The following is a 452,743-nucleotide window of genomic DNA, read 5'->3' as shown; positions in this document are numbered from 1 at the left end:
CCGTCCTGCAGGTCGACGCGGATCAGATCGGCCTTCAGCCCGGTTTCGATCGCGCCGCGATCGGGGAGGTTGCCGGCGAGCGCCGGGCTGCGCGTCACCATGGCAACGGCGCTCGGCAGGTCGTAGTCGAGGCCGGGATCAGCCGAAATCATGAAGGCGGCGTCGAGCATCGAGCGCGGCACATAATCCGAGGCGAGGATGTCGACAAGCCGCGCCGCGAGCAGGTCGCGGACCGCTACATTGCCCGACTGCGAGCCGCCGCGCACGAGGTTCGGAGCGCCAGCTACGATCATCATGCCGGCGGACCGTGCCGCTTCGGCCGCTTCCATCGAGCAGGGGAATTCGGAGATCGACACGCCCTCGGCGATGCCCTCCTCGATATGCGCCACATCGGTGTCGTCATGGCTCATCAGCGGCATGGCGCGCGACCGGGCTAGCGCGACAACCTCTGGACGGGTGCTCGCGGCAAACTGGCTTTTCTCGGCAACGAGCACCTTGATCTTCTCGCGCACCAGTTCCGGGCTCTCGCCTGTTGATTTGCAGGCTCGGTGGACATAGGCCTCGATGTCACGGCTCTGGCGAATTCCGGGCAGGTGTTCCATCACCGAGATGACGCGCACGATCTCGCGGTCGATATGCTCGGCCGTCAGTTGCGGGGTGACCAGGTCTGTCAGTTCGCAGCGCAGGTGCACCAGGTGTTCGGCCCTGAACATGCCTGAGTTTTGCGCCTGCTCCAGCGCCTCGATCATCGGCTTCAGGATTTCGGCCCGCTCCGGATTGTCGGTGGTCGCCCCGACGCAAAGGCTGTCGAAGACGGTCGTCACGCCGCCGCCGATAATCTGGGCGTCGTGGGCGAGCGCTGCGCGCATGAAATCCCAGCGCACATGGGCGCGGGGATAGAGGTGCTTCTCGAAATGGTCGGTGTGGATGTCGACAAGGCCGGGCAGGAGATAGTCGCCGGCGAAGTCGAGCGCATCGGTATGGCGCGACGGTCCCTCATGGATTTCGACAATCAGGCCGTTTTCGATGACCACCGAACCATGCAGCACATGGCTTGGGGTCACAACGCGGGCATTGGAGAGGATCAGGGCCTCGCCGCGGGCCGCTTCATGGGCTTCACCCGTCGCATCCGTCTGTCGCAGCATGAGCGTCATCTCCATCCGCTTTCAATCGAAGCGTCTCTAGGCGCGTTTCATGACGCTTTGGTGTCAGCGGCGGCGGATCGTCCTATCCGATGAGCCTGAGGCAGTCGTCGGCAATCACCTGTTCCTCGTCGGTCGCGATGACCCGGATCGTTACCCGGCTTTCCTCGCGCGAGATGACGGCCTCGTTGCGGTCGTTCGCCTCACTGTCCAGGAGCAGGCCGAGGAAGCGCAGGCGCTCGACCACCGAACGGCGGATCGTCGGCTGGTTCTCGCCGATGCCGGCGGTGAAGACCAGCGTATCCAGGCCACCGAGCGAAGCAGCGAGCCTTGCCACCTCCCCTGCGATGCGGAAGGTGAAGACATCGAGTGCCTCGCAGGCTTCCTTCGAAGGGGTCTCCAGCAACACCCGGCTGTCGGCGCTGATGCCGGAGAGACCGAGCAGGCCCGACTGCTTGTAGATCATCTCCTCGACCTGTTTGACGCTCAGCCCATGGGCGTCCATCAGATGGAAGAGCACGCCCGGATCGATCGCGCCGGAGCGGGTCGCCATGGGCACGCCGTCAATGGTGGAAAAGCCCATGGAGGTGTCGCGGCTGATCCCGTGGTCCAGCGCGCAAAGGCTCGCACCGGAGCCGAGATGGGCGACGACGGCGCGGCCGCCTGCCGTTTCCAGTTCGAGCCTCTTCAGGGCACCCGCGACATAGGCATAGGAGAGGCCGTGAAAGCCGTAGCGCTTGACGCCCTTGTCGAACCATTCGCGCGGGATGGCGAAGCGCCTGACGGTGTCGGACTGCGTGCGGTGGAACGCGGTGTCGAAGGAGGCGGTCTGGGGGAGGCCGGGCTTCAGTTCAGCGATGGCGCGGATAAGGCGCAGGTTCTGCGGCTGGTGGAGAGGTGCCAGCGTCACCAGGCTCTCGATTGCGGTGAGGCCCTCCTCGTCGACGATTGCAGCATCTGCGAAGCGATCGCCACCATGGACAACGCGGTGACCGACGGCCGAGACGGCGTCGAGATCGTAGTGTTCTCCGAGCCAGTCAAAGACCTCTTCCAACACGTCGTGCAGCAGGTCATCGGTCTTTGCCACGAGCGGTACGTCGAAGACTTGTGGCCCCTCGACAAGATGGAAGGTCAGCGGCTCTGCGCGGAAGTCGATCACGCCCTTGCCGATGCGTCTGGCGCCTTGGGCCTCGCGGGCGAATATGCCGATCTTCACCGTCGAAGAGCCGGCATTGAAGGTCAGCAACAGTTTCTGCCTCATGCCTTGTCACCGAGCGCTGCCGCACGCTTGGCAGCGACGAGTTTTGCCAGAGCTGCCGACGCAATGCGGACTCTGAGGCTGTCCGAGCGGCTGGTCAGAATGATCGGAACGCGGGCGCCGAGCACCAGACCGGCGGCATCGGCATTGGCGAAATAGAGGAGCTGCTTGGCGAGCATGTTGCCGGCTTCGAGGTCGGGCACCAGCAGGATATCGGCGTCGCCGGCGACGGGCGAGATGATGCCCTTGGTGCGGGCGGCTTCCATGCTGATCGCATTGTCGAAGGCAAGCGGCCCGTCGACCTTGGCCCCCCGGATCTGGCCGCGCGCTGCCATCACGGTCAAGGCTGCGGCCTCCAGTGTCGCCGGCATCTTGTCGTTGACCGTCTCGACGGCAGCGAGCACGGCGACCTTGGGCTCCGCCACGCCCAGCATATGCATGAGATCGACTGCGTTCTGGCAGATGTCGCGCTTGTGTTCGAGGGTGGGGGCGATGTTGATCGCGGCGTCCGTGACGATCAGCAGCTTGGAATAGGCCGGCACATCCATGACATAGACATGGCTGACGCGGCGCTCGGTCCTGAGGCCCGAACCGCCACCGACGACGGCGGCCAGAAGCTCGTCGGAATGCAGGCTGCCTTTCATCACGGAGCCGACCTTGCCGGCAACGGCGAGTTCGACGGCAAGGGCCGCTGCCGCATGGCTGTGTTCGGTCGACATGATCTCGAAACCGTCGATCGAGATGCCGGCCTTTGCGGCGGCCGCGCGGATTTTCGCCTCCGGGCCGATCAGGATCGGGTCGAGCAGACCTTCGTCGCGGATTTCGACGGCACCCTCGATGGCTTCCGGCGAGCAGGGATGCACAAGGGCGGTTCGCACCATCGGCAGGCTGCGGGCCTCGGCCACAATCGCATCGAAGCGGTCGTGGCGCTGCAGCGAGACATCCGGCGGAAGGTTCTCCGACCAACTGATGCGCTCGAACGGCGCCCGCACACGGGCCTTGCCGGCCAAAACGGGCTCGCCGTTCTGGTTGACGCAGCGGGTGTCGAAGATCAGGGTCCGGCCATCGCTCTCCTTGGTCATCAGGGTCACCGTCGCGGTGATGCGGTCGCCGGTCGCGATGTCCCTCCAGAACTCCAGATCCTGGCCGAGATACACTGTTCCGGGGCCGGGTAGGCGGGTGTCGAGGACAGCCGAGATCATGCCAGCCGGGATCAGTGACTGGCCGAGCGGCACTGGGTTGTTGTCGCCGGAGAGTGCGGCAAAGAGTTCGATATCATCGGGGCCAATCACGCGTGTGATGCTGGCGGCATCGCCGAGCTTCAGCTCGTCGAACATGCGGTTGGTGAGGACTGGTCTTTCCATGTCGCTTTCATCTTCCATTGTCGAACCGTCCTCCCCCGATCCGTTTATCTTGCGGATGATCTGCGTCATGCGCGTGACCAACCTTGGCGGGCAATCTCTGCGGCGAAGGGTGCACTGTCCTTGACTTGGGTCAAGGGCGGGTTCGACGAAGGTGGTGGGAGGGAGATCAGGTCACCTTGTGCCGCGCGGTACCTCTTCTGTCGGCTCTGTCGACATCTCCCCCACACGGGGGGAGAGTGGCCGCTGACCGCTCTGCCAGCCACACTGCTGTCCGCAGGGAGCCGAGATCACCCCCATTTGTCCCGCCAGGCCGGCTGCGCATCCGCGTAAGGCAGGGCGACGGCCTCGAACACGCCGCGCGCGATCGCCCGGGCCGTCACCAGCGTTGCCAGATGGCAGAGCTCCATGAGGTCGGCCTGACTGCTGCGTGCGCGTCTTCCCGTCGAGGCAGTAAACATCGTGTCGCCGTCGGAGGGCAGATGGGCCGGCAGTACGGCCCGGGCGAGGCCATCATGGGCGGCGATCGACAGGCGATGAAGCTCGGGCTTCGAGAGCGTGCAATCGGTCACGACGGCGCCGATGGTGGTTGCCGTCAGTCGCAGCCCCTTGATGCGCATGGCCCGATCTTCAACGGTCACATGAGCGGGCTGGCCACGACCACCGAATTCCTCCCCCTCCTCGAAAGGGGCAGCCCAGAAATGCGGACCGTCACCAACCATGACTGAACCCATGGCATTGACGGCCACCAGCGCGGCGATTGTGTGGCCCGACGACGAAATGGCGCTGGCCGAGCCCAGGCCACCCTTGAAATTGGCCGTCGTCGCACCCGTTCCGGCGCCAACCGTGCCGAGCGGGAAGGCCCCTTTCGCCGCGTTCTCAAAGGCCTGATAACCGAGATCGCGATAGGGAGCATGCAGGCCCCAGTCCTTAGCTCCGCCATTCAGCAGATCCATCAGGATTGCCTGCGGCACGATCGGCACCCGCACGGAGCCAACGGCAAAGCCGCGGCCCGCAGCGCGCAGGCCCGATTGCACGCCGCCCGCCGCATCCAGCCCGAAGGCCGAGCCCCCCGAGAGCACGAAGGCATCGACCTGTTGCACTGTCATGGAGGGATCGAGCAGCGTCACGTCGCGTCCACCGGGCGCGCCGCCGAGCACGGTTCCAGACGCTGTTGCCGGTTCGTCGAAGACAATCACGGTGACGCCGGAGCCGAGGGTGAGGTCTGTCGCATGGCCGACGGCCAGACCGTCGATGTCGGTCAGAAGGTTGAGCGGGCCTTGGGGCATGGGGCATGTCTCCGGATGTGCGGGCGGAGAGTGGCGGGGGTGGGCGACAAGATCAAGGCGGTTTTGGTGAGTAAGCTGATCGGCTCAAAGCCTGTGCCGTGCGGCTATGGCCTCTCATCCGCCTCCTGAACCTGTCGAAGGGCGGCACCTTCTCCCCGCAGGCGGGGGAGAAGACCGAGACGGTAACCGCGCCTGCCTCCCTCTCCCCGCCTGCGGGAAGAAGGTAGGGTGAGGGGCGGTGCCAGGCCCTCGGCGCGAGCGAACCGCCGCTGTCCGGAAAGGGAAGTATGGAACAACTCCGACCCGTCCACATTTGCTCCCCGCGTCCCGGTTGACCCACGCGCCTTGCAACGCGATGTAGCCTCAACACCACCGATCAGGATCTTGCCCATGCAACGTATCAAGCACCATCTCACCCGCGTCGTCTCGGTCGCCGAAGCCCGCGTCTGGCTGACGGCATTGGTGGCGGCGCTGGTCGCCTATCTGCTGTTCGAGCTGACCGGCGAGGTGCTGGAGGGCGAGACGCGTGCCTTCGACGAGAGTGTGCTCTTGATGTTGCGTGATACATCTGATCTCAGCATGCCGGTTGGTCCCGCCTGGCTCACCAAGGTGATGGTCGACATCACGGCGCTTGGCGGCGTGACCGTGCTGACATTGCTCGTGACCCTGGTCGTCACCTATCTGGCTCTGCGTCGCAAATTCCGCACGGCCGCTTTCGTCACCGTTTCGATCCTCGGCGGGTGGGCCTTGAGCAGCGCGATGAAGCTTGGCATCGCAAGACCACGGCCGGAGGTGGTGCAGCATCTGGTCGAGGTGTCGGACATGAGCTTTCCGAGCGGCCACGCCATGCTTTCTGCGATCACTTATCTCACCCTCGGCGCCATGCTGTCGCGCATCGAAGAGCAGCCGTCGCTGCGCTACTTCTTCCCGCTCGTTGCGGTGTTCCTCACCCTGATCATCGGCCTCAGCCGCATCTATCTCGGGGTGCATTACCCCACTGACGTGCTCGGTGGCTGGGCGGCGGGAACGGTCTGGGCATGTGCCAGCTGGTTTGCTGCGAGAAGGGTGTTGGGAAGGCCAAGTGGGCGCTAATGCGCCCACTTGGGGTTGCCCTCAATGCTTCAGCGCCTTCGGATCGAGCGCATCGCGGATCGCGTCGCCGATATAGTTGACGCTCAGCACCGTCAGCGAGATCGCAAGGCCCGGCCACAAGACGCGGGACGGGTTGATCTGCAGGAAGTTGGCGCCGTCGAACAGTAGACGGCCCCAGGTGGGGAAGTCCGGCGGGAAGCCGAGCCCCAGGAATGAGAGCGCGGACTCGGTGATGATGGCGGTGGCGATGCCGAGCGTCGCCGAGACCATGATCGAAGACATCACATTGGGCAGGATGTGCTTGATGATGATGCGGTGCTCGCGCATGCCGCTCGATTTCGCCGCCAGGATGAATTCCTGGCTCTTGATCGCCAATACGTCGCCGCGCACGATGCGGGCCGTGTGCATCCAGCTGGTGATGCCGATGACGAAGACGATCAGGATGAAGATGCCGGTTTCCGGGCCGAAGGCGGTGCGCAACGTGTCGCGGAACAACATGATGATCACCAGCAGCAGCGGCAGGAGCGGCAGCGCCAGGAAGAGGTCGGTCAGACGCATCAGAGGGCCGTCGAGCTTGCGGGAGTAGCCTGACAAGACCCCGACCAGCGTGCCGACGACCAGGGCCAGCAGCATGGCCGCCATGCCGACGGCAAGCGAGATCTGGCCACCGGCGAGAACCTGGGCCAGCATGTCGCGGCCAAGGTTGTCTGTGCCGAAGGGATGCTCCCAGGACGGCCCCTGGTTCTTGGCACGGATGTCGAGTTTCGCCGGATCGATCGTGTGGATGTAGGGGCCGATGAAGACGGCGGCGACGATGAAGACGAAGACGATCAGGCCGGCAACGCCACCCTTGTGGGCGCGGAACTGGCGCCAGAGCATGGGCCAGAAGCTGCCGCTCTGAGGTCTTGTCTGTGGAGCCGGTGCACCGGTCGTCGCGATTGCGGCATCACTCATAGCGGATCCTCGGATCGAGTATGCCGTAGAGAACGTCGGCAATCAGGTTGAAGAGCACGATCAGGATCGCGAAGATGAAGGTCAGGGTCTGCACGAGCGGGATGTCGGCGCCCTGGATCGCAGTGATCAGCAACTGCCCCAGACCATTCACGCGGAAGACCTGCTCGGTGATGATGGCCCCGGAGAAGATCGTGGGAACGCCGAGCGCGATCACAGTCACGACTGGGATCAGGCTGTTGCGCAGGACATGCACGAGCAGCACGATCTTTTCCTTGACGCCCTTGGCACGGGCGGTGCGGACATAATCCATGTTCAGGTTGTCGAGCATGGAGGCGCGCACGAAGCGGCTGATCTGCGAGACGTTGAAAAGCGTCAGCACCAGGACGGGCAAGAACATCTGCTTCACCTGGAGCACGAAGCTGTCCCAGCTGTTGACCACCAGTGTGGTATCATAGATCGACGGGAACCACTGGAGCCAGGAGGAGAAGACGACGATCAGCAGGACGCCGGTGAAGAAGGTCGGCACGGAGTAGCCGACCATCGAGACGAAGGTGCCGATCTGGTCGAACCAGGAATACTGGCGATAGGCGGAGATGACGCCGATCGGGATCGCGATCAAAACGCCGAAGAGGTAGGAGAGACCGACGACCCAGAGCGTCTGTGGCAGACGCTGGACGATCAGGTCAACCACGGGGCTGCGGGTCGCCCAGGAAAGCACGCGCATGCGCTCGCCGGAGCCGACGGTGATGCCGGTGATCTGTTCGAAGATGTTCAACGGTTCATTGATGAAGAACTGCTGCAGCCATTTGAAATAGCGAATGATGAAGGGCTGATCGAGGCCCATGGCCAGCCGGATCTGCTCGCGCACTTCGGGCGGAATGGTGAGCGGCAGGTCGCCCAACGGGTCGCTCGGTGCAAGGTCGAGCAGGGCAAAAATTATGAAACTGATGGCCAGTAGCGTCGGGACTGCGAACAGCAGTCGCCGTACGGTGAAGGTAAACATCGGCTGGGCTCCAGACTGTCGGCAAAAATGCGAGCGCCGGGCCCGCCCGTGAAGGCAGGCCCGGCGCGAAGGGCATTACTTAGCGCGCGACCAGTCGGCGACGTTCCAGAGTTCCGAATCCCAGGCGTTCATCTTCACGCCAAGCAGCGTGTTGTTGACAGCCGACGGCTGACCGCGATGGATAAGCGGGATCTGGGCGACATCGTTGGAGAGCATGTCGTTCAGCTTTTTGGCGATTTCGGCACGCTTTTCGAGCTCGCCGGTCTGGCCGAGTTCCTTCACAAGCGCATCGTATTCCGGGTTGCAGTAGCGGACGATGTTTTCACCCTGCCAGCCATTGGCCGGGTTCGGGATTTTGTCGCACATCCAGCCCGCCATGTACTTCTCCGGGTCGGTGCCATCGAAGTTGTTGGTGTACATCTGGATGTCGGCCATGAACTTCTGGAAGGTGTCCGGAGAGGCCGGGTCGCCACCGAAGAAGACGGATGCCGAGATGTTGCGCAGTTCGACGGAGACGCCGATCTGGCTCCACATGTCCTTGACCAGTGCCTGGGTGCCCTGGCGAACGGAGTTGGTCGAGGTCTGGTAGAGGAAGGACAGCTTCACACCATCCTTTTCGCGGATGCCATCGGAGCCCATCTTCCAGCCGGCGTCCTCGAGCAGCTTGTTGGCGCCTTCGATGTCCTGCTTCAGGCACCAGTCAACCGCGGTGGATACATAGATATCCGGCGCCGGCAGGATGTTGCAGGTGGGCTGGCCGTTCGGGCCGTAGCCGGCTTCGTCGATGATTTCGCGGTCAATCGCGATCGAGAGCGCGCGGCGAACGGCCGGGTCGGACAGTGCCGGGTGCGGGCCGGCTTCCTTGGTCGAGCGCTTGTCGCCGAGCGAGGGATCGACGCCGTAAGGGTTGATGTCGATGCGTTCAACCTGGGTGCCGAAGGCGACTTCGATCTTGCCCTTGCCGGCCGCCATCATCTGGTCGAGGATTTCGGGCTCGACCTGCATGTTCCAGGCATAGTCGAATTCGCCGGTCTCGAGAACCGAGCGCGCTGCGGAAGCGGCGTCACCGCCACCCTTCAGGGTGACCGAGGCGAAAGCCGGCTTGGCGGCGTCGCGGTAGTTCGGGTTGGCGGTGAAGGTCACGACGTCATTCGGCTTGAATTCGTTGACGACAAAGGGGCCGGTTCCAACAGGGCCAAAGTTGGCGGCCGTGCATTCCGGCGCCTTGGCGCCAAGGCAATCCTTGAACTGGGCTGCCTGGATGAGCGGAGCCTGTGCGCCGACAAAGGCGCTGTAGGGATAGGGCTTGGCATCGGCGAAGGAGACCTTGATGGTGGAGGCGTCAACGGCTTCCACATTGGTCACGCCTTCGAAATAGGCGCCCTGGGCGCAGCCGCCGTCCGGTGCCGTGCAGTATTTCCAGGTGAAGATTGCGTCTTCGGCCGTGACGGCCGAGCCGTCGGACCATTTCAGGTCAGGCTTCAGCTTCCAGGTGATGCTCTTGAAATCGGCTGCTACGCCGCCGTTTTCAACAGTCGGGATTTCCGTGGCCAACATCGGCACCAGTGCGCCGGTCTCGTCGTAGCGGGCGAGCGGCTCGATGACCATCGAGGCTGCGTAAACTTCCTTGGTTCCCCCCGACAGATACGGGTTCATCGTCGAGACGGCCTGCCAGAAGATGATCTTCAGGTCGCCGTCCGTGCCGCGTTCGGCCATTGCCGGCGCTGCCGTCAGCGCGAAAGCGGCAGCCGACGCCGCCAGCATCATTTTGCGAGTGTTCATGTGCTCATTCCCCATTATTTTTGTTTGCAGGCATGATGGAAGACCGATCTGCCGGCCAGCGATGTGGCCAGCCCATTCGCGAAATGTCAACCACCTATCTTCTTGGTATTGCAGGAAAGTTTTCCAATCTGAGGCGCTCCGCGGAGTCGCGCAATGCGTTCCCGAACAGCCCAGTATCTGTCGGGTTGGCTAAAATTTAGGCCATGTAATCACAAGCCTATTTTCCATGCAAGACGGAATTTTGCGGCTTGCCAAAGCTGCGCATCGCGGCACAGTATGCGCGAAATCCTGCGGGGAACAACGACAAAAAGAGGTTACTTCATGCCAGTGCTCAACCGCGCCAGCGAACTCCAGCCCGAAGTCGCTGAGTGGCGCCGCCATCTGCACCAGAATCCCGAACTCCTGTTCGACGTGCATGGCACAGCGGCCTTCGTGGCCGAGAAGCTCGAGGAATTCGGCTGCGACGTAATCGAAACGGGGATCGGTCGGACCGGCGTGGTCGCGATCATCAAGGGCAATCGCGGCGATGGGCCGGTCGTCGGCTTCCGTGCCGACATGGATGCCCTGCCGATCCACGAAATGTCCGGCAAGGCCTGGGCTTCCAAGACGCCCGGCAAGATGCATGCCTGTGGCCATGACGGCCACACGGCCATGCTGCTCGGTGCGGCCAAATATCTCGCCGAGACCCGCAATTTCCGCGGATCGATCGCCGTGATCTTCCAGCCGGCCGAAGAGGGCGGCGGTGGCGCGCGCGAGATGGTCGCCGATGGCATGATGGAGAAATTCGGCATCCGCCAGGTCTATGGCATGCATAACCATCCCGGCATGGCGGTCGGCACATTTGCCACCAAGAAGGGACCGGTCATGGCCGCTGCCGACCAGTTTGACATCGTGGTGGAAGGCCGAAGCGGTCATGCCGCCCAGCCGCACAAGAGCATTGATCCGGTGTTGGCAGCTTCACAGGTGGTTGTGGCACTGCAGTCGATTGCCGCCCGCGAGACAGATCCGCTTGGCTCAGTGGTTGTCACCGTGACGAAGATCCACGGGGGCGATGCCTATAACGTCATTCCCGATGCCGTAACATTGTCCGGTACCGTTCGCACGCTGATGCCGGACATGCGCGACATGGCCGAGGCCCGAATCGGCGAGATTGCGTCCGGCGTCGCGATGGCCATGGGGGGCAAGGCGACGTTGCGCTATCACCGCGGTTATCCAGTCACCGTCAACCATGAACCGGAGACCGAGTTCGCGCTCGATATCATGCGCAAGGTGGCCGGGGACCATGCCGTCAGCGATGCCTTCCCGCCGGCGATGGGTGCTGAGGATTTTTCCTACATGCTCGAAGCGCGGCCCGGCTCGTTCGTCTTTATCGGCAATGGCAATACGGCCAACCTGCACAACTCCGCCTATGACTTTAACGACGAGGTGATTCCCTATGGCATCAGCTACTGGGTGACGCTTGCCGAAACGGCACTCGCCGCCTGATTGCACGACCACATCTCGACACAGATAAAAACAGGGGAACGGGATATGGCTGTGGTGGAACAGGCAACAGAAGCAAGCAGGGCGCCGGTACTGTCGGTGCGGGGTCTGACGACCTCGTTCAGGGTCGGCACCGAGTGGCGGTCTGTGGTGCGAAACATGGATCTCGACGTCGCCTCGGGAGAGACCGTGGCGATCGTCGGCGAATCGGGGTCGGGCAAGAGCGTGACCTCGCTGTCGATCATGCGGCTTCTGCCGGAATTGACGAGCCGCATCGCTGGGAGCGTCAAACTGGAGGGGCGAGAGCTTCTGACGCTCGATGCCGAGCAGATGCGCCAGGTGCGCGGCAACCAGATCTCGATGATCTTTCAGGAGCCGATGACCTCGCTCAATCCGATCTTTCCGATCGGCAAGCAGATAGCCGAGGCCATCACGTGCCATCGCGACATCTCCAATGCAGAGGCAAAGACCGAGGTCTTGCGGCTGCTCGACCGCGTCCGTATCCCGAACGCCAAGAACCGCTTCGATGAATATCCGCACCAGTTCTCAGGCGGCATGCGTCAGCGCGTGATGATCGCCATGGCGCTCGCATCCCGGCCGAAGCTGCTGATCGCCGACGAGCCGACCACCGCGCTTGACGTCACCATCCAGGGCCAGATCCTCGACCTGATCAAGACGCTTCAGGACGAGGAGGGCATGGCGGTGCTCTTCATCACCCATGACATGGGTGTGGTGGCCGAAGTGTCGGACCGGACCATCGTCATGTTCCGCGGCGAGGCCGTGGAAACGGGGACGACGGACGACATCTTCAATCGTGGCCAACATCCCTATACGCGCGCATTGCTGTCCGCCGTTCCGAAGCTCGGATCCATGGGCGGGCGGGAGCGGCCGATGCGTTTCCCGGTCATCGATATCAAGACCGGGGCCACGCTGGTGCCGGAGGCGGAAGCCGGAGTTCCGGAAAAAGCGAGCCAACCACTGCTGGAGGTGAAAAACCTCACCACCCGCTTCGACATCCGGTCCGGCCTGTTCGGGCGCAAGAGCGGCGCTGTGCATGCGGTCGAAAACGTCTCCTTCACCCTCAAGCCGGGTGAAACCTTGTCCCTGGTCGGCGAATCGGGTTGCGGCAAGTCCACAACCGGCCGCTCGATCACCCGGCTGGTTGAGCCGACTTCGGGTCAGATCACGGTCGACGGTTACAATGTTGGAAGCCTCGACGAGGCTTCGCTCCGGCGCATGCGTCGCAGCATCCAGATGGTCTTCCAGGATCCCTTCGCCAGTCTCGATCCGCGCATGAGCGTAGGGCAGGCGGTGATGGAGCCTTTCGTCGAACACAAGCTCGGTTCGAAAGCCGAAGCGCGCGACAAGGCCGCAGACCTCCTGGAGCGGGTGGGGCTCTCGGCCGACATGATGCCGCGTTATCCACATGAGTTCTCGGGCGGTCAGCGCCAGCGCATCGCGATTGCCCGCTCGCTGATGCTCGATCCGAAGATCATCGTCGCCGACGAAGCGGTCTCGGCGCTGGACGTGTCGATCAAGGCGCAGGTCTGCAATTTGCTGCTCGATCTGCAGCAGAGCTTCAACCTCGCCTATCTCTTCATCAGCCACGACATGGCAGTCGTGGAGCGGGTCAGCCACCGGGTCGCCGTGATGTATCTCGGCGAGATCGTCGAGATCGGTCCGCGTCAGGCCGTCTTCGACAATCCGCAGCATCCCTACACGAAAAAGCTGATGGCGGCGGTGCCGGTGCCGGATCCGGCGCGACGCAAGCTCAAGCGCAATCTGTCGACCGACGAGATCAAGAGCCCCATTCGGCCCGCGGGCTACCAGCCGCCTGCGCGCCAGTACCGGGAAGTGAGCGAGGGGCATCTCGTCCAGGTGTGAGAGACTGTTCCTGCCGGCCTTTTTCCCGTGTTCTGAGGTGGGTGCTTATGGGGAGGGCGCGTCGCCGAAGCCGACAAGGGTCACGTGTGCCGTCCAGTCATATTTCGTCGCATCGACGATCTGTGGACGCGGGTGGGCGAAGCCGTGGTAGAGCAGGGGGAAACACCGCGTGATGCTTTCGCCCGGCGCCAGAGCCTGATTATGACGGAGAGTACCGCGATAGGCGGTGCCGGCTCTTTCCGCCTGCTGTCCGATCAGGTCAAAGGCAATGCGGTTGACCATGTCGCCGGAAGAATTGGTGAGTGTTGCAGCCAGCGGCAGGGCCGGATCAAGGCAAGTCTCGCCGTCGGCTCCGACATCCACTGTGACGGCCGAGACAGCGCCTCTCTGGCTTCTCGACTGATTATCGCTGAAGATCCAGATCACGGTGCCGACGACAGCGATCACGCCGGTCAGCGCGATCGCCCAAGGGCGGCGCCTGAGATAAAGCTCTATCAGCAGCAAGGCTACGGCGGCCGTAACGACAAAAGCCATCAGGACAAGCCTGCTTCGATCACATGTTCCATTTCCTAAAGATAAGGTCCGAGACAAGAAAGGCAACCTGGCGCGGCTTGCCTTGGAGTTGCCGCTTGCCTCCGCTAGGCATGCAGCACTAACGTTCCAACCCAGACTCTGACGCAGACAGGTGCATCATGCTGATTTCGCTCTATCAAATGCAGCCGCTTTCCGGCGATGTTCCGGGCAATATCGGCAAGATTGCCCAAGCTGCCATGGCGGCGGCAGAAATGGGCGCGGAGCTTCTTGTCACGCCCGAACTCGGCACCAGTGGATACGCACTCGGTTCGCAGTTCAAGGAAGTGGCGGAAGGGCGCGATGGTTTGATCATTGGCGCCTTGATGGAAATTTCGGCCGATTGCGGGCTTTCGATCTGCGCAGGTTTTCCCGAGCACGACGGCAATCAGGTGTTCAATTCCTCTGTGCTTGTCCGGCCGGACGGCAGCACGGAATTCTACCGCAAGAGCCATCTCTATGGCGACGGCGAACGGGCGGCTTTCGTGCCAGGCTCGGAGGCTCCGCATGTCTTCGATCTCAACGGTATCAAGACCGGAATGCTGATCTGCTACGACGTCGAGTTCCCGGAGAATGTAAGAACGCTGGCGCTGGCCGGTGCCGAATTGATCCTCGTGCCGACCGCGTTGCCGGAAGGCATCATAAGCCGACGCGTTGCCGATACGGTTGTACCGACACGTGCCTTCGAAAACGGCGTCTTCGTCATCTATGCCGATCTCTGCGGCGAGGAGAATGGGCTCACCTATGGCGGTCGGTCGGTGATCCTCGGGCCAGATGGCGACGAGCTGGCGCGGGCCGGTATGCGGGAGACGCTGCTTGTCGCCGAGATCGATCCCGCCGCCTATGACGACGCCCGGGCGCAAAACCCCTATCTCACCGACCGTCGGCCGGGCCTTTATCGCCTCAGCTGAGATTGCGCATTGCAGCGGCAGCTTCGGCCTCCTACATCACGGCTGTTGATGAAGGAGGCCACCGATGATCTTTGACGCTGCCGTGCTGTCGCTGCGCAATCTTTTTGCCCCGGAGACCCGCACGGTCTTCTGGAAGACGCTCGGCCTGACGATCCTCGTTTTGATCGGCCTGTGGTTCGGTCTGCGCGAGACTTTCATCGCCTTCATCATGCCTCTGGTCCAGGGCGTCGTCCCGGAACTGCCGGACTGGGCGGGCTGGCTCACCTTCATCTTCGGCATTCTGGCCAGCATCGGGCTGGCACTCGGGTTGGCACTCTTGCTGTCGCCGGTCACCGCGATCATTGCCGGTCTGTTTCTCGATGATGTCGCCGAAGTCGTGGAGAAGCGGGATTATCCCACCGACCCGCCGGGCAAGGCCATGCCGATGGGACAGGCGATCGTTGCCTCGATCAAGTTCTTCGGCGTGGTCGTCGTCGGCAACCTGATTGCGCTGATGCTGCTCTTCATCCCGGGCATCAACATTCTCGCCTTTTTCCTTGTGAACGGTTACCTGCTCGGCCGGGAATTCTTCGAGTTCGCCGCCATGCGGTTCCGCAGTGTCGAAGAGGCGAAACTTCTGCGTTCCCGCCATTCGGGCACCGTATTCATGGCGGGTCTCGTCATCGCGCTGTTTCTGGCCGTGCCGATCGTCAATCTGCTCACGCCGCTGTTCGCTGCCGGTTTAATGGTGCATCTGCACAAGGCGCTCGCCGCGCGGGACGTGGCTCTCGCCCGTTGAGCCTTATTCGACGGCGCTGATCGCCTGCGGCGGCAGCTCGACCAACGGTGCTGGCACGTCGCAAGTCTTTTCCGGCGACTTGCAGATATCGGCGATCACGCATTTCTCGCATTCGGGGCGCCGCGCCTTGCAACAGTAGCGCCCGTGCAGGATCAGCCAGTGATGGGCGTGGAAGAGGTATTCTTCTGGGATGATCCGCATCAGGATCTCCTCGATCTCATCCGGCGTCTTGCCGGGCGCGAGCTTGATGCGGTTGCCAATTCTCAGGATATGCGTGTCGACGGCCATTGTGGGTATGCCGAAGGCCATGGACATCACGACGTTTGCGGTCTTGCGGCCCACACCCGGCAGCGTCACCAGCTCCTCGCGAGTGCGCGGCACGACGCTGCCGAAGTCGTCGACCAGCTTCTGGCTGAGCGCGATGACGTTCTTCGCCTTGTTGCGATAGAGCCCAATCGTCTTGATGTAATCGCGGACCTTTTCCTCGCCGAGAGCAAGCATCTTCTCCGGCGTGTCGGCCACCTTGAACAGCGCCCGCGTCGCCTTATTTACTCCGGCGTCTGTTGCCTGGGCGGAGAGAGCCACGGCAACGACAAGCGTGAACGGGTTGACGTGTTCCAGCTCGCCCTTCGGCTCCGGCCTCTGGATCGAGAAGCGGCGGAAGATCTCTTCCAATTCGGCCTTTGAATAAGCCGTGCGACGGCGTGCCGCTGGCTTGCGACGGGTCGCAGGATTTGACTTTTTCAAAGTTTGAGTGCTGGATTTCGGCTTCGCTTCAGTCATGGAAAACCTATAGTCGGGCGTGGTGATGGAAGGCAATCTCGAGCAGGCGGCGGACCAGCCGATTTTCGCAGCGGAACTGACACCCTACCGGTCGCTCGGTCGCAAGGGGTATCGCATCCTGTTTGCCATCACCGGGACCGTGTGTCTCGTCCATGCGATCTTTTTCATGGCGACCGGTGCCTGGCCGATCGGTATCTTCTTCGGCATCGACTTCCTGCTGCTGTATGGCGCGTTCTGGCTGAACTATCGCTCTGCGCGGGCACGTGAAGAGGTGACGGTGTCTCGGACCAGTCTCTCAATCCGCAAGTTCACACCCGCCGGCCGGATGACCGAGCACAGCTTCAAGACGCTCTGGGCGCGGTTTTTCGTGCATCGCCACGATGAGTTTGGCATCACATCGATGGTGGTGAGCGGCGAGGGCCGCGGGACCGATGTCGGCTCCTTCCTCAACCCCGATGATCGCGAGAGTTTCGCCAAGGCCCTCACCGGGGCACTTGCTTCGGCCAAGCAGCGGATCTGAGTGCCAGACATTACTGCAAGAAACGGGTGGCGTCGAAGGATTGCCCGTGGTGAAGTCCTGTTCAGATTGAGGATTTCGCCATGACGCTTGCGCAACAAATAAACCTTTCCGGCTCCACCGACATCACGCCGTCAGGTTCGGACTATGAGACCGTGCGGCAGGTAGTCGAGATGCTGACGCTCGACTACCAGAGCCAACCATCGCTGGAGGTGATCGCCGAGCGGCTGGGCCAGTCGCCGACGCAATTGCAGAAGACGTTCACCCGCTGGGCGGGCCTTTCCCCCAAGGCCTTCCTCCAGGCCGTGACGCTCGACCATGCCAAGCGGCTGCTGGGGCGCGAGGAATTGCCGCTGCTTGAGACGTCGCTTGAACTGGGTCTTTCCGGCCCCGGTCGCCTCCATGATCTCTTCGTCACTCATGAGGCAATGAGCCCCGGGGAGTGGAAGGCGCGCGGCGCAGGGCTGACCATCCGCTACGGCTACCATCCTTCGCCCTTCGGGCTGGCGCTTGTCATGATCACCGAGCGCGGGTTGGCGGGGCTCGCCTTTGCCGATGTCGGCGGCGAAGTCGCCTGTTTCGACGACATGGCGCAGCGCTGGCCGAATGCGCATTACGTCGAGGATATCGAGGCGACGGCGCCTTATGCGGCACGCGTCTTCCATCCGGAGCGCTGGTCTGCGGAAGAGCCCTTGCGCGTCGTGCTGATCGGCTCGGACTTCCAGATCAGAGTCTGGGAAAGCCTTCTCCAGATCCCGCTCGGCAAGGCCGTCACCTATTCCGACATCGCCCAAAAGATCGGTCAGCCGACGGCCAGCCGTGCCGTGGGTGCTGCCGTCGGCCGCAACCCGATCTCGTTTGTCGTGCCCTGCCACCGGGCACTTGGCAAGAGCGGCGCGCTGACCGGCTATCACTGGGGGCTGACCCGCAAGCGGGCCATGCTCGGCTGGGAGGCGGGGAAGGGGGGACTGTGACGCTTTTCGAAATTGCGCTTCTGTGAGAGGATGGATCATGCGCAATACAGTTCAACTCCCTGAAGACATCAGCCGCCGGATCGACAGCCTGGTGGAGTCCGGTTGCTTCGATCATGCGGATGATGTGCTTCGCGAAGGACTTCGGCTTGTCGAGGAGAAGGCTGCCGGCGAAGCGGCCAAAGTAGAGGCTTTGAGACAAGCCGCCGACCTGGGCTTCGCAGATTTGGACCAGGGGCGTTTCACCGACGTGCCGGTCGAAAAGCTGGCGGACCATATCGCGAGGATCGGTCGCGACGCTATCCGCCAGGCGGACAAGCGGGTGAGGGGCGATGGTTGAGGTCCGGCTTTCGACAGAAGCCGATGCCGACATCCTCGATATCCTAACCAGAACCTATGCTGACTTTGGCGGCGGCGCTCTGCTCCGCTATGAGTTTCTGATTGTCACTGCTCTCTCGGATCTCGCCGTCTCGAACTGGCGAAATGGCGTCGTGTCACGGCCTGAGCTTGGGCCTGGGATTCACAGCTACCATCTACGCCACAGCCGCGATCGGGCGCGCCATCCAAGTGGAATTGTTCGCCGGCCGCGACACTTCATACTCTATCGACATGTCATGGCAGAATTGATCGGTGTTGGACGCATCCTGCATGATGCGATGGAGGTGGAACGACACCTGCCACTGATCTATGGCGACGAATAGGCGACTTACGCAGTCGCCAGCCCCAACAACTCCCGCGCCGCCGCCTCATCGGTGATCAGCGTATTACACCCAATCCGCCGGATCGTCGCCCTGATGGCCTTGGCGCGATGCGCGCCGCCTGAGGACAGCACGATGTGCTTTGACTTTTTCAGCGTGTCCAAATCGACCGACATCACCCGCTCGTTGATCGGATGGGCAACCGAGTTCCCGTCCGCATCGAGGAAGTTGAACATGGTGTCGCAGACGCAGCCTGCGTCGACCAGCTCCATCAGGGTCTGCTGGCTGATGAAGCCCTCGGAGAGCGAGGTGGAGTGCGGGCCGATGTCGCCGCAGGAGACGATGGCGAGGTCGAGGTTTTCGGCAAGGTCGTAGATCGCCTTTAATCCGCATTCCTCGATCAGTGCCCGCTTCGTCGTAACCGAATCGACGAGAAGTGGTGCGAGGAACATGTAACATTCGGCGCCGAGCTGGCTTGCCAGCCGCCAGGTATAGTCGATCGGGTTGGTCTGGCGCACTGCCACGATCCCGCCAAGCAGCGAGACCACCTTGCAGTTTTCCCGGCCGGGCGACCGGAAACCGGCAAGCGACGCCGTCATGGTTCGGCCCCAACCGACGCCGATGGTCATGTCGTTGGTGATGGCTTCGGTCAGGAACTGGCCAAGGGCGAGACCGACTGACTTGGCGATCGAGGCTGCATCCTGACTGTCGGGCGAGGGGACGACGACGGCCTCGTCGAGACCATAGGCCTTTTCCAGCCGCACGGCGAGGTCGACGCAATCGGCGACGCCATCGCTGATCCAGATCTGCACTTCGGCGCGTTTGCGCGCCTCCTCCAGCATGCGGATGACCGTCGAGCGGCTGATGCCGAGACGGTCGGCCACGTCCTTTTGTGTCAGGCCCTCGTTGTAATAGAGCCAGGCGGCGCGGATGCGCAGCGCGGCTGCGTCCGAAAGGGTGGTGTGGGTCTCGCGTCGGAGCTTGGCCAAGATCTCTCTCGAATGGGGAACTTCCAGCGGGTACTATCCGTTCTCATGGTACTTATGTCAAATTCAAAGGACATATGTCTTGACTTTGCCGTCTGCGGATGGCGATAGTCCGGGCAACGAGACCGGCGTTCCGATGTCGGTCGCCAACCCTTTTCGCGCAGCCGAAGGATGACCCGATGACCTCGAAACTCGAACAGCTTCGTTCCATGACGACCGTCGTCGCCGATACCGGTGACATCGAGGCCGTCCGCCGTCTGAAGCCTGTCGATTGCACAACCAACCCGTCGATCGTTCTGAAGGCGCTCGGCACCGACGCGTTCCAGGATGCGTTTCAGGAAGCCATCACCTGGGGCAAGGCCAAGGGTGGCCAGGATGATGCCGTTATCGGCGCGATTGCCGACCGCATGGCAATCTCCGTCGGTGCTGCCTTGGCCGAACTGGTTCCGGGCCGCGTATCGACCGAAGTCGACGCCGACCTCTCCTTCGACACCAAGGCATCGATCGACAAGGCCCACCAGATCATCGCCGGCTATAAGGAGCGCGGCATCGAGAAGGATCGCATCCTGATCAAGCTGGCTTCCACCTGGGAAGGCATTCGGGCTGCCGAAGTGTTGCAGAAGGAAGGCATCGACTGCAATCTGACGTTGCTCTTCTCCAAGGCCCAGGCGATTGCCTGCGCCGAAGCCAAGGTCTTCCTCATCTCGCCCTTCGTCGGCCGTATCCTCGACTGGTACAAAAAGTCGACCGGTGAGGACTACACGTCCGAAACCGATCCGGGCGTCGTCTCCGTCCGTTCGATCTACAATTACTACAAGGCGAACGGCATCGGCACGATCGTCATGGGCGCCTCGTTCCGCAATGCGGGCGAAATCGAAGCGCTTGCCGGTTGCGACCGCCTGACCATCAGCCCGCAGCTGCTCGACGAGCTGAACGCGGACCAGGGCGCGCTTGCCCGTGCGCTGTCGCCGGATACGGTCAAGGCCGAGCCGCATGTCTCGCTCGACGAGAAGGCCTTCCGCTGGGCGATGAACCAGGATGCGATGGCGACTGAGAAGCTCGCCGAAGGCATTCGCGGGTTTGCCAAGGATATGGATACGCTGCGTGGCCAGATCGCCAAGGCACTGGCTGCCTGATCAGGGAGCCGATCCGATACTCCGGAGTTGGGGAAATGGCCGTGGCGCAAGCTGCGGCCATTTTTCATGTGTTCCAGACTGCTGGTACGCATCCAGGGAGGAAGACCATGGCGATCATGACGGGCGGTTGCGCCTGCGGCAAAGTGCGGTTCGAAGCGGAGGGCGAGCCGGGTCGCGTCGGCATCTGCCACTGTCTCGACTGCCGCAAATACCATGGAGCCCCGTTCCACGCTTCAGCTATCTATCGCGATCATCAGGTGACGATCACCCGTGAGGCGCAGCTGTATGACGGCCGCTATTTCTCCGACCTGCGGCTCGCGGGTCTTCAATCAGAGCGGCGAGAAGGTGGAAGTGAATCTCGGATCGTTCGACGACATCAATGAGTTTCAGCCGAGCTACGAGCTTTGGACGATCCGGCATGAGGACTGGCTGCCGGCATTTCCGGTGGCGCACCGATACGAGCGGGACCGGCCGGAAGAGGGGCGCGGGGAAGAGTGAAACACGGGTCTCCTCGCGATCAAGATGAGGGAAAGTTGTGCGGTTCGCCTGCTGCGGCAGCATCGCATCAATCGCGGGTAAAGCATGTTTGATCCGACTCTGGGCTGCAGAAAATTCTGCCTTAATGATTGACGAAGGGTTAATTTCTGCGCCATATCACACGAATGACGCGCCTCAGAATCCGCATCGGATTCGCCGGGGCGAGGGGCGGGATTTTCCGGCTTGGGTCATTTTGATGGCGAGGGAAGCAGAGATCAGCTCTGCTGCATGATGCCCAATCCAACGCCAGGCTCTGCAGAGCCATGTTTTCACTGAGATTGCGTCCGCAACAGTACTGCCAGATGTCGCCCGTTCTTCTACGCGCGCCTCGCAGGAACCGCGGGGCCATCGAGTCGCCCTAAGGGGAGGCACGAGCCCTTTGTTTGGCCGCATTGCGTTTTTTTGAACAACAAGTCATTAGGGCGGGCGTTGATGGCTACGATTATTCCTTCGGTGAGTATCAGTCAGATCAGGACGCTGGCGACCTCGGCCATAGCGGCATTTACCAGCGAAGACGTCAATGCGCTCAGCTCCGCGCAGATCGCCGCATTGTCGTCGAAGCAGATTTCTGCCTTCCAGACAGACGATTTTGACGGGCTTTCATCCAGTCAGCTGCGTGCGGTCTCGGTCGCTGCGGTGCGCGGCTTGACCATCGATCAGCTCGCTGTCATCGACAGTGCCAAGATCATCGGGCTCCAGAGCCGTCAGCTGGGTGCGCTTTCTTCCGCCCAGATTAGAGCGCTTTCGCCCGAACAGTTCGATGCCCTGTCGACGTCCCAGCTGGCAGCGCTGAGCAGCGTGGCGCTTGCCAGTCTCGAAACGGAGGATATCGCGACCCTTACCTCCACAGAGCTTTCCGCTCTGTCCACGCGCGCTCTATCCGGTCTGTCCTCAGCCAATTTCGCCGTGCTCACAAGCAGTCAGCTCTCCGGGCTGACCACAGCTCAGATCGCGTCTCTGTCCACCACTGTGATTGCTGGCCTGACCAGTGGCCAGATCGACGGTCTCTCCGCGCTGCAGGTCTCGGGTCTGACCTCGCGCCAGATTCCGGTGCTGACCACGGATGTAATCGCCTCCTTCGATACTGACCAGATTGCCGCCCTGAAGAGCAGTGCGGTGGCGGCCCTGTCGTCGGGACAGGTGGCAGCACTTTCGACGCAGCAGGTCGAGGTGTTGACGACCGGCCAGCTTGCCGCGCTCACGTCCGCCGGGATCAAAGGCCTCGGTTCTGATGATATGGATGTGCTGTCTGCGGATGATGTCGCCGCCATCGCGACGCGAAGCCTGGCTGGCCTTTCGGTCGACGTCTTTGCGTCACTCGGTTCCGAACAACTTACAAGCCTGGCCTCAGGCAAAATCGCTGCCTTGACCACGGCGCAGATCGCATCCCTGACTTCGGACCAGGTCAATGGTCTGACCCCCGCCCAGCTTTCCGGTCTGTCGAGCGCTCAAGTGAACGCGCTCAACTCCGGTAGACTGCTTTCGCTCAGCACACTGCAGATCAGCGGCCTGTCCACTCGCGTGATCGCCATGCTGGGTTCAGCCAAGATCGCTGCGCTCGACAGCGCGCAGGTCGCTGCTCTCTCGACCTTGCAGATTGCCGCCTTGTCCTCGGCGGGCGTGGCCGGGCTCGGTATCGATGATCTCGCGACCTTTTCCTCGACCGAATTTGCAGCCCTGAATTCCCGTGCGCTGCAGGGGCTGTCCGCAGTCCAGATCGCAAGCCTGCTATCGGCTCAGCTGAGTGCTCTTTCCACCGGTCAGATCGCGAGCCTGAAGACCGCTCAAGTGGCTGCGCTCGACAGCAATCAGATCGGCGCTTTGAGTACTGGCCAGATCGCGGCGCTTAACTCCGCTCAGGTTGTTGCGCTCGGCAGCGCCAATATCACCACGCTTTCGACAGAGCAGGTGGCAGCACTGAACAGCCGCGCCGTCGGTGCGCTTACCAGCGCACAACTCGATGCGATGACGAGCGACCAGATCGAGGCGCTGACGTCCGCACAGATTGCAGCCCTGTCGTCGAGTGACGTCGCGGCTCTGTCGTCCGGCGACCTGGAAACGTTCTCCACCATCGAGTTTGCCGCACTCAGTTCCACCGCCATCACTGGCATCTCCACGGCTGTCATTGGTAACCTCTCGACCACGCTGATTGCCGCGATGAACACGCGCGCCGTTGCAGCACTCAGTTCAGCGCAGATTGCCGCCATGACCTCGGCGCAGATCGCCGTCCTGTCGAGCGCCCAGATTGCAGCATTGTCCTCGACTTCGGTCGCCGCGCTCGGGGCCGATGACCTCTCGACCTTCGAGTCTGTCGACATTGCCGCCCTGCAGCCCCGTTCGCTCGCGGGACTGACGACCAGCGCGTTCGCCGCATTGACCTCAAGCCAGCTCATTGCACTTACCTCGGCCCAGATTGCAGCCCTTTCGGCCGCCATTGTCGGTTCGCTGAGCACCAGTCAGCTGGATTCCTTCACCACGGACCAGATCGCGATCATGTCTTCTGGCCAGATCGCGGCGCTTTCGAATGATGCCCTTGCGTCGCTCGACACGGCGCAGATCAGGTCGATTAGTACCCGTGGCATCGCAGCTCTGACGTCACAACAGGTGGCTGCCCTGAGCACGGCGACGTTCGATGCCCTGACATCCGCGCAATTGGGTGCGCTGAGTTCCTCGGCTATCCGCGCCCTGACGGTCGGCGCTGTCGGGACCCTGACGTCTTCCGAGATCGCCGACCTGCCCTCCCGTGTTATCGGGGCGCTTTCGACCAGCGGCATAGCGGCTCTCACATCTGACCAGATTTCCAGCCTGACCGGCGTCCAGGTTGCTGCCCTGACAACGGCGCAAATCGATGTCCTGACCAGCGATCAGATCGACGCCCTTTCCACGGAAGCCGTCGCCGGCCTCACCAGCACCCAGCTTCGGTCGCTGACGCCCGAGCAGTTCGGTTCTCTGTCCACCGACCAGATGCAATCCTTAAGCACGCGTGCACTCGCTGACCTTGGCAGCACTCTCTGGGCTGCGGTCGCCACCGCGGAATTTGCGGCCCTTTCGACCTCGCAGCTGGCAGCGCTCGGCAGCGCGGCGCTGGGTAGTGCCCAGCTCGATACGCTAACCTCTTCGGAACTCGCTGTACTGAGCACCCGGACCATTGCCTCCATCACACCAACATCTTTCACGACACTTGATACCGCCCAGCTCGCGGGGCTCACATCCGCGCAGGCCGCAGCGCTGACCACGGCGCAGATCGCCGGCCTGACCAGCGCGCATTTTGACGGTATGACGGCTGCCGCAATCGGTGCTCTGACCAGCACGCAACTGCGGGCACTCACGACGGATACATTCGGCTCGCTCTCCACAAGCCAGGTGGCCGCGATCAACACCCGCGCCTTTGCTGGCCTCGAGTCCGCGCAGATAACGGCGTTGTCCTCCGAGCAGATCGGTTCTCTGACCACAGCCCTGTTGGCATCGCTCTCCAGTGGGGCGATCGCCGGCCTCACGACAGAAGACCTTGATGTGCTCGAATCGACCGATATCGCCGCCATCAGTTCGCGAGCGATTGCGGGACTGTCGACGGCGAACGTCGCAGCCCTCGACAGCGCTCAGCTTGGCGGATTGACCACGGCGCAGGTGAGTTCGCTGACGACAGCTCAGGTCCGGGCCCTCACGTCGGACCAAATCGTCAGCTTCTCGAGCGGCCAGTTCTCAGCTCTGACGTCTGCGCAAATCCGCAACCTGTCGACTAACAGCATCGTCGCATTGGGCACTGATAAAGTCGCCGCGCTGAACTCGCGGATTATCGGTGCGCTGTCCACCGAGCAACTTGTTGCCATGACCACGGCACAGATCGAGGCTCTGACCCCTGCTCAGGTTGGCGCCCTCGGTTCGGCCGCGATCCGTGCCCTCGAAGGTGCAGACCTGCAGCTCTTCTCCACGGAAGACATAGCCGCCATTGGCACGTCGGCAATTTCCGGCCTGTCGACCGATGATATCGATGATCTCAGCACCGCCCAACTCCTTGCTTTGACGGCTCCGCAGGTTCAGGCAATGAACGACTCCCAGCTGGCGGCGGTGATCGCTGCTTATCAGGAGATCTGAGGCAGTAGATCAGGAATTGTCGCTCAGGGCCTTCTCGGCCTCGGGAAGGGATCGATGATGATCTCCGGTTCGAAGGACGGATTTCGCACGTCGTCCTGCGGCGCGAAGCCGCTTTCCTCGAGCAAAAACCGTCCATCGACCCAGCCTGAAATGCGGGGACGGTCGACGGTGGCTATGCGGCACCAGTAGCCGCCACGACTGTCCTTGCAAGAGAGGCGTTCGATCGGCTGGCCCTCGTCGAGCGCGTGGATGACCCGGAAATTCGGTCCGGCGCCGGAATAGACGGCAAGGCGCTGGCCAGGGGGCAGGCCACGGACATGCCAGAGATAGGTGTCCATCAGCGCTCCGCCGCCATCGAGGTTTGGAGCGGGGATGACTTGCGGTTCCTGAGCATGCGCGACCAAGTTGGCACCTACCATCCAGGCGAAAGCAGTCAGGATCATCATCGTGGCGCGGTGGTGCATGCGGGGCTCCCTGAAGTGCTCAGCACCATACCGGCGGCGGCGTGATGCCGCTACCGCTTTGCTGTGTCAGGGTAAATGCCAACAGCCAAAAGGGAAGGGGCCACCGAGATGACCCCTTCCCCTTATCGCCCGCAGGCCCCTGCAAAGCTCAATGCGCAATCATCACATGGCGGACGGTCGTGTAGTCTTCCAGCGCATAGACCGACATGTCCTTGCCATAACCCGACTGCTTCATGCCGCCATGGGGCATTTCGTTGCAGAGCATGAAGTGGGTGTTGATCCAGGTGCAGCCGTAACGCAGCTTGGCGGCAGTCTGCATGGCGCGAGAGATGTCCTTGGTCCAGACGGAGGAGGCAAGGCCGTAGTCGCTGTCGTTTGCCCAGGCGACGGCCTGTTCGGCTTCGGTGAAGCGGGTGACGGAGACGACCGGACCGAAGACTTCGCGGCGGACGATTTCGTCGTCTTGCGTCGCGCCGGCAATGACTGTTGGCGTGTAGAAGAAGCCCTTGTCCGAGCCCAGCTTGCCGCCTGTCACGACTTCCATGTGCTTGTGTTCGGCGGCGCGGGTGACGAAGCTTTCGACGCGGTCGCGCTGGCGCTTTGAGATCAGCGGGCCGATCTCGTTTTCAGCATCGTCGGCCTGGTTGAACTTGATCGTGGAGACGGCGCTCGCGAGATCGGCAACGAAGCGGTCGTAGATCTTGTCGGCGGCATAGATGCGGCAGGCGGCGGTGCAGTCCTGGCCGGCATTGTAGTAGCCGAAGGTGCGGATGGCGGAGACGGCGGCCTCGATATCGGCATCGTCATGGACGATGACCGGGGCCTTGCCGCCGAGTTCCAAATGCGTGCGCTTTACCGTCTTGGCGGCTGCCGTCATGATCTTCTTGCCGGTGGCGATATCGCCGGTGATCGACAGCATCTGGATTTTTGGATTGTTGATCAGAGCGTTGCCGACGCTCTCGCCGCGGCCGAGAATGACATTGACCACGCCTTCGGGCAGGATGTCGGCCATGACCTTGGCGAGCTTGAGCGCCGTCAGCGGCGTCTGCTCGGAGGGCTTGAAGACGATGGTGTTGCCGCCGGCCAGCGCCGGTGCGAGCTTCCAGGCCATCATCATCAGCGGGTAATTCCAGGGCGCAATCGAGCCGATGACGCCCACGGCATCGCGGCGGATCATCGAGGTGAAGCCTGGCAGGTATTCGCCGGAGACCGGGGCCTGCAGCGTGCGGATTGCACCGGCAAAGAAGCGGTAGCAATCGACGATCGCCGGGATTTCATCGTTGAGCACGGCGTTGATCGGCTTGCCGCAGTTGAGGCTTTCCAGCGCTGCGAAGGCGGCTGCGTCTTTTTCGATCGCGTCGGCAATGGCGAGCAGGTAGCCGGCGCGCTGGCCGGGCGTCGTCTGCGACCAGGAAACTAAGGCGCCTTCGGCAGCGTCGACGGCCGCCTCGACTTGGGCGAGCGAGGCTTCCGGGAGATCGACGATCAGGTCGCCGGTCTTGGGGTTCAGGATCTTCTCGTCCGTCTCCGTGCCGGCTTCGAACTTGGTGCCGATCAGCATCTGGGTGTCCATGTCGTTCTCCCTTTTATCAGACTTCATTTGCGAGACCGCGCGGCCGTTGCTGCACGGGTTCGATGGTTCATTTGCCGCTGCCTGCGATCTGGTCGGTATCGCGGGTCAGATAATAGGCTGCCAGGATCGGCAGGAAAGTGACGATTACGACGATCATCGCGACCACATTGGTGACCGGACGCTGGCGTGGGCGGATCAGTTCTTCCAGCATCCAGATCGGCAGGGTCGACTGCTGGCCGGCGGTAAAGGTGGTGACGATGACCTCGTCGAAGGAGAGCGCAAAGGCAAGCATGCCGCCGGCCAGAAGCGCCGTTGCGATGTTCGGCAGGATCACATGGCGGAAGGTCTGGAAACCATCGGCGCCAAGATCCATCGAGGCCTCGATCAGCGAGCCGGAGGTGCGGCGGAAGCGGGCGACGGCGTTGTTGTAGACAACGACGACGCAGAAGGTGGCGTGGCCGAGAATGATCGTCCAGAAGGTGAAAGGGATGTCCGCCAGCGAGAAGGCCGAGCGGAGCGCAATGCCGGTGATGATGCCGGGTAGTGCGATCGGCAGGATGACGAGCAGCGAGATCACTTCGCGGCCGAAGAATTTGGTGCGCGCGACGGCTGCGGCAGCGAGCGTGCCGAGCACCATGGCAATGACGGTTGCGATGCTCGCGACCTTGACCGAGAGCGTAAGCGCTTCCCAGATGTCCGGGCGGTTCCAGGCGACGGCAAACCATTTCGTGGTGAAGCCCGGCGGTGGCCACTGGAAGCTCTTTTCCTCCGTCGTGAAGGCATAGACGAAGATCAAGAGGATCGGCAGATGCAGGAAGGCAAGGCCGAGGCCCGCGGCGATCTTGAGCGACAGGCCCGATGATTGGGAGCGGTCAGAGCGCATCGAAGGCCCCCATGCGTTTGGCGATGGTCAAGTAAATGCCCATGATGACGATCGGCACCACCGAGAAGGCGGCGGCAAGCGGAATGTTGCCGGCGGTGCCCTGCTGGGCATAGACGGCCTGGCCAATGAAGAGGCGCGAGGTGCCGACGATCTGCGGGATGATGTAATCGCCCATGGTCAGCGAGAAGGTGAAGATCGAGCCGGCGACAATGCCGGGCAGCGCCAGCGGAAAGAGCACATGGCGGAAGGTCTGGCGGCTATCGGCGCCGAGATCGCCCGAGGCTTCGATCAGGTTGCCGGGCACTCGTTCAAGGGCCGCCTGGGTCGGCAGGATCATGAAGGGCAGCCAGACATAGACGAAGACGATGAAGGTGCCGAGATAGCTGATCGACAGGGAATTGCCGCCGATGACGGGGATGGCGAGCAGTCCATCGAGTAGCCAGGTCAGATGCAGCTTGGCGAAGATCCAGGTGAGGATGCCTTCCTTGGCGAGGATCAGCTTCCAGGCATAGACCTTGACGAGATAGCTCGACCAGAGCGGCAGCATGATGCCGAGATAGAAGACGGCCTTCCAGCGGCCTTTGGCATAACGTGCGGCGTAATAGGCGATCGGGAAGGCGATGACGGCGGAAGCGAGCGTAACAGCGGCCGACATCAGCAGCGTGCGCAGGATGATGTCGAAATTGGCCGGGCGCAGCAGCTCGCCATAGGTCGCCAGCGTGAATTCGTAGTTGATCAGGCCGGAGAATTCATCGATCGAGAAGAAGCTCTGCAGGAGCAGTGCGAAGAGCGAGCCGACATAGATGATGCCGAGCCAGAGCAGGGGCGGCACCAGCATCAGAACCAGCAGCAGGTTGGGCCTCCGCCAGAACAGATCCGAGAGCCGCCCCATCAGGCCCTGACGGCCAGGGGTGATGGCAGATGTGGAGATCGCCGTCATGCGCCGGCCTCCATGTAATGTGGGTCGGCAGGCGACCAGACGATGCGAATGCTTTCGCCTGTTTGAGGCGCGGCTTGGCCGGCGGGTAGCGAGATGGTGAGTGCGGCCACTGCCGTTTCGACGAAGAGCTTGGTCGAGGCGCCGAGGAAGCTGGTCGAGCGCACGGTCGCCTCGATGCCACCTTCCGAGACGATGCGGATGGCTTCGGGGCGTAGGCTTGTCCAGCAGGCCTCGCCGCCCAGCGCCTTCATCGCTTCGGGCGCAATCACATTCGAAGAGCCGACGAAATCGGCAACGAAGCGGGTGCGGGGGCGGTTGTAGATCTCGTACGGGGTGCCGGCCTGGACGATCTTGCCGTCATTGAAGACGGCGACGCGGTCGGCCATGGAAAGCGCTTCACCCTGGTCATGGGTGACGAAGACGAAGGTGATGCCGAGCGAGCGCTGCAGGCTTTTCAGCTCCTCCTGCATCTGTTCGCGCAGCTTCAGGTCCAGCGCGCCGAGTGGCTCATCGAGCAGCAGAACCTTGGGCTTGTTGACGAGAGCGCGGGCCAGCGCCACGCGCTGCCGCTGGCCGCCGGAAAGCTGGCCGGGCTTGCGGGCGCCGTAGCCGGGGAGCTTTACCATCTCCAAGGCTTTCTCTGCCTCGCGGTGGCGCTCGGCTTTGGCGACGCCCTTGACCATCAGGCCATAGGCGACGTTGTCGAGGATGTTGAGGTGGGGGAAGAGGGCATAGTCCTGGAAGACCGTGTTGACGTTGCGCCGATAGGGCGGCACGCCCTCGGCGGTTTCGCCGAAGATCTCGATATGGCCTGCGGTCGGCTGTTCGAAGCCGGCAATCAGGCGCAGGCAGGTCGTCTTGCCGGAGCCGGACGGGCCCAGCATGGCGAAGAACTCGCCTGGCTCGACGGTCAGGTCGACGGCATCGACGGCTTTCACGCTGCCGAAATGGCGCGAGACCTTCGAGAAGGAGACGGCTGCGGACATGGGGACTCCAGAGGTATGTGAGGTGTGCCGCCGACAGGCGGCCTCTTCTCCCCAGCGGGGAGAAGTGCCGAGCATAGCGAGGCGATGAGGGGGGCGAAGGCCATGAAGCCCCAAGAGAGGCTAGAGGCTTCGCCTCCCCCTCATCCGGTCCTGCGGACCACCTTCTCCCCGCTGGGGAGAAGGGGAAACGATCACCGTCCGCCGATGACACCGATGTAGTCGGAGACCCAGCGGTGGTAGGGCACGCATTCGCCCTGGCTTTCGCACTTGGAGACCGGGGTCTTCCAGAACTTGATCTTCTCGAAGTTGTCGAAGCCGTTGCGGGTGCAGCCTTCGTCGGTCAGCAGCGCATTGCCCTTGCAAGCGGCGGGAACGGACGGAACCGTGCCGAACCAGGCGGAGACATCACCCTGGACCTTGGGCGAGAGCGAATGCTCCATCCACATATAGGCGCAGTTCGGGTGTTCGCTCTCGGCATGCAACATGGTCGTGTCGGCCCAGCCGGTGACGCCTTCCTTCGGGAAGACCGAGGCGATCGGCTGGTCGGCCTTCAGGAGGTTGACCTGGAAGGGCCAGGATCCGGAGGCAACCACGCCTTCGTTCTTGAAATCGTCGATCTGGATGAAGGCGTCGTGCCAGTAGCGGCTGACCAGCGTGCGCTGGACGCGCAGGAGGTCAAGGGCTGCCTTGTACTGGTCTTCGTTCAGCTCGAAGGGGTCCTTGATGCCAAGTTCCGGCTTGTGGAACATCAGGTAGTTGGCAGCATCAGCGACATGGATCGGGCCGTCATAGGCCTGGACGCGGCCCTTGTTGGACTTGCCGTCAGCAAGCGTCATCTCTTCGAAGACGACGTTCCAGCTGTCGGGGGCTTTGTCGCCAAAGGCCTGGGTGTTGTACATCAAGACGTTCGGGCCCCAGACGTAAGGCGTGCCGTAATGGACGCCATCCTTGGTGTGCCAGGGGGCGTTCTGAAGGCGCTCGTCGATGGTGCTCCAGGAGGGGATGAGCGCGGTGTTGATCGGCTGGACGCGCTTGCCGGCAACGAGGCGAAGCGACGCGTCGCCCGAGGCGGTGACGAGGTCGAAGCCCCCTTCGTTCATCAGGGCGACCATTTCATCCGAGGTGGCGGCGGTCTTCACCGAGACCATGCAGCCGGTCTTCTTCTCGAATTCGGTGACCCAGTCGAAGTTCTTGTCGGTTTCGCCGCGCTCGATATAGCCGGCCCAGGCGACGATGGAGAGTGCGCCTTCGCCGGCTCCGAGTGCCTGCAAAGGCTCCTGGGCGACAGCAGCGGTGGTCATACTCAAGATGGAGGCGAGGACAGTGCAAGACTTCAAAAGAGATTTCATCGCGAGGTCTCCCGGTTGTGAGGGCCGCGTTTTGCGGCTTTATGTTCCCGAAAAGAAAGTTGCCGCGAATTAACCGCATTCGCAAATTCATTCGTCAGAATGTCGGTATCGGTTTTTCCGATGGCGGCGGATTTTCTCCTGGTTCGTGGGGATGCCCCTCATCCCCCTGCCGGGACCTTCTCCCCGCAGGCGGGAAGAAGGGAGCACGACGCTGCCGCATCGGCCTTCTCCCCGTTCACGGGGAGAAGGCCGATGCGGCAGCCGGATGAGGGGCAATCACTACAGGTTACCTGACCCGCCCACTGCGGCTCGCCTCGGCGATCCCCACGAAATCCCGCGCGGATTGCGGCAGGCTCGAGCCCTTGCGCCAGACCATGCCGACCTGCACCACCGGAAGCGCGCCGGAGACGTCGCGGCTTTCGATGCGGTCGCCTTCCAGCGACCAGGGGCGGTAGACGAGGTCGGGGAGGAGCGCCACGCCGGCGCCGGTTGCGACCAGGCTGCGGACCGCTTCCACAGAGCGGGTGCGGAAGGCAACATGGGGGCGGGCGCCGAGCGCCGACAGGAGCTTGCCGGTGTTCTCCTCGATTTCGTCCACTGTCAGCATAATCAGCGGTTCTCGTGTGATATCGGCGATCGAGATGATATCGGCGGAGACGAGCGGGTGGCCGATGGGCAGCCACAGACGGTAGGGCGAGGTTTCCAGGATCTCGGCCTGCAGCGCCATGCGGTCGCGCAGGTTGGAGATCACCATGACGGCGACATCGAGTTCGCCGCCGATCAGCAGGTGTTCGAGATAGGAGCCGTTGTCCTCGATCGCGGAGACTTCGACGCCCGGGCAGGCGCGGCGGTAGCGGGCCAGCAGATCTGACAGCACGTAGCCGGCGACGAGCGAGGTGACGCCGATGTTGAGCGTGCCGCCGGTGCTGTTCTGGGTCTCGGTGAAAACGTTGCGGGCATCGGAGACATCGGCCAGAATCTTCGTTGCGTGGCGCAGAAACTGGTGGCCGTTATAGGTGATCGTCAGGCCGCGTGGGTGGCGCTCGAAGAGTTCGACGCCGAGATCGCCCTCGAGTTCCTTGATCGCCTCGGTGACGGAAGACTGGGAGATCAACAGGTTCTGGGCAGCGCGCGTCACCGACCCCTGTTCGGCAACGGCGACGAAATACTGCAACTGACGGAGGGTGAAGGCCATGAGCTTATGAAGCACGGCGCCCGTCTGGAGGCAAGCTGATCGAAAGGCGCCAGGCGAAGGGTTGTCAGGTTATACGGCAGCTTTGCAAAACTGCACTAGGCAACAAGCGGCCAAGGTGTAGGATTGCATGGCCCGCGCCGTTGGTTCGCCCACGGATCCTTCCTCGTGCAAAGCATTTTCGTCCCATGAAATCGACGCCGCTCGGCTATCTCTTCACCTTTCTCGCATTTTCCGTCTTTGCCATTCAGGACGGCCTTTCCAAGCATCTCGGCGAGACCCACTCGCCGGTTCAGGTGGCCATGGTGCGCTACTGGGCCTTTGTCGCCTTCGCGCTGTTCCTGGCGATGCGGTCGTCCGGTGGCCTGAGCGTCGCGGTCAACACGAAGCGGCCGTTTCTGCAGGTCCTCAGGGGCCTCATTCTCTTCTTGCAGATCCTGATCTCGATCGTCGCCTTTACCCAGGTGGGGCTGGCGCAGAGCCAGGCGATCTTCGCGGCCGGGCCGATTTTCGTGGCACTCCTCTCCATGCCCATCCTCGGCGAAAAGGTCGGCTGGCGGCGCTGGACCGCGATCCTTTTCGGCCTTGTCGGCGTCGTCATCATGCTTGCGCCCAGCGGTGACGGCTTCAATAGCTATATCTGGCTGCCGTTGATCTGTGCGGTGCTGGGTGCGATCTACGGGATTGCCACCCGTCTCGTCAGTCGCGACGACCAGCCGTCGACGAGTTTCTTCTATCTGGCGATCGTCGGGTTCATCGGCTCGAATCTGCTCGGTCCTTTCTTCTGGACGCCGTTCACGCCGGTGGGATGGGGGCTGATGCTCGCCCTCTGCTGTACCGGCATCATCGGCCATTTGGCACTGATCAAGGCTTATGAGAACCTCGATGCCGTGATCGTCCAGCCGATCTCCTATTGGCAGCTGGTGCTCGGCGCGATGATTGCGGTCACCGTGTTTGGCGAAGTGCTGCGCTGGAACACGGTGGTCGGCGCCGTGATCGTTGTCGGCGCCGGCCTCTTCACGGTCTGGCGGGAATGGGTGGTGTCGCGCCGTGCCAAGCGCGCCGAGGAAGAGGCACGGGTATGATGTGCTGGGGAGGTTTTATTCCTCCTCAGCGATCTCTTTCAGTTCTTCCAACCCCACCGGTGCGATCGGGCGGAAGTCCAGGCCATAGACACGGCTTGCGCAATCGCGCTTCACCCTTTCGATCTGCGCCTTCTCGCCCCGGATGCGGGCGCGCAGGAGCGGGTCGCGGGTGCCTGTGATTGCCATCGACTTGTTGACCACCCAGCCATAGGGCGCGATGCCTGCGCGACGCAGGTCGTCCTGCAGGGCTGATGCTTCCGAGACCGGTGTCGTCTCCGGCAGCGTGACGAGCAGGACGCGCGTAAAGGCGGGGTCCTGCAGGCGCATCAGCGGGGTCACCATGCGCCCGGGAGCATTGTCGTCCATGTGGCGTGTCATCTGGCGGTGATAGGCGCCTGTTGCATCGAGCAGCAGCAGCGTGTGGCCTGTCGGGGCCGTGTCGATGACCACGAAGTTAGAGCGCGCTTCGCCGACGACGCGGGAGAAGGCGTGGAAGACGGCGACTTCCTCCGTGCAGGGCGAGGCGAGATCCTCGCGCAGCAGGGCCTGGCCGGCGTCATCGAGATCCCGGCCCTTGGTCGACATGATCTTGTCGATGTAACGGGCCGTCTCTGCCTCTGGGTCGATGCGATCTACCGTCAGGCCGGGCATGGCGTTGGCGCCGACGACGAAGGACAGGTGTGCTGCCGGGTCTGTCGTGGTGAGATGGACCGTATGGCCGCGGGCGGCGAGCCCGACGGCGACGGCTGCGGCAACGGTGGTCTTGCCCACACCGCCCTTGCCCATGACCATCACGAGGCCCTTGCCGCTTGCCGCGATTTCGTCGACCAGCGTCGAGAGACGCGGGAGGTCTGGCCTTTCGAAGGTGTCGTCTGCGGTATCGGCAGGAGGTGTGAGGGGCGTATGGGACAGCAATCCGCGCAGGGCGTCGAGCCCCACCATGTCGAAGGATTTAAGCCCCACTTCGTCGCGGGGGAGCGATGCCAGTGCGGGCGGCAGGTCGGTCAGCGCCTTTGTCTGTTCTGCCGCGAAGGCTGTGGCCACAGGGTCTTTCGGATCTGATGGTGTGAAGCGGCCGTTGACAGCAAGCATCTGGTTGGAGAGGCCGAGTTCGGAGAGTTCTCCGGCGGTCCGGGCGGCTTCGCGGATGGCACCGCGATCGGCGCGTGTCACCAGCACGATCGTGGTGCGGGCGGGATCGCCGAGGCACTCCAGTGCCGTGCGGAAGCGGTCCTCCTGCATTTTTAAGCCTGAATGGGGCCCAAGGCAGGAGGCGCCGCGTTCGTTGGCCTCCAGGAAACCGGTCCAGGCCTTGGGCAGGCTGAGGAGCCGCAGCGTGTGGCCGGTTGGGGCCGTGTCAAAGATAATGTGGTCGAAGCGTGGGTCGTCATCGGCGAGCAGGCCGACGAATTCGTCGAAGGCGGCAATCTCGGTGGTGCAGGCGCCGGAGAGCTGTTCGCGCACGGTGGCGCGATCCTTGTCGGTGGCTTCAGGTCCCATCTGGCTGAGTACGCGCAAACGGTAGTCTTCGGCCGCGGCTTCAGGATCAATGTTCATCGCGGACAGGCCTGACACTCCCGGCACCGGTGTCGGATCGCTGCCAAGGGTCACGCCCAGCATCTCGTCGAGATTGGAGGCGGGGTCGGTGCTCACAAGCAGGATCTTCAGTCCCTGATCGGCGAGCGCAATGGCGGTCGCGCAACTGAGCGAGGTCTTGCCGACGCCACCCTTGCCGGTGAAGAACAGGTGGCGGCTGGGTTTGTGAAGCAGTTTCATCGTCGACATGGCGTCCATCCTCGCGTTGATGGTGTGACCCTAGCCCGCCCTTGCCCTTGCGGACTTGATCCATGCCAAGTGGGAGGGCGATCAGATGTCTTCTGCTGCGGCGATACGGTTGACGCTGCGGGCCTGCCAGAGCGTGCGGAAGAAGGCGAGGATGAAGATGCCGCTCATGATCAAGACGATCGTCGGGGCGGGTGCGCTGTCGATGAAGAAGCTCAGATAGATGCCCGCCAGCGAGGACGAGACCGCGACGATCACAGCCGTCACCAGCATCGTTGCATAACGCTTCGTGAGCAGGAAGGCGATGGCGCCTGGAGCGACGAGCATGGCGACCGACAGGATGATGCCAACAGCCTTCAAGGCGCCGACGACGACCAGCGAGAGCACGGCGAGCTGGCCGTAATGCAGCAGGCGGACCGAGAGGCCGATGGCGCGTGCGTGCTGCGGATCGAAGGCATGGGCCAGAAGATCCTTGCGCAAGACGACGAGGAACGCCGTGGCGAAGAGGGCGATCAGGCCGGTTTCTATGAGGTCGGAGGTCAGCAGGCCCAGCATGTCGCCGAAGAGGATGTGGTCGAGGTGCACGGAGCTCTGGACCTTTACATAGAGCACGAGGCCGAGGCCGAACATGCCGGAAAAGACGATGCCGAGCACCGTGTCTTCCTTGATGCGGCTGTTCTCCTTGATGAAGCCGGTCAGGAGCGCGCAGACGAGACCGGCGACAAAGGCGCCGATCGCCAGCGGAATACCGGCGATATAGGCGATGACAACACCCGGCAGCACGGCATGGGAGACGGCGTCGCCCATCAGTGACCAGCCCTTGAGCACCAGCAGGCAGGAGAGAAGCGCCATCGGAATGGCAATCATCAGCGTGACCAAGAAAGCCGTCTGCATGAAGGGCAGCTGGAAAGGGAGGATGGCGAGTTCGAGGATTTCGCTCATGCGGTCCGCTCCTCGGCTAAACGGTGAGGCTCTGCCGTCGATGCGGAAGGCATGGGCTCCAGCGCTTCGCGCGCGCGGCTGCGGGCAGCGAGCAAGCCGTGCTTCGGGGCGAAGAGGAAGGCTGCCAGGAAGATGATGGTCTGCAGGACGACGATGATGCCGCCGGTCGCGCCATCGAGAAAATAGCTCGCATAGGCGCCAATAAAGCTCGTGCCGGCACCGATGCCGAGCGCCATGAGTATCAGCCGCTGGAAGCGGTCTGTGAGCAGATAGGCGGTGGCACCTGGCGTGACGACCATGGCGATGACGAGGAAGGCGCCGACGGTCTGCATGGCGGCGACCGTGGAGGCGGCCAGCAAAGTGAAGAACATCACCTTGAGGCGTTCGGGTTTGAGACCGATGGAGCGGGCGTGGTTCTCGTCGAAGAAGGTGACCATCAGGTCCTTCCACTTCAGCGTCAGCACGATGAGGCTGACGCCGCCGATCAGCACGAGCTGCAGCGTGTCGGCCGGCGTGATCGCGAGGATGTTGCCGAGCACGATGGTCTTGATGTCGATCGAGACGGGCGAGATCGAGACCATGAACAGGCCAAGGCCAAAGAAGGAAGTGAAGATCAGGCCGATGATCGCATCTTCCTTCAGCTTGGTTCGCTGGTTGAGGAAGAGGATGGCCATCGCCGCCAGTCCGCCGGACATGAACGCGCCGAAGGCAAAAGGCAGACCCAGCATATAGGCGCCGGCAACGCCCGGCACGATGGCATGGGAGAGCGCGTCGCCGATCAGCGACCAACCTTTGAGCATCAGATAGGCGGAGAGAAAGCCGCAGACGCCACCGACCAGTGCGCTCACCAGGATGGCGTTGCGCATGTAATCATAGGTGAAGGGCTCAACCAGGGTCGCGAGCATCGGCGGCTCCTGGTTTCGGCTGGCCGTAGATGACGAAGGGGCGTTCGTCGTCGGTGATGACGGTGACCTCGCGGCCGTCATCATCGTCATGCAGATCGCGGCCGGCCAATACGAAGTGGCGCAGCGCGCCGCCAAAGGCGGTCTTCAGGTTGTCTTCGGTAAAGGTGTCTTCGGTCTTGCCGGACGCGATAACCGTTCCTTTCACGAAGATGGTGCGGTCGCAAAAGTCGGGCACGCTGCCGAGATTGTGGGTCGAGACCAGCATCACCCGGCCTTCGTCGCGCAGGTCCTTCATCAGGCCGATGATCTGTTCTTCGGTGGTGACGTCGACGCCGGTGAAGGGTTCGTCGAGCAGGATCACCTGGCCTTCCTGGGCGAGCGCACGGGCAAGGAAGACGCGTTTGCGCTGGCCGCCGGAGAGCTCGCCGATCTGGCGCTTGCGGTAATCGCCCATGCCGACGCGGGCGAGCGCCTCGTCGACCAGTTGGTGATCGCGTTTCGAGGGGATGCGCAGGAAGTTCATGTGGCCGTAGCGGCCCATCATCACGACGTCTTCGACGAGGACGGGGAAGTTCCAGTCGACTTCTTCCGCCTGGGGGACGTAGGCGACGAGATTTTGTTTGAGCGCCTGTTTGACGCTCATGCCGAGCACGCGGATTTCGCCTGAGGCAACCGGCACGAAGCCCATGATGGCCTTGAAAAGCGTTGACTTGCCGGCGCCGTTGACGCCGACAAGTGCGGTGATCGTTCCGGGCGGGATGGCGAAGCTCGCATGACGCAAGGCTGTGTGGCCGTTGCGATAGGTCACCGTCACATCATCTGCGGCGATGCCTTCGCGGCTGCGTCTTGCGCCCGATCCCATGATCATCCGGCAAATCCCTTCACGATGGTCGAAACCGTCACCTTCAGGAGATCCAGATAGGTCGGGACCGGGCCGTCGGGCTCACTCAGGGAATCCACATAAAGGATGCCGCCATAGCGTGCCCCGGTTTCGGCTGCGACTTGGCTGGCCGGCTTGTCGGAGACGGTGCTCTCGGAGAATACGACGGGGATCTTGTTTTCGATCACCTGGTCAACGACGGCCTTGACCTGTTGGGGTGTGCCCTGGCTGTCTGCATTGATCGGCCAGAGATAGAGTTCTTTCATGCCGAGGTCGCGGGCGAGGTAGGAGAAGGCGCCTTCGCTGGTGACAAGGAAGCGCTCGTTTTCCGGTATCTTGGCAATTTCCGCCTTCATCGGCTCGATTTCGGCGCGGATCTTGTCCGAATAGGTCCGGGCATTGGCCTCGTAGATCGCAGCATTGGCCGGGTCGATCTCTGTCAGGGCCTTGCGGATGTTCTCGACATAGATCAGCGCATTTTCCGGCGACATCCAGGCATGCGGGTTGGGTTTGCCGTCATAGGCGCCGCCGGCAATGCCGATCGGCTCGATGCCGTCGCTGACGGTGACCGTTGGCACATCCCCGAGATTGGCGAGGAACTTCTCGAACCAGGCTTCGAGGTTCAGGCCGTTGCGCAGCACGAGATCGGCATCCCGGGCCTTCAGGATATCGCGCGGGGTCGGCTGGTAGCCGTGGATTTCCGCACCCGGCTTGGTGATGCTTTCAACCGTTGCGGCATCGCCGGCAACGTTCTGGGCGATATCGGCAATGACGGTGAAGGTCGTGACGACCTTGGGCTTGTCGTTGGCAAGGGCCACCCCCGGCAGCATCAGCGCGAGGGCAAAAAGACGGCAGGCAAGCTTTGAGACCATGGTCCATTCCTGTTCTTGCAAGTCATTCTCATTAAAACCTATCGCGCTTCGCGCTGATGTCAACGCTTTTGCAAATCATTTGCAAAAAGCTTTCCGTGATCTGTCTCGGAACTGGAAAGCCGGGGTTAAAGGTTCCGCAAGGAGAGGGGCGTATGCTCACATCCAGTATTGCGTAAACAGTCGGGACGGTGTCATGGCGGAGTTCCAAGCGTGAAGGTGCCAAAAATCCACCTTTCACGAAAGCTCATGCTGATTTTGGGCGGGGTTCTCGTGACCCTCGGCGGAACAGGTGCCGCTGCCGTCTATATCGGCGCGGACAAGCTGCTCGGCCCCTCCTATGCCGAGCTGAACGGCCTCGAATGCACCGAGGTGAAGACCGTCGAGATCCACAAAAAAGATCGCTTCTGGGTGCGCAAATTCATCACCACAGATGAACCCGGCGACGGGCTTGCCCGCGTCAAGACCGCGCTTCGCGTCGCGAAGACCCTGCAGGAAACGAAGAAGGCCGACCTGGTTCAGGTGGTCGTGCTTGACACCAGCGGCCCCAAGGATCGCTCGGGCATGCGCGGTCGTGCGGTCGGGGCTGATATCATCTATGTGCCGGATCCGAGCCACGTGCCTGAGGAAATGTCAGCGCGTGTTCTGACGGCGCGTTATGCCGACGGTCTTGCCGCGCCGAATGGCGAGTTCTTCGGCGAGCGTGTCGACATGCTCGAAGCGGATATTCAGGCGCTCGTTGCCAAGCTCAACGACCAGACGGATTGCGTCAAGCCGGAAGGTCTGGTGACGGAGGCCGAGGGCCATGGCGAGAAGGCCGCCGATGGTCACGGTAAGGCGCCGGCGCATGGCGCCGAGGATGCCCATGGCGAAAAGTCGGCCGACGGGCATGGCGAGGCGGATGCCAAGGGTGAGGCCGAAGGTCATGGCGATGCGCCTGATGGTGAGCATGGCGAGGAAACGCCGGTTGCCGAACATGGCGCCGAAGAGAGCAAGGGCTGGATGGCCTCGCTGATGGGCATGGTCGGTCTCGGCGGCGATGAAGCGCCAGCCGAAGGGCATGCCGCACCGGCGGATGGCCATGCCGCGCCCGCCGACGGTCATGGTGCCGTGGCCGAAGGACACGAGGCGGTTGCCGAGGATCATGCGGAGCCGGCTGCTGTCGCGCATGGAGACGCGGCGACCGATCATGCTGCATCGGATCCTGCTGCGCATGCTGAAGAACCGGCAGCCGATGCAGCGCATGCGGCTGCGCCCGAGCATGGTGCTGAACAGATCGCGCATACAGAAGAGAATCCCGCTGTTGTCGATGAGGCTGCGGCCCACAGCGCAGATGAAAGCAGCCACGACGGTGCAATCGAACAATCCGCAGGCCGTGACACTGCTGCCAGTGACACGTCTGTTGCCGAAGACGCGCCCGCCGAAGGCGACGGCTGGTTCTCATCGCTGAAGAGCATGGTTGGGCTTGGCGGTTCCGAGGAGGAGGCGCCCGTCGCAGATGTCGCCGCTGAAGCCAAGCCCGCCGAGGCTTCGGATGGTGCCAAGAGTGACGACCACGGGGCTGCCTGGCTCGAGAAGATGCGGGCGCAGCCGATTGCACCAGAGGGTGCGGCTGCTGCCGCGCCGGCAACGAAGCCGGAAGAGCATGGTGCTGCGACTGATGCGCATCCACCCGCGGAAGACGAAGCAATCCTGCCGCCCAAGGCCAAGGCCGAAGGTGACGAGCATGCGAAAGCCGATCACTGAGATTTGCTGGCCGGCTTTGCGATCCTGAATTTCTGCGCTGACGGGTCGTCATGGCCCTCGAATCCTGTAGTCTCGCGTCGGGAGGTCCCACGCAACACGACCGGGAACCGATGGAACGCACGACCCTTATTCAGCACGCATCCGATTATGCTTCGGGTGGCGGTCTCGCCGCTGATCTCGCAACGCTTGTCGCGCGCCCTTCGGTCAGCCAATCGGAGGGGCTGCCGGAGGATCTCATCACCTATCTTACGGAGGATGTCAGGCCGATGCTCGAAGGCATCGGATGCGACTGCCGGATTTTCGACAATCCCCTGGCCGGTGGTGCGCCCCTTCTCGTCGGCGTGCGGATCGAGGATGCAGGCTTGCCGACCATCCTGATCTACGGTCATGGGGATGTCTGCAACGGCGAGGCGTCCCGCTGGCGCGAGGGCTTGCACCCCTTCCAGCTGACACAGGAAGGCGACCGGCTTTACGGCCGGGGCACCGCCGACAACAAGATCCAGCACCTGATCAACATCAAGGCCCTGGAGACGGTGATCAAGGCGCAGGGGCGCCTCGGCTTCAACGTCAAGCTCGTGCTGGAAATGGCCGAAGAAACAGGGTCCTACGGGTTGCGGGAGTTCTTCGAGCAGGAGCGGGCTTTGCTTCAGGCCGATGTGCTGATTGCCTCCGATGGGCCAAGGCTGCAGGTCGAGACACCTACGATGTTCATGGGCTCGCGCGGTGGCTTGAGCTTCGATCTCGTCGTGGATTTGAGGCCGGGGGATCATCATTCCGGCAATTTTGGTGGCCTGCTGGCAGATCCGGTGATCCTGCTCACCCATGCCATCGCCGCCATTGTCGATCGGCGCGGCCAGCTCCTGGTGCCGGAATGGCGGCCGACGAGCCTGACGCCGGATATTCGCGCAGCCTTGAAGGATTTGCCGCCGCGTCGGTATGATGCCGATTGGGGGGAGGCGGATCTGACGCCCTCCGAACGAGTCTTCGGCTGGAACTCGCTGGCAGTTCTCGCGATTTCGGCAGGGAACATCGCGGCCCCGCAGAATGCCATTTCCGGATCGGCGCGGGCGACCTGTCAGCTGCGATTTGTCGTCGGCACCGATATGGACGAGATCCTGCCGGCGCTCAGGCGTCATCTCGATGCCGCAGGCTTTCCGATGGTGGAGGTCCGCCCCAAGGGGCCAGCCTTCAAGGCGACGCGCTTCCCGCCGGATCACCCCTGGGTTCGCTTCGTCGAACAGTCGATCACGGCAACGACCGGCAAGGCGCCGCATCTCCTGCCCAATCTTGCAGGTTCTCTGCCGAACGATGTCTTCACCGACGTGCTGGGCCTGCCGACGATCTGGATCCCGCATGCGCATGCCGACTGCGGCCAGCATGGACCGAACGAGCATGCGCTCTTGTCGATTGCCGAAGAGGGCATGCGGATCATGACGGGGCTTTTTCTCGACATCGCCGAAAAGGGCGCGCCGTGAGCCGTGTGAGATTTTGGCTGTGGCACGTAGGCGAAGATAAGTGCATGTGCCGGGTCGAATTAGGCCAGGCTGCGCACAAACGCGATGTCTGGCAGATGCCTCACCCGATATGCCGTGTCCTTCAGCGCATCGGTGGCGGAAACTCGGCAATGGCTCCGGTCAGCCATTCAACGAAGTGTTGGGTCTTGCGCCGACCCCTGCGTGTAACTTTGATGAAATAGCTATATTCGCTTTGGTGGAAGCCAAATGGTGCCAACAGTCGGCCCGCGATTACGTCCGTGGCGACAAGATGCCAGGGAGCGATGGCCGCACCAAGACCATTCAGGGCAGCCTCGATGGTCAGATGATAGTGGTCGAAAGTTCTTGACGCCCTTGCGCTGTCTGCACACTTTTCATCGATCAAACGTGCCCATTCCTGCCAGACATTTATGCGTGTCCGCGTTTCCAATCGAGGCAACTCGCTCACCCAGGCGATGGCGTCAGGTATGGGCCCGGTCGCAATCGACGGCGCGAAGATCAGACCCCAGTTGTTCCTGGAATAGCAGCGCATAGTCAGATTGGACCACCGAGCCCGGTGCCATGATCAGGATCTCAACATCTACCGGATTGCGCGGTGCTCGGTCATCGGTCGCCAGCCGCACATCGTAGCCGGGATGCCTGGCGGTGAAGTCATGCAGGCGTGGCACCAACTAGCGGATGGCGAAGGTGCTCAGACAGGCGACGTCCAGTATGCTGTCTTCGCCCCTGGAGATGAGGCGCAATGCATCTTCAATCTGGTCGAAGGCCGCCGTTAGCGCAAAACCGAAAACCCGGCCTTCGGGCGTCAGCCGAGGACGATTCCGTGGGCCTTCAAACAGTTGTGTTCCGATTGCCGCTTCCAGATGGCTGACATGCCGACTTATTGCGCTATGGGTCACGGATAGCTCCTCGGCAGCCTCCGTAAGGGTACCATGGCGCGAAGCTGCCTCAAAGGCACGGAGTGCTGCCACTGGCAGGTTCTTTCGGTTCTTCATGTGAGCGAAAGTCACAAACAACGGATCTAAATGTCAATATGTGCGGCATGGTCAGCGTGATAATTCGCAGTAATCTTCAATAAATCAGAGAGGTTGCATTATGCCCTTCATCAGAACCGCCTTGCCCCTTGGAACCGATGTCCTGCGCAGAAGGCACATTGTGGAGGGCATTCACGATGCGCTGGTCGGGGCTATAGGCATGCCCCAGGACGAACTGTTCAATCTCGTCAGCGAGTATCGCGACGGCGAGTTTTTCTGTGACCGCGGCTTTAACGGTATTGCTCGTTCGGATGCTGTCATCGTGGTCGAAATCACCATGCGGCGCGGCAGAAGCGACGCCATGAAGCGCGCGCTCTATGCGGCCATCGCACAGAATTTGGAAACGCGGGCCGAGATTTCTCCGAAAGACATCTTCATCTTCATGCACGAAAATGACTATTCGGACTGGAGCGTCGGCAATGGTGTGTTTGCCATGGAAATCGCCCAGCAACGCGGCACCGATATCTGACACGAGACTAAAGGTGTTTAGGCTCGCCCATGCGCGCTCGCAGTCTTCCGGCTGCGAGCGTTCTCTGTCTTAGGAAAGATCATGGAATCCCGTCTTGCCCTGATCAGTCAGCCTTGTTGCGGCGGGCCGGGAAGAGGATGACGTCGCGGATCGACGGGGCGTTGGTCAAAAGCATGATCAGGCGGTCCACGCCGATGCCGAGACCACCGGCGGGCGGCATGCCCTGGTCGATGGCGTCGAGGAACTCGTCGTCCAGCTGCTTGTCCTTTTCGCCGCGCGAATGGGCCTGTTCGAGCTGCTCGACCATGCGCTTGCGCTGCTCTTCCGGGTCATTCAACTCGGAGAAGGCGTTGCCGACTTCCCAGGCATTGCAATAGGTCTCGAAACGTTCGACGAGACGCGGTTCGCCCGGCACTTCCTTGGCGAAGGGCGAGATGTCCTTGGGGAAATGCGTGACGTGGCTCGGCTGGATCAGCGTGCCCTCGACCTTCTCTTCGAAGATGAAGGCGAGGCATTCGCCCCAGGTCCAGTCTTTCTCGACGGCAAAGCCGGCAGCCTTGGCAGCGGTGCGAGCCTCTTCGTCAGTCTTCATGGCCAGGAAGTCGATGCCGGTCGCTTCCTTCACGGCATCAGGCATGGGCACGCGCTTGAACGGGCCCTTGAAGGAGAGCTGCTTGTCACCGAAGGTGACGTCGGTCGTGCCGTGGATGCCGACAGCGAGCGTCTCAAACATGCGCTCGACAAGGCCCATCATGTCCTCGTAGTCGGCATAGGCCCAGTAGCATTCCATCATGGTGAATTCGGGATTGTGGCGGGTCGACACACCTTCGTTGCGGAAGTTGCGGTTGACCTCGAACACCTTGTCGGCAAGGCCCGACACCAGCGTGCGCTTGAGGAACAGTTCCGGCGCGATGCGCAGATACATGTCCATCTTCAGCGTGTTGTGGAAGGTCTTGAACGGGTCTGCGTTCGCCCCGCCATAGACCGTCTGCAGCATCGGCGTCTCGACTTCGAGGAAACCTTCGCCTTCGAGGAAGCGGCGGATGCCCGACACGATCTTCGAGCGCTGCTGGAAGCGGAGCTTCGACTCTTCGTTGGTGAGGATGTCGAGGTGGCGCTTGCGATAGCGCAGCTCGATGTCGGCAAGACCGTGATACTTCTCCGGCATGGGGAGAAGGGTCTTGGTCAGCATGGTAATTTCATGGGCGTTGATCGTCAGCTCGCCGCGCTTGGTGCGACGGACCTGGCCCTTGACGCCGATGATGTCGCCGAGGTCGATCATCGGCAGCAGCGCGCGGGCTTCTTCCGGCGTCGTGTCCTTGTGGGAGAAGATCTGGATCTTGCCGGAGGCATCATGGATGTCCATGAACATGCCGGAATTGCGCGAGGAATAGACACGACCGGCGACCGTGATGATGTCGTCAGACGTTTCGTCCAGCTCCAGGCCCGCATATTTCTCGGCGAATTCCGCATTGGTCATCGTGCGGTGGAAATGCGCCGGATAGACGTCGCCGACCTGTTCGCGCAGCAGCGCGAGTTTCTGGCGGCGGACTTCCGTCGGGTCGGAGGAGAGGGCGGTTTCGGTGGTCTGTTCGGTCATCGGGTATCGCCTCGGATCGGCCTGGAGTGTGTTTCACCCCCCTCTGTCACTAGGTGACATCTCCCCCACAAGGGGGAGACTGGTCTCCGCCGGTTCGGGCTTGCCCGCTCTCCCCCTTGTGGGGGAGATGCCCGGCAGGGCAGAGGGTGGTAATGAATGCGCCCCCGGCAACGGAGGCGCGGCATTTTAGTTGGTGGCACCCGCCATCGCGGTGAGCACCTGGATCGCGACCTTCAACCGCTGGCGCACGACCGAGCGGCCGAGCAACGCCATGCTATCAAACAGCGGCAGCGAACGCTGGCTTCCCGACACGGCGACAAAGAGGGGCGGGGTGACGACGCGGAGCTTCTTGCCCATCCGTTCGGAGATCGCGCGCAGCTCTTCCTCGATGGTCGCGACGTTCCATTCGAGGATCTTTTCGAGATCCGCCTGAACGGTGGTGACGATTTCGAGCGTTTCGGCCGGGCTGGTCTTCAAGCCGCCGAAGGAGGCGGGCGAAAGGCCAACGTCGTTGGCGAGCAGGAAGCCGGCGAGCGGCGGGACTTCGCCGAGCTTGGTTACGCGGCTCTGGGCAAGCTTCAGGCCTTCGACCAGACGGTCATTCTCCATCGACCAGTCGAGCACGCGGGCAACAAACTCTTCCGGTGTCAGCTTCTCGCGCAGCCAGCGGCCGTTCAGCCAGTCGAGCTTCTGGATGTCGAAGATGGCGCCGGCCTTCGAGAGGTTGTCGGGGTCGAACTTCGCGATCAGCTCTTCCATCGACAGCAGTTCCTCGCCTTCGGCGATCTGGATGAAGAACAGGCCGAGGAAGTTCATCAGGGCTTCCGGCAGGTAGCCGAGGGCCGAGTAATAGGAGATCGAGGTCGGGTTCTTGCGCTTAGACAGCTTCGACTTGTCGTGATTGCGCATCAGCGACAGGTGCATGAACACAGGCGGCTCAAGGCCGAGATGCTTGTAGATCAGGATGTGCTTGGGCACCGATGCCAGCCACTCTTCGCCGCGCGCGACGTGGGTGATCTTCATCATGTGGTCGTCGACGACGTTTGCCATGTGATAGGTCGGCATGCCGTCGGCCTTCAGAAGCACCTGCATGTCGACGCTTTCCCACGGGATCGAGACGTCGCCATAGACGCCGTCGTGGAAATCGCAGGAGCCTTCGGTCGGCACCTTCAGGCGCACGACATGCGGCTCGCCGGCAGCAACGCGGGTGGTGACTTCCTCGGCCTTCAGATGCAGGCAGTGGCCGTCATAGCCTGGCGGCTTTCCGGCGGCACGTTGGGCTTCGCGCATGCTCTCCAGCCGTTCCGGTGTGCAGAAGCAATGGAAGGCGCCGCCATTGTCGAGCATCTTGTCGACGTAAGGGCGATAGAGATCCTTGCGCTCGGACTGGCGATAGGGGCCGTAGGGGCCGCCGACGTCAGGACCTTCCGACCAGGTCAGCCCGGTCCATTTCAGCGCGTCCAGCACCTTCTGTTCGAATTCGGCTGTCGAACGCGTCGCATCGGTGTCCTCGATGCGCAGGATGAACTCACCGCCGAATTTCTTGGCGAAGAGATAGTTGAACAGCGCGATATACGCGGTGCCGACATGGGGTTCGCCGGTGGGGGAGGGTGCGATGCGGACGCGGACGCCTGATGTGGTCATGAAATTCAGCTCGTGGTGCGTGCGGGGGACCTGGCGCCTTGGCGCTGGATCGAAAAATTGTGAGACTGCCGATGATGGCCTGCGATGGACAGGGTGGGGCCCAGAGGACCGCCTGTTCCACCGCGAGGCCTTAAGGCCATATTCATGGCCGTGCGTCAAGAAAAACCACGGAAACAGGCGCGTCAGAGGCCATTGCCGAAATTTCGAAATTTTTCTGCAAGCCCGGAACCGGACGGCGTAAGCCGCGTTCTTATGACAGAGCGCAGGTCGTGCCAACCGGACGCGACGGGATATGGGGAACACGGGAGTTTTTCCGGTTTCTTTCCGTGGCCAACGAAATGGCAGACGAGCCCCTTAACCGTCCGGCCTGCGCTCTCCCCAAGTCCCCGCCCCCAAGGAAAACCTGCGTCCCGCCGACGCAGGTTTTTCTTTGTGTTAATTTTCCGCGCCCTGGCCGGATCAGCTGACCGGCCAGACCATCAGCAGGGTTGGCACCGAGACCAGTACGATGAGGATGGAGAGGGGTAGCCCAAGCCTCGGATAGTCCGAGAAGCGATAGCCGCCCGGACCCATGACCAGCGTGTTGCACTGGTGGCCGATCGGAGTGAGGAAATCGCAGCCGGCACCAATGGCAACTGCCATCAGGAACGCCTCCGGCTTGTAGCCGAGGCCAGTGGCAAAGCTTGCGGCAATCGGCGCCATCACGAGAACTGTCGCGGCATTGTTGAGGAAAGGCGTAACGGCCATCGCCGTCAGCAGGATCATCGCCACCGCACCCCAGACGGGCATGCCGCCGGCTGCGGCGTTCAGCCAGCCGGCGATCACGTCGCTGCCACCTGACGTGCGCAAGGTATCGGCCACGGGTATGAGCGCCGCGAGCATCACGAGGATCGGTCCGTCGACGGCGCGATAGACCTCGCTGACCGGAATGACACCGAAGGCGACCATGGCAAGGGCTGCGGCGAAGAAGGCGATCGCGACAGGGGCAAGGCCAAGCGCGGTGGCACCCATTGCGACCACCAGGATCGCGAGGGGGATGAAGATGTTACGGCTCGTTCCGAGCAGGATTTCCCGTTCGGCGAGCGGCAGGCAGCCGAGTTCGGTCAGGATGGAGGGCATCTGCTGGCGTAGGCCCTGAAGCAGTACCACGTCGCCGGAGCGTAGCGTCAGCTGGCCGAGACGTTCCCGGATGCGCTTGCCCTGGCGGCTGACCGCCAGAAGATTGACGCCATAGGTATGGACCAAAGACAGCTCGCTGGTTGTCTGGCCGATCAGCGGTGAGCCTCGACCGATCACGGCCTCGACCGACGAGATATCGCCACGCTTCTTGCGATCGCGCTCGGTGCTGCCGGAAAGGCTCAGATTGCCCTGGGACACAATGCGGTCAAGCGCCTCCGATGGTCCTTCGAGGAGAAGCGTGTCCTCTTCATGCAAAAGCACGTCAGGGAATGGCGAGAGGCGCGTGTGTCCGCGCAGGATCGCGCTGGCGGTCACCTCGCCATGCGCGGTCTGCAAAAGGTGATGCAGGGTCTTGCCGGCAAAGGGCGATTGCCGGGTGATCATCGCTTCCGTGGCAAAGCTCGAACTTTCCAGTGCTTCCTGCAGTGACGGGTTCTGGTTCTCACGACGGGGGACCAGCCAGTAGAAGAAGATCAGGAAGACGATGCCGGCGGCTGCAAGCGTCGCGCCGACCGGGGTGAAGTCGAACATGGTGAAAGACTGGCCGGTCAGCTCCTCGCGTAGCCGCGAGACCGCGATGTTCGGCGAGGTGCCGATCTGTGTCATGAGCCCGCCAAGCAAGGCCGAAAAGGCCATCGGCATCAGAAAGACCGATGGCGGGACATTGGACCGGCGGGCGAACTGGAAGGCGACGGGCATCATGATCGCCAGTGCGCCGATGTTCTTGATGAAGGCGGACAGGACCGTTACCGTCACCAGCAGGAGCAGCATCTGGCCGTGCAGGGAGGTCAGGGCAGGAAAGAAGCGCTTGATGGCGAGGTCCACGACGCCCGACCGCGCGACGCCGGCGCTGACCACGAGAGCGCTGCCGACGATGATGACGAGATCATCCGAAAAGCCGGAGAAAGCCTCGCCTGCCGGCACCAGCCCGACGGCGACGGCGGCCACGAGGGCGCAGCAGGCGATCACGTCGTAGCGGAATTTTTCCCACAGGAAGGCCGCCATCATGATGGCGATGATGCCAAAGGCGAGGATCTGCTCGTAGGTCATGGCGCTCCGGCACGATGCTGGCGTGATCTGGAAGGCGTAGGAGCTTGCTTGAAGTCTGGCAAGGGCCGACCGGTTCCCGCGCTTAACGTTCGACAGCAAAATGGCCCATCGTCAGGACGGGCCATTTCTGTTCGAGCGTTCGGTTGCCGCTGCCAGTCAGTGCACGACGGCTTTCTGCAGGCGATCCCGCTCGCGCTTGCGTCGGGCAAACATGTTGAGCACCTCGACGAGTGCCGAGAAAGCCATGGCAGCATAGACATAACCCTTGGGCACATGGAAGCCCATGCCCTCGGCGATCAAGGTCATGCCGATCATCATCAGGAATGCCAGTGCCAGCATGACGATGGTCGGGTTCTTCTCGATGAAGTTGGCAAGCGGGGTCGCGGCAACCAGCATGACGGTCACGGCCGCAACCACGGCGACGACCATGATCGGGACATGCGGTGTCATGCCGACGGCTGTAATAATGCTGTCGATCGAGAAGACGAGGTCGAGCAGCAAGATCTGGCCAATGGCGCTCGCGAAGGTCGTGGATGCGGTGGAGGCGATGAAGTCCTCTTCCTTGTCGACGGGGTCGACGGCGTGGTGGATTTCTTTCGTCGCCTTCCAGACAAGAAAGAGGCCTCCGGCGATCAGGATCATGTCCTTCCAAGAGAAGCCTTGGCCAAAGAGCTCGAAGACGGGCGTGGTCAACTGGACGATCCAGGCGACCGTGCCGAGCAGGGCGAGACGCATGACAAGAGCAAGCCCAATGCCGATACGGCGCGCCTTTTCGCGCATCTCGGCGGGCAGCTTGTTGGTCAGGATCGAGATGAAGATGAGGTTGTCGATGCCGAGCACGATCTCCATGACGACGAGCGTCACGAGTGCGACCCAGGCGGCGGGGTCCTGGAGGAGAGCGCTGATATTGTCCATGAGTGGCTTCCGTGCTGATCAAGCGGACGAGGGAGCCCAGGACATGAGCCATATCCCGAGCAGTGGCAAGCAGCGAATTAAAGTCCGTGCGCGGAGAAAAGTTCCCCCGCAGATCAGCCCTGGGACCCGGGGCTTTTCGGGCCGTAGAAGTTCATGAACATACGAAGGCCGGATTCCACCACGCGTGCGATCTCCTTGTCGTCGGGTCGCACGGGGATGTCGTTGAACAGGCGCTTCTTGAAATAGCCTGCCGTTGACATGTCGATGAATTGGCGTGCTGCCAGATCGCTGTCTTCGACCGAGAGTTCGCCCTTTTCGTTGGCCGCAGCAATATAGTCCTGCAGCAGCACCTTGATGTTGGTGGGCGACGAAGCAAAGAAGCGCTGACAGAGCGTCGGCATCCGGTCGAGCACACCCATCAGGATCCGCATCGTCGGGATCATCTCCGTGTCGAGAATGAAATGCGCGTGGGCGAGCGCGTAGCGCCGCAGGCCTTCCTCGACATGGGTGCTTTCTTCAAGGATCTGTCGGATAGCGGCATCAAAGGCGCTCTTCTCACGCTCGACCAGAGCGCCGAACAGATCCTCCTTGCTCTGGAAATAGACGTAGATGGTGCCTTTCGAGACGCCTGCCTCGCGGGTTACGTCATTCATGCTTGCGGCATCGTAGCCGAGCTTCATAAAGACCCGCTTGGCCCCATCCAGGATCTGTCCCCGCTTGACCGGATCAGCGCCCGCAGCGAAGCGACCCACCCCGGCGACGGGGTAGGAGGGCGGCGTCATGGCGATTTCCTGCTCTTGTTTCGACATTTCCTGACCGATGAAAAAATTAACTGCGTTGTGTGGCCTCGGTTGGGAGGCGCGTGTCTGCACCTTGCTATGCACCAAAAAAGGCGCTATGTCAATCGAACCGAACGGTTCAGTTCGAGAGAGTTCAACCCATTCCCGGTCCGTATCATGTCGACGACGCAAAGATCCACCGCCCTTCGTTCCACTTCCACTCCAGTCGATCGGAATGAGGAAGCGCCCGCCATTGACACGGATGCAGGGCAGCCCCACCCGGCGCCAGAAGATACTGGTTCCAAGTCCAAGCGCCGCAGCTTCGTGCTGCCAGTCATCCTTGCCACGCTCCTCGCGGGCGGCGTTTGGTACGGCTACGACTGGTGGACCAACGGTCGCTTTATGGTGTCGACCGAAGACGCCTATATCGAAGGCGACATCGCGATCATCTCGCCGAAAGTTTCTGGTTATGTCGGCAAGGTGAATATCGCGAACAACCAGTTCGTGCATGCCGGTGATCCGCTGGTGACCCTCGATGGTGGCGATTATCAGATCGCCTATGATCAGGCCATTGCCGGCAAGCAGAGCTCAGAGCTCGCGATCGCCCGGATCGATGCACAGATTGTTGGTGGACAGGCGAGTGTGGCGCAGGCTCAGGCGCAGCTTGGCTCGCTCGAGGCTGCTGTGCGCGGCGCCGTAATTACGGAAAAGCGCGCGAGCGAACTTGCTGCCAAGAGTGTCGGCACGGCTGCGGATCTCGACAATGCCAAGGTGGCACTCGATCAGGCCCGCGCCAATCTGGTGGCCGGCCAGGCCGCAGTCGCTTCGGCCGAAGCCAATCTCTCGATCCTCAAGGCGCAACGCGACGAGGCGGTGAACGCCGTGAAGGTGCAGGATCAGGTGGTGGCGAAAGCCAAGCGTGATCTCGATTTTACCGTGCTGAAAGCGCCCTATGACGGGGTGATCGGCAATCTCTCGGTTCAATCAGGGGATCTCGTCTCGGCGGGCAAGCGTCTTGCGGCCCTGGTGCCGACCAGCGAGCTCTATATCGAGGCCAACTTCAAGGAAACGCAGATCGCACATCTGGTGCCGGGTTCCAAGGTCTCAATCCATGTCGATGCCTATGGCGACGATGCGCTCGAAGGTACGGTGACCTCGATCGCTCCGGCCTCCGGCGCCATCTTCTCCATGCTGCCGGCGGAAAACGCCACCGGCAACTTCACCAAGGTTGTCCAGCGCGTGCCTGTCCGCATTGCGCTGCCCAAGGAAGCGCTTGCCGGCGGCCATCTGCGTGCCGGCCTCAGCGTTATCGTCGACGTCGACACCCGCACGGCCCCCGAGGGCCAGGCGCTTGCCGCGAAGTAACACCACCGGCTGACGTTATCGAAAGGGCCGTGTCATGGCCGCAATCACCTCAACAGCCATCGCGCCCTCGGCACCTGCCGAGGAGCGGATGGATCCGAAACGCGTCTTCGCCTTCCTGGCGATGGTGTTCGGCATGTTCATGTCGATCCTCGACATCCAGATCGTTTCGGCCTCGCTTGCGGAAATCCAGGCCGGTCTCGGCGCTGGATCCGACGAGGTTGCCTGGGTGCAGACCTCCTATCTGATCGCCGAAGTGATCATGATCCCGCTGTCCGGCGTGCTGGCCCGGATCGTTTCGACCCGTGTGCTCTTCACCTTTTGTGCGGCGGGCTTCACGCTCGCCAGTGCTCTCTGCGCCACGGCCACCAATATCGAGCAGATGATCGTCTACCGCGCGATCCAGGGCTTCATCGGCGGTGGCATGATCCCGTCCGTCTTCGCGGCTGCGTTCACCATCTTCCCGCCGTCCAAGCGCAACATCGTCTCGCCGATGGTCGGTCTTGTCGCCACACTCGCGCCGACGATCGGCCCGACGATCGGCGGTTACATCAGCCATGCCATGTCGTGGCACTGGCTGTTCCTGATCAATGTGATCCCGGGGATCCTGGTCGCTGCTGCAGCCTGGAGCCTGATCGATTTCGACAAGCCTGATCTCAAGCTTCTGAAGAAGTTCGACTGGTGGGGACTGGCCTCGATGGCGGTTTTCCTCGGCACGATGGAATTCGTGCTGGAGGAGGGCAACAACAAGGACTGGTTCAACGACCACCATATCGTGCTCGGCACCGTCGCTATGGTGATCGGCGGGGCGATCTTCTTCTGGCGCGTCTTCAAGGTCGAGTTGCCGGTCGTGGACCTGCGCGCATTCTCCAATGCCAACTTCGCCTTCGGCTCGCTGTTTTCCTTCGTCATGGGTGTCGGCCTCTATGGTCTTACCTATCTCTACCCCCTCTATCTCGGGCGTATCAGAGGTTACGACTCGCTGATGATCGGCGAGACCATGTTCGTCTCGGGTGCCGCGATGTTCCTCACCGCGCCGGTGGCGGGCGCACTGTCGAACAAACTCGATCCGCGCGTGATGATGATGATCGGTTTTTCCGGCTTCGCGCTTGGTACCTACATGATGACCGGGATTACGGCAGACTGGGACTTCTACGAACTCCTGGTGCCTCAGATCCTGCGTGGTTGCTCGCTGATGATCTGCATGGTGCCGATCAACAACCTGGCGCTCGGCACGCTGCCGCCGGACCGCATCAAGAACGCTTCCGGCCTCTTCAATCTGACTCGAAACCTCGGCGGTGCGGTCGGGCTTGCGATCATCAACACCATGCTGACGCAGAGATCCGACGACCATTATGCGCGGCTTTCCGAGCAGCTTTCCTGGGGCAATCAGGCGGCTCTAGACTGGCTCGCCAGTGTCGGCGCCAACTATGACAGTTATGGCCTTGATGGCACGGCGGTGGCGATCAAGAAGCTGTCGGGTGTGGTGACGCAGCAGGCCTGGCTCCTCTCCTTCATGGATGTGTTCATGGGGCTGACGGTGCTCTTTATTGCGCTGGTCTTCATGGTGCTGCTTCTCAAGAAGCCGAAGGGTGCTGCACCCGCTGGCGCTGGCCATTGACACCACCATGCCCGGGTAAGCTTGCGGGTTCAGGCTCTCCCTTGATCTCCAAGGCTCAGACCGCCTCACATGTTGAGGCGGTCTCTTTTTTTCGAGCGAAAGAGGTACGTACGTCAAATTCTGATTTACGTACCTCATTCGTCGGTGTAGGACAGGCGCCGGAGGAGAGAATGAAGCCGACTGTCCATGACATTGCGAGCCGTGCGGGCGTCAGCCTTGCCACCGTCGATCGGGTTTTGAACCGTCGGCCGGGGGTGAGCGCGCGGACCCGGGAGAAGGTGGATCAGGCTGTCAGCGAGCTCGGCTTCGTCCGCGACGTGGCGGCGGCGAACCTTGCCAAGGGGCGTGTCTATCCGCTGACATTCATCATTCCCTCGAACGACAATTCCTTCATGCGGGGCTTGAGGCTTGCACTCGAAGAGGCAAGCGCACGTGCCGGCGTCGAGCGCATCTCGATCCGGTTGGTCGATGTGCCGGCTTTCGATGCCGCAGCGCTTGCTGCCGCTCTCAGGCAGGCGGCAATGGAGGAGCCGGCGGGCATTGCCTTCGTCGCTGTCGATGCTCCAGAGGTTGCCGCGGCTGCGGCCGAGATTTCAGAGAGTGGCATTCCGCTTGTCACCCTGGTCTCGGATCTCTCGGGCGCAGAGCGAGATCATTATGCCGGGATCGACAATACGGCTGCCGGGCGGACGGCTGCGAGCCTGCTTGGACGGTTTGCCGGTGGTCGCAGTGGTACGGTCGCGGTGCTCGCGGGCTCCATGCTGGTGCGCGACCATCGTGAGCGCTGCGATGCCTTCGCCGCCGTGATGGCTGCGGACTTTCCCACGCTTGCCTTGCAGCCGGTGCTCGAAGGTCGGGACGATCCCGATGTCGTCGAGCAGTTGGTCGCCGACCTTTTTGCAAGCCGCAGCGACATCGTTGCACTCTACAGCCTGGGGGCCGGCAATCGCGGTCTCGTCCGGGCGTTGGACCGTCTGTCGCCTGAGCGCCGTCCGGTCGTGATTGCCCATGAGCTGACGGAGACGACGCGCGGGGCGCTCCAAGCGGGCCTCATCGATGCCGTGCTCAATCAGGATGCCGGCCACGAGGTGCGCAGTGCCATTCGTGTCTTGAAGGCCAAGGCCGACGGGTTGCCTGTCGTCGCCGCCCAGGAGCGCATTCGTATCGACATATTCTTGAAGGACAATCTGCCCTGAAGGCAGAGGATTGGAGGACACCCATGTATCTCGGATTGGATCTCGGCACATCCAGCGTTAAGGCGATGCTGATCGACGGCGACCAGAAGGTGGTCGGTGTCGGTCATGCCGGTCTCACCGTGCAGCGGCCGCATCCGGGCTGGTCGGAACAGGCGCCCGGCGACTGGCTCAAGGCCACGGAGGAGGCGGTCGCGGCGTTAAAGGCGTCGCATCTCAAGGAGCTTGAGGCGGTCAAGGGCATCGGACTCTCCGGGCATATGCATGGCGCGACGCTCATCGACGCCAAGGACCAGGTGCTCCGGCCCTGCATTCTCTGGAACGACACGCGCAGCCATGCGGAAGCAGCGAGCCTTGATGCTGATCCGCGCTTCCGCGCGCTGACCGGCAATATCGTTTTCCCGGGCTTCACGGCCCCGAAGCTTGCCTGGGTGAAGAACAATGAACCCGACATCTTTGCCCGGGTGGCGAAGGTATTGTTGCCGAAGGATTACCTGCGGCTCTGGCTAACGGGCGAGTATCTCTCCGACATGTCGGATTCGGCCGGCACGAGCTGGCTCGATACGGGCAAGCGGGCCTGGTCGAGCGAGTTGCTCGAAGCGACGGGTCTGGCCGTCGAGCAGATGCCCGGCCTCGTCGAGGGCACGGATCGCGCCGGCACACTGCGCGCCGAACTCGCCGAGAAATGGGGCCTTGGCTCCGACGTCGTCGTGGCCGGCGGGGCAGGGGACAATGCCGCCTCTGCCTGCGGCATGGGCACGGTTGCCGAAGGCCAGGCCTTCGTCTCGCTCGGCACGTCGGGCGTGCTCTTCGCGGCCAACGCCTCCTATCTGCCGAAGCCGGAAAGTGCCGTGCATGCGTTTTGCCACGCGCTGCCCAGGACCTGGCACCAGATGGGTGTCATCCTGTCGGCCACCGACGCGCTCAACTGGCATTCCGGCGTGACCGGCAAGTCGGCTGGCGAGCTGACCGCCGAACTGGGTGATACCTTGAAGGCGCCCACCGGGGTTACTTTCCTTCCCTATCTCTCGGGCGAACGCACGCCGCACAACGACGCCAAGATCCGCGGCGCCTTCATCGGTCTCGGTCATGAGAGTGATCGGGTCGTGCTGACCCAGGCGGTGCTGGAAGGCGTGACCTTCGCCATCCGCGACAGCCTCGAGGCGCTGAAGTCTGCTGGGACCTCGATCAGCCGGGTCACCGCCATCGGCGGCGGTTCGCGCTCGCGCTACTGGCTGTCATCGATCGCCACCGCGCTCGACATGCCGGTCGACATTCCCGCCGACGGCGATTTCGGGGCTGCCTTCGGTGCGGCACGGCTTGGGTTGATTGCAGCTACGGGGGCGGATCCGCTTTCGGTCTGCACGGCGCCGCAGACGGCGGAGACTGTTGAGCCGGTCAAGGCGCTGAGCTCGGTTTACGAGACGGCTTACGGCCGCTACCGGGCGCTTTATCCGGCGATCCGCGGACTTTGAACTTCCACCTCCCCCTTGAGGGGGGAGGTCGCTGCGCAAGCAGCGGGTGGGGGCGATCCCCACCATCACCCCACCCCGGACCTTGCGGTCCGACCCTCGCCCTCAAGGCGAGGGTGGAAATACAAACACACCAAGGAGGACTACCCATGAGCACAGGTTTCTTCGGCAATATCCAGAAGATCAAATATGAAGGCGAAGGCAGCACAAACCCGCTGGCCTTCCGCCACTACAATCCGGACGAAGTCGTCCTTGGCAAGCGCATGGAAGACCATCTGCGCTTTGCAGTCGCCTATTGGCACACCTTCGTGTGGCCCGGCACCGACCCGTTTGGCGGAAATACATTCGAGCGTCCCTGGTTTCAGGACACGATGGCCGCGGCGAAGATGAAGGCCGATGTTGCCTTCGAATTCTTCCAGCTGCTCGGCACGCCCTACTACTGCTTCCACGACGCCGACGTTCGCCCTGAGGGCGCGAGCTTCGTCGAGAACACCAAGAACCTGAACGAGATCGTCGACTACTTCGCTCAGAAGCAGGAAGAGACGGGCGTCAAGCTTCTCTGGGGCACGGCGAACATGTTCTCGCATCGTCGCTATATGTCGGGCGCTGCGACCAATCCGGATCCTGACGTTTTCGCCTTTGCCGCTGCGACCGTGAAGACTTGCATGGATGCGACGCTGAAGCTCGGCGGCGAGAACTACGTACTCTGGGGCGGCCGCGAGGGTTATGAGACCCTGCTGAACACAGACCTTGGCCGTGAACTCGACCAGATGGGCCGTTTCCTCAACCTTGTCGTCGAATACAAGCACAAGATCGGCTTCAAGGGCGCGATCCTGATCGAGCCGAAGCCGCAGGAGCCGTCGAAGCACCAGTACGACTACGATGTCGCGACCGTCTATGGCTTCCTGAAGCGTTACGGCCTCGAAAACGAAGTGAAGGTCAACATCGAGCAGGGCCACGCGATCCTCGCCGGCCACTCGTTCGAGCACGAACTGGCACTTGCCAATGCGCTCGGCATCTTCGGCTCGATCGACATGAACCGCAACGACTACCAGTCCGGCTGGGATACCGACCAGTTCCCGAACAATGTTCCGGAAATGGCGCTGGCTTACTACCAGGTCCTGCAGGCCGGCGGCTTCACCACGGGTGGCACGAACTTCGACGCCAAGCTGCGTCGTCAGTCGCTCGACGCCGAAGACCTGTTGATCGGTCACATCGGCGGTATGGACTGCTGCGCCCGTGGCCTGAAGGCAGCGGCGAAGATGGTCGAGGACAAGGCGCTGTCCGGCCCGCTCGGCTCGCGTTATGCCGGTTGGGACAAGGCCGAGAACCAGAAGATGCTGCGCGGCGAAGAAAGCCTCGATGCGATCGCTGCCCGCGTCGAAGCCCAGAACGTCAACCCGCAACCGGTGTCCGGCAAGCAGGAGCTGCTGGAAAACGTGGTCAATCGCTACGTTTGATCTCGGGTATTTTCAATGAGAAAGGGGCCGGGGCGCGCAAGCGTCCTGGCCCTGTTCATTGAATGCGACGGACTGTTCCAGCACCCCGCAGTCACACTGGTCGCGCCAACAAAGGAGCTTGTCATCGACAAGCCTGCGCTCAAGGATCACGCGAAAGAAAAATCCAGGAGAGCGTACAGGCCGTAGACTGGGACTGGATGTGTGCGTTCCTTGGATTGGCCTGGTGAAGTGATATGGACGGTTTGTCTGATCTCATAAGAGAATACGGGACATGGATCTACATCCTGCTTTTTGCATACTGCATGTTGAAAAGCGGTAGTCTCCCCTTGTTCGCCGGCTATGCGGCCCAAACACAAGCTTTGGATTTGCCCCTTGTTTTGGTCGTGACTTTCGCGGGAGGTTACCTGGGTGACGAAGCACGGTTCTTCATCGCCAGACGATACGGGGACGCTTGGCTGAAGAGGTGGCGCTTTGCTGAAAAGGCCCATGCGGGCGCCACAGCCTTAATTGCAAAATACGGCTGGGCTTACATCTTCATTTACAGATATCCCAAGGGCATGCGCACCATCGGTGCGCTTCCGATTGGTCTCGGCTCAATGTCCTGGGCCAGATTTACCGTTCTCAACGCAGGATCAGCGATAGTTTGGACGATCTGCCTGGTTATGGCGGGCTTCGTTTTTGGCGCACAGGTGGAGGAAGCGGTCAAAACAGGCTGGGGCTTTGCAAGTGTTGTTTTGCTTGCGGTTTTGGTCCTCCTGACGTGTTTCGCATGGTGGCGGATCAATCAGATAGCTCGCTCGACGACCGCCCTTTAAGCTATCGCGGTGATCTCCAGTTCCTGGTCGCCGACCGTCACCACATCGCCGACACCCTTTCCCATCAGCTGGCTTGCGACCGGCGACACAAAGGAGATCGAGCCCGTTTTGGGGTCCGCCTCGTCCTCACCGACGATCCGGTATGTCTGCACGCGGCCGTCATCGCGTTCGAAGGTAACCTTGCTACCAAAGGCAACGACCGTGTTGTCGTCCGGGTCAGGGATTATCTGGGCGTTGTGCAGCCGTTCCGTCAGGTATTTTAGGTCACGATAGGGCACGGCCGACTGGCGTCGACGCTCGTTGATGTCCTCTATTGCTTGTGCTGCGAGATAGGCGGCGCGCGCCTCTTCTGCGTCGGTCTCGAGGAGCCTGAAGCCTGACGCCGTCACAAAGTTGGGATGGGGCGAGATTGGTCGATCCGGCAGATGGGTTTCTGCTGCGGTTTCCGAACTTTCTTCCTTGGTGAAGGCGACACTCATCTGTGACTTCCGATTGCTGGCTGGGGCGGGCTATTGAGCCGCCAATTTAGGTGTATGTCGGTCAACGGCCCAGACCGAATATGGGTCCATCGGCAAAGGATGGCGGTGCGGCAAGGCTAACGCCTGGCCGGTCCGGCCACAGAGCCCCGTACGATCAGGTCCGGCATCAGCAGGATTTCCTGGCGCTCGGTCGGGCGATCGGCGAGTGACTTGATCAGCAGCGACATGGCCTGACGGCCGATTGCCGTTCTGGGCTGGCGGATGGTGGTCAGTGCCGGGGTCACATAGGTCGCCTGTGGCACGTCGTCGAAGCCGATGACGGAGAAGTCGTAGGGCAGGTCGTAGCCGCGGGCGGTCAGGCCGTTGATCACGCCGACGGCGGTCGCATCATTGACGCACATGAATGCGGTCGGCAGCTGATCGCGCATGAAGAGTTGTTCCACCGCAAGGCGCCCGCTTTCGATAGTGCCTTCACCTTCGAGGATGAAACGTTGTTGGGGCGGTATGCGGGCTGCATCGAGCGCAATGTCGAAGCCCTGGCGGCGGCGCTGGTGGCCAAGCCGCGTCTTGCTGTCGCCGATGAAGGCGATCGAGCGGTGCCCGGCCGACAGCAGATGTTCGGCCGCCTTGCGCGCACCGGCTATGTCATCGACGCCGACATAGGAGATCTTCGAGCCGAAGACGGGTTCGAAGACGGCGACTGAGGGCGGCAGCCGTTGGCCGATGACCTGGTGCCCGAAGGGTTCATGGCCGGTGAAGAGCACGAGGCCAGTCGCCTGGCCGGAACTCAGGAACTTCAGATATTCGAGCCCGCGCTCGGGATCGTTCTGGGTATGGCCGATAAGAACGCCGAAGCCATGCGCACGCGCTTCGTTCTCGAGACCGATCAGGGTCGAAGAGAAGTTGGGGTCGCCGATATCGGGGGCGAGGATCAGGATCATGTTCGACCGGCCCATGCGCAGCGAGCGCGCCATGGCATTGGTCGTGTAGCCGGTGATGGCGATCGCCTGGTTCACGCGCTGGCGCGTCGATTTGGCCACCTTGTCGGGGGTGTGGATCGCACGACTGACCGTCGCGATCGACACTTCCGCGATGCGTGCCACGTCCTCGATCGTCGCTGGTGCTTGGTCCGGCACGCGGCTTTATCCCCTATCCGTCTGGAATCGTTGGAGACCTTACATTCACTGCTGCGGTTGCGAAAGCTGAGAGGGAACAAATTGTCCCTATGAGTGGATGATGTAAACCTTTACATCGACCATGTAAAGGTTTACAGAGAGGGCATAGCGGTTGAGGAGCCGCCGGGAGGATTACATGACATTGGCTGGGGACGAGGCGCGGACACCCGTGCTCGTGGCGGAGCGTATCTCCAAATCATTTGGCGACGTGCAGGTGCTGTTCAGCGTCGATTTCGACGTGTTGCCGGGCGAGGTTCACGCGCTCATGGGCGAGAATGGTGCCGGCAAATCGACGCTGGTGAAGATCCTCTCAGGCTTCGAGCAGGCGACGGCCGGTCGCATCCTTCTGGATGGAGAGCCGGTCACGCTGCCGGCCAATGGCTCGGCCGAGGCGCTCGGTATCGTGCTCATCCACCAGGAATTCAATCTTGCCGACCATCTCACCGTCACCGAGAGCCTTTTTCTCGGTCGTGAAGTCACGCGTTTCGGTTTGCTCGATCGCAAGACGATGCGAGCGGAGGCGCGGCGTGTGCTCGATCAACTCGGCTCCAGGATCGATGAGAATGCGCTGATCAGTTCGCTGGCCGTCGCCGACAAGCAGATGGTCGAGATCGCCAAGGCGATCAGCCGCAAGGCGCGGATCGTTTTCATGGACGAGCCGACGGCCGTTCTCTCACGCGACGAGACCGAGGTTCTCTTCGATCAGGTGCGCAAGCTGCGTGCGCGGGGAACGAGTTTCGTCTTCGTCTCCCACAAGCTCGACGAGGTCATGGAGCTGACCGACCGGGTCACGGTTCTGCGCGACGGCCAGTGGGTCAAGACCGCGCCGACCTCGGCGCTCGACAGCGAAGCGATCGCCCAACTGATGGTCGGGCGTGAATTGTCGAGCCTCTATCCAACGAAACATGAACCCAATGTCGACGAAGAGATCGTTCTTTCCGTGCGGGATCTCACGACTGGTTTCGTCCGGAATGCCAGCTTCGAACTGAAGCGCGGCGAAGTGCTCGGGTTTTCCGGCCTGATCGGGTCGGGGCGTACGGAGCTGATGGAGGCGGTGGCGGGCCTGCGTCCGCGTCTGTCGGGCGAGGTCAGGCTTAAGGGTGCTGTGCTGGAGGCTGGAGATTTTCGCGAAGCGAACCGGCGTGGGCTCGCCTATATGACCAAGGATCGCAAGGGCAAGGGCTTGTTGCTCGGCGAGGGCATGACGGCGAACCTGACGCTGCAGTCGATGGATAACCATGTGCGTCACGGCTATCTCGATCCCGGCAGCGAGGCGAAGGCGATGGCGCGGGCCAAGCGACGCTTCGATATCCGGGTGCGCGACGAGAAGGTCCGCGTCGGGCGCATGTCCGGTGGCAATCAGCAGAAGCTGCTGCTTGCCAAGATCATGGAGGTCGAGCCTCAGATCATCATCATCGATGAGCCGACGCGCGGCATCGATGTCGGGACCAAGCAGCAGATCTATCATTTCATCGCAGCCCTTGCCCGCGAGGGCCGCTCGATCATCGTCATCTCCTCTGAGATGCCGGAGGTGATCGGTCTGTGCACGCGGGTTGCCGTGATGCGCGAGGGCCGCATGGTCGGTTTGCTCGAGGGCGAAGACATCAACGAACAGACCATCATGCGCTACGCCGCCGGCCTGAAACGGCAGATGGCGAGCTGAGTGATTGCATCAGCCCGGCGGCAAGGCCGGGCTTGAACACGAAGACTTCAGGGTGCGCGACCTCGAAACGAGGCGTGCGGGAGGAGACGGGAAGACCATGACTGCCGAGACTGAAACGACCACACCTGGCCGCTCACGCCGCACCTTTCGCGATGTGGACCTGCGTGCCGTTGCCCCCTTCGCCGCGCTTCTGATCCTCCTGATCGTCGGCGCGCTGGTGAACCCGAATTTCATCGGCCTCACAAACCTTGCCAATGTCGCGACGCGCTCGGCCTTCATCGCCATCATCGCCGTTGGCGCCACTTTCGTCATCTCCTCGGGGGACCTTGATCTCTCCGTCGGATCAATGGTGGCTTTCGTTGCCAGTCTGATGATCCTGTTCATGAATTCCGGCGCGATTGCGGATCCCGGCCTGATGATCGCGGCGGCCATGGCGCTTGCCATCGTCATCGGCTCGCTCTGCGGTCTGGCCAACGGGTTGATCACCACCGTCGGCAAGATCGAACCCTTCATCGCCACGCTCGGCACGATGGGCATCTATCGCGGCCTGACCACCTGGCTCTCCCAGGGCGGGGCGATCACGTTGCGCGATCCGGCCCAGCAGGAAATCTACCGGCCGGTCTATTTTGGCTCGATCCTTGGCCTGCCGGTGCCGATCGTCATCATCCTCGTCGTGACCGCGATTGCCGCCCTCGTGCTCTATCGCACGCGTTACGGTCGTCATGTCGTTGCTGTCGGCTCGAACCGTGACGTCGCGCGCTATTCCGGCATTGCCGTCGACCGGGTGCGCACCATCGCCTTCGTCATCCAGGGGCTTTGCGTGGCGATTGCCGTGCTGCTTTACGTGCCGCGCCTCGGCTCGACGTCCGCCACCACGGGCATCCTCTGGGAACTGCAGGCGATCACCGCCGTCGTTGTCGGCGGTACGGCGCTCAAGGGCGGGGCTGGCCGTGTCTGGGGCACGATCTGCGGCGCCTTCATCCTCGAGCTTGTCGGCAACATCATGCTGCTCTCGAACTTCATCTCCGAATATCTGATCGGGGCCATACAGGGCACGATCATCATCATCGCGATGCTCGTCCAGCGGTCGCTGGCGCGCAAGGCGTAAGGAAACGGCCGGGCAGGAGGGTCGCCCGGTCCGTTCAAACTCGACCCTCGTCACTTTGGGAGGAAACCAATGCACAAGAAACTTTTGGGTATGGCTGTCGCCATGACCGCGCTGGTGTCGATCTTCGGCGCGGCGCAGGCCCAGGACACCAAGACGATCGGTGTCTCGATCCCGGCCGCAACACATGGCTGGACATCGGGCGTCATCTATCATGCCGAACGTATCGCCAAGCAGCTGATGGAGCGTCATCCCGGCCTCAACGTGGTCGTCAAGACCTCTGCCGATCCGTCCAGTCAGGCGAATGCCGTGCAGGATCTGGCGACGCAGGGCATCGACGCGCTCGTCATCCTGCCGACCGATCCCGATCCGCTTGTCAACGCCATCCGCCAGATCAAGGACAGCGGCAAGTTCGTCGCACTCGTCGACCGTGCGCCGTCGGTCAATGACAATTCGGTCCGCGATCTCTACGTGGCCGGGAACAACCCCGCTCTCGGCGAAGTCGCCGGCAAATACATTGCCGAAAACAATCCGGATGCAGAAGTCGTCATCATCCGCGGCATGCCGATCCCGATCGACCAGCAGCGCCAGGATGGCTTCGACAAGGGCATCGAAGGCTCCAACGTCAAGGTCCTCGACCGCCAGTTCGGCAACTGGAACCGCGACGACGCCTTCAAGGTCATGCAGGACTACCTCACCAAGTACCCGAAGATCGATGTGGTCTGGTGCCAGGATGACGACATGGCTGTCGGCGTGCTGCAGGCCATCGAGCAGGCCGGCCGTACTGACATCCAGTACATCATCGGCGGTGCCGGTTCGAAGGACATGATCAAGAAGGTCATGGACGGCGACAAGATGGTGCCGGTCAACGTTCTCTATCCGCCGTCGATGGTCGGCACTGCGATGGAACTGACGGCTGCTGCCCTCTACGACAGCGTTCCGGTGCATGGCACCTACACGCTCGACGCGACGCTGATCACGCCTGAGAACGCGGAAGGCTACTACTTCCCGGATTCGCCGTTCTGATCTCCAGGACTGCGACGCCATTGTCTGCCCGGGTTTTTCCCGGGCAGATTTCCGCTGTAAACATCATTGCGGTTGTGTCGAAATTCCATCTCCTGTAATCGTTCACGGAAACGTTGCAGGAATACTCAGGGAGGAGAATTCATGAAGACGATCAAGGGACCGGCGATCTTTCTCGGCCAGTTTGCGGGTGATGCCGCACCTTTCAACACCTGGGATGGGATTACCAAATGGGCGGCCGAAAAGGGTTATGAGGGCGTCCAGGTTCCGACCTGGGCCGGCCAGCTGATGGACCTGAAGAAGGCCGCTGAATCCAAGGATTATTGCGACGAACTCGCCGGCGTGGCGCGCCAGAACGGCGTCGAGATCACTGAACTCTCCACCCACCTTCAGGGCCAGCTGGTCGCGGTTCATCCGGCCTATGACGAAGCCTTTGACGGCTTTGCGGCACCCGAAGTGCGCGGCAATCCGAAGGCGCGGCAGGAATGGGCCGTGAGCCAAGTGAAATACGCGCTGAAGGCCTCGCGCAATCTCGGCATCAAGGCGCATGCGACCTTCTCGGGCGCGCTCGCCTGGCCCTATATCTATCCCTGGCCGCAGCGCCCGGCCGGTCTCGTCGAGACCGCCTTCGACGAGTTGGTGCGCCGCTGGACGCCGATCCTCGATTATGCCGAGGAGCAGGGCGTCGATGTTTGTTACGAGATCCATCCGGGCGAGGACCTGCATGACGGCGTCACCTTCGAGATGTTTCTGGAGCGGGTGAAAAACCATTCCCGCGCCAACATGCTCTACGACCCGTCGCATTATGTGCTGCAGTGCCTCGACTATCTCGACAACATCGACATCTACAAGGACCGGATCAAGATGTTCCACGTCAAGGACGCGGAGTTCAATCCGACCGGCCGGCAGGGCGTCTATGGCGGTTACCAGGGCTGGGTGAACAGGGCAGGGCGTTTTCGCTCGCTCGGCGACGGCCAGGTCGATTTCGGCGCGATCTTCTCGAAGATGGCGGCGAACGATTTCGACGGCTGGGCCGTTGTCGAGTGGGAATGCGCGCTGAAGCACCCGGAAGACGGCGCCCGCGAAGGAGCCGATTTCGTCCGGGCGCATATCATCCGCGTGACCGAAAAGGCCTTCGACGACTTCGCTTCCGGCGGGACCGACGATGCGGCCAACCGGCGGATGCTGGGTCTCTGAGGCTAGACTTGGCTGAGGGCGGCGATGTCGCCGCTCTCGAGGTAGGGCAGGGCGCGTTCGATCTTGTCGAGCGGCCAGTCCCACCAGGCGAGTGCCAGCAGGTCGGCGATCTCCTCGTCGGTGAAGCGCATACGGATCACGGTTGCCGGGTTGCCGCCGACGATGGCGTAAGGCGGCACGTCACGGGTGACGACGGCGCGGGCTGCAATGATGGCTCCGGAGCCGATCGTGACCCCCGACATGATCGTTGCACCATGGCCGATCCAGACGTCGTGGCCGACAACGGTGTCCTGGAAAGGCAGATCCTGGTAGCCGTCGATGGTCTCGGGGCTGAAGACGCGGAAGGGATAGGTCGTCACGCCCGACATGGCATGGTTGGCCGAGCTTGTTATGATGATTGCCTCCCGGGCGATCTGGACGAAGCGGCCGATCACCAGACGTTCCTGGCTGAAGGGGTAGAGATAGGGCGCGAGGATCGCTGCCGTTTCGTCCACTTTGCCGGAATGGGTGAAATAGCTGAAGTCGCCGATCTCCATGCGCGGATGGTCGATGACGGCAGCAAGCTGGACGGTCTCGCGGTAGGGTGTGCCATCGGCAAGCGTGATGGGATAGGCTTGTCTCGGGTCGAGAAAAGGCATGGTCGAGATCCTTGCAAAGGCGGAGTTATGGCGTCGCGTCGATTGCTGACACCGGCTCGGTTGCTTTGCCTCTGAGGAGGCGGATCTCAGTTGTTCACTGTCAGGGCATCCTTCTTCTCGGGTGCCAGTCTAACGGATCTGGAGCGTGAACTCCAGACGCAGCTCATGAAGGAGGACGCATCATGGCGATCGAAGCAAGCAAGTCGGGCGAACGGACACCAAAGATCCGGTTGGGGATGGTCGGCGGCGGCGCCGGCGCCTTCATTGGCGCCGTGCATCGGATGGCAGCCCGTCTCGACGACCAGTATAACCTCGTTGCCGGTGCTCTGTCCTCGACGCCGGAGAAGTCGGTGGCCTCCGGCCGCGAACTCGGGCTCGATCCGGAGCGTTGTTATGGCTCCTATGAGGAGATGGCGGAGAAGGAAGCGGCCCGTCCCGATGGCATCGAGGCGGTGTCGATCGTGACGCCCAACCATTTGCATTTCCCGGCGGCCAAGGCTTTTCTGGAGCGCGGCATCCACGTCATATGCGACAAGCCGCTGACCTCGAACCTCGAAGATGCCAAGGCGCTGAAAGCTGTTGCCGACAAGGCGAAGGCACTGTTCATCCTCACCCACAATTACACCGGCTATCCCATGGTGCGGCATGCGCGCGAACTGGTGCGCTCCGGCGAACTCGGCGATCTCCGCCTGGTGCAGATGGAGTATCCGCAGGATTGGCTGGCCGAGCCGATCGAGCAGACCGGACAGAAGCAGGCTGCCTGGCGTACCGATCCGAAGCAGTCGGGCGCTGGCGGTTCGACCGGCGACATCGGCACGCATGCCTATAATCTCGGCTCGTTCATCTCCGGCCTCGAACTCGACGAGCTGGCGGCCGACGTGCACACCTTCGTCGAAGGTCGGCGTCTCGATGACAACGCCCATGTGATGCTGCGCTTCAAGGCCAAGGGTACAGAAACGCCCGCCAAGGGTCTGCTGTGGTGCAGCCAGGTGGCGACCGGCAACGAGAATGGGCTGAAGGTTCGCATCTACGGCACCAAGGCTGGCATCGAATGGACGCAGGCCGATCCGAACTATCTGTGGTTCACGCGTCTCGGCGAGCCGAAGCAGCTGATCACACGTGGCGGGGCAGGGGCGAATGCTGCGGCTGGCCGTGTGACCCGTATTCCGTCGGGTCATCCCGAGGGTTATCTGGAAGCCTTCGCGACGATCTACACGGAAGCCGCTGCCGCCATCAATGCGGCGAAGTCGGGTGCTGCTGTCGATCCGGCGGTGGTCTATCCGACTGTCGATGACGGCGTGAAGGGTGTGGCGTTTGTTGAGGCTTGCATTGCATCGTCTAAGCAGAATGGTGGCTGGGTGAAGGTGTAACTCCACCTCCCGCTTGAGGGGGGGAGATCGCCGGGTGTCTCCCTCTTCTCCCCAGCGGGGAGAAGGTGCCCGAAGGGCGGATGAGGGGGAGCGAAGCTCAGGCTGTCTGTTCAACGCTTCGCCGATCCGCCCCCTCACCCCGCCTCCGCTTCGCTCAGCGACCCTCTCCCCGAGGGGAGAGGAGGTCACGCAGGCGCTCTGGCAGCCCCGGAGTTACCCACCCCGGAGCTTTGCTCCGACCCTCCCCCTCAAGGGGAGGGTGTGAAAACTGCAACGTTGCAGTTTTTTGTTTCTGCCGTCTTCACCGCGTCGTTCGATTGCTCTAAACCGCTCATCGAAAGACCAGCGGCGGACCTTTCGCCCTGATATGACGAAGGACATGTTTGATGATCGATCCCAAGGCTCTTGCCTCGCGTTTTCCCGGTGACTTCCTGTTCGGGGTCGCGACCGCCTCCTTCCAGATCGAAGGAGCGTCGAAGGCTGACGGGCGCAAGCCCTCGATCTGGGATGCGTTCTCCAACATGCCGGGCCGGGTCTTCGGGCGGCACAATGGAGACATGGCCTGCGATCACTACAACAGGTGGGAAAGCGATCTTGATCTGATCAAGGACATGGGCGTCACCGGCTATCGGTTCTCGATCGCCTGGCCGCGTGTCCTGCCCGAAGGGACCGGACCGATCAATGAGAAGGGCCTCGATTTCTACGACAACCTCGTGGACGGATTGAAGGCGCGGGGCATCAAGGCCTATGCAACGCTCTATCACTGGGATCTGCCGCTCTCCCTTATGGGCGAGGGTGGATGGACGGCGCGGTCGACGGCACAGGCCTTCCAGCGCTACACCAAGGTGGTCATGGAGCGTCTCGGCGATCGGCTGGATGCGGTTGCAACCTTCAACGAGCCCTGGTGCTCTGTCTGGCTCAGTCATCTCTACGGGGTTCATGCGCCGGGTGAGCGCAGCATGGATGCGGCCCTTCATGCGCTGCATTACACCAATCTCGCGCACGGGCTTTCCGTTCAGGCGATCCGCGACGTCAGCCCGAAGGTGCCGGTCGGGCTGGTGCTAAATGCCCACGAGACGCTGCCGGGCTCCGACAGCGCTGAAGATCTCGCTGCCGCCGAACGCGCGCATCAGTTCCACAATGGCGTCTTCTTCGATCCAGTCTTCAAGGGCGAATATCCGGCCGAGTTCCTCTCGGCGCTCGGCCATCGCATGCCCAAGATCGAGGACGGCGATCTCGGCATCATCAACCAGAAACTCGACTGGTGGGGGCTGAACTACTACACGCCGATGCGCGTTGCCGACGATCCAACACCGGGTGCGGAATTCCCGGCGACTGTCAATGCGGCTCCGGTTTCGGATGTGAAAACCGATATCGGCTGGGAGGTCTATGCGCCGGCGCTGAAGTCGCTCGTCGAGCGTCTCTATGCCCGCTACGACCTGCCGGTCTGCTACATCACCGAGAACGGCGCCTGCTACAATATGGAAGTCGAGTCTGGCGAGGTCGAGGACCAGCCGCGGCTCGACTATTACGCCGAACATCTCGACAAGGTCGCCGACCTGATCGCTGACGGATATCCGATGCAGGGCTATTTCGCCTGGTCGCTGATGGACAATTTCGAATGGGCCGAGGGCTACCGAATGCGCTTCGGCCTCGTGCATGTCGATTACGACACCCAGGTCCGCACCATCAAGAAGAGCGGCAAGTGGTATCGTGATCTTGCCTCAGAGTTTCCGAAGGGGAACTTCAAGGCGGATTGACCGGGCAGGGGGCTCTGGCCCCCGTAATCCTGGTCAGCCGAGCTTGATCAGCTTGTTGCCGGCATCCACTTCGTTGCGCCGGTCGAAGTCTGCACGGGCCGACTGGATGCGGTCGTGATGGGTGAAGACCCAGCCACCTAGCGCCCGGATCGGCTCGCCGAAAGAACGGCCGAGATCGGTCAGAGCATATTCCACCTTGGGCGGCACGGTCGGGTGCACCGTGCGCTCTACGATGCCGTCGCGTTCCAGTGCGCGCAGTGTCAATGTCAGCATGCGCTGGGATATGCCGACGACGGAGCGCTTGAGATCGGAAAAGCGCTGCGGCCCGTCTCCCAGCATCATGATGACCAGAACCGTCCATTTGTCGCCCAGTCTCGCCAGCATTTCGCTGACGGTCTGGCACTTGGTCGGGTCATAGTTGTCGCACATCGTGGTTCCAATCGTTCCATCGGTGTAACCTGGTATCAAAAATGTGCCTTCTTGCACAAATTTTCCGGTTCCATATCTAGGCCTGGTTACGAATTTATACCAGACCCGACCGGCCGTGCCAACTCCCGTGGCGCCTTGAGGGTTCAAACAGGAGCGACACGATGTCCGCATTGATTGAAAAGCTGAACTGGCGTTACGCCACCAAGAAGATGGACCCTTCAAAGCCCGTGTCCGAGGACAAGGTCGAGCGCATTGTCGAGGCCGCGCGTCTCGCACCGACCTCCAGCGGCCTGCAGCCCTTTGAAGTGATCGTCGTTACCAACAAGGACGTCCGTGCAAAGATCCAGGAAATCGCCTGGAACCAGGCGCAGGTGACCGAAGGTTCGCATCTTCTCGTCTTCGCCGCCTGGGACAACTACACGGTCGAGCGCATCAACCACATGTTCGACCTGACCAACGAGGAGCGTGGCTTCAAGAACGAAGGCTGGGAGAATTATCGCCAGATGCTGCTCGGCATGTATCCGGGTCGCGATGCCGACGTGAACTTCGAGCATGCCGCCCGCCAGGCCTATATCGGCTTTGGCATGTCCGTTGCTGCTGCCGCCTTCGAAGGCGTCGATGCCACCCCGATGGAAGGCTTCGATGCGGCCAAGCTCGACGAGATCCTGGGCTTGCGTGAAAAGGGCCTGCGCTCGGTGACGATCCTGCCGCTCGGCTATCGCGCCGCCGAAGGCGACTGGCTTGCCGGACTGAAGAAGGTGCGTCGTCCGAAGGATGAGTTCGTCTCCGTCGTCGACTGACCATCCGTCTATCCGTGTCGGTTCCTCCAGGCCGACCTGCAAAGGGCTCCGGGAAACCGGGGTCCTTTTTCGTTGCATATCAGGATATTCGGGTGGTTGGTTATTCTGCATGCTCTTCAGTGTGTTAAGTCAAATTGAACACATTTCGACGCAAGGTGTGGCTTCAGCCTTGGGTAGATCGTATGCGGCTTCACCATTTCGACAGACGGCTACGGCCACTTGCCACCCGACGGGTGGCGGTCGCAGTCTTGCTCGTCGTTTTCGCGACCATGGCGATGATGGTTGCCTCGATCGTGATGACCGCGCTCGATCGTGTCGCAAGCTATGCCAACCATCTGGACGAGGAACGCTCGCGCGAAACGCTCGTCGGCGCCGTTCAGACCTTCGAACATCAGCTGGGCGCGACACTGATCGACTACACCGCCTGGGATGATGCCGCGACTAATGCCTATGTCCACAAGGACATGGCCTGGATGATCAGCAATTTCGGCGACATGACCTTCGATAGCGACCTCTTCGACGTGGCGATCGTGCTCGATGCCGAGGGTCGTCCGATGATGGCCTATTCTGACGGGGAGCCGGTCGAGGGCGATGCCCGCGGTTATCTGACACCGGCGTTGATGGAGCTCTTCGACAAGGTGCGCTCGGGCCAGAGCGGCCTCGTTCCACAGTCGCTCGGCTTCATCCGCACGCAGAGGGGGATCGGCTCTGCCGGCGTTGCCCTGATCCGTCCGAAATCAGGAGACGTCGGCGTTCCTCCGGGAGAGCAGGTCTATCTCGCTTTCATCCGGCATCTTTCGCCGCTTACGGTGGAGCGACTGTCCGACGCCTATGTGCTGCCCGGCCTCGTCCTCACGCCGCCATCCACGAACAATGCATCCGTCACGATTTCTGCCCCTTCCGGTCAGGCCATCGCCTCCCTGGCCTGGACCCCGCGTGCCCCGGGGGACCAGAGCCGCGAACAGGTCGCGCCCCTGATCAAGGCGGCGCTGGTGATCGTCACCATCTATGCCCTCCTGCTCGTCATCATCGGTAATGCCGAGTTGCGCCGGGTGCGGGCGGATGAAGCCAATGCCGTCAAACTCGCCCAGTCCGACCGCCTCAGCGGACTTCTCAATCGAGCCGGCCTGACCCAGTTGCTTGAGGATCAGGTGCGACGCGGGCGCGACATTAACGAAGATGTCGTGCTGCTCTATCTCGATCTGGATGGCTTCAAGGAGGTCAATGACGCCTATGGTCATGCGACGGGTGACCGGCTCATCCGCGCGGTCGCGGCCGGCCTTTCTGTTCTTGTCGGGGATGCTTCGTCACTCGCCCGGATCGGCGGCGACGAATTCGGCATCGTGCTCACGGGCAAGGATGCGCAGGAGCGGGCCCTTTCACTTGCAACTTCGATCATCGCCTTCTTCGACGAGCCGGTACTTCTGGGCGAACGGACCGTGGTTGTCGGATGCAGCATCGGCATCTGCGTTTCCGAGGGCGGTCTTGTCGATGGCGGCGAGCTGACGCGCCGCGCCGACATGGCCATGTATTCGTCCAAGGATGGCGGCCGGGGCCGCTGGACGGTCTATGACCCCCGCATGGATGAAGAGCGGCAAAACCGCAATCAGATGGAAATCGATCTGCGCGAGGCCATTGCACACGGTGAGATCGAGGTCGTTTACCAGCCGGTCGTCGATGCCAAGACCTTCACGCTCGTCAGTGTCGAGGCGCTGGCGCGCTGGACGCGCCGGGGCCATGGGCCGGTGTCGCCTGACGTGTTCATTCCGATCGCCGAGACCAGCGGGCTGATCGATCAGCTCGGGCTCTGCGTTCTCAGCCAGGCTCTTCGCCAGCTTGGCGATTGGCCCGAGCTGAAGCTTTCTGTCAACGTTTCTCCCGGTCAGTTCCGGGATCCGGCCTTTGTCGATCATGTCGCGGCGACCTTCGCGGAGGCGCGCATCGAGCCTGGTCGGGTCGTCATGGAGATGACCGAAACCTACTTCATCCAGAGCCCCGAGCGGGCAAGGCTCGCCATGGACCGGCTGCGGTCGCTTGGCCTCAGGATCGCGCTTGATGATTTCGGCGCGGGTTTTTCCAGTGTTGGCTATCTCCGGCAATTCGGCTTCGATCGGATGAAGATCGACCGGTCGCTCGTGCAATCACTCGATCGGGGTCATCGGGCCGTGGAAATGCTGCAGGCAACTGTGGCTCTCGCCCGCTCGCTCGGCATCCCCGTCACTGCCGAGGGGGTCGAGACCGAGCAGCAGGCCGTCATCCTTCGGATTGCTGGCTGCGACCAGTTGCAAGGCTATCTCTTCGGCCGTCCGCAGTCCCCAGAACAGATTGCCGCGCTGATGCTGAGACCGATGGAACTGCGGGCCAAGGCTGCCGAACTTGCCTTTGCCGGCGGCCGCGATGGTGGCCTGCCGGCCTGAGCATAGGAACGGATGATCGGGAACGATTGCCGGTCTTGCGCCTTCTCCTTTCAGAAAGGAGACATTCCATGTTCACCACAGATACCTGGCTTAAAATCGTCTGCAGCATGATGATCAATGCCGTGATCTTCGGAGTCGGCGCCATTCTCGTGCTGTCGATCCCGGCTTTGGCTGCTCACGCCAAGGTCCTGCTGCCGCTGGTCGTCATCGCCGCCTTTGCCGCTGCACCCTTCTTCGCGTTGGTGGTCGCACCGCGCATGCGGCTCAGAAACTGGGGCCGCAAAGGCTGGAAGCGCGGAGATACGATCTCCGGCTGATCAGGCCAAGCATTCCATCGGCGGCTTTCAGCCGCCGATGTGCTTTTCGCCACGCTTCCGTGCGAGCGCGATCTGCAATTGGCGCTGGCGATAGCGGTCGCGGTCGGCCTCGCTGCGTTCGGGATAGCAATGGCTGCAGGAGACACCTTCCTCGTAATGCGGATGGGTCAGTTCCTCTGCCGTGATGGGGTTGCGGCAGGCATGGCAGAGCCTGTGATCGCCTTCTTTAAGGCCATGGGTCACGGAGACCCGCTCGTCAAAGACGAAGCAGGCGCCGTCCCAGAGGCTCTGTTCTTCCGGCACTTCCTCCAGATATTTCAGGATGCCGCCCTTGAGGTGGTAGACCTCGTCGAAGCCCTGTTGCTTCATGAAAGCCGTCGCCTTTTCGCAACGGATGCCGCCGGTGCAATACATGGCAATTTTCGGCTTGTTGTGCAGACCGGGATTGTTCTTCACCCAGTCGGGAAACTCGCGAAAAGTCTTGGTGTTCGGGTCGACGGCGCCGCGGAAGATGCCGATGGCCGTCTCGTAGTCGTTGCGGGTGTCGATGACGATGGTCTCGGGATCTGAGATCAGATCGTTCCAGTCCTTCGGATCGACATAGGTGCCGCCGATCTCGTTGGGGTCGATGTCCTCGACGCCCATGGTGACGATTTCCTTTTTCAGCCGAACCTTCATGCGCAGGAAGGGCATCTTGGAGGCCCGGCTTTCCTTGTGCTCCAGGTTCGAGAATTCCTGCTGACTACGAATGTAGGCAAGCACCTTGGCGATCGCGACGTCTGTGCCGGCGATGGTGCCGTTGATGCCTTCATGGGCAATCAGCAGAGTACCCTTGACGCCTTCTGTTTTGCAAAGGGTCTCGAGTGGCTCCTGGAAGCTTTCGAAGCGCGGGAACTTGGCAAAGTGATAGAGGGCGGCGACGCAAAAGGCGCCGGTTGTCTCAGGGCGGGGAGCTGAAGTGTGTTCGGTCATGGTCTGCGAAATACCCCCTCGGCCCCTGCTGCGCAACGGATTTCCGTTCGCCCGGGCAAGTTTGAAAATCGTCAAGTCGATCGCCGATTGTGCGTTGGTGCGTTGCAGCACTGGACAGCGCGAAAAGCTTTGAGTAGAGGATTGTAACTTTATAACATTATAGGTGATCCTAATGTTCAGGAATATCTTCGCAGCCTCACTCGCGCTTCTGCTCGCCGGTGCGGCGCCCACCATCGCGAACGACGGTGTCGTCGACATCGTCGCGCCCTTTGAAATCGGCGGTCTCGATCCGTCCAAGTCAGGCGATATCTTCCTGCGCATGGGGATCGTCGAGACCCTGGTCGAGGCGGACAAGGATGGCAATCCGGTGCCAGCATTGGCGAAGAGCTGGACGGTCAGCGACGACGGCCTGAGCTGGCGCTTCGAGCTGCAGTCGGGCGTCAGGTTCCAGGACGGCACCGCACTGACGGCGGAGGCAGTCGCCTCTGCGCTCCGGACTGCCAAGGACAAGGCCGGACTTCTGAGCAAGGCGCCGATTGCCGACATCAAGGCCGAAGGGGAGGGCACGGTCGTCGTCTCGCTGACGAAGCCTTTTGTGCCGCTGCTTGCCTTCCTTGCCGAGAGCCGTGCCCAGATCCTGGCACCGGCCTCTTATGAAGGCGCTGACGTCAAGGCGATTATCGGAACGGGACCGTTCAAGCTGACGAAGATCGAGCCGCCGCAGAGCCTCGCCGTCGAGCGCTTTGCCGACTACTGGGGCAATAGGCCCGAAATCGAGAAGGCGACCTATCTTTCGGTCAGCCGCGCCGAGACCCGCGCGCTGATGGCCGAGAGCGGTGACGCCGACTATGTCTTCAACCTCGATCCTGCCAGCCGCACACGGCTTTCGAAGAGCGACAAGGTCGTGCTGCAGTCTGTCTCGATCCCGCGCAGCGTTCTGCTTAAGGTCAATGCCGGTCATCCTTTCCTCGCCGACGTCAAGGCGCGCGAGGCGTTGAGCTTGGCCATCGACCGGGAAGGCCTTGCAGTCGCCATCCTGCGCTATCCGGCGGCTGCGACCCAGCTTTTCCCGCCGAGCTTGAAGATCTGGCACGACGCCGATCTGGCACCGCTCGGCTATGATGTCGACAAGGCCAAGGCGCTGCTCGCAGAACTCGGCTGGACGGCGGGTGACGACGGCATTCTGGTCAAGGACGGCAAGCCGTTTGCTCTGACGCTGACCACCTATCCGGACCGCCCGGAACTGCCGTTGATCGCCGCCGTCCTGCAGGACCAGTTGAAGGAAATCGGCGTTGCTCTCACCATCAACTCGACCAATTCCTCCGAGATTCCGGCCAAACATCAGGACGGCTCGCTGGAACTGGCGCTGATGGCGCGTAACTTCGCGCTGGTTCCCGATCCGATCGGCACCATGCTTTCGGACTACGGCCCTGGTGGTGGTGACTGGGGTGCGATGAACTGGACGAATGCCGGCTTCGAAAAGGCGCTGGATGATCTGACCCGCGTTGCGGATCCCGCTGAAGGCGAAACGCTGCGCCACCAGGCCGTGGCCGCTATCCAGGCTGATCTGCCGGTCATTCCAATCGCCTGGTATCAGCAAACGGTGGCCTTCTCGCCGAAACTTGAGGGCGCCACGATCGACCCCTTCGAGCGGACGTTTGGTCTTGAAACCATGCGGTGGGCGAAATGATCAGGGCGATCCTGAACCGCCTGATCCAGGCGGCTCTGGTGGCCTTCATGGTGGGTATCATCTGCTTTGTGATGACACGGTCGCTTCCGGGCGACCTCGCCTACCGGATTGCTGCGGGCCGCTATGGCTATGATGTCGTCGACAGTGCGGCCGCTGCCAAGGTTGCGGCCGAGCTCGATCTCGCCAAACCGGCCATCCTGGCACTCTTCGACTGGATGGCCGACCTCATGCGCCTTGATCTCGGCACATCGCTCATCAGCGGCAAACCGGTCATCGAGGAAATCGGCATTCAGCTCGGCCACACGGTCCAACTGGCGCTGGCCGCGATCGTCCTGTCGTTGTTCATCGGGCCGCCGCTTGGCATTCTCGCGGGTCTCAGGCCCGGCGGGGTGCTCGACCGCACACTGATGCTGGTGTCGACGGGGCTGCGTGCCCTGCCGCAGTTCGTTGTCGGCCTGGTCCTGATCATCATCTTCGGGATCACCTTCAATCTGCTGCCCGTGGCAGGCCACACCCATGGTGCGCACCTCGTGCTCCCGGCACTGACGCTGGCGCTCGGTCTTGCGGCCGTCTCCAACCGGGTGGCGCGGGATGCCATGGTCGCGGTTTCGCGCTCGCCTTACTACAGCTTCGGCCGCACGAAGGGGCTCTCCGAGTGGCAGGTGTTTTCGCGGCATGGATTGCGCAATGTTGCCGTCCCCATCGTCACCTATCTCGGCGTGCAGTTCGTCTATCTCGTCGAAGGCGTCGTGGTGGTCGAGACGCTGTTTGCCTGGCCGGGCATCGGCCATGCGCTGGTGCATGCGATCTTCGGGCGGGATGTGCCGATGATCCAGGGCACGGCGCTTGTCATGGGGCTGATGTTCGTCGCGCTCAACGCGCTGGTCGATCTCTTCTGCCATGGTATCGATCCGAGGAGGCGCAGCGCATGACCACGTTTGATTATGTGGCGCCGCGCCCGGCGCGCTGGCCGCTGCGCCGGCTCGCCGGTGTGGCGATCCTTGGCGGATTGCTGGCTTTCGCCTTTCTGCCGCTTCTGATCGGTGGCGCCGATCCGCTGAAACAGACGCTGCGCTACAGCCTGCAAGGGCCGAGCACTGTTGACTGGTTCGGCTACGACCATCTCGGCCGCTCCATGCAGGCGCGGCTTGCGGGTGCCTTGCGCCTGTCGCTCGGACTGGCGCTTCTGTCGGTGTTCACCGCGATGATCCCCGGCGTGTTGCTCGGCGTGCTCGCCGCCTGGCGCGGCGGTTTTGCCGATAGCGCCGTGGGAGCGGTGTCGGAGGCGTTCCTCGCACTTCCGGGGCTGCTTCTGGTGCTGATGCTGACGGCGATCGTGCCTGATAATCCGGCGATGCTTTATGTCGGCATCTCGCTGGTCCTGTGGGTCGAATACTTCCGCCTGACGCGGGCCATGGCGCGACCGCTCTTGCTGTCACCAGCGGTGGAGGCCTCGCGTCTGCTCGGCTTCGGTCCCGCCTATATCCTGCGCCGGCATCTCTGGCCGGAGCTTGCGCCGATGATTTTGACGGTGGCCGCCTATGGTGCTGCCTCTGCGATCATGGCGATCGCGGCGCTCGGCTTCGTCAGCGTCGGCGTCCGTCCGCCGACCCCGGAGCTCGGATCGATGATGATCGAACTGCTTCCCTACTATCAGGAAGTGCCACATGCGCTGTTGCAGCCGATTGCCGTGATCTTCCTGATGGTGCTCGCCCTGCAGCTGATCGGCGGAAAGGACAAGCCATGACCATTCTTCTGTCGGTCGAAGCCGCGGCCGTCTCTGCCGTGACCGGCGAGATCGTTGCCCCGGTCTCATTTTCCCTCAAGGCCGGACGGCCCTTCACCATCCTCGGCGAAACCGGCTCGGGCAAGAGCCTGCTCGCCCAGGCGATCATCGGGATTTTGCCGGAGGGGCTGGTAGCCACTGGTTCTGTGACCATCGACGGGCAGGTCCTGTCGCTGGCCGAGCCGAAACGGTTCCGGCCGCTCTGGGGCCGCAAGGTCGGCGTGCTGCCGCAGGAGCCCTGGCTGGCGCTTGATCCGACCATGTTGGCGCTCGACCAGGTGGCCGAGGGGCATCGCTATCTCGGTCGTCTCGGGGAAGACGAGTCCATCTCCGCTGCTCGCACCGATCTCGAAGCGCTGGGCGTGCTCGATGCCGAGGCGAAGCTTCCCGGACAGCTTTCAGGCGGCATGGCGCAGCGCGTCGCCTTTGCCGCCGCGCGCGCCGGTGGCGCCCGGATCATCATCGCTGACGAGCCGACCAAGGGGCTCGATGTTGCCCGCCGGGACGAGGTGATCGCGCTTCTGATGCAGGAGGTGCAAGCGGGGGGCACGGTGCTCACCATCACCCATGACCTCGCGCTCGCCCGGCAGATGGGCGGCGATCTCGCCGTCATGCTGGAGGGCAAGATCATCGAAGTGGGCGAGGCGGCAGACGTGCTGACATCGCCCTCGCACTGCTATACGCAGCGGCTGATCGCCGCCGAACCGGAGAACTGGGCGCAACGTGCTTCGGCAGTTCGTGACGATGCGGACCCGATCCTGATCGCCTCCGGCCTGAAGAAGGCGCGTGGCGGCAAGCTGCTGTTTGACGGACAGGAAATCGCGCTTCGTCCCGGCGAGATCGTCGGGATCACTGGGTCGAGCGGATCGGGCAAGAGCTCCCTCGGAGACGTTCTGCTTGGGCTGTTGACACCCGATGCCGGCGAGGTCACCCGCCTGCCGCAGGCGTCTGCCGTTCGCTACCAGAAGCTCTATCAGGATCCGCCCTCTGCCTTTCCGCAGAAGACCACGCTCGGCGAGGCGATCGCCGATCTGGTGCGGCTGCATCGGCTCGATGGCGCGCGCGTCCAGCCTCTGATGGAACGGCTGCGCCTCTCCCAGGTGCTTCTGACGCGCCTCCCGACGGAGGTGTCCGGTGGCGAACTGCAACGCTTTGCTCTTCTGCGCGTGCTGCTGCTCGATCCTGTCTTCCTGTTTGCCGATGAGCCGACTTCGCGTCTCGATCTGATCACCCAGCAGGAGACCATCGATCTCTTGACGGAACTGGCGCGAGAGCGGAACTGCGCGGTTCTGCTTGTCAGCCACGACGCAGCCCTGATCGAGAAGACCTGCGATCGTCAGGTGCGCATCGGCAGCGCCTAGGCCGTTGCCCGGAGCCAGAGGGTCTCGATGACACCGGCCTCGACTTTGGCGGGGTCGGCGAAGACCTGACCGGCAAGTGCCACAGCTTCGCGGCGCAGGTCCTGCTGGCGGCGGATGATGATCGCCAGCAGGAAGGACTGACCTTCACCATTACCGAAGATCTCGGGCTCATGGTCGAGCAGGGCCGTCAACACCGTCAAATCGTGTTCATGGCCAAGCAGGTCGACAAGTCTCTTGCCGTCCCGGCGTTTGGCGGCAAAGGCACTCGGCCAGAGTTCCCGCATCAGCGAGAGGTTCATCCAATAGGCCTGGGCCGCCTTGCGCAGGTCGTGATAGGCCTCGCCATGGCCTTGTCCTTCGCAAAACTCCAGTGCCTCCGCCGCACGCTGCAAACCCTTGCGCCAGCCTCTGGCCAGAAGGCGCGCCGCGTGTCCCGGTCTCGAGGGAAGTTCGAGTGCATCGAGCGCTGCATGAGCTGCGTGGCACTGATCGATCGCGTGCCGAACCTTGTCCTCGAGATCCGTCTCGGAAGAGGCAATGTCGTCGCGCCTCAGGACGAGGACGGTGCGAGCCGCATCCAGAGTCTCGGCTTCGTCATCGGTCAGGGTGTGCTCGGAAAGGTGGTCGACGGTTTCGATCAGGGCTGTCGCGTCACGCACAAGAGAGAGGCCGCGGGCGGTGTCGCTAATGCGGGCATTCTCCTGGCGCCGGAATGTCCTGTCGGCGGAGGCGACGAGACGGTAGAGGTTTCGGACCCTTTTGAACTTCTTGCGGGCCTCATGGATCGCCACGTGCAAACCGTCGGGTCTGGTCTCCAGAGCCGCGATGGCGCGCTCCAGCTGTTCGCGGGCGATCCGCCTGACTTCTGTCTCCAGTCCGGCGTCCGGGCTGATCCTATAGGGCATGCACCAGCCCCGGGCGGCTTCGCTGGGTCGCGAGGGACTGGTTGGAATACCGCTTGTCTCCCGTCACCTCACGGCCAAGCCATGCGGGCAGCTTGGGATCATCGGTCTCCGACTGCATCTCGACTTCGGCAATGACGAGGCCGCGGTGATTGCCGGCGAAGACGTCGACTTCCCAGGTGAAGCCGGCAAAATCGACCGTGTAGCGTGTCTTGTCGATCACATGGCCATCGGCAATGCCGATCATTTCGCGGGCGTCGTCTATGGGGATGGGGTATTCGAATTCGTCGCGGACCCGGAGGTTGCTGCCGAATTTGATCGTGACCTGGGCGGTCGCATCGTTCTTGGTGCGGATGCGGACCGAGCGGTCGCTTTCGGCGCAGATATAGGCCTGCCTGATCTGGGTCTCGGACGTTACGCCGCCCTTCCAGGCATCGTCCCGCACAAGAAACTTGCGTTCGATTTCCTTCGCCATACGCTCACGCTCCGAAAACAATTACGCCGGTGGACCATAGCGGAGGCGGCCGTGTTAGGAAACTGGAAAGATTCCGTGCTAGCTGTCGGTCTCGACAATCCGGTCGGCGCGGGTTAGTGAAAACCCGATCTAATCGTTTTAAAAAGAGGGTTCTGCCATGGGCGACAAAACCGAAAAGCTCCTCTCCACCTTGAAGCTTCAGCCGGTCGTGCCGGTTTTGATCGTTGAGGATGCCAAGACGGCGGTGCCGTTGGCGCGTGCTCTTGTCGCAGGCGGGTTGAAGGCGATCGAAATCACGCTCCGGACCGATGCTGCACTTGAAGCCGTCCGGCTCGTGGCTCAGGAAGTCGAAGGCGCCGTCGTTGGTGCCGGTACCATCCTCAACGCCGCCCATTATGCCGCAGCCGTCGATGCTGGCTCGCAGTTCATCGTCAGCCCCGGCACGACGCAGGAACTGCTCGACGTGGCACGGAGCTCCGACATTCCGCTTCTGCCGGGCGCGGCCACCGCTTCGGAAGTGATGGCGCTGCGCGAAGAGGGCTACAAGGTCCTGAAGTTCTTCCCCGCCGAGCAGGCTGGCGGTGCCGCCTATCTCAAGGCCCTGTCCTCGCCGCTCGCCGGAACGCTGTTCTGCCCGACCGGCGGTATCTCGCTGAAGAACGCCATGGACTACCTTTCGCTGCCGAACGTCGTCTGTGTCGGCGGCTCCTGGGTTGCGCCGAAGGAACTGGTTTCGGCCGGCGACTGGGCTGGCATCACCAAGCTTGCCAGCGAAGCGTCCGCGCTTAAGGGTTGATTTCTTCATCAGCGTGTCCAGCAGGCTCTTTGTAATGTCACGGTCGCTTCCTATCTAGGGGGCGACCGTTTTAACAAGGAGACCGCGATGTTTGACGCCAAGAAGCTGCTGGATCAATTCCTCGGATCGCAGATGCCGGGAGCATCCGGCTCGATCGGCCAGAAGGGGAACGATATCCTCGGTATGGCGAAGGCCAACCCCTGGAAGAGCGGCGCGCTTGCTGCCGTGCTGCTCGGCACGAAGACCGGTCGATCGCTCGGCGGCAACGCGCTTAAGCTCGGCGGCCTCGCCGTGATTGCCGGTCTCGGCTACCAGGCCTACAAGAATTATCAGACGGGTCAGAAACCCGAGCCGACACAGGCCTTGCCGGAACTTCTGCCGCCGCCGCAAGATTCGCCCTTCAGCACCGAGCCCCAGGCCATCTCGAATGATTTCGCCCTGTCACTGGTGCGGGCGATGATCGCTGCCGCCAAGGCCGATGGCCATATCGATGCCAGCGAGCGCTCGCGGATCATGGACAAGATCCATCTCTCCGGCCTCGGTGCAGAAGCGGAAGCCTTCATTGAGGCCGAGCTTGCCAAGCCGATCGATCTCGATGCACTCGTTGCTTCGGCCAAGACCGAGGAGCAGAGGGTAGAGATCTACACCGCTTCGCGTTTGACCATCGAGCCTGATACCCGCACGGAGCGCGGTTACCTCGACATGCTGGCTGGGCGCTTGGGTCTCCCGGATGCGCTGGTCGATCATATCGAGGCGACCGTTGCCTCCGCGAAGATCAGCCTCTGACGTTTTGCTGCGGCATCCGGTCCGGGCTCGCGACTGCCCGGATGGTTGCCTTTGTCGGCTGTGTGCCCTAAGCCTCGGGCCATTATTTCGCCCGAGGCGTTTTCATGCGTGACCTGTCGACCTTCAAGGGATGTCCGTCACCCCAGCCTGTCAGGCTGGAGGGGCGTTTCGTCGTGGTCGAGCCCTATGATCGAGCCGCGCATCTCGCACCGCTCTGGAGCGGTCTCGGCGGGATTGCGATCAATGCGCTGCTCACCTACTTCACTCAGCCCGATTTCAACGGCATCGAGGATTTCGAGGCCTGGTTGGCGGCCGTCCAGAAAGGTGGCTGGGTCACGGAGGTCTTCCGAGATAAGGCGACGGGCAAGATCGTCGGCATGGCAAACTACATGCGACCCGATCCGGCCAATGGCGTCGTGGAAATCGGTGGTGTGGCGCATGGTCCTGCCATGAGCCGTTCGCCGCTTTCGACCGAGGCGCATTATCTTCTGGCCCGGCACGTCTTCGACGATCTCGGCTATCGCCGCTACGAATGGAAGTGCCACAACGAGAACGAGCCGAGCAAGGTGACGGCGAAGCGCTACGGCTTCAGCTTCGAAGGCGTGTTCCGCCAGCACATGCTGTCGAAAGGCCGAAATCGCGACACCGCCTGGTTCTCGATGATCGACAGTGAGTGGCCATTGATCCGAGCCGCCTTCGAGGCCTGGCTTTCGCCTGAGAATTTCGACGAGGCCGGCCGCCAACGGCGTCGGCTGGAGGATCTGCGGGCCGAGCTCGCGGCCTCAGAGACCTGATAGGAAAGCAAATCGTGAAGCCGAACATCTTCAGCATCATCCTTTATGTCGGCACGGCAATCACCGTTGCCGCACTTGCCTATGCGAGCTTCCAGAGCGCGACGGTCGCCTGGTCGGTCGGCATCTGCGTGGCGATCGGGGTCGTGGTCTACGCCTTCAGCAAATTGCCGGAACCGAAGAAGGTCGCGCGGTCCGAGGAAACGTCGAGCACGACGCGCTCGCCGGCAGCGCAGGCTGCTGTCGTTGTTGCCGTGATCTTCGGCCTGATGCTGATCGTTCCGACCGTTGTGCTCTGGCTGGGGCGCTACTCGCCCGAACTCGGTGCCTTCGTGGGTGGCGTCGCCCTGATGGCGATGTTTCTGATCCTGTGGCTCCGCTCACGCTATCAGCGCAGCCGGGACGGGGACCAGAGCTGATTTCTCTCAGCCGTTCAGGCTGGCTGCGAGAAGAAGGGCGCCGAGCAGGATAACGAGCAGTGCTGCGCCGACTTCGATCGAGCTTGCGACGACGCCTGCGCGGCGCGATCCAGGACCGGAGAGTTTCAGCGCAATGCCCTTGGCGCCGACCGCAAGGCTGGCGAGAATCGAAACGGTGATCGCGGTGCCGAGTGCCATGGCGAAAACCGACAGCACGCCGCCGAGCAGCAAGCCGTTCAGCAGCGAGAAGGTCATCACCAGAAGTGCGCCGGAGCAGGGACGCATTCCGACCGCGATGACGGCCGACCAGGCGTCCCGAAGGCTGAAAGCGCTGCCGCCGACGAGGCTCGGATCGGGCAGGTGGGCGATGCCGCATTCGTGGCAGACAGACCCTGGAGCCAGCGCATCGTGATCATGGGCGACCGCCAGGGCGCGGAAGCGTGAGCCGGTCGTCTCGCCAGTCGAGGTGGTCTCGGTCGGACCAGCAAACAGCGAGGCCGTGACGCTGCCGCCGGATGACGTGTCGGCACTCTCGAACAGGCTGCCCGTCGCCGCAGTCACCCGATTCGTTTGTGCGAAGGAGGCCTTCAGCTTGCGCACCAGCAGCCACAGGCCGAAGGCGACGATCATCGCGTAGCTCGCAATCTCCAGCGTTCGCGTCGCATCCGTCATGCTGATCGCGGTGCCGCGCAGCACGACATAGGCAGTGCCGACGACCGCGATCGCGACGAGACCCTGCAGGAATGCCGAGACGAAGGAAATCAGGATGCCGCGGCGCAGCTCGATTTCATTGGCGAGCAGATAGGATGAGATGACCGCTTTGCCATGGCCGGGGCCGGCGGCGTGGAAAATCCCGTACAAGAAAGAGAGGCCGACCAGCGTGACGAGACTTGCGGGATCCTCGCGCATGGCCTTCAGCGCTTCGGTGAGCGATCGGTAGAAGGTCTGCTGGTGGGCGTTGATCCAGACCAGCAATTCGGCGAAGGGGCCGCCCGAGGGCTGGTAGCTGGGTTCGGCCGTGCCGATGCCAAGCGGGGAGGCGGCATGGGCGAGGCCTGCGAGAAGCACAAGCGCCAGTGTCGCGGCAATGAGACCCGAAATGCGCAAGCGGCCGGCCGTCGTCAGCATGTGACCTCCATCCGGGTGGCAAACAGCTTGCCCATGTCATTGCCGGTCGGGTCGCTGAAGAAAGCCTCGGTGAGGTTGAGCTGGTTCTGGGCGATGACCTCGTCCGGATCGGGGCGGACGACCTTGTGGGTGCAGGCCGCGAAGGCCTTGCCCTCGACCACCATGTCCTCGTCCTTGGCGAAGTCGATCGCCGTGTAGAGCGTCGGATCGTAGACGCCGAAATTCATCCGCCCGCCGATCACGACCGGCGTCTTTGGCTTTGCGACGAAGAAGACCAGGAGCTGATTGTCCTTGAAGTCGACGTTGAAGACCTCGGGTTTCGCGATTTCGGAGGTGGCGCCATCCTTGGTGATGAAGGTGAAATAGCTGTAATCGCCCAGCGAATCGCGGATCGTATTGGCGATTTCGTTCAACTCGCTGTGGTCGAGCTTCAGGTCGCTGTTCTTGTCGAAGTCCATGAGAACGCTTGAGGAGAAGATGTCGTCGAAGCGCCAGACATTGCGCAGTTCCTTCAGCGTGCCGTCATCGGCCGCTACGATCTCGAGCCGGGCCTCGGCGAAGATATGCGGATGGGAAAGTGCCGGTGTGGCAAAGGCTGTGACCGTTGCGGCCGCCCAGTAACCGAGCCTCTTCAGCATGCTCCCAAAACCCTTCCCGATTTCCCGCTTGAGGTCTCTCCCTGTCCGATGAATGGGACAAAAGTGGGACCCGATGTGGCGCTCACGGCTCAGGAGTAGCGCTTGAACCATGCGTGAAGGTAGTCGACGAAGGCGCGGACCTTGGCCGGCAGGTAACGGCGGTGCGGATAGACGGCGTAGATGCCGCGGTCCTTGGCGATGAAGTCGTCGAAGAGCGAGACCAGTTCGCCCGACGCCAGATAGGGGCGGGCAATGAAGTCGGGGATCATGGCGACGCCCATTCCGGCCCGTGCAGCGCGCAGGGTCGCCAGCGGGCTGTTGACCTCGATGGGGCCCGAAACGTTGACCGAGATCATGTCGCCATCCGCCTCCATGAAGCGCAGGCTGTTGTGGGAGCGTGAATTGGTATCGATCAGGAAGGGGATGCGTGACAACTCGCTCGGATGCACCAGCGGGCCGTTTTCCGCGATGAAGGCGGGTGTCGCGCAGGCATAGACGCGGAAGTCGGAGAGCTTGCGGGCGATCATGCCGGAATCGTCAAGCTTGGTGATTCGGATGCCGAGGTCGAAGCCCTCCTCGATCAGGTCGACGAATCGGTCTTCCGCGACGATTTCGAGCGAGAGCTGCGGGTTCTCCCTGGCGAAATCGATCAGCGACTGCCCGACATCGGCATCGATGAAGGTGCGGGGAACGGTGACCTTGAGCTTGCCCTTGAGGTCGGCATTGTTCTCGCGCACCAGGTCTGCAAGGTTGTCGATCTCCTTCAGGATGTCAGCGGCGGTGCGAAAATAGGTGTGGCCGGCTTCGGTCAGCGAGAACTGCCGGGTGGTGCGATTGAGCAGGAGGGCGCCGAGTTCATCCTCCAACTCCCGGACATACTTGGACAAAAGTGCCTTTGAGCGGCCCGTCTTGCGGGCGGCAGCGGAAAAACCCTCTGCTTCCACCACGTCGATGAAGGCTCTGATGCGCGTCAGCGTGTCCATTCTCGTCCCATTCCCCTCGCAAAGTTGCCGGATTGTGAACAAAGCGCACGCTTCGTTCAATAGCTGCCGCAGAAACCGCGAAAAAACTTCCGTGCGGCCTCAAAAATTCTCTTGATTATGACAAGGACATTTCTTATCTCCTGCTCAGCCCAAAGTCGCACGTGCCCGTGTGTGTCCGCCGACCCTCGAACTGGGATTTATCCCTAAGGTGAGGTTATCGGTAAGGTACCTGGAACTAACCCCTCCAGTCGCTATTCCGGCCAACCGGAAAATGCGAGGACATACGAAGCAACGACGGTGCGGGCCTTTCTAGTCTCTTCCGGCTTTCCATCAGCTGGAGTTACTTCAGAGGCACACCATCATTGCCGGAAGTGCGGTAGGGTCTCCCTCCAATCCATGGCAGACAAAGCGGATTAATGTGCTCGTTCCAGAGTGCGTCGATCCATCGTTTCGCGCGTCGAGCGTTCGTACGGTACCGGTGTCTCCACCGACTGGTTTCGAGCGATGTCTCGCCGTCCTTTGTCCACCCGAAGCTTGGCAGCTTCGGACATCCTTGGAATTTTGGAAGGGTTAGACCGATGACCACTGCTCGCATCCTCGACTTCATCAACACCCGACGTCCCGAAGGTCCCTGCCTCGTGGTCGACCTCGACGTCGTGCGCGACAATTTCGGTGCCTTCCGTCATGCCCTGCCGGACAGCGCCATCTACTACGCAGTCAAGGCGAACCCGGCGCCGGAGATCCTCCAGCTCCTGGCCTCGCTGGGCTCGAACTTCGACTGCGCTTCCGTTGCCGAGATCCAGATGGCGCTCGATGCCGGTGCAGATGCTTCGCGCATCTCGTTTGGCAACACCATCAAGAAGGAGCGCGACATTGCGCGTGCCTTCGCACTCGGCGTCAACCTCTATGCCGTCGACAGCCATGAGGAAGTCGAGAAGATCGCGCGTGCCGCTCCTGGCGCTCGTGTGTTCTGCCGCGTCCTCACGGATGGTGAAGGCGCCGAATGGCCGCTTTCCCGCAAGTTCGGCTGCGTGCCGCAGATGGCCGTCGACGTGCTCGTCTATGCACACCAGCTCGGGCTGGAATCCTTCGGCGTCTCGTTCCATGTCGGTTCGCAGATGACCAAGGTCGATGCCTGGGACGGCGCCCTTGCCGATGCGAAGCGCGTGTTCAACTCGCTCGCCAAGCAGGGCATCGTCTTGAAGATGGTCAACATGGGTGGTGGTTTCCCGACCAAGTACCTGCGCGACATCCCGTCGGCAGAAGCTTATGGTCAGGCGATCAACGCGTCGCTGAAGAAGCACTTCGGCAACAACATCCCGCAGACCATCATCGAGCCGGGCCGCGGCATGGTCGGCAATGCTGGCGTGATCAAGGCGGAAGTCGTTCTGATCTCGAAGAAGTCTGACAATGACGAGCATCGCTGGGTGTTCCTCGACATCGGCAAGTTCGGCGGTCTCGCCGAAACCATGGACGAAGCGATCCGTTACCCGATCCGCACCGTCCGTGACGCCGACGACATGGCGCCATGCGTTCTCGCCGGTCCGACCTGCGATTCCGCCGATGTGCTCTATGAGAAGAACATGTATCCGCTGCCGATCTCGCTTTCGATCGGCGATGAGGTTCTGATCGAGGGTACCGGCGCCTACACCACCACCTACTCGGCGGTGGCGTTCAACGGCTTCGACCCGCTGAAGTCTTACGTCATCTGACGTCTCCCGCGCCGGCCAACCGGCGCGGACCCTCACAATTATCGTCATCGCTTGGGATGGGAGGCCAGAATGGCCGCTGTTCTGGAAAGCATGCGCGCGCTTTTTGCGCCGGCGCCTGCATTTGTCATCGATCATGAAACGCCGGCCGACGTGGTCGCGCGCGAAGCGCTGCTTGACCGCACCATGGGCCGCGACCGCCGCAAGAAGTCGTCGGAGAAGATTCGCAGTGGTCGCATTCCAGCCGAAGGGCTGGCACTCGTCGCCCGCGATCGGGCTGGCCACGTCATCGGAACCGTGCGTCTTTGGAGTATCGAGGCCGGCGTCAGCCGTGAAGGCCAGGCAATCGACGCGCTGCTGCTCGGTCCGCTTGCCGTCGACTGCGCCCATGAGGGCAAGGGGATTGGAGCGGCACTGATGCGGGCTGCGCTTCTTGAGGCCCGCAAGCGCGGCCATGGCGCCGTGCTTCTCGTGGGTGACGCGCCTTACTACGAGCGTTTCGGCTTCTTCGCCGACAAGACGCAGCATCTGGTGATGCCGGGTCCGTTTGCGCGTGACCGCTTCCTGGCGCTGGAACTCGTGCCCGGCTGGCTCGAAGGAGCTGCCGGCATGGTGGTCGCGTCCGGTCGCAAGCTGTCACAGCCGATGGTCTCGCGCCGCGCAGCCTGATTGAAGGTTCCCGGATGCTTGCTGAAGGGCCCGGCCGCGATTCGTCGCGCCGGGCCCTTTGCTTTGCGCTCTGCTCTGGCAGGGCCTCAGGTGGGTTTTCAATCGTCAACTCTGGTTGTGTCGCGCCGGTCACAGTCGCTGCGGCGATGGTTGTTTTATATAGTCGAGAGCTAACCTATTGATCTGGCTCAAGATACTCGTCTCTTCCGGGCTGCTAGTTGGCGTCGGCTCCACGCCACCAGTTGTTTCAAGGAGAGAATGATGACCACCGTCCGGACTGCCTCGACCCGCGCTCTTGCCACGACCGCCACACTGTTGCTGCTTGCCCCGGCAGTCTTCGCGGCGGACATAGCGCCGCTTATGGAGCCGGCACCGGAAGCGGCGACCGAGGCGTTGGCCGCGCCAAGCCCCTGGCAGGTCCGCGTGCGCGGTCTCGGAGTCATCACCAATGATTCGGGTTCGGTGAACGGCGTTGGCGGTTCGGATTTATCCTACAGTGACAGCGTGATCCCCGAACTCGACATCACCTATTATCTGACCGACAATTTTGCCGCCGAACTGATCCTCGGCACGACCTATTCGAACATCTACGCGGAGGGGAGCCTGGCTGCTGTCGGCAAGGTCGGCAAGAGCTGGCTTCTGCCGCCGACACTGACGCTGCAGTACCACTTTACCGATTTCGGCGCGTTCAAGCCCTATGTCGGTGCCGGCGTCAACTACACCATGTTCTACAGCCAGAAGGGCGATGCAGCGACCGCGCTCGACGTCAAGAACACCTTCGGCACGGCGCTGCAGGTCGGGGCCGACTACATGATCAACGAACATTGGGGCGTCAACTTCGATGTCAAGAAGCTGTTCCTGAAGGCCGACTTCGACGCGACCATCGGCGGTACCAATTACTCCGGCAAGGCCAAGCTCGATCCGTGGCTGATCGGCGCGGGTATCACCTACAGGTTCTGAACGGAAACCGCATCCGGTCCGGATGCGGCATCCTTGAAAAGGGGCGGGCCAGAGAGCTCGCCCTCAACACCCCAAAACGATCTCGCATGTCATCCGCAAATGTAGTCCGGGATGGGAGCCCTAGTGTCTGGGGCAGATCCGGTGGCGACTCCTGCGGAATTTGGTGTGGCAAAACGCACGCACTCCTCACACAGTCCTGACAAGAGCCGTCCTTTTTTCCGCCATGAGCGGGAACTATCTTCTCGTTCATCGCTTCTTGCTGCGGGGTCCGGCGCGAAAAATTTCGCACGGGCGGGAACAAATACGCCGGATAGGTTTAGGTGATTATGTTGTATAATCATCACATACATTAACCAGAGATGGCGTTATAAGCGACCTTGTAACACAGGAGTTAAAAACATGATGAAGAGCATCCTTCTCGGATCTGCCGCCGCTCTGGCGATTTCGACCTCCGCTTTCGCGGCTGACGCCATCTACGAAGCTCCGGCTGAACCGCCGATGGCTGCCATCGAAACCGCGCCGCAGTTTTCCTGGGCAGGTGGCTATGCAGGTATCCTCACCGGCTACGGTTGGGGTGACGCGGACGTTGCCGGTGCCGGCAACGCTGATTTCGACGGCGCGCGCTTCGGCGGCTTCGTTGGCTACAACTGGGATCTCGGCAACCAGCTCGTTGTCGGTCTCGAAGGCGACCTGAACTACGACTGGAACGAGGAAACTGTCGCTGGCGTCGGTGACTTCGAAACCGGCCTGAACTGGTCGACCCGCGCCCGTATCGGCTACGCTATGGATCGCGCGCTTCTGTTCGCGGCGGGTGGTTACACCGGCACCAACCTTGAAGGCCCCGGCGGCGACGACACGCTGCATGGCTGGACTGTCGGTGGTGGCGTTGACTACGCCCTGACTGACCGCATGTTCACCCGCGTTGAATATCGTTACAATGATTTCGGCGATGGCAACGTTGGCGGTCGTAACGTCGACTTCAACCAGCACACGGTCAACGTCGGTCTCGCGGTCAAGTTCTGATCTGTTCGATCCATTGATAAAGCGCCCGGCCGTTCCTCGGGATGGCCGGGCGTTTTTTGTTGGGGGCTAGACCTCGCCGGCTCAAGCGGCCCGATGCTCGAGTGTCCTGGCGTTTGCGTCCCTGATTTCGGTGCGGCGATTGAGTTCAAAACGATTGACGAGGGTCGTCAGCAAGACCGCGCCGTCTGCCAGCGTATGACCGATGGCAGTGGTTTCCTCGACCATGGCGGCGTTCTGCTGCGTCATCTGGTCGATGCTGTTGATGGCTTGACCGATTTCCTGAAGACCGGTTGCCTGTTCCCGGGCAGCGGTTGCGATCGCATCGACATTGCTGTCGATACGGCTGACGAAATCGCCGATCTGATCGAGTACGTGGCCGGTTTCGCCGACCAGCTGGACACCGGAAGACACTTCGACGCTCGACTTCTGGATTAGCCCCTTGATGTCGCGTGCAGCGTTTGCCGAGCGTTGCGCCAGTTCCCGTACCTCTTGGGCGACGACCGCGAAGCCCTTGCCGGCTTCGCCTGCGCGCGCCGCCTCCACACCGGCGTTCAGCGCCAAAAGGTTTGTCTGGAAGGCGATTTCGTCGATGACGCCGATGATCTGGCCGATCTCGGCAGAGGCGGTTTCGATCCGCTCCATGGCAGACACGGCGGAGCGAACAACACCTCCTGAGGCCATGGCACAGTTTTTCGCCTCTCTTACCAGTTCACGCGTATCGCTGGTGCGCTGGGCGGAGAGACGCACGGTGGCGGTTACCTGTTCAAGGGCAGTGGATGTCTCTTCGAGGGCTGCCGCTTGCTGCTCGGTCCGGTTTGCAAGGTTGGCCGAGGCCTCTCGCATTTCCTGGCTGTTCTCCAGCAGGCGGCGGGTCTCCTCCATGACCTTTTCCAAGGTCGTCTGGAAGGTTGCGATGGAGTGATTGAAGTCGTGGCGGAGTGGCTCGAAGCGCGGATCGAAGGCATCGTCCAGCGTCAAGCGGATGTTGCATTCGGCAAGGCGATGAAGGCCGGCGCCCAAGGCCTCGATGACAAAGCGCAGAGCCTCGGCTTCGATCATCCGGTCCTTGTCGCGCAGAGCCCGCTCGCGGTCCACCTCGGCACGGGCGGTTTCGGTTTCGGATTGCAGGCGCTGATTTTCGAGGCCAGCCTGACGGAAGACCTCGACGGCTGCCGCGATATGGCCGATTTCGTCCTTTCTGTGTGCATGGGGAACGGTGGCGGTGAAATCGCCGCCTGCCATATTGGTCATGAAATCGGTGATTTCTCCAAGCGGCTTCAGCGCGCGGCGGTGGATGAAGTAGACGCTGCCGAGCGCAGTCGTGATGAGCAGCAGCCCGAGCGTCAGCAGGAGAAGCTCACGGCTGGACGTTTCTGCGGCCGCATAGGATTCGCGACTGACAAGGTAATCGCTCGCCATTGTCACGAGCTGGTTTACGGAGGTCTCGTGATCGTGGAATTCGACCTTGAGTTTCGACAGGATCGGCGTGACAGCGCTGCCATCGGCTGCCGAAAGAGCGGGCTTCAGGTCATTTTGAAGCGTGCTCCAGTAGCGGTCGCCCTTGGCGATGACTTCGTCGTAGAGCTTTGCGCGCAGCGCGTCTGGCAGGGTGGAGTTCTTCCAGTATTCGCGTCGCTCGTCGTAGAGCGACTTCAGCACGTCAAAGCGGGGCACGTTGACCGCTGCAGTGTCGGGATGGATGAAGACCTCGTTGGCGAGCGCGTAGGATTCAATCAGGTATAGCGGCGGAGGAAGGATGTCGGCGATCAAGTCCTTGCCGTCGACGATCTCTTTATAGATCGGCCCGTTGACCTTGAGCGTCTGCAGCGTCTGTGCACCCACGCCAGCGACGGCGACGATGCCGGCGGCAAGGGCAAGACCCGCTGCCGTCACCACGATTTTTAGGTTGAGATACATGTTGCGTCCGTTTGCAAATCCGCCCGCCGGACAGGCGCATGCGTCTGCGCCTCGGCAGGATGCCGTGGTTGAAGATAAAATTGGGATGGGCTGCGGAGAATTGTTGCAGTCAGACGAGACGCGGCTTTGTTGTCTCTCGCTCGTCCTCCCCGAAAATAGGGAGGCAATTGCTACCGCATGGTTAAGGTAAGCGCATGGTGAACGGTATAGTGCGAATTTTCGCAAACTTTACCGCTAGGCGTGATTTTTCCCATGCGTACACGCAACTAAAGCGCTTTGAGGTGTTGCCTCGGCAATCAGCCGGTGATGTCGATGACGCCACAATCACCCGCCTCGGAAGCGAAGGCGAGGAGTTTGCCTGTGCTGCTCCAGGCAAGTGAGGTCACTGCACCCTTGCCGGGACGGCGCAACAGCGCCTCCTTGCCATCGGCGATGCGCACGGCAAGGATCATGCCGTCGATGAACCCGATCGCCAGAACCTCTTCGATTGGGTGGAAGGCGACCTGGGTAACGAGAATGTTGGCGCGGGTGCCGAGTTCGAGCGGAGCCTTGCCCATCGGGCCGTCCTTGCCGGAGAATGGCCAGACGATTGCAGCCGGTGCGCCTGACGAGGCGAGCCACTTGCCCTTCGGTGACCAGGAAAGGGATTTGACCTTGGCGGGATAGCCGGTCATTCGCATATGGCGGGTGTCGGCGGCTTTGCCGTCGAGCTTCCAGCCATGCAGCGCCGATTCCTGCATCATGGTGACGACGAAGCGGCCATCGGGCGAGAAGGTCACGCCCGTATGCGCGCCCTTCCAGTCGAGATCGACGGGCGCGCCTGCGGTCCCGACCCAGTGCAAAGTGACGCCGTTATAGCGGGCAACCGCGATACGCAGACCCTTGGGGGCGAAATCGACGGCCTCGACAGTACGCTCTTCGGTGAATTCCTTCGTCGTGCCATCGGCAAGCCGCACGAAAGTCGACTTGCCGTGGGCATAGGCAACCGCGCCTTGGGGACCGGGTGCGACGACCGAAATCCACTTGCGCGGAACATGGGCGATTTCGGTAACCGTGCCGTCATGAGCGATGCGCAGCACGCGGCCGTCTTCGCCACCTGTCAGCAGGGTCTGGCTTGCCGGATCCTTGACACAGGTCAGCAGTCCGGCATTCGCCTCCGTCACCTTCTCGCCGCCATCCAGCCGGTGAATGGCACCGCTCGCAGCGGCGAAGACCGGGATGTCACCGAGAAAATGGGTCGAGACAACGTGGCCTTCGATATCGAGCGGTGCAACAGTGGGCATACGGAGAGGCTTTCTTTCAGGCAGAACGGTACGGACAGGCGGCGGGGCGTGAAAGCCCCGTTCAGGCAGAGGCGGCTTCGCAGGCCTTGAAGCTGGCTTCCAGCTTTTCGCGGTCGAGCTCGCGGCCGATGAAGACAAGGCGGCTCTCGCGCTTCTCGCCATCCTTCCATGGACGCTGGTGATCGCCCTCGACGATCATGTGCACGCCCTGGACGACATAACGCTCCTCGTCGCCCTTGAAGGCGATGATGCCTTTCAGGCGCAGGATGTTCGGGCCTTGCGTCTGGGTCACCTTCTGGATCCAGGGGAAGAAGCGGTCAGGGTTCATCTCGCCGCCGCGAAGCGAGACCGAGGTCACCGTCACGTCATGGATCGGGGAGGGGGCGTGATCGTGCTGGTGATGCCCGTGGTCATGACCATGATCATGCGCATGATGATCGTGGCCATGGTCATGATGGTGGTGGTCATGCCCGTGATCATGGTGATGATGATCATGGCCGCAATCCGGGCCACAGACATGGTCCGGGTCGTCATGGTCGAGGAAATGCGGATCGTTTTCCAGTGCGCGCTCGAGATTGAAGGCGCCCTGATCGAGCACCTTGGCGAGATCGACGCCTGAACGCGTGGTCGAATAGATGCGGGCGGAAGGATTGATCGCGCGCACGATGTGCTCGATCTGGTGCAACTCGTCATGGGTGACGAGATCGGCCTTGTTGATGACGACAACATCAGCAAAGGCGATCTGGTCTTCGGCTTCGCGGCTGTCCTTCAGGCGCAGCGGCAGGTGCTTTGCATCGACCAGGGCGACAACGGCATCGAGCTCCGTCTTGGAGCGGACGTCATCATCCATGAAGAAGGTCTGGGCGACCGGCACCGGATCGGCAAGGCCTGTCGTCTCGACGATGATGCCGTCGAAGCGGCCGGGGCGGCGCATCAGGCCTTCGACGACGCGGATCAGGTCGCCGCGCACCGTGCAGCAGACGCAGCCATTGTTCATCTCGTAGATTTCTTCGTCCGACTCGACGATCAGGTCATTGTCGATGCCGATTTCGCCGAATTCGTTGACGATGACGGCGTATTTCTTGCCGTGGTTTTCGGAGAGGATGCGATTGAGCAGCGTCGTCTTGCCGGCGCCGAGATAGCCGGTGAGCACGGTGACGGGTGTCGGTTTCGCGGATGCTTCGGTCATGAAAGCCTCTGGTGTCAGGGGGCGCCGGACGATGCGGCTGTAATTGTGTTACCCCCATATAGGCGTTCCGTCTTGCCAGTTCAAAGGCTTTCGTACGGCTCAGGTGGGGGCCAGCGCCGAGCGGACATCGGTGAGTGTGAAGTCGTCTCCGACATAGAGAAGCGGGCAGTCGAACTCCTTGGCGGTGGCATAGGAAAAGCAATCGCCGAAGTTGAGCGAGGCCGGGTGGATGCCTTTGCCGAAGCGTTGGTAGGCTGCGGCAGCGAGCTCCGCGCGGGAAGCCGTCAGGTCGATGATCTCGACATTGAGGGATGCAATCAGTCGCGACAATTCATCCGTACAATTTTTTTGAAGAGCCGCGATTTTCAGTTCGAGCAGCGTGCCAGCTGACAACACTAGGCGACTGTTTGGGGTTTCCAGAACTGCTGCACAGGCCTTAGCAGTCGCTTCATTCTTTATGATGGCAATCAGTGCAGATGTGTCGAGTGCGATCACGTCGGAAGACCGTTTTCATCGTACAGAAAGTCGTGACTCCTGTCAGCGAGCGGCTCACCTGGAACCGGGCGAGCGGCCTTGGCCATGATCTCTTCGAGAATGGCCCGTCGTTCCTCGAGAGTTAGCGCAGGACGTCGGCCGGTCGATTCGATCGGTTGCAAGACGACAGCATCCTGCCCGTCGCGGGTGATGATAACGGGCTCTCCGCGTTCGGCTCGCTCTACAAGTTCTTCGACCCGCGCGGCTGCCTGCTCCATGGAAACACGCATGCTTCTTCCTCACGCTCTCTCTTGACCAATATGCGCCTTCCCTGTCGGCCCTGCAAGCTCACGTCAATGTTGCAGTATCGAACCTGTGCACGTCATCCAGTAGATCGAGAAGGCCTGCAACCGAATGGGCCAGCAATCGTTCCCCCCTCTCTGCCGTCGCCGCCGCCGCATTGCCGGCCACACCCTGTGAGTTGAGATCCGACATCTTCCAGCCGAAGGCATGGGGACCATAGGCGCGTAGATGGCGGAAGCGGGCGGCGAAGTCGGATTGCCGGGAGGGGAAGCTCTCTGCTTTCGTCATGTCCACCAGATCCGGTGCGAGCGCCAGCATGACCGATGTCTCGATGTCTCCGCCGTGGATGTCGACCGCCTTTGCCTCGGGTGCAATCCAGCCGTCCGGCTGGCCGAAGCGTGTCCAGCTTGTTGCGACCACCAGCATATTGAAGCGCACCCGTGCTTCGGTTGCGGCAATCGTCAGCAGCGGGGAATTGCCACCATGGGCGTTCATCAGCAACAGTTTGTGAATGCCCTGGCGGTTCAGATCTTCGGCGATCCCGAGCCAGCGGATGATCGCCTCGTCATAGGTGAGTGTTCGGCTGCCTTCGACATGCATGTGTTCGATCGAGTAGCCGACGGGCTCCGCCGGCAGGATGGTGACTGGCAGATGCGGAGGCAGGGCATCGGCGACACGGCGCATGATGCCTTCAGCGATGATCGTGTCGGTCTCGAAGGGCAGGTGAGGGCCGTGCTGCTCGTGTGCGCCGAGCGGCAGGACGGCAATCCAGTCGCGCCGGTCATCGGCTTTCAGCCGGGGATCGTTGTCCGCGAACGACAGGGCTGGCTTCGCCATCTGGTCTAACCTCATCATCTTCGTTATGCATGGCAGCCGTCGCGGCGGATTGCAGTGAGGGCCGCAGCGTTTGTCGACCGGGGAGAGTCATGGCGAAAAAGGACAAGGCCGACAAGGACCGCGGTGAAAAGAAGAAGAGCAAGAAGAAGGAGCCGCCGGCTTCGGGTGTGCTCAGTGGTGCCATGACCCAGGTCGCACGTGCTTTGCGAACCCGGCTTTCCCATGGGCTTGCCGAAAGCGGGCTATATCCGGGCCAGGATGGCGTTGTGCAACTTCTCGCGCAGGAGGACGGCCAGACGCCGGGTGCGCTTGCCCATCAGCTCGGTGTCAAAGCGCCCACCATGACCCGCACCATCGGGCGGATGGAGGCGCAGGGCTTCGTCATGCGCCGTACCGACGATCGAGACGGACGCCTGACCAAGGTCTATCTCACCGACGAGGGGCGCGGCAGCGTGGCTCAGATCGCGGCGGTGACGGTTGCCTGCGAGGCTCATGCCCTCCAGGGCCTGTCGGGCAAGGAAGTGAAGATCCTGGTCAAGCTGCTGGCGGCCATCGAGGGTAATCTCTCGGGTCAGAGCGGCATGCGGTCAGCTGATCATGCGGAGGATGACGGTGATTGAAATCGCCAATTAAATTGTTTAATTAAATCTTTTAAGGGCGGTCGAGCGCCCACCGGCCTGCTGCGAGGGAGGAAACGTGGCACAAAAGGTAAAGCTTTCGACCATTGCGGAGACGCTTGGTCTCTCTACGGCGACCATTTCGCTTGCCCTGCGTGACAGCCCGCTCGTCGCGGCGGACACTCGGGAGAAGATCAAGGAGCAGGCGCGCGCTCTCGGTTATATCTACAACCGCCGTGCTGCGAGCCTTCGCACCTCCCGCTCCGGGATCATCGGTGTCGTCGTGCATGACATCATGAACCCGTTCTACGGCGAAATCCTGAAAGCCATCGAGACCGAACTCGATCGCAGCCGACACACCTTCATTCTTTCGAACCACTACGACAGCGTCGAGAAGCAACGCATGTTCATCGAGACGCTGCTGCAATTGGGCGGCGACGGGGTGATCATGTCGCCTGCCATCGGCACGCCGCCGGAAGACGTGTTGCTCGCCGAGAATAACAGCATGCCGGCGATCTTCATCGCCCGCTCGATGGATGGGCTCGATGTGCCGATCTATCGCGGCGACGACAGCTACGGCATTTCGCTGGCCACCAACCATCTGATTGGCCTTGGCCATCGCTCGATCGCCATGATCGGCGGCACGGACCAGACATCCACGGGGCGTGACCGCTACCAGGGCTATGTGAACGCGCTGCGCAAGGCGGGTATCGAAGTCGATCCCGGCCTGCGCATCCCGGGCCCCCGCACCAAGCAGGGCGGTTTCGAGGCGGCGGTGAACTTCCTGTCGCTTCCGCAAAAGCCGACGGCTGCCGTCTGCTGGAACGATCTCGTCGCCATCGGGTTGATGAACGGCATTGCCCGTGCCGGTCTCATCCCCGGCCAGGACATCTCGGTCACCGGCTATGACGACCTCGAGGAAGCCTCGATCGCCACGCCATCCCTGACAACCGTCTGGAACGGTCAGGCGGAGGTCGGGCGGCTTGCCGCGCGGGCGCTGCTCGACAAGCTTGCCGGCAGTCACGAGCCTGACGGCATCCACCTGATCAAGCCCGAGATGCGCATTCGCCAATCGACCGGCCCGATCCGTCGGTGATCCCCGAGGCGGCTTCAAGGCCGCTCGTCCATGATCCTCGCCCCGCAAGGAGACAGCCATGTCCGATCGCCCCCTCGTGCTCATTCCAGGCCGCATTCATCCGCGCGTCCGTGCCCGTCTTTCGGATCGGTTCGACCTTTTGGAAATCTCCGATGCCACTGCCGCCGAGGCGGACGCGGGTGAACTGGAGCGAGTGCGCGGCGCTGCGGTCTCCGGCCGATTTCCTGCTTCGCTGATCGAGCGCTTGCCGAAGCTCGAGGTGATCGGCAGTTTCGGGGTCGGATACGACGGCGTCGATGTGACGGCTGCTGCTGCTGCCGGGGTGGTCGTCACGAATACGCCCGACGTGCTGAACGATGAGGTGGCCGATACGGCGATCGCGCTGCTTCTCAATACCATGCGTCAGTTCTATTTCGCCGAGCGTTATCTGCGTGACGGACGCTGGGAGAAAGAGGGGGCCTTTCCGCTCTCGCCGCTTTCGCTCAAGGGGCGCAAGATCGGCCTTCACGGTCTCGGCCGGATCGGCATGGAGATTGCCAACCGTCTCCTGCCGTTCAAGGTCGAACTCGCCTACCATACGCGGCGACCCCGCACGGATGTTGATTTTGTCTATCACGACACCCTGACGGGTCTCGCGGAGGCGGTCGATGTGCTGATCTCCATCGTCCCGTCGACGCCGGAGACCAATGGTGCAATCAACGCCGAAGTCCTCTCCGCGCTGGGGCAGAACGGCGTGCTCATCAATGTCGGTCGCGGTTCGACGGTCGATGAGCCTGCGCTGATCGCCGCCCTTCAGGCCGGTACGATCGCTGCTGCCGGTCTCGATGTCTTTGCCGACGAACCTCGCGTGCCCCAGGCCCTGATCGACCTGCCGAATGTCTCGTTGCTGCCGCATGTCGCATCGGCCTCGGTGCCAACGCGTGACGCCATGGCCGATCTTGTTGTCGACAATATCGTCAGCTGGTTCGACACGGGACGGCCGCTCACGGCGGTTCCGGAAACGCCGTATCCAAGGAGCTGATTCGGCGGTCAGCCTTCCGCAAGCTTGCCGGTGCATCCTCTTGCCATATGGGGTCTCGAGCGGAAGGATGCTCCGATGAAGTCCTCTCTCGCCATCGTGGCGACAGTTCTCCTGTGTGCAGGTGTCTCGGTGGTCGGAGTCAGTATCTGGGCTCTGCCGCAGCGCTCCGCGCAAATGGCCACCGATCCGATCGTGCTCGGCACAATTCCACCTGCCGACCATACGCCGTCGGTCTTTGCCGCGAAGCTGCATGCGGGATCCGTCTCGCCACCGGCCCAGTTTTCCGTGTCCAACTTCACACGAAAGACGGTCTGTCTGGTGGAGCGGGGTGCGGCTCTCACCAGTCGCAGTCGCGATTTTTTCGCTCCACCCGATTGCGAAGAGGTCTGGCCTGGTCTGGTGCGTGCAACCACCTGGACCCAGCACGAAGATGGCAGTGTGACGATCAGCGATCCTGGTGGAGCCATCTTGCTGACACTGGTTCGAGGGCGGCACTTTTCTTACGAGGTGACGGATATACCCGGTGCAGATCTGGCGCTCCTGATGTTGCCTTGAGCATTTGCGGAGCGGGTCATAAAAATTGTAGCCTTGTGCAGTAGAGCGCTACGGTTGCGCACTTTCTTCCCTCGTTTTACATGTTCGCGCTAACATAGCGACTGCCCTCTACAGGCACGCTCAAGTGAAAGCTCTCATCCAAAAGAATAGAGTCCAAGCGCTTGAATCCCCTTAGACAAAATGGTTAGCTCGCGCATCGCTGCCGGGAGGGGCCGACGATGCCCGCCGGTGGGGCAACAAGTGGGAGGTAGTTCATGGATCGTCGTTCATTTATCAAGAAGGCTGGCGTCGCCGGTGCGGGCGCTGCTGCGTCCACCGTGCTGGCAGCACCAGCCATCGCGCAGGAAAACCCCAAGATCACCTGGCGCTGCTCGTCGGGCTTCCCCAAGGCGCTTGACACCATTTATGGTGCTGCCGAAGTGTTTGCGGCAGCCGTCAACGAAGCAACCGACGGCAATTTCCAGATCCAGGTCTTCGGGGCTGGCGAAATCGTCGGTGCGCTGGAAGGTGCAGATGCCGTTCGTGATGGCACCATCGAAATGGCGCATACCGCGTCCTACTACTTCTTTGGCAAGGATCCGAGCTGGGCATTCGGCACGGGCGTTCCGTTCGGCCTGAACCAGCGCATGACCAATGGCTGGCTCTACGAGGGCGGCGGTCTCGACCTGCTCAACGAATTCTATGCCGCCAACAACATGATCTCCTTCCCGGCTGGTAACACCGGTGCGCAGATGGGTGGCTGGTTCCGTAAGGAAATCAACACGGTCGCCGACCTGCAGGGCCTGAAGTTCCGCATCGGCGGCTTCGGTGGTCGCATCATTTCCGAACTCGGCGTCGTTCCGCAGAACATCCCGGGTGGTGACATCTACGCGGCTCTCGAGCGTGGCACGATCGACGGCGCTGAATTCGTCGGTCCTTATGACGACGCCAAGCTCGGCTTCAACAAGGTCGCGCCTTATTGCTACTATCCCGGCTGGTGGGAAGGTGGCGTGACGCTGATGAACATGATCAATCTCGACAAGTGGAACGAGCTGCCGAGCAACTACAAGGGTATCGTCAAGAGTGCGTCTGCGCTCGCCAACGGTGTGATGATGGCGCGCTACGACAGCCTCAACCCGGCTGCCCTGAAGCAGCTCGTCGCAGACGGCACTCAGCTTCGTCCTTATAGCCGCGAGATCCTGGAAGCCTGCTTCGATGCGGCGACCAAGGTTTATGGGGAGATCAGCGCCGAGAACCCGCAGTTCAAGAAGCTGCACGATTCCTACATGGGCTATCGCGGCGACGGCTATCTGTGGTTCCAGCTGTCCGAGTACAGCTTCGACACCTTCATGATGCTGCAGCAGCGCGGCGGCAAGCTCTAAGCTTTTCGCTTCAGACTGATCGAAGAGGCCTCGGGACGTCCAGTCCCGGGGCCTTATTTGTTTGTGTCGTGATCCATTCGAATCGATTATCGGCGCTTGGCCAAAGAAAAACCCGGCGTCTCCGCCGGGTCTCATTTTTGAGAGGCCTTCGCCTTCAGTCGAACCGCGGCAGGCCGCCGGCATCGCCAGGGCCTGGCAGGCCACCTGGGGCAGGAAGCGATGTGCCTCCTGCCGGTGGTGTGGCCGGTTGCGTTGTCGGAGCCCCGAAATTCGGCATCGCAGGCATGCCATCACCGGGTCCCGGAAGACCCAGCGAAGGTGCTCCATCGAGGCTCATGCCTGGCAGACCGAAGCCGGAACCACCTGCATCGTTGATCTGGCTGTTGATGTCCGTCTGGTTCATCTGCACGGGCGCGGCCTTGTAGTGGGTCACAAGACCGGGGAAGGCGATCAGAATGCCCAGCATGAGGATGTTGATCAGGATGAACGGCAACGTCCCTGTGTAGATCGACCGCGTGGTGATGGGTTCGATCATGCGATCGGTCGTCTTGTCGTGCCAGGCCTTGGTCGGTGCAACCGAGCGCAGATAGAAGAGGGCAAAGCCGAAGGGTGGCGTCAGGAAGCTGACCTGCAGGTTCATCCCCAACAATACGCCGAACCAGACAAGGTCGATGCCGAGCTTGTCCGCCACGGGTGCCAGCAACGGCACCAGAACGAATGCGATTTCGAAGAAATCGAGGAAGCATCCGAGGATGAAGACGATGATCGTCACGACGATCAAGAAGCCTGTCTCACCGCCCGGCAACGCCAGCATCAGTTCTTCAACCCAGATATCGCCCGAGATCCCATAGAAGGTGAGCGCGAAGACACGGGCACCAATCAGGATGAACATGACGAAGGTCGCTAGCTTCGCGGTCGAGTCCAGCGCCTGCATCAGGGTCTTCAGGTTGAGTCTGCGTTTTGCCAGCGCCATGATCAGTGCGCCGGCAGCACCCATGGCGCCGCCTTCTGTCGGCGTTGCGATGCCGAGGAAGATCGTGCCGAGGACGAGGAAGATGAGCGCAAGTGGCGGGATCAGGACAATGACAACCTGCTCGGCCATCTTCGACATATAACCCAGGTTCCAATGACGATTGGCCAGGGCAAACACGTATGGGATGACTGTCGCTGCAAGTGCTGCCCAGACCACGCGCGTCTCGTAGCGGAACTCCGTGAACACGAAGTAATAGCTGATGAAGTAGAGACCGATCGCAGCCAGAAGGATGAAATAGAGAGACGTCCCTCCTGAACCAAGTGGGCGGGCTTCAGGAGGAAGTGCGGGTGCCCATTCCGGTTTGATCAGTGTGACCGCGAAGATGTAGAGGCAATACATGCCAACCAGCATCAATGCTGGCAGCATGGCGCCGACATACATGTCGCCCACGGAGCGACCGAGCTGGTCGGCCATGACGATCAGAACCAGCGAAGGCGGAACGATCTGCGCCAAGGTGCCGGATGCCGCGATCGTACCCGCGGCAAGTCCTGGATTGTAGTTGTAACGCATCATGATGGGCAGTGAGATCAGGCCCATGGCGATGACTGAGGCTGCCACGACGCCGGTCGTTGCAGCTAGAAGCGCGCCGACGATGACAACCGCGAATGCCAGGCCGCCGCGCACTGTGCCGAACAACTGGCCGATCGTGTCTAGAAGGTCTTCCGCCATGCGCGACCGCTCGAGGATCAGGCCCATGAAGGTGAAGAAGGGAATGGCCAGAAGCGTGTCGTTGCGCATGATGTCAAAGACACGGTTCATGTTGGCTTGGGCCAGCGGCCAGGACAATCTTATCTCCGGCGAGATATGGCTGAGCTCCACACCGAAGATGAAGAAGTAGATTCCGCCGGCCGCCAGCGTGAATGCAACCGGGTAGCCGATCAGCAGCATACCCATCACGATGATAAACATGATCGGCGCGAGGTTGTGTGCGAAAATATCAAGCATTGTTGCCCCCCTTCGTCTGGCTCGCAGCGTCGTCGGCAGGCAGATCAGGTTTGCCATGTCCGGACGCGACCGTCGTGTCCTCGAGGTCGCCACGAATGATGGCAAAGCGCTTGATGATTTCCGAGAACGCCTGGAGGTTCAATAGAACGAAGCCCACAAGGATGCTGGCCTTGGCCGGCCAAATGATCAGGCCGCCAGCGTTGGAGGACATTTCGCCCGACATAAACGAGCGCCAGAAGAATGGCCACGCAAAATACGTCATCATTAGGCAGAAGGGCAGCAGGAAAAAGATATGGCCGAATAGGTCGATCCAGTCGCGTGTGCGCTTCTTGAAAGTGCCCGCCAGCACGTCAATTCGCACATGCTCGTTGCGCTGGAGCGTGTAGGCGGCGGCCAGCATGAACACGGTGCCGAACAGATACCACTGTACTTCCAGCCAAGCGTTGGATGACATGTCGAAGGTCTTGCGGATGACGGCGTTGCCGGCGCTGATCAGGACGGCGGCCAGGAGCAGCCAGGAAACCCAGCGCCCGATGGCCCCGTTGATCGCGTCGATCAGCCGAGAAACAGCCAACAGGATTGTCATTGTGTTTTTTCTCCCCTTGTCGCTTCGTGCTTAGAGCAATGGCAAACCACGTGCAACTGGACTGCACCGATCCGCCCCCAGGGGCAACGAAAGTTGAACTGGCTGCAGCTGCAGCCGAAGCTGGCGCTGGTTTCCGTCTGCGCGCATCGCTTGTGTTTGCTTGCATTTTAATAGTTTCGATAGGCCGCCCTTAAGAGGTTCTCGCTTAGTTGTTTGCGTGTCACCTAGAAGCAGTGCAGTTTAGGAGTTGCTTCGTTTTGCGTGTTGCTGTGACGTTTTAGGACATGCTTTTTGCCGCAAAGCAGGCACAAGGATTGGAAGAGACATCATTTGAAAACTGAGGTTTCGCGTCCAACCTTGCCGGGAGGGCAGATCATGAATACCGAGAGGGGGCATGAGAAAAATGTGCCCACGGATGTGTATCTGTCGTTCGTGAGCTCTCTGTTCGACAACCGCTTCACGCTGTTTACCGGCATGGTTGTCCACATCCTGACATTCGTCACGGTCTATGTGCAGACGGGAGCGTCCTTCTACCTCTTCCTGTGCGCCTGCTTCGTCGCCGTCTTCTCGTTCCGGCTGAACTCCTTCTTTGTCTTCGATCGGGAAGACAAGTCGAAGCTCACTCGCCAGCAGATCGCGGCCTGGGAACGCCGCTATGTCATCGGGGGCGCCTCGACTGCTGCAATCCTGGGTGTCGGCAGCGGTTACGCGATGCTCGCCTTCGAAGACACATTCGCGGAACTTGCCTGCATAGCCGTGACCATGGCCTCGATGGTGTCCGTCGTCGGCCGCAACTATGGTTCAAGGCTTGCTGTCGATCTGCAGACTTTGGCGTGCTGCGTGCCCATGATCATCGGCAGCCTTCTTGCACAGGATCTTTTCAAGGCATTGTTGTCGCTGATGCTCGTGCCGTTTGGCCTCACCGTGCGGTCGATGGCCAATGGTGTGCGCGACTTCCTCTATGAAAATGTTCTGGCTTCTCGCGAAATGGCAAAAATTGCCGATCGCTTCGACACGGCTCTCAGCAACATGACACATGGTCTGTTGATGCTTGATCCGAACAATCGGATCGAGGTGGTCAATCGGAAGGCCTGCGAATTGCTCAACCTGGGGGACCGTCGCCGCCTCGTCGGCTGCGATCTCGACGTCGTTCTGCGCTACGGCGTCCGCCATACGTTTCTGGACGGATCCATGTCGAGCCTTCTGCAGAAACAGCTCGCCCAGCTCGTGCAAGGGCTCTCCAGCCGCGCACTCATGCATTTTTCTGAAGATCTGGTGCTGGAGTTCTCCGCCAAGCGGCGCGACGAGGGCGGGGTCGTGTTGATCTTCGAGGATGTGACGGCTCGGGTGCATGCCGATCGCAAGATCCTGCACATGGCACGTTACGATAGTCTGACGGGGCTGCCGCATCGGGGATACTTCATCGACCTCGTCCGCGAGCGCCTGGAGCGCTCCGGCGAGTTCGGGACGAATGTCGGCCTGATGATCCTTGATGTTGCCGATTTCAAGCATGTGAACGATCTCAAGGGGCATCTGACCGGCGACAAATTGCTGGTGTCCATCGCGTCTCGCCTGACGGAGTTTGCCGCAGGCAAGGCTGTTGTCGGCCGTCAGGTGGGCGATCACTTCATCTGCTTCTTTCCGAATGTCGAGGACCAGGACGATCTCGTAGACGTGATGCGTAACCTGCATCTCGCCGCCAGCGCCGATTATGATGTCGAGGGGATGCGTGTCCCGGTCGTTTTCTCCGCCGGGGCCGTGCTTGCCGAGAGTGCTGCATTCGACATGGATGACTGGCTGGTCAAGCTGGATATCGCGCTGTTCGAATCGAAGGCACGCAGCCGTGGCAGCTTTACGCTTTTCGTCAAGGAAATGGATGCGCGTTATCTGGAGCGGCAGCGGCTGAAGGCGGATCTCAGAGCGGCCGTTGACCAGCAGGCCATCACCGTCGTCTACCAGCCCATGTTCACTCCGGATGGGCGCGGTCTCGTCTGTTGCGAGGCGCTTGCCCGATGGCATCACCCGGAAAAGGGGCCGATTGCGCCGAATATCTTCATCCAGATCGCAGAAGAGATGGGCATTGTCACAGAGATCACGGAGCAGGTGCTGCGCCGAGCCTGTTTTGATTGCCAGACTTGGCCGGAAGCGATCGGTGTTTCGGTTAATCTTTCTGTCCACGATCTCAGGCAGGGCGATCTCGCCGCCATGATCGAACGGATTCTCTCGGAGACTGGGCTGTCGGCCAAGCTGCTGCATCTTGAGGTCACGGAAAGCAGCCTGATCGAAGAACTCACTCCCGCCCGCGCCGTTCTGGACAGGCTACGCGGGCTCGGGATCACGATTTCCATCGACGATTTCGGCACCGGCTTCTCGAGCCTCAGCTACCTGGATACCCTGCCCGTCGACGTGGTGAAGATCGATCGCTCCTTCGTTCGCAACATCGGGCAGGACGCCCGCCGACTGAAGCTTCTGCGGGGGATCGTCAGCCTGACGCGCGGTCTTGACATCGGGATCGTGGTCGAAGGCGTTGAAACGCGGGAGCAGCTGTCGCTGATCAAGAAGCACAACTGCGCCGATCTCATTCAGGGCTACGTCTTCTCGATGCCGATCGCCGCTCACGCCATCGCCGCTCTCGCGGAGGAGGCAGAAGTCCACGGGATCGCTGCCCAAGCCGGCGTGGCTTGACGCACCTGTTCTGCTGCCTGTTTCCATTTCCAGTCAGATTTACCGCGTGTCGCAGAGATGGTTGCGGATGCGACGGTTAACCTTAACCTATCGCATTTTAATATCTTATTAATTTTCAGGGGGGCGAGGTGGAACGATAGGTGATACCCCATGCCATCGGTTGCAGCCGGCGGGGTATCAGTATGGAACTGGAAGGCTTTTCGGAACGATTGATGCGCTACCTCGATTTCATCGAGTATCGCCGGATCGAGACTCAAGAAGATTTCGAAGATATCGAGCAACTGCGTTACAAGGCTTACAAGGCAGCGAACGTGCTGCCGGTCGCGGCGCCAAGCATGATTGATGATGCTGATTTCGACAGGCACGCCTATGTTTTCGGGATCTATTATTTCGAAGAGCTTGTCAGCACGATACGGCTTCACCACGTGACCCCAAGACATCCCCTATCACAGTCGGCAGGCGTCTTTCCCGACGTGATGGAGGCTTATCTGGATGCGGGACTGACCTTGATCGACCCCGCGCGTTTCGCTGTCGATCCAGATGTGGCAAGCGAGTTGCCCATTCTCCCCTACATCACTCTTCGGACGAGTATTGTCGCTGCCGCCTATTTCAGGGCGGACCGCGTGCTGCAACACGTTCGGCCGCATCATACTGCCTTCTACAAGCGCGTCTTCTATGCGGAAACTGTCGTCGAGCGGCGGATGACCGAGATCTATGGTCTTGAGCTCACACTCATGGCCACCAATACCCACACGACGGGTGCGAAACTCCTCAAGCGCTATCCGTTCTTCGATTCCGGGGTGCACGAGCGCCGCCTGATGTTCGGACGTGGGGAGGGGGCGCTGTCGACCACGCCGCTGACGGTCCTGCCTTCGGCGCGACTCGTGGCGGCGGGAAAGGTCACGGGCGCTGTCGCTGGTCGGGATTATTGACCACAAACGTCGGATCCGATTGCGCTCCGCCTGCCGTTTGTGTATGCGGGAAAAAGATACATTTCTGCCCATGGTTTCGTCAGATGTGATTCCGCCGTGGTGCCGCTAGGCTTAAGATTTGGGAGATCGAACATGAGCGAACATCATTCCGGTCCGGTCGAAACCGGTGCTTCTATGGACTACAAGGAGCACGAGAAGACCTATGACGTCTTCATCGCTGGCACCAAGTATGGCACCGTCATCCTGGTTGCGCTGATGATCGCCATGGCTGCCGGCTTCTTCGGCGGTGCTGGCCTGCTCGGCGGGTTCTTCATCTGGATCGTGCTGTCGGTTGCCGGCGTTTTCATGATGCGCTGATCGGCGATAGAGCATTGATTGACGAGAGGCGGTCCGGCAACGGATCGCCTTTTTCTTTGCCCATCGTCCGCATCAATCCATGGCCATAAAAAAAACGGCGGATCACCCCGCCGTTTCGATGTCTTGCCGATGGTTCTGGCCTCAGCTTGTCGTGCCGCGCGTGCGCGCCAGGCCCTGCTTGGCGGGCTCGTATTTGGGATCGAGGCGCAGCGCATGGCTGTAGGACTTGGCTGCACGGGCCTTGTCGCCGCGACGCTCATAGATCAGCGCCTGGTTGGCCCAGCTCTCGGCGATGTTGTTGTTCAGCTCGATCGCGAGGTTGAAGTCGGCGAATGCGTTGTCGTCATCGTTCAGCGCGACATAGGATACGCCACGGCCATTGTAGGGCTCAGGCGCCCGCGGCGAAAGCGAGATCGCCTTCGAGAAGTCATCGATCGCCTTCGCATGGTCGCCGCGCACCTGGTATATCAGGCCACGATTGTGGAAGGCACGACCATCGGTCGTATCGAGCTGGATGGCGCGGTTGAAGTCGCCGAAGGCCTCGTCGATGCGCCCGGCCTGACGATAGATGTTGCCGCGGCCGATATAGGCGACGTCGTAGTTCGGGTTGATCTTGAGCGCCTGGTTGTAGTCGGCGGCGGCTTCGACCGGCTTGCCCATGTTGCGGTAGACCAGCGCGCGGTTGGCATAGGCCTGGAAAAACTGCGGGTTGAGCTGCAGGGCGGTGTTGAAATCGTCGAGCGCCTGGCGGAACTGGCCTGCGCGACCATAGGCCGAGCCGCGCACGTTGTAGCCTTCCGGATCACGCGGGTTGGACTGGATGACTGATGTCAGAGAGGCGATGTTTTCCTCGGAGCCCTGGGCCCGGTCAAGACGAATAACATCCGTGGTTTCCGTCGTGGTGGCGCAGCTTGCCAGGGTCAGTGTGGCGAGCAGAGCTGCCGCAGTGGCCAGTCGCGGCAAGCGCGAAGCCTGGGAGGCGGAGAGGAGCACGGAGCTTTTCGTCATGAGGCGCATCATCCGGCGGCCGCCAGAACCCCTCGTAGGCGTCGGACAGCGCAAGTTCGTGTTTCATATCAAAAGGGCGGCGGCGATTCGTCTCGCCCCCGCCCTCATTTCATAGGAAAACGTCTAAATCTAGGCTGATCAGCGCGCGCGAGCAGGGGCCGGCAGAAGGCCTTCGCGCTGCATCTTCTTGCGGGCGAGCTTACGGACGCGGCGAACGGCCTCGGCCTTTTCGCGCGCACGCTTCTCGGACGGCTTTTCGAAGAAGTCGCGCATCTTCATTTCACGGAAAATGCCTTCGCGCTGCATTTTCTTCTTGAGAGCGCGGAGCGCCTGGTCAACGTTGTTGTCGCGGACTAGTACCTGCACGTTTATCCCGTTCCTTTGGTTTTAAGTGTTGGTCCTTCCGTCGATGGAGGTCGCATCTTCGGAAACAGCGTAATGGTTCGCGCGGCCACTGAGTCCGGCGATTGGGTTGCGAGATACCAGAAGACCCTGGTGAAGTCCATATGGCGCAAGGCTTCCCGCTAATAATTTTGCGCCCTACACTGCACTTCTTCTGGGGTGTCGAAAGACGGATGACAATGCGTCGCAAAACGGACGTCATGTCGTGGGTTGATCTGCGACCTGTATCATCCTACCCACATGCCTGAACCACAGGAGTTTAAGGCGAATGCGCAAATATTCGGTCTTTGCCGTTGTCCGTGAGGCCATGCGTGCCCACAAGGGATGGGAGGCTCAGTGGGTCTCTCCCGAGCCGCGGCAGTCCTATGACGTGATCATCATCGGCGCCGGCGGCCATGGTCTTGGTGCGGCCTATTATCTCGCCAAGGAACACGGCATCACCAATGTCGCCGTGATCGAGAAGGGCTGGCTCGGCGGCGGCAATACCGGCCGTAATACGACGATCATCCGGTCCAACTATCTCTATGAAGAGAGCATGGACATCTACGAGCATTCGCTGAAGCTCTGGGAGGGCCTCAGCCAGGACCTCAACTACAATGTCATGTATTCGCCGCGCGGCGTGATGATGCTGTCGCACAATGTGCATGATCAGCAGTCCTTCAAGCGGCATGTGAATGCAAACAATCTCTACGGTATCGACAATGAGTGGCTGACGCCGGAGCAGGCCAAGGCCTTCTGCCCGCCGCTCGATATTTCCAAGACCGCCCGTTACCCGATCAATGGTGCCGCCCTTCAGCGCCGCGGCGGCACGGCGCGTCACGATGCGGTCGCCTGGGGCTATGCGCGTGCGGCGTCGGATCGCGGCGTGCACATCATCCAGAATTGTGAAGTGACCGGCATCCGCCGTGGTCCGAATGGTGAAGTCACCGGCGTCGACACGACCAAGGGCTTTATCGGCGCGAAGAAGGTCGGCGTTTCCGCGGCCGGCCATTCCTCCGTCGTAATGGGCATGGCGGGCGTGCGTCTTCCGGTTCACTCGACGCCGCTGCAGGCGCTCGTTTCCGAGCCGCTGAAGCCGATCTTCCCCTGCGTGGTCATGTCCAATACCGTGCATGCCTATATCTCGCAGTCGGATAAAGGTGAGCTGGTCATCGGCGCTGGTACCGACCAGTACAACTCCTACAGCCAGACCGGCGGCATGCAGATTATCACCCATACGCTGGATGCCATCTGCGAGCTCTTCCCGATGTTCCGTCGGGTGAAGATGATGCGCCAGTGGGGCGGGATCACCGACAACACCGCCGACCGTTCGCCGATCCAGAGCGTCACGCCGGTTCAGAACCTCTTCGTCAATGCCGGCTGGGGCACGGGCGGTTTCAAGGCGACGCCGGGTTCGGCCAATCTCTTTGCCCATCTCATCGCCAAGGGCGAGCCGCACCGGCTGGCCCAGGGTCTGACGCTCGACCGGTTCCGCACCGGCCGCCTCATCGACGAGGCAGCTGCCGCTGCCGTGGCGCACTGAATTAGGGATCGTCCATCATGCTGGTCATCAAATGCCCCTATTGCGAAGAAGAGCGTGCTGAGCTCGAGTTTCGCGCCGCCGGTGAAGCGCATATCGCGCGCCCGGAAAACATCGCTTCGATTACGGACGAAGAGTTCGCGGACTACTTCTTCCTGCGTGACAACCCGAAGGGCCTGATCTTCGAACGCTGGCGCCATATCCATGGCTGCGGGCGCTTCTTCAACGCGGCCCGCGACACGATCTCCGACAAGATCCTGCTGACCTACAAGGCCGGTGAACCCATGCCCGATCCTGCAACACTGGTTGCCCCGTCTGCATCGAAGGGAGAAAAGGCATGAGTGCTGCCAACCGTATTCCCGGCAAGGGTCGCCTGACGCCGGCGCTGACCGCCCGCTTCACCATCGATGGCCGCACTTTGACGGCCTATGAAGGTGATACCGTGGCGTCTGCCATGATCGCCAACGGCATGCATCTCGCCGGACGCTCGTTCAAGTATCACCGTCCGCGCGGCATCCTGACCGCAGGTCCGGAAGAGCCGAACGCGCTGCTCGACGTGTCGCGTGACGCTGCCCGCCGCCAGCCGAATGTGCGGGCGACCGTGCAGGAAGTCTTCGACGGGATGAAGATCGAGACGCAGAACCGCTGGCCGTCGCTGTCGCTCGACATCGGCGAGGTCAACAACCTGCTGTCGCCCTTCTTCGCCGCCGGTTTTTACTACAAGACCTTCATGTGGCCGAAGGCTGCCTGGCACCAGATTTACGAGCCCTTCATCCGTCGCGCCGCCGGTCTCGGCCATGCGCCGAAGGAAGCCGATCCGGATCATTACGCCAACCGCTACGCCCACTGCGACGTGCTGGTGATTGGCGGTGGTGCCGCCGGTCTCGCTTCGGCGCTGGCTGCCGCCCAGACGGGCGTGCGCGTCATGATCGTTGACGAACAGCCGGAAATGGGCGGTGCCTTCCACTTCGACACCGGTGCGACCGTCGACGGCCAGAGCGGCTGGGACTGGGCACAGGCGACCGTCGCCAAGCTGAAGGGTATGGCCAACGTCACCGTGCTCTCTCGCACGACCGCCTTCGGCTATCACAACCACAATTACGTGGCGCTTGTTGAGCGTGTCACCGACCACATCGCCAAGCCGGCCAAGAACAAGCCGCGGGAACGGCTGTGGCAGGTCCGTGCCAAGCGCGTGGTGATCGCCAGCGGTTCGATCGAACGCCATATGGTGTTCGCCAACAACGACCGTCCGGGCATCATGCTGGCCTCTGCCGGCCGCACCTATCTCAACCATTTCGGCGTTGCCGTCGGCGCCAAGGTCGGCGTCTACACGGCGCATGACTCGGCCTATGAAGCGGCAATCGATCTGAAGAAATCAGGTGTCTCTGTGCCTGTCATCGTCGATGCCCGCGAAAAGCCGGGCGAGGGCGTACTGGCCCAGGCGCGGGCGCTGGGCATCGAAGTGCTGACCGGCCACGGTGTCGTCGACACATCAGGTCGCCTCCGCGTCCGCTCGATCACCGTTCGCCGCAATGGCGGTGGCGCCGCCCGCAAGATCGAGGTCGATGCGCTTCTGATGTCGGCCGGCTGGACGCCGTCGGTGCACATGTTCTCGCAGTCGCGCGGCAAGCTGAAATACGACGCGGCCAATGACCGCTTCTTACCCGACGTCTATGTGCAGGATTGCGTCTCCGTCGGCGGCTGCAACGGCACTGACGACCTGCAGGCCTTGCTCGACGAGGCAACGGCTGCCGGTCTCTCCTCGGCCAAGGCTGCGGGTGCAACCGAGACGCCAGCCATCTCGCTTGCCGGCGCCAATGAGCATGCCTGGACGGGTGGCATGATCGGCGCTGCCGAAGGGGCTGGCCGCGAGGACAACGTCAAGGCCTTCGTCGATTTCCAGCATGACGTCTGCGCCAAGGATATTCGTCTTGCCGTGCGCGAGGGCATGCATTCGATCGAGCATATCAAGCGCTTCACGACGAACGGCATGGCGTCTGACCAGGGCAAGCTCTCCAACATGCATGGCCTGGCGATTGCGGCGGAAGTGCTCGGCAAGGAGATCCCGCAGGTCGGTCTCACCACCTTCCGCGCACCCTACACGCCTGTCACCTTCGGCACGCTGATCAACCATTCGCGCGATGCGCTGTTTGATCCGGTGCGCAAGACGCCGATGCATGCCTATGAAGTCAGCCAAGGGGCCGTCTATGAAGATGTCGGCAACTGGAAGCGCGCCTGGTACTATCCGAAGGCGGGCGAAGACATGCATGCCGCCGTCAACCGCGAATGCAAGACGGTGCGTGAGGCAGCCGGCGTGTTCAACGCCTCGACGCTCGGCAAGATCGAGGTCGTCGGGCCAGATGCTGCCGAATTCCTGAACCTGATGTACACCAATGCCTGGGACACGCTGAAGCCCGGCAAGGCGCGTTACGGCATCATGACGCGCGAAGACGGCTTCATCTATGACGATGGTGTCGTCGGTCGTCTGGCGGAGGATCGGTTCCATGTGACCACCACGACGGGCGGTGCGCCGCGCGTCATGCACCATATGGAAGACTATCTGCAGACGGAATTCCCGCATCTGAAGGTCTGGCTCACCTCGACCACCGAGCAGTGGGCTGTTATCGCCGTCCAGGGTCCGAAGGCGCGCGACATCATCGCGCCGTTCGTCGAGGGCATCGACATCTCGAACGAGGCCTTCCCGCATATGAGCGTGGCCGAAGGCAAGTTCTGCGGCGTGCCGACGCGTCTCTTCCGCGTGTCGTTCACCGGTGAACTCGGTTTCGAAGTCAACGTGCCCGCCGATTTCGGCGCCGATGTCTTCCGCCAGATCTGGGAGCGCGCCCAGTCGCTCGGTGCCTGCCTATACGGCACCGAGACCATGCACGTGCTGCGCGCCGAAAAGGGCTATATCATCGTCGGTCAGGATACCGACGGTACGCTGACGGCTGATGATGCCGGCCTCTCCTGGGCGGTGTCGAAGAAGAAGACCGACTTCGTCGGCATTCGCGGCATGAAGCGGCCTGACCTGGTCAAGGAAGGCCGCAAGCAGCTGGTCGGCATCTTCACCAAGGATCCGAACGAAGTGCTGGAAGAGGGCGGGCAGATCGTCGCCAATCCGAACCAGCCGAAGCCGATGACCATGCTCGGTCACGTCACGTCGTCCTACTGGTCGGAAAATCTCGGTCGCTCGATTGCGATCGCCATGGTGGCCGGTGGCCGCGCCCGCATGGGCGAGACGCTTTACGTGCCGATGAAGGACAAGACCATCGCGGTTGAGGTTACCGACATGGTGTTCGTTGATAAGGAAGGAGGCCGCATCCATGGCTGATATGTCTGTTGCAGAGCGCAAAACCGTTCTCGCCGGCTTCCATGGCGGCAGCGCCAAGGTGCGCCTCACGCCGGCACTTCCCGCGACGCGCGTGTCGTTGCGCGCTGGCGCCGATGCCGTGGCGGGCCTCTCCAAGACACTTGGTCTCAAGCTGCCGACAAAGCCAAAGACATCTGTCTCCGCCAAGGGCCGCACGGCCTTCTGGATCGGTCCGGACGAATGGTTCCTGATCGACGAGAAGGGCGCAGAGCTGATGGCCGACTGCGCCGCCTCCGGCGTGGTTCATTCGGCCACCGACATCTCCCACCGCAACACCGCGATTATCGTCTCGGGTCCGGCTGCCGCCGACACGCTTAACGCTGCCTGCCCGCTCGACCTCTCGCTCGCCGCGTTCCCTGTGGGGGCCGTGACGCGCACGGTGTTCGGCAAGATCGAGATCATCCTCTACCGCGTCGAGGAAGAGACGTTTCGCGTCGAATGCTGGCGGTCGTTTGCGGAATATGCGTTCGGCATGCTGAGTGAAGGCGCGGAGGATGCCTCGCTCTGAGGGGCGGTTGTCTGAAGGAGTTTGAGGAGGCCGGGGTGACCCGGCCTTTTTTGCGACACACGACACCTTGCCTAGTCAGGGTTGCAAAAGCCTCCTCTCACCTCCGCACTCTCAATCGCAAAGGCTCGCAATCTCTGTCGGCTCATGATAGGTTACATGTAACCCGATCAAGGTTGTGAAAACAATGATGCAAAGCAGATGGAGCCTGTCATGTCCTCTATCGCCAAACCCAAGCCATCCCGCCTGAAGGTGAGCGAACATCGCGCGCGCCTGCGGTCGCAAGGTTTGCGCCCGATCCAGATTTGGGTGCCGGATGTACGTTCTCCGACGTTCAAGGCCGAAGCGCACCGTCAGTCACTTGCCGTTGCAACGAGCGCGGATGCACTGAGCGATCAGGCATTCATCGATGCTGCCTCCGACATCGACTTCGAAGATGGTGAAGGCGCGTGAGACGCGGCGACATATGGACGGTCTCTGGCGGCAAGGATTATGCGGGAAAACCTCGCCCCGTAGTCGTGGTGCAGGACGAGGCGTTTGACGCCACGGATTCCATCACCATCTGTGCCTTCACCACAGATGAAACAGACGCACCGCTATTTCGCCTGCCGGTGACACCGAATGAACGAAACGGGTTGCATTCGCCTTGCCGCCTCATGGTGGACAAGATCACGACAGTTCCGAAGTCCAAGATCGGAACAAAGGTCGGACGGTTGGATGACGCCGATATCCTGCGGCTCAACCAGGCTGTTCTTGTCTTTCTCGGTCTCGCAGGTTCGCCAAGAGTGAGCGCCTAGCTGGCGAACGGCCCGCGTGACCGACGAGAACTGCCGGCGTTCACATTCATCTTGTACTGACGCCGAAACTACGCGGCTCTGTTCAACTCAGGCGGTTGAACCCTCCCACCCCACCCATTTCACCCACCGCCCGTGAAAATCCGCTCGTCCAATCTCGCGGGTTTCCCCTGTTGGCCAAAGCGTGAGCAGGATCGCTGCCCCCTCCGGCTTGCCGTCTGCCTCCAGCCGCAGGCGGGCCAGCGGTGCGGCATCCGTCGCGCGGCTGCCGGCGTCTGCGATCAGGGCTTCACCCTCGGCCTTCAGCGCCGGTGGCAGATATTGCCAGGCGATGGTGTGGTAGATCACATGGGCCACGCCCGGACGTGGCGTTCCCAGACGTTTGCGCAGCCAGTCGATGGCGTCGGCCTTCTCCACCTTCAGGCCGCTTTCGGTTGCCATTTCAACGGCTGCTGCCGTGCGGTCGAGGCGGTCCTGCTGGTCGGCCCAGATGTAGGAGAAGAGCCGCAGGCGGTCGTCTTCTGAAGATGGGTCGAGCGGGTTCAGGTCGCAGCCGGCGCGTTCGGCAACCTCGACGTCAGCGGTGGGAGGCGGCGGGCCTTCCCAGAGCGGGGCGAGTTCGACGGCGGAGGCTCCGCCCCAGCGGAAGTCTCCCAGTTGGTAGCTGTAGCGATCCCATTGCAGGTTGAGGCCGGCGCTGGCGCCGACTTCCGAGAGGATCAGCGGCTTGCCGGTTAGCGCCGCAATGGTCAGAAAGCCGGGGAGCAGGGCGGAGGAGCGGCGCACCTCGTTGGTCTGCGGGGCGGATTTCAGGCGCTCCAGCATGAAGGCTTCGTCCTGCCGCAAGGCAGCCTCGACGGCGGCCCAGAGGGTGTCGTTGTCGGCGTTATGGGGCGGGTAGACGGCTGACAATGCAGGGTCCTGGCCAGATCGAACAAGCGCATGCAACATGCCGGCGAGCCGCAGCGCCAGCGCATCGCCGGTTCCGTCGGGATTGCCGGGCCAGCCGAGGATCATGGCGCCGACCCTCGTCTCTGCCGTCAACCGTTCTGCCGCCAGCGTGCAGAGGCGGGCGGTGAGAGGTGAGCCAAGATCGTGACAGGCCTTGGCTTGCCGAAGGAAACTCTGGCGGATCGCTTGGCTGCGCTCGTCGGTCATGGCCGCATCCGCCTCTCGTTTCAGACGCCTTCCGGACGGTCCTTGGGGTCGAACTGGGAAATGGTGATCCAGTCGGCTGTCAGGGCTGCCTTGCGTTCGTCCTCGATCTCGACGGTCACCTCATAGGTGTTCATCAGCATGCCCGCGCCGCGAAAGCGGGCTTCGGCCAGCTTGAAGGAGCCGCGAATGCGCTTGCCCGTCCGGACGGGCGACATAAAGCGGACTTTCTCGAAGCCATAATTGATGCCCATGGTCTGTTCGAGGATCTTCGGCAGGCAGTTGTAGTTCATCGCTGACAAGAGCGAGAGCGTTAGGAAGCCGTGGGCTATGGTGCCGCCGAAGGGCGTTTCGGCGGCGGCGCGCACCGGGTCGGTGTGGATGAACTGGTGGTCCATGGTGGCGCCGGCAAAGGCGTCGATCATCGGCTGGTCGACGGTGATCCAGTCGGATACGCCGACCACGGTTCCAACGAGGCCCGGCACGTCCTTGAGCGAAATCTCTTGCGGCATGAAAAGAACCTGATCCTTCAATAATTCCCGCAGGCTACAGCCGCTTGATGTCATGAGGAAGAGGCTAAAGTCACTGCTGGGGAAAAACTCAAGTTTCGATCCAGAAATCGACACTGCGGGCCTTCACCGTCAGCTTGGCGGCACTGCGGCCCGTCTCGAGGCGGCGCCATTTGCGCTTGTCGTGTGATGGGAGCGCAAAGTCCCTCGGCTCAGGTGATCGATTGAAGAGCACGGCAACATGGCAGTCCTTGGCCGTCTCACGGTCGATGGAGGCAAGAACCATGGCGAAGGCGCCGAGATCGGGCGTTTCCCAGTCGGCGACCGTCATGGGCAGACCGTCAGTGTTCAGCCAAGCGACGTCATCTTCGCCGGTCAGGACACTCGTATCCATGAAGCAGGAGAAACGCTGGCGCATGGCGGCGAGGCGGGCTGTCGTTTCGATCAGTTCCTCGTCCACCTCAGACCAGTCGAGCCAGGTGAGCGCATTGTCTTGGCAATAGGCATTGTTGTTGCCGCGTTGGGTGCGGCCGAACTCGTCGCCGGCTGTGAGCATGACGGCGCCCCGGCTGGCGAAGAGCGTCGAGAGCAGGGCTTCGACATCCTGGCGGCGCTTTTTCAGGATCGCCTTGTCTGAGGTTTCGCCCTCGACGCCATTGTTCCATGAATGGTTCTCGTTGTGCCCGTCGCGGTTTTCCTCGCCATTCGCCTCGTTGTGTTTGTGCGCGTAGGAAACGAGGTCGTAGAGCGAGAAGCCGTCATGGGCGGCGATGAAGTTGACGCTGCGGGTCTGGCCGTGGCCGTCATGGGCGAAGAGGTCAGACGAGCCGGCAAGCGCCGTTGCGAGATCCCCGGTCGTACCAGTATCGCCCCGCCAGTGGCGGCGGAAGGTGTCGCGGGCGCGGTCGTTCCATTCGAGAAAGGCGGGCGGGAAGCGGCCGAGTTGATAGCCGCCGAGCCCGATATCCCAGGGTTCGGCAATCAGGATGCGATCTTCCAGCACCTCGTCCTCAAGGATGGCTCGAAGCGTGGGGGCATTCTTATGGAAGCCGTCCCAGTGGCGACCCATGATCGGCGCGAGGTCGAAGCGGAAGCCGTCGATACCGGCCGAGAGAACGAAGTGGCGGAGCGTATCGACGATCAGCTGTCGCACGAAGGGATGGTCGCAGGCCAGCGTGTTGCCGCAGCCGGTGTCGTTGACCAGCGTGCCCGGATCATCGGCCACATGGCGGAAGAGAGACCGGTTGTCGATGCCGCGCAGCGAGAGCGTCGTGCCATGCACGTCGCTTTCACCGGTGTGGTTGAAGACAAGGTCGAGGATGACGCCAATGCCCTCGGCATGCAGGGCGGCGACCGTGTCGCGGAGTTCCTTGACACCACCGGGTACGAGACGGGGATCGAGCGCCATCATGGCGACGGGGTTGTAGCCCCAGCTGTTGGTGATGCCGAGAGGTGGCAGATGCCTTTCATCGATCCAGGCGGTGATCGGCATCAGCTCGACCATATCGACGCCGATGCGGCGCAGATGCGCGAGGACGGCGGGATGGGCGAGGGCCGATAGCGTGCCGCGTTGAGCTTCGGGTACGTCCGTATGCAGCATGGTCATTGCCTTGACGTTGACCTCGTAGATGAAGCCGGTGCGCTCGCCGAGCGGCATCATGGGCTTCAGCAGCTTGTGCGCCTTCAGGATGGCTTTAGGCATCAGGGCGGCTGTGTCGACGCCGAACTGACCGAGGCGAGCGTCGTAAACGAAGGGGCGGTCCAGCTCGGTGGCGTAGGGATCGATCAAGAGCTTGGATGGATCGTACCAATGGCCTTGAGACGGATCATAGGGGCCGTGGATGCGGAAGCCGTAGCGGGCGCCTTCCTTCAAACCCTCGACGAAGACATGATGCACATCGCCTTCGCCACGCACCATCGAGAGGCGGGCGAGTTCGGTCTCGCCGCTGATATCGAAGAGGCAGAGCTCCACGCGTTCGGCATGATGCGACCAGAGGCGGATATCGGCACCCGTCTTGCCGATGATGGCTCCGAGCATCGGCTTGGTCATTTGGTGCCTCGTGGTCCGGTTGATTCGCTCGCCTGATGGAACAATAGCAGGCGAGCGATCTTCGGCCAGAGCGGTTGCGCTCACATGGCCTTGAGGTTCACTGCTTTCACGGCCTCTTCCTTGCGTTCGCTGTAGCGATCGGTGAGGTAGTCCGAGATGTCACGGGTCAGAAGCGTGAACTTTATCAGTTCTTCGCAGACGTCTACGACGCGCTCGTAATAGGCCGAGGGCTTCATCCGACCATCGCCGTCGAACTCCTGCCAGGCCTTCGCAACGGAAGACTGGTTGGGGATTGTGATCATCCGCATCCAGCGGCCGAGCAGGCGCATGGCGTTGACCGCATTGAACGACTGCGAGCCGCCGGAGACCTGCATGACGGCGAGCGTCTTGCCCTGGGTCGGGCGGACGGCGCCGACGGACAGGGGAATCCAGTCGATCTGCGCCTTCATGATGCCGGTCAGCGTGCCGTGACGCTCGGGGCTCACCCAGACCTGGCCTTCCGACCATTCGGAGAGGTCGCGCAGTTCCTGCACCTTTGGATGGCTGACGGGTGCGTCGTCCGGCAAAGGCAGGCCTGAAGGGTCGAAAACCCTCACGTCGGCGCCGAAATGTTCGAGCAGCCGCTTGGCTTCCATCGCCAGCAGGCGGCTGAAGGAGACCTGACGCAGCGAGCCATAGAGGATCAGGATACGCGGCTTGTGGGTGGAGAAGGGGCGCCGCAGCGCCTCCAGATCCGGCAGGCGCAGGTGATCGAGATCGGCGGCGGGCAGGTCTACTTTCATATCAGACAATTCGCTTGCCCTCCGCATCGAGCACGGCTTCGCCGTCTTCCTTGATGAAGGCAGAGGTGAAGGCGTCTGGGGCCAAGATGTCGAGCACGACTTCCGACGGGCGGCAGAGGCGCGTGCCCATCTCGGTGACGACAAGGGGGCGGTTGATCAGGATGGGAGTCGTGATCATCGCGTCGAGCAGCTGGTCGTCCGAGAGCGCGGGATCGGCAAGGCCAAGTTCTTCGTAGGGCGTGCCCTTCTCGCGGATCGCCTCGCGTACCGAAAGGCCGGAGTCGGCGATCATCTTCGCCAGATCTTCCTTGCTCGGCGGGGTCTTCAAGTATTCGATGACCACTGGTTCGATGCCCGCGTGACGGATGATTTCAAGCGTGTTGCGCGAGGTGCCACAGGCAGGGTTGTGATAAATGGTGACGGTCATGGACGTTCCGTTCCTTCGGGTATGATCGGGGGGATTTTGTTGCGGCTATCGGCAAAGAGCCAGGTGGCGAGCATGGACGCCAGCACTGCGCCGACGACCTGTGCGATGATGAAGCCTGGCAGGTCGAGGGGACGAATGCCGGCAAAGGTATTGGTCAGGCTGCGGGCGATGGCCACCGCCGGATTGGCGAAGGACGTCGAGGCGGTGAACCAGTAGGCGGCCGTGATGTAGAGGCCGACCAGCATCGGGATGGCGTCCGTCTTGAAGCGCAGCCCGCCGAGGATGGTGAGGAGCAGGCAGAAAGTTGCCACCGCTTCTGCGCTCCATTGCGCCGATCCAGTTCGCACCGTTTCGGAGATCTGGAAGACGGGCAGGTCGAACATCACGTGGGCGATGAGCGTGCCGGCGATGCCGCCGAGGATCTGCGCGAGCATGTAGGGCAGGATGGCGGAGGCCTCCAACTCCTTGCGAAGAGCGAAGACCATTGTCACGACCGGGTTGAAATGGGCACCGGAGATCGGCCCCAAGATCGTGATCAGCACGAAGAGGATCGCGCCGGTCGGGATCGTGTTGCCGAGCAGGGAGACGGCAACGTCATCGGAAAGCCGGTCGGCCATGATGCCGGAGCCGACGACGGTTGCGACCAGCATGGCGGTGCCAAGCGCCTCGGCTGCGAGGCGGCGGGAAAGATCGGCCATGGTCTTCAGCCGGCCGTCTGTGTGCTGCTGCCGATCTCGTTCAGCCGCTTCTGCAGGGACAGCTTATCGAGGCTCGCCATCGGCAGGCTGACGAAGATCGAGATGCGGTGATTGAGCATGCGATAGGCCTCGGCGAAGGCGAAATGCTTTTCGCTGTCCGTGCCTTCGGCAGCGGCCGGATCCGGCACGCCCCAATGGGCGGTCATCGGTTGGCCGGGCCAGACGGGGCAGGCTTCGGCGGCCGCGTTGTCGCAGACGGTGAAGACGAAATCGAGTTCAGGGGCGCCGGGGACTGCGAACTCGTCCCAGTTCTTCGAACGGGCGAAGCTCGTGTCGTAGTTCATGCCCTTGAGGAGCTGCAGCGTGTAGGGGTGAACTTCACCCTTCGGCTGGGAGCCGGCGGAATAGGCCTTGAACTTGCCCTGGCCGAGCCTGTTGAGGATCGCTTCCGCGATGACCGATCGGGCTGAATTGCCGGTGCAGAGGAAGAGCACGTTGTAGATCTTGTCGGACATGGCCGGTCTCTCAGTTGGGGCGGGTGACTTCGAGGGTGGGTGAACAGCAGGCGAGATCGTCGATCAGCGGCTGGCAGAGGCTGGCATTGCCGCCGCAGCAATCCTTGAGCAGGTAAAGGGCAACCGCGCGGAAGCGGTCGAGATCGGCGCGGTAGATGATCGATCGGCTCTGACGCTCTCCCGTGACCAGGCCGGCCTGGGACAGCGTCGACAGATGCGCAGACATGGTGTTCTGCGGCACGCCGATCAGTCGGGCGAGTTCACCTGCGGGCACGCCGTCTGGCTCATGCGCCACCAGCAGGCGAAAGGTCTGCAGGCGCGTCGGCTGTGCCAGGGCGGCAAGCGCCGCGATCGTCGATTTTTCATCCATATATCCAGAATAGTGGATATGATGAGGGAGTCAATCGCCGCTGCGGTCCATCGCAAAGAAAAACCCCGGAGCCGAAGGCGCCGGGGTGCTAATGCGTGAGCGAAGGTCTCTAGGGGATCAGGTAATGACCGTCGGCTCGTTCATGCCGGTGTAGCGCTTGATCTCGGCCACTTCCTCGGCTGCCGCGATGAGGTCGGCCAAGGCTCCTTGCGTCTCGATGCCGTGGCGGCTGGCGTCGGGCTCGTAGCGCTCGACATAGAGGCGAAGCGTCGCGCCCGAGGTGCCGGTGCCGGAAAGGCGAAAGACGATGCGGCTGCCGCCGTCAAAGAGGATGCGGATGCCCTGGTTCTTCGAGACGGAGTGGTCGATCGGGTCGTGATAGGCGAAGTCGTCGGCGGCGCTGACTGTCAGGCCGTTGATCCTGGTGCCGGGCAGGCTGTCGAGCTTGGCGCGGAGCGCTGCGACAAGGGCGTTGGCATTGTCAGTGTCGACGCCTTCATAGTCGTGGCGGGAATAGTAGTTGCGGCCGTATTCGGCCCAGTGGCTTTCCACGATCTGCTTGACGCTCTGCTTGCGGGCAGCGACGATGTTCAGCCAAAAGAGCACCGCCCAGAGGCCGTCCTTCTCGCGCACATGGTCAGAGCCGGTGCCGAAGCTTTCTTCGCCGCAGACGGTAACCTTGCCGGCATCCATCAGATTGCCGAAGAATTTCCAGCCTGTCGGGGTCTCATACATGCCGATGCCAAGTTTTTCGGCGACGCGGTCGGCGGCGGCACTTGTCGGCATGGAGCGGGCGATGCCTGCGATGCCTTGTCTGTAGCCGGGCGCGCAGGTGGCATTTGCGGCGATCATCGCGAGGCTGTCGGAGGGCGTGACGAACATGCCCTTGCCGACGACCATATTGCGGTCGCCGTCGCCGTCGGATGCCGCACCGAAGTCCGGACCATCGGCGCTCATGACATCGTCATAGAGCTCCTTCGCATGGACGAGGTTCGGGTCCGGGTGGTGGTGGCCGAAGTCGGGCAGCGGGATTTCGTTCCGCACGGAGCCTGAAGGCGCGCCGAGGCGCTTTTCTAGGATCTCGACGGCATAGGGGCCGGTGACGGCGCTCATACTGTCGATCACCACACGGAAGCCGCCAGAGATCAACGCGCGGATCGCCGGGAAGTCGAAGAGGGTTTCCATGAGGTCGGCATAGTCGGTGACCGGATCGATCACCTCGACGGTCATGCCAGCCAGATCGAAACTTCCCACCGTGTCGAGGTCGATGTCGGCGACGTCGGCGATCTTGTAACTGTCAATGTTGCGGGTGCGGGCAAAGATCGCGTCGGTGATCTTCTCCGGTGCCGGGCCGCCATTGCCGATATTGTACTTGATGCCGAAGTCTTCGGTCGGGCCGCCGGGATTGTGGCTGGCCGAGAGCACGATGCCGCCAAAGGCATGGTATTTGCGGATGACATGCGAGGCAGCTGGCGTCGAGAGAATGCCGCCCTGGCCAACCATGACCTTGCCGAAGCCATTGGCGGCGGCCATTTTCAGCGCCACCTGGATGACTTCGCGGTTGTAATAGCGGCCGTCGCCGCCGATCACCAGCGTCTGGCCTTCGAAGCCCTCCAGGCTGTCGAAGATCGCCTGGATGAAGTTCTCCGCATAGTTTTCCTGCTGGAAGACCGGAACCTTCTTGCGCAGTCCCGATGTGCCGGGCTTCTGGTCCGCATAGGGTTTCGTGGAGACGGTCGAGATCATCGATTACTGGCCTTTCGAGACGAGGCGTTGATAAAGGTCGGCATAGGTCGTGCCGCTCCTGTTCCAGGAGACGTCGGATTTCATGCCTTGCTTCTGCATTTGCGACCAGAGACGCTGGTCACTGTAGAGGCGAAGCGTGCGGCGGATGGCGCGGCGGAGGGCATCTGATGTCACCGGCGCAAACTGCACGCCGGTTGCAACACCAGCAGCCAAGGCCGCTTCATTGGCGTCGATGATGGTATCGGCGAGGCCGCCGGTGCGGGCCACAAGCGGAACACAGCCGTAGCGCAGGGCGTAGAGCTGTGTCAGCCCGCAGGGCTCGAAGCGCGAGGGCACGAGGATGATGTCGGAACCGGCCTGCATGATATGCGACAGCGCTTCATCATATCCAAGTATCATGCTGACACGGCCGCGATGATGGGCGGCGGCGTTCTGAAGTGCGGCCTCGATGCCGCTTTCCCCGGAACCAAGGATCGCCAGCCTGCCGCCGGCATTGACGATTTCGTCGATGACGTCGGGCAGCAGGTCGAGTCCCTTCTGCCAGGTGAGGCGCGAGATGACGCAAAAGATCGGGCCATCGTCGCCATCAAATGCAAAGCGTTCGACCATGGCCGCACGGTTGCCGGCGCGCTTCTTCAGTGCTGATCCGGAATAGTGGCTGGTGAGCAGTGGATCGCTGGCCGGGTTCCAGACGTCGGCATCGATGCCGTTGACGATGCCGTAGAGGTCAGCGGCGCGGCTGGCGATGACGCCATCAAGACCCATGCCGAATTCGGGTGTCAGGATTTCCTCGGCATAGGAAGGGCTGACCGTGGACAGCGCATGGGCGGTCAGAAGACCGCTCTTCAGATAGCTGATCGTGCCGTAATATTCGAGCGCCTCGTGCCATGCATGTCCCGGCAGGCCAAGATAGGGGAAGAGTGTGGCGCCGAACTGCCCCTGGAAGGCGATGTTGTGGATGGTGATGAGGCTCGGCACTTCCGGCGCCTCGGCGTAACGCATGTAGACGGGAACCAGAGCACCCTGCCAGTCATGTACATGGACGAGGTCCGGTTTGAAGCTGGGCAGCACGCCCGCCGCGATCTCGGCGCCCACCTTGGAGAGGACGGCGAAGCGCTTCCAGTTGTCGGGGTAGTCCCGTCCCTGCGTATCGAGATAGGGACCACCCGACCGCTCGTAGAGTGGCGGGCAGTCGATGATCAAAAGTTCGAGGCCCTCGTGTTTTACCTCGAGAAGTGTCGCCCGTTCATCGAGAATATCCTCGAACTCGTGGACCTTCTTGGCCTTCTTCACCGCTTTCATAACGGCCGGATAGCCGGGGATCAGCGTCTTCGTCTCGACGCCATGGGCGGCGAGTGCGATGGGAAGCGCGCCCGCAACGTCGGCGAGGCCTCCGGTCTTGATCAGCGGATAGAGTTCGGAGGCGACCGAAAGGACCTTCATGGATGCGGCTAACCTAGTTTGTCGATCATCGACTGCGTGATGAGGCAGATCCCGTTTTCGCTGCGACGGAAGCGCTTGGCATCCATTTCCGGATCCTCACCGACGATCAGCCCCTCCGGGATCACCACGCCATGGTCTATCACGACATTTGTGAGACGCGCATGACGACCGATCTGCACCTTGGGCAGGACGACTGCGCCTTCGAGTCGGGAATAGGAATTGGCGCGCACGCCGGTAAACAGCAGGCTCTTGTAGAGCGCCGAACCGGAGATGATGCAGTCGCCCGAGACCAGCGAGGAGATCGCCGAGCCGCGACGACCCTCGTCGTCATGGACGAATTTCGCCGGCGGGGTGATCTCGGAATAGGTCCAGATCGGCCAGGTCTTGTCGTAGAGATCGAGTTCCGGAACGATGTCGGTCAGGTCGATGTTGGCCTGCCAGTAGGCGTCGATCGTACCGACGTCGCGCCAGTAGGGCGTGCGTTCGAAATCGGAGCGGACGCAGGACTGGGCAAAGCGGTGGGCCACCGCTTTGCCGCTCTTGACCACGTAGGGGATGATGTCCTTGCCGAAGTCACGGCTCGAATCCGGGTCGGCCGCATCGCGGCGCAGGAGTTCCATCAGGAACTTGGTGTGGAAGACATAGATGCCCATCGAGGCGAGGGCATGGTCTTCGTTGCCGGGAATGCCCGGCGGGTCGGCCGGCTTTTCGACGAAGTCGATGATCCTGTCGGTGGCATCGACATGCATGACGCCGAAGCCAGTTGCTTCCATGCGCGGCACTTCCAGGCAGCCGATGGTGACGTCGGCGCCCGAGGTGACGTGCTGCTGCAGCATCAGCTCGTAGTCCATCTTGTAGATATGGTCGCCGGCCAAGATGACCATGTATTCGGGGGCGTAGGATTCGATGATATCGGCGTTCTGGTAAACGGCGTCGGCGGTGCCTTCGTACCATTGTGTTTCGGAGACGCGCTGCGAGGCCGGGAGAATGTCGAAGCTCTCGTTGCGCTCGGGGCGGAAGAAGTTCCAGCCGAGCTGCAGATGGCGGATCAGTGAATGAGCCTTGTACTGGGTGGCCACGCCGATACGGCGGATACCGGAGTTCAGGGCGTTGGAGAGGGCAAAGTCAATGATGCGGGCCTTGCCGCCGAAATAGACGGCGGGCTTGGCGCGCCGATCCGTCAATTCCTTCAGGCGGCTGCCGCGCCCGCCGGCCAGTACATAGGCCATGGCATCGCGCGACAAGCTTCTTGCCGTTTTCTCGGTCATGTATTTCCTCCCCTTACTGTTCCAATTCCAGCATGATCACGGCCAGCGGCGGCAGGGTCAGCCCTGCTTTTGCCCATCCGCTTCCCGTGGCATGCGCCTCCACGCGGCCACCATTGCCCTTACCGCTACCACCATAGATTTCGGCATCGGTGTTCAGTATCTCACGCCAACGGCCAGCCGCAGGCAAGCTCAATTCGTATTGTTCGTGATAGTTCGGCGTCATGTTGCAAATCACGGCGATTGGCTTTTCGCCGGGTGCCTTGCGCAGCCAGACGAGCACCGAATTTTCCTGATCATCCGCATTGATCCACTCGAAGCCCTCGCCCTCGCAATCGCGAGCATGGAGTGCCGGCTTGGAGCGATAGGTGAAGTTGAGGTCGCGGACCAGCCGGCGCATGCCTTCATGCGGGGCATAATCGAGCAGGTTCCAATCGAGCGAGCGGGCCTCGGACCACTCACTCCACTGGGCGAACTCCTGGCCCATGAACAGCAGTTTCTTGCCGGGATGGCCCCACATATAGCCGTAATAGGCGCGGAGATTGGCGAACTTCTGCCAGTCGTCACCGGGCATCTTCGCGATCATCGAACCCTTGCCGTGTACCACTTCGTCGTGGCTGATCGGCAGGACGAAGTTCTCGGAAAAGGCATAGAGCAGGCCGAAGGTCAGCTCCTGATGATGGTACTTCCTGTAGATCGGATCCCGGGCGAAGTAGCTCAGGGTGTCATGCATGAAACCCATGTTCCACTTGAAACCGAAGCCGAGGCCGCCTTCATGGACCGGCTGTGAGACCTTCGGCCAGGAGGTGCTCTCCTCGGCAATCGTCATGATGCCCGGATGGCTGCCATAGGCGTGGTGGTTCATCTGTTGAAGGAAGCGCACCGACTCCAGGTTTTCCCGCCCGCCATATTCATTGGGGATCCACTCGCCTTCCTTGCGAGAATAGTCGAGGTAGAGCATGGACGCGACGGCATCGACGCGCAGGCCGTCGAGGTGGAATTTCTCGGCCCAGTAGAGGGCGTTGTTGATCAGGTAGGACAGAACCTCCTGACGACCGAAATTGTAGATCGCGGTGTTCCAGTCCGGGTGAAAGCCCTGGCGGGGGTCGGCATGTTCGTAGAGAGCCGTTCCGTCGAAGTTGCGAAGCCCGTGGGCGTCCGTCGGGAAATGCGCAGGCACCCAGTCGAGGATGACGCTCAAGCCCACCTTGTGGCAGCCGTTGACGAAACGGGCAAAGCCCTCCGGCTCGCCGAAGCGGGCGCTTGGCGCGTAAAGCCCAGTCGTCTGATAGCCCCAGGACGGGTCGTAAGGGTGCTCGGTCACCGGCATGAATTCGATATGGGTAAAGCCCATGTCGACGCAGTAGGGGATCAGCCTTGAGGCCATCTCGTCCCAGGTCAGCATGGAGCCGTCGTCGCGGCGCTGCCAGGACCCGGCATGGACCTCGTAGATCGAAATCGGCTGGCGGCGCTGGTCGATGCTTGCCCAGTGCTTGCGGTGGGCCTCGTCTTCCCAGTCCTGTTCGAGCTCAGGTGTCGTCACCGAGGCGTTCTTCGGCCGCATCTCGGCGCGGCGCGCAAAGGGGTCGGCCTTCAGCGGCTGAAGATCGCCATGCGGCCCGACGATTTCGAACTTGTAGCTGGCACCGGCCCGGACATCGGGCGCGAAGATTTCCCAGATGCCGGTGTCGCGGCGCAGGCGCATGACGTGGCGACGTCCGTCCCAGTCGTTGAAATCGCCGACGACGGAGACGCGGCGGGCATTGGGGGCCCAGACGGCGAAGTGAAAGCCGTCGACACCCTGATGCTTGATCGGATGGGCGCCCATCTTGTCGAAGAGGCGCAGGTGCGATCCTTCCTTGATGAAGTAATCGTCCATCGGTCCGAGTATCGGCCAGAAGCTGTAGGGGTCGGTCACCGTCCATTCGGCATCGCCGCGGGTGGCGCGGTAGCGGACCGGCAGAACACCATCGAGCTTGACCGGGCCTGAAAAGAAGCCGGCATCGTGCAGACGCGCGAGTTCGCCGACCTGGTCTCCGGCCAGATTGTAGGCGACCACCGTCTCGGCGCCCGGGATGAAGCAACGTGCGACATGGCCCGCGCCTGCCTGGTGCACGCCGAGAAAGGCGAAGGGGTCGCCATGCGTCCCGTGGATGATCGCTTCGATTTCTGCTGCCGACGGTGTGTCCGGCTTCGCTACGTCACCGCTCCTCTTCGGTGATTTTGCCATCAAGCTCTCCAGATATCCGCGTTGTATTGCCGGATGGTGCGATCCGACGAGAACCAGGCCATGCGGGCCGTGTTGCGGATGGTCTTGGAATACCAGGCCGACGTATCGGTCCAGATGTCGTCCACCTGACGCTGGGCCTTGGCATAGGCGTCGAAATCGGCGGCAACCATGAACCAGTCATGCTGGTAAATGCCCTGCATCAGATCGGCATAGCGATCGCGATCATCAGGCGAGAAGACGCCGGATGCGATCGACGAGAGGGCCTGCTGCAGTTCGCGCGAGGCATCGATTGCGGCGCGCGGATTGTGTCCATCCGCCCTCACGCGTCCGACCTCGTCTGCGGTCATTCCAAAAATCACGATGTTCTCCTCGCCCACATGATCGCGCATTTCGACATTGGCGCCGTCGAGCGTTCCAATGGTCAATGCACCATTCAACGCGAACTTCATGTTCCCGGTTCCAGACGCTTCCATGCCGGCGGTGGAAATCTGTTCGGAAAGGTCGGCGGCGGGCACCATGACTTCGGCGAGAGAGACGTTGTAGTTGGGAATGAAAACGACCTTCAGCAGACCGCGCACCGAGGGGTCGGTGTTGATGATGCGGGCGACGTCGTTGGCCAGTTTGATGATCAGCTTGGCGTTGTGGTAGCTGGGCGCTGCCTTGCCGGCAAAGAGCTTGACGCGCGGCACCCAGTCACGTTCCGGATGCGAGCGGATCTGGTCGAAGAGCGCGACCGTCTCGATGATGTTGAGAAGCTGGCGCTTGTATTCGTGGATGCGCTTGATCTGGATGTCGAACATGGCATGCGGATCGAGCTTGATGCCCATGCGGCTGGCAACGAGGCTCGCGAGCTTCTGCTTGTTGGAGAACTTTACGGCCGCGAACTTCTGCTGGAAGGCCGGATCGTCGGCGAAGGCGTCGAGACCCTTAAGCTTCGTTGCATCGTCGAGGAATTCCGGTCCGATCGCTTCCTTGATGAGGTCGGTCAAGTCGGGATTGCACTGCATCAGCCAGCGGCGTGGGGTGATGCCGTTGGTCTTGTTGTTGATGCGCGTCGGATAGAGCTTGTGGAGATCGGAGAAGACCGTTTCCTTCATCAGCTCCGTATGCAGCGCGGAGACGCCGTTGATCGAGTGCGAGCCCATGAAGGCGAGGTTGCCCATGCGCACGCGGCGGTCGCCGCTTTCGTCGATCAGCGAGATCTGGCGGATTTCATGGTCATTGAAGCCGCGCTTCTTGCGGGCGTCCAGCAGGACCTTTGCGTTGATCGCGTAGACGAGCTGCATGTGGCGCGGCAGGAGACGCTCGAACAGCGGCACCGGCCAGCTTTCCAGCGCTTCCGGAAGCAGTGTGTGGTTTGTGTAGGAGAAGGTCTTGGACGAGATTTCCCAGGCCTCGTCGAATGCCACGCCGTGCACATCGACCAGCAGGCGCATCAGTTCGGCAACGGAGACAGCCGGATGGGTGTCATTAAGCTGGATCGCCACCTTATCCGGCAGCTGGGCGAGCGTGTTGCCCTGCTGCAGGTGACGGCGGACGATGTCCTGCAGCGAGGCCGAACAGAAGAAGAATTCCTGGCGCAGGCGCAGTTCCTGGCCGGCGGGCGTGGCGTCGGCCGGATAGAGGACGCGGGTGAGCGATTCGGCCTTGTTGCTCTCGCGCAGCGCGCCGATATGGTCGCCGGCGTTGAAGGCGTCGAGCAGGATGGGGTCGATCGGCTGGGCCGACCAGAGGCGCAGCGTGTTGACGCGCTCGCCGCGCCAGCCGACGGCCGGGGTATCAAAGGCGGTGGCGATGACGCGCTCGCCCTGCTTCCAGACGTAACGCGGTTCGCCATCGGGACCATCGACGGTTTCGACCGTTCCGCCGAAGCCGACTTCGTAGGAGCTTTCGCGCCGCTCGAATTCCCAGGGGTTGCCGTGGGCGAGCCAGCTTTCCGGCAGTTCGACCTGCCAGCCCTCCGCCATTTGCTGGCGGAAGAGACCGTGAACGTAGCGGATGCCATAGCCATAGGCCGGAATGTTGACGGTTGCCATACTCTCCATGAAGCAGGCGGCGAGACGACCGAGACCGCCATTGCCGAGCGCTGCGTCAGGTTCGAGGCCTGCGATCACGTCGAATTCGACTGACAGAGAGGACAGCGCCTGGCGGATGTCATCGATCAGGCCGAGGTTCGACATTGCGTCGCGCAGGAGGCGGCCGATGAGGAATTCGAGCGATAGATAATAAACCCGCTTGCCGTTGTTCATGTAGGTGGTGCGGGTCGATTCCATCCACGTGTCGATGATGCGGTCACGCACCACGAGGATGGTTGCTGTCAGCCAGTCATGCGGCGTTGCCACCTTGGCATCCTTGCCGATGCTGTAGGTCAGCTTGTCCATGATCTCGGCGGCCAGGGCGTCCGGATCGGAAACTCCGCGCTTGGGAAGGGGAAGGTCGACTTTGTGGGGAGTCTTGATCATCGGTCCGCCTGGCGTTGTTCGTGTCTCCGGGCGGCGCCGATGCGATAGCGGTGCCGCTTCCGTGAATGCCAGTTTACGCATCGAAATGAGACAGTTGCAACAGGCGGGAAGCTGCGAGGAGAACTTTTGTTCGGAGCGCCGTCTTGGGCCTCAAGACCCTGATCTGATTATATTATCTGAAAAGCGTGAAGAAGCGATAAGACCGCAGCCATGACGGCTGCGGTCGAATTGTGGGAGAAATCCAAAACGTTTTGGATCGTGTCAGTTGGTCAGGCGGGTCGAGGCCGCAGCCGCAGCCTTGCCGATGTCGCCGAAGGCCTTCACGAGACCGGCCATATCGGTCGGTTCTTTGTAGTGGTCGTCAGACGTCGCGCATGCTAGCAGCAGCTCTCTGCCTTTCTGAGGGGCCATGAAGGCAACCGTGAAAATCTCGATGCCTTCCTCTTTTGCAGCTGTGCACTGTTCCAGGACTTTTGTGTCGATAGCCGGGTTCCAGGAAGCGCTGTTGCCGGTCATTTCGCCATCGGTCATCAGGACAATGTAGCGAGCAAAGTCCGAATTACCTTTGGCGGAGTGCGCACTCTTCTCGGCGTCGTTGTCTTCTGTCAAAGCCTTGAAGGCAAGCTCCATGCCGCCCGAAGCGTTGGTTCCGCCAGTCGGGACGGATGGCAAAGCGGTGATGTAGTTGGTTGCGGTCGTGACGCCCCAGGCCATGCCGGAAGCTGGCTGGGTGGCGTCGTTGTAGGACACGGCGCCAACACGGATGAGGTCACCTTTCGGATCAGCCTTCACCAGCTCGTTCATCATGATCGCCGAGGCGGTCTTCAATGCCTGAATCTTTTTCACGTAGCAGGGATTTGACGGATTGATGTAGTTCCTTCTGCCGGGCAGGATGTCCTTGTAGGCCCAGTTCGAGGCGCTGTAGTTCACGCAGCTCGTAACCGAGGTGTCGACGGTGTTCGTGGTAAAGGACATCGAGCCTGAACGATCCAGCACGACATACATCGACACGGCTGCGCCGCTTTCAGGCGTGGCTTGTGCCGTCGCCTTGACGCTGACGGTAACTTCCTTCCACCCGAGCAGGGCGGTCATGCCATTGGTTGCCAAGGTATAGGTCGGTGTCAGACTGACTTCGACCGTCTTGCCGGTCTTTCCGAGCTTCCGCTCGACATTCCCGACTGCGCCGGCCAACGGGTCTTCTTCCGCTTCCTCGTCGGTCTGGTCGCTTGCGCCGCCTGGAAGCACGTTGTTCAGCTGTGCCTTCATGAATTTGCGCGCGAATTCGAGAACGGCGTCGTCGGAGAGTTTGTCGTCTTTCGCCAGCGCATTTGCTGCGGACAGGACGGCCGAGTCGGCGGCGTCCTGCAACGTGGCGCGCACCTGGACCATCCGGTTCAAGTCAATTGCCACACCAGCGGTGGCGGCTGCTACGGGGAGCAGGATGGCCGTTGCCAGGCCGAAATTGCCGGCGCGGTCGCGCCAAAGACGTGCGAAGAGCGATTTGCGCGGGCTGTCAGGGGTAGTCATCATGTCCATCCAAAATCAGCGTTTGGAGGGTTATAGACTGCGTCCCATTGCGATCCGTTTAATGGGATCAATAAAATTCGATGTAAGAATGCACTATTGGCGCACCGGGATGACATCCACGGCCTGGTCCGTCTGATGCGAGCCATAGCTTTTCAACACGCCGATGACGGGTGCTACGTCGGCATAGTCCCGGCCGTAGCCGACCACGATGTGATCGGTGCCGGCCGCGATGTCGTTCGTGGGGTCGAGTTCCAGCCAGCCGGTGAGCTTGCCGCACCAGATGCGGACCCAGGCATGCATGGCGTCTGCCCCTTCCAGGCGCTCCTTGCCCGGCGGCGGGATGGTGCGCAGGAAGCCGCTGACATAGCCAGCGGGAATGCCGAGGCTGCGCAGCGCCACGATCATCACATGGGAGAAGTCCTGGCAGACGCCGCGCTTCTTGTCGAAGGCTTCCGCCGGCGTCGTGTCGACGGTCGTGGCTTCGGCGTCGTATTTGAAGTCCTTGTGGATGCGGCTGCAGAGCGTCTCGGCGATCTGGCGTACGGTCATGCTGGGTTTCAGCATGCCGCGCACATAGGCCGCGATCGCCTTGTCCCGGGGCAGCCGCGGGCTCGTGCCGAGAAAATGATGCGGCGATTCCGCATCGAGTGACCAGGTTTCGCCGATCTCCTGCGGAAGACGGTCGAGCAGCGGTGAAAAGTCGGCAGCGATCGGCTGGGCCTGAACCATCACCCGGGCCTGCATGCGGATGTCGAGCTTCTCATGCGGACCACGCAGGATGGCGTGGCTCGTTGGATGGCGGAAGAAGTCGTTGAAGGTCGAGATCTCGTCTGGCTCCGGGCTGACCGTGATCGCACCGGCGACGAGTCGCTGACGGTCGGGAAGCGAGAGCGGCAGAAGCCGCAACATGTGATGGGCGCCGGTTGCCGGAACCTCGTAGCGATAACCGATATGGAGCGAGAGGTCGTAGAGCATCGCGTCAGCTCAAATAGGTCTGGGCGAGGATATCGGAGAACTTCTCCAATTCACGCTCCAGATTGGTGTAGACATCGGCCGACATGGCTTCCGGCGTCATTACGGCAAGCCCCGAATGCAGGCGCATCGCCTCGCGGAAGAGGCTCGACATTTGGCCGTTGACCATGGCGTTCGGCAATTGCTCGACCTCGATGCGTATCTCGTTCAGTTGGAAGAGGATCGAGCGCGGATTGAGCGGATCGAGCGCCAGAAGGTCGGTCACCGTCAGCCGAGCGGTCGAGACATTGTAGCGGCGGCGATGGGTCATGACGTTGTCGCCGATCTCGAGCAGCATGTCGAGCGAGCCATCGGGGGCATCGGGGCCGGTCATGTGGCCAAGCAGGCGTGTCATGTGCAGGCCGCGTTCCAGGAGGCGGCCGATGGTCAGGAAGCGCCAGCCGGTGAAGCGGTACATATTTTCATGCACAAGACCGGCAAAGCCTGCGAGCTTGCGCAAGAGGATGGTCATGGCATGGGCTGCATCGTCGCCGGGCTTGACCTTCTCGTGGAAGCGCTTGGCGGTCTTCGATAGGTCGTTCAGCGCCAGCCAGCCGTCCGGCGAGAAGCGGTCGCGGATGTTGCTCGCCGAATAGACGGCGCTGTCGATGTTGCGCAGCAGGCTTTCCGGCACACCGGACTTGGTGTCGACGTCGATGTTCGAAAGATATTCGCTGACGAAGGCGAGCAGCGGCTGGTCCGGATTGGCGCTTTCGGCATAGCGCGCATGCCAGGCGCGCAGGATGCGCAGCACCCCTTCGGCGCGCTCGATATAGCGGCCAAGCCAGAAGAGATTGTCGGCCGCCCGGCTCGGCAGGCTGCCGGGCATGTTGCGGGTGAAGGTCTCCTCCGCCGGCAAAAGCGAGGTGCGGTCAACGGGCTTGTCGGAGACGATCCAGACATCGGCCGCACTGCCGCCGGACTGCATGGCAATCGCCGAGACATCCGATCCGCTGCCGATCCGGGCAAAGCCGCCTGGCATGATCTGCCAGCCATTCTGGGTGCGGGCGGCGAAGACACGCAGCGACATCGGCCGCGGCGTGAGCTTGCCGTCGATCATGGCAGGCGTGGTCGAGAGCGTCACGACTTCCTGGCCCACCAGGTTGCCTGCTTCTGATTCCAGCCATGCGGCAGTGGTTCTGCCCTGCGGGTCCTTGTAACGCGAGCCCATGACAGAGCGTCCGCCGTCATCGAAGAACGGCAGGCGCGAGAAGGCGGAGCCGATGACCATACGGTCGAGATGGGCCGCGACGTGTTCGCGCTCGGCCTTCTGGCCGCACCACCAGGTGGCGATCGAGGGCAGCTTCAGTTCCTCGCCGAGCAGGTGGCGCGAGAGGGTGGGCATGAAGGCGAGAAGCGCACGGGTTTCGAGAATGCCGGAGCCGAGCGCGTTGACGAAGGTGACGGCGCCGTTGCGCAGCGCCTCCACCATGCCGGGCGTGCCGATATAGGAATTCTGGTCGAGCTCCAGCGGATCGGCAAAGGCGGCATCGAGGCGGCGCCAGAGGACGCTGACGGGCTTGAGGCCGGCGACAGTGCGGACCATGACCTTGCCGTTGACGATGGTGAGGTCCTCACCTTCGAGCAACATGATGCCGAGATAGCGGGCGATGTAGGCATGTTCGAAATAGGTCTCGTTGGCAGGACCCGGAGACAGAACCGCGATGCGCTCGTCCGAGCCGCGGGTGCGCGCTTGCAGCGCCTTGCGGAAGGCGCCGAAGAAGGAGGCGAGCCGGTGGACGTGGGTCTCCGCATAGACATCGGAGAAGGCGCGGGCGGTCGCCACCCGGTTTTCCAGCGCAAAGCCCGCACCCGAGGGCGCCTGGGTGCGATCGGCCAGCACCCACCAGTTGCCGTCGGGTCCGCGGCCGATTTCGAAGGAACAGAAATGCAGGTAGTGGCCGCCGGCCGGCTTGATGCCGACGAGGGGGCGTAGGAATTCCGGATTCGAGGCGATCAGCTGCGGTGGCAGGAAACCTTCCTGGACCAGCCGGTTTTCCGAATAGATGTCCGCGACGACCGCTTCCAGGAGATTCGCGCGCTGGACCAGCCCCTCGGCCAGCACCTGCCATTCCGCATCCGAGATCATCACCGGGATGTGGGAGAAGGGCCAGGCTCGCTCGCTCGAACCGCCAGAACCATAGGCACGGTAGAAGACGCCGGCATCGCGCAGGTAGCGATCCGCACGGGCAAAGCGCTCGTGCAGATCCTCTTCCGGCATGGTGTCGATCGCCGAGACCAGGGCCTGCCAGACGGGACGGACATTGCCCTTGTTGTCGATCATCTCGTCGGCGGCGCCCGCCAGCGCACGATAGCCGGCCGTGCGGGCCTTGCTTTTCGGCGCGTCTGGCGGGGAAAGCTCCGCTGCCGTCTTCTGTGCCATCAGATCAGATACCTTGCGGTCGTCTCAGGTCCAAAGTGTGCGGGAATTCCGGCGACACGGTCTCGGGCCATAGGGGATAGGAGCCGGCTGTATGGCCCCAAGGCTCAAAACGTGCAAGCCGACGGGCTTCCGCTTCGTTCCCATTCACAGGGAAAGTGTCGTAGGTCCGGCCGCCAGGATGCGCGACGTGGTAGACGCAGCCCCCGATCGACCGGGCAGACCATGTATCATAGATGTCGAATGTTAGCGGTGTGTTGACGGGCAGGACCGGATGCAGACCGGAGGCCGGCTGCCAGGCCTTGTAACGCACGCCGCCCACAGCAACGCCATTGACGTCAGATTTGCGCAGCGGCACCTGGCGCCCGTTGCAGGCCACGACGAAGCGCTCGGGGTTGGCTGTCTCCAGCTGGACCTGCAGACGCTCGACGGATGAGTCCACATAGCGGACCGTGCCGCCAATCGCCCCTTCCTCGCCCATGACATGCCACGGCTCCAGCGCCTGTCGGAGCTCCAGCTTCGAGCCCTCGTAGGTTACTTCGCCGACGAAGGGGAAGCGGAATTCGAGCTGCGCCGCAAACCATTCCGGTTTGAAGTCGAAGCCGTGTTCGCGCAGATCCGCCAGCACTTCAAGGAAGTCCAGCCAGAGGTAGTGCGGCAGCATGAAACGGTCGTGCAGGCTTGTGCCCCAGCGGACAAAACGGCCGCCGATCGGGTTCTTCCAGAAGCGGGCAATCAGTGCGCGGACCAGCAATTGCTGGGCAAGCGACATGCGCGCGTTCGGCGGCATTTCGAAACCGCGGAACTCGACAAGGCCGAGGCGGCCCGTTGGACCGTCCGGCGAAAACAGCTTGTCGATGCAGATTTCCGAGCGGTGGGTGTTGCCGGTGACATCGATCAAGAGATTGCGGAAGAGGCGGTCGACAAGCCAGGGCAGGGGGGCTGCCGCACCACTGGCCGGCATCGGGACCTGCGCCATGGCGATTTCCAGCTCGTAGAGGCTGTCGTGACGGGCTTCGTCGAAGCGCGGCGCCTGGCTGGTCGGGCCGATGAACATGCCGGAAAACATGTAGGAGAGCGCCGGGTGACGCTGCCAATGAAGGATCAGGCTCTTCAACAGGTCGGGACGGCGCAGGAAGGGGCTGTCGCCCGGATTGGCGCCGCCGACGACGACATGGTTGCCACCGCCTGTGCCGGTGTGGCGACCGTCGATCATGAACTTGTCGGCACCGAGGCGGGTCTGGCGCGCTTCCTCGTAGATGGCGTTTGTCGTGGCGACGCAGTCATCCCAGCTGGAAGCCGGGTGGATGTTGACCTCGATGACGCCCGGATCCGGGGCAACGCGGATGACATTGATGCGCTCGTCCTGAGGCGGTGCGTAGCCTTCGATGTGGACCGGCAGGCCAAGCCCACGAGCGGCAGTTTCTGCGGCAGCCACCAGTTCGAGATAGTCCTCGACGGCCTCGACCGGCGGCATGAACACGCAGAGGCGGCCGTCGCGGGGCTCGACGCTCATGGCCGTGCGCACTGCACCCCTGATGTCGCCGGCAGAGCCGGTGATGTTCTGCTCGTTGCGATCCTGCTGGGCCTCACCGGTTCTGCGGGAGGCCTCGGGCAGGGCGCGACCCTCGCGGACCTGCGGGCCAAAATCCGGCAGGGGTGCCCGGGGGATCGAGGGATCGGTGGTGTGGATGTAGGGATATTGCGACGGCGGCACGTAAGGCAGGGTACCGAGCGGCATGCGAAAGCCGATCGGGCTGTCGCCGGGGATGAGGAAGATCTTGCCGCGACGGGTACGCCATTTCTCGCTGACCCAGCGACGGCCGCCGGCCTTGGCGTTCCAGGCCTGGACCGGTAGGATGTAGCCGGTCGGGGTCGTGAGGCCACGTTCGAAGACCTTGGCGATGCGGGCGCGCTCCTCTGCGCTTTCGAGCTTGGAGTTCGACGGGTCGACGTTTTCCGGCAGGCTGCCTTCCTTGATGATCCACTCGGCCGGATCCTCGAAGGCCGGGATGATCATGTCGGTTTCGATCTCGAGCTCGGCCGCGATCCCGGCCATCAACGCTTCGGCCTGTTGGTGTGTGACGCCGGTATCCTTGTGTTCGGCGGCGATCAGCTCCGGGTCATGCCAGATCGGCTTGCCGTCCTTGCGCCAGTAGAGCGAGAAGGTCCAACGCGGCAGGCTTTCGCCCGGATACCACTTGCCCTGGCCGTAATGCAGGAAGCCGCCGGGGGCGAATTTTTGGCGCAACCGGCGAATGAGCTGATCGGCGAGGTCGCGTTTGGTCGGGCCGACGGCATCGGTATTCCATTCTGCGGACTGGAAGTCATCGATCGACACGAAGGTCGGCTCGCCGCCCATGGTGAGCCGCACGTCATGGGCTTTCAGGTCGGCATCGACTTTCTGTCCGAGCGCATTCAGGGCATCCCAGCTGTCGTCGGAGAAAGGCTTGGTGATGCGCGGATGTTCGGCAACGCGCTTCACCTGCATGTCGAAGGCGAATTCGGTATTGGCCTGTCCGACATAGCCGCCGGAGATGGGAGCGGCGTTCTTGTAATGGGGCGTGGCCGCGAGCGGTATGTGGCTCTCGCCGGTCAAGAGGCCCGAGGTCGGGTCGAGGCCGATCCAGCCGGCGCCGGGAATATAGACTTCCGTCCAGGCATGCAGGTCGGTGAAGTCGACCTCGGTACCCGAGGGTCCATCGAGCGCCTTCAGGTCCGGAGCGAGCTGGATGAGATAGCCGGAGACGAAACGGGCGGCAAAACCGAGGCGGCGCAGGATCTGGACAAACAGCCAGCTCGAATCACGGCAGGAGCCGCGGGCCGATGTCAGCGTATCCTCCGGCGTCTGGACGCCGGGTTCCATACGAATGACGTAGCCGATCTCCTGTTGCAGGCGGGCGTTCAAGCCCACAACCATGTCGACTGTGCCCTGGCCATTCGTCGTGTCGACGGTTGCCATGAAGGCATCCAGCGCCGGGGACGAAGGCTCCGGCGTCATGTAGATCTTGAGGTCGTCGCGCAGATCTTCCGGATAGTCGAAGGGCCATTTGACCGCGACTTCCTCGGTGAAGAAGTCAAAGGGATTGTAGACCGTCATGTCGGCGACGAGGTCGACCTCGATCTTGAATTCGGTGACCGGGTCCGGGAAGACGAAGCGGGCAAGGTAGTTGCCGTAGGGGTCTTGTTGCAGATTGACGAAGTGGTTCTCGGGCGTGACCTTCAGCGAATGGGAGAGAACCTTGGTGCGGGAATGGGCGGCAGGCTTCAGCCGGATGATCTGCGGTCCGAGCTGGACCGGGTTGTCATACTTGTAGTGGGTGAGATGATAGATGCTTGCCTTGATCGCCATTCTTTACCGCTTCGCTGTTCGCCCTGCCGCTTTTTCCGGCTTGCGTCGATCTTGTGCAATGCAGCGCCATAAAGCAAGCGGCCCGGACGGTGGAAGCCGCCGGGCCGCGCAGATGCGGTGTATGGCCTGAACTCAACTCCGACCGAATTCGTCGACCAGGCGGATGATGTCGTCCTCGCCGAGATAAGAACCGGTCTGGACCTCGATCACTTCCAGGCGGATCTTGCCGGGATTGGCGAGGCGGTGCACGGATCCTTGCGGAATGTAGATCGACTGGTTCTCGTGCAAGACGGTTACCTTGTCGTCGATGGTGACCTCTGCCGTTCCCTTGACGCAGACCCAGTGTTCAGCACGGTGGTGATGCTTCTGCAGCGAGAGCTTCTTTTCCGGATGCACGAAGAGGCGCTTCACCTGGAAGCGATCGCCATTGAGGATCGAGGTATAGCCACCCCAGGGGCGAAGGGCCGTCGGGTGGTTTTCGGTGAGATGCGCCGTCTTCTTGTCGGCGGCGAGCATCTTGACGAGATTGCCGACATCCTGGGCCCGGTCGAGGCGACCAACATAGACGGCGTCTTCGGAGGCGACGACGGCGACACCTTCCATGCCCTGGACGGCGAGATGGGCGTTGCGCGACATGACGAGCGAATTGGTGGTGTCGGAGACGGTGGCGTTGCCACTGACGACATTGCCGTTTTCATCGCCTTCGGCGAGCTTCCAGATCGCGTCCCAGCTGCCGAGGTCGGACCAGATGATTGGCGAGGGGACAACCGCCGCATTCGGCGTCTTCTCCATGACGGCATAGTCGATCGAGATGCTCGGGCTTTGGCCAAAGCTTTCCGCATCAAGGCGGGTAAAGTCGAGATCGCCCTTGGCCTTTTCGATCGAGGTCCGGACGGCCGCGAGAACTTCAGGCGCCAGCGTCTCAAGCTCAGCAATCATCTGGCCGGCGGAGAAGACAAACATGCCGGAGTTCCAGGCATAGTTCCCGCTCGCGAGCATCTTTTCGGCGACCTCTGCCTTCGGCTTTTCGACGAAGCGCGTGACCTTGTTCACACCATTTCCGAGGTCGTCGCCGATCTCGATATAGCCGTAGCCGGTTGCGGGCTCGGTCGGCGTGATACCGAAGGTGACGATCTTGCCGTCGCGCGCGGCATGGGCTGCCTTTTGTACGCAGCCGCGATAGGTATCATCGACGGTGATCTCGTGGTCGGACGGCAGGATCTGGATCAGCGTTTCGCTGCCATGGCGCTCACCGACGATCAACGCGGCGGCGGCGACAGCGGCTGCGGTGTTGCGCGCTTCCGGTTCCAGGATGATGCCATCGAGCGCGACACCGATCTCGCGGGCCTGTTCTGCGACGAGGAAGCGGAAGTCCTCATTGGTCACGATAACAGGGGCTTCATAGATCGTCGCGTCGGAGACGCGGGCGAGCGTCTTCTGCAGCAAGGTCTCATCGCCGAGGAACCGGATGAACTGCTTCGCAGCGGCTGCGCGCGACAGCGGCCAAAGCCTTGTTCCCTTGCCGCCGGCCATGATGACCGGCACGATCTTGATGCTCATGTTTTTATGCCTTTCGATGTCTTGCCGGGGCGGATCCGTCCCGGCTGCTGTCGGAGCGACCACTTATGCCTTACGGGCAGGTGAACGCAGCTGCGGCGGTTTTGTTACATGTTTGGCGGTATGTTCCAAGCCCGGTCGACCATTCAACCTTGCCAATCAAGCCGGATGCATTGCCGCGCTCAGGCGGTTATGCTGGTGAGACCCGCTGCCAGTCTTGGCGGGCCCGAGCCTCATCAATCCAGAGAGAATGTCCTTGTCCGTGACCCGTCCGCTGTTTTCCGTTCCGACCGCCCCGCTTGTCCCGATCGATGGCCGGCAAGAGGGCTTTCCCATTCACCGCATTTTCTGTGTCGGGCGAAACTACGCCGCCCATGCCGCCGAGCTCGGCAACACCGTCGATCGTGTCGCGCCCTTCTACTTCACCAAGCCTGCGACAGGCCTCGTCATCGAGGGGGGCGCGATCGCCTATCCACCGGGCACCGAGGATTACCATCACGAGATCGAACTCGTGATCGCGATCGGTGCGCCCGCCTTCCGGGTCTCGACCGATGACGCGATGGAGGCGGTATTCGGCTATGCCGTCGGGCTTGATATGACCCGGCGCGATCTGCAGAACGCCATGAAGGAAAAACAGCGTCCCTGGGACATCGCGAAAGCCTTCGAGGATTCGGCTGTCATCGGCGCCATCACCGCGGCTGGCGACTTCCAGCCCAATTCGCAGCGCATCTCGCTTACCGTCAACGACGGCCTTCGCCAGGAGGGGCATCTCAACGAGATGGTCTGGTCGGTGCCTGAAATCATCAGCCATCTCTCGCGCTACTATCATCTGACGCCGGGCGATCTGATCTTCACCGGCACGCCGTCGGGCGTCGGCGCGCTGCAGCCGGGTGACCGGCTCCTGGGGGCGGTTGAGGGGCTCTCGCCGATCTCCGTCACCATCGGTCCGGCGGCCTGACATGACTTTCTCGGGGGAAGGGCAGGGCCCGGCGCTGGTGCCGGGCCGCGACTGCGGAACCTGTTCGCTCTGCTGCATCCTTCCCGACATCGCCGAATTCGACAAACCGGCCAACGAACCCTGTCGCCACTGCCTCGTTGGTGGTGGCTGCGACGCCTATGATGTCAGGCCTGCGACCTGTCGCGACTTCTTCTGTCTCTGGCGCACGGACCCGACGCTCGGGGATGAATGGGAGCCGAGCGTCAGCCGCATGATGATGTATGCGCAGGGGCCGCAGCTGACGGTGCTGGTGGAGCCCGAGGCAGGGGAAATCTGGCGGGAGGAACGGTATCTCAGCTGGCTCGAAGAGCGGGCACAAGCGCTGAAGCCGCAGGGCGGTTATGTAGTGGTCTATGCGGGGGAAGAGGTGGCGGTAGTGAAGGGGTAAGGTCGCCTGATTCGCGATCTCAAGCGGATCGCAAACCTCAAATTCAAAAGGGCTCGCCGTTTCCGGCAAGCCCTTGAAAGAATTCGAATGGTGGGCGTGACAGGGATTGAACCTGTGACCCCTACGATGTCAACGTAGTGCTCTCCCGCTGAGCTACACGCCCATCCGATGAGCGGCTTAAGACCACAAAACCTGTTCGCCCGTCAATAGGCATTTTGCAGTTTTGTGAAGAGATTTTTTCAACCTCTCGCGAAGGCCTTATGCCGCAAGGAGTTTGTTCACTTCGTCGACGAGATCACGGAGGTGGAAAGGCTTGGACAAGACCTTTGCATCCTTCGGCGCCTTCGAATCGGCGTTCAGGGCAACGGCTGCAAAGCCGGTGATGAACATGACCTTCAGGTCCGGATCGAGTTCGGTGGCGCGGCGCGCCAGCTCGATGCCGTCCATTTCCGGCATCACGATGTCGGTGAGCAGAAGGGAGAAGGGTTCTTCCCGCAGGCGGTCATAGGCTGAGGCGCCGTTGTCGAAGGAGGAGACCTTGTAGCCTGCCTTTTCGAGCGCCTTTACCAGGAACCGGCGCATGTCGTTGTCATCTTCGGCGAGAAGGATTTTCTGAGTCATTTAGGGACCGCTGTACTCGATTGCATGGGTAAGCTTGCAGCCGCTCACTTTAGGGTCGGCTCAGTAAAGAACCGGTGAACAACGAGAAAGTGAGCCTGCTCCGCCATTTCCGGGAGTATGGACTTTGCACCGGGCGACTGGCAACATGAGACACGCAACAAGTTTGTGACTTGGTAAAGAAGAGGCCCTGGAAAGCGGATGACCAACGAATTCGACCTGTTCGAGGTTCGAGAGCCCGCGACCCAGACCATTCCATTCGTCTATAACTCCCCGCATAGCGGCCGTCACTATCCCTCGACCTTCCTCGGTGAGTCGCGACTCGACGAGATTTCGATTCGCCGTTCGGAGGATCATTACGTCGACGAGCTGTTCTCGGCTGCGCCAGGATTCGGTGCACCGCTGCTCGTCGCGAACTTCCCGCGCGCTTATGTCGACGTCAACAGGGAGCCCTATGAGCTCGATCCGCGGATGTTTTCCGATCCGCTGCCGCCGTTTGCCAACAGCAATTCGGCGCGTGTAGCGGGCGGGCTCGGAACGATCCCGCGCATCGTTGCCGAAAACATGGAGATCTACGAGCGGCGCATGCCGCTTTCGGTCGCCATGGAGCGGATCGAGAGCTGCTACAAGCCTTATCATGCCTGCCTGCGCCGGCTGATTGCCCGGACCCATGCGATGTTCGGCTTCGGCGTCTTGATCGACTGCCATTCGATGCCCGGCAATATCCGCGTCGCGGGCAGCGGTCTGAAGCCGGATTTCATTATCGGCGACCGTTATGGGACGAGCGCGTCAACCGAGCTCAGCCAGGCGGCGTTGCAGTTCCTGGAGGACCTCGGCTTTGCGGCCGTGCGCAACAAGCCCTATGCCGGGGGCTTCATCACCGAGCATTACGGCCGACCGGCCCGCGGGCTGCACGCGCTGCAGATCGAGGTCAATCGCTCGATTTATATCGACGAGACGACGCTCGAAAAGCGTTCTGACTTCGATGTCCTAGCCGGCTCGCTCGCCGTGTTCATGGAGCAGATGGCAGATTTCGTCGCCGACTATGCCGGCGACCGGGCGCTGGCGGCCGAATAGTTTTTTCCGAATTCCAGATGTTGCGGCCCTCAGCGCTCTGTGCCGGGCAAAAAAAACCGCGCTCGTGGCGCGGTTAAGTCTAGGGAGGAAACACCCAAGGAGGGTATTTACAGTCAGAAGACTGTAAGTGAGACGTTAGATGTTGCGGTGCACCATTGTCAAGTCGAAAATTGGTGCATTTTTGAGCAAGGCCAAAATTTACGCAATTTCGCGCTCTGAGGCCGGTCGGCGGGCGTCCGGTGAGGGCGAAGAAGGCGGCCGGCGGTGGTTTTCTTTCCTTGCGACTGGCGCTAAGACGGAGCTCCCTCCAGACGACGGATCTTTCCATGCGCCCAGATCGTGATTTCTTCTTTCGCTTGGCCGATGCCGCCAAGGCCGAGACCCTTCCGCGCTTTCGCTCGGGCCTGTCTGTGGTCAACAAGGAGAAAGCCGGTTTCGACCCCGTCACCGAAGGCGACCAGGCGGCCGAAATTGCCATCCGCAAGCTGATCGAAGCGGAATTTCCGACCCATGGCATTCTTGGCGAAGAGCACGAGAATATCCGGATGGACAGCGATCATCTCTGGGTCATCGATCCGATCGACGGCACGCGGGCCTTCATTTCCGGCGTTCCCGTCTGGGGCACGCTGATCGGCTTCCAGGAAAAGGGCCGCTCGGTCATGGGGCTGATGGAGCAGCCCTTCACAGGCGAGCGCTATTATGCCGATGGCGAGCGCTCCTGGTACTCAGGTCCCGATGGCGAACGGCAAAATCAGGTGCGCGATTGCGGATCGCTCGAAAACGCGATCCTCTTCACCACTTCGCCGCATCTCTTCAAGGATTGGGAAGTCGAGCGTTTTCAGGCCGTGCAGGACAAGGTCAAGCTCTTCCGCTACGGCGTGGATTGCTATGCCTATTGCCTGCTCGCAGCCGGTCATGTCGATCTGGTCATCGAGACTGTCTTGAAGCCCTATGACGTCGGCGCGCTGATCCCGATCATCGAGCAGGCGGGTGGGATCATCACCACCTGGGACGGCGGGCGACCTGAGGCTGGCGGTTCGATCATCGCGGCCGGCTCAAGGGCCGTTCATGCGCAGGCCATGGACATGCTCAAGCGCGGCTAAGCCCTTTCGCTCAGGCCTCCAGGGTGGAGACTGTCAGTTCTTCGGCGGGATCTGCATCGTCGGGCTCGCCGCCCGGCATGAAGGCAAAGATGGCGGCTAGCGCCTGTTTGCGATAGCGATCCTGCTCCTGCAGGATCTCGTGGCGTGCGCCGGCGACCGGCACCAGCTGGCCGGCGCGGAAATACTGTGCCATGGATTCCTGATAGTGATACGGCACGATCGGATCATTGCCGGGCGCTATGATCACCGTCGGCACCGTGATCGATGCGAGATGGCCCGGCTTGCGGATGGCGTCGATCGCCTTCTGGCTCTCGTAGAGCCAGCGCGCCGTGGGTGGGCCAAGTGCCAGTTCCGGATGGTCGAGCATGATCCGCTGGTTGCGGGCAAAGCGCAGGGCATCCGATGTCAGCGGATTTCCCTCGAAGGGTTTCAAGGGCTCGTCCTTCGTCAGCGAAATGCCGCCGAAACCGGTAAAGCTTGCGAGGGTCGCAATCCGGCGTATATTCTCCGGCGATGTCTTTTGGCCGCCGAGGCCGACGAAGGGGGCCGCCAGCACCATGCGCTCGATGCGGTTGGAAAGACGCGGAGCCGCCTTCAAGGCGATCAGGCCACCGGTCGAGTGGGCGAGCAGGAAAAAGGGCAGACGGGTGTCCGGCAGCACGATCTGTTCGAGGAAGATCTCGAGGTCGCGGACATAATGGTCGAAGCGGCCGACATGTCCTCGGCGCGGATCCTTCTTCAGCAGCCGTTCCGATCCGCCCTGGCCGCGAAAATCATAGGTCGCAACCCAGAAGCCGCTTTCATTGAGCTCGCGGATCGTCTCAAAATACTTTTCGATGCTTTCGTTTCGTCCATGCAAGAGGACGATCGTGCCCTTGATCTTCGGGGCACTCGACCGGAAGACCGCGTAACGCAGGCGGATACCGCGATGGCCCTCGAAGAAGCCGACCTGGGGCGTGCCGGGAATCGGGTTTCCGGGGGTGGCGTGAAGAATAGCGTCCATGCCTGCAACTGCCTGTCGGTTGAAGTCGCGTCTCGTCTCTTGGGGATAGGCTGCAGCCCGGTCGCAAGTCAAAGAAAAAAGCCGAAACCGCAGACGGAGGGCTGCGGTTCCGGCGAAGTCCGGCCGAAGTGGAAGGGACGATATCTCCGGCCCGGTCGGTCGAGACAACCGATGATCCAAACCTAGATGAGTATGCTTGAACCCGGCTTGAACCAGGCGTTCACCCGCAGTTCATCGCGGGATGAGCGGCGCTGGGACGGAAGATCTTGAATTCGATCGCGCCATTTCCCACATCGGTTCTGCGGACGCCAGAAGGGTCCGCAGACCGCCGCCAGCATCGCCCCAAGCGGGATGCCAGCGGACTCAAGAGAACGCCAACGTCGCTTCAAGGAGGACACAATGCGTCACGTCGATTTTTCCCCGCTCTATCGTTCCACCGTCGGTTTCGATCGCCTGTTCACCATGCTGGACAGCCTCGGTCAGCCGGAACAGGCGCAGAGCTACCCGCCCTATAATATCGAACGCACCGGCGAGAACCTCTACCGGATCACCATGGCCGTTGCCGGCTTCGACGAAAGCGAGCTATCGATCGAGGCGCATGCCCATGTGCTGACCGTCAAGGGTGAGAAGGCCGAAGACGAGAAGGCCGAGCAGAGCGAATTCCTCTATCGCGGCATTGCCAAGCGCGCCTTCGAGCGCCGCTTCCAGCTCGCCGACCATGTGGAAGTCACCGCCGCTTCGCTGAAGAATGGCCTGCTGCACATCGATCTGCTGCGCAACATTCCGGAAGCCATGAAGCCGCGCCGGATCTCGATCGCCGCCGAGCCTGCTGGCACGGCACCGAAGGCGATCGAGGCGCATGTGAACTGACTACAGTCACACGCATCTGGCTCCCAGTCAGGCGGTCGGCGAAAGCCGGCCGCCTTTTTCTTGGGCGCTCATGCGGCGCGTCCACACGGTGCAGAGCAGCTTGTCGAGCGAGACGAGGCCTGCCCCCTTCACCACGAGATAGACAAGCGGGAAGATCCAGAGCAGGCGTTGGTCGAGGATGACGCTATCGGGGAAGCGATCGAAGAGTGCGCCGATCGTCGTTGCATCGACCTTGTGCACGAGGATGTCGGTGAGCGTCTGGACGATGATGAAGCCGATCATGCCAAGGGCGGCGATGCGCGTGAAGAGGCCGGCGACCACGAGCAGCGGTAGGATGACCTCACCATAGGAACCTAGGAAGACCATCAGCCCCCAGGGAAAGAAGGATACGGCCGATACATCGCCGCCGGCGGCATCCACGGCCGGGAGGGCGATCTGGTAATAGGCACCGTCGGAAATCGAGAAGGGACCGTCAAACTTGGTCAGCGCCGAATTCAGGTAATAGGGAACGAGCACCGCCAGAAAGACCAGCCGCGCAAAGAGCCCGAGAAGCCATCGATCAAGCATGGGCTCCATCCGACGGATCGTGCGGCGGTAGAATTCGATGATTGCGATGGCAGCTGTCATGGTCTTTCGCTTTCCTGGACAAGGTCGATCGCGGCAAATGCGCCCGAGGTGAGGGCAAGGCCGATAAGGGCGGGGATCTCAGCGGCTTCCTCTCCTACTGCGAGACATGCGTCGCCGAGTGGGTGGCCGCTGAGAAGTCGTTCAAAGAAGGGAGCTCCGCCCGAGGGCAGGATTTCGATCGAAACATCGAAGGCCGGACGGGTGACGAGCACGGCCTCCGGCAGGAGCGGGTTAACGCCTTCGAGCGACATGCCGGCCCGGTCAAGGCGGCATATGGTGCCGGCGGCATGCTTCAGTCGGCACATCTTTGTTGCCGGATGAGCGCGCAAGCGGATGCTGGCCAGTTCTTCGGCGGGAATTTGTCCCAGTGCTGCCGGATCGAGCGGGACTGCGTCCGCTGCATGATATGCATCGAGCCAGAGGCGCTCGACGCGGGCGACATCTGCGAGGAAGGGTAGGTCCGCCGCTGGCGGGAAGGACTCGAGAAACGCGGGAAAGCTCTCGCCGTAGGTGAAGAGCAGGGGGGAGGTGGGCGGATGGGCGGCCACATAGAGGCGGGCCATGGCGCGAAAGAAGTCTTCGCCAACAAGGTTCTGGACCGTCGGGAAGATTGAAGCGAGAGCATCGACCAGCGAGACGGTGACATTGTTGCGGTAGACCGAGAAGCGGCGTTGCGGTCGCGTCTCTTCGCGACCCGTCAGCCCTTCCGGCGAAGGCAGGTCCGGTGCGAAAAGCGCTTCGGCGAAGGCGCCACTGGAGACCGGGTCAGGACGCATGGCGAAGCCCCAGGTCGGCAGCGACATGGCGGTCGAGGATCGCGTCGGCCAGTTGCGCCTCTCGTTTGAGGACGGACCAGTCAGGCACTTCATTGTCCCATTCGATCAAGGTTGGGAGGGGGCCGAGCTTGCCGATGACATGGGCATAGAGATCCCAGACGAGATCGTCCACCGGGCGGTCATGGCTGTCGATCAGCAGCGGGAGACCGGCATCGTCGATATCTGCCGCATGGCCGGCCAGATGAATCTCCTCGACGCAGAGGAGTGGGAAATCGGCGAGATAGTCGCGGGCGCCGTAACCGTGATTGGTGGCCGACACATGAACATTGTTGATGTCGAGCAAAAGGCCACAGCCGGTACGGCGGGCGATCGCCCGGATGAAGTCCGTCTCTGACATGGTCGAGGCTTCAAAACCAAGGTAGGTCGACGGGTTCTCGAGCAGGATCCGGCGTCCTAGCGTCTCCTGTACCTGGTCGATATGGTCGCAGACCCTGATCAGCGTCGCTGCGTCATAAGGTACGGGTAGGAGATCGTTGAAGAAGTGGCTGTCGTGGGTCGACCAGGCGAGATGTTCGGAGACCTGTTCCGGCTGGTAGCGGTCAACGACCGTCTTGAGGCGAGCGAGATGTTCCGGGTCCAGGCCTGTCGGGCTGCCGATCGAGAGGCCAACGCCATGGATCGAGATCGGGAAGTCCTCGCGCATGCGGGTCAGGATGCGGTGCGGATGGCCGCCGGCGCCCATGTAGTTCTCGGCATGGACTTCGAGAAAGCCAATTCGGAAATCGTCCGCAAGGATCTGGTCGGCATGCTGAGGCTTGAAACCTGCGCCTGCTCGGCGGGGAAGACGGGCGGCAGCGCCTTGTCGGCTTCTGTCGGCAAAAGCGATCTCTACGGCGGGATGGATAGACACGGCCGGCTCCTCAAGCATTCGTCCTGGAAAGGAAAGCGGGACGGCACCTGCGGACGAGCCGCAGGTGCCGTGCTGTCTCAAGCCTTCGGAAGGTCGCGGTCGAGGGCTTCGAGCGAACCCATGCGGCCATCCGGAAGGGCCATCGCGGTGCAGGTGCCCTTGGCGACATAGGTCCAGGCATTGCCCTGGAAGTCGACCTTCGAGGTGCCGGCGCAGGTGGTGCCGGGGCCAGCTGCGCAATCGTTCTTGCCGGCCATGGAAACGCCGAAGCACTTTTCCTTCTCCTGGGCGACGGCCGGGCCGGACAGGAGGGCGGCGCTGCCGATGGCCATGGTGACGGCAGCGGCGAGTGCGACGGTGTTGATGGTGGTCTTGGTCATGAAAAGTCTCCTCGGATCGTGATGCGTGGTGTCGTTGAAGCCCTCATCGGGGCTGGCAACTGCATCATGTCGAGGAGTGGGCCGTTTGAAAAATCAAGGTTTTTTGTGTAAAACGTGCGCGCTTTATCTGTAAGAAACCTTCGGCTCACACGACTTCTATGAATTGATCAACGTCTTCTACTGTCGTTGCAAAGCTCGTCACCAGTCTAATTAGGACCTCGTTGTCGGTCGGCAAGGGAAGCCATCCGTGCGGGGGTTGCCATTCATGGAATTTCGCCCCCTTGGCACGGGCACGTTCGGCAGAGGATTTTTCGATGACGGCAAAGACCTCGTTCGCCGTCGTGTCCCAGGCGAGGCGAGCGGTGTTCTTCACTGCCAGACCCGATCGCAGGCGGTCGGCCATGGCATTCGAATGGCCCGCGAGGTCCAGCCAGAGGTTGCCGTCGAGATAGGCCTCGAGCTGGGCCGAGATGAAGCGGCTCTTGGAAAAGAGCTGGGCGGAACGCTTGCGGATGAACGGCATATCGGCCGCCATGCCGGGATCGAAGAAGACGATGGCTTCGGCGCACCAGCAGCCGTTCTTGGTGCCGCCGAAGGAGAGAATGTCTACCCCGCGCTTCCAGGTCATCTCTGCCGGTGTTGCATCGAGGGCGACGAGGGCATTGGCGAATCGCGCGCCATCCATATGCAGCGGCAGATTACGCGCCTTCGCGATCGCCGCGATCCTGTCGAGCTCGTCGAGCGTGTAGACGGTTCCGACCTCCGTCGCCTGGGTGACCGTGACGGCCATGGCGCGACCATGATGGGGAGAGGCCGGCTCGAAGCGGGCTATCGCGGCCTCCAGTGCCTGTGGGTCCATCCTGCCCTCTGCGCCCTCGACGCCAAAGAGCCGGGTGCCGCCGGTCAGGAACTCCGGCGCGCCGCCTTCGTCCGCATTGACGTGTGCATCGGCGTGACAGAAGCTGACGCCTCCGGCCCTGGCAACACTTGCAAGCGCCAGCGAGTTGGCCGCCGTGCCGGTTGCCACGAAGAAGACGGCGACGTCGCGTTCGAAAATGGCGCTGAACCGGTCTTCCACCGCCTTGTCGAGGTCGCTCGTGCCATAGGCGGAGGCGAAGCCCTGGGCATGGCGGGTCAGGCTTTCGGCGATCCTGGGATGGGCGCCGGACCAGTTGTCTGAAGCGAAGTGCATGGCATTATCCTGAGGCGGGAGTGATCCCAAGGACTTTATCTCTTTCCGCATGGCTATCAATGTGGCCCGGCTATAACGCCGATAAAGAGTGTCGACTGCGCAAGAAGGTGATGCAGTTCTGGCAATTGGCGTAATAAAATTTCGCCCGTTGCCCCTGTGTCGTAATTTCGCATCCTTCGCCCGGTTAATTTTCCTGGGCAACTCTTGCATGAGCGTTTACTTTCTGTCATAGGAACAGCAGAAATTAGGTCAGACTGGTTGACCTAATTCCGGTTTCGAAGGCGATGTGTTTTCGGGCGTCATGGGGTGGTCAAGCGATCCGCGTAGGATTGGGTGACTGTCGCTGGCGCCCATCGGTGCCTGAGATGGGTCCAATCAGCCCGGCCAGTCCGGCTTCAATGGAGGTAAAGGTCATGACGAAGGTTCCGTCATCCGAAGAGATCATGCGGTCCGCCAGTGCGGAAGCAGTCGCCGAGACGGCGATCGCGCGCACCGGTCTGCCTCCCAAACAGGGTCTCTACGATCCGCGCAACGAACATGACGCCTGTGGCGTTGGCTTCATCGCCCATATGAAGGGGCAGAAGTCGCATCAGATCGTCAAGGACGGGTTGTTCATCCTCGAAAACCTCACCCATCGCGGCGCCGTCGGCGCTGATCCGCTGATGGGCGATGGTGCGGGCATTCTTGTGCAGATCCCCGACCGCTTCTTCCGTGAGGAAATGGCGGCCCAGGGCATCACCCTGCCGAAGGCGGGCGAATATGCCGTCGGTCACTTCTTCTTCCCGCAGGACGAAGAGCAGATCGCGCATTTCAAGCAGGTCATCGCCGAAGTCTGTCAGTCCGAAGGCCAGCACCTGATCGGCTATCGCGACGTGCCTGTTGACAATTCTTCGCTGTCCAAGGCGCCTGAGATTGCTGCAACCGAACCGCGCCAGATCCAGGTCTTCATCGGCGCCGGCCGTGATGCCGCAACCCAGGATGCATTCGAGCGTCGCCTGTTCCTGCTGCGCAAGGTGATCTCCAACCGCATCTACGACCAGTATGGTGGCCAGGAAACCGGCTTCTATCCCGTTTCGCTGTCGTCCTCGACGATCGTCTACAAGGGCATGTTCCTCGCCTATCAGGTCGGTGCCTATTACAAGGATCTTGCCGATCCGCGCTTCGAGTCTGCCGTTGCCCTCGTGCACCAGCGCTTCTCGACCAACACCTTCCCGTCGTGGAAGCTGGCGCATCCCTACCGCATGGTCGCCCATAACGGCGAGATCAATACCCTGCGCGGCAACGTCAACTGGATGGCTGCGCGTCAAGCGTCAGTCTCTTCGCCGCTCTTCGGCGACGACATCTCCAAGCTCTGGCCGATCTCCTATGAAGGTCAGTCGGACACGGCCTGCTTCGACAACGCGCTCGAGTTCCTGCAGCGCGGCGGCTATTCGCTCGCGCATGCGGTTATGATGCTGATACCGGAGGCCTGGTCGGGCAACCAGTTGATGTCGAAGGAGCGTAAGGCGTTCTACGAATATCATGCAGCCCTGATGGAGCCGTGGGACGGCCCGGCTGCGGTCTGCTTTACCGATGGTCGCCAGATCGGCGCGACGCTCGACCGCAACGGCCTGCGCCCGGCCCGTTATATCGTCACTGACGACGACCGCGTGATCCTCGCATCCGAAGCCGGCACCCTGCCGGTGCCCGAAGAGCGCATCGTCAAGAAGTGGCGTTTGCAGCCGGGCAAGATGCTGCTCATCGACATGGCGGAAGGCCGCATCATTTCCGACGAGGAAGTGAAGTCGTCGCTTGCCGGCAGCCATCCCTATCGCGAGTGGCTGGATCGCACCCAGCTCATCCTCGAGGACCTGAAGCCGGTCGAGCCACGGGCGCTGCGTCGCGACGTGTCGCTCCTCGATCGCCAGCAGGCCTTCGGCTACACCACCGAAGACACCAAGCTCCTGATGTCGCCGATGGCCACCACCGGTCAGGAAGCGATCGGCTCAATGGGGACCGATACGCCGATCTCGGCGATGTCGGAAAAGTCGAAGCTGCTCTACACCTATTTCAAGCAGAACTTCGCCCAGGTCACCAACCCGCCGATCGATCCGATCCGCGAAGAGCTCGTCATGAGCCTCGTCTCCTTCATCGGCCCGCGCCCGAACATTCTCGACCATGAGGGCATGGCGAACGCCAAGCGCATGGAAGTGCGCCAGCCGATCCTGACCAATGGCGATCTGGAAAAGATCCGCTCGATCGGTCATGTCGAAGATCGCTTCGATACCAAGACGCTCGACTTCACCTATGACGTCAGCCGTGGCGCCGAGGGCATGCCGGAGATGCTCGATCGCCTCTGCGAGCGGGCGGAAGCAGCTGTGCGTGGCGGGTACAACATCATCGTGCTCTCCGACCGTCAGATCGGCCCTGACCGCATCGCCATCCCGGCGCTGCTCGCGACCGCTGCCGTCCATCACCACCTGATCCGCAAGGGGCTGCGCACCTCGGTCGGTCTCGTGGTCGAATCCGGCGAGCCGCGCGAAGTGCATCACTTCTGCTGTCTCGCGGGCTTCGGCGCCGAGGCGATCAACCCCTATCTCGCCTTCGACACGCTGCTCGACATGCACAAGCATGGCGAGTTCCCCAAGGAAGTGTCGGAAGACGAAGTCGTCTACCGCTACATCAAGGCTGTCGGTAAGGGCATTCTGAAGGTCATGTCCAAGATGGGCATCTCGACCTACCAGTCCTATTGCGGCGCCCAGATCTTCGACGCGATTGGTCTTTCGTCCGAACTGGTCGACAAGTATTTCTTCGGCACTGCGACGACCATCGAGGGCATTGGCCTCGAGGAAATCGCCGAGGAAACCGTCGCCCGTCACCTCTCGGCTTTCGGCAAGGATCCGGTTCTCGCCAGCACGCTCGATGTCGGCGGTGAATATGCCTACCGCATGCGTGGCGAAAACCATGCCTGGAGCCCTGATTCGATCGCGTCGCTGCAGCATGCCGTGCGTGGCAACAGCCAGGACCGCTACCGCGAATTCGCCGAGATGGTGAATGACAGCAATCTGCGGATGAACACGATCCGCGGCCTGTTCAAGATCAAGAAGGCTGAAGACCTTGGTCGCAAGCCTGTTTCGATCGATGAGGTCGAGCCTGCGGTCGATATCGTCAAGCGCTTCTCGACCGGTGCCATGTCCTTCGGCTCGATCAGCCGTGAGGCGCATACCACGCTCGCGATTGCCATGAACAAGATCGGCGGCAAGTCGAACACGGGTGAAGGTGGCGAGGAAAGCGATCGTTACCTGCCGCTCGCTGACGGTTCCTCGAACCCCGAGCGTTCGGCGATCAAGCAGATCGCATCGGGCCGCTTCGGTGTGACCACCGAATATCTGGTCAATGCCGACGTGCTGCAGATCAAGGTCGCCCAGGGTGCAAAGCCCGGCGAAGGCGGCCAGCTGCCCGGCCACAAGGTCGATGCGACGGTTGCCAAGACGCGTCACTCGACCCCGGGCGTCGGCCTGATCTCGCCGCCGCCGCACCACGACATCTATTCGATCGAAGATCTGGCGCAGCTCATCTACGACCTGAAGAACGTCAATCCTGTGGCCGACATCTCGGTCAAGCTCGTCTCGGAAGTCGGCGTCGGCACGGTTGCTGCCGGCGTTGCCAAGGCACGCGCCGATCATATCACGGTCTCGGGTTTCGATGGCGGCACGGGCGCGTCGCCGCTCACCTCGTTGAAGCATGCGGGTAGCCCCTGGGAAATCGGTCTTGCCGAGACCCAGCAGACGCTGGTGCTGAACGGTCTGCGTTCGCGCATCGCGCTGCAGGTTGATGGCGGGTTGAAGACCGGCCGTGACGTCATCATCGGCGCGCTGCTTGGCGCCGACGAATTCGGCTTTGCGACCGCACCGCTGATTGCGGCCGGCTGCATCATGATGCGCAAGTGCCATCTGAACACGTGTCCCGTGGGTGTTGCCACCCAGGACCCGGTCCTGCGCAAGCGCTTCAAGGGTACGCCCGAGCATGTGATCAACTACTTCTTCTTCGTTGCCGAAGAAGTGCGCGAGATCCTCGCCTCGCTCGGCGTGACCAAGCTCGACGAGATCATCGGTGCTTCGGAACTGCTGGAAAAGGACGAGATGCTCGCCCACTGGAAGGCCAAGGGGCTCGACTTCTCGAAGATCTTCCACAAGGTCGATGCGCCGAAGTCCGCTACCTACTGGACCGAACGCCAGAACCATCCGATCATCGACATTCTTGATCGCAAGCTGATCGAGAAGGCGATGCAGGCGCTGGAAAGCAAGCAGCCTGTCGTCTTCGACGTTGATATCAAGAACGTCGATCGCTCGGCCGGTGCCATGCTTTCGGGCGAAGTCGCCATGCGCTACGGCCACAAGGGCCTGAAGGATGATACGATCCATGTCACGCTGAACGGCACTGCCGGTCAGTCCTTCGGCGCTTTCCTGGCGCGTGGCATCACCTTCGATCTCGTGGGTGATGGCAATGACTATGTCGGCAAGGGCCTCTCGGGTGGTCGCATTGTCGTGCGTCCGCCGGAGAATGCCCGCATCGTTGCCGAGAACTCGATCATCGTCGGCAACACCGTTCTCTACGGTGCGATCTCCGGCGAGTGCTATTTCCGCGGCGTGGCCGGCGAACGTTTCGCTGTCCGCAACTCGGGTGCTATCGCCGTCGTCGAGGGCGTGGGAGACCACGGCTGCGAATACATGACGGGCGGTGTGGTCGTCGTGCTCGGCGAAACCGGCCGCAACTTCGCAGCCGGCATGTCGGGTGGTGTCGCTTACGTGCTTGACGAGAGCGGCGATTTCGCCAAGCGCTGCAACATGGCCATGGTCGAACTCGAGCCGGTTCCGGAAGAGGACGACATGCTCGAGAAGCTGCACCATCACGGCGGCGACCTCATGCACAAAGGCCTTGTCGACGTGTCCGGTGACATGACCCGCCACGACGAGGAGCGCCTCTACCAGCTGATCTCGAACCATCTGCACTATACGGGCTCGAACCGCGCCAAGCAGATCCTCGACAGCTGGGCGGAGTATCGCCCGAAGTTCCGCAAGGTCATGCCGGTCGAATACCGCCGTGCGCTTGAGGAAATGGAACGCATGCGCATGGGCGTTGCCGCCGAATGATTGCCACCTCGACATCCCGGATGGCCGGGATGTCGTCGCCCACGGCTCGGCCGTGCAGTTGAAGCTCAGATTAGCAGGACTTTAAAATGGGCAAGGTTACAGGTTTCATGGAAATCGACCGGCAGGTGGCGAAGTATCAGCCGGCCTCCGACCGCATCCGCCATTTCCGCGAATTCACGATCCCCATGTCGGATGCCGAGGTGACGAAGCAGGCGGCACGCTGCATGGATTGCGGCATTCCCTATTGCCATGGTCCGACCGGCTGTCCGGTGCACAACCAGATCCCCGACTGGAACGACCTCGTCTATAACAACAAGTGGGAGGAGGCGATCCGCAACCTCCACTCGACGAACAACTTCCCGGAATTCACCGGTCGCGTTTGCCCGGCTCCTTGCGAGGAAGCCTGCACGCTGAACCTCGAGGATACGCCGGTCGCGATCAAGACCGTCGAGCAGGCGATTGCCGACAAGGCCTATGAACTCGGCTTCATCGTGCCGCAGCCGGCGACCATCCATACCGGCAAGAAGGTCGCGATCATCGGCTCCGGCCCGTCGGGTCTCGCCGCTGCCCAGCAGCTCGGCCGCGCGGGGCATGAGGTGCATGTCTATGAGCGCGAGTCGAAGCCCGGCGGGTTGCTGCGCTACGGCATTCCGGACTTCAAGATGGAAAAGAACTTCATCGATCGCCGCGTCGAGCAGATGCAGGGCGAAAATGTCACCTTCCATTGTGGCGTCAACGTCGGTGTTGACGTGACCGTTGAGAAGCTGCGCGCCGACTATGACGCAGTCCTGTATTGCGGTGGTTCGGAAACGCCGCGCGAGGCCGGCATTCCCGGCGTCGAGTTCCATGGCGTGCATGATGCCATGCCCTATCTCGTGCAGCAGAACCGCCGCGTTGGCCGCGAAAACATCGACAGCATCGGCTGGCCGGCCGATCCGATCCTCGCCGGTGGCAAGCATGTCGTCGTTGTCGGCGGCGGTGATACGGCGTCTGACTGCGTCGGCACCGCCTTCCGCCAGGGCGCCGTCAAGGTGACCCAGCTCGACATCCGCCCGCGTCCGCCGCAGACGGAAGACAAGCTTGCGATCTGGCCCTTCTGGGCGACCAAGATGCGCACCTCGTCCAGCCAGGCCGAAGGCGCCAACCGCGAATTCCAGGTGGCAACGCTCGAATTCGTCGGCGAAGACGGCGTGCTGACCGGCGTGAAGTGCTGCCAGGTCGACGAGCGCCGCAAGCCGATCCCGGGCACCGAGTTCATCATCAAGGCCGATCTCGCCTTCATCGCCATCGGCTTCTCCGGTCCGTTCACCGACAGCGTGCTGAAGGATCTCGACGGCAAGCTCGAACTCAATACCGATCGTCGCGGCTCGACCAATGTCGTTGCCAACGACAAGGATTATCGTTCGTCGGTCGACAAGGTCTGGGTCGCAGGTGACGCCCGTCGCGGCCAGTCGCTGGTCGTCTGGGCGATCCGCGAAGGACGCCAGGCCGCGCGCGCCATCGACGAGGCGCTGATGGGTGAGAGCGTGCTGCCGCGCTGATCCTCGGCAAAGTCGAGATAGTTTAAAAAGGGGCCGCTTTCGAGCGGCCCCTTTTGCGTTGGATGTATTGACGGGATCAGGGTGTCGCAATGACCGGTGTGGGGGAGGCTGAAGGTGTCGACTCAGCTGGCCGCTTCACATAGTCCACCCGCCCGGCCGGGGGATCCGGCAGGCGACCGTTCTGGACGAGCTGGTCGCGCGGTGTCGGGAAGGTCGAGGAGGTCGGCACGGTTCCGCCCAGCAGTTCGTCGGCGCCGTCGAGCTCAGGGTCGAACAGATCGATCGGCGGGGTGGTGACGATCGCCTTGTTCTCCGATGGCGACAGGGTCACCAGCTCGGGCAGATTGCTGGCGTCGAGGCGGACGAGATCCGGGCTCGTCATGTCGCCGAGATAGCGGCGTACGGATTTTTCGACATAGAAAGCGAGCTTGCGTTTGCCTGGGCCGGTAAAGCCGATGCCGTCATTGCCGCGCAGTCGGACCGGCTGGCCATTGATGTCGGAGCCGGTGACGATGAAGCGCCCTTCCTGGTCGACGAATCCTTCCCAGATATCGACGAATTCGCCGTTCACCTTCTCGATGCTCGATCGATAGATAGTGTTGAGGCGAAGGGCGTCCGCAGTCATGTTTTGCGGGCGGAAGGCCGGCAGCCCGACCCAGATGATCGGGACACGCGTTTCCGCAGCGACACTCGCCAGGCGCGCGACCCGGTCGCCATAGGCGGTGAACCAGGGATCGGTCCGGAAGTCGAGGCGGCCGGTCGGGGTTACCAGTTGCTGGCGGTCGTTGGCGCCGATCTGGATGACCACGACGCTCGGTTTGATCTCGCCGACGAGTGCTGGCAACTGGCCCGGCCAATCGTAGAAATCGTCCCGCACCAGGCCGGAGGATCCATTGGCGCGGTTTTCTACAACGACGCCGGGTGAGTCCTCGAAGGCGGTCTTCAAACCGTCGCCGAGTGCGCTTGCAACGAAGTCTCCGAGGACGAGGACCGTCTTTGCATTGTCGAGCTTTGGCGGCGGCGGGGGGGCTGCGACCGCGCGGGTGGATTGCGGCCGGGTGTTGATCGTGGTCACGCTGCCACTGGTCTTCTTGCGGGTATTGGTTTCCCGCGGCCGCTGGACGTTCTGTGGCGGGACATAGGTCGGCTGGCGTTCGCCGAAGAGCAGGTCGAGGAGAGTGCGGCGGCGTTCCGGCTGCTGGGCTTCGGCAGACGTGGTGATGAATGCGGTCGCGACGACTGTCAGCGCCAGACCGAGCGTCATGAGGCGGGCGAAGGTTCCGCGCGGGCTCGTCAAGTCACACTCCATGGGCGAAGGCGGCAGGCTCAAAATGCATCCGCCGCGCTCTCTTGTTTCTGGAGCGCGGCGGATGCCAAGTCAACAGGTGTGCTTGCTGCGGACCCGGATCAGTTACGCAGCTTGTCGAGCAGGACGCGTGACGGCTGGCCGTCGACGGACATGCCGAGCCGCTGCTGGATGGCGGTGATTGCCGCCTTCGAGCCCGAGCCGAAGTTGCCGTCGATCTTGCCATCGTAATAGCCAAGCGCCTGAAGACGGGTCTGGAGCTCGAACTTTTCCTTGACGTCGAGCGAACCGTCGGGGCGCGGCCAGCGCTGCTGCATGCCGCCATAGCCGGCAATCTCGTCCGCCAGCAGGCCAACGCCCAGGGCGTAGCTGTCAGCGGCATTGTAGCGCTTGATGACGAAGAAGTTCTTGGTCATCAGGAAGCCCGGGCCGTTGGCGCCACCTAGCATCTTGAGCTCGGCGCGTTCGCTGCCGTTCCTGAAACCCTTGCCGGATGGACGGGCGAAGCCCAGCGCCTGCCACTGGGCCACCGTCTTGGTCTGGCCAGCATATTTGTTGCCCCCTCTCGGGACGGCGATCTCGTAGCCCCAGGTGCGGCCGGTCTGCCAGTCATTCTTGGCAAGCAGATTGGCGGCGGTGGCGAGTGCATCGGGAATCGAATGCCAGATGTCCTTGTCGCCGTTGCCGTCGGCGTCGATGCCGTAAAGCAGGTAGCTTGTCGGAATGAACTGGGTGTGGCCCATGGCGCCGGCCCAGGAGCCCATCAGGTTCTTGTTGGTCACGTCGCCGTTCTGCAGCATCTTGAGCGCGGCAATCAGCTGTGTGCGGGCAAACTTTGCGCGCTTGCGGTCGGCATAGGCAAGCGTGGCCAGCGAACGCGGCACATTGTGCAGGCGGTCCGGACGCTCGAGAGCTGCGCCATAATTTGATTCCATCGACCAGATCGCAAGCAGCACGTGCTTGTCGACGCCGAAGTGGTTTTCCAAGGCTGTCAGCAGGCGCCCGTGCTTGACCAGCATCTCCTGACCGACCTTGACCGTGTACGGGTTCACGCGGCTGTCGAGGTAATCCCAGATCTGGTGCTTGAACTCCGGCTGATAGGCCGCCTTTTCCAGCACGAACTGGTCTGGCTCGGTCACGCCGTTGAACGCCTGGCGATAGGTCCGCTCCGTGATGCCGGCCTTGGCGGCGACAGGATAAAAGTCGCGGATCCACTTCTGGAAACCGGCGTCCGCGAAGGCTTCCATGGGCATGAGCGCTGTCGTCAGCGTCAGGGCAATGGCGCCGAGCAGGCTGGGGCGGTGTCTTTTCATGGGCATCTCCCGTGCATTCTCGTGTTGGCAGCCGGAACAAGGCTGTTCACCACAGGTTAATGCTGTTCAGTCAACAAACCCTTTACCATGTTGTCCGCCCAAGCTTTGTCTTTGCCATTTTGAAGCAATTGTATGTTACTGGGCGTGACTGCGTTATGAAGACGTTAATCGATTTAGATCCTCGAGGAGGAATGAGTGGTTCAGACTAAAAAGCTCCGTAAAGCCGTTTTTCCCGTGGCCGGTCTCGGTACGCGTTTTCTCCCCGCCACCAAGGCGGTCCCGAAAGAAATGCTCACCGTCGTCGATAAGCCTGTCATCCAGTATGTGGTTGACGAGGCCATCGAAGCCGGGATCGAGCACTTCGTTTTCGTGACCGGCCGCGGCAAGGCGGTTATCGAGGACTATTTCGACATCCAGTTCGAACTCGAACAGACCCTGAAAGCCCGCAACAAGAACGCCGAACTTTCAATGCTCGACGAACTGCAGCCGACAGCGGGTCAGACCAGCTTCACGCGGCAACAGGAGCCACTGGGTCTCGGACATGCCGTCTGGTGTGCTCGTGACATCGTGGGGCATGAACCTTTCGCCCTTCTCCTGCCTGACATGATTATGCGCGGCGAAAAGGCCTGCCTCAAGGGCATGGTCGAACTTTATGAAAAGACCGGCGGCAACATTGTGGCGGTCGAGGAATGTGCGCCGGATCAGGCCCACAAATACGGCATCGTTGGCGTCGGTGACGCGCTCGAAGGCGGCTTCAAGATCACGCAAATGGTCGAGAAGCCTGCCAAGGGCACGGCACCTTCCAACTTCTTCATCAACGGCCGCTACATCCTGCAGCCTGAGATCTTCGAGATCCTGTCGACCCAGGAGCGTGGCGCCGGCAACGAGATCCAGTTGACCGACGGCATGCTGAAGCTCGCCAATGACCAGCCGTTTGCCGGTTACCACTTCAAGGGCCAGACCTTCGACTGCGGTTCCAAGGACGGCTTCATCCTGGCCAATGTCGCCTTTGCCATCGAGCGCGCCGACATTCGTCCAGCCATCGAGGACCAGTTGAAGGCGCTGCTCGCCGCGCTGAAGTGAATTGAAACCCTGACCGCCGGGCTCAGCGCTTGGCGGTCAGGCCTACCAATGCCGTCACCGTGCTGTTGTCGGTGCCGGTCTTGTAGTTCGTCCGCTCGTAAGCGAGATCTGCCGTCGCATCGAGATAGCGATTGACCTTCCAGGTCAGGCCGGCGCCCGCGAGATAAGCGGTCGTATCGCTCGCACTCGCATTTCCGTCGTAGTTCGTGAAGGTTGTTCCGCCCGTCAGGCGTGCGACGAGGTTCGTGCGCAGGTCGTGGGACAGCGCAGCGGTGACGCGGTGGATCGTTGCGCCGTTGACACCGGCCGTGGTCGATGGATCGATGCTGGTGTCGAGCGAGAGATCGATGCTGGTGCCGCCCTGCGGCGACCAGAAGATATTGCCATCCACCGTCATCGCTGACAGTTCTGCCAGACGCGCGTCCTCGAAAGTCTGATGTTCGTAGCCGAGGGCGATTTCGCCGCGCAGCTTCTCTCCCAGATCGACGGCCACCCCGGCCTTGGCGCCATATAGATCCGCCGAGCGCCGGTATCCGGACGAATCGACGGCTTCGTCATAGTCGATCCGCCCAATCGTGCCTTCGATGAAGGGGGTGAGGGCAGGCGAGATCTCGTATCCGAGGCGGCTGCTGAGCGTATAGCGATTGCGGTCGCGATCGCTGCGTTCGAGGATGCTGCCATTGGACAGCTTGGCATCCGAATATTGAAAGCGGGTGAAATCGCCGGCGATCGAGCCGCGGATCACACCGAAGTCGCGTTCGACCGACAGGCCAGTCCCGAACTGGTTGACACCCGACTGGACCCGGGCGCCGGATACGGCGTTCGGGTCGTCGCTATCCTCGCGGCTGAAATTGTAAGACCCGGAAAGCGTCGCGATGGTGTCGTCGGCGAGATCGAGACGCAGGCGCGCGTCGATATTGGCGCGAGGCTTGTCGTTGTCCGTGCCCGACAGCGTTTCCTGCCATGCGCCTTCGGCTCCGACATTCAGCTCATGTCTCGACCAGTCCGAGGTCAAAGTACCCTTCAGTCCGGTTTCCGAGAATGTGCGGTTGGTTTTGACGTCGCCGGACTTCTCCCGCTCGGTGCCCAGTTTCTGGCTGATCGACGGCCGAAGGATCATGCTGCCAAGGCGAATGCCGGTGCCGTCTTCGGCGTCCAGGGCATCGCGGCGAATTCGGGCGGCCGTCGGGTCGTCGAGGCGGGTCTCGCGCAGGTTCTGGCGGCCGATGTCGTCGTCCAGCGGCAAGACATCGGGATCAGCAAGCGGGTCCACCGGGAATGTGTTCGGGGCAATCGTGGCCGTCGTGGTCGGATCGCTCGCCACGGCAGGTGCCGATGTCGACGTTTCGCCCGCGCGAGTCGCGATGCCTTCCGGGCCGATTCCCCGCGTCTGCGTGCCGCTTGTCGCAGCGCCTGTCGAGGATTGCGGCGTGGGGCGGGTCTCTTGGGCTGCGACCAATGACGGGTGCACGAGTGCCGACAGCGCGAGTGCGCCGGCGAAAGCGCGCAGTCCCAGGCGGCGTGCGCCGCGCGTGTCCCGATTTTCGACTGAAGTCATGCTTGCGCCCGGCGATCTGTAATGCTTACCCAATCGTAAAGCCTGGTGGTTAATGTTTGGTTTCGCCGGTGAATGGCGATCAGACAGGCGTTGCCGAAGACGCGGCATGCACCACGAGAATTTACAGCAGCCGACAAACGCAGTATGGGACGACATGATCAAGCGCGCAGTCAATCTCGTTGAAGCCAGTGCCACCGAATCCGCTCTTCGCGTCATCTCGACCGAGCGGGAGGGGCTTCGTGTCCTCGAAGAGGCCTTGGCCGGTCCCTTGGCCGCACCCTTTTGCAATGCGGTGAAGACGATCGGCGGGATCGGCGGTCGCGTAATTGTCACCGGGGTCGGCAAGAGCGGGCATATCGGTTCGAAGATTGCCGCCACCTTTGCCTCGACCGGCACGCCGGCCTTCTTTGTCCACCCATCGGAAGCCAATCACGGCGATCTCGGTATGATCGCGCAGGATGATGCGATCCTGGCGATCTCCTGGGGGGGCGAAACGACGGAACTTCAGGGCATTCTGAGCTTCTCGCGCCGTTTCTCGATCCCGCTGATCGCCATTACGGCGGGTGAAAATTCCACGCTCGCCCGCAATGCCGATGTCGTGCTGTTGATGCCGAAGGTTCAGGAGGCCTGCCCGCACGGGCTCGCGCCGACGACCTCGGCTGTGCTGCAGCTTGCCATCGGCGATGCGATTGCGATTGCCCTTCTTGAAGCCCGCGGGTTCTCGCCGTCGGACTTCCGTACCTTCCATCCAGGCGGCAAGCTCGGTGCGGCGCTCACCCATGTGCGCGACATCATGCATACCGGCGAGCGCCTGCCGCTGGTGGCGCTCGGTACGCCCATGCCCGAGGCGGTCAAGACCCTGTCTCACAAGCATTTTGGCTGTGTGGGCATCGTGGACGACGCCGGCAAGCTCTGCGGCATCGTGACGGAAGGCGACATGGCGCGTAATCTCGCCCGGGATCTGTCTATCCTTGACGTCGATGATGTGATGACCCGTAATCCGAAGGTCATCAAGGGCGATGCCCTCGCGACGACGGCCGCGGCGATGATCAACAAACATGGCATAGGTGCGCTGATCGTCGTCGATGACGAGAACACGCCCGTCGGCCTCATTCACTTCCACGATCTGCTCAGGATCGGTGTCGCCTAAGCGGGCCTCAAGAGAAGCTCTCAGGCCAATCTCGTGCGCCATGAATGATCGCCAGGATTTCCACGCGCGCGCCCACTCTGTAAACGACGATGTAGGGTGTGCGGGAAACCACGAGTTCCCGCGTGCCGCTCACCCTGCCTAGGCGGCCGACGTTCGGATTTTTAGCCAAGAGCGCCTTCGTTTGATCGAAGATCCTTTCGGCCAGACGTGGCGCTGCCGCTGGTCGTCTGTCTGCAATGTAATCCTGGATCGCTTCCAGATCTTGGATCGCTGGAAGTGTCCAGACCACCAGCATTAGCCGGGCCGATACTTGTTCAATACCCTGTCTATTTCCGCCTCAGACGCGAAGTCACCCCGATCGGCTGCTTCGATTGCAGCCTTAACTTTGCCGATGAAGTGCTCCTGCCAGGCAATCGAGTGACCCTGCTCCAGGGCATCCTGGATGATCCTGGAACGCGATACGCCCGCGCGCGCGGCAAGCGCATCGATCCTGGCTGCGAGATCCGGCGTGATGTCGAGTTCGATTGTCATGGACCCACTATGCCATGCTTTGCCGCGCATTCAAGCGTGGCCCAACTCAAGCCTCTTCCACTGTCAGATCGCGACCATCGCTCGAGACGATCCGCACGCGGGCGCCGCCGGGCAGGTCCGGGCCGGAGACCAGCCAGAAGGTGTCGTCCAGCCGGATGCGGCCACGGCCCTCGCGGATGGGCTCGGCCAGCACGGCGGTGCGGCCGACGAGGCTTGCGCCACGCTGATTGAGGAGTGGTTCGTCGCTCGACGTCTCGAGGCGGGTGAAGAGACGGCGACCGGCAAGCGTGAAGGCGACGGCGCTTGCCGCAAAGACCAGCGACTGGATTTGCCACGACCAGAAGCCCGTATCCCAAAGCAGCAGCGACAGCACACCTGTCAGGATGGCGCCGAGGCCGATCCAGACCAGGAAGACGCCGGGCATGACCAGTTCGGCCGCAAGCAGCAGCATGCCGAGGACCCACCAGCTCCAGGGACCGAGTTCGGCGATGATCCGCGCCAGCATGGCTGTCACTCGCCGTTCGGGTTGAAGGAACTGATCGGCGGCGTGGTGCGCGGCGCGGCGGTCGGGCGCGGCGGTGCAGGGCGCTTGTCGTCGCCGAAGACCTCGCGCGCAATCGCGCCGATGCCGCCGAGCGAGCCGATCAGCGACGTCGCTTCCATCGGCATCAGAACCACCTTGGAATTGCTGGAGGTGCCGATCGCGGCCATTGCTTCTGTGTATTTCTGGGCGACGAAGTAATTGATGGCGTTGACGTCGCCGGCGGCGATCGCTTCCGAAACGAGGCGAGTGGCCTTGGCTTCGGCTTCCGCCAGACGCTCACGGGCCTCCGCCTCGCGGTAGGCTGCCTCACGCTCGCCTTCGGCCTGAAGTATGGCGGCCTGCTTGGCGCCTTCGGCCCTCAGGATCTGGGCATTGCGGAAGCCTTCGGCTTCCAGGACCTGGGCGCGCTTCTCGCGCTCGGCCTTCATCTGGCGACCCATGGCATCCACCAGGTCGGCCGGCGGCTGGATATCCTTGATCTCGACGCGGGTTACCTTGATGCCCCAGGGGCGGACGGCCTCGTCGACAACGCGCAGCAGGCGGTCGTTGATGACCTCGCGGTTGGAAAGCAGTTCATCGAGATCCATCGAGCCCATGACCGAGCGGATATTGGTCATCGTCAGGTTCAGGATGGCATTTTCCAGGTTCGAGACCTGATAGGCGGCTTCTGCAGCGTTCAGCACCTGATAGAAGGCGACAGCATCGGCAGAAACCGAGGCATTGTCCTTGGTGATGACTTCCTGGGTCGGCACATCGAGTACCTGCTCCATGACGTTCATCTTCGCGCCGATCCGCTCGAAGAACGGGATGATCAGGTTAAGGCCCGGCTCCAGCGTGCGCGTGTAGCGGCCGAAACGCTCGATCGTGTAGCGGAAGCCCTGCGGTACTGTCTTGATGCCGGCAAAGAGGACCAGGATCACAAGCAGTACGAGTGCGATGACGACGATGTCCGGACCGGTAACGGGCATGAATTCCTCCAGCATTGGCGCAAACGGAAATTGCGCCCCCTTGGTCTAACATCGTGGCGTGACAGGGTAAATGCAAGGGATCGCGGTCACACACGACGTGGTTTACCATCCAGACTGGTGGGCCGCGAGAAAAAGAAAAGCGGCGGGATTTCTCCCGCCGCCTCGGTTTTCAGGCTGATCGACCTGAGCTTAAAACTCTTCCCAGTTGTCCTGGGCCACTGCCGCGTTGCCGTGGCTGCGTGGCGCCGGGGCGGCGCGCCGGGCAGGCTCGGCCGCACGCGGTGCAGGAGCGCGGCTGGGCGATGCCGTGGGTTGTGCCATCGCACGGGCCGTTTCGCGCAGCGCCGATGCCTGGGTTTGCTGCACGCCGTCGATGCTGAAGTGCGAGATCAGTTCGCGGAGCTTTGCGGCTTCGCTCGCAAGCGCGCCGGAGGCCGCGTTGGATTCCTCGACCATGGCGGCGTTCTGCTGGGTCGTCTGGTCCATCGAGTTGACCGCATGGTTGACTTCCGAAAGGCCGGTCGCCTGTTCCTTGGCGGAAAGGGCAATCGCATCCATGTGGGTGTTCATCTCGGTGATGAAGCCGCCGATGGTGCGCAGCGCTTCGCCGGTCTTGCGGACGAGATCCACGCCGCCAGCAACCTCGGTCGAGGAGTTCTGGATGAGAGCCTTGATCTCCTTCGCAGCATTGGCAGAACGCTGGGCGAGCTCGCGAACTTCCTGGGCGACGACTGCAAAGCCCTTGCCGGCTTCACCGGCACGTGCTGCCTCGACGCCAGCATTCAGGGCGAGCAGGTTCGTCTGGAAGGCGATCTCGTCGATGACGCCGATGATGTTCGAGATCTGCTGCGAGGAGTTTTCAATCCGGCGCATGGCTTCTTCGGCGCGGGAAACGACTTCCGACGACTGGTTGGCGGAGGTGTTGGCATGTGCCGCCACACCGCGGGCCTCTTCGGTCCGCTTGCTTGAGTTGACGACGTTGGCGGTGATCTCTTCGACTGCGGCTGCCGTCTGCTCAAGGGCGGCTGCCTGCTGCTCAGTGCGCTTCGACAGATGATCGGTCCCCGAGGCGATCTCGCGGGTGCCGGTCTCCATGGTCGCGACGCTGTTGTTGATCGAGGCCATGGTCTGGTTCAGCTGGCGGATAGACTGGTTGAAGTCGTGGCGGAGTGCCTCGAAATCAGGGGCGAAGGCTTCGTTGATCTGGAATGCGAGATCGCCGGCGGCGAGGCGCTTCAGACCGGCAGCCAGGCCCGACGTGGCGATGCGCAGACGTTCGGCGGCATCAGCTTCGGCACGCTGCTGGGTCGCGATGCGATCGGCCTCTGCCTGACGACGGTTACCGTCGGCCTCGGCTTCCAGCCGCTTGTTGGCGATGGCTGCCTCACGGAAGATCTGCATCGCGGCGGCCATGCGCCCGATTTCGTCCTTGCCACCCTGATCGATCGTGACGTCGAGGTCGCCGTTTGCGAGGCGCGTCGTGTTGTCGGCGAGCTTGCCGAGCGGACGGGAAACAAGTTGGAAGTTCAGGAAGCCGAGGAGAGCAGCAGCGATGCCGACGATGATCGAAGCGGCGAGGCTGACCGTTTCCACAAGCGAGAGGGCTGCGGTCTGGTTTTCACCAGCGGTGACGGCACGCGCCGAGAGAGAAGACTTGATCTCGCGGATTCGCACTTCGAAGGCCTGGACTAGAGCCTCTCCTTCACCAGTTACTTCCATGGCGCGGGCAAGTTCAACCGTTTCCGGGTCGCGCATCAAGAGGATCTGGCGGTCCATGAAGTTTGTCTTCCACGCGTCGAAGGCAACCACCGCGTCTCTGAACTTCGTAAGTTCTGCAGGTGCCGATGCCGACAGCATTGTTTCGATGTTGGGACGGTCCGCGCTCATTTCCGCAGCCATCTCTTCTGCGCCAGCTGCGTAGTCGCGGTTGCCGGTCAACAGGAAGGTCTTCAGCTTGAGGTCCGCAACATAGAGATCGGCGGAGAATTCTTCGATCACCGCAACGGCGCGATTCATCGTCGCGGTTTCCGCGACCTGTTCACGGGCCATAATGGTGCGATTGTGCATGAAGGTCGAGGCTGCGATCGCGATGGCGGCGAGGAGTCCGAAAGCGAGAAAGCCTTTGGCGCTTACGGATAAATTCTTGAGCATAGTAAAATCCTGTCCCGGTCGGGGTCGAATTGGATCATGGTTTACAGGACGGCCGCCATCATGGGGTCGTGTCGAGGGATCAGCTGCCGGCCAGCGCCCGGCGCTCGAGTTCCGTCAGGTTGAGTTCGACGGTAACGGCACCAATCTTCTTTTTGGCGCTGTCGACCAGCGTCAGGCTCACCTGGTTTCGCCAGATCTTCATGTCGTCGTCCCACTCGGCTTCATCGATGAAGATCGCGTCCTCCGAGACGTCATAGGTCTTCTGGAACTTGGCCTCGTCGCCCTGCCAGAAGTCGCTGGTGATCGAGCTCTGGCCGACATTCAGGCCGTTCTTGTCCATCACGAAGATTTCCGGATAAAGACCGAGCGATTTACCCTGAATGCGGGCGAGATAGACGGAGAGCGGGCTGGAGAGCGTCGCGGCGATCAGCGGCTTGTCGGCTGCCTCGCGCTCGGCCTTCCATTGATTGTCCAGCTCGTCGATCTTGTCCTGGGACAGGTCTGTGAGCCGAGCGTTCTGTGCCTCGACCGATACGGTGACAATCTCGGCGGACACGAATTCCTGGATCTGCTTGATGAGCTCGGGCGAGACGAGCTTGGCGATATCAGGCTGGGCCGGTTCTGCATGGGCAGTGGCGAGTGACGCTACGATGAACGTCGATGCCAATGCTGTCGTGACGAATTTCATGATGGTCTCCTTCAACTCCCCCTAATTCTAGGGATCATTACTAAACGGACCATTAATATAAGAAATTGCCTATCTAGAATTGTAATTAAATCCAATGATTTAAGTAGGCTTTTCCGTCTCGGATTTGCGCTTGTGGGCAGCTTGAGGTTGTCTTTTCGGTTGTGTTGTTTCGGAGCCCGACACGCTAAGCAAATGAAAAGATGCGTTAAAGCTGGGCATATGTACCGAAGATTGGGCTTTTTCTCATTAGCTCGCCATGCGTGTTCGCCGTCTCGGTTGTACCGCTACCGTAGCTCAAATGCCCCTCCGGAAGGCACGGTGCGACGCGAAGTGACATTGATATAAATGAAAAAAGGACCGCCTTCCGGCAGTCCCTTGGTCATGTTGCATGTAGCTTAGCCTATTGAGCTTCAGGCCCAACCCTGGAGCTCCCGGCGGACGACGTTCTCGATCACGCGCATGCCGTCGTCGCTGTCGTTGAGGCAGGGAATATGGGTGAACTTCTCGCCGCCATTGTGCAGGAAGTCCTCGCCGGCTTCACCGGCGATTTCCTCCAGTGTTTCCAAACAGTCGGAGACGAAGCCCGGGTTCATGATGGCGATGCGCTTGACGCCTTCCTGGGCCAGCTTTTCGACCGTCTTGTCGGTATAGGGCTGCAGCCATTCCTCGGGCCCGAAACGCGACTGGAAGGTCACCATCAGCTTTTCCTTCTCCCAGCCGAGATGCTCGCGCAAGAGACGCGTCGTCTTGTGACACTGGCAGTGATAGGGGTCGCCCTTCATGAAGTAGGACTTCGGAATGCCGTGATAGGAGGTGATCACCAGTTCAGGCTCCCAGTCGAGGGTCGCCAGATGCTGGTTGATGGAGTTGGCAAGGGCGGCAATGTAGACCGGATCATCGGCATATTGCGGCACGGTGCGCAAAGCCGGCTGCCAGCGCATCTTCAACAGCGCCTTGAAGGCTTCATCGTTGACGGTCGCCGTGGTTGCCGCCGCATAGTGTGGGTAGAGCGGATAGACGAGAATCTTCTCGCAACCCGCCTTCTGCATCTCGTTCATCTTCGCCTGGATCGCCGGCTGGCCGTAGCGCATGGCCCAATCGACATGCACGTTCGGCAGATCGTTCAAGGCAACCGCGAGCTTTTCCGCCTGGCTGCGGGTGTAGGTGCGCAGGTAGCTTTCGTCGAGATCCTTGTTCCAGATCTCTTCATAGGCCTTGCCGACCTTCTGCGGGCGTCGGTTGAGAACAATCCCGTACAGAATGGGGTACCAGAACCACCGTGACCACTCGATGACGCGCTTATCCGTCAGGAATTCCTCGAGATAGCGGCGCATGGACTTGTAGTCCGTGCCATCGGGCGTTCCAAGGTTGACGAGCAGGACGCCGACCTTGCCGAAATTGACGGGCGGATGGTCGGAGGGCCAATGGGCAGGCATTACATTCATCTTGATATCCTGGTGATGAGATCTCGACCGATACGTGGCGAAGGCCAGTTGAGATCATCTGATAAAAGCAAAAGCCGGCCCGGGGAAGCCCGGACCGGCTTTTGTCATGCGTCAAACGGTCTTACTTCGGCGGAAGCTGCAATTCCCGGCCGATCGAGAGCACGTTCGGATTGCGCAGCGTGTTCGCCTCGGCGATCTTGCTCCACATCATGCCGTCACCATAGGTGGCCTCGGCGATCTTCCAGAGGCTGTCGCCGGCAACCACCTTGTAGACGGTTTCGGCAGTCGCCATGGCCGCATCCGCGGCGGTTGCCGCCGGAGCTTCTGCGGCAGCCGGAGCCTCGGTTGCTGCCGGAGCCTGAGCGGGCGCTTCGGTTGCCGGCGTGGTCGTGTCGCCTGCCGGCGGTGCCGTCGCGGAGATCACGGTGATGCGACCGTCGGTGTAAGGCCTGTAGGGGCTGTTCTTGGCGATGTAGTCGGCCACGACAGTTTCGAGGCCCGGGCCGAAATCGTAGGCGTTCTGTCCGCCGCTCTCGAACACGCCATAGCCATCACCACCGGTGCGCATATAGTTGTTGGTGGCCACGCCATAGACCTTCTCGGGGTCAATGGCGACGAAGGCGTCACCTTCCTTGACCTCGACGGAGGAGATGCGGCTGCCGGCCGGCTTGGTCAGGTCGGCGGTGTATTTCAGACCGGATACCTGCGGGAAACGGCCGGCCGCTTCCTCGACCTGGCTCACGCCGTTCTCGAGGGCGGCCACGATGTCGGAGCCCTTGAGCTGGAAGGAGGCAAGCGTGTTCTGGAAGGGAAGGACAGTGAGGACCTCGCCCATGGTGACGGTGCCGGCGTCGATCGACGCGCGCAGACCGCCGCCATTCTGGATGGCGATGGTGATGCCCTGATCGCTCAAGCGATCGACCATGGCGTCCGCCACCAGATTGCCCATGGTGCATTCAACTGCACGGCAGGTTTCACGCGAGCCGTCGATGGCTTCGGCGCTCTCGCCGATCTCCTTCAGTTTCAACTCCTCGATCGGGCCACCGAGTTCGGCCACCTTGGCGACGAAGCCTTCATCCGGGGTCACGGAGGCGTCGAGCAGCTTCGGTTCGCCAGTCGCGGTCTTGACGACGCCTGCGTCATCAAAAACGACCGTCAGGTCACCGAGATACTTGGAATAGGCATAGGCCTGGACGATCGGCACATCCGCGCCCGACGGGTTCTTCACCAGGGTCGGGTAGGGGCCCGCTGCCTTCTCGTCGGTATTGGACAAAAGCGTATGGCTGTGGCCGCCGACGATCACGTCGATGCCGTCAACGGCTGCCGCAATTTCCTGATCCTTGACGTAGCCGACATGCGAGAGCAGCACGATCTTGTCGATGCCCTGGCCTTCGATTTCGGCCACGGCTTCCTTCAGATAGCCGATCTCGTCGGCAAACAGGATGGTGTCGCCAGGCGAGGAGGTCTCATCCGTGTCGGTTGCGAGGACCGAGACAATCGCGACCTTCTCCTCGCCGAATTCCTTGACGATGTAGGGCTTGAACTTGTCGGCGACCGGAGAGTTGAGGCCAGCCAGCGTGTTGCCGGAGATCATCGGGAATTTCAGCGCGTCGATGAACTTCGCCAGCTCTTCCGGGCCGTCATCGAATTCGTGGTTGCCGATGGCCATGGCGTCGAAGCCGATGCCGTTCATGAAGTCGGCAATCGGGGCGCTCTTGTAGGTGGTGTAGAAGAGCGAGCCCTGGAACTGGTCGCCAGCGTCGAGTGTCAGCACGTTCTTGCCCGTGAGTTCTGCGCGGCGCGCATCGATGGCGGCCTTCACGCGGGCGATGCCGCCGAAGCATTCGTTGGCGGCCGCATCTTTTGCCGAGCAGGTCGAATCGGATTTGCTGATGGCCTCGATGCGGGAATGCAGGTCATTGATGTGCAGGATATTGAGTTCGAAATCGGCCAGAGCTGTTCCGGCGGTCAGGGCCAGCACCGAGGCGCTGAAAAGGCCAATCTTCAAATGTCTGAACATCTTATCTCTCCTGTTGCAATCGATCACCGGAAGTCTGGCACGGATTGATGACAGTCACGCGCCAGAATTCGGATGGCGGATGTTTTCATCAAGACCGGAACAGGGCAAGCAAAATTCACTTGATGTCCGCATGTTAGCGGGGCCAGAAACGAAAGAAGCGGCCGCTTGGGCCGCTCCTCGATAAGTCTGTCCTGGCGCCGGCTCAGCCGCGTCGGGCGAGCGAGAACTGGGCGCCGCTGTCGGAGGTGCAGTTCAGCTGTGTCGGCGTGACGAGGGCGCAATTCACCTTCTGCTGCGTGTTGCGAACCAGAGACGTCATGTTGATCTCGACCAGGCGGTCATTGACCAGCGTGTAGGTGCCGGATGCGAGGATCTGGTTGGAATCGGTCGTCCGCGTGGTGAAGGTGCCGCCCTGGAAGGTCGAGGCGATGCCATTCGGATCAACCCAGGCGCCTTCGATCGACGGACCCTGCTGAACGGCCGGCAACTGGCGGGGAGGGCTGGAATAGCAGGACGAAAGGGCGAGGCTCATCGCCGTTACAGCCACCAGGGATCTGATTTTCATTCTTGTCTCCCACCATCTCGGCGGTTCGGTCCGGCCGCCCACCGTTTGCGTTGTCATCGAGAACATGCCGCGAAGCCTCGGCCAAAGCAAGGCGGAAGCCTTGTATTGCCGGGGTTATCCCGTCCTTGCTTGCAACGAGAAAGGCCCGCCGCGAGCGACGGGCCCCAAGCTCTGGCCTGAAACCGTTTATCGGACCAGGATGTTCCGGAACTGCCACGGATCCTTTTCATCGAGGTCTTCCGGGAAGAGGCCCGGGCGACCATCAAGAGGCGTCCAGTCGGTGTAGTGGCCTTCGACCGGGCCGAGATAGGGCGACTGCACTTCCAGGCAGCGCTTGTAGTCCATCTCGTCGGCTTCGACGATGCCGGCCTTCGGGTTCTCGAGCGCCCAGACCATGCCGGCGAGCACGGCCGAGGTCACCTGCAGACCGGTTGCGTTCTGATAGGGCGCGATGCGGCGGGTTTCTTCGAGCGACAGGCGCGAACCGAACCAGTAGGCGTTCTTTTCGTGGCCGTAGAGCAGCACACCGAGCTCGTCGACGCCATCAACCAGTTCGTCTTCGTTCAGCACGTGCAGAACAGGCTGCTGCGTGCCGCCATTGCCGAACATCTCGTGCAGCGAAAGCACGGCGTCGTTGGCCGGGTGATAGGCATAGTGGCAGGTCGGGCGATAGACGACTTCGCCGTCCTTCTCGACGGTGAAGTAATCGGCGATCGAGATCGACTCGTTGTGGGTTACGAGGAAACCGTATTGCGGACCCGGCGTCGGGCACCAGGTGCGAACACGGGTGTTGGCGCCGGGCTGCTCCAGGTAAATCGCGGCCTTGCAGCCCTTCTTGTGCTTCTTGGCGTTCTTCGGCATCCAGTTTTCATGGGTGCCCCAGCCGAGTTCGGAGGGCTGCAGACCTTCCGAGATGAAGCCTTCGGCCGACCATGTGTTCCAGAAGACGTTGAGCGGCTTCGGGTTCTTGGTGCGCTGGGTATCGCGTTCGGCGATGTGCACGCCCTTGACGCCGACCTTCTTCATCAACTTGGCCCAGCCGTCACGATCGTTCTGGTCGGGCTCTTCGAATTTCAGGCCGATTTCATGGGCGAGGTTGACGAGGCCCTGCTTTACGAACCAGGACACCATGCCCGGGTTTGCGCCGCAGGTGGACACGGCCGTCGTGCCGCCCGGGTTCTTCGCCTTTTCCTGGCGCACGGTTTCGCGCAGCGCATAGTTGGTGCGCTCGGAATTCTTCATGTTCTTGTCGAAGTAGAAGCCGAGCCAGGGCTCGACAACCGTGTCGATGTAGAGCACGTCGAGCTTGCGGCAGAGCTTCATCAGATCGAGCGAGCCGGTGTCGACCGACAGGTTGACGCAGAAGCCCTGGCCTTCGCCTTCGGTCAGAAGCGGCTTCAGGAGCTTCTTGTAGTTGTCCTTGGTGACATGCGCCTGGATGTGCTTGATGCCATGCTTGGCAAGCAGGTCGGCTTCGTCATTGCGGGGATCGATGACGACCATCCGGCTCTTGTCGAACTTGAAGTGGCGTTCGATCAGCGGCAGGGTGCCGCGGCCGATCGAGCCGAAACCGATCATCACGATCGGGCCGGTGATCTCGCCATAAACCGGGTAGGTCATTTCGCTCATTTCCGTCTCCTTGGAGGCCCGGTCGTTGTGCCTGGGCCATGTTTCCGGCCTGTCTTGTGCGGCCGGAGCGATACTGGCGGTTCTAGATCACAAAAATCTGACACAATAAAGGGCAGGGGCATGGGGGTGAGGGGCCTCACCGCTGATTTTCGAGTGCTGTATCTTGCCGCAGGTGGGCGACGAGCCGGTCACGCTGGGTGTCGAGGCCCTTGTATCGGAGCTGATCGCCGGCGAGGCCCTCCAGCTGCTCGGCCAGGGCGGCGCCGAGCCTTCTGCCGTCAGGATGGTTCCTGAACGCTATGACCGGATCCAGATAGATGCGGATCGTGAAGACGATAGCGCCTGTCACAGGCAGTTTCGTCAGCGTTTGGCGCTCGACGCGTACCACGGCCTCATGCGGTTGGGCGTCGTCGTTGCGGCCGGTTTCCGGGTGAAAGAGCTTTTCCTTCCAGTTGATCGACCAGTTGAAACGCTCGGCGGGCAGGCCGGGCGCCAGATTGTCGAAGATGCGGTTGATCATGGCAGCGTTGCGCGTGCCGCCCTGGAACCCCGGCACATGCTCGTGGACCTCCTCCATTGGCCGATCGAACTTTTCCGCAAGCGACCAGGAGGATGGGAAGGAGAGATGAGCAGCGGCGATGGACCAGCCGGCGTCGCGCTTCATCATGATGACGAGGTCGTCCTGTACCAGCATCCCAGCGCGCATGAGCGGGGGCAGGGTGTCGTCGTTCAGGGACGGCGCATGCATGTGTTGCGGATGATGGGCCTTGAGATGGGCGACGAGGGCTGCCAGACATTCCTCCTGGGCGGGGAGACTGTCTTCGGTCGCCCGGAAGACGTCCTCGTGCCGTGCCGCTGCCAGCGCGCGCTTTTCGTTCAGGTAGCGATCGCAGTCGGCATCCGGTTCGATCCAGCGGGTCGGGTCGAGGGCGGACAGGCCGATGGTGAAGGGGCGCGTCGGGCCGGCGTATGGTGTGTGGGTGAGTTTCGGTCGCGCCTTGATCACGCCGAGCGCTCGATCTCTTTGCGAGCGCAGCTTGCCAGGAAGGCCGACCGGGTGAGGCCTCGCTGCTTGGCTACCTGGTCGATTGCGGCCAGCGTTCCTGCTTCCATCGTGATGTTCGCCCGAACAGTCCGTGTATCGTCTTCGATGAGGGGCACGCGGATGAGGAATGCGCCGGCAGCCAATTCGTCACGAACATCGGAACGCTCGACGATATCCTGATGAGAGGAGGGGACCGGAAGCTCTTCATCCTCTGCCCAAAGCCTCAAGGCTTCGATTGCGTTGATGACAAGGTCTTCATCGCGATCCGCTGCCGAGAATACGGTTGGCAAATCGGGGAAGCTGATGCCGTAGGCACTCTCCAGGTCCTTATGGACCAAAGCCACGTAGTATCGCATATGCCGATTTCTCTTGCTCTTCAGATCCAGCCCGCCTGTTTCGCAATTGCCCGGGCGGTGCCAAGCGGGAGATCCTTCTTCGGATGGGGCACGATGATCGTCTTGCCACCTTTCCGAAGCTTGTGATGGGAGCCAGACACCGAAACAAGTTCATATCCCTCGGCCTTCAGGCGCTGGATGATCTTGCGCGAGTCCTTCTCCATTGCCTGTCTCCATGCGCAAATATATGCGCATCACTTCTTTTCTTCAAGGGATCAACCTAGTCCTTCAACCCTTCCAGTCCCGCCGCCGTCCGCGTCACCGCCACTTCCGTCACTTCATAAATCGCCACGCCCTCGACCGCGAAGGGATCGGTCGCGACATAGGCCTCGATCTCAGCTCGATCGCCCCGGGCTAGGATCATCCCACCAGTGCGCGGGTTCTTGCGGCCCGACGCCAGAAACAGGCCGTTGTCATAGCCGGCGTTCACCCAATCCATATGTGGGGCCATGAACCGATCGGCCTCTTCGGTGGGCTTTACATAGGTGAGGGAGAGAATGAACATGTGTGGCCCTAATCAATGAGTTCTGCGCGGATCAGGCCGCGCAGGGAATTGCCGACGAAAAGCTTGCGCTGGTGAAGGTCGTTGAGTTTCAGCACCTCGCCACGCGCCTTGCGCTCCCGGATGAGTTCGGCCCGCAACACGCCGGGCAGGAGGCCGCTGGCAAGCGGCGGGGTGAGCAGCATGCCGTCGGCGGCTTCGGCGAAAATGTTGGTGATCGTGCCTTCACAGACCTCGCCACGCTCGTTGAGCAGGATCACTTCGTCGACCTCATCCCTGGAAAACTCGGCGCGCGCGGCCTCGTAAGGCTCGCGGCGGGATGTCTTGTGGCGGAAGAGGCTGTCTTCGGACTGCAGACGGGTCTTGGCGACCTTCAGGCGCCAGACCGTTTCCTCCGGGATAGGCTCGAAGGGTGTCGCCGTCACCTCCATCTTGCCGCGATAGGTCATGACGAGGCGCACACGCAGTGGTGTTTCGCCGGAGACTGCCTTCTCCAGCTTGCCCTTCGCGTCCTGCGGCTGCCGAAAACCCAATGCATCGGCAGACCGGGACAGACGACGCAGATGCTGGTCGAGCCGCAGAAAGCCTGCGTCCGGCTGCCACCGCATCGTCTCGATCAGCGAGAAATCCATTGGTCTCCCAGGGCAAAACGCGCCTTCAGCAGGCATTCCTCGTATTCCGCCTCGGCCTTCGAATCGAAGACGATGCCGCCGCCGACATTGAAGACGGCGCGTCCGCCGTTGAAAAGGGAGATGGTGCGGATTGCCACTGAAAATCGCATGGGGCCTGCCGGGTCGCACCAACCGATCGCGCCGCAATAGACGTCACGCGGACCGGCTTCGAGTTCATGCAGGATGCGCATCGCCCACATTTTCGGTGCGCCGGTCACCGAGCCGCAGGGGAAGAGGGCGGCCATGATCTCGGGCAGGCCGATTTCGGGCATGAGCTTGGCGCGCACATAGCTCACCATCTGGTGGACCGTCGGATAGGTCTCTATGGCGAAGAGTTTGGGGACCGAGAGGGTGCCGACCTCTGTGATGACGGAGACATCGTTGCGCAGAAGGTCAACGATCATCCGGTTCTCGGCCTGGGTCTTTTCGTCGGCGAGCATCGCTTCGATGATTGCCTCGTCCTCCTCGGGGCTTGCGCCGCGCGGTGCCGTACCCTTCATCGGGCGGGTTTCGATCCAGCCGTCCTCGTCGACCGAGAAGAAGAGTTCGGGCGAGCGGGACAGTATGACAGGGCCGGTGCCGTAGTCGATCAGCGCGCCATAATGCACGGGCTGGCGACCGACGAGCGACCAGAAGGCCGCACGGGGATCCCCCTCCCAGCGGGCTTCCACCGGCATGGTCAGGTTTGCCTGATAGCAGTCACCCTTGCGCAAGTGATGATGCAGGCGATCGAAGCGGGCGCTGTAGGCTTGGAAATCCCAGCCGGCCCGGGGATCAGTCAGGAGAGGCGCATTCGGGATGTTCGAGGGCGCCTCAGCCAGCGGGTGTTCGGCCGGTGCTGGGGCGGCGAAGACACCCATCGCGATCAACGGTGTTTCGCGCCCGTCCTCAACGAGCGGCCTCAGCTTCGGTTCGAATACGAAGCCCGCCTCATAGGACAGATAGCCCGCCAGCCACTTGCCGGCCTTCCGGGCTGCCTCCAGTCGGGCAAGCGCCGGTTCGACCTCGTCCGCCGTCCGGGCGACGACGAGCGCCTCCGGTTCGGCAAAGACGAGGCTCGTCCCCGCGCGGTCGTCGCGGAAGAGCGCATAGGGCGCGTGGTCATGCATGGATGTCGGCTGCTCCGGTTCAGGCGGCCTTATCTAGCGCTTCCAACTCGTCGATCAGCCCCTCGATCATCGACAGTCCCTTGGCCCAGAACGACGGATCGGTGGCGTCGAGGCCGAAGGGAGCCAAAAGCTCGGAGTGATGCTTGGTGCCGCCGGCCTTCAGAAGCTCGAAATACTTGTCCTGGAAGCCCTGGTCGGCGTTCTGGTAGACGGCATAGAGCGAGTTTACCAGGCAGTCGCCGAAGGCATAGGCATAAACGTAGAAGGGCGAGTGGATGAAGTGGGGGATATAGGCCCACCAGTTCTCATAGCCTTCCGAGATCTTGATCGCCGGCCCAAGGCTTTCCTGCTGAACGGAGAGCCACAATTCGCCGATTTTCTCGGCCGTCAGTTCGCCTTCCTTGCGAGCCGTGTGGATCTTCCGCTCGAACTGGTAGAAGGCGATCTGGCGCACGACCGTATTGATCATGTCCTCGACCTTCTGGGCGAGCATGGCCTTCCTCTCGCGCTTGTCCGTCGTCTTGTCGAGGAGGGCACGGAAGGTCAGCATCTCGCCAAAGACGGAAGCCGTTTCAGCCAATGTCAGCGGGGTCTGGCACATCAGGGCACCCTGACCGCCGGCCAGAACCTGATGCACGCCGTGGCCAAGCTCATGGGCAAGCGTCATGACATCGCGCGGCTTGCCGAGGTAGTTGACGAGAACATAGGGGTGAGCCGAAGGCACCGTCGGATGGGCAAATGCACCCGGAGCCTTGCCGGGGCGGGCGGGGGCATCGATCCAGCCGCCGTCGAAAAAGCGCCCGGCGATGTCAGCCATTTCGGGCGCAAAGCCGCCATAGGCCGAGAGCACCATGTCCTTGGCCTCGTCCCAGGAGATCAGGCGATCCGGTGTTTCGGCAAGCGGCGCATTGCGGTCCCAGAAGTTCATCTGGTCCATGCCGAGCCACTTCGCCTTCATCTTGTAATAGCGATGCGAAAGGCGCGGATAGGCTTCGCGCACGGCTTCAGCGAGCGCATCGACCACTTCGCGCTCGACGCGGTTGGCGAGGTGGCGACTATCGGCGATGTCCTCGAAGCCGCGCCAGCGGTCGGAGATGTCCTTGTCCTTGGCGAGCGTGTTGGTCACCAGAGTGAAGATGCGGATATTGTCTTTGAAGGTCTTCGACAGGGCTTCGGCGGCGAGCTTGCGCTTGGCCGGGTCGGCATCCTGCAGAAGCGTCAGCGTCGGCTCGAGCGGCATCTCGTCTTCGCCCACCTTGAACCGCAGCGAAGCCAGCGTCTCGTCGAACAGGCGGTTGAAGGCGGCGGCACCCGTCTGCGACTTCTCAAGGAAGAGCTGCTCGATCCGGTCATCGAGCTGGAAGGGCTTGTCCTTGCGCAGGTCGACGATCCAGGGGCGGAAGTGGGCGAGAGCGGGATCCCGGTCCATGGCGGCGTCGACGGCGTCGTCGGGCAGGCGGTTCAGCTCAAGCGGGAAGAAGAGCAGGCGTGACGACATGTCCGTCAGCGTGGCCTGGATATCGCCGAAGAACTTGCCGTTCGCCGGATTGGTCATGTCGGAATAATAGGTGAGGCCTGCATAGGAGGCGATCCGGCCGAGCAGGTCTTCCAGTGCCTCCATCTCGCGCAGCGTTTCGGCCAGAGAGCCGTCACCAACGGTTTCGAGAGACGCTGCCAGTTTGCCCTTCCACTTCGTCTCAAAGGCAAGCGCATCGGCGCCGGCCTTTTCCACGGCGCCGAGGAATTCCGACGAGGCCTGGCCGGGATAGAGGTCGTCGAGTTTCCAGACGGGAAGGTCGCCGAGATTTTGATCCCTGCTCGCGGAGGCCTGGGTGACGGGGCTTAAGGCGGGGCGGCGGTCGATCATCATGGTGACGTCCTTTCTCTCGTTCTTTGCGGAGATGTAGTCAGTCGCCCGCCGATGGGCAAGCAGCCGGGTGTGTCGGAGTGGTGCGACCTGAGCGAGCCGATTGCCGCAGCGCCTCTGTGGATTGTGCCAGAAACGGTTAAGGACCGTTAAAATGCTAGGTTTTCTCCCAAGAACATCTTCAGGCCTTTCTGCCAGTCTCCCTCGCGATAACCCAGGAGCGCGAACGCGCCGAAACAGCCTCGGGGAGCGCAAGTTGACCGCAGAAATTCTACTCATCGATGAAGATGCCGCCGAGCGCCGCAGCATGAAGGCTGCGATAGAAGCGCACGGCCATGCCGTTCATGTCGCCGACACCTCGCCTGCGGGCCTCGAACTCTTCCGCCGCCAATCCGAGCAAATCGGTGTTGTCGTGCTCGACGTGACATCCGCAGACGGCCCAAACCCCAGCGTCATTCCCATGCTCGCCGAGATCAATCCGAGCGTACCCGTCATCGTCTGTACCACGGAAGGCGCGACCGAAACCGCGCTCAACGCCGTGCGTGCGGGCGCCTTTGACTTCCTCGTCAAGCCGATCGCCCAGGAACGGCTGATCGGCGCCATCGAGTCGGCACTGAAGATCCATCGTACCAGCCTGCAGGGCCGCGCGCCGCGCCGGGCTCGGAGCGGTTCGGTCAGCTTCTCTGACGTCGTTGCCGCTAGTGCGGCCATGTCGCGCGTCGTGGAACTCGGTCGTCGGGCAGCGCAGTCGATGATCCCCGTGATGCTCGAAGGGGAAGCCGGCGTCGGCAAGGAACTCGTGGCGCGCGCCATCCATGCCTCCAGCGATCGGTCGTCCCGTCCGTTTGTTTCGGTCAACTGCAATGCCATCACGCCTGGGCAGATCGAAGATGTGCTGTTCGGCAGCGAAGCGCAGATGGGCAAGGTTGCCGAGGCTGAAGGTGGCACGCTTTTCATCGAAGAAATCAGCGAGTTGCCGCCCGTCGGCCAGATGCGCTTGCTTGAGATCGTGCAGTCCGGCGAAGTTCATCGCAGCGGACATGTCAAGCCTTTGAAGGCCAATGTGCGGCTGGTTCTGGCGACCAACAAGGATCTGATCGAGGAAGTGAAGGCCGGGCGTTTCCGCGAGGATCTCTACTACCGGGTCAACGTCTTTCCGATCACCATTGCCGCGCTCCGCCGCCGCAAGGAGGACATTCCGCATCTCATCAGGGCCTTCGTCGAGCGCTTTTCGCTCGAGCAGCGCCTGCCGCGGACCCTGCCGGTCGAATCTTCCGCCCTCGCCTTGCTGACCTCCTTCGACTGGCCCGGCAATACGCGCCAGCTTGAGAACGCGATCTTCCGCGCCGTTGTTCTGGCCGAGGGCGCCAGTCTCAAGGAAAGTGACTTTCCGCAGATCGCAGCGCAGGTCACCAGTCATCGAAGCGCGACTGTCGGTAGCGAGGCGCAGGCCGTCGTTTATGAGCCGAGCCCGATCGCCAAGGTTCAGGCCGCTCTTGCCGAGCGTGCTGCGGGCCTGGTTGGCGGCCAGTCGGCTCCATCCACAGGTTTTCAGGGATCGGCCTCCGGCAATGTCATCGTCAGCACCGACGAGGCCGGCAATGTGCGCAAGCTGGCCGAGATCGAGGAGGAACTGATCCGCTTCGCGCTGAAGTTCTATCGCGGCCAGATGAGTCAGGTCGCCCGGAAGCTCGGCATCGGCCGGTCCACGCTCTACCGCAAGCTCAAGGATTACGGAATCGATCCCGACGATCCGCAGAAGGATGCCGCTTGATTTACCTCAACCGTTCGATGTTAACTCTGGGGTAAGCTTAATCGCTTACCCAAGGGCTAAGCATTTGTTAGGCAAGCGTTCACCATAAAGGGATAGCTTGTGCGGATGTGGCAAATTTGCCATGGTATGACCGCATTTGACGTTCAATTCGGTTGGCGTGGGACGTAGTCTTTCGGACGGGGATTGCATTGCAGGCATCGCAGGACATCAGCGCGCTCTCTAGACGAAACGAGCGCAAAATCCGGCTTGCGTCTGCACAGTCGGTAAACCGGCTGTTGTCTCCGCTGTTTGCCGCAGTTCTGATGAGTTTCTGCTTCTTGCTTGGCAATGCCGCCACAGCGCGCGCCGAGAGCCGCACCCTCAACATCGAGTTTGTGCATACCGGCGAACGCGCTTCGATTACCTTCAAGCGCAACGGGCGCTATGACCCCAAGGGGCTGAAACAGCTCAATTATATTCTTCGTGACTGGCGCCGCAACGAGCCGACGAAGATGGACCCGCGCCTCTTCGATCTCGTCTGGGAAGTTTATCGCCAGTCGCGTGCCAAGGGTTACATCAAGGTCGTCTCGGCCTATCGTTCGCCTGCTACAAACAACATGCTGCGTTCGCGCTCCAAGGGTGTCGCGAAGGAAAGCCAGCACATGCGCGGCACGGCGATGGACTTCTACATCCCCGGTGTGCCGCTGAAGACGCTGCGCGAAATCGGCGTGAAGATGCAGGCCGGCGGCGTCGGCTATTATCCGAATTCCGGCTCGCCTTTCGTTCATATGGACGTGGCCGGTGTTCGCGCCTGGCCGCGAATGAACCGCCAGGATCTCGTCCGTCTCTTCCCCGACGGCAAGACCGTCCACATTCCTTCCGACGGCAAGCCGCTGCCGGGCTACCAGCAGGCGCTCGCCGAATACAAGCGCCGTGTCGCATCCGGCAACACTGTCATGATCGCCGAGGAAAAGTCATCCGCGCGTCCGCGCAACTTCCTCGCCATGCTGTTTGGCGGTGGCGATGAGGATGAGGTCGAGGATGTGCCGGAACCTGCCGCTCGCCCGGCTACGGCCCAGCCGCAGCCGGTACCCGCTGCGCCGCGCCAGCAGCCGGTCGGCGCGGCACAAGACCCGGTCATGGTCGCCAATGCGCTCCCGGGCGTCGATGCTGCCGATGCGCCTGTCCCGCAGGCCCGCCCTTCGCTTCGTCCGGCTGACAACAGTCTTGCCGTTGCGCTCTATCAGCCGCCGCGCAATGCCGCAGAGGATGCGCTGCAGCAGGTCGCAAGTGGCGTGCCCACGCCGGCCAGCGCGCCGTCTGATGAATTTCCCGATCTCGCCTCGGTGAACGTGCCCGTGCCGACGCTTTTGAATACGCGTCCTGGTGCTGGTCCCGAGGAAGGGGTGATGACGGCATCGATCGATCCGAGCTCGGAAGCCATGCTTCTGGCCGAGGGAATGGCCGTGCCGGTTCCGGCAGCCCGTCCGCAGGTCGCCGAAGCACTGCTCGCCTCCGCCCAGGCGGAAGCCGAAGCGGAAGTCGACGAAGTCGAGCAGGCGATCCTGTCGCCTGAGGCCGCTGCCGCCCTTGAAGATAGCACCATGCCGGAAATGGCCGCACCGATCCCGGCGAGCCCGCCTGCCCAGGCTGAACTTCGTGCCGCACCGGCACCGGCTGCAAAGCCTGTCGAGGTGGCCGCAATCCCGCCGCAGCCGGAAACCGTGGTGGAGTCGACCACGCAATTTGGCGACATGTTCGATGCGCCGTCCGAACCCGTGGCGGATGCCGATGCGGCGCTGCCGAAGAAGGGCGGTCGTCCGGGACAGGAAGATGCGGAGCGCGCGCATATGGCCATGTATGGCGGCACCCAGCTGACCAAGAACATGATCGAGCAGTGGGCGCTGAACCAGGGCAAGTTTGAATCCGTCGCCAAGCCGGTGAAGGCCCCGCGCGTCGTGTCCCGTTCGCTCGTGGCTCCTGCGACTGCCGTTCCGGATGGGTTCCGCCTCGATGCGACCACGGTCGATCCGAGCCGCTTTGGCGCTCCCTGATCTCAGGCTTTTTCCGCAGCGCAGACAAAAAGAAACCCGCCGGATCGGCGGGTTTTTTGTTGGTCGCAGCGAGGGTGCCTCAGCCTTCCGGCGGGCTCTCGATCATGCCGAGCGCGTGCAGGTAGGTGTCGAGGATCAGATCCTCTTCCATGCGCTCCTGGTCGTCCTTCTTGCGAAGCGCGATGACCTTCTTGAGGATCTTCGTGTCGAAGCCCATGGACTTGGCTTCGCCGTAGACATCCTTGATGTCGTCGGCGATGGTCTTCTTTTCTTCTTCCAGGCGCTCGATGCGTTCGACAAAGGCACGGAGCTGGTCGCGGGCGACGCCGTGAGCGGCATCAGACATGGGCAATCTCCTTCATTGCGGGGATGGCATTCTCGGGATGGTTTTCGTGGCGTCCACGTGCCGCGAAGCAGCGTCCGCGTCAAGTCCCAAAGCTTGTGGGACGCGTCATTCCTTCGGGCGGTTCTCTTCGAAGGCTTGCTGCTGATCGGCGCTTGCCTCGCGCTGATTGAGCGACTTCCACGCGTCATAGGGCATGCCGTAAACGATCTCGCGGCTTTCGTCCTTGGTGAGGTCGATACCGCTTTCCTTGGCGGCGTCGAGATACCAGTTCGACAGACAGTTTCTGCAGAAGCCGGCGAGGTTCATCAGGTCGATGTTCTGGACGTCAGGCCGATTGCGCAGATGGGAAACGAGCCGGCGAAAGGCGGCCGCTTCGAGTTCGGTCTGCTGGTCCTTGGTCGGGAGCGTCATGCTGTCCTCCTTCAGGGCGCGATGGGTTGAGCGGGGTAGGGGCCGGTGCGCGAGGCGTGGATTTCATATTCGTGCAGCTTCGGGTCGGCATTGAGGCGTTCGAAGATCGGCGCGAGGCGATCGGCCCAGGCGGTGACGCCGGCCTCGTCGGCGATCAGATCCTGACGCACTTCGAGAAGCGCATGCGGAATGCCCGTGATCATGCAATGACGATACATGGTGTCGCCCTTCAAGGCGCCGTCATAGGGCTCGTTGTCGCCGACGAGGATGTCACCCGATGCCTGCAGACCCTCGATCAGTGGACGAACGGCGCGGGCGTCGGTGTCCCAGAGGACGGCGGCGTGCCAGGGGCGGGGCACGCCCTTCCAGGCGGGTGTATAGGAGTGCAGGGAGAGAACGAGCGGCGCCTTGCCCGAGGCGTCCGCGACCTTGGCGATCACATCGGAGACCGCACGGTGGTAGGGCCGATGATAGGTCTCAATGCGGTGCTGCCATTCGTCTGCGGTGATCGGATGATTGCCAGGCACAATGGCGCCGTCGGAGATACGCATGATGATGGTCGGATCATCCTCGCCGCGATTCGGATCGATCAGCAGGCGGGAGAAGCGCGACATGACGGCGGGGACGCCAAGACGGGCGGCCAGCTGCCGGGTCAGCGGCTCGATCCCGATGTCATAGGCAATGTGACGGCCGAAGGCGCTGTCGGGCAGGCCAAGCTTTTCGTAGGGCTCGGGCACGATATTCGTCGCGTGGTCGGCGAGAAGCACCAGGCCGGCGTCAAAACGGCCATCCAGAATCTCAAAAGCGGGGGAAACATTCATCAGTTTGAAGCCATCGTCTGGTACAAGTGCTTGATCGCATGGGGAATGGGGGAGCGCAAGCTTTCATGGCTGTCACGTTTGTGCCAAGATCGAACATATAGGTTCTGAGCTTGGCCAAAGGCAGAAAATATAATCGATTAGAGTTGCGTTGACATTCTCTGGTCAGCATCGCAAGAAGGCATCCCATGCGCATTTTTGGAGTTCCGGCGGCAATCGTGCATCAACCGATCAGACAGACTTTCGACCGTGCTGCGGCACGTTTTCTGAAGCCCCTCCTGATCGCGGGTGCGCTGTTTTCGCCCATGCTGGCAGCCTCTGCCGCCCATGCCGAGTTTCGTGTCTGCAACGGCACGCAGAACCTGGTCGGGGTCGCGGTCGGCTACCGGGCTGAAGAGGGCTGGATCACGGAAGGTTGGTGGCAGGTCCCTGCCGGCACCTGTGCCACGCTCATCGAGGGCGAGCTCCAGTCGCGCTATTATTATCTCTACGCTGAGGATGCCGCTCGCGGTGGTCGCTGGACTGGTGACATCAACATGTGTGTCGCCGAAAACGAGTTCAAGATCGTTGGTGTGAAGGACTGCTTCGCACGCGGCTATCAGCAGATGGGATTCAAGGAATACGACACCGGCAGGCAGGGGAGCTGGATGGTCCAGCTGTCCGATACGTCGGGCACCCAGGAAAGCCAGAACTGATGAAGCGAAACCGCAAAGTAAAGATCCTCGCCACGCTTGGTCCCGCCTCTTCCGATGAAGCGATGATCCGGAAGCTGCACGAAGCAGGGGCCGATCTTTTCCGCATCAACATGAGCCATTCGAGCCATGAGATGCTGCGGACGCTCATTCAGCGCATTCGTAGCGTCGAGGCTGCCTGTGGTCGCCCGATCGGTATCCTCGCCGACCTGCAGGGTCCGAAGCTGCGGGTGGGCAAGTTTGCCGAAACGACCGTCGAGCTGAAGCCCGGCCAGACGTTCACGCTGGACAGCAACGAAGCGCCCGGTGATGTAAGCCGCGTCTACCTGCCGCATCCGGAAATTCTCGAATCGGTCAAAGTTGGTGACCGTCTGCTCATCGATGACGGCAAGCTGCACCTGAAGGCTGTCAAATGCGACGGCAAGACGATCGTCACGGAAGTCGTTTCGGGCACGAAGATCTCTGACCGCAAGGGTGTGAGCCTGCCCGACACCATTCTCGCCACCGGTGTGCTCACCGACAAGGACCGCGCCGACCTGGATGCCGTACTCGCCACCAATGATGTCGACTGGGTGGCACTTTCCTTCATTCAGCGCCCGGAAGATCTGGCGGAAGTCCGCAAGATCGCCAAGGGCCGTGTTGGCCTGATGTCGAAGATCGAAAAGCCGCAGGCCATCGAGCGGATCGACGAGATCATTGCGCTCTCCGACGCTCTGATGGTCGCCCGTGGTGACCTTGGCGTTGAAATGCCGCTCGAGCGCGTACCCGGCATCCAGAAGCAGCTGATCCGCGCCTGCCGTCGCGAAGGCAAGCCGGTTGTCGTCGCAACCCAGATGCTGGAATCGATGATCACGGCACCGGTCCCAACCCGCGCCGAAGTCTCTGACGTCGCGACCGCCGTCTTCGAAGGCGCCGATGCCATCATGCTTTCGGCCGAGTCGGCTTCCGGCCAGTATCCGGTCGAGGCCGTCGCCACCATGGCGTCCATCGCCCACACGGTCGAGCGCGAGCCTCACTATCCAGGCATCATCTACGCCCAGCGCGCCCAGCCGGAAGCGACCGGCGCCGATGCCATCTCGCTGGCTGCCCGCCAGATCGCCGAGACGCTGCGTCTGCAGGCGATCGTCTGCTACACCTCATCGGGCAATACCGGTCTGCGCGCCTCGCGCGAGCGTCCCGAAGTGCCAATCATCGCGCTTTCGCCGGTGATCCAGACCGCGCGTCGCCTGTCGGTCGTCTGGGGCCTGCACTGCGTTGTCTCTTCCGAGCCGACGGATCTCGATGACATGGTCAACCGCGCCTGCCGCATCGTCGTCGAGGAAGGTTTCGGCAAGCCGGGTGACCGCATCATCATGTCGGCCGGCGTGCCGCTTGGTACGCCCGGTTCGACCAACATGCTGCGCATCGCCTATATCGGTTCGGACGGTCAGTCGGGCGTCTGAACTCGACCGCATCCTTGATCTGGAAAAGCCGCCTTCGGGCGGCTTTTTTCATGGCGGCTACTGGCCAGCCTGAAGGGAAGGGGCGGCTCCCGTCGGTACCCCGCGTGTCGCGGCGAGCCTCGGCTCTGCTGCGCGCGCCATGGCTTGCAGATCGCGTGTTTCGCCTGCGATCTTCTCCAGGGCAGCGATCGCGATATCGGTCACGATGTAATCCGGCTTGTGGCCGAGGCCTTCGATCCAGACCAGTTCAGAGCCCGAGATGTCGCGAGCGAGGCCCTTCGAATGGATCTCCTCCAGTACGATTTCGTCAGCGTCGCCGGTGATCACTACCGTCGGCTTGGCGATCTCGCGGTAGCGCGGGGCGAAGGTGCTCACATAGGCATGGAGGCCGGCGACATCCTTTGCGTTGGATCGGAAGGTTGAGGGGCGCAAGACGAGGGCCGGGCCGGTATCTTCGAGATAGGTGTCAGGGCGTGGATTGGGTGCGAAGACATGATCCGTCGCCGGCTCGATACGCATCATGCCCGCATGCAAAGCCAGCGCGTGGCAGAAGATCGGTCCGATCACGGGCGCAGAGGCGAGGTGGTAATACCAATCGACGCCGCCCGGCCAGGGATGCGTGGCCGCTGCCAGGAAGACAAGGCCTTCGACCTTGTCGGGATGCAGAACGCCGAAACTCGCGGTGATCGCGCCGCCGAAGGAGTGGCCGACGATGATCGCCCGCTCGATGCCCTTTTTCTCCATCAGTCGCGCGATGGCGTTGGCCTGTCCGTCCGGCGTGTCGTTCTCCGGCCCGCCGCGCTCCGAATAACCGTGTCCCGGGCGATCGACGAATAAAAGCTCGGCGCGACCGCGCAAGGGCTCCAGGAAGGCGCCCGCTTGATCCCTGAGGTTGCCGGAGGCGCCATGGATGAACACGATCGGCGGCAGGTCGGCATCGGCGTCTGCGGTGATATGCAGGGCGTTCAAACGAAAACCGCCGACATCGGTGAGCTCACCGATATTCGGCGTCTTCGCCTCAATGGCGCGGGCACGAAGTTGCGTGGCGATGGCGAGCGCCGCGAGCACGGCGATGAGGACGAGGAGGATGACGAGCAAGACGAAACCGATACGGGGGAGGAGCAAGAGCGAAGCTTCCGAGCTGGACGATATGGCAACAAGATCGTGCTGCAGTGCCGTTCGTCAAGGGAGGTCGATGCTACCTTAAGTCCGCTGGCCAGCCAGTTCCTCTGACAGCTTGGCGACGATCTCCTGAGCCTCGCGGTCGGCGGGGAAGACTTCGAGGTAGCGTTCCCACGCCTTCAGTGCGGCATCCTTGCTGCCGCGTTCGGTGAGGATGCCTGCAAGACCGGCAATGGCGCCGAAGTGGCGGGGCTCCAGTTCCAGCACCTTTTCGATGTCGGAGACGGATTTCTTGTAGTTGCCCATGGTGAAATGCAGCGTGGCGCGCTGATTCCACGCGCCGACGAAATCCGGTTTCAGGATGATCGCCTGGTCAATGAAGTCGAGGGCGGCCGCGTTGCGCTTCTCGGCGGCGGCCTTGGCAGACCACTGCATCAGGAGGTTGACCGTCGGGCTAGACGAGTCGCTCCAGGTCGCCATCGTGGAATTGGCGATCTGGCGGGCCGCCTGCGGATTGCGCTCTCGTTTCAGTTCGGCGAGCAGATCATCGACAGTCTTCGGCTTGGCTGGCGGCCTCAGTGGGATCTGTTCGACAGGTATCTCAGTCGCCTGCGTGCCATCTTGCTCTTCCGGCGCCTGTGCGGCGACGGTCCCCGCGAAGAGCAGGGCGGGCAGAAGCGGGAGGGTGAGGGCGAGTCGCAAAGAAAAACGGCGCATGAAGGGAAGGTAGTCCCTCAGCGCCGTCTTTCAAACTCAAATTTCCGATATCAACACGCCACAGATGCGGGCGGGCAGTCCGTCCGGCTCATGGGATCCTAAGATCCCGGGGCATCAGCCCTGGCGAGCCTTGAAGCGCGGGTTCTGCTTGTTGATGATGTAGATGCGGCCCTTGCGGCGAACCAGACGGTTGTCGCGATGACGGGCCTTAAGCGCTTTCAGCGAGTTCTTGATCTTCATTTTTCTGGTCCACAACGATTGTCGGGGAATGTGTCATTCACCCACTGTGTTCAAACAATCAAAAGCGCGCCGCTGGGCGCGCCCCTGAAGAGTTGGCGGCAATTAGCCCGAGGGAGGCCTTGATGTCAACATGCCCGGCGGAAAATGCGGGACACATCAGGCTAAAAAACCGGGAAAATCAGTCGCGAAACGGCAGGATTTCTGTGACATGGCCCATCTTGCGACCGGGGCGAGCTTCCGTCTTGCCGTAGAGATGGACGAGCACGTTCGGCTTTGCGAGCCAGGCGGGGACAGAATCGATGTCGTCGCCGATCAGATTCGTCATAACGCAATCGGAGTGGCGAACGGTGTCACCGAGCGGCAGAGAGGCAACCGCGCGGATGTGCTGCTCGAACTGTGAGACGATGCAGGCAGCCTCCGTCCAGTGGCCGGAATTGTGCACGCGCGGGGCGATCTCGTTGGCGATCAGGCTGCCATCTTCGAGCACGAAGAACTCCATGCCGACGACGCCGACATAGCCCAGGGCGTCCAGCAGCTTGGTCGCGGCCTCGCGGGCGGCGGTTGCTGTTTGTGGGGTAATGGCCGCGGGCTGCGTCGAGGTGTGCAGGATGCCGTTGCGGTGAACGTTCTCGGTCGGGTCGTAGCAGCGGACTTCGCCATCAGTGCCGCGGGCGGCTATGATCGAGATCTCGCGGACGAAGGGCACGAAGCTTTCGAGAATCAGCGGGACAGAGCCGAGTGCCTCATAAGCACCGTCTGAGCTGTCACCCTTGCGATAGACCTTCTGTCCCTTGCCGTCGTATCCGAGGCGGCGGGTCTTCAACACGCCTTCACCGCCGAAATCGGCGAGGGCTGCTTCGAGGTCGGCCTGGCTGTCCACGGCGTGGAAGCGGGCGGTCTCGATGCCAGATTCGTTGAGGAAACGTTTTTCCGTCACGCGATCCTGGGCAACTTCGAGAGCCTTTGGCGGCGGATAGACGGGCACGCTGGCAGCCAACGTTTCGGCGGCCGAAACGGGCACGTTTTCAAATTCGTAGGTAACGACGTCGCAGAGGCGGGCGAGTTCGGCGAGTGCTGCCGGATCGTCATAGGCGGCCGTGATCTGCTGGTTGGCCACCTGCTCAGCGGGGCTGTCGGCCTGCGGCTCGAGAATCACTGTGCGGAAATTCAGTCGGGCGGCGGACATGGCCAGCATGCGGCCAAGCTGGCCGCCACCGATGATGCCGATGGTGCGGATGGTCATGGGGCCTCGTCCACGGGATATTCGGCGACCGATGCCGTTTGGCGTTCGACCCATTCGTCGAGGCGGTCGGCCAGTTCTTCGTCGAAAGCGGCCAGCACGCGGGCGGCGAGCAGGGCGGCGTTGACGGCGCCAGCGCGGCCAATGGCAAGCGTGCCGACGGGAATGCCGGCGGGCATCTGGACGATGGAATAGAGGCTGTCGAGGCCGGACATCGTTTTCGACTGAACGGGCACGCCGAAGACGGGCAGGTTGGTCATCGAGGCGACCATGCCCGGCAGGTGGGCAGCGCCACCGGCGCCGGCGATCACCACCTTGAAGCCCTCGTCGCGGGCGCCCTTGGCAAAGGCCACCATGCGGTCGGGCGTGCGGTGTGCCGAAACGATGCGGGCTTCATAGGAGACGCCGAGTGCGTCGAGCGTGTCTGCGGCATTCTTCATGGTTTCCCAGTCGGACTGGCTTCCCATGATGATGGCGACGGGCGGGCACTCAGCTGTCATCTCGTATCCTTATGCCTTCAGGCGATGATGTCGGGGATGATCTGGTCTTCCAGCGCGGTGATCTTGTCCTTGATGGACAATTTCTTCTTTTTCATCCGCTGGATCCGCAGGGCATCACAGCCAGTCGTGATCATCGCGTTGATCGCCGCATCATAGTCTTCATGTTCCTGGCGAAGCCGTGCCAACGAGAGCCTGACGTCGGCCTGTTCCTGATCGGCCATGCTTGTTCCCCATTATCGCCGTGTGGCCCATCCTTTAAGGATGCCCGGAAGATTCGCGCAAGCTCCTATCACCAAATACCGGTAACGGGAAGTTATCCTTGTCTCCGATTTTCGAGGTCGTTTTTGGCCAATTCGCCTTCGACAAACCGCATTTCTCGTGTCACATTATCTTCGCAAAGCCTGAAACTCCAGCGGATGAGGGCTGGAGGTAGGCGATAAGGAAGGACGCATCAAATGACCATACAGGCTCATCTTGAATCGCTGCAGAAGAAGCATGGAGCCCTCGAGGAAAAACTCCATGACGCGCTTGCATCCCCCTCCATCGATGACCGGCACATTGCCGAACTGAAGCGCCTGAAACTGCGTCTCAAGGATGAAATGGAACGCCTGAGGGCCTCCACACGCCACTGATCCCACCCTTCCGGCTGCGCCGGGATCTGGCGGACCCAAAGACCGATCCCGATGTATTCATGAAGCAGCCAAGACACTACCTTCAGCCCCGGAGTTCACATGACTTCGGGGCTTTTGTTTTGCCTTGACGAGTGTTTTCTGGGTTTCAGGACCAGAACTGGTCGAGCCACATGTTCATGCGGTCGAAGCCGGGTCGATTGATCACATAGATCCGCCGCGTGCCTTCGGAGCGGACATCGACAAGGCCGCTGTCGAGCAATGCTTTCAGATGTTGCGAGACCGCAGGGCGGCTGATCGGCAGCTGCGCGGCCAGTTCGTTCACGGTCTTTTCCCCCCGACGCAGATCCTCGAGGATATGCCGCCGGTTCGGGTCTGCGATCGCCATGAACGGGTCTGCGTTCGTCATGCCGGAAAGGTTATGTCAAAGGCCCTTCCGCGGCAAGCGCCGATGTGCGCTGCAGCAAGCTGCGGCCGAACACGAAATCGCGCGTCAGATGCCGAAAAGCCCCCGGGTGCCGTCCCAGGTCAGCTTGCTGCCGGCGATCAGGACCATGCCGTACATCAAGGGATAAAAAATCGCCGGTTTCAGGTAATGCACGAGGCGTGCGCCTGCGAGCGTCGACACCAGCGCGATGGGCAACAGGGCCGCCGACAGGCTGAGATTGGTCGCATCCAGCTCTCCGAGCGCAAAATAGGGGATGACCTTGATCGCATTGAGGATGGCGAAGAAGCGCGTCGAGGTTCCGGTATAGGTCAGCGGATCGAGCTTCAGCGGCAGGACATAGATCTGGAAGGGCGGGCCGCCGGCATGGGCAACGAAGCTCGCATAACCTGACAGGGAGCCCCAGAAGCTGCCGGCGATCGGGCGTTGTCCGACGGGTACCGTTTCCTGGCCTTTGTAGGCCGCCCAGCTTTCGAGGAAATATTTGAGCGAAAAGACGATCGAGATGCCGCCGAGAACCAGGCGCATCGCATCGGCCGAGACATAGGTGGAGGTTGCCCAGCCGAGCCCGATGCCGATCACCGCACCCGGTAGCATGGCAATGAGGGTCGCTCGGTTGTTGTGGTGACGCCAGGCCCAGAGTGCGACGGCATCCATGACGAGAAGGATCGGCAGAAAGATCGCCGCGGCCTGCATCGGCGGTACGGCAAAGGCGAGCAGGGGCACGCCGATCAGCGCGAAAGCGCCGCCGAGGCCGCCTTTCGACAGGCCGACAAGAGCAACAGCGGGAATGGCGACGGCATAGAAGTTCGGGTCTGTCAGCATTGCGCGGTTGATCCTTTCGGAAGAGCGGTCTATCGGATTTGTCTAGAGAAAACGAGGACGAAATCCTGAGAAACGGACCTGTCCCGCACACGGAAACACCGCGCATGATCGAAAATCGCTGCCGCCTGGTCCTCATCGTTCCCGATATGGCGGATCCCGCCGAACGCGCCGAGGTGCTCCGCAATGCGCTGCGCGGCGGCGACGTCGCATCGGTCGTCATCCCGCAGTACGGGCTCGACGACACCGTGTTCCAGAAGCATGCCGAAATGCTCGTTCCGGTCATCCAGGAGGCGGGTGCCGCTGCGCTCGTCGTCGACAACAGCCGCGTCGCCGGTCGGGTGAAGGCCGATGGATTGCATGTCACCGGCAATGCCGAAGCACTGGCAGAGGCCGTCGAGAAGCATGCGCCGAAGCTGATCGTCGGTGGTGGCAATGCGATGGACCGGCACCACGCGCTGGAAATCGGTGAGGTTCAGCCCGACTACATCTTCTTCGGCAAGATCGACGGGGACATCAAGCCGGAGGCGCATTCGAAGAATGTCGCGCTCGGTGAGTGGTGGTCGTCGATGATCGAGATCCCGGCCATCGTCATGGGGGGCTCGGATCCAGCTTCCGCGGTCGTCGTTGCCGAAAGCGGCGTCGAATTCGTGGCGCTCGGCAAGGCCGTCTTCGCCGACCCTGCACAAGCTGCCGCGATTGTGACCCGCGTGAATGCCGAGCTTGACGAAAAAGCGCCACGGTTTGAGGATTGAACCGCCTCATGCGTTCAATCTCGTCCCATCATCGCCTGATTCTCGCCGCGCTCGCCGGGGCATGCCTTGCCTTTGCCAGTCCGGTGATGGGACAGGAGAGCGAGGATGGTCTCGAGATCGGCGACGCACCGGCCATCCTGCCGGCCGATCCCGATAACGCAGGCGAGATCGAACGCGGGGCACGGCCCAGCAGCAGCACGGGTGATGCCAACACGCTCGACCGCGGCGACAGGGATTCCCTGCCTCCGGTAACCAAGGGCGCGAAGCCGACAGCCGACGACAAGTCGGAGGAACTGCAGGGCATCAACATCTACCTGCGCATGGGCGCGCCACTGCCGGAAGTGCCGCCGGAAAAACCCTATGATGGAAAGCCCGACGAGGCCTATGGCGCATTCCAGCGCGGGCTGTTCCTGACGGCCGTCGACAAGGCGCTGCCGCGCGCCCAGCTCGGCGATCCGGCTGCCCAGACACTGCTCGCGGAAATCATGTCGCGCGGGCTCGGCGTCAAGCGCGATCTGAAGGGGGCTGCCTTCTGGTATGGCCAGGCTGCCCAGGGCGGCGATCCTTCCGCCATGTTCAAATATGCGCTTCTTCTGATGGAGGGCCGGGAGGTCCCGCAGGACCGAGCCAAGGCCGATGACTACATGCGGCGCGCGGCCGATGCCGGCAATGCCTCGGCGCAGTTCAACTGGGCGCAGATCCTGGTCTCGGGGACGCCCGGCGTGCGCGGCCTGACCGCCGCCATGCCCTATTACGAAAAGGCCGCCGAACAGGGAATTGCCGACGCGCAATATGCGCTGGCGCAGGTCTATTCCGCATTGAAGGACGTGCCGCCGGAAAAGAAGGCGCGCGCTCGTGAATGGATGATGCGGGCGGCTCGTGCCGGTTTCGACACGGCCCAGCTCGACATGGGGCTCTGGCTGGTCAACGGCTACAACGGCCCCCGCGACTACGAGGCCGGTTATCGCTGGCTGAGCATTGCGGCTGCACGTGGCAATGTGGTTGCCCAGAACCGGATCGCCCATCTCTATATCAATGCACTCGGTACCGGGCCCAATCCGGTCGAAGCCGCCAAGTGGTATGTGCTGTCGCGTCGTGCGGGTCTCAAGGATCCGGCGCTTGAGGATTTCTATCTGGGGCTCAACGAGGAACAGCAGAAGCAGGCGATCGATCTCGCCAACCGCTTCCGTCGGATCTGACGCAACCGCGTTCTGCGGCTGTATACCAAGTCTCGATGATGGGAACCCACAGGGTCTGGAAGCCGACTGAAGGTGGCTTATCGAGATTTGGTATCAAGGGGAGGGCGGCGGCATGGATCTGATCGATGTCTTTCAACGTCTCGGGCTTGCTATCGCCATCGGCGCCGCTGTCGGCGTCGAGCGGCATTGGCGGGAGCGTGACGAACCCGAGGGTGCACGCATCGCCGGGATCCGGACCTTCACGCTGATCGGAATGACCGGTGGGATCAGCGGCCTCCTGGATCAAGGCATGGCGCCGTCCGGACTGTCCGGGCTGATCATTGCGAGCTTTCTGATCGTCATCTCCGTGGTTCTCCTGCGCTTTGGCCTGATGGAGGCGCGGGCCGAAGGCTCGTTCAGCGCGACGACCGTCATTGCTGGCATCACCACGTTTGGCCTCGGTGCGCTTGCGGTTGCGGGAGATATGTCGGTTGCCTCTGCGGCGGGCGCTGCCACGGTCACGATCCTTGCCAGCCGCGAATTCCTGCATGCCGCGATCCGGCGGCTGACCTGGATCGAACTGCGCTCGGCGGTCGTGCTGCTCGCCATGGGCTTGGTGCTCTTGCCGCTTATTCCGGCCGATCCCTATGGTCCGTTCGGCGGGGTGTCGCCTCGCAGCCTTGTCATCCTGGTTATCACGCTCGCCTCCATTTCCTATGTCGGCTATGTCGCGGTCCGGCTGATCGGTGGCGGACGCGGTGATCTTGTCGCCGGTGCCGTGGGTGGGCTCGTCTCTTCGACGGCAACGACGCTCGCCATGGCGCGCCAGAGCCAGAACACGACGGCAGCCGCCGGTCCTGCGGCCGGTGCGATCGCGGCAGGGAGCATCTCGCTTTTCCGCACGGCGCTTCTCCTCCTCGCACTGGCTCCGGCGCTCGGCTGGCGCCTGTTGCCCGGCCTGCTCGTTGCCGGTGGCGTAATGCTTGCGGGTGCCATGACGGCGATCGCTCGCGGCGACACGGCGTCAGAGGCAGACCTGCCCGGTAATCCGTTCGAGCTGTCGCAGGTCATCAAGATGGCTGTTCTGATCACCGTCATCGCCTTCATCGCGCGTGCGGCAAGCCAGATCTTCGGTGACGGCGGCCTTTACGTGGTCTCGGCTCTGACGGCTCTTGCCGATGTCGATGCGGCAACGGTCACCGTTGCGGGGATGCTGCCTGCGCTTCCCATCGACGTGGCGCTCATTGCTGTCGGGATCGCCGTGAACGCCAACATGGCGGCTAAAGTGGTCTATGGGGCGGTCGCGGGTAGCCGTGGTTTTTCGCTGCGGCTTGCAGCCGCCTCGGTGGTAGCTGTCGCCGGCGGCCTGATCGTCACCTTCGCTGCAGGGCACATCTGAGCCGCATGCATGGGCCGAAAGGGCCAAGCCCCTTGAATTCCGGCGGCATTTGTGGTCTTGAACCGGCCAAACACCGCCGCCGACGCGCGCTCGCCCGTCGCCGCCTCCCGGCGTCTCCCAGTTTCAAGGAATTCGATCTATGGCCCGCTCCGCCCTTCTCAATGTCATGGTCCAGTCTGCCCTCAAGGCCGGCAAGTCGCTGTCGCGCGATTTCGGCGAAGTGCAGAACCTGCAGGTCTCTGTGAAGGGCCCCGGCGACTTCGTCTCGCAGGCCGATTTCCGCGCCGAGAAGATCGTGCGTGAAGAGCTGCTCAAGTCCCGCCCGACCTATGGCTTCCTCGGCGAGGAAGGCGAAGAGATCAAGGGCACCGACGGCGCGCATCGCTGGATCGTCGACCCGCTCGACGGCACCACCAACTTCCTGCACGGCATTCCGCAGTTCGCCGTGTCGATCGCGCTTGAGCGCAATGGCGAGATCGTCGCGGGCGTCATTTTCAATCCGGCGACCGATGAACTCTACACGACGGAAAAGGGTGGCGGCGCCTTCCTCAACGACCGTCGCATCCGTGTCGGCGCACGCAAGGTGTTGTCCGATTGCGTCGTCGGCTGCGGCGTGCCGCATCTGGGACGTGGCCAGCACGGCAAGTTCCTCGTCGAACTGCGCCATGTCATGGGCGAAGTCTCCGGCGTCCGGCGCATGGGTGCTGCTGCCCTCGACCTCGCCTATGTCGCGGCCGGTCGTCTCGACGGCTTCTGGGAAGCGCAGCTCAATGCCTGGGACATCGCAGCCGGCATTCTCTTGATCAAGGAGGCCGGTGGCTTCGTCTCCGACATGAAGGGCGGCCAGGACATGTTCGAGAACGGCACGGTGCTTGCCGGCAACGAATATATCCGCAAGGCTCTCGAAGAGGTCGTGAACCGTCCGGTGCCGCAGGCCTGATTTCGGCCTTAGGGAAAATTTTCCCAAAGTCCGCGGCTTCAATTCGTCTCAATTTTGCACTAGCCTCCGGGTCCAAGATTCCCCGGAGGTTGAGCGTACCATGGCGAAAGTGAAGTTGGAGGATCTCGAGGTGGGCGAGACCCGTCCGGGAGCATACGGCCAGAAGCTCTCCAGCCCGATGCCCTTCTTCACGACGATGGTGATCTTCCTGATCATCGTGTGTTTCATCGCGGCAATCCTCTACCGACAGGCGCATGCTGCCTTCATCACCAATCCCGGCCTGAACGGCCTGATCCTCGGCGTTCTCGTCGTCGGCATCATCCTCGTCTTTGCCCAGGTGCTGGCGCTTCGACCTGAAGTCCGCTGGTTCAATTCCTTCCGCGCTGCCGGCGACAATGCCATGCTGGTGGGCCGTGATCCGAAACTGCTCGCCCCCATGCGGGCGCTGATCGGTGGCCGCCGCTCGATGGCGATTTCGACGGCCGCCCTGCGCTCCATTCTCGATTCGATCGGCACGCGGCTCGACGAGTCGCGCGACACCACTCGATATTTGATCGGTCTGCTTGTCTTTCTCGGACTTCTGGGAACGTTCTGGGGACTGCTCGGCACGATCGGCTCGATCAACGAGGTCATCGGTTCGCTCGATCCTGCGTCGGGAGACAGCAATGACATTCTGCAATCGCTGAAGACGGGCCTGACGGCGCCGCTTTCCGGCATGGGCACGGCCTTTTCCTCGTCGCTGCTCGGTCTTTCAGGCTCTCTGATCCTCGGCTTCCTCGATCTGCAGGCCGGCCGTGCGCAGAACCGCTTCTACATCGAACTCGAAAACTGGCTTTCCTCCGTCACCGATCTCGACTCGGAGCGCCCCGTGGCTTCGGAATCCAACGGCGGTGTTGCGAGTGACGATATCCGCCTGCTGGTCGAGGAGATCCAGAAACTCGCCAGTCGCGAGGGCAATGATCGCTCGGTTGCCGCGATTGCCGGCCTCGCCGAGGGCATCCAGGGGCTGGTCAAGAACATGCGCAACGAGCAGCAGATGCTGCGCGACTGGATCGAGGCCCAGCAGGAAGATGCGCGCGCCATGCGCAAGACGCTGGACCGGTTGAACGACAAGATCGGCGGGGCGAAGTAAATGGCGCTCGGGCGCAACCGCCGCCGCGAGCGCGGGGTCGATTATTGGCCGGGCTTTGTCGATGCCCTGTCGACGCTCTTGCTCGCCATCATGTTCCTGCTCACCGTCTTTGTCGTCGCGCAGTTCATCCTGGGACGTGAGATCTCGGGAAAGGACGAAGTGCTGAACCGGTTGAACAGCCAGATCGCCGAACTCACCCAGTTGCTGGCACTGGAAAAGAGCGGCAATCAGGATCTCCAGGATACACTGGCTTCACTGCAATCCTCTCTCTCCTCGTCCGAAAGCGAGCGCAGCCGGCTGCAGCAGTTGCTCGATAGCGGTGCGGGCTCGGCAGACGTCGCCAACCAGAAGGTTGGCCGGCTGACCGATGAACTCGATGCCGAAAGGCAGGTAAGCGCGCGGGCAATGAGCCAGATCGAGCTCTTGAACCAGCAGATCGGCGCGCTTCGTGCACAGATCGCCGCCATCGAAGGGGCGCTCCAGGCCTCCGAAGCCAAGGATCAGGCCTCCCAGGCGCGGATCGCGGATCTTGGCCGCCGCCTCAATGTGGCGCTTGCCCAGCGTGTTCAGGAACTCAACCGGTATCGCTCGGACTTCTTCGGACGGCTGCGCGAAATTCTCTCCGATCGCGATAACATCCGGATCGTCGGCGACCGCTTCGTCTTCCAGTCGGAAGTGCTCTTCCCCGTCGGCGGCGCCGATCTCGATGCGGCCGGGCAGGGGGAAATGGACAAGCTCGCTGCGGCCATTCTCGAACTTGCCCAGGAGATTCCTGAAGAAATCAACTGGGTGCTCCGGGTCGACGGGCATACCGACGCATCGCCGCTCACCGGCACCGGCCGGTATCGCGACAACTGGGAGCTCTCGTCCGCGCGCGCGACATCGGTGGTGAAATACCTGATCTCCAGAGGCGTTCCCGCCAACCGCCTGGTCGCTGCCGGCTTCGGCGAGTTCCAGCCGATCGCGGAAGGCGACACGCCGGACACCCTGGCACAGAACCGTCGCATCGAACTCAAGCTGACCGAGCGCTGATTTCGTTCGCAATTGTTTGTGTGCCAGACAACTTGCGGCCTTGCTTACGTGCGCGTAAAGGTAAGAAAAGGCTTGTCGGGAGGAAGGCATGCGAGAATTCGATGTACTCGTCATCGGGGGAGGGTTGGCCGGTCTCGTTGCTGCAACCGAGGCTGTCGATCGCGGTCTGAAGGTCGCGCTGATCGATCAGGAAGGAGAGCAGAACCTCGGAGGGCAGGCTTTCTGGTCCTTGGGCGGCCTGTTCTTCGTCGACAGTCCCGAACAGCGGCGGATGCGCATTCGCGACAGTCTGGAACTCGCACGGCAGGACTGGTTCGGATCCGCCGCCTTCGACCGCACGGAAGATTTCTGGCCTCGCCAGTGGGCTGAGGCCTATCTGCAATTTGCCGCCGGCGAAAAGCGCAGCTGGCTGAAGAGCCAGGGTGTCAGCTGGTTCCCGGTGGTGGGCTGGGCCGAGCGCGGTGGCGGTCATGCCGACGGGCATGGCAATTCCGTGCCGCGTTTCCACGTCACCTGGGGTACGGGCCCCGGCGTGCTCGCGCCCTTTGTGCGCCGCGCCAAGGGTGCATCGGATGAGGGCAAACTTACCTTCCTGTTCCGCCACCAGGTCGACCGTCTGACCGTGACCAACGGCGCGGTGACCGGTGCCACCGGCGTTCTTCTGGCCGGTGATGCGACGCCGCGCGGCGGATCGAGTTCCCGCAACGTCGTCGGCGATTTCGAAGTCAAGGCCGGGGCCGTCATCGTGGCCTCGGGCGGCATCGGCGGCAATCACGATCTCGTCCGCAAGAGCTGGCCGGTCGAGCGCCTGGGGCCGCCGCCGAAACACATGGTCGCGGGCGTGCCTGTCCATGTCGACGGGCGCATGCTGTCTATCACTCAGGCCGTCGGTGGCGAGATCATCAATGGCGACCGGATGTGGCACTATACGGAAGGCCTGAAGAACTGGGATCCGATCTGGCCGAACCACGGTATCCGCATCCTTCCGGGGCCGTCCTCCTTCTGGTGCGATGTCGACGGCAATCGCTTCCCGGCGCCGGCCATGCCCGGCTTCGATACGCTCGGTACTCTCAAGGCAATCCGAGCGCGCGGGCACGAGTATTCCTGGTTCATCCTGACCAAGGCGATCATCAAGAAGGAATTCGCACTGTCCGGTTCGGAGCAGAACCCCGACCTGACGGACAAGAACTTGCCGCTGCTGTTGAAGCGTCTCGGCAAGAACCCGCCGGGCCCGGTTCAGGCTTTCATGGACAAGGGTGAGGATTTTGTCGTGCGCGACAATCTCGAAGATCTCGTCGCCGGGATGAACGAGCTTTCCGGCGAATACCGGCTCGGCGTCCACCATCTGCGCGCGCAGATCGAAGCGCGCGACCGGGAGATGGAAAACAGCTTTTCCAAGGACGCGCAGGTGACTGCGATCCGTGGCGCCCGCAATTATCTCGGCGACAAGCTGATGCGGACGGCCAAGCCTCATCGCCTGCTCGATCCGGCCGCCGGGCCGCTGATCGGCGTCAGGCTGCACATCTTGACCCGCAAGACGCTGGGCGGCTTGCATACGGATCTTGAGGGGCGCGTCCTGAACCGTGAGAACAAGCCGGTGCCGGGGCTCTACGCCGCCGGCGAAGTGTCCGGTTTCGGCGGAGGCGGCATGCATGGCTACAATGCGCTCGAGGGGACCTTCCTCGGCGGCTGCCTGTTCTCCGGCCGCGTGGCAGGAAGAAGCGTCGGGCGGTAAAGCCGGCCGGCCTTACTGCGCGGCTGCGGTGAAGTCGCGGCCGCCCGTCTCGAACTGCAGACGCGCGAGCTTGGCGTAAAGGCCGCCCTGCTGGATGAGGCTCTGATGGGTACCTTCCTCGACGATGCGTCCATCGTCGAGCACGAGAATGCGGTCGGCCTTCAGGACCGTTGCGAGCCGGTGAGCGATGACGATGGTGGTGCGGTCGCGCATCAGGCCGTCGAGTGCCTTCTGCACGAGCGTTTCGCTTTCGGCATCAAGGGCCGACGTCGCTTCATCGAGCAGCAGGAGAGGGGCGTCGCGCAGCAAGGCACGGGCAATCGCGATGCGCTGGCGCTGGCCGCCCGACAAGGTCACGCCCCGTTCGCCGACGATCGTATCGAAGCCGTTCTCGAGGCGACCGATGAACTCACTCGCCTGAGCCGCTTCGGCCGCAACTTCGACCATGCCGCGACAGGCGTTGGGCGTGCCGAAGGCGATGTTATCGTGGATCGACGATGCGAAGATCGTGGTGTCCTGCGGGACGATGGCGATCCGGGCGCGTACGGCCTCTGGATCGGCTTCGCGGATGTCGATGCCGTCCAGCCGGATGGTGCCGGATACCGGATCGTAGAAGCGCAGAATGAGAGAGAAGATCGTGCTCTTGCCGGCGCCGGAGGGGCCGACGATCGCGACCGTCTCGCCGTGGCTGACGGAGAAGGAGAGACCATTCAGCGCAGACTTGGTTCTTGCCGAGGGGTAGCTGAAGTGCACGTCCTCGAAGCTGACACTGCCCTGGGCGGGTTCGGGGAGCGCCTTCGGCACGGCAGGTGCTGCAATCGCCGGGTGTTCTGCAAGCAGTTCATGCAGACGTTCGGCGGCACCGGCGGCTTGAGAAAGCTCACCCCAGACTTCCGAAAGCGTGCCGAGCGAGCCTGCTGCAATCAGCGAATAGAGGAGGAACTGGCCGAGCGTGCCGCCGCTCATGGTCCCCGCGAGCACGCTTTGCGCGCCGTACCAGAGGACGCCGACGACACTGCCGAAGACGAGGGCGATCGCAACGCCGGTCAGGAGCGAGCGGGAACGGATCGCGGAGCGTGCCGCTTCATAGGCACTTTCGACGGAGGAAGAGTATCGCGTGCGCGCAGCTTCCTCGGCGTTGAAGGCCTGCAGCGTGCGGGCGGCACTGATGACTTCGCCGGCATAGGACGAGGCTTCGGCAAGCGTGTCCTGGGCGGCGCGCGAGCGCTGACGGACGGAGCGCCCGAAACCAACCAGCGGGAAGACGATGACGGGAATCGCCGCAAGCACCATGATCGAGAGCTTCGGGCTGGTCGCGATCATCATGACGACGGCGCCGAGACAGAGAATGGTGTTGCGGAGCGCCAGCGAGGCAGTGGCCCCGACGGCCGACTTCAACTGAGTCGTGTCGGCGGTGAGGCGCGAGACGATCTCGCCGGACTGGTTGATGTCGAAGAAAGAGGGCGACAGCTTAGTGACATGAGCGAAGACGTCGCGGCGCAGATCCGCCACCACGCGCTCGCCGATGGTGATGACGTAGTAATAACGAAGGGCGCTGGCGACGGCGAGGACGAGCGCCATGACGATCATCATGGCGAAGTATGCGTTGATGAATTCGCTGTCAGCGGCCTGGAAACCGTGGTCCAGCATGCGCCGGATGGCGATCGGCAGCGCCAGCGTCGTCGCGGCTGCGAGGCAAAGAAAGATCAGCGCGCCGGCAACCAGACCCCGGTAGCGCTTGAGATAGGGAAAGAGGCTGGTCAGAGGCTTCAGAGAGCGTCGTTTCTTGTCTGTTGTGTCGGCTTCCAAGGTCACTCTGTCATGCTCCTTCAGTACCAATGTGCTTTCGCGCCATGGCACTTGTTATCCCTGCGTCCTTCATGTATAGGCACGGCATCGAATTGGGAAGCCGTAGACCAGACGGACTGTGGCTTCATCTATTGAATAGGTCCTGCCGAGGCAATTGCGGCATATGGACCCCACGGCACAGCAGGAATAGAGCGATGAAGGCTGACATCCATCCCGACTACCACGTCATCAAGGTCGTCATGACCGACGGCACCGAATACGAGACCCGTTCGACCTGGGGTTCGGAAGGCGCCGTCATGAACCTCGAAATCGATCCGAGCTCGCACCCGGCCTGGACCGGTGGCAACCAGCAGCTGCTGGACCGCGGTGGTCGCGTTTCCAAGTTCAACAAGCGCTTCGGCGGCCTCGGCCTCTGATCGTTTGGAACGATATCATACAGAAAGCCCGGCCGTCGTGCCGGGCTTTTTGTATTTGTGCTGAGTGCTGCCGCTTGCTCAATCAGATGGCTGCGAGTCGATCGGCGATCTCTTCGAGTGCAAGATCGTGTTTTTCAGCGAGCGTCAGGCCGAAGCGCTCCAGCTTCGAGATGTTCTCAGGCGTCGCGTCGTCGAGCGCGTCATTTACCCCGACGAGCGGCGCATCCAGCCGGAAATAATTGAGCGTCTTCCGGTTGGCCGTCGTGACCACCGTTGCGCCTTCGGAGAAGCGGGGCGGGTCGGCGTTCAACAACTTGTTGAGCTGATAGGATGTCGTGCTCGACTGTCCCTGCATCAGCACGGAAATCAGCGGCGTGTCATTGGCCGGACTGATCCAGCCACCCGCACCCCAGCTCTTGGCTTGCTGGTAGGGGATCTTGCGGTTGGCCGAGCCCGTTCCCAGCGAAAGGATGACGAGGTCGTTGTCGCGCCAGCCGAGCTTGCAGCCTTCGACATAGGCGGCCATGGCCGGATCGTTGGCAAAGACGCCGCCATCGATCAGCGGGATGGCCGGGATTTGTCCATGGCTTTGGCCGGCAAGGTCCTCAACCATTGCCGGCTCGAAATAGGTCGGTGCAGCGGAGGAGCCGCGCACCGCCTGCCAGAAGAGGAAGCGTTCGTGATCCTTGTCGGCATTGGTCATGAAGACCGCACGCCGCGCATGGATGTCATAGGCTGTGATCAGCACCTTGCCGAGGGCGTCCTTGATCTCAGTCCGTTCCCCAAGCATCTGCCGCAGGATCTTTTCGAGCGGTGCGGCGTCGTAGCGTTCCTCGAACAGACCGCCGAGATTGGCGATCTTACGGAAGAGGCCGATGTTGAAGATTTCGGCGCCCTTGCGCTTGTAGAGATCGAGCAGTGTCTTGGGGTCGGCGGCCGGCTCTGCGGGTTTTCCTGGCTTCGGGCAGGTCAGACCCGCCGCTATGATCGCACCCGTCGACGTCCCGGCAATCAGATGAAAATAGCGATGCAGTGGCAGGCGCTTGTCCCGCTTCTCGAGCTTGCCCTTGAGAACGGTCAGAACAGCGGCTGGGATCGTACCTCTGATGCCGCCACCATCGATCGAAAGAATGAACCTTGCCATGTGCTCAACTCCCCCTGTTCAGGAGAGTGTCGCACAATATTTAAAGTTGTAAATCTGATTCTTTGCAATCAGTCTGGTCTAGAGATGAAAAACCCGGCGCAGCTTTCGCTGGCCGGGTCGAGGTCGTGCCTGAAGCGTGATCAGCCTGCGTTGAATGCGGTGCGCAGCAGGTTCAGCTGTGCCTGAACGCTATTTTCGTTGTCCGGCTGGAATTCTTCTTCGCTGGCCGGACGGTAGATTTCGCGGTCGAGAAGGGCGATGCGGTTCTGGAGTCGCAGCGAACGCTCGACGAGATCGCGGAAGGCTTCCGGCAGGTCATTCCAGCCGGGGGCAGCGCGATCGACGTTGAAGCCGTCGAGACGCACTTTGCTCTTTTCGGAGAGAACCTGATCGCGGCTCATCTCGCCATTGTTGACGGCGCGCTGCAGCAGCAGCCAGGATGCCATCTGCATGAGGCGCGTGGTCAGGCGCATCGATTCCGCCGCGTAGAGGACGGAAGCCTGGCGCGGCAGAACCTTTGCGGCTGCGCGCCCTGGGCCGTCGAGATAGGCGGCGGTTTCCTCAACAAGGCCCATGCCTTCGGCATAGGTCGCCTTGAACTGGCTGGACGCTGCCACACGACCGGCAAAGCTAACCGTATTCATACCGAGCTCAGACATGGATGTTTCCCTGTAAACGCATCACTTAGGCATGTAACGACAGCGCTACAAACTTGTTCCTGCCGCATTTTGTGAGGCTACGATGCTACCAATAGCCCAAATCCGCAAGGCGAAACTTAAGGAAGGGTTAATTCCCACACTTTCGTGAAACCTTTGGCGATTTGGGCAAAAAAAGAGCCGCAAATGCGGCTCTCAAGGTAAAACAGGGAGAAATCAGAAGGAGTTTCCATGAAACGAACCAGCTGAGCCCGAAGATCGGGGTGACTGTAGTTTCCCTGAAATGGCTTAATAAACGGTAAACGCCAAGATGAGATTGAGATCGTTTCAAGACATCACGGGCGCCTCACCGAATATTGACGGCTAAGACCTCGGTCCAAACAGGCTGTCGGCGGCTTTCCTGCCAGCTTCCTTGCGGTCGATCTCCGCCCTGATTCGGTCGATCTCGGCTTCCAGAAGGGCAATTCGGTGGCGCAGTTCGTCAGCCGAGATTGCCGAGAGCTCGCAGCCAAGGTCGTGGCCGGTGCTGCGCTTACGTGCTTCTTCATCGATGATCATGTGCGTGCCTCCATTGGCGGAGTGTCGTCCAATTCATCCTGCTCCGGCAAGGGGGCGGCACGCGGATCGAGGCTCAAGCCTTCCGGCGTGCTGCTCATCGGCGATGCCGAGATCGGCAGGTTCGGCACGTTCTCACGATCCTCGGCCGGGATCGCGGCGCGTGTCCGGCTGCGATAGATCGCATAGGCCGAAATCAGCAGGTGCGCGACTGCGGTCACCGCAAAGAGTGCATAGGGGCCGGCAGCCGTCATGACCGGGCCGCCGAGCGTCGGTCCGATGATCGTGCCGATGCCGAAGAGCAGCAGCAGGCCGCCGGAGACCTTCACGAACTCGTCGGGTTTGGCGAAGTCGTTGGCGTGGGCAACGGCGATCGGATAGAGCGCATTGGCGGCGGCGCCGTATATGCCGACGAAAATGAAGATCCAGAGCGGATCAGAAGGCGTGATGGTGACCATGGCGAGCGCCGCGAAGGCGGCAAGCGCGGAGAGTGCCGCCAACACGTAGCGGCGATCGATGCGATCGGAGAGCTTGCCGGCCGGAAACTGCATGATGGCGCCGAGGAAGATCGTGACCGACAGGAGCAGCGCGATGGTCGACGGGTCGAGACCGACACGTGATCCAAAGACGGCCCCGAGCGTGCCATAGGCACCATTGGCGATGCCGATCATGAGGATCCCGACGAAGGAAACGGGTGAGTTGCGGTAGAGCAATGGCAGGTCGAGCTTGATGGACCGGAGCGGCTGCGGCGTGGCTGCAGTCGACATCAAGGTTGGCATGATGGCGAAGCCGTAGACGATGCCGCAGATCATGAAGAGAATGGTCGTTGCCGGGTCAAAGACGCCTACCAGCATCTGTCCCGCCACCACACCGATCAGCGTGATCGAGATGTAGAACGAGAAAATCATGCCGCGGCTCTCATTGGTCGCGCGCTCGTTCAGCCAGCTCTCGATAATCATCGACGTGCCTGCGGTGCAGAACCCGGTGATGACGCGCAGCGCGACCCACCAGGTGGCATCGACAACGATGCCGGTGAGGAGCGCGTTCACCAGAATCAGGGCAACGAAGGTCGAGAAGGCCCGGACATGGCCGACCCGAACGACCAGCTTCGGTGCCACGAAGCAGCCGAGCACGAAGCCGGCAGCCCAGGTGGTGCCGAGCAGGCCGAGGATTTCGTTGGAATAGCCTTCGGCTGCCCCGCGCACTGGCAGGAGCAGGCCGTGCAGGCCGTTTCCGAGGAAAAGAAAGAGCGTGCCCAGAAGCAGGGCCATTACCGGCAGAAGATTACGTCTCATGGCATTCTTGTCGATTGGTGTGGAGGGCGCCCGAATCGGAGGAGCACGGCACGATCACAATAGAAGGATCTTCCTACCGTTGTCTGAATGCGACCTTGGTGCTTGCAGGATCAAGTTCTGGCGGGCAAAAGTGACAGTGGTGTGGCTGCCCCGCCGCAGCAAGAGCGGCAGATATGACATTTCGTGCTGCCTCCACAGGGAAATTCAATGACCAAGGCCATATCCGCCTTCCTGATCCTCGCCATGATCGTGCAGATCATCAAGCCGCTCGGTCTTCCGGGTCTGAGGCGACGCAGCGATTTCTGGAAGCTCGCCATCGTCGCCTTCGTCACCTGGTCGGTCACGCTTCTGTTTCGACCGTGAGATCTCTCTTCACCGAGGCGCGGCGGCCTTCTCCGTTTTCCACTCGGGCAGCGGGAAGACGCGGTCGTAGGCCCAATTGAAGATGAAGGCATAGACCAGATAGAAGAGGGCAAAGGCGACGTCCATGACGAAGGCCTGCCAGAGGCTGATCTGCAGATACCAGGCGATGAACGGCATCAGGATCATCAGCAGGCCGGCCTCGAAGAGGACGGCGTGAAGGACACGCACAGGCACCGTCTTCAGCGTCGTGCCGGTAAGTCGGCGCAGAAGGTGGTCGAATCCAAGATTGTAGATATAGTTCCAGAAGGTCGCGAGGGTCGCGCCGACGACACCGACGACACCGATGTCTTTCGCGGGCATTGCGAATGCCAGGGTGCCGAGCGGGATGACCAGGCCCAGTCCGATGAGTTCAAAGCTTATTGCGTGACGAATACGATCTGCGGTCTTCCGCATGTTCTTCCCTCCGGGAAAACAGGCGGGTCGTCCCGCAGTCAATCAGGCCCATTGTGGGGAGGTCGTCCTCGGGTTTTGATATAGTCGTGTGGCGCTAAGGCGGCAAGGTACGCTCGTCGAAGTTTTCGGCGGGTATTATTGTCCGGGAAACTAGAGCGCCAGTTGACCCCGCATGACAAGAACGGAGCTTCCGGTGATCTCGACATGGTCGAAGGCGCCGTTGCTTGTCCCTACGGCAAGCCTGATCAGGCTGCGGCGTCCCATCTCCACGCCCTGTTCCACGAGAATGTGTCGCTCTTCCGCTACAGGTGCGAGCGTCGTCAGGAAGGCGCCGAGGGCTGCCGATGCGCTGCCGGTCGCCGGGTCTTCGATCACATTGTCGAACGGTGCAAACATGCGCGCACGCAGATGGTCCGGCCCGACCCAGGTGTAGAGGAAGGTGGCGCAGTCGCAATCTTCGTCGGCATGCATCTGCCTCAGGGCGGTCAGCGGCTCCAGGCGAGACGCAGCCCTTGCCAGCGCGTCGAGGTTTGCCACCTCGATTAGAATGAATTTCAGGCCGACGCTTGCGAATATGGGCTGGTGCCGGCTGGTGACAATGTCATCCGGCGCAAGGGCGATGCACGGCGCCATGATCTCAGGTGCAATCGATGCGCCTGTTGTCAGGGGCCCGGGTGCCCGGATGGTGGTTCCCGTCACGATGCCGTCTGCGCCACGGTTCACGCTTACCTCGACGAGCCCTGCTTTCTCTTCGAAGCGGATGCGACCTCCGACAGGCTTGCCGAGGACGTTACCCTCGATGGCCAGCGCGTGAGCTGTGCCGACATTGGGATGTCCGGCAAAGGGCACTTCCGTGACCGGTGTGAAGATGCGGACTTCTGCTGTGTTGCCTGGATCCTGAGGCGGCAGCACGAAGGTGGTCTCGGAATAGCCGAACTCGGCCGCAATCTCCTGCATCTCCTTATCGCTCAAGCCCCGGGCGTCGGTGATCACGGCAAGCGGATTGCCGCAGAAGCGGGTGTCGGTGAAAACGTCGAGGGTGACGAAGGGAATGCTGCGGGAAGGGGACGGCATGATGGCTCCAGAGGATTCTAGCGCATCCTGATAACGCAAGAAGCCCGGCACATGGCCGGGCTTTCGTGTCCTGATGACAAGATTTCGCGTGCGGCCTCGGATCAACCGAGGGCCGGGGTCGATGCTTATTCGGCGGCGATCGCACCGACCTTGTTGACGCTTGCGGCATAGATCTGGTCGATGGTTCCGGCAATGCTCGCATTGAATTCGGCATCGCTCATCGAGACGCGAAGTTTCTCTGCCAGAGCACGCGAGAAGCTTGCGATCATGCCGTGGTTCTGGCTCAGCTTCTCACAGGCATCCGCAGTGCTGTAACCGCCGGAAAGTGCGACGACGCGCACGACGGCAGCGTTGGACATCAGCGGGGCGTAGAAATCGGCGACCGTCGGAATGGTCAGCTTCAGCATGACCTTGTCGCCGGATGGCAACTTGTCCAGCTCGGCCGCAATCGCATCGCGAAGGATTGCCTCGGCCTCGGCCTTTGTCGGGCTCTTGATCGAGACTTCCGGCTCAACGATCGGCACAAGACCCTGGCCGATGATCTGGCGGGCGACTTCGAATTGCTGTTTGACGACGGCGGCGATGCCGGCCTTGTCGGCATGGGCGATGACCGAGCGCATCTTTGTGCCGAAGATGCCCTTGTCGCGGCCGCGGATCAGGAGCGCGTCGAGGTCGGGCATCGGCTTCATCAACTGGACGCCGTTCTCTTCGTCGAGCAGGCCCTTGTCGATCTTGAGGAAGGGGACGACGCCACGCTTTTCCCAGAGGAAGGAGGGGACGGGTTCGCCATCGACATCGCCGTCCATCGTGCGCTCGAAGAGGATCGCGCCGATGACCTTGTCGCCGGAGAAGGCCGGTGCCTTCATGATGCGCACGCGCATGGCGTGGATCAGGCGGTACATCTCGTCGTCGCCGTTATAGTCGGTTTCGGCGACGCCGTAGAGGCGCAGGGCGCCGGGTGTCGAACCCCCACTCTGGTCCAGCGCGGCGATGAAGCCGGGCGCCGAGGTGATCTTGTTCAACATTTTAGCGTCCACCATAACTCACTCCTATCCCGATCATGGCGCGCATGGCGCCGGACTGTCTTGCTCTTAGGACGGACACTCAGGCCGTCCGGTCACTCCCTGACCCTGTTCGGTCCCTCGGGACCGTGGTGACTTTGGCGATAACAGAACTTCCCCGAGGGGAAAATGGGCTGCTAAGCTATTGAAACGATTGAAATCATTTCAATCGTTTGAAAATTCAAAGATTTTTAAACCCGTTTCAATTGACGTGAGTTGCGCGGTCCATCCAACGCCTTCTTCGCGATCCGCCTCTTCACGATACAAACCCATTGCGTGTGACCGAGGTTCCCTTGGGCGGATGGTAACACGTCTCTGTCGACGGCCCAATGACGCACGAAAAAACCGCGCGCCCGGAAGGCACGCGGTTCATTCGAAATATCGGGCTGTTGAGCCGCTGTCGTTCAGCCCTTGGTGAGGACAGCCACGCCCGGCAGTTCCTTGCCTTCCATCCATTCCAGGAAGGCGCCGCCGGCGGTCGACACATAAGAAAAGTCGTCGGCGACTTCGGCATGGTTCAGGGCGGATACCGTGTCGCCACCACCTGCGACCGAAACCAGCTTGCCAGCTCTGGTCTGTTCAGCGGCATGCAGGGCTGCAGAAACCGTCGCCTTGTCGAAAGGGGCGATCTCGAAGGCGCCGAGCGGGCCGTTCCAGACCAGGGTCGCGGCCTTGCCGATCCAGCCAATGATCAGCTCGACCGACTTCGGGCCGACATCGAGCATCATCGCGTCGGCGGGGATGGCGTTGATATCGACGGTTTCGTTGGCGGCGTTTGCCTTGAATTCCCGAGCGACAACGCCGTCGACGGGAAGCACGATGGCGCAGCCTGCGGTCTTCGCCGTTTCCATGATCGAGCGGGCGGTGTCGGCGAGGTCGTGCTCGCAAAGCGACTTGCCGACATCGATGCCCTGGGCGGCGATGAAGGTATTGGCCATGCCGCCGCCGATGACGAGCGCATCGACCTTGGTGACGAGGTTGGACAGGAGATCGATCTTGGTGGAGACCTTGGCGCCGCCGACAATGGCCACGACCGGGCGGGTCGGCTGTCCAAGACCCTTTTCGAGTGCTTCAAGCTCGGCCTGCATGGTGCGGCCTGCATAGGCGGGAAGGTGATGGGCGAGGCCTTCCGTCGAGGCATGCGCGCGGTGGGCGGCTGAGAAGGCGTCGTTGATATAGATGTCGCCGTTCTTGGCGAGCTCGGCGGTAAACTCCGGGGTATTCTTCTCTTCGCCCTTGTGGAAGCGGGTGTTTTCGAGAAGCAGGATGTCGCCGTTTTCCATCTTGGCAATGGCGTCTGCGGCCGGGGCGCCGATGCAGTCGGAGGCGAAGGCGACGCGCTGGTCGAGCACTTCCTCGACGGCCGGTGCAATCAGCGACAGCGACTGGTCGGCCACCGGTTCACCCTTTGGGCGACCGAAATGCGCGAGCAGGATGACCTTGGCGCCCTTTTCGGACAATTCGAGGATCGTCGGCGCCACGCGTTCGATGCGCGTCGTGTCGGAAACCTTGCCGTCGGTGACGGGAACGTTGAGGTCGACGCGGACAAGCACGCGCTTGCCTGCGATGTCGGTGAGATCGTCGAGTGTCTTGAAAGCCGGCATGGAATTACCCGTCTTGAATGCTGTTGAATGGGGCTGACGGGCCGGACCTTACACCGCTTGCGTGACGGCGCAAGGCGAGCGCCGTCATTTTTCGCCGCCGACTTCGCCTCTTGCTGCAGCCCGCTTGCGGTGCAGGTAATCGCGGGTCGCGTGCGCGAGTTCGCGCAGGTTGAGAAAGATCGGCCAGGTGGTCGCCGGCTCTACCGGCTCCATGGAAACGCCAACCGTGGCAATATGGCCATGTTCGTCAATGTCGCGAACAATGAGAACGATGGTGCCGAGTCGGACGCGATCGGCATAATCGGCGCGACCGCCGAGACGCTGGGTGATCATCTCGGCAACCGTCTTGCCGCGTTCACTGTCCGTGATCGACAGAGGTCCATAGGCTTCGTCGAGGTCGCGGACATGGGTCGAGGGCGAAATGGCAAAGGTGCCGAAGAACTCACCATCGTCCTCTTCCACGGGTGCCTCGGTTGCAAAGAGGCGGTCGAGCAGTTTCGAGTAGCTCGGTGCGATGAAGAGATAGACCTGATCATTCTCGCGCAGGCGTCCGGCATATTGATAGCGCATGGACTTGCCGTCACGAATGACCAGCGAAGGCATCGCCCAGCGGGGAATGCGCTCGCCTCCCAATACGGGGCTGCCAGCGACCACACGATAGGCCAGCAGCTCATGATTGGCCGTCCCCGGCAGGTCGAGTTCGACCTTGTCGATGGCGCCGATGCGCGGCGGGATGATCAGTCCGAGGCGTTTGGCGAGCGGCTTGATGGTCCAGCCCTGCAGGACGAGCGAGATCATCACGACGATGAAGGCCGTGTTGAAGAAGGTCTGGCCGTTTTCCATCGCTCCGACGACGGGCACGATGCCGAGCAGGATCGAGACCGCGCCGCGCAGACCGACCCAGGCGATGAAGCCGGTTTCGCGCTGGGTGAAGTCGAAGGGCAAGAGACACAGCCAGACAGCGATCGGTCGGGCGATGAAGACCAGGAAAAGAGCGAGCAGAACTGCCGGCAGCAGGATTTCCGGGAACTGCGATGGGGTCGCCAGCAGTCCGAGGACAAGGAACATGATGATCTGGGCAAGCCAGGTCATGCCGTCCTGGAAGCGCTTGATCGAGACCGTTGAAGGCAATTTCCGAGAGCCTGCGTAGATGCCGGCTACGTAGACGGCGAGGAAGCCGCTGCCGCCGATCAGGCCTGTGAAGGCGAAGATCATCAGCGCCATCGCCAGCATGAAAATCGGAGCGAGCCCCTGGTCGATCTGCAGCTTGCGCAAGATGAAGGCGATCGAAGCGCCACCGAGGATGCCAAGGATCAGGCCTATGCCCATCTGTTCGATGAAGAGCCTTAGCAGTTCGAGCGACAGTCCTTCGGAGCCGCTGCCGGTTGTAATCAGTTCGACAAGCGCGATGGTGAGAAAGATTGCCATCGGGTCGTTGGTGCCGGATTCGACTTCCAGGGAGGAACGAACTCTGTCGCGGATGTTGATGCCGCCGATACGGAGAAGGAAGAACACGGCTGCTGCGTCGGTGGAGCCCAGGATCGCGCCGAGCAACATGCCTTCGAGATAGCTGAGGCCGAACAGAAAATGCGCGGCGACCCCGACGAGAAGGGTGGTCAGCAGCACTCCCAGTGTCGCCAGAGTGAGGGCAGGGCCTGCCGAAAGTCGGAAGGACTGGAGCGAGGTGCCGAAACCGGAGTCGAAAAGAACGACCGCCAGAGCGAGCGAGCCAATCACGTAGGCAAGCGGGAAGTTCGAGAACTCGATGCCGAGACCATCGACGCCGGCACCAAGGCCGATGGTCAGGAACAGAAGGAGAAGGGGAGCACCGAAGCGGAAGGCTATGAGGCTCGAAAAAGCGGCCAGGAAAACCAGGGCTGTCGCAACCAGCGTGACCGCATAGAACTCACTCAATCCTCTTCCCCTCTCACCCTATTCCCAATCCCCGAGGTCCCGCTCGTTCTACGACAGGCATGGCGACTGTCAGACCGATTGCGTCTGCGCGAGCGACATGCCTACAGGCTGACAATTTCATGAAACTCAGATTTGCCGGATGGCACGAAGAAAATGGAATGGGATCATGATGATATTAGGGCGGATTTAAATTTTTAAATCCGCCCCAACCGAGTTTTATCTGGGTTCCGACAGCAGCCCCTTGATCAAGGCATAGCTCGCGCCAAGCAAGACGATGGCGAAGGGCAGGCCGGTGGAGACCGCCATGGCCTGGAGCGCCACGAGCCCCCCACCGAGAAGCAGGGCAACGGCCACCAGGCCTTCGAAAGTCGCCCAGAAGACACGCTGCGGGACTGGTGCATTGACCTTGCCGCCCGCGGAGATCGTGTCGATGACCAGCGAACCGGAGTCCGACGAGGTCACGAAGAAGACGATTACGAGCACGATGCCGATGAAGGAGGTCACCGCCGTGATCGGCAGATGCGCCAGCATTTCGAAGAGCTGCAGTTCAAGGGCTGCATCCTGAACGCTGGTCAGGCCGTCGTTGACGAGCTGGCTGATCGCCGTGCCGCCGAGCGCAGTCATCCAGAGGACGGAGACGAGCGAGGGGATGAGCAGGACTGCGGTCAGAAGGCCGCGAACCGTGCGACCACGGCTGACGCGGGCGATGAACATGCCGACAAACGGCGACCAGCTGATCCACCAGGCCCAGTAGAAGGCCGTCCAGCCCTGCGAGAAGTTGGTATCTTCTCGACCGAACGGATTGGCCAGAGCCGGCAGATAGGTCGCATAGGCCTTGAGGTTCAGGAAGAAGCCCTGGATGATTTGCATGGTCGGGCCAACGGCGATGACGAAGACCAGCAGCAGCGCTGCCAGACCAAGGTTGACCTCCGACAGAAGTTTCACGCCCTTGTCCATGCCGGCAACCACCGATGCGATCGCAATGCAGGTGATGGCGAGCACGAGCAGGATCATCGTGGTTTCCGTTGAGGGAATGCCGAAGAGGAATTCCAGGCCGGCACTGGCCTGCTGGGCTCCGATGCCCAGCGAAGTCGACAGGCCGAAGATGGTGGCAAAGACCGCGAGAATGTCGATCACATGGCCCGGCCAGCCCCAGACGCGCTCGCCAAAGATCGGGTAGAAGACCGAACGCAAGGTGAGCGGCAAGCCCTTGTTGAAGGAGAACAGGGCCAGCGCCAGCGCGACGACAGCATAGATCGCCCAGGGATGCAGGCCCCAATGGAAGATCGTGGCGGCCATGGCGAGGCGGCGCGCTGCTTCCGGATCGCCGACAGCGCCATTCAGTGGTGCCCAGTCCGTGCGAACACCGTCTTCGAAGACCGGTCCACCCAGCGCTGCCGTGAAATGCCCCATGGGCTCGGAGACCCCGTAGAACATCAGGCCAATGCCCATGCCGGCGGCAAAGAGCATCGAGAACCATGCGAGATTGCCGTAGTCCGGTGTTGCTTCCGGTCCGCCAAGACGGATTCGCCCGAGCGGCGAGAGGATGAGGCCGATGCAGATGAGCACGAAGACATTGCCGGTCAGCAGGAAGAACCAGTCGAGATTGCTCGTCAGGAAGTTCCTGAGACCCGTGAAGGCTGGTTCAAGCGTGGTCTGGAAGGCCAGCGTCAGGAAGGTAAAGAGTACGATTGACAGAGCCGAGACGCTGAAGACGACATTATGGATGTCGAGCTCGAAGACGAAACGGCGGCGGAAGTTGATGTTGTCTTGACCGATCTCATAATCAGTGTCGATGATTTCGGTCCGCCCTTCGGGCGCCGGTATCGCATCTTCGGCGACGGCTGTATGGGGATCGGTCGTTGTGAGAGCCAATGGTCTGGTATCCTTTCGATGTCATCAGGGGCAAAACAATCCCCGGGAGAAGGCGCAGGTTCTGCGCCAGAATGTGGTGAAGCGACCACAAGGGTGGCCGCATTTGCGCCACAATTCGTAGGGGCAACTGACGAGGCGGCTTATTGTTCCCGTGCGGAACAATTTTTCCTGCCTGTTTTGGGGAGCTGCCCGGAATAAAAAAAGGCGGGCCATTGCTGGCCCGCCTTCATGCGAGATCAGTTGGTCTAGCTCAGATGAGCTTGGCCAGTGCCACTGCCGTATCCGACATGCGGTTCGAGAAGCCCCACTCGTTGTCGTACCAGGTCAGGATGCGCACGAAGTTGCCTTCGAGAACCTTGGTCTGGTCGAGGGCGAAGATCGACGAGTGGCTGTCGTGGTTGAAGTCGCGCGAAACCAGCGGCTCGTCGGTATAGCCGAGGATGTCCTTCAGCGCGCCATCCGAGGCGGCGATGATGGCGTCGTTGATTTCCTGAGCCGTGGTGTTCCGCTTGGCGACGAACTTGAAGTCGACGACCGAGACGTTCGGGGTCGGCACGCGGATCGAGGTGCCGTCGAGACGGCCCTTGAGGTGCGGCAGGACCAGGCCGACGGCCTTGGCGGCACCCGTCGAGGTCGGGATCATGGAGAGCGCTGCCGCGCGGGCGCGGTAGAGATCCTTGTGCATGGTGTCGAGCGTCGGCTGGTCACCCGTGTAGGAGTGGATCGTGGTCATGAAGCCATGGTCGATACCGACGGCGTCGTCGAGCGTCTTGACGACCGGAACCAGGCAGTTCGTCGTGCAGGATGCGTTGGAGATGACCAGGTGGTCCTTGGTCAGCTGGTCGTGGTTGACGCCGAAGACGACGGTGAGGTCAGCGCCATCGGCGGGAGCCGAAACGATGACGCGCTTGGCGCCAGCCTGGAGATGCAGGGCGGCCTTGTCACGCGAGGTGAAGATGCCGGTGCATTCCATGGCGATGTCGACGCCGAGTTCCTTGTGCGGAAGCGTTGCCGGATCCTTGATCGCGGTGACCTTGATCGGCTTGCCGCCGTCGATGATGATCGTGTCGCCATCGACCTTTACCGTGGCCGGGAACTTGCCGTGGATCGAGTCGTAACGCAGCAGATGCGCGTTGGTCTCGACCGGGCCGAGATCGTTGATGGCGACGACTTCGATGTCGGTGCGGCCGGATTCGACGATGGCGCGGAGAACGTTACGTCCGATACGGCCGAAGCCGTTGATGGCAACTTTCACAGTCATTGGTGCACTCCCGATTTAATTTTGAGCTCTTGGGCAATGTCAGGGCGCCCCGGGGGGACGCCCTGGCGGGATGGTGTCAGGCAAGCTTGGCTTCGGCGGCTGCCACGACTGCGTCCGCCGTGATGCCGAAGTGCTTGTAGAGTTCCTTGGCCGGGCCGGAGGCGCCGAAGGACTTCATGCCGATGAAGGTGCCGGTGGAACCGATGATGGCGTCCCAGCCCTGCCGGATGCCGGCTTCGATCCCGATATTGACCGCAGCATGACCGATGATCGCTTCCTGGTAGTCGGCGTCCTGTTCGAAGAAGAGTTCGAAGCAGGGAACGGAGACGACGCGGGCCGGAATGCCCTTGGCTTCCAGCTGCTGCTGGGCTTTGATCGCGATCTCGACTTCCGAACCGGAGGCGAAGATCGAGACCTTGGCGTCGCTGGCCGAAATCAGCTCGTAAGCACCCTGAGCACAAAGATTGCGCTCCTCATACTCGGTGCGGGCCGGGATCAGGTTCTGACGCGTCAGGGCGAGGCCGGACGGACGCTCCTTGTTCTCCAGCGCCACCTGCCAGCACTCGACCGTTTCGGTCGCGTCTGCCGGGCGGAACATCAGGAGGTTCGGGATAGCGCGGAGCGCTGCCATGTGCTCGACCGGCTGATGGGTCGGGCCGTCTTCGCCCAGACCGATGGAATCATGGGTCAGGACGTGGATGACGCGGATGCCCATGAGGGCGGCCAGACGGATCGACGGACGGCAATAGTCCGAGAAGATCAGGAAGCCGCCGGAATAGGGGATCAGACCGCCATGCAGCGCAATCCCGTTCATCGCAGCCGCCATGCCGTGTTCGCGGATGCCGTAGTGGATGTAACGGCCAGAGAAGTCGGTCGGGGTGATCGACTTGGTCTGGCTGGTCTTGGTGTTGTTCGAGCCGGTCAGGTCGGCCGAGCCGCCGAGCGTTTCGGTGACGACACCGTTGATGACTTCAAGCGCATCTTCCGAAGCCTTGCGGGTTGCAACCGTCGGCTTGGTTTCAGCGAGCTTCTTCTTGTAGGCGTCGACGGCACCGGCGAGCGTGCCCGGCAGTTCGCCAGCGAAGCGGCGGTTGAACTCGGCGCGCTTCTCAGCATCGGCAGCCGCCAGACGCGCTTCCCAATCCTTGCGGATCTTGGTCGAGCGCAGGCCGGCCAGACGCCAGGCGTCAAGCACGTCGGCGGGGATCGAGAAGGCTTCCTCGTTCCAGCCGAGCGCCTTGCGGGTGGCGGCGATTTCGTCGGCGCCGAGCGGTGAGCCGTGAACCTTGTGGGTGCCGGCCTTGTTCGGGGCGCCGAAGCCGATGACGGTCTTGGCGGCGATCATGGTCGGCTTGTCGGAGGCCTTGGCGGTTTCGATGGCAGCGGCGATCGCTTCCGGATCATGGCCGTCAATCGCGATCGTGTTCCAGCCGGCGGAGCGGAAGCGGGCATGCTGGTCGGTCGAGTCGGCGAGCGAAATCGCGCCGTCGATCGAGATGCCGTTGTCGTCCCAGAAGACGATCAGCTTGTTGAGCTTCAGGTGGCCGGCCAGCGTGATCGCTTCCTGGCTGATGCCTTCCATGAGGCAGCCGTCACCGGCGAGTACATAGGTGTAGTGGTTCTGCAGCTCGGCACCGAACTCGTTTTCGAGCTTCTTTTCGGCGAGTGCCATGCCGACGGCTGTCGCGATGCCCTGGCCGAGCGGGCCGGTGGTCGTCTCGATGCCGGAGGCGTGGCCGTATTCCGGATGGCCGGCGGTCTTGGCGCCAAGCTGACGGAAGGACTTGATGTCCTCGATCGTCATGTCCTCATAGCCGGTCAAATAGAGAAGCGAGTAGATCAGCATCGAGCCGTGGCCAGCCGACAGCACGAAGCGGTCGCGGTCTGGCCAGAGCGGGTTCTTCGGATCGAAGCTCAGGTAGCGGGTGAAAAGAACGGTCGCGACATCGGCGCAGCCCATGGGCATGCCGGGGTGGCCGGAATTGGCCTTTTCCACTGCATCCATGGCGAGGAAACGGATCGCATTCGCCATCCGCTGATGTTTTTCGGGAGAAATCATGGCTTATCCGCTTGTTCCGGGGCTTCGAGACACGGCCTGCCGGGACGGGCCGTCTGAACGGGGGTGATCCTTAGCAGGTGCATCGCGCAAGTCAACAAATGGGCCGGGTTGCGGCGTTTCCGGGATGAAGAAAACATCTCTTTGCCTCTTTCCTGTGCGACGGCGCCGGATGACTTACGGAGCGGCAAGAACGAGACAGTCTTCCACAGAATTGGCTACTTCCGGAGGCGTGCGCTTTATTGACGCGTGCCAAGGGCGGGGCTTACTGTCCCGGCTCACATGATCGGGGCGGCCGTGACGATTCGTGTAGCGAACAGACTTCACTGAGGCAGGGGCAAGAGAATGCCGGCGGAAAATTCGGTGGATGCCGCGCTCGCGGCGCTTCGGCAGGCTGTCGCCGGGCTCGAGAACGCCGTCGACATGCGTTTCGAAGCGGAGCGCGAGAGTATGGAGATCGATGGCGAGGTGCGGCGCGTGCATGCCGATCGCGCCCGCCTTGCTCAGGAACTTGACCAGTCGGAATTCCGGGCCAACCGGCTCGAAGAGGTCAACCGCGAGGTCTCGCGTCGACTGGTGACGGCGATGGAAACGATCCGCGCGGTGCTCGATCGGTAAAATTCGGGCCGCGGGGCGCTTGTTTGCATAAGGTGCGGGAGCACCACGCGTAGAAGAGAGTTGGAACGCCGATGGCGCAGGTCACAGTCACGATCGACGGAAAAGCCTATCGCATGGCGTGCGAGGAGGGGCAGGAAGCCCATCTGACGGAGCTCGCGAGCGAGTTCGATCGTTATGTCGGCCATCTCAAGGGACAGTTCGGTGAGATCGGCGATCTGAGGATTACCGTCATGGCCGGGATCATGGTCATGGACGAGATGGCCGAGATCAATCGTCGGCTTGCCGCAGCCGAGGCGGAGCTCGCCGGTTTCCGCGAGGGGCGCGATACAGTCCTGTCAGGCGTGCATCATCGCGAGGAGGCGGTGGCGCATGCGATATCAGACCTTGCAGATCGCTTGAACGGCATCACCCGCAAACTGACCCAGCGGCCCGCTCCCCAGCCTCAGGCTTAAGGACTATTTTTCGAGCCCACTGGCGCAGTGCCCGCGAAGCGCCTATATCTGAGTTGCGATCTGCGCCTCACGACAGGAACCACAATCCCTGGGGCCATACTCGATCCAAAGGGAGCTGTCCCTGGCCGGGCCCGTGGGCTCGGACATATGGCGCCCACCTACGTTTGTAGGCACCCAGGATCGTAAATCTCCATCGGTTGCCGTGGATCGCACTATCTATCTGATTTTATTGAGCTTGGACTCGCATTGTCACACCGTGTGTAACACCGGTGTGACAAACCTGAGGGTAGGTCCATGGTCGCTCAATACCGTCTTCACCAGCGCAAAAACGGCTACTTCTATCACCGGGTTAAGGTCCCGGTTGATATTCGTACACTCTGCGGTAAGGAAATTGAGCAAGTTTCGCTGCGTACCCGTGACCATCGGGAGGCGGTACGACGGCTTCCTGCCGTGATTGTGGAGACAGACCAAAGGTTCTCCCGGCTCCGGGATGAGTACGCCACTGAAATAGGGTCGCTGAGTATGCATGGTATGACGGAAAAGGCGCCGGTGCCGTCGCGTATCAACATCAAACGAATTGCCGATCTATACGCCCGAGAGATCGAGGCCCAAGAGGTCGCGATACGAGCGGAAGCATTCAAGTGCGCACTAGCCGATTTGAGGTCCTTCGTTAGAAGCCAAGACATCCCGCCCCAGCATCAGGAGTACCTTGACCACCTTGAGCAGGAGGGTGACCCTTTACCGGTGCTGGGCTTCGTTCATCGCCTCCGCCTTGAGAAGCGCATGGCTTCTGTCAAGCGTTCTCGGTCTGTAGGTGATTTCGAAGCCTATTTCGCCGCCGTTGATCGCCATGCAGCACACACTTCGCCCGTGGATCGACCAAGCATGATTAAGGCCATGATCGACGCCGAACTCAGGACGCTTGAGGCATGGCATGAGGAGCCAGAGCTGGTCGCCCATCCGCAATCTAGTCCGCGTCGTATCGCCCATGAGGAACCAACACAGCACCGTTCCTCGGTTAGTGCCATCGATGCAGAACCCGATCTACCCCTCATGTCGGTGATCGCCCGCGAATGTTACGCAGAGGTGGGGAAAGAGAAGAATTGGAGTGCGAAGACAGAGGCGGCTCGACATACGCAGATCAAGCAGTTTCTGGAAATCTGCGGCGACAAGCCGCTCAACCAGTACACCCAGCACGATATCCGCGACCTCAAGGTCACACTTCGATCCCTGCCGCCTCAGGCCCATGGCAAGAAGCAGTTTAAGGGGATGACGAAGGCACAGATTGCCGAAAAGGCCCGTGAGCTTGGCATGGAGGGCTTGTCGACGGAAAGCGTCAGGCAGATCATGACGTCGGTGAGCATGGTCTTCGGCTGGGCCAGGACCGAACGGCGTTCCTCCCTTGTGAACATTGTACAGCCGATGATCCCGCTGCCGTCGACCGCAGGCAATAAACGGGACAAGAGGCATGGCTTCACGTCCGAGGAGCTGCAGAGGCTTTTCTCGGCCCCGGTATTCTCGGGGGTCAAAAGTAAAGCGGACTGGTTTCAGTCGGGCGATGTGTCAATGCACCATACCGGGCGCTTTTGGGTGCCCTTGCTTGCCCTGTATGCCGGTGCCAGACTTATGGAGGCCGTTCAGCTTGTCCGAGAGGACATTGGTTGCGAGGGCGGCATCTGGTTTCTCGACATAAACGAGGACGATGAAGACGAGACCGGAAAACGAGTCAAGAATGAGTCCTCGATCCGGCGCATACCTGTTCATCCGGAATTAGTGCGGCTCGGCTTTCTCAAATTCGTCGAGACGGTTCCGGTCGGCTCCCGGCTATTTCCTGACATTGCAATAGGTCCAGACACACAACGGCACCGGCATGCGTCCAAGATGTTCAACAAGCTCTTGGCCGTAGTGGGTGTCAAAGGACCCAAGAAGGTCTGGCACAGCCTTCGACATTCGTTCGAGCAGGCTTGCCGGGACAGTCGGGTGGATTCGGCCATCATGGACCAGTTACAAGGACACTCCCAAAAGGGCATGCGTGCAAACTACGGTGATGGCTATAAGCTGCCGGAACTACATGAGGGCGTTCAGTCCATTCGCTACGCCGGACTCGACTTGTCTCACATTAAAGCCTTTTCTCGGCAGGAATGAGATTTGGGGACACCCCGAGGTTTTTCTGAAGCTGCCAACACGAATTGGTTGCTGGTCGGTAATGCGGATAAATTTGATATGGCGAAGTCCGATATCGAGAACATGTTGGAATGGAAAAAGCGACGTGGGCAATCGGGAGCCACTTTCACTCTAGGCTACGATCTCCATCGACTTGGGGGACTATGGGAGGCAAGGAAGGACGATTCCGCAGCGTTCGCCGACTTTATCCCGATGCGGCTGGTTACGCTGATTGAGGTATTTACACGAGAGGCTATCCGCGAATTGGTAGACGCGGGTTCTCCATACTTGGAACGAGCGGAAACGCTGGCGAAGGGGGCAAAATTTGACTTCGCTCTTCTGGCAGGACTTCAAGGGCGCAAAGTATCTGTTGGTGACCTCATCGCGCACACCGTTGCTGTTAACGAACCGGGGCGCATAGTCGCTTACCTGAGCACGCTTGTTCCTGATTTTAGACAGCGGCTTGAGGCGTCTCATCCTCGGTGGACGGAGGAGCAATCAGATTGGCCACTTCCTCCAATTATTACTGACTACAACCAGATGATGTCACGCCTTTCGCGTTTGTTCACGGTGCGACACATCGTGACCCATGAGCTTCCCAGCGCCCCAGCTTTCGATCCCGATGAGATCGGCGGTTTTCTCCAAGCGGCACAACAATTCATCGAGGCATCTGACTGGGTCTTGGTCGACGTGCTACGCGGTGGAGTTCCCAGAACGCAGCTTGAGATGAATACTCAAGCAGGGGCGGCGTTGGCAGCCCTCGAAGACGAGATGGTCGCTCTAGTGACGGCGATTAAGGAGAGAGGAGGCGTGGACCCTGACGCGTTGGAGGCGACACAGCTTGCATGGGACGCATATGCGACTTCCGAGGCGAACCTACATGCTTCCTTGGTTGAAGGAGGGTCGATGTACTCAATGATATGGGCAAGCGCAAAGGAGGAGGAGACACGACATCGCATCGATGTACTCCGCTGGTGGGTCGAGCGTCAGGAGGGCGACCTTTGATTGGCAGACCCTTATACCTCGCCGATATCGTTAAGCTGACGTTCGACTGAGCCGGCGAGGTCTTGAAAGGACTCGTCAAGGTTTTGGAACTGCCGTGCAAATTCGTTGATGTCGCTTGCGAGATAATTCCATTCCGGCTCCGCATCAAACCAGAGGTTGCTTCGTGCATGAGACGGCAACAAGGCGTAAGCAGTTACGATGCGCTGAGAAGGTTGGGAGTAGTCAGGCGACTGAGTTTGAGTCACGTAGCCGTGCGCCAGTTCGTTACGGCGCGCAGCCCAACCGATATAGCGCGTGGTGGTGGAAACGATCCGCTTCCTCAGCTTCATGGCGCGATTGTCTCCGGTGGGAAAGCCAGTCCCCAGAACTTTATCGCCAAGGTCTCTGAGCAATCTAGCTCGATCATGAACCTTGGGGAGGCCGTCGAATAACTCCTGTACTATCTGCTGTTCAGTTGCCGCAGATTTACAGTGAAGGGCCTGGAAGAGGCTTCTCGTTGAGGCATTCACTCCCTCCCATGCCGAAAGCGCCCTTCCTAATGCGGTGTATATTGGCTCTGCATCATGATCACCCTGACGGTTCGGCGTCTCACTCCCGACAGGTCTCTCCCAAACGTTCATTTTCATGGTCAAAGATGGCTCCGATGATCCATAGTATGATCACGGTAACCCTGACGCGTTTAGGGCTCACCTGCGATGAATAATAGACGAAAGATGATTACAGGATGCCATTCAACGCCAATACCTTAAAGGTGCTAATAGCTTCACCGTCGGATCTAAGCGAAGAGCGCGATGCGGTGGAAGCCGCAATACATGAATGGAACTCCTCTAACGCTGAAGCTGAAGGTACTGTTCTGCTGCCTGTTCGATGGGAAACACACACGTTCCCTACTGCGAACAATCGCCCACAAGCTACAATCAACCAGCAGATCGTTGATTCATCCGACATACTGGTGGCGCTGTTTTGGACAAAGCTTGGTAGCAATACGGGTGTGGCGGTGTCCGGTACTGTTGAAGAAATCGACAGGTTCGCCGCCAACGGTAAACCAGCGATGATCTATTTTTCGGATCGACCAGTGAATCCGTCTGCTATCGATATTACTCAGCTTTCGACGCTTCGAGATTTTAAGAAGGAGACGTACCAGCTTTCGCTGACTGGCTCATTCAAGTCTGCAGCCGACCTCCAACATCAGTTGTTCAGGCATCTTTCCAGCTTGGTACGCCAAGTGAGACCGAAGCAACGTCCGGGCTATAGCAAGCTTGCTAAGGAGCGTGAGTTGACTGAGATGATTATCGCTCTGAAAACCGCAGGTGTCGGGGCGGCCGAGGCAGCGGAGCTTCGCGATACAATCGTCGGCATGACCAGGACTAAGGCTCAGACCATTGATCCAGTTCCGGAGGGCGAAAAAGGTCCAAACGGCCACCCTATTGGGTACACGCCTGAAGGGGACAAAGTTGAGTGGGTTCCCTCCGATGAGCTGGAGGGTGAGGTATGGCCCCTTGTACTTCGGCGAAACGACGCCGCCATCCTGGAAGCTTACAACGAGTTTTGGGACAAGGTTTGGTGGAATCGCCATCAAAACTGGCTGCACCGTCTAGCGGATGGCTCGGAGACGCTTCAACCTGGACAGGAGAAAATTTTAGAAGTTGCGAAAAAGGCGGCCAAACGCATCGAGCGCAAGTACGGCAAGAAGAACCTTGGTTGGGATGATTTCGAATGGGGGCTGCTTAGCGGCAGAATGTCGGCCCTTTCGTGGGTTATGGGGGCAGAATGGGATGAATCACTAGATACATGACGAAAGTCAGTGTTTCGTGTCGCAATCTCAATGCTTCAGCTACAGCCGGATTTTCGCAGTTCCACATGACCGTCCCGATGGCTAGTTGGGCTGATGGGCTCTTCGGGCGTCGCTGCTGTAGCGTGGCGCCTTCTGTCTCATCTGTTCCAGTGAGGCGTCGGGATACAGGATGTCATGTATCTGCTGTATGCGTGCTAGTGACATGGTGAGCACACCGAATGCGTGCAGATGGATGTCTTCCACTTTGCCTGTCTCACGCACTGACAACCCTCGGCGGCGGAGCAGGTCTGCGGCAGTCATGAATCGGACGTACGCGGCTTTCGTAGCAACTTGATGTACATGAAGTTCAGCTTGAAGTGCTTGCGTCATCGTATCACCTCCAACTGCTTAAGGAGCGTGGCCGTCGACTTCGAGTCATCTGTTATGGTGGTGGTGTCGAAACGCACACGCAAAAAGTCAGCGAGCTTAGTAGTGATGGCCAAGACTGTCTTGGGATCGCCCATGGTCCTTGCCTGGGCGAGGGCGTCCAGTAGCGTTTGCAACAAGAAGTTCTGGGTCAGCGAAACGTCGGAGAGATCTTCGGCTTTAAATTGCGCGGCCTCACTGGCGGTTAGTAGCTCCTGGCGCCGGTTGCGATAGTCAGCGATTGCCGATTGAACATCGTCGCGGTTCTCTAGCCGGTATGCGTTGGTTTTTTCAGATGTATAACCGGCTTCCTTGAAGGCCTGCGGCGGCGTCATACCCTGTGCTCGGAATTTCGCGTATGCAAGATGGCGTGGTGTCAGGGGTCTATGCTGCATGGTTGATCCATTATTCTTGTTATTATTGTTGGATCAATAGTGCGGGATTGCCGCCTATCAATATGAGATCATTCTAGCAGAAGATGGTATTATTTAAAAGTTTTTTGGAATGTGGCTCATTTGCGTTTGCAGTTGGCAAACTCGTACGCCCGACGGCTGAGTATTACCGAGACAGCGACTGACTCGAAACGGTACCCCAGGGGGTAGAGGGGGCTTTGGGTCCCCCGCCATGTTTTTTTCAGCTACATGCCCGCCACGGCGCGGAAAACTATCCACACCATAAAGGCCAGCGCCACGAGGCGCATCACCTGCCACATCATGCGTCCTCCCACATCGCGAGCGCCTTCGCAGCGGCTGCCGGGTCTTGTTTGATCCGGTAAACAGTCTGGCGCGAGAGGCCGCAAGCGCGGGCAATGTCGGAAACGCTCTGAGCCTTGCCGTCTAGTTCCAAGACGGTCTGGAGCTGTGTACGGGTGTAGGATGGCTTTCGGCCCTTGTAGGTCTCCGTGTTCGCCTTCGCGTACGCGATGCCCGCTCGCTGAGCTTCTTTGGTCGCTTCCGCTTGCGCCTGCGCTGTCGCCGCCATGAAGGCAATCAGGGCGTCCCGGACAGCCATTTGCATCGGATCGGTAGTGGAGCCGTCAAAGGTCATGTTGTTGATCACCGTGCGGATAACGACGCCGCGCCGGATGAACTCCTTTATGGTGTCCGTCACGTCTGCGTAGTTTCGCCCTAGGCGGTCCACCCAACGGACCACGAGAACGTCTCCAGCACGCAGCATGTCAAAGAGGCGACGTCCTTCCGGACGCTCGCGCATGGGGACCACAACACCTGACACGCCTTGATCAGCGATGACATGGTCAAATGAAAAGCCAGCTTTCTCGGCCTGGGATTGCTGGTGTGCGAGTGTCTGCTCTGTCGTGCTTACCCGCGCATAAAGAAACGTCGCCATTGAAATCTCGGTGTTCGTTGAACTTATGTCCGAAAGAATGACTGTCCGAATGGCTGGAGTCAACCCTATCGGACGCGAGTCTCGCACATTTTTCGATGTCCGCTGGAGTATACCTTAACGGACGGTTTCCGAACATGTTCGGCAAGAAATGGGCGCGACCTGGTAGGCACTGTCCTGCTTTGAGGAAAGTGCCGGTCTTTTTCGGGGGTAGCTCGACGGCGAGCTGAAGAGGTCGAAAAAAATCAGGTGTCTTGATGAGCAGTCCGCGCTGAGCGGGCGCCGAACGACGTGAAAATTCTGGCATACTTTTCTGCAGAAAAATTGCTTCGCTCGATGGCCGGTGTATCCACCTCACATGAGCAGATAGGCGATCGCCACGAACCCTGCTGCTAAAAGAACAAGTGCGAGTTTGCCAGTTAGCGTCAACGGCTTTGACGCATAGTCGTTATCGGGTCCTGGAGACTTGTCCCAGCCGCCTACCATGTCGCAACCCCTTGTCTCGTAGCTGATTACAACTCTACATGGTTTTTGAATGATGGCGAGGGATGTGGACGTGGCAGGCGACGTGACTTCTAACGAGTGGACGGACGATGAGCTGATGGCCTGTGTTGTTGCCTACCGCGAGCTGCAGACTGCAGAAGCAGCGGGGGAGGTGATCAACAAGACGGCGAAGCGGAAGCAAGTGCTTGCTACCACGCTTTCTTCTCGAACAGCGGGCTCCTACGAATTTCGTATGGCGAACATTAGCGCTGTGGTGGAGGCGCTTGGCCTTCCGATATTGACCGGTTATCAGCCGCGTCGGAATGTCGGAGCCAAGGTTACGGCAAAGCTGTTGCCCATGGTCAATCATGTCTGGCAACGTGAATGGTCTGCAGAGGCTCCGACTGCTGATCCTGAAGCGCTTCAAACCCGTGTGAAGTCAGCCCGTTCCAAGCTGAAGGGCGATCTATCAGCTCCGCCACCCACTAATCCCCTGAGCGGCAGTAAAGTCGCCTCAACCACCACGCGCTTTGTTCGCGATCCGAATGTCATAGCCTGGGTCTTGGCAACGGCTGCAGGAAATTGCGAGGCGTGCGGTGATCCTGCGCCATTCCTACGCGAAGACGGTGAGCCGTACCTGGAAGTCCACCATGTGCGCCCTTTGAGCGAAGGTGGTCCTGATAGTGCTGACAACGCTGTGGGTGTGTGTCCGACGTGTCATCGGCGTTTCCATTACGGCGTGGACAAAGATCGTTATCGGCGCGAGACAATCAAGAGGGTTGGGCGCCTGGTCAATTATCCCCAACTGACTCCGGAGCTTGTTTCAGATTGAAGACCCTTTTTGCCGAGAGGCAGCAGTTTTAACTAACCTCATGCGCCATGTCGCTTGGAGGGGCACCCATCTATCCATTCAGAGTATATTTAAACGCTACTATGTATATAAAATTTTGCGGCTGCAGGCCGCAAGCGAAAACTGCGGATTAAATTGTCCCGTTGCAAAGGGCGCAGCCACAGATACTGATCCGGGTGAGATTCCGGCCGCAAAAATTATTGCCGTACCATCTGATCCATTCAGTATAAGACCACATTCGGAAATCACATCGTCATCTTCGTAAACGAGTTTTTCTAGCCTCTCTACAGTAAAGGGGGAAATAGCAGTGGCCGAGTGAGCCGACCCTATGGAAGCTATGCTTTCCCCGTAGTAAGCCATACGAATATTCAGTGATCCAGCCTCCTGCCAATCCGCGACCTGGGTACAGGCGGATGAGAACTCCACGAGGAGATTATCGTTGCCAAAATGCAATTGGAATTCCCACGCCGCATTGAATGTGTGCCCCTCCGGCATTGAATAGGCTGTGATGCTACGGGAGTGCATCGCACATAAATCGGAGTCCTGCTCGCCCCCCTCCAATTGAAATTGAAGAAGCTTTTTCCCAGTCTCGTTCACTTTAGGGGTAATGAAGGGTTTCATGTGGATTGTTTCCATTTGCTGGAATGTCAATACTTTTTCCACCGGAGCTACTTGGGGGTCGTCCAAAAATCCCTTTAGGCCCAACGAGGCTACCTGGAGGTAGCTTTATCTCCTACTCATCCAAACCCCCAATCCTTCGATTGCAAGATTTGAATCTAATTTGCTGCGCCAAATCAAAACGATCAATGGATTTCGACCCTAACAGATTTGCGGGTTGATGAAATTCCCAAGCTGCGTAGGCTCGTGGAGCAAACTACGGAGATGACAATGACAAAAGAGCAGATTGCCGATTTCATCCATGAAGTTGTTGCTGCCGGTTGCGATCCTGTCGCCGTGGGCGATGATTGCTGGCTAGTTGGCGATGCCGACTTGCCGCCAGACGAGTGCCTTGCCATTCAGCCCACACTCGATGAAATCGGACGGCGATATGGCGACCGCGATCACCTGCATTTTGAGATCATCGACTATCTGCATTCGGTTGGACGGGTGTTCGTCCTCGACACTCAACGATCCCATGCCGCCCACTGAAGGCATCCGCTGCGGTGGATTTTTTGAAGTGGAAAATGGAAACTAAAATCGAAAATCCACCACAAAATCCACCGAACGTTATTCAACAAAAACAATCATTTAATCAGATTAAGTGGAAAAGTGGACTTTTAAAGAGAGATAGATACGCGACCCGTTCTCCGCCGATCTACACTCGACATGCCCCACGCTCTGGCGCCGCTGATGTTACCCTGTATCCAACCCCGTGAAAGAATCCACTTTTCCACTTTTTCAGCCTAAGTTTTTGAAATAAAACAATAAAACTTAGTGGATTTTGCGGTGGATTTGGGAGGCTCGAGTCCATACTTAAATTCACAAAATCCACGATATGAAAAGGGGCGTTTCCGCCCCTTCGCTTGCTCAGTCAGCCTTTTCGATGCCGTCACCCCGAAAGAATGCCTCAGCAATCCGATAGTGTGAGACCTGCGCACCATTATCCGGAATTGTCGGGTGAGTGTCGTTCTTGCCCTTGACCTGAAGCACCCCCGCCCATTTACCATCCGTCCGGTCAGACATCTTGACCGCTTTCAATGCAGCGACCAGTTCCCGCGCCTTGACCGTCCCGCCAGCCAGTTCCGCCAGTCGATCCTTCGGAATAAAGACTCGCCCGCCTGTAAGACCGGAGTCACGCCATGCGGTGGCCTTCCCATGCGCCGGGTCTTCAACAGTTGGCGCTACAGGATGAATCGACCTGTTCCATTCTTCGTTGACGGTTTCCCGCAACTTTCTAAGCGCCCGGTCAGTCGGCTTCTCGGCATCTGGGGTGTTCTCAGCCTTCAGGCGAGCGATAAGAGCGGAAACGTCTGTTTCATCATTCAGAAGTCCAGCCGCTTGCAGAAGCTCGCCAGCAAGTCGCAACAACCCAAAAATTAGGCCGTTCCGCTTTTCCAACGCCGTTGCCGTGTCCCCGGCGATCTCAGCCGCATAGGTCCGAACCCGCGTGCGCAATTCGTCTGGATCACCATTACCTGCCAACCATTCGGCAAAGGCAGGACCGTAATGTCCGAAATGGTCATTGCGAGCGGCAAGTACACTCAAGATGTCTTCGTCAACGTCTTTCTCGGTGCTAACGTCAATGTCAGCAACACGGGCATTGACGCCCCCGGCAACCTTGCCACCACCGGACTCGATCTTTTGCAAAAGGCCGGTTTCGCCGGTCAGCGCGTAGAACGACCGCCAATTCCGACGTTCTCTTTCCGTGCCATCGGGACGCAGGCGGCTCTTCCCTTCACCTTGCGCAAGTGTGAAAAGCAATTGTTGAACGCCGCGTCCATCGTCCAGATGCTGCAATTCATCAATGAACACCCCCGTTCCATTGCCACGCTGAGCGATGACTTCGAAGCTGTTGGAGGTTCCAGACAGGGAGGCCACGATTGCATCATGACCTTTCCCTTCCGGATCGCCCCACGCGGACGCACCAATGCGCAGGGCGGTCGTTTTGCCCTTTGATGTGGCTCCGGTTAAAGCCACACCACAAGAATCGAGTTTCAAGAAACTTACAAGGCACCCCGCCACACCAATCATGGGTGCGATCTGCCAATGCGCAACGCCAGATCGCAAGGCATCGTTCATAACCGTTATAGACCCTTCAAGCGTGCCGCGTGTCGAATTAGTGCGAGCGTTCTCCAGAATGACTTCCGTGTCTTCTTTGCTGGCGATCATCCGTCCGTCCGGCGTCACGAACCCGCCACCCTGCCAACCTGGCATTCGAGCAAATAGGATGGTGTTTTCCGGCTGGAGGGCGTTCAGCAGGGCGTCAAACTTCTGGTTCTCGCCAGTGGCAATCCAGAGACCGGCGCTCGCCAGCATTCGGCGAATAACTTTAGAATCTGCCGCCAGGTCACCGAAAGCAATGCGCTCTTGCTTTAACCGGCCTTCGGGGTCTGCAAACTGAATGACAAGACTCCAATCCCGCCCGTCTTCTGTTCTGGCACGGCCCTTGACATCAAATGACGAACACACCGGTACGAAAACGGGTTTGTCGCCGTCCTGCTTGAAATAACCGACAAGGCCCTCGTGCTGATCCTTCCCAGCGGCGTAACCGCGAGGTAGGGAACGGCGCGGGTGCTCCTCGACAAACCTGCGGGCTGCTTCAATTTGGGCATCGAGATAACCGCCTGCAATCGTATAGCGGCGTCGGGCCTCATCGGTTTCACCACGGGCGATCAGGTCCTCAACATGGTCGCTGATTGCATGCCGGATTTTGTCCGCGTCCGCGTTGTGACCGTCCTTCTGCCTGTAGAAATAGGCAATTAGGATAGAGTTGATGGGATCATTGAAGCCGTTACCTCCATGTTCCGTTTCACCGATGGAAGACAGGTCAAGATTCGAGCTAGGCGCTTTCTTACTGCTGGTCGCTGCTTCGACCCCTGCCTTTTCGGGATTATTTTTCGGCTCCTTTGCGGTGATCTTTGACGCGCCTTGGATTGCGTCGATCCATTCAGGCGGCAAATCCGCCAAACCTACATCGGCAGGCGAGCGGCCTTTTGCCCACCGGTAATGGTTGCCAGAATGGTGAAGCGATGGCGGTGCAATGATCTGCCCATTCTCACCGCGAATGTCGATATTGTCTCCTAGCACCTTGGCGGAATTGCGTAGGTCAGCGCCTTCAGGCCAGCGGAACAGCAGGTGTTTACCGCCACCCCCGGTGATGGATTCGACGGTAACAGGAACCGAGCCAAGCTTCTTCTCCAGTTCGACGAATGCCGCGATCCCGGTTGCACCATCTAGGTCGATGACGAGCACTCCAGTCCGGGAGCCGGTAACAATGCTGACGTTGGTCTTTCCTTGCTGATTGCCATACTGTTCAAACCAGTACTCGACCATGCGTGGATCGTTGGACGCCTCTTTCTGCCAGCCTTGGCCCTTTGGCATTTTGCCGCCCTTGAGCGGCACCGGCATTTCTGTAGGCAAACCTTTCGCCTCAAGGTCCTTAGCCTTCTTTACCGCGCCATACTGACTCGAGCAAAAGCCGTCTTCCTGCATGCAATGTGCGGGATGCACGAACAGGCCACGCCCAGCATATTCGCACATTGCCTCATAAACCGCCTTGCTGTGATCGGTCTTGATTTTTCCCCTGAGTCCCTTGTTGGACATGGCTCGGATACCTTCAGCCGAAAGCTCACGCGGCGGAAGCGGAGGGGCGCGGCTTTCCCCGGTGCGATCGTCTCGCACCTGTTCGCGACCGTCGTCGGCCTTGACCAAACTCAACGTCACCCCGGCGACATCATTGTCATTCGCCACGACGCGGCAAATATGCGGGTCATACCCAGGTTGCTGCCGCATCTCATGCAGCTCTTCAGGGTCGTGGTAGTAGTGTATTGAAAGGCTTTTCTTATTCCGCTTGGTCGTCCCCGATCTCGCAGCCTGAACAATATTGCTAAAAAACTGCGCTGCAAATTGCGCCTTCTCCTCAGGCGTCAACAATGAGGAAAGCTTCAATCTTGTCATTTTCATTCCTTCGTGGGTTAGGGTGATCGTAAAGCTGCAAGCGGGCGCTAATGTATATTCCTGCCGTGACTGCAGTTTTCTTACAGTTTCACGGAAGGCTTCTGTGATCCGTCGCAGTCAACAGCGCTGCGGCGGATCTTCTTTCGGGCGGTAGCCGGAATATATAGTTGTCACCGGCCTCGGTATGCTCTATATAGAGCATATCTGTACTCCAAAATTCGAACGAATGATGGAGGGTCGTGACGCTAGATACTTTACGGCGACGAGTCAACGTGCTCGCGCAGCAAATTTTATGCCTCAGCCAATTTCGAAAATTCGATTGAACCGCTGCAGCTTCAGCCTGGCTAGCTTGCCTTGCTCATCAAGATTGGGTCGGGAAAAGGGAACCCCTGCATAGAGGGTTGCATGCGATGTGCCTTTGAGAGGTCCGCGCGCGTAGGTTTCCGGTAGCCAGAAATTCAAACGTTCGCCGTCATCCATAATCTGGCTGAAAGAGGGGAGGGTCTCATGTCGCCTGGGGCTGTTGGGACGTATGTCGTCAGAGAGTACGACGGCGAGAACCTCTCCGTTTGCGCCCGTCATTTTGATCGCGGCGCCGTCCATCACAAGCGTGTCGAGGTTCTCAAAGGTAACGGCGCGACCGTCTTCGGTCATGATCTCAATTCCGCTCCGGATGGCGGGTGCTAGCACTTCGCGGATGTTTGCTAGGTGTTCGAGGTGGTTGGGGTGCTTTTGCACGATGTGTCTCCTGTAGAAATGGTCTTGCCTCCTTTCGGGTAGGGTGCGTTGAACAGCCCATTATACCACAGAAATCCGTGAAGTACGGTGGCTCACGTAAAAAATAGGAAAAGATTCATTCTTCGGCCGATTTCCGTTTTTATGAAGCTAAAGCAAATGTATAGGCGAAATTCTCAGGCGAGTTTGGTGGTGTCTCTCCGCTGCGCAGTGAGCCGTTATAGGAATTTATTGACAAAATTAGTTGTAGCTGGCATGATACGTCCATCGATCAAACAAAAAGACTGCGAACAATTCGATGCGCGTTCCCAACAATGGCCGACAGGTCAGCTTCACAATCTCCGTCTCCCCCGATGTGGTCGAAGAGCTTGATAGCGTGGCGAGCCTCTGTGGCTTGCCGCGCTCGACACTCATTCGTCACATCATCAAGGGCTGGCTCTCCACGCTCCCTCAGAGGGCCGGTTCATGAATATCATCAGCAGGGAAGACGCTGACACCGTGATGCGCTTCTTCAAGGCTCACCGACAGGCAGAGCGGCTTGAACGGAAGGCTTCTGAGAAGTCTCTGAGCCGACACGAGACCGAAGCCTACATCGCAGCTTTAGAACTTCGCCAGGCTCTTCGCGGGGCGGTAATCGAAATCAACTCACGTCCGCCAATCGCGGCTATCTATCGGAGCTAACATGAACTTGAACACGACATTCGTCCAATCACTCGCCAGCACGCAGCAGCTCACCATCGGGAGGGTATGGGATCGGTACCGTCTTCTCTCCGCCAAGCCGGTTAGGACGCCCAGGGAATTGCAGGAGCTGAAAGAAGCTACAGCATTCCTGAAGCCATACTCCGATGAACCAGCAGGCCTTGCTGAACCCGTACCGAGCCGACGCGCTGAGCGCGACGACAAGGTAGCGAGTGACAATCGTGGCATCGTTCTCAACACCCAAAAGATCAAGGCGGCAAATCTCCCTGGTGCACGCGAGCTAGCTTTGCATCGCGATAGCGCGGCGCTGGGGCGCCTTCTGTCCAAGCCGGAGGCATCGCTGTCGGTCGGCGAGCGCCATGAGCTGAAGAATTTGAAGGCTCGCCTGTCAAACTACGTTGGCATGATCGGCTATGCTGCAACAGACGCAGACTTCAAGGTGGCGGCATGAGCGCGCTCGTCACAGACAGATTTACCGTTCATGGAGACATCGTCACTGATCCGGATGAGTGGGCTGCACAGTGCTTGCTGGCAGACCGCGCGACGTCAGGCACTGTCGCTGAGATGGTTGCCGCCCAACAGCGGCGCGATGCCGATGAGCGTCGCAACAGCTTTCAAGTTTTGGATATGTGGGCTGCTGACTAGCCCATCACAGAAACCGGTGTGGGGACCCCCTTCGACAGTGTCGCTGCCCACACCGGCTCTACCTGTTCAGCGGCATAGCCGCTTGCATCCGCGACGTGGCGACGAGGTTAGTTGTCGCGGATGCACCCCATCCTCATGCTGCTTTCGCCAGCAGCGCTAGCATTGCCCTCACATATTGGTCCCATTCTTCAATCGTAGATTCACTGGGCTCACGTTCCACGGACTGCGCAAGGTTGCTTGCCAAGGCGATGAGTTGGGCGTGATCGTGTTCTGACATGAGGTCCTCCATCTGGGTTGATGGGCCGAGGTCATCACAAAAACTCTAGGGAGTCATGGCAAGAGATTCTGACCAGACGTCAGGATATCTGACAATTAGGTCTGATCGACTCATACCGAGAGATCTGCCACGCGCCTGGACGAGAAGAACCGTCAGCTTGGCGATTTTGATCATATTAGCATTTCTATTCTTACTCGGGCGAGAGGTGCCGACGGGCGGGAACTCGTGCGAGTGGAGGCCGCTGAATTTCACCTGCTTGAAGTTCAGGGAACGTCTTGAATGGGGCTTGAAATTGTCACACCATGTGCGATACCTGGTGTCGAAATTGTTTCTGAGTTGCAATAAAATCAATGGTTTGTGCCCACCTACGTTTGTAGGCACCCAGGATCGTAAATCTCCATCGGTTGCCGTGGATCGCACCTTCCTCTTCTGATCAGACATGATGCAAAAAGCCGCCGCGATCACTCGCGACGGCTTTTCTTTTTGATCGGTTCCTGGGATCAGAATTCTTCCCAGTTGTCCTGCGAGGTGGCGGCCGCCGTGCTGCCGCCACCGAAGGCCTTGGCGAGGTTGCCGACCATGCGGCGAGCCGGGGAGGCTACTGGGCGCGTCTCGGCCTGAGCCGCGGCCGGGCGTGCTGCGGGACGGGCCGTTGGTGTTGGTGCAGTGTAGCTCGGCGCGGGAGCGCGGTTCGAGGAGGCTGCGCCGCCTGCGACACGGAACTGCGCGACGAAACTCGCCAGATTGCGGGCGCTGTCGGCCAGACGGTGGGTCACGGCGGTCGCCTCTTCCACCATGGCGGCGTTCTTCTGGGTGAACTGGTCCATGTGGTTGACCGAGCCATTGATCTCGTTCAACGCGGTGGACTGCTCACGGGCAGCCGAGGCGATCGACGTGATGTGGTCGTTGATAACGGCCACCTGGTTGGAGATCTCGGAGAGTGCCGAGCCGGTCTGCTGGACCAGCGACACGCCGCCGGCGACGGCTTCACCCGACTTGTTGATCAGCGCCTTGATGTCCTTGGCCGCATTGGCCGAACGCTGGGCGAGTTCACGGACTTCCTGGGCGACGACGGCAAAGCCCTTGCCGGCTTCACCGGCGCGCGCTGCCTCGACGCCGGCATTAAGCGCCAAGAGGTTGGTCTGGAAGGCGATTTCGTCGATGACGTTGATGATCTTCGAAATCTCGCTCGACGCCTGCTCGATGCGGCTCATGGCCTCGATTGCGTTGGACACGACCTTGCTGGAGTTCTCCGTGCTCTGGCGCGCCTTGGTCGCCATGGTTGCAGCTTCGTCTGCCTTGGCCGACGAGCCACGCACGGTCGATGTGATCTCCTCAAGGGCGGCGGATGTCTCTTCCAGAGAGGCAGCCTGCTGTTCGGTGCGTTTCGACAGGTCGTCGGTCGCGGAGCGCATCTCGGCCGAGCTTGCCTCTATGCCCGAGGTTTCGTCGCGGATTTCGGCAAGCGTGCTGCTAAGCTTCTCGACAGAGGCGTTGAAGTCGACGCGCAGACGGTCGAGGTTTCCAGTGAAGGCGCGATCGATGCGAACAGTCAGGTCGCCGTCGCTCAGGCGGTTCAGTCCGTCGGCGAGGGCATCAACGGCTTCCTGAACGAGACGCGCGTCTTCGGCCTTGGCGCGCTCACTCTCGGCACGTTCCTGATCTCCTTGGGCTGCTGCTTCAGCCGCGCGGCGCTCGACCTCAATTTTCTGGATCGCGCTTTCACGGAAGACGTTGATTGCACGCGCAAGTGCGCCGACCTCATTCTTCAGGTCCTGATCCGGCACCTCGGTTTCGAGCTGGCCGGAGGCGAGACGGTCTGCAACGGCCGTCAGGCGCGGCAGGGAGCCAATGATGCGACGGACGAGAAGGGTGATCAGCGTTGCGGCGATCAGAAGCACGATCAGCGCAGTTGTGCCGATCGCATAGGTCATCTCGGTTGCGATGCTGTTGATGTCGGCCTTGCGCACGCCGGCATAGAGAATGCCAAGCACATCTCCGGCCGGCGAGAAGATCGGCTGGTAAATCGTGTAGTATGGCGTCTCAAGGATGACGGCTTCGCCGCGATAGATCTCGCCCTTGACGGAATAGGGATAGACAGCCCCGGTCTGGCCGAGTGCGGTGCCGACGGCGCGGTTGCCATCCGGCTTGATGATGTTGGTGGTGCGGCGCCAGAAGTCCTTGCTTTCGGCATCCCATGCAAAGATCGTGGCCGTCTGGCCGGTCATGCGGCCGATGACGTCGATCATGCCGTGCTCGGTGAATTCAGCCGGAATGGCTTCCATGACGATGCGCTGGACATTGCCGTCTGCGGCCCATGTCACGGTCGTGCCGGGCAGATCCCGTTCGATGATCGTGGCCGCCGTGCGAAGACTTGCATCCTGGCCGGAAATTGCCTGCTGCTGGATGCGGGTTTCGATGCTGCCGGAGATGACCCATGCCACGGCTCCGAGCGCCGCGATCAGGATCAGGACCGTCGTGGCGGTGATTGTTTTCGTGATGCCGAAGCGCGAAAAGATCTGCATTGGGAATGGCCTTTGGTCGTTGACTTGGACGTAAGTCTAAGCGCTTTGAGTTAATCCTTGGTTTTTTAGGGGTTTTCGAAACAGGCTTGACCAAGCGCAAAAACACGATTTTCTGTTGGGCTGCCTCCCCAAATCTGGTGTGGCTGGAAGAAAAGAGCCTTGTGATGGTAGAAAAGCGGGAGTTGAAGGCCGAGATCCGGAAGGCGCGGCTGGCGGTCCGGGACGCGATCCCGGCGGAGATGAGACTGGAGCACAGTCTTGCCATGGCGGAACTTGCGGGAGACGATCTGTCGCTGGAGCCTGGCCTTGTGATCTCCGGCTTCTTCCCGATCCGATCCGAGGCGGATATTCGCCCGCTGATGGCGCGGCTGAAGGCCCGGGGTGCGCGGCTCTGCCTGCCTGTCGTTCTCGACAAGGAGACGATTGTCTTCCGCGAACTCGCAGCCGGCGCGGAGCTCGTCGATACCGGTTTTGGCACCCGTGGGCCAGGCCCGGAAGCTGCGGTGCTCGATCCCGATCTGCTTCTGGTACCTCTGTCGGCATTCGATGCCGGGGGCAACCGGATCGGCTATGGTGCGGGTCATTATGACAGGGCGATCGCCCGTCTCAGGGAAAAAGGCCGGCATCCGCGGCTGATCGGCATTGCATTCGACTGTCAGGAGGTGGCAGAAGTGCCCTATGAGGCCCATGACGTCCGGCTGGAAGCCGTGCTGACCGAGAGCGGCCTTAGAAGATTCATGGAGTGATTGGACGAAAATGCGACTTCTGTTCCTCGGAGACATGGTGGGCAAGACCGGACGTACGGCTGTATGGGAGCGGTTGCCGGGCCTGATCTCCGACCTGAAGCTCGATTTCGTTATCGTCAACGGCGAGAACGCCGCCGGTGGCTTCGGCATCACCGAGGACATCTATCTCGAGACGATCAATGCCGGTGCCGATGTGGTGACCACCGGCAACCATGTCTGGGACCAGAAGGAGGCCGTGTCGTTCTGCACCCGGCACGATCAGTTCCTGCGCCCGGCCAACTATCCCGCCGGCACGCCGGGCAAGGGTTCCGGCCTTTTCTACGCGCGCAACGGTGCGCGCGTGCTCGTCGCCAACATCATGGGTCGGGTGTTCATGCATCCCGAGCTCGACGATCCCTTCAAGTCCGCCGAGACGATCCTGGCTGCCTGCCCGCTGAAGGAGCAGGCAGACGTCATCGTCTTCGATTTCCATGCCGAAGCGACCAGCGAGAAGCAGTGCTTCGGACATTTCGTTGATGGCCGTGCGAGCTTTGTCGTCGGCACCCACACTCATGTGCCGACCGCCGACCACCAGATCCTGAACGGTGGTACGGCCTATATGTCGGATGCCGGCATGTGCGGTGATTATGACTCCTCGCTCGGCATGGAGAAGGAAGAGCCGCTCAATCGTTTCATCTCGAAGATGCCCAAGGGCCGCTTCGAGGCGGCAAGCGGCCCCGCTACGATCTGTGGCGTGGGTGTCGAGATCTCCGACAGCACGGGGCTTGCCGAAAAGATTGCGCCACTCCGGCTCGGGCCGCGGCTCGCCGAGACGATCCCGCCCTTCTGGGCCTGACGGCGGGATCGAGTGTCATGATGGCAACGGGGTCATCAATGGCGCGACGTCTTGCGCTCCAACCTTCCCAGCTTCTGCAAGACTTCGCTGGATGCGACCTCGACGCATTGCAACTGCTTTAGCGCCGAACCGATGTCACCAGCGTTGTAGCAGCGGACGGCTTCCAGTCCGTGCTCGTGCACCCGGCAATGTGGTTCGTCCAGCGAAAGGAAGTCGCTGTCCTGGCCAAGGTGCGTCGTGCGTGCGCCGAGATACCATTTGCCGAGGCGGCAGTTCTTGTGGTCGGCCAGTTCCCGAGGATCGAGCCTGTCGCGGCCCACCATCATGTTGGCCAGGCGCCGTTTCCAGATCACATGGTCCGATTGCGCCAGCAGAACGACCTTGCCGGGGATGTCTTCCTCGGCCAGAACCTTCAGCCGCCTGTCGAGGCCGGCCTGGGCACTGGCGATCGCATCCATGACCCGGCCGAGTTGGCGGGTCGCGTCGCCGGCGCTCGTGGCGATATGGGTAATCCCGTTTGCCACGCTCGAAGAGGCCGCCTTCTGCTCGACGAGACCGCTTGCGATCTGGGCTGCGCTGTCGGCGCTCTCGTTGACCTGGCGCAGGGCATCCGCGAGCCGGGTTGAAAGCTTGTCGAGGGCAGTCGTGCCGGCACTTGCAGAGCTTCGGCTGACGGACATCGCCTCGTTCATCGAGGTCAGGCCCTGCTCAAGATCCATAACGATCTTGGAAATCTCCGTTGTCGCATTGGCCGTGCGGTCGGAAAGGGCCTTCACTTCCGAAGCGACGACGGCAAAACCGCGCCCAGCCTCGCCGGCGCGTGCCGCTTCGACGGCCGCATTGATTGCGAGCATATTGGTCTGGGACGCGATCTTCTTGATGTTGGCAGCGATCTCGGAGATGCGCGAACCCAGGGTATGGATCGAGGCGATCCGGTCGGAGGCATCGCCGAGAGCCCGGTTGATGCCCTCCATGGTCGTGCGTGTGTCCATGGCCGACTGCCGAGCCTCGTCACAGGCGGCGCCCGCGCGTCGCGTGCCGCCAGAAATCTCTTCGCCGTGACGGGCGATCTCATCCACCGTTGCCGCCATTTCTTCGGCCGCTGCGGCAATGTCATGCGTGCGGTGGTCGACCTGCTTCAGATCGTAAAGCAGATTGGCCGACATGGTGGCCGTTTCGTTGACGTTGACCGAGATCTCGACAACGTCCTTCAGTTGAGCGCCCGACCGTTCCTGGCAGCGCGCAATCAGGCGCGCGATGGCGCGATCCAGTGGGTCCGAGCCGGACGGCAGTTTGCTGAAATCCTCGTTGAGGGCTGCTTCTATACAATCCAGTAGGGCATAGCCGGTGGTCTGGGTGTCGTGGTCGAATAAGGCTTGCGCCGCCGGCATGGGATGTCCTCTCCAGATGTCTGTCGCAGGATGCAGGCCCCGCTTGGGTGCGAAGATTGACCAGCAGCGCTTAAGGATCGATTAAGTCTCTCGCCTCGGAACAGGGTTCTTTCTGCGCCTGCGATAACGGCAAATTGACAAGCGCTGCTCGGTCTTGTGCCTTTACCCAAGGGATAAGCTGCCTCATGCTCCCATTTCTGATCTGGATGGGATGCAGGGAGCGGCATGATGCTGAGACTGGTGTTGTCCACGATGGTGCTCTCGGCTTTGGCCGGTGGTGCCTTGGCGCAAGAGGCACAGCGACCGCAGGTCAGCCAGTGCCAATTGATCGCCGAGAAAATTCCCAAGGTTCAGTACGCCAACTTCACGCCTTCATCCTCCGGTGCTCCCGCATTGACGCTGGCGCAGGTGCAGGAAGACGTGGTCATCACCTTCGTCGGCCATTCGACTTTCCAGATCGACACGCCAGCCGGCATCTCGATTGCCACCGATTTCAACGGCTGGCTTCGCACGTCGCGCACGCCTGACGTGGTAACGATGAACAAGGCGCATTCGAGCCACTATACCCTCAACCCGGATCCGGCGATCGGGGCTGTCCTGCAAGGCTGGAACGAAGCCCAGCCGGGCGAACCCATCGAGCATCGCCTGGTCGTTGGCGATGCCTATGTCCGAAACGTGCCGACGGACATCAGAAGCTGGGGCGGCACCATGGAGTCGAACGGCAACTCGATTTTTATCATCGAAGTCGCCGGCCTCTGCATTGGCCATCTCGGGCATCTGCATCACGAATTGACCGACACCCATTACGGCGAGATCGGCCGACTTGATATCGTCATGGTGCCGGTGGATGGGGGGCTGACGCTCGGGGCCGACAGCATGAGCCGGATCGTGCAGCGTCTGCGCTCCGCAGTGATCTTGCCCATGCATCGTCGTGGTCCGCCGATCGAGACTTTCCTGTCGATGTTCGACGATGGTTTCGATACGCAGATCTCGGAGAATCGCGGCTTCACGGTGTCCATGCGGACATTGCCGAAGAAGCCGCTGATCTTGGTCTTGCAGGGGGTTTAGGACCCCCTATGGGCCTCAGGCGAAGCGCACCTCGCGGTGCACGCCGACGTCAGGCAGTTTATCGTCACTCATGTTCGCCTTGGCGATTTCCCAGCCGAACTTCAGCGAGCTGTTGGTGGACGCCCAGATCTCGCCGTCGTCCAGCTTGAGTTCCAGAAGCGTCAGCGTCGGATCGGACTTTCCACCCTCGTACCAGGCAGCAACGACCGAGTTCCAGTATTCGTCGATCTTCACCGGATCCTTGTTCTCGACCAACGTGCCTGCGAGGCAGGCGTGATAGTCATGATCCTTGCCAACGACGCAGAAGTGAGCGCGGCTGCCGGGACGCATGGCCTGCACAAGATGGCTATCGGTCTTGGTGAAGAACCAGATGGCGTTACGCTTGCGGTCCGCATTCGGGGCCATCGGCTGCATGTGCATGTTGCCACCCATCAGGCCAAGCATGCCGGCATGGACATTGTCGATTTCATCCCAAAGCTGTTCGACGGGATTTTCGCGGGCTTCGCTGAAACTTGCCATGTTCTATCTCCTTGTCGTGTGTGCTCACAGCAACGAGTTGGGCAAGCACTTGTTCCGGCTTTTTGAACCGCTGTAGCGGCCTTGAAACAGCTGGCTTTCGCCCTTATAAGGCGGCCATTCCCACAAACAGACCTGATCAGGGGTGCCATGGCTGGCCATTCACAGTTCAAAAACATCATGCACCGCAAGGGCAAGCAGGACGGTATCCGTTCGAAGATGTTCTCCAAGCTTGCGCGCGAAATCACCGTTGCCGCAAAGACCGGTCTGCCCGACCCTGCGATGAATGCCGCACTTCGCCTCGCCGTGCAGAACGCCAAGGCGCAGTCGATGCCGAAGGACAACATCGAGCGCGCCATCAAGAAGGCGTCCGGTGCCGATGCCGAGACCTATGACGCGATCCGCTATGAAGGCTATGGCCCTGGCGGCGTTGCCGTCATCGTCGAGACTCTGACCGACAACCGCAACCGCACGGCCTCCGTCGTTCGCTCGACCTTCTCCAAGGCAGGTGGTGCACTCGGCGAAACCGGTTCGGTGTCCTTCTCCTTCGACCATGTCGGCGAAATCACCTACAAAGCCTCCGTCGGCGATGCCGACAAGGTGATGGAAGCGGCGATCGAAGCTGGTGCCGAAGACGTGGTGTCGGATGAAGACGGGCATACGATCTACTGCGCCTTCGAAGACATGAACGAAGTGTCCAAGGCGCTCGAAGCCGTGCTCGGTGGCGCGGAAACCGTCAAGGCAATCTGGAAGCCGCAGAACACGATCGAAGTCGATGAAGAAAAGGCGACCTCGCTGATGAAGCTCATCGACACACTCGAAGACGATGACGATGTGCAGAACGTCTATTCGAACTTCGAAGTCTCCGACGAAGTCATGGCGAAACTCTCGGCCTGATCGTCTGGACCGATCGAGACAAACAAAAGCCCGGCTGTATCGCAGCCGGGCTTTTTTGCAATTCAGGGTCCCTGCATCGGCTCAGGCAGCGGCGCTGCGGACGCTTGCGATGACGTCGACGAGTTCGTTGACGATGCGCTCGACCTGGGCGCGGTCGTCGCCTTCAGCCATCACGCGGATCAACGGCTCGGTGCCCGAGGGGCGGATGACCAGACGACCGGATTTGGCAAGCTCTGCCTCCGCGTCAGCGATGGCCTGCTTGACGACGGCGTCTTCCAAGGGCTTGCCGCCGGAGAAGCGGACATTGCGCAGGAGCTGCGGTACAGGCTCGAATCGGTGGCAGAGTTCGCTGACCGTCTTGCCGGTGCGCTTGACCGCTGCCAGGATCTGCAGGGCAGCCACAAGGCCGTCGCCGGTCGTGCCGTGGTCGGCCAGCACGATATGGCCGGACTGTTCGCCGCCAACGTTGAAGTCGTGGTTGCGCATGTGCTCGACGACATAGCGGTCGCCGACCTTGGTGCGGGCAAGCGTCAGGCCCTTGTCGCCGAGGAAGCGTTCCAGGCCGAGGTTCGACATTACGGTCGCGACGATGCCGCCGCCACGCAGCAGCCCGTCCTGCGCCCAGGTTTCGGCAACGACCGCCATCAGCTGATCGCCGTCAATGACGGTGCCGTTTTCGTCGACGATGATGACGCGGTCGGCGTCGCCATCGAGTGCGATACCGATGTCGGCGCGGGTTTCATGGACCTTCTTCTGCAGGGCGTCCGGATGGGTCGAGCCGCATTCCAGGTTGATATTCGTGCCGTTCGGCTCGTCGCCGATGGTGACAACGTCAGCACCGAGCTCCCAGAGGGCTGCGGGCGCTACCTTGTAGGCGGCGCCGTTGGCACAGTCGATGGCAACGCGCAGACCGTGCAGCGTCACGTCGCGGGGCAGGGTGCGCTTGGCGAATTCAACGTAGCGGTCATGCACGCCGTCGATGCGCTTCGCACGGCCGATGTCGTTGGGGGCTGCGAGCTGGCCATAGAGGTCCTTCTCGAGCAGTTCCTCGATCTGCTGCTCAAGCTCGTCCGACAGCTTGTAGCCGTCGGGGCCGAAGAGCTTGATGCCATTGTCGGCGAAGGGATTGTGCGAGGCGGAGATCATCACGCCGAGGTCGCAGCGCAGCGAGCGCGTCAGCATGGCGACGGCGGGCGTCGGGATCGGGCCGAGAACGAAAGCATCGAGGCCGGCTGCCGTGAAACCCGCGACCATGGCGTTTTCCAGCATGTAGCCGGAGAGGCGCGTATCCTTGCCGATCACCACCCGGTGGCGGTGTCCGCCGCGGCGGAAGATCGTGCCGGCGGCAATGCCGACACGCATGGCGAGGTCGGGTGTCATGGGGAAGCGGTTGGAGAGGCCGCGAATACCGTCCGTGCCGAAGTAACGACGTGTCATCAAGTGTTCCTTCAAGTCCATTTCGCTGGCGGTCGCTGCACGTGATCAGCACAGGCGATCGTGCAGGGGCCCGCGGTTGGCTGCTCATGCCATAGAACGCGACGAAGAACACGTAAAATAGCGCTAAAGCTCATTACATGCCGTTACTGCCGGAAGGGTCATCCACCGGATTTTGCGGCCAAGGTCCGTTGCTTACAAAAAAGGCCACCCGGTCGGGGGTGGCCTTTGGCTGTTTGTGGAGGCTCGTAATCAGTGCGGCTGCGGTTCCAGCCCGCCTTCCGGTTCGCCACCCTTCGGCGCGTCCTTGCGGCCGGTCGAGGGAACGGCGGAGCCACGGCTCGGTGTGCTGTCGTCACCGCTGTCGCGGGACGGCTTTTCACCGCGGATGAGGGCCTTGATCTCTTCGCCCGAGAGCGTCTCGTATTCGAGCAGGCCTTCGGCGATCGCTACGAATGCATCGTGGTGGTCGGTCAGGATGCGGCGGGCCTCGGTATAGGCTTCGTCGATCAGGCGACGCACTTCCATGTCGATCTTCTGAGCGGTCGATTCCGAGACGTTCTTCGACTGCGAGACCGAATGACCAAGGAAGACTTCCTGCTGGTTCTCACCATAGGCGACCTGGCCGAGGACATCCGAGAAGCCCCACTGGGTGACCATGGCGCGGGCCAGCTTGGTTGCCTGCTCGATGTCGGAGGAGGCGCCCGAAGTGATGTTCTCCTTGCCGAAGGTCAGTTCTTCAGCGACGCGGCCACCCATCATGATGACGAGGCGCGAGACCATCCATTTGTAGCTCATCGAGTAGCGGTCGCCCTCGGGGAGCTGCATGACCATGCCGAGAGCACGGCCGCGCGGGATGATGGTCGCCTTGTGAAGTGGGTCGGCTGCCGGTACCTGCAGAGCGGTAATGGCGTGGCCGGCTTCATGATAGGCAGTCAGCTTCTTTTCGGCTTCGGTCATGGCGGAGGAGCGACGTTCCGCGCCCATCATGATCTTGTCCTTGGCGTCTTCGAATTCCGACATGGTGACGACGCGCTTGTTGCGGCGGGCGGCCATCAGGGCGGCTTCGTTGACGAGGTTCATCAGATCCGCACCGGAGAAGCCGGGCGTACCACGTGCAAGAACCTTTAGGTCGACATTCGGGGCCAGCGGCACGTTGCGTGCGTGCACCTTGAGGATGCGCTCCCGGCCGATGATGTCAGGGTTCGGCACGACAACCTGACGGTCGAAACGGCCCGGACGCAGAAGAGCAGGGTCGAGAACGTCGGGACGGTTGGTCGCTGCGATCAGGATGATGCCTTCGTTGGCTTCAAAGCCGTCCATCTCGACCAGAAGCTGGTTCAGCGTCTGCTCGCGTTCGTCGTTACCACCGCCGAGACCGGCGCCACGATGGCGACCGACGGCGTCGATTTCGTCGATGAAGATGATGCAGGGCGCATTCTTCTTGGCCTGTTCGAACATGTCGCGGACGCGGCTTGCGCCGACGCCGACGAACATTTCGACGAAGTCAGAACCGGAAATGGTGAAGAAGGGGACGTTGGCTTCGCCGGCAACCGAGCGGGCGAGCAGCGTCTTACCCGTGCCCGGAGGGCCTACGAGCAGCACGCCGCGCGGGATCTTGCCGCCGAGACGCTGGAACTTCTGCGGGTCACGCAGGAATTCTACAATTTCTTCCAGGTCCTGCTTGGCTTCGTCAACGCCAGCCACGTCATCAAAGGTGACGCGGCCATGCGCTTCGGTGAGCAGCTTCGCCTTGGACTTGCCGAAGCCCATGGCACCGCGGGAGCCACCCTGCATCTGACGCATGAAGAAGAGCCAGACGCCGAGAATCAGCAGCATGGGGAGAAGCGTGCCGATATAGCTCAGGAAACCGGAGGAGCCGTCCGTTTCGGGGCGGGCCACGATCATGACGTTCTTGGCTTCCAGCTTGGTCAACAGGTTGTCGTCGACCACGGGTGCGTAGGTCTGGAACGCCGTTCCAGACTCGACATACTTGCCCAGAACGCGGTTGCCAGTGACCGTCACTTCACGCACGCGCCCCGCATCCACCTCGCGGAGGAACTGCGAGTAGGGAACCTCGCTGGAGGCCGTCTGCGACGGCGAGGTCTGGAACATGCTGAAGAGCGCGATCAGCAACAGTGCGATAATCGCCCAGAGCGCGAAATTGCGAAAATTTGGGTTCATTGAACTCCCCGAACCTGTGGTGCGGGACGAAGCCCCGCAGAATTACTCTCTAACATAGGATCGCGCCGCATCCTTGCCAAGGCAAACGGGGCGTCGCAGATCGTTTTCCGTCAATAAGTCTTAAATCGGACATGCGGGGCTCGGATCCACGCCTATCAACGTGGCAATCATGTCGGCCAATGGCTGGTCAAAACAGGGCATGAAGTCGCCATAGAGCGAGAGCCGCGGGGTTGCCGTCACTGCGGCGCCCCCAGTATGTCGAACCTCTTTGTTTTCAATGATTTGTGGTGCGTTTTCCTGCAGTGCAGAGCGGATCGAACCGGGTAAGGTGCGATCGATTGTGGGTGCCGGACCGCCCGTAACCGTGATCTCGCTGTCGCTCGAATTCACGATTGTGTAGCGGCCGTCCCAGATGCTGGTCGCACCGGGCGCAAGCGACAGCGGCAAAAGACCGCGCCTTTCGCGCACGAGATGGAGCCGGTCGCGTCGTCGAATGACCAGGGTACCCGACAGGGTCAGGCGAAAATCCGAGCCGTCGTCCAGTTTGAGGCTGAGCCGCGCGAGGCTGTCGGCACCGGGACGATGCGGCTTACCACCCAGCACGGCTACGAGTGCGCCGAGGGCATGATCGCGGATCCCTTTCTCCAAATGTCTGGAGGCATCCAGCGACACGCTCACCAGCATTGCGGGGCCAGCAGTCGCATGGCGCTTCAGCCAGTCTGCCGCTTTTGCCGAAAGCGATGTTCTTTGTCCGACGGCAGCGTCGATCGTTGCGGCATCGAGTGTCTGAGCCGCGCGCCGGGTCCGGACCCGCTCGTAGCGGGGGTCGTCATTGCTCGGGTCATCGATCCAGCTCCGGCCATCGGCCTCGAGACAATTGCGGATCGCTGTGCGGCGGGTGCGCAGAAGCGGACGGAGGATCCAGAGGTGGCCGGCGTAAAGCGTGGCCGGCGCCATGCCGCTAAGACCGAGGACTGAGTCTGCGGAGCGATCCAAGCGCATGGCCACGGTCTCGATCTGATCATCCAGCGTATGGCCGGTGACGATCGCGTCCGCTTTGAGGATGTCTGCTGCATGGGCGAGCAACCGATAACGCGCTTCGCGCGCTGCTGCGGAGAGGCCGCTCTTGGGTTTCTCGCCGGACCAGCGCTCGATCCGATGCGGGATGCCGAGTTCTCGGCAGAGTTCCGAGACCTCGCCGGCCTCGTCGGCAGCTTCCGGCCTCAGGCCATGATCAATCGTTGCGGCGGAGAGTGTGTGGCGGTGGGGATAGGTCTGCCCGTCGATCGCGCGCTTCAGGAACAAGAGAAGTCCGAGCGAATCGCTGCCACCGGATACGGCAACGAGAAGGCGCATGGGACGGTTGAGCGAGACGAGAAATTCTTGGATCGCGGCTTCGGGCATAAGTTCGGGGAGTGAAGATCCTGCCGCGAGCGGGGCGCTCATCAGCAGCCGAGGCGTTTCTGCTCGCTCGCAACCTTGGAGACGACAGCGCGAGAAGCCTTGGGGTAACGCTTGGAGACTTCACGCAGCGTTGCGCAGGCTGTCTCGTTATTGTCGAGGGCGGCGAGCGACATGCCGAGCTTCAGCAGCATCTCAGGCGCCTTGGGCGAGGTGTTGTAGGTCTGATGGGCGTTGAGGAAGGTCTTGGCCGCTTCGTTGTAATTGCCCTGAGAATAGAGCGCTTCACCGAGCCAGAAATTGGCATCAGCGATTCTCGCGCTGCTCGGATAGGCCGCGATGAAATCGCGGAACTCGCTTTCGGCCAGCGAATAGTCGCCTGACAGCACATGGGCATAGGCAATCTGGTAGACGTCGCTCTCGGAATTGAGCGAGGCGGTCTGCTGCGGCGCGGACTGCGGCGTCGCCGAGGGTGCCGTGACGCCGGTATCGACGCCGGGCAGGGCGGTGGAGCTGTTGTTCAATGCATCCTGATTGAGCGTGGCCGTTACGGGCATTCCGTTTTCGTCGAGCGCAATGGAGCCCAGCGTCTGTTCGCCGGGTGCCGTGCCTGGCGACTGGCCGAGACCGGAAGCGTCGGCGGTTACGCCGACGTCCGGGGTTTCGGTGATGATTTCAGCAACCGAATCCTGCTGTCCGTCGCCGTTCGCAGGACGGGTCAGCGAGCCGCTCTTCTTTTCGAGATCCTGGAAGCGGAATTCGTTGTCTTCCTGCTGCTTGCGGATGGCTTCCTGCATTTGCAGAAGCTGGAAGGTCATTTCCTCGATCCGCCCGTTCAGGGCACGGATTTCTTCCTCAAGCTGCTGGACACGCAAAGTCGGATCCGTCGCCTGAGCGAACTGGACTTCGGCCTTCGGCGTATGCCCGGGCGCAGCTTTCTGGCCGAGCTGGACATTCGGAAACAGCTGAAATGCGTTTGCAGTTCCGCTCAGTCCCGTCAGCGAGGCCGTCGCAAGCAGAGCGGCCATCACAAGTTTGTTCATGTTCCTTCTTCCTGTTTTCGCGACGAATTGCGCCGAACCAGCGCCGACAGGAGTTTTCCCAATTGCCTGCAAAAAGCAACCAAGTTCGGCCAAAGTATGGAGAAATGTAAAAGGCGGCCCAAGGGCCGCCTTCAAGCTCTGGTGATGCCGGTGTGAACCGGATCACATGCCGGCGCCACCCAGAACGGTGACGGCGCGGCGGTTTTGCGACCAGCAGGAAATGTCGTCGCAAACCGCGACCGGACGTTCCTTGCCGTAGGAAATGGTCTTCAGGCGCTGAGCTGGAACGCCACGCTGTGCGAGGTAGTCGCGGGTCGCCGCTGCACGGCGGGCACCGAGTGCGAGGTTGTATTCGCGCGTGCCGCGCTCGTCGGCGTGACCTTCGATCGTGATTGCGTAGTTCGGATAACGCTGCAGCCACTGTGCCTGACGATCGAGCGTCTGGGCGGCATCGGCGCGGATGGCGGTCGAGTCGGTGTCGAAGAAGATGCGGTCGCCAACGTTGACGGTGAAGTCCTGGGCAGAGCCCGGGGTGGCGGCGCCAGCGCCACCGGCGCCGAGGCCAAGTTCGCCGGCGCTGTTCGGCAGGTTCTTCTTGTTGGCGCAGCCGGCAAGAGCGAGGGCCACGGCAAATGCGACCATGGCCGGATTGGTTGCCATCTTCTGCAGGCGGCTCTTGGCCGGGGAATGAATGCGGCTCATCGCCGGTCTCCTTGAATTCTCTGTTAGGGTTGCCGGAGCATAACCAATCGCGGTTAACCGGCTTCCAACAATTATGGTGAACGAAGCGTTAATTCTCGTCAGAAACAGTGCAATTGCAGGGCCTTTGAGGCGAGAAAGAGGCGCAAATGCGCCTCTTTCCAGTCACTATTCCATCAGCGGCGACCAGGCCGGGTCGGAGGCGAAGGATGGCGTCTTCACCAATTGCTCGTTGTAGCCCGTAAGGTCGATCGAGTAGAGCTGCGGTCCACCGGCGCCAGCGTTCTGGCGGAAGAACATCAGCACGCGGCCGTTCGGTGCCCAGGTCGGGCCTTCGTTGTGGAAGCCCGTGGTCAGGATGCGCTCGCCGGAACCGTCGGTCTTCATGACGCCGATCGAGAACTTGCCGCCGGACTGCTTGGTGAAGGCGATCAGATCGCCACGGGGCGACCAGACCGGTGTCGAGTAGGAACCGTCACCGAAGGAAATGCGGCGCTGGCCGGAGCCGTCGGCACCCATGACATAAAGTTGCTGGCGGCCGCCACGGTCGCTTTCGAAGACGATCTGGCTTCCGTCAGGCGAATAGGACGGCGATGTGTCAATCGCGGCCGTATTCGTCAGGCGTGTCGTGGTGCGCGAGCGCAGGTCCATCGTGTAGATGTTGGCGTTGCCGTCCTGCTGCAGGCTCATGATGACCCGCTGGCCATCGGGAGAGAAGCGTGGCGCAAAGGTCATGCCGGGGAAATTGCCGACCACTTCGCGGGCGCCTGTTTCCAGCTGCAGGAGATAGACGCGCGGCTGCTGGCCTTCGAACGACATGTAGGTGATTTCCTGGCGGCTCGGCGAGAAGCGCGGCGTCAGGACGATGTCGTTGCTGTTGGTCAGCATGCGGATGTTCTCGCCGTCCTGGTCCATGATGGCCAGCTGGCGCTTGCGGTCGGTCTTCGGGCCGCTTTCCGAGACGAAGACGACACGGGTGTCGAAATAGCCCTTTTCGCCGGTGATGCGCTCATAGATCGCGTCGGCGATCATGTGGGCGACACGGCGCCAGTTCTTCGGATCGGTGAAGAACTGCTGGCCGGTCATCTGCTGGCCACCGAAGGTATCCCAGAGGCGGAATTCGGCGCGCAGGCGGCCATCGGGCTCACGCACGATGCGGCCGACAACCAGGGCCTCGGCCTTCAGGGCTGTCCAGTCGGGAAAGCGCGGTGCCTGGTCAGGGTTCTGGATCCGCTCGATGAAAGCGGCACGGTTGACCGGGGCGAAGAGGCCCGAGCGCTTCAAGTCGGCTTCCACGACCGCAGAGATCTGCGCGCCGATGCCGTCTGCCGAGATGAAGTCGGTGATGGCGATCGGCAGCGGCTGGACGTTGCCGCGGTTGATGTTGATTTCAACGGCTGCGTTTGCAGGCGCCACGAAGGCAGATGCCATGCCGGCACAGACCAGCAGAATTCGGAGGAGGAGAGTTTTCATGCTTATCAAGCCTTTCAGCTCTTACATCAGTTCGCTGGGGTCGAAATTGACGACAACTTCAGACCAAGCGTCGTATTTGTCCGGGGGCAGATTGGTGAAGGGGGCGGACTTGCGCACGGCGCGCACGGCGCCGCTCATGAGGACCTGCTGGGCCGAGGGCGAGCCGCCAGTGGCAGTCGCCTCGGGTTCGCCGATCAGGGCGCCATTCTGGTCGAGGCGGAAGGTGACGCGGACGCGCACGTCGGCGGCATCCGCCATGCCCGGCGTGATCAGCCAGTTGTCCTGGATGACGCCACGCAGCGCGTCCAGTTCGCTCTGGCTCAGTTTCGAGCCGCCGGTATCGGTGCGGCCGCCGAGTGCTTCCTGATCGGTGGAGCGTTTCGCACCACCGCCGGCAGCATCCGTCTTGTTGAGAAGGGCTGCCACTTCGTCGGCGTTGAAGTCGCTTTCCATCTGCGGTTTGGATTTCGCCGTTTCCTGCGCCTTGGTGTCCTGCTTGGCATCAGGCTTGGGCGCCGGCTTCTTTTCCGCCGGCTTGGCGATCTCGGGCTTTGGACGCGCAGCCGGGATCGGCGCCTGCTCGGGCAGGGGGATCTCTTCGGCTACAGCTTCTTCCGCGGGTTGGGGCTCAGTGGGCTGGGGTTCCGGCTCCGGCGGCGGGGCCGTATCTTCCTTAACCACTTCCTTCACCTCGTTCGCCTTTGGATCAGGCGTCGGCGCCGGTGTCTCGACCTTCTTCGGCGCGGCCGCGACTTCTTGTTCGACCGGACGCTTGGAGGGGGTGGGTGGTGATTTCAGATCGACGTCGTTGTCACCGATATTTTCGGCGGGCTCGGCAATCGCCGGCTTCTGGGTCGGCACGGGTGCGGATTTCTCCGCCAGCGGCGCGTCTGTCGAACCCTTCTGGATCTGGGTGAACTCCTCGATCGGAACGATATCGACCGGGAGCGTTTCCATGGGGGCAAATTCGAGTTTTGCGGGCGAGCCGAGGCTCACCAGCGCCGCCGAGAGCGCCAGAGTGTGCAGAAGCGAGGATGTGAAGAGGCTGCCCTTCATGTCCGTCCGATCAGTTCTGCTGTTCCTGCAGGGTCACAAGACCAATATTGGTGAAACCTGCGGCCGAAATCCGCGCCATGACCTGCATGACGATGCCGTAGGTGGCGGCGGTATCGGCGCGCACGAAGATGCGTTCACTGTAGCCGGTGGTGGCTATCGCCTGCAGTTTCGGGACGACTTCCTCAATCGGGATCGCCGTTTCCTGCAGATAGATCTCGCCGGCCGGATTGACCGAGACGGTGATCGGCTGATTTTCGCTGCTCATCGCCTGGGCCTGGGTCTGCGGCAGGTCGATCGGCACGCCAACGGTCATCATCGGGGCTGCGACCATGAAGATGATCAGCAGAACGAGGACGACGTCGACGAAGGGCGTGACGTTGATTTCGCTGACGAGCGCGCGCTTGCCGCCCCGCCGTCCGCGGCGTCCGCCACCCTTGCTCCCTGATCCAACCGACATACCCATGATTCGTCTCCTGCCTTCCGGGCCTTACTGTGCTGCCTGGCGCGGCTGCAGCTTCTCGTCGATCTGGCGCGACAGGATGGCCGAGAATTCGTCTGCAAAGCCTTCCATGCGGGATGCGAGCTTGCCGGCCTCACCGGAGAACTTGTTGTAGGCGATGACGGCCGGGATAGCGGCGATCAGGCCGATGGCGGTTGCGAGCAGTGCTTCGGCGATACCGGGGGCGACGACTGCAAGGCTTGCATTGTTCGAGCCGGCAATTGCCTGGAAGGAGGTCATGATACCGATAACGGTACCGAAAAGGCCGATGAAGGGGCCGGCCGAACCGATGGTGGCCAGAGACGACAGGCGCGATTCGAGCGCTTCGGATTCGCGTGCCATGGTCACATCCATGGCGCGGTCGATGCGCATCTGCAGGCCGATAGGCGAACGGGCGCCGCGCTCGAAGCTCTTCTTCCATTCGCGCATGGCGGCGACGAAGATGGCGGCAAGGCCGGTATTGCTGCGCTCGGCAAGCGTGCGATACAGCTCTTCCAGCGACTGGCCGGACCAGAAGACCTGTTCGAACTGGTCGAACTGGCGTCGCGCGCGGGCATAGCTCACATATTTGTCGATGACGATTGCCCAGGTCCAGACGGAGGCGGCCACCAAGCCGATCATGACCAGCTTGACGATCAGGCCTGCCTGCATGAAGAGGCCCCAAAGGCTCACATCATGCGCTGCTGCAGCCATTCCAACTTGTTCCATCGCCTTCAATTCCCCGAAATCCAAACGCCCGGTGGGTTGGACCGGGCGGTGACATGAGCTCTACTGGTGGAAAATGTTTGCGGTCGCAGCCGCCGAAACCCTTTTCCCGCCTTAGCTCCCAGAGTGCTTCTGGTATGAAAATTTGGTCAAAGGAAGGCGTGCGATGCACAAACTTCCAGCCTCCGAGTAAGACCCGATTAAGGTTAAAAAGGGGTTACCGCAGAGCTCGCTCAGGGCTTTGTGAAGTCAGGTGAGGAACTGCCTGGCGAGATCGTCCGGCAGGCGTCTGGGGCGGCCGTTGCGATTGACGACAGCGATCACGACCTTTGCCGCGATCAGCAACTGATCCGTGCGGCGGATCTCCTGTTGCAGGATCATCTTGGCGCCCCCGGCCTTCTCCGTTCGCGTCACGACAGTGATGATATCATCCATGCGGGCAGGGGCTTTGAAATCGATCTCCATCCGATGAACCATGAAGGCGAGGCCCTCGTCGGATGTCTCGAAAAGGGTCGATTGCTCGACGCCGAGGCAGCGCAGATAGTCGGTCCGGGCGCGCTCCATGAAATGGAGGTAACGGGCATGATAGACGGCACCGGAAAAATCGGTGTCTTCATAGTAGACGCGCTGGGTCAGGTGATGGCCGTCTGCAGTTAGTCTGCCGGAGAGCGATATTTCCATCGAAGACATTGCCGTCCCTGGTCCTGCATGGGCGTGCACTGCTTGGTGCCTGCCCCGGTGATTTTGTCTTCAGGCGCATAGCAGAAAGTGCAGGAGCTTCGCAAACCAGGATTGCGCCTGCTCGGCTATCCGCTTGGGCCAGATAGAAAGGCCGGCCCTTGAGCGCCGGCCTTCCGTTTCAGTCGTGATCAGGCAAGCCCCATGACGGGTTCCGACCGATCGCGCAGGCTGGATGGGTGTTCGGATCGCTGGTCGTCACCGAGCGCCAGAAGCATGAGCTGCGTCGCCAGCAAGGCCAGCGTGAGCAGCAGTGCGTAGGCAAGCAGGATCGTCGTCATCGGTACGACGAAATTGAGCTGCGGCATCGCCCCGAGAAGCAGGGGCACGTACCAGGAGGTGGCCGACAGGGCGCCTGAGGCAAAGAACAGGCTGCGCTGTCCGGTCGACATTCCGTCGAGCAGCGAGCGCCCGATCTGCGCTTTTACCTTGGGGAGTACGGCCATGTGCAGGAAGACCCCGTTGATCGTCAGGATGAGGACGATCGTCATTTTGGCCCAGACCTTTTCATTCTCGAGCCGGATCGGATCGAAGGCGCTGTAATAGGCGAGAAAGCCAAGGCCTGTAATCCACAGGAGGATCAAGCCGGCATTGACGATGCGGGAACCGAAATGGAAGACGTTCCACTGGTCGCTCGTCACCTTACCCTTTAGGAAAAACTTCAGGATCATCAGGTCGAGAACGGTTGCCGCCCCCAGGCCCAAGGCAAGGCCTATGAAGTGGACAATGCGCAACCCCGTCTTGATGGAGGCGACGGGATCGAGGCGTAAAGTATCGATAAGGTACATGAGGCCCATAACGGGAATCCTTCAGGTTGTGCGAGGCCCCCACTTCCTCCTTCTGTCCAGTTTTACAGACGTGCGGAACCATTTCCGCAAACGCCGGCCGTATGCTGACTGTGAATTCAGGAATTACTTATTGCGTCGACTTAAGGGGCCGCACTTAACCTTAGGTCCATCGCCTCATTACTGGCGTATATGGACGGAAAAGGGGCTGGCATGTGGCGTCATTATGATATGCAGATTGTCTGATGCACGCGCCCCGCAGATGCGTTGCGACCTGCATTGTCAGGCTTCGCCTGGGTTCATGACCTGCGCTTCTGTCATCCCGAGACGCTGAAGAACATCCGAACGACTTGCCGCGTCATCGGCGACGATGAACTCATCGATCTGTGGTGGCTTGATGCTGGTGCCAGCCAGCATGGCATGCGCCTGGCCGCGATGATGGGTCTGGTGCTGGAAGAGGTGGGAGAGCACGTCATCGCAGCGCTCCACCTGGATGCGCCCTCCGCGGTGAATACTCACAGGGCGGTCGAGGTCTTCATGGTTCAGGGCCAAACAAAAGGCGAGCAGCCGCCGGTCGGATGCCAATTGCGCTGCGCGGAGTTCGGTCCGGTCCGGAAACGGGATCTGATCGGCCCATGCCTTCGGGCCAAGATCACCGCCTTCAAGCGCGTCGACATAGAACCAGTCGATGATCAGGATATGATTGAGTGTCGCGACGAGCGAGGGAAAGAAGCACGTGCGGGGTGCCTCGAATTCTCCGGCCTCCAGCTGCGAAACTGCCTCATGCAGGCGATCATTGGCGAGCATGTTGGCATAGGCGAGCTTGCGGACGAAGCGAAGGGCGCTCATGACCGGTCGAGATCCCCGTCGTGCCAGACGATGTGTTTTGGAGATGTCGGCAGGTTCTCGATCTCGTCGGCGATAAAGTAGGGCGGTATGTCGAGTGCGATCAGCGCATCCCGCGTGGCCGGCACCCACTTGAACTCAAGGCTATTCTTGCCGTCCTCGTTTCGATGGATGATGTCGGTCGCATGAAAGGGGAAGACCTCGGGGACCTCCATCCGATAGTAGAGCCCGAGTTCGTGCCAGGCCTTCTGTTCGTAGTCGAAGAAGTTTTCGACGATCCAGAGCAGCTCGCGGACCTCTGCGGTCACACCCAGCTCCTCCTGCATTTCACGCACCAGCGTCTCAGACGAGGTCTCACCGATCTCTGCCCGACCGCCCGGAAAGGTCCAGAAGGTCTCATGCGTTGCGCGGTGGACCAGCACATGGCCGTCGCGGAAGGCAAGGCCCGCTATGCGATGATTGAAGCGCCGCTTGCCGTCCTTGATGGTGATCAGGGTGCGTTTCGACACGGGTTCAGTCATCCTCAAGCGTCAGCCGGAATTGCGCGGCCTCGAGATCCTTGGGCGGGGTCATGCCGAGGTGCTTCCAGGCGGTGGCCGTCAACACGCGGCCACGCGGTGTGCGCTGGATGAAGCCCTGCTGGATCATGTAGGGCTCGATAATGTCCTCGATCGCGTCGCGCGGTTCAGACAGGCCAGCGGCGATGGTCTCGATGCCGACGGGGCCGCCGCCGAAGTTGACGGCGATCATCGAGAGGTAGCGCATGTCGAGCTGGTCGAGGCCCATATTGTCGACATTGAGCCGCGTCAGGGCTTCGTCGGCGATCTCACGGGTCACGGCTTCGGCACGGGCGACTTCGGCGAAGTCACGCACACGGCGAAGCAGGCGACCGGCAATGCGGGGTGTGCCGCGCGCGCGGCGGGCGACTTCACGGGCGCCGTCCTCGGTCATCGGCAGGTTAAGGAGCCGGGCGCCGCGACGGACAATCGATTCCAGTTCCTCGACGGTGTAGAAATTCAGCCTGACAGGGATGCCGAAACGGTCGCGCAGCGGGGTCGTCAAAAGGCCGAGGCGCGTGGTTGCGGCCACCAGCGTGAACTTCGACAGGTCGATCTTCACCGACCGGGCTGCCGGGCCTTCGCCGATGATCAGGTCGAGCTGGAAATCCTCCATGGCCGGATAGAGGATTTCCTCGACGGCGGGGCTCAAGCGATGGATTTCGTCGATGAAGAGCACGTCGCGCTCTTCGAGATTGGTCAGAAGGGCCGCGAGGTCGCCGGCCTTGGCTATGACGGGCCCGGAGGTCGAGCGGAAGTTGACGCCGAGCTCCTTGGCCATGATCTGGGCGAGCGTCGTCTTGCCAAGACCGGGAGGGCCAACGAAGAGCACATGGTCCAGTGCCTCGCCCCGGTTCTTCGCCGCCTCGATGAAGATCTTCAGATTGGCGCGCGCCTCGGCCTGACCGGTAAAGTCGTCGAGCGTCTGCGGGCGTAGCGCCGCGTCCAGGTCTTCGCCACGCTTTTCCGGCGTCAGGATCGGGTTGTTTGTGTTCATGCGAGAAGTTCCATGCCGGGCACGCGGGAGGCGGCGCGTTTGTCGAAGGTCTTTATGGAGGCGCAGCCTTCTTGAAGAGATCGGGCCGCAATCAAGGCATCGGCAAAGTCGGCGTTTTTCTGTTCGACGTGTCGCAGCGCCTTGACGACCAGATCGTGACTTTCAACCGTCAGTCCCCGAACCTGCAGGAGCTTGGCGATGGCCGCTGATGCGTCCCGTCTCGAATAGCCGAGTTGCGAGCGCAGTGCCCAGTCCAGTTCCAATACGCAGATCAGTGGGAGAAAGGCGAGATAGTCCTTCCCGAGCCCTTCGGCAAAACGCAAGGCAAGTCGTCGTTGGTCAGGATCGTCATTTGTCAAAAGCCGGATAACGATGTTGGTATCGAGGCCGACCAGGGTCATGCCGCGATGTCCGAGGGATCGTCGCCTCCGGTGAGCAGCGCGTTTGCGCCCGCCGTCCGGATGACCGCTTCGTCAATCTCTTCCAATGTCGCGCGCCCGTTGGGCGGGGTCCCCAGAAAACCCGCCAGATCCTTCATGTCGATGTTCTTCGGCGTGATGACGATTTCTCCGCCGACAACGCTATAGACCATCTGATCTCCTGGGTTCAGCTTCAAAAGCTCACGCATCTCCTTGGGAATAGTGATCTGGCCCTTGGCCGACATGGTCGCTTCCCAGACCTTCATTGAGCGCTCCGACATTTTTCGATTTTTCTGACTATACTCGAAATTTCCGCAGGCATCAATTTTGTCGGAGTGATCACCGCGACAGCTCCTTCAGCCCCAGCCGGATCAACTTGGCGCTGTCAGCCCCTTCGCCGCCGTTCTTGAGTGCTGCGGCGATGGCATTGGCGGCCTGATCGCGGGAATAGCCAAGATTGGTGAGCGCCGATACGGCATCGGCCACAGGTGCGGAGGCCACGCCTTCGCCAAGTTCCTGCTTGAGGCCGATATTGGCGGCGGCCTCGCCGGCAAAGGCGGGTGCCTTGTTCTTCAGTTCTGTGACGAGGCGCAGCGCGACTTTCGGGCCGACGCCGGGTGCGCGGGAGATTGCAGCCTTGTCCTGTAGCGCGATCGCATTCGCCAGTTCCGACGGGGTGAGCGTCGAGAGGACGGCGAGCGCCACCTTGGCGCCGACACCTTGCACGCTTTGCAAGAGGTTGAACCACTCGCGCTCTAGCGCGCTCATGAAGCCGAAGAGTTTCAGCTGGTCTTCGCGCACATAGGTCTCGATGAACAGAACGACGGCTTCACCGGCAGAGCCGATGCGCGACAGGGTGCGGGCCGAGCAATGCGCGACGTAGCAGACGCCGTGGACATCGACGAGGACGTAATCGTCGCCGATTTCGTCGATGGTGCCTTTGAGTTTGCCGATCATGGATGCGTCCGTCGCGTTACAGGGGATGGGTTTCGGGGGAGATGAGGGGCACGTCGGGAAAGTAGGTGCGGTAGCCCTTGGGGTCTCTTGTCAGGATCTTGTGATTGCGGATCGCGGCGTGGGCGCCGATGAGGAAGTCGGGGAGAACCCGATCACGTCCGCCGCCGGCGCGGCGATAGATGCGAAAGGCCACGCCGGCTGCGAAAGCGGCTGCCCAGGGCAGGTTTTCCCGGTGGAAATCTGACGGCGGAAGCAATTCCTCGACTTCATCGCGATCGGAATATCGTACCGAAAACTCTGAATAGATGATCGGGTTGATGACAAGCGGTTCGTCTTTTGCCAGCCGCATCAACTGGCCACGCGACCAGGCGAGCCATATTGGATCGCGCACCGCGACGTCCACCAGCACGTTGGTGTCGACCATAACAGCCATCGTTCAGCGATCCCTGGTCATCTGCATCAGCGTGTCTGCATTGATTTCCGGATCGCCGGTCCCTTCCAGTCGCGCCAATGCTTCCATCAGGCCTGCCAAGCGCATCTTTTCTTGCTGGGCCTCGGCTCCATTTTTCGGCGTGAGCATCAAGCGGCCGTCCTCGACGGTAAACACGACTTCGGAATTCGGCTCGATGCCGATGAGTTCACGCAGATCGCGGGGAATGGTTACCTGACCTTTTGATGTCACACGCATGGCTCGCCTCCGATCAGGTAAGAATAAATCTTACAGGCGGAACAAGTCAAGAACAAATCAGGCGGAGGCCAGCACCTTTCGCATGCGATCACCGCCGCGATTATGGGCATGACAGATGGCGATGGCGAGGGCATCGGCCGCGTCATTGCCCTTGAATTCGGCCTTCGGCATCAGGATCTTCAGCATCATGTGGATCTGTGCCTTTTCGCCATGGCCGACGCCGATGACGGCTTTTTTCACGGCATTCGGGGCGTATTCGGCAACCGGCAACCCAGCGCGGGCAGGGACCAGCATCGCGATGCCACGTGCCTGACCGAGCTTCAGGGTGGCCACCGCGTCCTTGTTGACGAAGGTCTGTTCGACGGCCGCTTCGTCGGGTTTGTAGGCATGGACCACTTCGGCCAATCCGTCATGCAATTGGCAAAGGCGCGATGCGAGGTCCATGTCTCCGTCGGAGGTGACCGTACCCGAAGCGACGAACCGCAGCGAGTTGCCGAGTGTCTCGATCACGCCCCAGCCGCAGCGGCGAAGGCCCGGATCGATGCCGATGATGCGAATCGTTGAAGTCATGGCCAAATCCTAGTGCAGGTCAGGGGAGGAGTGCCAGTGAAATGTGAACAAAACAAAAACAAACGAGGTGATTATAATTTATCATCGTCACCTCTTGGGCGCCTGTTCGGCCCTCCCTACATGATAGGTCTCACAGACCAAAGGCTGCCAACATGATACCGTTTTCCATTCTCGACCTCTCCCCCATTGCCGAGGGGCATAGTGTGCGCGAAGCGCTGGATGCGTCGCGGCGGCTTGCCCAAGTGGCGGAGAAAAACGGCTACCGTCGCTTCTGGCTGGCTGAACATCATGGCATGCCCGGTATCGCAAGCGCCGCCACCGCGCTCGTCATTTCGCATGTCGCTGCCGGCACGCAGACGATCCGCGTCGGTTCGGGCGGCATCATGCTGCCCAATCACTCGCCGCTGGTGATCGCGGAACAGTTCGGAACGCTGGAGGCGCTTTATCCGGGGCGCATAGAGCTCGGTCTCGGTCGAGCTCCGGGCACTGACATGCGCACGGCACGCGCACTTCGCCGCAACATGGAGGCGGGGGCTGAGAGCTTCCCCCATGACATCATCGAATTGCAGCGACTGCTCGGGACTCCGGATGAAGAAGCCGGTTTGATCGCCGTGCCCGGCATGAACAGCCATGTGCCGATCTGGCTCCTCGGTTCCAGTCTCTACAGCGCGCATCTCGCGGCGGCACTGGGGCTGCCTTATGCCTTTGCCTCGCATTTTGCTCCCGATCAATTGCTCGAGGCCGTGGAGATCTATCGCGAACGGTTCCAGCCATCGGCGGGCCTGCAGAAGCCGTATGTCATGGTCGGCGTCATGGCCGCCGTCGCGGAGACGGATGCGCAAGCGTCGCATCTCTTCACATCTGCACAACAGCAGTTCGTCAATCTCCGACGCAACATCCGGCGACCTTTTCCGCGGCCTGTCGATACCATGGAGGGCTTCTGGAACGATATCGAGCGCATCGGGGTCGAGCACACCTTGCGTTATGCGATCGTCGGGTCTCGGGAGACGGCATCGGACAAACTGGAGCGCTTCCTCGCGGCGGTCCGTCCCGACGAGGTGATCGTCTCGACGCCGGTGCATGACCTTGACGCCCGTCTACGGTCTGTCGAACTGTTTGCAGGTCTCAGACAGGGCGTCGAACAGACGGCCTGACCCCCTGGATTACAGGGTTTAGCCTGAGATCTTTACCCCCGATTAAGCGCCAAGGGTGATTGTTCCCGCATAAGGGGAGTCTGCCGACTCGAATTGGCAGGCCATGAACTATGGGCGCAGGTCTTCTGGCCGGGCTGCTCAGGGGAACAACAATCATGACAGCTCGCATCCACTCGCTTTCGTTCAAAGTCATTGCGGTCTTTCTCGTTCTGACTTTCATCACCGTCGCGCTCCTCAACGTCTTTGCCTATCGCAGCTCCAGTGCGCTGTTCGGCGAGCAGACCGAGAAGGCGATGACCAGCATGTTGACCTTCCGCGGCGACATGCTGACGGAGAAGCTCCAGGCCCTGGAAAACCAGGCGGCCTCCATCGCCAAGATCGAGACGCTGCAGCAGTCGATGACCGGACTGAAGAGCGGTTGGAACACGATCAGCAAAAGCACGGGCGACGCGAAAGCCGAACTGCAGCGGGTCTTCGTCACGGAAAATCCCAATCCGCCCGGCGAGCGCGAGAAGCTGCTGAAGCCTGAGGGTCCGAGTGGCTTCTACTATTCGACGCACGAGACTACGCAGGCCCAGATTGGAGCATATCTCGAAGGCACGAGCTTCAGCGACATGCTAATCGCCGACCAGAACGGCAACGTCATCTACTCCTTCAGGAAGGGGGCTGCTTTCGGGGAAAATCTCGCGGAGGGAAGTTATGCCGCGACGAACCTCGGGCGCGTGTTCCAGCAGTCGGTGCAGGCGGCGGCAGCAGCGGTCGACGATGTCGTCGGCGTCAACTTCTCCGGCCTGTCGGTGGGGGCAGATCCGGCTGCCCCGGACATTTATTTCGCCGTACCCTTCGTCAAGCTCGGTGGTTACAAGGGCAGCCTGATGTTCCAGGTCAAGGCCGATGTCTTCGAGAACCTTCTGTCCAAGGGCATTGTCGCCGGAAGCAGCCAGAAGGCCGCCATCCTTTCAGGCGAGGGGACCGGGATCGCGCTAGATGCCTCCGGCAAACTCACCGACATCAAGGCTGATTTCACCATGTCGGGTGATGGCGTTTCCGTGCAGTCCGGCGAACGTCCCGAAGGTGCCGCCATGGTCTATGGCCGGCGCATCGGCTTCGGTGACCAGAGCTTCGTGGTGACGGAAAGCCTGACAACGGCCGAGCTCGAAGCCGGCTCGATCCGCATTGCGACGATCCTGTTCGTGACCGGTCTGATCGCGCTCGGCGTGCTTGCCGCCGCGACCTGGGTCTTTACCCGTCGATTGTTCGCGCCGCTCGACCGTCTTGTCGCCTTTACCGGTGCCGTGGCCGATGGGGAAATCGAGCATCCCGTTGCGAACCAGGAGCGGCGCGACGAGATCGGCAGCATGGCGCGGGCGCTCGAACGCTTCCGCCTGGCGCTGATCGAGCAGCAGCGGCAATCTGCCGAGCGCCGGGAAGAACGGGCGCGCGCCGAAGAGGAACGCCGCCAGCGTATGGAAGAGCGCGACAGCGAAGCTCGAACCCTGCAGGACGTGGTCGAAACCCTCGATCAGGGGCTGGACAGGCTGGCCGCGGGCGATCTCGCCTTCCGCATCGAATCCCGTTTTCCGGCCGATCTCGAGGCGCTGCGATCCAACTTCAACAAGGCGATCGAGACACTGAGCGCCACGCTTGGCGGTATCGGCGGTAATTCGGTCGCCGTCCGTGAAGGCTCCGAGGAGATGCGGGCGGGTGCCGACCAGCTCGCCGAACGGACCGAGCGGCAGGCGGCTGCGATCTCGCAGGCCGCCACGGCAATCCAGGAGATCACCGGTGCGGTCAAGGTACAGATCGCGCGGGCCGAGGAAGCCGAGCGGATCGCCCGGGCCGCGCGCGACGATACCGCGATGTCCGGCCACATCATGCGCGATACCATAGCGGCGATGGAGGCGATCCAGGGATCATCGATGGAGATCAACAAGATCGTTTCGGTGATCGACGAGATCGCTTTCCAGACCAATCTGCTTGCGCTCAATGCCGGCGTCGAGGCGGCGCGTGCGGGCGAGAGCGGCAAGGGCTTCGCCGTTGTCGCGCAGGAGGTTCGCGAGCTCGCCCAGCGGTCGTCGAATGCGGCGAAGGAGATCGCCGGTCTGCTCTCCAAATCTCGCGGCGAGGTCGATCACGGCGTGAAGCTGGTCGAAAAGGCCGGCAATGCGCTTGATGGTATCGGCTCGCATGTGCTGTCGATCAACAGCCATATCGCCGAGATCATGGAGTCCACCCGTGAAGAGGCGCAAACGCTGGTCGACATCAACACCTCGGTGAACCAGCTCGATGCGATGACACAGCAGAATGCCGCCATGGTCGAGGAGACGACTGCCGCCATCCATCGTCTCGCGGGCGAGGCCGCGGAAATGGACCAGCGACTCGGGCTGTTTACCCTGGGGGCCGAGCGCTCCGGCTCGGTGCGCCACGCCGCCTGAGCATTCCGCGGACACACCGGCGAGATACTGAAATGCGGCCCTGCGGGGCCGCATTTTGTTTTCGCCCTGACGTCTCGCAGCAAGTATCAAGGTAAGCAAATAGATAATGTCTAAAGTTAAGATCTGTAGTTAATCCGAACTTAACCTTTCCACTCCATTATCTGTCCCAATTCAGGATGTTGGGTCTGCGACAGCCTGACGCGACAACGCTGGGATTTGGAGTATCCTGTTATGACGAAAACCATTCTTGCCGTGGCAACGGCCGCACTGCTTGCCAGCTCGGCCGCCTACGCCGCCGATGTCTATCAGCCTGAACCGCAGCCCGTTTATGTCGATGCTCCCGAGGTTGCTGTTGCGGAAGCCTCCGGCTGGTACCTGCGCGGCGATCTCGGCTACAGCTTCAACAAGCTGCGCGGCGCCAACTATTTTCAGGGCAGCAACAATAACCAGGTCGATTTCGCCACGTCCTCGATCAAGGACAGCTTCTGGGTCGGCGGCGGTGTCGGTTACCAGATCAACAGCTATCTGCGCACGGACTTGACGTTTGATTACCTGACCAAGGCCGACTTCAACGGTTCGACCCGCGGCTCCTGCGGCGTTTCGACCGCATGCACCTCGCGCGACATCACGTCGATGCGCGCCTACACGCTGATGGCCAACGCCTATGTCGACCTCGGCACTTATGCGTATTTCACGCCCTATATTGGCGGTGGTATCGGCGGTTCCTACGTAAAGTGGGACAAGCTTCGCAACACTTCGTGTGCGGACAACAATTCGTCCAACTGTGACGCAACCGTCGAGCATCACGGCGCAGGCAGCTGGCGCTTCGCCTATCAGCTGATGGCCGGCGCCTCGATCGATGTAACCTGCAACGTCAAGGCCGATGTCGGTTATCGCTTCCGTCACACAGCCGGCGGCGACATGTTCGGCTACGCTCTGAACGGCGGCCCCGGCTACGACAAGGGCTTCAACAGCCACAGCGTCCATGCTGGCGCGCGTTATGTCTTCGGTGGTTGCGAAACGCCTGTGGCCTACCAGCCGCCGGCAGAGCTGCCTGTCTACAAGTAAGATCCATTCCGCGATCATGCACAGGGCTGCCTTAGGGCAGCCCTTTTGCGTTTCAGCCCGTCGCTGTGGCGGCGCAGACGGAACAAAAATTTCTCCTCATGCGACAAAGACCCGCTTGACTGACATGGGCGACAGGAGTAGTTCCGACGGCGGGACACCTCTCCCCAACGAGAGGCTAATTACCTGGAAGGGTATCTATATGGCTGATATCGTCGCCCCCGCCGCGCGTCCGGCAAACTCTCATTTTTCGTCTGGCCCCTGCTCGAAGCGTCCCGGTTGGTCGCTCGATGCGCTTTCCGATGCCCCGCTCGGTCGCTCGCACCGCGCCAAGGTCGGCAAGGAAAAGCTGAAGCTGGCCATCGACCTTACCCGCGAAATTCTCAACGTTCCCGCTGACTACCGCATCGGCATCGTTCCGGCCTCCGACACGGGCGCCGTTGAAATGGCCATGTGGTCGCTGCTCGGCGAACGTGGCGTGGACATGCTTTCCTGGGAAAGCTTTGGCGCCGGCTGGGTCACCGATGTGGTGAAGCAGCTGAAGCTTGCCGATGTCCGCAAGTTCAATGCCGATTACGGCCTGCTTCCGAACCTTGCCGAAGTCGATTTCGACCGCGATGTCGTCTTTACCTGGAACGGCACGACATCGGGTGTGCGCGTTGCGAATGCCGACTTCATCCCTGCGGATCGCAAGGGCCTGACCATCTGCGACGCCACGTCTGCTGCTTTTGCGCAGGACATGGATTTCTCCAAGCTCGATGTCACCACCTTCTCCTGGCAGAAGGTTCTGGGCGGCGAGGGCGGTCACGGCGTGATCATCCTCAGCCCTCGTGCCGTCGAGCGCCTGACGACCTATGTTCCGGCCTGGCCGCTGCCGAAGATCTTCCGCATGACCTCGGGCGGGAAGCTGATCGAGGGCATCTTCGTCGGCGAAACCATCAACACGCCGTCTATGCTCTGCGTTGAGGACTATGTCGATGCGCTGAAGTGGGCAAAGTCGATCGGCGGCCTCGAAGCCCTGATCGCTCGCGCCGACGCCAATGCCAAGGTGATCTTCGACTTCATCGAGAAGAACGACTGGATCGCCAATCTCGCCGTTGATGACGCGACGCGCTCGAACACGTCTGTCTGCGTCAAGATCGTTGACCCTGCGATTACGGCACTCGATGCCGATGCCCAGGCCGCCTTTGCCAAGGGTATTGCCAGCATCCTGGAAAAGCAGGGTGTCGCCTTCGATATCGGTGCCTACCGTGATGCGCCGGCTGGCCTTCGCATCTGGGCCGGTGCGACGATCGAGACATCAGACATGGCGGCTCTGATGCCGTGGCTCACCTTCGCCTATGAGACGCAGAAGGCATCTCTGGCCAAGGCTGCCGCCTGATCCTGGACGATTTCGGCTCCGCCTGACCGGCGGAGCCCCGCAATTCTCATCATTTTCTTCAAACGAACTCTCTGAAGGAGGCCTCGTCATGGCACCTCGCGTTCTCGTATCCGACGAATTGTCTGAAACCGCCGTCCAGATCTTCCGTGATCGCGGCGTCGAAGTGGACTTCCAGCCGAAGCTCGGCAAGGACAAGGAAAAACTCGCCGAAATCATCGGCAATTATGATGGCCTCGCCATCCGCTCCGCCACCAAGGCGACGGAAAAGCTGATCGCTGCTGCGACCAACCTCAAGGTCATCGGCCGCGCCGGTATCGGCGTCGACAATGTCGATATCCCGGCTGCCTCCAAGCGCGGCATCATCGTGATGAACACACCCTTCGGCAACTCGATCACGACGGCAGAACACGCCATCGCCCTGATGTTTGCCGTTGCCCGCCAGCTACCGCAGGCCGATGCCTCGACCCAGGCCGGCAAGTGGGAAAAGTCGAAGTTCATGGGTGTCGAAATCACCGGCAAGACGCTTGGCGTCATCGGCGCTGGCAATATCGGCGGCATTGTCTGCAAGAAGGCCATCGGCCTGGGCATGCATGTGCTGGCCTATGACCCCTTCCTATCGACCGAGCGCGCCCAGGAAATGGGCGTGACCAAGGTCGAGCTCGACGAACTGCTGGAAAAGGCCGACTTCATCACCCTGCATGTGCCGATGACCGACAAGACGCGCGGCATCCTGTCCAGGGACGCGCTCGCCAAGACCAAGAAGGGTGTCCGCATCATCAACTGCGCCCGTGGCGGTTTGGTCGATGAGGCAGCGCTCGCAGAAGTCATCAAGTCCGGCCATGTCGCCGGTGCCGGCTTCGACGTCTTCGAAGTCGAACCTGCAACCGAAAGCCCGCTCTTCGGCCTGCCGAACGTCGTCTGCACGCCGCATCTCGGCGCCTCGACCACGGAAGCCCAGGAAAACGTCGCGCTGCAGGTTGCCGAGCAGATGTCGGACTATCTGATGAAGGGTGCCGTCTCGAACGCCATCAACATGCCGTCGATCACGGCTGAGGAAGCGCCGATCCTGAAGCCGTTCATCCGTCTCGCCGACGTGCTCGGCTCGTTTGCCGGCCAGATGACCGAGAACCCGATCAAGGAAATCGAGATCCTCTATGACGGCGTGACCTCCGGCATGAACACCAAGGCGCTGACGTCCGCGCTGCTCGCCGGTCTCATCCGTCCGCAGGTGGCCGACGTCAACATGGTTTCGGCTCCGATCATGATCAAGGAAAAGGGCGTCATCGTCTCGGAAGTGAAGCGCGACAAGACCGGCGTCTATGACGGTTACATCAAGCTCACCGTCACCACCGAGAAGCAGACCCGCTCGGTCGCCGGCACGGTCTTCTCCGACGGCAAGCCGCGCTTCATCCAGATCAAGGGCATCAACATGGATGCCGATGTCGGTCCGAACATGATCTACATCTCGAACACCGACGTTCCCGGCATGATCGGCTTCATGGGCACCACGCTCGGCAATGCCAAGGTCAACATCGCGAACTTCCAGCTCGGTCGCGACAAGGAGGGTGGCGACGCGATTGCGCTCCTTTACGTCGATGGACCGGTCGAGCAGGGCGTGCTTGACCAGCTCACCGCCAATCCGGCCGTCAAGCAGGCCAAGCCTCTGGTGTTCAACGTCGACTGATCGACGTTCTCGATATCATCGACAAAGACGGCGCGGGATCAAACCCGCGCCGTCTTTGTTTTTCAGCTGCTTTCGGCCAAACGCAAAGTTACATATGGAAAAACATATGCGTTGAACTGACGCATGGCGGGTTGTCGCATTGTTTCTGCGATGCGAGGGTATAGTTGATGTTTATCACCTCCGGGAGGAGAGAAGGAAGGGACATCCCATGTTCGAGCACTTCGACGCACAACTCCTGGCACGCATACAGTTTGCCTTTACCGTATCGTTCCACATCATATTTCCCGCCTTTTCCATAGGGCTTGCGAGCTATCTCGCGGTGCTCGAAGGCCTCTATCTCTGGAAGAAGGACAAGGTCTATCTGGAGCTCTTCGACTTCTGGAAGACCATCTTTGCGGTCGCTTTCGGCATGGGCGTCGTTTCGGGCATCGTCATGTCCTACCAGTTCGGCACCAACTGGTCGGTGTTCTCCGACAAGGCGGGGCCGGTCATCGGTCCCTTGATGGGCTACGAGGTCCTGACCGCCTTCTTCCTCGAGGCCGGCTTCCTCGGCGTCATGCTGTTCGGCCGCAACCGGGTCGGGCCGGGGCTGCATTTCTTCGCGACGCTGATGGTCGCCTTCGGAACCCTGATCTCGGCCACCTGGATCCTCTCGGTCAATTCCTGGATGCAGACGCCTGACGGTTTTGCCATGAACGATGTCGGCCAGTTTGTGCCTGTTGACTGGTGGAAGATCGTTTTCAATCCGTCCTTCCCCTATCGCCTTGTTCATATGGTCATCGCCGCCTATCTGACCACCGCCTTCGTCGTCGGCGCCGTCGGAGCCTGGCACCTTGTCAAGCGCACGGCGCCGCGCCGCGCAGGCAAGATGTTCTCCATGGCCATGTGGATGGCGGCGATTGTTGCGCCGATCCAGATCTTTGCCGGCGACATGCACGGCCTCAACACGCTGGAGTATCAGCCGGTCAAGGTGATGGCCATGGAGGGCCATTTCGAAAGCCATCCGGAGGGCGCGCCGCTGATCCTGTTCGGGATCCCGAACCAAGACGAGCAGCGGATCGACTATGCAGTGCAGATCCCGAAACTCTCCAGTCTGATCCTCAAGCACGACCTCAATGCGCCGCTCGACGGTCTGGATACTGTGCCCCGCGAATTGCAGCCGCCGGTCGCCATCGTCTTCTGGTCTTTCCGCGTGATGATCGCCATCGGGTTTGCGATGCTGGGGGTCGGCCTTTTCTCGCTCTGGTGTCGCTGGAAGGGCACGCTTTATTCCAATGGATGGCTGCACCGCGCGGCCCTCGTCATGGGACCCTCGGGTTTCGTCGCCGTGCTTGCCGGTTGGATCACCACCGAGGTCGGGCGTCAGCCCTATACGGTTTATGGCCATCTGCTGACGGCTGATTCGATCTCGCCGATCGCGGCGCCCGCGGTCGCGGCCTCGCTGATCGCCTTCATCGTGGTCTATTTCATCGTCTTCGGTGCCGGTACCTTTTACATCCTGCGCCTGATGGGCCGCCTGCCGCGCGATCCGATGCCGGATCTCGACGATGGCCCGATCCGCACCTCCGGCATCACGCCGGCCGCCCAGCCTGGACACCATGGAGGCAGACATGCCCATTGATCTTCCCTTCATCTGGGCCGGCATCATCGCCTTTGCCGTGCTTGCCTATGTCATCCTCGACGGTTTCGATCTCGGCGTGGGTATCCTCTTTCCCTTCTTCCCGGAGAAGCATGAGAAGGATCTGATGATGAACTCGGTGGCGCCCGTCTGGGACGGCAACGAGACCTGGCTCGTGCTCGGGGGCGGCGGGCTGCTCGCGGTCTTCCCGCTCGCCTATGCGACGATCCTGCCCGCCCTCTACGCGCCGCTGATCATCATGCTGCTTGGGCTGATCTTCCGGGGCGTCGCCTTCGAATACCGTTGGCGTACGAAGCGGGCGGAGCATCTCTGGAACTGGGCCTTTACCGGCGGTTCCTTCGTTGCGGCCTTCTTCCAGGGCGTGGCGCTCGGGGCGCTGGTGCAGGGCATTCCGGTTGCAAACCGCGCCTATTCCGGCGGCTGGTGGGACTGGCTGACGCCGTTTTCGCTTGCGACCGGTGCCGCTCTCGTCATCGGCTATGCGCTTCTCGGCGCCACCTGGCTCGTGATGAAGACGGAAGGGGAGATCTCGGATCGGGCGCGGTCCTTTGCGCTGCCTCTGTCGTTTGCCACCGTCGCTTCGATGGGCGTCTTCAGCCTCTGGACCCCCTGGCTCGAACCGCTCTATTTCGAGCGCTGGTTCAAGTTCCCGACGCTGATCTTCTCGATCATCGTTCCGGTTCTGGTGCTCGGCTGCCTCTACGTGATCGTCAACGGATTGCGCAAAGGCCATGACGCACGGCCCTTCCTGGCGGCACTCGGCCTCTTCGTACTCGGCTATGCCGGGATCGGGATCAGCTTCTATCCCTATATCGTGCCGACGTCGCTGACGATCTGGGAGGCGGCAGCACCCGACGAGAGCCTTGCCTTCCTGCTCTACGGTGCCGTCATCCTCGTGCCGATGATCCTCGGATACACGGCCTATGCCTATTGGGTCTTCCGTGGAAAGCTCAATCCCGACGAGGGCTATCACTGATGGACAAACGCCTCTTCGTCAGCCGTTTGCTATGGTTCGTCGGCCTTTGGGCCGGCGGCGTGATGGCGATCACCATCGTCGGACTGATCATCAAGTTCTGGCTTGGGGCCTGACTTCGATCACCTGAAATTCAATGGAAATCCGCTCGCTCTCTCTTCAAAAGAGAGCGAGCTCTCTCCATATGAGAGACAAGCCTGAAAAAGGCATTCAAGACTGCTTCGAGGAGGACAGGAAACACGATGCGGCAATACGCAAAAACATTCGCGACGCTTGCGCTTGGCATGATGGTCACGTTGGTGGCCGTCGATTTCGCCGAGGCGCGTCGCGCCAGCGGCGGGTTCGGCAGCCGCGGCACGCGTACTTTCGACGCCCCTGCGGCAACACGCACGGCGCCTGCACCGGCCGCGCCGATCGAGCGGACGATGACACCGCGCACCAATGCGAACCAGCCTGCAACCAATCCGTCCACCGCCGCCAATCAGGCAGCGCGTCCGGGTGGCCTGTTCGGTGGTCTTGCCGGCGGTCTGATGGGTGGCCTGCTGCTCGGCGGCCTGTTCGGCATGCTGATGGGCACGGGCTTCGGCGGCGGCTTCGGCATCCTCGGCCTGCTCCTGCAGGGCCTCTTGATCTTCTTCCTGATCCGCTTTGCGATGCGCATGTTTGCCAATCGTCAGGCGACGGCGTCCGGTCCGGGCAATGCCCCGGGTTTCGGCGGCTTTGGGGGCATGGCGCGTGACAACCAGAGCGGTGATCAGGCTCGTCCGAGCTTCCAGATCCCGAAACTCGGTGGCGGCGGCGTATCGTCGGCGGCTTCCGCTCGCCGATCCGGCCAGCCCGACGAACTCGGCATCACGCCGAAGGATCTCGAGCGCTTCGAGGAACTGCTGCAGGAGATGCAGCGCGCCTATGCGGCCGAGGACTATGGTTCACTGCGCCGCATCACGACACCGGAAGCCATGTCCTATCTCGCCGAAGAACTGAGTGAGAATGCCACCAAGGGCGTCAAGAACGAGGTGCGCGACGTGCATCTGGTGCAGGGCGACGTGGCTGAGAGCTGGGCCGAAGACAAGATGGAATATGCGACTGTCGCGATGCGCTACGAAGCGATCGACTATGTCGTCGACCGCCAGAGCGGTGACGTGGTCGAAGGCGATCCGAACACGCCCACCGAATCCGTTGAGCTCTGGACCTTCGCGCGGCGTCCCGCCACAAAGTGGCAGATCTCGGCGATCCAGGGTGTCGAACAAGCCTGAGTGCGTCGGCACTCTCCAACCCAAAACATGTTGGGGCCCGGCTTTTCGGCCGGGCCCCTTTTTGCGTCAGCGCACGAGCTTGATCAACTCGAAGGGAAAGCCGCTGTCATCGTTCGGACGACGGCCTGTCTCCATGAACCCAAGCCGGTCGTAGAAGCGGCGGGCGCGTTCGTTGAGCGTATAGACCTCCAGCTCCAAACATGAGCGGAGTTGCGAGGCATGTTCCACGAGTTGCAGGCCGATGCCCGTTCCATGGTGGTTCGGATCGACAAACAGGCCACCGATGGTTTGATCCAGCAGGCTGATGAAGCCGACGATCTCGCCGTTCCGCAGCGCCACATGGGTCTCCGCCAGCGGCAAGTAATGGTCGGCCACGAGGGTCGCCTGGATGTCCAGTTGCTCGCGGACGAGGAAGGGGTGTCCTTTCTCAGATGCCGAACGCCAGATAGCGACGAGGCGAGTGGTATCCTCGGGCAGAAAAGCCCGGATTTGCAGGTCGTATTTCATGATTGTTCCGTCAGTCGTGTTGTTGATGCGCATGCGACAGCGTTCGGCTGTCGAGCCGTTCCCATAGGGTTCAAAGGCTGTCGTTACTGCGCATCAAGCTCCTTCTTGCTGACGATCCTGAAGCTTTAGACCTTGAGGCGTTTCGCCTCAAGTGTTGAATGGCCTGACCGCCCGGTCAGATCACCCTCAGCCCGGGCACTGCTGTAGCTGCTTGGCATAGGTATAGGTGATGTCGGTGAAGCGCTTGGCACCTCTCAGCGCCTCCGGGCGCTTGTTGTAGGCGCCGCGCAGATAGCCGGTATGGCCGGAGTGATATGCCAGATAGAGCTTGTAGGGGTCGTTCAAGGGGATGTTGACCTTCGTCGCGCTCTCCCGGTGATACCAGCCGATGAAGCGGATGGCGTCGGCGAAGTCGGTGCGGCGGGCGCCCCAGCGGCCGGTTTCGCGCTGATAGCGTTCCCAGGTGCCGTCGAGGGCCTGGGAATAGCCATAGGCGGTCGACTGGCGCTTGCCGGGGATGAAGCCGAAGATCATCTTGCGCGGCGGCTTGGCGTTATGGCGGAAGCTCGATTCCGTATAGATCGTCGCCATCAGGATAGGGACGGGAACGCCATATTCACGCTCGGCTGCGATCGCTGCGCGGCGCCAGTTGTTGAACAGCCCGTCGCGCTGCTCGAAAATCGCGCAGGCATTGCGGGTCTGGGATGGCGGCTTGGCACAGGCCGACAGCATCAGCATGACGCCGAGGGCAGAGTAAAGAGCGGTACGCATGACAAAACCTCGCTACAGGCCCGCCATTCTATTCATTAAAATTTAACGAAAGGTTTTCTTAACCGCCCCCGGATCTTGCATCCCCTGATCAGGGGTGGGGAACACTCCGCCTTGCATACTGTTACGCCCTAAGTAGCAATCGCAGACAGGAGGCAAGACCCATGTCCATTCGCGCCATGATCGAAACCCATCCGCAGATAGAAGGGGGCGCCAATGACGCGCTGATCGCCTGCATTCAGGCCTGCTTCGACTGCGCGCAGACCTGCATTTCCTGTGCCGATGCCTGCCTTGCCGAAGACATGGTGGACGAGTTGCGCCAGTGTATCCGGCTGAACGAGGACTGCGCTGATATCTGCCTTGCCACCGGGCGCGCGGCGATACGGCGCACGGGGCGGAATGCCCAGGTGCTGCAGGGGCTCGTCGAGGCCTGCACCCGTGCCTGCGCCGCCTGCGGCGAGGAATGCGGCCGCCATGCCGAGATGCATGACCATTGCCGCATCTGTGCGGAGGCCTGCCGGGCTTGCGAACAAGCCTGCCGACAAGCGACCACCCGGATACAATGAGGCGTTGACGGCAGTCGTATTTGCACCCAGTCTGCCGGGCGGTCGTTAGGCAGCGAGGAGGAACGGTCGCGTTCTTGCCCGGCGATCGCAGGTGGACGTTCGTCCCGGGAGCGAGGATCTTCAAGGCATGCAGCAGGTCGGCATCGGCATCATCGGATGCGGCAATATTTCAGGCGCTTATCTCAAGGCGCTCCAGCATTTTCCCATTCTCAAGGTCTGCGGTATCGCCGATCTGAACAGTGATCTCGCCGCAAGTCGGGCTGCAGAATTTGGCGTTCCTGCGCGCACCATCGACGAACTGCATGCCGACCCGGAGGTGCAGACCATCGTCAACCTGACGATCCCCAAGGCGCATGTCGAGGTGGGACTGAAGGCGCTTGCCGCCGGCAAACATGTCTATTCGGAAAAGCCGCTCGGCGTGACCTTCGCCGAGGGCAAGCGGCTGGTCGAGACAGCGAAGTCGCTCAATCTCAGGGTCGGCTCAGCCCCCGATACCTTTCTCGGTGGCGCGCATCAGACGGCGCGTGGGCTGATCGATCATGGCGTGATCGGCCAGCCGATCGGCGGCACGGCCTACTTCATGTGCCCCGGCCACGAGCGATGGCATCCCAATCCGGATTTCTACTACGAGGCTGGTGGCGGGCCTATGCTCGACATGGGCCCCTATTATATCACCGATCTCGTCAATCTCTTTGGCCCGGTCGAGAAGGTGGCGGGCTTTGCCACCAAGGTGCGGAACGAGAGAAAGATCGGCAGCGAGCCGCGCCGGGGCGAGACGATCCCCGTGCATGTGCCGACGCATGTCGCGGGGCTGATGTCCTTTGCCAATGGCGCGGTGGTGCAGATCTCCATGAGCTTCGATGTCGCAGCGCACTGGCACAAGCCGCTCGAGGTCTATGGCACCGAGGGCACGCTGATCGTGCCCGACCCCAATCATTTCGGCGGCGACGTCTTCGTCCTGCCGCTCACAGGCGAGGCGCAAGGGCGCCCGGTGACGCTGCCCTATGCCGATGGCAACTGGCGCTCGCTTGGCGTCGCCGACATGGCGCATGCCATTCTCTCCAACCGCCCGCATCGGGCAAACGGCGATCTCGCTTTGCATGTGCTCGAAGTCATGGAAGCCTTCCAGACGGCCTCCGACCGGGGCGAGACGGTCATTATCACCACCAGCGTCGAGCGGCCGGCGCCGCTTGAACAATCGCTCATCGATGGCCTGATCGGCCGCTGAAGACAAGAACAGGGAAGTTTACATGCGTCAGGTTTTGATTTGCTGGGGCGGCTGGGATGGGCACCAGCCCGACCAATGCGCCCCCATCGTCTCCGGCATGCTCAAGGCCGAAGGGTTTGCCGTTCGCGTCGAGCCGGGCACGGCGGCCTTTGCCGATCCCGCGATCCGCGACTACAGCCTCATCGTGCCGATGCTGACGATGACCAAAATCGAGAAGCCCGAGATCGAGAACCTCGAACTCGCCATTCGCGGTGGCGTCGGCCTCGGCGGCTTCCATGGCCAGGCGGGCGACAGCTTTCGCGACTGCGTGCAGTATCAATACATGATCGGCGGCCAGTGGGTCGCCCATCCCGGCAATATCTACGACTACACGGTCAATATCGTGAAGCCCGAGGACCCGCTCGTCTCCGGCATCGGCGATTTTCCCTATCGCTCCGAGCAGTATTACATGCATGTCGACCCCAACAACGAGGTGCTGGCGACGACGACCTTTACCGGCGAGCACGATGCCTGGATCGACGGGCATGTGATGCCGGTGGTGTGGAAGCGCCGCCACGGGCAGGGCAGGGTGTTCTACTCCTCCCTCGGCCACCAGGCGGCGGAGTTCGAGGTGCCGCAGATGCGGGAGATTGTGCGGCGGGGACTGGTCTGGGCGGCGCGGTGAGGGGGGATTAGTCGACGAGCCAGGAACGCACTGCCGTCCAGTTGTTCAGGATGACGATGACGGCAGTCGCGATCGACAGCATGGCGGCCGCCTTGCCCATGGTCGGCAGGCTGTTGACGCGGCCCTTCAACTCGCCGAATTCGATCGCGGAGGATGCCGCGCGCAGCATGTCCTTGATCTCGGCAGTGTCCTGCAGGACCCGCTTCATGTCGTCTTCGAGAGCTTTGAAGCGCTTTTCCATGGCTTCAAATGTGCCACGGCCATCGCTGTCTTTCAAGGCGCCTGCCGGTAGGCTCGCTTGGCGCGAAATGTGACAAGGTGCTACAACCCTCTTGAAGCCCTATATTTAAGATGGGTCGAGGGGAGGGGCGTTAGTGACTTCTATCAAGAAATCACCACAGAAGCTGCGTCGCTATACAGATCTTGCATCGGGCTTACACATACTCCGGGCAAAGAAAATTACGCTGTTGGACCCGTCCCGTTGGGACGATGGGAATGACCGGATGTGTATGGAGCGGTACAAAGAAGCACTAGAGCTCCGAACGCTTCTCGCCATATGCTTTGCCGACTGCAAAGAAACTTACCACCATTGGCGGGTTTTTACTGTTGGAGCATCCGGTGTGTGCTTCGAGTTCGACCGAGAAAATCTGTGTGAAAGCCTAAGCGGCCTAGACGGCATCAGATGGCGAAATGTGGAATACCGCAAACTCGACATCCTTCGCCCATCTTCCAAGCGGTGGCTTGTAAGTGACTTGCCGTTTCTGAAGCGGGCCCCGTATGAGCCCGAGCAGGAATTGCGGATCATCTACTCTTCCGCAACCGAAGAGGTTAGCGCGTTTGATGTCCCAATCGAAATCAGTTGGATTAAACGGGTGATACTGAGCCCGTGGATGCCGGTTGCGTTGAGGCAATCGGTGATAGAAACGATCAGGGATATCCCTGGATGCCGTACCCTTACTGTCCAAAGCACATCACTCGTCGGAGGTCAGCTATGGCGAGCGAAGGTTCTGGGTGCCGTGGTAGATGGTTCCCAAAAGCGTTGACGCCCTTCAATGGTTTGTTTTGGATCCGAGTTGAAAGCATGGTCGCGTGCTATTTAAGGCCTCCGAGGAGAGGCTGAACGTAGATGGGGCGATACTATTGTGATTTCCGCTGTCAAAATTCTAGAACGGCGTCGCGAACAGCAAATGGATCGGCGGCGCCGAAATGCTGCTCTCATTCAATCGACTGTCTCAAGTATACGGGAAATAAAAATTTTGGTAGCGGGGGGCGGACTTGAACCGCCGACCTTGGGGTTATGAATCCCACGCTCTAACCACCTGAGCTACCCCGCCACACGTCGGACATTCGAGCCTTGAGGCCGTCGCCGTCCGAAGCGATGGGCGGCTTATAAGGCGAGGGTCCGATCAAAGTCAAGCGCGGTCTGGGCAAAAACAGCGTGGCTTTCCACCGGCTTGACGCGAGACCTTGCACGCGGCCCGAAAGCCTTGGCTTCAGGCCGCCACGGGGCTGGCGAGAAGCGCCTTCAGCGAGGCTTCTGCGGTGCCGGAGCGTTCCGAGCGCTCGATGAAGCCGCCGCCATAGACGCGGGCGTCGGCGCCGGTTGCCGAATAGAGCACGCAGGCCTGGCCGGGGGCGACACCCGCCTCACCGATTTCGAGATCGACATAGATGCCCTTTTCGTCGGCATGCAGCACGGACGGCGTCGGCGGGCGGGTGGAGCGGACCTTGGCGAAGCAGGGCATGCCGTCTGCTGCATCTTCGGCCAGCGTGCGGTCGCCCAGCCAGTTGATGTCGCGCAGATAGACGCGGTGGGTCTCCAGCGCTTCCTTCGGGCCGACGATAACGCGGCGCGAGCGGGCGTCGAGATAGATCACGTAGAGCGGTTCGCCGGTGGCGACGCCCAAACCCTTCCGCTGGCCGATCGTGTAATGCAGGATGCCTTCGTGATTGCCCAGCACCCGGCCGTCGAGATGGACGATGTCACCGGCCAGGGCCGCGTTCGGCTTCAGCTTGTTGATCACGTCGGCATATTTGCCCTGGGGCACGAAACAGATGTCCTGGCTGTCGGCCTTCTGGGCGACGACGAGGCCCATCTCTTCGGCGAGCACGCGGACTTCCGCCTTCGACATGGCACCGAGCGGGAAGCGCAGATAGTCGATCTGCTCCTGCGTGGTGGCAAAGAGGAAATAGCTCTGGTCGCGCTCGCTATCGATCGGCCGGAAGAGGGCGCGGTGGCCGGGATCATTGGCGAGCGGCACCGACTTCGAGCGGATGTAATGGCCGGTCGCCAGCGCGTCGGCGCCGAGTTCCCGTGCGGTCGTCAGCAGATCGGCGAACTTGACCGTCTGGTTGCAGGCCACGCAGGGGATCGGCGTTTCGCCGGCGACATAGCTTTCCATGAACGGGTTGATGACCGTGTCGCGGAAGCGCTGTTCGTAATCGAGCACGTAATGGGGGATGCCGAGCGTTTCGCAGACGCGGCGGGCATCGTCGATGTCCTGGCCGGCGCAGCAGGAACCGGCGCGGTGCACGGCGGCGCCATGGTCATAGAGCTGCAGCGTGATGCCGAGGACGTCATAGCCCTCGCGCTTCAGGATGCCGGCGACGACGGACGAGTCCACGCCGCCCGACATGGCGACGACGACGCGCGTATCTTCCGGTCTCTTGTCAAAATCCAGCGTGTTCACGGGCTTCGTCTCTGTGCTTCATGTGACCGTTCATCCCGCCCATTGCGGGGATCTACGTCAGGCTTTGCGGGGTTTTTGGCCCGCTGCCGGTACCGGTCCTTTAGTTGACGGATATAGAAAGGATTGCTTCTTCGTGCAAGAGCAGCGATTCGCGGGGATTGCCCGCAGGGAGGTCTTGAGAATGCCCGTCCAGATGACCGTCACGCCCGAGAGCTTCCCGATTGCCGGCAGCTTCACGATTTCGCGCGGTTCGAAGACCGAGGCGAAGGTGGTCACGGTGCGGCTGACGGATGGCGCGCATGCGGGCCAGGGCGAATGCGTGCCCTATGCGCGTTATGGCGAGACGGTGGAGAGCGTTGTCGAGTTGCTCACGGCGCTGGTGCCGGAGGTGGCGCAAGGTCTCGACCGTGCCGGGCTGCAGAGCCGGCTGAAGCCGGGGGCGGCGCGCAATGCGCTGGACTGCGCGTTTTGGGATCTGGAGGCCAAGCGGGCGGGTCTCTCGGTCTGGCAACTTCTCAAGTTACAAGAGCCAAAGCCGCTATCGGTCACCTACACGCTGTCGCTCGGTAGCCCAGAGAGCATGCAGGCGGCGGCGGAGAAGGAGGCGGCGCGACCGCTCTTGAAGGTCAAGCTCGGCGGCGAGGGTGATGTGGAACGCATTCGGGCTGTCAGGGCGGGCGCGCCGACGTCTGCCGTCATCGTCGATGCCAATGAGGGCTGGAGCCTGGATCAATACAAGGCGCTGGCGCCTGTCTTTCTGGATCTCGGTGTGCAGCTGGTCGAGCAGCCGTTCCCGGCTGGTTCTGATGATGCGCTTCTCGGGCTCGACCGCGTGCTGCCGGTCTGTGCTGACGAGAGCTGCCATGACACGGCGTCGCTCGCCTTGCTGAAGGGCAAGTATGACGCGGTCAATATCAAGCTCGACAAGACGGGCGGGCTGACGGAAGCGCTTCTGATGCGCGATGCGGCGGTGGAAGCCGGTTTCGAGATCATGGTCGGCTGCATGGTCGGCACATCGCTTGCCATGGCCCCGGCTTTTCTGATCGGGCAAGGGGCGGCCTTTGTCGACCTTGACGGGCCGCTGCTTCTGGCGCGGGACCGTGAGCCGGGCATTGCCTATGACGGCGCGGTGATGCCGCTGCCGCCGCGTGGGTTGTGGGGCTAGGCCAGAAGAGAGTCCCCTCCCAAACTCTCCCCACAAGGGGGAGGGCTTAACCCGGCCGCGCCGTCTGCGCCTCAAATCGCCCTCTTTGCCATCGGCTGAAGGTTCTTTGCGCTCAAGCTGGCAGAAGGGCATCCGGGGGTCCTCTCCCCCCTTGTGGGGGAGATGGCCGGCAGGCCAGAGGGGGTCTGTTGGCGTGTCGGCTCAGCTCTTCGGAGCCAACGGTCCGTTCTTCGCCATCCAAATCACATGCTTCTTGCCGCGACCGGTTCTCCCCGCGCGGACGGGAATCTCCTCCACGCCATAGCCGCAATCCTTCAAGCGGCGCGTGAAGTGCTGATCTGGCCCCTGCGACCAGACGCCGAGCACACCGCCTCGGGTGAGGGCCGACTTGGATTTGCGTAACCCGTCATGGGAATAGAGGCCGTCGTTCGCTTCGCGCGTGAGGCCATCGGGTCCGTTGTCGACATCGAGCAGGATGGCGTCGAAGATACCCCTGGATTTGGCGATCAGTGCGCCGACATCGCCAACGTGAATTGCCACACGCGGGTCGTCGAGGCTGCCGGCATAGATCTCGGCCATGGGTCCGCGTGCCCAGTCGACGACGGCGGGCACGAGCTCGGCGACGGTGACCTTTGCATCCTGAGGAAGCACGCCAAGGGCGGCGCGAAGCGTGAAGCCCATGCCGAGCCCGCCGATCAGGATATGTGGGCGCTTGTGGGTCGCGATCCGCTCGAAGGCCAGAGTGGCCAGCGCTTCCTCGGAGCCGCTAAGGCGGCTGTTCATCAGCTCGTTGGTGCCGAGCATGATGGAGAATTCCGTGCCGCGGCTCTTCAAGCGCAATTCGCCGCCGCCGGGTATCTTGGCCGTGTCGAGCTGGATCCAGGGGAGCATGGGTCAATTCCTGCGCTTGAAGGTTCGGCTGCCCGTATCACGACGGGACGGCCGGCTTCAACTGTGGCCGCCAATCGCCGTCCGTACCAAAGGTGTTTGATTGGCCCTTGCGGTTTGCGTCCGCCAGAGCGCATCTTGCGCCTCGAACACATCGTGTCGACACGTCCTGCAGTTGGAGAATGCCCATGCCCGCCCCCAAGAATGCCTTCAAGGCTGCTCTCTACGAAACCAACGAACTGCTTGTCGGTTTCTGGGTGGCGCTGGCGAGCCCGCATGTTGCGGAAGTCTGTGCCGGGGCTGGCTTCGACTGGATTCTCATCGATGGCGAGCATGGACCCAATGACATCCCGCTGATGGCGGCGCAACTCGCCGCCGTCGCGCGGCATCCGGCCCATCCGGTCGTACGGCTGCCGGTCGGCGAAAGCTGGCTGATCAAGCAGGCGCTCGATATCGGCGCGCAGACGCTTATGATCCCGATGGTCGAGACGAGGCAAGAGGCAGACCGCCTGGCCAAGGCCCTGCGTTATCCGCCGGAGGGCATCCGCGGCATGGGCGCGAGCCTGGGCCGCGCCTCCGATTTCGGCCGTATTGCAGATTATGCGGAGACGGCGAATGCCGAGGTCTGCCTGATCGCGCAGATCGAAAGCCGTCTCGGTGTCGAGAACGCCGATACCATCATTGCGACGCCGGGTGTGGATGCGATCCTCATCGGACCGGCCGACCTTGCGGCCGACATGGGCCATCGCGGGAATCCCACGCATCCAGAGGTCATGCAGGCCGTCGAAACCGTGATCGGCAAGGGTGTTGCTGCCGGCAAGCCGGTCGGCATCATGTCCGGCGATCCGGCCATGCTCGCGATGGCGCGCAAGGCCGGCATCCGGTTCTTTGCCTGCTCCACGGATGTCAGCCTGCTTTCCGCTGCCGCCACCAACCTCGCAGCGTCGATGCGCGGCTGATCCTGTTTCCCGCGACATGCACATGGACATCCGATGAAGCTCACACTTGTAGAAGCCGAGGCGCTTGTGGTCGACGCCCTTGGCCGTTCTGGCGTGGATGAAGCCAATGCGCGATCCGTGGCCCGCGCGCTTGTGGCCGCCGAAGCCGCCGGACAAGGCGGTCACGGCTTGCGCCGGGTCGAGGCCTATAGTTCCCAGGCGCGGGCCGGCAAGGTGGATGGCTTAGCCAAGCCGCAGGCGTCGCGACCAAGGCCGGGCGTGCTGACCATCGATGCGATGAACGGCTACGCCTATCCGGCGCTCGATCTTGCCGTCGAGATGTTGCCCGGCATCGCGCGCGAGCAGGGTATTGCGATCGCCACCATTCACCGCTCGCACCATGCCGGGGTCATGGGGCTGACGGTCGCGCGTTTTGCAGAGCGCGGGCTGGCGGCGCTGATGTTTGCCAATGCCCCGGCCTCCATGGCGCCCTGGGGCGGCAACAAGGCGCTTTACGGCACCAACCCCATCGCCTTTGCCGTGCCGATCGAGAATGGAGATCCCATTGTCGTCGATCTGGCGCTGTCCAAGGTGGCGCGCGGCAAGATCATGGCGGCGCGGCAGAAGGGGGAGGCCATCCCCGACGATTGGGCCTTTGATGCCGATGGCCAGCCGACGACGGACGCCAACCGTGCGATGGACGGTTTCATGGCGCCGCTTGGCGGTGCCAAGGGAGCAGCGCTTGCGATGATGGTCGAGATTCTCTCGGCGGGCCTGATTGGCGCGAACTATGCCTTCGAGGCCTCGTCCCTGTTCGACGACAAGGGGCCGCCCGTGGCGCTCGGCCAGACGATCATCGCCATCGATCCAACGGCGACAGGTGGGCCCGGCGTCTTCTCTCGCCTGGCGCTGCTGGCGGATGAAATCGGGGCGCAGGAAGGCGCGCGCATTCCAGGACGGCGAGGCCAGGATCTGGCTCGTGCCGCCGAGATCGACGGCATCGTGATCGACGACGAGGTCGTCGCGGCCATCCGGGCGATCGCCTGACGGGAAATTACGATCTCCAGCTATTCGTAATCGGCGCGGTTGATGCCGTGGCGTTGGAGCTTGTCGTAAAAGGTCTTGCGGGGAATGCCGAGCGTCTCGAGCGTCGAACGCACGTCGCCCTTGTTTGCGATCAGTGCCTCGCGGATCAGCTCGGCCTCGTGTCGTTCCATTTGCTCGGGCAGGGTGAGGCCCGGTGTGGCTGACCCTGACGCCTGTTTCGGCGGCGGCGTAATCCCGAGCACGACCCGCTCGGCAAAATGCGAGAGTTCGCGGACATTGCCCGGCCAGCAGTGGGTCTCCAGATGACGGCGCACCTCGGTCGTCATGACGGGTATGTCGCGGCGGAAGCGTTCGGCGGCGCGGGTGGCGAAGTGGGCGAAGAGCAGCGGGATATCGGCGCGGCGTTCGCGCAGTGGCGGGATGGAGATCGTCACGACGTTCAGGCGATAATAGAGGTCTTCGCGGAACTCGCCGCGCTCGGCCGGATTGCCGAGATCGAGTTTGGCGGCGGCGACGACGCGCAGGTCGACGGGCCTCAACTCGTTGGTGCCGAGCGGGCTTACCTCGCGCATTTCCAGAACCCGCAGCATCTTCACCTGGGTGGAGAGCGGCATGCTCTCGATCTCGTCGAGAAACAGCGTGCCGCCGCTTGCATGTTCGATGCGGCCGACGCGCTTCTTCTGCGCGCCGGTAAAGGCGCCGGCCTCTTGGCCGAAGAGCTCGCTTTCGATCACCGTCTCGGGCAGGGCGCCGCAATTCAGCGCGACGAAGTTGCCTTTGGTGCGCCGGCTCCAGCGATGCAGGAGGGTTGCCACCACTTCCTTGCCGCTGCCGGTTTCGCCCGCGATCAGCACATCGACATCGGTGTCGGCGATCTGGCGCAGCGTCTGGCGCAGATGCTCCATGGCCGGCGTCTGGCCGATCAGCGGCAGATCGTCGGGCGTCGCGGTTCCCGCCTCGCGCAGACGGCGGTTTTCCAGGACCAGCCGGCGCTTCTCGGCGGCACGGGCGACGCTCTGGACGAGCCGCTCGGCGGGGAAGGGCTTGGCGATGAAGTCATAGGCGCCGTCATGCAGCGCGCGCACGGCCATGTCGACATCGCCATGGCCTGTGATCAGCAGGACCGGCAGATCCGGGTCGAGGCTGCGGATACGGGCGAAGAGTTCCAGCCCGTCCATGCCGGCCATGCGGATGTCCGTGATGACAACTGCCTCGCTTTCCCGCGAAAGCTGGGCGAGCGCCTGGGCTGCCGCACCGAAGTCGTGCACGGCATAACCGGCAAGCTCCAGGGTCTGGCGGGTGGCGCGGCGTAAAGCCTGGTCGTCGTCGACGAGGATGATCTCGATGCCGCTGCTCATGCCCGTGCCCTCGTGAGAGTGATGGTGAAGGTGGTGCCCGCCGCGCTCGTCTCGACCGAAAGCCGTCCGCCGTATTCAGTGACGATGTCACGGGCGATCACGAGGCCCAGGCCGAGCCCTGCCTCCTTGGAGGTGGTGAAAGGTATGAACAGGTTGTCCCTAACGTGAGCCGGCAGGCCGGGGCCAGTATCGCTGATCGCAAGATCGACCTCGTCGTCGGAGAGGCGCGCAATCCCGACGCGGATATCGCCATCCGCTTTGCCTTCAATGGCTTCAAGCGCATTCTGCAGGAGATTGATCAGCACCTGTTCTAGGCGGATGCGCTGGCCAAGCACTTTGAGATCGGCAGGGATGTCACTGATGGTGAGGCGATCGAAGCTGCCAGCAAAGCGGCTCTTCAACAGGAAGAGGGCCCCGTCGATCGCAGCCTTCAGTTCGACGGGTTCGGCGGCCTGCCGGCCCTTGCGGGCAAGCCCCTTCAATTCGCCGGTGATCGCGCCGATGCGGTCGGTGAGCTCTGCGATCAGACCAAGATTCTCTTTTGCCGTCTCTGCCTTGCCGCGAGCGAGGAAGGTTTTCGCATTGTCTGCATAGGCGCGGATGGTGGCGACCGGCTGGTTGATCTCATGCGCCACGCCGGCTGCGACCTGGCCGAGGATCGCCAGACGGTTGGCCTGGACGAGATCCTGCTGTACGCCCTGGAGGCGGGTGTCGGTTGCCCTGTGTTCGGCGATCTCGGCCTCAAGGCGGTCGCGGGCTTCGGTGAGTTCTACCGTGCGCAGGGTCACCTGACGTTCAAGTTCCGCCTGCGCGGCCTTCGCCTCTGCTGTGCGGCGGGCAGCGCGACCGCTGCGATACAGGAAAAAGCCAGCCGCGGCGAGCAAGGGCAGGCCAAGCGCGACCGCCGTGGTGCGCCCGTGCAAGGTGCCGGCATCCATCGCTGCTGCGGCGGGTGCCAGCAGATGCAAGGTCCAAGGCGTTCCGGGCACCGGCAGGGTCTCGGCGACATGCGGCTGGCGCGGACGCGCACCGGAGGCGTCGGTCGCCACCATCGTGTGTCCGTCAAGGTCGAAGAGCGACCAGATCGGGACTGGCAAAAGCGGGGCTTCGCCAAATTGCAGGCTGTCGCGGATTGCCAGTCGATCTTGCTGGGGGATGTCGGTGATGGTGAAAAAACGCCAGTCCGGACGGCTGGTGATCAGCACGATGCCTCTTGTGTCGGTGACATAGGTTGGACGCCCGGACCGCTGCCAGTCCTGCTCCAGCGCGTTGAACTCGACCTTGACGACCACGACGCCCAGCGGCTTACCGGCAGCGTCATCGACGCGGCGGGAGAGGTAGAGCCCCGGCCTGCGGCTGACATTGCCCAGCGCATATTGTTCGGCTGTGCCGTTCGCCATCGCCTCGGTGAAGTATTCGCGGAAGGCATAGTTGCTGCCGACGAAGCTGTCGGGCTGACGGAAGTTGCTGGCGGCGATCGTCAATCCCTCGGTGTTGACGACATAGATCACGGATGCGCCGGTTCCCGAGGTGAGGGCCTCCAGCTTTTCGTTCAGGCGGTTGACGCTGTCGGGGCCGGGTGCCTGCAATGTGTCGGCCAGTTCGGTGTCCGTGCCCAGCACGAAGGGCAGGGTGCGTGAGCGGTCGAGCACGGCAATCAGCAATGCGCGCTTCAGCTCGGCATCGGTCTGCGCGTCCTCTGCGACGGCGTCCAGCGCCAGGATCTTGCCCTTCTCGCCGGCGTAGAACAATGCGAGGCCTGACAGCAGAACTGCCACAACGGCACAGATGAGCCAGAGTGTGCGACTTGAGCTTCGAAAGGGCGGCATCACGTATGTTGGTCCTGATAGGATGTGCGGTAGATCGCATCCTAGCATATCGAAGCTGTGCGGAATACCGCACGTCGTGATGTGATGAATCAAGTCTGTATGCGAATAAAATTCAATCCTATCAGCGTTTTAGATCCGTTTCCTCGGTCTGGCACGCGCCTTGCTAACCTTTCTTCCAAGCGGCCGCGCCGCTCCCAGTCAGTTAAGCCACCGCCCGGGAGGCCGGAACTCGTTCCGTCAGGGCGACCATGGAGGAAAACATGCATATCGATACCGCAGAGCACGCGCCCGTGGGCCGGCAGCCCTTCTATAAGCTTCTCTATGTTCAGGTTCTCGCCGCGATCGTCGCTGGCATCCTGCTCGGCCATTTCTATCCCGAGATCGGCGCACAGTTGAAGCCGCTGGGTGACGCCTTCATCAAGCTGGTCAAGATGATCATTGCGCCGGTAATCTTCCTGACTGTCGCCACCGGCATTGCCGGCATGAGCGACATGAAGAAGGTCGGTCGCGTTGCCGGGAAGGCGATGCTCTACTTCTTCACCTTCTCGACGCTGGCGCTTGTCGTCGGCCTCGTCGTTGCCAATGTCGTGCAGCCGGGTGCGGGCATGCATATCGATCCGGCTACGCTCGATGCGGCGGCTGTGGCGACCTATACGGAGAAGGCGCATGACTCGTCGATCACAGGCTTCCTGATGAACATCATCCCGACGACGATCGTTGGGGCCTTTGCCGATGGCGACATCCTGCAGGTGTTGTTCTTCTCGATCCTGTTCGGTATTTCGCTGGCGCTTGTCGGCGAGCGCGGCAAGCCGGTCACCGACTTCCTGCAGGCGGTCATCGCGCCAGTCTTCAAGCTTGTCGCCATCCTGATGAAGGCCGCACCAATCGGTGCCTTCGGCGCCATGGCGTTCACCATCGGCAAATATGGCATCGGCTCGGTCACCAATCTCGCCATGCTGATCGGCACCTTCTACCTCACGTCCTTCCTGTTCGTGGCGGTGATCCTCGGTGCTGTCTGCCGTTACAACGGCTTCTCGATCCTGGCGCTCATCCGCTACATCAAGGAAGAGCTGCTGCTCGTTCTCGGGACGTCGTCTTCGGAAGCTGCCCTTCCGGGCCTGATGAACAAGATGGAAAAGGCTGGCTGCAAGCGCTCGGTCGTCGGCCTCGTCATCCCGACCGGCTATTCCTTCAACCTCGACGGCACGAATATCTACATGACGCTGGCGGCGCTCTTCATTGCCCAGGCGACCGATATCCATCTGCCGCTCGGCGACCAGATCCTGCTGCTGGCCGTTGCCATGCTGAGCTCGAAGGGCGCGGCCGGCATCACAGGTGCTGGCTTCATTACCCTCGCGGCCACTCTGTCCGTCGTTCCCGCCGTTCCGGTCGCGGGCATGGCGTTGATCCTCGGCATCGACCGCTTCATGTCGGAATGCCGGGCGCTCACCAACTTCATCGGCAATGCGGTGGCAACCGTCGTCGTCGCGCGCTGGGAAGGTGAACTCGACCAGACGCTCTTCCATGCAGCCCTCGGTGGCAAGGTTCTCGAAGAGGACGACATCCAGCCGGCACTTCAGCCGGCTGAATAATACTTCCGCGCCGACCCAAGACGGCGATCGGAACTGAAGCGCGGCCCGGCTATCTGTCGGGCCGCGCTTTTTGTTTGCCTCTACTCGGCGGCGATGATGTGGAATTCGGGCGGCTGTGCCGGGTTCTGCGCCTTGCTCATCAGGTAGATCAGACAGCTCGTCCGAAGCAGGGATGCAAAGTTCGACACCGAGCCGTTGATCTGCAGCGCTTCGTCGTAAAGCGTCGACAGGAAGCGGGATGTCGAGAAATTCTGGCTGGCGGCGATCTCGTCGATCAGCACCCAGAAGGCGGCTTCAAGCTGGATGCTGGTGGAATGACCACCAATGCGGACGGAGCGGTTGACCGCGCGATAGCGGCCCGGGTCCTGTCCTGCGAAGACTTCACACATGGCATGCTCCTCCCTGATATCAGTTTTTTCGTTCTTCAGTGTTTTGAGCATTATGTTGCGCGCCGGCGCTTCGGTCAATTTCCGTCTTTTCTAAACTGCCACGCCCGGGTGCGAAGAATGAACACATCTTTCGGCGAAAATAATCGGCTGCGGTAATGGGCTGCTACCAGCCTTCCGGCAAATCGCGACATTCTGCAAACATGACATTTGTCAGCATGCGAGGAGCAGCCCATTGGCGAAAATGATCCATTCGATGATCCGTGTCCTTGAAGAGGTCCGATCCGTTTCCTTCTACGTCCAGGCATTCGGTCTGGAAGTCGCAGAACGTCTCGATTTCGAGACCTTCACCCTGATCTATCTCAGCAATCCTGAGAGCGAGTTCGAGCTTGAACTCACGGTCAACAAGGGTCGCGAGGAGGCCTATGAGCTCGGGACCGGCTACGGCCATCTTGCCGTCAGCGTCACGGACCTCGACGCCGAACACAAGCGGTTGACGGATCTCAGCCTTAACCCGGGCAAGATCGTCGAGTTCAACCGCGACGGGGCGCTGCTTGCCCGCTTCTTCTTCATCACCGATCCCGATGGCTACAAGATCGAAGTCCTGCAGCGGCACGGACGGTACAAATGATCGTATGGCCGGGGGAAGAGGAGCCCTCGGTCGTATGTTTTCGCAGCCGGCGGGCGCGGCAGCGCGCCTTCCAAGGGTGACGGTAAAACGCCGTTGCGCATCATCTCATGGGAGGAGAATGACGTGGTTACGATACTCGACAAGACCGGGGGCATGTCCCGTCGCCAGCTTCTGAAGACCGGTGCGGCGAGTGCCGTGCTGATGGTCACCGGGACTGCGGTGATCTGTCCCGACCAGGCCTGGGGCCTGGAGGCGACTGCCCTGAAGCCGGACACGCTCGCGACGCTCATCAAGATGGCGCGCGACATCTACCCGCATGACCAGCTCGCCGAGCGCTTCTATGCGGCAGCCGTCAAGGGGCAGGACACGATGGCTGCTAAGGACGAGAAGCACAAGGCGCTGATCGAAGACGGCATCGCCGATCTCGACAAGCGCGCGGGTGCCGGTGGCTATCGCGGCCTCGGTTGGGAAGATGACCGCGTGGCGATCCTGCGCGACATCGAGACGACGCCGTTCTTCCAGGCTGTGCGTGGCGACCTTGTGGTCAGCCTCTATAACCAGAAGGAGATCTGGCCGATCTTCGGCTACGAGGGCGAGTCCTATTCCAAGGGCGGCTATATCGAGCGCGGGTTCGACGACATCACCTGGCTCTGAGCTTAACCCTAGGACAAGCATTCATCGTCGCCGGAAGGAGGCCCATCGCGGATGGGAACGGCGGCGCTTACCCAAATTGACCGATTTCCCGGGAGGAAAACATGGCAGCGCCCTATGATCTCAACGACGACAGCGTGGTCGTCATTATCGGTTCCGGTGCAGGCGGCGGCACGCTTGCCAACGAGCTTGCCCAGAAGGGCATCGACGTGGTCGTGCTCGAAGCCGGCGCCCGTATCGAATACGAGGATTTCATCAATGACGAATGGGAGAGCTTTTCTCAGCTCGCCTGGCTCGACAACCGCACGACCGGTGGCGGCTGGCGGGTGTCGAAGGACTTCCCCAACCTGCCGGCCTGGATCGTCAAGGCGGTCGGCGGCACCACCACCCACTGGGCGGGTGCCTCGCTGCGTATCCAGGAGCACGAGTTCAAGACGCTGACCCATTACGGCAAGGTCGAGGGCGCCAACCTCCTCGATTGGCCGATCACACTCGCCGATCTCGAGCCTTACTATGCCAAGGCCGAAGACAAGATGGGCGTCACCCGTACCAATGGGATCGAGGGCCTGCCCGGCAACAACAACTTCAAGATCCTGAAGGCCGGTGCCGACAAGCACGGCTACAAGAACTGTCACACCGGCAACATGGCGATCAATTCGGCCGATCGCGATGACCGCATGAGCTGTCAGCAGACAGGCTTCTGCTTTCAGGGCTGTAAATGGGGCGCGAAGTGGTCGACGCTCTACACGGAAATCCCGAAGGGCGAGGCGACCGGCAAGCTCGAAGTCCGGCCGAACTCGCATGTCGTCAAGATCGAGCATGATGACACGGGCAAGGTGACCGCCGTTGTCTATGCCGACAAGGATGGCAATCTGCAAAGCCAGAAGGCGCGCATCATCTGCGTTGCCGGCAATTCGATCGAAAGCCCGCGCCTGCTGCTCAACTCTGCTTCGTCGAAGTTCCCGGATGGCCTCGCCAACTCCTCCGGCCAGGTCGGCAAGAACTACATGCGTCATACGACCGGCTCGGTCTATGCCGTCTTCGACAAGCCGGTGCATTTCTATCGCGGCACGACCATGGCCGGGATCATCCAGGACGAGGCACGTCACGATCCGTCACGCGGCTTCGTCGGTGGCTATGAGCTCGAGACGCTGGCGCTCGGCGTGCCCTTCATGGCGGCCTTCCTCGATCCGGGTGGCTGGGGTCGCTCGTTTGCCTCGGCCATGGACCAGTATGCCAATATGGCGGGTCTCTGGATCGTCGGCGAGGACATGCCGCAGGAGCAGAATGCGGTGAAGCTGCATGGCGAGCTGAAGGACAAATACGGCATGCCGATCCCGGACGTCTGGTTCACCGACCATCCGAACGACGAGGCGATGCGCAATCACGCCTACAAGCAGGGCGTGGCCCTCTATGAGGCAGTTGGGGCAACCCGTGCCTTCCCGACGCCGCCCTATCCGTCGACCCACAATCTCGGCACCAACCGCATGAGCGAGAAGGCCCAGGATGGTGTCGTCAACAAGTGGGGCCAGACACACGACATCAGCAACCTTTTCGTCTCCGATGGCAGCCAGTTCACCACCGGAGCGGCCGAAAATCCGACCCTAACGATCGTCTCTCTTGCGATCCGCCAGGCGGATTACATCGCCGAACAGATGGGCCAAGGCACGATCTGAGAGGCGGAACTACCTCCCTCTTGCGGGCAGCGATCGCGACGAGCGGTCCTGCCCGCTTTTTCGTGGGGAGAAGAGCCTTAGTGGCTTCGGGCCGCAACCAGAGCGCGGGCTTTCTCGCGTGCCTTGTTGCGGGTGCGGACAACGGCCTCGCGGATGCGTGCGCTGCGGCTGTTGTCGTTGTCGGCGACAGTCATCGCATTGCCGCGCCATTCGAAACCGCTGCCGAACCAGGCGGCGACAAAGAGAGCCGGCAAAAGCAGATCACGGGCGAGCATCGCGGGCAGGATGCGCCAGCTGCTTGGCCAGCCATAGCCTCGAGCGAGCAGCACTTCTGCGCCATACCAGGCGGCAAGATAGGCGAGCGGGGCGAAAAGCGGCAGTGTACCTGTCGCCGCGAGCGCAATCATGGCTGCCGTCGGCAGGGCTGCGCCTGTCAGGATTTCCGGCAGGAAATAGAGCGGGAAAGAGGCTCGGCGCAGGCGCGCCCACCGCAGCTGTCGCTTCCAGACGGCGGCGATGTCCCGCTTGCCGAGCGGCTGCGGGAATGGCTCGTGAACGATGCGGACCTTGAGGCCCGCAGTGCGGATCAGCAGTGTTGCGGCGGCATCCTCGGCGACTTCGTCGCCCAGTCGCTGGAAACCGCCGAGCTGCGTCATCACGTGACGGTTGAAGAGCATCGATTTGCCCTGGGCAAAGCCAAAGCCACAGGCGTCGGCGAAGAGCTGCCAGCGGGCCTGGAAACTGTTGAGCCAGGCGCTTTCGAGAAGGGCGCCAGCGTTCTCCGGCTCGGTTCCCGCCGGTGGCGAGCAGACGAGGCCGGTCCCGCTGTCCCAGCGGGCGATCATGCGCTCGATGGTGTCTGCTGGCATCAGCACGTTGCTGTCGGTCATGACGATCCAGTCATGGCGGGCGGAGCGCCAGCCCTTGACCACGTTGTTCAGCTTGGGATTGGCGCTGAAGGGGTCTTCGCCAACGAGAAGTGTCGATGGGACGTCGGGATGCTCCGCCATCAGGCGACGGGCGAGGGCGGCAGCCGGATCGTCTGCTCTTGCGACACAAAAAAGGATTTCATAGGTCGGCCAATCGAGCCGGAAGGAGGATGCGAGGCAGCGCTCGAGATTGTTTTCCAGTCCGCAGATCGGGCGGATGAGGGTGACCGGCGGGCGCGGCGTCGGCGCAGCCTCTCGGCTTCGGTGGCGCAGCTTGACGGAGAGGACGATGGCGATGCTTGCAAGCTGGGCGAGAAGCGCGATCGCGGCAAACCAGATCAGAAAAGTCATGGCGAGTCTCCGGATTTTGGTATCCGGATAGCACCGCTGTGTGACAGTTCGGCGAAGCCTCACCGGGTTCGCTATGTGGCTTCAGTCCTTGCTGCGCAGAGCGCGAAGCAGTTTGAAACCCAGGAATGCGGCAACGGCACCGGCCGCCAGGAAGCCGCTGATGCTGCCGCTGATTTCGGCGATCTCCGTGACGCTCTCGCTGAAGGCCGCTCCGAGACCGGTATAGAGACCGACCCAGACCATCTCTCCAAGGAGGCCTGCCAGCGTGAAGCGGGCCCAGGAAAAGCCTGAGGCTCCGGCCAAAAGGTTCAGATAGGGGCCGAGCGGGGAAAGCAGCCAGCGGGTGAGAAAGACGGCGACAGTCCCGCGTGCATCCATCTCGTGCTGCGCCCGTTCTATCGCTTTGCGGCGTGCCGGCTCGCGGCTGACGATCGGGACGAGGCGCTGTCCGGCGAGGCGGCCAAGCATGTAGCCGATCTGGTCTCCCGCCACGGCCGAGGCGAGTGCCACGGCAATGACATAGGCCAGCGTGAAGTCTCCGGCGGCCGCCAATGCGCCCATCAGCATCATGACGATCGAGGCGGGCAGGGGCGCGCCGAGGCAACTGATGCCGACGACCAGCGCAAGCAGCAACAGGCCATACGACGGCAGCGATGCGAGCAGCGTCTCGGTCAGGGTCATCTCGGAGGCACCTGCCGGCGCAGTTCGGCAAGGGAGGCCTCTATCTCGGCCTTGAACTCTTCGAAGTCCTGGCCACGCTCTTCTGCCAATCGCTCCAGCGAGGGGCGCGGGCCATCCTTTGGCGGCGGTGGCAGATCAAGGTCGCGGGCGAGCTTCTCGACCGGCACATGCCAGGAATGGGCGACATAGCCGATCGTCATCCAGGGTTCAGGCGGAAGGTCCTGGCGGGCGGGGTCGTTCCAGTAGGTCACGAAGAAAATCGTTCGCCCGGCGAAGAAGATTGCGAGCGCCATCGCCAGCAGGAATGCCGATGTCAGAATGCGCTGGCGGCGCCAGAGTTTCAGGAATGACTTCACGGTTCTCTTGTGTGCTCAGGTCGGGTTGAGGTTGACAGGTCCGGTTGCCGGCTCTCTATCGTCACGAAGCATGTAAGCGAGAACGAGGAGCGGCGGCAATGGCGGAGGTGGGTGTCCGGCTCGAAGACAGCTGGAAAGCGGTGCTGGGAGACGAGTTCGCGCAGCCCTACATGCGCAATCTCAAGGATTTCCTGAGGGCAGAAAAGGCGGCTGGCAAGCAGATCTTCCCCAAGGGTGCGGAGTATTTCCGGGCGCTTGATCTGACCCCGCTCGACGAAGTCCGGGTGGTGATCCTCGGCCAGGATCCCTATCACGGGGCGGGGCAGGCGCATGGGTTGTGCTTCAGCGTCAAACCCGGCGTGCGCATCCCGCCCTCGCTCGTCAACATCTACAAGGAGCTGCAGAGCGACCTCGGCATTGCGCCAGCGCGGCACGGCTTCCTGGAGCACTGGGCGCAACAGGGTGTGCTGCTTCTCAACAGCGTGCTGACGGTCGAGGAGGCGCGGGCGGCCTCGCATCAGGGGCAAGGCTGGGAGCGGTTTACCGATGCGGTGATCCGCGCTGTTAACGAGGATTGCGAGCATGTCGTCTTCATGCTGTGGGGCTCCTACGCGCAGAAGAAGGCTGCCTTTGTCGATGGGTCCCGCCATCTGATCTTGAAGGCGCCGCATCCCTCGCCGCTTTCAGCACATAACGGTTTCTTCGGCTGCCGGCATTTTTCGCAAGCCAATGATTATCTTCTCTCCAAGGGCAGAAACGCGATTGATTGGCAGTTGCCCAGCGAAGCATGAGGCGGGATCCTGGATGCCCTTATCGAAACCTGCTTAAGTAAGTAAATCGTCATTCTACCGAGCGAACAAAATACAGCCTGACGTTTATTGTGTGCTTTATTGGGGCGGGGCAGATTGCTCGACGATTTTTCCAGTCGTTTTCAGGTCTCACCTTTATGCAGTCCGCAATTCCGGTTTCGTCCGTTTGGCGACGGCCCGTTTCGCCGCTTCTTTGTCGCTGTGAAGAGGGCGATCTCGACCTTGTTGTCATTGGTGCCGGGTATCAGGGTCTTTCGACAGCACTGCATGCGGCCCGCGCCGGGCTTTCGGTTCAGGTCATCGAAGCCGGCGGGATCGGTGACGGTGCATCCGGGGTGAATGGCGGCCAGGTGATCCCGGGACTGAAGCAGGATCCGGAAACGCTGTTTGCGCTTTTCGGTGAAGAGACCGGCCGAAGGCTGATCGAGTTTTCGGCGGGGACGGCAGATCTTGTCTTCGATCTCATCGCCCGCGAGGGGCTCGATGTCGAGCATACGCGCTCCGGCTGGATCCAGGCGGCGCATACCGAGACCGCCATGCAGGCGGCCGCTCAGCGCAATCGGCAATGGCGGGCTCAAGGGGCGGATGTGGCGCTTCTCAATTCGGCAGAGATTGCGCTCCTGACCGGTGCCGAAGGTTATCGCGGCGGTTTTCTCGACCGTCGCGCCGGTGTCGTCAATCCGCTGGCGCTCGTGCATGAACTGGCGCGTGTCGCGACGGAAGCCGGCGCGGCGCTTGTTCTGAATGATGCCGCCATGTCGCTGCAGAGGGACGGAGCGTTCTGGCAAATCACAACGCAATCCGGCCGCTCGTTCCGGGCGCCGAAAGTCCTTGTCGCGACCAACGCCTATTCCGAGGGGCTGGTGCCGAACCTTGCCCAGAGCCTCGTCTGGCTGCATTCCTTCCAGATTGCCACGCAGCCGCTACCGCCGGATTTCGATTTCGTCCTGCCAAGCGGACAGGCGGTGTCAGACAGCCGGCGGATCCTCGTCTACTATCGCCGCAGCGCAGACGGTCGTCTGGTTCTCGGTGGACGGGGGCCGATGCGCGTACCGCAATCGACAGACGATTGGCTGCATCTGGAGCGGGCCACGCTTCGGCTCTTTCCCATGCTTGGCTCCGTGCGGATCGAGCAGCGCTGGTTCGGTCGTGTCGCGATGACGCCCGACCATCTGCCGCATCTCCATGAGCCCCATCCGGGGCTTCTGATGGCGGTCGGCTGCCAGGGGCGCGGCATTGGGCTGATGGTGGCGCTCGGTCGGGCTCTCGCGCGGTATCTGGCCGAGGGCAGCCGGGAGGCCCTGCCACTGCCGATCACGCCCGTGGTACCCATTCCGCTGCATCGCTTCCGACGTCTCGGTGTCGCTGCCCATCTTGCCTGGTATAGATTGCTCGATGGACTGGAACGCTGATCCCCGCATTGAGGTTGGGGAAAGCCTGATCACGCCGTTTTGGATGCTTGCCGTGATCCGGCATGTGACCAATAGTGCAAAATACCTTACTTTCACTCCGCTGGAGCGCGCATGTCCAACCATCTGAAGTTCTTCATAGACGGTGCGTGGGTCGATCCGCTGGAGCCTGCGGTGCTGGACGTGATCGATCCGTCCACCGAGGAGGCCCTTACGACGATCTCCATCGGCGGACGCGGCGATGTCGAACGCGCCGTGGCAGCCGCCCGAAAAGCCTTTGCCACTTTCTCGCTGACCGACCGGTCGGAGCGACTGGCGCTTCTTGAGCGCATCCTTGCTGTTTACAACGAGCGCTTCGACGACATCGCCCAGGCCATCAGTCGTGAAATGGGTGCGCCGCTCACTTTCGCACGAGACTCTCAAGCCGGGGCAGGGCGAGCGCATCTGGAGGCCACGATTGCCGCCTTCAAGAGCTTCGAATTCATGGAGCAGCGTGGCTCGACCCGCATCGTCAAGGAGCCAATCGGCGTCTGTGCGCTTATCACGCCCTGGAACTGGCCGCTCAACCAGATCGTCTGCAAGGTTGCTCCGGCAATTGCCGCCGGCTGCACCGTCGTGCTCAAGCCCTCGGAGATCGCGCCGGTCTCGGGGCTGATCTTTGCCGAGGTGATGCAGGCGGCTGGGACGCCTGATGGGGTGTTCAACCTGGTCAACGGCCGCGGCCCCGAAGTTGGTCAGGTGATGGCGGGCCATCCCGATGTCGACATGGTGTCGTTCACCGGTTCGACGCGGGCCGGCATCATCGTCGCCAAGACGGCGGCCGACACGGTCAAGCGTGTGGCGCAGGAGCTGGGCGGCAAGTCGGCGAACATCATCCTTCCGGATGCCGATTTAGAGACTGCCGTGCGCAAGGGCGTGGAGGGCTGCTTCGGCAATTCGGGCCAGTCCTGCGATGCGCCGACCCGGATGCTGGTCCCGGCCGATCGCCATGACGAGGCGCTTCATATTGCGCGCGAGGCTGCGGACGCTCACAAGGTCGGTGATCCCAGAGCCGAAGATACCGTCCTCGGTCCTGTGGTGAGCGACATTCAATACAACAAGATCCAGCGGCTGATCGAAATGGGGATCGAAGAAGGCGCGCTGCTGGTCACCGGCGGTCCCGGGCGGCCCGAGGGCCTGAACCGCGGCTACTATATCCGCCCTACGGTTTTCGGCCATGTGACGCCGGATATGACGATCGCCCGTGAAGAGATCTTCGGCCCCGTGCTGTCGATCATGCCCTACGAGACCGAAGAGGAGGCGATCGCAATCGCCAACGACACCGTCTATGGCCTCGCTGCCTATGTTCAGTCGCAGGATATCGACCATGCGCGGCGGGTTGCAGGGCAGATGCGCGCGGGCTCCGTCTATCTGAACTATCCGGACTGGGACACGTCCGCACCGTTCGGCGGCTACAAACAATCCGGCAACGGGCGCGAATATGCGGATTGGGGCATTCACGACTTTCTCGAGATCAAGGGCATCGTCGGCTGGGGCGCCTGAGCGGCTTTCAGAACACTCACCACGCCGTCCGTCCCGCCGCAAACGCGCCGTGGGCTTTTCAGCTTTGGTATCGACTCGCCCTTGAGCGACTGCAGTTCTACTGCGACCTCAAGTAATATCTGCTGCAAATATTACGCCTTTGCCTAAATTTTGCCAATTTTTCCAAAGGCTTGCAGTAGCGCCTTAGGACAGGTGCGCGGAACAATTTCGCGTGAAGTCCGTTCTTTCCGTCAATGGCAGTCAACGGAAAGGATCAAGCCATGAATACGAAGATTATCGCTCTTGGAGCAGTCGTACTTGGTGCCGTCGCTTCTCCTGTCCTGGCGCAGGAAGGTACGGTCACCGGTGCTGCGGGTGGTGCCGTGACCGGTGCTATTGTCGGCGGTCCCGTTGGTGCCGCCGTGGGTGGCGTCGTCGGCGCCATTGCCGGTACCGCAGTCGCCCCGCCGCCGGACCGGGTTGTCACCTATGTGCAGCAGCAGCCGGTCCCGGCCCAGCCGGTCGTGATCGAACGGCAGGTGGTCGTTGGTGAGCCTCTTCCGCAGGAAGTCGTGCTGACCACGATCCCCGAAGATCCGACCTACGCCTATGCCGTGGTCAACAACCAGCGCGTCATCGTTGACCCGCAGACCTATGTGGTCGTCGGCGTCGTCCAGTAAGCGCCGATTGCCAGCTTTGTAAATAAACAAGCTAACGGCCGGCCGCGCAGCGGTCGGTCACCCAAACCAGGAGGAAATACCATGGACCAACGTCCTGATCCACGCCTCGATCAGCGTCCGCACGTCACCCAGCAGACCACTGCGGGCAGCGGCGCTACCTGGGGCATCGCAGTCCTGCTGATCGTGGTGATCGCAGCCGGCGCATACTTCGTCTTCGGTGGCAATGACACCGCCGAAACCCCGGTTACTCCGGCCACGGAAAGTAGCACGCCTGCAGCACCGCCGGCCGATGCTCCGGCTCCGCCGCCGGCTGACACGACGACGCCGCCGGCAGGTTCGGCAACGCCCCCGGCTGCCGATCCGGTCACCCCGCCGCCGGCAAGCGATCCGGCACCGGCGGCACCTGCGACACCGGCTCCGACCGGTGGTGCCACCGATACGCCGCCACCGACCACGACGCCTTAATCGGTGTCTTGAAGCACTGCGAGGCCGGCCCCTTTGGGGCTGGCCTTTTTAGTGCCGATACGCTTTTCTCTCACTGCGTGCAGCGCAGCGACAGGACAGGAGAACGTCCAATGGGTGATGAGGGGCTCATGAGCACTGACACAGGTCGCCCACCACGTCTCGTCATCGATCCCTCCGACTATGCCGCTGTCTACGCAATCGGTGACGTGCATGGCTGTCTCGATGCGCTTTGTGAGCTGGAAGACATGATCCGCGAGGACGCGCAGTCGATAGAGGGGCGCAAGCTGATCGTGATGCTCGGCGACTATGTCGACCGAGGCCCGAAATCCGCTGCCGTCCTCTATCATCTCACGGCATCGCCGCCTTCAGGATTCGAGCGGGTTAGCCTGCGGGGCAATCACGACGATGCCTTCCTCGCATTTCTCGACGGTGATCCGGCCGGTGACTGGGTCCTCGACCACGGTGCGGAGACGACCTTGGCGTCCTACGGGGTCGAGATCGACGGTTTCACTCTGCCTGCTGGCCGATTTGCTTTGCGCGAGGCCATTAGGAATGCAGTTCCGAGCAGCCATGTGGCGTTTCTCAGATCGCTGCCGGTGCTGCTCACCATGGGTACGGATGTCTTCGCCCATGCCGGTCTAAAGCCGGGGCGACCGCTTTCCGAGCAGACCGATGACGACCTCATGTGGATCAGGCGATCCTTCCTCGATCTCGGTCCGGGTCTGCCTGTCCGTGTCTTTCATGGGCATACGCCGATGCGGGAAGCCCATGTCGGTCCGGATCGGGTCAGTCTCGACACGCATTGCTATCGCAGCGGGCGGCTGACAGCGGCGCGTGTTTTGGCTGGAGACGTGACAATCCTCTCTGTCGGCTAACCTTTCTTGAGGTTGTCAGCGCGAAGCCTTGTCAGGTGCGGGCTTGCCCCATTCGGCGATGGCGATGCCACCGAGAACGAGCACCAATGCCACCACATGGAAGACTTCCAGCTTTTCGCCGAGAATGGTGACCGATAGCAGCGTGCCGAAGACCGGAACGAGATTGATGAAGAGGCCGGCCCGGTTGGCGCCGATGCCTTCGACGCCCTTGATGTAGAGGATCTGCGAGATCAGCGAGGGGAACAGCCCGGCATAGAGAATGATCAGCCAGCCGCGCGTATCGGGGAGGATCAGCTCGCCTCGGCCGGCTTCCCACCAGAGAAGCGGCAGACAGGTGACGGCGGCGGCGAGTGCCGGCACCGCCATCAGGCTCTTCCAGTGGACAGGTGGCTTCCAGCGCAATGACACGGTGTAGATCGCGTAAGCGATGCCGGCAAACAGCATCAGCAGATCGCCATAATTCAGCGTCAGGGTGAGCAAGGTCTGCAGATCGCCATGGGAGGCGGTGACGGCAGCCCCGATGAAGCTGATCATGAAGCCCAGGATCTGGACCGCGGAGACGGCAATGCGAAACAGCAGGAAGTTGATGACGAAGATCAGGACCGGGATCGCACCCTGTTCGATCGCGCCGTTGACCGCGCTGGTATACTTGAGCGCCGTATAGAGAAAGCCGTTGAAGGCGGCATAGCCCACCGCGCCGTAGAAGATCAGCAGCTTCCAGTTGGCTTTGAGGACATCCCAGTCCTTGCGGATCTGCGGGATTGCAATTGACGCGATCACGAGGGTCGCCAGCGCCCAGCGGCCGAAGCTCAGGACCATCGGGCTCACATGGCCAAGCGCCAGCTTGCCAGCAATCGTATTGCCGCCCCAGAGCAAGGTCGTGATGACGAGAAAGGTATAGGCGCGGATGGGCAAAGACGTCATTCCCTGCATGCGGACGCCGCTTGCCGAAACCGTGTGCCCCCCGGTCCGTCACGGCGCAATTGCCTCCGAAATAGGCCAGGGGGGACGCTTTGTCACGTAAAAAGCCAAATCGCCCGTCAAGACGGGTCGATTTCCCAAAAACAACACAGTATAGATGCGCGGGTTTGGGTAGGCGCAGGCACTGCGCAATATACAGGATTATGTGATGACGAATGTCGTGGTGATTGGTTCGCAATGGGGTGACGAGGGCAAGGGCAAGATTGTCGACTGGCTCTCTGAACGTGCGGACATCGTGGTCCGCTTCCAGGGCGGACACAATGCCGGCCACACGCTCGTCATCGACGGCGTTTCCTACAAGCTCTCGCTGCTTCCCTCGGGCGTCGTGCGCCCGGGCAAGAAGGCTGTCATCGGCAATGGCGTGGTCGTTGATCCGCATGCGCTGATCGCCGAAATCGGCCGTCTGAAGGATCAGGGCGTCGAAGTGACCCCGGACAATCTGCGGATCGCCGAAAACGCCACGCTGATTCTCTCGCTGCACCGCGAACTCGACGGCATGCGCGAAGATGCGGCCTCGAACAGCGGCACCAAGATCGGTACGACGCGTCGCGGCATCGGCCCGGCCTATGAAGACAAGGTCGGTCGTCGCGCGATCCGCGTCATGGATCTTGCCGATCTCGACGCGTTGGAAGGCAAGGTCGAACGTATTCTGACCCACCACAACGCGCTGCGTCGCGGCTTCGGCGTTGCCGAAATCGAGCACAAGACGATCATGGAAGAGCTGACCTCTATCGCCGATCGCGTGCTGCCGTTCATGGATTCGGTCTGGGTGCTGCTCGACAAGGAGCGCCGCAAGGGCTCGCGCATCCTGTTTGAAGGCGCGCAGGGCTCCCTGCTCGACATCGACCACGGCACCTATCCCTTCGTCACCTCGTCGAACACCGTCGCCGGTCAGGCCGCGGCCGGTTCCGGCATGGGCCCGGGCTCGCTCGGCTATATCCTCGGGATCACCAAGGCCTACACGACGCGTGTCGGTGAAGGTCCGTTCCCGACCGAGCTGCACGACGAGATCGGTCAGTTCCTCGGTGAGAAGGGCCATGAGTTCGGCACCGTCACGGGCCGCAAGCGCCGTTGTGGCTGGTTCGATGCGGCGCTGGTGCGCCAGTCGGTTGCCACCAATGGAATCACCGGCATTGCATTGACCAAACTCGACGTTCTCGACGGCCTTGAAGAGCTAAAGATCTGCGTCGGCTATAAGCTCGACGGTCAGGAAATCGATTATCTTCCGGCAGCGCAGGCTGCCCAGGCACGCGTCGAGCCGATCTACATCACGCTCGAAGGCTGGAAGGAATCGACGGTCGGAGCCCGGAAATGGGCGGATTTGCCGGCTCAGGCGATCAAGTATGTGCGCCAGGTGGAAGAGCTGATCGGTGCTCCGGTCGCCCTCCTGTCGACAAGTCCCGAACGCGACGACACAATACTTGTGACGGACCCCTTCGAGGATTAATCTAGGATTTTATTGAAATTTTGCCGGCGCGGCGGGCCGGCTCTCAAGAGAAAGTGCTGATGGCTGACTTTATCGCTGTGATTCGACGGGCCGTGGATGGCCTGTCGAACAATACTCCGGAGATGCGCGCGCGGGTCTATGAAAAGGCTCGCGCCGCTGTCGTTCGGCAGCTCGAGAACATGTCACCGCGCCCGCCCGAGCATATGCTGCAGCGTCAGCTCGACAAGCTCGATGCGGCTATCCGTGAGGTCGAAGCGGAACATGCGGATGCCTTGCCGCCGCTTGAAGAGACGCCTGATTCTTCCATGCCTGCAGCCGCGGCTGCCGGTGTGGCAGCGACAGCGACTGTTTCTGCGCCTGCCTGGGGCGAGCCGCAGCCGGAATACGCGCCTTCTTCGAACGAGGATGTGGCGGCGCCGGAACCGGCAGAAGACGCTGCTCCGGCCGAACAGCCGGTCGAGCCTCAGCCGGCGGTAAGCGGTGATGACTGGGCGGACGCCCACATGGCCGAGCCTGCGACACCTGCAGCGGTGGAGGAGCCAGCCTATGTCGCCGAAGAACCAGCCTACGTCGCCGAAGAAACTATCACGCCCGTAGAAGAGTCTGTTCCGGAACAGGCCGTCGAACCGATGCCGTCGGCGGAAACCGCCTGGCAGGACCAACCCTTTGCGGTTCAGGAGCCGGAGAACGACTATTCGCGGCTCTACGAGAGCCGTGAAGACGATGCTCCTGCCGTCGAGCCGGAGCCGCCATACGAACCGGCGCCGGAGGCGAGGGACGAAGTCGAAACGGTCGCAGCCGCTGGACCCTACGGCGAAGGGCCGACCGCCGAAGAGACCTGGCCTCGGGGTGACGAGCCGGAAACGGCTGCACCCGCTTGGGATGCTGTGCCTGTTGTCGAGGTCGAACCTGTGGCCGAAGAGCCGCTTGGCTCTAACGCGGCAGTCGAGGTCGAGCCTTATCTCCCGCCGCAGGCGCCGGAGGTTGGTATTCGGGTGGATTCGGTTGAGGATTGGCTGCAGAGCCGCGCACTCGATCCGGCCCCGGTCATCCCCTCGGCAAGCTGGGAGCTGCCGGCTGCGACCGAAACGGCCGCCAATCGCGTGCCCGAACTGCCGGAAATCGACACCGCGCCGCCGGCCGTTTCCTATACGCCAACCGACGAGTTCCCCGCCTATGAGGAACCTGTACACGTCGAGGCCAGCAACGACTATGTCGCGCCGGAGGGCTTGAGCCTTCCCGATGCCGATCCGGTCGTGCTCGGCAAGATCGCGTCCACCTCCACGGCACCGGCAATCGACGCCGATGACTTCAGCCAGTGGTTCCAGGAGCATGTCGATCAGGGCGAGACCCAGAAAGGCAATGGTGCTCCGGCTTCTGCTTCGGCCGCCCCTGCGGCCAGCGAATTGGACGAGCATATCGACAGCTTTGCACCCAGCGCCAAGGGTGCGCAGGTAGACGTCGCGGGCCAGGCCGATGGCATGGAAGCGCTGGTCGGCGGTTATGGCCAGCAGCCTGCCTATCGCCTCGAGCCGAAGAAGCGTCGCAATCCGGCTCCGATCATCGTTGCCGCGCTGGTGCTGGTTGTGCTCGGCGCTGGCGGTTATCTCGCCTGGAGCATGCGGGATCAGATCGGCAGCATGGTCGCCAACCTGACGGGCGAGGTTGTGCCGACGCAAGAGGCCGCCGAAGCGCCCGCGGCGACACCTGCAGAGCAGCCGGAGGCACCGGCCGACACGGCGACTGCACCGGAAGTGGCGGCACCTGCAGTCGACGACGGCAGCCAGAAATTCACGCAGCGACTGCAGGCCGACGGAACGGAAATCGATGCAGGGGCCGGATCGGCGCCCATCGAGGGCGCGCCCGCCGAAGGTCGCTCCGTCTCGGCCCAGACCGTGGCGTCCACGGTCGAGCCGACCGATGCGCCGGCTGCTGCCAATGGCGCGGCTGCCACGCAGACGCCGGGAACCGCCGCCAATACGGCAGTCGTGGCCGGCGGGGAAAAGCTCTTCCTCTACGAAGAGCGTATCGGCCAGGCGACGCCGGTCGCAGTGCCTGGTTCGATCACATGGACGGCTGTGCGTGAAAACGGGGCGGACGGCCGACCTGATCCGCAGATCCAGGGCCGTATCAACGTGCCGGAGCGCGGCATCTCGGCGCTCCTGACCTTCAAGCGCAACACCGACAATTCACTGCCGGCGAGCCACATCATCGAAGTGGTGTTCTCCGTGCCTGCGGATTTCGAGGGTGGTGCGGTGGAGAATCTGCAGCGGATTGCCATGAAGCGTACCGAGCAGGACCGCGGCGACCCGCTGGTTGCCGTGACGGCCAAGGTGACCGACGACACCTATCTCGTGGCGCTCAACGACTTCGAGGACGTGGTAAAGCGCAACATGGACCTTCTGTCCACGCGCGGCTGGATCGATATTCCCGTCACCTACCGCAATGGCAGACGCGCGCTGATCACGCTCGACAAGGGAACGACCGGTGGCAATGTCTTCGATCAGGTCATCCGCGAGTGGGCGGCATTGACGCCCGCCGCGCCAGCGAACTGAGGCTCGTCCCTATCGCTTTTCTACGGATCCGTCGGGCATGTCCCGGCGGATTTTTGTTTTCGATTTCAGGGTTAGGGCAGCGGAAGTTCTCTCCGCCAGCGACCAATGCAGGGACGACGTGATGTCAGTACAGGCGCAGCGAGTGTCGACGATTCCCTTTGCCGATCCGGGCGGTGATCCGGCCATTGCCTTCCTGGCCGTCAGCAAGGGTTTCGGGCGTGGAAGCGGGGCCATCAAGGCGCTCGATGATTTGAGCCTTTCCATCCCCCGAGGTGTCGTCTATGGCCTGCTCGGTCCGAACGGCGCGGGCAAGAGCACTCTCCTGCGCATTCTCGCCGGATTGGTCAGGCCCGATCGCGGCGAGATCCGGATCTTCGGCGAGCCGGCTTGCCCCGCCCAGCGCAGCCGTCTCGGCATGTTGATCGAATCGCCGAGCTTCTACCCCTTCCTGACGGCCCGAGAGCATTTGCGGATGTTGGCGGGCGCCACGGGTACCGCAACGCTTGTGGAGCCGATCTTGCGGCGCATTGGCCTTGAAAAGGCGGCTGATAAAGCCGTCTCCGGCTTTTCGCTTGGCATGAAGCAGCGGCTCGGCATCGGCTGTGCGTTGATCGGGCAGCCCGAGGCGCTCGTCCTTGACGAGCCGACCAACGGGCTCGATCCCGATGGCATTCTGGAGATGCGGGCCCTTGTCCACGAACTGGCGCATCGCGATGGCCTGACTGTGCTTCTTTCCAGTCATCTGCTGGACGAGGTGGAGCGGGTTTGCGACCGGGTGGCGATCCTCCGGCGGGGGGCGCTGGTCGCCGAAGGTGCGGTTGCCGACCTCCTTGATCGTGACGGTCGCTTCTGGCTGAAAGTGGACGCGCCGGATGCGGTGCTTGCCCGTCTCGGCGAAGAGGCCGAGGAAGCGGACGGCGGCGTTTACGTACGGATCGAACGGACGGAGGTACCCAACCTCATCCTGTCGCTCGCCAATGCCGGCGTTCGCATTCACGAGGCCAAGTGGATCAAGCCGGATCTGGAAACCGTCTTCCTGTCAGAGACGCGGGAGGTGCGCTCATGAACCCGCTTCTCTCTGCCGAAATGCTCAAGCTTGTCCGTCAGCCGGGCATACTCTTCTGGGGCTTCCTGGCCGTGCCGCTCGCGGCACTTCTGGTCAAGCTGGTCATCGCAGGCTTCATCTATCTGCGTATGGGGCGGCAGTCCGGCGATGTCGATGTGTTCCTGTCGGCGGCGAAGAGCCTCAGTCTCTCTGGGAATTCGCTGGGTCACCTGCTCTTCGCGCTCGGCATCGCCACGGTCTTCTTTCTCGAATATCGCTATTCCACCTGGCGGCTGCTGGTGCCCAGGCATTCGCGCGTGCAGCTCTTCGCAGCCAAGCTGCTCGTTTGCCTCGCGTGGCTCGCATTCGCTCTGTTGCTGGCTGCTGTCGGCGATATTGTGCTGACCATGCTGTTTGGTGTCTTGCAAGGGCAAGGTCTCGACATTTCGGCGTCCTCGCTCATTGCGCTGGTGGCAGCATTCGGGATCGCATTTCTTGAACTTGCGGTTCTGGCGTCGCTCGCTGCCCTGCTCGTGGTTGCCTTTCGGTCAATGATTGCGGCCGTTATCCCGACCTTTCTGCTGGCGATCGGTTCGACACTGCTCCAACTCTATCTGGGAGCGGATGCTGATCGGTTGCCATTGCCGGGTTATGCGGCTCAGGACTTGCGGGACTGGTTGCTCGCGGGAGGGACGCCCGTTGCGGCAATGATCGGCGCCGCGGTGCTTTTCGGCTGGTTCTGCGTCCTGACGGGGCTTGGACTTGCAGTCTTCTCGCGGCAGCAACTGGCATCGGAGTAACAAGCGGCCACCCACAAAGGAAAAGCCGCCCGGTTGCCCGAACGGCTTGAACAGCTGTCGCCGCTGTCGACGGTTCTTTAAGCCTCGACCACCCGCAAGGCCTTGGCGCGCTCCAGGGCGTCTTTCTGGACGGCTTCCTGGACCTTTTCGAAGGCGCGGACCTCGATCTGGCGGACGCGTTCCCGGCTGATGTCGAACTCGGTGGAGAGTTCTTCCAGCGTGAACGGATCATCTGCGAGGCGGCGAGCTTCGAAGATGCGACGTTCGCGATCGTTCAACACGCTCATTGCCCGCTTCAGCATGCTGCGGCGGGTTTCGAGCTCGTCCTGTTCGATCAGGACGGCTTCCTGGCTTTCGTGGTCGTCGACGAGCCAATCCTGCCACTGACCGCTTTCGCCTTCGGCGGCGCGCAAGGGTGCATTCAGCGATGCGTCGCCGGAGAGGCGGCGGTTCATCGAAATGACCTCCTCCTCGGACACCTTCAGCTTGGTCGCGATCTCGGTGACCTGGTCGGGCTTCAGGTCGCCTTCCTCGATCGCCTGGATCTTGCCCTTGAGGCGGCGCAGGTTGAAGAACAGGCGTTTCTGGTTGGCGGTGGTGCCCATCTTAACCAGCGACCAGGAGCGCAGGATGTATTCCTGGATCGAGGCCTTGATCCACCACATGGCGTAGGTCGCCAGGCGGAAGCCACGCTCGGGGTCGAACTTCTTGACGGCCTGCATCAGGCCGACATTGCCTTCCGATACGACTTCGCCGATCGGCAGGCCGTAGCCGCGGTAGCCCATGGCGATCTTCGCAACCAGGCGCAGGTGGCTTGTGACCATCCGGTGCGCCGCGTCACGGTCGCCGTGTTCGGCATAACGCTTGGCAAGCATGTATTCTTCCTGGGGTTCCAGCATCGGGAACTTGCGGATCTCGTCCAGGTAACGGTTAAGGCCGGCTTCTCCGGCTGTGATCGATGGCAAACTACTGCGGGCCATATAGCACCCCTCTTTCTTCGCGGGCTCCCAATTCCGGCGAGCCCCATCTCCGTGGATCTCTCTATCCCACAGAAATCCGTATGACAGATAAGTATGGCAAAACGGCGATACAAGATTTGTGTTCCGTCACGAGGCCGTGACGGAGTGTCAATCGATAGAGAACGGGCAGGATCAGAGCGTCAGGGTGTCACATCGCCTTCAGCGCATCGACCACCTTCTGCAGGTCCGCCGGGATCGGGGCTTCGAAGCGCATGGTTTTGCCTGTGGTCGGATGCTCGAAGGCAAGCAGGTAAGCATGCAGAGCCTGGCGGTGGAACTTGTTGACGGCGCGCTTGGCGTCCTCGGGCAGGAGGTTCGCCTTGGTCTTGAAGGCGGCGCCATATTCCTGGTCGCCAACCAGCGGATTGCCGATATGGGCCATGTGCACGCGGATCTGATGGGTGCGGCCCGTTTCCAGGCGGCACTCGACCAGTGAGGCAAGGCAGGTGGCGTCCGGCTTTTCACCATAGCGTTCGAGCACGGTATAGTGGGTGATCGCCTCGCGTGCGTCATCTGTATCCTCGCGCTTGACCGTCCGCTTGGTGCGATCGGCGCCGGAGCGGCCCAGCGCCGCATCGATCGTGCCGGCAAGCGTACGAGGGCGACCCCAGACCACGGCGCGGTAGGCGCGCTCCAGCGGACCGGTGCGGCCATGGTCGGCAAACTGGTCGGCGAGGTGACGGTGGGCGATATCGTTCTTGGCAACGACCATCACGCCCGACGTGTCCTTGTCGAGGCGGTGGACGATGCCCGGGCGCTTGACGCCGCCGATGCCCGAGAGCGTGTCGCCGCAATGATAGATCAGCGCATTGACCAGCGTGCCATGCCAGTTGCCGGCGCCCGGATGGACCACGAGACCCGGCGGCTTGGCGATCACGATCAGGTCCTTATCCTCGTAGAGGACCTCGAGCGGGATGTTCTCGCCCTTCGGCTGCGGATCCTCCGGCTCGGGCAGGTCGATGACGACGCTGTCGCCCGGCTTGATCTTGCGGTTCGGACTGTCGAGCAGATTGCCGTTGAGCTGCACCGCCCCCTGTTCGATGAGCGCCTTCACCCGGTTGCGGGAAAACTCCTGACCGAGCGCCGCCGTAAGCCAGGCGTCGATGCGGCCTGAGGCATCATCCTCGGCAATCAGCTCTTTCCTTGATGCGGCGGCTTCGTTAAAGGGGTCGGTCATCATGTCATCCCGTCTTACGGCGGCCAGGGTCTCGGCCTTTGTCGCTGCCATTTGGCACAGACCGGGGTCTTCGACAATCGACAGCCGGTAGACCCGGCAATTTTCTCCGGCTCGTTCGCATCGGGGAAGGCATCCAAATCAGCGCGAACTTGGATTGGAAACGACTGCTGCCATGGCTCATATCGACGACGAGAACCCGGAAGACAAGCCGCTTGATCCCGTCATGGAAGGTGTGCGCCGCAAGATGGTCAAGCTGCAGCTGATCTCGGGCGGCATCATGGCCGTGCTCTTCCTCGCGGTGCTCGTATCGATCGTCTACAAGCTGACGCGTGACGAAGGCGGGGCGGAGCCCGCGGCCACGACGTCGCAGCCTTTCGCGGTCCCATCCGATCAGCCGCTCAGCCTGACCGCCAACCTGCCGGCCGGCTTCCGCGTCGTGCAGACCTCGCTGTCCGGCAGCCAGATGCTGATCTACGGCGAAACGGCTGATGGCGCGCGCAAGGCCTTCGTCTTCGATCTGCCGCTCGGCCGCATCATTGCCGACGTCACACTTGGCAGCAACTGAGGCAGGCGTGGAGCCGGGGCGCCTCATCGAGATCACCGATCCCGGCGATTTGAGGATCGCCGAGTTCACCTCGATCCGCGAACGCGACCTGACTGGACGTCACGGTCAATTCGTCGCCGAGGGCACGGTGGTGCTCTCGATGCTGGCCAAGGCGCATGCCGGTTTCGGATCGGTGCGGGCGGAAAAGCTACTGCTCCTGAAGAACAGGGTCGCTGGCCTTTCCGATCTGATCGAGCGTTTCCCCAAGGATATCCCGGTATACGTGGCCGAGGCTGCGGTTCTCGATGCGATCGCCGGTTTCCACCTGCATCGCGGGGTTCTCGCGCTTGGCAGCCGTTCTGCACCACCCGAACTGAACGATCTGGTCGCCGGTCTGCCGGAAAGCTCTCTGGCGCTGGTCGGGTGCGGCATCTCGAACCACGACAATATCGGTGCCCTGTTCCGCAATGCGGCGGGTTTCACTGCGGATGCCGTCCTCCTCGACGAGACCTGCTGCGATCCACTCTATCGAAAGGCATTGCGTGTTTCTGTCGGCTCGGTTCTGACGGTTCCCTATGCCCGGCAGGGGAGCGCCGAAGAGGTGCTCGGGGCACTTGCCACGGCTGGGTTCGAAATCTGGGCTCTGTCGCCTGCCGGTGAGGTTGAAATCGGCGCGGTTGCGCCGGGCCGGCGCGTGGCGCTGGTGATGGGAACGGAGGGGGAGGGGCTTCCGGCTGCAATCCTCAATCGTTTCCGGTCGGCCCGCATCGCCCAGGCCCCGGGTCTCGACAGCCTGAATGTCGGCACGGCCAGCGGCATTGCCCTCTACGCCATCGCGCGCGCCATGGGACGCCTCGGCTAATCCCGTGTTCCGGACTGCGGGTTCGGATCGCCGAGCCAGTCGGCCTATTCGGCTGGCGTCGCCATGCCTGCGCCACGACCGATCGAAGGGTCCATGGCGAGTACCCGGTCGACCAGGCTCTTCGGCTTGTCCCCGCTCTTTGATTGCGGCGAGACGAAGTCTGTGATGACGCTCTGCTCGCCTTCACGGGCGGCCGTGAGAACGATCATCTTGGCGGCGATATCACCGAGTTCTTCACGCATTGCATCGTCTTCGGTCGAGGCCTTCACCTTCAACAGGCGCTCGGTCAGGGCCGTCTGGCTCCGCCGAATATCGTATTCCAGCGCGGTCGTATCGGTCGCGAGGTTGGAATTGGCGATCTCGTCTTCTGGCATCGGCGTATCCTTGGCGTCGGGTATCGCGATGCCGGCTTCCCGAAGGGCGCGCTGGGCTTCGCGGAGCTGGGCATTGGCCGTCTTCAGCTTGGCGCGGAGATCGCGAAGTTCGCGTGTGCGGCGCTCGACGAGAGAACTCGCGTCGGCTCTTTCCGCTGCATCCCGGGCCAGCACGTCTTCGAGGCGCAGAACCTTGTGTTCTTCCTGGGCGAGGCGCAGTTCCGCATCCTTGGCGCGCTTGCCGAGCAGCTTGTTTTCCCGCCGCAAGTCTTCCCGTTCGTCACGCATCCCTTGAATGCGCGTCTTCAGCGTGTCGATCTCGGTGTCGCGGCTCATGGCTTCGATGCGCATGGTGTCGATGTCACTGATCAGGCGGGCAATGCGATGGGCACGGTCCTCGAGCTCGATATCCTTGGCGGCTGCGGCGATTTCCACCCGCTTCAAGGTTTCGCGCATCGTCGACATTTCCACGTCGCCCCGACGCAGACGCGAGCGCAGGTCGGCAGCTTCCGTGCTCATGTCTTCTATTTGGACCTTGAGCTCCTTCGTCTCTGCGACGAGGTGTGCTGCGTCGCCGCTGAGTGTCTCGTTCTTCAGCGTCAGGCCGATGGTCTTTTCACGCTCGCGGGTCAGATCATGCTGGGTTTTGGCGTTTTCTGCGGCATAGAGTGCGCGCACCATGTCCTTCTGGGCGCGAATCTCCTGCGGGCTGAGCGGCATGGTGGCCTTCAGACGGTTCTCCGTATAGCGCACCACGCGCTGATGCACGGCCGGGGCAACCAGCATCACCAGCAGCGCTGCCGCCATAAATCCCATTGCGAATATCAGGGTATATTCAATCACGACGGCGCCACAGCACTAGGGAAGCATTAGCAGATAGTTAAGCATGCAGAGTGTCGCCCGGCAAGCAGAACAGCCTGACGAGCCATGTCCTTACACCAATATGGCTAACGACAGAACAGATCGAGCTTGCTTCAGCCTTAAGGATTAAGGCGAGACGGTTCAGAAAGGGTTCCAGGTGGGTGTGCGGGTCAGCTTCAGATAGCCGACATTGATGCCGAGGCGTGCGCCGATGCCAGTGCGAATCGGCACCAGGACCACGTCACGGCTCTTCAATACCGTCATGCCGACGCCGGCGACGATATAGGCCGAGCCGCTCACGCCGCCATAGCGGGCATAGAGCGTGTCGACATCCGGCAGGTCATAGACCAGCATCATGGTGCGGGTGCCGTTGCCGCCGTAGTCGAGGCCGAGGGAGGGGCCTTGCCAGAAGACGTCGTGCTGACCGACATTCTTGGTGTAGAGCGTGCCTTCGCCATAGGTCAGGCCGGCAATGAGGGCGCCTGAGCCTTCCTGGCCCAGAATATAGCCGTTCGGAAGGCCATTCTGCTCGAAGGCCTGCTCGATCACCTTGGCGAGCGCTCCACTGGTCTCGCCGAAGAAGCCGTGGCCTGCGTCGACCACTTCCTGGATCGAGTATTCGCCGGCAGCATGGGCGGGGCGCAGAGCCGAAACGAGGCTGATCGTTGCCAGAATGGCGACGGCCAGCGACCGCAGCAGTGGCAGGGAGCAGTGGGGCAGGTGACGCATAGTGCCTCCTAAATGCGAAGCCGACGGATTCGGCGTCTTCCTTGGGGGTAATTAAACCTAGCGAGCATCGTCTTAATAATCGGTTTACCAAATATGGTGTCATTATGGCCGAACGGTATCCGACCAAGTCGTAGCCAGCGGACGTGTGTCCGACTGTTGCTTCGAGGGTCCACATCTTCTGGAGAAGACCATGGCGAAGAATCCTAATCTCACGCTTGCAGGCCCCGATCTTGCTGCGCTGCTCTGCAGCCGTGTCTGCCATGACGTGATCTCGCCTGTTGGAGCGATCAACAACGGCCTGGAACTGCTTGACGAAGGCGGCGCCGATGCCGATGCGATGGATCTGATCCGGACCAGCGCGCTCAACGCCTCGGTACGGCTGAAATTCGCCCGACTTGCCTTCGGTGCTTCGGGCTCGGTCGGTGCTTCGATCGATACCGGCGAGGCGGAAAAGGCAGCAAAGGATTTTGCCCAGGCCGAGAAGAAGACCGAGGTGAGCTGGAGCGGACCGCGCGCGATCATCCCTAAGAACCGGGTGAAGCTGCTGCTCAACCTCTTCCTGGTCGCCTATGGTGCCATTCCGCGTGGCGGCTCGCTGGATATTTCTCTCGAAAACCCGGAAACGGACGCCAAGTTCAAGATCGTCGCCAAGGGACGCATGCTGCGGGTGCCGCCGAAGTATCAGGAAATCCTGTCCGGTCATCTCGAAGAGGCCGTCGATGCCCATACCATCCAGCCTTATTACACGGTGCTGCTCGCGGATGAATGCAGCATGGAGCTGAAATGCGTGCCGAGTGAAGGCGAGATCGCATTCACCGCCGAGGTCGTGAGCTGAACCGTCCCGCTTCGGGACGCGCAAGTGCTGCAACCGGTAACCTTTCCTTAGGCGCGGCCCATTAAGGTATCCATTACATTTCAGATCCCCCGTATCTGGGGAGGGGAGTCCACCATGAAGCGCCTGATGATCGCAGATGGGTCCGACATCGTTCGCAAGGTCGGCAAGAAGATCCTGTCGGAACTCGGCTACCAGGTGACGGAAGCGGCGTCCGGTCGCGAGGCGCTGTCGCGCTGCGAGCGCGAGCTTCCCGATGTGATGATCGTCGATGCCGGCATGAGTGATGCCCTCGATCTGATCTCCAATGTCCGTGCGCTGCCGGAAGGCAAGGCGGTCAAGATCTACTACTGCGTGGTGGAAGCCGAGCTGAAGGTGATGATGGCCGGGAAGCGGGCGGGTGCCAGCGACTTCCTCCTGAAGCCCTTCGATCGCGAGATCCTCACGAAGACCTTCGGCGACAAGGCAATCGCTGCCTGATTTCCCCTGCCGGGGCTAAACGACGACATGTGTGACAAAGGCGGTGCCCAGAGCGCCGCCTTTTTTGTGTTTGCTTGATCAGTGCCGGGGAAGCCCTTGTTTCGAGGCTCCAAAATGCAAGAAGCCCGCGTCATCGACGCGGGCCTCTTTGAAGAAGTGGAAAAGGGGCTTACGCCGTTTCCATGTATTCCGCACCATCCGGCTCGCGCAGCACATAGCCACGACCCCAGACGGTTTCGATGTAGTTGGCGCCACCGGCAGCGTTTGCGAGCTTCTTGCGCAGCTTGCAGATGAAGACGTCGATGATCTTCAGTTCCGGCTCGTCCATGCCGCCGTAAAGGTGGTTGAGGAACATTTCCTTGGTGAGCGTGGTGCCCTTGCGGAGCGAAAGCAGCTCCAGCATCTGGTATTCCTTGCCCGTCAGGTGAACGCGCTGACCGCCGACTTCGACCGTCTTGGCGTCCAGGTTCACGATCAGCTCGCCGGTGATGATGATCGACTGGGCATGGCCCTTCGAGCGGCGGACGATCGCATGAATGCGGGCAACCAGCTCGTCCTTGTGGAACGGCTTGGTCATGTAGTCGTCGGCGCCGAAGCCCAGACCACGTACCTTGTCTTCAATGCCCGCCATACCGGAAAGGATCAGGATCGGCGTCTTCACCTTGGACAGGCGAAGGGTACGCAGCACCTCATAACCGGACATGTCAGGCAGGTTCAGGTCGAGCAGAATGATGTCGTAATCGTAGAGCTTGCCGAGGTCGACACCTTCTTCGCCGAGATCGGTGGTGTAGACGTTGAAGCTCTCCGACTTGAGCATCAGTTCGATGCTCTGCGCCGTTGCGCTATCGTCTTCAATGAGTAGAACCCGCATATTTATCCCCTTTACCGCCGCCGAAAGGTCAAGATGGCCCCCTACGCGATACGGATCCAGTCGTTGCCTGATTTGAAGGCTGCCACCAATTGGTTAACAAATTCTGATTCCCTCTGGCAAGGTGTATCGAATTTATTAAGCAAAGATATCAGCCTCCTGATTCTTCATGTGTTTCCGGTCATCGCCACACCTGAATCAGCACCTCAGGAAACCCCTGTAACCGATTCATTTGACTCATCATTGTCACGAGCTCTTTTCGGGCTCTGGCATTTACTGACCCTTAAGTGATCGGGCTTATCATTAACGATGCCCGTAAACGAAAGGTTACCAAAGGTAGCTTTTTGTTAACGCCGCGGACTTTTTTTGGACGAATCGGTGGCGGGCGTGTTGAGTAGCAAGTGTGGCGGGGGGTCTCGCATCACGGGAGTATTGCGTATGAAGTCGCGTGAGAGCCTGGTACGCCTGAAGGGATTTCAGGTTACCGAAAAGCGTCGGCAATTGCAGCAGCTGCAGTCAATGATGTCGGAATTCGAACGGATGGCGAAGGAGCTAGAAGCTCAGATCGGCATCGAGGAAAAGAAATCGGGCATCACCGATCCCAATCATTTCGCCTATCCCACCTTCGCCAAGGCGGCACGCCAGCGCGCGGACAATCTCCAGGTCTCCATTCGGGAACTGAAGGTCCAGCAGGAAGCGGCGGAACTGGCGTTGGAAGAGGCTGAAGCGGAATACCAGAAGGCGGCGGCTCTCGAAGAGCGCGACGGCCAGATGCGTGTCCGGGCCTGAATAACGCTATTCAGTCTGGTTGAGATTTCAAACAGGAAGGCGGGCGCGGGTTATCCGGCGTCCGCCTTCGTTCGTCTTGGGCACCGGCTGACCGGAGCTCACTTGCGCACGTCGTTCCAATCCGGGTGCCGGTCCATCTGCGCCTTCATGAACGGGCAGAGCGGGATGATCTTCCAGCCGCCTTCACGCGCGGCAGCGACGGCATGTTCGGCGAGCGCCTGACCGGCGCCCTGTCCGCGCATGGTGTCCGGGACTTCCGTATGGTCGATGATGATCAGGCTGGCGGAGGCACGGGAATACGTCATCACGGCCGGCTTGCTGATGCCCTCGATGCGGCCGACATAGCGTCCACCCGATCCTGCCTCTTCACTGGTGATCTGCATTGACGCCTCCTGTTGCCGCGTTTCGATGGTTCTGTTTAACATCGGGTAGAGCCGACCGGGAAGCCAACTGCCGGATACGCTGTGTTCGATGTCAGGAAGGGAGCCATTGTGGTCGTCTGGTTGAAGGCGCTTCTTCTCGTCGGAGCCTCAATCTCGTTTGCGCTCGGCGTGAGCCTGCCGCTGATGCGGTTCGAAAGTTTTTATGTCTTTTCCACCGATGCCTCGCTGATCGAGGTGATCGTTTCGCTCTATGCCGACGGAGACGGCTTGCTTGCGCTTCTGGTCGGGCTCGTTTCCATCGGTTTTCCGCTGATCAAGCTGCTGCTTCTCGCGGCCGAGAATATCGCTGGCGAGGTGCAGCCGGGGCAGGGGTTGCTCACGCGGTTGGTCCCGGTGCTGTCGAAATGGTCGATGATGGACGTGTTGCTGGTCGCCATCGTCATCTTCGCGACGAAAACCAGCGGGCTCGCTCAGGCCTTCACGCAGCCGGGGCTCTGGTTCTATGCCGGATCCAGCCTGGCGGTTGCGGCGCTCAGCGGCTTGAACGCGGTAAGCGTTGCCCGAAAAACATGAAACCGGCAGGCTGGGCCTTGCCGGTTTCAGGTATGGGTCTGATGCAATTAGAAGTGTACCGGGCGAGCCGGCACGAAAATGGACTAATGGCGATACTGCTGAATTCGGGTGGTGCGCAGGCCCGGCAGGCCATGATCGTTGATCGATGACTGCCAGGATAGGAATTCCTCGACCGTCAGGGTGTAGCGTTCGCAGGCTTCTTCCAGGCTCAACAGGCCACCACGCACAGCCGCGACAACCTCAGCCTTGCGGCGGATCACCCAGCGGCGCGTATTGGCCGGCGGAAGATCGGCAATCGTAAGGGGGCTGCCATCGGGGCCGATGACATATTTCACTCGTGGGCGGATCATTTCGGTCATTGGACTCTCTATACAAACTCAAGACCACACACCCTCATACTAGGACCGATGCTTTAAAATTTGCCTAAGCCCATTGTAAGCATTTGATAATAATTTTCGCGACCGGGCTGGGGCGAGAGTCGTGGCGTTTCGGACAAGTTGATTAAACTTGCGGCAAATGCATAGGAGTTATGCGAGGACTGCGACTGGTGCCCATTAGCGATCTGTGGCATTGGGCTCCCCAGCAATACTGATGTCTCGATCGATGCGTCGATCGGAAGGGCAGATGTCGAGCATCGCGGTTTCCGTAGGGGGCCGCAAGACCGGCGACAGGCCCAGCTGATACTCGTTCCCCATGGAGCGATTCAATGTCCACAAACATTCGAAATCCCGATCGGACGAACGTCCGGTCGAAAGGAGTTTTATGTTCAGGCCAACTGATGTGACGGGCAGTCACGGTCTTGGTGACGGTGATGCCGTTTTTCAGAGCGAAGCGCTCTCCACCGGCCCATGGGGGCGCGAGTTCTCTGCGCTCGGTCGCAGCCATGGCTTTCGAAACACGCTGCTTGCGCGCGTTCCAAAGGCGGATAGTCCGGAGTTTTCGGCCAATCTGATCCTCTGTACCTGGCCTGACGAACTGCGCCTCGGCTATGAAGCGGCAGAAGTCTATGCCGGCAGCCTGCTGATCGCGCGGATCAAGCAGTCTATCCTTCCGCTCTTCACGCATGACAATCTGTTTCTCGGCACGCCGGGATCGGAGGCGCGCCAGCCGCTTGCCCCGCTTTTCCAGCAGTTTGAGATGGGCGGTTCTCTGGTCTTCAACTTGAACGACCGCAACCAGACCCAGTATGTGCTCGTCTTTTCGGGGCGTGACCATGCGCCCGAGCGTCCGGAAATCGCTGCCCTGCAGCTGAGTGCGATGGAGCTGCTGGATTCGGGCGTCGAGGCCCTGGTGCCGCGGCTTGGGCCGAAGGAAAAGCTGTCGGCACGCGAGATCGAATGTCTTCGCTGGTCGGCGGCCGGCAAGAGCAGCGATGAAATCGCCATCATCCTCGACATTTCCAGCCACACGGTTGTCAGCTATCTCAAGAGTGCAATGCGCAAGCTTGAGGCGGTGAACCGCATGCAGGCCGTGGCGCGCGCCTGTCGCTATCGGCTGCTCTGACACTCGCATACTTTACAGACGAAAAGGGGCGCCGGCTTTTCAAGCGGCGCCCTTCGTCGTTTTGATCTTCAGAGAAAGGCGAGGCTCAGCTCGGTCTTGCCGTAGCCGAACTGGTACTGGATCGTGCCCTGATGGCGAAGCGCCAAGGTGTCGCCGGCATCGAGCCAGACCAGAGCGACCGTGCTCGATGTCCCGGCGCCCCCGATATGGGTTGCGATATCGGCGGCGCCGTTGCGGCTGACATGGACCGTGTGGGTACCGGTGCTGACGGCGGATACGCTGAGCGACAGCAGATAGTAACCGGATACAGCGACGACCAGCGGCCGGCCATGGCCGGAGGCGAGCGGTGAGCCGAGGGACATGTCGCCACCCGAGAGGTGCAGGTCGTCAAAGCCGGTGAAGCTGCCGGCTGTTGGTGTGAGCGTTGTCGTGGCGAGGGCGGCGCGGGCCAGCGGCCGCTGATCGTGGCGGACATAGCCTTCCGGGGTGATGCTCACGGCCTGGCGCCAGCCTGTCATGTCGCCGTTCACCTTCAGCGAGAAGCGATCCTCTCCGGCAAGGCCCATCTCTGCGCGACCCTGCCAATTGGACTGGAAAATCAGGCTCGCCGTATCCGGGGTGGCAGCCTTGTTGATCGTCAGACGATGGTTATCGCCGGCGTGGTTCAGAAGGGTCGCCGGCGAGGAGAGGGAGAGCCTGTTGTGGCCATCGGCATCGGCGGCAATTCCCAGGCGTTCGAAGCGTGCTTCGGCGACAAGCGGCGGAACAATCCAGTCCGTGCCGTCGAAAATCCTCAGCCTCTGCTCGTCGAGGAAAAGAGCGTGCCAGCCGATCCTGGGTGTGATGAAAACCCAGACGCCATCCTGAAACAGGGCGAGTTGCCCGGCATGCCCTGTCCAAAGATCGGTTTCCGGTGCGGCGACCCAGTGGATTTCACCTTCCTCAGGATCGGCAGGCGGGCTCGTCGCATTGCCGGCGACAACCAGTTGTACCAGCGCGTCGAGCCGCTGGAGTGCTTCATTGTGCGTCACGTGCTTCTGGGCCTGCGCCGGCAGGATGAAGGGCAGGGCGAGATTGGGGGTCGTGTCTGGCATGGTCTCTCCTTCGCATTCGGCTGCCGGGGGCAGCGCGTGTTGACGCGGAGAGTGTGAGACAGGCGCAGCAGAGGGGGATGAAAAGCATCTGCCCCCATTGAATAGCCTCGAAATTTTCCGAAACTCATCCCCGCTCGGAGGGGCGTCCGGTGGCGAGAAAGGGTGGGTTTTCGAAGGTGCGCAGCCCGGGCAGGCGCTTGCCATAGGTGAGCGGCGCGCCGTCTTCGGTCGCAACCATGCCGCCAGCTGCCCGAAGCACGGCATCGCCTGCAGCCGTGTCCCATTCCATGGTCGGGCTGAAGCGGGGGTAAAGGTCGGCAACGCCCTCGGCCACCAGGCAGAACTTGAGCGAGGAGCCGACAGTCTTGCGCTCCAGGATCTCCGCCTTGCGGATATAGGCGTCGGTCGCATCGCAATTGTGAGAGCGGGACACCAGGGCTGACGGGGAAGTCCCCTTCAAGCGCGCAGCAATCGGCATGCGGGCCACGACCCTGTCGTTTTCATCAAGCTTCAGCTTCTCCGCCTTGCCGGCGCCGCCGAGATAAAGCGTGTTGAGTGCTGGCGCATGGACGACGCCGAGTGTGGGGGTGCCGTCTTCGATCAGCGCAATGTTGACCGTGAAGTCGTCATGGCCGCCGATGAATTCCCGGGTGCCGTCGAGCGGATCGACCAGGATGAAGCGCCCGCCGCTGACGTCGGGGATGCGGCCGGCGGCGACCTCTTCCTCGGCAACCACAGGGACTTCGGGCAAAGCGTGGGCCAGTGCATCGAGAATCAGGCGTTCGGCGGATTCGTCCGCCTCGGTCACCGGAGACTTGTCGCCCTTCAGGCGCACCCCTGCACCCGCTTTGTAGATGTCGAGAATAACGCGGCCAGCGGCAATCGCGCTCGTCTCGAACAGCTTCAGAATGTCCTGCCTATCACGCAACTGAACCGGGCTCCCGATCACATCCACTCCGGTTTATCCCCGTCTCCCACGCTTTGGAAGTGCTCGATGTCGCAAGCTCTTGCCGGGGTGTGATGTTTCTGTGCTGCACTGCGATCAAACCTGTGTTCCATGTCTCAAACAGCATAGATTTTGTCCTGATCGCGCTTGCTCTTTATGATGCCTATGCGAATGTGACGCGACATTTGCAGAGGTTGTTCGATGCGTTATTCCGCCCTTTCGATCTTCCGCCAGGCGCTTTCCGGCAACCGGAACTGGGCGCCGATGTGGCGCGAGCCGCAGCCGAAACCGCATTACGACGTTGTCATCGTCGGGGGCGGCGGGCATGGTCTTTCCACTGCCTATTACCTCGCCAAGGAATTCGGCATCACCAATGTCGCTGTTATCGAGAAGGGCTATCTCGGCGGCGGCAATGTCGGGCGAAACACCACGATCATCCGTTCGAACTACATGCTGGAGGGCAACGAGCCCTTCTACGAATTCTCCATGAAGCTGTGGGAAGGCCTGGAACAGGACTTCAACTACAACGCTATGGTGTCCCAGCGCGGCATCATCAATCTCTTTCATAGCGACGGCCAGCGCGATGCCTATGCGCGGCGCGGCAATGCGATGATGATGCATGGGGTGAAGGCCGAACTGCTCGACCGCGAGCAGGTGAAGGCGATGATGCCCTATCTCAATTTCGATCATGCGCGCTTCCCGATCATGGGCGGATTGCTGCAGCGGCGCGGCGGCACGGCCCGTCATGACGCGGTTGCCTGGGGGTATGGACGCGGTGCGGACGAGCGCGGCGTGGATCTCATCCAGCATTGCGAAGTGACCGGCATCCGCCGCGACGAACTCGGTCAGGTGACTGGTGTCGAAACGAGCAAGGGTTTCATCGGCTGCAACAAGCTGGCGCTGGCGACTGCCGGTCATACCTCTGTCACCGGCAAGATGGCGGGGCTGGACCTGCCGATCGAGACGCATGTGTTGCAGGCCTTCGTGTCGGAGGGCATCAAGCCCGTCATCGACAATGTCATCACCTATGGCGCCGGACATTTCTATATCTCGCAGTCCGACAAGGGCGGCTTGGTCTTCGGCGCCGACATCGACTACTATTCCTCCTATGCCCAGCGCGGCAATCTCGCGACCGTCGAGCATACGATCGAGGAGGGCGTGTCGCTGATCCCGGGTCTATCCAGGGTTCGGGTGCTGCGGTCCTGGGGGGGCGCCATGGACATGTCGATGGACGGCTCGCCGATCATCGACCGCACGCCAATCGACAATCTCTATCTGAATTGCGGCTGGTGTTACGGCGGCTTCAAGGCGACGCCGGCGTCCGGCTTCTGCTTTGCCCATTTGATCGCGAAGAACGAGGCCCATCCCGTGGCCCGCCTCTTGCGCCTTGATCGCTTCGAACGCGGCTTTGCCGTCGACGAAGGCGGCAAGGGTCCCCAACCGAACCTGCATTGAGACATCGCCATGGCAAGCCTGATCACCTGTCCGCATTGCGGCGTTCGTCCCAAGGAAGAGTTCAGCATTCGCGGTGACGCGAGCCCGGTCCGTCCGGCGCCGGGTGCGCCCGACGATGCCTGGAACGCTTACGTTTTCATCCGCGACAATCCGAAGGGCCGGATCATCGAGCACTGGCACCATTCGGCCGGTTGCCGGCGCTGGGTGGTGGTCGAGCGCGACAATGCTTCGAGCCATGAGGTCTATAGCGTGACCGATGCGAGCGAATACGCGAAGGAGGCCGCACGATGAGTGGTTACCGGCTTTCCTCCGGCGGGCTCGTCAACCGCGCCCGCACCATCTCCTTCTCGTTCGATGGTGAGACCTATACCGGTTATGAGGGCGATACGCTGGCCTCTGCGCTGATTGCCAATGATCAGCTGCTCGTCGGGCGCTCGTTCAAATATCACCGTCCGCGCGGCATCGTGACGGCGGGCTCGGCGGAGCCGAATGCCCTTGTCACGATCGGCAAGGACGGTCGGACCGAGCCGAACACACGCGCCACTGTGGCCGAGCTCTATCAGGGGCTCGAAGCCAATAGCCAGAACCGCTGGCCGTCGCTGAAATACGATATAGGTGCGGTCAACAGCCTCTTGTCGCCGTTCTTGTCCGCCGGCTTCTACTACAAGACCTTCATGTGGCCGAAAGCCTTCTGGGAAAAGCTCTACGAGCCGATCATCCGGAAAGCCGCCGGCCTTGGCAAGACGCCGTTCATCGCCGATCCCGATCGCTACGAAAAAGCCTGGGCGCATTGCGACCTGCTGGTGGTCGGAGCCGGGCCCGCCGGATTGATGGCAGCGCGGGCCGCCGCGCGCGCTGGGCTGCGCGTCATTCTGGCGGATGAAGGCTTCAGGCTTGGCGGATCGCTGCTTTCCGAGCGCGTCACCGTCGGCGGCGTGCCGGCGGCCGAGTATGCTGCCTCCGTCGTCGAGGAGCTGAAGAGCCTTTCCAACGTCACGCTGATGCCGCGCACCACGGTGTTCGGCTGGTATGACGACAATGTCTTCGGTGCCATCGAAAAGGTGCAGAAGCATGTCGCCCAGCCTTCGGGTGAGCTTCCGGTCGAGCGTGTCTGGCGCATCGTCGCCAAGCGGGCGATCCTCGCTTCGGGTGCGGAAGAGCGGCCGCTGGTCTTCGGCGGCAACGACAAGCCGGGCGTGATGACCTCGGGTGCTATCAGGACCTATCTCAATCGCTATGGCGTCGCCGCTGGCCAGAACGTCGCGATCTTCACCAATGGCGGTGCGGGTTATCGCACGGCGGCCGATCTGGTCGCTGCCGGTGTGGGTGTCGCTGCTATCATCGACGGGCGGACACACTCGTCTGATGTTGGTCCATCAGGCGTGCGGGTCATCCGCGGCGGCTCCGTCATCGACACCAAGGGCACTTACCGGATCAAGGGTCTGATTGCCGAACGCGTCGGCCATCAGGAAGAGATCGCCTGCGATGCGCTGGCGATGAGTGGCGGCTATAGCCCGATCGTGCATCTCGCCTGCCAGCGCGGCGCCAAGCCCACCTGGTCGGACGAGCACCAGGCCTTCCTGGCGCCCGATGTGGGGCAGGGGCTGCGGATCGCCGGCTCTGCTGCCGGGCATGCGTCGCTCGCCGCCGTTCTACGCGACGGCGCCGACAAGGCGCATGAGGCGATCGGTGATCTCGGTCGTCTCGTCGGGACGGTCGACGTGCCCGAAGTCGAGGGCGAATTCGACGCGAGTTTTGCGCCGCTCTGGTACGTGCCGGGTGCAAAATCCAAGGCATTCGTCGACTTCCAGAACGACGTGCATGTGAAGGACCTGAGCCTTGCCCAGCGCGAGGCCATGGGGCATGTCGAGCACAGCAAGCGCTACACGACCGGCGGCATGGCGACCGATCAGGGCAAGCTCGGCAATGTCGCCACGATCGGCATCGTGGCCGGCATGCGTGGCGTATCCCCGGCCGAGATCGGCACCACGACCTTCCGGCCCTTCTACACGCCCGTTTCCTTCGGGGCGATGGCGGGCACCTCGCGCGGTGAACATTCGCGGCCCGTGCGCACCTCGCCGCTGCATGGCTGGGCGAAGAAAAACGGCGCCGTCTTTGTCGAATCCGGCCTCTGGTATCGCTCCTCCTGGTTCCCGCGCGATGGCGAGAAGACCTGGCGCGAGGCCGTGGACCGGGAAGTGCTGAATGTCCGCGCCAATGCCGGGATCTGCGATGTCTCGACGCTCGGCAAGATCGAGATCTTCGGCAAGGATGCCGCGGAATTCTTGAACCGCGTCTATTCCAACGCCTTTCTCAAGTTGCCGGTCGGCAAGGCGCGCTACGGACTGATGCTGCGCGAAGACGGGATTATCTACGACGACGGCACGACCAGCCGCTTCTCGGACGAGCATTTCTTCATGACAACGACCACGGCCTATGCGGGCGAGGTGATGACGCATCTGGAATTCTGTTCCCAGGTTCTCTGGCCGGATCTCGACGTGCGGTTCGTCTCCTCCAGCGATCAGTGGGCGCAGATGTCGGTTGCGGGTCCCAAGGCGCGGATCATCCTCGAACAGATCATTGAGGACGATATCTCCGACGAAGCCTTCCCCTTCCTTTCAGCGCGGGAAGTGTTGCTCAAGGGGGGCTTGAAGGCGCGGCTCTTCCGCATCTCGTTTTCCGGCGAACTGGCCTTCGAAGTGGCAGTGCCGGCCAACTACGGCGAGGCTGTTGCCGATGCGATCGTGGCGGCCGGCAAGCCGCATGGCATCTGCGCTTACGGTGTCGAGGCGCTCAACGTGCTGCGCATCGAGAAGGGCTTCATCACCCACAGCGAAATCGATGGGCGCACGACGCCCGACGATGTGGGTCTCGGAAAGATGTTCTCGACGCAGAAGGCCGATTTCATCGGCAAGCGATTGTCGAGCCGCTTCGGCCTCACCGCTGCCGATCGTCCGCAACTCGTCGGCCTGAAACCTGTCGATCGCGACAAGAGTTTCGCTGCCGGCGCGCATCTCTTGAAGGAAAACGTCAAGCCGTCGACGCTGAACGACCAGGGCTGGGTGTCCTCCGTCTGCCATTCGCCGACACTCGGGCACACGATCGGGCTTGCCTTCCTCAAATCCGGCCGCGAGCGGCTTGGCGAGAAGGTCGTGGTCTGGGACGGCTTGCGTGGTGGGGAAGTGCTGGCCGAGGTCGTCAGCCCCGTCTTCTACGATCCCGACAACAAGAAACTGAACCTGTGAGGATCCTGCTATGCCGGTGACCTATGCCATCAGTCACGTGCTCGAGGACCACATTTCCGGTTTCGAGGCGACGCCCAATCCGCATCATCTCGCCATCCTGCGGGCAGTCTCCGTCTTCTCCGCACTCGCCCATCCGGGCCACGAGGCTGACATTGACGAGGCGCTCACCAATCTCGAAGATGTCCATGTGCGGGTCTGTGGACCGGGGGAGTGGCTTGTTCTCAGCGAGACCGTCGCTGCCGACACCATTGCGCGCCAGCTTGCCGAGCTCGGGGCAAGCCGGGCCTCCTTCGTCGACCAGAGCGACGGGCGCGTGGTGCTCCGGATTCACGGGCCGAAGGTGCGGTCGATCCTGGCCAAATGCACGGCGCTTGACCTGCATGCAGATCTCTTCGAAATCGGCCAGTCGAGCAATTGCCAGATTTGCCATGTCGCCGCCAACCTCGCCCGCACGGGCCAGGATGCGTTCGAGATCATCGTGATGCGCAGCTTTGCGGGATTTGTATTCGACGAGATGCGCGAGATGGGCCGCGAGTTTGCGCTGACGGCGGGGTTTTCGTGATCGACTGACCATGGCATTCCTTCGGTGAACTGCCGGGGCTATGTCGGCGTTATCGAAGCAAAGGATTCCGCCCCCGCATGTTTCACCTGATGTTCTCCCTGCCATGGCTGATCGTCGCCTCTCGCTTCATCGCCCCCCTGCCGTGGCCGTGGTGGGTGCAGCTTTCGCTCGCCGTCTTTCTGCTGTTTGCCTCGCAATATCACCTGTTCAGCCGGTTTACGTCCGGATCTGTCTTCGCGCCGGAATTCCCGCGGCCACTGGTGATCGCCTTCAATCTATTCTTCGGTGCCATCGTGCTCCTGGCGGCCATGCAGGTGATCCTCGACCTGATCAGTATCCTGATCTTTGCCGTCACCTGGTCGTTTCCTGTTGTGCCGCCGGAGGTGCGCTACACGATGGGGATCGCCGCGCTGTTGCTTGCAAGCTTTGGTATCAGCCAGGCGATCCGCGTGCCGAAGGTGAAGCGCATCGAGGTTGAGATTCCCGGTCTTGCGCCTGATCTCGACGGTTACCGGATGGTACAACTGACCGACATGCATATCAGCCGGCTGTTCACGGTCTCCTGGGCACGGGCCGTGGTGGAAAAGACCAATGCGCTCGACGCCGATCTGATCGTGATCACCGGCGATCTGATCGACGGCAGTCTCGATATCCGCCGCGAGGACATTGCGCCGCTTTCCGGTCTCAGAGCCCGTCACGGAGTGCTGACGGTGCCGGGCAATCACGAATATTTCTTCGATGTCGATCGTTGGCTAAAGCATTTCCCCGAACTCAACATGCGCATCCTGGCCAATGCGCATCACGTCATCGAGCGGGGGGAGGGCAGGCTCGTCATCGCCGGTGTGACGGATCTTTCGGCGCGGTTTACCGGCGCTGTCGAGCCGGATCTGGGGCGGGCGCTGCATGGCGCGCCTGCCGATGCCCCCGTCATCCTTCTCGACCACCAGCCGCGCATGGCAGAGCGGGCCGCAAAGCATGGCGTTGCGCTGCAGCTCTCCGGCCATACCCATGGCGGCATGGTACTCGGCCTCGACCGGATCGTCGCCCGGGCGAACAATGGCTATGTCTCCGGCTTCTACCGGGTCGGGGAGATGCAGCTCTATGTTAATAACGGCACGGGCCTGTGGCCAGGCTTTGCGCTCAGGATCGGCGTTCCGGCGGAGCTGACGGAGTTCACGTTGCGGGCGGTGCCTTAGCACACCAGCCGGTCCAGCTCCGTTTGTCCTGGCAGTTGGCAGACTTGGAGAATTTGCCGGGCCTCTATAGCACCAGAACCTTCCTCCCCCGCGCCGCCCACAGAACACCCGCTATCACCCATGCGACATCTTTCGTCGCAGCATGGTCTTCTGGCTTTCATGCGCGCAATCTAGCTTTGTTGCATCAATCATTGCCGCCAAGGGGAGCGTTTTTCCATGAAGAGCCATGCGCGTGTCGTCGTCATCGGCGGGGGTGTCGTCGGGTGTTCGGTGCTTTATCACCTGACCAAGTTCGGCTGGACCGATGTCGTCCTGCTCGAGCGCTCCGAGCTGACCTCCGGCTCCACCTGGCATGCGGCGGGCGGCATGCACACGATCAATGGCGATCCGAACGTTGCCAAGCTGCAGAAATACACGGTCGAGCTCTACAAGGAGATCGAGGAATATTCCGGTCAGGACATCGGCTTGCACATGACCTCGGGCCTGATGCTGGCAGCCACCAAGGAGCGCTTCGACTGGATGAAGTCGCTGCTGGCCAAGGGCAAATATGCCGGCGGTGAGGCGACGCTGATTTCGGCACAGGAAGCCTATGAGATGATGCCGCTGCTTGATCCCAAGCAGTTCGTTGGCGCGGTCTTTGATCCGCATGAAGGCCATCTCGACCCCTACGGCACCACCCATGCCTATGCCAAGTCGGCGAAGAAGAACGGGGCGGAAATCTATCTGCACACCAAGGTTGAGGATCTGGTGCAGCTGGAAGACGGCACCTGGCGGGTGATCACCGACAAGGGTGAGATCCGCTGCGAACATGTCGTCAATGCCGCCGGTCTCTGGGCGCGCGAAGTGGGTCGCATGGTCGGGCTGGAACTGCCGGTTCTGGCCATGGAGCACATGTATCTCATCACCGAAGACATGCCCGAGGTCATCGAGTTCAACAAGACGACCGGCAAGGAGCTGATGCACTGCGTCGACTTCGACGGCGAGATCTATATCCGCCAGGAACGCAACGGCATGCTGATGGGCACCTATGAAAAGGACTGCCGCCCGTGGTCGCCGATCGAGACGCCTTGGACCTTCGGCCATGAGCTTCTGGCGGAAGACCTGGAGCGCATCACCAATGAGCTTGAAATTGGCTTCCGGCATTTCCCGGCCTTCAACAATGCCGGTATCAAAAAGATCATCAACGGCCCCTTCACCTTCTCGCCTGACGGCAATCCGCTCGTCGGTCCCGTGCGCGGCATGACGAATTTCTGGTCAGCCTGTGCGGTCATGGCCGGCTTCAGCCAGGGTGGCGGCGTGGGCTTGGCACTTGCCAACTGGATCATCGAGGGCGATCCCGGCTTTGATGTCTTCGCCATGGATGTCTGCCGCTACGGCGACTATGCGACGCTTGCCTATACCAATGCCAAGGTGCGGGAGAACTATTCCCGCCGATTCTCGATCCGCTATCCGAACGAAGAACTGCCGGGTGCCCGTCCGCTTCTCACCACGCCGATCTATGACAAGCTGAAAAGCGCCGGTGCCGTGTTCGGTGCCTCCTATGGTCTGGAAACGCCGCTCTGGTTTGCGCCGGAAGGTGTCGAGGATGCCTTTTCATGGCGCCGTTCAACAGACTTCGAGGCTGTCGGCCGCGAGGCCAAGGCCGTCCGTGAGAGCGTCGGCCTGATGGAAACCTCGGGCTTTGCCAAGTATATGGTGAGCGGGGAGGGCTCACGCGCCTGGCTCGATCACATGCTCGCCTGCAAGCTGCCGGAAGTCGGTCGCATGGCGCTTGCGCCGATGCTGAATGAGGCCGGCAAGCTGATCGGCGACTTCACGGTTGCCAATCTCGACGACGAGGATTTCCTGATCATCGGCTCCGGCATTGCCGAGGATTATCATATGCGCTGGTTCGAGAGCCATCTGCCGGAGGATGGTTCCGTCGATATCGAGGCCCTCAACCTCAGCCTCGTGGGCTTGTCGATCGCAGGACCGAAGTCGCGCGACGTGCTCGCCAAGCTGACTCATCTCGATGTGTCCGATGCAGCGCTGCCCTTCATGGCGATCCGCGAAATGGATCTCGGCATGGCGCCGGTCATGCTCGGCCGCGTCAGCTATACCGGGGATCTCGGCTACGAGATTTGGATGCGGCCGGAATACCAGCGTTACGTCTTCGATACGCTGATGGAGGCGGGGGCGGAGTTCGGCATCACGCTCTTCGGCCTTCGTGCCCTCAATGCGCTTCGCCTTGAGAAGAGCTTCGGCAGCTGGTCGCGCGAGTATCGCCCGCTCTACGGGCCGCTCGAGGCCGGGCTGTCGCGCTTCGTCGCGCTCAAGAAAGAGGCGAGCTTCATCGGTAAGCAGGCGGCGATGGAGGAGAAACTGTCCGGCGGTACGCTTCGGCTGCGGACCTTCATCATCGATGCGAAGGATGCCGACGTCATCGGTGACGAGCCGATCTCCTACAAGGGGGAGGTGCGCGGCTGGGTGACGTCGGGCGGCTTTGCCCATCCGAGCGGGGTATCGGTGGCAATCGGGTACGTTCCGAAGGAGATCGCAGACGAAATCGACGGCTGGGAAGTGGAGATTCTTGGGGAAATCTTGCCGGCCAGACTGCAGCCTCAGTCGCTTTTTGACGCCAACGGGTCGCGAATGAGGAACTGAACCGTTTTCGACGTAAATGGGCTTGCTTTAGTTCCATCCGATAGACGGCAGGTCGCTCTCGTGACCTGCTGATTTCGTAAGCTTTTTCTGCTGCTTTTTTGTGTGACCTGTCATTTCCCGTGTCAAAGCACCTGTTAACAGTAACATTTTGCCTGACGCCTGCCTTTTTGGCTTCACATTTTCGGACAAAGCGATATGGAATCCCCCGACGCCTATGCCCGCAAGGGATAACAAAATGAGACGCAACAGCAAGGCGCGTCCGGGGGATAATATATGGAGTACTTTGCCCAGCAGCTCATCAACGGGCTGACTCTTGGTTCCATCTATGGCCTTATCGCTATCGGCTATACGATGGTCTACGGCATCATCGGCATGATCAACTTTGCCCATGGTGATATCTTCATGCTTGGCGGCTTTGCCGCTCTCATCGCATTCTTGGTCCTGACATCCTTCTTTGCTGGCGTTCCCGTGGCGGTCGCCCTGTTTGTGATGTTGGTTGTTGCGATGCTGATGACCAGCCTGTGGAACTGGGTCATCGAGCGGGTCGCCTATCGGCCGCTGCGCGGTTCATTTCGCCTCGCGCCGTTGATCACGGCGATCGGCATGTCGATCGTTCTGTCGAATTTCATCCAGATCTCGCAGGGTCCGCGCAACAAGCCGATCCCGCCGCTGGTCAGCGATGTTCTGCATTTCGGCAATATCACCATCGCGCTTAAGCAGGTGATCATCGTCGTGGTGACGGTCGTCCTGCTCGCCGCATTCTGGTACATCGTCAACAAGACACCGCTGGGCCGCGCTCAGCGCGCCACGGAGCAGGACCGCAAGATGGCGGCGCTGCTCGGCGTCGACGTCGACAAGACGATCTCCATCACCTTCGTGATGGGTGCGGCACTCGCCGCTGTCGCTGGTACGATGTACCTTATGTATTACGGTGTCGCATCGTTCCACGACGGCTTCATTCCGGGGGTCAAGGCCTTCACCGCGGCCGTTCTTGGCGGCATCGGCTCCCTGCCGGGCGCCGTGCTTGGTGGTCTGCTCATCGGTCTGATCGAGTCGCTCTGGTCCGCCTATTTCAGCATCGCGTACAAGGATGTCGCAACTTTCGGCATCCTGGCATTCGTGCTGATCTTCAAGCCCACCGGCATCCTCGGACGTCCGGAAGTCGAGAAGGTTTGATCCCATGACTACTTCTGAAAACGTAAATGGTGCCGCGTCGTCCGGCACACTGGCGCGCGCCATCAAGGAAGGCCTGTTCGCCGGTATCATCGCACTTGGTCTGTTCAGCCTCTACATCGGCATCAAGACCGATCAGAATATGGCGAACGAGCTGATCTGGTACACGCGTCCCGGCCTTCTCGCAGTGTTCGTGCTGATCGCCGCAGTCGGCCGCTTCGCCATGGTGGCGTTCATCGCGCCATGGTTCGCGGCCCGCCGGGAAAAGAAGTCCGCTTCCGTTCCCGTGCATGAGATCGACGCCCAGCCGTCATTCTTCAAGACGCATTTCCTGAAGATCGCGCTGCTTGCGCTGATCCTCTACCCGCCGGTCATCGTTGCGCTGACCGGGGTTCAGGGTTCTCTCAAGTATGTCGATAACTTCGGCATCCAGATCCTGATCTACGTCATGCTCGCCTGGGGGCTCAACATCGTCGTCGGTCTCGCCGGCCTGCTCGACCTGGGTTACGTCGCCTTCTATGCAGTCGGTGCCTATTCCTACGCACTGCTTGCCCAGAATTTCGGCTTGTCCTTCTGGCTGCTTCTGCCGCTCGCCGGTATCCTGGCCGCCTTCTGGGGTATCATCCTGGGCTTCCCGGTGCTGCGTCTCCGAGGCGACTATCTAGCCATCGTGACGCTCGCCTTCGGGGAAATCATCCGACTGGTGCTGATCAACTGGCAGGACGTTACCAAGGGTACATTCGGTATCTCCAGCATTCCGAAGGCGACGCTGTTCGGCATGCCTTTCGATGCCTCGGCCGGCGGTTTCGCCAAGACTTTCGACCTGCCGATGTCATCAGCCTATTACAAGATCTACCTGTTTTACGTGATCCTGGCGCTCTGCTGCCTGACGGCTTACGTCACGATCAAGCTTCGCCGCATGCCGATCGGCCGTGCGTGGGAAGCACTGCGTGAAGACGAGATCGCCTGCCGCTCGCTCGGCATCAACACCGTCACGACCAAGCTTACGGCTTTCGCGATCGGTGCGATGTTCGGCGGCTTTGCTGGCTCCTTCTTCGCTGCACGTCAGGGCTTCGTTTCGCCGGAAAGCTTCGTCTTCCTCGAATCCGCCGTCATCCTTGCCATCGTCGTGCTCGGCGGCATGGGGTCGCTGACGGGGATCGCGGTTGCGGCGATCGTCATGATCGGCGGCACCGAAGCTCTGCGTGAGATGGAGTTCCTCAAGGTCATCTTCGGCCCCGAATTCACTCCGGAACTGTACCGCATGATCCTCTTCGGCCTCGCCATGGTCATCGTCATGCTGTTCAAGCCGCGCGGTTTCGTCGGCAGCAGAGAGCCGACGGCCTTCCTCAAGGAACGCAAGGCCGTCTCGGGCAGCTTTACCAAGGAGGGTCACGGCTGATGGCCTCCGGGAACACGACAATGAGCAATGATACGATCCTGAAAGTCGAGCATCTGTCGATGCGCTTTGGTGGCCTCATGGCCATCAACGACCTGTCCTTCGAAGCCAAGCGCGGCGAAATCACCGCGCTGATCGGGCCAAACGGTGCCGGCAAGACCACGGTCTTCAACTGCATCACCGGCTTCTATCGGCCGACCATGGGCATGATCACCCTGATCCAGAAATCCGGAGACCGCCATCTCCTCGAGCGGCTGCCAGACTTCGAAATCCCCAAGAAGGCAAAGGTGGCGCGGACGTTCCAGAACATCCGTTTGTTCTCCGGTCTGACGGTTCTCGAAAACCTTCTGGTGGCGCAGCACAATGCGCTGATGAAGGCATCCGGTTACACCGTGCTCGGCCTGCTCGGCTTGCCCGCCTACAAGAAGGCCGAGTCCGAATCGATCGAGAAGGCTCGCTACTGGCTCGAGAAAGCGGACCTGATCGCGCGTGCCGATGATCCGGCCGGAGATCTTCCCTACGGCGCCCAGCGTCGTCTGGAGATCTGCCGTGCCATGTGCACGGGTCCGGAGCTTCTGTGCCTGGACGAGCCGGCTGCCGGTCTCAACCCGAAGGAATCTCTGGCGCTCAACACGCTGTTGCGCGCTATCCGCGATGAAGGCACCTCGCTGCTCCTGATCGAGCACGACATGTCGGTCGTCATGGAGATTTCCGATCACGTCGTCGTCCTGGAATACGGCCAGAAGATCTCCGACGGCACACCTGATCACGTCAAGAACGACCCGAAGGTCATCGCGGCCTACCTGGGTGTCGAGGATGAAGAATTGGAAGAAGCGATCCACGAAGTCGAAGCCGTGGCGGGAGGAGAGCACTGATGTCCTCTGAACCGCTACTCAAAGTTTCCGGCGTCGAAACCTATTACGGCAACATCCGCGCGCTCGCGGGCGTCGATGTCGAAGTGCACAAGGGTGAGATCGTGTCGCTGATCGGTGCCAATGGTGCCGGCAAGTCGACGCTGATGATGACCATCTGCGGCAGCCCCCAGGCACGTACCGGTCGGGTGGTCTTCGACGGCGAAGACATCACCGAAATGCCGACGCACCTGATTGCCCGTCGTCGCATTGCCCAGTCGCCGGAAGGCCGTCGTATCTTTCCGCGCATGACCGTGCTCGAGAACCTGCAGATGGGCGCAGGCCTCGACAACCTGAAATACTTCAAGGAGGACGTGGAGAAGGTGTTCACCATGTTCCCTCGTCTGAAGGAACGTCAGAGCCAGCGCGGCGGCACGCTCTCGGGTGGCGAGCAGCAGATGCTGTCGATCGGTCGCGCGCTGATGTCGCGTCCGAAGCTGCTTCTCCTCGACGAGCCGTCGCTCGGTCTCGCACCGCTGATCGTCAAGGGCATCTTCGAGCAGATCAAGCGGCTCAACAAGGAAGAAGGCCTGACCGTCTTCCTCGTTGAGCAGAACGCTTTCGCCGCACTGAAGCTTTCCGACCGTGCCTATGTCATGGTCAATGGCAAGGTGACGATGAGTGGTACGGGTAAGGAACTGCTGGCCGATCCGTCGGTTCGCGCGGCCTATCTCGAAGGCGGCCATCACTGAGCGCGGGGAGTATTTGACATGCAAGGTTTGTTTTTCGAAAGCGACACGACGGTCCGTCTCGTGCTGCGTTTCCTCGTTCTGCTCCTCGGCTTCTGGACTGCCTGGCGCACGGGCAAGGCCGCAGCGGAAGGCTGGGACGGCTACGGCACGGTTCTCGTTTATGTGCTGGGGCTGGGTTTTGCCATGCGTTTCCTGCACTACTCGCTGTTTGCCGGACCGTTCCTCAGCCCCTTCTATTACATCGTCGACGTCGTAATACTGATGGCGTTTGCCGTAGCTGGTTTCCAGGCACGCCGCACCACGCAGATGGTCGACAACTACTACTGGCTCTATGAGAGAACTTCGTATTTCTCGTGGAAGAACAAAGATTGACAAGCCGTTGTTTTCTGTCGCAGATTGGCGACAGAAGGCTACGGCCTGGCATATAACAAGGCCTCGGCCAGATACAAAAGAGTGGAACAGTTTTCCGGCGCAGTCACAGCGGGTATTGCGCAGGGTTTTTATCCTAAACCCGCACAAAAAACTTGGGAGTAACAATATGAAGAAGTCTCTTCTTTCGGCAGTTGCGCTGACGGCCATGGTTGCCTTCAGCGGCAACGCCTATGCCGAAATCCTGGTCGGCGTTGCCGGCCCGCTGACCGGCCCGAACGCTGCCTTCGGTGCACAGCTGCAGAAGGGTGCCGAGCAGGCTGCTGCCGACATCAATGCCGCCGGTGGCATCAACGGCGAAATGATCAAGGTCGTTCTCGGCGACGACGTCTCGGACGCCAAGCAGGGCGTTTCGGTTGCCAACAAGTTCGTTGCTGACGGCGTGAAGTTCGTCGTCGGTCACTTCAACTCGGGCGTTTCGATCCCGGCTTCTGAAGTCTATGCCGAAAACGGCATCCTGCAGATCACGCCGGCTTCCACCAACCCGAACTTCACCGAGCGCGGCCTGTGGAACACCTTCCGTACCTGCGGCCGTGACGACCAGCAGGGCGCTGTTGCCGGCAAGTACATCGCCGACAACTTCAAGGACGGCAAGGTTGCCGTCGTTCACGACAAGACGCCTTACGGCCAGGGTCTCGCCGACGAAACCAAGAAGGCGATGAACGAGCTCGGCGTTACCGAAGTGATCTACGAAGGCATCACTGCCGGCGAAAAGGATTACTCGGCGCTCATCGCCAAGATGAAGGAAGCCGGCGTCACCGTCGTCTACTTCGGCGGTCTGCACACGGAAGCTGGCCTGATCATGCGTCAGATGGACAGCCAGGGCCTGAACGCGACCCTGATGTCTGGCGACGGCATCACCTCGAACGAACTTGCTTCGATCGCCGGTGACGCAGTCGACGGCACGCTCATGACCTTCCCGCCGGATCCGCGCATGAACCCGAATGCAGCTGACGCCGTGAAGAAGTTCCGCGACGCTGGCTTTGAGCCGGAAGCTTACACGCTGTACTCCTACGCTGCCCTGCAGGTTATCGCAGAAGCTGCCAAGGCTGCCGCTTCCAACGATCCGGAAACCGTTGCGACGGCTCTGAAGGAAAAGGGCCCGTACACGACCGTCATCGGCGAACTCGGCTTCGACGCCAAGGGTGACATCACCCGCCCGGACTACGTCATGTACACCTGGAAGAAGGGCGAGGACGGCAAGTACTCGTACTTCCAGAACTAATTCGATCCTTCATCGGACCGACGGAAAGCCCGGCCTCGCGCCGGGCTTTCTGCGTTTGCAGTTCGTGATGTTAGTTGCCTGAGAGTTTGGCCAGGAGGAAGTCAGCGCGGTCTTCGACCGGGGCCTTCGGGAGAAGAACCAATGAATAGCCGAGCGCAGGATAGATCGTTGCCAATCGCTCGAACTCGGTGACAGCCGCTTCGAAATCATGCCGTCGTTCGGCGTCCTCGCGGTATATCTCGGGCCAAGGCGGTGTCAGGAATACGGTGGGATGGTATCTGTCCCGGCGGAGTAGGCTGTCCGTTACGCTGATGTCTCCGGTCGCATCTGCGAGGGCGGCATAGGCGTCTACCAGGCTTCTGTCGAAGAAGATCCAGCGGGATTTCAATGTGTGGGCCTCTTCGCGGTCACGGCGGCCCAGATCGATTGCTCTGCGCGCAAAATTCTCAAGGCTGACCCAAGGCAGGGACTTGCCATCGCCTGCCAGTTCCTCGGCGACGATGCGGCGGCCCGGTTCGGACACGACTGCAAAGCCACGCCTGGAGAGTTCGGCAATCAGCGTCGACTTGCCGCCACCCGAACAGCCTGAGATCACGACGGCGTTTTCCATCCGGTTCCTCTCAAGGGAAAAGAGGGGGGACGCGATTGCCTGGTCATCCCTCGCGTAAAACGTTGGCCGCCTTCACGGCGGCAGATGCACGGTTCTCCACCCCGAGCTTCGAATAGATCTGCTCAAGGTGCTTGTTCACCGTGCGCGAGGAGAGGCCGAGGATTTCGCCGATGTCGCGGTTGGCCTTGCCCTTGGCGATCCAGAGCAGAACCTCGCTTTCGCGGTGGGTCAGGCCGAAGCTTTCGCGCAGCATTTCGTCTTCGCTCTGGCGGTTCGCCGAGGTCAGGCGGAAGAGATATTCGTCGGCGCCGATCGTGCCGAGCAATGACAGCGTCAGCGGCAGGCCGGTCGCGCCGGGAAAGGCAAAACTCGTTTCGGCCCTCTGTGGCGTTCCGGTGCGCCGATGGCTCAGCCATTCGGCAGCGGCCTTCGCCACATCGCCGATGCCCTCGGCATGACCGATCGCCGTCTCGATCAGACGGTTGGCCTGCGGCGTGGTCCAGTGGACCTGACCGTCACCCCTGATGGCGAGCAGATGGCGCCCGGCAGCGTCGAGCGCGACGCGGGCGCTCTGGGCCGAGCGGGCGTTCGAGAGGTGTACCCGGATGCGGGCTCGCAGCTCGTCGATGTTGATCGGCTTGGTGAGGTAGTCCACGCCACCCGATTCGAGTGCTTTCACCACATGTTCGGTCTCTGTGAGCCCGGTCATGAAGATGACCGGGACCTGGGCGACCACCGGATCGGCCTTCAAGGTGCGGCAGGTCTCGAAGCCGTCCATTCCGGGCATGACCGCGTCCAGCAAAATGAGGTCGGGGCTGATGCGGGCAACGATCGAGAGCGCGCCATGGCCCGAAGTGGCGATCAGGACGGAATAGCCCGATGCTTCCAGCGCTTCGGTGAGGAAGCCGAGCGCATCGGGACTGTCGTCCACCAGAAGCACGATATCGCGGCGGTTCGCCTCAGCCATGGATCGGCTCCCTGCCGGTTTCGAATGAGGTCAGGAAACTGCGCAGCCCGGCGAGGTCGAAGGCCTGCAGATAGGCGCGGGCCGCGTCGACGAAGGCCGTGGTGTTCCCCAGCCCGCCGAGTTCGGCAAGCTTTGCCTCGATGCCGCGGACATAGCCGATATCGCAGAGGCTGATCAACTCCTCGATATGCATCGCACCCGGCGAGACCGGGCGCTCCGCCGGCACTCCCGGCTGAAGCAGACGCGGGTCGTCTGCATAGATCCAGTCGAGGCCGAGAAAGCGAGCGAGTTTGTCACGCAGACGGGTGATGTCGACGGGCTTCGTGATAGCGTCGTCATGGCCATCACCGCCGGGGGCCGGCGCATCGCCGACATTGGCCGAGAGCATCAGGATCGGTGCCTTCTGGCCAACGTCACGCAGCTTTTCAACGAGTTGCCAGCCATTCATGCCCGGCATCGAGATGTCGACAAGGAAAAGGTCGGCCTTCACGCCTTCAATGAGTGTCAGGCATTCGGGGCCGCCACCTGCCGTCAGGACGACGAAGTCGAGCGGGGCGAGTACCTCACGCATCAGTTCGCGGTGGTCCTCGTTGTCGTCGACGACGACGATCGTGCGGCGCGGACCGGTATAGGAGACGATCTTGCGCTCCGGCGCAGGTGCCGTATTCGGACGGTCGATGGCCGAGAGCATCAGGCGCACCTTGAAGGTCGAGCCCTTGTCGCGCTCGCTGGTGACCGAGATCTCGCCACCCAGCGTGTTGGTCAGGAGCTTGGTGATGGTAAGGCCAAGGCCGAGGCCCGGTTGCGGACGGATGTTGTCGGCCTCGCCGCGCTGGAAGGGTTCGTAGATGCGATTGAGATCCTTTTCCGAGATTCCGCGGCCCGTGTCGCTGACGGTAAACGTCGCCACCTGGCTGCGATAATCGACGCTAAAGCGGATCGTGCCTTCCTCGGTGAACTTGATGGCGTTCGACAGCAGATTGACGAGGATCTGGCGCAGGCGCCGCTCGTCGGTGCGCACATAGAGCGGCAAGGCGCGCGAGCGCTGATGCTCGAAGAGAATGCCTTTGGCGGCAGCCTGCGGCGCAAACATGTCGATGAGCTGGTCGAGGAAATCCTGAATATTGACCTCGTTGGAGAAGACCTGCAGGCGGCCAGCCTCGATCTTCGAGATATCGAGGAGGCCGTCGATCAGGCCGGAAAGATGGTCGGCGGAGCGACGGATGACCTTGATCGCCGACTGGCGCGGCACGGGGATCGTCTCGTCGCGCTCGAGGATCTGGGCATAGCCGAGCACCGCATTGAGGGGCGTCCGAAGCTCGTGGGAAAGGCCGACGACATAACGGCTCTTCGCGCGGTTCGCCGCTTCCGCGGTCTCTTTGGCATTCTGCAGCGCGGCGTCCGTCTTCCGATGCGCGGCGATTTCCTTGAGCAGCAGCGTGTTTTGGCGGGAGGATTCCTCTTCCGCCACGACACGGCTGTCATGGGCAAGCACATAGAACCAGGAGACGATACCGGCGATGATGGCGAAGATGAAGAAGACGACGGTGACCGCGCGGTTGACCACGTCGGTCATGGCGGGGGTCGCGGCATTCACCTGATGGGCGATGACCGCAAGGATGATGCCGATGACGGAAATCGAGATCATGGCGGTCAGCGCGTATCGGCCGAGACGTGTGGAGAAGGTCTCGATCACCGCTTCCGGTAGAAGTGCGCGGGCAACTGTCGCGGCCTGTGCATTGATCTTCGCATGCGGCTTGCACATGTCGTGACAGCGGCTGTCGAGCGTGCAGCAGAGCGAGCAGATCGGGGCTGCATAGGCGGGGCACCAGGCCATGTCCTCCGGCTCGAACGGATGCTCACAGATCGAACAGGTGATCCCGGTCTGGTTCTTCCAGCTGTAGCGCGGCTTGCGGGCCAGGTAGAACTTGCCGTCGGTTGCCCAGGCGATCAGCGGGGAGATCACAAAGGCGACCAAGGTCACATAGGTCGACAGCGATGCCATGGTGGAGCCGAAGGCGCCGAAATGGGCGGCGAGTGCAAGGCCAGCAGAGAGCGCCATGGTGCCGCAGCCAACGGGATTGATGTCGTAGAGGTGGGCGCGCTTGAACTCGATGCCCGGCGGCGACAAGCCGAGCTTCTTGTTGACAAAGAGGTCGGCCGAGATGGCGCAGAGCCAGCTCATGGCAATGATCGAGAAGATGCCGAGCGTTTCTTCGAGCAGGCCGTAGATGCCGAGCTCCATCAACAGAAGCGCGATCGCCACGTTGAAGACCAGCCAGACGACGCGCCCCGGATGGCTGTGGGTCAGGCGCGAGAAGAAGTTCGACCAGGCCAGCGACCCTGCATAGGCGTTCATCACGTTTATCTTGAGCTGAGAGATAACGACGAAACCCGCCATCAGCAGCATGGCTGCCGTCTCGTTCGGGATCATGTAGCCGAAGGCCGCGACATACATATGGGCGGGATCGGCGGCCTCGCTGATCGGCACGCCGGTCGAGAGGGTCAGGACGGCGAGGAAGGAGCCTGCCAGCAGCTTGGGCACACCGAGCACGACCCAGCCGGATCCGGCGAGGAAGATGCCGATGCGATGGTGCAGCTTGCGGGCGCCCTCGGGCGGCAGGAAGCGGAGGAAGTCCACCTGTTCGCCGATCTGCGGCATCAGTGCCAGAATGACGGCGGAGGCGGCGCCGAACTCAAGGAGATTGAAAGGGGCTGCCTCGCCAAGATGGGCGTTCGAGTGATCAACGCCGGCAAAGGCGATCCAGAGGTCGATCTTTTCCCAGTCGAGAAAGGCGATGAAGACGAAGGGCAGGATGTTCAGCACAATCCAGAAGGGTTGGGTGATCAGCTGGAACTTCGAGATCATCCGGATGCCGTAGGTCACCAGCGGTAGCACTGCGACAGCGGAGATGATGTAGCCGAGCCAGAGCGGAATGCCGAAGGCGAGTTCTAGCGCCTTGGTCATGATCGAAGCCTCGATGGCAAAGAGCATGAAGGTGAAGGCTGCATAGATCAGCGAGGTGATGGTCGATCCGATATAGCCGAAGCCGGCACCGCGGGTCAGAAGATCGATGTCGACCCCGTGGCGGATTGCGTAGCGACTGATCGGTATGCCGACGAGCAGCATCAGGATCGCGGCGACGATGATGGCGAAGAAGGCGTTGGTCGTGCCATAGGCGATTGTGATCGTACCGCCGATCGCCTCCAGTGCGAGAAAACTGATCGCGCCGATTGCCGTTTGTGAAATACGGCTGGAGGAGAATTTGCGGGCGCTCTTTGCCGTAAAGCGCAGCGCATAGTCCTCCAGCGTCTGGTTCGCAACCCAGCGATTGTATTCGCGGCGAACGGGGATGATGCGTTGGCGTGCGGCCATGCCTAAATTCTAGCGCCTTGTTATGAGTGGCTTTCCTTTAGGCATTTTCACGCGATTGTCCAGAATAGCAAGGCCCGTCAGGGCTTGATCAGGCCGCCCTGATAGTCGAGTTGATAGACCACGCGCTCACCCATCCGGATACGCTCGACACCGAGGAAGCTGCGGTAGTCTCCGACCGACTGGTCGAGATATTCTCCGAGCGGATGCAGGTAGGTGAAGCCGCCGAGAAAGCGCTTTTCCTGATAAAGGGCTGTCAGAGCCAACTTGATGACGGTGCCCGCCCGCCCGCCGTCGAAACGCTCGGCATCGAGGATGCGACCATAATAGTTCATTGCCCAGACCGGGATCTCGTCCTGCCAGACCACCTCCTGGCCGAGAAAGTCCGTTCCGCCAAAATGGCTGTCGAGATAGCGAAAGCGTCCGCGCTCATAGGAAATATCCTTTGCGCCAGTCCGGCTTGCCGAGGGGGCAGGGACCTTGCCGCTGACATAGGTCACGGCCTTGGCTTCAATGATGAAACTTTCCAGAGCCTCCACGGTCGCCTCCCTTATGTCGGAACATAATGAGAACGTATTGGCTTCGGGCCGGCCCGACAACCCTAGCAACGCAGGGGTTGCGACAGTTTCAGCGGATCATTCTGCCGGAACCTGGGCGGCCAGCCTGTCGGAGAGTGCTTTCACGAGGGCGTCGGCATCATAGGGCTTACGCACGACTGGTACGGACAGTAATTCCTCTGGAACCGAGGAGCGATCGTCGTAACCCGTGGCGAAGACAAAGGGGATGCCCCGACGTATCAGCTCCTGGGCGACGGGCACCGATGTGTCGCTGCCGAGGTTGATGTCGAGGATTGCGATCGCCGGGGCGAAACTCTTGAGGCGGTTCAAGGCATCGCTGCTCGAGCTCGCGGTCACGACATTGTCGATGCCGGCATCGGCGAGCATCATTTCCGCATCCATGGCGATCAGAACCTGATCCTCAACCAGCAGAACCGGTATTCCGGCGATGCTGGTCGGATGATTGACCACTTCGGCCTCGACATGCGGATTGGGTTCTTCGCTCACGGTTTCAACCTCCCAGCTCATAAATCGGCCTGGCAGCCGGAACTCTGCATCCAGTCCCTCGGGGCGATAATCGACCCGGCTTGTACCGCCGAGGTCGTAGGGAATGCTACGCTCGATGAGGGCTGAGCCAAAGCCTTTGCGACCGATGGGGCCAATGGTCGGTCCGCCGCTTTCGCGCCAGTGCAGTCGGCAATCGCCGTCCGCGGTTCCCTCCCAGGAAATGGCGAGCGAGCCACCGTCGCGCGAAAGGGCGCCGTATTTTGCAGCATTCGTGCACATCTCGTGGATCACCAGTGCTGCCACTGCATGGGCCCGGGCGTCGAGTGTGACGGAGGGGCCCTTCACCTCGATGACGCTGCGACCAGCGCGATAGGGCAGGAGCTCTGCTTGGAGAAGGTCTTTGAGCGTGCCGCCACCACCACCCCGCGTCAGCTGGTCATGGGCGTGGGACAGCGCATGGATCCGCCCGCGCAGCGAGCCGATATAGTCCTGGATCGGCAGTTCATCCCGCGAGGGCGCTGCCACCAGCGACTTGATAACGGCCAGGATGTTCTTGACCCGGTGGTTCAGCTCCTCGTTCAGCATGCGCTGGCGCACGTCGGACTTGCTGCGTTCCTCTTGCATCAGCTCGTTGTGACGCAGGACGATCTCGACGGTCGCCGAACGGATCGCTTCCGCAATCTCGAAATCGCTGTCGCGCCAGGGCGCCGCCTGACGCTGAACCGTTTCCTTCCACAGGGCAAAGCTCTTGCGTGGGGTCAGGCGATCGCCGAGCGGGCCAGCCTGATAGGACTTGTCCGGATTGCCCGCCCAGTTCAGCGTCTGCAGGCGTTCCTTGCGGAAGAAGAAGATGTAGTCGCGCGGCAAATGCGAGAGGGGAACGGCCATGACGCCGGAAACGTCTTCGAAGAAGGCTCCGGCCGGCGGATAGTCCTCAGAAAGCGCCTTTGTCGACCAGATCCGGCCATCTGCCACCTCGGCGATGAAGCTTGTAAAGTCTTCTTCCGCGCCTGGCGGCAGCGTGCTGCCGATGGCCGTCCAGCGGCCATTCATCAGAAGTCCGACGCCGTCACAGGCGAACAGTGTCTGGAACTCGGGCAGGGCGGCGGTCAGGATGTCGTCGAGATCGGAACGATGCGAGGCTGCCTGGAGAAAACGGTCCAGCGAGCGCCGCGCCTCGTTGGAGATATCCAGCTTGCGCTTCTGCTTCAGCGCCAGGAGATGCAGCGAGAAGAATTCGCCGAACATTTCTGCCGCGATGCGCTCGGACATGGTCAGGGTCTTGGGCGCATAGTGATGGCAGGCGATCAGGCCCCAGAGCTTGCCGTCGACGATGATCGAGATCGACATGGAGGCCGAAACGCCCATGTTGCGCAGATACTCGCAGTGTATCGGCGAGACGCTGCGCAGGTGGGCGAAGGAAAGATCGAGCGGCGCGGCCCGTTCTTCAGCCTGCGGCAGCAGATCGACGCGCAGACCCCTCGCATCCGAAATGATGCGGATCGGGTTCTGCATGTAAAGGATGCGCGCCTGGCGCGGGATATCGGTCGCCGGAAAATATTGGCCGAGAAAACTCTCCAGATCGTGGCGCTTGGCTTCGCTCGCGACCTTGCCCGATCCATCCTCCTCGAAGCGGTAGACCATGACGCGGTCGTAGCCGAGCACGGTGCGAACCAGCTTGGCAGACGCCGAAATCAGCAGATCGATATCGTTGATATCCTTCACGCGTCCGATCATTTCACGGGCGAGCTGTAGCGGCTGGGTGCGCCGGAACGAGGGCTCGAATTCGAGGATGGCGCCCTGCTTCTGGCGATGGACTGCGACATCGAAGTGCTGTCCCGTCGGAAGTTGGAGATGGGCGATCACGGCCGGGCGGCTCGCTTCGGGAGCGGCGGCGACGGCGTTGCGGATATCGTGGATCACGCCCTCGCCGAGCAGATCGGCGATCCAGAGCCCGTCCATCGGACCCTTTGCGCCCAGCATCTCCGGGGCATTCGCCGAATAAAGTCGGATTGAACTTATGCCTGGATCGCAGGCCAGAAGACATCCATGCGGCTGGATCGAGCCGGGGATGTGGATGGGTTCGCGATCACAATTGGTGAGGTCTACGGATGGAACGTTCTGCATTCAGGGCGCTTTCGAAGGCACTACGGGCATAGTCGAAGGCGGTGTTTGCCCAGCTAGCAGCGGCTCGGTTGTCGTATACACGCACGTTCTCCATATGCTCGGTCAACGCACGCCAGCTGGAGAAGTTCCGAGCTTGTGAAAAAAGATGTCGTGCGCCGAAATCGGCCGACAAGCCGAGTGCTTCCGCGCGCTTGGCGAGGAGGCGGGCGCCGAGCGCCGACCCTTCCAGGACATAAAGCAGTCCGACGATGCCATCGCCCTCCGGCGGTGTGAACGCCGGCTGGTCCGTCGGCGGGCGAGTGTTCAGGTCGGAAAGATCAGCTTCCAGTTCCGCATGGACACGGTGGGGCTCGTAGCCCTTGAGGTCCAAAGGCAGTTCTGCCTCGGAGAGCCAGGCTTCGACCGGCATGCGGAAGGCTGCGATGCCGGCCAGGTAACACTTGTAGTCATCAAGAGTCCGGAAACTGCCGACGAGACTATCGAGCGCCGCATGAGCGTCGGCAGTCGCCTCTTTGAGAGCCGTTCGACGGAGCGGGAAATCCATTGCAGTCCTTTCTAGATACGTCCTTCTATATCGATGGCCTTCTGATCTGTACAACCCTGAACTTGTAAGGCTGCTATCGGTCCGCCATACGTGTTCCCTCTTTTACCCCCCGACCTACGTCAAACGACGTATACGGTTTTGCACTGCGGCATCGGATAGTCCCCTTCAGCAACGGTTAACACTCATTAACCGACCGGTTGCGACCAAGAAGAGGGGATCACAACAATGTCCATGAAGATGAAACTGACAGGCGCGCTTCTCGGCGCCATGCTGTCGACGACGGCCTTCCACGGCGCATTCGCCCAGGAAGACACGATCAAGATCGGCGTTCTGCACTCGCTGTCCGGCACGATGGCGATTTCGGAAACGACGCTGAAAGACGCCATGCTGATGCTCGTCGAAGAGCAGAACAAGAAGGGTGGCATTCTCGGCAAGAAGATCGAAGCCGTTGTCGTCGACCCGGCTTCCGACTGGCCGCTGTTTGCCGAAAAGGCGCGAGAGCTGATCGAGAAGGACAAGGTTGCGGCCGTCTTCGGTTGCTGGACCTCGTCGTCGCGCAAGTCCGTTCTGCCGGTCTTCGAAGAGCTGAACTCGATCCTCTTCTACCCGGTCCAGTACGAGGGTGAAGAATCCTCGCGCAACATCTTCTACACAGGTGCTGCTCCGAACCAGCAGGCGATCCCGGCCGTCGACTACCTCGCTGAAAACGAAGGCGTCGAGCGTTGGGTTCTCGCCGGCACCGACTACGTCTATCCGCAGACGACCAACAAGATCCTCAAAGCCTATCTGATGTCCAAGGGCGTTGCCGAAGAAGACATCATGATCAACTACACGCCCTTCGGTCATTCCGACTGGCAGACCATCGTCTCCGACATTAAGAAGTTCGGTTCGGCCGGCAAGAAGACCGCCGTCGTTTCGACCATCAACGGTGACGCCAACGTGCCGTTCTACAAGGAACTGGGCAACCAGGGCATCAAGGCCGAAGACATCCCGGTCGTCGCCTTCTCGGTCGGTGAAGAAGAACTCGCCGGTCTCGATACCGCACCGCTCGTCGGTCACCTTGCCGCCTGGAACTACTTCCAGTCCGTCGACACCCCGGCCAATGCCGAGTTCATCAAGACCTGGCATGCCTTTACCGGCAACGAAAAGCGCGTGACCAACGACCCGATGGAAGCTGCCTATATCGGCTTCAACGCCTGGGTTAAGGCCGTCGAAGCTGCGGGCACGACCGAAACCGATGCCGTTCTCGACTCGATCATCGGCGTTGCCGTTCCGAACCTGACCGGTGGCTACTCGACCGTCATGCCGAACCACCACATCACCAAGCCGGTGCTGATCGGCGAAATCCAGGCCGACGGCCAGTTTGAAGTCGTCCAGGAAACGCCTGCCGTCGTCGGTGACGAGTGGTCCGATTATCTGCCTGATTCCAAGGACCTGATCGCCGATTGGCGCAAGCCGATGGAATGCGGCAACTTCAACGTTGCCACCGGCAAGTGCGGCGGCAAGGGCAGCTGATCGGCTTTTTCCCACCTCCCCCTTGAGGGGGGAGGTCATCGCCTAGCGATGGGTGGGGGTGATTTCGTGCACAGCGTCACCCCACCCCGAACCTTCGGTTCGACCCTCCCCTTCAAGGGGAGGGTGTTCGCGAACCGCGCATAGCGGAACTACCCCTTCTTCCCGTCCACGGGGAGAAGGTGCCGGCAGGCGGATGAGGGGCTTTTCAGGCTCCGCCGCCCCGCCAACCGGGGGACAACAGAATGCTTATCCGTTTCATCACACTCGCCTTCCTCTTCCTTTCCTTCGCCTCGCCCTCCTTCGCGCAGAGCGATCCCAAGGATCTCATCAACGCTCTTGGAAAAGCCAGCTTTAAAGAGGCCGAAGCGCTTCTGGGGCAGATCGCCGCGACAGGCGATCCGCGCGTCGTTCCTGCGCTCGAAGCCTTTGCAGAGGGCGAACTCTTCGTTCGCAAGTCGGACAATCAGGTCTTCATCACCAAGGCTGCCGGCAGCAATCTGGCGGCCATCGATCCGTTGACGGGCGAGACTGTCGGCGAGGAGCCCAAGGGCGCCTTCACCAAGGTGAGGGTCAACAACAATCTCCGTCGCGCCATCCGTTCCGCGCTGGGCGGACTGACGCTGCTCAGCCCGGACAGGAATGTCCGTCTTTCCGCCGCCCAGGCGGTGCTGCAGTCTCCGAGTGCCGAAAATCTTGAGCTCGTAGAGACAGCGCTTGCCAAGGAAACCGATGCCGAGGTCAAGGCGCGCATGGAGCAGGCGAGGGCCGTGTCCATTCTGGCGTCTGAACGCTCGATCGAGGAGAAGCGAGGCGCGATCGAGGCTGTCGCATCGATCGGCGGCAGACCGGCCAAGAGCATCCTGCTCTCCGTATCCGGCACCATTGATGAGAGCTTGCGGCCGGATCTCGACGCCGCCGTCTCGAAGATCGAAGGCGAGTTGATCCTGTGGGATGCCGCCGAGAGTGTCTGGTACGGCATCTCGCTCGGATCGGTGCTGCTGCTGGCGGCGATCGGCCTTGCCATCACCTTTGGCGTCATGGGCATCATCAACATGGCGCATGGCGAGATGGTGATGATCGGCGCCTATTCCACCTTCGTGGTGCAGCAGGTGATCCGAACCAGTTATCCCGGTCTCTTCGACTGGTCTCTCGCCATTGCGCTGCCCGTCGCCTTCTTGATGACGGCGCTGATTGGGCTCGTCATCGAGCGCGGTGTCATCCGGTTCCTCTATGGCCGGCCGCTCGAAACGCTGCTTGCCACCTGGGGCATTTCGCTTATCCTCCAGCAGACCGTGCGCACGATCTTTGGCCCGACCAACCAGGAAGTGGGCAACCCGTCCTGGATGTCCGGCTCATTTGCGCTGGGGGGCATGACGATCACCTGGAACCGTCTCTGGATCGTGCTTTTCTCACTGACCATCTTCTTTGCGCTGCTCGCGCTGATGAAGAAGTCCGCCTTCGGCCTGCAGATGCGCGCCGTGACGCAGAACCGCCGCATGGCGTCTTCCATGGGCATTCGTACCCCCTGGGTCGATGCCTTCACCTTCGCGCTCGGATCGGGCATTGCCGGTATCGCCGGCGTGGCGCTTTCCCAGATCGACAACGTCTCTCCGAACCTCGGCCAGGCCTATATCATCGACAGTTTCATGGTCGTGGTCTTTGGCGGGGTCGGTAATCTCTGGGGTACGCTGGTCGGCGCCTTGTCGCTCGGCATCCTCAACAAGTTCCTCGAACCCTCGGTCGGCGCCGTGCTCGGCAAGATCCTCGTGCTCGTGCTGATCATCCTCTTCATTCAGAAACGACCGCGCGGCCTCTTTGCGCTCAAGGGAAGGGCGGTGGAAGCATGATTACCGGCTTCATCTTACGTGCACTCGAAGGCAAGATCCTCATTGCCGCCGGCATCCTCGTCGCCTTTGCCTTGCTCGTCCCGGCGCTCAACCTGCTGACGCCGCCCGACAGCCCCTTCCATGTGCCGACCTATGTCATGTCGCTGATGGGCAAGTATCTCTGCTACGCGCTGCTGGCGCTGGCGCTCGATCTCGTCTGGGGCTATTGCGGCATTCTCTCGCTTGGCCACGGCGCCTTCTTCGCGCTCGGCGGCTATGCCATAGGCATGTATCTGATGCGCCAGATCGGCTCCCGTGGCGTATACGGTGATCCCATCCTGCCCGACTTCATGGTCTTCCTGAACTGGAAGGAACTGCCCTGGTTCTGGCATGGCATGGACATGTTCCCGGTTGCCATGGCGATGGTGCTGATCGTGCCCGGCCTGCTTGCCTTCGTCTTCGGCTGGTTCGCATTTCGCTCGAGGGTCAACGGTGTCTATCTCTCGATCATCACCCAGGCGATGACCTATGCGCTGATGCTCGCCTTCTTCCGCAACGACATGGGCTTCGGCGGCAATAACGGCCTCACCGACTACAAGGAGATCCTCGGCTTCTCCGTTCAGGCGGATGGCACGCGCGCGGTGCTCTTTGCGCTCTCGGCGATCTTCCTGGCGCTCTGCCTCGTCATTGCCTCCGGCATCACCCGCTCGAAGTTCGGCAAGGTGCTGGTCGGCGTGCGCGATGCGGAAAGCCGCGTGCGCTTCCTTGGCTACAGGGTCGAGAACATCAAGCTCTTCACCTTCGTCGTTTCGGCGATGATGGCTGGCATTGCCGGTGCGCTCTTCGTGCCGCAGGTCGGCATCATCAATCCCGGTGAATTCGATCCGGCCAACTCGATCGAAGTCGTGGTCTGGGCTGCTGTCGGCGGGCGCGGCACGCTGATCGGGCCGATCATCGGGGCGATCCTGGTCAATGTCGGCAAGAGCTACTTCACCGGTGCCTTCCCCGAACTCTGGCTGTTTGCGCTCGGCGCGCTCTTCATCTTCGTCACGCTGTTCCTGCCCAAGGGCATCGTCGGCACGGTGCAGCAGTATCTCGCACGCCGGAAGGAATATCGGGATGCAGCCGACAAGGATGCGGCGAACACCGACGTGAAACCCCAATCGGCCCCCGTGGCTGCGGAGTGATGTGATGAGCGACAAGACCACGTCCAGCCTGCTCTATCTCAACGGTGTCTCCGTCTCCTTCGACGGCTTCAAGGCGCTGAATTCGCTGTCCTTCATCGTTGAACCCGGCGAACTGCGCGCCATCATCGGCCCGAACGGCGCCGGCAAGACGACGATGATGGACATCATCACCGGCAAGACCCGGCCTGACAGTGGCGAAGTCTTTTTCGACGGTGGCAAGATCGACCTCACCAAGAAGGATGAGGCCGAGATTGCCCAGCTCGGGATCGGCCGCAAGTTCCAGAAGCCGACCGTGTTCGAAAGCCATACCGTCTGGGACAATCTGGAACTGGCGCTGAACCGCAAGCGGGGTGTCTTTGCCACGCTGTTCTACAGCCTGTCGACCGAAGACAAGGCGCGCATCGAGGAGATCCTCGAGACGGTTCGTCTGACCCATCGCAAGAACGAGCTCGCTGCCAATCTCTCCCACGGCCAGAAGCAGTGGTTGGAGATCGGCATGCTGCTCGCCCAGGAGCCGAAGCTTCTGCTTGTCGACGAGCCGGTCGCCGGCATGACGGATGCCGAGACGGCGGAAACGGCCATTCTGCTCAAGGAGATCGCCAAGACCCGCTCCGTCGTCGTCGTCGAACACGACATGGGCTTCATCCGCGACCTCGGCGTCAAGGTGACCTGTCTGGCGGAAGGCTCGGTCCTGGCCGAGGGCTCGATCGATTTCGTTTCGAACGACCAGAAGGTCATCGAAAACTATCTGGGGCGGTGATGATGAGCGCTCTGGCGTTTGCCCCTCACCCTAACCCTCTCCCAGCAGGCGGGGAGAGGGGACTTGCCCGCCGGAACCTCGGCGGTGGTCGCAAGGGCAGCGGCACGGGGTCTTCTCCCTGCTTGCGGGGAGAAGGTGGCGGCAGCCGGATGAGGGGCGACCTAAATATGAAAAGAGAATTGCGATGCTGACAGTCGAAAACGTCAATCTCCACTACGGTGCCGCACAGGCTCTCCGAGGCGTCTCCATCAATGCCGAGATGGGCAAGATCACCTGCGTGCTCGGTCGCAACGGGGTCGGCAAGTCGTCGCTTCTGCGCGCCATCACCGGCCAGCATGCGGTGTCGGCGGGAACGATCACCTTCAACGGCCAAAAGCTCAACGGCATGGCGCCGTTCAACCGGGCGCGGACGGGCGTGGGTTATGTGCCGCAGGGCCGCGAGATCTTTCCGCTTTTGACCGTGAAAGAAAACCTTGAGACCGGTTATGCGCCGCTGGAGCGCAAGGACCGCTTCATTCCGGATGATATCTTTGCGCTCTTCCCGGTCTTGGACACGATGTTGTCGCGACGCGGGGGTGATCTCTCCGGTGGGCAACAGCAGCAGCTCGCGATCGGTCGGGCCATGGTAACGCGGCCGAAGATCCTGGTGCTGGACGAGCCGACCGAGGGCATCCAACCGTCGATCATCAAGGATATCGGCCGGGCGATCCGCTACCTGCGCGATACGACCGGCATGGCGATCCTGCTGGTTGAGCAATATCTCGATTTTTGCCGGGAGCTCGCCGATCACGTTTACATCATGGATCGCGGCGAGATCGTGCATCAGGGGGCGGCTGAGACGCTCGATACGCCGGAAGCGCGGCGTCATCTGACCGTCTAATTTTGCAAGACAGGGTTGATGATTTATTAGCGAAGTCGGGTTGATGCTGGGGACACGCGTGATATTGAACGCGCATCTTCGAACAGAAGGCACATCCATGACAACCAGCACGGTTTTCCCACTCGTGCGGGCACGCGGTATTTCGCGCGTGGTCGCGGGGCTCTTTCTCTTTGGTCTTTCCAGCGCCGCCGCCCAGGCGGCGGGGTGTGGCGAACCCGTCCAGCCCGGCCACTACAGCCTCAGCTTTCAGTCCGGTGATGTGGAGCGCGAGGCAATCTATGTCATTCCGTCGAGCTATACAGGCAAGAAGAAGGTCCCGCTGGTTCTCGATTTCCACGGCTCCAACAGCAATCCGAAGGTCCAGCTCGGCCGCAGCCACTGGAACGAGGTTGCCGAGCGCGAGGGCTTCGTGGTCATGGCGCTGGCCGGCAGCCTGAAGGGTGGATTGCCGAACACCTATGCCTGGAATGTGCCCGGTGTCACGGCAGGTGAGGGCGCGGATGAGTCCGCCGCCATTCGTGAGGCGCTGAAGATCGTAGAAGAAAAGCTCTGCATTGATGCCACCAAGGTTTACGCCTCGGGTTATTCCGGCGGCGGGCGCATGCTGTCGCAATATATCTGCAACGGCTTCGGCGACTTTGCCGCGGCCGGCTTCGTCATGGGCCTGCGCGCCGGTACACCCGTCGAGGAAAACGGTGTCTGGCAGCCGCGGCGCGAAAGCTGCCAGCCGAGCCGGCCGGTGTCGATCATCGCGTTTTCCGGCAAGAAGGATCACGTCAACCCGTTCGAAGGCGGTGGCCGGGCCTATTGGCGGTATGGCGGCGAAGTGGCGCTCAACCGCTGGGCCGAACTCAACGGCTGCGATACGCGGGCCTCTCTCGAGACCGGTGAGAATGCCGACGTGGCGACCTATGCCGGCTGCCGCGCAAGCACCAGCGTTGTCTCCTATGTCATTGCCAGTGCCGACCACGCCTGGCCGGCCCGCACGGTGCGCTTCCGTCTCGCTTCTAACGGCGACAAGGCGATCCGCGAGGTTGATGCGACCGACAGAATGTGGGAGTTCTTCAAGGCCTCGGGCGGCGAGATGATTGCGACAGTCGCAGTCGACGCTGCCTGCAGCGACAAACAGAAAACCGCCGCGATCAGCGATGGCGGGCAGGGGATACGGTGCACGCGAACAAGCAAACCAGACAGCAACGCGCCGTCGGTGTCGGACGACTTGTGACAAAGTCGCTCGGCGGGCGTACGCGCATCGCCGAGCTTTATCAGGAAGGGGCGGCCAAGATCCGCCTTCCTGAGAGTTTCACCGACGAGCTCGAAGCGGTGACGATCAACACTGCGGGCGGTATTACTGGTGGCGACCAGTTCGACTGGAGCTTTCGCGCCGGTCCGGGATGTTTCCTCACCGCGACCACGCAGGCCTGTGAGAAGATCTACAAGGCCTCTGCCGGTACCGGCCAGATCACCACGCGGATCGAGGTGGGCGAGGGCGCCAAAATGCATTGGCTGCCACAGGAAAGCATTCTCTTCGACAACGCCTCGCTGACGCGCCGGCTGGAGGTCGACCTCGCCGAGGATGCCGAATTCTTGGCCGTCGAGGCGATCCTGCTCGGGCGCAAGGCCATGGGGGAGGCGATGAATGCGGGTCTGGTTCGCGACCGCTGGCGGATCCGCCGCGGAGGTCAGCTTTTGCATGCCGAAGAGCTGAAGCTCGAGGGGGATGTCGCTAACCTTGTGGCGTCCCCGGCGGTACTTGCCGGACGCGTGGCCTTTGCGACTCTCATCTTCGTCAGCCCGCGTGCCGAAGCGCTTGTTCGCCCAATTCGTGAGCAGATCGGTGAAGAAATGGGCGGCGTAAGTCATTGGCAAGGCAAGCTTGTTGCCCGTGTGGCTGCCTCCGACGGTTTTGCCTTGAGAAAAATCCTGTTGCCCGTCATTTCGGCCTTGCGCGGGGGCGCGTCTGTGCCAAAAGTCTGGAATCTCTGACGATCACGCCATTGGAGCACGCATGAATCTGACGCCGCGGGAAAAGGACAAACTGCTGATCGCGATGGCCGCCATGGTGGCCCGGCGTCGGCTGGAACGGGGCGTGAAGCTCAACTATCCGGAAGCGATCGCGCTGATCACTGACTTCGTCGTCGAAGGTGCGCGTGACGGCCGCATGGTGGCCGATCTGATGGAGGCTGGCGCCCATGTCATCACCCGCGATCAGGTGATGGAAGGTATTGCCGAGATGATCCACGACGTGCAGATCGAAGCGACCTTCCCCGATGGGACGAAGCTCGTGACCGTGCACGAACCCATTCGTTAAGGAGAAGCCTGATGATCCCCGGTGAAATCATTGCAGCACCTGGCGAAATCGAACTGAATGCCGGCCATCCGACGGTCACGATCGAGGTGTCCAACAGCGGCGATCGCCCTGTGCAGGTCGGCAGTCACTACCATTTCTTCGAGACAAATGCCGGGCTGATCTTCGAGCGCGACAAGGCACGCGGCATGCGGCTCGACATTCCGGCTGGAACGGCCGTGCGCTTCGAGCCAGGACAGACGCGTCAGGTGACGCTGATCCCGCTATCGGGCAAGCGCGAGGTCTACGGTTTCCGCCAGCAGGTCATGGGCAGCCTCTGATATGGGCGAGGCGGGGGCATGGGGCGAGCGATGAACTGGAGCGTGATCCTGATGCTGTGCGGTTGCGTATTGCTGCAAGACGCGCCGGCCTCGGGTGAGGACGTGCGGGACGTCGATTGCAACAATGCCCAGACCCAGGCCGACATGAACCAGTGTGCGGCCGAGGACTATCGAAAAGCCGATGCCGCAATGAATGCCCAATGGGCCGAGACGCGCGCCGCCATGCTTGCATGGGACAAGGCGACGCCACCCTCGGACGACAATGGAGCAGCCAAGCGGCTTCTGGCTTCGCAGCGTGCCTGGCTCGCCTATCGCGACACGGCCTGCGATGTCGAAGGTTACTCGGTCGAAGGTGGTTCGATGCAGCCATTGGTGATTTCATCCTGCCTTGCGGAGCTGACCAGGCGCCGCACCGAGGCGCTGAAATCGCTGGTCGGGCTCTATTGAGGGTGTGACGCGATGGCTCAGGCGAGACAGATCATGATCGTCGGCAATGGACCTGTTGATGCGGGGGCAGCGCCTCTGATCGACGGGGCCGATCTGGTGATCCGTTTCAATGGCAGCCGGAATTTTGGTTCAGCCGGACAAAAGACCGACATCATCGCCGTCTGCAACACCGGGCGACCGGGAGCTGTCATGCTCGCCGATCCGGAGTGGCGCGATAGCGAGGCCGTCCGCCGTACCGCCGCGATCTGGTCCGTGCGTGATCCCGACAAATTCGCCGAACTCAAACCGCAGCTGGCGATCAGCCATCCCGAGCTCGACGATTTCTGTGACGACTACACCGATGGTTTTTCGACCTTTGCCACGGCCAATGGCAAACAGCACAGGATCATCCATGGCGACGTGCACACGGCCCTCGATGCAGCGCTTCTGGCGCTTGATGCCGAACCCTATGTCGTGCCGTCGAGTGGCATGGTGGTGATCCAGGCGCTGCTCACGGATCCCCGGCATGCCGAGGATACGATCATTCTCGCCGGCTTCGGCCACAGCGGCTGGGACGGTCATCCCTTCGAGGCCGAGCGCCGTCTGGTGGACCGTTACATTGCCAGCGGTCGCGTGATGCGGCTGCAACCTCTCTTTGCTTCCTCCCTCTCCCAAGGAACCTGACGCCCATGTCCTACAAGATGTCCCGCGCCGCCTATGCTTCGATGTTCGGTCCGACCACGGGCGACAAGGTGCGTCTTGCAGATACGGAACTGTTCATCGAGGTGGAGAAGGATTTCACCACCTATGGCGAAGAGGTGAAGTTCGGCGGCGGCAAGGTCATCCGTGACGGCATGGGGCAGAGCCAGGTGACGCGGGCGGACGGCGCCGTCGATACCGTCATTACCAATGCCCTCATTCTCGACCACTGGGGCATCGTGAAAGCCGATATCGGCCTGAAGGACGGTCGCATCGTAGCCATCGGCAAGGCCGGCAATCCGGATACCCAGCCCGGCGTCAACATCATCGTCGGTCCGGGCACCGAAGCGATAGCGGGCGAAGGAAAAATCATCACTGCCGGCGGCATGGACGCGCATATCCACTTCATCTGCCCGCAGCAGATAGAGGAGGCGCTGATGTCCGGCCTCACCTGCATGCTGGGCGGTGGCACGGGGCCGGCGCATGGCACGCTTGCCACCACCTGCACGCCCGGCCCCTGGCATATCGCCCGGATGATCGAGGCAGCCGATGCCTTCCCGATGAACCTCGCCTTCGCCGGCAAGGGCAATGCCTCTCTGCCCGGCGCGCTTGAAGAAATGGTGCTCGGTGGTGCGACCTCGCTCAAGCTGCATGAGGACTGGGGCACGACGCCTGGCGCCATCGACTGCTGCCTGTCGGTGGCCGATCAGTATGACGTGCAGGTGATGATCCACACGGATACGCTGAATGAAAGCGGCTTCGTCGAGGACACCGTCAATGCCATTCGTGGCCGCACGATCCACGCCTTCCATACGGAAGGGGCGGGCGGCGGGCATGCGCCTGATATCATCAAGATCTGCGGCCAGATGAATGTCATCCCGTCGTCGACCAATCCGACGCGCCCCTACACGGTAAATACGATCGCCGAGCATCTGGACATGCTGATGGTCTGCCATCACCTGTCGTCGTCGATCCCGGAAGACATCGCCTTTGCCGAAAGCCGCATCCGCAAGGAAACGATCGCGGCCGAAGACATCTTGCATGACATCGGTGCCTTCTCGATCATCTCGTCCGACAGCCAGGCCATGGGCCGCGTCGGCGAAGTGATCATCCGCACCTGGCAGACGGCCGACAAGATGAAGCGCCAGCGCGGCGCACTTCCATCGGAAACCGGCGACAATGACAACATGCGCGCCAAGCGTTATATCGCGAAATACACGATCAACCCGGCGATCGCCCATGGTGTGAGCCATGAAATCGGATCGGTCGAAGTCGGCAAGCGCGCCGATCTCGTCATCTGGAACCCGGCCTTCTTCGGCGTCAAGCCTGACATGATCCTGATGGGGGGCATGATTGCCGCCGCCCCGATGGGCGATCCGAACGCCTCGATCCCGACGCCGCAGCCGGTGCATTACCGGCCGATGTTCGGCGCCTATGGCAAGGCGCGCACCAACACCTCCGTCACCTTCGTCAGCCAGGCCGCCATCGATGCCGGACTCGGCAACCGTCTCGGCGTCGCCAAACAGCTCGTGGCAGTCAAGAACACCCGTGGCGGCATTTCGAAGAAGTCGATGATCCACAACGACTTGACGCCGCATGTGGAAGTGGATCCGGAAACCTATGAAGTGCGCGCTGACGGTGAGTTGCTGACTTGCGAGCCGGCAACGAAGCTGCCGATGGCGCAGCGATATTTCCTGTTCTGATGCGCTTTGCCATTAAGGTGACGAAATGGATGGGCGGCCTGATGGTCGCCCTTCTTGTTGCGCTTTCAATGGGCGTGTTCGTGCCCCGTCCGCTGGCCTCGCCTGCGGAGGCATCCGTGGGCGACGGAACGCAAATTCTGCTGCTCGCCAATCCCATCCACACGGACATCGCGCTGCCAATCGATGACGAGGTGCGGGCCGCCTTTGCCGATCTCGCTCCCTCCGGCCTGCCGGTCGACATGCCCGGTGTCGAGTATCTGATCATCGGCTGGGGTGGGCGGTCCTTCTACATCGAAACGCCGACCTGGGGCGATATCCGGCCGCTGCCGGTCCTGAAGGCGCTGACCATCGACCGCTCCGTGCTGCATGTCTCGGTTGCCGGTCCGATCGATCCTGCCCATCCCACGGTGCGCCCGCTCGTGGTGACGCAAGAGGGGCGCAAACGGATGATCGCTGCGATCCGTGACAGCTTCGTGCGTGACGGCGGTTCGCCGGTTGCCATTCCCGGTACGGCCTATGGTTTCGACGACGCCTTCTTCGAGGCAAAGGGCGCGTTCAACGCCTTCCTCGGATGCAACACCTGGACGGCTGCGATGTTGCGGGCAGGTGGGGTGCGTACGGGCTGGTGGACGCCCTTGCCGCAATTGCTCGATCTTTCCATCGATCTTCACCACGGTGCCTGAGACCTCGACATCGATCTTGCCATCACCGCCTGACCGCGCGTCATCGGATGGCATTGTCGTCCATTTTAGGTGCTTCCGAGGTCAATGCGGCGATCGATCGCATTTTAGCGATTCGATTAGGGATTGAGGAAGCGACACTGCCTAATCCAGTAAGCATCTTCATGAAGGAGCGGGCGGTTGAGTCGCGGCAGCAAATGGCTTTGGCGGCAGGTCGATGTGGGGGCGCTGGACAGCGCCGGCGCGGTCCGTCGCTTTGCCCTGTCGGTTGGTTTCCGAGCGGTGATCGTGACCAGTCTGGCAGGCCTCGTCTTGCTGCCGCTCCTTTATGTCCTCAACGTCGTCGCCACGCCGATCGACCAGACAATGCGGTTGATGGTGGCCTTTTCCTGGCTGTTCGGCGGCGTGCTTTCGGCTGCCTGTGCTTTCGTCGCCGGCCATGTGCTGCGTGAACTTCTGCTGTCGCGGCGAAAGTTCGAGCGCCTCAGCCGCACCGACACACTGTCCGGTCTCGCCAACCGCCGTGCCTTCAACGAGGTGTCACTCGCCATTGATCGGGATGCTTCCCTGGCCATCATCGATATCGACCGGTTCAAGACGATCAATGATCGCTACGGCCATCAGACGGGGGATCGCGTCATCCAGTCCATCTCCTCGCTGTTGAAGGAGGTCTTTGGCGAAGCGCATCTCGTCGCCCGCCTCGGCGGGGAGGAATTCGGCGTCATCATCAGGGGCGGCAGCGTTGCCGAAAGGCTCGCCCTTGTCGAGCAGGCGAGATGCCGTGTCGCGGATGAAACGATCCTGTTCCAGGGCACGGAGCTTCACGTCACAGTCTCCGCCGGCGTTGCCGAATTTACGCCCGGCAAGCGGCCCGAAAGCGTCTATGCCTGGGCAGACAAGGCGTTATACCTTGCCAAGGAAAGTGGACGGGATTGCGTTTTCCACGAAAATTCGCTCGCCCTTGTGGAGGCTTTTTCCGCCGATCATGCCCCTGATGATGCTCAGCTTTTTGCGGCCATCGGACGCCGGGTCTGAAGAACGATCTTGCTGTCTGCCTTATTCCTGTGCATGGTTCAAAAAACAGCCATGCCGGAGTTTTCATGCAGCGTGCAACGTCTTTCAAATCCGCCGGTTTTATCACCGATGCGCCTGATGGGGTCGTTGTGCTTCCCCATGACGGGCGCCATCTGCGGCGCAAGCTCTTGCATCTCGACAATGGCGAGATGGTCATGCTCGACCTCAAGGAGCCTGTGCTGTTCCATCATGGAGATCGGCTCGTGCTCGACGACGGCACGACCATCGAGATCCAGGCGGCCGAGGAACGGCTGTTCAAGATCCGCGCGCGCGATACTCTGCATCTGATCGAACTTGCCTGGCATCTCGGCAACCGGCATCTGGCGGCCCAGATCGAGGCCGACCGTATTCTGATCCAACGCGATCACGTCATCCGCGACATGCTGGCCGGGCTCGGGGCCGAGGTCAGTGAGGTGGTCGAGCCGTTCCAGCCGGTGCGCGGGGCTTATCATGCGCATGGTAGCCACGGTTCTCACGGGGGGCACCACGATGCCGGCCACGGCTGAGTTGGGCGCCGGTGGCCTTGGTGGTCGCCAGGCGCTTCTGCGTCTGATGGCCTGGCTGTCACCGGCCTTTCCGGTTGGCGGGTTCTCCTATTCTGCGGGCTTTGAGAGCGCTGTGGTGGAGAGGCATGTCGTTGATGGTGACGCGGTCGAGGCCTGGCTTCAGATGCTGATGAGCGACGGCGGGTTGCGCAATGATTCAATCCTGCTCTCCGAGGCGCATCGCTGCCAGAGCGAGGGCCGGGCGCTTAACGACCTGATTGCACTCGCGGCGGCGTTGGCGGGGTCCGCGGAGCGCCATGCTGAAATCACCCGGCTTGGCGAGGCCTTCGTCAAAGCGGCTGCTGCCTGGCCGCATCCCGTGATCGACGCCCTGGCGGGGCCTGTGCCCTACAGCGTCGCCGTTGGTGCGGTGGCGTCAGCCCATGGGGTCGGACGACCCGACGCGCTTGCCGCCTTCCTGCAGGCGCAGGTGTCGCAATATGTTTCGGTCGCGATCCGCCTCGGCGTGATCGGACAGACGCGCGGGGTGGCGATCCTCGCTGCATCGGAAAGCCGCATTCTCGATGCCGCCTCCCGATTGTCCGAGCTCGGCCTCGACGATCTCGGATCGGCGACCGTCATTGCCGATACGCTCAGCATGCGCCACGAGACGCAATACTCACGGCTTTTCCAATCCTAGGCGAAAGCGGTTACACAGGACGAAGATGATGAAATCGAAGAATGGTCCCCTCCGCGTCGGTATCGGCGGGCCTGTCGGATCCGGCAAGACGGCGCTGACGGAAAAACTCTGCAAGGCCATGCGTGACGACTATTCGGTCGCGGTCGTGACCAACGATATCTATACGCGGGAGGATGCCGATGCGTTGATCCGCATGCAGGCTCTGAGTTCGGATCGCGTCGTCGGCGTCGAAACCGGGGGATGTCCGCATACGGCAATCCGTGAGGATGCCTCGATCAACCTGAAAGCCATTGCCGATCTCAATGCACGCATCCCGGATCTCGAGGTGGTCTTCATCGAATCGGGCGGCGACAATCTCGCGGCAACCTTCTCGCCCGATCTCGCCGACATCACCCTCTATGTGATTTCGGTCTGCCAGGGCGAGGAGATCCCGCGCAAGGGCGGGCCGGGCATCACGCGGTCGGATCTGCTTGTGATCAACAAGACGGATCTCGCGCCGCATGTCGGTGTCGATCTCGAGGTGATGGAGCGGGATGCTGGAAAGATGCGCTCTGAGCGCCCCTTCGTCTTCACCGATCTGAAGCGGGGTGCCGGTGTCGAACAGATCGTCAGCTTCCTGCGGCAGAGTGGGGGGCTCTGAGCAGAAGCCAAGGGGTCAGAGTGCCGATGCCCTCAGATCTGTCTGAGGGCGTTGACGTCGCTGATCTGGATCGTGCGTCCGCGCACCACGACGCCGACGCGCTTGAGCGTCGAGAAGGCTCGTGACAGTGCTTCGGGTGCCAGACCGAGCTTGCCCGCGAGCAGGCTCTTCTGGAAGGGCAGGCGAATAGAGGCTGGGCCGCCCTCGGCTTCACAATGGGTCAGGAGATAATGCGCGACGCGCTGCGGGGCGGTCTGCAGGCGGTCATTGGCAATGCAGTCCATTGTCGTGCGCAGATGGTCGGAGAGGCAGCGGATGACCGCCTTTGCGACATCCTTCTCCTGTTCGGAGAGTGCCCGGACGCGCTGCAGGTCGAAGCGTGCGAGCGTCACCGTTTCAGCCGCCTGGGCGTTGTAGAGATACTTGTCGCCTATCGCCAGCAGGCATTCGGCAAAGGTATCTCCGGGACCGCAGATTCGGATATCGGCTTCGCGACCGTCCTTGTTCAGGCGGTAAAGGCGCACATAGCCGCTCAGCACGCTGTAGAAGCTGTCGGCGGGCTCTCCTTCGCGGAACAGGACTTCGCGCGCCTCGTAGGTGGAGATGTTGGCGATTTCCATCATCGAGGCCATCGCCGTGGGGCCCAATTGTGACAAGAACGACGTCCGCAATAGCGTGTTCTTGTCGCGCGGGTTCAGTCTCAGGATCTTGTTCACGGTCTTCACGGCTCCCCATCCATCGCGGTATCAGGGCATGCACCGCTGCCGTCGTCGTGCTCAAGTCCGCCTCGTCGGATGTGCACGCCGCCTGCAGGTCCGGGTGGTCGTGCCCTTTCCATTGGTAGTCACAATATCGCGAGCGGTGGCAGATCCGATTGATTTCGATCAATCGCGCAACGGCAAATCAGGTTTGTCTAATCTGATCCGGCGGCTTGCAAAAACGCGAAAGGCCGGGCGCTGGGCCCGGCCTTTCGTGATCACCCAGCGTCGGTCCTACTCTGCGGCGAGCGGCGGCAGGTTGATGACGTTGCCGTTGCCATCGCCCTTGCGCGCAACCGGCTGGCTGCGTTCGACAGCCGCGACACGGCGATCTATGGCTTCCAGCGCCTGAACGTTCTGACGCGCCAGGAAGGAAAGGACTTCCGGTGTCAACGGCTCTTCCTCTTCTTCCTTCTTGCCGACGAAACGGCTGAAGATCCAGCCCAAGAGGCGGGAGACGTCGTCGAGGATCAGGAAGAAGGCCGGCACAACCACAAGGCTCAATACCGTCGAAACGATGATGCCGCCGATGACGGCGATCGCCATCGGCGCGCGGAACGAGCCGCCTTCGCCGACACCGAGCGCCGAGGGCAACATGCCCGCCGACATGGCGATCGAGGTCATGATGATCGGCCGGGCGCGCTTGCGGCCCGCTTCGACCATGGCCTCAAGCCGGTGCATGCCCTGACGACGCATTTCGATGGCGAAGTCCACAAGCAGGATGGCGTTCTTCGTCACAATGCCCATCAGCATCAGGATGCCGATCAGAACCGGCATGGAGAGCGCGTTGTTGGTGATGATCAGCGCGACCGCCACGCCGCCGATTGCGAGCGGCAGCGAGAACAGGATGGTGAAGGGCTGGATCACGTCCTTGAAGAGCAGGATCAGCACCGTCAGCACCAGGAGCAGGCCGAGGATCATCGCGTTGACGAAGCTCTGCTGCATCTCTGCCTGGATCTTGGCGTCGCCGCTTTCGGCGAGGCGAACGCTTTCCGGGATCTCGGCATTCTCCACCGTCGTGCGGAAGGCGGCCGTTGCGGTGTCGAGGGCGACACCCTGAGGCAGGCCGGCACCAATCGATACGACACGGTTGCGGTCGTTGCGCTTGATCGACGAGACGCCTTCGGCGTAGTCGATGTCGGCGACGCTGGAGAGCGGTACGGTCGCGCCGCTTGCCGTGCGCACCTTCAGCGACCGGATGGCGGCCAGATCCGTGCGCAGGTCCAGTGAAGCCTGGACGCGGATCGGGATCTGGCGGTTGTCGAGCGAGATCTTCGGCAGGGCTGCATCGACGTCGCCTATGGTGGCGACACGAACCGTCTGGGCGATCTGCTGCGCGGTGATGCCGAGGCGAGCTGCCTCATCGGCGCGAGGGCGGATCTGCAGCTCCGGACGGGGCAGGGCGCCGTCGGCGCTGACATTGGCGAGTTCCGGCACCTGGCGAAGCTTGGCTTCGAGGATGCCGACAGCCTGGTTCAACTCCTCCTCGTTCTTGGAGAGAAAGTTGAAGGTGATGTCGCGCTCACCCCGGTCATTGAGCTTGGTGACCCGGATATCCGGAATGCCGGCAAGCTTGGCGAAGACCTCTTCCTCGACATCCCATTGCGGACGGATACGGCCGTTTTCGGGAAGCTTCGGCATATATTGGCCGATCAGCGGAATGTTGCCGAGACCGCCATTGACGAGGGTCTTGGCAAGCGAATGCTCGATCCGGTCGAGGTTCATCGTCACGCTGGCACGGCGCAGCTCCAGATCGCCGCGCGGCGAGGAGCCGCCCAGGATGAAGATGCTGGCGACATCGGGCACGTCCTGGATGGCCGCGTAGATCTCGTCCGTCTTGCGTTCTGTTTCGTCGAGCGTCGCATTTGGCGGAAGCTCGACGGAAAGCACGATACGGCCTGCATCTTCCGGCGGAATGAAGCTGCCGGGGACGCCTGCGAGAAGCATGATCGAGCCGATCAGAAAGGCGATGGCAGCAGCCAGCGTGCCAAGGCGCGAATACCAGCGGCGCGTCGTGAAACGCACGAGCTTGGTATACATCTTGAGGGGCAGACTGTCGTTATCGTGATGGTCGTCCATCGCGTCTTCCGGCCGCATGAGATAGGCGGCCATCATCGGCGTGATGAGACGCGCCACAAGCAGCGAGAAGAAGACGGAGAAGGCCACCGTCAGGCCGAACTGGATGAAGTACTGGCCCGGGATGCCCGGCATGAAGGACACCGGCACGAAGACCGCGATGATCGTAAACGTCGTCGCGATGACCGCGAGGCCGATTTCGTCCGCCGCCTCGATGGCCGCGCGATAGGGCGTCTTGCCCATCTTGATGTGGCGGGCGATGTTTTCCACCTCGACGATCGCGTCGTCGACGAGAATGCCGGTGGCCAGCGTCAGCGCCAGGAAGGACACGAGGTTCAGCGAGAAGCCCATCATGTCCATGACCCAGAAGGTCGGGATGGCCGAGAGGGGCAGTGCTACGGCAGAGATCAGTGTTGCACGCCAGTTGCGCAGGAAGAGCAGAACGACGATGACGGCGAGGATTGCACCCTCGACGAGGGTATGCATCGCGGCTTCATAGTTGCCGTAGGTGAAGTAGACCGAGTCGTCGATCATCTCGATCTGGACGTTCGGGTTCTCGGCGCGAACCGTGGCGAGGCTCTCGGCCACGGTTTCTGCCACCGTCACTTCACTCGCCCCCTTGGCGCGGAAGACGGCGAAGGACACGACCGGCTTGCCGTCGTGACGGGCGAAGGATCTCTGTTCCTCGTACGTGTCGTAGACACGACCGAGGTCGGAAAGCTTGACGAAACGGCCGCCGGGGAGCGCGATTGTGGTGTTGGCAAGGCTCTCGACGTCGCGATTGTCACCGAGCGTGCGGATCGACTGCTCGGCGCCGGCCACCTGGCCGCGGCCCGAGCCCAGATCGACGTTCGTGCCCTTCAACTGGCCCGATATGTCGGAGGCGGTGACGCCCAGGGCATCGAGACGGTTGGGATCGAGCTCGACGCGCACCTCGCGATCGGCGCCGCCATAGCGGTCGACGCGACCGATGCCGGGCTGGCCCTGCAGGGCGCGCTTGACGCTGTCATCGACGAACCAGGAAAGTTCGGCAAGGTTCATGTTCGGCGAGGAGACGGCGAAGCTCTGGATTGCCTGACCCTCGACGTCGATCTTGGTGACGATCGGCTCCTCGACGGAGGCCGGAAGATCGCCACGGATCTGATCGATTGCGTCCTTGACGTCCTGCACCGCCTGTTCGGTGGGGACTTCCATACGGAACATGACGACCGTCTGGGACATCCCGTCGGTGACGGTCGAATTGATTTCGTCGACGCCGGTGATCGAGGCCACCGCGTCTTCGACTTCCTTCGTCACCTGGCTTTCGAGTTCAGCCGGGGAGGCACCACTCTGGCCCACGGTGATTGCCACAAGCGGCACGTCGATGTTCGGGAAGCGGGTGATCGGCAGCGCATAAAACGACTGGATGCCGACGACCATCAGCAGGAAGAAGCCCAGGATCGGCGCAATCGGATTGCGGATGGACCATGCGGAGAAGTTCATGGCGTCGTCGCCTCTCAGTTGGAAACGCTGCTGGTTTCTTCCACGGGATTGATGCGGTCGCCGTCACGGACGAAGACGCCCGCCTTGGCCACCACCTTGTCCCCTTCGCTCAGGCCTTCGGTCACCTCGACATAAGCGCCGTCCTGAATGCCGGTGCGGATCTCCACCATCTGGACGGTGCCATCGGAAACCTTGCGCACCGTCGTCTTACCGCCTTCGGTGGTGATCGCGGACAGCGGAAGGGCGATCCCCTTCGCTTCGCTGACAATGATCGCCGCACTGCCATACATGCCCGACCGGGCGGCCAGATCGTCGTCGAGTGCGATATGAACCGCGCCCAAACGGGTGACGGGATCAACGACCGGAGAGATCAGGCGCACGGAACCCGTCAGGGGTTCGGTGCTGCCGGCAATCACAACGGCCGCCTTCTGGCCCGGCTTGAGGCGCAGGATATCACTTTCCGTGACATCCGCCACCAGTTCGATCTGCCCATCGCGGATGACCGTGAACAGCGGCTGACCGGCGCCGGATGCGATGGCGCCGATCCGGGCATTGCGAACGGAGATCGTGCCTGTGACGGGCGACTTGATCTCTGTGCGGGCAAGCCGAAGGTCGGTGTCTGCAATCTGGGTGTCGACAACCTTGATGTCGGCTTCCGCCACGGTGATTGCCTGGCGGGCAGTCTCGACCCGGGCCGTGGCGCTGGCGAGCGCTGTTTCCGCCTGCTCTTTTTGTGACGTTGATACGGAACCTGATGAGACCAAGCGCGTTGCACGTTCAAATTGGCGCTGGGCGTCGTTCAGGCTCGCTTCGGCTTCCACCAGCTGCGCCTGATACTGGGCAAGGGCGGCTTCTGCCTTCGCACGGTTGGCGAGAGACTGGCTGCGCTGAAGCAGGAGAATGTCTTCGCTCAGTTTCGCGACGACCGCGTCAGCCTGGACCGTGTCGCCCACATCGACGTTCAGGGACTGGATCTGCAGACCCTCAACCTGAGGCTGGATCTGCACCTCTTCCTCGGCGCGGAGCGTGCCGGTTGAGACGACCCTGTCGACGAGGTCACGGCTCTCAGCCGTCGTGACGATGATGGCAGGAAGGTTCTGCGCTGGTGCTGCTGGCTGTTCCTGGCCAATGGCAACAGAGGCCGCCAATGACAGAGTGGCAGCCATCAGCACGGACTTCGCGCTCGCGTTTCGAAACATGAGACCCTTCCCAGAGGATGATAAAAGCAACTATCAGAGCATTACGTTTTGTCAGCCGGATCGGCTCACAGCGTCGATGCTACCGACATTCATACGCTGTTTTCAACTTTTCGGCATCTGAACCCAGATGAAGAGGTGGGGGATCGCAAAACCCCTTGCAAGAGCCTTAAAGGCCAATTGCGATATGGGCGTGAAAATAGTTCAATATAGAACGATGGTGTTGCCGATTTGCCAGTTTCGGCCGCTGAAATTGATCAGTAAAACCTACAAATAGACACGGGGATTGCTCCCCGTGTCCTTTATTCGCTGTGGTCCGCCAAGACTATTTCAGGGCCGCGTCGGTGATCTCGGTCGTGAAGGCACCGGTCGGTTCCTTGGTGATGACAGGATCCGAGCCGCCACCGAGCAGGGTCTTGACCGTGCGGTCGTAGTCGGCCTGATCGAGCGCGCCGTTGGAGCCGGCCGTCAGCTTGGCGACTTCGCTCATCATGCGCTTCTGATGGGCTTCGGTCTGAGCGCCGGAAGCGTCGTTTTCGAGCACGATTTCAGCCGCTTCGTCGGAGTTCTCCTCGGCATACTTCCAGCCCTTCATCGAAGCGCGGACAAACTTGACCATCTTTTCCTTGAAGGCTGGGTCGGCAAGCTTGTCTTCGAGCACGTAGAGGCCGTCTTCGAGGGTGGCCACGCCTTCGTCTTCATACTTGAAGGTCACCAGCTCCTCCGGCTTGATGCCGGCGTCGATGACCTGCCAGTATTCGTTGTAGGTCATGGTAGAGATGCAGGCGGCCTGCTTCTGGAGCAGCGGGTCGACGTTGAAGCCCTGCTTCAGGACGGTGACGCCACCTTCCGAACCGTCGGTCTTGATGCCGAGCGTGCTCATCCAGGACAGGAACGGGTATTCGTTGCCGAAGAACCAGACGCCGAGCGTCTTGCCCTTGAAATCCTCAGGCTTGGTAATGCCGGTTTCCTTGAGGCAGGTCAGCATCATGCCCGAGGACTTGAAGGGCTGGGCGATGTTGACGAGCGGAACGCCCTTTTCGCGGGTTGCGAGCGCCGACGGCATCCAGTCGACGATCACGTCTGCGCCGCCGCCAGCCAGTACCTGCGGAGGAGCAATATCCGGGCCGCCCGGCTTGATTTCGACGTCGAGGCCTTCTTCTTCGTAGAATCCCTTGTCTTTGGCGACGTAATAGCCGGCGAACTGGGCCTGGGTTACCCATTTCAGCTGGAGGGTCACCTTGTCGGCAGCGGCGGCCTGCATGGCGGTCAGCGAGACCGCAGCAGCCAGCAGCATGGATGCGAGTTTGACAGTCATTTCAGTTCCCTCTTTTTTGTTGGTTCAGTTCACGCCCGTCCACCACGGACGGACGGATGCCAGAAGGTGACCCGGCGTTCTGCCAGTGCCACCAATCCGTAGAAGACCGAGCCGGCGAGTGCGGCAACCGCAATCTCGGCCCAGACCATGTCGACATTCGAGCGTCCGACCTCTGTCGAGATACGGAAGCCCATGCCGACAATCGGGGTGCCGAAGAATTCTGCCACGATCGCACCGATCAGCGCGAGGGTGGAATTGATCTTCAGCGCATTGAAGATGAAAGGCCAGGCGGCGGGAAGCCTGAGCCGCACCAGCGTCTGCCACCAGGAAGCGGCATAGGTGTGCATCAGGTCGCGTTCCATATGGCTGGCGGCGGCCAGTCCCTGCACGGTGTTCACCAGCATCGGGAAGAAGGTCATGATGACGACGACCGCGACCTTGGACTGCCAGTCGAAGCCGAACCACATGACCATGATCGGGGCGATGCCGACAACCGGAAGGGCCGAGACGAAGTTGCCGATCGGCAGCAGGCCCTTCTGCAGGAAGGGCGAGCGGTCGATCAGGATCGCGACGAGGAAGCCGAGGCCGCAGCCGGCGACATAGCCTGTTATCACCGACTTCAGGAAGGTCTGCTGGAAATCCGCCCAGAGGATATGGGTGGAGGTGAGGATACGGGCCCAGATCATCGAGGGGGCTGGGAGCAGGATCGAGGGGATCTCGAAGCCGCGCACCATGCATTCCCAGATGACCAGCAGGGTCACGCCGAAGATCAGGGGTACGGCCAGGCCGATCGCGCGTTTCGTCGTCTGGTCCTTTGGACGGCGGCGGACAAGCCACTCGTTGAGACCCCAGGCGCCGAGCCAGAAGAGGATAGCGAAGACGAGATAACCGTTCATGGCTTGACCCCCATGCGTGCCAGCACCCGTGTGTGGGCCATGCCGACGATCGAGACCAGCAGGGCAGCCAGCCCCGCCGCCATGAAGAGCGCTGCCCAGATCTGGATGGTCTGGCCGTAATAGGAACCAGACAGCAGTCGGGCACCGAGACCGGCGACGGCACCTGTCGGCAGCTCTCCGACGATGGCTCCGACCAGCGAAATGGCGATTGCCACCTTCAGCGAGGTGAAGAGGTAGGGCATCGACGCCGGCCAGCGGAGCTTCCAGAAGGTCTGAGACTGGCTGGCATTATAGGTGTGCATCAGGTCGAGGAGCAGGATGTCCGGACTGCGCAGGCCCTTCACCATGCCGACGACGATCGGGAAGAAGGAAAGATAGGTGGAAATCAGCGCCTTGGGCATGAGGCCTGAGATGCCGATGGAATTCAGAACGACGATAATCATCGGCGCAATGGCGAGGATCGGGATCGTCTGGGAGGCGATGACCCAGGGCATCAGCGACTTGTCCATAGCCCTGTTATGAACGATGGCGATGGCAAGTACGATTCCAAGCACGGTGCCCATGGCAAAGCCGGCAAGCGTCGCCGAAAGCGTGATCCAGGCGTGGTAAACGAGGCTGCGCTTGGAGGTGACGGCCTTGTTGAACACCGTATCCCAGAGTTCGGCGACGATCTGGTGCGGAGCCGGCAAGACCGGGCGCTCCTGGGCGAAGGTTCGCTCGACGATCTGGGAGAAGGTTATCGTCTCGCCGGCACGTGCCGCCTGGTCGCGCACGAAGGGCGCGTTCAGATAGACGACGAAGACATGCCAGATCACGAGGATCGCCAGGAGGACTGTCAGGACCGGCAGGATTCGATCTCGGAAGGCGGAAGGAGCCGAGGTCATCAGGCGCCTCCTTTTGCAGGAAAGAGCATCAGGGCCATGGAGACGACACCGAGCGCAACGCCCGCCATCTGAACTGCGCTCAGCCGTTCACCGAAGAGGAGAAAGGCGATGACATTGATGAGTACCAGCTGGGCCACGGCGGACGCGGAGATGGCAAGGCCAAGGCCACCCTCACGCATCAGCTTCACCATCATCAGATTGCCGACGCAGTAGAGGGCGAGAGAGGCCACGAGTACCCAGAGCTTGCCGTTGTCGACATAGGCGCGGCTGACGGTGGCGGCACCCAGGAAGGTCGCCATGGCACCACCGAGCCAGAGGAGGAAGGTGGGGTTCATGGGGTGTTCCCCTTAATCACGGAACTATTCCTCATAGCTGTGCCCCGCCTTCAGGCCCTCGCGCACCCGGTGCGCGATCTCGAGAAACTCCGGGGTCTCGCGGATGTCGAGCGGGCGTTCCTTGGGCAACGTCGACTCGATGATATCGGTAACCCGGCCAGGCCGCGGGCTCATGACGACGATCTTGGTCGAGAGGTAGACGGCCTCGGGGATCGAATGGGTGACGAAGCATATCGTCTTGTTGGTGCGGTCCCAGAGCTTCAGGAGCTCGGAGTTCAGGTGGTCGCGGACGATTTCGTCGAGCGCGCCAAAGGGTTCGTCCATCAGCAGGAGGTCGGCGTCGAAGGCGAGCGCGCGGGCGATCGAGGCACGCTGCTGCATCCCGCCTGACAGCTGCCAGGGATATTTCTTGGCAAAGCCCGAGAGGTTGACCAGCTCCAGCGTCTGTTCGATGCGCTTCTTCTTTTCCGCCGCACTGTAGCCCATGATTTCGAGCGGGAGCGCGATGTTGTTTTCGATCGTGCGCCAGGGATAGAGGGCCGCTGCCTGGAAGACATAGCCGTAGGAGCGCGCCTTGCGTGCTTCTTCCGGTGTCATGCCATTGACCGTGATCTCGCCGGCGGTGTGCTTTTCGAGATCGGCGATGACGCGCAGGAAGGTGGTCTTGCCGCAGCCGGAGGGGCCGATGAAGGAGACGAAATCGCCCTTCTTCACCTCAAGATCGACGTTCGACAGGGCGTGGACGGGGCCGTCATTGGTCTCGAAGGTGAGGCTCAGGTTCCTGGCCGAGACAACGGAGTAGGGTGCATTCATGCGCTAGGACCAATCGGGTTTGTTGCAAAGGCAGCCTGCCTCTTGCATTCTTTTGACATGCGGCCGCTCGGGAGCAGCGGAGAAGGAGGGGCGGCCTCGCCGCAGAAGGGATGAGGATCAGACCATGGACACATCAGCAAAGCCCACCTGCCGGATCGTGAAGCCCGGCCATACCTATGAGGGCAAGCAGGGACTGAGTTATTTCGAGGGCATTGCCGCCGAGACGGTCGGCGCCAAGGGCATCTGCATGCATGTGCTGACCATGCCGCCCGGCGCGCGCGCCAAGGCGCATCTGCACGAGAGCCACGAGACGGCGATCTATATGCTCTCCGGTCAGGCGCATACCTGGTATGGCGACCGGCTGGAGAACCATGTGGTGGTTCACGCGGGCGAGCTGTTTTACATTCCGGCCGGCGTGCCGCATCTGCCGGCGAACCTGTCGAACACGCCCTGCACGGCGATCATCGCACGCACCGACCCGAACGAGCAGGAGAGCGTCGTGTTGCTGCCGGAGCTGGATGGCTTGGTCGAGGTGTAGCGCAGGGTTCATCTGGCCAGACCTTCTGTCTGGGGCCGGGCGATCCACCTGTAGATGATCGCGCAGATCATGCCTGTCGGAGCGAGCGACATCGCCATTGATGCTTCGTTCTGATTGAAGAAGCGGCCCCGGGTTGCCAGTTGCAAAAGGGCGATGCCGGAGAGGGGGCAGGCGGCACCCGCGATGGCGAAATGCCACCAGCGGTTCCAACGCATTCGCAGCAGCACCCAGGTCGCCAGCAAGGTGAAGGGGGCAGCCAGCAACAAGGCAACCGGCAGGATCTCCAGGGTCAGCCTAAGGACCGGCAGTATCGAACCCGGAAAGAGCATGAAGCGCGGCAGGCGGCCGTAAGTGAACGCATCTGTCACTTCAAATGTTGCCCAGATGCCCATGACGCCGAGAAACACGGCGGCTGCATAGCCTGCGCCGAAGCGGGCAGTCTTAAGCAACCATGTCCTGTTTGCTGGCCTCACCCTCACACCCCCGTCGCCGGAATGCCCGTGCGTTCCACCTTGCGCGGCGCCACGAGTTCCTTCCAGGTCGACAGTGCCTTGGATACGGCGGGGAAGGGCTCGCGCTTGACGAACTTTCCGTGGCCCTCGCGGGTCTTCACTGCATTTTCCTCGATCGCGACATAACCGCGGGTCAGCGTGTAGCGCGGCAGGCCAGTGACGGTCTTGCCCTCGAAGACATTGTAATCGATCGAGGACTGCTGGGTCTTGGCGGAGATGGTTTTGGAGCGCTTGGGATCCCAGACCACGAGGTCGGCATCGGCGCCGACAAGGACGGCGCCCTTCTTCGGGTAGATGTTGAGGATCTTGGCAATGTTGGTCGAGGTGACTGCGACGAATTCGTTCATCGTCAGGCGACCGGTCGCAACACCATAGGTCCAGAGCATCGGCATGCGGTCTTCGAGACCCCCGGTGCCGTTCGGGATCTTAGCGAAGTTGCCGACGCCGAAGCGCTTCTGTTCGCTGGTAAAGGCGCAGTGGTCGGTGGCGACAACCGAGAGCGAACCGGACTGCAGGCCCGCCCAGAGACTGTCCTGGTGCTGCTTGTTACGGAAGGGGGGCGACATGACGCGGCGGGCGGCGTGGTCCCAGTCCTTGTTGAAGTATTCGCTTTCGTCGAGCGTCAGGTGCTGGATCAGCGGCTCGCCATAGACGCGCATGCCCTTTTGCCGGGCGCGGCGGATGGCCTCATGCGCCTGTTCGCATGACGTGTGCACGACATAAAGGGGAACACCGGCCATGTCGGCCAGCATGATCGCGCGGTTGGTGGCCTCGCCCTCGACCTCAGGCGGACGGGAATAGGCATGGGCCTCGGGACCGTTATTGCCTTCGGCCAGCAGTTTTGCGGTCATCGAGGCGACGACGTCGCCGTTTTCGGCATGCACCATCGGCAGGGCGCCAAGCTCGGCGCAGCGCTGGAAGGAGGCGAACATCTCGTCGTCATTCACCATCAGTGCGCCCTTGTAGGCCATGAAGTGCTTGAAGGTGTTGATGCCGCGATCCTGGACGACCGTTTTCATCTCGTCGAAGATACGTTCGTTCCAGCCGGTGATCGCCATGTGGAAAGAATAGTCAGCCGTGGCGCGCGAGGTCTTGTTGTCCCACATCTGGAGCGCTTCGAGCAGCGACTGATCCGGGCCCGGCAGACAGAAATCGACGACCATGGTCGTGCCGCCGGAGAGGCCGGCGCGCGTGCCGCTTTCGAAATCATCCGCCGAGTAGGTGCCCATGAAGGGCATTTCCAGATGCACGTGCGGGTCGATGCCGCCGGGCATAACATAACAGCCGGCCGCATCCAGCACGGTGTCCCCGGAGAGGTTCTGCCCGATCTCGACGATCACGCCGCCTTCGATCTTGATGTCTGCCTTGTAGCTCAGATCGGCGGTGACGATCGTGCCGCCCTTGATGACTGTGGTGGTCATTTGCTCTCTCCCCGTGTCGTGTTCTTGATGGTTGTTTCAACGAGCTCTCCGGCAAGCTTGGTTGCCCAGTGCGCTGCGTTCGCCTCCGGCGCCCCCTCATCCGGCGCTACGCGCCACCTTCTCCCCGCTGAGGAGAAGAGGTCACGCTGGCGTTGTGCGCCCTCATTTCCTCTAGCTACGCTGCGGCGACCGGAGTGCTTCCTGTGGTACGGCGAGGTCCCCGCACGCTCCCTCTTCTCCCCAGCGGGGAGACGGTGGCACGAAGGGCCGGATGAGGGGGCGCGGAGCGAGGGCATCATCACCCGACAATCTCCGCCGTCTCCAGAACCGCCCTGAGCAGCACGTCGCAGCCAGCACTTGCCCATTCCTTGGAAATCTCCTCCGCCTCATTGTGGCTCAAGCCGCCGACGCAAGGGCACATGATCATGGTCGAGGGCGCGACCTTGGCGGCCCAGCAGGCGTCGTGGCCGGCGCCGGAGATGATGTTCATGTGGCTATAGCCCAAGTCTTCCGCCGCCTTACGGACGGAGGCGACGAGTTTCGGATCGAAGGTCACCGGATCGAAATGGCCGACGGCCTCGACCGCGCAGCCGACGCCCAGCGCCGCGCAGATCTCGGCGGCCTTGGCCTCGATCGTCGCGCGCATGCGGTCGAGCTTCTCCTGGCTGGGCGTGCGAATGTCTACGGTGAAGACGACGGTGCCGGGCAGGACGTTGCGGGAATTGGGCGAGAACTTCACCTGGCCGACACCGCCGACGGCACCGGGCTGTTCACTCATCGCGACATTCTGGACCATCTCCATGATCCGGGCCATGGCAAGGCCGGCATTGACGCGCAGGTTCATCGGTGTGGAGCCGGTATGGGCTTCGCGGCCGGTCAGGGTAAATTCCAGCCACCACAGGCCCTGACAGTGTGTGACGACGCCGATCTGCTTGTCCTCTGCTTCGAGGATGGGACCCTGTTCGATATGGTATTCGAAATAGGCGTGCATCTTTCTGGCGCCGACCACTTCGTCGCCCAGCCAGCCGATGCGCTTCAGCTCGTCGCCGAAGGTCTTGCCGTCCATGTCCTTGCGGGCATAGGCGTAATCCTGGGTGAGAACGCCGGCGAAGACGCCGGAGGCGAGCATGGCTGGCGCAAAGCGGGCGCCTTCCTCGTTGGTCCAGTTGGTGACGACGATGGGGTGCTTCGTCTTGATGTTGAGGTCGTTCATCGACCTGATCACTTCCAGACCGGCGAGGACGCCGAGCACGCCGTCATATTTGCCGCCGGTCGGCTGGGTGTCGAGATGGGAGCCGATATAGACGGGCAGTGCATCCGGATCGGTGCCGGGGCGGGTCATGAACATGTTGCCCATGGTGTCGACGCCCATGGTGAGGCCAGCGTCCTCGCACCAGCGCTGAAAGAGGCGGCGGCCTTCCGCGTCCTCGTCCGTCAGGGTCTGGCGATTGTTGCCGCCGGCAATGCCGGGGCCGATCTTCGCCATCTCCATGAGCATGTCCCACAGACGATCGCCGTTCACGCGAAGGTTGTTGCCGGGTTGCGCCGTCATTGCAGATCCTCACCTGTTTGTCAGAACCGGATCTTCCGCCCGATTCCCATGTTCCCCGGGTCAGCAGCAGCGGCTTGTGTTGTTTTTTCCGCTGTCGTATCGGCAGTTGCCTTTATTTGACATCTGTCCAATAATTTGACCGACTGGTAAAACATTACAACTTCCATCACGGCACTCAAGACGAAATCGGCAAAATTCTGCGACAAAAATTCAAGCAGATGCCCAGATTTTGGGCTTCAATATTGCTGAGTGAGTTCAGTATCTTAGGCGGGGAACAACTCTAAGATGGCAATACCGAGAGCGGCGCAAACCCAGAGGCGGACGCGGATCCAGGAGGAGAAGGAGGAGCTCATCCTGGAGGCGGCGCTGGAGGTGTTCTCGCAGCGGGGATTCCATGGCTCGACGATCGACCAGATCGCCGAGGTCGCGGGCATGTCGAAGCCCAATCTGCTCTACTATTTCCGCACCAAGGAAGCCATGCACCGGGCCTTGATCGACCGAGTGCTGGAGAACTGGCTGGAGCCACTGCAGGCCTTCGACGCGGATGGCGATCCCGAACACGAGATCAGGTCCTACATACGCCGCAAGCTGGAGATGGCGCGGGAGTTTCCGCGCGAAAGCCGGCTGTTTGCCAACGAGATCCTGCAGGGTGCGCCGCATATCGCCGGCGTGCTCGAAGGACCGCTAAAGGAGCTTGTGGACGAGAAGGCCGAGGTCATCAGGGCCTGGATCGCTGCGGCCAAGATCCGGGAATGCGACCCGCATCACATGATCTTCTCGATCTGGTCGACCACACAGCACTATGCCGACTTCGACGTCCAGGTCCGTTCCGTGCTGGGGGCGAGCCGAGAAGGCGAGGATCGCTTCGAGGCGGCCGCGTCCTTCCTCGAAGGTCTTTTCGTGCATGGCCTGATTGTGAAGCCGGTCGTCAGTCCCTGAGCAGACCCATCACCAGAAGACCGGCGGCCGTGACGAGCGCACCGAGAAAAACGGCCGGGCTTGCCCAGCCGTGGCCGAGCATGCCTTCCAGGAGGATGATGAAGGTCGGCGTCAGATAGCCGTAGCCCAGCACCTTGGGTGCTGGCAGGCGCATCGAGGCGTATTGCAGCAACATGAAGGTGAGCGCTGTCGTCACGATCGAGAGATAGGCGATCGTCGCCCAGACCATGGGTGGGAGGCTCGCAAAATCCGTGTTCACGAGCGGGACAGCGCCGGTCGGCAGGAGCCAGGGGATGGTGAAGACCACAACCCAGAAACCGAAGGCGACCGGGTTGTCTCCCTGATTGAACTTGCGGATCAGCGGCACGTAGGCGCCGTGGCAGATGACGCCAATGAAATAGATCAGTTCCCCACGCCCAACGTCGAAGGAGAGGATCGCCTGGATGTCGGCGCGGAAGATGACCCAAATTGCGCCAAGGGCTGCAATCACGAGTGCAATGAACACATCCGGGCGGGTTTTCTGCCCGATGAAGACGAGCGCAAAGCCGGCGCTGATCAATGGCATCAGGGTGAAGACGGCGCCCGTCTGCACAGGGCTGGTGAATTCCAACGCCACGAACATGGTCAGCATGTAGACGGCGATCAGCCCGCCGAGCAGGGCAAAGCGCCAGATCCGCTGGGGAGCCCGGAAAGGAACGCGCAGGATGCCGAAGGTCAGGACACCCATCACGACCACGGTCATCAGGTAGCGCCACAGTGTCAGTGGGCCGGCATCCATGTGCTGTGCCGCCATGCCGCCGAAGGAGAAGGAGCCGGCGATCAGGGCGGCAAAGAGCAGCATTGCCGCATGCGCCTTCAGCTTTTCACGACCCTTGGCATGCACCGTATGCTGATTGACGGGCCTGTCTGCTGTTGACGCTTGCTCTGTCATGGCATGTCTTTCGACCGGAACTGGTCTCTCCGTTCGCGTCACTTGACCCGACCGGCTTTCTCATTCATCTGCGATCCGGGACGCGCGTCACTGCGTCGTCCGAGGACATTCTTCCGGCAGTTAATCGAAAGCGGACCTGATGACAACGACGATCGGCTTCAGTGATACCGACAAGAGCACAAGTGCGGTGCTGCAGGATGTGATCGACTCGATGGATGAGGATCACGTAACGCTGCGGCAGATCCTTCAGAAGATGGGTGAAAGCGGGCTACTGCTGCTTTGCGGCCTGTTGTCTCTACCCTTCCTGGTGCCGGTTTCGATTCCGGGTGTCTCTACCGTCTTCGGTGCCGGCATCGTGCTGATCGGGATTGCGATCACCTTCAACCGCTTTCCGTGGTTGCCGGAGAAGGTGGCCGACCGCAAGCTCGAACGGGCGCGCCTTGTCCCGGTTCTGGAACGAGGTCTCAAGATCCTGAGAAAGGTCGACCGTTATGTCCGTCCCCGCTTGCTGGGCCTGACGCACGGGGCGCTGGTCAACCGTATCAACGGTGTCGTTCTGACGGCCGCCGGCGTGCTCTTGATGATGCCGCTTGGCTTCATTCCGTTCTCGAACACGCTGCCCGGTGTGGCGATCCTGCTTCTGTCGACCGGTATTTCCCAAAGGGACGGCATGGTCGTTGCGATGGGACACCTGATGGTGCTGCTGACGCTCGTCTATTTCTCGGCGCTGGCCTATGCCGGGTTCGCCGCCGGCCAGAGCCTGCTCAGCTGATCCATCTCCGAAGCGCGGTTCAGGCGCTCCGCCGCAGCAGGTCTTCGCGCTGCAAGGCATGTTTCCTTGCAAAATCGATGAAATTGTCCGGGCTCATCGGCCGCGCCAGCGCGTAGCCCTGCAGCGTCTGGCAGCCGAGATCGCGCAGGATCGCCGCATGCTCCATGGTTTCCACGCCCTCTGCGACGATGCCGATCCCGTAGGAGCGGCCGATATCGACGATCGAACTGATCAGCTTGCGCTGCGCCGGGCTGGTGATGATCGGGGCCACCAGTTGCCGATCGATCTTCAAGCGGCTCGGCGAGAGCTTGATCAGCGAGAGGATCGAGGCGTAACCGGTGCCGAAATCGTCGATTTCGATGGCAATGCCCCGTGTGCGGATGCGCTCGAGGCTTTCCGCCACGGCATCAGCCTTGTCGTCGAAGGAAATCGATTCCAGCAATTCGAATGATAGGCTGCCCGGCTTGAAGTCGAGCTTGGCCAGGTGGTCGAGCAGCTTGTCCTCGAACAACCTCTGGGCAGAAATGTTGACTGAGACATGCTCGATGCCGAGACCCTCGGTCTTCCAGCGCTCTAGTTGCTCGAGTGCCTGATCGAGAATGCTCGCGTCGATCTGGGACACGACATTCAGGTTCTCGGCCGTTTCGAGGAATGCGTTGGGTGCGAGGATGCCCTTTTGCGGATGGTGCCAGCGCGCGAGCGCCTCCACACCGTTGATCGCAAGCGTTCGGGCATCGAATTGCGGCTGATACCAGGCGATGAAATCGTCGTCGCCCAAAGACCGAAGAATGGCGTCGGCGGTGCGCTTGATGTTGATCGTGCGAGCGCGCAGCTGGTCGTTGAAACGCTCGACGCGGTTTCGGCCACGGCGTTTTGCCTCGTAGAGGGCGATGTCCGCATTGACGAGGAGCTGTTCGGCGGTCAGTTCGGGCTCGATTCTGTCGGCGATACCGATCGATGCGCCGACACGGCATTCGTGTCCGTTGTAGACGATGGGCCGGTTGACGGCCGAGATCAGGTTCGAGCCCATGGCCTCGTAGCCTTCGGAGATATCGCAGCCCTGGCAGACGATGACGAATTCATCGCCGCCGATCCGGGCGACGAAATCGCATTCACCGACCATGCTTTGCAGTTCCTGCGCGACATGGCGAAGAATGGCGTCGCCGGCACCATGGCCAAGCGTGTCGTTGATTTCCTTGAAGCGGTCCAGATCCATGTGGAGTACGGTCAGCCTTGCCTCGGGCCGATCGGGGGCTGCAGCCAGTGCCTCGAGGCGCTGGTCCAGATAGCGGCGATTGGGCAGGCCGGTCAGCGCATCGTGCAGCGAATTGTACTCCATGCGCTGCCGTGCGGTTTCCAGCTCCTCGTTGCGCTGTGCCGTCTCGCGCTGTGCTTGGCTGAGTTCTTCCTGCAGAAGCACGTCAGCGCTGACATCCCAGTTGACGCCGAGCAAGAGCATCTTGTTTTTCTGGTCGCCGAAGGCAGTGCCGACCGTGCGGAAATGCACGATTTTCCCGTCCGGGCGGATCACCCGGAAGCGGCCCGTATAGGAGGATTGGTTTTCGATGGCTTGCCGCATGCCCTCCTCGATGGCATCGACATCTTCGGGATCGACCATTGACCGCCAGGTTTCGCCGGTAATCGGTGTGTCAGGTGTCAGTCCGTAGAGATTATAGAGTCGTTCGTCCCAGATGAGGTGATCGCTGCCGACATCCATCTCCCAGACGCCAATGCGGGAGGATTCGAGTGCGACGCCAAGACGATACGACATGGCGCGAAGCTCTTCCTCGCGTTGCCGGAGAGCCGCATAGTTACGCTGCCGCTCCCGCATCAGCCCGGCGACCCAGATGACGCTTCCGGCGATCAGCGCGGACATGGCGGCGATCATGCTGCGGATCAGGACGTCGGGGCGGCTCATCGCGTGCCAGCCACCCTTGGGCACCGCCGAAATGGACCATTTCTCGTTGCCGAGATCCACAATCATGGTGACCGGGTCGTCGGTCAGGACGTGACTGTCGCCGTAGATCACGGCCTGGTTTCCCGTCTGTTGACTGTCGTCGGTAATGGTGATGGCGAGCGGCGAATCCGGGGCTCGCAGGCCGCTGTCGTCATAGAGCCTCGTGACATCGACGACCCCCGCCAAGCCACCCCAAAAGACCCGCTTGCCGTCGTCATTGGTCATCTCCACGGGCAGCGTGATGATCAGGCCCATGGCGCCATTCTTGAGCGGCAACGGGCCGCTGATGATTGTCTTGCCCTCTTCGCGCAACTGGCGCACCGCTTCCTCGCCATTCGGTGGCGGGAGTATCCAGTTCCCGATGAAGGACTTGTTGTCCTCGTAGGGGTGGACGAAACTCGTGATGAGATTGGGTGCTGCAACGATGTTGCCGATCTGGGAGGGCGTCGACAGGAGGCTTGATGCCAACGCCTCGAAACGCTTCTGCGTGACATAGGGCTCGGTCCCGATCACCGCGACCATGCCCTGCAAAAGCTTGATATTGGCGTTGATGTTGGCTTCGAGCTTGGTGCGGATCAGGCCAAGGTTTTCCCCGACCGCATTGCGGGCCGCCTCGCGGCTCAATCGTTGCTGCTGAAGGTCGGCATATAAGGCGGAGACGGCAACACCTGCCAGAACGATGGCGCTCGGAATGAGGATCTGCAGGCGCGATCGCAGGCTCGATCCACCATCCGTATTCTTGCTCTTTATCGCCATGGTCTCCTTGCCCGGCTGGCCCGGCCTGACGAAAATGCTGTCAGTCCCGATGGCGGGATGGTGGAGTATAGCGCTGAATAATTTCTGAAGGTGTGGGCGAAAATTCGAGTTTTTCTTGTGCTGCAAGGTATCCGGCCCGCAAGCGGGCCGGACTTGCTTGACCGAGACTATTCTGCCGCCTGCACAGCCATAGGATTGTTCGGATGGGTCGTCCAGTTGGCGTAATTCGGGTCGACAGGCCGGCCGGTCCGCTGGTCGAGAGCGCCGGTTGGCAGTTCGACCATGGTGATGCAGTTCTCGACGGGACAGACGTTGACGCAGAGATTGCAGCCGACGCATTCGTCTTCCATCACCTCGAACTTCCTGATGCCATCGACCATGCTGGTGATCGCCTGGTGGGACGTATCCTCGCAGGCGATGTGGCAGCGACCGCATTTGATGCAAGCATCCTGATCGATATGGGCCTTGGCGATGTAGTTGAGGTTGAGATACTGCCAGTCGGTAACGTTCGGCACCGCGCGACCGCAGATGTCGTCAAGGCTCTGGTGACCCTTGGCATCCATCCAGTCGTTCAGGCCCGAGATCATCTCCTGGACGATCTTGAAGCCATAGGTCATGGCGGCGGTGCATACCTGCACATTGCCGGCCCCGAGCGCCAGGAATTCGGCAGCATCGCGCCAGGTGGTGACACCGCCGATACCGGAGATGGGAAGCCCATAGGTTTCCGGATCGCGGGCGATTTCGGCCACCATGTTGAGCGCGATCGGCTTGACAGCCGGGCCGCAATAGCCGCCATGCGTGCCCTTGCCGCCGACGGTGGGCGAGGGGGCGAAGCTGTCGAGATCAACCGAGACAATCGAGTTGATCGTGTTGATCAGCGAGACCGCATCGGTGCCACCGGCCTTTGCCGCACGCGCCGGCTTGCGGATGTCGGCGATATTCGGCGTCAGCTTGGTGATGACGGGCATGCGGGTGTACTGCTTGCACCAGCGCACGACCATTTCGATATATTCCGGCACCTGGCCGACGGCTGCGCCCATGCCGCGTTCGGACATGCCGTGCGGACAGCCGAAGTTGAGTTCGATGCCATCTGCGCCGGTTTCCTCGACGAGCGGCAGGATCGCCTTCCACTCTTCCTCGACGCAAGGCACCATGATCGAGGCGACGAGCGCCCGGTCCGGCCAGTTCATCTTGACCTGTTTCATCTCCTGCAGGTTCACCTGCAGAGGACGGTCGGTGATCAGTTCGATGTTGTTGAGGCCCAGAAGCCTGCGGTCGGCGCCCCAGATTGCGCCATAGCGCGGGCCGTTGACGTTGACGACCGGTGGCCCCTCGGAGCCGAGTGTTTTCCAGACAACGCCGCCCCAGCCCGCCTTGAAGGCGCGCTCGACATTGTAGGCCTTGTCGGTCGGCGGGGCAGAGGCCAGCCAGAAGGGGTTGGGCGATTTGATGCCGACGAAGTTATTGCGAAGATCAGCCATGTTTCAAATCCTCTCGAGAGCGGTGCGTCATGCGACTGCGGTTGCGCCCGCCGTCATGACGGCGAGAGAGCGGTTGATGCTTTCGGCCGCGTCGCGGCCCATGGCGACGGCGGAGACCGTCAGGTCCTGGCCACCGAAGGCACAGTCGCCGCCGGCCCAGACACCCGGGATCGTTGTCCGACCCTCGGCGTCAATGGCGATCTTGCCGCCTTCGAGCTTCAGGCCGTCCAGACCCTGGCCATCGAGCTTCTGGCCGATCGCGACGAGGATCTGGTCGGCCCTGATTTCGGTCGTGTGGCCGGTGCCTTTCATCATGCCGTTTTCGAGATGAGTGTATTCGAAGGTGATCGACGAACAGTGACCCGCATGGTGGGCGACTTCCTTCGGCTGGAGCCAGTGGCGGATGTGGACGCCCTTGGAGGTCGCGAGATCCTGCTCGAACACCGAGGCGTTCATGTGCTCCTTGCCGCGGCGGTAGCAGATCGTGACGTTTTCCGCCCCGAGAAGCTTGGCCTGGACGGCAGCATCGATTGCGGTCATGCCGCCACCGATGACGACGATGTCACGGCCGACGGGCACGTCGGCCTTCTCGTCGGCCTGGCGCAGGTTGGCGATGAACTCGACGGCGTCGAGCACACCATTGATCCCTGCGCCGGGGATGTTCAGCCCGTTGACGTTGCCGAGACCGGCACCGAGGAAGACGGCGTCGTGTTTCGCCTGGAGGTCGGCGAGGGTGAAATCGCGGCCCATCATCTGGCCGTCCAGCACATCGATATTGCCGAGCGACAGGATGTAATCGACTTCCTTCTGGGCGAAGTCGTTGGGGGTCTTGTAGGCCGCGATGCCGTATTCGTTCAGACCGCCGGCCTTTTCCTTCGCTTCGTAGATGGTGACCTGGTGGCCGTGCATGGCGAGGCGATGAGCAGCGGCGAGGCCTGCGGGGCCGGCGCCAACGATGCCCACCGTGTGGCCGGAGGACGCTGCCGGGGAATAGAACTGGCGGCCTTCTTCGATCGCGATGTCGGTGGCGTAACGTTGCAGGCGGCCGATTTCGACCGGGCGCTCCTCGGCCGTGTTGCGCACACAGGCTTCCTCGCAGAGCGTTTCGGTGGGACAGACGCGGGCGCACATGCCGCCGAGAATGTTCTGGTCGAAAATGGTCTTGGCGGCGCCAAGCGGATTGCCAGTCGATATCTGCCGGATGAACATCGGGATATCGATGGCGGTGGGACAGGCCGTCATGCAGGGCGCGTCATGACAGAAGTAACATCTGTCGGAGGCGACAAGTGCCTCATGACCGCCGAGACGCGGGTGCAGGTCAGAGAAATTCTTTGCATAATCGGCAGCGTCAAGCCGCCCGGCCTTGAGGCCTGGTTCCAGTCTTCGCATCGCAGTTCCCTCTTTTATATTCGAAGCGATGCAGAGAAACGTAACTCAGGATCAAAGTTTTATCAAACGGTAAAAAATTGCTCTTGGCGCCGCGGAACCCCTGAAAATCAAGGGAAGTTGATCCCTGTCAATCCCGGACGCCATGCCCTGATCAGGTCGGATCTTTCCCAGCGAAAACATGACTGAGAATTTCAACTATATACTTTACTATTTTTGTCATGTTTTGTATGCCTGTCGTCATGAGGCTCGCAACCGCTGCCTCTGATCGGATTCGAGGAGACAGGACGTCATGGCGAAGAAGAAAAAGCAGGCTGCAAAGAAGCCGGGTGCGGAGGTTTCCGGCACGGCGACCACCGCCAAGACGCAAGCGGAAGTTCGCAGCTTTCTTTATGTCGGCGGCCGTGATTGCCAGGTCGCCCATCTTCGTCAGATCGCCAGCAATTTTGGTGCGGAACTAATTCACCATGATGGGGGTTTACGGGAGGCGGTATCGCGCATCGACACGGTGTTACCCTCCGTCGACTGCGTCTTCTGCCCTATCGACTGTATCAGTCACGATGCGTGTCTGCGCGTGAAGAGCGGTTGCAAGAAGTTCGGCAAGACTTTCATTCCGCTGCGAAACGGCTCGAAATCTAGTCTCGAGCGCGCGTTGCAGACACTGAATGAAAGGAACACCGAAGCATGAGCAGGGACGGATCCGAAAAGGGTGGCATGAGCTCGTTCCACGAGCTTGCACGTCAGCGCGGCGAGGGGCTTTTACCGGCGCTCGCCGATGCAATGTTGCAACGCTCTCGGGAAAGTGAAGTGACGAATTGCGAAATCGTCACTTTGCCGGGCTTGCATGAACGCAAACCTGCTACCATGTACGCAACCTTGAACCGGGCCCCCGCCCTCATTATCGATTTTCCCGCGCCGAGATGGCAGCGAAACGCCAACGCCAGATCGTAGCCGTTTCGTCGTCAGTCTCATGTGGGAAGCAGAGGAACTTTCCGCATGAACGCTGAGCAACCTGTTGCGAAGACGATCCTCAACGCAGTGCCTATCCTTCCCTCTCTGAACTTCTCTGAAACACGCAATTTCTATGTCGATACGCTCGGTTTCGAGGATGTCGGCTTTGACGGTCTCGATTATCTCGTGGTCCGTCGTGGTGGCATGGAATTGCATTTCTGGCTGAGCGACGATCCGCTCCAGTGCCAGAACAGTTCTGTGTTCTTCAGGTCCGAGGCACCGACCGAGATGTATCGCGACTTTTGCGATCGCGGCATCGAGGCGATCCGTCCATCGGACACCTCGGGAGAGTGCGGTGAAAGCCTACGGTTTCACATCCGCGACCCGCACGGCAACCTGCTGATGTTCGGCGGTACCGTTTCGGCCTGCATGGCCCATTGAACTTGCCATCAGAGTGATGTCGAGGCGTCGGTGTCGGGGCCTCGTCCTGCAGAGGTTGATCGGCGTCAGTCGCGTCCCGGAAGCAGGGCTCCTGCGCTCAGCAGCAGCCATGACACAATGAGCGTCATCCCGCCCGTCGGGGCCGCCATCGGAAACAGTCCGCTTCCAATGAAGTGCCGGGCAACCAGATCGCCAGCAAACAGCACTGTGCCGAGCATCATGCCGAGCGCTGCCAGTGCCGACAGTCTGATCCGGTCGCCAGCTATGGACAGTGCTGCGAGTGCCGGAGCATGGGCGAGACAAATCGTCGATGCCGGGCGCAGGAGCGCTTCGCCGCCGGCATGGCTTGCGGCCGCGGCAAGCCCGACGCCGGCCGCCCCGATCAGTCCCGCCGCGACGGTCGCCCAGCGGTAACTCTGCACGCTTGCCATCCCCGTTATTCCTTGTTCTGCATGTGGAAGGCGAGCTTCTCGATGGGCTGCCAGATGATCTCGCGCAGCTTCGGATGCTCGACTGTTTCATCCAGCGCGCGGCGGAAGCACAGGAGCCATTCGTCCCGTTCCAACGGGCCGATCTCGGCGACGAAATGACGACGCCGCAGCATCGGATGGCCGCGCTTTCGCATGTAGATGGGCGGACCGCCAAGGTAGCCCGTCATATAGTCGTAAAACTTCTCTTCGCTGCCGCTCAAGTCCGGCGGGTGTACCGCCCGGCAATGGGCGGCCTCCGGCAGCGTGTCCATCAACTCATAAAAGCGCCGGGTCAGCGCCTTCACGGTCGCGTCGCCGCCGATGGCTTCGTAGAGGGTTATCGTCTCGTCACTCATGCTGTCGTCCTTGCGTCAGGTCTTTTCGCGCTTTCGGCACCCTCTTGCAACCGGCGTGGCGTTCCCGTGGCAATCCGGCGCATCCGCGATGCCGCTCTGCAACAAAAGCAGGGGACAGGGGGGCTTCGACATGCCATAAGGGCGCCGATTTCCAGCAGGCGCCCTTGTCCATGATCCGTATCGAAAACATCTCCAAGCAGCTCAGCCACCGTATCCTCTTTATCGAGGCCTCCGCCGCGCTCAATCGCGGGGAGAAGATCGGTCTCGTGGGACCAAACGGGGCGGGCAAGACCTCGCTCTTCCGGATGATCATCGGGCATGAACAGCCGGACGAGGGCCAGGTCTCCGTCGATAAGGGTGTCTCGATCGGCTATTTCAGCCAGGATGTGGGCGAGATGTCCGGGCGCTCGGCTGTCGCTGAGGTCATGGACGGGGCAGGACCGGTCAGCGAAGTTGCGGCCGAACTGCGCGAACTCGAAGCTGCGATGGTTGATCCTGACCGGATGGACGAGATGGACGCGATCATCGAGCGCTATGGCGAGGTGCAGGCGCGTTACGAGGAACTCGACGGCTATGCGCTTGACGGCCGTGCCCGCGAAGTGCTGGCGGGTCTCTCCTTCTCGGAAAGCATGATGGACGGCGATGTCGGCGCTCTCTCGGGCGGCTGGAAGATGCGCGTGGCGCTCGCCCGCATTCTGCTGATGCGCCCCGACGTGATGTTGCTCGACGAACCGTCGAACCATCTCGACCTCGAAAGCCTGATCTGGCTCGAGCAGTTCCTTAAAGGTTACGAAGGCGCACTGCTGATGACCTCGCATGACCGCGAGTTCATGAACCGCATCGTCAACAAGATCATCGAGATCGATGCCGGCCAGTTGAACAGCTATTCCGGCGACTATGTCTTCTATGAGGGGCAGCGTGCCTTGAACGAGAAGCATCAGCAGTCGCAGTTCGAGCGCCAGCAGGCGATGCTCGCCAAGGAAATCAAGTTCATCGAGCGCTTCAAGGCGCGGGCGTCTCACGCTTCGCAGGTGCAGAGCCGGGTGAAGAAGCTCGAAAAGATCGACCGTGTCGAGCCGCCGAAGCGCCGCCAGGTCGTCGCCTTCGAATTCCAGCCGGCGCCTCGTTCGGGTGAAGACGTGGTCAGCGTCAAGAACGTCTCCAAGCGCTACGGCGACAAGGTCATCTATGACGGCTTCGACTTCATGGTCCGCCGCCGCGAGCGCTGGTGCATCATGGGCATCAACGGTGCCGGCAAGTCGACACTTCTCAAGCTCGTTGCCGGTGATTCCAAGCCCGACGAGGGCACGGTTTCGATCGGTGCCAGCGTCAAGATGGGCTATTTCGCCCAGCATGCGATGGACGTGCTCGACGGTGACATGACGATCTTCGAGATGCTGGAGACGAGTTTCCCACGCGCGGGCCAGGCGCCGCTTCGCGCACTCGCCGGCTGCTTCGGTTTCTCAGGCGACGATATCGACAAGCGCGTGCGGGTGCTCTCTGGCGGTGAAAAGGCGCGGCTCGTCATGGCGATGATGCTGTTCGATCCGCCGAACCTTCTCGTCCTCGACGAGCCGACCAACCACCTCGACCTGGACACCAAGGAAATGCTGATCAAGGCATTGTCGCAGTTCGAAGGCACCATGCTCTTCGTCAGCCACGACCGCCACTTCCTGGCGGCGCTGTCGAACCGCGTGCTGGAGATCACGCCCGAAGGCGTGTTCCAGTATGGCGGCGGTTATACTGAGTATGTCGAGCGCACGGGCCACGAGGCGCCGGGCCTCAGAAGCTGAAGCCCGGCAACCAATAGCGACTTCGATTTAGGCGCCAGCAGCCGTTCTCTCGGCCCGCAGAGCAGCGATCTCGGATCGCAGCGCCTGCATTTCGCGCAGCAAGTCGCCATTGTCGACATGCAGTGTTTTCAAGTCTGCGTCAGTGTCGGCCATGCTCTGCTCCTGCATCGCGGAGACGATGACACCGATGAAGAGGTTCAGGACCGAATAGGTGCTGAGCAGGATGAAGGGCACGAAGAACAGCCAGGCATAGGGATGGACTTCCATCACTGGCCGGACGATGCCCATGGACCAGCTTTCGAGCGTCATGATCTGGAAGAGCGAATAGGTCGACGCACCAAGATTGCCGAACCAATCGGGGAAGGTCGCGCCATAGAGCTTGGTCGCCATGACCGCCGAGACGTAGAACAGCATGAACAAGAGAACGATGATCGAGCCCATGCCGGGAAGTGCGGCAATGAGCCCGCCGATCACCCGCCGCAGCGAGGGCACGACAGAGATCAGTCGCAGGATACGCAGCACGCGCAGGGCGCGCAGCACCTGGAAGGGGCCGGTTGCCGGGATCAGTGCAATGACGACGATGGCGAAGTCGAAAATGCTCCAGGGATCGCGGAAAAACGCAAGCCGGAACGCGTAGAGACGGGCCACGATCTCAACGACGAAAATCGCGAGAATGATGCGGTCGAGTGCATGCAGGAGCGGTCCGATGACCTGCATGACAGTGGGTGACGTCTCGAGACCCAAGGTGACCGAATTGATGAGAATGACGGCTATGATAAACCGCTCCCACGCGCTCGAGGAGAGGATTGTTTTTAGTCTGTCGGCCATGGTTTTGGTTCCTGCAAAATCTGCAGGACGAAAAGCGGAAGGAACAAAGCGCGTCAAGGGGTTCCAAGCTGCAACACTGGCCTTAGACGCGCCTTTTTTAGGGAGAATTTGATCCCGAGGCAGCCGTACTCAATCGGAATGGCCGTTGAAGGTGGAGTGCCATGTCCAGGCCGAGCGGATGATGTCATCGATGCCGTGCTTCGGATCCCAGCCGAGCACCTCGCGGGCAAGCGCGTTGCTGGCGACAAGGCCAGGGGGATCGCCAGGGCGGCGTTCCGTGCGCTTGATTGGCATCGGGCGGCCGGAGACCTTCTCGATCGATGCGATCAGTTCCTTGACGGTCGTGCCATTGCCAGTGCCGAGGTTGATGGCGATCGTCTCGCCGCCGTTCAGCAGATAATCGACCGCCCGCACATGGGCGTCGGCAAGGTCGTTGACGTGGATGTAGTCACGGATGCAGGTGCCGTCGCGGGTGTCGTAGTCTTCGCCGAAGATCGAGAAGAATTCGCGGCGTCCGAGCGCCGTTTCGATGGCGAGCGGAATGGCATGGGTTTCCGGCGAATGCCATTCGCCAATGCGGCCTTCAAAGTCGGCACCGGCGGCGTTGAAATAGCGCAGCATGACGGAGCGCATGCGACCGCAGAGGTTGAGGTCACCCAGCGCCTGCTCGACGATATGCTTTGTGCGGCCATAAGGATTGATCGGCTTCTGACCATGTTTCTCGTCGAGCGGCAGATATTCCGGCGCTCCATAGGTGGCGCAGGTCGAGGAGAAGACGAAGTTGCGGATGTCGGCTTCGCTGAGGGCCTGGAGGAGGCTGAGCGTGCCCGAGACATTGACGTCGTAGAAGTGCTCCGGCTCCTTGAAGGACTGGCCGACCTCAATCAGGCCGGCGAAGTGCATGGCCGCCTTCGGCTGGTATTTGGCAAGCACTTCCTTCAGCCGCGCCTTGTCTCGGATGTCGCCCTGTTCGGCCGGACCCCATTTGACGAATTCCGGATGGCCCGAGGTGAAGTTGTCATAGACGACGGGCAGAAAGCCGCGCTCGGACAGAGCGAGGCAGGTGTGCGAGCCGATATAGCCGGCGCCGCCGACGACGAGGATGGGCGTGGCAGTCATGGTCATTTCCGTTCAGAGCGGTGCATGGACGAAGGCTGGCATCGCTGCCTCATCCTTCGCCTTGGCCAGGAAGAGACGGGCGGTGTCCAGCGCCTCGCGGATCGTCACATCCATATCGAGATAGCGGTAGGTCGCAAGCCGTCCGACGAAGGTCACCGACTTTTCCTCATTGGCGCGGGCCACGTAGTCCGCGAGCTGCGCCTTCTCCTCAACGAGACGGATCGGATAGTAGGGGATATCGTTCTCGCCACAGGCGCGGGAGAATTCGCGGTAGCAGACCGAGCCCTCGTGGCTTTCCCAGGGCGAGAAATGCTTGTGCTCGGTGATGCGGGTATAGGGCACGGAGGCATCGCCGTAGTTCATGACGGCGCAGCCCTGATAGTCGCCCTGATATGTAAAGCGCTCGAAGTCGAGCGTGCGATAGCCCAGACGCCCGAACTCATAGGCGAAGTAGCCGTCGAGCGGACCGGAATAGAAGAGGTGCGCGTAGTCATGGCGCGCGCGGGGATCGAAGTGCTGGCCCAGCGTCACCTTGATCTTCGGATGATCGAAGATCTTTTCGATCATGTCGGTATAGCCGTTTTCCGGCATGCCCTGGAATTTGTGGAAGAAGTAGTTGTCGTCGTAGTTGAAGCGCACCGGCAGGCGCTTCAGGATCGAGGCCGGCAGGTCGGTCGGCGAGCAGCCCCATTGCTTTTCGGTATAGCCCTTGAAGAAGGCTTCATAGAGATCGCGACCGACGAAGCGGAGCGCCTGCTCCTCGAAGGTCTGTGGATCGGTGATGGTCTTGTCGGCCTGTTCCTCGATGAAGTCGCGCGCCTCTTCCGGGCGGAAGGTCTTGCCGAAGAACTGGTTTATCGTGTGCAGGTTGACCGGCAGGGAATAGACTTGGCCCTGGCTCGTGGTCTTCACCCGGTTCTTGTAGGGCAGGAAGGTCTGGTAGCTGTTCACGTAGTCCCAGACTTCCGCGTCATCGGTGTGGAAGATGTGCGGGCCGTAGATGTGGACCATGACACCGGTGTCGGCATCACGCTCTGTGTGGCAGTTGCCGCCGATATGCGGGCGCGTGTCGAAGACCTCGACCTCGAAGCCGGCCTCTGCCAGTTCGCGTGCGATGACGGCGCCGGACAGACCCGCGCCGACAATTCCGATTTTCTGACCCTGTGCCATCCGGTGGGTGTTCCTCGATTTTCAGGGGCGGTGCGGTTCCAGCCGCAAGGCCTGCCGCATCTCGCCCAATTGCAAAGAGACCGGCGGTTGCCCGCCGGTCGAACCATGAAGTGGTCAGGCTGAGAGTTTTTCGCGCATGAGCGTGTCATAAGCGGCGATCAGCCTGTTGACGTCGACGCCGTTCTCCTGCGGTCCGAAGCTCAGATGGCTGACAGTGAAGTCAGAATAGATGCATGTCGGGCGATCCAGGAAGGCCGGCAGGTCGACGGTCAGCATCTTTTCATCGTCGCCCTTGGCGAGCGCCATGTGCTGCAGATCGCGGCCGAGCCAGGCGATGAAGTTGATTGACTGGCGTTCCTGCCAGTCGACCACCTTGGTGGGAAGTGGCAACTCTTTCTCGGGCGATGCCAAGAAGAAGTCATGCAGCTTGTTCGCCTTGTCCGGATCGGTCCAGAGGGTGCCGCCAAAGCCGCCCGGCGGACGCTCGAAATGGCCGAGCGAGGCGGGGAGCGCGCCGGAAACCTGCTGGAAGTAGGCGCAGACACCGTTATTGACGACATTCGCCGAGGTCACGAAGTAATGCGGGTTCTTGCGGCGGTGGTCGATGAAGCCTGCTAGGCCGTCGAGATCCAGGTAGACGATGTCGTCGTCGCATTTCAGGAAGAGTGCGTCAGCGAAATCGGCCAGACGGCGGGCGTAATACTGATAAGCTTGGAAATAGGGCATCTGTTCGCCGGGGTTCCCGACGTATCGGCGCACCGGCGCGTCGACATGGCAGAGTTCGAGCGTGGCGCCCCAGCCGCCGCGGGCCATCACGTCGGCCCCAGCAGGCAGTGCGATGTCCGGCCAGCGGCCGAGCACGACGCCATTGACCATCAGTTCGGGTGTGCCGGATTGGTCGATCGAGACGACGACCTCGTTGGCGCGGCCTGGCGATAGCACGCTCGGGGTCAGCTTCGCCCAGACAGTCGGGGCATCGCTTCGATCTGCATCATTGAGCCGCGCGCGGGGTGCTTTGCGGATGACGGACTGCTGATTGTTCCAGCCGCCGATGACGACCTCGTAGAAATTGTCCGCGTCATGTTTTGGCAAAATCGCCAGATGCAGGTCGTTGTTGATCCTGGCATCGAGCCGCAGCGGAGACCGGGCGGATGCTGTCCCGCATGCCTGGTAGCCCACTGCGTCGCCCATGAAGCGAAGCGGGCCGAACTCACGCGTGACCCATTCGTGATCGGCAGCCGCGCGGGTGAAGTCCCAGATATGCCATTCGTCGATCAGACCGTCGGCCATGGCCTTGCGGACATAGCTGTTGAGGATCTGCATCCGGTGTTCCCGGCCGGCAAAGGTTACTAGTATTACAGGCGCCACAGTTATCTCCCAGCCCAGTTCGGTCTTTGCCCGCAGTCTTTCGTCACTGCCGTCACGTCCACAGACGTGTGTCGGTCGGGACGGGGTGGAAATCGTGCCAGGCGGAGATGCGGTCGCGATAGCGCTTGCGATAGGCTGCCTCGTCCTCGAACTCGACTTCGGTCATCATCACTTCCGAGCCGATTTCGTAATACATCTCCATGTTGGAGAGATCCGGAACAGGTGTGTCGCCGCGCTCGCGCTCGCCCTGCATCTGCCAGTAGAGTTCTTCCAGCCGGCGGACGAGGCGGGGGATGTCGCGAAGCGCGCAGGTGTCACGCTGGGCCTGCAGGGAGGTACGGATCCTTGCCAGTTCCGTCTTGTCGTTTGCCAGGGCCACCGCCTTGCGGACGTAGTCCTCAGGGCTTGCGCAGATCAGTTCGGGAATGCCGGCCGACTTGACGATGCTGCTGCAGAAGCGCGAGGCGAAGCCCTTGCCCGGGAGCGTCAGCACGGGCAGGCCCATGGTCAGCGCATCCGACGCCGTCGAATGGGCGCCATAGGGGAAGGTGTCGAGGAAGAGATCGGCGATCGCAATGCGGGCCAGATGGTTCGGATTGGCCACCTTGGAGGCGAAGTAGATGCGGGCCGGGTCAACGCCTGCCGACTTTGCGAGGTCGCGCAGTCGCTGGTTGACAATATCGGAGCCGCCGAGAAGCCAGAGAATGCTGCCGGGGGTGGCTGTCAGGATGGCCATCCAGCGGGCGAAGACGGGTGCGGTGATCTTCTGCATGCCGTTGAAGCAGGCGAAGACGAAGGCGTTTTCCGGCAAGCCGGCTTCGGTCCGCGTCGGGCGCGCGCCGATTGCGCGCTTGCGGTCTACCGGCTGGTTGCAGGGAATGTGGAGCACTTTTTCGGTGTAGTAGAGTTCGTTGCCGGGCGGGATGATCTGCTCGTCGGCAATGATGTATTGGTGGACCGGGCTCGCCATTGTGCCGGGATAGCCGCAGAAGTTCACGATGACGGGGGCAGGGCGGTAGGAGAAGATCTTCGTGCGGGCGAGCTTGGTGTAGCCGTTGACGTCGATGAGGATGTCGATCTCGTCGGCCATGATCTGCTTGGCGGCATCGAGGTCCGAAAGCGGGGTGATGTCGCGCCAGACGTCGATGACGGCCTTCATCCGGTTTTGAGTCGCATCATTGGTGCGCGGCTCGCCGATGTAATAGGCATAGACTTCGACGGACGCCTTGTCGTGCAGTTCGAGAACCTCACTCAGGGCGAAGCCGACGGCATGGTCGCGCAGATCCGAGGAGACGTAGCCGATGCGCAGGCGCTGGCCGGTGCCGACCTTCTTGCGCGGGACGGGCTTGTTGAGATGTGCTGCGTCCGGGCGGCCGGCCAGCATCTTGAAGTAACGAAAGGCCTTGGCCATCTGGTAGAGCGGATCGTCCGCATAACAGGCGAGCGGGAGCGGCGAGATCGAGTCCAGCATCTGCCGCTTTGTCACATATTCCGATCCCTGGACGACCGGCCACTTGCACTGGTGCTGGCGGACCGAGATCCAGTGCTGGCCTGCTTCCGGCTTGTCGGGGCGCAGTTCGATTGCCTGCCAGAGAGCGTTCTCGGCATCCTCCAGAAGGCCGGCGCCTTCCATGACACGGCCAATATGCTGCAGGGCCATCAGACGATGAACCGATTTGTCGGGAGTGATTTCGGCGGTCGAGTCCACGTAGCTCCGCCACTGCTGGATCGCCTGAGCGCCCAGACCGCTGTCCTCATAGGTTCGACCCAGATTGATGTGCGCCTGGCCCATCATGGGTTGAGCCTTCAGCGCCGCCTTCAACGCGTTGACCGCGCCTGCGGTGTCGCCGAGTTGCTTGAGCGTCACAGAATAGTTGAAGAAGGCGAGGTGAAGCAGCGGACTTTGATCGTTGAATGCCGTCCAGGTCTTGTAGAGTTCGGCGGAAAGCGCGAACTGACCCGCTGCCGACCACCGCTCCGCCAGCTGCAGGGCGTCGAGCAGCGAAAGCTGCTGGCGTCTCGATTTCTCCAGAGCTGTTGCGAGCTGGGCGTTCTGCTCCGGGGCGAATGCGGTATGTATCACCATCGACATGATATCTCTCATCGGCCAGGGGCCGGGTTACGTTCCCGCGGAGCGGCGTGTACAAATCTCCTAATCAGCCTAGCTTGCTTTGGGCTTGCGTGGGGGCAGGCCGCCTTATCTTAGGACTTGCCAAATCACTCGCTATTGACGATAGCATCCGAGGTTAAGAGGCGCCGGCTTAGCTTTCTGCCAAGAATAGACAGGTAAGTTCCGGGAACGTCCGTTAATAGAAAATTATAGGGTGCGCCCTAATCATCTGGGCAAGACTCGTCTCATCGTATTTCTGTGTTTGCAGAATGATGAGCCAAGGTCGTCTCCCGGGTACGGGGGTAGACGTTCCAAAAGGTGTGGGAAGCAGAGATTAGCTCTGCTGCATGATGCCCTCTCCAACGCCAGGCTCGCTCGAGCCATGTTTCACCAAAAGACTTTTGTCCGCAAGGACACCGCACGCCAAGCGCGATCGATCTGCGTTTGCGTTCGGATTGTGGCCATTCGGGGTGCAGGATGCTCCCCGGGTCGCGCGGTGAGGCACCCGACGTGCTCCCCCGACCGGTGGCAAAGGAATGCAACGGCCAATCGCTAACGTTGAAGGCGCGCGTCAAATGACCTCGATTATCTCTTCTCTGAGCATCACCCAGATCAAGTCGCTGTCTACGGCGACCATCGCTTCCTTCACGAGCGACGACGTTGCTGCGCTGAGCTCCGCTCAGGTCGCCGCGCTCTCGTCCGGGCAGATTTCAGCCTTCCAGACCGATGACATCGATCAGTTCGACTCCGCTCAGCTCAGTGCGATCTCGAGCGTCGCCATCCGCGGTCTAACCGTGGATCAGCTTTCCGTCATCGACAGTGCCAAGATGACGGCGCTGAGCAGCCGGCAGCTGGGTGCGCTGAACTCTACCCAGATGACGGCCCTGACGTCGGAGCAGTTCGCGGCGCTGACCCCCACGCAGCTCGCTTCGCTGAGCAGCGTCGCTCTTTCCGGCATCCAGACCGACGACGTCGCGACACTGACCTCGGCAGAACTCGCCGTCATCAGCACACGCGCTCTCGGCGGCCTCTCTACCGCCAACTTTGCGACCCTCAGCTCCACCCAGCTTTCCGGCCTGACCACCGGCCAGATCGCCGCGCTGTCGACCGCTGCCATCGCAACGCTGACTTCGGATCAGATCGACGGCCTGGACGCAACGCAGATCTCGGCGCTCAGCTCGCGCCAGGTCACCGCACTCACGACCGATGCGCTCGCTTCGTTCTCGACCGACCAGATTGTTGCCCTGAACAGCCGGGCAGTGGCGGTACTGAAATCGACGCAGGTTGCTGCACTTTCGACCGACCAGATCGATGTCCTGACCACCGGCCAGCTCGCGTCATTGACCTCCGTGGCTGTTGCCGGTCTCGGTACCGACGACGTCGCTGTGCTCTCCTCGGACGGCGTGGCCGCTCTCAGCTCCCGAACCCTGGCCGCCCTTTCTACGGCGAACTTCGCGGCTCTGGGCTCCGGCCAGCTGACCGGCCTGACCTCGGCGAAAATCGCAGGTCTGACGGCAGCACAGATCGGTGTATTGAGCTCGGATCAGGTTGATGGTCTCACTCCCACCCAGATTGCCGGCCTGACCAGCGCCCAGATGAAGTCGTTGACCACGGATACGCTGGCGTCGTTCACGACCGATCAGGTCGGCGCGCTCAGCAGCCGTACAATCGGTGTGCTCGACTCTGCCAAGGTGGCTGCCCTGAGCAGCGACCAGGTGGCGGCTCTCTCGACACAACAGCTCGCTTCGCTCAGCTCGGCCGCCGTAAAGGGTCTGGAGACGGAAGATCTGGCGACATTCACGTCGACGGAACTTGCCGCCCTAAATTCGCGTACGCTTGCAGCCCTCTCCACCGAAAACATCGCGAGCCTCACTTCCGCCCAGCTGACGGCTCTTTCGAGCGGCCAGATCGCCTCGCTGACGACGGCGCAGGTGGCTGCGCTCGACAGCGATCAGATTGACGGCCTCAGCGCCTCCCAGGTCGGAGCCCTGAGCTCTGCACAGGTCATCGCGCTCGGTACGGATAATGTGGTCTCCCTCTCCACCGACCAGGTCGCTGCACTCAGCAGCCGCGCGGTCGGTGCGCTGACGGCAGCCCAGCTCACGGCGATGACGAGTGATCAGATCCAAGCCCTCGGCTCGGCGCAGATTGCCGCCCTTTCGTCGGCCGACCTGCAGGCGCTCTCCTCTGAAGACATCAACACCTTCAGCACGGATGAATTCGCGATCATCAACTCGGCAGCCATCCGCGGCATATCTACCGACGTGATCGGTGAACTGTCGACAGACCTGATCGGTGTCATGAACACCCGCGCCGTGGCCGCACTCTCGTCCGCCCAGGTCGCCGCCATGACCTCGGATCAGATCGCCGCCCTGTCGACCGGGCAGCTCGCATCGCTGACCTCGGTCGCCGTCGCAGCTCTTGAAGCCGAGGACGTGGCCACCTTTACCTCCACCGAAATCGCTGCCCTGCAGTCGCGTTCGTTGGCTGCCCTGACGAGCGCCAACTTCGCCACCCTCGGATCGGATCAGATCGTCGGTCTGACGAGCGCACAGATCGCTGCCCTGTCGACCGTGCTCGTTGGTTCGCTGACCAGCGACCAGATCGACGGTCTGACAACGGCGCAGGTTGCCACATTCTCCTCCTCGCAGCTCGCCTCCATCAGCACGGCCGGCATCGCGTCGATGACCACCGACCAGATCGGTGCCCTCAGCACCCGCGCCCTCGCTTCGCTCAAGTCGGAACAGCTGAACGTGCTGACCTCCGACCAGTTCGCGGCACTTGGAACCGGACAGTTGGCGGTCCTGTCGTCTGCGGCCATCCGCGGCCTCAACTCCGATGCCATCGGCACCCTGACTTCGGCTGAACTCGCGGTTCTGAACTCCCGTGCGATTTCCGCGCTGTCGACCGACAATCTGGCCCTGATCAGCTCTGACCAGATTGCTGGCCTGACCACCGGACAGATGGCGTCGCTGACCAGCACGCAGGTCGGCAGCCTCTCGACCGGTCAGATCGACGGTCTGACTGCCGGACAGATCGCGACACTGAGCAGTGTACAAATCCGCGCCCTCGATACGGATGCGATTGCTTCCCTCTCCACGGATCAGGTCGGCGCTATCAGCTCACGCGCCATCGCCAGCCTGTCGTCTAGCCAGCTTGGGGCGCTCGACTCCGACCAGTTCGCCGCGCTTGGGACCGGTCAGCTTGCGGCCCTGACGTCTTCGGCCATCGTCGGTCTCGATAGCTCTGCCATCGATACGCTGACATCTGTCGAACTCGCGGCGCTCAACTCCCGAGCTCTGGCGGCTCTGACCACCGACAACTTCGCACTGCTCGACTCGGCTCAGTTGGCTGGCCTCACGACAGGTCAGGTGACGGCTCTTACCACCGCTCAGATCCAGACCCTCGTCAGCGATCAGCTGGATGGTCTGACGAGCGCCCTCATCGGGATGCTCTCCAGCTCGCAGGTCAGGGCGCTGACCACCGATGCCCTCGCCTCGCTTGACACGGACCAGGTGGCTTCGATCAGCAGCCGCGCCATCGGCGCCCTTGGCTCTGGCGCAATCGCTGCCCTGTCCACCGATCAGATCGGTGTGCTGACGACCAACCAGCTTGCGGCCCTGACATCCGCAGCGGTTGCCGGGCTTGCGACCGATGACGTGGCAGTCTTCGAATCGACCGATCTGGCGGCGCTTAACTCTCGCGCTCTGGCTGCACTGTCGACGGACAACATCGCCGCCCTCAACTCGCTCCAGCTGAGCGGTCTGACGACCGGCCAGATCGTCGCCCTGACCACTGGCCAGCTTGGTGTCCTCGACTCGGATCAGATCGATGGTCTCTCGGCGAACCAGGCCGCGGCACTGACATCCGCCCAGATCGTCGCTCTGTCGACCGACAACATCGCATCGTTGTCGACCGATCAGGTTGCTGCGTTGAATTCCAGAGCCATCGGCGCCCTGACATCGGCACAGCTCGCCGCGATGAGCACCGACCAGGTCGAAGCACTGACCTCTGCCCAGATCACCGCGCTGAGCTCGGCCGACCTCGCTGCCCTGTCGTCTGACGATATCGCCACCTTCTCGGCAGCCGAGATCGGGGTGATCAGCTCGGCCGCAATCTCCGGCCTGTCGGCAGATGCGATCGGAGGTCTCGATACGGACCAGGTCGCTGCGATCAACAGCCGCTCGGTCGGCGCCCTCAGCTCGGCCCAGATCGGAGCACTCGATACGGACCAGTTTGCGGCCCTCTCGACGGCCCAGTTGGCCCAGATCAGCTCCGCCGCGGTCGCCGGTCTCGGAACCGATGACCTCGCAACTCTCGACTCCACCGAGCTTGCCGTCCTGCAGAGCCGCACCATTGCAGCTCTCAGCACCGACAACTTCGCGGCTCTCACCTCGACCCAGCTCTCGGGTCTCACGACAGGCCAGATCGCCGCACTTACGACTGCACAGGTTGCTACGCTGAGAAGCGACACGGTAGCTGGCCTGGGTTCGACCCAGCTTGCGGCGCTCAGGTCCACACAGGTTGCGGCTCTGACGACTGCAGCGATTAACGCTCTGACCTCTTTGCAGATCCCAAGCCTGGCCACAGGCGGTATCGCTAGCTGGAGCTCGGACCAGATTATCGCAATGCCCGCGATACCGTTTGATAGTCTTACGACGGCGCAGCTTGGCGCTATCAGCTCTCAAGGTATTGCGGGTGTGACCACAATGTCGATCGCCGGTCTGTCGTCGGAGGAGGTCGCGGCACTCAACACCCGAGCCTTGGGCGCAATGTCGACCGATCAGTTCGCTACTCTCAATTCGACGCAGCTCGCCGGGTTGACCACCACTCAGGTTGCCTCCCTGACGACCGCCCAGATCGGTGTGCTGACTACGGATGACATCGACGGTCTGACTGCGGGGCAGGTGGGTGCGTTGACGTCGGCCCAGATCGCTGCCTTGTCCACCGACAATCTGGCCTCCTTCTCGACGGATCAGATTGCAGCACTCTCGAGCCGGGTCTTCGCAAGCCTCAGCTCGGGGCAGGTGACGGCGCTCTCGACCGACCAGATCGATGTCTTGTCGTCCGGTCAGCTGGCATTGCTGAGCACCGCAGCGATTGGTGGCCTTGAAACGGCAGACATGGCGACCTTCTCGTCGGCTGAACTCGGTGCTCTGAGCACGCGGACCATTGCGGCCCTGTCGACCGACAACTTCGCCGAACTGACCTCGGCTCAACTGACCGGCCTCAGCGCCGCTCAGGTGGCTGCGATTAGCTCCGCTCAAGTGGGTGCCCTGACGTCCGACCAGATCGACGGTCTCTCAACAGGCCAGATCGCCGCGCTGACCTCGAGCCAGATCCGCTCGCTGTCGACCGATAATGTCGCCTCGTTCAGCACCGACCAGGTGGTGGCTCTGAGCACCCGCGCCATTGCGGCCCTCACGACCGACCAACTGGTTGCAATGACGACGGACCAGATCGAAGCTCTGACGTCGACGCAGGTTGCGGCTCTGAACTCGGCGGGTATCAGTGCCCTGGCGAGCGAAGACCTGGCCGAATTCTCGACCGACGACATTGCTGCGATCAGCACCTCGGCGCTGGCCGGTCTGTCCACACAGGACATCGACGATCTGAGCAGCGATCAGTTGCAATCGTTCACCACGGCGCAGATCAACGCGCTGAACGACGAGCAGGTTGTTGCGATCATCGCAGCCTACCAGTCGCTCTGATCGGGGGAGGCGCTCGGCGCCTCTTCTCACAGATAACTTTAGAAAGCCCCACCCATTGCGGTGGGGCTTTTCCTTTGGGCTGCTCTCTCAGATTTGGCCGAGGTGGTCCTTGGGGGGCGCGACCATATCGCCGTGCCTGTGAAGACAGGCGTATTCGCGCGGCACGGAAAAGCCCGCCAACTCGGACAGCTGGCGGGCGTCACTCTGGATGCTATGGGAAGGTAGTATCCCAGTCGGCGGTATCTCCAGCCGCCCTCCTGCGTCAGACGCGAACCTTTGCGGCATCGCGGGCCAGAGCCTCGGCTGTCGCGCTTCGTCGATACCACATGGTGATGAACGACGAGGTGATGACGATGAACAGGCTGTAGAGGATCGGGATAAACAGAACCTCCTGCTGCTGAATACCGGTGAAGGAGAGTGTCACGATCAGTGCTGCCAGCGGTCCGTTCTGGATACCGGTTTCAAGGCTGATCGTGCGGGCACGGTTGCTGTCCTGGCGGAGCGCCCTGGCCAGCCAGTAGCCGAGCAGCATGCCCGTCAGGCCGATCCCGACTGCCGCGATATAGACGGGGAAGGGGGTGTCGAGCAGCATCTGGTAATTGCGCGGCACCCAGGAGCCGATCAGGAAGAGGATGACGACAACGCCGAGCAGCGAGCCGATCATCTCGATCGTGGCGCCGACATTGGCGTTCATCTTGCGCAGGAACATGCCAAGCACGGTCGGCACGAGCAGCACCACGAGTACCTGGGCGACATTGCCGGCCGGGATCACATAGTCCCCGCCGAGGCCGGCGAGGCCGCTGTAGAAGCTGAGCAGGAAGGGGACGGTGACCACGGCAACCAGCGTCGAGACCGTCGTCATCATGATCGAGAGCGCCAGCACGCCCTTGGAGAAATAAGCGAAAATATTGCTGGTGGTGCCGCCTGGCATGCAGGCGATCAGGATCAGGCCCGCCGCCATGCCGGCCGGCAGGCCGAGGGCGAGTGCCAGGGCATAACCCAGGAAGGGCATGATCAGGTATTGGCTGAGCAGCCCGACCAGAATGCCCTTGGGCTTGCGAAAGGCGATGAAGAAGTCGCGCCAGGTCATGGAGGCGCCCATGCCGAGCATGATCACCATCATCATGATGCCGAGAAGGGTGGTTTCAAGTTCCGTCAACATGCTGTCTGCCCCTCACTTCTTGAATTCGCTCTGCACTTCGGCCTTGAGATCCTTGCGCAGGATCTTGCCGATCGGCGTCTTTGGCAGCGTGTCCCGGAAGACGATGGATTTCGGCACCTTGTAATCGCTGAGCAGGGTCTTGCAGTGGCTGCGGATCGCCTCCTCTGTGAGCTCGCCGTCGTGATCCGGGTTCTTGACGACATAGGCCCGGACGGCTTCGCCGGTCTTGGCGTCTGGAATGGCGACGACGGCGGCCTCGAGGACCGCATCCATCTTGGCGAGCGCGTCCTCCACCTCGTTGGGGTAGACGTTGAAGCCGGAGACGAGAACCAGATCCTTCTTGCGGTCGACGATCTTCAGGAAGCCCTCGTCGTCCATGACGGCGATGTCGCCAGTCGCGAACCAGCCATTCTGGAGCGCCGTCGCCGTTTCGTCCGGACGTTGCCAGTAGCCGAGCATGACCTGGCGGCCGCGAACCAGAAGTTCACCCGGCTCGCCTGATGAAACGAGCTTGCCGTCGCCATCCACCAGAATGACGTCGCAGCCTGGTACAGGAATGCCGATGCTGCCGGATTTGGCACGATCATCGAGGGGATTGAAGCTGACCAGCGGCGAGGTTTCGCTGAGCCCGTAGCCTTCGGCGATGGGGGTCCCCGTCATCACCCGCCAGCGGGTTGCGACTGCCTCATGCAGCGCCGTGCCACCGGCGATCGCTGCGCGCAACTTCCTGGGCGGGTAGGCTGCGAACCATTCTTCGTTCATCAGGCCGTTGAACAGCGTGTTGACGCCGGTGATCCAAGTGATCGGATAGTTTTCGATCGCCCGCTGCAGGTTCTGTACCGGGCGGGGCGAGGGGATCAGAATGTTGCGTGCGCCAAGTTCGAAGAAGGTCATCAGGTTCGCGGTGAAGGCGAAGATGTGATAAAGCGGAAGCGCCGTCAGCACCTGATCTTCGCGGGCCATCACACCGCCCGATACCGCGCGCACCTGGTCGAGATTGGTCAGAATATTGCCATGTGTGAGCATGGCGCCCTTGGCGACGCCGGTGGTGCCACCCGTATATTGCAGCAGGGCGAGGTCGTCGGGGCCCGACGCGGCCCACATGGCTTTCACGTCTGCGCCGTGAATCCGGCCCTTGGCGAGCGCTTCCTTGATCCGCAGAACGGGAACGCCGATGTTCGGGATAGGCGGGAGAACCTTGTTCCAGACCTTCTGGACACCGCGAATGATGATCTCGGGTAGCTTGGGGAAGAATTCCGGCACGCCGGCGAGAACCACGGTCTTGATACCCGTCTTCGGCACGACTTCCGACAGCTTGTCGGCGAACATGTCGACGATCACCAGCGCCTTGGCCCCGGAATCGTTGAACTGATGGATCATTTCGCTCGGCGTGTAGAGCGGGTTGGTGTTGACCAGAATGCAGCCAGCCTTGAACACACCGAAGGCGACCACGGGATAGGGCAGGCCGTTCGGCAGTTGCACTGCGACCCGGTCGCCGGCGCGCAAGCCGCAATCGTGGTGCAGGAAGGCCGCGAAGGCATCCGACATCTCGCCGACCTGGTCATAGGTCAGGCTGCCATTCATGCCGTTCGGTACAACGCAGGTGAAAGCCTTGCGCGGGCCGTTCTCGGCGCAGGACCGATCCACCAATTCGGCGATGCTGCGGTAGCGCAAATCGCCCAGTTCCTGCGGGATGCCTGTGCCGTAAGCCGCCAGCCACGGTCGTGGCGGCGTGAAAATGTGTTCCATATCGTCTCCCCCCGGAGCGCTCTTCGGCGCTTCACTGTTCGGGGCCGGGTGCATATGCGATTCCGGCTCCCTTTAACGGGTCGAGGATGGATTTCTCCTTGGTCAAAGTCCAGCGTTTTCGGGGGCTTGGCAAAGTAATGGGGCCGGGGAGTGCCGCATGGAACAGGGATTTCCCATCACGTCCGCGTTATTCAGCTGCATGCCGCTGATGAAGCCATGCTTGAAACTGGCTATGCTGACACACTGCTTGCGGCTTGTGGAAAATGGCGCACCCGACAGGATTCGAACCTGTGACCTTTGGAATCGGAATCCAACACTCTATCCAGCTGAGCTACGGGTGCATCCGAAGGCGATGTGACTCGCCGTTCCAGAAGCGGTCATAGCGCAGTCGCTCGCGCGCTTCAATCCGAAAAAACAGCCGGCGGCTCAGGGCAAATCAAGACGCGCCGGCTTGAAGGCGGGCGAAATGGGCGAATGCCGGTCAAATGCTCGCCCGAGCCTTTGTGACCGAGACCAAACCTGGGGGGAATGAACGTTAGACGTTCAAAAACTGCTCGTCTCTCAGTTCCGGAGCCGATTGTGCCCTTGTGGCAACGGCTTAAACGGTTAGTATCGTTACAGGAAGGTCGTTGTCGGGGGCAGCGGTCGCCCGAGGGGCAATAATGATAATGGCGGGGAAATGCCTGAAATTACTATGGATGAATTGTTACCCAACACGTCTGGTCTAGACTTTTCAGTCATGGACGATGCTGTTGGGTATCGACTGCGGCGTGCGCAGCTTGCCGTCTTTCAGCATTTCAACGAAGCCTTTTCTTCGAAAGGTCTTCGGCCGACCGATTTTGCAACCCTGCTTCTTCTGACCGACAACCAGGGCGCCAAGCAAAGCGAAGTGGCTGAGGCGCTTGGCATCCAGCGGGCGAACTTCGTCGCGATTGTCGATGGTCTGGAGAACAAGGGCTATATCGAGCGCCGCAAGTCGGAAACCGACCGTCGGGTGCAGTCGCTCTACATGACGCCGGCCGGCGAGGCCTATCTCGAAGAGCTGATGCCGATCTGGATCGATCACGAGCGCTGGGTGCTGGAGCAACTTGGCGGCGTTGCCGAGCGCGATACGGTGAACCGTCTCCTCAGGCGCCTCTACGACTGATAGTCAGCGTCCAAATCCCAGATCATATCGCTTGATCGCCTCGTCGATCAGGCGATTGGCCATTTTCATCCGGATTGTTGCCTGTTCGCGGAAATCTGCGGGCAGACGGTCCGGATGATTGTCGCGGGCGAATGCCCGCCTGCGCTCCTGAAGTCGCTCGCGATCGTCCGATGGCTCGAGGCCGAGATCTTCGACGACCTCCTCGGGAGAAAGCCGAGCGAGCCAGACCGGTGGTGGCGGAGGGAGGGTCTCAAGGGGTTCGGCAGGCGGTTCAGGCTCTGCCGGCGGGATCTCATCAGACATCAGGGACAGATAGGCATCGAGCCTGGGATCTGCGCCCGATTCCGACAGAGAAGGGCCCGGGCCCTGCTCAGGCGTTTCGGGCAGAAAGCTCGTCGACAGGCCGTTGATCCGGAAGGTGGGTTCGTCTGCCGGCGGCTGCTCCTCGGCTTCCGCGTCGAGCCGGTCAACGACCGACTGGAAGAGCGACTTTCCAAACAGCATGCGTGCCAAGACCTCCGCTGCGGTCACCTCGCCGCGCTTTCTCGGTACAAGAGCAGCCCGACGTGGTGTGGGGCTTGCGTTGCACGTCAGCAGGAACCCGTCAGAGGAAGGATCAGCTTTGAGACTGGCTCTGGCTCTGCGTCGCCTCGACCATCAGCTTGACTGTGAGGTCCTCGCCGGCGAGCCCGATGCGCATGCCGGAGACTGGAGCTGCATCTGCATAAGACAGGCCTGTTGCGATCCGGACGTATCGGGTGTCGGGGCAGTGGTTGTTGGCGGCGTCGAAACCTACCCAGCCGAGGCCCTGTAGATAGACTTCCGCCCAGGCATGGGTTGCGGTCTGCTCCAGCCGGTCGTCCATCAGGAGATAGCCTGAGACATAGCGGGCCGGCAGGCTCAAGGCCCGTGCCGCGCCTATGAAGGCATGGGCATGGTCCTGGCAGACGCCGTGGCCGGCTTCCAGCGCCTGTTCGGCGGTGGTTTCCGTGCCGGTCGATCCGGTTTCATAGGCGATCTGTGCGTTGAGTTTGCCCATCAGGTCATGCATCTTCGCCAGTTCATCGCCGCCCGACAGGCTGCGCGCAAGCTCGCGGATGAGCTTGCCTGGCTTGGTCAGGGGCGTATCACGCAGATAGAGCCAGAGCGGCACATAGCCCTGATGCGGGCCGAAGACTCCGGCCCGGTCTTCCGTCTCGACTTCACCCGAAGCGACGATATGAACGCTGTGGCTATCGCCTTCGGTGGAGACGAGGTGCGTGTGGTTGCCGAACTGATCGTTGAAGCCCGCTTCGACCTTCGCGCCATCGACGACGATGTTCCACGACAGCACTTTCTGGCCCGGGCTATCCTGGGGACTCAGTCGCAGGCGCTGCAGCGAATACTGAACGGGATCGTCGTAGCGATACTCGGTGGTATGGGTAATCCGGAGACGCATGCGCTCAATCCTGCTCAACTGTAGAACCTGTAGCCCTCGGTGATCTCGCTGCCCAGCTTGTTGTTGAGGGCAATGAAATTGTCGAGGAACTCGTGCAGCCCCTGATCCATGATCTGATCGATGCTGGTCGCCCGAAGCGTTGCAAAGACCGTATCGGCGGTTTCGTGTGCGGCGAGGCGCTCGCCGTAGTCCTTGCCGATGTAGCCGAGATTGGAAACGATCTTCTCGTAGCAATAGGCAAGCGAGCGCGGCATCTGACCGCTCAGGATCAGGAAGTCGGCGATGTTCGTCGCCTTGTATTCCCCGTCATAGACCCACCGATAGGAGCGATGGGCGGAGACCGAGCGCAGGATCGATTCCCACTGCATGTTGTCGAGCGAGGAGCCGACATGGGTGATCGCCGGCAAGAGCACGTAGTATTTCACATCGAGGATGCGGCTGGTGTTGTCGGCCCGCTCGATGAAGGTGCCGATGCGAGCGAAGTTGTAGAGCTCGTTTCTCAGCATCGAGCCGTGGAAGGCGCCACGGATCAGACCGGCGCGGCGCTTCACGGTGTCGATGACCTCGGGCAGGTCTGCCGACTTCAGCTTGCGGGCGAGCATCTGCTTCAATTCAATCCAGCATTCGTTGGTGGCTTCCCAGGTCTCACGGGTGAGCGCGGTTCGCACCATGCGGGCATTGTTGCGGCCGGCGTCGATGCAGGACATGACGCTCGACGGGTTGGCTGGATCGCGCAGCATGAAGTCGATGGCATCAGAGGCCGTCACCTTGCCGTGCCGTTCGGCAAACAGCGGGCGCACGTCGGCGCTTTTCAGGACGGCGTCCCAATCCTCGTCCGAGGCGCCGGATCGGGTGAGCGACATGCGAAGGCCCGCATCAACCAGACGGGCGATGTTTTCGGCTCTCTCGATGTAGCGGAACATCCAAAAGAGGCCGTTGGCAGTTCTTCCGAGCATGACCATGTCAGTCCTCCAGTACCCAGGTGTCCTTGGTGCCGCCGCCCTGGCTGGAATTGACCACCAGCGAACCCTGCTTGAGGGCCACACGGGTCAGGCCGCCGGGAATGATCTGCACCTTGTCGGAGACGAGGACATAGGGACGAAGGTCGACGTGGCGGGGCGCGATCCCCTTGTTGACGAGAATCGGCACCGTCGAGAGCGACAGCGTCGGCTGGGCGATGTAGTTGGAGGGCCGCGCCTTGAGTTTTTCGGCGAAGTCAGCGCGCTCCTTCTTCGTGGCCGTCGGGCCGACCAGCATGCCATAGCCGCCGGAGCCGTGGACTTCCTTGACCACGAGCTCTTCCAGGTGCTCGAGCACGTATTTCAGGCTGTCGGCTTCCGAGCAGCGCCAGGTCGGCACGTTCTCGAGCAGTGCCTTGCGGCCGGTGTAGAATTCGACGATCTCCGGCATGTACGAGTAGATCGCCTTGTCGTCGGAAATGCCGGTGCCCGGCGCATTGGCGATGGTGATGTTGCCGGCGCGGTAGACGTCCATGATGCCAGGGATGCCGAGCGCCGAATCGGGGCGGAAGGTGAGCGGATCGAGGAAGTCGTCGTCGACGCGACGGTAGAGTACGTCGATTGCCTCGTAGCCGCGGGTGGTGCGCATCTTCACCTTGCCATCGATGACACGCAGGTCCGAGCCCTCGACCAGCTCGACGCCCATCATGTCGGCGAGGAAGGAGTGTTCGTAATAGGCCGAGTTATAGATGCCGGGCGTCAGCACCGCGACGCGCGGCTTGCCCTTGCATCCGGGAGGGGCCAGCGAGGCCAGCGACTGGCGCAAAAGATAGGGATAGTCCTCGACGCGTTGCACCTTGTTGAGCTGGAAAAGCTCCGGGAACATCTGCATCATGGTTTCCCGGTTCTCCAGCATGTAGGAGACGCCGGAGGGGGTGCGGGCATTGTCTTCGAGAACGTAGAACTGGTCCTCGCCGGTGCGGACGATGTCGGTGCCAACGATGTGGGTGTAGACGCCGCCCGGCGGGCGAAAGCCGATCATCTCGGGCAGAAAGGCGACGTTTTTCTCGATCAGCTCGCGGGGAATGCGGCCGGCCTTGATGATTTCCTGCTTGTGATAGATGTCGTCGAGAAAGGCATTGAGGGCCAGCACGCGCTGTTCGATGCCCTGGGCGAGCTTGCGCCACTCACGGCCGGAAATGATCCGCGGAATGATGTCGAAGGGTATCAGCTTTTCGGCGCTGTCGGCATGCCCATAGACGGCGAAGGTGATGCCGGTCTTGCGGAAGATGTTCTCAGCATCTCGCGATTTCGCCAAAAGCCTTGCCGGATCCTGGCTGGAATACCAATCGAAGTAGTTCTGGTACGGTGCACGCGGATCGTTGTCCGCAGTGATCATTTCATCAAATGCCAATGGCGCCATCCCCTTTTTTGTTCATTTGAATACAACCAATTGGGCAATGCAAGCTGGATCACTGGCTTCGGTCGCAGAATTGCAGTCTGCCGAATGTGATTGAAATCAGAGCATTCGCGCAAACTCTGTGCAGAATGATAGATGTTTTGCAGTTCCAGACGGCTCTACTCCCGCGTGATTTGGCATCTTCTGAAATTCGGCAAGCGTAACCTGGTCGCGATTGCTGAAAAAATGAGCAGATGAGCCTGCGAGATTTTTTGCGGCATGCTTGAATGGAGTTGACGGCAGCCTGCATGAAAACTCTTTTGACCGCCGCCCGGTGCCGCAGTATCGAAGCTTGCTGCCGGCTGCTGCGATCCGGTCCATGAAAGACAGTTCTCCATGACCCTTGCCCGGCTTGCGCCCGTCCTCTTCGTTCTCCTGTGGTCGACCGGTTGGATCTCGGCCAAATACGCGACGTTCTTCGCGGATCCGCTGACCTTCCTCGTGGTGCGCTACGGGACGGCCGTCGTCCTCTTCTATGTCGTCTGTCGGCTGGGCGGCGTTTCCTGGCCGAAGCAGAGATCGGGGTGGCTGCATGCCATTATATCCGGCATGTTTTTGCACGGGCTTTATCTCGGCATGGTCTGGTGGGCGATCGGGCAGGGAGTGCCGGCCGCCTTGTCCGGAATCATCGCAGGGCTGCAGCCGTTGATGACCGGGATTGCCGCGGCCTATCTGATCGGGGAAAATCTCAATAGCGGACAGCGGGTTGGTCTCGTCATCGGCTTCCTTGGTGTGGCAATCGCCGTGCTGCCGAAGGTGTTGATCATCGATGCCACGAGCATTCCGGCTTATGCGGTTGCGGTGAACGTGCTGGCTATGGCCTGCGTGACCGCCGGCACGCTCTACCAGAAACGTTTCGTCCGCGAGGGCGATCTGAGGGCTGTTGCGACGCTGCAATATGTCGGTGCGCTGATCGTCACCATTCCGGCGGCCGTCGCTCTGGAAAACCTACGAGTCGACTGGAGCCTCGGTTTCTTCGCTACGCTCGCCTGGTCGGTGGTCGGCATCTCGATGGGGGCGGTAGCGCTGCTGCTCTACCTCATCCGCCGCGGGGACGTGTCGAAGGCGGCGTCGCTCATCTATCTCGTGCCGCCGCTCGCGGCGCTAGAAGCGGCGATCGCCTTTGGCGAAGAGCTCACCGTGCCGATGATGGTCGGCACCTGCGTCGTCATGGTCGGGGTCTATCTGATCAACCGCAAGAGTGCGGTCGAGCCGATCATCGTCAAAGACTGACGCTATGAAAAATGGCGCGGTTGGGACCGCGCCATTTCAAATTCAAACAGACTCGAGCCGTGGCTCAGGCTTCGCGACGGCGTCCGCCGGCAGTGCCCGAGCGGGCTGGACGGCCCTGGCCGCTGCCATTGCCCGGACGACCCTGGCCGCCATTGGCGCTGCGGTTCTGACCGCCGCCATTGCCACCCTTGCGGTGACCGGACTTGGCGGGACGACCGTCGGCCTTGGCGCCGCCTTCGGACTTGCCGCGACCCTGGCCCGGGGCCTGGTGGTTGCGGTTGTTGCCGCCGCCACCGCCGCCAGCGCGACGCTGCGGACGGGCCGGGCGTGCGAGGTTTGCCGGCGGTTCCCCAGAGGCGACGGGGATGTCGATGCTCATCAGCTTTTCGATGTCGCGCAGCAGGCGACCTTCATCGGGACCGCAGAATGCGATTGCGATGCCGTCACGGCCGGCACGGGCCGTACGGCCGATGCGGTGGACATAGGCGTCGGGAACTTCCGGCAGGTCGTAGTTGAAGACGTGGGAGACGGCCGGGATGTCGATGCCGCGGGCGGCAACGTCGGTGGCGATCAGCGTCTTGATCTCGCCGTCACGGAAACCCTTGAGTGCCCGCTCGCGCTGGCCCTGGCTCTTGTTGCCGTGGATAGAGGCGACCGAGTAGCCGGTGGCGTCGAGGTGCTTCATCAGCTTTTCTGCGCCGTGCTTGGTGCGCAGGAAGACGATGGAGCGGCCATCCGGGTTGTCGTTGAGGATCTTCTTGAGCATTTCCGTCTTGGCGTTCTGGCCGGCGACGAAATGCACGTGCTGTTCGACCTTGTCGGCAGCCTTGCCCGGAGGGGAGACGGCAACCTTGAGCGGGTCGGTCAGGAAGCTTGATGCGAGATCGGCGATTGCCGATGGCATGGTGGCCGAGAACAGAAGCGTCTGGCGCTTCGGCGGAACCATCTTCGAGATCTTGCGCAGGTCATGGATAAAGCCGAGGTCCAGCATCTGGTCGGCTTCGTCGAGAACCAGGTAACGCACGGCGCGCAGCGAGATCGCGTTGCGGGCGATCAGGTCAAGCAGGCGGCCAGGCGTCGCGACGAGGATGTCGGTGCCCTTTTCGAGCTGCAACTGCTGCTTGCCGATGGAGGCGCCACCGACGACCTGGTTGATCTTCAGCGGCAGGCGGCGCAGATAAGAGCGCAGGTTGTCGCCGATCTGGTTCACCAGTTCGCGGGTCGGGGCAAGAATGAGGGCGCGGGTGGTGCGGTTATCAGGGCGCTTCTCATCCTTGAGAAGCATCTCAATCATCGGCAGGCCGAAAGCGGCCGTCTTGCCGGTGCCGGTCTGGGCGAGACCAATGAGGTCGCGGCCGCCGAGAACGACGGGGATACCCTTTTCCTGGATCGGGGTCGGTGTCGTGAAGCCAAGCGTCGTCAGCGTCGCGACGATATTCTTGGAGAGGCCAAGATCATCGAAAGTTGTCAAAGTCATACCTTTCGGGGCGCCAAATGCACAAATCCCGGAACGCGTTCTTCGCGAGCCGGTTGGCATTGGCGTCAAGAACCCCGCGTGATTTGGGAACTTGTAAGTTGGAAAAACTTTCCAGCGCGTCGGCGATGATGATCGCCGCAGTCTCTTTGCGCCTTTCCCTCTTCGCGTCTCAGATGTCGCTGGGCTCGCTCACGCGGCGGCCGGAAGGTGAAAGCTGATGTGCAAATGACCCCATTTGACCGGGAAGTCAAGGATTTCTTTTGCAGTGCGGAAGCGATGAACTCCGCGCTGTCAGTCGATCAGCCTTAAGGTGACCGCGATGCGGGAGCCGGCTGCAATGTCAGTCGCCCGTCGCAGCTTGGCGTTCAGCGGGAGCAGATAGCTGTCGCGCCGCTTGTCCGGAAAGAGTGAGGTGCGGCCGGTCGTGTTCCCGATCTCGACCATGACGGCGATGGCGCCGAGGGCATTGGCGCGCCCGAAGAACCGGGCCGCAGCTGCAGCCTCCGCCGGCAGAAAGACCCCGTGCCAGCCGCCGGGGCCCTCGAAGCGCAGCACCTCGGCTTCGAAGTCGATGACAGGCCCGTTGTCGCTCACAGCTTGGTTGCCTCAGGCATTGCGAGGTTGAAGTCGTGGCTTGCTGCCGGCTTGCCGTTCAACAGGATCTCCAGCCGATGCAGGCCCGGATGGTAGACGCGCGTGGTGATCGGGCGAAGGGCGTGCCGCTTGTCAATCGTCATCCTCTCGCCCGGCTTCAGAACGAGGCTCTTGCCCTTGAAGACCTTGGGTGAGAGCGAGCCATCCTTCTTCTGATGGTGGATGGCGTAATCCAGGAGAACGGTCACAGCGTCCTTGCCGGTGTTTGCGAGGTGAACGACGAAACCGAGTTCACCGGGAAACTCCACGTGTTCGCTGTTCAGTTCCAGTGTTGCGGCGACGTCGCTCAGGGGTTCGTAGCCGAAATTGGCAAGCGCCTTGGCGTGGCCCTTTTTGACGAGCGTGCGGGAGGCATGTTTCAACAGCCAAAGCCGGTTCTTCGAGGCGCCTTCGGATTGACGCTCTACAAAGTCAGCCACCAGATCCGGATGGTCCTTGGCGATGTCATTGAGGCTGTTGGCGACCGACCGGCGGACATAATCCTCCTCGTCGTCAACCAGGGCCTCCAGGATCGGCAGGATGGGAGCGGGGTCCCTGACCAGGGCGGGCAGGCGCATGGCCCAGGGCAGGCGGGGGCGGGTGCCTTCGCTCGCCAGCCGACGGACATGATGGTTCGGATCGGTAACCCAGTCTGATATGATCGCGAGAGCCCGCTCCTGCTCGTCGGCGATGAAGGGGCGGACGCCGAATTCTGCGGTAAAATGTGGTGTGAGCGACTTCAGCAGATCGAGGGCGGTTTCCAGATGTCCGCGTCCATGGGCGGCAATGTACTGATTGAAGGAGAGCAGCGCCCAGCCACTTAGGCCTTCGCGATCCGCAGCTGGCAGACAGGCGTGAAGGATCGTGGCCGCTTGCTCGAAATCATCCGGCAGGTGGTGGTGCAAGGCGTTGGCGATGCATTGGCCGCGCTGCATCAGTTCGAGCGCGTCGAGAGGGGGCAGGGTGTCGGCGAGGAAGGATTGGTGATTGAAACCGCCCCAGGCCCGCGCAACGGCATCAGCCGTGTCGCGGGCGGTCTGGTGGCCGATCAGGTGTTTCAAGGGCTCGGCCATCGTTGGTCAGATCACGTTTTCGGTTTTGAAATGCTGCATCAGGGTAACACCCGTGATTGCTGCCATGTAAGGGGCAAAGGCCGGATCGGCCTGAACTTTCGCGGCCGCCGCATCGGCACTCTCCTTGTCTGCCCATTCGACGAGGTCAGCGATCATGTCGCCCTGTTCGACTGAGGTCAGCGCCCGCCAGCTGACGAAGCCGGGATAGGCCTTGACGGCCGCCATGGCAGCGCGGCGAGCCTCTTCGGCGGACGGCCTGTCGGCAATGGTGCAGACGGCGATTTCGAGAACGGTTTTGCTTGTCATGAGGGGCTCCTGTGGATGATGACGGCTTGACCTAACACGAACCAACTGACAGGCTTCTGGCCATTATCTTTAAAGGAGGCACGCATGCGCCCCGCCGACCGCCTGTTCCGGATCATCCAGCTGATGCGCTCGACCGGTCGCGCGATGACCGCTGCCGAGATTGCCCAGAAGATGGAGGTGGCACCCCGCACCATCTACCGCGATATGGACCACCTGATCGCCTCGGGCGCCCCGATCGAAGGAGAGCGCGGCGTCGGCTACATGCTGCGCGAGGCCTTCGATGCCCCGCCGCTCACTTTCACCTTCGAGCAGCTGGAGGCGCTCGCCTTCGGGCTTCGCGCCGTCGAGATGCTGGGGGATCCAAGGCTCGGCCAGGCGGCGCGCGAGGCGAAGGACAAGATGCTGGCGATGCTGCCGAAGGATCATGCCGAGCGGCTGATCTCCGCGCCGATCCACGCTTTCCGCTCATCGGCCCAACCGGTCGTGCCGGATTGTTTGGGCGACGTGCGTTCTGCGTTGTCGGCCAAGCGCAAGGTCTGGATCGCCTATCATTCGCTGCCCGGCGAGCGCAGCCAGCGTGTCGTCTGGCCGCTGGGGCTCGCCGCCTTCGGGGCGATCTGGGTGATGACCGCCTGGTGCGAGATGCGCGCCGGCTTCCGCGACTTCCGCCTCGACCGGGTCGAGGACTGGAAAGTCATGCCGGACCGTTTCGAGCCGGAGCCCCATCAGACCTATCAGGCGTACCTGAAGCAGTTCAGCTGAGTTTTGCTGTGGAGCGGGATTTTTTTTATGCCGTTCTCCTAAATTCCATAAATATTAAGGGGTCGAGGCGATAGGTGGAGGTATGAAAGCAACTTCTGAAAGACGGCTATGAAAAACCTCCGAGTATCCCGCAAGCTGACTTTGGCATTCGCCTCTGTCCTGTTCGTTGTCATCGCCTTCTGCTCCGTGGCATTTGTGTCGATGCAGCGGATCCATGAGGCGACGCTGGCCAATCAGCAGACGCAGTCGGTCCTGAAACTATCAAGTCAGATACTTGCGACGCTGGTCGAGCACCAGAATGCCATGCGAGGCTTTGTCGCCAGTCTGAATGAGGAATTCACCGAGCGCATGGCAAAGTATGGCGATGCCTTGCCGCCGCTCATGACTGAGCTTGAGCAGAAGCTCAGCAAAGCGGAAGCCGAAACCTATCTCCCGCCGGCGCGCCAGGCGATACAGACGTTCTATGCTCAGCTCGATGCGACTGTCGCCAACGCACGCGATCCGGCGAAAATTGAAGAGACCCGCAGCAACCTTGCGACGACCGCGCGCTTGAGCGACATCCGCAAGGCGCTTACTGCTCTTGATGAAGCGAGCCAGAAAGTTTCCGACGAGCGAACAGCTTTGGAAAACGCGGCGTTCGAGACGGGTACCAAGACCCTGATTGCCGGAGGGCTGACCGCTGCCCTCATCGCCGTTGCCATGGGCATCCTCCTGACACGCAGCCTCGCAGCCCCGCTTCGCGGCATGACGGTCGCCATGCGCAAGCTGGCTGATGGTGACACCGCCATCGACACTCCTGCGATGGGGCGTCGTGATGAGCTTGGCTCCATGGCCGCCGCAGTGGAAGTCTTCCGGGCCAACGCAATCGCTGCCCGGAAACTCGAGGCCGATTCGAAGCAGCAGCAATCCTTGACCGAGGCCGAACGCGCCGAGCGGGCAAGACTGGATCAGGCTCGCTCCGAGACGATGACCCAGGCAACCGCAACCTTGGCAGGCGGTCTGGCGGAACTCGCAAAGGGCAATCTCACGGTCCGCCTGGAGCAGCCTTTCGCCGAGGAATTCGAGACATTGCGCAAGGACTTCAATGAAGCTGTCTCGCAGCTTGCCGAGACACTTTCCGCCGTCGCTCACACCACCAACTCGATCGACACTGGTAGCCGGGAGATCAGTGGCAGCACGAATGATCTGTCACGACGCACCGAACAGCAGGCTGCATCGCTCGAAGAGACAGCTGCAGCGCTCGACGAAATTACGGTCAATGTCCGTCATGCTTCAAACCGCGTGGAGGAGGCGCGCGCCGCTGCATCGGATGCCGCACACAGTGCCGAGACTTCCGGCACCGTAGTTGCCAGCGCCGTTGAAGCCATGGGACGTATTGAGCAGTCGTCTCAGTCGATTTCCAACATTATCGGTGTGATTGACGAGATCGCCTTCCAGACCAACCTCCTGGCCCTCAATGCGGGCGTTGAAGCGGCCCGTGCCGGCGACGCCGGCAAGGGATTTGCGGTTGTCGCCCAGGAAGTCCGCGAACTTGCACAGCGGTCAGCGCAAGCTGCTCGTGAAATCAAGGACCTGATACGGGTTTCGACCGAGGAAGTGTCCAAAGGCGTGAAGCTGGTCAGCGACACCGGTGCCGCGTTGAAGACGATCGAGAGCTTCATCACGACCGTCAACGTCCAGATGAACGCCATTGCCACATCTGCAAAGGAACAGGCGACCGGACTGGCCGAAGTCAACACGGCCGTCAATCAAATGGACCAGTTCACTCAGCAGAACGCGGCCATGGTCGAAGAGACGAGTGCTGCGAGTGCAGGCCTTGCCACTGAAAGTACGCGCCTGCGCCAACTGGTTCAGCGTTTCGAGATCAGTGCCGTCAACAGCAATGCCCAAGTCGACAGAGGCTATGCATCCGGGATGCGTCGCTCCGCATAGCGGGCAGGCGACCTCCGTCAGGAGGAAGCCCGTTTTCGAACTTCAAAACCATGCAGCCTCGACCTTAACGGGTCGGGGCTTTTGTCTGTCGGGATCTCCGCGTTTCCTGGTCGGATTCCATTCCTCAGAAATCCGTCGCAACCCCGCCCTCGGCCTTGCGTTTCGCCACGAAGGTGTCGAGTTCTTCCTCGACGGCCGGGTCAATCGGCGGGCGCTCGTAGGAGCCAAGCTTTTCCTTGAAGACGCGATTGGCGTGGTCATAAGTTGTCGGGCGGCCGGCTTCCGTCCAGGTCTCGAAATTGCGCCAGTCGGAGAGGATCGGCGAATAGAAGGCACTCTCATAGCGGGCGAGCGTATGAGCCGTGCCGAAGAAGTGGCCGCCAGGGCCGACTTCGCGCACGGCATCCAGCGCCAGCGCATCCTGGCTGACGTCTAGGGGCGTCAAGAACTCGGCGACCATCTGCAGCATGTCGACGTCGAGAATGAATTTCTCAAAGGAGGCAGTCAGCCCACCCTCGGACCAACCGGCCGAATGCATGATGAAATTGCCGCCCCCTTGCGTCAGCGCCCAGAGCGAGAAGGCGCTCTCATAGGCTGCCTGGGCGTCCAGTGTGTTGGCGGCATTGGTGTTCGAGGTACGGTAAGGGATGCCGTAGCGGCGGGCGAGCTGGCCACCGACAATGACGGCTTTCATATATTCGGGCGTGCCGAAGGCAGGCGCACCGGTCTTCATGTCGACATTCGAGGTGAAGCCGCCATAGACGACAGGGGCGCCGCGCTTGACCATCTGGGTAAAGGCGATGCCACACAGCGCTTCGGCATTCTGCTGCACGACCGCACCGGCGATGGTGACGGGCGCCATGGCGCCGGCCAGCGTGAACGGCGTCATGACGACGACCTGGCCGCGCGACGACATTTCGATGATGCCCTGAAGCATCGGCCCATCGAGGCGGAGCGGCGAAGACGAGTTGATGATGGTGAAGAGCGAGGGCTCGCTTTCCATCTGCTCCATGGAGACACCACGGCCGATGCGGGCGATCTCAATGGCGTCGAGATTGCGCTGCTTGCCGAGCGAGTAGCAGTGGAAGACCTTGTCGGTCAGCTTCACCATGTCGGAGAGGCAGTCGAGATGGCGCACCGAGGCGTGGATGTCGATCGGCTCGACCGGATAGCCGCCGGTCGTGTGGATCACGTCGTAGCACTGAGCAAGCTTGACCAGCTTGCGGAAGTCTTCCTGGTTGCCGGCACGGCGGCCGCCCTCGCGGTCTGCGACGAAGGGGGCAGAGGCGATCTGGGCAAATACCAGGTTGTTGCCGCCCATCTTGACGTTTCGCTCGGGATTGCGTGCGAACATCTGGAATTCGCGCGGGGCCGACGCGATCATGTCCATGATCAGGCCGCGGTCGAAGCGGACGCGGTCGGATCCCTCCGTCACCTCTGCGCCATGCGCCTTCATGATGGCGCGCGCCTCGGGCAGCATGATGTCCATGCCGATCTCTTCGAGAATGGTGAGCGATGCCTCATGCATGTCGTCGAGGGCCGACGGGTCGAGAAGCTCGGTCTTGGTCAGGCGATTGACGAGATTGCGATACTTGCCGGCCGCACCCGTGCGGACACGTTCGGCTCCCCGACCGCCCGTGCGCCTGCGGCGTTCACCGCCTGCAGAGAGGGTTTCAGTCTCGGACAAGGCGGAGGTCGTAATGTCGCTCATGGTCGATCCATTGTGTCAATCTCGACATCAAGTCTCGCAGGTTCGGAAGCCAAAAGGCATTGCCGTTTGCGACGAAAAACCGGCTCATCTGGAACAGTGGTGCGGCTGGAGTGATCCGTCAGGGATACGCGTTCATTCTGCTTCGCTTTTAAAGCTTTGGATGGTGCTTCGCTTACCCGCTGTTTACCATTCCGCGTCATTGATCGGAGGAGGGAGAAACTGATTTGATCCGGGGAAGCGACTTGCTGGACTTGGTCTGCGACAAGATCGCGGTGCTCGATCTGCCTTCCTACGTGAAGGACAGCGAGCTTCGTTACGTCGCCGTCAATGCGGCCTTCGCCGACCTGCACAACCTGTCGGCCGAAAGCTTCGTCGGTCGCAGCGATCGCGAAATCCTTGGAAGCGATCTGGACGCCTTGCGCGACGATCGCGAGCGGCGGGTCCTGGTGTTCGGGGAAGAGGAAGCGCTGCAGCTGCGGGCTGAACCCGGCGGACCGACGCGGGTCCTGCATATCGAACGTTTCTTCGACGACGACGACCGGCTCTATCTCTTCGGTTTCATGGAGGAGCAAAGAACGGTAACACCGTCCGACCCATCGGTCTTGGGGACGCTGCCCTCTGTTGCCCTCTTCCAGGCCGTGCTCGAGCAATATCCCATTGCGACCTATGTGCGCAGCTCTGACCACCGGCTGCTCTTTGCCAACAGCGTCTATTCGCAGATGGTAGGACGGCCCATCCAGGATCTCCTGGGGCGGACCGAGCAGGAAAATTTTCCCGAGCTCGGCCAGGAGTATTTCGAGGGCAACCAGCGCGTCCTCGAATGCGGCGTGACAGAGGAATTTCAGGACAATTTCATGCGGGCCGATGGCACGCGAATCCCCGTCCTCAGCCGCACCGGGGCCGTCACCGGGCCGGATGGCGAACGCTACATCGTCGGCTCGATCACCGACCTGTCTCCTCTCAGACACGAGCAGGAGAAGCTGGAAAGCGTCCGACAGGAATCGGAAGCGCTACAGTTGCAGCTTCACAGCCTGATGGCGTCGCTGCCGGTCGGTATCATCGTTCTCGATCCCGATTTGCAGATCTCTTTTGCCAATGCGGCGGCCGTCGAGATGACGGAATTTGATGCCTCGCAGAAGCTGGAGGGCATGTCCTACCGGGACTTTCTGACGCTGGCGATGGTCCGCAGAATGCCCAATCTCTCTGCACAAGAAATCGACGAGCGCGTCGCCTATCGCATCGAACAGGTGCTCAGCCTCGCAGAGGGGCCGCTGATCGACGTGAAGACGCCGTCGGGGCGGGCACTTGCCGGCGCAAGCCGCCGCCTTGAGGGCGGGCGCATTCTTTTGACCTATACCGACGTCTCCGACATTTATCAGCGCGAAGAAGAGACGCTGCTTTATCGCGCAGCGCTCGAGCAGATGCCGGTGCCTGTCTTCATCCGCGATCCGGATCGCCGGATGATCTATGTGAACAAGGCTTATGAGGACCTTCACGGCCAGCGTCGGGAAGACATCTACGGGCTGACCGAAGAAGAACTCTGGCCGGAGAACGGTCAGATCATGAAGGAGGAGAACCTCCGGATCTTCGCGACCGGCGAAATGATCGAGAAGAACCGGGAAGTCGTCGTCCGCGGCGGCGAGGAAATCTCGGTGATCACGCGCCTGAGCCGGATCACCACGGCGCAGAACAAGCATTACCTCGTCGGCTCGGTCAACGACATCTCGATGCTCAAGAAGGGCCAGGAGGCTCTGGTCGCGGCCCAGGCACGCGCCGAGTCGCTCTATGCCGACATCGTCTCGATGTTGCAGGTCATGCCAGTCGGCGTGGTGATCATGAATTCCGACTACATGGTCGAATTCGCCAACGAGAAGTGCCGGGAAATCTGGCGCTGGCCGGCTGACATGCAGCTGAACGGGCTGCCCTTCCGGTCCTATTGCGAGATGAACCACAAGCTCGGCTATGCCTGGCCTGGGATCGAGTTCGAGGAAGGCTATCGCGCCCGTCTTGCGCAGTTCGATGCGCTGGAAGGCTCGCATGTCACCGAACTTGCCTATGACGATGGCAAGTTCGTTCTGGCCACGATCACGCGGTTGCATGACCGCAAGATCCTGCTCACCTATTCCGATCTCACCGAGATGCGGGCGCGCGAACGCGAGATCGACGAGGCGCAGCAAAAGCTGGAGCGGCTCGGGCGCTTCGTCCAGGAATCCATGCGGATGATGACGCAGGGCCTGATGATGATCGAGCAGGGACGGATCGCGGAGGTCAATCCTTCCTTCAGCCGCATCCTGAACCTGCCCGAAAACCTGGTGGCGTCGGGCGAAAGCTGGCGGCCGATATTCGAATATTGCGCGGCGCGTGGCGATTTCGGCGAGGAAGCGCACGACATTCTGCAGCAATGGCAATCGGCCGTGCAGACAGCAAACGCAGTCTCGACCAATTTCCTCGTCGACGGCAAGACCTGGGTCAAGCTGGAAGCGACCTTCGGTGGCGACCGCAGTTGTGTTGTCGTGCTCACCGATTTCACCGAGCTGAAGGAGCGCGAAGCCGAACTGGAAGTGCTCTTGGCGCGCAGCGAGGCGGCCGACAAGGCGAAGTCCGACTTCCTCGCCAATATGAGCCACGAGATCCGCACGCCCATGAATGGCGTTCTCGGCATGGCGGAACTGCTGTCGAAGTCCGAGCTCGACAGCCGTCAGAAGACCTTCGTCGATATCATGGTGAAGTCCGGCAACGCGTTGCTCACCATCATCAACGACATTCTCGATTTCTCGAAGATCGATGCCGGACAGTTGAAGCTGCGCAAGTCGCCCTTCGATCCGGTGGAAGCCATCGAAGATGTGGCGACGCTGCTGTCTGCCGCCGCTGCCGAGAAGGATATCGAACTCGTGGTCTCCGGCGAGCAGAAGGTGCGCCACACATTCATGGGTGATCCGGGGCGTTTCCGGCAGATCGTGACGAACCTGCTCGGCAATGCGATCAAGTTCACCGAAAAGGGCCACGTGCATGTCGAGGTGTCCGCGGACGCTGTGGCGGAGGGGCAGGCGATCCTGAAGCTGCGGATCGAGGATACCGGCATCGGCATTCCCCAGGACATGCAGGCGAAGATCTTCGAGAAATTCTCCCAGGTTGACACATCTTCGACCCGTCGCCACGAGGGTACGGGTCTCGGACTCGCGATCACCGGCGGTCTCGTGCGCCTCTTCGGGGGCAAGCTGCAGGTCGAATCCGAGGTCGGGCGCGGCTCAGCCTTCACCGTCGAATTGCCGCTCGCCATCGTTGCCGAGCGCCGCGGCCAAAAAGAACTGCCAGCCACGGTCAAGGATGCGCGGGTGCTGGTCATCGATGACAACGCCGTCAATCGCCGCATCATCACCGAGCAACTGGATATGTGGGGTTTCGACGGGCTCGCGGTTCCGGATGGACCGACCGGCCTCGATATTCTCGATGCAGCCCATACAGAAGGGCTCGTGATTGACGTCGTCGTCGTCGACTACCAGATGCCCGATATGAACGGCATCGACGTCGCGAAGGCGATCCGCAGCGATCGTCGGTTCGACGATATTGCGCTCGTCTTCCTGACCTCGATGGATATGGTCGGCGATGACAGGCTGTTTGAAAGCCTGAAGATCCAGGCGCATCTGATGAAGCCGGCGCGGGCCAATGTGTTGCGTGGAGCGATCATCGATGTGGTGCGAACGGCGCGCGTTCATGGCGTAAATTCGCCTCGCTTGCGTCCGCTTTCGCCACCTGCGCCACTGGCTCCGCGCGTCCCTGTAACTTTGGAGCGCAAGCCGGCTGCTGTTGCCGTTCGCGATGCCAGTGCCCTTCGGGTGCTGATCGCCGAGGACAATGCGGTGAACCAGATCGTCTTCCGGCAGATCCTCACCGGAAGCGGCATCGCTTATCGCATCGTTGGCAATGGCGAGGAGGCCGTCGAGGCCTGGCGCAGCGAGCCGCCGGATCTCATTCTGATGGACGTCTCGATGCCGGTCATGAACGGCCACCAGGCGACCGGCGCGATCCGGGCGGAAGAGCCGACGCGCGGCGGAGGACGGATCCCGATCATCGGCGTGACAGCCCATGCGCTCGATAGCGACCGTGAGGCTTGTCTTGCCGCGGGAATGGACGATTATCTGTCCAAGCCGATCTCGCCGGAACTTCTGATGCGCAAGATCGAGCAATGGAGCGGCAGGTCCGTCACCGGGATCGCCGCCGAAGGCTGATCAGGCCGAGCGCCTGACGCCGCACAGCATTTCACGCTTACCCGCGAAACCTGGTCGGCGCTCGACGTCAAAACCGGCAGCGCCGAGATTGCGCCTGACGAAGCCGGCTGCGGCATAGGTCGCAAAGCTGCCGCCCACCCGTGTCGTGTCGTGGACCCGCTGCATCAATTCGGCCGACCACATGGCGCTATTGCGCGACGGCGCGAAGCCATCGAGGAACCAGGCATCGAAGGTCAGCATGCTTGCCGTCAGGTTCTCCAGTGCATCGCCGCAGACGACGGACAGACGCGTCTGATCATCAAGATCGATTTCAACGACGCCTGAAGGAGCTGTCGGCCAGAGCGAGACCAGCGCCTGCCGCTCGGCATCGATCTCCGGCCAGCGGGCGAGCGCGCGGTCGATCTCTTCCGCCTGCATGGGGAAGAGCTCGAAGGACACGAAGTGGAGGTAAGCGCCGGGATCACGATGCTCCTTCCACTGCCGCCAGGTCTCGCAGGCATTCAGCCCGGTGCCGAAGCCGAGTTCGCCGATGGTGAAATCGTCTGCATTGCGCCAGCGATCCGGAAGTCCATTGCCGGCCAGGAAGACGTGGCCGCATTCGAGCCGGCCATCGGTCTGGCAATAAAAATGATCGCCAAAGGCGGTGGAAAAGGGCATATCGCCGTCGTGCCAGGCCAACGGTGCCTTGGTGTCGCCGGTGCCTGGCGGATAATTTGAATGGGTCATGGTGATGTCCGATAAAACGGCTGCGATGTCAGGTCAATTGCGCGCCGATCTCGTGATCGTCGGTGGCGGCATCATGGGCCTCTGGGCGGCTCTGAAGGCAGAGCGCCGTGGCATCGATACGATCCTGATCGACGGTGACGGTATTGCGAGCGGTGCGAGCGGCGGCCTGCTCGGCGCTTTGATGGCGCATATGCCCGATCGCTGGAACGAGAAGAAGCAGTTGCAATTCGAGGGGCTGCTGTCGCTCGAGGCAGAGATCGCTCTGCTCGAGGACGAAACCGGGCTCTCAGCTGGTTATCAGCGCTGCGGTCGTCTCATCCCCTTGCCAAAGCCGCATCTGAGACCGATTGCCCAACGCCATTCGGCAGAGGCGGCAACGAACTGGAACCAAGAGGGCAGGGCCTTCGACTGGACCGTCCTTGACGAGAGTCCCTTTGCCGACTGGCCCTCGCCGAAGTTTTCGGAGGCTGGCGTCGTGTTCGATCGCCTCGCGGGCCGTGTCTCGCCGCGTGCTTTGACGGCCACGATCCGGGCGCGTCTCGAACGATCGGGGCGTGTACGGTTGCTGGTCGGGGCCGCCGTGCAATCGATCGATGCGCAGGCAAGCCAGGTGAAGCTCGCCGACGGGACCGTCATCGGTTACGGGGATCTGCTGGTCGCAGCCGGTGTCGGGTCCTTCCCGCTGCTCGAAGCCATCGGACCGGCGCTTCGCAAGCCGCTCGGAAGGGGCGTTAAGGGGCAGGCGGCGCTGCTCAGACTGGACCTGCCGACGGATCTGCCGCTCCTCTATCTCGACGGCCTCTACGTGGTGCCGCATGAAGGCGAGCTGGTCGCCATCGGCAGCACCAGCGAAAACACGTTCGAACATCCGTTTTCCACCGATGGGCAACTCGAAGACCTGATTGCCGCCGCACGCGAGCTTGCGCCGATGCTGGGCGGGGCGGAGATTGTCGAGCGTTGGGCGGGTCTCAGACCCAAGGCGGTGGATCGGGATCCGATGGTCGGCCCTCATCCCGATCATCCTCGTGTGCATGCGCTGGCCGGCGGCTTCAAGGTGAGCTTCGGCATTGCGCACCGGCTGGCGGATGCAGTTCTCGATTCGATTGCCGGTGGAGCCCTGCAGTTGCCTCACGGTTTTGCCTTCGCCCATCACGTTTCGGTGGCTGCGCGTCGCGCAGGTGATGAGTAATTTACCGAATTACCCTGAAATCACAGGGATTAGCTCGGGGAGCTGCCGTGAAATTGCCTCGCGCGCTTCGTGATACTGTCATGCAAATCACCTATCCACCGGGTTGTAACGGCAACTGCTAAAGTGCCGTCGCGAGCCAGTGTGAGGTGCTCGACATGCGCTATGCCATCTGCTTTACGCCGCCTGCCCGTGATCCGCTTGCCGATGCAGCGGCGCGCTGGCTCGGCCGCAACGTGTTCTCCGGCGAGGCGGAGGAGCATCCGGGGCTGAAAGGTCTTGGCGTGCACGAGATTGCCTTTCACACGGCCCTTCCGCGACGCTTCGGCTTTCATGCGACATTCAAGGCGCCGTTCCGCTTGAGCGAAGGTGCGAACGAGGCCTCTCTCCTGCGTGACCTGATGCATTTCGCCGGCCAGATGGAGCCAGTCGCATTGCGCGGGCTTTCGGTTGGCCGGATCGGCGACGTCTTCGGGCTCATCCTGCAGCGGCCTTGCCCGGAGGTCGATCATCTCGCGGCCTCGGTTGTGCAGGCCTTCGATGGTTTTCGTGCGCCGCTTTCCGAAGTCGAGATCGAACGGCGCAATCCCGACCGCTTGTCTGCGCCGCAGTTCAGCAATCTCAGCCGCTGGGGCCATCCTTATGTGATGGACGAATACCGTTTCCACATGACACTGACGGGGCCGCTTCTGGCGCGAGATTTCCCGCGAATCGAGCAGGGCTTGAAGGCGCATTTCGACCCGGTTCTCGCCGAGCCTGTCGTGGTGACCAATCTCGCGCTGTTTGTCGAGACTGAACGTGGTGCGCCGTTTACCGTACATTCGCTGCATCCGCTGGGCCGGGTTTCGAGCCGCAAGATCGCCTGACACCTGTGCGCTGCAGCAAGATGCGTGTTTTCCATCTCGACAGGCGCCGCCCTCGCCAATAGCCTCGCGTCAAAACACGAGAGGTGAACCGATGACGACTGCTCCTTATCCCCGCGACCTGATAGGCTATGGCCGCGACATTCCCGATCCGAAATGGCCCGGCGATGCGCGGATCGCGGTGCAGTTCGTGGTGAATTACGAGGAGGGCGGCGAGAGCTGTATTCTCGATGGCGACCCGGCCTCGGAAAACCTGCTGTCAGAAATCGTCGGCGCCCAGCCCTGGCCGGGGCAGCGCAATCTCAACATGGAATCGATCTACGAATACGGCTCGCGCGCCGGTTTCTGGCGGCTGTGGCGGATGTTCACCGAGCGCAAGGTGCCTGTGACGGTTTATGGCGTTACGCTTGCCATGGCGCGCAACCCTGAGGCCGTTGCCGCCATGAAGGAAGCCGACTGGGAGATCGCCAGCCACGGCTATCGCTGGCTCGAATACAAGGACTTTCCAGAAGACGTCGAGCGCGAGCATATCCGCGAGGCGGTTCGCCTGCATAAGGAACTGACCGGCTCGCATCCGCTCGGCATGTATCAGGGCAAGCCTTCTGACAACACGCTGCGCCTCGTGATGGAGGAAGGCGGCTTCACGTACTCCTCCGACAATTATTCCGACGACCTGCCATTCTGGGTGCCGGATCTCGAAGGCAAGCCCTTCCTGATCATTCCCTATACGCTCGAGACCAATGACATGCGTTTCGCCACGCCGCAGGGCTTCAACACCGGCGACCAGTTCTTCACCTATCTGAAAGACGCCTTCGACGTGCTCTACGAGGAGGGAAAGAACGGCAGCCCGAAAATGATGTCCGTCGGCCTCCACTGCCGCCTCGTCGGTCGTCCGGGGCGCGCGGCGGCCTTGGCGCGGTTCATCGACTATGTGACGAGCCATGAGAAGGTCTGGGTGCCGAAGCGCATTGAGATTGCAGAGCACTGGCACAAGCATCACAAGCCGGCGTGGTGAGGGCCTGATGACGACACTCGGCGACCTCAAGTCCAAGCTCATGGAATCCCCGGCATTCCGTGCCGAGTATGAGAAGGCCTGCGTCGAGTATCAGGCGATCGAAGCCGAACTCGCGGCTTCCGCCAGCAACCAATCCCGCAAGATCGCGGCTGGCTCGGACAGATCCCCGCCTGACAGCAGCCAATAGGCCTTGTCCTCGTCGGCGGCTTCATCGAACAGCACTTTCAAGGTGCCCGCTGCCAGATGGTCGGTGATGAGGGCGGTCGGGCAAAGGCCGATGCCAAGGCCTGACAGCACCGAACTGACCAGCAGGTTGAAATCGGCATAGAGCGGTCCTGCGAGTGTCGGGCCCTCGATCCTGCGTGCCGCCAGCCAGGATTGCCAGGCGGCCTCGGTCGCGTCGTGCAGCAGGTCCTGTTTCAGGAGGTCAGCGGGTGTTGAGATCGGCCCGTGCCGCTCCAGATAAGCGGGCGCACAGGTGGGCCGGGTGGCGGCGTCCAGGATGCGGTCCGCCCGACCCGGCGGGCGGGTCCCGTGTCCGATCAGCAGGTCTGCGCCGGCTTCATCCGGGGTCAATGACCCCAAAGGATAGACGATCGAGACCTGGATTTCGGGATGCGCTGCGCGGAAACGGGGCAGGCGGGGGCCGAGCCAGTGGGTGACGACCGAAGGCATGCAGGCGAGGCTCGCGCGGGCCATGGACTTGCGGGCGGTCAGTCTTTCTGCGGCGCGGGCGATGTGGCCGAGGCCTTCCGAGCAGGCAGCGCCGAGTTCGCGGCCGTCGGCGGTGAGGCGCACGCCGCGCGAGCGGCGTTCGAAGAGGGCGAGACCCAGCCAATCCTCCAGCGCCTTCACATGCTGGCTGACGGCGGCTGCCGTCATGCCGAGTTCGGTTGCGGCCTGCAGGAAGCTTTCGCGGCGAGCCGCGGCCTCGAAGGCGCGGAGTGTGGGGGGTGGTGGCAGTTTCATGGCTTTATGACTAAGTCAGCCTTGGCCATGGGGCAAGAAGAGAGGCGGTTGTCTTGAGGGGGGTAGGTGGGGCACCTTGCGGCAAGCCTCAATCCCATGCCGAACCCCGGAGCCGCCATGTCCGCCTTTAACGCCAACGTCCCCGTTCCCGCCGATGCGGCTGCCCGCCGCGCCGTGAAGCCTGTCGTCTGCTATCCGGTCGAGTCGCTTGTCGCACCCGATATGAGCATTCTGGAGCGGGCGCGGGCGACGATGGAGAAGGTTGGCGAGGTGATCGTTGAGCCGCGCGAGGGCAACACGTTCGAGGTGCCGAAGGGGCATTTCTTCCGCATCGTCAGCGTCGAGGGACCGCAAGTCGGCGATCTCAACCTGTGGAACGCCAACGATCTTTCCGAGCGCTTCTTTTCCGGCAAGACGCGGGCGCTGCATGCGACGCATGTGACGACCGGCAACCGTCTCTGGAGCAATCTGCCGTCGCTGCGGCCCATGGCCACGATCAGCCATGATACGCTCGGCTGGTACGGATTCGACGAATTCGGTGGCGGCGTGCATGACGTGATCGGCACGCGTTGCGATCCCTATACCAACCGGCTGCTCTCAGGCGGCGACTACCATCATTGCTGCCATTCCAACCTCTGCCGGGCGCTGGCGCATCACACGGGTGCTGACATCAAGGTGGTCGAGCCGCATGTGCATGATGTGTTGAACGTCTTCATGTGCACCGGTTTCACCCGCGATACGCAGCAGTATTTCATGAAGGCAAGCCCCGTCCGTCCGGGTGATTTTCTCGAAATGTTTGCGGAGATCGATCTGCTCGGCGCACTCTCGGCCTGTCCGGGTGGAGATTGCAGCACCAGCCATTCGAGCGACGTCGCCAAGTGCTATCCGCTGAAGGTGGAGATTTATCGACCGGATATGGCGCTTCTCGCCGACTGGCCGTTTCCGGAGCGGAATGGGTATCAGTTGCAGGTTTGATACCGCCAAGGGCCTGGCAAGACGGGCTTGAGCTGTGAGGTCGTCATGCTCGGGCTTGTCCCGAGCATCTGCGACGTTTCAATTGCATTCGACCGCAGTAGATCCTCGGCACAAGGCCGAGGATGACGTCTCGTTTGGGGACAGGCCTCTCCAGGAAAAGAGGCCCCAGCGCAGACTGGGCCCTTCGCGTTCAGTCAACGCGACCAGCCTCAGTCCTTGGCGAGGGTCGCCATGTCGATGACGAAGCGGTAGCGGACATCGCTCTTGATGACGCGTTCATAGGCTTCATTCACCTGGGCGATGTCGATGATCTCGATCTCCGGGGTGATGTCGTGCTTGCCGCAGAAGTCCAGCATTTCCTGGGTCTCCTTGATCGAACCGATCATCGAGCCGGCGAGCGAGCGACGGCCGGCGATCAGGGCGAAGGCATGCACGGGAACCGGGTTTTCCGGCACGCCGAGCAGGACCATGGTGCCGTCGACCTTCAGAAGGTTCAGGTAGGCGTTCCAGTCGATCTCGGCGCTGACGGTGCAGAGGATCAGGTCGAAGGCGCCGGCGAGCGTCTTGAAGGTCTCCGGATCCGAGGTGGCATAGTATTCCTTGGCGCCGAAGGCGAGGCCGTCTTCCTTCTTCGACAGGCTCTGGCTGAGCACGGTGACGTCTGCACCCATGGCGGCGCCGATCTTGACGCCCATGTGGCCGAGACCGCCCATGCCGATGACGGCGACCTTCTTGCCGGGGCCAGCCTTCCAGTGGCTGAGCGGCGAATAGAGCGTGATGCCGGCGCAGAGCAGCGGTGCTGCCTTGTCGAGCGGTATGTTGTCCGGAATGCTCAGCACATAGTCTTCCTGGACGACGATCGAGTCGGCATAGCCGCCCTGCGTTGGGGTCACGCCGTCGACTTCCGTGGAGTTATAGGTGCCGACGAGGCCGGGCATATACTGTTCGCGGTAAAGGTCGCGTTCGCAATGCAGGCAGGAATTGACGAAGCAGCCGACGCCGACGCGGTCGCCGACCTTGTATTTCGAAACGCTCGAGCCGACTGATGTCACGATGCCGGCGATCTCGTGGCCGGGCACCATGGGGAAGGTCGAGTTGCCCCATTCGTTGCGCGCCTGGTGGATGTCGGAATGGCAGATGCCGGAGAACTTGATGTCGATCACCACGTCGTCCGCGTTCGGTTCACGACGTTCGAAGGTGAAGGGAACCAATGGCTTGGAGGCATCCGTTGCGGCATAGCCTTTGGCAATCGGCATGGGGTATCCTTTCAAATGTGATGGGGGGAGCAAGCTGTAGATAGGTCGATCCGGGTCTGCTGCAAGCTAAGGACCCTGGGGTTTGCGTTGAAAGTGCCTGTCGCCTTCGGAAACTCGACAAGACCAGGGGGCTCGGCTAATCCTTGTCATCAACTGCTTCGCGGGATGTGCGGGCAGGCCCTCCTTGCCGCTGCTGTCACAGCTGCGGCCTCACATGATACTGGATTGACGGCATGGACAGAGCGGACTTCGTTCAGCGTTTCGGCGGGGTGTTCGAACATTCGCCCTTCATTGCGGAGCGTGCCTTCGATGCAGGCATGATCGAGGCGCCGCTGACGGCGCTCGACGTGCATGATGCTATGGCTGCGATGTTTCGCACGGCAAGCCAGGATGAGCGGCTTGGCGTATTGCGTGCGCATCCTGATCTTGCAGGCAAGCTTGCGATTGCGGGCGAGCTGACGGAAGACAGCAAGCGAGAGCAAGCTGGCGCCGGGCTCGATCGGTTGAGCGCTGACGAACATGCCCGCTTTACCGAGCTGAATACGGCCTATGTCGAGACGTTCGGCTTTCCCTTCATCATCGCGGTCAAAGGGCTGACGAAGGACGACATTCTTGCCGCCTTCGAAACGCGGATTGCCAATGGCCGCGATCAGGAATTCGACGCTGCCTGCCAGCAGGTGGAAAAAATCGCCAGGCTTCGCCTTGAAGCCCTGCTTCCGGAGACAAACTGACATGCTTGAGACCTCACCGTCGTCCTGCCGGATTTCGCTGCCGGTGCCGTCAATCTCGCCTCGGCCCGCCTTGGTGCCGTGGGCATTTACTCGACCGACGAGTTCTTCGCGCCGGTGTCGCGCATGCTGAACGACGATCCGGCAACCTTCGATCCGGACCTCTACGACGACAACGGCAAATACATGGATGGCTGGGAAAGCCGTCGCAAGCGCGTGCCGGGGCATGACTATGCGATCATCCGTCTTGCCATGCCGGGCCGAATCTTCGGTTTCGATGTCGATACACGCTTCTTTACCGGCAACTACCCGCCGCATGGCTCGATCGAGGCGGCTTTCTTAGAAAGCGGCGATCCGACCGAGGCGACCGTCTGGACCGAACTGGTCGCCAAGTCGCCGCTCGGCGCGTCTGCCCAGCATTTCTTTGCCAATGCCGACACATCGAAGGTCTGGACGCATCTGCGCCTGCACATCTATCCGGATGGCGGCGTGGCGCGGTTGCGCGTCTACGGTGCTGCCCATTTCGACTGGTCGAAGGTTGGCGCGACGGAAGAAATCGATCTCGCCTATATCTTCCATGGCGCCAAGTCGCACGCCTGGTCTGATGCCCATTACGGCCATCCCGACAAGATCCTGTCGCCCGGTCGCGGCACCAATATGGGCGATGGCTGGGAAACCAAGCGCCGCCGTGGCCCCGGCCATGACTGGGCGATCATCCGGCTCGGCCATGCTGGTCTGATCAACCGGGTGCTGATCGATACGCATTTCTACAAGGGCAATTATCCCGACACCTGCGAGCTGCTTGGCGCCTATCTGCCTGACGCGGGCGATACCTTCTCCGAAGCGGAGATCGCGGCGTCCGAACAGTGGCAGCCGATCCTGACGCGGCAGAAGATGCAGATGGATGCCGAGCATTTCTATGAGGGCGACCAGCTCGAGAAGATCGGTCCGGTCACGCATGTGCGGATCGGCGTGCATCCGGATGGTGGCGTGATGCGCCTTCGCCTGTTCGGCACCAAGGCCTGAGTCTAGGGGTAGATACGAAAAGAGCGGGCAATGGCCCGCTCGTCGCATGCTTCAAGCCGTCCGCAATGCGGGCGGCTTTCTTGTTGGGCTTTCGCCCTTACTGCTTCGGCGCCCGTTCGGCTTCGCGGATCGCTTCCTCGTGATACCAGCTTGCCGAACCGCTCTCATAGATCACGGGTTTCGGCGTCTGGCGCTCACGCATGGCGTTGAGGCGGGCCAGGTCACGCACCGGGAATTCGTAGATCTTCGCCGATTCCCGAACCATGTTCGTTGTCATGCTACTACCTCTCGTTTCACCGAGTGTTGTCTCGATGGTTCATGCTTACCACGTCTGAAACTGAAATGCACATGAAAAGTGCAAAATGCCTATTTTGTGGGCAATATGAAAGCAGAAAAAGTGATGAATTTAAAATCATCACAGCGCTTTCGTGATCTTAGGTGGCCTGACAACACCGGACACGCGCCTCTTGTTCCATGAGTATGCGCTCAATCTGTTAAAGAAAGGCCTGCAATGTTGGCGATTTGGCGGGTCGCCTGCGACAAAATGGCCGCATTTCGCGGTCCGTCTGCAAACTGGCACGCTTCCTGCTTTTTATCTTTCGACTCCCGGGCACCCGGAGAATCACCCCTCTGTTGCGCCGATGAGTGGCGCGAGACTGAAGAGAGAGCACCATGACCAAGTTTAAGCTCGAGTATATCTGGCTCGATGGCTACAAGCCGGTAGCGAACCTGCGTGGCAAGACGCAGATCAAGGAATTCGACAGCTTCCCGACCCTGGAACAGCTGCCGCTCTGGGGCTTTGACGGCTCCTCGACGATGCAGGCCGAAGGCCACTCGTCGGATTGCGTGCTGAAGCCGGTCGCCATCTATCCCGACCCGGCTCGCACCAACGGCGCTCTCGTCATGTGCGAAGTCATGATGCCCGATGGCGTCACCCCGCATCCGTCGAACAGCCGCGCCACGATCCTGGATGACGAAGGCGCCTGGTTCGGCTTCGAACAGGAATACTTCTTCTACGAAAACGGCCGTCCGCTCGGCTTCCCGGAGCAGGGCTATCCGGCTCCGCAGGGCCCTTACTACACCGGCGTCGGCTACAAGAATGTCGGCTCGATCGCCCGTGAAATCGTCGAAGAGCATCTCGACCTCTGCCTCGAAGCCGGCATCAACCACGAAGGCATCAATGCCGAAGTGGCCAAGGGCCAGTGGGAATTCCAGGTATTCGGCAAGGGCTCCAAGAAGGCTGCCGACCAGATCTGGATCGCCCGCTACCTGCTGCTGCGTCTCTGCGAAACCTACGGCATCGACGTCGAATTCCATTGCAAGCCGCTTGGCGACACCGACTGGAACGGCTCGGGCATGCACTGCAACTTCTCGACCACCTTCATGCGCGAGATTGGCGGCAAGGAATACTTCGAAGCCCTCATGGCGGCCTTTGCCAAGAACTGGCAGGAGCACATCGACGTCTACGGTCCGGACAACCATCTGCGCCTGACCGGCAAGCATGAGACGGCTCCGTGGAACAAGTTCTCCTACGGCGTTGCCGACCGTGGTGCCTCGATCCGCGTTCCGCACTCGTTCGTCAACAACGGCTACAAGGGTTACCTGGAAGATCGCCGCCCGAACTCCCAGGGCTGCCCCTACCAGATCGCTTCCGTCGTGCTGAAGACGATCGCCGAAGTGCCGACGGCCGATTACGCCAAGAACGCCGCCTGATTTCAGGCTAAGGTTCAACGATTGCAGCGCCGGTGGAAACACCGGCGCTGTTTTCGTTTGTCGCGCTGGTTCGAGTCCATCCTTGGGGCAGGGGCTTGCAAAACGGATACGCTCTATATAGTTAGTTAGTCTAACTATATAGAGCGTGCGAAATGGATCTGGAAGAAAGTCTACGCTGCCTGCAGTGGCATATGTGGTTCCGATGGCGGGAAGAGTCCCAGAAAAGCGGCTCCATGGACCTGACCGCGACGGAACTCGACTATCTCTATCTGGTGATTGCTGCCGAGAAGCCGCTGCGGCTTGCGGATCTGGCCGATCAGATGCGGGTGAGCAGGGCTTCCGCATCGGTGATGGTGCGCAAGCTGCATCTCGGCGGCTATCTCGACAAGCTCTCTGACAGTGCCGATGGACGTTCTGTGCTTCTGGCACCGACGGCCAAATGCAGCGCGCTCATTGCAGAAGAAAAATCGATCTATGCCGAAACAGCAGAGCGTATTTCCCGCGCGCTGACCCCCGACGAACTTGAAGACCTTGACCGTCTGCTGAAGAAGGCACGCGGCAGTCTTGAATGTTCCTGAACGTGACGACACAATTCCCATGACCCCCAGCTTTTTGACTGAACTCAAGGATATCGCGCGTCTGGCCGTGCCCATCGTGGTGGGCCTGAGCACCGGTGCCGTGATTACCGTGACGGATTCCCTGATGATTGCGCCGCTTGGGCATGTGCCCCTGGCCGCCGTGGGCCTTGCGGGTGCGGTTGCGACCGTCATGCTGGCGGCGATCTACGGCTTTCTGTCGGTGATCTCTGTCCGCATCGGGATGGCCTTCGGGGCGCGACAGGGTCGTCAGGTGGCGGCCTTCCTGCGGGCCGGTTTGGTGCTGGGGGCCGTGACTGGCGCTGGCGCGGCTTTGTTGATGAGTGCCTCGCTCCTTCTGATGCCCTATTTCGGACAGCCGGCCGATGTGCTCTCGCAGGTCACTCCCTACTGGCATCTGATCGCCGCCTTTCTCATTCCCTATGCGGTCCTCACGATCTTCAAATCGGCCTTCGAGGCCATTGATCGCCCCTGGATGGGGGTGAGTTTCGGAGCGCTCGCCTGTGTTTTGAACATTCCGCTCAACTATTGTCTGATCTACGGCGTTGGATCTCTGCCGGCCTTCGGCCTTGTCGGGGCCGGTATTGCGTCACTGGTCGCCGAGAGCATTGCGCTGCTTGCGGCCTTTGCCTACTGGCGATGGTCGATGTCGACTGTCCGGTTGCGGACGAGAAGCGATCGCACCTCTGTCGATACGGTGTCCCTCGTGCGGGAGGGCGCTCCGCTCGGCCTGATGTATGTCGCGGAAACGGCTGCGATGGCGGTTGCGACCATGCTCATCGGTCTCTTTGGATCGGTTGCGCTCGCTGCCAATCAGGTGGCGCTCTCCGTCGGAACTCTGCTCTACATGGTGCCACTCGGGATTGCCGGAGCCGTGGCCATTCGTGTCGCCCAGGCGGCGGGCGCAAAGCGCGTTGATCGGGTGCGCCGCGTCACCTTTGCGGCGCTCGGGATGGGGACGGTCTGGCTGACCGGAGCGACCTTGGTGCTCGGTCTCTATGGCGCCGAGGTCGCGGCCCTGATCTCGTCAGATCCCGCCGTCATCGAACTGGCTGCCGCACTCTTCTTTGTATTCGCGCTCAGCCAGGTCGTCGACGGTCTTCAGTCGACGCTTGTGGGTGCCCTGCGCGGCATGTCCGATACCGCAATCCCTTCGGTGATCTCCATCCTCGCCTACTGGCCTGTGGCTATCCCGCTTGGCTGGGCTCTTGCCTTTCCGCTCGGCTTCGGGCCGCAAGGTGTCTGGCTCGGCTTCGTATCCGCACTTGCGCTTGCCGCATCGGCTCTGGTCTGGCGATTCCACAGCCTGACGCGCATTGTCGGTTGACGAAGGAGCGGCGAGTCTTGATTCTCCCAAGGTGCGCGATGGCTGGAAAACAGCTCTTGCCGCCGACATGCTGCCACCCGCATCTCCAGGGAGAATGACCCCTTTGCCCATCGAGCTCTCCATCCGTCCCTTGACGGCTCAAAGTTTCGCGCCTTTCGGCGATGTCATCGAAGCCGATCCCTCGACCATGCGGCTGATCAATGGCGGCACGACCGAGCGGTTTCACGGCCTGTTTTCGCCAGAGACTGCGGGCGAGGGGGCGCGGGTGATCGTCAACATCTTCCGTGGACAGCCGCGGGCCTTTCCCTATGAGATCGGCATGATGGAGCGCCATCCCTTCGGCAGCCAGAGCTTTTCACCGTTGTCCGGTCGACAGTTCCTTGTCGCGGTATCGCCTGACGAGAACGGCAAGCCCGGTGCGCCGCAGGTGTTTCTCGCCGCGCCGCATCAGGGCGTGAACTATCGCCGCAACACCTGGCACCATCCCTTGATGGCGATCGGCGAGGTCAGCGATTTCCTGGTTGTGGATCGCGACGGACCCGGCAACAATCTCGAGGAGTTCTTCTTCGAGACCCCCTTCGTGATTCGGGAGCCCCAGATATGACCGGCCTGACCACCCATGTCCTCGACACGGCCCTCGGCAAGCCCGCCCAGGGACTTCGCATCCAGCTGATGCGGATGAATGGCGAGGAGGCAGAGCTGATCAAGACGGTCTTCACCAATGACGACGGGCGCGTCGATGGCGGGCCGATGCTGATCGGCGAGGAATTCCAGATCGGGCAATACGAGCTGCTCTTTCATGCCGGCGATTATCTGAAGGGGACGGGAGCCACGCTCACGGATCCGCCCTTTCTCGACGTGATCCCGATCCGTTTTGGCATCTCCGACACCACGGCGCATTATCATGTGCCACTTCTGCTCTCGCCGTATGGCTATTCCACCTATCGCGGAAGCTGAGTATGCGGTTTGCGGCGATCGCCGACATTCACGGCAATCATCTGGCGCTCGAAGCGGTGCTGGCGGATATCAAGGCTCAAGGGATCGATACGGTCGTCAACCTGGGCGATTGTTTCTCGGGGCCGCTCGAGGCAGGGCTCACCGCCGATCTGCTGATGCCTCTCAACGCACTGACTGTGCGCGGCAATCATGATCGAGCGCTCATCGATCGGCCCTTCGAGGCGATGGGGGACTGGGAGAGGCCGAGCTATCCGCAATTGTTGCCGGCGCATCTCGACTGGATCAGGAGCCTGCCGGAAACGGCGCGCCTCGGCGATGATGTCTTTCTCTGTCACGCCACGCCTGGGGACGACAACACCTATTGGACCGAGACGCTGTCGGCCGACGGCATCTTCCACCTGAAGCCGCTGGCCGAGATCGAAGCCTTGGCGGACGGTATCGATGCGACGCTTATGCTCTGTGGGCACAGCCACATTCCGCGTGCCGTGCAACTCAGCGACCGCAGGCTGATCGTCAATCCCGGCAGTGTCGGCTGCCCCGGCTTCGACTACGATGTGCCTGTCTATCACAAGGCTCAGGCGGGTACGCCCTTTGCCAGCTATGCAATCCTGGAGAATGCGCCGCGTGGCTGGCAGCCGAGCTTTCGGCTGGTGCGCTACGACAATCTCGCCATGGCAGAGCTTGCGCGCCGCCATGGCATGATGGATTGGGTCAGTGCGCTCTCCAGCGGCTGGATCGTCTGAGGCCGCTCAGAACGGGCTTTCTGCGATGATCGACCTGTCGACATCGGCAAGCTGTCGTTTGCCGCAGAGCGCCATGGTCACATCCATCTCCTTGGCAATGATCTCAAGCGCCTTGGTCACACCGTCCTTGCCCATGGCGCCAAGGCCATAGAGGAAGGGGCGGCCGATATAGGTGCCCCGTGCTCCAAGCGCTACCGCCTTCAAGACGTCCTGGCCGGAGCGGATGCCGCCATCCATATGCACTTCGATCTTGTGGCCGACGGCGTCGACGATCTTCGGTAGCATTGATATCGAGGAATGCGCCCCGTCAAGCTGGCGCCCGCCATGGTTGGAGACGACGATCGCGTCAGCGCCTGTCTTTGCTGCCATCTTGGCGTCCTCGACGTCGAGAATGCCCTTGATGATCAGCTTGCCACCCCACTGTTTCTTGATCCATTCGACATCCTTCCAGGACAGCTTGGGATCGAACTGCTCGTTGGTCCAGGCGCCGAGCGATGCAAGATCGGAGACATTCTTGGCATGGCCCTGGATGTTGCGGAAGGTGCGGCGTTGGGTTTGCAGCATGTTCCAGCACCAGCGCGGGCGCATGGCCATCTGGAAGAGGTGTTTCGGCGTCAGTCGCGGCGGGGCGGAAAGGCTGTTCCTGATATCCTTGTGACGCTGGCCGAGCAGCTGCAGGTCGGCGGTGAGAACCAGGGCCGAGCATTTGGCCGCCTTGGCCCGCTCGATCAGGTTCATCACGAAGTCCCGGTCACGCATGACATAGAGCTGGAACCAGAAGGGGCGGGTGGTGACGGAGGCGACGTCCTCGATCGAGCAGATGCTCATGGTCGAGAGCGTGAAGGGCACGCCGAATTCTTCTGCCGCCTTCGCTGCCAGCATCTCGCCATCGGCATGCTGCATGCCGGTCAGGCCGGTCGGTGCGAGCGCCACGGGCATTTTCACCTTCTCGCCGACCATAGTCGTTTCGAGCGTCCGGCCGCTCATGTCGACCAGCACGCGCTGGCGCAGCTTGATCCTGGCAAAGTCGCTCTCATTGGCGCGATAGGTGCTCTCGGTATAGGAGCCGCTGTCGGCATAATCGAAGAAGAGTTTTGGCACGCGCTTGCGAGCCAGTTCCTTCAGGTCGGAAATTTCGAGAATCGGAGCCATGAGTTCATGCCTTTCGGGATTGACGACAGTGGGCCATCAGAAGTGCTCGCCGGATTTGAAGGGGCCGACGCGCATGCCAGCAGCGATAAGATAGGCGGTCGACCAGCCGATCAGCAGGAAGCCGTTGACACCTTCGAGAGCTGCCAGCATGCGCCATTCCGGATGCGGGACCACGTCGCCGAAGCCGACGGTGGAAAAGGTCGTGGTCGAGAAGTAGAGGGCGGTCTCGAAATCGTCGACGACGCCGAGCAGGCTATAGGCGGCGGCCCAGAGCCAGACTTCGGCTGTGAGAACCGCAAAGACACCGATGACGACCGTGTTCATGGCCAGCATATGGCTTCTGTGGCCATGTAAGCGGATGCGGTCGGTGACCCAGGCCATGACATGTGTAACAGCCATCAGGCCGAAGGTGTGAATGACCACCGTCAGTGAAATCATCAGCGTGCCGAGCGCGAGGTTGGTCAACAGCATGGATCCGCACCCTCCCTCGGGGCTACTTCAAAGGCCGGATTGGGGCTTCGATGCCTTGCCGGCGACATAGGTTTCGACCACCGAACGATCGTCGCCCAGCGTTTGCAGCAGGAAGAGTTCCTCCGAAAGCGAGGTGACCGTTTCCATGCGAAGCCGCATGGCCGGGGTTGCGGCCGCATTTAGCACGACGATATCGGCATCCGTGCCTTCCTCCAGCGTGCCGATCCTGTCTGCCAGATCGAGCGCCACGGCATTGCCCAGCGTCATGTGGTAGAAGCTTTCGAGCGGGTTCATACGCTCGCCGAGCAGCTGCTGGATCTTGTAGGCCTCGTCCATGGTCTTCAGCATGGAATAGCTGGAGCCGCCGCCGATATCGGTGGCGACCGCTACGGTGACGGGCTTTTCGCGGCGCTTCATCGCCTTCAGCGGAAAGAGGCCGGAGCCGAGGAAGAGGTTGGAGGTCGGGCAGTGGACCGCGACCGCACCGCTTTCCGACATGGCATCCGCCTCTCGATCCGACAGGTGGATCGCATGGCCAAAGAGCGCCTTTTTCCGCAGCAGCCCGTAGCGGGAATAAATGTCCGTATAGTCCTTGGCGTCAGGATAGAGCTCGCAGGTATAGCGGATCTCGTCGTGGTTCTCGGACAGATGCGTCTGGATATGCAGGTCGGGGAATTCTTCCGCCAGCGTCTGCGTCATCGCCATCTGCTCGGGCGTCGAGGTGATCGCGAAACGGGGGGTGATGGCAACGTGGTTGCGGCCCTTGCCATGCCACTCATCGATCACGGCGCGCGTCTCGTCATAACCCAGCTGCGGTGTGTCGAGCAGGCCCTGAGGGGCGTTGCGGTCCATCATGACCTTGCCGCCGATCATCAGCGTGCCGCGCTTCAGGCTCTCGGCGAAGAAGGCATCGGCAGAGGCCTTGTGTACGGAGCAATAGGCAACCGCCGTGGTCGTGCCCTGGCGCAGGAATTCGTCGAAGAAGTGGGTGGCGATGCGCTCGGCATGGGCCGTTTCGACAAAGCGGCATTCCTCGGGGAACGTATAAGTATCAAGCCATTCAAGCAGATTGGCGGCATAGGAGGCGATCACCTGCATCTGCGGGAAATGCACATGGCAGTCGATCAGGCCGGGCAGGATCAGATGCGGGCGATGGTCGATTTCGGTCGCATCAGCGCCGGCCTTGGGCTTCACATCGGCATAGGCGCCGGCGCTAGCAATCTTGCCATCGCGGACCAGCAGCGCGCCGTCCTCTTCATAGAGATAGCTCTCGCGGTCGCCGGCATGCTCAGGTGCTCGGTTGAAAGAGAGGAGGCGGCCGCGGATCAGGGTCTCAGTTGTCATCATTTGCCTTCAACCGTCGTCTCGTACCAGGCGACGAGCAGCTTGCGCTCTTCGGGCGAGAGGTCGGTTATGTTTCCGGGCGGCATGGCATGGCTGCGGCCGGCCTGGAGATAGATTTCACGGGCATGGGCGGCGATCTCGCCGTCCGTCTCGAGCTTCACGTTCTTTGGTGCCCGCGCAATGCCTTCCCAGACGGGTTCGGCTGCGTGGCACATCGAACAGCGGCCCTGTACGACATCGCGCACCGCTTCGAAATGGCCGTTTGCAACAAAGGTCTGTTCACGCGTGGAAAGGCGCGCCTGTTCCTCCTCGCCCGTCAGCACCTTTGGCACCGTCGAGAGCCACATGATGACGATGAAGATCAGCACCGTGACCAGCCAGGTCCAGGTCGGCTTGCCCTTGCGGGCATGGGTGGTGTTGAACCAGTGGCGGATGGTGACGCCCATCAGGAAGACAAGGGCTGCGATGATCCAGTTGAACTCCGTGGCGAAGGCCAGCGGATAGTGGTTCGACAGCATAAAGAAGATGACGGGCAGCGTGAGGTAATTGTTGTGCAGCGAGCGCTGCTTGGCGATCACGCCGTATTTCGGATCGGGTGTGCGGCCGGCGATCAGGTCGGCGACGACGATCTTCTGATTGGGGATGATGATGAAGAAGACGTTCGCCGACATGATGGTGGCGGTAAACGCGCCCAGATGCAGGAAGGCGGCGCGACCGGTGAACACTTGCGTATAGCCCCAGGCCATGGCGATCAGCACGACATAAAGGATAGCCATCAGGCCCCAGGTGTTGCGGCCGAGCGGCGACTTGCAAAGGAGGTCATACAGGATCCAGCCGACGGCGAGCGACGCCAGCGACAGGCCAATCGCCTGCCAGGGCTCGATGTCGAGCACCGTGCGGTCGATCAGGAACAGATCGGCGCCGCCGTAATAGACCACGGCCAGCAGGGCAAAGCCCGATAGCCAGGTGGCGTAGCTTTCCCATTTGAACCAGGTCAGGTGCTCCGGCATCGAGGCGGGCGCGACCAGATATTTCTGGATATGGTAGAAGCCGCCGCCATGCACCTGCCATTCCTCGCCATAGGCGCCGACGGGCAGGCCCGGGCGCTTCACCAGGCCGAGATCAAGTGCGATGAAATAGAAGGACGAGCCGATCCAGGCGATGGCCGTGATCACATGCAGCCAGCGGACAGCAAAGTTCAGCCATTCCCAGGCGATCGCGTATTCATACATCAGAGAATTCCCCTTTCGTCCTCCCGGCCGGACAGTGTGGAAAATATTGCGCTGCAAGGGAAGCCCTCGCGAACACGGGGAGGGCCTTGAAGGGCGATTTATGCAGAGATTCTTTTCTTGCCGAGAAGTCTGTGAAATCAGGGTGCTTTTTCGGCTTCGAGCGTGGCCGTGAGCCATGTCTCGAAGGCCTTGATTTTGGGCTGGTTGCCGCGTGTCTGTGGGTAGACGAGCCAATAAGTGTTGTCGTCGGTCCAGCTGATGTCGAAGGGGCGAATCAGACGGCCCGACAACAGATCATCCTGCACATAGAACGGGCTCAGCATTGCCACACCGTGGCCGGCAAGGGCGGCACCTGCTTCGAGATCAAGCACTCCGAGGGCATCGAGCCTGCGCGCGGATTTTGGCGGTGCCTCAAGGCCTGCAAGCTGAAACCAGTAGCGCCAACGCAGATCATCATGACTGATCCATGGCAGTTTCAGAAGGTCTGCAGGCTCGTTGACCCCGCCTATCGTGTCTGCAAGCTTCGGACTGAGTATGGGCGTGTAGGCAAGCCTGATCAATTCGCGACAGGTGAGGCCAGGCCAAGGGCCCCGTCCGACTCTTATGGCGACATCGGCCGTCTGACGGTTGAAGTCCGTGAGGGTTGATCCGCGCAAGAGGCGCACGGCAATGTTGGGATGCTGCAACTGAAAGCCGCCGAGGGTGCGGGCCAGCCATTGCGACGCGAATGTGGGCGAGGAGTGGATTTCAAGGATCTCGTCGTCGCCGCGTGCTGCGCCTGACATCGCTTCCTGGAGCAAGGTGAAGGCCTCGGACACCTTTGGCAGGAGACGTTCGCCGGTGGCGGTCATTTCTATCCGGCGTGGCAAACGTAGAAAAAGCCTTTCTCCCAAATGCTCCTCCAGGAGCTTGATCTGGTAGCTGACCGCCGTCTGGGTCATGCCGAGCTCGTCGCCGGCTTTTGTGAAGCTCGACAGGCGCGCCACGGCCTCAAAGACACGAAGGGCGTTTAGCGGCAGTTGGCGCGACAGCTTCATGGATCAACTCTCTTTATCCATCGCCAGCGTAATTGAATTGGATCCGGCGGGCAATCGGCGGCACTATCTGCGCATCAGATAGAAACGAATTGATGCGCGTGGAGGCAGAGATGGTGTCCGCGATAGGACGGTTCATGCCCGGATCAGAGGGTATCAAACAATGGCTGCGGGAAACCCTCTCGCGGCGGAAACGGCGTCGGCGGTTCTCCGTAGACGCGTTGCCGGATGACCTGCGACGTGACGTGGGGTTGGAGGCCAAGGGTGACATGCAGCGTCGGCTGGAAGAGTCACATAGGCTGCTGCTCGATCGCATGCGGTCCGGGGCCCTGTGAATGGAAAGTCAATGGATAGAGCAGGTTGGCACGCAATTCTGCAGATGTGATTCCGCTTGTTCGGATATCGCTTCAGGGGAGCAACACAGCAAGCAATTCGGCCGCCACCATCGCTGCAATCACCGCCGGACGCTTGTCTTTCACCGTGCTGCCACCAATTGGCAGGACAAGCCGGCCGATTGCCGCCCGGCCAGTTCCCTCTCGCTCCAGGAAGGAGGCAAAGGTGGCGCGCTTGGTCTTTGAGCCGATCATGCCGACATATGCGAGGTCGGTACGACCGAGCGCTTCCTTTGCGATCAGGAAATCCAATGCATGGTCGTGGGTGAGGATGACGGCGGCACCGCCGGTTTTCAACTTCGCGACCTCCGCCTCCGGCATTGCGACGCGGCGGAAGGCGATGCCTTCGGGTACGTCGCCATCGATCTGCGGTCGCGAGTCAATCAGTGTGACGTTCAGCGGGAGAGGGGCGAGTGCCCGGGCTAGCGCGAGGCCGACATGGCCAGCGCCGAAGACCATGACTTCGGGGAAATGCGCCCGCTCTCCGGCGAGGCGTTGCAACAGTGCCTCCCGGACGGCCGGATCGATCCTGCGGAGGGACAGACGTACCCGCCCGCCGCAGCACTGGCCGATTTCAGGGCCGAGCGGCACATCCAGCTCGGTTTGCGCCGTTTCACCCGCCATTACCCTGCGGGCGCAGTCGATGGCCATGAACTCCAGATAGCCGCCTCCGATCGTGCCCCAGAGTGCTGTTTCGGCCACCAGCATCAACGTGCCGGCCTCGCGCGGCGTCGAGCCTTTGGCCTCGACGACTTCGACGAGAATGGCGTCAGGATGGGAGACGAGGAAGGCGGGGAGGGTGGCGACAGTGATCATGGGCTGATCCTAGCACCAGGCAGTGGGAACTGGACAGCGGGGCTTCGGGTTTAATCCACCAAGGTTTAAGCACGCCCGTAACATGTCAGCCGTGTTATGGTTCGGCATGAGAGGCTTGGGAGCGGGAATGACCAGAACCAAAGGCTTGATCGTCTGGCTGCTTGTGGCGGCTTTCGCCGGGGCGCTATTCCTCGTCAATCCGCTGGCGGATGTCGCCGCTCGGTTCAGCCGCGACGTCACGCTCGGTAGCGGCGCGCTCTACACGACCTTGCGGGTTGCGAACTCGGTGATGAGCGTGGCCCGCGATGCCGATGTTACCGGCGGGGTGGGCGTCGCCTCCGTTACCGCGAGCCCCGGCCAGTTGCTGCAGCCCGTGATCAACACAATCGAGCGGATGGTCGACCTGCTGTTCGGGCTTGCCATCGTCTCCGGCATCCTGTCGTTGGTGCTGGTGCCCGTTGCGAAGGTTGCCTCCATCGGCCTTGCGGCCTGCGCGCTGTTTTGTGCCGGCATGACGCTGACCGCCCGGCGGGTACCGCCGATGCTGGAGCGCCTGACGCGGTCGGTCATGGTGCTTGGTGTCCTCGGCGCCGTTCTGTTGCCGGCATCCTATACAATCGCCTTCTATGCCGGCGATGCGATCACGGATCGGGCCTGGACCCATGCGACCGAGGTTTTCGATCAAATGCGCGGTCAGCATGCAGCGGTGGGCCTTGATGACGAGGCCGCAGGAATGGCTGGCGCCCTTACACCCACCGATCGGATCCCGCCGGCAGAGGACGGCATGTTTGACCGTCTCGGCACGGCATTCACGGGCACCCTGCAGGCCGCTTCCGACATGGCGGCCACGGCGGCAGCGAATGCGCAGATCATCCGCGATGGCGTCGCGATCTCGACGGATCTGTTTGCCGCCTCGATCGGCATTGCAACGGCCTATCTGGTCAAGCTGCTCGTGCTGCCGATCCTGATCCTGGCAGCCATGCTCTACCTGATGCGATCCGCGCTGCGCTGAGCTTTCACGCCCGCTTCAACCTTTCCACGGCCATCAGTACCCGCTCCGGAGTCGCAGGCGCATCCAGCCTCGGGCAAACACGGTAATCCGCAACCGAGGCCACCGCCATCGACAGCGCCTCCAGGACCGAGATCGCCAGCATGAACGGTGGCTCGCCGACGGCCTTGGAGCGTCCGATGGTGGGCTCGGCGTTCTCAGACCAAGGCACCAGCCGCGTGTTGAAGATCTTCGGCCGGTCGGAGGCGAGCGGGATCTTGTAGGTCGAGGGGGCATGGGTCCTCAAGCGTCCCTTGCCGTCCCACCACAACTCTTCCGTCGTCAGCCAACCCATGCCCTGCACGAAGCCACCTTCGATCTGGCCGATGTCGATGATCGGGTTCAGCGACTTGCCGACATCATGCAAAATGTCGGTGCGGTCCATCAGATATTCGCCCGTCAACGTATCGATCGAGACTTCCGTGCAGGCGGCGCCATAGGCGTAGTAGTAGAAGGGCGTGCCGCGACCGGCAGCCCGGTCCCAGTGGATCTTCGGTGTCTTGTAGAAGCCGGCCGCAGACAGCTGGACGCGACCGAAATAGGCCTGCTTGACGAAATCGCCGAAGGTGAAAATCTGGTCGCCAACGCGCACGCGGTTGGGAAGGAACTCGACCTCGGAGGCTGGCACGCCGTATTTCTCAGCGGCGAATGCGACCAGGCGTTCCTTGATCTGGCGGGCGGCGTCCCAGGCTGCCATGCCGTTCAGGTCGGAACCGGACGATGCGGCGGTGGCCGAGGTGTTGGGTACCTTGGCGGTCGTCGTTGCGGTGATCTTCACCGTGTCGACATCGACCTGGAAACAGTCGGCAACGACCTGGGCGACCTTGGTATAGAGGCCCTGGCCCATTTCGGTGCCGCCATGGTTCAGATGGATCGAGCCGTCCTGATAGATATGCACCAGCGCGCCCGCCTGGTTGAAGGCGGTCATGGTGAAAGAGATGCCGAATTTCACCGGGGTGAGGGCAATGCCCTTCTTGATGACCGGGCTCGTTTTGTTGAAGTCGATGATCGCCTGGCGGCGCGCCTGGTAGTCGCAGGAGTTTTCCAGCTCCTCGACGACCTTCAGGATAATGTTGTCTTCCACCTGCTGGTGGTAGGGGGTCACGTCTCGGCCGGATCCCTTCTCGCCGTAGAAATTGGCCTTGCGGACCTCGAGCGGGTCCTTGCCCAGCGCATAGGCGATCTCCTCGATCACCCGTTCGGCCCCGAGCATGCCCTGCGGCCCGCCGAAGCCGCGATAGGCGGTGTTAGAGACGGTGTGGGTCTTCAAGGGCTGCGAGGTCAGCTTCACATGCGGATAGAAATAGCTCGAATCGGCATGGAAGAGCGCGCGGTCGGTGACAGGGCCGGAGAGGTCGGAGGAATAGCCGCAGCGGGCGGCGAAGTTGGCCTCGATCGCATGGATCTTTCCGTCATCATCGAAAGCGACGTCGAAATCCATCTTGAAGTCGTGGCGCTTGCCGGTGACGCCCATGTCCTCGTCGCGGTCGGGGCGGAATTTCACCGCGCGCTTCAGCTTCTTGGCAGCAAGTGCCGCGAGCGCCGCAAACTGGTTGCCCTGCGTCTCCTTGCCACCAAAGCCGCCGCCCATGCGGCGTGTGTTTACGGTGATGGCGTTCGACGGGATATCGAGCACATGGCCGACGATGTGCTGGATTTCCGAGGGGTGCTGGGTCGAGGACCAGACGGTGACATCGTCGTCCTCGCCGGGAATGGCGAGCGCGATATGGCTTTCGAGGTAGAAATGCTCCTGGCCGCCGATGCGCATCGAGCTATGGATGCGGTGTGGCGCCTTGTCGAGCTCGGTCTCCGGCGTGCCGCGCTTCAGTGTCATGCCCGGGGTAACGAGCGGGCTGCCATTGTCCAGCGCACCGTCGATATCGGTCCAGAAGGGCAGGTCGCGATATTCCACCTTGGCGAGGCGGGCGGCCTTGCGGGCTGCGTCGCGGGTCTCGGCGATGACAGCGAAGATGGTTTGGCCGTGGAATTCGATTTTGTCGGTCGCAATCAGCGGCTCGTCGTGGCGGCCGCCGGAGGAGACATCGTTGACGCCGGTGATGTCGTCGGCCGTCAGCACGCAGACGACGCCGGGATGGGATTTCACCGCCGAAAGATCGATCGATAGGATCTCCGCATGGGCGCGATCCGCCATGCCGAGTGCGCCATGCAGGAGGCCTGATGGTTCGGGAATATCGTCGATATATTCGGCACTTCCGGCGACATGTTTGTGCGCTGAATCATGCCTCAGCGACTGGTGCATCGGCCCCTTGATGTATTTCGTCGTCTCGTAGGTCGCCTTATCCATGATCACGCCTCCTCCGTCGCGAAGCGCTGCAGTTCCTGCGGGGTGCCCGAGACTTCCAGGAAGAAGCGGGTGAGCAGGTTCTTCGCCGTCAGCTGGCGATATTCGGCTGTTGCGCGCCAGTCGGTGAGCGGCTTGTAGTCGACATCGAAGGCATCGCGTGCGGCTTCCACGGTCGCTTGCGTAAAGGGCTTGCCGTAAAGGGCTGCCTCGACGGCGCGGGCGCGCTTCGGCGTTGCCGCCATGCCGCCGAAGGCGATGCGGATATGGGTCACGGTACCGGCCGTATCCGCTTCCACATGGAAGGCGCCGCAGAGGGCCGAGATGTCCTCGTCGCGGCGCTTGGAGATCTTGTAGACGGCGACGTGACTCGAAGCTTTCGGGCGGGGCACAAACATGCTTTCGACGAATTCGCCCGACTGGCGGTCCTGCTTGCCGTAGTCGATGAAATAGTCCTCGAGAGGCATGGTGCGGGTGCCGGAGGCCGAGCGTAGCGTGACGGTGGCGGAAAGCGCGATGAGGGCTGGCGGACTATCGCCGATCGGCGAGCCGTTGGCGATGTTGCCGCCAATGGTGCCCATGTTGCGAACCTGCTGGCCGCCGATGCGCTCGATCAGGCGACCGAATGCGGGGATCTCTTTTCTCAAGACGTCCAGAGCGCTGGAGTAGCTGACGCCGGCGCCCATTGTTATGCCTTCGGGCGTGACGGTGATCTTCTGCAGGTCTTCCATGTGGTTGATGAAAACGACCGGGTCGAGCACCCGCATCTGCTTGGTCACCCAGAGACCGACATCGGTCGCACCGGCAACCACTGTCGCCTTGGGATGGGCGGCGAGCGTTTCGGCCAGACCTTCGACGCTGCCGGGCACGACGAGGCGCCGGCCATCGGGGCCTGTGATCGCGATCGTCTCGCGGGTCGCAAGTTCTTCCAGCCTCGCGATGATGTTGGCGCGCTCGCGTTCCAGCGGGTCGAAGAGGGCGGACGGGCGGATCTGGCCGACCTGTTCGGCCGCCTTGACGATCGGCTCATAACCCGTGCAGCGACAGAGATTGCCCTGCAGTGCACGTTCGATCTCGGCACGGCTGGGGTTCTCCGAGGTCAGCCAAAGCCCGTAGAGCGACATGACGAAGCCCGGCGTGCAGAAGCCGCATTGCGAGCCATGACAGTCGACCATGGCCTGCTGAACCGGGTGCAGCGTGCCGTCCTTTGCCGCCAAGTGTTCGACCGTCACCACATGGGTGGCGTGCAGCGAGCCGACGAAGCGGATGCAGGCATTGACCGTCTCATAACTCAACTTGCCGCCGACCAGCCGGCCGACCAGCACCGTGCAGGCGCCACAGTCGCCCTCGGCGCAGCCCTCCTTGGAGCCCGTCAGCCTGCGCTTCAGGCGCAGGAAATCGAGCAGTGTCTCGGTCGGGTCGAGGCTTGCAAGAGCGATGTCTTCGCCGTTCAGGATGAAACGAATGCGGTCTGCCATGTATGTCTTTTGTCCCCCTCGAGACGTCCATTCTGTGGACGTCGGCGCTGCGCCGACCATGTTGCCAATGGTGGGCGGCGCAGCGTTATCTTTCAAGTCTATTGTGCGGTCCAGCCACCGTCGATGGAGATCGAGGTGCCGGTGATCTGGCGGGCAGCGTCGCTGGCCAGGAAGATGGCGGTCTGAGCGACCTCGTCGATCGAAACGAATTCCTTGGTTGCCTGCAGGCGCAGCATGACCTCGGTCTTCACCTGTTCTTCGGAGATGCCGCGAGCCTTGGCCGTATCGGGGATCTGCTTTTCCACAAGCGGTGTCAGCACGTAACCCGGGCAGATCGCATTGATGGTGATGCCGAACTCGGCGACTTCGAGCGCGACCGACTTCGTCAGCCCAAGAATGCCGTGCTTTGCTGCCACATAAGCGGACTTGTAGGGCGAGGCGACGAGGCCGTGTGCCGAGGCGATGTTGATGATGCGGCCTTTTTTCTTCGCCTTCATGCCGGGGACGACCGCGCGCACCGTGTGGAAGGAACTGGTCAGGTTGATCGCGATGATCTGGTCCCATTTTTCGATCGGGAAATCCTCGACCGGGGAGACATGCTGAATGCCGGCATTGTTGACGAGCACATCGACGCCGCCAAAAGTCTTCTCGGCGGTGGCGATCAGGTCGGCGATCTCGGCCGGCTTGGTCATATCGCCGCCATGGTAGAGCGCATTGCCGCCATGCGCTTCCAGAGACTTGCGGGCCTTCTCGATTTCGGCGGCGTCGCCGAAGCCGTTGATCACGACATTGGCCCCCTCAGCGGCAAAGGCATGGGCGATTCCAAGGCCGATTCCACTGGTGGAGCCGGTAATGACAACAGTTCTTTTCATGTGAATGCTTCCTTCTCGACGGATGCCGATGGATCACGGGCGTGATGTTGCGCCCGCGAAGGGAAAGGTTAGTCCTAAAGGAAGTTCCGGCGCAACGACCTTTTGACGCAGCCGACGCCGTTCATCGCTGCAGAGCAATTGCGGGGAGACACACTGTTCGATGGCGGGCCCTTTTGTGTGCAGCCGCAAATCTCTATGTCTGAGCCAACACACGCAATCAGGAGTCTTCCCGTGGAACTCGGACTTTACACCTTTGCCGATGTCGACCCAAATGCCGCCAACAAGGGGGCCGATGCCAAGCGCCGTGTCGACGAGCTTCTGGCGGAAATCCGGCTGGCGGACGAGGTCGGTCTCGATGTCTTTGGCTTGGGCGAACATCACCGTCCGGACTATATGGCGTCCTCGCCGGCGACGATCCTCGCGGCTGCTGCGGTGCAGACAAAGAACATCCGGCTGACCAGCGCCGTCTCGGTTCTCTCCTCGGACGATCCGGTGCGTGTTTTCCAGCAATATGCGACGGTCGATCTGCTCTCCAACGGTCGGACCGAGATGATGGTCGGTCGCGGGTCCTTCATCGAGAGCTTTCCGCTTTTTGGTTACGACCTTGAAGACTACGACCTGCTGTTTGCTGAAAAGCTGCAGCTGCTCATGGAAATCCGTGAAAACGAGGTGGTGACCTGGGAAGGCCAGACCCGCAAGCCGCTTCAAGCGCGGGGCGTCTATCCCCGTCCGCTGCAGGATCTGCTGCCGCTGTGGATCGCAATCGGCGGCACGCCCCAGTCGGCAGCGCGCGCCGGTTATCTCGGCCTGCCGCTCGGCCTTGCCATCATCGGCGGCGAGCCGCATCGCTTTGCGCCGTTCTTCGATCTCTATCGTCAGAGTGCCGCCAAGGCCGGTGTCGATCCGAAGCAGTTGAAGACCAGCATCAACGTGCATGGTTTCATCCACGACACGACCGAATCTGCGGCCGACATTTTCTACGCGCCGCAGGCGGTGGTGATGGACCGGATCGGCCGCGAGCGCGGCTGGGGTCCGACCAACCGGGCGCAGTTCGATGCCTCGCGCGGCCCGCGTGGAGCGCTCTTCGTCGGCGATCCGGAAGCCGTTGCCGAAAAGATCGTCGCCATGCACGGCATCTTCAAGAATGACCGGTTCCTGATGCAGATGGCGATCGGGCCGATGCCGCATAAGGAACTGATGCGCGGGATCGAACTCTTCGGAACAAAAGTCGCACCGCTGGTTCGGAAAGCGTTGACGGAGACAGCGTCTGCCGCCTAAGGCAGCGCTTATCCCCGTCGAAGAGCCGTTGAAGGAACGCCATGATCGTTGAAACCGAAGAGGACCTGTCGCGTCTCAAAGACATCGGATGGATCTGTGCAACGGCAGTCAAGACGATGGCTGCAGCGCTTGAACCGGGTATCACGACGCGTGAACTCGATCTGATCGGGCGCAAGGTGCTCGAGGACAATGGCGCCCAGTCTGCGCCTGAGCTTTGCTACCAGTTTCCCGGTGCGACCTGCATCTCGGTCAATGAAGAGATCGCCCATGGCATTCCGGGCGACCGGGTGATCAAGGCCGGCGATCTCGTCAACATTGATGTGTCGGGCGAAAAGCTCGGCTATTTCGGCGATACCGGCTCGTCCTTCATCGTGCCACCAGGCACAGCCAAGCAGGAACGGTTGCTGCGCGACGGAAAGCGGGCGCTTTGGGTGGGCTTGAACCAGGTAAAGACCGGCCGTCCGCTCGCCGATATCGGCAATTCGATCGGCGCCTTTGCCAAGAAGAACCGCTACACGCTGATTACCAATCTTGCGAGCCACGGCGTCGGCCGCTCGTTGCATGAGGAACCAACAGAGCTTTCGACCTGGCCGGATCCGGATGAGACGCGGATCATGGAGGAGGGGCTTGTGTTTACCGTCGAGCCGTTTCTCTCGCTCGGCGGACAATGGGCCGAGGACGGCGACAAGGACAACTGGACGCTCTACAGCGAGCCACGCGCGCCGACCGTGCAGTTCGAACACACGATCGTGGTGACCAAGAATGGTCCACTGGTTTTGACGCTCGCCGACTAGGGCGAGCGCCTTGGCTTCTGTTCCGTCTTAATCGGCCTTCGAAAAGGCGACGGCGACGCCCTTCTTCTTGAAATAGGACTGCATGATCTTGCGGCCCTGACGGTTCGACTGCGCGAGCTTGGACGGTTCAAACACGGCTTCCTTGACGCCTTCCTTCGCCATCGCGGCCTTCAGGGCGGCAATGTGAAGATCGATCTCTTCGTTGTCGTTGTTGATCGAGGTGTAGATGTTGTCGATGGCCTGCTGCAGGCTGAGATCGCTCATGTGGCACTCCTGAATAAGCTTTGCGACTTCCCTAGCGATTTTTGGGCAGGAGGCAAGAAAAGCTTGAGACCGCATCACCTAACGCCAACCTTACAGACCCTTAATTTTGGCGGGGGTAATTCTGCCACAATTTGGCGATGCCATTGCTGGGCGGAACCTTCTGCCCTAGGTTCCGCCAGGCTCTACAGGACTTCTCCCACACGAAGGTTTTCCGCGTGTTTCACTCCTTCTTTCCGCAGCCCAAGCTGTTCTTCACCTCAGCCGCTGTCTGGACGCTCGTCTGCATCATCGTCTGGTATACCGTCGGCCCGCAGATCGGCGCCGCGATCGGCTTGCCGCCGCTGGCAGAAGGGCAGCAGCCGCCCGTCGGGCTCGCCTTCTTCTTTACGCCCGACAACCTCTGGTTCTACCTGTACTTCACTATTTTCGTGGTGATGTTCGGTGGTGTCTGGCAGGTCCTCGCCAAGGATCATCCCTGGACGAAATGGTCGATCTGGGGATCGGCCTTCATCATCTTCATTGCCTATTTCAGCGTGCAGATCTCGGTGGCGGTCAACAACTGGCGGGGCCCCTTCTTCGATCTCTTCCAGAAGGCGCTCAACGGCGACGGTACGGTCACTGCCGGCCAGCTCTACGAGTTGCAGCTGCGCTTCCTCGAAATCGGCATGGTCGGCGTCACGCTTTCCGTCTTTACCGCCTTCTTCACCAACCATTACGTCTTCCGCTGGCGCAATGCGATGAACGACTATTACCTGTCGAAGTGGGACCAGTTGCGCCACATCGAAGGCGCCTCGCAGCGTGTGCAGGAAGACACGATGCGTTTTGCCAATATCCTGGAAGGCCTCGGTGTTGCGCTGATCAACTCGGTCATGACGCTGGTCGTCTTTCTGCCGATTCTCTTCCGCATGTCGGAGAATGTCACAGAACTGCCGATCATTGGGGCCGTGCCGCATGCGCTGTTCTGGCTGGCGATCTTCTGGTCGCTGTTCGGCACGGTGCTGCTGATGGTGGCCGGCATCAAGCTGCCGGGCCTGCAGTTCCGCAACCAGCGCGTTGAAGCCGCCTTCCGCAAGGAGCTGGTCTATGGCGAAGACAATGCCGAGCGTGCGCAACCTGTCACCGTGCGCGAGCTCTTCACGAACGTGCGGCGCAACTACTTCCGCATGTATTGGCACTACACCTATTTCAACGTCGCACGCTTCACCTATGGTCAGCTCGACGCGATCTTCCTGACCTTCATCCTGATCCCGACCATCGTCGCCGGCAAGATTACCATGGGTGTCTGGCAGCAGATCGCCACCGCTTTCGGCCAGGTGACGGACAGCTTCCAGTATCTTGTCAGCTACTGGTCGACGATTATCGAACTGCTTTCGATCCACAAGCGTCTCGCCGCCTTCGAGGCCGCCATCGATGGTGCCCCACTGCCGGCGATCGACCAGCGCTACCTCGAGCGCGAGGCAGAAGAGGGCGAGATTGCCGCAGATCGGCCCTACTGAGACCGAGCCAACGCGACCAAGTTGCAAAGGCCGCGCCGGGAAACCGGTGCGGCCTTTGTGTTTGCGATGAAGGAGGTCGTTAGCCGAAGTTCGGCGACACGGAAACCGGCGAGGTGAAGCCCGCAGGCACGGCGGCATAGGCTTCCGGTTGGGTGAACAGCGACAGACCTATGGCGACAGCGCCGATGGTGGCGGCTATCACGCAGGCGCAGGCAAGGAGGAACAGGATTTTCATGGATTTCCCCGAGATGTTTGCCCCGGCATATCGGGTCTGTCAGCCGCGAAGTAAATGCGTCACGCGATCACATGCCGATCACATGACGATCACGGGGGGTATCACATGGCGCCGGGTGCCGCCGCCGGATTGGTCCGGCCCTCCAGCATGTCGAGCGCTTCGGCATAGGTAACGCAGGCGACATCGGGCAGGGGACAGACCTCCGTTACCAGTCGTTCCATCGCGATCCAGTAGGCGCCACCGTTCATCTCGACGAAATGCAGGCCGATCTGCAGGGGAATGCGCTCGCCGTCATACTGCCGGTCGAAGGCGCCACGGAAGGCCTGGTAGCTGCGCTCGGCGAATTCGTTTGCCTTTGACGGGTGGTCGATTCCGGCGGAATGGCGGATGAAGAGATTGTAGTCCATGGCGATGATGCGTCGCTCCCTCGGACCCTCCGGAATCAACGGCAGGCCGAAACGGGCCAGTCCGCCTTTTTCGACCGGCAGTGTCGGGTCGTGGGTGACGATGCTTGCATCATAACGGAAGCCGTGTTCGCGCAAGGCCTGAAACAGGCTCTCGGGTGCCGAGAGATAGGGTGCGCGGAAACCTGTGATGTCATTGTCAACGAAGTCTGCCCAGCCATCCGGCTCGCGATCGGCAAAGCCGTTATCCCTCCACGCATTCGCCAGAACCCGGTCGAAGGCGTCGAACTCCGTCAGCCATTCCGCCTTGCTCCAGTCCTTGCCGTCGAAATGGCCGCAGGTATGGCTGGCGATCTCATGGCCTTCGTCGCGCGCTTTCCAGATGTGGTCGAGCCGGTTGCCGACTTCCTCCGCGCTCATGGCAAAGCCGATATTCGAGCGCCCCGCCTTGATGCCTGGCGCTTTGTAGTCGCTGGCACGGGCGCGCGGGATCAGGGTGGTGCAGGAGAGGAAATAGGTGAATTTCGCATTGGCACGCTTTGCGATATCGCGGCTGCGCGCCCAGAGCCTGTTGTCATGCGCACCGTCGAAGGAGACGAGCAGCAGTTGTTTCGGCCTCTGTTCATCCGCGCCTTTTGCCGCAGGGGCGGGCGCTTCGGCGAGCGCGGTGGTCGCCATTGCGGCGAGGGAAATGGCAATCAGGCTACGAAACATCAACAACTACCCGGCAATCAACAGGGTTCGTTGCCTCCCATCCAAATGCGGCGAAGCTTTGAACGCTCTGGAAATTCGATCGCCGGACCATTAAGGCTTTGGGCAACTCGACCTGAAAGGTTCTGACCCATGACGCTTCTCATTCTCGGCATCATCCTGTTTCTGGCTACCCATCTCATCCGCGTCGTCGCGCCCGGTTTCCGGATGTCGATGATCGACCGCTTCGGCGAGACGGGCTGGCGGGTGATCAATTCGGTGATGAGCCTCGTGTCACTCGTCGTCTTGATCTGGGGCTATGCCACGGCCCCTGTCGTCAATTTGTGGTTCCCGCCGATGGGCATGAACCACCTTACGACGACGCTGATGCTGTTTGCGATGATCTGTCTGGTGGCCGGTTTTCTGCCGGCCGGACATATCGCCACCAAGACCAAGCACCCGATCGTGCTGTCCATCAAGATCTGGGCCGCCGCTCACCTGCTCGCCAATGGCGATCTCGCATCCGTGCTGTTGTTCGTCGCGCTTCTGGCCTGGGGCGTCGTCCTGCGCATCAGCTACAAGCGCCGTGTGCGGGCGGGTGAACTGGTGCTCAAGCCCTTCGTCTCGGCGCGCTTCGATGCGATTGCCGTGGTCGGTGGCATCGTCGCTTGGGCCGTCATCACCATGTGGCTGCACAAACTGTTGATCGGTGTTGCGCCGCTCACCATGTGACGGCTTAAGGCTGTTGGCGGTTTTCCCCTTACAAGCGGGCAAAAATCGGCTAGAAGGCCGCTCACGCATGATAGACTGCATCGAAAGGCCGGCGACGTCCGGGAGTATGAATGGTTGACCAGAACGACAGCTTTATCCGCGAAGTGAACGAGGAGCTTCGCTCCGACCAGGTGCGCAATGCCTGGAAGCGCTACAGCCGCTGGATCATCGGTGTCGCCGTCGTCATCGTGCTTGGCACGGCCGGTCATCGCCTCTGGACGCATTGGGACAGCACCCAGGCCTCGGATGCCGGCGACAAGTTCCTCGCGGCGCTCAATCTGGCTGACCAGGGCAAGCGCGACGAGGCGGAAGCGGCACTCCAGGCGCTGGAGCAGGAGGGCTACGGCGCCTATGGCGTGCTCGCCCGTTTCCGTGGCGCCTCTGTTCTGGCCGAAAAGGGTGACCCGGCCGGCGCCATTGCCTCCTTCAAGACGATTGGCGACGATGCCTCGATCCCGGAGGCCGTGCGCAACACGGCGAAGGTTCGCGCCGCATGGTTGCTAGTGGATACGGGCTCTTACGAGGATGTCTCGGCGGTCGTCGAGGCGATGGCAACGCCGACCAATGCCATGCGCCACGCTGCCCGCGAAGCGCTGGGCCTCTCCGCATACAAGGCCGGTGACATGGTCCGTGCCCGCGAATGGTTCGAACAGATCAGTGAAGATGCGGAAACCCCGCGCAATGTCGCCAACCGCGCCCAGATGCTGCTCGACAACATCAAGGCCTCCGGCAAGGCGCCGTAACAACGACAAGGCCTCTTAAGGCCGGAAAGCTAGCGTTCCCATGAGTTTCACAGTCGCCATCGTCGGGCGCCCGAATGTCGGCAAGTCCACGCTCTTCAACCGCCTCGTCGGTAAGAAGCTTGCGCTGGTCGACGACACCCCGGGTGTGACCCGCGACCGCCGTCCGGGCGATGCCAAGCTTGTGGATCTGCGCTTCACCATCATCGATACTGCCGGTCTCGAAGAGGCCGGCGCCGACACGCTCGAAGGCCGCATGCGCGCCCAGACGGAAATGGCAATCGACGAGGCGGATCTGTCACTCTTCGTGGTCGACGCCAAGTTCGGCCTGACGCCCGTCGACCAGACGCTCGCCGAAATGCTGCGCCGTCGTGGCAAGCCGGTGGTGCTCGTTGCCAACAAGTCGGAAGCACGCGGATCCGATTCAGGCTTCTATGACGCCTATACGCTCGGCCTCGGCGAACCGGTGCCGATCTCGGCTGAACATGGCCAGGGCATGATCGACCTGCGCGACGCCATCGTCGAAGCGATCGGCGAGGATCGCGCCTTCCCCGAGCCCGACGACGAGGCGGAAACCGATGTCGTCCTGACCGAGGGTGAGGGCGAGGAAGACGAAGAGTTCGAACCCGAATACGACGACACCAAGCCGCTGCGCGTCGCGATCGTCGGTCGTCCGAATGCCGGCAAGTCGACGCTGATCAACCGCTTCCTCGGCGAAGATCGTCTGCTGACCGGGCCTGAGGCCGGCATCACACGCGATTCGATCTCGGTGGAATGGGACTGGCGCGGCCGCACCATCAAGATGTTCGACACCGCCGGCATGCGCAAGAAGGCGCGCGTGCAGGAAAAGCTCGAGAAGCTCTCGGTCGCCGACACGCTGCGCGCCGTCCGTTTCGCCGAGACCGTCGTGATCGTCTTCGATGCGACCATTCCCTTCGAAAAGCAGGACATCCAGATCGTCGATTTCGTGCTCCGCGAAGGTCGTGCCGCCGTGCTTGCCTTCAACAAGTGGGATCTCGTCGAAGATACGCAGGCGGTCCTGGCCGACTTGCGTGAAAAGACCGAGCGGCTTCTGCCGCAGGCCCGCGGCATCCGCGCCGTGCCGATGTCCGGCCAGACCGGCTACGGCCTCGACAAGCTGATGCAGAACATCGTCGACACCGACAAGGTGTGGAACAAGCGCATCTCGACGGCCAAGCTCAATCGCTGGCTGGATAGTGTCACGACCCAGCATCCGCCACCGGCCGTTTCCGGCCGCCGCCTGAAGCTGAAATACATGACGCAGGTCAAGGCTCGTCCGCCGGCGTTCATGATTTCCTGCACGCGCCCCGACGCGCTGCCGGAAAGCTATGTGCGCTATCTGACCAATGGTCTGCGCGCCGATTTCGATATGCCGGGCGTGCCGATCCGCATCCACTTCAAGGCGGGCGAGAACCCGTTCGAGGGCCGTAAGCGGCGCCGCTGATCGGCAGTCTCACTCGGTTGCGGGTGCCTGATAGCTGTCCGCGTCTTGCGGGCGGATCCCGAAGCGCTGCCTGAGACCACGCCTGCGGCGCTGCTCTTTCGCTTCCACGACATTGTCGAAAAACTGCTGAGTGGCCGCTTCCCAGGAATAGGTCTCGGCCAGCCGTCGTGCGGCCTGGGGCGAGGCCTGAAGGGCCGCGATACAGGCGATTTGCAGGTCGCGATCCATGGCGCCGGCATTGGAGCCGGACGGTATGATGTCGACGGGGCCGGTCACGGGATAACCGGCGACGGGGACGCCGGAGGCCAGCGCTTCGAGGATGGTGTTGCCAAAGGTGTCGGTCTTCGAGGGGAAGACGAAGACATCGGCTTCGGCATAGGCTCGGGCGAGATCCTCGCCATGTTTCATGCCGGTGAAATGCACGTCGGGATAGCGCGCCTGAAGGTCGGCACGGGCAGGGCCGTCACCCACCACCACCTTGGATCCCGGCAGGTCGAGATCGAGAAAGGCCGGCAGGTTTTTTTCCACCGCGACGCGACCGACCGTCATGAAGATCGGACGGGGCAGGCCGAAAGGTTTTTCAGATTTTTCGCGGGGGTAAAACAGGCTAGTATCGATGCCACGGCTCCAGAGGCAAAGATTGTTGAGACCCTGTGCTGCCAGTTCCCGTCTGAGGCTTTCGGTCGCCACCATGCAGGCGCCGCCGCGATTGTGAAACCAGCGGACATAGGCATAGAGCCAGGAAAGCGGCACCGGCAGACGGGCCGCTACATATTCCGGAAAGCGCGTGTGATAGGTCGTCGAGAAGGCACGCTTGTGCTTGAGGCACCAGCGACGGGCCATCAGGCCGAGCGGGCCCTCTGTGGCGATGTGAATGTAGTCGGGCTGCTGCTCTTCCAGCATCCGGCCGATGCGGCGCGGTGTGACGAGCGACAGGCGGATCTCAGGATAGGTTGGCATTGGGGCGCTGCGGAAGGGTGCCGGCGTGATCATCGAGACCTCGACGCCCATCTTCTGCAGTTCGCGATTGGTGGTCTCGATCGAGCGGACAACGCCATTGACCTGAGGGTGCCAGGCATCGGTCACGATGGTCAGTCTCGGCATGGCGTGTCCGCCCTCATCCGAACGGCCGCCGGAGCGGCGATTCACCCTCTGAAGCTCTGACCGCCTTATGCGGGTCCAATATTACAGTCTGATGTCAGTCGAAGAAGGGGTGTTTGACATCGGTCTCCGAACCCGATTCCCTAGGCGCGACCTGACGATTCCCGCTCAAAGGATCCGCCCATGACGAAGTCACCCGCTCAATCCCCCCGATCCAATGCGGCCGACTGGTGGCGGGGCGCCGTCATCTACCAGGTCTATCCGCGCTCCTTCCAGGATACGGATGGCGACGGCATCGGTGACATCAAGGGCATCATCGAGCGACTGCCCTACATCGCCTCGCTCGGCGTCGATGCCATCTGGCTCTCGCCTTTCTTCACGTCGCCCCAGGCCGACATGGGATACGACGTGTCGGATTATTGCGACGTCGACCCGATGTTCGGCACGCTTGCCGATTTCGACGCGATGATGAAGGAGGCGAAGCGGCTTGGGCTCAAGGTGATCATCGACCAGGTGATCTCGCACACGTCCGATCAGCACCCCTGGTTCAAGGAAAGCCGCGCGAGCCGGGATAATCCGAAGGCCGACTGGTATGTCTGGGCGGCCGCCAAACCCGATGGTACCGCGCCGAATAACTGGCTCTCGGTCTTCGGTGGCCCCGCCTGGGAGTGGGACGGGGTGCGCAAGCAATATTACATGCACAACTTCCTCGCCTCGCAGCCTGATCTCAACTTCCACAACAAGGAGGTCCAGGATGCCGTGCTCGACGCGGTAAGGTTCTGGCTCGATCGTGGGGTCGACGGCTTCCGGCTCGACACGGTCAATTATTACTTCCACGACAAGGAACTGCGCGACAACCCTCCGCATGTGCCCGACAGCGAGGATGCCGGGCTCGATGCGCCCGACGTCAATCCTTAT

Annotated in this window: 417 protein-coding genes, 3 tRNA genes, 1 other RNA gene and 2 pseudogenes (2 of these 423 cut by a window edge); 195 read left to right on the top strand and 228 right to left on the bottom strand. The window is 61.5% G+C overall.

The window, feature by feature from the left end; genetic code table 11:
- The 4 genes from GH983_RS15020 to GH983_RS15005 all read right to left on the bottom strand — a co-directional run.
- Window positions 1-1,145 carry the 5' portion of an alpha-D-ribose 1-methylphosphonate 5-triphosphate diphosphatase gene (locus tag GH983_RS15020; RefSeq protein ID WP_069044055.1) on the bottom strand. The gene continues 49 nt to the left of window position 1, outside the view, so only the first 1,145 of its 1,194 coding nucleotides appear in the window; it begins with the start codon at window positions 1,143-1,145; its stop codon lies off the left edge, out of view.
- An 82-nt stretch (window positions 1,146-1,227) separates the two neighbouring features.
- Window positions 1,228-2,403, bottom strand: coding sequence for an acetate/propionate family kinase (locus GH983_RS15015; protein WP_069043346.1), 1,176 nt, complete (start codon window positions 2,401-2,403; stop codon window positions 1,228-1,230).
- Window positions 2,400-3,764, bottom strand: coding sequence for a bifunctional enoyl-CoA hydratase/phosphate acetyltransferase (locus tag GH983_RS15010; RefSeq protein ID WP_194842726.1), 1,365 nt, complete (start codon window positions 3,762-3,764; stop codon window positions 2,400-2,402). The genes GH983_RS15015 and GH983_RS15010 overlap by 4 nt, the downstream gene beginning before the upstream one ends.
- A gap of 287 nt (window positions 3,765-4,051) precedes the next feature.
- On the bottom strand, window positions 4,052-5,050 hold the full coding sequence (locus GH983_RS15005; protein ID WP_153762817.1) for a P1 family peptidase: 999 nt from the start codon (window positions 5,048-5,050) through the stop codon (window positions 4,052-4,054).
- 390 nt (window positions 5,051-5,440) lie between these two features.
- On the opposite strand from GH983_RS15005, the gene GH983_RS15000 reads away from it, so the two are divergent.
- A complete protein-coding gene (locus GH983_RS15000) occupies window positions 5,441-6,142 on the top strand; it encodes a phosphatase PAP2 family protein (RefSeq protein WP_153762816.1) in 702 nt (233 codons plus the stop codon).
- A gap of 21 nt (window positions 6,143-6,163) precedes the next feature.
- Here GH983_RS15000 and GH983_RS14995 read toward each other — a convergent pair whose 3' ends face one another.
- From GH983_RS14995 to GH983_RS14985, 3 genes are all read right to left on the bottom strand, one after another.
- Entirely contained in the window at window positions 6,164-7,096 is a 933-nt protein-coding gene (locus tag GH983_RS14995) for an ABC transporter permease (RefSeq protein WP_069043348.1), read from the bottom strand.
- Entirely contained in the window at window positions 7,089-8,099 is a 1,011-nt protein-coding gene (locus tag GH983_RS14990; RefSeq protein ID WP_054147968.1) for an ABC transporter permease, read from the bottom strand. Before GH983_RS14990 ends, GH983_RS14995 begins: the two co-directional genes overlap by 8 nt.
- A 75-nt stretch (window positions 8,100-8,174) precedes the next feature.
- The gene (locus GH983_RS14985; RefSeq protein ID WP_153762815.1) at window positions 8,175-9,881 is read right to left on the bottom strand and encodes a peptide ABC transporter substrate-binding protein; all 1,707 of its coding nucleotides are present in this window, start codon (window positions 9,879-9,881) and stop codon (window positions 8,175-8,177) included.
- Between the two features lie 321 nt (window positions 9,882-10,202).
- On the opposite strand from GH983_RS14985, the gene GH983_RS14980 reads away from it, so the two are divergent.
- Together GH983_RS14980 and GH983_RS14975 are read left to right on the top strand one after the other, a co-directional pair.
- Window positions 10,203-11,366 carry a M20 aminoacylase family protein gene (locus GH983_RS14980; protein WP_069043350.1) on the top strand — a complete coding sequence of 388 codons (1,164 nt, stop codon included), beginning with the start codon at window positions 10,203-10,205 and terminating at the stop codon, window positions 11,364-11,366.
- 45 nt (window positions 11,367-11,411) lie between these two features.
- A complete protein-coding gene (locus GH983_RS14975; protein WP_069043351.1) occupies window positions 11,412-13,247 on the top strand; it encodes an ABC transporter ATP-binding protein in 1,836 nt (611 codons plus the stop codon).
- A 45-nt stretch (window positions 13,248-13,292) separates the two neighbouring features.
- Here the strand turns inward: GH983_RS14975 and GH983_RS14970 are convergent, their stop codons facing one another.
- Complete coding sequence (locus GH983_RS14970) at window positions 13,293-13,781, bottom strand: hypothetical protein (RefSeq protein WP_069043352.1); 489 nt, start codon at window positions 13,779-13,781, stop codon at window positions 13,293-13,295.
- Between the two features lie 158 nt (window positions 13,782-13,939).
- Between GH983_RS14970 and GH983_RS14965 the strand changes: the two genes are divergently transcribed.
- Window positions 13,940-14,728, top strand: a complete 789-nt coding sequence (locus tag GH983_RS14965) for a carbon-nitrogen hydrolase family protein (RefSeq protein ID WP_083229677.1) — start codon at window positions 13,940-13,942, stop codon at window positions 14,726-14,728.
- Between the two features lie 64 nt (window positions 14,729-14,792).
- Entirely contained in the window at window positions 14,793-15,506 is a 714-nt protein-coding gene (locus tag GH983_RS14960) for a sulfate transporter family protein (protein ID WP_069043354.1), read from the top strand.
- A 3-nt stretch (window positions 15,507-15,509) separates the two neighbouring features.
- Here GH983_RS14960 and nth read toward each other — a convergent pair whose 3' ends face one another.
- A complete protein-coding gene (gene nth, locus GH983_RS14955) occupies window positions 15,510-16,289 on the bottom strand; it encodes an endonuclease III (protein WP_069043355.1) in 780 nt (259 codons plus the stop codon).
- 25 nt (window positions 16,290-16,314) lie between these two features.
- Here nth and GH983_RS14950 point away from each other — a divergent pair, with 25 nt between their 5' ends.
- The 4 genes from GH983_RS14950 to GH983_RS14935 all read left to right on the top strand — a co-directional run bounded on the left by GH983_RS14950 (window position 16,315) and on the right by GH983_RS14935 (window position 18,478).
- Window positions 16,315-16,809 carry a DUF2244 domain-containing protein gene (locus GH983_RS14950; protein WP_153762814.1) on the top strand — a complete coding sequence of 165 codons (495 nt, stop codon included), beginning with the start codon at window positions 16,315-16,317 and terminating at the stop codon, window positions 16,807-16,809.
- 80 nt (window positions 16,810-16,889) lie between these two features.
- Complete coding sequence (locus tag GH983_RS14945; protein ID WP_069043357.1) at window positions 16,890-17,780, top strand: bifunctional helix-turn-helix domain-containing protein/methylated-DNA--[protein]-cysteine S-methyltransferase; 891 nt, start codon at window positions 16,890-16,892, stop codon at window positions 17,778-17,780.
- A 37-nt stretch (window positions 17,781-17,817) separates the two neighbouring features.
- A complete protein-coding gene (locus tag GH983_RS14940) occupies window positions 17,818-18,117 on the top strand; it encodes a type II toxin-antitoxin system ParD family antitoxin (protein WP_069043358.1) in 300 nt (99 codons plus the stop codon).
- Entirely contained in the window at window positions 18,110-18,478 is a 369-nt protein-coding gene (locus GH983_RS14935) for a type II toxin-antitoxin system RelE/ParE family toxin (RefSeq protein WP_069043359.1), read from the top strand. Before GH983_RS14940 ends, GH983_RS14935 begins: the two co-directional genes overlap by 8 nt.
- Window positions 18,479-18,483: 5 nt before the next feature.
- Here GH983_RS14935 and GH983_RS14930 read toward each other — a convergent pair whose 3' ends face one another.
- Window positions 18,484-19,464 (bottom strand): sugar-binding transcriptional regulator, encoded by a 981-nt coding sequence (locus tag GH983_RS14930; RefSeq protein ID WP_153762813.1) that lies wholly within the window; start codon window positions 19,462-19,464, stop codon window positions 18,484-18,486.
- 176 nt (window positions 19,465-19,640) lie between these two features.
- Between GH983_RS14930 and tal the strand changes: the two genes are divergently transcribed.
- From tal to GH983_RS14915, 3 genes and pseudogenes are all read left to right on the top strand, one after another.
- Window positions 19,641-20,597, top strand: coding sequence for a transaldolase (gene tal, locus GH983_RS14925; protein ID WP_153762812.1), 957 nt, complete (start codon window positions 19,641-19,643; stop codon window positions 20,595-20,597).
- A gap of 107 nt (window positions 20,598-20,704) precedes the next feature.
- A pseudogene (locus GH983_RS14920) lies at window positions 20,705-21,095 on the top strand (GFA family protein).
- 471 nt (window positions 21,096-21,566) lie between these two features.
- Window positions 21,567-25,229, top strand: a complete 3,663-nt coding sequence (locus GH983_RS14915) for an S-layer family protein (RefSeq protein ID WP_153762811.1) — start codon at window positions 21,567-21,569, stop codon at window positions 25,227-25,229.
- Between the two features lie 23 nt (window positions 25,230-25,252).
- Here GH983_RS14915 and GH983_RS14910 read toward each other — a convergent pair whose 3' ends face one another.
- The 7 genes from GH983_RS14910 to GH983_RS14880 form a co-directional block, all read right to left on the bottom strand.
- Window positions 25,253-25,693: an SH3 domain-containing protein gene (locus tag GH983_RS14910; protein ID WP_054147982.1), complete on the bottom strand. Its 441-nt coding sequence runs from the start codon at window positions 25,691-25,693 to the stop codon at window positions 25,253-25,255.
- A gap of 148 nt (window positions 25,694-25,841) precedes the next feature.
- On the bottom strand, window positions 25,842-27,266 hold the full coding sequence (locus tag GH983_RS14905) for a gamma-aminobutyraldehyde dehydrogenase (RefSeq protein WP_153762810.1): 1,425 nt from the start codon (window positions 27,264-27,266) through the stop codon (window positions 25,842-25,844).
- Between the two features lie 67 nt (window positions 27,267-27,333).
- Window positions 27,334-28,149, bottom strand: a complete 816-nt coding sequence (locus tag GH983_RS14900) for an ABC transporter permease (protein ID WP_153762809.1) — start codon at window positions 28,147-28,149, stop codon at window positions 27,334-27,336.
- Window positions 28,139-29,089, bottom strand: a complete 951-nt coding sequence (locus GH983_RS14895; protein WP_054147985.1) for an ABC transporter permease — start codon at window positions 29,087-29,089, stop codon at window positions 28,139-28,141. Before GH983_RS14895 ends, GH983_RS14900 begins: the two co-directional genes overlap by 11 nt.
- On the bottom strand, window positions 29,086-30,075 hold the full coding sequence (locus tag GH983_RS14890; protein ID WP_153762808.1) for an ABC transporter ATP-binding protein: 990 nt from the start codon (window positions 30,073-30,075) through the stop codon (window positions 29,086-29,088). The genes GH983_RS14895 and GH983_RS14890 overlap by 4 nt, the downstream gene beginning before the upstream one ends.
- A 191-nt stretch (window positions 30,076-30,266) precedes the next feature.
- Entirely contained in the window at window positions 30,267-31,424 is a 1,158-nt protein-coding gene (locus GH983_RS14885) for an ABC transporter substrate-binding protein (protein WP_153762807.1), read from the bottom strand.
- 286 nt (window positions 31,425-31,710) lie between these two features.
- Window positions 31,711-32,619, bottom strand: coding sequence for a LysR substrate-binding domain-containing protein (locus GH983_RS14880; RefSeq protein ID WP_054150229.1), 909 nt, complete (start codon window positions 32,617-32,619; stop codon window positions 31,711-31,713).
- Window positions 32,620-32,804: 185 nt separating this feature from the next.
- Here GH983_RS14880 and GH983_RS14875 point away from each other — a divergent pair, with 185 nt between their 5' ends.
- The gene (locus tag GH983_RS14875; RefSeq protein WP_153762806.1) at window positions 32,805-33,701 is read left to right on the top strand and encodes a DMT family transporter; all 897 of its coding nucleotides are present in this window, start codon (window positions 32,805-32,807) and stop codon (window positions 33,699-33,701) included.
- 15 nt (window positions 33,702-33,716) lie between these two features.
- On the opposite strand, the gene arsA is transcribed toward GH983_RS14875, so the two are convergent.
- From arsA to GH983_RS14850, 5 genes are all read right to left on the bottom strand, one after another.
- Window positions 33,717-35,477, bottom strand: a complete 1,761-nt coding sequence (gene arsA / locus GH983_RS14870) for an arsenical pump-driving ATPase (RefSeq protein WP_246727568.1) — start codon at window positions 35,475-35,477, stop codon at window positions 33,717-33,719.
- Window positions 35,478-35,567: 90 nt separating this feature from the next.
- Window positions 35,568-36,425, bottom strand: a complete 858-nt coding sequence (locus GH983_RS14865) for a metal ABC transporter permease (RefSeq protein WP_153762804.1) — start codon at window positions 36,423-36,425, stop codon at window positions 35,568-35,570.
- Window positions 36,422-37,330, bottom strand: a complete 909-nt coding sequence (locus GH983_RS14860) for a metal ABC transporter permease (protein WP_153762803.1) — start codon at window positions 37,328-37,330, stop codon at window positions 36,422-36,424. Before GH983_RS14860 ends, GH983_RS14865 begins: the two co-directional genes overlap by 4 nt.
- Window positions 37,311-38,198, bottom strand: coding sequence for a manganese/iron ABC transporter ATP-binding protein (locus GH983_RS14855; RefSeq protein ID WP_305765074.1), 888 nt, complete (start codon window positions 38,196-38,198; stop codon window positions 37,311-37,313). Before GH983_RS14855 ends, GH983_RS14860 begins: the two co-directional genes overlap by 20 nt.
- Window positions 38,195-39,082 carry a metal ABC transporter substrate-binding protein gene (locus GH983_RS14850; protein ID WP_069043372.1) on the bottom strand — a complete coding sequence of 296 codons (888 nt, stop codon included), beginning with the start codon at window positions 39,080-39,082 and terminating at the stop codon, window positions 38,195-38,197. The genes GH983_RS14855 and GH983_RS14850 overlap by 4 nt, the downstream gene beginning before the upstream one ends.
- A 246-nt stretch (window positions 39,083-39,328) precedes the next feature.
- Between GH983_RS14850 and GH983_RS14845 the strand changes: the two genes are divergently transcribed.
- The gene (locus GH983_RS14845) at window positions 39,329-40,825 is read left to right on the top strand and encodes a hypothetical protein (protein WP_153762802.1); all 1,497 of its coding nucleotides are present in this window, start codon (window positions 39,329-39,331) and stop codon (window positions 40,823-40,825) included.
- A 110-nt stretch (window positions 40,826-40,935) separates the two neighbouring features.
- On the top strand, window positions 40,936-42,300 hold the full coding sequence (locus tag GH983_RS14840; RefSeq protein WP_153762801.1) for a M20 family metallopeptidase: 1,365 nt from the start codon (window positions 40,936-40,938) through the stop codon (window positions 42,298-42,300).
- Between the two features lie 121 nt (window positions 42,301-42,421).
- Here GH983_RS14840 and GH983_RS14835 read toward each other — a convergent pair whose 3' ends face one another.
- Entirely contained in the window at window positions 42,422-42,850 is a 429-nt protein-coding gene (locus tag GH983_RS14835; RefSeq protein WP_153762800.1) for a LysR substrate-binding domain-containing protein, read from the bottom strand.
- A gap of 139 nt (window positions 42,851-42,989) precedes the next feature.
- A complete protein-coding gene (locus GH983_RS24520) occupies window positions 42,990-43,313 on the bottom strand; it encodes a LysR family transcriptional regulator (RefSeq protein ID WP_153762799.1) in 324 nt (107 codons plus the stop codon).
- A gap of 100 nt (window positions 43,314-43,413) precedes the next feature.
- Between GH983_RS24520 and GH983_RS24335 the strand changes: the two are divergent.
- Window positions 43,414-43,506: pseudogene (locus tag GH983_RS24335) on the top strand (hypothetical protein); the annotation flags it as partial.
- A 6-nt stretch (window positions 43,507-43,512) separates the two neighbouring features.
- Window positions 43,513-43,821: a tautomerase family protein gene (locus GH983_RS14825; RefSeq protein WP_246727566.1), complete on the top strand. Its 309-nt coding sequence runs from the start codon at window positions 43,513-43,515 to the stop codon at window positions 43,819-43,821.
- Between the two features lie 103 nt (window positions 43,822-43,924).
- Here GH983_RS14825 and lysS read toward each other — a convergent pair whose 3' ends face one another.
- From lysS to GH983_RS14800, 5 genes are all read right to left on the bottom strand, one after another.
- Window positions 43,925-45,421, bottom strand: a complete 1,497-nt coding sequence (gene lysS / locus GH983_RS14820; protein WP_153762798.1) for a lysine--tRNA ligase — start codon at window positions 45,419-45,421, stop codon at window positions 43,925-43,927.
- 186 nt (window positions 45,422-45,607) lie between these two features.
- A complete protein-coding gene (gene gltX / locus GH983_RS14815; protein WP_153762797.1) occupies window positions 45,608-47,065 on the bottom strand; it encodes a glutamate--tRNA ligase in 1,458 nt (485 codons plus the stop codon).
- A gap of 459 nt (window positions 47,066-47,524) precedes the next feature.
- A complete protein-coding gene (locus GH983_RS14810; protein ID WP_054148652.1) occupies window positions 47,525-49,294 on the bottom strand; it encodes an SLC13 family permease in 1,770 nt (589 codons plus the stop codon).
- 156 nt (window positions 49,295-49,450) lie between these two features.
- Window positions 49,451-50,209, bottom strand: a complete 759-nt coding sequence (locus GH983_RS14805) for a TerC family protein (protein ID WP_069043378.1) — start codon at window positions 50,207-50,209, stop codon at window positions 49,451-49,453.
- Window positions 50,210-50,322: 113 nt separating this feature from the next.
- The gene (locus tag GH983_RS14800) at window positions 50,323-50,991 is read right to left on the bottom strand and encodes a TetR/AcrR family transcriptional regulator (RefSeq protein ID WP_153762796.1); all 669 of its coding nucleotides are present in this window, start codon (window positions 50,989-50,991) and stop codon (window positions 50,323-50,325) included.
- Between the two features lie 174 nt (window positions 50,992-51,165).
- Between GH983_RS14800 and GH983_RS14795 the strand changes: the two genes are divergently transcribed.
- From GH983_RS14795 to GH983_RS14770, 6 genes are all read left to right on the top strand, one after another.
- The gene (locus GH983_RS14795) at window positions 51,166-52,353 is read left to right on the top strand and encodes an HlyD family secretion protein (protein ID WP_194842725.1); all 1,188 of its coding nucleotides are present in this window, start codon (window positions 51,166-51,168) and stop codon (window positions 52,351-52,353) included.
- A 34-nt stretch (window positions 52,354-52,387) separates the two neighbouring features.
- A complete protein-coding gene (locus GH983_RS14790) occupies window positions 52,388-53,971 on the top strand; it encodes a DHA2 family efflux MFS transporter permease subunit (protein WP_153762794.1) in 1,584 nt (527 codons plus the stop codon).
- A 170-nt stretch (window positions 53,972-54,141) separates the two neighbouring features.
- A complete protein-coding gene (locus GH983_RS14785) occupies window positions 54,142-55,167 on the top strand; it encodes a LacI family DNA-binding transcriptional regulator (RefSeq protein ID WP_153762793.1) in 1,026 nt (341 codons plus the stop codon).
- Between the two features lie 23 nt (window positions 55,168-55,190).
- Entirely contained in the window at window positions 55,191-56,639 is a 1,449-nt protein-coding gene (gene xylB, locus GH983_RS14780; RefSeq protein WP_153762792.1) for a xylulokinase, read from the top strand.
- 146 nt (window positions 56,640-56,785) lie between these two features.
- Window positions 56,786-58,096 (top strand): xylose isomerase, encoded by a 1,311-nt coding sequence (gene xylA / locus GH983_RS14775; protein ID WP_153762791.1) that lies wholly within the window; start codon window positions 56,786-56,788, stop codon window positions 58,094-58,096.
- Between the two features lie 233 nt (window positions 58,097-58,329).
- Window positions 58,330-58,911 (top strand): DedA family protein, encoded by a 582-nt coding sequence (locus tag GH983_RS14770; RefSeq protein ID WP_054148144.1) that lies wholly within the window; start codon window positions 58,330-58,332, stop codon window positions 58,909-58,911.
- On the opposite strand, the gene greA is transcribed toward GH983_RS14770, so the two are convergent.
- Window positions 58,908-59,390: a transcription elongation factor GreA gene (gene greA / locus GH983_RS14765; RefSeq protein ID WP_054148145.1), complete on the bottom strand. Its 483-nt coding sequence runs from the start codon at window positions 59,388-59,390 to the stop codon at window positions 58,908-58,910. The two genes, GH983_RS14770 and greA, sit on opposite strands and share 4 nt — an antisense overlap.
- A 116-nt stretch (window positions 59,391-59,506) precedes the next feature.
- Window positions 59,507-60,526, bottom strand: coding sequence for a LacI family DNA-binding transcriptional regulator (locus GH983_RS14760; protein WP_153762790.1), 1,020 nt, complete (start codon window positions 60,524-60,526; stop codon window positions 59,507-59,509).
- Window positions 60,527-60,701: 175 nt separating this feature from the next.
- Between GH983_RS14760 and GH983_RS14755 the strand changes: the two genes are divergently transcribed.
- The 4 genes from GH983_RS14755 (at window position 60,702) to GH983_RS14740 (ending at window position 65,553) form a co-directional block, all read left to right on the top strand.
- The gene (locus GH983_RS14755; protein WP_069043387.1) at window positions 60,702-62,228 is read left to right on the top strand and encodes a sugar ABC transporter ATP-binding protein; all 1,527 of its coding nucleotides are present in this window, start codon (window positions 60,702-60,704) and stop codon (window positions 62,226-62,228) included.
- A 97-nt stretch (window positions 62,229-62,325) separates the two neighbouring features.
- Entirely contained in the window at window positions 62,326-63,336 is a 1,011-nt protein-coding gene (locus tag GH983_RS14750; protein ID WP_054148148.1) for an ABC transporter permease, read from the top strand.
- Between the two features lie 69 nt (window positions 63,337-63,405).
- Window positions 63,406-64,359, top strand: coding sequence for a substrate-binding domain-containing protein (locus GH983_RS14745; protein WP_069043388.1), 954 nt, complete (start codon window positions 63,406-63,408; stop codon window positions 64,357-64,359).
- 141 nt (window positions 64,360-64,500) lie between these two features.
- Window positions 64,501-65,553 (top strand): sugar phosphate isomerase/epimerase, encoded by a 1,053-nt coding sequence (locus GH983_RS14740; RefSeq protein ID WP_153762789.1) that lies wholly within the window; start codon window positions 64,501-64,503, stop codon window positions 65,551-65,553.
- A gap of 2 nt (window positions 65,554-65,555) precedes the next feature.
- On the opposite strand, the gene GH983_RS14735 is transcribed toward GH983_RS14740, so the two are convergent.
- Complete coding sequence (locus GH983_RS14735; RefSeq protein ID WP_153762788.1) at window positions 65,556-66,191, bottom strand: CatB-related O-acetyltransferase; 636 nt, start codon at window positions 66,189-66,191, stop codon at window positions 65,556-65,558.
- Window positions 66,192-66,373: 182 nt separating this feature from the next.
- Between GH983_RS14735 and GH983_RS14730 the strand changes: the two genes are divergently transcribed.
- Both GH983_RS14730 and GH983_RS14725 read left to right on the top strand, forming a co-directional pair.
- Window positions 66,374-67,561: a Gfo/Idh/MocA family protein gene (locus GH983_RS14730; protein WP_153762787.1), complete on the top strand. Its 1,188-nt coding sequence runs from the start codon at window positions 66,374-66,376 to the stop codon at window positions 67,559-67,561.
- A gap of 386 nt (window positions 67,562-67,947) precedes the next feature.
- A complete protein-coding gene (locus GH983_RS14725; protein ID WP_153762786.1) occupies window positions 67,948-69,321 on the top strand; it encodes a GH1 family beta-glucosidase in 1,374 nt (457 codons plus the stop codon).
- Between the two features lie 33 nt (window positions 69,322-69,354).
- Here the strand turns inward: GH983_RS14725 and GH983_RS14720 are convergent, their stop codons facing one another.
- Window positions 69,355-69,750 carry a helix-turn-helix domain-containing protein gene (locus GH983_RS14720; protein WP_054148154.1) on the bottom strand — a complete coding sequence of 132 codons (396 nt, stop codon included), beginning with the start codon at window positions 69,748-69,750 and terminating at the stop codon, window positions 69,355-69,357.
- A gap of 161 nt (window positions 69,751-69,911) precedes the next feature.
- Between GH983_RS14720 and GH983_RS14715 the strand changes: the two genes are divergently transcribed.
- The 3 genes from GH983_RS14715 (at window position 69,912) to GH983_RS14705 (ending at window position 73,284) form a co-directional block, all read left to right on the top strand.
- Window positions 69,912-70,550: an NAD(P)H-dependent oxidoreductase gene (locus GH983_RS14715; RefSeq protein ID WP_153762785.1), complete on the top strand. Its 639-nt coding sequence runs from the start codon at window positions 69,912-69,914 to the stop codon at window positions 70,548-70,550.
- A gap of 182 nt (window positions 70,551-70,732) precedes the next feature.
- Complete coding sequence (locus tag GH983_RS14710) at window positions 70,733-72,967, top strand: bifunctional diguanylate cyclase/phosphodiesterase (protein WP_246727406.1); 2,235 nt, start codon at window positions 70,733-70,735, stop codon at window positions 72,965-72,967.
- 68 nt (window positions 72,968-73,035) lie between these two features.
- On the top strand, window positions 73,036-73,284 hold the full coding sequence (locus GH983_RS14705; RefSeq protein ID WP_194842724.1) for a hypothetical protein: 249 nt from the start codon (window positions 73,036-73,038) through the stop codon (window positions 73,282-73,284).
- Window positions 73,285-73,311: 27 nt separating this feature from the next.
- On the opposite strand, the gene GH983_RS14700 is transcribed toward GH983_RS14705, so the two are convergent.
- Complete coding sequence (locus tag GH983_RS14700) at window positions 73,312-74,256, bottom strand: rhodanese-related sulfurtransferase (RefSeq protein WP_153762784.1); 945 nt, start codon at window positions 74,254-74,256, stop codon at window positions 73,312-73,314.
- A gap of 172 nt (window positions 74,257-74,428) precedes the next feature.
- On the opposite strand from GH983_RS14700, the gene GH983_RS14695 reads away from it, so the two are divergent.
- Genes GH983_RS14695 through GH983_RS14680 form a run of 4 tightly spaced genes read left to right on the top strand, consistent with a single transcriptional unit; the run spans window position 74,429 to window position 79,093 of the window.
- Window positions 74,429-75,946, top strand: coding sequence for an ABC transporter substrate-binding protein (locus GH983_RS14695; protein WP_153762783.1), 1,518 nt, complete (start codon window positions 74,429-74,431; stop codon window positions 75,944-75,946).
- Window positions 75,943-76,878, top strand: coding sequence for an ABC transporter permease (locus GH983_RS14690; protein WP_153762782.1), 936 nt, complete (start codon window positions 75,943-75,945; stop codon window positions 76,876-76,878). The genes GH983_RS14695 and GH983_RS14690 overlap by 4 nt, the downstream gene beginning before the upstream one ends.
- Window positions 76,875-77,693: an ABC transporter permease gene (locus GH983_RS14685; RefSeq protein ID WP_194842723.1), complete on the top strand. Its 819-nt coding sequence runs from the start codon at window positions 76,875-76,877 to the stop codon at window positions 77,691-77,693. The genes GH983_RS14690 and GH983_RS14685 overlap by 4 nt, the downstream gene beginning before the upstream one ends.
- Window positions 77,690-79,093, top strand: coding sequence for an ABC transporter ATP-binding protein (locus GH983_RS14680; protein WP_153762781.1), 1,404 nt, complete (start codon window positions 77,690-77,692; stop codon window positions 79,091-79,093). Before GH983_RS14685 ends, GH983_RS14680 begins: the two co-directional genes overlap by 4 nt.
- Here GH983_RS14680 and GH983_RS14675 read toward each other — a convergent pair.
- Window positions 79,090-79,998 carry a CHAD domain-containing protein gene (locus GH983_RS14675; RefSeq protein WP_153762780.1) on the bottom strand — a complete coding sequence of 303 codons (909 nt, stop codon included), beginning with the start codon at window positions 79,996-79,998 and terminating at the stop codon, window positions 79,090-79,092. The two genes, GH983_RS14680 and GH983_RS14675, sit on opposite strands and share 4 nt — an antisense overlap.
- Entirely contained in the window at window positions 79,988-80,470 is a 483-nt protein-coding gene (locus tag GH983_RS14670; RefSeq protein ID WP_054148162.1) for a CYTH domain-containing protein, read from the bottom strand. Before GH983_RS14670 ends, GH983_RS14675 begins: the two co-directional genes overlap by 11 nt.
- 157 nt (window positions 80,471-80,627) lie before the next feature.
- Between GH983_RS14670 and GH983_RS14665 the strand changes: the two genes are divergently transcribed.
- The 4 genes from GH983_RS14665 to GH983_RS24330 all read left to right on the top strand — a co-directional run bounded on the left by GH983_RS14665 (window position 80,628) and on the right by GH983_RS24330 (window position 83,262).
- Window positions 80,628-81,266, top strand: a complete 639-nt coding sequence (locus tag GH983_RS14665; protein ID WP_069043402.1) for a 2-dehydro-3-deoxy-phosphogluconate aldolase — start codon at window positions 80,628-80,630, stop codon at window positions 81,264-81,266.
- Window positions 81,267-81,353: 87 nt separating this feature from the next.
- Window positions 81,354-82,052 (top strand): tellurite resistance TerB family protein, encoded by a 699-nt coding sequence (locus GH983_RS14660; protein WP_153762779.1) that lies wholly within the window; start codon window positions 81,354-81,356, stop codon window positions 82,050-82,052.
- 104 nt (window positions 82,053-82,156) lie between these two features.
- Window positions 82,157-82,846 (top strand): GNAT family N-acetyltransferase, encoded by a 690-nt coding sequence (locus GH983_RS14655; RefSeq protein WP_069043404.1) that lies wholly within the window; start codon window positions 82,157-82,159, stop codon window positions 82,844-82,846.
- 14 nt (window positions 82,847-82,860) lie between these two features.
- The gene (locus GH983_RS24330; protein WP_236759285.1) at window positions 82,861-83,262 is read left to right on the top strand and encodes a hypothetical protein; all 402 of its coding nucleotides are present in this window, start codon (window positions 82,861-82,863) and stop codon (window positions 83,260-83,262) included.
- Window positions 83,263-83,268: 6 nt separating this feature from the next.
- Here GH983_RS24330 and GH983_RS14645 read toward each other — a convergent pair whose 3' ends face one another.
- The 3 genes from GH983_RS14645 to GH983_RS14635 form a co-directional block, all read right to left on the bottom strand.
- Complete coding sequence (locus tag GH983_RS14645; RefSeq protein ID WP_069043405.1) at window positions 83,269-84,390, bottom strand: nickel/cobalt transporter; 1,122 nt, start codon at window positions 84,388-84,390, stop codon at window positions 83,269-83,271.
- Window positions 84,384-85,028, bottom strand: a complete 645-nt coding sequence (locus GH983_RS14640; RefSeq protein ID WP_054148167.1) for a DUF1007 family protein — start codon at window positions 85,026-85,028, stop codon at window positions 84,384-84,386. The genes GH983_RS14645 and GH983_RS14640 overlap by 7 nt, the downstream gene beginning before the upstream one ends.
- Before the next feature lie 89 nt (window positions 85,029-85,117).
- Window positions 85,118-86,011 (bottom strand): LysR family transcriptional regulator, encoded by an 894-nt coding sequence (locus GH983_RS14635; protein WP_054148168.1) that lies wholly within the window; start codon window positions 86,009-86,011, stop codon window positions 85,118-85,120.
- A 578-nt stretch (window positions 86,012-86,589) separates the two neighbouring features.
- Here GH983_RS14635 and odc2 point away from each other — a divergent pair.
- The 4 genes from odc2 (at window position 86,590) to GH983_RS14615 (ending at window position 90,372) form a co-directional block, all read left to right on the top strand.
- Complete coding sequence (gene odc2 / locus GH983_RS14630) at window positions 86,590-87,723, top strand: ornithine/lysine decarboxylase (RefSeq protein WP_054148169.1); 1,134 nt, start codon at window positions 86,590-86,592, stop codon at window positions 87,721-87,723.
- A gap of 69 nt (window positions 87,724-87,792) precedes the next feature.
- Window positions 87,793-88,389: a GNAT family N-acetyltransferase gene (locus GH983_RS14625; protein WP_054148170.1), complete on the top strand. Its 597-nt coding sequence runs from the start codon at window positions 87,793-87,795 to the stop codon at window positions 88,387-88,389.
- A 261-nt stretch (window positions 88,390-88,650) separates the two neighbouring features.
- Window positions 88,651-89,349, top strand: coding sequence for an OmpW family protein (locus tag GH983_RS14620; protein ID WP_054148171.1), 699 nt, complete (start codon window positions 88,651-88,653; stop codon window positions 89,347-89,349).
- Between the two features lie 399 nt (window positions 89,350-89,748).
- Window positions 89,749-90,372, top strand: coding sequence for an outer membrane protein (locus GH983_RS14615; RefSeq protein ID WP_150127504.1), 624 nt, complete (start codon window positions 89,749-89,751; stop codon window positions 90,370-90,372).
- A gap of 81 nt (window positions 90,373-90,453) precedes the next feature.
- Here GH983_RS14615 and GH983_RS14610 read toward each other — a convergent pair whose 3' ends face one another.
- The 6 genes from GH983_RS14610 to GH983_RS14585 all read right to left on the bottom strand — a co-directional run bounded on the left by GH983_RS14610 (window position 90,454) and on the right by GH983_RS14585 (window position 96,375).
- Entirely contained in the window at window positions 90,454-92,289 is a 1,836-nt protein-coding gene (locus tag GH983_RS14610; RefSeq protein WP_153762778.1) for a HAMP domain-containing methyl-accepting chemotaxis protein, read from the bottom strand.
- 296 nt (window positions 92,290-92,585) lie between these two features.
- Window positions 92,586-93,572: a WD40 repeat domain-containing protein gene (locus tag GH983_RS14605; protein WP_054148173.1), complete on the bottom strand. Its 987-nt coding sequence runs from the start codon at window positions 93,570-93,572 to the stop codon at window positions 92,586-92,588.
- 61 nt (window positions 93,573-93,633) lie between these two features.
- Entirely contained in the window at window positions 93,634-94,761 is a 1,128-nt protein-coding gene (locus GH983_RS14600; protein WP_153762777.1) for a GTP-binding protein, read from the bottom strand.
- Window positions 94,762-94,860: 99 nt separating this feature from the next.
- Entirely contained in the window at window positions 94,861-95,256 is a 396-nt protein-coding gene (locus GH983_RS14595) for a type II toxin-antitoxin system VapC family toxin (protein ID WP_153762776.1), read from the bottom strand.
- Window positions 95,253-95,525: a type II toxin-antitoxin system Phd/YefM family antitoxin gene (locus tag GH983_RS14590; protein WP_153762775.1), complete on the bottom strand. Its 273-nt coding sequence runs from the start codon at window positions 95,523-95,525 to the stop codon at window positions 95,253-95,255. The genes GH983_RS14595 and GH983_RS14590 overlap by 4 nt, the downstream gene beginning before the upstream one ends.
- A 58-nt stretch (window positions 95,526-95,583) precedes the next feature.
- Window positions 95,584-96,375 (bottom strand): creatininase family protein, encoded by a 792-nt coding sequence (locus GH983_RS14585; RefSeq protein ID WP_153762774.1) that lies wholly within the window; start codon window positions 96,373-96,375, stop codon window positions 95,584-95,586.
- 89 nt (window positions 96,376-96,464) lie between these two features.
- Here GH983_RS14585 and GH983_RS14580 point away from each other — a divergent pair, with 89 nt between their 5' ends.
- The 5 genes from GH983_RS14580 to GH983_RS14560 all read left to right on the top strand — a co-directional run bounded on the left by GH983_RS14580 (window position 96,465) and on the right by GH983_RS14560 (window position 101,025).
- Entirely contained in the window at window positions 96,465-96,995 is a 531-nt protein-coding gene (locus tag GH983_RS14580) for a MarR family winged helix-turn-helix transcriptional regulator (protein WP_153762773.1), read from the top strand.
- A gap of 76 nt (window positions 96,996-97,071) precedes the next feature.
- Window positions 97,072-98,088 (top strand): LacI family DNA-binding transcriptional regulator, encoded by a 1,017-nt coding sequence (locus GH983_RS14575; protein WP_054148179.1) that lies wholly within the window; start codon window positions 97,072-97,074, stop codon window positions 98,086-98,088.
- 58 nt (window positions 98,089-98,146) lie between these two features.
- Window positions 98,147-99,109 (top strand): 2-hydroxyacid dehydrogenase, encoded by a 963-nt coding sequence (locus GH983_RS14570; protein ID WP_153762772.1) that lies wholly within the window; start codon window positions 98,147-98,149, stop codon window positions 99,107-99,109.
- Between the two features lie 75 nt (window positions 99,110-99,184).
- Window positions 99,185-99,664 (top strand): hypothetical protein, encoded by a 480-nt coding sequence (locus GH983_RS14565; protein ID WP_069043411.1) that lies wholly within the window; start codon window positions 99,185-99,187, stop codon window positions 99,662-99,664.
- A 254-nt stretch (window positions 99,665-99,918) separates the two neighbouring features.
- Entirely contained in the window at window positions 99,919-101,025 is a 1,107-nt protein-coding gene (locus tag GH983_RS14560; RefSeq protein ID WP_054148182.1) for a TRAP transporter substrate-binding protein, read from the top strand.
- A 154-nt stretch (window positions 101,026-101,179) separates the two neighbouring features.
- Here the strand turns inward: GH983_RS14560 and GH983_RS14555 are convergent, their stop codons facing one another.
- Together GH983_RS14555 and GH983_RS14550 are read right to left on the bottom strand one after the other, a co-directional pair.
- Window positions 101,180-103,003, bottom strand: coding sequence for a TRAP transporter large permease subunit (locus GH983_RS14555; RefSeq protein WP_054148183.1), 1,824 nt, complete (start codon window positions 103,001-103,003; stop codon window positions 101,180-101,182).
- The gene (locus GH983_RS14550) at window positions 102,996-103,589 is read right to left on the bottom strand and encodes a TRAP transporter small permease subunit (RefSeq protein WP_054148184.1); all 594 of its coding nucleotides are present in this window, start codon (window positions 103,587-103,589) and stop codon (window positions 102,996-102,998) included. The genes GH983_RS14555 and GH983_RS14550 overlap by 8 nt, the downstream gene beginning before the upstream one ends.
- 375 nt (window positions 103,590-103,964) lie before the next feature.
- Between GH983_RS14550 and GH983_RS14545 the strand changes: the two genes are divergently transcribed.
- From GH983_RS14545 to GH983_RS14535, 3 genes are all read left to right on the top strand, one after another.
- Window positions 103,965-106,274 (top strand): bifunctional diguanylate cyclase/phosphodiesterase, encoded by a 2,310-nt coding sequence (locus GH983_RS14545; protein WP_153762771.1) that lies wholly within the window; start codon window positions 103,965-103,967, stop codon window positions 106,272-106,274.
- 182 nt (window positions 106,275-106,456) lie between these two features.
- Window positions 106,457-107,206, top strand: a complete 750-nt coding sequence (locus tag GH983_RS14540; protein ID WP_054148186.1) for a hypothetical protein — start codon at window positions 106,457-106,459, stop codon at window positions 107,204-107,206.
- A gap of 132 nt (window positions 107,207-107,338) precedes the next feature.
- Window positions 107,339-107,563 carry an aa3-type cytochrome c oxidase subunit IV gene (locus tag GH983_RS14535; RefSeq protein WP_054148187.1) on the top strand — a complete coding sequence of 75 codons (225 nt, stop codon included), beginning with the start codon at window positions 107,339-107,341 and terminating at the stop codon, window positions 107,561-107,563.
- 141 nt (window positions 107,564-107,704) lie between these two features.
- Here the strand turns inward: GH983_RS14535 and GH983_RS14530 are convergent, their stop codons facing one another.
- Both GH983_RS14530 and rpsU read right to left on the bottom strand, forming a co-directional pair.
- Window positions 107,705-108,571 (bottom strand): tetratricopeptide repeat protein, encoded by an 867-nt coding sequence (locus tag GH983_RS14530; protein WP_153762770.1) that lies wholly within the window; start codon window positions 108,569-108,571, stop codon window positions 107,705-107,707.
- 138 nt (window positions 108,572-108,709) lie between these two features.
- Window positions 108,710-108,937 carry a 30S ribosomal protein S21 gene (gene rpsU / locus GH983_RS14525; RefSeq protein ID WP_054148188.1) on the bottom strand — a complete coding sequence of 76 codons (228 nt, stop codon included), beginning with the start codon at window positions 108,935-108,937 and terminating at the stop codon, window positions 108,710-108,712.
- A gap of 304 nt (window positions 108,938-109,241) precedes the next feature.
- On the opposite strand from rpsU, the gene GH983_RS14520 reads away from it, so the two are divergent.
- From GH983_RS14520 to GH983_RS14495, 6 genes are all read left to right on the top strand, one after another.
- Window positions 109,242-110,495, top strand: coding sequence for a sarcosine oxidase subunit beta family protein (locus tag GH983_RS14520; protein ID WP_054157082.1), 1,254 nt, complete (start codon window positions 109,242-109,244; stop codon window positions 110,493-110,495).
- A gap of 17 nt (window positions 110,496-110,512) precedes the next feature.
- Entirely contained in the window at window positions 110,513-110,833 is a 321-nt protein-coding gene (locus GH983_RS14515; RefSeq protein ID WP_054148190.1) for a sarcosine oxidase subunit delta, read from the top strand.
- Complete coding sequence (locus GH983_RS14510; protein ID WP_153762769.1) at window positions 110,830-113,823, top strand: sarcosine oxidase subunit alpha; 2,994 nt, start codon at window positions 110,830-110,832, stop codon at window positions 113,821-113,823. Before GH983_RS14515 ends, GH983_RS14510 begins: the two co-directional genes overlap by 4 nt.
- On the top strand, window positions 113,816-114,370 hold the full coding sequence (locus GH983_RS14505) for a sarcosine oxidase subunit gamma (RefSeq protein WP_153762768.1): 555 nt from the start codon (window positions 113,816-113,818) through the stop codon (window positions 114,368-114,370). Before GH983_RS14510 ends, GH983_RS14505 begins: the two co-directional genes overlap by 8 nt.
- 210 nt (window positions 114,371-114,580) lie before the next feature.
- Window positions 114,581-114,820 carry an antitoxin MazE family protein gene (locus GH983_RS14500; RefSeq protein ID WP_069044060.1) on the top strand — a complete coding sequence of 80 codons (240 nt, stop codon included), beginning with the start codon at window positions 114,581-114,583 and terminating at the stop codon, window positions 114,818-114,820.
- Window positions 114,817-115,164: a type II toxin-antitoxin system PemK/MazF family toxin gene (locus GH983_RS14495; RefSeq protein WP_069043419.1), complete on the top strand. Its 348-nt coding sequence runs from the start codon at window positions 114,817-114,819 to the stop codon at window positions 115,162-115,164. Before GH983_RS14500 ends, GH983_RS14495 begins: the two co-directional genes overlap by 4 nt.
- A gap of 87 nt (window positions 115,165-115,251) precedes the next feature.
- On the opposite strand, the gene GH983_RS14490 is transcribed toward GH983_RS14495, so the two are convergent.
- The 18 genes from GH983_RS14490 to GH983_RS14405 all read right to left on the bottom strand — a co-directional run bounded on the left by GH983_RS14490 (window position 115,252) and on the right by GH983_RS14405 (window position 140,643).
- The gene (locus GH983_RS14490; RefSeq protein ID WP_153762767.1) at window positions 115,252-116,319 is read right to left on the bottom strand and encodes a DUF2332 domain-containing protein; all 1,068 of its coding nucleotides are present in this window, start codon (window positions 116,317-116,319) and stop codon (window positions 115,252-115,254) included.
- A gap of 20 nt (window positions 116,320-116,339) precedes the next feature.
- Entirely contained in the window at window positions 116,340-116,828 is a 489-nt protein-coding gene (locus tag GH983_RS14485; protein ID WP_054148508.1) for a MaoC family dehydratase, read from the bottom strand.
- 88 nt (window positions 116,829-116,916) lie between these two features.
- Window positions 116,917-118,875: a glycogen debranching protein GlgX gene (glgX, locus tag GH983_RS14480; RefSeq protein ID WP_153762766.1), complete on the bottom strand. Its 1,959-nt coding sequence runs from the start codon at window positions 118,873-118,875 to the stop codon at window positions 116,917-116,919.
- An 80-nt stretch (window positions 118,876-118,955) separates the two neighbouring features.
- Window positions 118,956-119,684, bottom strand: coding sequence for an arsenical resistance protein ArsH (arsH, locus tag GH983_RS14475; RefSeq protein WP_054148196.1), 729 nt, complete (start codon window positions 119,682-119,684; stop codon window positions 118,956-118,958).
- A complete protein-coding gene (arsC, locus tag GH983_RS14470; protein ID WP_054148197.1) occupies window positions 119,659-120,084 on the bottom strand; it encodes an arsenate reductase (glutaredoxin) in 426 nt (141 codons plus the stop codon). The genes arsH and arsC overlap by 26 nt, the downstream gene beginning before the upstream one ends.
- Entirely contained in the window at window positions 120,081-120,782 is a 702-nt protein-coding gene (locus GH983_RS14465; RefSeq protein WP_153762765.1) for an MIP/aquaporin family protein, read from the bottom strand. The genes arsC and GH983_RS14465 overlap by 4 nt, the downstream gene beginning before the upstream one ends.
- 5 nt (window positions 120,783-120,787) lie before the next feature.
- Window positions 120,788-121,297: an arsenate reductase ArsC gene (locus tag GH983_RS14460; protein WP_069043425.1), complete on the bottom strand. Its 510-nt coding sequence runs from the start codon at window positions 121,295-121,297 to the stop codon at window positions 120,788-120,790.
- 10 nt (window positions 121,298-121,307) lie between these two features.
- The gene (locus tag GH983_RS14455; RefSeq protein ID WP_148166783.1) at window positions 121,308-121,667 is read right to left on the bottom strand and encodes a helix-turn-helix transcriptional regulator; all 360 of its coding nucleotides are present in this window, start codon (window positions 121,665-121,667) and stop codon (window positions 121,308-121,310) included.
- A 117-nt stretch (window positions 121,668-121,784) separates the two neighbouring features.
- A complete protein-coding gene (locus GH983_RS14450; protein ID WP_153762764.1) occupies window positions 121,785-123,413 on the bottom strand; it encodes an alpha-D-glucose phosphate-specific phosphoglucomutase in 1,629 nt (542 codons plus the stop codon).
- A 3-nt stretch (window positions 123,414-123,416) separates the two neighbouring features.
- Window positions 123,417-124,856, bottom strand: coding sequence for a glycogen synthase GlgA (gene glgA, locus GH983_RS14445; protein WP_153762763.1), 1,440 nt, complete (start codon window positions 124,854-124,856; stop codon window positions 123,417-123,419).
- Between the two features lie 8 nt (window positions 124,857-124,864).
- On the bottom strand, window positions 124,865-126,124 hold the full coding sequence (gene glgC / locus GH983_RS14440; protein ID WP_054148203.1) for a glucose-1-phosphate adenylyltransferase: 1,260 nt from the start codon (window positions 126,122-126,124) through the stop codon (window positions 124,865-124,867).
- A gap of 13 nt (window positions 126,125-126,137) precedes the next feature.
- Window positions 126,138-128,351: a 1,4-alpha-glucan branching protein GlgB gene (glgB, locus tag GH983_RS14435; RefSeq protein ID WP_153762762.1), complete on the bottom strand. Its 2,214-nt coding sequence runs from the start codon at window positions 128,349-128,351 to the stop codon at window positions 126,138-126,140.
- Window positions 128,351-130,813: a glycogen/starch/alpha-glucan phosphorylase gene (locus GH983_RS14430; RefSeq protein WP_153762761.1), complete on the bottom strand. Its 2,463-nt coding sequence runs from the start codon at window positions 130,811-130,813 to the stop codon at window positions 128,351-128,353. Before GH983_RS14430 ends, glgB begins: the two co-directional genes overlap by 1 nt.
- A gap of 261 nt (window positions 130,814-131,074) precedes the next feature.
- Window positions 131,075-132,343 carry a TadE/TadG family type IV pilus assembly protein gene (locus GH983_RS14425; protein WP_194842721.1) on the bottom strand — a complete coding sequence of 423 codons (1,269 nt, stop codon included), beginning with the start codon at window positions 132,341-132,343 and terminating at the stop codon, window positions 131,075-131,077.
- A gap of 90 nt (window positions 132,344-132,433) precedes the next feature.
- On the bottom strand, window positions 132,434-133,315 hold the full coding sequence (locus tag GH983_RS14420; protein ID WP_153762759.1) for a transglutaminase family protein: 882 nt from the start codon (window positions 133,313-133,315) through the stop codon (window positions 132,434-132,436).
- A 4-nt stretch (window positions 133,316-133,319) separates the two neighbouring features.
- Entirely contained in the window at window positions 133,320-135,734 is a 2,415-nt protein-coding gene (locus tag GH983_RS14415; protein ID WP_054148208.1) for a circularly permuted type 2 ATP-grasp protein, read from the bottom strand.
- A 4-nt stretch (window positions 135,735-135,738) separates the two neighbouring features.
- Window positions 135,739-139,083 carry a DUF2126 domain-containing protein gene (locus GH983_RS14410; RefSeq protein WP_153762758.1) on the bottom strand — a complete coding sequence of 1,115 codons (3,345 nt, stop codon included), beginning with the start codon at window positions 139,081-139,083 and terminating at the stop codon, window positions 135,739-135,741.
- Window positions 139,084-139,215: 132 nt separating this feature from the next.
- Window positions 139,216-140,643 carry a mannose-1-phosphate guanylyltransferase/mannose-6-phosphate isomerase gene (locus GH983_RS14405; RefSeq protein WP_153762757.1) on the bottom strand — a complete coding sequence of 476 codons (1,428 nt, stop codon included), beginning with the start codon at window positions 140,641-140,643 and terminating at the stop codon, window positions 139,216-139,218.
- Window positions 140,644-140,902: 259 nt separating this feature from the next.
- On the opposite strand from GH983_RS14405, the gene GH983_RS14400 reads away from it, so the two are divergent.
- Together GH983_RS14400 and GH983_RS14395 are read left to right on the top strand one after the other, a co-directional pair.
- Complete coding sequence (locus GH983_RS14400; protein ID WP_153763616.1) at window positions 140,903-141,598, top strand: fumarylacetoacetate hydrolase family protein; 696 nt, start codon at window positions 140,903-140,905, stop codon at window positions 141,596-141,598.
- 1 nt (window position 141,599) lies between these two features.
- On the top strand, window positions 141,600-142,025 hold the full coding sequence (locus tag GH983_RS14395; protein WP_153762756.1) for a hypothetical protein: 426 nt from the start codon (window positions 141,600-141,602) through the stop codon (window positions 142,023-142,025).
- Window positions 142,026-142,113: 88 nt separating this feature from the next.
- Here the strand turns inward: GH983_RS14395 and GH983_RS14390 are convergent.
- A tRNA-Val gene (locus GH983_RS14390) sits at window positions 142,114-142,188 on the bottom strand.
- Window positions 142,189-142,283: 95 nt separating this feature from the next.
- Window positions 142,284-142,646: a response regulator CpdR1 gene (gene cpdR1, locus GH983_RS14385; protein WP_006726917.1), complete on the bottom strand. Its 363-nt coding sequence runs from the start codon at window positions 142,644-142,646 to the stop codon at window positions 142,284-142,286.
- A gap of 198 nt (window positions 142,647-142,844) precedes the next feature.
- Here cpdR1 and GH983_RS14380 point away from each other — a divergent pair, with 198 nt between their 5' ends.
- Window positions 142,845-143,720 carry an N-formylglutamate amidohydrolase gene (locus GH983_RS14380; protein WP_153762755.1) on the top strand — a complete coding sequence of 292 codons (876 nt, stop codon included), beginning with the start codon at window positions 142,845-142,847 and terminating at the stop codon, window positions 143,718-143,720.
- Window positions 143,721-144,046: 326 nt separating this feature from the next.
- Complete coding sequence (gene hisN, locus GH983_RS14375) at window positions 144,047-144,823, top strand: histidinol-phosphatase (RefSeq protein ID WP_153762754.1); 777 nt, start codon at window positions 144,047-144,049, stop codon at window positions 144,821-144,823.
- A gap of 10 nt (window positions 144,824-144,833) precedes the next feature.
- On the opposite strand, the gene GH983_RS14370 is transcribed toward hisN, so the two are convergent.
- The gene (locus GH983_RS14370) at window positions 144,834-145,826 is read right to left on the bottom strand and encodes an alpha/beta fold hydrolase (protein WP_153762753.1); all 993 of its coding nucleotides are present in this window, start codon (window positions 145,824-145,826) and stop codon (window positions 144,834-144,836) included.
- A 399-nt stretch (window positions 145,827-146,225) separates the two neighbouring features.
- Here GH983_RS14370 and GH983_RS14365 point away from each other — a divergent pair, with 399 nt between their 5' ends.
- Window positions 146,226-146,696: an Hsp20 family protein gene (locus GH983_RS14365; RefSeq protein ID WP_153762752.1), complete on the top strand. Its 471-nt coding sequence runs from the start codon at window positions 146,226-146,228 to the stop codon at window positions 146,694-146,696.
- A 27-nt stretch (window positions 146,697-146,723) separates the two neighbouring features.
- Here GH983_RS14365 and GH983_RS14360 read toward each other — a convergent pair whose 3' ends face one another.
- The 5 genes from GH983_RS14360 to GH983_RS14340 form a co-directional block, all read right to left on the bottom strand.
- Window positions 146,724-147,323 (bottom strand): DoxX family protein, encoded by a 600-nt coding sequence (locus tag GH983_RS14360; RefSeq protein ID WP_153762751.1) that lies wholly within the window; start codon window positions 147,321-147,323, stop codon window positions 146,724-146,726.
- On the bottom strand, window positions 147,320-148,099 hold the full coding sequence (locus GH983_RS14355; protein WP_246727404.1) for a DNA-binding domain-containing protein: 780 nt from the start codon (window positions 148,097-148,099) through the stop codon (window positions 147,320-147,322). Before GH983_RS14355 ends, GH983_RS14360 begins: the two co-directional genes overlap by 4 nt.
- Window positions 148,089-149,027: a DUF692 family multinuclear iron-containing protein gene (locus tag GH983_RS14350; protein WP_371418354.1), complete on the bottom strand. Its 939-nt coding sequence runs from the start codon at window positions 149,025-149,027 to the stop codon at window positions 148,089-148,091. The genes GH983_RS14355 and GH983_RS14350 overlap by 11 nt, the downstream gene beginning before the upstream one ends.
- Before the next feature lie 59 nt (window positions 149,028-149,086).
- Window positions 149,087-149,389 (bottom strand): DUF2282 domain-containing protein, encoded by a 303-nt coding sequence (locus GH983_RS14345; protein WP_054148217.1) that lies wholly within the window; start codon window positions 149,387-149,389, stop codon window positions 149,087-149,089.
- A gap of 145 nt (window positions 149,390-149,534) precedes the next feature.
- Window positions 149,535-150,581, bottom strand: coding sequence for a low specificity L-threonine aldolase (locus GH983_RS14340; protein WP_054148218.1), 1,047 nt, complete (start codon window positions 150,579-150,581; stop codon window positions 149,535-149,537).
- A gap of 413 nt (window positions 150,582-150,994) precedes the next feature.
- Between GH983_RS14340 and gltB the strand changes: the two genes are divergently transcribed.
- Together gltB and GH983_RS14330 are read left to right on the top strand one after the other, a co-directional pair.
- On the top strand, window positions 150,995-155,713 hold the full coding sequence (gltB, locus tag GH983_RS14335; protein ID WP_153762749.1) for a glutamate synthase large subunit: 4,719 nt from the start codon (window positions 150,995-150,997) through the stop codon (window positions 155,711-155,713).
- An 86-nt stretch (window positions 155,714-155,799) separates the two neighbouring features.
- Window positions 155,800-157,254 carry a glutamate synthase subunit beta gene (locus GH983_RS14330; protein ID WP_054148220.1) on the top strand — a complete coding sequence of 485 codons (1,455 nt, stop codon included), beginning with the start codon at window positions 155,800-155,802 and terminating at the stop codon, window positions 157,252-157,254.
- A gap of 76 nt (window positions 157,255-157,330) precedes the next feature.
- Here the strand turns inward: GH983_RS14330 and GH983_RS14325 are convergent, their stop codons facing one another.
- Window positions 157,331-158,551: a DUF459 domain-containing protein gene (locus GH983_RS14325; protein WP_153762748.1), complete on the bottom strand. Its 1,221-nt coding sequence runs from the start codon at window positions 158,549-158,551 to the stop codon at window positions 157,331-157,333.
- Between the two features lie 110 nt (window positions 158,552-158,661).
- On the bottom strand, window positions 158,662-159,813 hold the full coding sequence (locus GH983_RS14320) for a lytic murein transglycosylase (RefSeq protein ID WP_371418491.1): 1,152 nt from the start codon (window positions 159,811-159,813) through the stop codon (window positions 158,662-158,664).
- A gap of 255 nt (window positions 159,814-160,068) precedes the next feature.
- On the opposite strand from GH983_RS14320, the gene galU reads away from it, so the two are divergent.
- Window positions 160,069-160,956, top strand: a complete 888-nt coding sequence (galU, locus tag GH983_RS14315; RefSeq protein WP_054148222.1) for a UTP--glucose-1-phosphate uridylyltransferase GalU — start codon at window positions 160,069-160,071, stop codon at window positions 160,954-160,956.
- A 22-nt stretch (window positions 160,957-160,978) separates the two neighbouring features.
- Here galU and GH983_RS14310 read toward each other — a convergent pair whose 3' ends face one another.
- Complete coding sequence (locus GH983_RS14310) at window positions 160,979-162,514, bottom strand: outer membrane beta-barrel protein (RefSeq protein WP_153762746.1); 1,536 nt, start codon at window positions 162,512-162,514, stop codon at window positions 160,979-160,981.
- 154 nt (window positions 162,515-162,668) lie between these two features.
- Between GH983_RS14310 and GH983_RS14305 the strand changes: the two genes are divergently transcribed.
- Window positions 162,669-163,664, top strand: a complete 996-nt coding sequence (locus GH983_RS14305) for an SIS domain-containing protein (protein WP_153762745.1) — start codon at window positions 162,669-162,671, stop codon at window positions 163,662-163,664.
- A gap of 7 nt (window positions 163,665-163,671) precedes the next feature.
- Here the strand turns inward: GH983_RS14305 and GH983_RS14300 are convergent, their stop codons facing one another.
- From GH983_RS14300 to GH983_RS14220, 17 genes are all read right to left on the bottom strand, one after another.
- Window positions 163,672-163,959: a type II toxin-antitoxin system RelE/ParE family toxin gene (locus tag GH983_RS14300; protein ID WP_153762744.1), complete on the bottom strand. Its 288-nt coding sequence runs from the start codon at window positions 163,957-163,959 to the stop codon at window positions 163,672-163,674.
- On the bottom strand, window positions 163,959-164,195 hold the full coding sequence (locus GH983_RS14295) for a CopG family ribbon-helix-helix protein (RefSeq protein WP_054148226.1): 237 nt from the start codon (window positions 164,193-164,195) through the stop codon (window positions 163,959-163,961). The genes GH983_RS14300 and GH983_RS14295 overlap by 1 nt, the downstream gene beginning before the upstream one ends.
- A 46-nt stretch (window positions 164,196-164,241) precedes the next feature.
- Window positions 164,242-164,700 carry an NfeD family protein gene (locus GH983_RS14290; RefSeq protein ID WP_153762743.1) on the bottom strand — a complete coding sequence of 153 codons (459 nt, stop codon included), beginning with the start codon at window positions 164,698-164,700 and terminating at the stop codon, window positions 164,242-164,244.
- 5 nt (window positions 164,701-164,705) lie between these two features.
- Window positions 164,706-165,707: an SPFH domain-containing protein gene (locus GH983_RS14285; protein WP_153762742.1), complete on the bottom strand. Its 1,002-nt coding sequence runs from the start codon at window positions 165,705-165,707 to the stop codon at window positions 164,706-164,708.
- A gap of 189 nt (window positions 165,708-165,896) precedes the next feature.
- A complete protein-coding gene (locus GH983_RS14280; RefSeq protein WP_054148227.1) occupies window positions 165,897-167,858 on the bottom strand; it encodes a methyl-accepting chemotaxis protein in 1,962 nt (653 codons plus the stop codon).
- Window positions 167,859-167,937: 79 nt separating this feature from the next.
- Window positions 167,938-168,546 carry a hypothetical protein gene (locus GH983_RS14275; protein WP_054148228.1) on the bottom strand — a complete coding sequence of 203 codons (609 nt, stop codon included), beginning with the start codon at window positions 168,544-168,546 and terminating at the stop codon, window positions 167,938-167,940.
- Window positions 168,547-168,956: 410 nt separating this feature from the next.
- Window positions 168,957-169,991 carry a ferrochelatase gene (gene hemH, locus GH983_RS14270; RefSeq protein WP_153762741.1) on the bottom strand — a complete coding sequence of 345 codons (1,035 nt, stop codon included), beginning with the start codon at window positions 169,989-169,991 and terminating at the stop codon, window positions 168,957-168,959.
- Between the two features lie 121 nt (window positions 169,992-170,112).
- Window positions 170,113-172,011, bottom strand: coding sequence for a 5'-nucleotidase C-terminal domain-containing protein (locus tag GH983_RS14265; protein ID WP_153762740.1), 1,899 nt, complete (start codon window positions 172,009-172,011; stop codon window positions 170,113-170,115).
- Window positions 172,012-172,213: 202 nt separating this feature from the next.
- Window positions 172,214-172,576 carry an outer membrane lipoprotein Omp10 gene (omp10, locus tag GH983_RS14260; protein WP_054148231.1) on the bottom strand — a complete coding sequence of 121 codons (363 nt, stop codon included), beginning with the start codon at window positions 172,574-172,576 and terminating at the stop codon, window positions 172,214-172,216.
- A gap of 186 nt (window positions 172,577-172,762) precedes the next feature.
- Window positions 172,763-174,205: a homospermidine synthase gene (locus GH983_RS14255; RefSeq protein WP_153762739.1), complete on the bottom strand. Its 1,443-nt coding sequence runs from the start codon at window positions 174,203-174,205 to the stop codon at window positions 172,763-172,765.
- Window positions 174,206-174,341: 136 nt separating this feature from the next.
- Window positions 174,342-175,211, bottom strand: a complete 870-nt coding sequence (locus GH983_RS14250) for a DUF3445 domain-containing protein (RefSeq protein ID WP_246727403.1) — start codon at window positions 175,209-175,211, stop codon at window positions 174,342-174,344.
- Entirely contained in the window at window positions 175,208-175,606 is a 399-nt protein-coding gene (locus tag GH983_RS14245) for a type II toxin-antitoxin system HicB family antitoxin (RefSeq protein ID WP_153762738.1), read from the bottom strand. The genes GH983_RS14250 and GH983_RS14245 overlap by 4 nt, the downstream gene beginning before the upstream one ends.
- Window positions 175,607-175,626: 20 nt before the next feature.
- Window positions 175,627-175,809 carry a type II toxin-antitoxin system HicA family toxin gene (locus GH983_RS14240; RefSeq protein WP_153762737.1) on the bottom strand — a complete coding sequence of 61 codons (183 nt, stop codon included), beginning with the start codon at window positions 175,807-175,809 and terminating at the stop codon, window positions 175,627-175,629.
- Between the two features lie 56 nt (window positions 175,810-175,865).
- Window positions 175,866-176,150: a YciI family protein gene (locus GH983_RS14235; RefSeq protein ID WP_153762736.1), complete on the bottom strand. Its 285-nt coding sequence runs from the start codon at window positions 176,148-176,150 to the stop codon at window positions 175,866-175,868.
- Between the two features lie 8 nt (window positions 176,151-176,158).
- On the bottom strand, window positions 176,159-176,779 hold the full coding sequence (locus GH983_RS14230; protein ID WP_153762735.1) for an aminotransferase class IV family protein: 621 nt from the start codon (window positions 176,777-176,779) through the stop codon (window positions 176,159-176,161).
- Window positions 176,764-177,927 carry an aminodeoxychorismate synthase component I gene (locus GH983_RS14225; RefSeq protein WP_153762734.1) on the bottom strand — a complete coding sequence of 388 codons (1,164 nt, stop codon included), beginning with the start codon at window positions 177,925-177,927 and terminating at the stop codon, window positions 176,764-176,766. Before GH983_RS14225 ends, GH983_RS14230 begins: the two co-directional genes overlap by 16 nt.
- 19 nt (window positions 177,928-177,946) lie before the next feature.
- Window positions 177,947-179,794: a M3 family oligoendopeptidase gene (locus tag GH983_RS14220; RefSeq protein ID WP_371418490.1), complete on the bottom strand. Its 1,848-nt coding sequence runs from the start codon at window positions 179,792-179,794 to the stop codon at window positions 177,947-177,949.
- A gap of 256 nt (window positions 179,795-180,050) precedes the next feature.
- Here GH983_RS14220 and GH983_RS14215 point away from each other — a divergent pair, with 256 nt between their 5' ends.
- Entirely contained in the window at window positions 180,051-181,568 is a 1,518-nt protein-coding gene (locus GH983_RS14215; RefSeq protein WP_153762732.1) for a sigma-54 dependent transcriptional regulator, read from the top strand.
- Window positions 181,569-181,870: 302 nt separating this feature from the next.
- On the top strand, window positions 181,871-183,601 hold the full coding sequence (locus GH983_RS14210; RefSeq protein ID WP_236759287.1) for a DUF882 domain-containing protein: 1,731 nt from the start codon (window positions 181,871-181,873) through the stop codon (window positions 183,599-183,601).
- A gap of 79 nt (window positions 183,602-183,680) precedes the next feature.
- Here the strand turns inward: GH983_RS14210 and GH983_RS14205 are convergent, their stop codons facing one another.
- From GH983_RS14205 to GH983_RS14195, 3 genes are all read right to left on the bottom strand, one after another.
- The gene (locus GH983_RS14205) at window positions 183,681-183,947 is read right to left on the bottom strand and encodes a DUF2312 domain-containing protein (RefSeq protein ID WP_054148241.1); all 267 of its coding nucleotides are present in this window, start codon (window positions 183,945-183,947) and stop codon (window positions 183,681-183,683) included.
- A 105-nt stretch (window positions 183,948-184,052) separates the two neighbouring features.
- A complete protein-coding gene (locus GH983_RS14200) occupies window positions 184,053-184,358 on the bottom strand; it encodes a DUF1244 domain-containing protein (protein ID WP_069043455.1) in 306 nt (101 codons plus the stop codon).
- An 11-nt stretch (window positions 184,359-184,369) separates the two neighbouring features.
- Window positions 184,370-185,179 carry an N-formylglutamate amidohydrolase gene (locus tag GH983_RS14195; protein WP_054148243.1) on the bottom strand — a complete coding sequence of 270 codons (810 nt, stop codon included), beginning with the start codon at window positions 185,177-185,179 and terminating at the stop codon, window positions 184,370-184,372.
- Window positions 185,180-185,481: 302 nt separating this feature from the next.
- On the opposite strand from GH983_RS14195, the gene GH983_RS14190 reads away from it, so the two are divergent.
- Window positions 185,482-185,871 carry a DUF1036 domain-containing protein gene (locus GH983_RS14190; RefSeq protein ID WP_085942941.1) on the top strand — a complete coding sequence of 130 codons (390 nt, stop codon included), beginning with the start codon at window positions 185,482-185,484 and terminating at the stop codon, window positions 185,869-185,871.
- Complete coding sequence (gene pyk, locus GH983_RS14185; RefSeq protein ID WP_153762731.1) at window positions 185,871-187,310, top strand: pyruvate kinase; 1,440 nt, start codon at window positions 185,871-185,873, stop codon at window positions 187,308-187,310. Before GH983_RS14190 ends, pyk begins: the two co-directional genes overlap by 1 nt.
- 57 nt (window positions 187,311-187,367) lie before the next feature.
- Here pyk and GH983_RS14180 read toward each other — a convergent pair whose 3' ends face one another.
- The 6 genes from GH983_RS14180 to GH983_RS14155 all read right to left on the bottom strand — a co-directional run bounded on the left by GH983_RS14180 (window position 187,368) and on the right by GH983_RS14155 (window position 191,350).
- Window positions 187,368-188,408, bottom strand: coding sequence for an alpha/beta fold hydrolase (locus GH983_RS14180; RefSeq protein ID WP_371418489.1), 1,041 nt, complete (start codon window positions 188,406-188,408; stop codon window positions 187,368-187,370).
- 105 nt (window positions 188,409-188,513) lie between these two features.
- On the bottom strand, window positions 188,514-189,149 hold the full coding sequence (locus GH983_RS14175) for a tetratricopeptide repeat protein (RefSeq protein ID WP_153762729.1): 636 nt from the start codon (window positions 189,147-189,149) through the stop codon (window positions 188,514-188,516).
- A 114-nt stretch (window positions 189,150-189,263) separates the two neighbouring features.
- The gene (ykgO, locus tag GH983_RS14170) at window positions 189,264-189,389 is read right to left on the bottom strand and encodes a type B 50S ribosomal protein L36 (RefSeq protein ID WP_006726873.1); all 126 of its coding nucleotides are present in this window, start codon (window positions 189,387-189,389) and stop codon (window positions 189,264-189,266) included.
- A gap of 178 nt (window positions 189,390-189,567) precedes the next feature.
- The gene (locus tag GH983_RS14165; RefSeq protein WP_153762728.1) at window positions 189,568-190,632 is read right to left on the bottom strand and encodes a 5-(carboxyamino)imidazole ribonucleotide synthase; all 1,065 of its coding nucleotides are present in this window, start codon (window positions 190,630-190,632) and stop codon (window positions 189,568-189,570) included.
- Window positions 190,629-191,129: a 5-(carboxyamino)imidazole ribonucleotide mutase gene (gene purE, locus GH983_RS14160; RefSeq protein WP_153762727.1), complete on the bottom strand. Its 501-nt coding sequence runs from the start codon at window positions 191,127-191,129 to the stop codon at window positions 190,629-190,631. Before purE ends, GH983_RS14165 begins: the two co-directional genes overlap by 4 nt.
- Before the next feature lie 17 nt (window positions 191,130-191,146).
- Window positions 191,147-191,350: a YdcH family protein gene (locus GH983_RS14155; protein ID WP_006726870.1), complete on the bottom strand. Its 204-nt coding sequence runs from the start codon at window positions 191,348-191,350 to the stop codon at window positions 191,147-191,149.
- Between the two features lie 234 nt (window positions 191,351-191,584).
- Between GH983_RS14155 and GH983_RS14150 the strand changes: the two genes are divergently transcribed.
- On the top strand, window positions 191,585-191,761 hold the full coding sequence (locus tag GH983_RS14150) for a YdcH family protein (RefSeq protein ID WP_069043460.1): 177 nt from the start codon (window positions 191,585-191,587) through the stop codon (window positions 191,759-191,761).
- Between the two features lie 145 nt (window positions 191,762-191,906).
- On the opposite strand, the gene GH983_RS14145 is transcribed toward GH983_RS14150, so the two are convergent.
- Window positions 191,907-192,167, bottom strand: coding sequence for a helix-turn-helix transcriptional regulator (locus tag GH983_RS14145; protein ID WP_040300270.1), 261 nt, complete (start codon window positions 192,165-192,167; stop codon window positions 191,907-191,909).
- Between the two features lie 84 nt (window positions 192,168-192,251).
- Complete coding sequence (locus GH983_RS14140) at window positions 192,252-193,028, bottom strand: sulfite exporter TauE/SafE family protein (protein WP_153762726.1); 777 nt, start codon at window positions 193,026-193,028, stop codon at window positions 192,252-192,254.
- A gap of 104 nt (window positions 193,029-193,132) precedes the next feature.
- Here GH983_RS14140 and GH983_RS14135 point away from each other — a divergent pair, with 104 nt between their 5' ends.
- From GH983_RS14135 to GH983_RS14105, 7 genes are all read left to right on the top strand, one after another.
- Entirely contained in the window at window positions 193,133-193,780 is a 648-nt protein-coding gene (locus GH983_RS14135) for a thiamine phosphate synthase (RefSeq protein ID WP_153762725.1), read from the top strand.
- Window positions 193,781-193,788: 8 nt separating this feature from the next.
- On the top strand, window positions 193,789-194,979 hold the full coding sequence (locus GH983_RS14130) for a tetratricopeptide repeat protein (RefSeq protein WP_153762724.1): 1,191 nt from the start codon (window positions 193,789-193,791) through the stop codon (window positions 194,977-194,979).
- A 112-nt stretch (window positions 194,980-195,091) separates the two neighbouring features.
- Complete coding sequence (locus GH983_RS14125; RefSeq protein ID WP_069043463.1) at window positions 195,092-196,357, top strand: DUF4010 domain-containing protein; 1,266 nt, start codon at window positions 195,092-195,094, stop codon at window positions 196,355-196,357.
- A 139-nt stretch (window positions 196,358-196,496) separates the two neighbouring features.
- The gene (locus GH983_RS14120; protein ID WP_054148253.1) at window positions 196,497-197,297 is read left to right on the top strand and encodes an inositol monophosphatase family protein; all 801 of its coding nucleotides are present in this window, start codon (window positions 196,497-196,499) and stop codon (window positions 197,295-197,297) included.
- Between the two features lie 100 nt (window positions 197,298-197,397).
- Complete coding sequence (locus tag GH983_RS14115; RefSeq protein WP_054148254.1) at window positions 197,398-198,429, top strand: flagellar motor protein MotA; 1,032 nt, start codon at window positions 197,398-197,400, stop codon at window positions 198,427-198,429.
- Entirely contained in the window at window positions 198,430-199,461 is a 1,032-nt protein-coding gene (locus GH983_RS14110; protein WP_054148255.1) for a peptidoglycan -binding protein, read from the top strand.
- A gap of 88 nt (window positions 199,462-199,549) precedes the next feature.
- Entirely contained in the window at window positions 199,550-201,196 is a 1,647-nt protein-coding gene (locus GH983_RS14105) for an FAD-binding dehydrogenase (protein WP_069043464.1), read from the top strand.
- A 12-nt stretch (window positions 201,197-201,208) separates the two neighbouring features.
- Here the strand turns inward: GH983_RS14105 and GH983_RS14100 are convergent, their stop codons facing one another.
- Complete coding sequence (locus GH983_RS14100) at window positions 201,209-203,011, bottom strand: ABC transporter transmembrane domain-containing protein (RefSeq protein WP_054148257.1); 1,803 nt, start codon at window positions 203,009-203,011, stop codon at window positions 201,209-201,211.
- Between the two features lie 188 nt (window positions 203,012-203,199).
- Between GH983_RS14100 and rpmE the strand changes: the two genes are divergently transcribed.
- Complete coding sequence (gene rpmE / locus GH983_RS14095) at window positions 203,200-203,421, top strand: 50S ribosomal protein L31 (RefSeq protein WP_054148258.1); 222 nt, start codon at window positions 203,200-203,202, stop codon at window positions 203,419-203,421.
- A gap of 82 nt (window positions 203,422-203,503) precedes the next feature.
- Here the strand turns inward: rpmE and GH983_RS14090 are convergent, their stop codons facing one another.
- From GH983_RS14090 to GH983_RS14075, 4 genes are all read right to left on the bottom strand, one after another.
- Window positions 203,504-204,565, bottom strand: coding sequence for a patatin-like phospholipase family protein (locus GH983_RS14090; protein ID WP_054148259.1), 1,062 nt, complete (start codon window positions 204,563-204,565; stop codon window positions 203,504-203,506).
- Window positions 204,566-204,705: 140 nt separating this feature from the next.
- On the bottom strand, window positions 204,706-205,224 hold the full coding sequence (locus GH983_RS14085; protein ID WP_054148260.1) for a DUF1465 family protein: 519 nt from the start codon (window positions 205,222-205,224) through the stop codon (window positions 204,706-204,708).
- Between the two features lie 360 nt (window positions 205,225-205,584).
- Window positions 205,585-205,779: a DUF1192 domain-containing protein gene (locus GH983_RS14080; RefSeq protein WP_054148261.1), complete on the bottom strand. Its 195-nt coding sequence runs from the start codon at window positions 205,777-205,779 to the stop codon at window positions 205,585-205,587.
- Window positions 205,776-207,071: an MFS transporter gene (locus tag GH983_RS14075; RefSeq protein ID WP_054148262.1), complete on the bottom strand. Its 1,296-nt coding sequence runs from the start codon at window positions 207,069-207,071 to the stop codon at window positions 205,776-205,778. The genes GH983_RS14080 and GH983_RS14075 overlap by 4 nt, the downstream gene beginning before the upstream one ends.
- 207 nt (window positions 207,072-207,278) lie before the next feature.
- Between GH983_RS14075 and GH983_RS24120 the strand changes: the two genes are divergently transcribed.
- Complete coding sequence (locus GH983_RS24120) at window positions 207,279-207,434, top strand: hypothetical protein (protein ID WP_171901601.1); 156 nt, start codon at window positions 207,279-207,281, stop codon at window positions 207,432-207,434.
- Window positions 207,435-207,443: 9 nt separating this feature from the next.
- On the opposite strand, the gene GH983_RS14070 is transcribed toward GH983_RS24120, so the two are convergent.
- From GH983_RS14070 to tkt, 8 genes are all read right to left on the bottom strand, one after another.
- A complete protein-coding gene (locus GH983_RS14070) occupies window positions 207,444-207,887 on the bottom strand; it encodes a PACE efflux transporter (RefSeq protein WP_054148263.1) in 444 nt (147 codons plus the stop codon).
- A 150-nt stretch (window positions 207,888-208,037) separates the two neighbouring features.
- Window positions 208,038-208,961 carry a PhzF family phenazine biosynthesis protein gene (locus GH983_RS14065; RefSeq protein WP_054148264.1) on the bottom strand — a complete coding sequence of 308 codons (924 nt, stop codon included), beginning with the start codon at window positions 208,959-208,961 and terminating at the stop codon, window positions 208,038-208,040.
- Between the two features lie 125 nt (window positions 208,962-209,086).
- Window positions 209,087-210,001, bottom strand: a complete 915-nt coding sequence (locus GH983_RS14060) for a fructose bisphosphate aldolase (protein ID WP_153762723.1) — start codon at window positions 209,999-210,001, stop codon at window positions 209,087-209,089.
- Window positions 210,002-210,426: 425 nt separating this feature from the next.
- Entirely contained in the window at window positions 210,427-211,626 is a 1,200-nt protein-coding gene (gene pgk / locus GH983_RS14055; RefSeq protein WP_054148266.1) for a phosphoglycerate kinase, read from the bottom strand.
- Window positions 211,627-211,710: 84 nt separating this feature from the next.
- The gene (locus GH983_RS14050; RefSeq protein ID WP_153762722.1) at window positions 211,711-213,540 is read right to left on the bottom strand and encodes a potassium/proton antiporter; all 1,830 of its coding nucleotides are present in this window, start codon (window positions 213,538-213,540) and stop codon (window positions 211,711-211,713) included.
- A gap of 216 nt (window positions 213,541-213,756) precedes the next feature.
- Window positions 213,757-215,415 (bottom strand): BCCT family transporter, encoded by a 1,659-nt coding sequence (locus GH983_RS14045; protein WP_153762721.1) that lies wholly within the window; start codon window positions 215,413-215,415, stop codon window positions 213,757-213,759.
- Between the two features lie 250 nt (window positions 215,416-215,665).
- Entirely contained in the window at window positions 215,666-216,676 is a 1,011-nt protein-coding gene (gene gap, locus GH983_RS14040) for a type I glyceraldehyde-3-phosphate dehydrogenase (protein WP_153762720.1), read from the bottom strand.
- Window positions 216,677-216,752: 76 nt separating this feature from the next.
- Window positions 216,753-218,735, bottom strand: a complete 1,983-nt coding sequence (tkt, locus tag GH983_RS14035; protein WP_153762719.1) for a transketolase — start codon at window positions 218,733-218,735, stop codon at window positions 216,753-216,755.
- Window positions 218,736-219,077: 342 nt separating this feature from the next.
- Between tkt and GH983_RS14030 the strand changes: the two genes are divergently transcribed.
- The 5 genes from GH983_RS14030 to GH983_RS14010 all read left to right on the top strand — a co-directional run bounded on the left by GH983_RS14030 (window position 219,078) and on the right by GH983_RS14010 (window position 222,970).
- Window positions 219,078-219,350, top strand: a complete 273-nt coding sequence (locus GH983_RS14030) for a DUF4164 domain-containing protein (protein ID WP_006726844.1) — start codon at window positions 219,078-219,080, stop codon at window positions 219,348-219,350.
- Between the two features lie 71 nt (window positions 219,351-219,421).
- Entirely contained in the window at window positions 219,422-219,802 is a 381-nt protein-coding gene (locus GH983_RS14025) for a cell division protein ZapA (protein WP_054148272.1), read from the top strand.
- Window positions 219,803-219,856: 54 nt separating this feature from the next.
- A non-coding RNA gene (gene ssrS / locus GH983_RS14020) (6S RNA) lies at window positions 219,857-220,015 on the top strand.
- Window positions 220,016-220,096: 81 nt separating this feature from the next.
- Complete coding sequence (locus GH983_RS14015; RefSeq protein WP_153762718.1) at window positions 220,097-221,947, top strand: site-specific integrase; 1,851 nt, start codon at window positions 220,097-220,099, stop codon at window positions 221,945-221,947.
- A gap of 78 nt (window positions 221,948-222,025) precedes the next feature.
- Window positions 222,026-222,970, top strand: coding sequence for a lysozyme inhibitor LprI family protein (locus GH983_RS14010; RefSeq protein WP_153762717.1), 945 nt, complete (start codon window positions 222,026-222,028; stop codon window positions 222,968-222,970).
- Window positions 222,971-222,981: 11 nt separating this feature from the next.
- On the opposite strand, the gene GH983_RS14005 is transcribed toward GH983_RS14010, so the two are convergent.
- Window positions 222,982-223,299: a hypothetical protein gene (locus GH983_RS14005; RefSeq protein ID WP_153762716.1), complete on the bottom strand. Its 318-nt coding sequence runs from the start codon at window positions 223,297-223,299 to the stop codon at window positions 222,982-222,984.
- Window positions 223,300-223,694: 395 nt separating this feature from the next.
- On the opposite strand from GH983_RS14005, the gene GH983_RS14000 reads away from it, so the two are divergent.
- Window positions 223,695-224,765, top strand: a complete 1,071-nt coding sequence (locus GH983_RS14000) for a DUF4062 domain-containing protein (RefSeq protein ID WP_153762715.1) — start codon at window positions 223,695-223,697, stop codon at window positions 224,763-224,765.
- A gap of 365 nt (window positions 224,766-225,130) precedes the next feature.
- Here GH983_RS14000 and GH983_RS13995 read toward each other — a convergent pair whose 3' ends face one another.
- Both GH983_RS13995 and GH983_RS13990 read right to left on the bottom strand, forming a co-directional pair.
- Entirely contained in the window at window positions 225,131-225,505 is a 375-nt protein-coding gene (locus GH983_RS13995) for a hypothetical protein (protein WP_153762714.1), read from the bottom strand.
- A gap of 376 nt (window positions 225,506-225,881) precedes the next feature.
- Window positions 225,882-226,517 carry a recombinase family protein gene (locus GH983_RS13990; RefSeq protein WP_153762713.1) on the bottom strand — a complete coding sequence of 212 codons (636 nt, stop codon included), beginning with the start codon at window positions 226,515-226,517 and terminating at the stop codon, window positions 225,882-225,884.
- A 553-nt stretch (window positions 226,518-227,070) separates the two neighbouring features.
- Between GH983_RS13990 and GH983_RS24515 the strand changes: the two genes are divergently transcribed.
- Complete coding sequence (locus GH983_RS24515) at window positions 227,071-227,829, top strand: HNH endonuclease signature motif containing protein (RefSeq protein WP_305765073.1); 759 nt, start codon at window positions 227,071-227,073, stop codon at window positions 227,827-227,829.
- Between the two features lie 99 nt (window positions 227,830-227,928).
- Here GH983_RS24515 and GH983_RS13980 read toward each other — a convergent pair whose 3' ends face one another.
- On the bottom strand, window positions 227,929-228,468 hold the full coding sequence (locus GH983_RS13980; protein ID WP_153762711.1) for a hypothetical protein: 540 nt from the start codon (window positions 228,466-228,468) through the stop codon (window positions 227,929-227,931).
- Between the two features lie 267 nt (window positions 228,469-228,735).
- Between GH983_RS13980 and GH983_RS13975 the strand changes: the two genes are divergently transcribed.
- Window positions 228,736-228,996 carry a hypothetical protein gene (locus tag GH983_RS13975; RefSeq protein ID WP_153762710.1) on the top strand — a complete coding sequence of 87 codons (261 nt, stop codon included), beginning with the start codon at window positions 228,736-228,738 and terminating at the stop codon, window positions 228,994-228,996.
- Window positions 228,997-229,374: 378 nt separating this feature from the next.
- On the opposite strand, the gene GH983_RS13970 is transcribed toward GH983_RS13975, so the two are convergent.
- Together GH983_RS13970 and GH983_RS13965 are read right to left on the bottom strand one after the other, a co-directional pair.
- On the bottom strand, window positions 229,375-232,464 hold the full coding sequence (locus GH983_RS13970; RefSeq protein ID WP_194842719.1) for a DUF927 domain-containing protein: 3,090 nt from the start codon (window positions 232,462-232,464) through the stop codon (window positions 229,375-229,377).
- Between the two features lie 297 nt (window positions 232,465-232,761).
- The gene (locus tag GH983_RS13965) at window positions 232,762-233,202 is read right to left on the bottom strand and encodes a hypothetical protein (protein ID WP_153762708.1); all 441 of its coding nucleotides are present in this window, start codon (window positions 233,200-233,202) and stop codon (window positions 232,762-232,764) included.
- A gap of 295 nt (window positions 233,203-233,497) precedes the next feature.
- Here GH983_RS13965 and GH983_RS13960 point away from each other — a divergent pair, with 295 nt between their 5' ends.
- The 4 genes from GH983_RS13960 to GH983_RS13945 are packed head-to-tail and all read left to right on the top strand — an operon-like array spanning window position 233,498 to window position 234,543.
- Window positions 233,498-233,668, top strand: a complete 171-nt coding sequence (locus GH983_RS13960) for a ribbon-helix-helix protein, CopG family (protein ID WP_153762707.1) — start codon at window positions 233,498-233,500, stop codon at window positions 233,666-233,668.
- Window positions 233,665-233,880 (top strand): hypothetical protein, encoded by a 216-nt coding sequence (locus GH983_RS13955; RefSeq protein WP_153762706.1) that lies wholly within the window; start codon window positions 233,665-233,667, stop codon window positions 233,878-233,880. The genes GH983_RS13960 and GH983_RS13955 overlap by 4 nt, the downstream gene beginning before the upstream one ends.
- A gap of 1 nt (window position 233,881) precedes the next feature.
- A complete protein-coding gene (locus GH983_RS13950) occupies window positions 233,882-234,349 on the top strand; it encodes a hypothetical protein (RefSeq protein ID WP_153762705.1) in 468 nt (155 codons plus the stop codon).
- On the top strand, window positions 234,346-234,543 hold the full coding sequence (locus GH983_RS13945) for a hypothetical protein (RefSeq protein ID WP_153762704.1): 198 nt from the start codon (window positions 234,346-234,348) through the stop codon (window positions 234,541-234,543). Before GH983_RS13950 ends, GH983_RS13945 begins: the two co-directional genes overlap by 4 nt.
- Window positions 234,544-234,676: 133 nt before the next feature.
- Here GH983_RS13945 and GH983_RS13940 read toward each other — a convergent pair whose 3' ends face one another.
- Together GH983_RS13940 and GH983_RS13935 are read right to left on the bottom strand one after the other, a co-directional pair.
- A complete protein-coding gene (locus GH983_RS13940; RefSeq protein ID WP_153762703.1) occupies window positions 234,677-234,820 on the bottom strand; it encodes a hypothetical protein in 144 nt (47 codons plus the stop codon).
- 500 nt (window positions 234,821-235,320) lie between these two features.
- Window positions 235,321-237,345, bottom strand: a complete 2,025-nt coding sequence (locus tag GH983_RS13935; RefSeq protein WP_153762702.1) for a methyl-accepting chemotaxis protein — start codon at window positions 237,343-237,345, stop codon at window positions 235,321-235,323.
- A 164-nt stretch (window positions 237,346-237,509) separates the two neighbouring features.
- Here GH983_RS13935 and GH983_RS13930 point away from each other — a divergent pair, with 164 nt between their 5' ends.
- Complete coding sequence (locus tag GH983_RS13930; RefSeq protein ID WP_153762701.1) at window positions 237,510-238,091, top strand: 5-formyltetrahydrofolate cyclo-ligase; 582 nt, start codon at window positions 237,510-237,512, stop codon at window positions 238,089-238,091.
- 10 nt (window positions 238,092-238,101) lie between these two features.
- The gene (locus GH983_RS13925; RefSeq protein ID WP_153762700.1) at window positions 238,102-238,926 is read left to right on the top strand and encodes a TIGR00282 family metallophosphoesterase; all 825 of its coding nucleotides are present in this window, start codon (window positions 238,102-238,104) and stop codon (window positions 238,924-238,926) included.
- 35 nt (window positions 238,927-238,961) lie between these two features.
- Here GH983_RS13925 and GH983_RS13920 read toward each other — a convergent pair whose 3' ends face one another.
- Window positions 238,962-240,317: a methyl-accepting chemotaxis protein gene (locus tag GH983_RS13920; RefSeq protein ID WP_153762699.1), complete on the bottom strand. Its 1,356-nt coding sequence runs from the start codon at window positions 240,315-240,317 to the stop codon at window positions 238,962-238,964.
- Between the two features lie 225 nt (window positions 240,318-240,542).
- Between GH983_RS13920 and GH983_RS13915 the strand changes: the two genes are divergently transcribed.
- Window positions 240,543-241,385 carry an MBL fold metallo-hydrolase gene (locus tag GH983_RS13915; protein ID WP_054148276.1) on the top strand — a complete coding sequence of 281 codons (843 nt, stop codon included), beginning with the start codon at window positions 240,543-240,545 and terminating at the stop codon, window positions 241,383-241,385.
- A gap of 15 nt (window positions 241,386-241,400) precedes the next feature.
- On the opposite strand, the gene GH983_RS13910 is transcribed toward GH983_RS13915, so the two are convergent.
- Window positions 241,401-241,904: a pyridoxamine 5'-phosphate oxidase family protein gene (locus tag GH983_RS13910; protein ID WP_069043477.1), complete on the bottom strand. Its 504-nt coding sequence runs from the start codon at window positions 241,902-241,904 to the stop codon at window positions 241,401-241,403.
- 147 nt (window positions 241,905-242,051) lie between these two features.
- Between GH983_RS13910 and GH983_RS13905 the strand changes: the two genes are divergently transcribed.
- Window positions 242,052-242,798, top strand: a complete 747-nt coding sequence (locus GH983_RS13905) for a YebC/PmpR family DNA-binding transcriptional regulator (RefSeq protein WP_054148278.1) — start codon at window positions 242,052-242,054, stop codon at window positions 242,796-242,798.
- 81 nt (window positions 242,799-242,879) lie between these two features.
- Here the strand turns inward: GH983_RS13905 and glmM are convergent, their stop codons facing one another.
- The 20 genes from glmM to ruvC form a co-directional block, all read right to left on the bottom strand.
- Window positions 242,880-244,235, bottom strand: coding sequence for a phosphoglucosamine mutase (glmM, locus tag GH983_RS13900; RefSeq protein WP_054148279.1), 1,356 nt, complete (start codon window positions 244,233-244,235; stop codon window positions 242,880-242,882).
- Window positions 244,236-244,484: 249 nt separating this feature from the next.
- On the bottom strand, window positions 244,485-246,416 hold the full coding sequence (gene ftsH, locus GH983_RS13895; protein WP_054148280.1) for an ATP-dependent zinc metalloprotease FtsH: 1,932 nt from the start codon (window positions 246,414-246,416) through the stop codon (window positions 244,485-244,487).
- A 120-nt stretch (window positions 246,417-246,536) separates the two neighbouring features.
- Entirely contained in the window at window positions 246,537-247,862 is a 1,326-nt protein-coding gene (gene tilS, locus GH983_RS13890; RefSeq protein ID WP_153762698.1) for a tRNA lysidine(34) synthetase TilS, read from the bottom strand.
- Entirely contained in the window at window positions 247,862-248,860 is a 999-nt protein-coding gene (gene ybgF, locus GH983_RS13885; protein ID WP_054148282.1) for a tol-pal system protein YbgF, read from the bottom strand. The genes tilS and ybgF overlap by 1 nt, the downstream gene beginning before the upstream one ends.
- 162 nt (window positions 248,861-249,022) lie before the next feature.
- Complete coding sequence (gene pal / locus GH983_RS13880; RefSeq protein WP_054148283.1) at window positions 249,023-249,562, bottom strand: peptidoglycan-associated lipoprotein Pal; 540 nt, start codon at window positions 249,560-249,562, stop codon at window positions 249,023-249,025.
- A 165-nt stretch (window positions 249,563-249,727) separates the two neighbouring features.
- Window positions 249,728-251,032: a Tol-Pal system beta propeller repeat protein TolB gene (tolB, locus tag GH983_RS13875; protein WP_054148284.1), complete on the bottom strand. Its 1,305-nt coding sequence runs from the start codon at window positions 251,030-251,032 to the stop codon at window positions 249,728-249,730.
- Between the two features lie 21 nt (window positions 251,033-251,053).
- Complete coding sequence (locus GH983_RS13870) at window positions 251,054-252,088, bottom strand: cell envelope integrity protein TolA (protein WP_054148285.1); 1,035 nt, start codon at window positions 252,086-252,088, stop codon at window positions 251,054-251,056.
- Between the two features lie 10 nt (window positions 252,089-252,098).
- Window positions 252,099-252,551 carry a protein TolR gene (tolR, locus tag GH983_RS13865; RefSeq protein WP_054148286.1) on the bottom strand — a complete coding sequence of 151 codons (453 nt, stop codon included), beginning with the start codon at window positions 252,549-252,551 and terminating at the stop codon, window positions 252,099-252,101.
- Window positions 252,552-252,575: 24 nt separating this feature from the next.
- Complete coding sequence (gene tolQ, locus GH983_RS13860) at window positions 252,576-253,295, bottom strand: protein TolQ (RefSeq protein ID WP_054148287.1); 720 nt, start codon at window positions 253,293-253,295, stop codon at window positions 252,576-252,578.
- Window positions 253,296-253,541: 246 nt separating this feature from the next.
- Complete coding sequence (gene ybgC, locus GH983_RS13855) at window positions 253,542-253,982, bottom strand: tol-pal system-associated acyl-CoA thioesterase (protein ID WP_054148288.1); 441 nt, start codon at window positions 253,980-253,982, stop codon at window positions 253,542-253,544.
- Between the two features lie 179 nt (window positions 253,983-254,161).
- A complete protein-coding gene (locus GH983_RS13850; protein ID WP_054148289.1) occupies window positions 254,162-254,827 on the bottom strand; it encodes a hypothetical protein in 666 nt (221 codons plus the stop codon).
- Window positions 254,828-255,097: 270 nt separating this feature from the next.
- Window positions 255,098-255,664 carry a DinB family protein gene (locus GH983_RS13845; RefSeq protein WP_153762697.1) on the bottom strand — a complete coding sequence of 189 codons (567 nt, stop codon included), beginning with the start codon at window positions 255,662-255,664 and terminating at the stop codon, window positions 255,098-255,100.
- Window positions 255,661-256,170, bottom strand: a complete 510-nt coding sequence (locus tag GH983_RS13840; protein ID WP_153762696.1) for an NUDIX hydrolase — start codon at window positions 256,168-256,170, stop codon at window positions 255,661-255,663. The genes GH983_RS13845 and GH983_RS13840 overlap by 4 nt, the downstream gene beginning before the upstream one ends.
- Window positions 256,171-256,174: 4 nt before the next feature.
- Complete coding sequence (gene ruvB, locus GH983_RS13835) at window positions 256,175-257,215, bottom strand: Holliday junction branch migration DNA helicase RuvB (RefSeq protein ID WP_153762695.1); 1,041 nt, start codon at window positions 257,213-257,215, stop codon at window positions 256,175-256,177.
- On the bottom strand, window positions 257,212-257,616 hold the full coding sequence (locus GH983_RS13830) for a PIN domain-containing protein (protein ID WP_153762694.1): 405 nt from the start codon (window positions 257,614-257,616) through the stop codon (window positions 257,212-257,214). The genes ruvB and GH983_RS13830 overlap by 4 nt, the downstream gene beginning before the upstream one ends.
- Window positions 257,613-257,900, bottom strand: coding sequence for an AbrB/MazE/SpoVT family DNA-binding domain-containing protein (locus tag GH983_RS13825; RefSeq protein WP_069043483.1), 288 nt, complete (start codon window positions 257,898-257,900; stop codon window positions 257,613-257,615). Before GH983_RS13825 ends, GH983_RS13830 begins: the two co-directional genes overlap by 4 nt.
- A gap of 73 nt (window positions 257,901-257,973) precedes the next feature.
- Window positions 257,974-258,591: a Holliday junction branch migration protein RuvA gene (gene ruvA / locus GH983_RS13820; RefSeq protein ID WP_069043484.1), complete on the bottom strand. Its 618-nt coding sequence runs from the start codon at window positions 258,589-258,591 to the stop codon at window positions 257,974-257,976.
- 16 nt (window positions 258,592-258,607) lie between these two features.
- Window positions 258,608-259,024, bottom strand: coding sequence for a type II toxin-antitoxin system VapC family toxin (locus GH983_RS13815; RefSeq protein ID WP_153762693.1), 417 nt, complete (start codon window positions 259,022-259,024; stop codon window positions 258,608-258,610).
- A 3-nt stretch (window positions 259,025-259,027) separates the two neighbouring features.
- Window positions 259,028-259,279 carry an AbrB/MazE/SpoVT family DNA-binding domain-containing protein gene (locus GH983_RS13810; protein ID WP_153762692.1) on the bottom strand — a complete coding sequence of 84 codons (252 nt, stop codon included), beginning with the start codon at window positions 259,277-259,279 and terminating at the stop codon, window positions 259,028-259,030.
- Window positions 259,280-259,336: 57 nt separating this feature from the next.
- A complete protein-coding gene (gene ruvC / locus GH983_RS13805) occupies window positions 259,337-259,849 on the bottom strand; it encodes a crossover junction endodeoxyribonuclease RuvC (protein ID WP_054148296.1) in 513 nt (170 codons plus the stop codon).
- Window positions 259,850-260,001: 152 nt separating this feature from the next.
- Between ruvC and GH983_RS13800 the strand changes: the two genes are divergently transcribed.
- From GH983_RS13800 to GH983_RS13765, 8 genes are all read left to right on the top strand, one after another.
- Window positions 260,002-261,003, top strand: coding sequence for an LLM class flavin-dependent oxidoreductase (locus tag GH983_RS13800; protein WP_153762691.1), 1,002 nt, complete (start codon window positions 260,002-260,004; stop codon window positions 261,001-261,003).
- 155 nt (window positions 261,004-261,158) lie between these two features.
- Window positions 261,159-263,438: a methyl-accepting chemotaxis protein gene (locus GH983_RS13795; protein WP_153762690.1), complete on the top strand. Its 2,280-nt coding sequence runs from the start codon at window positions 261,159-261,161 to the stop codon at window positions 263,436-263,438.
- A 231-nt stretch (window positions 263,439-263,669) separates the two neighbouring features.
- Window positions 263,670-264,506, top strand: coding sequence for an outer membrane protein (locus GH983_RS13790; RefSeq protein ID WP_054148299.1), 837 nt, complete (start codon window positions 263,670-263,672; stop codon window positions 264,504-264,506).
- A gap of 199 nt (window positions 264,507-264,705) precedes the next feature.
- On the top strand, window positions 264,706-265,884 hold the full coding sequence (locus tag GH983_RS13785; protein ID WP_153762689.1) for a phosphoserine transaminase: 1,179 nt from the start codon (window positions 264,706-264,708) through the stop codon (window positions 265,882-265,884).
- Window positions 265,885-265,972: 88 nt separating this feature from the next.
- The gene (gene serA / locus GH983_RS13780) at window positions 265,973-267,568 is read left to right on the top strand and encodes a phosphoglycerate dehydrogenase (protein WP_153762688.1); all 1,596 of its coding nucleotides are present in this window, start codon (window positions 265,973-265,975) and stop codon (window positions 267,566-267,568) included.
- Window positions 267,569-267,776: 208 nt separating this feature from the next.
- A complete protein-coding gene (locus GH983_RS13775; protein WP_153762687.1) occupies window positions 267,777-269,189 on the top strand; it encodes a cytochrome ubiquinol oxidase subunit I in 1,413 nt (470 codons plus the stop codon).
- Window positions 269,179-270,183 carry a cytochrome d ubiquinol oxidase subunit II gene (cydB, locus tag GH983_RS13770; protein WP_153762686.1) on the top strand — a complete coding sequence of 335 codons (1,005 nt, stop codon included), beginning with the start codon at window positions 269,179-269,181 and terminating at the stop codon, window positions 270,181-270,183. Before GH983_RS13775 ends, cydB begins: the two co-directional genes overlap by 11 nt.
- Before the next feature lie 239 nt (window positions 270,184-270,422).
- Window positions 270,423-271,436: a Tim44 domain-containing protein gene (locus tag GH983_RS13765; RefSeq protein ID WP_153762685.1), complete on the top strand. Its 1,014-nt coding sequence runs from the start codon at window positions 270,423-270,425 to the stop codon at window positions 271,434-271,436.
- A gap of 66 nt (window positions 271,437-271,502) precedes the next feature.
- Here the strand turns inward: GH983_RS13765 and GH983_RS13760 are convergent, their stop codons facing one another.
- Window positions 271,503-271,976, bottom strand: coding sequence for a GNAT family N-acetyltransferase (locus GH983_RS13760; RefSeq protein ID WP_246727402.1), 474 nt, complete (start codon window positions 271,974-271,976; stop codon window positions 271,503-271,505).
- A gap of 153 nt (window positions 271,977-272,129) precedes the next feature.
- Window positions 272,130-272,714: a transglycosylase SLT domain-containing protein gene (locus GH983_RS13755; RefSeq protein ID WP_069043493.1), complete on the bottom strand. Its 585-nt coding sequence runs from the start codon at window positions 272,712-272,714 to the stop codon at window positions 272,130-272,132.
- A 161-nt stretch (window positions 272,715-272,875) separates the two neighbouring features.
- Here GH983_RS13755 and GH983_RS13750 point away from each other — a divergent pair, with 161 nt between their 5' ends.
- The 3 genes from GH983_RS13750 (at window position 272,876) to GH983_RS13740 (ending at window position 275,169) form a co-directional block, all read left to right on the top strand.
- A complete protein-coding gene (locus GH983_RS13750) occupies window positions 272,876-273,277 on the top strand; it encodes a four-helix bundle copper-binding protein (RefSeq protein WP_082347569.1) in 402 nt (133 codons plus the stop codon).
- Window positions 273,278-273,404: 127 nt separating this feature from the next.
- Window positions 273,405-274,505 carry a Gfo/Idh/MocA family protein gene (locus GH983_RS13745; RefSeq protein ID WP_153762684.1) on the top strand — a complete coding sequence of 367 codons (1,101 nt, stop codon included), beginning with the start codon at window positions 273,405-273,407 and terminating at the stop codon, window positions 274,503-274,505.
- Window positions 274,506-274,527: 22 nt separating this feature from the next.
- Window positions 274,528-275,169 carry a ThuA domain-containing protein gene (locus tag GH983_RS13740; protein ID WP_153762683.1) on the top strand — a complete coding sequence of 214 codons (642 nt, stop codon included), beginning with the start codon at window positions 274,528-274,530 and terminating at the stop codon, window positions 275,167-275,169.
- Window positions 275,170-275,176: 7 nt separating this feature from the next.
- Here the strand turns inward: GH983_RS13740 and GH983_RS13735 are convergent, their stop codons facing one another.
- Window positions 275,177-275,446 (bottom strand): hypothetical protein, encoded by a 270-nt coding sequence (locus tag GH983_RS13735; protein WP_153762682.1) that lies wholly within the window; start codon window positions 275,444-275,446, stop codon window positions 275,177-275,179.
- Window positions 275,447-275,543: 97 nt separating this feature from the next.
- On the opposite strand from GH983_RS13735, the gene GH983_RS13730 reads away from it, so the two are divergent.
- On the top strand, window positions 275,544-276,212 hold the full coding sequence (locus GH983_RS13730) for a DUF2971 domain-containing protein (RefSeq protein ID WP_153762681.1): 669 nt from the start codon (window positions 275,544-275,546) through the stop codon (window positions 276,210-276,212).
- Between the two features lie 214 nt (window positions 276,213-276,426).
- Here GH983_RS13730 and GH983_RS13725 read toward each other — a convergent pair.
- Window positions 276,427-276,503 (bottom strand) — tRNA-Met (locus GH983_RS13725).
- Window positions 276,504-276,662: 159 nt separating this feature from the next.
- Window positions 276,663-277,859: a tRNA 2-thiouridine(34) synthase MnmA gene (gene mnmA, locus GH983_RS13720; RefSeq protein ID WP_153762680.1), complete on the bottom strand. Its 1,197-nt coding sequence runs from the start codon at window positions 277,857-277,859 to the stop codon at window positions 276,663-276,665.
- A 181-nt stretch (window positions 277,860-278,040) separates the two neighbouring features.
- On the opposite strand from mnmA, the gene dgcA reads away from it, so the two are divergent.
- Window positions 278,041-279,024 carry an N-acetyl-D-Glu racemase DgcA gene (gene dgcA / locus GH983_RS13715; protein ID WP_153762679.1) on the top strand — a complete coding sequence of 328 codons (984 nt, stop codon included), beginning with the start codon at window positions 278,041-278,043 and terminating at the stop codon, window positions 279,022-279,024.
- A gap of 201 nt (window positions 279,025-279,225) precedes the next feature.
- Here the strand turns inward: dgcA and GH983_RS13710 are convergent, their stop codons facing one another.
- Window positions 279,226-279,915 (bottom strand): hypothetical protein, encoded by a 690-nt coding sequence (locus tag GH983_RS13710; protein ID WP_153762678.1) that lies wholly within the window; start codon window positions 279,913-279,915, stop codon window positions 279,226-279,228.
- 185 nt (window positions 279,916-280,100) lie between these two features.
- On the opposite strand from GH983_RS13710, the gene GH983_RS13705 reads away from it, so the two are divergent.
- Window positions 280,101-280,871 (top strand): HpcH/HpaI aldolase/citrate lyase family protein, encoded by a 771-nt coding sequence (locus tag GH983_RS13705; RefSeq protein ID WP_153762677.1) that lies wholly within the window; start codon window positions 280,101-280,103, stop codon window positions 280,869-280,871.
- A gap of 33 nt (window positions 280,872-280,904) precedes the next feature.
- Window positions 280,905-281,897, top strand: coding sequence for an Ldh family oxidoreductase (locus GH983_RS13700; protein WP_153762676.1), 993 nt, complete (start codon window positions 280,905-280,907; stop codon window positions 281,895-281,897).
- A 20-nt stretch (window positions 281,898-281,917) separates the two neighbouring features.
- Here GH983_RS13700 and GH983_RS13695 read toward each other — a convergent pair whose 3' ends face one another.
- Together GH983_RS13695 and GH983_RS13690 are read right to left on the bottom strand one after the other, a co-directional pair.
- On the bottom strand, window positions 281,918-283,255 hold the full coding sequence (locus GH983_RS13695; RefSeq protein WP_153762675.1) for a sigma-54 dependent transcriptional regulator: 1,338 nt from the start codon (window positions 283,253-283,255) through the stop codon (window positions 281,918-281,920).
- Window positions 283,252-285,084, bottom strand: coding sequence for an ATP-binding protein (locus tag GH983_RS13690; protein ID WP_246727564.1), 1,833 nt, complete (start codon window positions 285,082-285,084; stop codon window positions 283,252-283,254). Before GH983_RS13690 ends, GH983_RS13695 begins: the two co-directional genes overlap by 4 nt.
- Window positions 285,085-285,344: 260 nt before the next feature.
- On the opposite strand from GH983_RS13690, the gene GH983_RS13685 reads away from it, so the two are divergent.
- Window positions 285,345-286,676, top strand: a complete 1,332-nt coding sequence (locus GH983_RS13685) for a dicarboxylate/amino acid:cation symporter (RefSeq protein WP_150127506.1) — start codon at window positions 285,345-285,347, stop codon at window positions 286,674-286,676.
- An 80-nt stretch (window positions 286,677-286,756) separates the two neighbouring features.
- Here GH983_RS13685 and GH983_RS13680 read toward each other — a convergent pair whose 3' ends face one another.
- On the bottom strand, window positions 286,757-287,065 hold the full coding sequence (locus GH983_RS13680) for a ribbon-helix-helix domain-containing protein (protein WP_054148520.1): 309 nt from the start codon (window positions 287,063-287,065) through the stop codon (window positions 286,757-286,759).
- Window positions 287,066-287,297: 232 nt separating this feature from the next.
- On the opposite strand from GH983_RS13680, the gene GH983_RS13675 reads away from it, so the two are divergent.
- From GH983_RS13675 to GH983_RS13665, 3 genes are all read left to right on the top strand, one after another.
- Window positions 287,298-287,693: a VOC family protein gene (locus GH983_RS13675; RefSeq protein WP_153762674.1), complete on the top strand. Its 396-nt coding sequence runs from the start codon at window positions 287,298-287,300 to the stop codon at window positions 287,691-287,693.
- 123 nt (window positions 287,694-287,816) lie between these two features.
- On the top strand, window positions 287,817-288,347 hold the full coding sequence (locus GH983_RS13670; protein WP_153762673.1) for a twin-arginine translocation signal domain-containing protein: 531 nt from the start codon (window positions 287,817-287,819) through the stop codon (window positions 288,345-288,347).
- A gap of 101 nt (window positions 288,348-288,448) precedes the next feature.
- Entirely contained in the window at window positions 288,449-290,020 is a 1,572-nt protein-coding gene (locus GH983_RS13665; protein WP_153762672.1) for a GMC family oxidoreductase, read from the top strand.
- 77 nt (window positions 290,021-290,097) lie between these two features.
- Here the strand turns inward: GH983_RS13665 and GH983_RS13660 are convergent, their stop codons facing one another.
- The 3 genes from GH983_RS13660 to GH983_RS13650 all read right to left on the bottom strand — a co-directional run bounded on the left by GH983_RS13660 (window position 290,098) and on the right by GH983_RS13650 (window position 292,337).
- Window positions 290,098-291,300, bottom strand: a complete 1,203-nt coding sequence (locus GH983_RS13660; RefSeq protein WP_153762671.1) for a ceramide glucosyltransferase — start codon at window positions 291,298-291,300, stop codon at window positions 290,098-290,100.
- Window positions 291,301-291,381: 81 nt separating this feature from the next.
- Window positions 291,382-291,981 carry a DedA family protein gene (locus tag GH983_RS13655; RefSeq protein ID WP_054148322.1) on the bottom strand — a complete coding sequence of 200 codons (600 nt, stop codon included), beginning with the start codon at window positions 291,979-291,981 and terminating at the stop codon, window positions 291,382-291,384.
- A complete protein-coding gene (locus GH983_RS13650; RefSeq protein WP_069043510.1) occupies window positions 291,978-292,337 on the bottom strand; it encodes a hypothetical protein in 360 nt (119 codons plus the stop codon). The genes GH983_RS13655 and GH983_RS13650 overlap by 4 nt, the downstream gene beginning before the upstream one ends.
- Window positions 292,338-292,435: 98 nt before the next feature.
- Between GH983_RS13650 and ung the strand changes: the two genes are divergently transcribed.
- From ung to GH983_RS13620, 6 genes are all read left to right on the top strand, one after another.
- Complete coding sequence (ung, locus tag GH983_RS13645) at window positions 292,436-293,128, top strand: uracil-DNA glycosylase (RefSeq protein ID WP_054148324.1); 693 nt, start codon at window positions 292,436-292,438, stop codon at window positions 293,126-293,128.
- A 155-nt stretch (window positions 293,129-293,283) separates the two neighbouring features.
- Window positions 293,284-294,558 carry an FAD-binding oxidoreductase gene (locus GH983_RS13640; protein WP_054148325.1) on the top strand — a complete coding sequence of 425 codons (1,275 nt, stop codon included), beginning with the start codon at window positions 293,284-293,286 and terminating at the stop codon, window positions 294,556-294,558.
- A 111-nt stretch (window positions 294,559-294,669) separates the two neighbouring features.
- Window positions 294,670-296,097, top strand: a complete 1,428-nt coding sequence (locus GH983_RS13635) for an aldehyde dehydrogenase family protein (protein ID WP_153762670.1) — start codon at window positions 294,670-294,672, stop codon at window positions 296,095-296,097.
- 260 nt (window positions 296,098-296,357) lie between these two features.
- Window positions 296,358-296,756 (top strand): DUF1236 domain-containing protein, encoded by a 399-nt coding sequence (locus tag GH983_RS13630; RefSeq protein WP_054148521.1) that lies wholly within the window; start codon window positions 296,358-296,360, stop codon window positions 296,754-296,756.
- An 81-nt stretch (window positions 296,757-296,837) separates the two neighbouring features.
- Window positions 296,838-297,221 (top strand): hypothetical protein, encoded by a 384-nt coding sequence (locus GH983_RS24115; protein WP_194842718.1) that lies wholly within the window; start codon window positions 296,838-296,840, stop codon window positions 297,219-297,221.
- A gap of 128 nt (window positions 297,222-297,349) precedes the next feature.
- Complete coding sequence (locus GH983_RS13620) at window positions 297,350-298,096, top strand: metallophosphoesterase (RefSeq protein WP_194842717.1); 747 nt, start codon at window positions 297,350-297,352, stop codon at window positions 298,094-298,096.
- A 15-nt stretch (window positions 298,097-298,111) separates the two neighbouring features.
- Here GH983_RS13620 and GH983_RS13615 read toward each other — a convergent pair whose 3' ends face one another.
- Window positions 298,112-299,011: a DMT family transporter gene (locus GH983_RS13615; protein WP_153763610.1), complete on the bottom strand. Its 900-nt coding sequence runs from the start codon at window positions 299,009-299,011 to the stop codon at window positions 298,112-298,114.
- Between the two features lie 214 nt (window positions 299,012-299,225).
- Between GH983_RS13615 and GH983_RS13610 the strand changes: the two genes are divergently transcribed.
- From GH983_RS13610 to GH983_RS13595, 4 genes are all read left to right on the top strand, one after another.
- Window positions 299,226-300,524: an adenylosuccinate synthase gene (locus tag GH983_RS13610; protein ID WP_069043514.1), complete on the top strand. Its 1,299-nt coding sequence runs from the start codon at window positions 299,226-299,228 to the stop codon at window positions 300,522-300,524.
- Window positions 300,525-300,583: 59 nt separating this feature from the next.
- Window positions 300,584-303,079, top strand: a complete 2,496-nt coding sequence (locus GH983_RS13605; protein ID WP_153762668.1) for a hypothetical protein — start codon at window positions 300,584-300,586, stop codon at window positions 303,077-303,079.
- A gap of 121 nt (window positions 303,080-303,200) precedes the next feature.
- Window positions 303,201-304,145, top strand: a complete 945-nt coding sequence (locus GH983_RS13600) for an ABC transporter ATP-binding protein (RefSeq protein ID WP_153762667.1) — start codon at window positions 303,201-303,203, stop codon at window positions 304,143-304,145.
- Window positions 304,142-304,924 carry an ABC transporter permease gene (locus GH983_RS13595; protein ID WP_153762666.1) on the top strand — a complete coding sequence of 261 codons (783 nt, stop codon included), beginning with the start codon at window positions 304,142-304,144 and terminating at the stop codon, window positions 304,922-304,924. The genes GH983_RS13600 and GH983_RS13595 overlap by 4 nt, the downstream gene beginning before the upstream one ends.
- Window positions 304,925-305,001: 77 nt before the next feature.
- Here the strand turns inward: GH983_RS13595 and rpoH are convergent, their stop codons facing one another.
- Complete coding sequence (rpoH, locus tag GH983_RS13590; protein WP_153762665.1) at window positions 305,002-305,904, bottom strand: RNA polymerase sigma factor RpoH; 903 nt, start codon at window positions 305,902-305,904, stop codon at window positions 305,002-305,004.
- Between the two features lie 187 nt (window positions 305,905-306,091).
- The gene (locus GH983_RS13585) at window positions 306,092-307,120 is read right to left on the bottom strand and encodes an RluA family pseudouridine synthase (protein WP_153762664.1); all 1,029 of its coding nucleotides are present in this window, start codon (window positions 307,118-307,120) and stop codon (window positions 306,092-306,094) included.
- Between the two features lie 172 nt (window positions 307,121-307,292).
- Here GH983_RS13585 and GH983_RS13580 point away from each other — a divergent pair, with 172 nt between their 5' ends.
- Together GH983_RS13580 and GH983_RS13575 are read left to right on the top strand one after the other, a co-directional pair.
- On the top strand, window positions 307,293-307,685 hold the full coding sequence (locus tag GH983_RS13580; RefSeq protein ID WP_153762663.1) for a hypothetical protein: 393 nt from the start codon (window positions 307,293-307,295) through the stop codon (window positions 307,683-307,685).
- Entirely contained in the window at window positions 307,672-308,526 is an 855-nt protein-coding gene (locus tag GH983_RS13575; RefSeq protein WP_054148334.1) for an RNA methyltransferase, read from the top strand. Before GH983_RS13580 ends, GH983_RS13575 begins: the two co-directional genes overlap by 14 nt.
- Window positions 308,527-308,570: 44 nt before the next feature.
- Here the strand turns inward: GH983_RS13575 and GH983_RS13570 are convergent, their stop codons facing one another.
- Window positions 308,571-309,716, bottom strand: a complete 1,146-nt coding sequence (locus GH983_RS13570) for a hypothetical protein (protein WP_245280795.1) — start codon at window positions 309,714-309,716, stop codon at window positions 308,571-308,573.
- A gap of 186 nt (window positions 309,717-309,902) precedes the next feature.
- On the bottom strand, window positions 309,903-310,490 hold the full coding sequence (locus tag GH983_RS13565; RefSeq protein WP_054148335.1) for a DUF1134 domain-containing protein: 588 nt from the start codon (window positions 310,488-310,490) through the stop codon (window positions 309,903-309,905).
- 190 nt (window positions 310,491-310,680) lie between these two features.
- Here GH983_RS13565 and chpT point away from each other — a divergent pair, with 190 nt between their 5' ends.
- Together chpT and GH983_RS13555 are read left to right on the top strand one after the other, a co-directional pair.
- Window positions 310,681-311,325 (top strand): histidine phosphotransferase ChpT, encoded by a 645-nt coding sequence (chpT, locus tag GH983_RS13560; RefSeq protein WP_069043521.1) that lies wholly within the window; start codon window positions 310,681-310,683, stop codon window positions 311,323-311,325.
- Window positions 311,326-311,439: 114 nt separating this feature from the next.
- A complete protein-coding gene (locus GH983_RS13555) occupies window positions 311,440-311,802 on the top strand; it encodes a PleD family two-component system response regulator (protein WP_054148337.1) in 363 nt (120 codons plus the stop codon).
- Window positions 311,803-311,971: 169 nt separating this feature from the next.
- On the opposite strand, the gene ctrA is transcribed toward GH983_RS13555, so the two are convergent.
- Window positions 311,972-312,673: a response regulator transcription factor CtrA gene (ctrA, locus tag GH983_RS13550; RefSeq protein ID WP_054148338.1), complete on the bottom strand. Its 702-nt coding sequence runs from the start codon at window positions 312,671-312,673 to the stop codon at window positions 311,972-311,974.
- 33 nt (window positions 312,674-312,706) lie between these two features.
- Here ctrA and GH983_RS13545 point away from each other — a divergent pair, with 33 nt between their 5' ends.
- A complete protein-coding gene (locus GH983_RS13545) occupies window positions 312,707-312,961 on the top strand; it encodes a hypothetical protein (RefSeq protein WP_150127507.1) in 255 nt (84 codons plus the stop codon).
- Window positions 312,962-313,108: 147 nt separating this feature from the next.
- Window positions 313,109-313,459: a hypothetical protein gene (locus GH983_RS13540; RefSeq protein WP_054148339.1), complete on the top strand. Its 351-nt coding sequence runs from the start codon at window positions 313,109-313,111 to the stop codon at window positions 313,457-313,459.
- A gap of 98 nt (window positions 313,460-313,557) precedes the next feature.
- Here GH983_RS13540 and GH983_RS13535 read toward each other — a convergent pair whose 3' ends face one another.
- Window positions 313,558-313,842, bottom strand: coding sequence for a GNAT family N-acetyltransferase (locus GH983_RS13535; protein ID WP_054148340.1), 285 nt, complete (start codon window positions 313,840-313,842; stop codon window positions 313,558-313,560).
- 81 nt (window positions 313,843-313,923) lie between these two features.
- Between GH983_RS13535 and GH983_RS13530 the strand changes: the two genes are divergently transcribed.
- Window positions 313,924-314,415, top strand: a complete 492-nt coding sequence (locus GH983_RS13530) for a paraquat-inducible protein A (protein ID WP_153762662.1) — start codon at window positions 313,924-313,926, stop codon at window positions 314,413-314,415.
- Between the two features lie 83 nt (window positions 314,416-314,498).
- On the opposite strand, the gene GH983_RS13525 is transcribed toward GH983_RS13530, so the two are convergent.
- The gene (locus GH983_RS13525) at window positions 314,499-314,774 is read right to left on the bottom strand and encodes a DUF1153 domain-containing protein (protein ID WP_006725852.1); all 276 of its coding nucleotides are present in this window, start codon (window positions 314,772-314,774) and stop codon (window positions 314,499-314,501) included.
- Between the two features lie 403 nt (window positions 314,775-315,177).
- Here GH983_RS13525 and GH983_RS13520 point away from each other — a divergent pair, with 403 nt between their 5' ends.
- The gene (locus tag GH983_RS13520; RefSeq protein WP_054148341.1) at window positions 315,178-315,918 is read left to right on the top strand and encodes a helix-turn-helix transcriptional regulator; all 741 of its coding nucleotides are present in this window, start codon (window positions 315,178-315,180) and stop codon (window positions 315,916-315,918) included.
- A 68-nt stretch (window positions 315,919-315,986) separates the two neighbouring features.
- Here the strand turns inward: GH983_RS13520 and GH983_RS13515 are convergent, their stop codons facing one another.
- Window positions 315,987-317,012, bottom strand: a complete 1,026-nt coding sequence (locus GH983_RS13515; RefSeq protein WP_153762661.1) for a DUF2793 domain-containing protein — start codon at window positions 317,010-317,012, stop codon at window positions 315,987-315,989.
- A gap of 124 nt (window positions 317,013-317,136) precedes the next feature.
- Window positions 317,137-317,922 carry a 3'(2'),5'-bisphosphate nucleotidase CysQ gene (gene cysQ / locus GH983_RS13510; RefSeq protein ID WP_194842840.1) on the bottom strand — a complete coding sequence of 262 codons (786 nt, stop codon included), beginning with the start codon at window positions 317,920-317,922 and terminating at the stop codon, window positions 317,137-317,139.
- A gap of 237 nt (window positions 317,923-318,159) precedes the next feature.
- Between cysQ and GH983_RS13505 the strand changes: the two genes are divergently transcribed.
- The 12 genes from GH983_RS13505 (at window position 318,160) to GH983_RS13450 (ending at window position 332,888) form a co-directional block, all read left to right on the top strand.
- Window positions 318,160-319,413 (top strand): sarcosine oxidase subunit beta family protein, encoded by a 1,254-nt coding sequence (locus tag GH983_RS13505; RefSeq protein WP_153762660.1) that lies wholly within the window; start codon window positions 318,160-318,162, stop codon window positions 319,411-319,413.
- Between the two features lie 9 nt (window positions 319,414-319,422).
- Window positions 319,423-319,704, top strand: a complete 282-nt coding sequence (locus tag GH983_RS13500; protein WP_153762659.1) for a sarcosine oxidase subunit delta — start codon at window positions 319,423-319,425, stop codon at window positions 319,702-319,704.
- Window positions 319,701-322,658, top strand: a complete 2,958-nt coding sequence (locus GH983_RS13495; protein WP_153762658.1) for a sarcosine oxidase subunit alpha family protein — start codon at window positions 319,701-319,703, stop codon at window positions 322,656-322,658. The genes GH983_RS13500 and GH983_RS13495 overlap by 4 nt, the downstream gene beginning before the upstream one ends.
- A 10-nt stretch (window positions 322,659-322,668) precedes the next feature.
- Complete coding sequence (locus GH983_RS13490; RefSeq protein ID WP_153762657.1) at window positions 322,669-323,220, top strand: sarcosine oxidase subunit gamma; 552 nt, start codon at window positions 322,669-322,671, stop codon at window positions 323,218-323,220.
- A gap of 77 nt (window positions 323,221-323,297) precedes the next feature.
- The gene (locus GH983_RS13485; RefSeq protein WP_153762656.1) at window positions 323,298-324,416 is read left to right on the top strand and encodes a metallophosphoesterase; all 1,119 of its coding nucleotides are present in this window, start codon (window positions 323,298-323,300) and stop codon (window positions 324,414-324,416) included.
- Window positions 324,417-324,632: 216 nt separating this feature from the next.
- The gene (locus GH983_RS13480; RefSeq protein WP_153762655.1) at window positions 324,633-327,059 is read left to right on the top strand and encodes an FAD-dependent oxidoreductase; all 2,427 of its coding nucleotides are present in this window, start codon (window positions 324,633-324,635) and stop codon (window positions 327,057-327,059) included.
- A 273-nt stretch (window positions 327,060-327,332) separates the two neighbouring features.
- Window positions 327,333-328,235, top strand: coding sequence for a branched-chain amino acid ABC transporter permease (locus tag GH983_RS13475; RefSeq protein ID WP_054148351.1), 903 nt, complete (start codon window positions 327,333-327,335; stop codon window positions 328,233-328,235).
- 4 nt (window positions 328,236-328,239) lie between these two features.
- Window positions 328,240-329,634, top strand: a complete 1,395-nt coding sequence (gene livM, locus GH983_RS13470; protein WP_054148352.1) for a high-affinity branched-chain amino acid ABC transporter permease LivM — start codon at window positions 328,240-328,242, stop codon at window positions 329,632-329,634.
- Window positions 329,634-330,506 (top strand): ABC transporter ATP-binding protein, encoded by an 873-nt coding sequence (locus GH983_RS13465; protein WP_054148353.1) that lies wholly within the window; start codon window positions 329,634-329,636, stop codon window positions 330,504-330,506. Before livM ends, GH983_RS13465 begins: the two co-directional genes overlap by 1 nt.
- Entirely contained in the window at window positions 330,506-331,234 is a 729-nt protein-coding gene (locus GH983_RS13460) for an ABC transporter ATP-binding protein (protein ID WP_054148354.1), read from the top strand. Before GH983_RS13465 ends, GH983_RS13460 begins: the two co-directional genes overlap by 1 nt.
- Before the next feature lie 18 nt (window positions 331,235-331,252).
- Window positions 331,253-331,606, top strand: a complete 354-nt coding sequence (locus GH983_RS13455; RefSeq protein ID WP_153762654.1) for a DUF6867 family protein — start codon at window positions 331,253-331,255, stop codon at window positions 331,604-331,606.
- A gap of 166 nt (window positions 331,607-331,772) precedes the next feature.
- Window positions 331,773-332,888, top strand: coding sequence for a branched-chain amino acid ABC transporter substrate-binding protein (locus tag GH983_RS13450; protein ID WP_054148356.1), 1,116 nt, complete (start codon window positions 331,773-331,775; stop codon window positions 332,886-332,888).
- 70 nt (window positions 332,889-332,958) lie between these two features.
- Here GH983_RS13450 and GH983_RS13445 read toward each other — a convergent pair whose 3' ends face one another.
- The 6 genes from GH983_RS13445 to GH983_RS13420 all read right to left on the bottom strand — a co-directional run bounded on the left by GH983_RS13445 (window position 332,959) and on the right by GH983_RS13420 (window position 341,573).
- Complete coding sequence (locus tag GH983_RS13445; RefSeq protein ID WP_153762653.1) at window positions 332,959-333,498, bottom strand: AAA family ATPase; 540 nt, start codon at window positions 333,496-333,498, stop codon at window positions 332,959-332,961.
- Window positions 333,499-333,541: 43 nt separating this feature from the next.
- A complete protein-coding gene (locus tag GH983_RS13440; RefSeq protein ID WP_054148358.1) occupies window positions 333,542-334,465 on the bottom strand; it encodes a response regulator transcription factor in 924 nt (307 codons plus the stop codon).
- On the bottom strand, window positions 334,458-337,841 hold the full coding sequence (locus tag GH983_RS13435; RefSeq protein WP_153762652.1) for an ATP-binding protein: 3,384 nt from the start codon (window positions 337,839-337,841) through the stop codon (window positions 334,458-334,460). The genes GH983_RS13440 and GH983_RS13435 overlap by 8 nt, the downstream gene beginning before the upstream one ends.
- 77 nt (window positions 337,842-337,918) lie before the next feature.
- On the bottom strand, window positions 337,919-338,368 hold the full coding sequence (locus GH983_RS13430) for a DUF5680 domain-containing protein (protein WP_153763608.1): 450 nt from the start codon (window positions 338,366-338,368) through the stop codon (window positions 337,919-337,921).
- 105 nt (window positions 338,369-338,473) lie between these two features.
- On the bottom strand, window positions 338,474-341,029 hold the full coding sequence (locus tag GH983_RS13425; RefSeq protein WP_153762651.1) for an HWE histidine kinase domain-containing protein: 2,556 nt from the start codon (window positions 341,027-341,029) through the stop codon (window positions 338,474-338,476).
- Window positions 340,992-341,573: a biliverdin-producing heme oxygenase gene (locus GH983_RS13420; protein WP_054148362.1), complete on the bottom strand. Its 582-nt coding sequence runs from the start codon at window positions 341,571-341,573 to the stop codon at window positions 340,992-340,994. The genes GH983_RS13425 and GH983_RS13420 overlap by 38 nt, the downstream gene beginning before the upstream one ends.
- Window positions 341,574-341,798: 225 nt before the next feature.
- Here GH983_RS13420 and urtA point away from each other — a divergent pair, with 225 nt between their 5' ends.
- The 17 genes from urtA to ureG all read left to right on the top strand — a co-directional run bounded on the left by urtA (window position 341,799) and on the right by ureG (window position 356,776).
- Window positions 341,799-343,088, top strand: a complete 1,290-nt coding sequence (urtA, locus tag GH983_RS13415; RefSeq protein WP_054148363.1) for an urea ABC transporter substrate-binding protein — start codon at window positions 341,799-341,801, stop codon at window positions 343,086-343,088.
- Window positions 343,089-343,330: 242 nt separating this feature from the next.
- Complete coding sequence (gene urtB / locus GH983_RS13410; protein WP_153762650.1) at window positions 343,331-344,935, top strand: urea ABC transporter permease subunit UrtB; 1,605 nt, start codon at window positions 343,331-343,333, stop codon at window positions 344,933-344,935.
- Entirely contained in the window at window positions 344,932-346,101 is a 1,170-nt protein-coding gene (gene urtC, locus GH983_RS13405; protein WP_153762649.1) for an urea ABC transporter permease subunit UrtC, read from the top strand. Before urtB ends, urtC begins: the two co-directional genes overlap by 4 nt.
- 4 nt (window positions 346,102-346,105) lie before the next feature.
- Window positions 346,106-346,861: an urea ABC transporter ATP-binding protein UrtD gene (gene urtD, locus GH983_RS13400; RefSeq protein WP_153762648.1), complete on the top strand. Its 756-nt coding sequence runs from the start codon at window positions 346,106-346,108 to the stop codon at window positions 346,859-346,861.
- 184 nt (window positions 346,862-347,045) lie between these two features.
- Window positions 347,046-347,741 carry an urea ABC transporter ATP-binding subunit UrtE gene (gene urtE, locus GH983_RS13395; protein ID WP_153762647.1) on the top strand — a complete coding sequence of 232 codons (696 nt, stop codon included), beginning with the start codon at window positions 347,046-347,048 and terminating at the stop codon, window positions 347,739-347,741.
- A 97-nt stretch (window positions 347,742-347,838) separates the two neighbouring features.
- Window positions 347,839-348,966 (top strand): PHB depolymerase family esterase, encoded by a 1,128-nt coding sequence (locus GH983_RS13390; RefSeq protein ID WP_153762646.1) that lies wholly within the window; start codon window positions 347,839-347,841, stop codon window positions 348,964-348,966.
- Window positions 348,909-349,727 carry an urease accessory protein UreD gene (locus tag GH983_RS13385; protein WP_153762645.1) on the top strand — a complete coding sequence of 273 codons (819 nt, stop codon included), beginning with the start codon at window positions 348,909-348,911 and terminating at the stop codon, window positions 349,725-349,727. Before GH983_RS13390 ends, GH983_RS13385 begins: the two co-directional genes overlap by 58 nt.
- Window positions 349,728-349,749: 22 nt before the next feature.
- Window positions 349,750-350,052, top strand: a complete 303-nt coding sequence (locus GH983_RS13380) for an urease subunit gamma (RefSeq protein ID WP_054148370.1) — start codon at window positions 349,750-349,752, stop codon at window positions 350,050-350,052.
- A gap of 11 nt (window positions 350,053-350,063) precedes the next feature.
- A complete protein-coding gene (locus GH983_RS13375) occupies window positions 350,064-350,369 on the top strand; it encodes an urease subunit beta (protein WP_153762644.1) in 306 nt (101 codons plus the stop codon).
- Between the two features lie 30 nt (window positions 350,370-350,399).
- On the top strand, window positions 350,400-350,816 hold the full coding sequence (locus GH983_RS13370; protein WP_076394242.1) for a lysozyme inhibitor LprI family protein: 417 nt from the start codon (window positions 350,400-350,402) through the stop codon (window positions 350,814-350,816).
- A gap of 12 nt (window positions 350,817-350,828) precedes the next feature.
- On the top strand, window positions 350,829-351,479 hold the full coding sequence (locus GH983_RS13365) for a Urease operon accessory protein (protein WP_153762643.1): 651 nt from the start codon (window positions 350,829-350,831) through the stop codon (window positions 351,477-351,479).
- 5 nt (window positions 351,480-351,484) lie between these two features.
- Window positions 351,485-353,197 (top strand): urease subunit alpha, encoded by a 1,713-nt coding sequence (gene ureC, locus GH983_RS13360; RefSeq protein WP_069043546.1) that lies wholly within the window; start codon window positions 351,485-351,487, stop codon window positions 353,195-353,197.
- Window positions 353,197-353,880 (top strand): TIGR02117 family protein, encoded by a 684-nt coding sequence (locus GH983_RS13355; protein WP_153763607.1) that lies wholly within the window; start codon window positions 353,197-353,199, stop codon window positions 353,878-353,880. The genes ureC and GH983_RS13355 overlap by 1 nt, the downstream gene beginning before the upstream one ends.
- Window positions 353,881-354,057: 177 nt before the next feature.
- Window positions 354,058-354,912, top strand: coding sequence for a GGDEF domain-containing protein (locus GH983_RS13350; RefSeq protein WP_153762642.1), 855 nt, complete (start codon window positions 354,058-354,060; stop codon window positions 354,910-354,912).
- Window positions 354,913-354,977: 65 nt separating this feature from the next.
- Complete coding sequence (gene ureE, locus GH983_RS13345; protein ID WP_153762641.1) at window positions 354,978-355,457, top strand: urease accessory protein UreE; 480 nt, start codon at window positions 354,978-354,980, stop codon at window positions 355,455-355,457.
- Entirely contained in the window at window positions 355,441-356,136 is a 696-nt protein-coding gene (locus tag GH983_RS13340; RefSeq protein WP_153762640.1) for an urease accessory protein UreF, read from the top strand. Before ureE ends, GH983_RS13340 begins: the two co-directional genes overlap by 17 nt.
- A gap of 28 nt (window positions 356,137-356,164) precedes the next feature.
- Complete coding sequence (ureG, locus tag GH983_RS13335; protein WP_054148530.1) at window positions 356,165-356,776, top strand: urease accessory protein UreG; 612 nt, start codon at window positions 356,165-356,167, stop codon at window positions 356,774-356,776.
- A 32-nt stretch (window positions 356,777-356,808) separates the two neighbouring features.
- Here ureG and GH983_RS13330 read toward each other — a convergent pair whose 3' ends face one another.
- The 8 genes from GH983_RS13330 to GH983_RS13295 form a co-directional block, all read right to left on the bottom strand.
- A complete protein-coding gene (locus tag GH983_RS13330) occupies window positions 356,809-357,492 on the bottom strand; it encodes a Crp/Fnr family transcriptional regulator (RefSeq protein ID WP_054148531.1) in 684 nt (227 codons plus the stop codon).
- 276 nt (window positions 357,493-357,768) lie between these two features.
- On the bottom strand, window positions 357,769-361,092 hold the full coding sequence (locus tag GH983_RS13325; RefSeq protein ID WP_153762639.1) for an efflux RND transporter permease subunit: 3,324 nt from the start codon (window positions 361,090-361,092) through the stop codon (window positions 357,769-357,771).
- Between the two features lie 14 nt (window positions 361,093-361,106).
- Window positions 361,107-362,291 (bottom strand): efflux RND transporter periplasmic adaptor subunit, encoded by a 1,185-nt coding sequence (locus tag GH983_RS13320; protein WP_069043551.1) that lies wholly within the window; start codon window positions 362,289-362,291, stop codon window positions 361,107-361,109.
- Between the two features lie 322 nt (window positions 362,292-362,613).
- On the bottom strand, window positions 362,614-363,606 hold the full coding sequence (locus tag GH983_RS13315; protein ID WP_069043552.1) for an ABC transporter substrate-binding protein: 993 nt from the start codon (window positions 363,604-363,606) through the stop codon (window positions 362,614-362,616).
- 29 nt (window positions 363,607-363,635) lie between these two features.
- Window positions 363,636-364,502: an ABC transporter permease gene (locus GH983_RS13310; RefSeq protein WP_069043553.1), complete on the bottom strand. Its 867-nt coding sequence runs from the start codon at window positions 364,500-364,502 to the stop codon at window positions 363,636-363,638.
- A complete protein-coding gene (locus GH983_RS13305) occupies window positions 364,499-365,386 on the bottom strand; it encodes an ABC transporter permease (RefSeq protein ID WP_054148382.1) in 888 nt (295 codons plus the stop codon). Before GH983_RS13305 ends, GH983_RS13310 begins: the two co-directional genes overlap by 4 nt.
- On the bottom strand, window positions 365,386-365,721 hold the full coding sequence (locus tag GH983_RS13300) for a hypothetical protein (protein ID WP_054148383.1): 336 nt from the start codon (window positions 365,719-365,721) through the stop codon (window positions 365,386-365,388). Before GH983_RS13300 ends, GH983_RS13305 begins: the two co-directional genes overlap by 1 nt.
- Before the next feature lie 24 nt (window positions 365,722-365,745).
- Window positions 365,746-366,534 carry an ABC transporter ATP-binding protein gene (locus tag GH983_RS13295; RefSeq protein ID WP_054148384.1) on the bottom strand — a complete coding sequence of 263 codons (789 nt, stop codon included), beginning with the start codon at window positions 366,532-366,534 and terminating at the stop codon, window positions 365,746-365,748.
- Between the two features lie 124 nt (window positions 366,535-366,658).
- On the opposite strand from GH983_RS13295, the gene GH983_RS13290 reads away from it, so the two are divergent.
- A complete protein-coding gene (locus tag GH983_RS13290) occupies window positions 366,659-367,072 on the top strand; it encodes a cupin domain-containing protein (protein WP_054148385.1) in 414 nt (137 codons plus the stop codon).
- A gap of 8 nt (window positions 367,073-367,080) precedes the next feature.
- Here the strand turns inward: GH983_RS13290 and GH983_RS13285 are convergent, their stop codons facing one another.
- From GH983_RS13285 to GH983_RS13275, 3 genes are all read right to left on the bottom strand, one after another.
- Window positions 367,081-367,521 (bottom strand): hypothetical protein, encoded by a 441-nt coding sequence (locus GH983_RS13285; RefSeq protein WP_054148386.1) that lies wholly within the window; start codon window positions 367,519-367,521, stop codon window positions 367,081-367,083.
- Between the two features lie 26 nt (window positions 367,522-367,547).
- Window positions 367,548-369,005: a dihydropyrimidinase gene (gene hydA / locus GH983_RS13280; protein ID WP_153762638.1), complete on the bottom strand. Its 1,458-nt coding sequence runs from the start codon at window positions 369,003-369,005 to the stop codon at window positions 367,548-367,550.
- 298 nt (window positions 369,006-369,303) lie between these two features.
- On the bottom strand, window positions 369,304-370,557 hold the full coding sequence (locus GH983_RS13275) for a Zn-dependent hydrolase (protein ID WP_153762637.1): 1,254 nt from the start codon (window positions 370,555-370,557) through the stop codon (window positions 369,304-369,306).
- Between the two features lie 285 nt (window positions 370,558-370,842).
- On the opposite strand from GH983_RS13275, the gene GH983_RS13270 reads away from it, so the two are divergent.
- On the top strand, window positions 370,843-371,496 hold the full coding sequence (locus GH983_RS13270) for a TetR family transcriptional regulator C-terminal domain-containing protein (protein WP_054148391.1): 654 nt from the start codon (window positions 370,843-370,845) through the stop codon (window positions 371,494-371,496).
- Here the strand turns inward: GH983_RS13270 and GH983_RS13265 are convergent.
- Window positions 371,486-372,427 carry a DMT family transporter gene (locus tag GH983_RS13265; RefSeq protein ID WP_153762636.1) on the bottom strand — a complete coding sequence of 314 codons (942 nt, stop codon included), beginning with the start codon at window positions 372,425-372,427 and terminating at the stop codon, window positions 371,486-371,488. The two genes, GH983_RS13270 and GH983_RS13265, sit on opposite strands and share 11 nt — an antisense overlap.
- 139 nt (window positions 372,428-372,566) lie before the next feature.
- On the opposite strand from GH983_RS13265, the gene GH983_RS13260 reads away from it, so the two are divergent.
- Window positions 372,567-373,199: an exopolysaccharide biosynthesis protein gene (locus GH983_RS13260; RefSeq protein ID WP_069043561.1), complete on the top strand. Its 633-nt coding sequence runs from the start codon at window positions 372,567-372,569 to the stop codon at window positions 373,197-373,199.
- A gap of 19 nt (window positions 373,200-373,218) precedes the next feature.
- Here GH983_RS13260 and GH983_RS13255 read toward each other — a convergent pair whose 3' ends face one another.
- From GH983_RS13255 to GH983_RS13245, 3 genes are all read right to left on the bottom strand, one after another.
- Window positions 373,219-375,912, bottom strand: a complete 2,694-nt coding sequence (locus GH983_RS13255; protein ID WP_153762635.1) for an EAL domain-containing protein — start codon at window positions 375,910-375,912, stop codon at window positions 373,219-373,221.
- 167 nt (window positions 375,913-376,079) lie between these two features.
- The gene (gene preA, locus GH983_RS13250) at window positions 376,080-377,393 is read right to left on the bottom strand and encodes an NAD-dependent dihydropyrimidine dehydrogenase subunit PreA (RefSeq protein WP_153762634.1); all 1,314 of its coding nucleotides are present in this window, start codon (window positions 377,391-377,393) and stop codon (window positions 376,080-376,082) included.
- A 27-nt stretch (window positions 377,394-377,420) separates the two neighbouring features.
- Window positions 377,421-378,782 carry an NAD(P)-dependent oxidoreductase gene (locus GH983_RS13245; RefSeq protein ID WP_153762633.1) on the bottom strand — a complete coding sequence of 454 codons (1,362 nt, stop codon included), beginning with the start codon at window positions 378,780-378,782 and terminating at the stop codon, window positions 377,421-377,423.
- A gap of 289 nt (window positions 378,783-379,071) precedes the next feature.
- Between GH983_RS13245 and GH983_RS13240 the strand changes: the two genes are divergently transcribed.
- Window positions 379,072-379,467 carry a DUF2325 domain-containing protein gene (locus GH983_RS13240; protein ID WP_054148397.1) on the top strand — a complete coding sequence of 132 codons (396 nt, stop codon included), beginning with the start codon at window positions 379,072-379,074 and terminating at the stop codon, window positions 379,465-379,467.
- A 308-nt stretch (window positions 379,468-379,775) separates the two neighbouring features.
- Window positions 379,776-380,171, top strand: coding sequence for a glyoxalase (locus tag GH983_RS13235; RefSeq protein WP_054148399.1), 396 nt, complete (start codon window positions 379,776-379,778; stop codon window positions 380,169-380,171).
- Between the two features lie 65 nt (window positions 380,172-380,236).
- Here GH983_RS13235 and GH983_RS13230 read toward each other — a convergent pair whose 3' ends face one another.
- Together GH983_RS13230 and GH983_RS13225 are read right to left on the bottom strand one after the other, a co-directional pair.
- Window positions 380,237-380,602 carry a DUF423 domain-containing protein gene (locus GH983_RS13230; protein WP_069043565.1) on the bottom strand — a complete coding sequence of 122 codons (366 nt, stop codon included), beginning with the start codon at window positions 380,600-380,602 and terminating at the stop codon, window positions 380,237-380,239.
- A 5-nt stretch (window positions 380,603-380,607) separates the two neighbouring features.
- Window positions 380,608-380,997, bottom strand: coding sequence for a globin (locus tag GH983_RS13225; RefSeq protein ID WP_153762632.1), 390 nt, complete (start codon window positions 380,995-380,997; stop codon window positions 380,608-380,610).
- Window positions 380,998-381,167: 170 nt separating this feature from the next.
- Between GH983_RS13225 and GH983_RS13220 the strand changes: the two genes are divergently transcribed.
- Window positions 381,168-382,790, top strand: a complete 1,623-nt coding sequence (locus GH983_RS13220) for an ABC-F family ATP-binding cassette domain-containing protein (RefSeq protein ID WP_054148401.1) — start codon at window positions 381,168-381,170, stop codon at window positions 382,788-382,790.
- Between the two features lie 27 nt (window positions 382,791-382,817).
- Here the strand turns inward: GH983_RS13220 and GH983_RS13215 are convergent, their stop codons facing one another.
- From GH983_RS13215 to GH983_RS13195, 5 genes are all read right to left on the bottom strand, one after another.
- Window positions 382,818-383,618 carry an ion transporter gene (locus tag GH983_RS13215; protein WP_054148402.1) on the bottom strand — a complete coding sequence of 267 codons (801 nt, stop codon included), beginning with the start codon at window positions 383,616-383,618 and terminating at the stop codon, window positions 382,818-382,820.
- Between the two features lie 129 nt (window positions 383,619-383,747).
- Entirely contained in the window at window positions 383,748-384,737 is a 990-nt protein-coding gene (gene galE, locus GH983_RS13210) for a UDP-glucose 4-epimerase GalE (RefSeq protein ID WP_153762631.1), read from the bottom strand.
- 12 nt (window positions 384,738-384,749) lie between these two features.
- The gene (glf, locus tag GH983_RS13205; protein WP_153762630.1) at window positions 384,750-385,907 is read right to left on the bottom strand and encodes a UDP-galactopyranose mutase; all 1,158 of its coding nucleotides are present in this window, start codon (window positions 385,905-385,907) and stop codon (window positions 384,750-384,752) included.
- A 114-nt stretch (window positions 385,908-386,021) separates the two neighbouring features.
- Window positions 386,022-387,230 (bottom strand): hypothetical protein, encoded by a 1,209-nt coding sequence (locus tag GH983_RS13200; RefSeq protein ID WP_153762629.1) that lies wholly within the window; start codon window positions 387,228-387,230, stop codon window positions 386,022-386,024.
- A 97-nt stretch (window positions 387,231-387,327) separates the two neighbouring features.
- On the bottom strand, window positions 387,328-389,361 hold the full coding sequence (locus GH983_RS13195; RefSeq protein ID WP_194842839.1) for a glycosyl transferase: 2,034 nt from the start codon (window positions 389,359-389,361) through the stop codon (window positions 387,328-387,330).
- Window positions 389,362-389,960: 599 nt separating this feature from the next.
- On the opposite strand from GH983_RS13195, the gene GH983_RS13190 reads away from it, so the two are divergent.
- Window positions 389,961-395,096: a hypothetical protein gene (locus GH983_RS13190; RefSeq protein ID WP_153762627.1), complete on the top strand. Its 5,136-nt coding sequence runs from the start codon at window positions 389,961-389,963 to the stop codon at window positions 395,094-395,096.
- Window positions 395,097-395,358: 262 nt separating this feature from the next.
- Here GH983_RS13190 and GH983_RS13185 read toward each other — a convergent pair whose 3' ends face one another.
- The 3 genes from GH983_RS13185 to GH983_RS13175 form a co-directional block, all read right to left on the bottom strand.
- Entirely contained in the window at window positions 395,359-396,258 is a 900-nt protein-coding gene (locus tag GH983_RS13185; RefSeq protein ID WP_153762626.1) for a bile acid:sodium symporter family protein, read from the bottom strand.
- Between the two features lie 12 nt (window positions 396,259-396,270).
- On the bottom strand, window positions 396,271-398,007 hold the full coding sequence (locus GH983_RS13180) for an AMP-binding protein (protein ID WP_153762625.1): 1,737 nt from the start codon (window positions 398,005-398,007) through the stop codon (window positions 396,271-396,273).
- Between the two features lie 264 nt (window positions 398,008-398,271).
- Window positions 398,272-398,348 (bottom strand) — tRNA-Arg (locus GH983_RS13175).
- Window positions 398,349-398,746: 398 nt separating this feature from the next.
- Here GH983_RS13175 and GH983_RS13170 point away from each other — a divergent pair.
- The gene (locus GH983_RS13170; RefSeq protein WP_054148408.1) at window positions 398,747-399,154 is read left to right on the top strand and encodes a MarR family winged helix-turn-helix transcriptional regulator; all 408 of its coding nucleotides are present in this window, start codon (window positions 398,747-398,749) and stop codon (window positions 399,152-399,154) included.
- Between the two features lie 3 nt (window positions 399,155-399,157).
- On the opposite strand, the gene GH983_RS13165 is transcribed toward GH983_RS13170, so the two are convergent.
- The 4 genes from GH983_RS13165 to GH983_RS13150 form a co-directional block, all read right to left on the bottom strand.
- Complete coding sequence (locus GH983_RS13165; RefSeq protein ID WP_153762624.1) at window positions 399,158-399,658, bottom strand: hypothetical protein; 501 nt, start codon at window positions 399,656-399,658, stop codon at window positions 399,158-399,160.
- A 112-nt stretch (window positions 399,659-399,770) separates the two neighbouring features.
- Window positions 399,771-400,592, bottom strand: coding sequence for a transglutaminase family protein (locus GH983_RS13160; RefSeq protein ID WP_054148410.1), 822 nt, complete (start codon window positions 400,590-400,592; stop codon window positions 399,771-399,773).
- 14 nt (window positions 400,593-400,606) lie between these two features.
- Entirely contained in the window at window positions 400,607-401,548 is a 942-nt protein-coding gene (locus GH983_RS13155) for an alpha-E domain-containing protein (protein WP_153763606.1), read from the bottom strand.
- A 7-nt stretch (window positions 401,549-401,555) separates the two neighbouring features.
- Window positions 401,556-402,965, bottom strand: a complete 1,410-nt coding sequence (locus GH983_RS13150) for a circularly permuted type 2 ATP-grasp protein (RefSeq protein ID WP_054148536.1) — start codon at window positions 402,963-402,965, stop codon at window positions 401,556-401,558.
- A gap of 381 nt (window positions 402,966-403,346) precedes the next feature.
- Here GH983_RS13150 and GH983_RS13145 point away from each other — a divergent pair, with 381 nt between their 5' ends.
- Entirely contained in the window at window positions 403,347-404,243 is an 897-nt protein-coding gene (locus tag GH983_RS13145; protein WP_153762623.1) for a DMT family transporter, read from the top strand.
- Window positions 404,244-404,307: 64 nt separating this feature from the next.
- Here GH983_RS13145 and GH983_RS13140 read toward each other — a convergent pair whose 3' ends face one another.
- The 4 genes from GH983_RS13140 to GH983_RS13125 all read right to left on the bottom strand — a co-directional run bounded on the left by GH983_RS13140 (window position 404,308) and on the right by GH983_RS13125 (window position 407,732).
- Window positions 404,308-405,720, bottom strand: a complete 1,413-nt coding sequence (locus GH983_RS13140) for a DEAD/DEAH box helicase (RefSeq protein WP_054148412.1) — start codon at window positions 405,718-405,720, stop codon at window positions 404,308-404,310.
- A gap of 291 nt (window positions 405,721-406,011) precedes the next feature.
- On the bottom strand, window positions 406,012-406,314 hold the full coding sequence (locus GH983_RS13135; protein ID WP_153762622.1) for a DUF1905 domain-containing protein: 303 nt from the start codon (window positions 406,312-406,314) through the stop codon (window positions 406,012-406,014).
- Window positions 406,311-407,426 carry a DNA alkylation repair protein gene (locus GH983_RS13130; protein WP_153762621.1) on the bottom strand — a complete coding sequence of 372 codons (1,116 nt, stop codon included), beginning with the start codon at window positions 407,424-407,426 and terminating at the stop codon, window positions 406,311-406,313. Before GH983_RS13130 ends, GH983_RS13135 begins: the two co-directional genes overlap by 4 nt.
- Window positions 407,427-407,432: 6 nt before the next feature.
- On the bottom strand, window positions 407,433-407,732 hold the full coding sequence (locus GH983_RS13125) for a hypothetical protein (RefSeq protein ID WP_153762620.1): 300 nt from the start codon (window positions 407,730-407,732) through the stop codon (window positions 407,433-407,435).
- 84 nt (window positions 407,733-407,816) lie between these two features.
- Between GH983_RS13125 and GH983_RS13120 the strand changes: the two genes are divergently transcribed.
- Window positions 407,817-408,494 carry a YafY family protein gene (locus GH983_RS13120; protein ID WP_153762619.1) on the top strand — a complete coding sequence of 226 codons (678 nt, stop codon included), beginning with the start codon at window positions 407,817-407,819 and terminating at the stop codon, window positions 408,492-408,494.
- A 108-nt stretch (window positions 408,495-408,602) separates the two neighbouring features.
- The gene (locus GH983_RS13115; RefSeq protein ID WP_153762618.1) at window positions 408,603-410,426 is read left to right on the top strand and encodes a methyl-accepting chemotaxis protein; all 1,824 of its coding nucleotides are present in this window, start codon (window positions 408,603-408,605) and stop codon (window positions 410,424-410,426) included.
- A 124-nt stretch (window positions 410,427-410,550) separates the two neighbouring features.
- Here the strand turns inward: GH983_RS13115 and GH983_RS13110 are convergent, their stop codons facing one another.
- Window positions 410,551-412,137: a trimethylamine methyltransferase family protein gene (locus GH983_RS13110; protein WP_069043581.1), complete on the bottom strand. Its 1,587-nt coding sequence runs from the start codon at window positions 412,135-412,137 to the stop codon at window positions 410,551-410,553.
- Between the two features lie 242 nt (window positions 412,138-412,379).
- Here GH983_RS13110 and GH983_RS13105 point away from each other — a divergent pair, with 242 nt between their 5' ends.
- Entirely contained in the window at window positions 412,380-416,366 is a 3,987-nt protein-coding gene (locus tag GH983_RS13105; protein WP_194842716.1) for a PAS domain-containing protein, read from the top strand.
- Here GH983_RS13105 and mnmD read toward each other — a convergent pair whose 3' ends face one another.
- Complete coding sequence (gene mnmD / locus GH983_RS13100; RefSeq protein ID WP_153762616.1) at window positions 416,367-417,092, bottom strand: tRNA (5-methylaminomethyl-2-thiouridine)(34)-methyltransferase MnmD; 726 nt, start codon at window positions 417,090-417,092, stop codon at window positions 416,367-416,369.
- Here mnmD and GH983_RS13095 point away from each other — a divergent pair.
- The 3 genes from GH983_RS13095 (at window position 417,091) to puuE (ending at window position 420,156) form a co-directional block, all read left to right on the top strand.
- Window positions 417,091-418,281: an FAD-binding oxidoreductase gene (locus tag GH983_RS13095; protein WP_153762615.1), complete on the top strand. Its 1,191-nt coding sequence runs from the start codon at window positions 417,091-417,093 to the stop codon at window positions 418,279-418,281. The two genes, mnmD and GH983_RS13095, sit on opposite strands and share 2 nt — an antisense overlap.
- A gap of 155 nt (window positions 418,282-418,436) precedes the next feature.
- Window positions 418,437-419,144 carry a DUF1045 domain-containing protein gene (locus GH983_RS13090; RefSeq protein WP_153762614.1) on the top strand — a complete coding sequence of 236 codons (708 nt, stop codon included), beginning with the start codon at window positions 418,437-418,439 and terminating at the stop codon, window positions 419,142-419,144.
- A gap of 91 nt (window positions 419,145-419,235) precedes the next feature.
- Window positions 419,236-420,156 (top strand): allantoinase PuuE, encoded by a 921-nt coding sequence (gene puuE, locus GH983_RS13085; RefSeq protein WP_069043585.1) that lies wholly within the window; start codon window positions 419,236-419,238, stop codon window positions 420,154-420,156.
- A gap of 90 nt (window positions 420,157-420,246) precedes the next feature.
- Here the strand turns inward: puuE and GH983_RS13080 are convergent, their stop codons facing one another.
- Window positions 420,247-421,125, bottom strand: a complete 879-nt coding sequence (locus tag GH983_RS13080) for a LysR substrate-binding domain-containing protein (protein ID WP_069043586.1) — start codon at window positions 421,123-421,125, stop codon at window positions 420,247-420,249.
- A gap of 117 nt (window positions 421,126-421,242) precedes the next feature.
- On the opposite strand from GH983_RS13080, the gene GH983_RS13075 reads away from it, so the two are divergent.
- Window positions 421,243-422,100, top strand: coding sequence for a DUF1989 domain-containing protein (locus tag GH983_RS13075; protein WP_069043587.1), 858 nt, complete (start codon window positions 421,243-421,245; stop codon window positions 422,098-422,100).
- A gap of 209 nt (window positions 422,101-422,309) precedes the next feature.
- Here the strand turns inward: GH983_RS13075 and GH983_RS13070 are convergent, their stop codons facing one another.
- Complete coding sequence (locus GH983_RS13070) at window positions 422,310-423,356, bottom strand: NAD(P)-dependent alcohol dehydrogenase (RefSeq protein WP_153762613.1); 1,047 nt, start codon at window positions 423,354-423,356, stop codon at window positions 422,310-422,312.
- 233 nt (window positions 423,357-423,589) lie between these two features.
- Here GH983_RS13070 and uraD point away from each other — a divergent pair, with 233 nt between their 5' ends.
- Window positions 423,590-424,087 (top strand): 2-oxo-4-hydroxy-4-carboxy-5-ureidoimidazoline decarboxylase, encoded by a 498-nt coding sequence (gene uraD, locus GH983_RS13065; protein ID WP_153762612.1) that lies wholly within the window; start codon window positions 423,590-423,592, stop codon window positions 424,085-424,087.
- Between the two features lie 78 nt (window positions 424,088-424,165).
- Entirely contained in the window at window positions 424,166-425,110 is a 945-nt protein-coding gene (alc, locus tag GH983_RS13060) for an allantoicase (protein ID WP_371418353.1), read from the top strand.
- A gap of 97 nt (window positions 425,111-425,207) precedes the next feature.
- Here the strand turns inward: alc and GH983_RS13055 are convergent, their stop codons facing one another.
- The gene (locus GH983_RS13055) at window positions 425,208-425,387 is read right to left on the bottom strand and encodes a DUF2735 domain-containing protein (RefSeq protein ID WP_054148428.1); all 180 of its coding nucleotides are present in this window, start codon (window positions 425,385-425,387) and stop codon (window positions 425,208-425,210) included.
- 395 nt (window positions 425,388-425,782) lie between these two features.
- Here GH983_RS13055 and GH983_RS13050 point away from each other — a divergent pair, with 395 nt between their 5' ends.
- The 6 genes from GH983_RS13050 to GH983_RS13025 all read left to right on the top strand — a co-directional run bounded on the left by GH983_RS13050 (window position 425,783) and on the right by GH983_RS13025 (window position 430,446).
- Window positions 425,783-426,823: a glutamine synthetase beta-grasp domain-containing protein gene (locus GH983_RS13050; protein ID WP_054148429.1), complete on the top strand. Its 1,041-nt coding sequence runs from the start codon at window positions 425,783-425,785 to the stop codon at window positions 426,821-426,823.
- A 233-nt stretch (window positions 426,824-427,056) separates the two neighbouring features.
- Entirely contained in the window at window positions 427,057-427,401 is a 345-nt protein-coding gene (locus tag GH983_RS13045) for a MarR family winged helix-turn-helix transcriptional regulator (protein ID WP_197277983.1), read from the top strand.
- Window positions 427,402-427,420: 19 nt separating this feature from the next.
- The gene (locus tag GH983_RS13040) at window positions 427,421-428,746 is read left to right on the top strand and encodes an MATE family efflux transporter (RefSeq protein ID WP_153762610.1); all 1,326 of its coding nucleotides are present in this window, start codon (window positions 427,421-427,423) and stop codon (window positions 428,744-428,746) included.
- Window positions 428,747-428,840: 94 nt separating this feature from the next.
- A complete protein-coding gene (locus GH983_RS13035; protein WP_194842715.1) occupies window positions 428,841-429,350 on the top strand; it encodes an ureidoglycolate lyase in 510 nt (169 codons plus the stop codon).
- On the top strand, window positions 429,347-429,703 hold the full coding sequence (gene uraH / locus GH983_RS13030; RefSeq protein ID WP_054148433.1) for a hydroxyisourate hydrolase: 357 nt from the start codon (window positions 429,347-429,349) through the stop codon (window positions 429,701-429,703). Before GH983_RS13035 ends, uraH begins: the two co-directional genes overlap by 4 nt.
- 2 nt (window positions 429,704-429,705) lie before the next feature.
- Window positions 429,706-430,446 carry a metallophosphoesterase gene (locus tag GH983_RS13025; protein WP_153762609.1) on the top strand — a complete coding sequence of 247 codons (741 nt, stop codon included), beginning with the start codon at window positions 429,706-429,708 and terminating at the stop codon, window positions 430,444-430,446.
- 6 nt (window positions 430,447-430,452) lie between these two features.
- Here GH983_RS13025 and GH983_RS13020 read toward each other — a convergent pair whose 3' ends face one another.
- The 6 genes from GH983_RS13020 to xdhC all read right to left on the bottom strand — a co-directional run bounded on the left by GH983_RS13020 (window position 430,453) and on the right by xdhC (window position 436,887).
- Window positions 430,453-431,598, bottom strand: a complete 1,146-nt coding sequence (locus GH983_RS13020; RefSeq protein WP_069043594.1) for an alpha-hydroxy acid oxidase — start codon at window positions 431,596-431,598, stop codon at window positions 430,453-430,455.
- Window positions 431,599-431,634: 36 nt separating this feature from the next.
- Window positions 431,635-432,069, bottom strand: a complete 435-nt coding sequence (locus GH983_RS13015) for a potassium channel family protein (RefSeq protein ID WP_054148436.1) — start codon at window positions 432,067-432,069, stop codon at window positions 431,635-431,637.
- A gap of 27 nt (window positions 432,070-432,096) precedes the next feature.
- Complete coding sequence (guaD, locus tag GH983_RS13010) at window positions 432,097-433,413, bottom strand: guanine deaminase (RefSeq protein ID WP_153762608.1); 1,317 nt, start codon at window positions 433,411-433,413, stop codon at window positions 432,097-432,099.
- The gene (gene puuD / locus GH983_RS13005) at window positions 433,413-434,645 is read right to left on the bottom strand and encodes a urate hydroxylase PuuD (protein WP_153762607.1); all 1,233 of its coding nucleotides are present in this window, start codon (window positions 434,643-434,645) and stop codon (window positions 433,413-433,415) included. Before puuD ends, guaD begins: the two co-directional genes overlap by 1 nt.
- A 137-nt stretch (window positions 434,646-434,782) precedes the next feature.
- The gene (locus tag GH983_RS13000) at window positions 434,783-435,682 is read right to left on the bottom strand and encodes a LysR substrate-binding domain-containing protein (RefSeq protein ID WP_153762606.1); all 900 of its coding nucleotides are present in this window, start codon (window positions 435,680-435,682) and stop codon (window positions 434,783-434,785) included.
- 404 nt (window positions 435,683-436,086) lie between these two features.
- Entirely contained in the window at window positions 436,087-436,887 is an 801-nt protein-coding gene (xdhC, locus tag GH983_RS12995) for a xanthine dehydrogenase accessory protein XdhC (protein WP_153762605.1), read from the bottom strand.
- A gap of 127 nt (window positions 436,888-437,014) precedes the next feature.
- Between xdhC and GH983_RS12990 the strand changes: the two genes are divergently transcribed.
- Window positions 437,015-437,899, top strand: coding sequence for a hypothetical protein (locus GH983_RS12990; protein WP_153762604.1), 885 nt, complete (start codon window positions 437,015-437,017; stop codon window positions 437,897-437,899).
- 4 nt (window positions 437,900-437,903) lie between these two features.
- Here the strand turns inward: GH983_RS12990 and xdhB are convergent, their stop codons facing one another.
- From xdhB to GH983_RS12975, 3 genes are all read right to left on the bottom strand, one after another.
- Window positions 437,904-440,240, bottom strand: coding sequence for a xanthine dehydrogenase molybdopterin binding subunit (gene xdhB / locus GH983_RS12985; RefSeq protein ID WP_153762603.1), 2,337 nt, complete (start codon window positions 440,238-440,240; stop codon window positions 437,904-437,906).
- 2 nt (window positions 440,241-440,242) lie between these two features.
- Window positions 440,243-441,715 carry a xanthine dehydrogenase small subunit gene (gene xdhA, locus GH983_RS12980; protein ID WP_153762602.1) on the bottom strand — a complete coding sequence of 491 codons (1,473 nt, stop codon included), beginning with the start codon at window positions 441,713-441,715 and terminating at the stop codon, window positions 440,243-440,245.
- A gap of 98 nt (window positions 441,716-441,813) precedes the next feature.
- Window positions 441,814-442,587 carry a 3-hydroxybutyrate dehydrogenase gene (locus GH983_RS12975; protein WP_153762601.1) on the bottom strand — a complete coding sequence of 258 codons (774 nt, stop codon included), beginning with the start codon at window positions 442,585-442,587 and terminating at the stop codon, window positions 441,814-441,816.
- Between the two features lie 231 nt (window positions 442,588-442,818).
- On the opposite strand from GH983_RS12975, the gene GH983_RS12970 reads away from it, so the two are divergent.
- Window positions 442,819-443,865, top strand: a complete 1,047-nt coding sequence (locus GH983_RS12970) for an LLM class flavin-dependent oxidoreductase (RefSeq protein ID WP_054148446.1) — start codon at window positions 442,819-442,821, stop codon at window positions 443,863-443,865.
- 41 nt (window positions 443,866-443,906) lie between these two features.
- Window positions 443,907-444,659 carry a type I methionyl aminopeptidase gene (gene map, locus GH983_RS12965; RefSeq protein WP_054148447.1) on the top strand — a complete coding sequence of 251 codons (753 nt, stop codon included), beginning with the start codon at window positions 443,907-443,909 and terminating at the stop codon, window positions 444,657-444,659.
- 27 nt (window positions 444,660-444,686) lie between these two features.
- On the opposite strand, the gene GH983_RS12960 is transcribed toward map, so the two are convergent.
- Entirely contained in the window at window positions 444,687-444,923 is a 237-nt protein-coding gene (locus GH983_RS12960) for a hypothetical protein (protein ID WP_069043603.1), read from the bottom strand.
- Window positions 444,924-445,138: 215 nt separating this feature from the next.
- Between GH983_RS12960 and sbmA the strand changes: the two genes are divergently transcribed.
- Window positions 445,139-446,419, top strand: a complete 1,281-nt coding sequence (gene sbmA / locus GH983_RS12955) for a peptide antibiotic transporter SbmA (RefSeq protein WP_054148448.1) — start codon at window positions 445,139-445,141, stop codon at window positions 446,417-446,419.
- Between the two features lie 79 nt (window positions 446,420-446,498).
- Here the strand turns inward: sbmA and GH983_RS12950 are convergent, their stop codons facing one another.
- Entirely contained in the window at window positions 446,499-446,654 is a 156-nt protein-coding gene (locus GH983_RS12950; RefSeq protein WP_153762600.1) for a hypothetical protein, read from the bottom strand.
- Between the two features lie 101 nt (window positions 446,655-446,755).
- A complete protein-coding gene (locus GH983_RS12945; protein ID WP_153762599.1) occupies window positions 446,756-447,772 on the bottom strand; it encodes a polysaccharide deacetylase family protein in 1,017 nt (338 codons plus the stop codon).
- Window positions 447,773-447,901: 129 nt separating this feature from the next.
- Here GH983_RS12945 and GH983_RS12940 point away from each other — a divergent pair, with 129 nt between their 5' ends.
- From GH983_RS12940 to der, 3 genes are all read left to right on the top strand, one after another.
- A complete protein-coding gene (locus GH983_RS12940; RefSeq protein WP_153762598.1) occupies window positions 447,902-448,480 on the top strand; it encodes an NnrU family protein in 579 nt (192 codons plus the stop codon).
- Between the two features lie 110 nt (window positions 448,481-448,590).
- On the top strand, window positions 448,591-449,262 hold the full coding sequence (locus tag GH983_RS12935) for a tetratricopeptide repeat protein (RefSeq protein ID WP_153762597.1): 672 nt from the start codon (window positions 448,591-448,593) through the stop codon (window positions 449,260-449,262).
- A gap of 40 nt (window positions 449,263-449,302) precedes the next feature.
- Window positions 449,303-450,724, top strand: a complete 1,422-nt coding sequence (der, locus tag GH983_RS12930; RefSeq protein ID WP_054148452.1) for a ribosome biogenesis GTPase Der — start codon at window positions 449,303-449,305, stop codon at window positions 450,722-450,724.
- A 9-nt stretch (window positions 450,725-450,733) separates the two neighbouring features.
- On the opposite strand, the gene GH983_RS12925 is transcribed toward der, so the two are convergent.
- Complete coding sequence (locus tag GH983_RS12925) at window positions 450,734-451,828, bottom strand: glycosyltransferase family 1 protein (RefSeq protein ID WP_054148453.1); 1,095 nt, start codon at window positions 451,826-451,828, stop codon at window positions 450,734-450,736.
- 180 nt (window positions 451,829-452,008) lie between these two features.
- Between GH983_RS12925 and GH983_RS12920 the strand changes: the two genes are divergently transcribed.
- Window positions 452,009-452,743: the beginning of an alpha-glucosidase family protein gene (locus tag GH983_RS12920; RefSeq protein WP_153762596.1), read on the top strand. 927 nt of this gene lie beyond the right edge of the window; the window shows 735 of its 1,662 coding nt (coding positions 1-735); it begins with the start codon at window positions 452,009-452,011; its stop codon lies off the right edge, out of view.

The sequence above is a fragment of the Agrobacterium sp. MA01 genome (assembly GCF_009650195.1).
GTDB lineage: Bacteria > Pseudomonadota > Alphaproteobacteria > Rhizobiales > Rhizobiaceae > Allorhizobium.
The sequence above is the reverse complement of the archived record's forward strand: the minus strand, read 5'-3'. Positions and strand labels throughout refer to the sequence as shown.

Bases quoted from the DNA above. Each gene is read 5' to 3' on its own strand.
- GH983_RS15015 (WP_069043346.1), bottom strand. From the start codon at position 2,403: ATGAGGCAGAAACTGTTGCTGACCTTCAATGCCGGCTCTTCGACGGTG.
- GH983_RS15010 (WP_194842726.1), bottom strand. From the start codon at position 3,764: ATGGAAAGACCAGTCCTCACCAACCGCATGTTCGACGAGCTGAAGCTC.
- GH983_RS15005 (WP_153762817.1), bottom strand. From the start codon at position 5,050: ATGCCCCAAGGCCCGCTCAACCTTCTGACCGACATCGACGGTCTGGCC.
- GH983_RS15000 (WP_153762816.1), top strand. From the start codon at position 5,441: ATGCAACGTATCAAGCACCATCTCACCCGCGTCGTCTCGGTCGCCGAA.
- GH983_RS14995 (WP_069043348.1), bottom strand. From the start codon at position 7,096: ATGAGTGATGCCGCAATCGCGACGACCGGTGCACCGGCTCCACAGACA.
- GH983_RS14990 (WP_054147968.1), bottom strand. From the start codon at position 8,099: ATGTTTACCTTCACCGTACGGCGACTGCTGTTCGCAGTCCCGACGCTA.
- GH983_RS14985 (WP_153762815.1), bottom strand. From the start codon at position 9,881: ATGAACACTCGCAAAATGATGCTGGCGGCGTCGGCTGCCGCTTTCGCG.
- GH983_RS14980 (WP_069043350.1), top strand. From the start codon at position 10,203: ATGCCAGTGCTCAACCGCGCCAGCGAACTCCAGCCCGAAGTCGCTGAG.
- GH983_RS14975 (WP_069043351.1), top strand. From the start codon at position 11,412: ATGGCTGTGGTGGAACAGGCAACAGAAGCAAGCAGGGCGCCGGTACTG.
- GH983_RS14970 (WP_069043352.1), bottom strand. From the start codon at position 13,781: ATGGCTTTTGTCGTTACGGCCGCCGTAGCCTTGCTGCTGATAGAGCTT.
- GH983_RS14965 (WP_083229677.1), top strand. From the start codon at position 13,940: ATGCTGATTTCGCTCTATCAAATGCAGCCGCTTTCCGGCGATGTTCCG.
- GH983_RS14960 (WP_069043354.1), top strand. From the start codon at position 14,793: ATGATCTTTGACGCTGCCGTGCTGTCGCTGCGCAATCTTTTTGCCCCG.
- nth (WP_069043355.1), bottom strand. From the start codon at position 16,289: ATGACTGAAGCGAAGCCGAAATCCAGCACTCAAACTTTGAAAAAGTCA.
- GH983_RS14950 (WP_153762814.1), top strand. From the start codon at position 16,315: ATGGAAGGCAATCTCGAGCAGGCGGCGGACCAGCCGATTTTCGCAGCG.
- GH983_RS14945 (WP_069043357.1), top strand. From the start codon at position 16,890: ATGACGCTTGCGCAACAAATAAACCTTTCCGGCTCCACCGACATCACG.
- GH983_RS14940 (WP_069043358.1), top strand. From the start codon at position 17,818: ATGCGCAATACAGTTCAACTCCCTGAAGACATCAGCCGCCGGATCGAC.
- GH983_RS14935 (WP_069043359.1), top strand. From the start codon at position 18,110: ATGGTTGAGGTCCGGCTTTCGACAGAAGCCGATGCCGACATCCTCGAT.
- tal (WP_153762812.1), top strand. From the start codon at position 19,641: ATGACCTCGAAACTCGAACAGCTTCGTTCCATGACGACCGTCGTCGCC.
- GH983_RS14915 (WP_153762811.1), top strand. From the start codon at position 21,567: ATGGCTACGATTATTCCTTCGGTGAGTATCAGTCAGATCAGGACGCTG.
- GH983_RS14910 (WP_054147982.1), bottom strand. From the start codon at position 25,693: ATGCACCACCGCGCCACGATGATGATCCTGACTGCTTTCGCCTGGATG.
- GH983_RS14905 (WP_153762810.1), bottom strand. From the start codon at position 27,266: ATGGACACCCAGATGCTGATCGGCACCAAGTTCGAAGCCGGCACGGAG.
- GH983_RS14900 (WP_153762809.1), bottom strand. From the start codon at position 28,149: ATGCGCTCTGACCGCTCCCAATCATCGGGCCTGTCGCTCAAGATCGCC.
- GH983_RS14895 (WP_054147985.1), bottom strand. From the start codon at position 29,089: ATGACGGCGATCTCCACATCTGCCATCACCCCTGGCCGTCAGGGCCTG.
- GH983_RS14890 (WP_153762808.1), bottom strand. From the start codon at position 30,075: ATGTCCGCAGCCGTCTCCTTCTCGAAGGTCTCGCGCCATTTCGGCAGC.
- GH983_RS14885 (WP_153762807.1), bottom strand. From the start codon at position 31,424: ATGAAATCTCTTTTGAAGTCTTGCACTGTCCTCGCCTCCATCTTGAGT.
- GH983_RS14880 (WP_054150229.1), bottom strand. From the start codon at position 32,619: ATGGCCTTCACCCTCCGTCAGTTGCAGTATTTCGTCGCCGTTGCCGAA.
- GH983_RS14875 (WP_153762806.1), top strand. From the start codon at position 32,805: ATGAAATCGACGCCGCTCGGCTATCTCTTCACCTTTCTCGCATTTTCC.
- arsA (WP_246727568.1), bottom strand. From the start codon at position 35,477: ATGAAACTGCTTCACAAACCCAGCCGCCACCTGTTCTTCACCGGCAAG.
- GH983_RS14865 (WP_153762804.1), bottom strand. From the start codon at position 36,425: ATGAGCGAAATCCTCGAACTCGCCATCCTCCCTTTCCAGCTGCCCTTC.
- GH983_RS14860 (WP_153762803.1), bottom strand. From the start codon at position 37,330: ATGCTCGCGACCCTGGTTGAGCCCTTCACCTATGATTACATGCGCAAC.
- GH983_RS14855 (WP_305765074.1), bottom strand. From the start codon at position 38,198: ATGATCATGGGATCGGGCGCAAGACGCAGCCGCGAAGGCATCGCCGCA.
- GH983_RS14850 (WP_069043372.1), bottom strand. From the start codon at position 39,082: ATGGTCTCAAAGCTTGCCTGCCGTCTTTTTGCCCTCGCGCTGATGCTG.
- GH983_RS14845 (WP_153762802.1), top strand. From the start codon at position 39,329: ATGCTGATTTTGGGCGGGGTTCTCGTGACCCTCGGCGGAACAGGTGCC.
- GH983_RS14840 (WP_153762801.1), top strand. From the start codon at position 40,936: ATGGAACGCACGACCCTTATTCAGCACGCATCCGATTATGCTTCGGGT.
- GH983_RS14835 (WP_153762800.1), bottom strand. From the start codon at position 42,850: ATGCGCTGCTATTCCAGGAACAACTGGGGTCTGATCTTCGCGCCGTCG.
- GH983_RS24520 (WP_153762799.1), bottom strand. From the start codon at position 43,313: ATGAAGAACCGAAAGAACCTGCCAGTGGCAGCACTCCGTGCCTTTGAG.
- GH983_RS14825 (WP_246727566.1), top strand. From the start codon at position 43,513: ATGCCCCAGGACGAACTGTTCAATCTCGTCAGCGAGTATCGCGACGGC.
- lysS (WP_153762798.1), bottom strand. From the start codon at position 45,421: ATGACCGAACAGACCACCGAAACCGCCCTCTCCTCCGACCCGACGGAA.
- gltX (WP_153762797.1), bottom strand. From the start codon at position 47,065: ATGACCACATCAGGCGTCCGCGTCCGCATCGCACCCTCCCCCACCGGC.
- GH983_RS14810 (WP_054148652.1), bottom strand. From the start codon at position 49,294: ATGACCTACGAGCAGATCCTCGCCTTTGGCATCATCGCCATCATGATG.
- GH983_RS14805 (WP_069043378.1), bottom strand. From the start codon at position 50,209: ATGGACAATATCAGCGCTCTCCTCCAGGACCCCGCCGCCTGGGTCGCA.
- GH983_RS14800 (WP_153762796.1), bottom strand. From the start codon at position 50,991: ATGACGCCGCCCTCCTACCCCGTCGCCGGGGTGGGTCGCTTCGCTGCG.
- GH983_RS14795 (WP_194842725.1), top strand. From the start codon at position 51,166: ATGTCGACGACGCAAAGATCCACCGCCCTTCGTTCCACTTCCACTCCA.
- GH983_RS14790 (WP_153762794.1), top strand. From the start codon at position 52,388: ATGGCCGCAATCACCTCAACAGCCATCGCGCCCTCGGCACCTGCCGAG.
- GH983_RS14785 (WP_153762793.1), top strand. From the start codon at position 54,142: ATGAAGCCGACTGTCCATGACATTGCGAGCCGTGCGGGCGTCAGCCTT.
- xylB (WP_153762792.1), top strand. From the start codon at position 55,191: ATGTATCTCGGATTGGATCTCGGCACATCCAGCGTTAAGGCGATGCTG.
- xylA (WP_153762791.1), top strand. From the start codon at position 56,786: ATGAGCACAGGTTTCTTCGGCAATATCCAGAAGATCAAATATGAAGGC.
- GH983_RS14770 (WP_054148144.1), top strand. From the start codon at position 58,330: ATGGACGGTTTGTCTGATCTCATAAGAGAATACGGGACATGGATCTAC.
- greA (WP_054148145.1), bottom strand. From the start codon at position 59,390: ATGAGTGTCGCCTTCACCAAGGAAGAAAGTTCGGAAACCGCAGCAGAA.
- GH983_RS14755 (WP_069043387.1), top strand. From the start codon at position 60,702: ATGACATTGGCTGGGGACGAGGCGCGGACACCCGTGCTCGTGGCGGAG.
- GH983_RS14750 (WP_054148148.1), top strand. From the start codon at position 62,326: ATGACTGCCGAGACTGAAACGACCACACCTGGCCGCTCACGCCGCACC.
- GH983_RS14745 (WP_069043388.1), top strand. From the start codon at position 63,406: ATGCACAAGAAACTTTTGGGTATGGCTGTCGCCATGACCGCGCTGGTG.
- GH983_RS14740 (WP_153762789.1), top strand. From the start codon at position 64,501: ATGAAGACGATCAAGGGACCGGCGATCTTTCTCGGCCAGTTTGCGGGT.
- GH983_RS14735 (WP_153762788.1), bottom strand. From the start codon at position 66,191: ATGCCTTTTCTCGACCCGAGACAAGCCTATCCCATCACGCTTGCCGAT.
- GH983_RS14730 (WP_153762787.1), top strand. From the start codon at position 66,374: ATGGCGATCGAAGCAAGCAAGTCGGGCGAACGGACACCAAAGATCCGG.
- GH983_RS14725 (WP_153762786.1), top strand. From the start codon at position 67,948: ATGATCGATCCCAAGGCTCTTGCCTCGCGTTTTCCCGGTGACTTCCTG.
- GH983_RS14720 (WP_054148154.1), bottom strand. From the start codon at position 69,750: ATGTGCGACAACTATGACCCGACCAAGTGCCAGACCGTCAGCGAAATG.
- GH983_RS14715 (WP_153762785.1), top strand. From the start codon at position 69,912: ATGTCCGCATTGATTGAAAAGCTGAACTGGCGTTACGCCACCAAGAAG.
- GH983_RS14710 (WP_246727406.1), top strand. From the start codon at position 70,733: ATGCGGCTTCACCATTTCGACAGACGGCTACGGCCACTTGCCACCCGA.
- GH983_RS14705 (WP_194842724.1), top strand. From the start codon at position 73,036: ATGTTCACCACAGATACCTGGCTTAAAATCGTCTGCAGCATGATGATC.
- GH983_RS14700 (WP_153762784.1), bottom strand. From the start codon at position 74,256: ATGACCGAACACACTTCAGCTCCCCGCCCTGAGACAACCGGCGCCTTT.
- GH983_RS14695 (WP_153762783.1), top strand. From the start codon at position 74,429: ATGTTCAGGAATATCTTCGCAGCCTCACTCGCGCTTCTGCTCGCCGGT.
- GH983_RS14690 (WP_153762782.1), top strand. From the start codon at position 75,943: ATGATCAGGGCGATCCTGAACCGCCTGATCCAGGCGGCTCTGGTGGCC.
- GH983_RS14685 (WP_194842723.1), top strand. From the start codon at position 76,875: ATGACCACGTTTGATTATGTGGCGCCGCGCCCGGCGCGCTGGCCGCTG.
- GH983_RS14680 (WP_153762781.1), top strand. From the start codon at position 77,690: ATGACCATTCTTCTGTCGGTCGAAGCCGCGGCCGTCTCTGCCGTGACC.
- GH983_RS14675 (WP_153762780.1), bottom strand. From the start codon at position 79,998: ATGCCCTATAGGATCAGCCCGGACGCCGGACTGGAGACAGAAGTCAGG.
- GH983_RS14670 (WP_054148162.1), bottom strand. From the start codon at position 80,470: ATGGCGAAGGAAATCGAACGCAAGTTTCTTGTGCGGGACGATGCCTGG.
- GH983_RS14665 (WP_069043402.1), top strand. From the start codon at position 80,628: ATGGGCGACAAAACCGAAAAGCTCCTCTCCACCTTGAAGCTTCAGCCG.
- GH983_RS14660 (WP_153762779.1), top strand. From the start codon at position 81,354: ATGTTTGACGCCAAGAAGCTGCTGGATCAATTCCTCGGATCGCAGATG.
- GH983_RS14655 (WP_069043404.1), top strand. From the start codon at position 82,157: ATGCGTGACCTGTCGACCTTCAAGGGATGTCCGTCACCCCAGCCTGTC.
- GH983_RS14645 (WP_069043405.1), bottom strand. From the start codon at position 84,390: ATGCTGACGACGGCCGGCCGCTTGCGCATTTCGGGTCTCATTGCCGCG.
- GH983_RS14640 (WP_054148167.1), bottom strand. From the start codon at position 85,028: ATGCTGAAGAGGCTCGGTTACTGGGCGGCCGCAACGGTCACAGCCTTT.
- GH983_RS14635 (WP_054148168.1), bottom strand. From the start codon at position 86,011: ATGGACACGCTGACGCGCATCAGAGCCTTCATCGACGTGGTGGAAGCA.
- odc2 (WP_054148169.1), top strand. From the start codon at position 86,590: ATGACCACTGCTCGCATCCTCGACTTCATCAACACCCGACGTCCCGAA.
- GH983_RS14625 (WP_054148170.1), top strand. From the start codon at position 87,793: ATGGCCGCTGTTCTGGAAAGCATGCGCGCGCTTTTTGCGCCGGCGCCT.
- GH983_RS14620 (WP_054148171.1), top strand. From the start codon at position 88,651: ATGACCACCGTCCGGACTGCCTCGACCCGCGCTCTTGCCACGACCGCC.
- GH983_RS14615 (WP_150127504.1), top strand. From the start codon at position 89,749: ATGATGAAGAGCATCCTTCTCGGATCTGCCGCCGCTCTGGCGATTTCG.
- GH983_RS14610 (WP_153762778.1), bottom strand. From the start codon at position 92,289: ATGTATCTCAACCTAAAAATCGTGGTGACGGCAGCGGGTCTTGCCCTT.
- GH983_RS14605 (WP_054148173.1), bottom strand. From the start codon at position 93,572: ATGCCCACTGTTGCACCGCTCGATATCGAAGGCCACGTTGTCTCGACC.
- GH983_RS14600 (WP_153762777.1), bottom strand. From the start codon at position 94,761: ATGACCGAAGCATCCGCGAAACCGACACCCGTCACCGTGCTCACCGGC.
- GH983_RS14590 (WP_153762775.1), bottom strand. From the start codon at position 95,525: ATGCGTGTTTCCATGGAGCAGGCAGCCGCGCGGGTCGAAGAACTTGTA.
- GH983_RS14585 (WP_153762774.1), bottom strand. From the start codon at position 96,375: ATGGCGAAGCCAGCCCTGTCGTTCGCGGACAACGATCCCCGGCTGAAA.
- GH983_RS14580 (WP_153762773.1), top strand. From the start codon at position 96,465: ATGGCGAAAAAGGACAAGGCCGACAAGGACCGCGGTGAAAAGAAGAAG.
- GH983_RS14570 (WP_153762772.1), top strand. From the start codon at position 98,147: ATGTCCGATCGCCCCCTCGTGCTCATTCCAGGCCGCATTCATCCGCGC.
- GH983_RS14565 (WP_069043411.1), top strand. From the start codon at position 99,185: ATGAAGTCCTCTCTCGCCATCGTGGCGACAGTTCTCCTGTGTGCAGGT.
- GH983_RS14560 (WP_054148182.1), top strand. From the start codon at position 99,919: ATGGATCGTCGTTCATTTATCAAGAAGGCTGGCGTCGCCGGTGCGGGC.
- GH983_RS14555 (WP_054148183.1), bottom strand. From the start codon at position 103,003: ATGCTTGATATTTTCGCACACAACCTCGCGCCGATCATGTTTATCATC.
- GH983_RS14550 (WP_054148184.1), bottom strand. From the start codon at position 103,589: ATGACAATCCTGTTGGCTGTTTCTCGGCTGATCGACGCGATCAACGGG.
- GH983_RS14545 (WP_153762771.1), top strand. From the start codon at position 103,965: ATGAATACCGAGAGGGGGCATGAGAAAAATGTGCCCACGGATGTGTAT.
- GH983_RS14540 (WP_054148186.1), top strand. From the start codon at position 106,457: ATGGAACTGGAAGGCTTTTCGGAACGATTGATGCGCTACCTCGATTTC.
- GH983_RS14535 (WP_054148187.1), top strand. From the start codon at position 107,339: ATGAGCGAACATCATTCCGGTCCGGTCGAAACCGGTGCTTCTATGGAC.
- GH983_RS14530 (WP_153762770.1), bottom strand. From the start codon at position 108,571: ATGACGAAAAGCTCCGTGCTCCTCTCCGCCTCCCAGGCTTCGCGCTTG.
- GH983_RS14520 (WP_054157082.1), top strand. From the start codon at position 109,242: ATGCGCAAATATTCGGTCTTTGCCGTTGTCCGTGAGGCCATGCGTGCC.
- GH983_RS14515 (WP_054148190.1), top strand. From the start codon at position 110,513: ATGCTGGTCATCAAATGCCCCTATTGCGAAGAAGAGCGTGCTGAGCTC.
- GH983_RS14510 (WP_153762769.1), top strand. From the start codon at position 110,830: ATGAGTGCTGCCAACCGTATTCCCGGCAAGGGTCGCCTGACGCCGGCG.
- GH983_RS14505 (WP_153762768.1), top strand. From the start codon at position 113,816: ATGGCTGATATGTCTGTTGCAGAGCGCAAAACCGTTCTCGCCGGCTTC.
- GH983_RS14500 (WP_069044060.1), top strand. From the start codon at position 114,581: ATGTCCTCTATCGCCAAACCCAAGCCATCCCGCCTGAAGGTGAGCGAA.
- GH983_RS14490 (WP_153762767.1), bottom strand. From the start codon at position 116,319: ATGACCGACGAGCGCAGCCAAGCGATCCGCCAGAGTTTCCTTCGGCAA.
- GH983_RS14485 (WP_054148508.1), bottom strand. From the start codon at position 116,828: ATGCCGCAAGAGATTTCGCTCAAGGACGTGCCGGGCCTCGTTGGAACC.
- glgX (WP_153762766.1), bottom strand. From the start codon at position 118,875: ATGACCAAGCCGATGCTCGGAGCCATCATCGGCAAGACGGGTGCCGAT.
- arsH (WP_054148196.1), bottom strand. From the start codon at position 119,684: ATGCGGAGGGCAAGCGAATTGTCTGATATGAAAGTAGACCTGCCCGCC.
- arsC (WP_054148197.1), bottom strand. From the start codon at position 120,084: ATGACCGTCACCATTTATCACAACCCTGCCTGTGGCACCTCGCGCAAC.
- GH983_RS14465 (WP_153762765.1), bottom strand. From the start codon at position 120,782: ATGGCCGATCTTTCCCGCCGCCTCGCAGCCGAGGCGCTTGGCACCGCC.
- GH983_RS14460 (WP_069043425.1), bottom strand. From the start codon at position 121,297: ATGTCCGACAAGATCTACAACGTGCTCTTCCTCTGCACCGGCAATTCA.
- GH983_RS14455 (WP_148166783.1), bottom strand. From the start codon at position 121,667: ATGGATGAAAAATCGACGATCGCGGCGCTTGCCGCCCTGGCACAGCCG.
- GH983_RS14450 (WP_153762764.1), bottom strand. From the start codon at position 123,413: ATGATCTCGACCGTCTCCACGAAACCCTATGCGGACCAGAAGCCCGGC.
- glgA (WP_153762763.1), bottom strand. From the start codon at position 124,856: ATGAAGGTCCTTTCGGTCGCCTCCGAACTCTATCCGCTGATCAAGACC.
- glgC (WP_054148203.1), bottom strand. From the start codon at position 126,124: ATGACCGAGAAAACGGCAAGAAGCTTGTCGCGCGATGCCATGGCCTAT.
- glgB (WP_153762762.1), bottom strand. From the start codon at position 128,351: ATGGCAAAATCACCGAAGAGGAGCGGTGACGTAGCGAAGCCGGACACA.
- GH983_RS14430 (WP_153762761.1), bottom strand. From the start codon at position 130,813: ATGATCAAGACTCCCCACAAAGTCGACCTTCCCCTTCCCAAGCGCGGA.
- GH983_RS14425 (WP_194842721.1), bottom strand. From the start codon at position 132,343: ATGATGACTACCCCTGACAGCCCGCGCAAATCGCTCTTCGCACGTCTT.
- GH983_RS14420 (WP_153762759.1), bottom strand. From the start codon at position 133,315: ATGCTCTACGACCTCTCGCTCCATATCGGTTATCGCTACGAGGTTCCG.
- GH983_RS14415 (WP_054148208.1), bottom strand. From the start codon at position 135,734: ATGGCACAGAAGACGGCAGCGGAGCTTTCCCCGCCAGACGCGCCGAAA.
- GH983_RS14410 (WP_153762758.1), bottom strand. From the start codon at position 139,083: ATGGCGATCAAGGCAAGCATCTATCATCTCACCCACTACAAGTATGAC.
- GH983_RS14405 (WP_153762757.1), bottom strand. From the start codon at position 140,643: ATGAGCATCAAGATCGTGCCGGTCATCATGGCCGGCGGCAAGGGAACA.
- GH983_RS14395 (WP_153762756.1), top strand. From the start codon at position 141,600: ATGACTTTCTCGGGGGAAGGGCAGGGCCCGGCGCTGGTGCCGGGCCGC.
- cpdR1 (WP_006726917.1), bottom strand. From the start codon at position 142,646: ATGACTCAGAAAATCCTTCTCGCCGAAGATGACAACGACATGCGCCGG.
- GH983_RS14380 (WP_153762755.1), top strand. From the start codon at position 142,845: ATGACCAACGAATTCGACCTGTTCGAGGTTCGAGAGCCCGCGACCCAG.
- hisN (WP_153762754.1), top strand. From the start codon at position 144,047: ATGCGCCCAGATCGTGATTTCTTCTTTCGCTTGGCCGATGCCGCCAAG.
- GH983_RS14370 (WP_153762753.1), bottom strand. From the start codon at position 145,826: ATGGACGCTATTCTTCACGCCACCCCCGGAAACCCGATTCCCGGCACG.
- GH983_RS14365 (WP_153762752.1), top strand. From the start codon at position 146,226: ATGCGTCACGTCGATTTTTCCCCGCTCTATCGTTCCACCGTCGGTTTC.
- GH983_RS14360 (WP_153762751.1), bottom strand. From the start codon at position 147,323: ATGACAGCTGCCATCGCAATCATCGAATTCTACCGCCGCACGATCCGT.
- GH983_RS14355 (WP_246727404.1), bottom strand. From the start codon at position 148,099: ATGCGTCCTGACCCGGTCTCCAGTGGCGCCTTCGCCGAAGCGCTTTTC.
- GH983_RS14350 (WP_371418354.1), bottom strand. From the start codon at position 149,027: ATGCTTGAGGAGCCGGCCGTGTCTATCCATCCCGCCGTAGAGATCGCT.
- GH983_RS14345 (WP_054148217.1), bottom strand. From the start codon at position 149,389: ATGACCAAGACCACCATCAACACCGTCGCACTCGCCGCTGCCGTCACC.
- GH983_RS14340 (WP_054148218.1), bottom strand. From the start codon at position 150,581: ATGCACTTCGCTTCAGACAACTGGTCCGGCGCCCATCCCAGGATCGCC.
- gltB (WP_153762749.1), top strand. From the start codon at position 150,995: ATGACGAAGGTTCCGTCATCCGAAGAGATCATGCGGTCCGCCAGTGCG.
- GH983_RS14330 (WP_054148220.1), top strand. From the start codon at position 155,800: ATGGGCAAGGTTACAGGTTTCATGGAAATCGACCGGCAGGTGGCGAAG.
- GH983_RS14320 (WP_371418491.1), bottom strand. From the start codon at position 159,813: ATGCCCATGGAAGCCTTCGCGGACGCCGGTTTCCAGAAGTGGATCCGC.
- GH983_RS14310 (WP_153762746.1), bottom strand. From the start codon at position 162,514: ATGACTTCAGTCGAAAATCGGGACACGCGCGGCGCACGCCGCCTGGGA.
- GH983_RS14305 (WP_153762745.1), top strand. From the start codon at position 162,669: ATGATCAAGCGCGCAGTCAATCTCGTTGAAGCCAGTGCCACCGAATCC.
- GH983_RS14300 (WP_153762744.1), bottom strand. From the start codon at position 163,959: ATGCTGGTGGTCTGGACACTTCCAGCGATCCAAGATCTGGAAGCGATC.
- GH983_RS14295 (WP_054148226.1), bottom strand. From the start codon at position 164,195: ATGACAATCGAACTCGACATCACGCCGGATCTCGCAGCCAGGATCGAT.
- GH983_RS14290 (WP_153762743.1), bottom strand. From the start codon at position 164,700: ATGCTGGCGCGGATCATCGCCGAACTCGGTCCCTGGAGCTGGTGGGTC.
- GH983_RS14285 (WP_153762742.1), bottom strand. From the start codon at position 165,707: ATGCCCGTTACCGGTCCGGACATCGTCGTCATCGCACTCGTACTGCTT.
- GH983_RS14280 (WP_054148227.1), bottom strand. From the start codon at position 167,858: ATGCTCAAGAATTTATCCGTAAGCGCCAAAGGCTTTCTCGCTTTCGGA.
- GH983_RS14275 (WP_054148228.1), bottom strand. From the start codon at position 168,546: ATGAAATTCGTCACGACAGCATTGGCATCGACGTTCATCGTAGCGTCA.
- hemH (WP_153762741.1), bottom strand. From the start codon at position 169,991: ATGAATGTAATGCCTGCCCATTGGCCCTCCGACCATCCGCCCGTCAAT.
- GH983_RS14265 (WP_153762740.1), bottom strand. From the start codon at position 172,011: ATGTTCAGACATTTGAAGATTGGCCTTTTCAGCGCCTCGGTGCTGGCC.
- omp10 (WP_054148231.1), bottom strand. From the start codon at position 172,576: ATGAAAATCAGATCCCTGGTGGCTGTAACGGCGATGAGCCTCGCCCTT.
- GH983_RS14255 (WP_153762739.1), bottom strand. From the start codon at position 174,205: ATGAGCGAAATGACCTACCCGGTTTATGGCGAGATCACCGGCCCGATC.
- GH983_RS14245 (WP_153762738.1), bottom strand. From the start codon at position 175,606: ATGCGATACTACGTGGCTTTGGTCCATAAGGACCTGGAGAGTGCCTAC.
- GH983_RS14240 (WP_153762737.1), bottom strand. From the start codon at position 175,809: ATGGAGAAGGACTCGCGCAAGATCATCCAGCGCCTGAAGGCCGAGGGA.
- GH983_RS14235 (WP_153762736.1), bottom strand. From the start codon at position 176,150: ATGTTCATTCTCTCCCTCACCTATGTAAAGCCCACCGAAGAGGCCGAT.
- GH983_RS14230 (WP_153762735.1), bottom strand. From the start codon at position 176,779: ATGGATTTCTCGCTGATCGAGACGATGCGGTGGCAGCCGGACGCAGGC.
- GH983_RS14225 (WP_153762734.1), bottom strand. From the start codon at position 177,927: ATGCATGACCACGCGCCCTATGCGCTCTTCCGCGACGACCGCGCGGGG.
- GH983_RS14220 (WP_371418490.1), bottom strand. From the start codon at position 179,794: ATGATCGACCGCCGCCCCGCCTTAAGCCCCGTCACCCAGGCCTCCGCG.
- GH983_RS14210 (WP_236759287.1), top strand. From the start codon at position 181,871: ATGAGTTTCTGCTTCTTGCTTGGCAATGCCGCCACAGCGCGCGCCGAG.
- GH983_RS14205 (WP_054148241.1), bottom strand. From the start codon at position 183,947: ATGTCTGATGCCGCTCACGGCGTCGCCCGCGACCAGCTCCGTGCCTTT.
- GH983_RS14200 (WP_069043455.1), bottom strand. From the start codon at position 184,358: ATGACGCTCCCGACCAAGGACCAGCAGACCGAACTCGAAGCGGCCGCC.
- GH983_RS14195 (WP_054148243.1), bottom strand. From the start codon at position 185,179: ATGAATGTTTCCCCCGCTTTTGAGATTCTGGATGGCCGTTTTGACGCC.
- GH983_RS14190 (WP_085942941.1), top strand. From the start codon at position 185,482: ATGCTGGCAGCCTCTGCCGCCCATGCCGAGTTTCGTGTCTGCAACGGC.
- pyk (WP_153762731.1), top strand. From the start codon at position 185,871: ATGAAGCGAAACCGCAAAGTAAAGATCCTCGCCACGCTTGGTCCCGCC.
- GH983_RS14175 (WP_153762729.1), bottom strand. From the start codon at position 189,149: ATGCGCCGTTTTTCTTTGCGACTCGCCCTCACCCTCCCGCTTCTGCCC.
- ykgO (WP_006726873.1), bottom strand. From the start codon at position 189,389: ATGAAGATCAAGAACTCGCTGAAAGCGCTTAAGGCCCGTCATCGCGAC.
- GH983_RS14165 (WP_153762728.1), bottom strand. From the start codon at position 190,632: ATGACCATCCGCACCATCGGCATCATCGGTGGCGGCCAGCTTGGCCGC.
- purE (WP_153762727.1), bottom strand. From the start codon at position 191,129: ATGACAGCTGAGTGCCCGCCCGTCGCCATCATCATGGGAAGCCAGTCC.
- GH983_RS14155 (WP_006726870.1), bottom strand. From the start codon at position 191,350: ATGGCCGATCAGGAACAGGCCGACGTCAGGCTCTCGTTGGCACGGCTT.
- GH983_RS14150 (WP_069043460.1), top strand. From the start codon at position 191,585: ATGACCATACAGGCTCATCTTGAATCGCTGCAGAAGAAGCATGGAGCC.
- GH983_RS14145 (WP_040300270.1), bottom strand. From the start codon at position 192,167: ATGACGAACGCAGACCCGTTCATGGCGATCGCAGACCCGAACCGGCGG.
- GH983_RS14140 (WP_153762726.1), bottom strand. From the start codon at position 193,028: ATGCTGACAGACCCGAACTTCTATGCCGTCGCCATTCCCGCTGTTGCT.
- GH983_RS14135 (WP_153762725.1), top strand. From the start codon at position 193,133: ATGATCGAAAATCGCTGCCGCCTGGTCCTCATCGTTCCCGATATGGCG.
- GH983_RS14130 (WP_153762724.1), top strand. From the start codon at position 193,789: ATGCGTTCAATCTCGTCCCATCATCGCCTGATTCTCGCCGCGCTCGCC.
- GH983_RS14125 (WP_069043463.1), top strand. From the start codon at position 195,092: ATGGATCTGATCGATGTCTTTCAACGTCTCGGGCTTGCTATCGCCATC.
- GH983_RS14120 (WP_054148253.1), top strand. From the start codon at position 196,497: ATGGCCCGCTCCGCCCTTCTCAATGTCATGGTCCAGTCTGCCCTCAAG.
- GH983_RS14115 (WP_054148254.1), top strand. From the start codon at position 197,398: ATGGCGAAAGTGAAGTTGGAGGATCTCGAGGTGGGCGAGACCCGTCCG.
- GH983_RS14110 (WP_054148255.1), top strand. From the start codon at position 198,430: ATGGCGCTCGGGCGCAACCGCCGCCGCGAGCGCGGGGTCGATTATTGG.
- GH983_RS14105 (WP_069043464.1), top strand. From the start codon at position 199,550: ATGCGAGAATTCGATGTACTCGTCATCGGGGGAGGGTTGGCCGGTCTC.
- rpmE (WP_054148258.1), top strand. From the start codon at position 203,200: ATGAAGGCTGACATCCATCCCGACTACCACGTCATCAAGGTCGTCATG.
- GH983_RS14090 (WP_054148259.1), bottom strand. From the start codon at position 204,565: ATGGCAAGGTTCATTCTTTCGATCGATGGTGGCGGCATCAGAGGTACG.
- GH983_RS14085 (WP_054148260.1), bottom strand. From the start codon at position 205,224: ATGTCTGAGCTCGGTATGAATACGGTTAGCTTTGCCGGTCGTGTGGCA.
- GH983_RS14080 (WP_054148261.1), bottom strand. From the start codon at position 205,779: ATGATCATCGATGAAGAAGCACGTAAGCGCAGCACCGGCCACGACCTT.
- GH983_RS14075 (WP_054148262.1), bottom strand. From the start codon at position 207,071: ATGAGACGTAATCTTCTGCCGGTAATGGCCCTGCTTCTGGGCACGCTC.
- GH983_RS24120 (WP_171901601.1), top strand. From the start codon at position 207,279: ATGACCAAGGCCATATCCGCCTTCCTGATCCTCGCCATGATCGTGCAG.
- GH983_RS14070 (WP_054148263.1), bottom strand. From the start codon at position 207,887: ATGCGGAAGACCGCAGATCGTATTCGTCACGCAATAAGCTTTGAACTC.
- GH983_RS14065 (WP_054148264.1), bottom strand. From the start codon at position 208,961: ATGCCGTCCCCTTCCCGCAGCATTCCCTTCGTCACCCTCGACGTTTTC.
- GH983_RS14060 (WP_153762723.1), bottom strand. From the start codon at position 210,001: ATGGTGGACGCTAAAATGTTGAACAAGATCACCTCGGCGCCCGGCTTC.
- pgk (WP_054148266.1), bottom strand. From the start codon at position 211,626: ATGCCGGCTTTCAAGACACTCGACGATCTCACCGACATCGCAGGCAAG.
- gap (WP_153762720.1), bottom strand. From the start codon at position 216,676: ATGACTGTGAAAGTTGCCATCAACGGCTTCGGCCGTATCGGACGTAAC.
- tkt (WP_153762719.1), bottom strand. From the start codon at position 218,735: ATGATTTCTCCCGAAAAACATCAGCGGATGGCGAATGCGATCCGTTTC.
- GH983_RS14030 (WP_006726844.1), top strand. From the start codon at position 219,078: ATGCCGGCGGAAAATTCGGTGGATGCCGCGCTCGCGGCGCTTCGGCAG.
- GH983_RS14025 (WP_054148272.1), top strand. From the start codon at position 219,422: ATGGCGCAGGTCACAGTCACGATCGACGGAAAAGCCTATCGCATGGCG.
- GH983_RS14015 (WP_153762718.1), top strand. From the start codon at position 220,097: ATGGTCGCTCAATACCGTCTTCACCAGCGCAAAAACGGCTACTTCTAT.
- GH983_RS14010 (WP_153762717.1), top strand. From the start codon at position 222,026: ATGGCGAAGTCCGATATCGAGAACATGTTGGAATGGAAAAAGCGACGT.
- GH983_RS14005 (WP_153762716.1), bottom strand. From the start codon at position 223,299: ATGAAGCTGAGGAAGCGGATCGTTTCCACCACCACGCGCTATATCGGT.
- GH983_RS14000 (WP_153762715.1), top strand. From the start codon at position 223,695: ATGCCATTCAACGCCAATACCTTAAAGGTGCTAATAGCTTCACCGTCG.
- GH983_RS13995 (WP_153762714.1), bottom strand. From the start codon at position 225,505: ATGACGCCGCCGCAGGCCTTCAAGGAAGCCGGTTATACATCTGAAAAA.
- GH983_RS13990 (WP_153762713.1), bottom strand. From the start codon at position 226,517: ATGGCGACGTTTCTTTATGCGCGGGTAAGCACGACAGAGCAGACACTC.
- GH983_RS13980 (WP_153762711.1), bottom strand. From the start codon at position 228,468: ATGAAACCCTTCATTACCCCTAAAGTGAACGAGACTGGGAAAAAGCTT.
- GH983_RS13975 (WP_153762710.1), top strand. From the start codon at position 228,736: ATGACAAAAGAGCAGATTGCCGATTTCATCCATGAAGTTGTTGCTGCC.
- GH983_RS13970 (WP_194842719.1), bottom strand. From the start codon at position 232,464: ATGACAAGATTGAAGCTTTCCTCATTGTTGACGCCTGAGGAGAAGGCG.
- GH983_RS13960 (WP_153762707.1), top strand. From the start codon at position 233,498: ATGCGCGTTCCCAACAATGGCCGACAGGTCAGCTTCACAATCTCCGTC.
- GH983_RS13955 (WP_153762706.1), top strand. From the start codon at position 233,665: ATGAATATCATCAGCAGGGAAGACGCTGACACCGTGATGCGCTTCTTC.
- GH983_RS13950 (WP_153762705.1), top strand. From the start codon at position 233,882: ATGAACTTGAACACGACATTCGTCCAATCACTCGCCAGCACGCAGCAG.
- GH983_RS13945 (WP_153762704.1), top strand. From the start codon at position 234,346: ATGAGCGCGCTCGTCACAGACAGATTTACCGTTCATGGAGACATCGTC.
- GH983_RS13940 (WP_153762703.1), bottom strand. From the start codon at position 234,820: ATGTCAGAACACGATCACGCCCAACTCATCGCCTTGGCAAGCAACCTT.
- GH983_RS13935 (WP_153762702.1), bottom strand. From the start codon at position 237,345: ATGCAGATCTTTTCGCGCTTCGGCATCACGAAAACAATCACCGCCACG.
- GH983_RS13930 (WP_153762701.1), top strand. From the start codon at position 237,510: ATGGTAGAAAAGCGGGAGTTGAAGGCCGAGATCCGGAAGGCGCGGCTG.
- GH983_RS13925 (WP_153762700.1), top strand. From the start codon at position 238,102: ATGCGACTTCTGTTCCTCGGAGACATGGTGGGCAAGACCGGACGTACG.
- GH983_RS13920 (WP_153762699.1), bottom strand. From the start codon at position 240,317: ATGCCGGCGGCGCAAGCCTTATTCGACCACGACACCCAGACCACCGGC.
- GH983_RS13915 (WP_054148276.1), top strand. From the start codon at position 240,543: ATGATGCTGAGACTGGTGTTGTCCACGATGGTGCTCTCGGCTTTGGCC.
- GH983_RS13910 (WP_069043477.1), bottom strand. From the start codon at position 241,904: ATGGCAAGTTTCAGCGAAGCCCGCGAAAATCCCGTCGAACAGCTTTGG.
- GH983_RS13905 (WP_054148278.1), top strand. From the start codon at position 242,052: ATGGCTGGCCATTCACAGTTCAAAAACATCATGCACCGCAAGGGCAAG.
- glmM (WP_054148279.1), bottom strand. From the start codon at position 244,235: ATGACACGTCGTTACTTCGGCACGGACGGTATTCGCGGCCTCTCCAAC.
- ftsH (WP_054148280.1), bottom strand. From the start codon at position 246,416: ATGAACCCAAATTTTCGCAATTTCGCGCTCTGGGCGATTATCGCACTG.
- tilS (WP_153762698.1), bottom strand. From the start codon at position 247,862: ATGAGCGCCCCGCTCGCGGCAGGATCTTCACTCCCCGAACTTATGCCC.
- ybgF (WP_054148282.1), bottom strand. From the start codon at position 248,860: ATGAACAAACTTGTGATGGCCGCTCTGCTTGCGACGGCCTCGCTGACG.
- pal (WP_054148283.1), bottom strand. From the start codon at position 249,562: ATGAGCCGCATTCATTCCCCGGCCAAGAGCCGCCTGCAGAAGATGGCA.
- tolB (WP_054148284.1), bottom strand. From the start codon at position 251,032: ATGAAAACTCTCCTCCTCCGAATTCTGCTGGTCTGTGCCGGCATGGCA.
- GH983_RS13870 (WP_054148285.1), bottom strand. From the start codon at position 252,088: ATGAAGGGCAGCCTCTTCACATCCTCGCTTCTGCACACTCTGGCGCTC.
- tolR (WP_054148286.1), bottom strand. From the start codon at position 252,551: ATGGGTATGTCGGTTGGATCAGGGAGCAAGGGTGGCGGACGCCGCGGA.
- tolQ (WP_054148287.1), bottom strand. From the start codon at position 253,295: ATGGAACAAGTTGGAATGGCTGCAGCAGCGCATGATGTGAGCCTTTGG.
- ybgC (WP_054148288.1), bottom strand. From the start codon at position 253,982: ATGTCTTCGATGGAAATATCGCTCTCCGGCAGACTAACTGCAGACGGC.
- GH983_RS13850 (WP_054148289.1), bottom strand. From the start codon at position 254,827: ATGGGCCTCATGTACCTTATCGATACTTTACGCCTCGATCCCGTCGCC.
- GH983_RS13845 (WP_153762697.1), bottom strand. From the start codon at position 255,664: ATGAGCGCCCTTCGCTTCGTCCGCAAGCTCGCCTATGCCAACATGCTC.
- ruvB (WP_153762695.1), bottom strand. From the start codon at position 257,215: ATGAACACAAACAACCCGATCCTGACGCCGGAAAAGCGTGGCGAAGAC.
- GH983_RS13830 (WP_153762694.1), bottom strand. From the start codon at position 257,616: ATGACCCTGGTCGGCCTCGATACCAACATCGTTATCCGGCTTTTGACA.
- GH983_RS13825 (WP_069043483.1), bottom strand. From the start codon at position 257,900: ATGAAGGTCTGGGAAGCGACCATGTCGGCCAAGGGCCAGATCACTATT.
- ruvA (WP_069043484.1), bottom strand. From the start codon at position 258,591: ATGATCGGCAAACTCAAAGGCACCATCGACGAAATCGGCGACGATTAC.
- GH983_RS13815 (WP_153762693.1), bottom strand. From the start codon at position 259,024: ATGGCTGTTATGGTCGACACCAACGTGCTGGTGGACGTCGCGGTGCGC.
- GH983_RS13810 (WP_153762692.1), bottom strand. From the start codon at position 259,279: ATGCGTGTGACATCAAAAGGTCAGGTAACCATTCCCCGCGATCTGCGT.
- ruvC (WP_054148296.1), bottom strand. From the start codon at position 259,849: ATGACTTCAACGATTCGCATCATCGGCATCGATCCGGGCCTTCGCCGC.
- GH983_RS13800 (WP_153762691.1), top strand. From the start codon at position 260,002: ATGATACCGTTTTCCATTCTCGACCTCTCCCCCATTGCCGAGGGGCAT.
- GH983_RS13795 (WP_153762690.1), top strand. From the start codon at position 261,159: ATGACAGCTCGCATCCACTCGCTTTCGTTCAAAGTCATTGCGGTCTTT.
- GH983_RS13790 (WP_054148299.1), top strand. From the start codon at position 263,670: ATGACGAAAACCATTCTTGCCGTGGCAACGGCCGCACTGCTTGCCAGC.
- GH983_RS13785 (WP_153762689.1), top strand. From the start codon at position 264,706: ATGGCTGATATCGTCGCCCCCGCCGCGCGTCCGGCAAACTCTCATTTT.
- serA (WP_153762688.1), top strand. From the start codon at position 265,973: ATGGCACCTCGCGTTCTCGTATCCGACGAATTGTCTGAAACCGCCGTC.
- GH983_RS13775 (WP_153762687.1), top strand. From the start codon at position 267,777: ATGTTCGAGCACTTCGACGCACAACTCCTGGCACGCATACAGTTTGCC.
- cydB (WP_153762686.1), top strand. From the start codon at position 269,179: ATGCCCATTGATCTTCCCTTCATCTGGGCCGGCATCATCGCCTTTGCC.
- GH983_RS13765 (WP_153762685.1), top strand. From the start codon at position 270,423: ATGCGGCAATACGCAAAAACATTCGCGACGCTTGCGCTTGGCATGATG.
- GH983_RS13760 (WP_246727402.1), bottom strand. From the start codon at position 271,976: ATGCGCATCAACAACACGACTGACGGAACAATCATGAAATACGACCTG.
- GH983_RS13755 (WP_069043493.1), bottom strand. From the start codon at position 272,714: ATGCGTACCGCTCTTTACTCTGCCCTCGGCGTCATGCTGATGCTGTCG.
- GH983_RS13750 (WP_082347569.1), top strand. From the start codon at position 272,876: ATGTCCATTCGCGCCATGATCGAAACCCATCCGCAGATAGAAGGGGGC.
- GH983_RS13745 (WP_153762684.1), top strand. From the start codon at position 273,405: ATGCAGCAGGTCGGCATCGGCATCATCGGATGCGGCAATATTTCAGGC.
- GH983_RS13740 (WP_153762683.1), top strand. From the start codon at position 274,528: ATGCGTCAGGTTTTGATTTGCTGGGGCGGCTGGGATGGGCACCAGCCC.
- dgcA (WP_153762679.1), top strand. From the start codon at position 278,041: ATGCCCGTCCAGATGACCGTCACGCCCGAGAGCTTCCCGATTGCCGGC.
- GH983_RS13710 (WP_153762678.1), bottom strand. From the start codon at position 279,915: ATGCTCCCCTGGATCCAGCTCGACACGGCCAAGATACCCGGCGGCGGC.
- GH983_RS13705 (WP_153762677.1), top strand. From the start codon at position 280,101: ATGCCCGCCCCCAAGAATGCCTTCAAGGCTGCTCTCTACGAAACCAAC.
- GH983_RS13700 (WP_153762676.1), top strand. From the start codon at position 280,905: ATGAAGCTCACACTTGTAGAAGCCGAGGCGCTTGTGGTCGACGCCCTT.
- GH983_RS13695 (WP_153762675.1), bottom strand. From the start codon at position 283,255: ATGAGCAGCGGCATCGAGATCATCCTCGTCGACGACGACCAGGCTTTA.
- GH983_RS13690 (WP_246727564.1), bottom strand. From the start codon at position 285,084: ATGCCGCCCTTTCGAAGCTCAAGTCGCACACTCTGGCTCATCTGTGCC.
- GH983_RS13685 (WP_150127506.1), top strand. From the start codon at position 285,345: ATGCATATCGATACCGCAGAGCACGCGCCCGTGGGCCGGCAGCCCTTC.
- GH983_RS13680 (WP_054148520.1), bottom strand. From the start codon at position 287,065: ATGTGTGAAGTCTTCGCAGGACAGGACCCGGGCCGCTATCGCGCGGTC.
- GH983_RS13665 (WP_153762672.1), top strand. From the start codon at position 288,449: ATGGCAGCGCCCTATGATCTCAACGACGACAGCGTGGTCGTCATTATC.
- GH983_RS13660 (WP_153762671.1), bottom strand. From the start codon at position 291,300: ATGACTTTTCTGATCTGGTTTGCCGCGATCGCGCTTCTCGCCCAGCTT.
- GH983_RS13655 (WP_054148322.1), bottom strand. From the start codon at position 291,981: ATGACCCTGACCGAGACGCTGCTCGCATCGCTGCCGTCGTATGGCCTG.
- ung (WP_054148324.1), top strand. From the start codon at position 292,436: ATGGCGGAGGTGGGTGTCCGGCTCGAAGACAGCTGGAAAGCGGTGCTG.
- GH983_RS13640 (WP_054148325.1), top strand. From the start codon at position 293,284: ATGCAGTCCGCAATTCCGGTTTCGTCCGTTTGGCGACGGCCCGTTTCG.
- GH983_RS13635 (WP_153762670.1), top strand. From the start codon at position 294,670: ATGTCCAACCATCTGAAGTTCTTCATAGACGGTGCGTGGGTCGATCCG.
- GH983_RS13630 (WP_054148521.1), top strand. From the start codon at position 296,358: ATGAATACGAAGATTATCGCTCTTGGAGCAGTCGTACTTGGTGCCGTC.
- GH983_RS24115 (WP_194842718.1), top strand. From the start codon at position 296,838: ATGGACCAACGTCCTGATCCACGCCTCGATCAGCGTCCGCACGTCACC.
- GH983_RS13620 (WP_194842717.1), top strand. From the start codon at position 297,350: ATGAGCACTGACACAGGTCGCCCACCACGTCTCGTCATCGATCCCTCC.
- GH983_RS13610 (WP_069043514.1), top strand. From the start codon at position 299,226: ATGACGAATGTCGTGGTGATTGGTTCGCAATGGGGTGACGAGGGCAAG.
- GH983_RS13605 (WP_153762668.1), top strand. From the start codon at position 300,584: ATGGCTGACTTTATCGCTGTGATTCGACGGGCCGTGGATGGCCTGTCG.
- GH983_RS13600 (WP_153762667.1), top strand. From the start codon at position 303,201: ATGTCAGTACAGGCGCAGCGAGTGTCGACGATTCCCTTTGCCGATCCG.
- GH983_RS13595 (WP_153762666.1), top strand. From the start codon at position 304,142: ATGAACCCGCTTCTCTCTGCCGAAATGCTCAAGCTTGTCCGTCAGCCG.
- rpoH (WP_153762665.1), bottom strand. From the start codon at position 305,904: ATGGCCCGCAGTAGTTTGCCATCGATCACAGCCGGAGAAGCCGGCCTT.
- GH983_RS13585 (WP_153762664.1), bottom strand. From the start codon at position 307,120: ATGACCGACCCCTTTAACGAAGCCGCCGCATCAAGGAAAGAGCTGATT.
- GH983_RS13580 (WP_153762663.1), top strand. From the start codon at position 307,293: ATGGCTCATATCGACGACGAGAACCCGGAAGACAAGCCGCTTGATCCC.
- GH983_RS13570 (WP_245280795.1), bottom strand. From the start codon at position 309,716: ATGGGATTTATGGCGGCAGCGCTGCTGGTGATGCTGGTTGCCCCGGCC.
- GH983_RS13565 (WP_054148335.1), bottom strand. From the start codon at position 310,490: ATGCGTCACCTGCCCCACTGCTCCCTGCCACTGCTGCGGTCGCTGGCC.
- chpT (WP_069043521.1), top strand. From the start codon at position 310,681: ATGGCGAAGAATCCTAATCTCACGCTTGCAGGCCCCGATCTTGCTGCG.
- GH983_RS13555 (WP_054148337.1), top strand. From the start codon at position 311,440: ATGAAGCGCCTGATGATCGCAGATGGGTCCGACATCGTTCGCAAGGTC.
- ctrA (WP_054148338.1), bottom strand. From the start codon at position 312,673: ATGCGGGTTCTACTCATTGAAGACGATAGCGCAACGGCGCAGAGCATC.
- GH983_RS13545 (WP_150127507.1), top strand. From the start codon at position 312,707: ATGGCCCCCTACGCGATACGGATCCAGTCGTTGCCTGATTTGAAGGCT.
- GH983_RS13540 (WP_054148339.1), top strand. From the start codon at position 313,109: ATGAAGTCGCGTGAGAGCCTGGTACGCCTGAAGGGATTTCAGGTTACC.
- GH983_RS13535 (WP_054148340.1), bottom strand. From the start codon at position 313,842: ATGCAGATCACCAGTGAAGAGGCAGGATCGGGTGGACGCTATGTCGGC.
- GH983_RS13525 (WP_006725852.1), bottom strand. From the start codon at position 314,774: ATGACCGAAATGATCCGCCCACGAGTGAAATATGTCATCGGCCCCGAT.
- GH983_RS13520 (WP_054148341.1), top strand. From the start codon at position 315,178: ATGTTCAGGCCAACTGATGTGACGGGCAGTCACGGTCTTGGTGACGGT.
- GH983_RS13515 (WP_153762661.1), bottom strand. From the start codon at position 317,012: ATGCCAGACACGACCCCCAATCTCGCCCTGCCCTTCATCCTGCCGGCG.
- GH983_RS13505 (WP_153762660.1), top strand. From the start codon at position 318,160: ATGCGTTATTCCGCCCTTTCGATCTTCCGCCAGGCGCTTTCCGGCAAC.
- GH983_RS13500 (WP_153762659.1), top strand. From the start codon at position 319,423: ATGGCAAGCCTGATCACCTGTCCGCATTGCGGCGTTCGTCCCAAGGAA.
- GH983_RS13495 (WP_153762658.1), top strand. From the start codon at position 319,701: ATGAGTGGTTACCGGCTTTCCTCCGGCGGGCTCGTCAACCGCGCCCGC.
- GH983_RS13490 (WP_153762657.1), top strand. From the start codon at position 322,669: ATGCCGGTGACCTATGCCATCAGTCACGTGCTCGAGGACCACATTTCC.
- GH983_RS13485 (WP_153762656.1), top strand. From the start codon at position 323,298: ATGTTTCACCTGATGTTCTCCCTGCCATGGCTGATCGTCGCCTCTCGC.
- GH983_RS13480 (WP_153762655.1), top strand. From the start codon at position 324,633: ATGAAGAGCCATGCGCGTGTCGTCGTCATCGGCGGGGGTGTCGTCGGG.
- GH983_RS13475 (WP_054148351.1), top strand. From the start codon at position 327,333: ATGGAGTACTTTGCCCAGCAGCTCATCAACGGGCTGACTCTTGGTTCC.
- livM (WP_054148352.1), top strand. From the start codon at position 328,240: ATGACTACTTCTGAAAACGTAAATGGTGCCGCGTCGTCCGGCACACTG.
- GH983_RS13465 (WP_054148353.1), top strand. From the start codon at position 329,634: ATGGCCTCCGGGAACACGACAATGAGCAATGATACGATCCTGAAAGTC.
- GH983_RS13460 (WP_054148354.1), top strand. From the start codon at position 330,506: ATGTCCTCTGAACCGCTACTCAAAGTTTCCGGCGTCGAAACCTATTAC.
- GH983_RS13455 (WP_153762654.1), top strand. From the start codon at position 331,253: ATGCAAGGTTTGTTTTTCGAAAGCGACACGACGGTCCGTCTCGTGCTG.
- GH983_RS13450 (WP_054148356.1), top strand. From the start codon at position 331,773: ATGAAGAAGTCTCTTCTTTCGGCAGTTGCGCTGACGGCCATGGTTGCC.
- GH983_RS13445 (WP_153762653.1), bottom strand. From the start codon at position 333,498: ATGGAAAACGCCGTCGTGATCTCAGGCTGTTCGGGTGGCGGCAAGTCG.
- GH983_RS13440 (WP_054148358.1), bottom strand. From the start codon at position 334,465: ATGGCTGAGGCGAACCGCCGCGATATCGTGCTTCTGGTGGACGACAGT.
- GH983_RS13435 (WP_153762652.1), bottom strand. From the start codon at position 337,841: ATGGCCGCACGCCAACGCATCATCCCCGTTCGCCGCGAATACAATCGC.
- GH983_RS13425 (WP_153762651.1), bottom strand. From the start codon at position 341,029: ATGCAGAACGTTCCATCCGTAGACCTCACCAATTGTGATCGCGAACCC.
- GH983_RS13420 (WP_054148362.1), bottom strand. From the start codon at position 341,573: ATGGATTTCCCGCTCCGTCGAACGGCTCTCAAAGAGGCGACTGCCGAC.
- urtA (WP_054148363.1), top strand. From the start codon at position 341,799: ATGTCCATGAAGATGAAACTGACAGGCGCGCTTCTCGGCGCCATGCTG.
- urtB (WP_153762650.1), top strand. From the start codon at position 343,331: ATGCTTATCCGTTTCATCACACTCGCCTTCCTCTTCCTTTCCTTCGCC.
- urtC (WP_153762649.1), top strand. From the start codon at position 344,932: ATGATTACCGGCTTCATCTTACGTGCACTCGAAGGCAAGATCCTCATT.
- urtD (WP_153762648.1), top strand. From the start codon at position 346,106: ATGAGCGACAAGACCACGTCCAGCCTGCTCTATCTCAACGGTGTCTCC.
- urtE (WP_153762647.1), top strand. From the start codon at position 347,046: ATGCTGACAGTCGAAAACGTCAATCTCCACTACGGTGCCGCACAGGCT.
- GH983_RS13390 (WP_153762646.1), top strand. From the start codon at position 347,839: ATGACAACCAGCACGGTTTTCCCACTCGTGCGGGCACGCGGTATTTCG.
- GH983_RS13380 (WP_054148370.1), top strand. From the start codon at position 349,750: ATGAATCTGACGCCGCGGGAAAAGGACAAACTGCTGATCGCGATGGCC.
- GH983_RS13375 (WP_153762644.1), top strand. From the start codon at position 350,064: ATGATCCCCGGTGAAATCATTGCAGCACCTGGCGAAATCGAACTGAAT.
- GH983_RS13370 (WP_076394242.1), top strand. From the start codon at position 350,400: ATGAACTGGAGCGTGATCCTGATGCTGTGCGGTTGCGTATTGCTGCAA.
- GH983_RS13365 (WP_153762643.1), top strand. From the start codon at position 350,829: ATGGCTCAGGCGAGACAGATCATGATCGTCGGCAATGGACCTGTTGAT.
- ureC (WP_069043546.1), top strand. From the start codon at position 351,485: ATGTCCTACAAGATGTCCCGCGCCGCCTATGCTTCGATGTTCGGTCCG.
- GH983_RS13355 (WP_153763607.1), top strand. From the start codon at position 353,197: ATGCGCTTTGCCATTAAGGTGACGAAATGGATGGGCGGCCTGATGGTC.
- ureE (WP_153762641.1), top strand. From the start codon at position 354,978: ATGCAGCGTGCAACGTCTTTCAAATCCGCCGGTTTTATCACCGATGCG.
- GH983_RS13340 (WP_153762640.1), top strand. From the start codon at position 355,441: ATGCCGGCCACGGCTGAGTTGGGCGCCGGTGGCCTTGGTGGTCGCCAG.
- ureG (WP_054148530.1), top strand. From the start codon at position 356,165: ATGAAATCGAAGAATGGTCCCCTCCGCGTCGGTATCGGCGGGCCTGTC.
- GH983_RS13325 (WP_153762639.1), bottom strand. From the start codon at position 361,092: ATGAACTTCTCCGCATGGTCCATCCGCAATCCGATTGCGCCGATCCTG.
- GH983_RS13320 (WP_069043551.1), bottom strand. From the start codon at position 362,291: ATGTTTCGAAACGCGAGCGCGAAGTCCGTGCTGATGGCTGCCACTCTG.
- GH983_RS13315 (WP_069043552.1), bottom strand. From the start codon at position 363,606: ATGACTGTCAAACTCGCATCCATGCTGCTGGCTGCTGCGGTCTCGCTG.
- GH983_RS13310 (WP_069043553.1), bottom strand. From the start codon at position 364,502: ATGAACGGTTATCTCGTCTTCGCTATCCTCTTCTGGCTCGGCGCCTGG.
- GH983_RS13305 (WP_054148382.1), bottom strand. From the start codon at position 365,386: ATGACCTCGGCTCCTTCCGCCTTCCGAGATCGAATCCTGCCGGTCCTG.
- GH983_RS13300 (WP_054148383.1), bottom strand. From the start codon at position 365,721: ATGAACCCCACCTTCCTCCTCTGGCTCGGTGGTGCCATGGCGACCTTC.
- GH983_RS13295 (WP_054148384.1), bottom strand. From the start codon at position 366,534: ATGAATGCACCCTACTCCGTTGTCTCGGCCAGGAACCTGAGCCTCACC.
- GH983_RS13290 (WP_054148385.1), top strand. From the start codon at position 366,659: ATGGACACATCAGCAAAGCCCACCTGCCGGATCGTGAAGCCCGGCCAT.
- hydA (WP_153762638.1), bottom strand. From the start codon at position 369,005: ATGACCACCACAGTCATCAAGGGCGGCACGATCGTCACCGCCGATCTG.
- GH983_RS13275 (WP_153762637.1), bottom strand. From the start codon at position 370,557: ATGACGGCGCAACCCGGCAACAACCTTCGCGTGAACGGCGATCGTCTG.
- GH983_RS13270 (WP_054148391.1), top strand. From the start codon at position 370,843: ATGGCAATACCGAGAGCGGCGCAAACCCAGAGGCGGACGCGGATCCAG.
- GH983_RS13265 (WP_153762636.1), bottom strand. From the start codon at position 372,427: ATGACAGAGCAAGCGTCAACAGCAGACAGGCCCGTCAATCAGCATACG.
- GH983_RS13260 (WP_069043561.1), top strand. From the start codon at position 372,567: ATGACAACGACGATCGGCTTCAGTGATACCGACAAGAGCACAAGTGCG.
- GH983_RS13255 (WP_153762635.1), bottom strand. From the start codon at position 375,912: ATGGCGATAAAGAGCAAGAATACGGATGGTGGATCGAGCCTGCGATCG.
- preA (WP_153762634.1), bottom strand. From the start codon at position 377,393: ATGGCTGATCTTCGCAATAACTTCGTCGGCATCAAATCGCCCAACCCC.
- GH983_RS13245 (WP_153762633.1), bottom strand. From the start codon at position 378,782: ATGCGAAGACTGGAACCAGGCCTCAAGGCCGGGCGGCTTGACGCTGCC.
- GH983_RS13240 (WP_054148397.1), top strand. From the start codon at position 379,072: ATGGCGAAGAAGAAAAAGCAGGCTGCAAAGAAGCCGGGTGCGGAGGTT.
- GH983_RS13235 (WP_054148399.1), top strand. From the start codon at position 379,776: ATGAACGCTGAGCAACCTGTTGCGAAGACGATCCTCAACGCAGTGCCT.
- GH983_RS13230 (WP_069043565.1), bottom strand. From the start codon at position 380,602: ATGGCAAGCGTGCAGAGTTACCGCTGGGCGACCGTCGCGGCGGGACTG.
- GH983_RS13225 (WP_153762632.1), bottom strand. From the start codon at position 380,997: ATGAGTGACGAGACGATAACCCTCTACGAAGCCATCGGCGGCGACGCG.
- GH983_RS13220 (WP_054148401.1), top strand. From the start codon at position 381,168: ATGATCCGTATCGAAAACATCTCCAAGCAGCTCAGCCACCGTATCCTC.
- GH983_RS13215 (WP_054148402.1), bottom strand. From the start codon at position 383,618: ATGGCCGACAGACTAAAAACAATCCTCTCCTCGAGCGCGTGGGAGCGG.
- galE (WP_153762631.1), bottom strand. From the start codon at position 384,737: ATGACTGCCACGCCCATCCTCGTCGTCGGCGGCGCCGGCTATATCGGC.
- glf (WP_153762630.1), bottom strand. From the start codon at position 385,907: ATGGCACAGGGTCAGAAAATCGGAATTGTCGGCGCGGGTCTGTCCGGC.
- GH983_RS13200 (WP_153762629.1), bottom strand. From the start codon at position 387,230: ATGCAGATCCTCAACAGCTATGTCCGCAAGGCCATGGCCGACGGTCTG.
- GH983_RS13195 (WP_194842839.1), bottom strand. From the start codon at position 389,361: ATGGTGATACATACCGCATTCGCCCCGGAGCAGAACGCCCAGCTCGCA.
- GH983_RS13190 (WP_153762627.1), top strand. From the start codon at position 389,961: ATGACCTCGATTATCTCTTCTCTGAGCATCACCCAGATCAAGTCGCTG.
- GH983_RS13185 (WP_153762626.1), bottom strand. From the start codon at position 396,258: ATGTTGACGGAACTTGAAACCACCCTTCTCGGCATCATGATGATGGTG.
- GH983_RS13180 (WP_153762625.1), bottom strand. From the start codon at position 398,007: ATGGAACACATTTTCACGCCGCCACGACCGTGGCTGGCGGCTTACGGC.
- GH983_RS13170 (WP_054148408.1), top strand. From the start codon at position 398,747: ATGGACGATGCTGTTGGGTATCGACTGCGGCGTGCGCAGCTTGCCGTC.
- GH983_RS13165 (WP_153762624.1), bottom strand. From the start codon at position 399,658: ATGCTGTTTGGAAAGTCGCTCTTCCAGTCGGTCGTTGACCGGCTCGAC.
- GH983_RS13160 (WP_054148410.1), bottom strand. From the start codon at position 400,592: ATGCGTCTCCGGATTACCCATACCACCGAGTATCGCTACGACGATCCC.
- GH983_RS13155 (WP_153763606.1), bottom strand. From the start codon at position 401,548: ATGCTCGGAAGAACTGCCAACGGCCTCTTTTGGATGTTCCGCTACATC.
- GH983_RS13145 (WP_153762623.1), top strand. From the start codon at position 403,347: ATGACCCTTGCCCGGCTTGCGCCCGTCCTCTTCGTTCTCCTGTGGTCG.
- GH983_RS13140 (WP_054148412.1), bottom strand. From the start codon at position 405,720: ATGACTTTGACAACTTTCGATGATCTTGGCCTCTCCAAGAATATCGTC.
- GH983_RS13130 (WP_153762621.1), bottom strand. From the start codon at position 407,426: ATGGCCGAGCCCTTGAAACACCTGATCGGCCACCAGACCGCCCGCGAC.
- GH983_RS13125 (WP_153762620.1), bottom strand. From the start codon at position 407,732: ATGACAAGCAAAACCGTTCTCGAAATCGCCGTCTGCACCATTGCCGAC.
- GH983_RS13120 (WP_153762619.1), top strand. From the start codon at position 407,817: ATGCGCCCCGCCGACCGCCTGTTCCGGATCATCCAGCTGATGCGCTCG.
- GH983_RS13115 (WP_153762618.1), top strand. From the start codon at position 408,603: ATGAAAAACCTCCGAGTATCCCGCAAGCTGACTTTGGCATTCGCCTCT.
- GH983_RS13110 (WP_069043581.1), bottom strand. From the start codon at position 412,137: ATGAGCGACATTACGACCTCCGCCTTGTCCGAGACTGAAACCCTCTCT.
- GH983_RS13095 (WP_153762615.1), top strand. From the start codon at position 417,091: ATGGTGATGTCCGATAAAACGGCTGCGATGTCAGGTCAATTGCGCGCC.
- mnmD (WP_153762616.1), bottom strand. From the start codon at position 417,092: ATGACCCATTCAAATTATCCGCCAGGCACCGGCGACACCAAGGCACCG.
- GH983_RS13090 (WP_153762614.1), top strand. From the start codon at position 418,437: ATGCGCTATGCCATCTGCTTTACGCCGCCTGCCCGTGATCCGCTTGCC.
- puuE (WP_069043585.1), top strand. From the start codon at position 419,236: ATGACGACTGCTCCTTATCCCCGCGACCTGATAGGCTATGGCCGCGAC.
- GH983_RS13080 (WP_069043586.1), bottom strand. From the start codon at position 421,125: ATGAAACTGCCACCACCCCCCACACTCCGCGCCTTCGAGGCCGCGGCT.
- GH983_RS13075 (WP_069043587.1), top strand. From the start codon at position 421,243: ATGTCCGCCTTTAACGCCAACGTCCCCGTTCCCGCCGATGCGGCTGCC.
- GH983_RS13070 (WP_153762613.1), bottom strand. From the start codon at position 423,356: ATGCCGATTGCCAAAGGCTATGCCGCAACGGATGCCTCCAAGCCATTG.
- uraD (WP_153762612.1), top strand. From the start codon at position 423,590: ATGGACAGAGCGGACTTCGTTCAGCGTTTCGGCGGGGTGTTCGAACAT.
- GH983_RS13055 (WP_054148428.1), bottom strand. From the start codon at position 425,387: ATGACAACGAACATGGTTCGGGAATCGGCGAAGATCTACGAATTCCCG.
- GH983_RS13050 (WP_054148429.1), top strand. From the start codon at position 425,783: ATGACCAAGTTTAAGCTCGAGTATATCTGGCTCGATGGCTACAAGCCG.
- GH983_RS13045 (WP_197277983.1), top strand. From the start codon at position 427,057: ATGGACCTGACCGCGACGGAACTCGACTATCTCTATCTGGTGATTGCT.
- GH983_RS13040 (WP_153762610.1), top strand. From the start codon at position 427,421: ATGACCCCCAGCTTTTTGACTGAACTCAAGGATATCGCGCGTCTGGCC.
- GH983_RS13035 (WP_194842715.1), top strand. From the start codon at position 428,841: ATGACCCCTTTGCCCATCGAGCTCTCCATCCGTCCCTTGACGGCTCAA.
- uraH (WP_054148433.1), top strand. From the start codon at position 429,347: ATGACCGGCCTGACCACCCATGTCCTCGACACGGCCCTCGGCAAGCCC.
- GH983_RS13025 (WP_153762609.1), top strand. From the start codon at position 429,706: ATGCGGTTTGCGGCGATCGCCGACATTCACGGCAATCATCTGGCGCTC.
- GH983_RS13020 (WP_069043594.1), bottom strand. From the start codon at position 431,598: ATGGCTCCGATTCTCGAAATTTCCGACCTGAAGGAACTGGCTCGCAAG.
- GH983_RS13015 (WP_054148436.1), bottom strand. From the start codon at position 432,069: ATGCTGTTGACCAACCTCGCGCTCGGCACGCTGATGATTTCACTGACG.
- guaD (WP_153762608.1), bottom strand. From the start codon at position 433,413: ATGACAACTGAGACCCTGATCCGCGGCCGCCTCCTCTCTTTCAACCGA.
- puuD (WP_153762607.1), bottom strand. From the start codon at position 434,645: ATGTATGAATACGCGATCGCCTGGGAATGGCTGAACTTTGCTGTCCGC.
- GH983_RS13000 (WP_153762606.1), bottom strand. From the start codon at position 435,682: ATGAAGCTGTCGCGCCAACTGCCGCTAAACGCCCTTCGTGTCTTTGAG.
- xdhC (WP_153762605.1), bottom strand. From the start codon at position 436,887: ATGATCACTGTCGCCACCCTCCCCGCCTTCCTCGTCTCCCATCCTGAC.
- GH983_RS12990 (WP_153762604.1), top strand. From the start codon at position 437,015: ATGACCAGAACCAAAGGCTTGATCGTCTGGCTGCTTGTGGCGGCTTTC.
- xdhB (WP_153762603.1), bottom strand. From the start codon at position 440,240: ATGGATAAGGCGACCTACGAGACGACGAAATACATCAAGGGGCCGATG.
- xdhA (WP_153762602.1), bottom strand. From the start codon at position 441,715: ATGGCAGACCGCATTCGTTTCATCCTGAACGGCGAAGACATCGCTCTT.
- GH983_RS12975 (WP_153762601.1), bottom strand. From the start codon at position 442,587: ATGAAAAGAACTGTTGTCATTACCGGCTCCACCAGTGGAATCGGCCTT.
- map (WP_054148447.1), top strand. From the start codon at position 443,907: ATGATCGTTGAAACCGAAGAGGACCTGTCGCGTCTCAAAGACATCGGA.
- GH983_RS12960 (WP_069043603.1), bottom strand. From the start codon at position 444,923: ATGAGCGATCTCAGCCTGCAGCAGGCCATCGACAACATCTACACCTCG.
- GH983_RS12950 (WP_153762600.1), bottom strand. From the start codon at position 446,654: ATGAAAATCCTGTTCCTCCTTGCCTGCGCCTGCGTGATAGCCGCCACC.
- GH983_RS12945 (WP_153762599.1), bottom strand. From the start codon at position 447,772: ATGTTTCGTAGCCTGATTGCCATTTCCCTCGCCGCAATGGCGACCACC.
- GH983_RS12940 (WP_153762598.1), top strand. From the start codon at position 447,902: ATGACGCTTCTCATTCTCGGCATCATCCTGTTTCTGGCTACCCATCTC.
- GH983_RS12935 (WP_153762597.1), top strand. From the start codon at position 448,591: ATGGTTGACCAGAACGACAGCTTTATCCGCGAAGTGAACGAGGAGCTT.
- der (WP_054148452.1), top strand. From the start codon at position 449,303: ATGAGTTTCACAGTCGCCATCGTCGGGCGCCCGAATGTCGGCAAGTCC.
- GH983_RS12925 (WP_054148453.1), bottom strand. From the start codon at position 451,828: ATGCCGAGACTGACCATCGTGACCGATGCCTGGCACCCTCAGGTCAAT.